Consider the following 461,373-nt stretch of genomic DNA (forward strand, 5'->3'; position numbering starts at 1 on the left):
TTAGTTTTACGGTAAAACCACTTTGTGCAAAAGTATGTGCAATTCCGTTGCCCATTGTTCCTGCACCAATTACAGCTATTGTTTTCATATTATATCTTGATATTGTATTTATGATTTAGCCACGAATTCATCAATTTTTTCATGAATTCGTGGCTAATTTATTTTTAAAAATTTCTTATTTCTCGAAACAGTCAATAATTTGGTAAGCTACTCTTAAAGCATCTGTAGCTTGTTCTAAGGTTACAACTGGAGTTGTATCTGTATTGATGGCGTTTGCAAAAGATTCTAATTCATCAAGAATTGCATTGTTTTGCTCCACATCTGGATTGGTAAAATAGATCTGCTTTTTTACACCTTCGGCATTCTGCAGAATCATATCAAAATCACCTGGAACTTCCGGAGCGTCTTTCATACGCACCACTTCGCATTTTTTTTCTAGAAAATCTACAGAAATATAAGCATCTTTCTGGAAGAAACGTGATTTGCGCATGTTTTTCATCGAAATTCTGCTGGCGGTTAAATTGGCAACACATCCATTTTCGAATTCAATTCTGGCGTTGGCAATATCGGGAGTTTCGCTGATTACAGAGACACCGCTTGCATTAATATTTTTAACCTTTGATTTTACTACACTAAGAATTGCATCGATATCATGAATCATCAAATCTAAGACCACAGGGACATCTGTACCGCGAGGATTAAATTCTGCCAAACGATGCGTTTCGATAAACATCGGGTTTTCGATCATGTTTTTGGTAGCTATAAACGCAGGGTTAAAGCGTTCTACGTGACCAACTTGCCCTTTTACGTTGTACTCCTTAGATAAAGCGATAATTTCTTCGGCTTCCTCAACCGTATTGGCGATTGGTTTTTCTATAAAAATATGTTTTCCTGATTTGATTGCTACTTTGGCACATTTGTAATGTGAAAGCGTTGGCGTAACGATATCAATAACATCCACAGCGTGGATAAGTTTTGCAATTGTACTGAAGTTTTTATAGCCAAACTCTTTTGAGATTCTTTCGGCATTTTCTTGATTTTCGTCGTAAAATCCAACTAATTCGTATTTGTCAGATTGTTGTAATAAGCGTAAATGTATTTTACCAAGATGACCAGCACCTAAAACTCCTACTTTTAACATGAGAATGTATTTTAAACAAAAATATAATTTATTTGTTGAAAGTGAAAGTGAATTTAGGTAATTGTTAGTTATGAGTTGAAGGTTATGTGTTAGGAGTTAGAAGTTATGGGCCCCAGCTCTAAATCATAAGTTAAGATTTTCGGTTTTTAAACATTTGCCCCTGACACATCGCTCTCAAAATGTAACTCTAAGTCCATAACCCATAATATCTAACTTTATATAATTTAATAATTAAAAATCAATATTTGAAATCCTATTTTGTTTCTTATTTTTGCGAAAATAAAACCTACCCATTTTGAAAGACACTGCCAAACATCAAGGACTTCGTAATCAATTAGTAACAACTTTAGAGCAAAAAGGAATTACAGATAGAGCGGTTCTGGAAGCGATTAAAAAAATTCCAAGACATCTTTTTTTGAATTCAAGTTTTGAAGATTTTGCTTATCAGGATAAAGCGTTCCCTATTGGAGCAGGGCAGACTATTTCACAGCCGTATACAGTAGCATTTCAATCGCAATTGCTTGAAATTAAGAAAGATCATAAAGTTTTAGAAATCGGAACTGGATCGGGATATCAGACTGCAGTTTTGTTTATGCTTGGTGCTAAAGTGTATACTGTAGAAAGACAAAATGAATTGTTTAAGACAACTTCAAATTTGTTTCCGAAATTAAATATTCGTCCAAAACATGTTTCTTTTGGAGACGGCTACAAGGGGCTTCCAAATTTTGCTCCGTTTGACAGTATTATTGTTACTGCCGGTGCGCCTTTTATTCCACAGCCATTAATGGCACAGTTAAAAGTGGGAGGGAGATTGGTAATTCCGCTTGGAGAAGATGTACAGATTATGACTTTGTTAATTCGTAAAAACGAAACTCAATTTGAAAAACACGAGTTTGGAGAATTTAGATTTGTTCCTTTATTAGAAGATAAAAATTAATAGAAAAGCCCGTTTAAACGGGCTTTTCTTATTTAGTAATCAATTGTATTGCGTTCATTAGATTTTCTTTTTCTATTTTTAGTATATAATTAATGAAAACAGATTTGTCGTTTCTGGTTTTAAATTGATCTAAAGCCGAAAAATATTCATTTGTATTATTTTTATCTGCTTGAGTTAACACATAAATATAATTATTTTGAAGTAAAATCCAGTTCATTACAATATTTGCCATTTGAAGATTTCCTTTTTCGAATGGATTTATATCGAGAATTTTTAGATATATTTCAGATGCCAGAATTATTGGGTGCAGATTGTTTTTATGATTTTCGTACCAATTAAAAAGTAAATTCATCTCACGTAAAATCAGCGGATCATTTTTATATTTTCCTGAGTTTTCAAATTGAATTCCCTTAAAGATTAAACTATGGATGAAAAGCACTTCTTTTTCATTTAAAGTTGTTTTCTTTTGACTCAAATCTTTTATATAACCGGCAATTTCTTGAAAATTCACTGCTTCAAGATGCTCTTGCATGCTTTTTCCAGAAATGGTAATTCCATCGTTAATAACAGATTTGGTTTCTTCTAAAGTTAAAGAATTTCCATTAGAGTGAATATTTTGAAAAACAAACTCTGATTCTAATGTTTTGGAAATTTGTCGGAGTTGAAAATGATTAAAAGATTGAAGTTGATTTTTTAATTTTTCTATTTCATCTAAAATAATTTGATTAGAAGATATTATTTCAGAATCAATTTCTTTTTTATTCTTTTGGATTTCTTGTTCGGCAAGCAGCAGCGCTTTTAAAGCAAATTCCTCATCACCAATTTCGTAAAGAATTTTTTCTTTAAGCCATGCAATCATCAAGGTTTCATAATCAATATCTAAAAGCTGAGAAAGTTTAGTAATTTGATCTTTGGTAGGTTTTCGTGCTCCTGATTCGAATTTACTAATCAACGCCTGATCAATATTAGCAAGCTGAGCTAATTCTCTGGTTTTAAAACCTTTTTGTTCTCTGGCATTTTTTAAAAGTGATTTCATTTTGATGAAAAATTTAGTCTTGACAAAATTAGTCATTTTAGAAGAAACAAAAAAAGCAACACTTTTCGTATTGCTTTTTCGTGTTTTTATTTTGGAGGCAAAGAGCCGTCTTTTCTCATTTCTTTTACAACAGCCTGCATAATAGCATCAACTGTTTGTCCTAAATCTGTGACATAGTCAGATTTTGTAGTTCCAGTCCAGATGAGTTTATTGTCTTTTAATGAAAAAATATTGGTTTCAACCATATACGAAGTCGTTTCCTGATAATATCCAGGATCATAAAAAGCGGGTGAATACATGCCGTACCAATTTCCAAAACCATAACCGTACATTCCAGAGTATAAACCATCAAAACCACCATAATACATTCCGGTGTAAGTTCCCGGTACATAGGTTGTTTCTTTATCTTTGCTTACTAAGCGCATAGTTACGACACCGTCAAAATTTTCATCTTGAAGAATTTTCAGCTTTTGTTCCTTCGAAAGCTGCTTCGTAGTTTCGTTCAAATATTGATAAGAAGTTTTGAAAATTACATTACTGGCCGCAATTCTGTTTTCTGCCACTCTTCGCGATGCCTCATCTTTAACCAAAACGACAACCAGAACTTTTTTAAACTGCTCTTGTGCGACGGTTATTTTTGGATCTCTCCAGCTGTTTACAATAGTAGTATTACTGCTGCAGCTAGAAAGTGCTGCAATTGCAATCAATAGAATTAAATGCTTTTTCATATTTTACAGTTATTGTTTGTAGTAAAAATAACTATAAAATATTAATAATCATTGGTTTAGATCGAATTAATCTGCTTTTAGTTGTAAGCTTTTTTAATACGGTCTAAGTCACGTTTGGTATCCTGCTCTTTTAAAGATTCGCGTTTATCGTAGTTTTTCTTCCCTTTACAAAGACCAATCTGCAGTTTTGCCAGCCCTTTTTCGTTTGTAAAAAGTTTCAGAGGAACAATCGTTAATCCTTTGGCCTGAACACTTTTGTGAAGTGTCTTTAATTCTTTTCTATTCAAAAGTAATTTTCTTTCACTTCTGGATTTATGATTGAATTGATTTCCAAACGAATATTCTTCGATATAGGTGTTGATGGCAAAAAGCTCCATACCGCTAAACTCGCAAAAACTTTCTGTGATATTGGCTTTTCCTAATCGAATTGATTTGATCTCTGTACCAGCCAAAACAATTCCGGCTGTATAAGTGTCGATTATTTCGTAATCAAAACGGGCTCTTTTATTTAAGATGTTGACTGATTTTAACATAGGTGCAAATGTAAGACAAATTTCAAAATTTCCTTACTGCCAAAGATAATTAAAGATTTATTTTAATCTATGATTTTCATCATCATTGTGAAAAAAGCTTGCCAGTAAGTTTGCGTAATAAATTTAAATACCACATCAAAATGAAAAAAATTGTAACACTATTAAGTATTGTATTAATTGGTTTTGCTGCAAAAGCTCAGGATTCAAATCAGGGTCTAAAAGGAACTTGGTTTGTAACTTCTCAATTTGGTTACCAACAGACTAAAACGGCAGATGTAAAAAATACAAGCATCTCTGTCCTGCCAATTGTTGGAACCTTTATAACACCTTCTGTTGCTGTTGGGGCTGCAGTAGGATATATAAATATAAAGGCTGATTCTGATAAAGGAACAGCGGCTAAAACAGATTTAATCGTTATACAGCCATTAGCAAGAAAGTACTGGAATGTTGCTGGTTCTCTTTATTTCTTCGGACAATTGGCGCTGCCAGTGATTACAGGTAAAGAAAAAGAATCTGAGTTAAAAGTAAATCAAGTGGGATTATCACTTTCAGGAGGTTTTGACTATTTTGTAACTAAAAATTTCTCTGTAGAGTTCTCTTATGATTTAGCCAATTTTACTTCGACAACGCTTGATCCTAAAACAGGAGAAAAAACGACAGTTACAAACTTTGGTCTGGCGCACGCAGCAAATGTTGATGGTTATTACAATACGGCCTTAGGAGGAAGTAATCCGAATTTGACTTCTCCAATTTCGGTTGGATTTAAATTCTTATTTTAAATATTTTATTTGATTAGCGTAAAGTTCAATTTAGTTGATTTTACAAAAAGAAAGACCGTACATTTGTACGGTCTTTTTTATATCAATTTAAAATTTTAAAATGCAAAATCAATCTAAAGATCCTTTACACGGAATTACACTTCAAAAAATCGTCGAAACTTTAGTCGATTATTACAGTTTTGATACTTTAGGAGAATTGATTCCGATTAAGTGTTTTAATTCTAATCCGAGTGTAAAATCGAGTCTTACTTTTTTAAGAAAAACAGATTGGGCTCGTAAGAAAGTAGAAGAACTGTATATTAAAACTCTTCCTAAATTAAATTTATAATTTGTAAGAGATCATTACACCGCCGCGATATGGAAGCCATTCACCGCTTTTGTTCCAGTTAACGGTTTTTTCATATCTTCCTGGAGTTCCGTCATTATAATAACCGTGATAGAAACCTTGATGCCAGCCTCCGCCTACAAATATGTCTAATAAAAACTTATCGTTTAGCTTAACGTTATAGCCTACTGTAGCGCCAATTCGGTAGCCAAAACCATCTTCATACATATTACTATTCCAATAGTTCCATTTTTGCAGTTCGTATTTGTCTGCGCCAATATGACCTCCAAAGTAAAAACCATTATATTTTTCTTTGAAATGATAACGTACTTCTGGAGTTAAAGTAGCAAATTTCATCGGATGTTGTCCACTAAAAGATTCCCAGAAAGAAGCCATTATATCGACACTAAAAGTGGTTTTTTGACCAATGCTGGTTTCGATTCCGACATTTGGAACGCCCACTAACGCTGTAAGACCATTAAATTTTACAAAAGTCTGGCTTTGTAATTGCAGACAAAACAAAAGAAGAATTAAGGCAGGTATTTTTTTCATAAAAAATGTTTTCAATTAAAAGCAGCTATTTTAGCTGATTTCGAGCGCAAATATAACGTATAATTAGACCGAAGTATTGTTAAGAAATTCTTTTTAACAAGAATAAATTACTACGATTCTAGTAATGAGTAGATTACCTTGTTAAGAAATTTTCCGTCATAAAAGTCTGATTCTTTAAAGTGGGCTTCCTTAACAAAACCACATTTCTGCAGTACTTTTTCTGAAGCTGTATTTTCTGGTGCAATTACCGCTTCGATCGAATGCAGTTTTAAATCTTTAAAGCCATATTCAACTAAACGCTTCACCGCTTCTGGAACAATTCCTCTACCATGGAAATCAGAATGAAGTATATAACCAATTTCTGAACGGTAATTTTCATGCTGCGTTCTATAAAAACCGATAATTCCTAAAAGTTTAGGATTTCCTTTAAGTCTGATTGCCCAATTTATACCAATGTTTTTATCGATGTTTTCATTAATGGTTTGTATATGCTTCAATGCGTCGTCGTGATTTTTAGCCAAAGGTCTTGGGATATATTTCATTATTTCTGGATCGGAGCGCATTTCAAAAACTTCTACAATGTCAGTTTCACTGAGCCTGTCCAAAATCAGACGCTCGGTTTCTATTACGGGAAACGGATTAAAATTAAATTCTAACATGTTAGTATATTATAATATTGAAATAGTAAATCTTGAAGTGAAAGATTTGTTCTCATCCAAAACCAAAATGCCTTCTTTTTGGTATAAATCTCCAGAGTTCTCTAAAGTATCAGAATATCCCAGCCAAGGTTCGATGCAAACAAATGGAGCATTTTCTTTTGTCCAAAGACCTAAACTCGGAAAATCCTCAAAATCAACTTTTACATAGGGTTTGTTGTTTTCTAGAATCGTCAAAGAATTGGATTCTAAAGTTTTGAAAATCAAAGCATCATTCTTGAAAAGCTCATAGTTTAAAGGAACTAGATTATTTTTTGTTTCAAGAATTTTAGTTTGATTAGAAATTAAATCATTTTCTAAAAGATAATATTCTAGGTTTTCTTCTTTTTCAAATTGAAAAGCATAATTCTCAAAATTCTCAGGAAGTGCAATCGCTGGATGCGCTCCAATCGAAAAAGGAATTTTTCCTTTTGATTTGTTGATCACATTGTAAGCAATTTCAAGAGCATTTTCATTCAGAGTATAAACAAGCTGCAGCTCAAATTCAAAAGGATACTTTTTCAAAGTTTCTTCAGACGATTGTAAAGAAAAAACAGCTTTATTTTCTGTTTTCTCAATCAGTTCAAACTCCATATCACGCGCAAAACCATGACGTGGTAATTGAAATTCCTTACTATTAATAGTATAGGTATTGTTTTTTAAAGTGCCGACAATAGGAAAAAGTACTGGAGAATGTTTGCCCCAAAAATCTGGATTTCCTTCCCAGATGTATTCTTTGTTCTGATTGTCTTTTATAGAAAATAATTCAGCTCCTGCATGATTTATCGAAGCTTTTAAAATTGAATTTGAGATTGTTGTGTTCAAAATATTGAGAGTAAAATGAATGTTCTATTATTAAGTGTAAATATATTTTATAAAATTTAGTTTTTTAAGAAAATCCTTTGATTTATTTTATTGATAAAATTTTGCTAAAATTCAATTTATGTTTTATTATTTCTCTGCAAATAGCTTTTTTTTTCATTAATTTGCTACACAAATAGCTAAAAAATATGAAAATACACGCTTTTAAAGCCTTTTTAACCATGGCTTTGTTTACAGGGATTTCTTCTGTCTGGGCGCAGACTCCTGCCGCCACATCAGGCGGTTCAGTTAACAATTATAATTACCATGATGCATTTGCACCAAACTTTTATTCAAAAAATGGTACTTCTACCCGTACCGCTAGTGGACAGCCAGGCGTAGATTATTGGCAGAATAGAGCAGATTATCAGATAAATGTAAAATTGAATAATACCACAAACGAACTTGTTGGTACAGACGAAATTACTTATACCAATAACAGCCCGGACAAATTGTCTTTTTTATGGCTGTATTTAGATCAAAATTTATTTAAACAAGATTCTAGAGGAAACGCAGTTGTGCCTTTAACAGGAAGTCGTAATGGAGCGCAAGGGCAGATTTTTGATGGAGGAAATAAAATAAAATCTGTAAAAGTAATTTCTGGAGGAAAAACTAAAACAGAGGTTGCTGCAAAGTATATTATTACAGATACAAGAATGCAGATTTTTCTGCCTCAGGAATTGGCAGCAAAAGGTGGTTCTGTAAAAGTTAAAATTGAGTTTTCATTCATCGCTCCGTTTGAAGGATCAGACAGAATGGGGGTTTTGGAAACTAGAAATGGTAAAATCTTCACTATTGCACAATGGTATCCAAGAATGTGTGTTTATGATGACGTAAAAGGCTGGAACACCGCTCCGTATTTAGGAGCTTCTGAGTTTTATTTGGAATACGGAAATTTTGATGTAAAAATTACCGCTCCGGCAAACCATTTTGTTGTAGGTTCTGGAGAACTTGTAAACGGAGCAGAAGTATTTTCTGCAGAACATTTGAAGCGTTACAAAGAAGCACAGCAAAGTGATAAAACAGTTGTAATTCGTTCTGCGGACGAAGTTGCGGCTACAGCCAATACCAATGCGAGTGCTGAGAAAACATGGCATTACAGAATTACTAATGCACGTGATTTTTCTTGGGCTTCTTCTCCGGCATTTATTTTGGATGGAGCAAAAATTAATCTTCCTAGCGGAAAAAAATCTCTGGCTTTGTCGGCTTACCCAGTTGAAAGTTCCGGAAATGCTGCTTGGGGGCGTTCTACAGAATATGTAAAAGCATCTATCGAAAATTACTCTAAAAGATGGTTTGAATATCCTTATCCTGCGGCAACAAATGTAGCGGGTAACGAGGGCGGAATGGAGTATCCTGGAATTGTTTTCTGCGGATGGGAATCTAAAGGGGATGACTTATGGGGAGTGACAGATCACGAATTTGGGCACATTTGGTTCCCGATGATTGTGGGGTCAAACGAACGTTATTTTGCTTGGATGGATGAAGGTTTTAATACTTTTATCAACTCAGTTAGTTCGGTTGATTTTAATAATGGTGAATACAAGCAGAAACCAGAAGATTTACACGAAAATGCAGAATATTATACAAGTCCAAAATTAGAAACGGTGTTAAGCTCTCCTGATAATATGAAAGAGCGTAATATAGGCGTTTTATGTTATGCAAAACCGAGTGCAGGATTAGTAATGTTACGTGAGCAGATTCTGGGTGAAGAGCGTTTTGATAAAGCACTTCGCACCTATGTCGAAAGATGGGCTTACAAACATCCGACGCCTGATGATTTCTTTAGAACAATAGAAAATGTTGCTGGAGAAGATTTAAGCTGGTTCTGGAGAAGCTGGTTTGTAAATAACTGGCGTTTTGACCAAGGAATTAATTCTATTAAGTATGTGAAAAACGATCCTGCAAAGGGAATTGTAATTACTGTTGAGAATTTTGATAAAATCCCGATGCCGATTATTTTAGACGTTAAAACAAAAAGCGGTAAAGTAACGAGAGTAAAATTGCCCGTAGAAATTTGGCAGAGAAACAATTCTTGGTCTTTCAAACATAATTCTACAGAAGAAATTGAAAGTATCACTTTAGATCCAGATCACGTTTTTCCAGATTATAATGAAAGCAATAATGTATGGAAAGCGGGAAACGGTAAAATTGAAAAAGATATTATTCTTGATGGATATTTAGGCAGCTACATTGCAACAAAATCGCCTCTTACGGTTGTTATGACTGAAAAAAATAGTGTTTTAACAGCTGAACTTCCAAACTATCCTAAATTTGCTTTGGATCCTGTTGCAAACGAAAAAGATACATTTGAATCGGGCAGAGCGGGATTAAAATTTAAATTTAATGAAGCAAAAACTGGTTTTGATATGATCATTATGGAGAATGGACAAGTAATTTCTTTTACGAAGAAATAATTTTAATAAACATAAAATATTAATAGCCCGATAGTTAGCGATAATTATCGGGCTTTGTTTTTTACTATATTCACAAAATGCAAAAAAAATGTTAGAATTTAAATTTTTTGTTTTGTAAAATAAAAAATAGTGTACATTTGCAGCGATGAATAAAATAAGTTTACATATAACTTCTTTGTCACGGACAAACTCACCGATTACTTCTCCCGAAGTACGGACACTATCTCTATAGTATCCACTGAGTTTTTCAACCGTATATTTATTCATATCCATTTTTCATTTTGAAATCACAAAATTTGTCCATTGGACAAACATATCCTAGAACTATATATAATTTTGTAAATTTTTCGAATCAAGTTTTTGATTTTGAGAATATTACTTCTTTTTTGTCTATTTTTATTGGATTCATTTCTGGATTTCAAACTAAACAATACGCTTTAATTTTTAACTCTAACTTCAATAATTGAAATGAAGATCTCTATTGTTGTAACTCAGGAAGAACACTTCAAATTCGCACAAGAAATCTGCGATACGATAGAATCATCTGCCTTGTTAAGAGGTACGGGGATTGCTAAAAGAACTCCTGAATACATTCAGAAAAAAATGGCAAACGGTGATGCAATGATTGCACTGGCTGACGGAAAGTTTGCAGGTTTTTGTTATATAGAAAGCTGGCAACACGGAAAATTTGTTGCGCACTCGGGATTAATTGTACATCCGGATTACAGAAGTCATGGTTTAGCTAAAAAGATAAAATCTAAAGTATTTGATTATTCTTTAAAAAGATTTCCAGACGCTAAAATCTTTGGAATTACAACTGGTTTAGCTGTTATGAAAATTAATTCAGAGTTAGGTTATAAACCCGTTCCTTTCTCAGAATTGACGACCGATCCGAGTTTTTGGGCAGGCTGTAAAACCTGTACCAATTTCCCAATTCTGCAAAGCAAAGAAAACAAAATGTGCCTATGCACAGGAATGTTATACGACCCAAAAGAAAAACAAAAAACACCGCCGAGACATCCTTTTAACGAAGCTGTTTTGAGCAGACTTAAAAAAATTAAACAAGCTTTATTTTTAAATAAAATAATTGCATTTTTTGTTTAACCATTAATTAGAAAAAATCTCAAACTGCTACATACGAAAGTATTAGCCTAAATTATAAAAAATGAAAAAAGTAGTATTAGCTTATAGCGGAGGATTAGATACCTCGTATTGTTTGAAATATTTAAAAAATGAAAAAGGATACGAAGTTCACACTGTTCTTGTAGATACAGGAGGATTTTCTGCAGAAGAATTAACAGCTATTGAAAAAAGAGCTTACGAATTAGGAAGTGCACAGCATGCCAACCTGACAATCATTGACAAATATTACGATAAAGCTATAAAATATTTGATTTTTGGAAACGTATTAAAAAACAATACTTATCCATTATCTGTAAGCGCAGAGCGTGTTTTTCAGGCAATTGAAGCCATTAAATATGCCAAAAAAGTAGGGGCAAGCGCAATCGCACACGGAAGTACGGGTGCAGGAAATGACCAAATTCGTTTCGATTTGATTTTCCAGACCATTGCTCCAGAAATCGAAATTATCACTCCAATTAGAGATTTAAAACTTTCAAGACAAGAAGAAGTTGATTATTTAGCAAAAAACGGCGTTCATTATTCTTGGGAAAAAGCACAATATTCAATCAATAAAGGACTTTGGGGAACCAGCGTTGGAGGAAAAGAAACTTTAACGTCAAGCCAGCCTTTGCCAAGTGAAGCTTATCCTTCGCAATTGCAAAAAGAAGGTGAAGAAAAAGTGACTCTGCATTTTGAACAAGGAGAATTGGTTGCCTTAAACGGTAAAAAAGATGTACCAGAAAATAATATTGTAAAACTCGAAAAACTGGCAAATGCTTACGCAATTGGTAGAGATATTCACGTAGGAGATACTATTATCGGAATTAAAGGAAGAGTAGGTTTTGAAGCTGCTGCTCCGTTAATTATCATCAAAGCGCACCATTTATTAGAGAAACATACTTTAGGAAAATGGCAGCAATACTGGAAAGAACAGTTAGGAAACTGGTACGGAATGTTATTTCATGAAGGTCAGTTTTTGGATCCTGTAATGCGTAACATCGAAACGTTTTTACAAGACACGCAAAAAACAGTGAACGGAACAGTAACGGTTTCATTAAAGCCTTACCATTTCTCACTTGACGGAATTGAATCTAGAAATGATTTAATGAATACAGGTTTTGGACAGTATGGAGAAATGAATAACGCATGGACATCTGACGATGCAAAAGGATTTATTAAAATTCTGGGAAATGCTCAAAACATCTTTTCGTCTGTAAATCAATTAGATCATGATTAATTTGAAAAAGAAGTAATGATTACTATTGTTTTAGTATTTATAACAATACTAATAATGTTAGGAATCGCACTATTTTTTAAAGATAACTTAGTAAAAGTATTTTTAACTAATAGAAGCTTCGTTGCAGGCAGCATATCTGTAGTAATAATAGCTGTAAGTTATGTGATTTTGATTTTTCCAAGTCCAATTGAAATAATAAACAAAATCTTTTCTGTATTTAATGCTATACCAAGTATGTTACTTTATTTTAAGGGAGAATTTATAGTTTTTTTAGCGTTTTTGATTGAAGCAATAATACTTTCTTTCATAATCAAAGCATTTCTTCCAAAGGAGAAAAAAGATCTTTACGAGAAATAGTTTTTTAATAAATTTAAAATTATGATTAATATCGGAATTATTGGTGGTTCGGGTTACACAGCCGGAGAACTTATCAGAATTTTAATGTATCATCCAACAGTAAACATCGATTTTGTTTACAGTACTACAAATGCTGGGAAACCGCTTTCTGTAGCGCACCACGATCTGATGGGCGATATCGAAATGAATTTTACTGATGAAATCAATCTAAATGTGAACGTTGTTTTCTTATGTTTAGGACACGGGAAATCAATTTCATTTTTGAAAGAAAATCAATTTGCAAGCCACACTAAAATCATCGATTTAGGAAATGATTTCAGATTGAACAAAGACGCTCATTTTGAGGGAAAAGATTTTGTTTATGGATTACCTGAAATAAATAAAGCTGCAATTAAAAAAGCAAACTATATTGCAAATCCAGGTTGTTTTGCAACCGCTATTCAATTGGCTTTACTGCCTTTAGCAAAACACGGATTATTGAATAACGATGTTCACATTAATGCAACAACTGGTTCTACAGGAGCGGGAGTAAGTCTTTCAGAAACATCTCATTTCAGCTGGAGAAATAACAACTTTTCTCATTATAAAGCTTTTGAACACCAGCATTTAGGAGAAATCACAGAAAGTCTGGTACAATTGCAGGACGATTTTGAAAGCGAATTGCTTTTTATTCCGAACAGAGGAGATTTCCCAAGAGGGATTTTTGCAACATTATATACGCTTTCTGATGATAGTTTGGAGCAATTGGTTGCTAAATACGAAGAGTTCTATAAAAATGAGCCTTTTGTAACGGTTACAACCACAAATATTAATATGAAACAAGTTGTTCAGACAAACAAATGTATCATTAGTTTATTGAAAAAAGGAAACCGGGTTCTCATAACATCAATAATAGATAACTTAACCAAAGGTGCTTCAGGACAAGCCATTCAAAACATGAATTTAATGTTCGGATTAGAAGAAACCACCGGTTTGCATTTGAAACCAAGCGGATTTTAGTAGAAGTAAGAAAGTTACAAGTTAGATGTTAAACGTTTTTACTTTAGCTTTTTACAAATACATTTATCTTTTTTCAAGGTTAGAAGTTATAAGTTGATGTAAATGTATTGCATTGAACTTCTAACTTTTAACAAATAACATTTAACTTTAAAGAAATGAACTTATTCAACGTTTACCCATTATACGATATTACTCCAGTAAAAGCAGTTGACTGCACAATTACAGATGACAAAGGAGTAGAATACTTAGATTTATACAGCGGACATGGAGTTATCTCCATCGGACATACACAGCCGGATTATGTGGCTAAATTGAAAAATCAATTAGACCATTTAGGATTTTATTCAAATGCAATTCAGAATCCTTTGCAGGTTGAATTGGCACAGAAATTAGGAAAACTTTCGGGTCTTGAAGATTACGAATTGTTTTTATGCAGTTCTGGAGCTGAGGCTAATGAAAATGCTTTAAAATTAGCTTCTTTCCATAACGGAAAATCAAGAGTAGTAGCTTTTGATAATTCATTTCACGGAAGAACTTCTGCTGCAGTTGCGGTTACAGACAATAAAAAAATTGTTGCGCCAATTAATGCACAGCAAGTTGTTACATTTTTACCTTTAAATCAAATTGAATTGGTTGAAGCTGAACTAGCAAAAGGAGATGTTACAGCAGTAATTATCGAAGGAATTCAGGGAGTTGGAGGTTTAGACCAAGGAACAACAGAATTTTTCCAAGCTTTAGAAAAAGCATGTAAAAAACATGATGTTGTTTTGATTTTAGATGAAGTACAATCAGGATACGTAAGAAGCGGGAAATTCTTCGCGTTCCAACATCACGGAATCAACGCTGATATTATTTCAGTTGCAAAAGGAATGGGTAACGGTTTTCCAGTTGGAGCCATTTTAATTTCTCCAAAATTTGAAGCAAGTTTCGGATTATTAGGAACTACTTTCGGCGGAAGCCATTTGTCTTGTGCAGCAGGAATCGCAGTTTTAGATGTAATTGAAAAATTGGATTTACAGAAAAATGTAAATGAAGTTTACGAATATTTCTTAGAAAAAATCAAAGAAGTTGAGGGGATCAAACAAGTAAAAGGAAAAGGATTAATGCTTGGAGTTGAGTTTGATTTTGATGTTGCTGCTTTGAGAAAGAAATTAATTATCGAAAAACACATTTTTACAGGAAGTGCAAACAACAAAAATCTGTTGAGAATTTTACCGCCGTTGACTGTGAAAAAAGCCGATATTGATACGTTTGTAAAAGCTTTGAAAGAAAGCTTAGAAGAGTTGAAAAACTAAATAAATGATAAAAAATATTTGGGCAGCCTTTTTAATAATGGCTGTTTTACTGCCGATGTTTCTTTTTCTAAACCCATTTGCATGGGGAATGAGAAGGGCGCCCGAATATGTTCCATCAGTAAGACTTGAAACAGTTTTAGAACAAATGAGGCTGGAGATCAGTCAGGAAGAGCAAATTCAAATAGATACCTATAATAATACAGCAAATTTGTGGTATCTGAGAGATTGCGAAAACAAAAAACTGGATTCTCTAGAAAATTTAAATATTGAATTGTCAGAAATTAAGAATGAAGCTTTTATTGAAGAAAAAATAAAAAAGTTTGAACCTTTAATACAGAAGGAAATAGAATGTAAATGTTATGATTCTTTAGTTTTTTCCTATAGTGTACACAAAGAAGCAAAGGCTGATACAAAAGATTCTGATACTTTAGAATACGATTTTCAAAAGGAAAGCGAACCTAGAAAGGTAGTTATTGGATTTAAAATTAGAAAACAATGAAAAACAGTTTTTTAATTTCTTATTCATTTCTTAGATTTCAATCAATGGCTTACTTGTTTGTTATTTTTTGGACAACTTTGATAGCGAATGTTCCAAGTATGTTTGTAATCTGGAAATATACGGAACTAATGAACGGAATTGTTTTTTTTATCTTTTTGTTTGTTGTCTTATTGTCTGTGATTGTTTTGATTATGCAAGTTTTAAAAATTTACTCTTCTCAAAACCAAGATAACAGTATAATAAAAAAAGTATGGATTGTTGTGAATATTGTATTGTATTATTTGGTTGTAGGTGCCGATTTATATATAGTATCACAATTTAGATTTTAAACCAACCAACTATAACTATGAAACCATTATCAATTGAAACTCGCAATGCAGTTTTGCAAACCATGGCAAAGCTGGTCGAACAGGAGCGGAATCAGATTATCTTAACCAATCAGGAAGATCTTGCGGATTACGACGGTTCAGATTTAGCGATGGAAGAACGCTTGAAAGTCGATGATAAAAAAGTTGATGAGATGATTTTATCCCTAAATCAACTGGCATCTCAGGAAGATCCCGTTGGAGTAGAGCGTTTTCATTTTACGCATGATAATGGAATCAAAGTCATTAATAAAACAGCCGCTTTTGGAACGATTTTAATTATTTACGAATCTCGTCCAGACGTTACAATCGAAGCGGGAGGAATTGCTTTCAAATCCGGAAATAAAATTTTATTAAAAGGAGGAAAAGAAGCTTTAAAATCCAATTTGAAAATTGTAAGTCTTTGGCATCAAGCATTAGAAGCAAATAAAGTTTCTAAAGACTGGGTTGAATATCTGAATTATAATAGAGCAGAAACTCAGGCTTTTTTAGAAAAACCAACACAAAAAGTAGATTTAATTGTTCCGAGAGGCGGAGAAAAATTAATCGAATTTGTAAAAGCACATGCCACATGTCCCGTAATTGTAAGCGGACGCGGTAATAATTTTGTTTACGTTCATAAAGATGCTGATACCGATTTGGCTTTAAAAGTAATATTGAATGCCAAAACATCTAAAATTTCTGCCTGTAATGCAGTAGATAAAGTTTTAATAGATCCAAAACTTCCCAATTTTGAAGGTTTTACAGCCATTTTAATTGAAACATTAAAAGAAAGTAATGTTGAAGTTATTGTCGATAAATCACTTGAAAATTTTGAAGATACAGAAACACTTCAGAACGAAGATATTTGGTACGAAGAATTTTTAGATTATAAAATAGTAATCGGAACCATTGATTCTGAGGAAAATGCAATTGATACAATTAATAAATACTGTGGAGGACATTCAGCTGTAATTATTACCAGAGACGACAGAGCCGCAAAAGAATTTATGGAAGCGATTGATGCAGCAGCTGTTTATCAAAACGCATCGTCAAGATTTACAGACGGAGGACAATTTGGTCTCGGCGGAGAATTAGCAATAAGTACTGATAAATTACATCAACGCGGTCCAATTGGATTGCAGCATCTCGTAACCAATAAATGGTACGTTTACGGAGAAGGACAAATAAGATAATTTTAGATTTTAGTCCCGAAGCGTCGGGATTAGATTTTAGATTGATGATTAGCGATTTTTAATTTTAGATTGATTGGAATTTTAAATTTGGATTTATTTAAAACCAAGGCTTTCCGTCCCGAAGCTTCGGGATGCGTTTATACAGACAAACAATATAAAAAAAACCTTGCGCTCTTTGCGTTAAAAATAACTTAGTGCCTTAGCGCCTTCGTGGCAAAAACAAAAGACATGGCAAAAAAACGGATTTTATTAAAAATAGGAAGTAACACCTTAACCAAGGAAACCAATCATATTTCGCGGGGAAAGATTGAAGACCTCGGAGTACAGATTGCGGCTTTAAACGAGGAATATGAATTTATCATAGTAAGTTCTGGAGCAATTGCGGCGGCAAAGCAGTTTGTAAAGCTGGATAATCAAGATAAAGATGTTTTTGTAAAGCAGGCTTTAGCTTCTATCGGACAGCCTCATTTAATGCGGATTTACAATGAAAATTTTAAGGATTTAGGATTAAATACTTCGCAGTGTTTACTTTCTTATTCTGATTTTGAAAAAGAGCAGACCAAAAAGAACATTGTAAATACAATTAATGTATTAGTCAAAAACAATTACATTCCGATTATCAATGAAAATGATACCGTTGCCACAGACGAGATTCGGTTTGGAGATAATGATAAATTGGCTGCATTAACGGCGGTACTGCTAAATGTTGATATCCTGATAATTGCTACCAATACGAACGGGATTTATACAAAAGAATCTATTCATAATGAAAATCCAGAGACGATTAAACTGGTAAGTGATTTGAAATCATTGGAGAAAGAAATCGGCGAATCAAAATCATCACACGGAACAGGAGGGATGCAGTCCAAAATCGAAGCTGCGGCAATAGCAAAAGCAGCCAGCATTGAAACCTGGATCGTTAATGGACTAAATGATAATTTTATTTTAAAGGCATTGAAGGACGAAATTCCTTTTACCAAGATTGTGTGATATTGAACGCGGATTTTACTGATTCACTTCGTGAAGACGCGGATTTACACAGATTTTTAAATGTTGAAAGATGATTTTAGTGCATGAAGAATTACTAGATGCTATCAAAATTCACTGTCTTCGCGATAGCGAATCCGTTTTATCCGTGTTTAATTTTAGAAAATACAAGCAAAAAAAGCAAAAAAAGCAAGAAAAAACAAAGAACAGAAAACAAAGAAAAACAAATGAACTACATATCAATAAAAGAAATCAACTCATTATCAAAATGGGTAAAAGGCGCATTAAAAATCAAAAAAAATCCGCTTAAAAATCAAAGTTTAGGAAAGAACAAAACTTTAGGAATGTTATTCTTCAATCCGAGTTTAAGAACGCGTTTGAGTACGCAAAAAGCTGCTTTAAACTTAGGAATGAACGTTATGGTAATGAATTTTACTAACGAAGGATGGACTTTAGAGTTTGAAGATGGAGCGGTTATGAATTCTGGTGCTTCAGAACATATAAAAGAAGCTGCAGAAGTAGTTTCTCAATACTGTGATATCATCGCGATTCGTGCTTTTGCAGGTTTAGAAGACAAAGAAAAAGATTATGCAGAAACGGTAATTTCTGGATTCTTAAAATATGCTACGGTGCCAATTGTAAATATGGAAAGTGCTGTGCGTCACCCGCTTCAATCTTTGGCAGATGCCATTACGATGGAAGAATTCAAAACCAAGCACAAACCAAAAGTAGTTTTGTCTTGGGCGCCTCATCCAAAAGCGTTGCCGCAGGCAGTTGCGAATTCTTTTGTAGAAATGATGCAGATGCAAAAAGATATGGATTTTGTAATCACACATCCAGAAGGTTACGAGTTAAGCCCCGAAATTACACAAGATTGTAAAATTGAATACGATCAAAATAAAGCTTTCGAAAACGCTGATTTTGTTTACGTTAAAAACTGGAGTAATTTCAATGATTACGGAAAAGTAACCAATTCAGATCCAAACTGGACCGTTACAGCCGAAAAAATGGCTTTAACCAACAACGGAAAATTCATGCACTGCCTTCCTGTTCGTCGTAACGTAATTGTAAGCGACGAAGTTTTAGACGGCGAAAATTCAATCGTAATCGAACAGGCGAATAACAGAACGTATTCGGCGCAGTTAGTTTTACAGAAAATTTTGAAGAAATTATAAATTAGGTACAAAGGTTCAAAGCAACAAAGGTTCAGAGGTTTTTTTTTTAAACCGTCCAAAAAACCTTTGTCCCCTTGAACCTTTGTCCCTTTGAACCTTAAAGATAATGAACGTATCAGTAATAAAAATCGGTGGAAACATCATCGATAATCCTGCAGAATTAGAACAATTCTTAACTGATTTTTCTAAAATTGAAGGATATAAAGTATTAGTTCACGGCGGTGGAAAATCGGCTACAAAAATGGCGCAGAGTATTGGTCTAGTACCGCAAATGATTGACGGACGCCGTATTACAAATGCTCCAATGCTTGATGTTGTGGTAATGATTTACGCTGGACAAATCAATAAACATATTGTGGCACAATTGCAGGCCAAAGACAATAACGCCATAGGTTTTTCTGGTGCTGACGGAAATTTAATTCAGTCGACAAAAAGAAACCATCCCACAATAGATTACGGATTTGTAGGCGATGTAAAACAGGTAAATACAAAATTGCTTGCAACATTACTTGAAGCTGGAGTTGTTCCTGTTTTCTGCGCAATTACACACGATAAAAACGGCCAATTGTTAAACACAAACGCTGATACGATAGCAAGTGAATTGTCAATTGCATTATCAGAAGTTTTTGATGTGACACTGACATATTGTTTTGAAAAACAAGGAGTTTTACAGGATTCAGAAGACGATTCGTCTGTAATTACCGAAATCAACGAAGCATTATACAACAAACTGAAAGAAGAAAAAGTAATCCATTCCGGAATGATTCCAAAGCTGGACAACTGTTTTAATAGTTTATCACGAGGTGTACAGAAAATCAAAATCGGGCATCACAAAATGCTTCAAAATCCAGATGTTCTACATACAACCATTACGTTATAAAATAAGTTGCCGCGAATTACACGAATTTTCACGAATCAAGATTTAAAAAAATTAGCTAAAATTTGTGCAATTCGCGGCAAAAAAAAGATAACTGCGCAAGGCATTTTAAATATTAATTTAAGAAATTTGCGCAAATTAAAAATGTCACAGTTTTAATTTAAAACTTTGTGACTTCGAGCCTTCGCGGCAAAGAAACCATACTATGAAAAATATAGAAACGCTTACCAAAGAAGCCCTACAGCTATTACGTAATCTAATTGAAACCCCTTCATTTTCAAGCGAAGAAGATCAAACAGCACTTTTAATAGAAAACTGGTTCAATCAAAACCAAATTCCGTTTCAGAGAGAAAATAACAATGTGTGGGCTTTCAATAAATATTTTGACGAAAATAAACCAACACTTTTACTAAATTCCCATCACGATACTGTAAGACCAAATCAAGCCTATACAAACGATCCGTTTAAAGCAATTGAAAAAGACGGAAAACTTTATGGATTAGGAAGCAATGATGCAGGAGGTTGTCTTGTTTCACTTCTAGCAACTTTTGTACATTTTTACGAAAACCAGAACTTATCACATAACATTGTGATTGTGGCTTCGGCAGAAGAAGAAAGCAGCGGAAAAAACGGTTTAAACAGTGTTTTAAAACATTTACCAGAATTAGACTGCGCGATTGTGGGCGAACCTACTTTAATGCAATTGGCTGTTGCTGAGAAAGGTCTTTTAGTTTTAGATGTAAAAGTAAAAGGAACCGCAAGCCATGCCGCACACCAAAACGATGACAATTCATTATACAAATCAATTCCGGTAATGGAATGGTTTAAAAACTATAAATTCGACAAAATCTCAGACGTTTTAGGTCCTGTAAAAATGACTGTAACGCAGATTAATGCCGGAAAACAACACAATGTGGTACCGTCAGAATGTGACTTGGTGGTAGATATCCGGGTAACAGACTGCTATACAAATGCTGAAATTCTAGAAGTCGTAAAAGCCAACGTAAATGCCGAAGTAACGCCGAGATCAATGCATTTAAACGCTTCTTCTATTCCTGTAGAACACGGTTTAGTACAAGCAGGAATCGCTTTAGGAAGAACAACTTACGGATCGCCGACGCTTTCAGATCAGTCGGTTTTAAGCTGTCAGTCGCTTAAATTAGGACCAGGAGAAACCCTGCGCTCACATTCAGCAGACGAATTTATTTTTGTAAATGAAATTGAAGAAGGAGTCGATCTTTATATTAAAATATTGACTGGTTTCTTTAAATTATAATATTTTTTAGGAGCTAATCCCGCTATCCGTTCCAATCTTTTATTTTTTAAAGAAAAAAATAAAAGGATTTCCACTGCTATCGGGGCTAGAATACTCTGGAACTTAGAAACATTAAGTGAAAAAGAAACTTTGTGAATCTCTGAGAACCTTTGAATATCTCTGTGAAACAAAAAAACATATCTTATGAAACTTTGGGAAAAAGGAATACCAACAGATAAACAAATCGAACAATTCACCGTTGGAAACGATCGTGAATTGGATTTAGTTTTAGCAAAATACGATGCTTTAGGTTCTATCGCACATGCCAAAATGCTGGGGCAGATTGGTTTATTAACTTCAGAGGAAACAACTTCTTTAGTTGATGCTTTAAACGAAATAATTGCTGATATCGTAGTAGGTAATTTCGAAATCGAAGACAGTTTTGAAGACGTACATTCTAAAATCGAATATTTGCTGACTGCAAAACTAGGCGATGCCGGAAAAAAAATCCACACCGCGCGTTCTCGTAACGATCAGGTTTTAGTAGACGTTCACTTGTATTTAAAAGACGAAGTAAAAGCTCTAAAAGAACAGGTAAAAACACTTTTTGATTTGTTGATGGAATCAGCAGAAAAACATCAAAATGTTTTATTGCCAGGGTACACACATTTACAAATTGCAATGCCTTCATCTTTCGGAATGTGGTTTTCTGCTTATGCGGAAAGTTTGATTGATGACATTACAATGCTGAATGCAGCAGGAAAAGTAGTCGACCAAAATCCGCTTGGTTCAGCTGCGGGTTACGGAAGTTCATTTCCAATCAACAGAACTTTTACTACTCAGGAATTAGGTTTTGAAACTTTAAAATACAATGCTGTTGCCGCACAAATGAGCCGCGGAAAAGCAGAAAAAACAGTTGCATTTGCAATGAGCAGTGTCGCTGCGACTTTATCAAAATTTGCAATGGATGTTTGTTTGTACATGAGCCAGAATTTTGATTTTATCGGACTTCCAGCACATCTTACCACTGGTTCAAGCATTATGCCCCACAAGAAAAATCCGGATGTTTTCGAATTAATCAGAGGAAAATGCAATAAGATTCAAGCTTTGCCTTACGAAATCACTTTAATTACAAATAATCTGCCTAGCGGTTATCATAGAGATTTGCAACTTCTAAAAGAAGGATTATTTCCAGCACTTCAAAATTTAAAAGCTTGTCTGGATATTGCCATATTTTCTATAAAAGATATTACCGTAAAAGATCATATTTTAGAAGATAAAAAATACGATTATTTGTTTACGGTAGACACCTTAAACGAAATGGTTGTTGCCGGAATGCCGTTTAGAGATGCTTATAAAGCCGTTGCAGAACAATTAGAAGCTGGAACATACCAATCTCCAAAAGAAACAAAACACACTCACGAAGGCAGTATCAATAATTTATGTTTAAATGAAATTAAGCAGAAAATGAAAGCTGCTTTTTAATAAACAAACACCATTAAAAAACCGATTTGAATTACTCAAATCGGTTTTTTTAATCTTTAGCTTTTAGTCGTGCTGCTAACCGTTAAAATACCATTCTCATTTACCTGCAGAGTTGCTCCCGCACCACAAGATTTACTGGTTATAAACTCTTCCAATTTTCCGATTGGTAAAGTCGTGTACGGATAATTCGGTTTATTTACTTTTGTACCAAAATCTGAAGGGCCTTTGCGGCAGTGGTCAAAAACAATCCCTACCGTTCCGCCGTCTGTACTGATGTACTCTTTAAACGCTTTTTCTACTTTTTCAAAATCAGTACCCTCAACATAACAAGTGGTGTTTTTTTGGCCGCCGCCTAATCCAATTGCCACAGAACCCGATTCAGAAGTTTTGTAATAACAGTTCAATACATGTATTTCTGCATTTCTGGCACGAGGCATTCTTTGCTTGCAGCCTTCAGCCCAATAGCAGTTTTTAAAAGTAATGCTGTAGTGGCCGTCAGCAGGGAAATCATTTTTTCCAGAACCAATTAAATTACTGAATCTGTGATCGTCAGCACCTCCGGTTCCACCAGACTTTGGAGTTTTAAGATAAGTAAATTTAGTCCAAGAAATAGTAATGTTATCAGCAGCACCTTTATTATCAAAATTGCCGTCCATTCCGTCTTGAAATTCACAATGATCGACCCAAAGATTTGTGGCTTCCGAGGTTAAATTATCATGTCCGTCAACATCATAAGAACCTGGGCCTTCAAAAATTAAATTTCGAATAATAATATTGTTAGAACCCTCTTTTAAATTCAAAATACCCGATCCCGAAGCGGTTTGCTCAAGATTAACCAATCGCGCGCCAGGGAGTCCGATTACTGTTTTGTCTTTTACTAAAAGGCTGGTATACGAGCAGTTTATTGTTCCAGAAACCAGAATTACCTGAGGTGTATTAGATTTTAATTTTGCAGTTAGGTCGGCATAATTAGAAACGGTCACAGGAGCAACGGTTCCGCCGCCCGTTGCAGAAGCTCCAAAGCCCTCCGGTTTGTTCATCAGATAATTTTGGGCAGTAAGAAGGCAGCCTGAGAATAACATTGCGAAAAGCAAAAAATAAGTCTTCATTTAGATGTCGGTTTAATTGGTTTAGATAGATAATGTAATCGATTACACAAATGTAGAATAATTAAGAGAATTTCAAATTAATTTATCAATTATTTAAGTTTTTAATGTTTTGATCTTAAGTTTATTAAGTGTGATTTTTACACTATAAAGATTGTAGAAAACAGGATTTAAAAATTTCATCATAAAATACTTATATTTGAAACATCAATTTATGCAAGCCAATGGAAAAATTTAAAGAGCAGGCCACTCAAGATCTTCTTGAAAGTGGTTTTATTACCCAAAATCAGTTTGACGAAATTAAAACGTACAGAAGTTTAAATATATTTTCTTTAAACGCAGAACTTAAATTCTTGTTATATCTCTCTGTGGTCTCTTTTACATCGGGAATAGGAGTTTTAATTTATGAAAACATCGATACAATTGGGCACATTGCTATTCTTGCAGTATTGTTGATCGTAATTGCAATTTGTTTTTATTATTGTTTTAAAAATTCAAAAGGCTTTCAGAAAACCGAAACTGTTTTTGAGCATCCCGTTTTAGAATATTTAGTATTGGCAGCCAATATTTTAACGTGTATTTTTATTGGTTACCTTCAGTTTCAGTACAAACCCTTTGGAGATAATTACGGATTAGCCACTTTAGTTCCTACACTGGTAAGCTTTTTCTGCGCTTACTATTTTGATAATAAAAGCGTTTTAACGATAGCCGTAACAGGTTTAGCAGCTTATATAGGCCTTTCCGTAACACCGCAGACCTTGTTAAGTAATAATGATTTTTATGCCAGCGAGAGTTTGAGTTATTCTGCCGTCATGCTTGGCATTTTATTAATACTATGGACTATTTACAGCCGCCGAATTGCACTAAAAACACATTTTGCATTAATCTTTTTAACTTTTGCGCTGCACATTATCAGTATTGCTTCCATAAGCAATATGGTGAGTTTTGATGTCTTTACATGGATACTTTTTACTGTTATTTTAGCAGTTTCGACTTTTTATTTCTACAAAATCAGTTACCAATACAAAGCCATTTCGCTTTATATTTTTATGATTATATATGCCTATGTTGGAGTGAATGTTTTTCTGTTCAAACTATTCGAAAATATTGATTTCTCAGAAATATGGGAATTATTTGTATTAATTCTTCCAATTTATTTCATCAGTTCGATTGTACTGTTTATTAAACTTATTAAAAACTTTCATAAAGAAATTACAGCATGATAATATACGATAAAAATATACTTGATAATGAAGCATTGGACGATCAGGCAGCAGCTTTATACTCAGGCGGTTTTATAAGTAAAGAACAAAGGAAATTAATTGAAAAAGAACTGCCTTCTTTTAAAAAACAAAACAACATTTTAGTTAGACTTGGTTTCTTTCTTTTAGGCAGTTTTCTATACTTGTCAATCTGTGGTGTAATATCTTTAATCGCATTGAGCGGTAATGATGACTTTTTAGATATATGTTGTTATCTTTTTGCAATAGTAGGATTTGTTGGTGCAGCATTACTTGCAAAAAGAAATTATCACAATCATGGTTTAGACGATGCTTTTATATTAGGAGGACTTTTAACTTTTGGGTGTGCAATTGCAATAACTACAGAGGGCTATGAAATGGTCATTGCTTTTTTCGTATCAGTTGCTGCATTGTATATGTTTTTACGCTATTTGCATGTGCTGTCAATGCTGGTTTTTTGTTTCGCAGTTACCACTTTATTGTTTTTTGGAATGTTTGAATTTGGCGAACTTGGTAAAGCTGTTTTACCCTTTACAGCAATGATTTTTGCCGCTGTTTTTTATTTTCTGACCAAAAGAGTAATCAAAAATCTAAACCAGCAATATTATTACAATGGACTTTTGTTAGCAAATAGTTTCTGCCTGATATTATTTTATCTTTCTTGCAATTATTTGGTTGTAAGAGAGCTTTCTGCAGAACTTTTAGGAACCGAAGTAAAGCCTGGAACAGATATTACGTTTGCCTTTTTCTTTTATGCTTTTACGATAGTAGTTCCGATTCTTTATTTAGTTCAGGCTTTAAGAACAAAAGACCGAATCATGCTTTGGATCAATTTTGCTGTAATCGCATTTACCATCTATACGATTCGTTATTATCATTCTGTGCTGCCCATAGAAATTGGTTTGACACTTGGCGGTATTGTTTTATTTACAATCGCTTATTTTTCAATAAAAAGATTAAAAGAAAAAGAAAGCGGACTGACTTTTAAACCTGATAGGATCAATCACTCAGATGGGTTTTTAAATGCAGAGGCATTAATTGTCGCTTCAACTTTTGGGATGAAACCTGAAGTTAAAACAGATTCTCCAATGGAGTTTGGAGATGGAGGTTTCAGCGGAGGAGGTTCAGGAGGAACTTTTTAGTTACAGTAATTAATGTTTACCATTAAGAGATTAAGAAATTTAAGGTTTTTACTTTATAATCTTAATCTCTTAATGGTGTTTTTTTAAACTTTACTTTTTAATGCTGCAGCATCAATATCACTGTGCGAAACATTATAAACTGCTTTTCCATTTTTAATTAAAATCAATTGAGGAGATTCGTGGTGGACACCAAATCGGCTGGCAATTTCATTCGAAATATCTCTGTGTGCAATCAAATCTAAAAAATAAGCATCAACAACACCTTCAAGATTATATTCTCTTTCAAATTGTTTTAAAGCCATTCTGCTGATACTGCATCTCGTGCTGTGTTTAAAAATTACAACAGGCTTTTCATTAGAAATCGCTTCGATTTCCATCAATTGAAGAATATCCGTTAATTCGGTCCAGTTTACATTACTTTTTGGAGCTTCTGAGTTCTCTGAACTTCGGAAGATTGAATTTAAAAAACTCATATTTGTCTTGTTTTATGACTTTTTGACGTGTAAAAATGCTTTTAATCAAAGTTTTTACGTCATTTTGTCTGTTTTCTTAGTATGGAATATAATTTGTTTATTCGAATACAAAGTTAAATTATTTGGGTCAAAAAACGTAACTCAATAAATCGTAACTTTAATCTCATAAAATTTAATACTAAAAATCAATCAAATCAAAAAAATATGAATATAAACAAGTTTACCATTAAGTCGCAGGAAGCCATTCAGTTGTCACAGCAATTAGCGCAGCGAAATGGTCAGCAGCAAATAGAAAACGAACACATTTTTAAGGCCATCTTTGAAGTTGACGAAAACGTGGCGCCTTTTATCTTGAAGAAGCTGAATGTAAATGTGCCGTTATTTTTACAAGTTTTAGATGCCACAATCCAGAGTTTTCCAAAAGTTTCTGGAGGCGATATTTTACTTTCAAGAGATGCCAATAAAGCATTGAACGAAGCCGAAATCATCGCGCAAAAAATGAACGACGAATACGTTTCGATCGAACATTTAATTTTAGCCATTTTTGATTCAAAAAGCAAAGTTTCGCAGATTTTAAAAGATCAAGGCGTTACTGGAAAAGGTCTTAAAGCGGCTATAGAAGAATTAAGAAAAGGAGAAAGAGTAACATCGGCTTCAGCTGAGGAAACTTATAATTCATTAAATAAATATGCTAAAAATCTAAACGAATTAGCAAGAACAGGAAAACTAGATCCGGTTATTGGCCGTGACGAAGAAATTCGCCGTGTGCTGCAGATCTTAACGCGCCGAACCAAAAACAATCCGATGCTGATAGGAGAGCCGGGAGTTGGTAAAACAGCTATTGCAGAAGGTTTGGCACACAGAATTGTAGACGGTGACGTTCCAGAAAACCTAAAAGATAAAATCGTTTTCTCATTAGATATGGGAGCTTTGATTGCAGGAGCAAAATTCAAAGGAGAATTTGAAGAACGTTTAAAATCAGTTGTAAAAGAAGTTACCGCTGCCGAAGGAGATATCGTATTGTTTATAGACGAGATTCATACACTTGTAGGAGCGGGCGGAGGAGAAGGCGCAATGGATGCAGCCAATATCTTAAAACCAGCTTTGGCACGTGGTGAGCTGAGAGCGATTGGAGCAACAACTTTAGACGAATATCAAAAATATTTTGAAAAAGATAAAGCGCTGGAAAGACGTTTTCAAAAGGTTTTAATTGATGAACCGGATACCGAAAGTGCTGTTTCAATCCTGCGTGGAATCAAAGAGAAATACGAAACGCATCATAAAGTTCAGATCAAAGACGAAGCGATTATCGCAGCTGTAGAACTTTCGCAAAGATACATTACCAATCGTTTCCTTCCAGATAAAGCGATCGATTTGATGGACGAAGCAGCTTCTAAACTGCGAATGGAAATCAACTCGAAACCAGAAGAGCTTGATGTTTTAGATCGTAAGATCATGCAGCTGGAGATTGAGATTGAAGCCATTAAACGTGAAAAAGAAGAAAGCAAATTGAAGATTCTGCACATGGAATTGGCTAATCTTAAAGAAGAGCGCAACGAAATCTACGCCAAATGGAAATCGGAGAAAGATATTGTTGACGGAATTCAGGCTGTAAAACATGAAATCGAGGATTTTAAATACGAAGCAGAACGTGCAGAACGTGATGGGGATTATGGAAAAGTAGCCGAAATACGTTACGGAAAAATAAAAGAAGCGCAGGAAAGACAAGAGAATTTGCAAAAACAACTGCAAGAATACCAACAAGGGAATTCTTTAATAAAAGAAGAAGTTACCCGTGAAGATATTGCAGAAGTTGTCGCAAAATGGACAGGAATTCCGGTAATGAAAATGCTTCAGACAGAAAGAGAAAAATTATTGCATCTTGAAGAAGAACTGCACAAACGTGTAGTAGGGCAGGAAGAAGCGATAGAAGCGGTAAGTGACGCCGTGAGAAGAAGCCGTGCTGGTTTGCAGGATATGAAAAAACCTGTTGGGACTTTCTTGTTCTTAGGAACAACCGGAGTTGGTAAAACGGAATTAGCAAAAGCGCTGGCAGAATATCTTTTTGATGACGAAAACGCCATGACGCGTATCGATATGAGCGAATACCAAGAACGCCACAGTGTGAGCCGTTTGGTTGGTGCGCCTCCAGGATATGTGGGTTATGATGAAGGTGGTCAATTGACAGAAGCCGTTCGTAGAAAACCGTATTCTGTAATTTTGTTAGACGAGATCGAAAAAGCACATCCTGATACCTTTAATATATTATTGCAGGTTCTAGACGAAGGCCGATTGACAGACAACAAAGGACGTTTGGCCGATTTTAAAAATACGATTATCATCATGACTTCTAATATGGGAAGCCAGATTATACAAGAAAAATTTGAGAACCTAAAAGGCGGCGTTGAAGCAGCAACAGAAGCAGCTAAAAACGAAGTTTTAGGATTGTTGAAACAAACTGTGCGTCCAGAGTTTATCAATCGTATTGACGAAATTGTCATGTTTACACCGCTTACGGTAGATAATATTTCAAGAATTGTAAGCCTGCAGTTAAAAAGCGTTACCAAAATGCTGGCACTTCAAGGGATTACTATGGATGCAACTCCAGAGGCAATTGCTTATTTATCAGACAAAGGATATGATCCTCAGTTTGGTGCAAGACCTGTAAAAAGAGTGGTTCAGAGAGAAGTTTTAAACCAATTGTCAAAAGAAATTCTGGCAGGAAAGATTACAACAGAAAGCATCATTTTATTAGATGCCTTCGACGGTAAACTGGTTTTTAGAAATCAGACAGCAAACTAATTTTTTAATGTTAATTCTTAAGAAAGCATCGGTTTACAGCCGGTGCTTTTTTTTAATCCGTAAATCCTGAAACTTTTTGGTAAATAGATATAACAAATTCTTTGGATTTATTGTGAATTTAGTATTTCAATTCAAGCAAAAATAAAAATTACTAATTCATTAAAAAACACAAAATTATGAACAATATATTTAGAGGATTAATTGCAGGGTACGGTGCCAAAAAATTAGGCGGAGGATGTTTCGGAACTATTTTAGTATTTATAATCATCTGGGTTCTTTTAGGGCAGTGCAGTTAAAAAATACATTTGAAGATCTGTAGATAAAAACGGAATAAAATCTCCAATTTTGATTGCAAATTTTAGGACAGATTTAAACAAAATGTAGTAGATTCGCATCACTAAAAATTAAATAAAAAAATGGCTTCAGGTTTTTTCGTTCTATTAGATGATATCGCAGCAATTATGGATGATGTTGCAGTAATGAGTAAAATTGCTGCAAAAAAAACAGCAGGAATTCTTGGCGATGATTTAGCCGTAAATGCAGAAAAAGCTTCTGGATTTGCGTCATCAAGAGAGCTTCCGGTTTTGTGGGCAATCAGTAAGGGTTCATTACTTAATAAAATTATTATTCTTCCAATTGCATTTTTGTTAAGCGCCTTCCTTCCTGTTGCAATCATCGTGATCTTAGTACTTGGAGGATTATTTTTAGCCTACGAAGGAGCGGAAAAAATCTACGAATTTATCTTTCCGCATGCTCACGAGGAATCAGAAGGAATTACAGACGAAGAATTGACCGAAGAGCAGATTTTGGCAGTAGAAAAAACAAAAATAAAATCTGCTATTATAACAGATTTTATACTTTCTGTAGAAATCGTAATCATCGCTTTAGGAACCGTAATAGAAGAACCTCTTACACAGCAAATAATCGTAACCTCTATTATTGCCGTAGTAGCAACTGTCGGGGTTTATGGTATAGTAGCGCTTATTGTAAGAATGGACGAGGCTGGATATAAACTTATTAAATACAGTAAAAGCGATAAAAGCATTTCTAACTTTATAGGCAATATATTGGTAAAAGCGCTTCCGCTTGTGATAAAAGGTTTGACAGTAATCGGTACTATTGCTTTAATTTTGGTTGCAGGCGGTATCTTTGTACACTACATTCCGTATTTCCATCATTTGGCAGAAGAGATCAAAATACCTTCCATTATAAAAGAATTTGTTGTAGGTCTGGTTTTAGGATTTGCCGTTTTGCTGGTTGTTAATCTGATCAAAAAAATCTTCAAAAAGAAAACAGTTTAAATAAACTAAAAATATATTTCTAAGAAACATCAGCGAAAGCTGGTGTTTTTTTTTTTTGTTCAGGAGCAGAAAAATACATTTTCAAAAGCACTTTTAGTCCCGTTATCCGCTGTATCTTTTCCCTGCTGGCAGCAGGAAAAAGGATGCCGCTTCTACCGGGGCTAAACCAGAACTTTTATTTTTCATAAGAAATAACGGTAAAACTTAATTTTTTTTCTGCAAATAAGTCTTTGATTTATAATTGTTTAATTTCCGAATCAAATCTTTTAACATTTTGCCCAAGCAACCTTTCCAAATATGCTCTGTCTTCATAGTAATTAACAATTAATTATTATTTTATATGAAAAATTTTAGATTAAAATCAGTTTTGGTAGTATTATTTTTATCAATTGCAGTAGTTTCATGCAATAATGACGACGACGAAAATACAGAAACTACAACTACAAAAGCTGCTTTAGTAACCGAAATCAAAGGACCGGCAACGGGAAAAGTAAACGATGAATTGAGTTATGATATCACCTACGTTGTAGACAATGCCTGCGGGGAATTTGATAAAATTTCTGAAGTGACTATTGCAAACGTAAAAGGATTACAAGTAATTGCAAAATATCCAACAGGAGTTTGCACGCAGCAAGTTCCAGAACCTAAAAAGACCGTTTACAAATACAAAGCCACTGCAAAAGGAACCGTTGAAATTAAATTCAAAAAATCTGAAACAGAATTTATAATTCAAAAGGTTGTTATTGAATAAGTAATTTAATTTTAAATTAAAAAATGCAAATACAAAGACATCAGCTTTTGGGCTGGTGTTTTTACTTTTTTAATTTTGCTCATTTACCAAAAGCCTGTTCGTTTATATTGTTAGAATATTTACTGCTAAACGTGATTTAATACAACAGCTATAAAGGGCTCTAAAGCTCTTTTTTTATAGGCATAACGTAATATAGATACGCTTTGTGATTCCTTTAAAATTTACTACTTTTGCAGACTAAATTTTATGTCATGGCGAAAAGAAAATATAAAATCTCGGTTATTCAGTTAAATCTGAATGATGTTGCCGAAAATAATCTTAAGAAATGTATCAGCTGGGTAAGAGATGCTGCCAGTCAAGGCGCAGAGGTGATCTTACTTCCAGAATTATATAGCAGTCATTATTTCTGCCAAAGTGAAGATGTAGATAATTTTGCATTAGCAGAACCATTATACAGTACTTCATTTATCGCTTTCAGCGAATTGGCAAAAGAACTTGGAGTAGTAATTATTGTTCCGTTCTTCGAAAAAAGAATGGCTGGAATTTATCACAATAGTGCCTACATCATTGATACAGACGGAACAGAAGCTGGTTTATACCGTAAAATGCACATTCCGGACGATCCGCATTTTTATGAAAAATTCTACTTTACTCCAGGTGATTTAGGTTTTCAGGCTATCGAAACTAAAAAAGGAACGGTAGGAACTTTAATCTGCTGGGATCAATGGTATCCAGAAGCTGCACGTATTACAGCACTTAAAGGAGCAGAAGTTTTATTCTACCCAACAGCGATTGGATGGCACCCGAAAGAAAAAGAGCAATACGGAGAGAACCAATACGGCGCTTGGATGAACGTTATGAAAGGTCACGCTGTTGCAAACGGAGTTTTCGTTGCAGCTGCGAACCGAATTGGTCTTGAAAAATATATTGAAGGAACTGAAGGAATTCAATTCTGGGGAGCTTCGTTTATTGCAGGACCGCAAGGCGAAATCTTAGCTCAGGCTTCTCATGATAAAGAAGAAATCTTAATCGCTGAGGTTGATTTAGATCTGCAGGAAAATGTCCGCCAGAACTGGCCGTTCTTTAGAGATAGAAGAATTGATGCTTTTGGAGACATTACAAAAAGAGCAATCGATAAATAATTAATTTATCGCATACTATAAAAGGACAAAATATACATTTTGTCCTTTTTTTATACCTTTTTTATAAAAAAAAGGCGGGCTCATTTTATGAACCCGTCTTTTAAATATATATAACAAGAATTTATTTTACTTGGAAAGTAACTCTTCTCACGATTTGACGTGCTTCTTTAGAATTTTTGTTCACAGAAGTATCTTCACCATTGGCAATTACATTCAATCTAGAAGCATCGATTCCAGCATTAACGGCTACTTTTTTCACAGCCTCAGCTCTTTTTCTTGATAATTCTGTATTGTAATCTGAGTTTCCAATTTCATCAGAATATCCAATAATATCAGCAGATTTTCCTGGGTTGTTTTTCAAGTATTTCACTAAGAAATCTACACCAGATAGAGAAGCATTTGTTGGTTTAGACGAATTGAAATCGAAGTAAACATTCACATAACCACCGTTGATTAATTCTTCAACAGTATTGTTTGTCGCTGTTCCAGCACCTTTCTTTTCGTATGTTTTATCCAAATAGCTTTCTAATTCATCCGGCACACCATTTTGATTGGTATCAATAGACTGTCCTTTTGTATTAACAGCAACTCCTGCAATTGAGTTTGGTTCTAAATCGTATAAATCTGCAACACCGTCTTTATCAGAGTCAATAAGCCCAGTTTCTATTGTTGAAACTCTTCCTTCTAATTCTTTGTAACGATCTTCTTCACCAACCCAGTCAGCATGTTTTTGATTTTTACCTAAGTAAACTGTCAAACCAACAGAAGCGTTCAATAAAACTCCATCAAATGATCCTGTTGTAGTATTGCCCATTCCGTCAAAGTTCCAGTTTTGTCTTCCATTAACAATTCCAGTAAGGTCACCCGTTAAGGCTACTCTGTTGCTCAATTTAATTTGTCCTGTTAAACCAGCAATTCCGTGTGCTACGTAGTCTTGTCCGCCAAAACCAGTTTCAGTACTGATTTGAGCCACACCAAAACCACCATGTGCCAAAAGTCCTAAAGTATTGGTCCAAGTTTCAAAATTTAAAGCACGTCCAACGTTTACTACACCTTGTAAACTTGCTCTAACATATCTGCTTTCAAAATCAGGAGTATTTTTTTTCTCTTTAAATTGATCGTAACCAACATCTAATTTCAAACCAAATTTAGGGTTAAACATATATCTTACACCTAAATCTCCGTGAAAGAAGTTTGCAGATTCTGTAGTGTAACCTGGCGTCATTGTTCTAGTAGGCTTGTTAACACCACCATTAAGTTCGATCGACCATTTATTGTATTCTTGATCTACACTTGGTTTTGCAGACGTGGTAGCCATATTTTGTGCGCCAGCGGCGAATGATAGTAATAATAATGAGACTGATACTAATTTCTTTTTCATGATATCAAAAATTTTATTGTTTTTATTTTAAACTCAGTAGCAAAATTATACCACGAGTTTTAGAATACGTTCTATATGCTATTACATAATTTCCATGTTTTGGCTTTTAATTATGTAAAATGCTTAAAGAAAGCACAATAAAAAGCAAAAAAAAGAACAAAATTTAATATTTTGTTCTTTCTTCATTTTTGATAAAATTTTGATTATTTCAAATCCGGCTGATAGATTTTTACTGTTCCGTCTCCTTCGCTGCTTACAACAAGTAAACTCCTCTTATTCGGGCTTTTAGATGCCGGAATAAATAAAATTCCCTCGGGTGCATCGCCCGTTTTGATAGTCTGTAAATACTGTGGAGCGGCGGGATTTGTAACATCATAAGTCATAAAAGCATCCGATCTTTCTAAGCCTACAAATAATATATTTTGATTGCCCATTTTGACCGCCACTACAGCTTCAGGTTCAGAACCTTTATCGTCGCTTCTTTTATCGTCGTAAGTACCTAATTCGTTGGTTTTTTTATCAACATCATTTTTACTGTCGTAAACAATTTTTCCAGTATTTCCATTCCAGATCGAGAATGATCTCGCTCCAAAACTTACCAATTCGTCTAGATCTCCATCACCGTCAGTATCTCCCATATCGGCAACAAGATTTAATCTTCCTAAATTTGCATCCAATTTTAAAGTTGCTGCATCTGGAAAAACGGTTGGATCCAGCTTCATGCTTTTCATTCTCTTGATATCCGTATTCGCGGTATATTCTCTTGCATCACCTTCGTTCGCTGTAACAAAATACGGAACATTATTTGCAGAAAAATGACTGATAGCATCCGGCATATACATTCCTTTTACCTTCCAAGGATTAAAAGCAATTTTATCATCACTATCACTCACATCAATTGCATTTTCTGCCGTGTTGTAATCTTTTAAACCCAAAGGATAAATATTTGTAATAGTTTTAGAAGTCAAATCTACTTTTGCAACACCATTATTTTCCTGTAAAGTTACCCAAGCCGTTTTTGAATCATCAGAAATAGTAATGTATTCTGGTTCAATATCCTGAGCAAAACTTTTAGCAGCTTTAGAAACTCTAAAACCGTCTTTGATCAACGCTGCCGCCTGACTGCTGAAAGAAGCAAAATCTAAAGTTGTTACAGCATAAGAACTAGTTTCTATAATAGAAATAGTTCCGTTTGGATCTTGAGAATAATCGGTGTTTGGTTCTCCTTCGTTAGCCGTCATGATATATTTTCCATCAGGAGAAAAAGTAATCATATCAGGTAAAGCACCCACAGTAACTTGTTTGATTAAGCTGTAGTCAGAAGTGTTAAAAACAGCTACTTTTCCATTTCCTTGTTTATTTGTGATCGATTCTAATGCAACCGCTAGTTTTCCGTCAAAAACAGAAACGCTGTTTGCTGCACCTTCGTAAGCAGCTAGATCAATCTTTCCTATTTTTGCTGGTTTTGAAGGATCGGTAATATCGATTACGTCGATTTGGTTTACACCGCTGTTATTTACTGTAAAAAGTCTTTTTGTTTTTTCGCAGTAAGCAGAGATTTCCGCTGCTGCTTCACCGCCGATTGTGATAGAACCAATTTCTTTAAAAGTTCCTGGATTTTCATTTACCACAACTTCTGGTTCATTGTTAGAATTTTCATCATTGTTACAGCTTGTCATAATCAAAAGAGCAGCTAGTAAAGTGATTGATACTTTTTTCATGTGTTAGTTTTTAGTTTTGCCAAAAATAACAACGAGAAATCGAGTGAATATTAAGAGTTTATTATTTAATCTTTAACTTAAATTTTATAAGATAATTTGCTTGAAAGGTTATTTTAAAAAGAAATTCATTAAAAAATCTTCTTATATATTCTAACGAGAAATTGAAAAAGCAATTGCCGACGAAAGGCCGTGTAAAAGACAATACATTCCAAAAATGATAAAGATAATTGGTAGGTATGATTTTCTCCAATTATTGTCACTTATGACTTCATAGTGATTCTCTTTTTTAAGGTAAAGGATATCAATCAAATCGTCAATCTTATTTGGAGTTGTGCTGGCATCGGGCATTTTTTGAGTTACAGAATCACCGTTCAAATCTGTAAATTCGATAATAGGATAATAATATTTGAGTTTTCGCGCTTCTCGTCTTATTCTGTGATGGTTATTCCATCTTTCAACGATGTGAAAATCGATTATTTTGGCTTTAGCAGAAATTCCATTTTTTTCCATGTTGTGAACGTGTTTTTTCATGCTAATTCCCGCGTAAATGCAGCCAATTTCGATTGCTGTAGAGAGAACAATTTCGGTTACCCTAAAACTAGAAAATACAAACAACAAGGCTGATAGTAAAAATATCAGTAAAGCTAAGTTTTGTTTGAAATTTTTGTTGCTTCTGTTTAAGGGTTTGCTTTTAAGGAAATTGATAAAAGTGGTTTGGAAAATTTTCAAAAAATCAGTTATTTTCATTAGCGGTATTAAAGCTGGATTTGAATTAGAAACAAATATAGATTTTTTTAAATCCGATAGGATTTTAAAATTACTGCCTAACGAAGATTTAGAATCCATTATTCGAGTTTTCATAATCCTTACGAATGATTATCTTTGTAAACTCTAAAAAATAGAATCAATTTATGTCAACAAATAATAGAAGATTTCCAGCAGAGTGGGAAAAACAACAAGGAATTGTATTGTGTTTTCCGCATAATGGTAACGACTGGCCGGGTAAATATGAGGCTGTTCAATGGGCTTTTGTAGAATTTATTAAAAAAGTCGCAGCATTTGAAACCGTATTTTTAGTCGTAGCTGATGAAAAGTTAAAAGAAAAAGTTGCCGAAATGCTTGAAAGAGCTCGTGTAAATATTGCGAATGTTTCTTTTATTGTTCATAAAACTAACAGAAGCTGGATGCGTGATTCGGGACCGATTATTGTAAAAAATGGTTCAAAAAGAGAAGCGTTGAATTTTAATTTCAACGGTTGGGCAAAATATAAAAACTTTCAATTAGATAAATTTGTTCCGGGCAAAGTTGCAGATTTTATTGATGTTCCTCTAACGCAGGTCGTGTACAAAGGAAAACCAGTTATTGTCGAAGGCGGTGCAATTGATGTAAACGGAAAAGGAACTTTATTAACCTCTGAAGAGTGTTTGATGCATCCTACAATTCAGGTTCGAAATCCAGGCTTTACCAAAGAAGATTACGAAGCTGTTTTTAAAGAATACCTTGGCGTAACAAATGTTATCTGGCTTGGAGACGGAATAGAAGGTGATGATACACACGGACATATAGATGATTTATGCCGATTTGTAAATGAAGATACCATTGTGACCATTGTGGAAACAGACAAAAATGATGCGAACTACAAACCGCTGCAAGACAATTTGAAACGTCTTCAAAATTCAAAATTAGAAAACGGAAAACCGCCTGTAATTGTTGCGTTGCCAATGCCAAAACGTGTTGACTTTGAAGATTTGCGTTTACCAGCAAGTTATGCGAATTTCTTGATTTTGAATAATTGTGTTTTGGTGCCGACATTCAACGACAGCAATGATCGTGTGGCTTTGAATATTTTAGCAGAATGTTTCCCAGACCGTGAAGTAATCGGAATAAGCTGTATTGATTTTATCTGGGGCTTTGGAACTTTGCATTGTTTGAGTCAGCAGATTCCGGTATAAATTTTTTCAGATAATGAAAAGAGTTTTTAGACCAATAAAAACCTTTTTGAAAATTATTTAAGCTGTCGCTTTTAGTGGCAGCTTTTTTTTGACATATACTTAACATAACAAATTGGCGAGCGTCTCAACAACCTTTCTTATATTCGTGCGTTCAACAATGCAGTAATGCAGATTTAATTATGATATGAATAAAATACTTTTCATCCTTTCTTTGCTTTCTTCCGGAGCAATTTTCTCACAGACTGATGCACAAAAAAAAACTGAAATTACATTTGCTACCTATAATGTAAGTATGGAATCTGATAATTATTCTCCAAAGGGAACAAAGGGAAACTCAGAGCAGATATTGATCAATGAACTTAGTTCAGGAAAAAATGCTCAAATCAAAAATATCGCGCAGATTATTCAGACCGTAAGGCCAGATGTTATGCTGCTAAACGAGTTTGATTATATAGAAAATCCTAAACTTGGCGTAAAGGCTTTTATTAAAAATTATTTAAAAGTGGGGCAGGGCGGAGCAGAAGCCATTGATTATCCTTACTATTATTACTCAACCGTAAATACCGGTCAGCCAAGTCCCTTTGATTTGAACAATGACGGAAAATTGGAAGATTTTGGAAATGATGCCTGGGGATTTGGTAAGTATCCAGGTCAATATGCGATGGTACTTTTGTCAAAATATCCTATAGATGTTAAAGCGGTTCGTACTTTTCAAAATTTCAAATGGAAAGATATGCCTGGAGCATTGCTTACTACAAAGGCGGATGGATCAGATTGGTATAGCAAAGTGGCCTGGGCGCAATTTCCATTATCATCCAAATCTCATTGGGATGTTCCTGTTCTAGTTGACGGTAAAACGGTTCATATCTTGGCCAGTCACCCAACACCTCCTACTTTTGATGGAGCCGAAGATCGCAATGGAAAAAGAAATCATGATGAAATCCGATTCTGGAGAGATTATATTTCGGACAATGCTGCTTCATATATTTATGATGATAAAGGGGGAAGCGGAGGTCTGCCTGCCAATTCTCAATTTGTTATAGTAGGTGATCAGAACGCTTCGCCAGTCGAAGGGAGCGCTATCAGGGAGGGTATAAAATCATTACTAGACCATCCGAAAGTCAATAGCGACTTTACACCTGCCAGTAAAGGTGGTGCTGCATACAGTCCTGAAAATCCTTTTGGAATTAATCATACTGCATTTTGGAGAATGCGCGCCGATTATGTACTGCCTTCCAAATTTGGTTTTAAGGTTGTTAACAGCGGTGTGTTCTGGCCGGCCAAAGGTGAGCCAATGGCAGAATTGGTAGAAAAACGCGAGTCAAGCTCAGATCATCGTTTGGTTTGGGTGAAGCTGGTTTTGGAGTAAAAAAGCTCGTTAGAAATAGTTCTTTCTTATTTTTTCTTATTTTTTGTCGGGCTGAGCGGAGTCGAAGCCCCGCAAAGTTTAACTTTATCAATTGTACCACGCAAAAATACTGAGATTTTCTTTCACGCAGATTTTACAGATTTAAGCAGATTTTTTTTGATTTTATGTTTAAATAATCTGCGATATCTGCTTAAATCTTTTTTAAATCTGCGTGAAATAAAACTTGAGATAATACTAAAATAAAAAGCTCGTTAGAAATAGTTCTTTCTTTTTTTTTTGTCAGTCTGAGCGGAGTCGAAGCCCCGCAAAGTTTAACTTTATCAATTGTACCTCGGAAAAATACCAAGATTTCTTTCACGCAGATTTTACAGATTTAAGCAGATTTTTTTTGATTTTATGTTTAAATAATCTGCGATATCTGCTTAAATCTTTTTTAAATCTGCGTGAAATAAAATTTGAGATAATACTAAAATAAAAAAGCTCGTTAGAAATAGTTCTTTCTTTTTTTTTTGTCAGTCTGAGCGGAGTCGAAGCCCCGAAAAGTTTAACATTATCAATTGTACCACGCAAAAAATACTGAGATTTTCTTTCACGCAGATTTTACAGTTTTAAGCAGATTTTTTTTGATTTTATGTTTAAATAATCTGCGATATCTGCTTAAACCTTTTTTAAATCTGCGTGAAATAAATTTGAGATAATACTAAAATAAAAAAGCTCGTTAGAAATAGTTCTTTCTTTTTTTTTGTCAGGCTGAGCGTAGTGGAAGCCCCGCAAAGTTTAACTTTATCAATTGTACCTCGCAAAAATATCAAGATTTTCTTTCACGCAGATTTTTTTTGATTTTATGTTTAAATAATCTGCGATATCTGCTTAAATCTTTTTTAAATCTGCGTGAAATAAAATTTGAGATAATACTAAAATAAAAAAGCTCGTTAGGAATAGTTCTTTCTTTTTTTTTGTCAGTCTGAGCGGAGTCGAAGCCCCGCAAAGTTTAACTTTATCAATTGTACCTCGCAAAAATACCAAGATTTTCTTTCACACAGATTTTACAGATTTAAGCAGATTTTTTTTGATTTTATGTTTAAATAATCTACGATATCTGCTTAAATCTTTTTTAAATCTGCGTGAAATAAAATTTGAGATAATACTAAAATAAAAAAGCTCGTTAGAAATAGTTCTTTCTTTTTTTTGTCAGTCTGAGCGGAGTCGAAGCCCCGCAAAGTTTAACTTTATCAATTGTACCTCGCAAAAATACCAAGATTTTCTTTCACGCAGATTTTACAGATTTAAGCAGATTTTTTTTGATTTTATGTTTAAATAATCTACGATATCTGCTTAAATCTTTTTTAAATCTGCGTGAAATAAAATTCGAGATAATACTAAAATAAAAAAGCTTGTTAGATCATCTAACAAGCTTTTTCTAAATATATATTACATTAAAATTAATGTATGACTATCTTCTCTTCATTATCGGATAAAAGGAGGTAATAATTGGCTCGAAACTTCCCCAAAACCAATTCTCACTTCATTGTTTTCACAGAAACCACGAATGATTACCGTATCGTTATCTTCAATAAACTTGCGTTCGCTTCCGTCTTTTAATTTTAATGGATTTTTTCCGCCCCAAGTCAATTCCAGCATTGATCCAAAACTATCTGGAGTCGGGCCGGAAATAGTTCCAGAACCCATCATGTCACCAGAGTTAACACGACATCCGTTTGAAGTATGATGTGCTAATTGCTGGCTCATTGACCAATATAAATATTTGAAATTAGATTTTGAAATAACCGTTTCTTCTTGATCTTCTGGTTTAAGAGAAACTTCTAAATGTATATCAAAAGCTTTTTTGCCTTTTATTTGAAGATATGGAAGAGGAGTAGGATCTTGTTTAGGGCCTTTTGTTCTAAAAGGTTCTAAAGCATCCATAGTCACAATCCACGGAGAAATAGAAGTTGCAAAGTTTTTGGCTAAGAATGGTCCAAGCGGCACATATTCCCATTTCTGAATATCGCGGGCACTCCAGTCATTCAATAAAACCATTCCGAAAATATAATCTTCTGCTTCATACGTTGGAATATTTTCTCCCATTACGTTTACATCAGTAGTAATAAAAGCAGTTTCTAATTCGAAATCTACCAAACGTGATGCGCCAAAAACAGGAGTGTCATGTCCGACTGGTAAAGTTTGTCCCATTGGACGGTGAACCGGAATTCCAGACGGAACGATCGTAGAACTTCTTCCATGATACCCAACCGGAATGTGTAACCAGTTTGGCAATAAAGCATTCTCAGGATCGCGGAACATTTTACCAACATTGGTTGCGTGTTCTTTGCTTGAATAAAAGTCGGTATAGTCACCAATTAAAACAGGTAACTGCATTTCGATATCGTCAATATTAAATATCACTATATCTCTATGTTTTGTGGAATCTCTTAGTTGTGGATTCTCTGCGTCAAAAATTTCTGCAATGCGGTTTCGGACCAAACGCCATGTTTTTTTCCCGTCAGAAATAAAATCATTCAGCGTGTCCTGCATAAACATATCATCGGTTAAATCTATTCCTTCAAAATAGTTTAATTGTTGTAAAGCCCCTAAATCTATAGCATAATCGCCAATTCTAGTTCCTACAGTAACGACATTTTCTTTAGTAAGAAATACACCGAAAGGAATATTTTGAATAGGGAAGTCGCTGTTTTCTGGCACTTCTAACCATGATTTTCTTTTGGTATCGTTGGCGGTTATCGGCATGTCTTGTGTTAATTATTTGTTGAAAAAATACATGTCAAATATATCATAATCTAGCAGTATGGCAAACGTTTTTTTGTATTTTTGCAGGAAATTAACGAAAAACGAAAAAATGCAACGCGACGAACAAATTTTTGATCTTATCCAAGAGGAAAAAGAAAGACAAATTCACGGACTAGAACTTATTGCTTCTGAGAATTTTGTAAGTGATGAAGTAATGGCAGCAGCAGGGTCTGTTTTAACTAATAAATATGCTGAAGGTTATCCTGGTAAAAGATACTATGGCGGCTGTGAAGTTGTTGATGTTATCGAGCAGATTGCTATTGACAGAGCTAAAGAATTATTTGGTGCTGAATATGCAAACGTACAGCCGCACTCAGGTTCGCAGGCAAACACTTCTGTTTACCATGCTTGTTTGAATCCTGGTGATACTATTTTAGGTTTTGACTTATCTCACGGAGGTCACTTGACTCACGGTTCTCCTGTAAACTTTTCAGGACGTTTATACCGCCCTGTTTTTTATGGTGTAGACGCAGAAACTGGTCGTTTAGATTATGATAAAATTCAAGAAATTGCTACAAAAGAGCAACCAAAATTAATCATCGCTGGAGCTTCTGCTTATTCTCGTGATATGGATTTTGCTCGTTTCAGACAAATTGCTGACAGCGTTGGAGCAATCTTATTTGCAGATATTTCGCACCCAGCGGGTCTTATCGCAAAAGGATTAATGAATGACCCAATTCCTCACTGTCATATCGTTTCTACAACAACTCACAAAACATTAAGAGGACCAAGAGGAGGTTTGATCTTAATGGGGAAAGATTTCCCAAATCCACAAGGATTAACAACTCCAAAAGGTGAAATCAGAATGATGTCTTCATTGTTAGATTTAGCTGTTTTCCCTGGAAATCAAGGCGGGCCTTTAATGCACATTATTGCAGCTAAAGCCGTTGCTTTTGGAGAAGCACTTAAAGATGAATTCTTTACATATGCAATGCAATTGCAGAAAAATGCAAACGCAATGGCAGATGCCTTCGTAAAAAGAGGTTACAAAATTATTTCTGGCGGAACAGATAACCACATGATGCTTATTGACTTAAGAAATAAAAATATTTCGGGTAAAGAAGCTGAAAATGCATTAGTAAAAGCAGAAATCACAGTAAATAAAAATATGGTTCCGTTTGACGATAAATCACCATTTATCACGTCTGGAATTCGTGTCGGAACAGCTGCAATCACAACTCGTGGATTAGTTGAAGCGGATATGGAAACTATCGTAGCTTTAATCGATAAAGTTCTTTCTGATCATACAAACGAAGATCTTATCGAAGAAGTGGCAAACGAAGTAAACGAAATGATGAGCGAAAGACCGATTTTTGCTTACTAAAAAATAGTTTCAAGTTTAAAGTTTCAAGTTTAAAGTTTTGGACTGTTCAAAAAACAGTGTAAGACTTTAAACTTTTTTCGTTTAGAAAAGAAAACCTGAAACCTGAAACCTGAAACCTGAAACCTGAAACCTGAAACCTGAAACTTGACACTTAAAACCTGAAACAAAACAAAAACTATGGGCGTACTAAGATTACAATTGCCAACCGACCCAAGATGGGTAAATATAGTTGAGAAAAATATAGAAGAAATCTTAACAGATCACGCTTGGTGCGAGCAAAAAGCGGCAACAAATGCCATTACAATTATTACCAATAATTCTGAGCATCAGGACTTAGTAAAAGATTTATTGGCTCTTGCCAAAGAAGAAATCGATCATTTTGAGCAGGTTCACAACATTATCATCAAGCGCGGCTTAAAATTAGGACGCGAGCGTAAAGATGATTACGTAAACGAATTGTATCAATACATGAAAAAAAGCGGCGACGGAAGCAGGGTTTCTGGTCTGGTAGAAAGATTGCTTTTCTCTGCCATGATCGAAGCCAGAAGCTGCGAACGTTTTAAAGTGTTGTCTGAAAATATTCAAGACGAAGAACTAGCTGTTTTCTACAGAGAATTAATGGAAAGTGAAGCAGGACATTATACGACTTTCATCACCTACGCTAGAAAATACGGAACTGGAATTGATGTAGAAAAACGCTGGAGAGAATGGCTGGCATTTGAAGAATCGATCATTACCAATTACGGAAAAGGAGAAACGATTCACGGATAGTTTTTTAGTATCAGTTTGCAGTGGTCAGTTTTTTTAGTGGTCAGTTTTGAGTATTAGTTTGCAGTGGTCAGGTTTTTTGAGTGTTCAGTTTTAGTATTAGTTTGCAGTGGTCATTTTTTTTAGTGGTCAGTTTCAGTTTTGAGTCTGGGCTGCAGTTTTTACGTTGGTCACGTGGAGCGAAGTCGAAACGCGCAGCAATTAAAACACTTTTATCACTGAGATAAAAAATCCGTTTTTTATCAGCGTTTTCGCTTTAGCGAATCAGTATCATCCGCGTTCGAAAATTAACTTCAAAGTTTTAACAATCTAAAATCAGTAATCTAAAATCTAAAATTCTTACATTTGGAAGTAACCAAAATCTTGTACAATGAGAATAGAAATGGATTTAAAATTAGGGTTTAAAGATGTGATGTTTAGACCAAAAAGATCAACGCTTAAAAGCAGGTCAGAAGTTTCATTAGAACAAAATTTTAAATTTCTGCACAGTACTGCAAATTGGACAGGAATCCCGATTATGGCCGCGAATATGGACACAGTCGGAACATTTAAAACTGCTAAAGTACTGGCAGAAGAAAAGCTATTTACTGCCATTCACAAACATTATACTTTAGAAGAGTGGAATAGTTTTCTAAAAAATGCATCATCAAGTTTTTACGATTATATAGCTGTAAGCACAGGAACAGGAAAGGAAGATTTTGAGAAAATTGGAAAAATTATTACTGCAAATCCGTTACTGAAATTTATTTGTATTGATGTAGCAAATGGTTATTCGGAGCACTTTGTTCAGTTTTTAAAACAAACTAGAAAACAATATCCAGACAAAATAATTATTGCCGGAAATGTGGTAACGGGTGAAATGACCGAAGAATTGCTTTTAGCTGGTGCAGACATTGTAAAAGTCGGAATCGGACCTGGCTCTGTATGCACGACGCGTGTAAAAACAGGTGTTGGTTATCCGCAATTGTCGGCTATTATAGAATGTGCCGATGCGGCTCACGGTTTGGGCGGCCACATCATAAGTGATGGCGGATGCACAACTCCAGGCGATGTTGCCAAAGCTTTTGGCGCTGGAGCCGATTTTGTGATGTTAGGCGGCATGCTCGCGGGCCATACCGAAAGTGGCGGTGAGCTGATCGAAATTAAAGGCGAAAAATTCAAACAATTTTACGGAATGAGTTCTAAAACCGCCATGGATAAACATGCGGGCGGTGTTGCAGAATATCGCGCAAGCGAGGGGAAAACAGTTCAGGTCCCGTTTAAAGGAGATGTAATTTATACGGTTTTAGATATTTTGGGCGGAATAAGAAGCACTTGCACCTATGTCGGGGCTTCAAGATTAAAAGAATTAACAAAAAGAACGACTTTCATCCGCGTAAGCGAACAAGAAAATCAAGTTTTTACCAAATAATATGATTACAATTACTGAAGCATCGATTGAAGATATTGCTAAAATTCAAGAGATTGCAAAAATAACATGGCCAATTACGTATGGCGAAATTTTAACTGTGGCACAATTAGACTATATGTTAGATCTGATTTATTCTACAGAAGCACTTTCAAAACAAATTCAGCATAAAGAGCAGTTATTCTATTTAATTTCAGATGCTGATTCGATAATAGGTTTTATCGGAATTGAACATCACTACAAAAACGAAGCGGTAACCAAAATCCACAAAATTTATCTTTTGCCAGAAACACAAGGAAAAGGTTATGGCAAAATTGTTTTTGAAGAAATTGCAAAAATGGCTTCAGAGAATAATTCAAAAGAACTTCTATTAAATGTAAACCGTTTTAATACCGCTTTAAATTTCTATAAAAAACTTGGCTTTGAAATCAAAGAAACTGTTGATATTGAAATTGGAAATGGATATTTAATGGAGGATTATGTGATGGGAAAGCAAATGTGATTTTTTGAAAAACTGCCAGATTTTGAACGCGGATAAAACGGATTTGCTATCGCAAAGACACGGATTTACACGGATTTTAAACTCTGGCTAATTCAATATATCAATTGCCTACAGCTTTAGCTGTGGGATATAATTAAAAATACAAAAAGGGCTTTAGCCAAAACTTACATTTGGCTAAAAGCCCTTCTAGTTTATTTGAAACACCTCCAGCTAAAGCTGGAGGCAATTGAAATTTTTAAAATCGGTTTAAATCCAAGTCTTTGCGATTGCAATCTGTTTTATCTGCTACGTCACAATCACATCATGCGTAAACAGTAAACCTTTTACTTCCTTCAAAGAAAAAACAGCTTTCTTCAATTTAGTTTTTGATGGATCAATGGTATAATTGAAGCTCGTTCTAAAATTAGCTTTGTTGGCAACGGCTTTAGAAAATTCTGCACGATACAAATCGCAATTGTCAAAAAGAACATCCGTCAAATCTGCTGCCATAAAGTCTACGGCGATGAGACTGCAGCTGTTAAAAGTAGTTCCTTTGAGTTTTAAAGTATAAAATTTAGAAAAGTCTAAAGTGCAATCGTAAAAGTGAACTTCAAAAATCAATTTGTCGCACATCGCAAAATTGACTTCTTTGATTTCGCAGCGATAAAAAGTTACGCTTCTAAAAGCAACGTAATTAATTTTGGTTTCGTTAAAAATACAGTCGTTAAAAATGCAGTCAATAAAAGTGACTGCGAGAAAAGTGCAGGCAGAAAAATTACAATTATTAAAAACACAGCATTCGAAGTCCTTAAAATTAAGGTCGTCTTTGCTGTAAATAATACTATTATACTCTTTATCAAGAAAATATTCGCTTTCTTTTTTCAACGCAATTCAATCATTATTTTGAGAGCGAAAAGGTACTACTTTAGAATAAAATAATCTTCCTAAATAGCAAATCATTTTAATTTGAATTCCTTTTTTAATACAGAAAATACTGTAGCTTTACACTTATTTTTTACGTTAAAATAGATTGATTTTTTAATATGGAAGCAACAAGAAAAGAGCATGATTTTTTAGGAGAATTAGAAATTCCCAATCATTTGTATTACGGTATCCAAACTTTTAGAGCAGTAGAAAACTTTAATATCACAGGAATTCCAATTTCAAAAGAACCTCTGTTTATTAAGGCTTTAGGATACGTCAAAAAAGCAGCGGCTCTGGCGAATAAAGACTGCGGTGCTTTAGATTCAAAACTAACAGAGGCAATCTGCTACGGGAGCGATCAGATAATTGCTGGAAAATTTGATCAGGAATTTGTGAGCGATTTAATTCAAGGCGGAGCGGGAACTTCTGTAAATATGAATGCTAATGAAGTTATTGCCAATATTGGTTTAGAATATTTAGGACATAAAAAAGGAGAATATCAATTTCTGCATCCTAATAATCATGTAAACTGTTCGCAGTCTACCAATGATGCTTATCCTTCGGCTTTTAGAATTGCTTTGTTTCTAAAAATGGAAAGTTTTATTAAAACGCTGGCTGGTCTAGAAATCGCTTTTGCTAAAAAAGGGGAAGAGTTTAAAGAAGTTTTAAAAATGGGAAGAACGCAGCTGCAAGATGCTGTTCCGATGACTTTAGGACAAGAATTTAAAGCGTATGCCACTACAATTGGCGAGGACATTCAGCGATTAAAAAATGCTCAGGAATTATTGTTAGAAATCAATATGGGAGCAACGGCGATCGGTACAAAAGTCAATGCGCCAGAAGGATATCCTGAAATTTGTGTTGCTTATTTGGCAAAAGAAGTCGGAATTCCGTTAACGCTTTCTCCCGATTTAATTGAGGCAACTGTAGATACAGGGGCTTATGTACAGATTATGGGAACATTAAAACGTTCGGCAGTAAAAATTTCTAAGATCTGTAACGATTTAAGATTATTAAGCTCTGGGCCAAGAACTGGTTTTAATGAAATCAATCTTCCAGCACGTCAGCCAGGATCGTCTATTATGCCCGGAAAAGTAAATCCCGTAATTCCAGAAGTGGTCAACCAGACTTGTTTTTATGTTATCGGTCAGGATTTAACGGTAACAATGGCAGCAGAAGCAGGGCAATTACAATTGAATGTGATGGAACCTGTTATCGCATTTGCAATGTTTACGTCATTAGATTATCTATCAAATGCCATTCAGACTTTAATCGATAAATGTATTGTCGGAATTACGGCAAATGTTGACCACTGTTACAATTTGGTTATGAACAGTATTGGAATTGTTACGCAGTTGAATCCGATTTTAGGTTATGAAGAAAGCGCAAGTATTGCCGGAGAAGCTTTAAAAACGGGCAAAAGTGTACACCAAATTACGGTTGCAGAAAGAAAGTTAATCACACAAGAAAAATGGGATGAAATCTATTCCTTAAACAATCTGATCCATCCAAAATTTATCACAAAATAAATCTTGTATAAATATTATAATAACAAACCGTCATGCTGAATGACGGTTTTTTTTTGTTTTTAAAATGTAAGATATTGAAAATAAGAGTTATATTTACGTAAGGACTGCCATTTTCTAATTATAAACTTTTGTTGATGATTACTCTTTTAAAAAATAATCTCCTTTTAAAAAAGCATATAATCTTAGGATTATTATTTTTCATTTCATTCAAAATTACAGCCCAGGACGAAACATCCAATCAAGAAATCTGTCCTCCCCAGACCATTTTAGAAATCTTCAAGAAAAAAGAAGATTTGTTAAAGGTTAAACCAACCAAAAACAATTTCTTTTTAGTAATTCCCGCAATAGGTTCCCAGCCGGCAACAGGATTCTTTTTTGGTGCTGTGGCGCAGTATACTTTTAAGGGAAAAGAAGAAAAAGCCAAATATTCTATTGCTAACGTAGGAATCACTTATACCGTAAAAGACCAATGGCTGGTGAATATCAAGAATAATATTTTATTAAAGAATAATAAAATTTTTCTTAGCGGTGACTACAGAATGTATCTTTTTTCACAGCCCAATTACGGACTAGGAACTGATATACTCCCCCGAAAGCGTGATCAGGAAAAAGGTTTTAGTATTGACTCTCTTGCTCAAGAAATGGATTATGATTATTTTAAATTTCATCAAACCGTTTCTTTTGAGTTTAAAGAGAATTTTTATATTGGAGGAGGTGTCAATATAGATTGGTATGCGAATATAAAAGACAAACAATTAGATGTTGAAAACGGCATTTATACCTACCATTATAATTACAGCCAGAAACACGGTTTTGATAATTTAGAATATTATTTAACAGGTCTTAGTTTTAATCTCGTGCATGATTCTCGAGACAATCAAGTAAATGCTTCTCGCGGCTGGTATGCTAATTTAAACTACAGATTCAATCCTGTTTTGTTTAAAAATCAGGATTACAGTAACGTTTTGTTTGCAGAGTACCGGCATTTTATTCCAGTTTCACACAAGAATCCGCGTTATATTTTAGCGATTTGGACTTATGGGCAGTTTGTAACCAGAGGAAAAGTTCCGTATCTAAATCTGCCCGCAATTGGCTGGGATCAGCGCAGCAGGAGCGGAGAAGGCTATACACAAGGCCTGTTTCGCGGAAATGGACTGCTTTATCTTTCTACAGAATTCCGTTTTCCAATTACCTGCAATCAGTTGTTGAGCGGCACCGTCTTTACCAATTTTGTTACCGCCAGCAATTCAGATAATAATGTTTCCCTTTTTAAATCGGTACAGCCCGCCGCAGGTTTAGGACTTCGTCTTTTGATTGATAAAGCCACCAAAACCAATTTGATTTTTGATTATGCGTGGGGAAATAATTCAAGAGCTTTTTACCTTAATGCAGGAGAAACTTTTTAATCTTTAAAATTGTAATGTATTGATTATGTAAAATTTGTATTTTTAAAAGTTGAAAATTTAGAAGAAAAAACTTAAATTTGACTACCATTTAACTTTCAAACACATAATTTATGAAACAGTACGGTTTATTATTAGCCGCGTTTCTGTCGGTGATAGGAATGCAGGCTCAGGACGCAAGGTCTTTTTCGCTTAATTTGTATGGTGGTTATAATTTTTCAGATGAGCTGGATTATGAAGGTTATCGTGCAACAATTGAAGATGGTTTTCAGTACGGAGCAGGATTTGAGTATTTTTTCGCGACAAACAATTCTGTTGAGATTAAGTATTTAAGACAAGACACCAAAATACCTTTTTATAATCCAGCAGGAGTTCAGATGAATGCGGGAAACGATAAAGGTGCCTTCAATTTTATTTTAGCAGATTTCACCCATTATTTTGATACAGGATCCAATTTACTTCCGTATTTAGGTGCCGGAGCAGGAGTTGGTATTGTAGAAACACCTCAGGGAGGCAGCGGTACATATTTTGCCTGGGATGTAAAAGGCGGGGTAAAGATCAAAACTGCTTCGATAGTATCTGTCAATATTAATGCCTATTTACAATCCATGTCGGCAGCAGTTGGAGAAAGTTATTATTGGACTTACTATTTCGGACCAGTTGCTTTTGAAGATTATGTGAGTACATTTCAATTTGGATTAGGCGCAGTAGTTAGTTTTAATTTTAAAAATTAAGAATTTTAGGCTTAAAAATAATTTAAACTAAAGCAGACTTACGGGTCTGCTTTTTTTATTTGTACAAATTGCGGATAATTTTTTAAGTTGTGCTGATTATGTTAAATTCAATTCTTATTTTTGTTGTATATACAAACTTCTGAAAATGAAATTACTTATAGTCGAAGACGAACCAAATCTATTATCGATACTGCGAAAAGGTTTTGCCGAAAACAACAATGAGGTGAGTGTGGCCATGGACGGGAAGACTGCTCTGGAGATGATACACAATTATACTTTTGATGTTGTAATCTTAGACGTAATGCTTCCGGATATTAACGGAATCGAAATTTGCAGAAGACTTAGAGCAGCAAAAAACTTTGTGCCTATTTTACTTTTAACGGCGCTGGGAACCTCCGAAAATATTGTAACAGGCCTTAACTCCGGTGCCGATGATTATTTGGTAAAACCCTTTAAATTTGGAGAATTAGACGCTAGAGTAAATGCTTTGTATAGAAGATCCAATCAAGACACAGAAAAAATTGATACGATTGTAATTGCAGATCTGGAAATTAATGCTCGTGCAAAATCGGTTAAAAGAGGTGGGACCAACATTATTTTAACCGCAAAAGAATTCAAACTTTTGTATTATCTGGCAAAAAATACAGATCGTATCGTTTCTCGAGATCAGATTCTAGACAATGTATGGGACATCAATTTTGATATGAATACCAATGTTGTCGATGTTTATATAACCTATTTGAGAAGAAAAATTGATAAGCCTTTTGGTACCAAACTCATTCACACCATGAAAGGGTTGGGTTACGTTATAAAACCATAAAATGGATATAAGAAAAAAAATTACATTTAATTATGTTGCCCTTTCTACCTTTAGCACTTCGCTGCTGTGTATTATTGTGTTTTTCTTATTTAGAGAAAACAATCGATACCACTTTTTAAAACGCCTGGACGACAGGGCAAAAATTGTAGCTTCCATTCATTTTCAGAAAGATCCTGAGAAAATCAGATATTATAAAAATCTAAAAAAGAACGGCCTCGAAGAATTAATCGAGGAAGAAGAATATGTATTAAAAATTAACAGTCAGAATAGTTTTGATTACAATACCAACCTAAATCTTCCGAATACATTTTATACCAATATATTAAGTACCGGAAGAGATTATTTTGAAAAAGACAATAAATATTATTTAGGACAGATTTTTCAGGAAAATGAGCAGAAATATATTGTAATTGTCGGAGCACGAGACCGAAAAGGAAAAGATACCATTGTTTATATTGTCAAAATCATGGTTTTTGGCGGTATTGGTTTTGTTATTCTGGCTTTTTTATTAGGACGATTTTTGGCCAAACGTGTCATTAATCCTGTTGCGCGTATTACCAAAGAAGTAAAAAGAATCAGTGCTTCTAATCTGCATAACCGACTTCCCGAGGTTCATAATTCTGACGAAATATCAGATTTGACCAATACTTTTAATAATATGCTCGATCGATTGGAAACCTCTTTTGAGATTCAGGCCAATTTTATCAATAACGCTTCACACGAATTAAAAACTCCAATTACCACCATTATTGCCGAATCTGAAATCATGCTTTTAAAAGAGCGTGAGAAAGAAGAATATGTAGAATCTTTGCAGAATATTTACAGTCAGGCTTCAAAATTAGGCAACTTAACAGAAAGTCTTTTAAAGCTGACCCAAACGGGCTACGACGGCAAAAAACAAGTTTCGGATATTGCGAGAATCGATGAGCTTTTGCTGGAAGTAAAATCGGATCTTGATAAAATTTATCCAGATAATAGGGTAAGCATCAGAATCAACATTGCTCCAAAAGATTGTAATCTCCTGCTGCTTCCGTGCAATAAACCATTGTTAGAACTGGCGATCAACAATATCATTACCAATGGCGTAAAATATTCTGATAACAATGAGGTCTTTGTGACACTTTCTGCCAATAACGAAATGATCAAAATTGCGATTAATGATATCGGAATCGGAATTCCACCAGAAGATATTCCGCATTTGTATGAACCTTTCTTTAGAGGTAAAATTGCAACAAAATACATCGGTTATGGTTTAGGACTGCCTCTCGCGTCTAAAATTATAAGAATGCACGATGGCGAAATGCAAGTACAGTCGGAGCAGAATAAAGGAACCATAGTAACAATTATCTTTAAAAAATCGAACATTAAAAAATCTAATGTTTAATCTTAGGAAATTCTAATTTTAGATTAATAAGTCTCTAAGACAGCAGTACTTATTTTGTATGTATAAACGAAACAGTTATACATATGAAAAATTTCCTAATACCTACGACTTTAAAAGATGATACGATTTGTGCGGTAAAATCTGCGGTTAATCAGGCAAAAAGCGCTGATTCAGAAATTATTTTAGTTCTAGTTTCAGAAGCACCAGATACTTTTTCATCTTCTAGTTTTTTACGAGAAATGAGAACAGGACTTACCAAAAGTCAAGAAGAAGTTCTCGAAACCTGCAGATACATTATAGAGCATACGCCCAATTGTAAATTAAAAGTACACAACCAGTACGGACTTTCTGCACCGCTCTTAAAACGTCTTATAGAAGCCTTTTCTGTAAAATTGGTTATCCTGACGCATTCCTATAAACAGGAAACCAAAAAAATCCATCAATACTTAGTGCAATTAGCAGGCAATCAAAAGTGCCCGATTCTGCACCTGAGCACTGAGGTTAATAAAGACGTTTTTACAAAAGCACTTTATATTGAAAATGCCAGCACGAATATTCATGTAAAAGACGTGCAGCAGTTTTTAAACGACAATTTTTCATTCGAGATTGTAAGCCAGACTTCTAATTTTGATGATAATTACGAAAACGCAGCGCCATTTTTATCAGAAGCCATTTCAAAACACAACATTGATATGCTGGTAGAAACCCGTAAAGGCGAGAAAATCAAATTCAAAAAAAGTAAAAAAGAAAATATAAATGAAAAACTCGGACTTCCGGTGCTTTCATTATATGAAGAAATGGTCTAATCCATTTTTTGTTTTCAGAGAAGTAAGAATTTAATTTAAAACCGATAATATGTTATTAAAGAAAAGAATACCAATGAAGTACGTTCTCGGGAAAATTAAAGTAGAAATTGCCCTTGTGATGGCGTACACAATAGTTTTTGAAATTTTTCATCATTATTTTGTCACTCTTCCTGTAGACATACCGATTGCAATTCCGACCATGATCGGAACCATTATATCGCTTTTGCTGGCTTTTAAATCCAATCAGGCTTATGACAGATGGTGGGAAGCCAGAATCGTCTGGGGAGCTATTGTAAACGATTCGAGAACTTTAATCCGTCAAGTACTGACGTTTTATGAAGATCCAGATTTTTCTGTGGAAGCCAGCGAATTCAAAGAAAATTTTGCTAAAAGACAAATTGCCTGGTGTTATAGTTTAGGACAATCGCTTAGAAATAGAGACGCCATAAAACCTTTAAAAGGTTTGGTAAGCGATGAAGAATTGCGCTTTATAAAAAATCATCAAAACGTGCCCAATGCAATTTTGATGCTCCACGCGAGAGATCTTAGAAATGCCAAAAATGATAAGCGCATCAACATGTATCAGCAGGTAGAAATAGACAATACTTTATCACGATTGTGCGATGAAATGGGGAAATGCGAGCGAATCAAAAACACCATTTTTCCAACAACATACAGTATGTACATTCGTCTTACCTTATGTTTATTTATTTTACTGCTTCCGTTTGGATTAACAAGTGTATTGAGCTGGTTTGCTATTCCGTTAATTACGGCCATTGCCGCCGCATTCTTTTTGATCGAGAGAATGGCAATTCATTTGCAGGATCCTTTCGAAAACAGACCTACAGATACGCCAGTAACAACGATTGCCAATACAATCGAAAAAAATATTAAACAAATGCTCAACGAATATCAAAGCGAATTTGATATCCTAAAAGAGTTTGAAGTAAAAGAAGAGCCTCAAAAAACAGAAAAAGAGGCGTATTACGTATTATAAGAATTTAATTTTGGTTTCTTTATTGTTAGCCGGGCAGTATTCCATTGTGCTGTCCGGCTTTTTTTGTTTTGTAAAGTAAGAAGGTTCTGTTATCTGAGCGAAGTCGAACAATCTTCGCAAGAAACTCGACACAATATGTCATTTCAACTATAATTTGCTTAATAAAGTTTTTCGGGAGCGGGATTAGCTCCTAAAAAAATAACAACATCATAGCAATTAAAACAAGAAATGTTACAACTGTTTCTCTGCCAGTTTGCCCAAAATCTGAATAGAAGCTCTCAATTCATTCGACCATGGAAGACCAAAACTCAGCCGCATGCAATTCGAAAATTGATTTTGGAAAGAAAAAATTCTCCCCGGCGCAATGCTGATATTATGTTTCAGAGCCAAGTGATAAAATGCAGTCGTATCAATTTTTTTATCTAATTCCACCCATAGAAAAAAACCGCCCTGCGGCTGGCTTACTTTTGTGCCCGATGGAAAAGATTCCAGAACCGTATTGATATAATTAGTACAGTTACGATTTAGAATCTGACGAATTTTACGAAGATGGTTTTCGTAACGGCCATTTTTCAAAAAATCACCCACTACCTCATGCGTAATCGTAGGCGAGGAGATCGTATGGTACAATTTGGTCCTTAGGATTTCTTTTTTAAATTTTCCCGGCGACACCCAGCCCACACGATATCCCGGAGCCAGCGTTTTAGAAACAGAACTGCAGCAAAGCACAATACCGCTTTCATCATACGTTTTGCAGTTTGTCGGACGGCTGGAACCAAAATACAAATCGCCGTGTATATCATCTTCAATTAGCGGAACATTATAAAATTCCATTAATCGGACAGCCTCTTTTTTATGTTCAACCGGCATTGAACTTCCCGAAGGATTACTGAAGTTGCTCATTAAAACACAAGCTTTTATCTTTTTTGCAGCGAGTACTTTTTTCAAAGCTTCCAATTCAATTCCGGTAGTCATGTTTGTCGGAAGTTCCATTACATACAACCCGAGTGATTTTGCCAATTGCAAAACCCCAAAATAAACAGGGCTTTCCGTAATTATAGTATCTCCTGGTTTGGTCAAAGTCATTAAACAGTCAGAAATAGCACTGATACAGCCTGGTGTTGTAATAATATCTTCTTCTGTAAGTGAACCGCCCCAGCTAAAAGACCAGCGCGCAATCTCCTTTCTCAGATTCGGATTTCCCTGAATATCCTCATAACTCGTACCGCTGTTGGGCAGTGATCTCATGGCCTGAACCATTCCTTTGTTTAATTTCGCAATTGGAAGCAGTTCATTTGACGGAAAACCCAGTGAAAGCATGGTGACTTCTTTTTTCATGTCACCGTATACCAAATCTATTAAATCTTCACTTTCAATGTTTTGCAGGCTCAAGGCTGGTTTACTAGACGAAGGTTCAGTAATTATTCTAGACGAAATATTACTTACATAATAACCCGATTGCGGTCTGGATTCGATCAGCGAACGGCTCTCTACTTCGTAATACGCTTTGCTTACCGTGCTCATGCTGTAACCCGTTTCGGCACAAACTTCGCGTATAGAAGGCAGTTTATCCCCCACGTTTAACACGCCCGATTTGATCTGTTTTTCGATTCGGTCTGCAAACTGTAAATACAAATAGCTGGAATTTTTCATACTAAAAAAAGAAACTGTTATGGTGCAATTTACAAAAACTGTATCTGTATTGCTGTTTTATTTTTTAGAAATTTGCTTCATCAAAAGAAATAAATTCAAAAAACAATTTTTGTGAAAACAACAAAGTATTACATAGCAGCAATTGCAGCCTTTATTACATGGGGGCTTTTCAGTTTGGTTTTAAAGCCAATCCATGATTATGCATCGTTAGATATTTTATTTTTTCGTGTTTTCAGCTGCGGAATTTTGATGCTTTTGATTGCTTTTTTATTCAAAAGAAAACAAATAAAAGAAACAATTGAAATATTCAAAGCTTTATCAAAATCAGAAAAAAGAAAATCGATCCTGCTGAATGTCGGCGGCAGCGTCTTTTTGATGGCCAATTGGTTTACATTTATTTATGTAGTAAATCATGTAAGTGTAAAAGCGGCATCTCTGGCTTATCTCGTTTGCCCCATTCTGACCACACTTCTGGCTTATTTTATACTCAGCGAGAAATTATTAAAAACACAGTGGCTTTCTGTTGGATTAAGTATTTCGGGTTGTTTATTACTTTCGTACAGCGATATCATGGATATGTTTTTTAGTATCGTTATCGGGCTTACGTATGCGGCATACTTAGTAAGTCAGCGTGCCAATAAGGGTTTTGATAAATTTATTGTTTTAACTTTTCATATTACAGTTGCAGCATTGTTTTTACTGCCGTTTTATCCAGCTTACGGCGGATCTGTTCCAACCGAATTTAAGTTTTATTTCTTTATAGAAACAATTGCAATCGTATTTACCATAATACCGCTTTTCTTGAACCTGTACGCACTTTCTGGAATCAATTCCTCAACAGTAGGAATGCTGCTGAATATTAATCCCATGATTGCTTTTGGATTAGCGGCCTTTGTTTTCAAAGAAAGAATAACGCCATTACAAATTACAGCTTACGGCATAATCTTTTTGGCCGTATTGTTTTTTAATTCACATCATCTTTTTGCAATTAAGCAAAAAATAACCGCAATATCCAGACATTCACAGCGGTAATTCTAGCGTTTTTTATTGGTTTAAAATGTAAAATTACCAGAATCTTAACAGGATATTTAAGCAGGAATGATTATTTTTCATTCCTGCTTTTTTTATGCATTAAATGAATAAAGCCACGGATTATAAAGATTTTTTTTAGCCGCGAATTCACGATTTTTTTAATTTAATTTTTTAATAATTCGTGAATTCGCGGCTAAGCTCAACGCAATTAAATCTGCGGCAGAATATAAAACAAACTGAATACTATTATATGAAAAATACCAAACTTCAAGCCTTTACTCCCTTATTTTATTTAGTATGGTCAGATGATTTACTGACACAAAAAGAATTTTCAACCTTACAGGATTTTATTAATTCGCTTACTGTTTTATCTGCTGAAGACAAAGAATACCTGCTCTCTAAAGTAGACATTTCGAATCCGCCTTCGCGAAATGAACTCGCGCAATGGAAATCGGATATCGAAAAAAGCATTCAGGATACTTCTTCAATAAAATCGATTTTTGATATTGCAAAAGCACTTTCAGAAAACGAATTAGACTTAACCCCAATAGAATCCGATTTTATTAAATTAGAAAACGATTTAGGGATTTTAGGCGAAGAAGCATTGCAGAACTTTAAAACCAAAGCAGGTTCATTTACTACAAATTTAGAAACCAATGCCAGTTTTGACATTCAGAAAATTACAGAACTTTTAGATGGAAAAGAAGCGGCAATAATCAAAAAAGTAAAAGAGGTTATTTCACGACCTGAATTTGCTTACGAAACGTCTACCGATATTAATGTTTTCAGACAGACCGTTTACAAATGGTGTAAAATCCTGGCTGACGAAAATCTCGGAAACATGGCATACCCAAAGCAATACGGCGGCGGTGAAAACATAGCCGATTATTTTGCGATTATGGAAACATTAAGTTACCACGATTTGAGTTTAGTAATCAAATTCGGCGTTCAGTTTGGGCTTTGGGGAATGAGCGTACAGTCATTAGGAACCGAAAAGCATTATGCTAAATATTTAAAGGATATTGGTTCATTAAAACTTCCAGGATGTTTTGCCATGACCGAAACCCATCACGGATCTAATGTAAAAGGTCTCGAAACTACAGCAACTTACAATCATAACGATCAGACGTTTACCATTCATACACCATATAAAAACGCGCAGAAAGAATATATCGGAAATGCGGCAGTTCATGGTCAGGCTGCAACCGTTTTTGCTAAATTAATTATTGACGGACACGATTATGGTGTAAATGCATTTGTGGTTCCTTTACGAAATTCAGAAGGAATTGTCGAAAAAGGCATCACGATCGGCGACTGCGGCCACAAAATGGGATTAAACGGCGTTGATAACGGAACAATTAGTTTTGACAATGTTGTAATTCCGAAAGATAATATGCTCGATCGTTTTGCTTCTGTAAATGAAAAAGGAGAATTCGAAAGCCCGATTCCGAGTGATAATCGTAGATTTTTCACCATGTTAGGAACGTTGGTCGGCGGGCGAATCGGGATTCCGCGTTCGGCATTGGCAGCAGCAAAATCTGGACTTACAATTGCCATTCGCTACAGCGATCAAAGAAGACAATTTGGACCAGAAGGCGGCTCAGAAGTTCCGATTTTAAATTACAGAATACATCAGAGAAGATTATTACCGCATTTAGCAAAAACTTATGCCGTTCATTTTGCTTTACAATATTTAACCAATCGATTTTTAAACAGAACCGAAGCCGAAATGCAGGAAATAGAAGCTTTGGCAGCAGGTTTAAAATCGTATTCGACATGGAGCACGAGAGATATTTTGCAGGAATGCCGTGAAGCTTGCGGCGGAAAAGGATATTTGTCTGAAAACAGAATAGATGCTTTAAAAAACGATACCGAAATTTACACCACGTTTGAAGGTGATAATACGGTTTTAATGCAGCTAGTAGCCAAAAACCGTCTGGCAGAATTTAGAAAATCGTTTGGAGAAATGGGATCGCTTGGGATCATTAATTACGTATACGAAAATGCAAAAACGGCCATCTCAGAAAAGAATCCGATTGCAACCAGAAAAACGGATGACGAGCATTTACTGGATGCAGAATTTCATCTTCAGGCATTTGTACATAGAGAAAAAACAATTTTAGCCTCTGCAGCCAGACGTATCAAAAAATTAATAGACGGAGGGTTAGAACCTTACGATGCCTTCAATGTGGTACAGCACCAGATGATCGATGTGGCTGAGGCGTATTTGGAAAGAATCGTTTTAGAACAATTTCAAATCGCGGTAAAAGCAGTGGAGGAAGAAAATTCTAAAGCTATTTTAACGAAATTAAGCCAGCTTTACGCGCTTTCGCAGATCGAAAAAAACAAAGCCTGGTATTTGGAAGACGGTTATATGGAAGCTGTAAAAACCAAAGCAGTGCGTAAAATGGTCAATCAGCTTTGCTGGGACATTCGTCCAGATGCAGTGGCTTTGGTCAATGCATTTGATATTCCAGAAAGCTGTTTAGCGGCACCGATTGCAGTGTAATTTTTAAACCATATAAGTGATTTAAGTAATTTGAGGGACTTTGTCAAAGTTTTTAAACATTGACAAAGTTTTTTCTTTTAATGAACTTAACGCATAGTTTTCTCATCTCGAGGAATTTAATGATGTAATAAAGTTATTTATATCAAATTCAATTAAATTAAATCATTTTACTATTGAAGTAACCGACTTTTTGAAAATCTTCTATATTCATGGAAATTGAAGAAACTTCAGGAAGAATGATTTTTAATTTACTTACAACAGCTTTTGATAAATTATTCTTTTGTTCATCATTTCTGCCTTCCATTATATATCCAAAAACGTGAATAAAATCATTTAAAGTGTTTCCGTTGTTATAATAAGAAAAAGGATGAATACGAACTTTTATCTCAGGAGCAGTAAAAAGACCTGTCGATAAGGCAGCATCAAAAACTTCCTGCATTATTTCAGCTGCAGCTTTTAATTGTAATACTTTTTCAGAGCAGTCAATAATAAAATTTGGCATTGGTTTAGTTTTTTGGTTAGCATTTATGGTAAACAAAATTAAAAAACATTCTTTGTTTGCAATTAATTTGTATGGTGCAAATAATTCATTTTTCTGTTTACACTTTATATTATATTTGTAACTCTTATTTTTTTATCAGTTGAAAAATCCAGTTTTGTTTCTTTTTATTGTTCTTCTAAACTTTCCGCTTTATGCTTCAGAAAGTACAGGTGATATTTTTAAAGAATTGAATGAAGCCTTAAAAAACAAACAGCATTACGTCAAACTCAAAGAAGAACGGATTTTAAATTTTAAAAAGATCAAATCCGAAAATTGGACTAAGGAACAGGAATACAACTACAATAAAACATTATATTTAGAATATCAGAAATTCAATTCTGATTCGGCTATTCATTACGTAAAAAAGAATCTTAAGCTAGGAGAAGAACTTCAAAATACAAAACTCTTTAATTTAGCACAATTACAGTTGGTTACGCTTTATTCTTCCTCAGGAAAATACCGCGAATCAGAAGCATTGTTAAAAAGCATTCGCAAACAAGATCTGGCTTCAGATTTATTGCCAAATTATTATATAGCGTATCGCGAATTTTTTGAACATTATGCTGCAAATAGTTTTAACGAAGAATACCGTCGTCAGATTATAAAATACAGAGATTCACTGCTTACGATTCTCAATCCTAAATCGCTGGACTATAAGATAAACAGCATTCAGCAGGATATTTTCCATAAAAAATTTAATAACACACAGAAACAGTTACAGGATTTATTAGAAGTTACTCCCGAAGATAATCCGCAGTATGCGATGATTACCTATCTGCTGGGGAAAATTTATGAAGCCACTAATAATCTGGAACTGCGAAAAAAATACTATGCTCTTTCTGCAACATCAGACCTGAAAAATGCCAATAAAGACAATGCTTCGCTGCAAGAGCTGGCATTGGTTTTTTATGAAATCGGTGATGTAGATATGGCCTACAAACTTACGCAGTCGGCAATTGAAGACGCCTTGTATTGCAATGTTCAGTTTCGAACCCTTTTAATGTCAGAAGTATATTCTATTATCAATACGGTTTATTTGGAACGAGAGGCACAGCGAAAAAGCGAATTACAGATTTATTTACTCTGTATCAGTCTGCTTTCTTTATTTTTAATTGTGGCCGTGATTTACGTTTACATTCAGATGAAAAAAGTTTCAAGAATTCGATCCGAGCTTTATGAAACCACTCAAAAACTTGCTGAATTAAATAAAGACATTACCGAAACCAATAAACAGCTGCAAGATAAGAACTCACAATTATCAGAGTCCAATCATGTAAAAGAAGAATATATTGCGCATTTTTTCAGCCTTTGTTCGGCTTACATCAATAAACTCGAAAATTATCGAATCATTCTGAACAAAAAAGCTACGGCAAAACAATTTGACGAAATCTATAAAATATTAAAATCAACAACTTTAGTCGACAACGAGCTGGAAGAATTGTACAAGAATTTTGATATTATCTTTCTCAATTTGTATCCCACTTTCGTGAAAGACTTTAATGCATTATTAATTCCCGAAGAACAAATTGTATTAAAACAAAACGAACTCTTAAATACAGAGCTTCGAATTTTTGCCCTCATCCGCCTCGGTATTACCGATAGTGTCAAAATTGCGGCTTTTCTTCGTTATTCTTTAAGTACGATTTACAACTACAGAACAAGAGCTCGAAATAAAGCGGCTGTTTCGCGAAATGATTTCGAAGAAATGGTCATGAAAATCGGTTCATTGGCATTGAAAATCTAAATATTTATTTCAAAACTACTACTTTTTTTGAATTTATTTTTTAATTAAATAATTGATTGTCAGTTTTTTAATTTTTTAAACTACTACTTTTTTACGTTTAAAATTCTAACGTGTACTATAACGTTTTAGTTTTACATTATGATTAAAGGTACTTTTGACCACTAGTACTTTTTTGGTAAATTATAATGCTTAATAAATACTGTTATGTTTAAAAACGTTAAAACAATTGTTGTTTTACTTTTACTGACTTCGTTGGGCGCAGGAGCTCAAAACAAAGTTCCAGTTTATCTAGATGATAAAAAGCCGATTAGTGAAAGAGTAGAAGATGCGCTTTCGCGAATGACGACCGAAGAGAAAATTGCCATGATCCATGCGCAGTCTAAATTTAGTTCTCCAGGTGTAAAACGTCTTGGGATTCCAGAAAACTGGATGACCGATGGGCCTCACGGAATTCGTACTGAAGTAAAATGGGACGAATGGGATCAGGCAGGATGGACAAACGATTCTTGTATTGCATTTCCGGCTCTTACAGCACTTTCTTCAACATGGAACAAAGAATTGGCTTCTTTATATGGTAAATCTATTGGAGAAGAAGCACGTTACCGTAACAAAAACGTATTATTAGGACCGGGAGTCAATATTTACAGAAGTCCGCTTAACGGACGTAACTTTGAATATATGGGAGAAGACCCTTTTTTGGCTTCAAAAATGGTGGTTCCTTATATTAAAGGTGTTCAGTCCAATGGTGTTGCTGCCTGCGTAAAACACTTTGCCTTAAATAATCAGGAAACCAATCGTAACTCAGTAAACGTGATTGTAGATGATCGTGCATTATACGAGATTTATCTTCCGGCTTTTAAAGCGGCAGTTCAAGAAGGTGATGTCTGGTCAATTATGGGATCTTACAACAAATATAAAGGACAGCAATGCTGCCACAACGAATATTTATTAAACGATATCCTTCGCGGTGAATGGGGCTTTAAAGGAGTTGTAGTTTCGGATTGGGGAGGCGTAAATGATACCAAACAAGCGATCCACAATGGTTTGGATATGGAGTTTGGTTCTTGGACCAACGGACTTTCTTGGGGGACCAGCAATGCTTACGATAACTACTATTTAGCAAAACCTTACGAAGCCATGATTAAAAGAGGCGAAGTAGGAACAAAAGAATTGGACGAAAAAGTGAGACGTATTCTGCGTTTGTCTTTTTTGACTACTATGGACAGAAACAGACCTTTTGGATCTTTTGGCACACAAGAACACGCAGACGCGGGCCGTAAAATTGCTGAAGAAGGAATTGTGTTACTTCAAAACACCAACAATATTCTGCCAATTAATCTTTCTAAGACTAAAAAGATTGCCGTAATTGGAGAAAATGCCATTAAAATGATGACCGTTGGCGGCGGAAGTTCTTCGCTTAAAGCAAGATATGAAATTACACCGCTTGAAGGTTTAAAGAAAAGAATCGGAAATCAAGCTGAAATTGTATACGCAAGAGGTTATGTTGGAGATCCGACAAGTAATTATAACGGAGTTGTTGCCAAAGTAAGTTTAGAAGAAAAACGTCCTCAGGCAGCACTAACTGCAGAAGCTTTAAAAATTGCTAAAGATGCGGATATCGTTCTTTTTATTGGAGGTTTGAACAAGAGTGAAAATCAGGATGATGAAGGACACGATCGTAAACATTTAGAATTGCCTTATGGTCAGGACAAATTAATAAGCGAATTGGCTAAAGTAAATAAAAACATCGTTTTTGTAAATATTTCTGGAAATGCAGTAGCAATGCCTTGGATCAAAGAAGTTCCGGGAATTGTACAAGGATGGTTTTTAGGAACAGAAGCGGGAAATGCTTTAGCAAATGTTTTGGTGGGAGATGTAAATCCTTCTGGGAAATTATCATTCACTTTCCCTGTTAAGTTAGCAGATAATGGGGCGCACGCTTTAGGCGAATTCCCAGGCGGCGATGAGGTAAAATATAACGAAGGAATTTTTGTCGGATACCGCTGGACAGACAAACAAAAAATCAAACCACTATTTTCTTTTGGTCACGGATTAAGCTACACCACCTTTGCTTACGGAAAAGTAACCGCTGATAAAAAACAAATGAACGCTGGAGACAAAATCACTTTTTCGGTAAGCGTTAAAAATACAGGAAGCAGAGAAGGATCAGAAGTTGTGCAATTGTATATTACAGATTTAAAATCTTCTTTACCTCGTCCGATTAAAGAATTAAAAGGATTTGAGAAAGTTTCGCTAAAAGCGGGAGAAGAAAAAACAGTAAGCATTACAATCGACAAAACTGCTTTAAGTTTCTTCGACGATAAAAAACACGACTGGGTTGCAGAACCTGGAGATTTTGAAGCTTTAATAGGAGCTTCGGCAGCAGATATAAAATCTAAAGTGAATTTTTCACTTAAATAGTTTTTATTATTTCTAAACTTGGTTGGTTGGTAAAGCTGCAATGGTAAAAGTTGCGGCTTTATTTTTAAGCTAAATTGACTTAATCTCTTAATGGTGAAAAATACAGCTAAAAGTTGTTTCAAAAAAAAATATTATAAAATATAAATCTTATGAAAAGAATTCTACTTGGTATTATGATGCTTTTTTTAGCACAAAATACTTCGGCGCAGAGCCTCAATAAAATGCAGTGGTTTAATGAACCTGAAAAATGGGAAATCAAAAACAATGCTTTAATAATGAATGTTACCGCCAATAGTGATTACTGGCGTATTTCGCACTATGGTTTTACAGTAGATGATGCGCCATTTTACTATGCCAATTATGGAGGCGAATTTGAAGCAAAAGTAAAATTGACCGGAAATTACATCGCTCGTTTTGACCAAATGGGATTAATGATCCGCATTGACGAGAAAAACTATATTAAAACAGGAGTTGAATTTGTAGACGGAAAATTTAATATCAGTACCGTAGTAACACACGATAAAAGCGATTGGAGTGTCACAACTCTAGAAAAAGCACCGCCTTTTATCTGGATTAAAGTCGTAAGAAGATTAGATGCGGTCGAAGTATTTTATTCTTTTGATGATAAAAACTACATCATGACCAGAAATGCCCCCTTGCAAGACAATGCGCCTGTAATGGTTGGGTTAATGGCCGCTTCGCCAGACGGAAAAGGTTTTGAAGCTAAATTTGAAAACTTCACGGTAAAACATTTACCAGATCAAAGAAGATCAGAATGGCTTAAAAATCATCAATAGCAAGTAGTAAATTAGATAATTAAATAATTAGCGAATTAGATTCGTAAATAATATGGTTTTTACTGAAAGCTTTGCGATCTTTGCGAAAAAACTTTACGTTTAAAATATCTTAACCAGAAAAAACTAACTTTTTATAATCAAAAATATTATGAGTTCGATAGCATCAGACATTAAACCCAAAAAACATTACGAAATTCTCGATGGTCTTCGCGGCGTTGCTGCTATTTTAGTGGTCGCTTTTCATATTTTTGAAGCCCACGGCGGCGGGAACCGCTTTGTGCAAATCATTAACCACGGATATCTTGCGGTTGATTTCTTTTTTCTTTTGTCTGGTTTTGTCGTGGCTTATGCCTACGACGACCGCTGGGGCAGAATGGGACAATGGGATTTTTACAAGCGAAGATTAATACGTTTACAGCCTATGGTAATCATGGGAATGATTATCGGAGCGATATTTTATTATCTTCAGGCTTCAGACATTTTGTTTCCGATGATTGCAGGAATGCCGGTTTGGAAAGTTATTCTCACGATGATTGTGGGTTTTACATTATTACCGATTCCGCCTTCGTTAGAAATTAGAGGCTGGGGCGAAATGCATCCGCTAAATGGCCCGGCTTGGTCGCTTTTCTTCGAATATATTGCCAATATACTTTATGCAGTGCTTTTTAGAAGATTCTCTAATAAAGTCATGACAGTCTTTGTTTTAATCTTTGCAGGATTATTAATTAATTATACAGTTTTTGGCCCAAAAGGAGATGTAATAGGAGGGTGGTCTTTAAATCTGGAACAAATGAACGTTGGTTTTACACGTCTTTTGTATCCGTTTTTTGCGGGAGTATTATTGTCTCGCTTAGGAAAATTAATTCACATCAAAGGCGCATTTTGGATTTGCAGTTTGTTGATTACGATTGTTTTAGCCATTCCGAGAATTGGAGACGAAAACAGCTTATGGATGAATGGTCTTTACGAATCTTTTGCCATTATTTTAGTTTTTCCTTTAATTGTTGCGATCGGAGCCGGAGGCGAAATCAAAAATGCGTTTTCATTAAAAGTATGTAAGCTTTTTGGAGATATTTCTTACCCAATTTACATCACACATTACCCGCTTATTTATTGGTATACTGCCTGGGTTGTCGATAATAAAGTTTCTTTGGCTGACGGTTACAAAACAGGACTGGGAGTTTTATTTGCCAGTATTGTTTTGGCATATTTATGTTTAAAATTGTATGATGAACCTGTACGCAATTGGCTTCAGAATAAATTTCAAAAGCAAAAACCAGCGTCGGCTTTATAATTTTTTTTAGAGTTTGTAATTTTTGTTAGTTGCAAATTGTTAAAAGGGATGAAATTTCTGTATTTCATCCCTTTTTTAATTTAAATTTATATTGTTTTAAAATATTACAAAATGTCTCCATTAGAAGAAATCCATAATATGCCTATTTATCAAAAGGCAGAACAAATTTTTCAGCTTACACAAGGACTTATACAGATTGTTCCGTTAGAAGATGAGTTTTTACAAGAAACCGTTGTAAAATTCATGGCAGAAAATGCTATGTTGATCCCAGTTAAAATTGCTGGCGCAGAAGGCGGTGATTTGTATGATCTTAGAATGGAAAACGCAGCCATAATCCGAAAGGCAGCAAGAGAATTATACGTACAAGCCGGAAGCCTTCGTTTTGCAGAGGGAATTCGCGACAAAGATTATATCGAGCTACTGCGCAATACCATTGAAGAATTTCGTCTCTTGTTTGTAGATTGGGTGGCAGGATTTGATCAATGGAATTACATTAAAGACAGCTGGGGATTGTTTAATCCGCCGGGAGTAAATGCCCACGACAAAGATCCAGACGAAGATATTCCGTTTAATCTCAACGAATTTTTAGAGTTTGGCGACGATGATGATAACGATGACGACGACGATTTTTAAACAGCAAAAAGGATGAAAGTATTTTTCATCCCTTTTTTAATGCATTACTGCAATTCGTAAAAATCTCTTTTTCCAATTTTGATTTTAGTATTGGCTTTAATTTCAACTGCTTCATTTGGATCTGCAATTTTTATCATGTTGATTTGAACTGCGCCGCTTTCGATCAATCTGCGGTTAGCCGATTTGCTGATTTCTTTTTTGATCTGCGTACACAATTCAATCAAAGTGATGGTATCAGTTTTTACCTCTAATGAACTGATTAAAACGGGTAAAAAAGATTTTGATGCCGCATTTTTACTCTGAAATTGATTTACAAAAAAAGCTTCTGCTTCTGTTGCTTTTTCAATAGAATGGTATTGTGTAATGATATTTTTTGCAATGAGTTTCTTAATATTCATTGGGTTTTCATTCTGTTCTAATCGTTCTTTTAGATTTTGTTTTTCATCTAAAGAAAAAGAAGCTGCCAATTCTAAAAACTCCAAAATCAGACTATCAGGAATCGACATTGTTTTACCAAACATTTCGTTAGGTTCATCTATAAGACCAATCGTATTATTTAAAGATTTACTCATCTTTTCTTTGCCGTCCAGACCTTTCAGCAATGGCATGCACATTACAATCTGTGGAGACATTTTAAAATTTTCCTGTAACTGCCTTCCCATTGTGCAGTTAAACAATTGGTCTGTACCGCCCATTTCGATATCTGCATTGATTTTAACCGAATCAAAACCCTGCAAAATTGGGTAAGCCAGCTCATGCATCCCTATTGGTGAATTCTCTGTAAAACGCTTATTAAAATCATTACGATGCATTAGCTGCGCAACAGTAACATTCGACATAATCTGAATTACTTCAGAAAAAGAAAGCGCATCCAGCCATTCAGAGTTGAAAACTATTTTAGCTTTTTCTACATCAATAATTTTGGATAACTGCGAAATGTACGTTGCCGCATTATGCTGCACTTCTTCAGCACTTAATGGTTTTCGGCTTTTGTTTTTTCCCGTCGGATCTCCGATTCTTGCTGTAAAACTTCCCACGACAATTACAATTTGATGTCCTAAATCCTGAAACTCTTTCAGTTTTTTCAATACCACAGCGTGTCCCAAATGTAAGTCTGGCGCCGTGGGATCAAAACCCAGTTTGATTACTAATTTTCTGTTTTCTTTTGCTGCCTGATTTAGTTTTTCTTCCAAACCATTTTCAGGAAGAAAGATTTCGACATTTTCTTTTAATCTTTGAATTGTTTCCATTTTGTTTAAATAAAAAAAGCCCGGACAAAATGCCCGGGCTTTAAGGTTATATAATTTTTATCTGTTATTTTACGAAAGTAAATACGTTGAATTATAAGCATAGCCAATCCGAGCAAATATTACTTTGTGATAATAAGTGCTGAAAAATGGAAGGCGTAATATGCTGTTCAAGAATTTCATAAGACTGCAAAGATAAAATTTTAATTAATTTATTGTATGCAATGGATAAAAATAATACGTACGAAATGTTTTGGTCTTATTCTAAAACCAATTCTGCTAAAGCTTCTTTACTAAAACCTTTTAATTGATCCGTTTTTCCAGCTTTGATTTTAGCCACCCAATTCGGATCAGATAAAAGAGGTCTTCCCACAGCAACTAAATCAAAATCGCCTCTGTCAAAACGTCTGTTTAATTCTTCAAGAGAAGTTGGCTCAGAGCTCTCTCCGGCAAAAGCACCAAAGAAATCGCCGGACAAACCAACAGAACCCACGGTAATTGTAGGCGCTCCCGTAACTTTTTTTGCCCATCCTGCAAAGTTCAGATCAGAACCTTCAAATTCTGGTTCCCAAAAACGGCGCTGCGAAGCGTGTATAATGTCAACACCAGCATCAACAAGAGGAGTAAGCCAAGCCTCTAATTCTGCAGGATTTTTAGCCAGTTTATAATTATAATCAGAAGGTTTAAATTGAGAAAAACGCATTATAACTGCAAAATCATTCCCTACTTGTTTTCTAATTTCTTTTATTACTTCTATTGCAAAACGATTGCGTTCCGGCAAAGTTTTTCCTCCGTAAATATCTTCACGCAAATTGGTTTGAGGATTAAAGAATTGGTCAATTAAATAACCGTGTGCCCCGTGAATTTCGATAGTATCAAAACCTAATCTTTTAGCATCGGCTGCGGCTTTACCAAAAGCAAGGATAGTATCTTCAATATCTTTTTCGGTCATCGAAACCCCATTTCTAAAATCAGGACGGTTTAATCCAGACGGTCCTTCAAACGGAACTGGCGGCACCCATCCCGAATGATGGTTGTCCATAATTCCCATATGCCAGATCTGCGGTCCCATTTGGCCGCCCGCGGCATGAACTTCATTTATTACTTTTTGCCATCCTTTTAAAGCTTCATCGCCATAAAAATGAGGTACATTAGCATCGTTTGATGATGAAGGTCTGTCGATAACAGTTCCTTCAGATAATATTAAACCAACTTCGCCTGCAGCTCTTTTTTGGTAGTAAGCGGCTACTGTATCCGTTGGATTTCCGTTTGGAGAAAATGAGCGCGTCATTGGCGCCATTACGATTCGGTTTTTCAGATTTAACGTCTTTAAGTTAAATGGAGAAAACAGGTTGTTTGTACTCATAGTAATTTACAAATTAGATTGAATTAAGTTACTGAGTGCTTCAAAGGCACCTTCGTTGCGTTTATAATAAGTCCATTGTCCAACACGTTTGGCTTCGATAAAGCCCGCGCGCTGTAAAATAGACAGGTATTCGGATACTGTAGATTGTGTTAAACCAGCCTTTGCCTGAATCTGCCCAACGCAGACACCATGCTCAAATCCGGCATGCTGCAATTGATCCGGAAAATTAATTTCGGGTTCTTTTAGCCATTCCAGCATTTGCAATCTCGATTTATTAGATAATGCTTTAAAAATTTCTATCGTTTCCATGCCGCAAATATATCGACTTTTCCCGATATACCAATTTCCCGATATGCTTTTGTGATAATTTTATGATTGGAGCAGGAGAAAGTTTTAATCGCACAGAGATTTAACTAAAGAAAAATTTATATTTGTTTTTAAATTTAATCTTGCGAAGGCGCAGAGACACAGAGGGAATTAAACCATATAAGTAATAGAAAATAATGTAAGCAGGTCTAAAATGAACTTCTATTACTTATAGGGTTAAGAAAAAAAAACTTTGCGCTTTTGCGGCTTTGCGAGATAGAAAAAAATGATCCCCAAACAAATAAACGTAATCAAACTATGAAAAAAATCTACCTAGTATTAACCTTCACATTCTTCAATTTATTACTAACCAACGCACAAGTTGTAGGAACAGACATTGGCGATATCGCACCAGAAATTGATCTTCCGGATACAAAAGGAGAAAATCAAGTGTTGTCGTCTTTAAGAGGATCATTGGTTTTGGTTGACTTTTGGGCTTCTTGGTGCGGACCCTGCATAAAAGAACAGCCTTTATTACTAAAACTTCACAATGCTTATCCTGACAAATTATCGATTTACAGCGTTTCTATGGATACTAAAAAAGCGCTTTGGACCGCTGCAATAGCAAAAGGAAAATTACCTTGGATCAATGTAAGTGACTTAAAATACTGGCAGTCACCGGTTGTAGGAGCTTATTTGCTGCAATCTGTTCCGTTAAACTTTTTAGTAGATAAAAACGGAATTATTGTGGCAAAAAATATTCACGGAAAAGCTCTAGAGGATAAGATAAAATCGTTGCTGGAGTCAAAATAAAAGCCCAATAAAAACCAACTAATAGATAATGGAAGAACAGTTTAAAAGTTACGAAAAAACAATTCAAAAAAAACATAGTTTCGGAATGCCAAAATACAAAGAACAGTTTCGTACTTCTTTGAGTAAAACACTTTTTATTGCGCTTGCAGAAAAGGCAGTTTTAAAATTGGGCTGGCATTTGACATATAAAAACGAAAATTCTATAGAAGCAAAAAGAAATGAAACTAGTTTTGGTATTGATAAATGGACAGAAGCCATAACGATTACTTTTGATCATGGAAATGTAGAGGTAAAAAGCGAATCTTTAGGAAACGAAATTTGGGATATAGGCCGCAATTCTAAAAGAGTAAAATTATTTATTTATGCGTTTAAAGAAACTGAAAAAGAGTTTGATAAAGAGGCTTTAAACGAATTAGAAGCTGAGATTGAAAAGAAAAATAATTGGGACGATTATAGTATTCCGGAACATCTGCCTGCGCCGACTTTAGTTAAAAAGAAACAATTTCCAATTTTGGTTTTAGGCGGTGCCCTTATTGCTTTGCTGCTGGGGCTTATAGTTGCAGAAGTTTCGATACATGTGATTTACATTATTGGAGTTTTTGAGGTATTGGCAGGATTAGCGATTGCCTATTCATTAAAATTTTTAATTCAGATTGCCAATTTTGTAGACTTAAAGAAAATTCAGTACGTCATAATAGCAATGGTTTTTATAGTTTACAGCTCGAATCAGTATTTTCAATATTTAATTGTCTTAAATGAAAATGATATAAGTGGTCTAAGTTTTTATGAATTTCTTCAAATTATATTTTCAGAAGGATTATTTATCAAAAAAATAAATACCGGATGGATTGGGCTGGTATTAAGCTGGGTAGTTCAATTGGTTTTAACTTATTATATTGCGGTGGCAAGAGTTTCTTCGATTGTAATGGCTTATCAAATTGAAAAAATTCCAGTTGAGGTCATTGATTTTTCTTTTTACCACATTGTAAAAGGAAAATCTGAAAATGAAGTAAGAAAAGAGCTGGCTGCAAAAGGCTGGACAGATAAGGAAAATCAAGATGAAGTTTTTGAAGCCATGGCAGCAATTGGCGGCGTGACAGAGTTACAGCGAATGAAATAGTCAAAGGAGAAATTCGAGATTCTTTATTCCGTTTTAAAATCAAAATAAATAGCGATCTCTATATCAATTGCCCTCAGTTAAAGTAGAGGGCAATTGATATAATCATCACGTTTTAATGCTTCTTGGCAAAAAAAAAATCCAATTGAAAACCATAGTTTCAATTGGATTTTGGATTTTTTTCTTTTGGATTTTTCTAAATTTAAGACTCCCTCGTAACTTTTTTAACACCCCCAAAACTTGTTTTCAACATTTCTCTAATCTGAAACTGAGTTTTGTTTCCCGATGCATTTTTCCAATCTTTAAGATCATAAATATGAATTTGATCTGCATACGGATTCGTTAAAAACGAAATCCTTGAAATCGTGTATTTATAGTATTTCAGTTCGTGAGACACATGTCGATTCGGAACAACAATAAGTATGTTTTCCCAGTTCAAAAAGTCTTTCGGAACATCTGTTCTTTCTAATAATCCTAAAGATTCAAAAAAAGCATAAATTTTCTGATCATTAAGTTTATTTATCTTATGATCAAGGGTTTTAAAAGTACTTTGGAGTCTATTTTCGTTCATAATAGTACTCATAAGGTAATTGCTTTTTAGAATTTAAGTATAAAATTACGTCAAAAGAAAATTATTTTAGAATGTTATGTCGTTAGATTCATTCTAAATTTAGAAAACCATTTTAAAAGTATTATTTTAAAGGGATTATCACATTTTGATAAAATACTATTACTGTAGCAAATGCAAAAACTCTAATTTTAGCATTCTTTGATTTTACTAACAACCACACGCTATGAAAACCACATTTAAGAAATTATTCTTTTGCATTCTCTTTTTAATTTGTATTACGGCTGGAGCCCAAAATAAATCAAACCGAGAACTGATTTCAATTGATAAAGACTGGCGGTTTTCATTCGGGCATTTATATGATACTAAAAAAGATTTCGGTCATGCCGAAGGTTATTTTTCTTATTTAACCAAAACAGGTTTTGGAGACGGACCTGCAGCAAAAGATTTTGACGACCGTGCTTGGCGAAAATTAGATTTGCCGCACGATTGGGCAGTCGAACAGCCTTTTAGCGAAAGCGCAAGTTTCAGCCACGGATTTAAAGCTGCAGGAAAAAACTATACGGAAAAAAGCATTGGCTGGTACCGAAAAAAAATAACGATTGATAATGAAGATCTTGGACGCATTATTTCACTAAAGTTTGATGGTATTTTTAGAAATTCAAAAGTATTTTTTAACGGATTTTATTTAGGAACGCACGAAAGCGGCTATAATGGGGTCGAATATGATGTTACAGCTTATGTAAATTATGGTGGAGAAAATACAATCGTCGTTCGTGTAGACGCTTCGATGGAAGAAGGCTGGTTTTATGAAGGCGCGGGAATTTACAGACATGTTTATCTGCAGAAAACAAATCCGATTCATGTTCAGACAAATGGGACTTACGTTACTTCTGAACTGAAAAACAATGACGCCGATGTCACGGCTGTGGTCACGATCGAGAATAAAGGAGATTTTAAAGGAGCTATAGCAATTATCCAAACTATTTTTGATGCTGATAATAAACAGGTTGCTTTTGGATCTGAAAATGTTTTGGCTCCGGAGTTTTATCAAAAATCAAATTACAGTTCCAAATTATATGTCAAAAAACCGCTTTTATGGGATCTTGATTCGCCGAATTTATATCGTTTGGTCACTCAAATACAACAAGATGGTAAAGTAATTGACCGTTATGAAACTTTTTTCGGAATTAGAACAATTGAGTTCAATGCCGAAAATGGTTTTTTCCTTAATGGAAAACCGGTAAAATTAAAAGGAACCAACAATCATCAGGATCACGCCGGAATTGGAACCGCATTGCCAGATGAATTGCAGTATTACAGAATTCAAAAACTCAAAGAAATGGGATCCAACGCTTACCGCTGTTCGCATCATCCGCCAACGCCAGAATTGCTGGATGCCTGCGATAAACTCGGAATGCTGGTTATTGACGAAACCCGTTTAATGGGAATTAACAAATATCATTTGAACGATTTACAGCAGATGATCGAACGTGACCGCAATCATCCGAGTATTTTCTGCTGGTCTGTGGGTAATGAAGAATGGCAGATTGAAGGCGGTATTACAGGAGAAAGAATTACGAATGTGATGCAGAAATTTGCGAAAAGCATAGACAATACAAGACCTGTTACAGTAGGAATCAGCAGCGGATTTAAAAGCGGGATTTCGTCTGTAGTAGAAATTATGGGATATAATTATCTCGGAAACGGCGATATCGATGCGCACAGAAATCAGTTTAAAAACCAGCCTGGAATGGGTACAGAAGAAGGTTCGACTTTTGCAACCAGAGGCATTTATTTTACAGATGATGCCAAACACTATCAAAGTGCTTATGATAAAAAACCGCGCCCAAGTTTTTACAGCATTGAAGAAGGCTGGAAATTCTACGCCGAAAGACCTTATTTGGCTGGAATGTTTATCTGGACAGGTTTTGATTACCGCGGTGAACCAACTCCCTACGGCTGGCCTTCTGTAACTTCCTATTTTGGTATGATGGATGTATGCGGTTTCCCGAAAGACAATGTTTTTTACCTGAAATCCTGGTGGGGAAAAGAACCCGTTTTACACTTGCTGCCGCATTGGAACTGGAGTGGAATGGAAGGCAAAGAAATAGAGGTCTGGGCGTATTCTAATTGTGAGGAAGTAGAACTTTTTCTAAACAAAAAAAGTTTGGGTAAAAAGAAAATGGAGCAAAACGGACATTTAGAATGGAAAGTAAAATACGAGGCTGGAACCTTGGAAGCAATTGGTTTTAAAAACGGTAAAAAAGTTTTAGTAGAGACGAAAAAAACAACTGGAAATCCTGAAAGCATAAAATTATCTTTGGATAAAGAAAATCAGCCCAATTCAAAAGTAAGTGTTATTACCGTGGAAGTTACCGATAAAAAAGGACTTCATGTTCCGACAGCAGACAATGAAATTACATTTGACATAAAAGGCGGTAAAATTCTAGGTGTTGGAAACGGAAATCCGACTTCTTTAGAAAATGATCAGTTTATTGATGATTTAGAATTGGTTTCGATTACCAATTTACAAGAGCAAAAAGGAAAAACAGCCGATCTTTCTTTACAATTAAATTACAATGAAAACGAATGGATTACAGCTTTTAAAGACCGTGATTATAAAAAACAAGCACCTTCTTATATTTACAAAGGAAATTTTCAATTAAAATCGGTTTCAGATCAAAATCAAGTGAATTTCTTTTATAAAAAAATAGGAGTCACAACCGAAGTTTATATTAATGGAAATAAAGTAAATCCAAGTTCAGAAGATGCTCAGAAATATATTTTAGAGGCTAAAATTTTAAAGCAGGGAGATAATTCCATTTATATCATTGCAACACCTCTTCAGAAAGTAAAAGATTGGGATGTCATGAACACAGATCCTGGAATCATTCAGGTAATTACACCAGCCGAATCGTGGAAACGAAAACTTTTTAATGGTTATGCGCAGATTATTATTCAAAAGGATGATAATGCAAAAGAAGTTGTTGTAACCGCTTCCGCGAAAGGAGTAAAGAATGCGGTAATTGTTGTGAAGTAGTTTTTAAAGTTCTAGTTTGTCATTTCTCCTTCGCCGAAATGACAAAAAAAGCAGAAAAACTTTGCGTCTTAGCGACTTTGCGACCCTATTTAACTTTAACAAAATAAAAAACCTTTGCGCACTTTGCGGTTAAATCCCAAAACTTGAAACTTGAAACTTCAAACCTGAAACCTGAAACTTCAAACCTGAAACAAAAAAACAACAATAAATTATTGTTTGATTTTCATAACTTTGCGAAATGAATAATCAAACAGAAACTCAGAATTGCGATTTTACTTCAGATTTAAAGTTCAAGGGCTTTAAAGTGTATCAGATAAATGGAGATCTAAGTAAAATACCCGTATACAGCCGCAGAGATTTTTACAAAATCTGTATCAACACCAGCAAAAGCATTATACAATATGCCGACCGTGGTATTGAAACCGATGGAACAATTCTGTTTTTTGGTAATCCGATTATCCCTTATTCTTGGGAAACCATTTCTGAAGATTATGAAGGCTATGCTTGTGTTTTTACAGAAGAGTTTTTGAGAACTAAAGACCGTTCTGAAACGCTTCACGAATCCCCATTGTTTAAAATAGGCGGAACTCCAATTTTTTCATTAACCGCTGATCAAAAGGTTTTTATAGATTCGCTGTTTCAAAAAATGATCCAAGAATACGAAACCGATTATGTTTTTAAAGATGATTTAATGCGCAGTTACATCAATCTCATCATTCATGAATCGATGAAAATGCAGCCGACAGATAACTTCTTTAAACACAAAAATGCTTCTTCCAGAATTACCTCTTTATTTTTAGAACTTCTCGAGAGACAATTTCCTATCGAAACAAAAGATCAGCCTTTGGTATTAAAAACACCGCAAGATTATGCACAGAGTCTTTCTGTACATGTGAATCATTTAAATCGTTCGGTAAAAGAAATAACAGGAAAGCCGACAACCGCTCATATCACAGAAAGAATTATCAGTGAAGCAAAAGCATTATTGCACCATACCGATTGGAGTATTTCGGATATTGGTTATTCACTTGGATTTGAATATCCGAGTTACTTTAACAACTACTTCAAAAGACTTACTGGAACGGTTCCGAAATCGCTTCGAATGTAAATTGTTTGAATTTCATAATTTTTTGTTTGATAATTGTTATTTCAGGATTATTGTATTGTGCTACATTTGCCCTGAAATAACAACGAATCTTTTTATCAGTTTTTTAAACAGCTAAATAATACTTCACGAAAGCAACTTCCAGCTTTGCAGTTTAGTTTTAAATTTTTGATAGCACAAAATAAATAAATTTTAAAGTATTAATTAGAATCAAAATCTCATTCTTAAAGAGATTCGACGCATTGATTATTTTACTGAAACAAAATAAATTATTAACCTAAAACAAACAAATTATGTCGACACGATTCACAGCCGTAACAGAAGAAGGTAAAGTTCCAAGTACTTATATGACAGGTGAAGTGTCATATAAAAAGCAAACCAGCGAAATTCATCCTGCAAATACCATTATTAAAGACGTCTCTTTTGAGCCTGGTGCAAGATCCAACTGGCACAGTAATGCCAGTCTGCAATTGATTATTGTAACAGAAGGCGTAGGCTATTATCAGGAAAGAGGCGGTACAATAAACCTAATTGAAAAAGGACAGGTTTTAACAATCCTTCCAGGGGTAGAACACTGGTACGGAGCAACTCCAAAAAGTCCGTACTCGCACATTACAATCGCAACAGAAATTGACAAAGGCTATGGAGTCTGGCTGGAAAGCGTAACTGACGAAGAGTATTTTTCTTTTAGCCGCTAAGATTCTGATTTGTTAAGCTAGATTTTTTACCGCCAAGTCTCAAAGATACAAAGTTTTTGTTAACTTTATAAAAGAGTAAATAATTGATAATCAATTTGGTATTGTCTAAATTGGTTTTCAACAGGAAAATCTATGCTAATCTGCTAAAGGTAATCAAGTAAAACCTGAAACAAAAAACCTGAAACCTGAAACAAAAAAACAACAAACTATAAAAAATGGAAACAAAAAGCATTAAAGCCTTTGGTACAGAAGCTGCCGAAGCACCATTAAAAACACTAGATATCAACCGTAGAGAAGTATTGGCACACGATGTAGAAATCGAAATTTTGTATTGCGGTATCTGCCATTCAGACTTACATACAGCCAGAAACGAATGGCACGGCACGATTTACCCAATTGTTCCAGGACACGAAATCGTAGGGCGTATTACAAAAGTAGGCGATCACGTAAAAGGTTTTAAAGTAGGCGATTTAGCTGGAGTGGGTTGTATGGTAGATTCTTGCAGAGAATGCGAACATTGTAAAAACGATTTAGAACAATTTTGCGACGAAGGAAATATTCAGACCTTCAATTCGCCGGACAAACATTTAGGCGGACAAACGTATGGGGGTTATTCTCAAAGTATTACAGTAGACGAAAGTTTTGTACTGCACATTTCAGATAAATTAAATCTTGCTGCAGTGGCGCCTTTATTGTGTGCCGGAATTACAACATATTCTCCATTAAAACACTGGAAAGTGGGCCCTGGCCAAAAAGTTGGAATCGTGGGTATCGGCGGTCTAGGACATATGGGAATCAAAATAGCTAAGGCCATGGGAGCTCATGTAGTGGTTTTTACAACTTCTTTATCCAAAACCGAAGATGCAAAACGTCTTGGAGCAGATGAGGTAGTTTTATCTACAGATGAAGCACAAATGGCACAACACGCCAGAAGTTTAAACTTTATTTTAGACTGTGTTTCTGCAGAACATAATATCGATTCTTACCTGAATTTATTAAAAGTAGACGGAACATTGACGCTTGTAGGCGCTCCGATGGATCCGCTTCCTGTAACTTCATTCAGTTTAATTTTAGGAAGAAGAAGTTTCTCAGGTTCCCTTATCGGAGGAATTGCAGAAACTCAGGAAATGCTTGATTTCTGTGCAGACCACAACATTACATCAGATGTAGAAGTAATTGGTATTAATGATGTAAATGACTCCTACGAAAGATTGTTAAAAGGAGATGTTAAATATCGATTTGTGATTGATATGGCGTCTTTAAAATAAGATTCTAAGATGCTAAGCTTTTTCTGAGCAGCCCAGTATTTTGGAAACTAATAAATAATATAATTAAAGCTTAGATATAAAAGGAAATAACTTAGAACCTTTGTATCAGCGTCTTAGCACCTTTGAAATGAAAACACGCAAACTAGGAAACAGCGGTCTTGAAGTCTCTTCATTGGGACTTGGCTGTATGGGAATGAGTTTCGGATACGGACCCGTTCACGATAAAAAAGAAATGATCAATCTGCTTCGTTCGGCGTATGAAAAAGGAATTACTTTTTTTGATACAGCAGAATGTTACGGACCATTTTTAAACGAAGAACTTTTAGGAGAGGCTTTAGCGCCTTTTCGCGATAAAGTCGTAATTGCCACTAAATTCGGTTTTTTGGAAGGTGATTCTAAAAAAGGATTAGACAGCCGTCCAGAATGGATTAGAAAAAGTATTGAAGGCTCTTTAAAAAGATTAAATACCGATGTTATTGATTTGTATTATCAGCATCGTGTTGATCCGAATGTGCCTATAGAAGACGTCGCAGGCGTTATAAAAGATTTGATTAAGGAAGGAAAAGTGAAGCATTTTGGACTTTCAGAAGCTGGGGCAGAAAGCATTCGCCGCGCTCATGCTGTGCAATCGGTTACGGCACTTCAAAGCGAATATTCTCTTTGGTGGAGAACTCCAGAAGAAGAAATTTTCCCTACGTTAGAAGAACTCGGAATCGGTTTTGTGCCTTTCAGTCCGTTGGGGAGAGGTTTTCTAACGGCAAAAATTGATGAAAACACCCAGTTTGACAGCACCGATTTTAGAAATACACTCCCTCGTTTCACCCCAGAAGCACGAAAAGCCAATCAAACCATTGTAGATTTAATTACTAAAATAGCCTCAGAAAAAGGAGTGACAAACGCACAGATTGCATTGGCTTGGATTTTGGCTCAAAAACCATGGATTGCGCCTATTCCAGGAACTACCAAATTACCTCGTCTGGAGGAAAATCTTGGTGCTGTTGATTTAGAACTTTCTATACAAGAAATAAAAGATCTTACCGAAGCAGCATCAAAAATTACAATAGAAGGCTCCAGATATCCACAGCACCTGCAGCAGACGGTTGGGAAGTAAGTTTATAAGCTTATAAGTTTCTGAGGTACTAAGGTTCTAAGTTGCTAAGCTTCTGGTCTTCTAAAAAAAAACTTAGAAGCTTAGAACCTTAGTACCTGAGAACCTTTTTTTGTACTTTTGAAACAAACAATCAAAAGCAAATTCTTTGAGCAAAGATTCAATTCCTGTTTTATCAGTTGGCAGTATACTTGGAGAAGAAACTTTAGGTATTACTTTGTTTCGCCATGATGTTAAAGGACGAAATGCATTTGAGCAGCCTCATAAACACGATTTTTTTCTCGTTTTTTTTGTCGAAAAAGGATCTGGAATTCATAATATCGATTTTACACAATACAGCGTACACGACAATCAGGTTTATTTTGTAAGACCGGATCAAGTTCATAACTGGCTGCTGAATGAGGAGACAAATGGTTTTCAGCTGATGCTTTCGCCAGAAATTGTTACAGTATTTTCGGGTTTAAGTCCTTTTTCATTTTTTGAACAAAATGTTCCGTCCTGCCTGACTTTAGACGAAAAAAGATTTCAGGAATTCCAAAAGCATCTTCACGAATTGGAGTTGATACTGCCAGAAAAAGAGCTGCTTGCAAAAGAAATTACACTGCTGCACCTGCATCTCATCTTAAAATTATTGCAGAAAGATTATAAGATTCAGTTTCCACAACACGATGCGGCTGCGAAGCCAGAAAAGATCGTTAAAAATTTTAATTTTCTTATTGATCGTCATTTTAACGAAGAATCTTCGGTGCATTTTTATGCCGATAAATTGAATATTACTCCCAATTACCTCAATATTCTTTCACAGCGTTATCTAAAAATGCCCGCGGGTGATGTTATAAAAGAACGAACCATTCTAGAAGCAAAACGCCTCCTTTCGAGTACTGACTTATCTATAAAAGAAATTGCCTATCAGCTGGGGTTTAATGATAATACTTATTTCAGTAAAGTCTTTAAAAAGTACGTCGGGAAAACACCTGGCGATTTTAAGGAAAGTTATAAATTCTACCATACTTCTCCGTAATATTACCGTTCTGTTTTCCGTTTGTAAACGATTTTTGCATCACAATCTCTTCATTATAAATTTGAAGCAGTATTGAAATGTAAAATTACGATATGGAAGAAAATTTAATAAGCAGAAAGAAATTTTTAGGGTTAGGAGCTGCCGCCACAGGCGCTGCATTGTTTTCTGGAATGGGAGCAAAGGCAGCTTCACAAATTTTGCCGGATCTGGAAGATGAAAAAACTTCGGATGAATACCTTTTAACCAATGTACGATTGGAAGACGGATTTGAATACAACGAAAAAAATGAAGTTGTCGCTACAAAAACGAATGTATACAGCCTGCACATTTCTAACGGAAAAATCAAAAATATAATCTCTGGAAAGTCTGATTTGAAAATTAAAAAAATAGACGCAAAAGGACTTTTAATGCTTCCAGGATTAAGAGACATGCACATTCATATTGATAAAACCTATTATGGCGGTACTTGGAATGCAGCGCCGAGAAAAGGTTTTACGGTAAAAGATATGATCACACTGGAGCAGAAACTAATTCCGCAGTTATTACCCGATTCACAGCGCAAAGCAGAAGAAGCAATCAAATTGATGCAAAGCAAGGGAACTTATTTTGCCAGATGCCAATGTAATATTGATCCGGTCAGCGGCTTAAAAAGTCTCGAACATCTGCTTGCAGCTTTAGAAAACAATAAAGATAGTTTTGGCTGGGAAATTGTGGCTTTTCCGCAGCACGGAATTTTATATTCACAATCGGAACCTTTGCTACGCGAGGCTGCTAAAATGGGAATTGATTTTATTGGAGGCCTTGATCCGACAAATGTCGATGGCAATATGGAAAAGTCATTAGACATAATGTTTCAAATTGCGCTCGATAACAAAAAAGGAATCGATATCCATTTACACGAATCGCCTCCATCTGGAAAAGCCGCGATCGAATATATGATAAAAAGAATTGACGAGAATAAAGAATTACAGGGTAAAAGCTATATTAGTCATGGTTTTGCTTTGGCAAGAATGGATCCAAAAGATATGGAAAAAATTGCCGAGCAGATGGGGGATTTAGGAATCGGGGTAATTTCAACGATTCCGATCGGGAAGACCATAATGCCGATTCCAACTTTAAAAAAATACGGTGTCAAACTCATGACAGGAACAGACAGCATAGTCGATCACTGGCAGCCGTTTGGAACTTGTGATATGCTTGAAAAAGCAAAATTATGCGCACAACTTTATGGATGGACAGACGAGTTTAGTTTAAGCCGTGCCTTACACATTGCCACAAAAGATGAGGTTTTACCGCTTAATGATGCCGGAACCAGAGTCTGGCCTGCAATAGGAAACGATGCCGATTTTATTTTGGTAAAAGCAAGCTGTTCTGCTGAGGCTGTGGCGCGTCTTCCAAAAAGAGAAAAAGTTTTCTTTAAAGGTTCTGAGGTGCTGAGCTTCTAAGTTTTTTAGGTTCAAAGGTTCAAAAGAGCAAAGAAACAAAGGGACAAAGGTTTTGAGCTTCCAAGCTTTTTTAGGTTCAAAGGAGCAAAGAAACAAAGGGACAAAGATTCTGAGCATCTAATTTTTTTTAGGTTCAAAGGAGCAAAGAAAAAGAGGGACAAAGGTTCTGAGCTTCTAAGTTTTTTTAGGTTCAAAGAAGCAAAGAAACAAGGGACAAAGCTTCTGAGCTTCTAAGTTTTTTTAGGTTCAAAGGAGCAAAGAAACAGAGAGACAAAGATTCTGAGCTTCTAAGTTTTTTAGGTTCAAAGAAGCAAAGAAACAAAGGGACAAAGGTTTTGAGCTTTTAAGTTTTTTTAGGTTCAAAGGAGCAAAGAAACAAAGGGACAAAGGTTTTGAGCTTCTAAGTTTTTTTTAGGTTCAAAGGAGCAAAGGTTTTGAGCTGCCAAGTTAGAGTGCTCAAAGTATTTTATGCATAAAGAATCTAAGTTTTCATAGAAGCTTAGAAAAAAATCTTAGCACTTCATAAAAGCGCAAACCCCTCAAGCAATTCAACTCTTGAGGGGTTTTAAAAAATAAATAATAACCAATTAAATTTATTTTACTTTTTATCCAATTTCTGTTTTAGCAGTTTGGCATGTTCTAAATGTGCTGTTAAACCAGCTATATTATTAGAAGCCCAAAGTTTTACATCTTCGTCAGTAGCATCCTTTGAAGCTTTTTGAAGTTTGTCGATCGCTTTTTCGTGACCGTCAATCATCATATCGGTGAATTTTTTGTCAAAATCTACACCTGATTTTTCATTTAATTTATTGTATTCTTCCTTACCTTCTTCTGTTAAAGAAGTTGGCAGTGTAAAGTTTTTTGCTTTTGCTAAAGCACTTACTTCAGAAGCCGATTTGGTGTGCTCGTCAACCAGCATTTTACCAAATTTTTGCACATCTGCATTAGTACTTTTTGTTTGTGCCAGTTTACCAATTTCGATTTCAGCCAGGTTAATTTCAGCTTGATCTACTAAAAATTCAGAATCATCTTCTTTACTATCTATAGAGTCAAATTTTGCTTCGTTAGCATCTTCTGCAACTTCTTTTGGATCTTCTTGTTTAGTCTCGTTTTTACAAGACTGAAGGAATATAATAATAAGTCCTGCTCCTAAAATGGCTTTACCGGCTAATAATAACTTTTTCATGATTTATATGGTTTAAATGTTATGATGTAAAATTACTTTCAATGTGTAAGAATAATTTACAGGATTTTAAGAGATTTTTATAGGATTTGGATGTAAGTTATTATATTCGCTTTCGCTTACATATTTACCTCAATATTACTGGCGCGAAAAAAATGTTTAATGAATCGCAAAAATGAATTGAAAAGAAATTTAAATCTGAAAAAATACAGCAATTAATCCTTAAAAGATTAGCTGAGTTTAAAGATTAATTAGGAAACTATTTTCTTTCTAAAATATAATTTATGAACATCCTAAAAAAGATTGCAGGAGCTATTCTATTTGTACTGGCCATAATTTTGTCAATAGGAACTTTACTAAACTTTATATCGGCAATTTTAATAAAAAGCGCCAAAGAATTTCAAAAAGCCCTTGCAATTGGGATTGGTTTTTTGTCTGCAACAATAGTTTTTACGTTTCTTTTGGTTTTATTAATTCGATTTATGTTTAAATTGTCTCTAAGATTATTAAGAAATAAGCAAGTAGATAATGATCCTTTAGAGGAAATTGGAAAACTTTAATTCAAATAATAATTCATGAAACAAAAAATTACTTTTCTCTTTTTGTTAGCAGCCACTTTTGTATCTGCTCAAATAACCTATAAAGGTTTCATTGATAAATACCCAATAGAATTACTTACTGATGTTGATGGAACGGAGAGAGCTGTATATGTTTATTCTAATTTTGATACACCAATTGTTTTAGAGGCTAAACTTGTTGGTAAAACTTTGGTATTGTCCGAAAAAGATAAAAATGATAAAAAGAATGCTTCCTTTTCTTTTAAAAATTACGATCCGAAAGCCGAACAATTAAGCGGAATTTGGAAAGACATCAAATCAGGTAAAGAATTGACAGTCAGTTTAACCAAAATATTTGATATTGACGACAAAAACAATACAGAATGGCGAGATAGAGAAATTCTCCAAACAACTTCGTTTAAAGACAAATATTTTAAACTAGTACTTTCCAAAGAAAAAGATAGTTATGAAGCAAGAGTTACCGGCGTAAAAATTTTCGAAAAAAAGACAGATAAGCTGCTGCAAAAGTTTGATGTACAATGTCAGCTTTTAGGGATAAGTAATATTGATATTGACGATTATAATTTTGATGGAATAGAGGATTTTTCTGTTTACGAAGGAGGAACGGCGGGACCAGATAGCACAAGACTCTATTTTTTATATAATCCCAAAACAGGAAAATATTTTGAAAGCAGTTTTAGTGGAAGTTCATTAGAATTTGACAGCAAAACAAAAATCATTTCAGAGCACAATCAATGCTGTGCCGGCAGAAATGTTATGACAGCAGAATACAAAGTTGTGAATAACAAAATGGTTTTATTAAAAAGAACCTGTGTTGAATTTGATGACAAAACACAGAATTATAAAAAAGTAAAATGCGATTAGTTTCAACTTTTCTTTTACAATACTATTTCTAAACAATGAAAAAAAAGCAAATCTGGTTCCTAATAAGTTTGATTGTTCTAATTCTAATCGATATTCCGATTGGGCATGTTTTAAGGACCAAATGGAATGAAACAGGAAACAAATCAGAAATTCCGAAAGGATATACCAATGATGCAAGTCAGCTTAATTTAACTAAAGTTGATACCATTATAAAAGTACCAAGTAGTAAAACTGATATTGTCAAACAACTTCAGGAGATTCTTAAATATGCCAGGGAAAAGAATCTGAAAATTTCTATTGCGGGCGCACAGCACAGTATGGGCGGGCATACGATTTATCCTGACGGAATTTTACTCAACATGCTTCCATACAATCATATGGAACTCGATAAAGCCAATAATATTCTAACAATTGGTTCTGGTGCTCTGTGGCAGGATGCTATCGAATATTTAGACAAAGGCGGAAAATCAATTAGTGTAATGCAGGCATTTAGTTCGTTTTCTGTTGGAGGTTCTATAAGTGTTAACGGGCATGGCTGGCAAAGTGATTCACCGCCCATTTCTTCTTCGGTGCTGTCTTTTACATTGCTAAATGCTGAAGGACAAATTGTAAACTGCAGCAGAACAGAAAATCCAGAGTTGTTTAAACTCGTTATGGGAGGTTACGGTCTTTTTGGGGTGATACTAGAAGTGAAGTTAAAAGTTGTGGATAACAAAGCTTTAAAATTTAAGTATTTCCGTCTAAGTCCAGAAAAATATGTTTCTTATTACAAAAAGTTAGTTTCAGATAATCCGAAAGTAAATTTAGTTTTCGGAAGATTAAAAATTGCAAATCAGGAATTTTTGGAAGAGGCTACCATTAACTTTTTTGAAGAAACAGACCAAAAACCACTTTCACTGCAAAAACAAAATCAAAAAAATCAAGAAATAAAACGATTGGTTTTTAGAAGTTCGGTAAGAAGTGAATATGGAAAAAGACTCCGCTGGGATTTAGAAACCGGAATGAATAAAGTAACACAGCATGCTGTTTTTTCTAGAAATGAATTGTTAAACGATCATGTTTCTTTGATAGAAAATAAAGACCCAAATGCAACAGATCTGCTTCAAGAGTACTTTATTCCAGAAAAAGATTTCAATCAGTACCTTAAAGATATAAAACCTATACTGTTGCAGTCCAAAATAGATTTATTGAATATTACGATTCGCGCAGTCAACAAAGACGAAGATACTTTTCTAAATTATGCCAGAGAAGATGTTTTTGGTTTTGTTTTTCTTTTTAATCAGAAAAAAACAGAAAAAGAAGAGAACGAAATGAAAGTCTTGACGAATCTATTGGTTGATGCTGCCATTAAAAACAATGGTACATTTTACCTGCCTTATCGTCTGCATATCGATAAAGAAAAAATGCGAAAAGTATATCCGCAGGCAGACCGCTTTTTTGAATTAAAAAAGAAATACGATTCAAAGGAACTATTTAGAAATCAGTTTTATGAACATTATAAATAATTAAAAAGAATATAATTCATGAAAATTAAAAGTACTGTATTACTGTTTCTTTTGACTTTATCTGCTACTGCACAAGGTTATTATCCTAGTTTTAGTGTTTTGTTTTTAAATGACGAAGATGAACTTTTTAGTCCTGAGCTAAGTTATTTTAAAAATGAATTGAAAGTAATAAGTCAAAAACTCTATTTAGGCGATATCCAGACTTCTGTTTCTAATGACAATTCTTCTGTCTTTTATGGTTTTAAAGTAGTGCCGAAAATTAAAGAATACAATTTTCTTAATGCTGCTGTATTTTTAAAAATCAATGTAGACCAAAATCAAAAACACGCATCATTTCCAGCCACTTTTGCAGAACTTATAGATAGAGAAGAAAAAACCGGATCGGGAATAATTCAATTAGAAATGTTTCCGGGTATTGCTTTAGCTTTTGATCAAAAGTTTATCAAAGTCTGGGCGTCAAATCTTTCTTCAATTAACAATGATAAAGCAGAATTCAGGATCAAAGAAATTGAATATAAAATTGACAAAACAAATTTAGAAATTAAGTTTCAAGGCGCTTTTGTAACCGACATTTTCATTAAAGGAAAAAAGATAAAAAAGACAGCGATTTCTAATCTCACATTAAATGCAGAAAAAATGAAATTTTCTATATCCTATTTTGATGATGCTGTCAAAAAAAATATACTAATAATGGAACAAAAGATTCTGTAGTGATTCTTCTTTTAAAAAAGACAATCCCAATTCGATAAGAGTTGGGATTTTTTTTTGAGCTAAGCCTTAAAACGCTGTAAGACTTACGTTTTGCGACATTTATTTAACGGCCTATTCAACTAAAAAAATATTTGTCTTATTCTGATAGTCCAATAACTTCTTGGGGACAATTTAGGTTTTTATATTCTATAATTTTATTCAATCCATTTTTTGTCCAATATCTATTAAATTTTATGGAAACAGAAAAAATAATCAGTGAACTAATTAAGCAGAACTACTACGACTTTATTGATGTATTTGGAGATTATACAAAAGATCAAAACGTCATCATAATTAACACTAAGAATAATGTTGTTTTTGAAATTATGAACGGTTCTTCTTGTCGATTTGAGGATGAGGACAATAATTTCTGGCTCACCATTCCAGAAACATTAATAATAAACGATCATAGGTATTACCCCAAACTTGGAAATATTTTTATCATTGACGAGGTGAAATATATATTTAATGCAATGGAAATGATAGTAGAAAGAGCGTACAATTACTTTAAAGAATTCAAAAATCCTATGTACGGAATCGAGAGCCTGATGACCTGCTTGTACTTATCTGAAATTACCGGTGACAGAAGGGATAAAAATGTGGTTGTTTATCAGCAGTTCAAACCCTGTGTGAGGGAAGGAATTGACACTTATATCTACAGTAATTAATTTAAAAATAATATAAAAATGAGTTTTTTAGCAAAATTAGAATTAGACAATGAAGTTTTTAATGTCTTAGAATTTGACGTCCTTTTTTCTCAAAACGTTGATACAAACGGAAAACCAGCCAATAAAACCAAAGGCGGCCAAATCAAGCTGGTGATCGAAAGTACACAAACCGATTTGTTCTCAGACTGGATGGTTTCTCAGACCAGTGTAAAAGACGGTAAAATTATTTTTTATCGAAGAGATGCTATGAGTGCGATGAAAAATGTAACCTTCAAAAAAGCCTATTGCATATCGTTTCATAAAAGTTTTAAAAGTGAAGGATCAGTCCCTATGGTCACCGAAATTTTAATTTCTTCAAACGAAGTCAAAATTGGAAATACACTTTTTGAAAACAATTGGAAACACTCATAGACCTTTAAACTATAACCAGCATGGCATTACAAACAATAACTACAATTAAAATAGGAGAAATCCGAATTACTAATTTCAACAAATTAGAAGTTTTTCAAACCATTCACGATCACCATACCTTTTCATTTGAAGTCAGACAGGATTTATTAGTAGAAGAGCTAAAAAGTGTGATGCCTTTTTCTCAGAAACTATACGGTAAAAAAATAAGCATCGAAATAAAACCCATAGACGGACTCGAAGATCTTATGATTGGCGCTGACCTTAAAGATTATACCATGCAGTTTTACGGGATAGTGACCGAAGTCAAACTGCAAAAATCCCGTATTAAAGATATAGAGGAAACCATCGTAATAAAAGGAAAAAGCTCGACAATTGTTCTCGAAAACGGACCTGAATGCAATTCGTTTACCAATATGTCATTGAATGATATTGTAACCCGGGTAAAGTCGGGAAGCGATTTGGACATGGATATAAGGCCTTTTTATTTAGACAATCTGCCTTATACGGTACAGTATAACGAAAGCAGTTTTAGTTTTCTAAATCGTCTGGCAAAAAGAAACGGGCACTGGCTGTATTATAACGGAAGAACAACCGTTTTTGGCAGTCCGGGCAGTGTAGGAGGAGAGCCCAAATTAATCTATGGCGTAAACATGCAGGATTTTGATTATACCATTAAACTCCTGCCGGCCATGTTTAAGGTAATAGAAAACGACAATCGTGAAGGCCAGTACCGAACAGATGAACCTTTAAAATACAGAAAAGAAGCCGACGGATTTCATCAAAACTTTTTGAACAGGTCTAATGAGGTTTTTAATAAAGAAACCGTAATACAGCTAAATCAGACTCCTGCCGGCGGATCGGGAAGACGATCTTCAGAGGAATATGCCAAAAACAAAATGCGTTCTGTTTTAAGCAGTTTGGTAGAAGTAAAAGCCTCCAGCGAAGTTCCTGGCATTACCATAGGAAACGAAGTCAGAGTAACCGGAGTCGATATGCAGTTAGAGAGTTCATATCGTGTCACCCAGATTATCCACAGGTGTGATGATGGCGGCGGTTATGAAAACCATTTTACAGCCGTAAATTTTAACGGTTCGGTTTTTTCTCCCGAGACAGATCCCGATTTGGTACCATTCTGTAAAAGTCAGACGGCCATTGTAACCGCTAATGCAGACCCAGACGGACTCAGTGCAGTACAGGTGCAGATGCCGTGGCAGGAAGCCAAAGGCCAAACCACTCCTTACATTCCTTTAATCCAAAATTATGGAGGCGATGCCAGAGGAACTCATGTAATCCCCGAAATAGGCGATACGGTTTTTGTAGATTTTCAAGGCAGCAATCCCGAACTTCCTATAGTAATAGGAACCATGACCAGCAGAAAAGAAAAAAGCGGTTACAGTACAGCAAATAATGATTTAAAAGTTTTTGAAACCCGAAGCGGCAACAGAATAATTTCTGACGATGCCAAAAGTGATATTACCATAGAGAGTAAAACAGGGCAGACTCTGGCAATACTTTATGGAGATGGCAATATTAAATTGAAAGCACCTAAGAGTATTGAATTTGAAGCTGGAGAAGATATTGTTATTTCTGCTGGAAGAGATATTACGGCAAACGCGGGACAGAACATTTCTGAAACTGCAATAGCTGATAAATCTACAAATGTTGGAATGATGCATAATATGAGTATTGGAGGAAATCATATGATGAATGTTACTGGAAACTTCTTTGAAAATATTGACGGTGATTTTCATAATGAAATCAAAAAAGATAAAAATTATAGCGTGGCAGGGAAAGCAATTACTCATAGTGAAAATGGTCATGAATTTCATTCAGATGCAGTTATAAAAAATAATAGTAAAGAAGATACAAGACAAAATTAATTTTATAAGCCTAAAATTTAAGTAATGACCAAAATAAGAAGGGTAGGTGGAAATGCAACTTACATTACAAGGGGAACTAGCAAGATTTTTGCAAAAGATATCGAAATTAACTCAAACGGGCGTATCGATTATTATGCGCCTAATTATACTTACGGCGAACCTGAACCAAGACCAGTCAAAGAAGAACCAGAAATTGCTTTCTCTGGCTGGTGGAGTCCAGATTATGAAGGAATGAGAAATTTGGAGCGTGACGAAAGAGGCTCTAAATCATACTTAGAAAAAACAGTATATTTTCAGTTAACAGTAAGTAAAACTATACCTGTGGGTACCGTTATTCACTTTAAACTTTGGGATTATGACACAGGACTATTTCTAGATTGGTTAAATCCAGATGATGATGAATTTTCAGGAAAAGAAGTTATTAAAACGGGGATAGTTAGAGATGTAGAAGGAAAGCATCGAATTACGATTGAATTATTTTTAAACCCTACTTGGAACAATGAAATTCGCAAAGATATAGGTCCATTTAAAGATGGGTGTATAGACTTATATTGGACTTGGAAATATAATAATCATGATTGGACCTCAAATACTAATTTACTTAGCGTATATCCTTCAAATGTAAAACTTAGAATTAAACCTGCATTTGATAGAAATACCTATAGTTTACCAGAAATATATTCACGAAAAGGATACATTATTGTTTTTGCAATTGACCAATTACCAAGTGGTGAAATTCAGAAATTTGTTTCTTTAAAAATCCGCTCTACTACTAAATTTCAATTTACAGCAGATATTCAAAAATTTAAGAAAGAAATTTATACTGAAACTATAAACATAAAAAAGAACAGGTTAGAATCTGTAAGTTATGAGGTCGAAGAAATAAGTCATTTTTTTTATGTAAAAGAAAACGTTACCAACATTTTTATAGATGAAAAAATAGTTGAAGTTCCTGTAGCTAGAAGCTCAACAATTGCCGTCTTTAATAAAATTAAAAAAGTTATAAATTTTGGGAAAATAGCGGCTGAAATTTTTACTTATCATCAGGTATTAGATGAACTTAGAAATATGATGCCTGAAATAAGCAATAATGGAAAATTTAATACACCATCAGTTTCTACAGCATTATCTTTTGTTCCAGGATATCAAATTGCGGCTTTTGGTATATTCATTTTTGAATGGATGGTACAGGATTTACTGGAACAAGCAGATCAAAATTTGGATGAATTAATGTGGATAGAATGGCAAAATGTTAAAACTAAAGGACTTGATGCTGTAATGTCTTTTATTGAAAATAATAGTTGGGCACAAAAGAATTTTTTTTATCCTATTCCTGTGAATTCTGAAATTATGAATGATTTGTTTACTGGAAAATTAAAAACACGACAACAAATAATAGATAAAAGATTTACAACAAAACAAGAGATGACTCATATACTTATAACTTACGGAGTGGAAGATTCGCAACTTGAAACTTATTTTGACGTGGTTGATTGTATAATTATGAAAGAAGAAATATGAAACGAATAATATTATTTATTGGCATAATATCTTACATATTGTGTTTCTCGAATTGTAAAGAAAAAACTTATTTTAAAGAAGTTATTTCTGAAAAAAATGTAAATATAGTGATGGCTGAATTTCCAAAAGACAAAGAAGATTTAGTCATAAACATTCCTGTAGAATTTGAATTGAATTTTAATAATTTTCCTAACATATGGTTTGTAAATATTTATTACAAAAAAAATAACCATTTACGCCTAATTGTTGATGATTATTTGATAATTGACAGCCAAACAAATAAACCGATTTTTTCGCTTGATAACTTTGAGAATTCTCAATTTCCAAACTATCCAAATAGTATATATTTAGTTGAGAGAAAAATGAAAATTTCAAAAGAAGAAGCTCAAAAATTTATTAACAAATATAATCCAAAAACTTCTGTTAAAGATATAAAAAGCACAACCGATACAATTTCACTGGTTTCATATAAAAAATTTAGGGAAGATAATCCAAAGTTTATTGAAGAACTGCGCAGAATTCCCGATTCTATAACATTTGTTATTCAAAAGAGAAAGGAAAAAAAGCCTATTCAGGTTAAGGCAAGAATAAATTGGTAGTATAACAGATGAAAAAGTTAATATGATAAACGGAGAAGAACTAGCTATATTAAAAAAGTCTATTGCTTTAATGCAGGATTTTAAGGAAAATATACATAGCATAAATTCTGGTCACGAATTTGTTACTATACATAATCGTAATATAGAAACAGTAAAAAAAATCGCATATGAGCGTAAGTCACAGTATTTATTAAAAAGAATTGAAGAATATCCAAAAATAACTGTTTCGGAAATTAATGAATATATTAAAATAAAGAAAAATGAAATCAGTTTGCTGGCTTTTGTAATGACTGTTTTATTTGGCTTTGTTATGGCTCTTTATTTTACTCTTTTTGAAAGATTTTTAAGAACCGGAAAGATTTCAAGAAAACAAATCAAGATCAAAATAATCAAGATTATAGAAATAAATAAATATATTCTTGAAGTGATTGAAAATCCCTATATGGAAAAGTTAAGGAGTTAAAAGAATTCTTAATCAAGGTATTTGGATAAAAAAGGTAATGTGGAAAGTAACTTATAATGTGTTTAAAGATGGCTTTTTTGATTATGTGGTGATAAGTAAACTAATGAATTAATTATGAATAAACTTGGATTATTTCTTAGAAAAAATCAAACACAATTATTATATAGTGAAGTGTTTGTTTTTTTATTTTTTATTTTTTTGACAATCATTTTTGATTTGTACAAAAACAGCCATAAATACTTCAATAATTCTGATTTTCCATTAAATTTTGATGGATTATTTGCTTATACAGTTACAATTTTATTTGGGTTATTTTTTTTTATAGTAATAATTTTTCCTTTTATATTCTTATTTCAGTTTCTTTTTATTTTAAAATTTAAAATGTTAGACAAGGAGAAAAAAGCTCTATTGTTTGCATTAATTCTTTTATACTTTGGGGTTGTAGTCTCAGTTTTTTCACTCTATTCAGTAAAGCAGCATCAAAATCTTAATGATAAAAAAGCGATTGCATTAATTGGAGAATATTATATCCTTAGTGACGGAAGCAGCCATTTTTTTCAATCTATGGAAAAGTACGACCATTTCTAAAGTTGATAAAAACAAATCAAAATGATTTTTTCAATTGTAATCTGAAATTTTAATGGTTATATTAAATTCAAATAAAAAAAAGAAAATTATTTTATTTAGCCTAGGGATAATATTTATATTATTAATTTCTCGTTTCCTTTATTTTAGAGCATATGATTCAATCAATGTCAATAAATGCGAAGAATCCAATAGTAATGTAATTATTCAATTCTCCGAATATCAGGTAAAAGATATAAAAAAACTTAAAATACTGGTAATTCAAAAAGGAAATTTCAAAAAGGAAATTTCAAAAAGGAAATAAAATATTATAAAATTAATTCATTATCAATAAATGAATTATCATACTACTTAGATGATGAAATTTTAAATACTGATACTTTATTAATTAAAATAAATGATCAAAAAGTTAAAATTTTTGATTTTAGAAATGAAGGCTGGAGACAAAAATATGGTAAAGATAGGGGGAAATTTAATTGCTATCATTATGTGAAAATTAATGGACAAGAGTATCGTTTAGAGTCAGATACTATTTATTTAACCCCTAAAGATTTATTGCCTGAAACATTATAATGCGAATAAAGCAGCCCTGCTAGTGCGAACGTCCCGCTCGGGAACACCAAGTTAAAGGATTAACTATTGAATCATTTTAAAGTAATTACCATGGCTACATTGAAGCTTACTAGGATTTTATTTAGAATGGATTTTTTATCCATAAAGCTAATATCTTTAATTGTTATTATTCTTTCACTTTCTTGTTGTCAAAGAGAGATTAATTGTGATCAAGATAATAATATTAGTAATTGTTTTTCTTTTGATAAAAAAAATAATTATGATGATAAAAATCAATATATAACTAAAAAGGGAAAGCTTTATTTTTTTAAAAAAGATTCAAAAAATAAACACTTTAAATCATTAGATCTGAGAGTGGCAAATATAATTAACCAGCAGCTTAATATTTTTTTTAAAAATCCGCCAGATCATTTAACTGCACAGTACAATTATCGAATGGTGTTAGACGATTCTTTAGTGTATGATATAACAAATATACAAATGAAAGTTGATACGGCTGGACGTACTATGGGAGGCTGGGCTATAGGTTGTAAAGTGATGTCTATTGAAGTAAATGGAAAAACGTATATTCCTGATCGTTATTTTGATTCTTTAAATTTTCCATTTGATTGTGCCCTGAAAATTCGATAAAATTAAATTTTACAATACCATTAGATGAAATTGGCTATAACAATCTTTTTGCTGGCATTAATTGCTATATCTGTACAGACCTATTTTTTAAATGGAGAACCACATTCTGAGGAGGCTGTTTGTTTTGGAGCTCTTATAACAATTGATATATTATTACTTCTTATTTATGTTTTTGATAACGAGAATATATTGTATCGAAGAGTAATAGGGGCTTTATTAGTTTGTTGTATAATTATTTCGAACATTTTTTATCTCTTGTTTTTGTACGTAATGGAATTGGGTAAAGCTTTTAGGAATTAAAATTATGAAGAAACAAGTACTATTTAATCGAACCAATAAATTGCTTACAATAATTTTGATAATAACAATAATTGCAAATGCTATTCAGTTTTTCAATTATAAATCATATGAAAGATTTGATTGGAAAGGAAGTGCTATAAGCAGTAAAGGAAATATGGTACAAGTTGCTGTCTGTAATTTTAATGGTAACGATTATTATCTTAATAAAGATAAGATACTAGATGATAGCTGGGACGAAATAAATGGTTGTAAAGACTATATGAAGAACACTTTCTTTCCTGATAGTTTATCCATAACATGGTTTTCTTATAATGAACAAAAATTTTATAGTGGGAACTTTGCTTTACCTACTGAAATTATTCGGACAAAAGCGGCACAAATGGGTGTGCTTCCAAGTATTAAAAACAATTATAATTTAGATCGCGTTCTTTATTTTATTGCAGAAGTTCAGCCAAAAGGCAAACTTGCAGTATGGATACAAAAGTTTAATGAGGATGACCAGATAAAATTTGAAGTTGCATCCTATCAAGCCAAAGAAATAAAAACAACATGGCATATTTTTGATGATTATTCAGAAATCGACAGGACATCAGACATAAGTATAAGTAAAAAAGTGGCTTTAGTAATGGAACAACATTCTTATAAACTAAAAATTAAATTACCGAGCGGTTTTACTTTAGATGTTTTTCAACTTGATTATTTTAATCAAAATAATTGGCGCCTAAATGAAGATAAATTACAAAATATTGTTTTTAATTCCATTCCTCAAGGTTTTTGGTTGAAATGGTGAAATGGAAAAAAACAATACACTGCACAATTTACTTTTGATGAAGATGAAGTTTTGGATTTTTTTAGAAAAGATAATATTCATAAAGATAATTTAGTACCAATTGTTCTAGAATTAATAGTAAATAACGAAAATAAAACTGTAAAAGCCATACTTAATAATGAGGTTGCAAATTTAAAAACTGAATTAAGAAACAAGTATGATCAGGGAGATAATGTTGATATCATTCAACTAAGCAATCGTTAAAATTAAGATGTGGCGAATATTTTTGGTCTTTGTTTTTGCTAGAGCCAGCAGGAGAACCCATCTAAATATTAATTTATCAAAAGCAATCAATTTCTTTAGAATCATTTAAGAGTAATTATTATGGGTATATTGAAGTATATTAGTTTGTTTTCCTTTTTTATTTTTTTAGGCTGTAAAAATATAACCTATACAAGTATAAATGATTCTTTTTATGGCATTTATTTGAAAGATTGGAATTCTTCCCTCTGTCCTAAAAAGGCTGTTTATCAACGATATGTTAAGGGAAGCAATTTTAAAGAAATGATAATAAGTAACTCGGATTTTGATATTGGAGATTGTGAGGATATTTATAAATCGACTAACCAAAGAATATTTACGCCAAAAAAGTCCTATAATGGAATAATAGATTATGATATTCGATTTATTATTAATGATAGCCTTGAGTATAAGATAACATCTATTGATAATAATATTGATACTATTTTTTCTGGGGGGCGCCCAGGTGATTTCATTATAATGAATAATATTAAATCATTTATTGTGAATGGTCATAAAGTTGATAATTCAGAAACACCATTAAATATTTTTATTCCTACAAAGTTTGGAAAAGTCCTAAACAAAAAGATGCCTTGATAATTTTTTTGTTGATTAAAACTCGTGAACACTAAGTTTATGTACCCGAAAGCCTCGGGGGCACGAGCAGGATACTCGAGCCAGCAGGAGATGTTTTTGAATATCTTTCCATATTTTTATACTTTTGTCTAGACCAGAAAACTGGAGAAATGAAAAAAGTAAAATGCAATTAAATTATTTTAAATAAAATGAAAAATGCTATCAAGCTAATTTTTGGATTGCTATTTATAGGAATGTTTTCTTTATATATAATTTATTTTTCTTCGTTTGTAATGCCTTGGGAAAGAAACGAAGCCATTCAAAGCGCTCTCGAATGGGGAAAATTAGATACACTTCCTCAAGATGCTGAAATTATTAGTTTAGAGAAAAGAGGTTCCATTTTTACACGCCAATTTATTATTGAATTTGAAAGTTCAGAAAGTGAAATTAAAAAATGGATGATGAGAAGTCAGGGATTCAAAAACAATACGCCAGAAATAAGAAATGAAAAAAAAATATATCATATACATATAAAGAAATCAAAAGCATATGGTGGAAAGGTCGAAATTACAGGAAATAAAGTTTTGATTAATATGAGTTGGAGTTAAATCCGCGCATTCCTTAAAAGTAAATTAAAACATATTATGGAAGTTAAATCAAAGTTCAGAAAGCTTTTTTGGGTTAGAACAGGAATTGGTTTTCTTGTTTTTATAATTATACTAAATATATGTTTAAGTAGTATTTCGCAATATTCGCAATTAAGTAAAAATCCTATCTTCATTGTATCATTTTTATTTTTACTATTTTGTCTTATTGCCGCATTGACTTTGCTTGAAACTTTTAAATTGATAATTACAGATCAAGGAATCATAAAAATATTTATTATATCTGGACGCAAAAAAGAGATTCCTTTCTCGTCAATCATTAATCTGAAAAATCAAAAAGTACGAATGCAGACAAGAGCTGGACATCTAACAGATGGATATACTTTGAGTATATTAACGTTGAACAATAATAGTGATTTAAAAATATCACCTGATATTTTTTCAAATTATAATGAAATTATGACTGCAATTAAAAGTAAATTGGAATAATTTATTTAAACGTCATTTATAGATCCCATTCGCTTGAATGGGATTTTTTTTTACGGCTATTTTATGTTTTGGTATTTTACAATTTTTCTTTCACAATTCCCATCCTACAAATTTGAAATTTCAAACCAAAATTCTATAACAGAGTCGTTTTACTTTTTGAGGAACTTTGACATAACAGATTTCGGAATAATAAACCTAAAATTTAAAGTCATGCCAGATCCTAGAATTAAAAACGAAGAACAGTACGAGGCACTTGTAAAAAAAGGGTACAGTAAAGAAAAATCTGGTCGTATTGCCAATACGCCTGATTCTGGAAAGAAAGGCGGAAAAGCAAAACCATATGAAGAATGGACAAAAGAAGAACTCCAGAAACAAGCCAGTAAAGTAGGTATCAAAGGACGTTCTTATATGAATAAAGAAAAACTGATTCATTCTTTAAGAAGCAATTGAATAATAAGACAATTAGCCAATTAGATAATTAGACAATTAGATAGTTGAAATAGAAAATTAGATAATTGTAGTATTTGAAAGAACGATAGACCAAAAACAATAAACAAAAAAACGCCATGAATGCCGCCGCCAGAAAAGAGAATTTAATGAACCAGTTGATTAAGACGCCGCATTTAGTGATTGACAAACTAGATTTGGAATACGTTAACGATAGTCAGCTTACGATTGTGCGCTGCCGTGAAGGCGAAAATTTTGTCTATAAAAAGAATGGGAGAGATGTAAAATCAAAATCAGAACTAGAACGCATTAACAGTCTGGTTTTGCCTCCTGCATGGGAAGACGTTAGAATAGCAGATTGCACAAACGGACATTTGCAGGCGGTTGGGATTGATGATAAAAAGAGAAAACAATATCGGTATCATCCGAAATGGAATTTACTTCGAAATCAAACTAAGTTTTACAAAATAGCCGAGTTTGGAGCCAAACTCCCTTCGATTAGAAAACAAGTCGATCAGGATTTAGAAAAAAAAGAATGGTGCAGGGATAAAGTTGTGGCTTTGGTGATTCGGTTAATGGAAGAGACGCATATTAGAATCGGAAACGAAAAATACGCTAAAGACAATAAATCGTACGGACTTTCGACTTTAAGAAAACGCCACATCAATATTAATAAAAATTCGCTTCGATTTGAATTTACAGGCAAAAAAGGAGTGCAGCATACGATTACAACTCGAAATAAACAATTGATGAAACTAGTAAGCCGCTGTGAAGAAATTCCGGGGTGGGAAGTTTTTAAATATTATGATAAAAATGGCGAAAAAAAGGTACTCGACAGCCATATGGTAAATGAATATCTGCATGCCATTTCTGGAGAATATTTCAGCGCAAAAGATTTTAGAACCTGGGCGGCATCGATTATATTTTTTGAAAGTTTAATGGAAATGGGAGTTACAGCAGACGAAAAACAAGCTAAAAAAAATGTGATCGCCGCCTTTGATATCACTGCTGAAGCTCTGGGAAATACCAGAAAAGTATGCAAAGATTATTACGTTCATCCTCTATTGATTTCGACTTACGAAGACGGATCGATTCAAAAGTATTTTGATTCTGTCAAAAAAAGCCGAAGCAATAAAAAATATTTCACAAGATCAGAAACCGCATTTTCAGAATTGATTCAGAATTACGAAATCAATCTCGATCAGGAATGCGCTTAAATAATAGAGTTAAGGCTCTCTAAAAAAGCCTCATACAGAATCATTATTAACTAAAAAACTATTATTATGTTACGTTGGACAGTCACATTTATTATTCTAGCCATAGTGGCGGGAATATTTGGTTTTGGTGGTATTGCCGCTGGAGCCGCTAGTATCGCTAAAGTTTTATTTTTTATATTCTTAGTATTATTTGTAATATCACTAATTAGCGGAAGAACAAGAGTTTAATCTCGAATCAGTAAATAAAACACAAACAAAAACGGCACATCTATCTGGATGTGTCGTTTGCAGTTTCAAGAAAAAATACTAACCATGGGTACACATAGCGGAGCTTATCAGGATGTTTATGTAAAAAGGGACAACGAAATGGTAAGCTTAAAAAATGATGTAACAGATTTTTGTGAAAAATACCTAAAACCTGTTCATCCAGAAAATTGGGATTGGTCCGTTCGAGACTTTGATAATCCCGAAAATGATCCAACGGTGCAAGAAGCGAGAGCTATTGCCGATGTAGTTTTTAGGGATCTAAATGATAAAAAACATACCGATGTAGATCTTTCTACGATGAATAATGTTCATGCTATAAAAGCGTATCTGGATCCGCAGAGCAAACATTCTGATTTTAATATGGAAGAATTTGCTTTTGCCTTAAAAGTTGAGCTTGAACATGGTAAAATAAAAGATGTAAATGTAACCAACAATCATCCGTTTTTAACCGCGATGATTGCCTTGGCGCACATGACCGAAAGTCTTACGTATTATAAAAGACTCAAAGTGATGGAGGCAGAGGGAGAGATTTACGAAATTCTAAGAAAATTGGAACATACTGCTGTTGAAAAAGAGAAATGGTACGAAGAATTGGCAAAAGCAGAACAAGAACTTAATGAAGCCAGAGCTGGTCTTGCAGAACGCCTGGAGAAAATGGACGATATTCCAGTATTGAAAATTATTGGCGATTAACTAGATTTTAAACTCAAAAAAGCCGTTAAGAATTAAAAACTTAACGGCTTTTTTATTTGTTTTAATGAGTTGAAAATTTAGAATTTTCTAGGATCATTTTCTGGATATTCTTCCTCATCATTATCTTCCTGAACATCGTCTTCGATATATTCGTCTTCTTCGTCAATATCTTCTTCGATGAATTCGTCTTCTTCGTCTTCATCATCGTCGTCATCGATATCTTCTAAAACATCTTCTGTTTCGTTAAAGTCAAAATTTAATTCGTCAGACGGATTGTCCAGTTCATCATTTTCTACTTCAAGATCGTCGTCTTGCAGTTCTCCGCTTTCAAGTTCGATTTCGTAAACATCGTCGTTATTATCTTCGAGATCTCTATCGTTATGAAAATCATCGTTTAAATCGTCTAAATCGTCGTCTGAGATATCTTCGTCTGGATTAGGATGATTGGGATTGTGGCCGTTTCGAACCATATAACCTCTTTCTGCAATTTCTCGGTTATCATTATCAGATTCTTTGACATCTTCTATATCCTCAAAATGATTGTTGATTTGACCGCTTCTGTTGTTATTGAAATCATTATACTTTGAATTTCGATCTCTTATAATGCTGTTTTTATTATCTGTAGTGCTCATGACGTGTATATTTAATTGTTACTATATTACAAAGCTAGAACCGATTGCAAGGAAATGCTTTATAGAATTTGTATTTTATAATTGTGTAATTAACAGATGTTTAGAATAGAAATTCTGACTGCGAATGTTATAACCTGATCGAAACTCAACGCTGTAATTTTGGGTTATTACAAATCTTAAAAATTATTATTATGAAAACTGCAGATAAGAAAAAAGAAACCACTCCAAGAGGGGTAACGAAACCCAAAAAAGATGCCGCATCAGGATTGACAGAATTGTTTGAAGATGGATTGAAAGATATTTACTGGGCAGAGAAAGCATTGACAAAAGCATTGCCGGTTATGGTTAAAAATGCAACGTCGCCAGAACTTAAACAAGCAATCGAAAGCCATTTGACCGAAACCGAAGAGCAGATTAACCGTCTTGAAAAAGTCTTTAAAATAATAGGACAAAAAGCAGCAGCTAAAAAATGCGATGCTATGGAAGGTTTAATTGAAGAAGCTAAAGGAATGCTGGAAGAAACCGAAATCGGCGTAGTACGCGATGCGGGAATTATCGCAGCAAGCCAGAAAATCGAACATTACGAAATCGCTACTTACGGAACTTTGAGACAGTTTGCAGAAACTCTTGGACTTCCAGAAGCTGCTTCTTTACTAGAACTAACGCTTGATGAAGAAAAAGGTGCAGATAAAACATTGACAGAAGTGGCTGTAAATGCTGTAAATCTTGAAGCGGCAGAAATCGAATAAAAACACAGATTCAATACCATTAAAAGTGCAGTCTTAAAAGCTGCACTTTTTTCTTAAAAGAAATATTATGCCAGAAGGTCCATCCATAGTAATTTTAAAAGAAGAAGTACAGCAATTTACGAATCAGAAAGTGATCACAGCTTCTGGTACAGCAAATATTGATATCGAAAGAATCAACAATAAAACGATTCGTGAGTTTAAAACGTGGGGAAAACATTTCTTGATTTGTTTTGATGATTTTACTGTAAAGATTCACCTCCTTATGTTTGGAACTTATAGAATTAATGATCAAAAAGAACTCCAGCCCAGATTAAGTATGGTTTTTAAAACTGGCGAACTCAATTTCTACACCTGTTCGGTTAAAATTCTCGAAGGCGATATCAATACGCACTACGATTGGAGTATTGATGTTATGAATGAAAATTGGAATCCTAAAAAAGCAAAAGAAAGTCTGGAAAAAATTCCAGAAACGATGATCTGTGATGCTGTTTTAGATCAGAATATATTTTCGGGAGTTGGTAACATCATTAAAAATGAAGTATTGTTTCGATGCTTTATTCATCCCGAATCGCTCACGGGTAAAATTCCGATTAATGATCTCAATGAATTAATCAGTGAATGCTCGATTTATAGTTTTGAATTTTTGTATTGGAAGAAAAAATTCGAACTCAAAAAGCATTGGCAGGCACATACCAAAAAGATCTGTCCGCGATGCAATATTCCCCTTCATAAAAAACAAACCGGAGACAAGAAAAGAAGAAGCTTTTTTTGTACCAACTGTCAAGTTTTATACTAATGAAAAATAAAATTCTAATAGGCTGTTCCAGTTTTTATAATAGTTTTTGGAAAGGCGTTTTCTATCCAGAAAACCTGCCCTCTAAACAATGGTTCGATTATTACTGCCAGCATTTTGATACATATGAATTCAACGGGAGCTTTTATAAATTTCCAACCATTAGAATATTTCAAAACTGGTACAATAAAACACCAAAAGACTTTATATTTTCGATCAAAGTTCCCAAAGAAATAACGCATCTTAAAAAACTAAATGACTGCGAAAATAGACTGCAGGAGTTTTATGAGGTCTGTCAGCTAGGATTAAAAGAAAAACTCGGTCCTATTTTATTGCAGCTCCCGCCAAGTTACGTTTTCACTAAAGAAAAACTCGAAACGATACTCCAGATACTGAATTATGATTTTCAGAATGTAGTAGAGTTCCGCCATGAAAGCTGGTGGAATGATGAGGTTTGGAATGCTTTTAAAGAAAAAGGCATCACGTTTTGCAGTGTCAGTCATCCCAATTTACCGCAGACTATTTTTAAAGATTTTCCGCTCGTTTACATCCGATTCCACGGAATTCCGAAAATGTTTTATTCCAGTTATTCTAAAGAAGAATTATTGTCTGTAAGCAGCCAAATAAAATCAAAACAAGGATTTGTTTATTTTAATAATACAGCCAGCGAAGCAGGAATTTTGAATGCTTTGGAACTCCAGAAGATTTCTGGAAAGCAGTAATTGTTAAACTTATTTGTCTTTTAGACCGAAGGGAGAAATTGCACTCGTAAAAGCAAAGAATATCAATCTTTGTCCCATTACTAGTGCAATTTCTCCCTTCGGTCGAAAATGACAACATTTTATTTTTACAAAACTTTGAATTTTAGCAAAACTACAATTTCAAAGTTCCTTCAATACCATCATCCATGGTTTTACCCGTTACCAAAGCAGCAGTCATTTTTGCAATTGCCACCATTTTTCCGTTTTTGTTATTCCAATAATATCCATCCTCCGGAACTACTTTTATAACGCTCAAATTCGGATCGTCAATACCTCCAGGCATCCATACTTTTACAATAGGGGTGTACAATTCTTCAATTTTATCGCGATCGTACAAAATAGTAGCAGTTCCGTGCAATGTTAAAAATTTATCATGCGGTTCAGAAAAAAACAGCTCTACCGTTGGGTTAAGCGTTATCTCTGCATTTTGGCTGCTGTTTCTGTCCGATAAGAACCAAAGTTGTCCGTAATCATCTATTTTTTGTACCGACATCGGACGTGACTGTAGTCTATCATCATTATAAGTACACAACATACACGTTTTTATATTCTCTGCAAGATCTTTTATTTTATCTACAGCAAATTCATTTTCTAGGTTTTTATGATCTCCCATGACTTTTTTTATTAGTAGTTAATAATTCTTTTTTTTTCTAAATCATTAGAAAGTAAAATTCCTTTTTTTTAAATAAAACGGCTTATATAATTAGAATTATAAATTATGAGATTTCAATCATTAATTATTTTGTAAGAATTTAAATATATATCGTTTCGCTTTATAAAATACATTATATTTGAAATATTAAAATTTCACTCGAAAAATACCATGAAAGATTTTACTATTTTTTACACCGACGACGATGACGACGACTTGAGTATTTTTGCTGATGCTGTAGAATCAGTTCCTCAAAAAGTCAGTCTTCAAACGTACACGGGAGGAGAAAAATTGCTGCAGGCAATTTTTAATCCGCCGCCAACACCTTATGTGGTGTTTTTAGATTTAAACATGCCAGGAAAGAATGGTTTCGAAGTACTGCAGGAAATCAGAGGCTCGGATAAGAAAAACATTCCGGTTATTATTTATTCTACCTCAAATGAACCCAGTATTATTGAAAGATGCCGGAACCTTGGAGCCAGCTGTTTTGTTACCAAACCCATTTTAATGAGCGACATTATCAAGTCGATTCAGCATGCATTAGAAGTAGACTGGGAAAAGTTTACGCCCACACATGCCAATTTTGTTTACAAATATTAAATGAAGCGCTTATTGTATTACATTACTCTAAATTTACACACATATCAAACAGATCCTTTTAGACAAAAACGCGGATAAAGACAGATTTTTAAGCTAGTATAATCTGTCTTTATCGGCGCTGTTTGGCAGCAAATCTGTTTAATCAGCGTGTTTCATAAAAGCTGTATTTTAAATACAATTGCAGAGCGGTTAGGATAAATCTGGAATGTAAACATTAAAGACAGAGCCTTTGCCTTTTTCGCTGGAAACCATAATAATCCCATTATGGTTTTCTACGATCTTTTTTACTATTGCCAATCCGATTCCAGTTCCAGAAAACTCGCTTTCCGTATTCAGACGCTGAAAAACTTCAAAAATCCGATCTTTATAAACTGGATCAAAACCAATTCCATTATCTGCAATTTGGAAATGATGGTACATTTTATTCGGAAATTCTACTGGAGCTTCTATTTCTTTTCCTTTTATTTTTTTCACAGTGATTTCAATTACCGGCGGTACTCCTTTTCGGGAAAACTTTAATGCGTTTCCAATCAGATTGTGCAGTAATTGTCTAAACTGAAACTGAATAACTGTCGCTTCGCCCAGCAGACTATAATAAATATGAGCTTTCTTCTCTTCGATACGATCAGAAAAATCACTGATGACTTCTTCTGCGATCTCATCTAAATTTACTTTAGTAAAAACTCTTTCTGCCGAATTGGTTCTGGAATAGGTAAGAAGGTCCTGAATCAAATTCTGCATTCTTCTGGCCGAAACTTCAATTTTGGCCAGATACGTTTTGGCATTTGGCGAGATATTCTGATCGTCCAGATCATTTAAACGGCTTGCAAAAGTCTGAATTTTACGAAGCGGTTCTTGTAAATCGTGACTCGAAATATAGGCAAAGGACTGGAGTTCAATATTCATATTTACCAAATCCCTGTTTTTGAGTTCCAATTGTGTGGTGCGTTCTATAATCTGGTTTTCCAGCTGGTTCGACAAGTTCTTTTGATCCTCAATATCCGTGCTCGTTCCTACCCACATCTGAATAATTCCTTGTTCGTCCCGCTGCGGAATTGCACGGCTGAGCTGCCAGCGGTATTCGCCGTCTTTTCGCAGAAAACGGTGTACCAGCAGAAAATCCTTTCCCGATTTTACCGATTTCATCCAGGTGTTTACATTTTCCTCACGGTCATCTGGATGTACAATCTGCAGCCATCCGTTTTGTTCTACTTCTTCTTTACTTAAACCTGCAAATTCATAGAGAGCATTGTTAAAATAATTGATATTTCCTAATGTATCACTGGTCCAGATAATCTGAGGCATAGAATCGGCCAGCAGTCTAAATTTTTGCTCACTTTTGGCCAAAACCTGTATCCTGTTTTTTTCAACAGTATTATCCATTACAGTTCCAATCATTTTAGATGGATCTCCAAATTCATCAAAAAATATTTTTCCGTGTACTTTTATCCAGCTTATCGAATGATCTAATTTAACAATTCGGGCTTCATATTTGTAAATACTCGTCTTTAAGGCCTGCTCAAAAGCAGCTTGTAAAATAGGCTCGTCTTCTGGAAGTATGCGGCTTCTCATATCCTGATGCAAGACTTTTGTTCCTTTTTCAAAACCAAAAATATCCAGAATGTTTTCGGTATAAATCAATTTTTTGTTTTCCAGATTTAGGTCCCAAGTAGCAATTTCAGCAATTTCGGCTGCCAGACGCGCTCTTTCTTCTGCCGTTTCCAGTTTTTTGCGGGCTTTAACTTTTGCCGTAACATCGTTTACAGTAACCATAATGCCAGAAACCTTTCCGTCTTTTTCAAAAAGCGGGGTATATTCATAATCCAGATAGAACTTTTTAAGTTTTCCCTGAATGTCTACATAAGCAATAGATTCATTTTCTCTTATGGCTTCACCCGTATTTAAAATATTATCCAGAATTTTAGGGTACTTTTGATTGATAAGCTCCGGAAATACCTCGAGTATCGATTTGCCGAGGGTGTCTTTTTCTTCGCGCTCCCAAATCGTTTTCATCATCGTAGTATTGGCCATTTCTATTTTTTGGTCACGACCTCTAAATATGGCCATTGCAATAGGAGATTCCATTACAATTTTCCTAAAAGCTTTTTCGCTTTCTGCCAAAAGATGTTTTGCCTTTATTTCTTCGGTTACCTCATAAGCAATGATTATAATTCCAGAAACTTTATTATCCGCTTCTCGTAACGGATGAAAAACTAAGTTAAAATAACAATGTTCTTCTTTTCCGTAACGGTTTAAAGTTACTTCCAGCTCATCTGTATAATAGGGAATCCCTTCATTAAAAACCTTAGAAAGCAGCGGATACACAATTTCTTCTGCTTCTGGCACGACATCAAAAATCGGTTTTCCGATGACTTTATTTTCGGTCTTATCTATAATCTGGAGATAAGTCGGATTTGCCATTTCTACAATTAAATTCGGACCTCGCAAAATTCCGATTCCAAGCGGCAGTTGCTTTATCGTATCTCTAAAACGTTTTTCGCTTTCTTCGATCGCATTTCTGGATAACACCTGCAATGTTACATCACTGGCGATGGCCGTTATTCCAGAAATTTTTCCATTAGGTTCCCGCAGCGCTTCATAAGTAACATTGATGTACGTATTGACTATTTTGCCGTTTCGGGTTAATTTTACAGGAAGTTCCTGCGCTGTAAATTTTTCACCCGTTTCATAAACCTGTTTCAAGAGATCTTCCAGTCCTTGTCCTGTAACTTCTGGCAATACTTCAAAAATAGGTTTATTCAAAACTTCACTTTCATTTCTTTCCCAGATTTCAAGCATTAACGTATTTACAATCTCGACTTTATAGGTCGGACCTCTAAAAACGCACATCGCATTGGGAGCCTGTAAAATCGTATTGCGATAACGCTCAATACTGTCTTCCAGTTTTTTATGAACATTTATCTTATCGGTAGTTTCGTTGCAGATTACTAGAACGCCGGCAGTTTTACCTTCCTCATTATTAACAGGGCTGTAGCTGAAAGTCCAATAAACATCTTCTAGTTTTCCGTTTCTGTAAATCGGCAGAAATTGATCTTCGTGCCAAGTCGCTTCATTTTGTGTTAAAACCTGATCAATCAAAGGTTTTATAAAACCCCAGATTTCGGGCCAGCAATCGGCACCTTTTCCTCCGAGTATAGAAGGATGTTTTCCGTCGTTGCCCAGACTTGGACGGTAAGCATCATTATAGAAACAAATATGATCGGGTCCCCAAAATAGAAACATGGGGAATTTAGAATTTAAAAGAATCCCTAAAGTGGTGCGCAGACTTTGCGGCCAGGAATCGGGTGTGCCAATTATAGTTTTACTCCAATCTTTTTGGCGGGTAAGCTGTCCCATTTCGCCGCCGTTGGCCAAGAAAGAATGATTGTTATTGCTCATTAAAATTAAAAATTTGTTTACTCAAAAAAAAACTTCTTTATGTGCTCAATAAAGATAGTAATTCTTACAATACATTTTAGAATACTAAAATTAGTAAAATATTCTTTTACCGTTTTTTAGGTTTTTTGAATGAGCTACAATTTAAATCTATTGAGTTAATTTTAATGGGTTTGAATGATGAAATTTGAATAACAAACAAATTAAAAAACAAAATATCATGAAAAGAGAATATTCAAAACATGAGACCGACTATATAAAGAAGTATCAAGACGAAGGGTATACAGACAATTATTTATTTGATGGAGGCTGTTTAATGGATACTGAAACAAAGTATAAATACCAGCCTGACGAAATCTATATTGTAGCCCAGCACCGGTACGAAGGAATGAGCGATCCAGATGATATGTCTATTTTGTACATTATCGAAACCAAAGATCAAAGAAAAGGAACGCATCTTTTAGGTTACGGCCCAACAGCAGATTTGGAAGAAGCAGAATTTTTTAAAGACATTCCGAAAGTAAATTATACCAAAAATTCGGATATTAACGAACTAACATAGAAGTAAAAATAGATTAGTATTTTTATTTTGCTGATGAGCAGTTGTTTCAATTTTATTGAGGCAGCTGCTTTTTCTTTTTAAGGTTCAGAGGAACAAAGGTTCAGAGGAACAAAGGTTCAAAGGTTCATAGGTTTAAAGGTTCATAGGTTTAAAGTTTCACAGGTTTAATGTTTCATAGGTTTAAAGGTTTAAAGTTTCATAGGTTTAAAGGTTTAAAGTTGCAGAGGTTTAAAGTTGCAGAGGTTTAGAGATTCAAGTTTCAAAGGATAGAGATTTAGAGATTCAAGTTTCTTTGTACCTATGTCCTTTTGTTCCCATGTCCCTTTGTCTCTATGTCCCTTTGTCTCTTTATACCTATGTCCCTCTGAACCTTAAAAAAAATAAGAAAATGGCTTAAATAAAAATTATGAAATATTGGTCTGAAATTGTATAAAGAAGTGAAAGGCATTATACACGAAATTTGTCTTATACAAAAAGAGATAATAAACCAAGTTTAGATTTTGTACGTAAATAATTACGATCAATTTAGCTAAAACCAAAACCAAAATGAAAAAACTTTACTTAAATAATGGCGGCTTTGAAGCTGTTTTTGATAATCTAAAAGAAAGCTTTGGAGGTGATCTTAAAATCTCATCCAACGAATATAATTTGAGAATAGAATCCAAATGGGCAAAAGGAACCATTACTGGAATCCGTTTTGAAAAAGAAATGACCTACCTCAATTTTGACATCGTATTTTATCAAGACGTAATGCTGAGTATCGAAGCAAATCCGTTTGCGCCAGTATTTTTTGCTTACTGCGAAAAAGGAACTCTTACGCATAGTTTTGGTGCCAATGGAGAGCTTAAAACGCTTAAAAAGCAGCAATCTGGCATCATGAGTAATTCAACTTCAATAAATAGTGTTTTATATTTTGAAAGCCACAAACAGATTCAGTTTTCGTTAATCGGAATACCGACTGCAGCTGCCAGAAGTACAGCTTTTGATTTTGCATCAGAAGTAAAGAAAAGATTCATCCATGAATCTGGAAATTATCTATACATAGGTTCCGAAAATCATAAAATAGGAGAGAAGTTTGAAGAACTTAAAACAATTCCGAAGCAGGGAACCATTCGTTATCTATTGATGAAAGATATTTTAAAAGAAGTATTAGAGTTGGAGATAGCGCAGCACAGTTATAATTATTTAAATTCTTTTGATCCGCTTGTCAATTTTGCTGTAAAACAAATCGGAGAGATTAAAAGAATTTCGAATTTAAACTTTTCAGGAATTATTGCGCCGGTATTGCATTTCAAGAAAAATCTTCAGACCCGCAGTTTAAAAGAAAAATATCATTTGGAACTAGAACCCTTCAATCAAAAATTAGCTAGCTAGTAAGCACTTTATATTCTTCATTTTTTTCCAAAAAAAAACAGCTTTTACGAGCTGTTTTTTTTATTGGAGAGATTTTGAGTATCAACAAACTAGTAGCTTAAACCGCTCAAGCTATTCTTTTTCAAAGTAAATAATAAAATATACCATTATTAAATTCAGGCATAAAGAAATACTGTTCGTTAGGATAATCGGGAGATCATTTTTTAGAATGCCGTAAACGATCCACACAGCGATTCCGAAAGTTAGAATGCTGAACATTTTAAGCGAAATTTCTTTTACTTTTTTGGTTTTCCAGACTTTTAAAATCTGTGGAATTGTAGAGATTGTGATACAAGTTCCCGCAAAAAGACCGATAATATCGATATAGTTCATAAGTTGTTTTTTTAAATGATTTTTTACCGCCAAGCCGCAATACACAAAGTTTTATTTCAAACCAATTTTAAAAGCGGATTCAAGTTTCATCTGCTCAATCTCCCAAATCTGCGAGAAAAAATTACGCTCTCAGATTTAGAAAATCCATCAGATTTCATTGATTTAAATTAATCTGCCCAATCTCCCAAATCTGCGAGAAAAAAAATACTTTCAGATTTAGAAAATCCACGATATTAGTGATTTAAATTAATCTGCTCAATCTCCCAAATCTGCGAGAAAAATTACGCTCCCAGATTTAGAAAATCCATCATATTTCATTTATTTAAATTAATCTGCTTAAATCTCCCAAATCTGCGAGAAAAATTACGCTCCCAAATTTAGAAAATCATCCAGATTTCAGTGATTTAAATTAATCTGCTCAATCTCCTAAATCTGCGAAAAAAAATTACGCTCCCAGATTTAGAAAATCCATCAGAGTTCATTGATTTAAATTAATCTGCTTAAATCTCCCAAATCTGCGTGAAATAAAATAAAATAAAAACTCTGCGTCTTAGTGGCAAAACATACAGCGTCTTTAACTGCCTATTAATTCGCCTCCGTTAATATGGATAAACTGGCCGGTAATATAACTGCTGTCTTCAGAAGCAAGAAATACATAAGCAGGAGCAACCTCAGACGGTTGTCCCGCTCTTCCCATTGGGTTGTCTTTTCCAAAATCAGAAAGTTTATCAAAACTTGCCACAATCAACGGCGTCCAGATTGGACCCGGTGCAACGCCATTGACGCGAATCTGCCTTTTGGCCAGCATAGACGACAGCGATCGTGTAAAGCTCACAATTGCGCCCTTTGTACTAGAATAGTCAGCAAGATGTTCACTGCCTCTGTAAGCCGTAACCGAGCTGGTATTGATTATAGTATCACCCTCTTGCAGAAACGGAAGTGCCGCTTTAGCAATATAGAAATACGGATAAATATTGGTCTCAAAAGTCTTTTGAAGCTGTGCGGCGGTTATTTTTTCCAGTTCTTTCTGAGGAAACTGCACTGCGGCATTATTAACTATAATATTAAGCTTCTTAAAAGTAGTATGGCATTTTTTGATAGCAGTTTTACAAAACTGTTCTTCTTTCAAATCACCGCTTATCAAGAGACATTGGCGTCCCTCTTTTTCGACTAAGGCTTTCGTTTGCTTTGCGTCTTTATCTTCTTTTAGATACACAATGGCAATGTCTGCGCCTTCTCTGGCAAAATGCACCGCAACACTGCGTCCGATTCCGCTGTCGCCGCCTGTGATAAAAGCCACCTTACCCAAGAGTTTACCGCTGCCAGTATAATTATCGCGGATAATTTCTGGTTCGGGATTCATTTGATGCTCGTTCCCAGGGAGATTTTGTTTTTGTTCCGGAAATGTTTTTATCTTTTTCATAGTAGTATTCAATTTGTAATTCTAAAAGTAACCAGAAACCTACATTTTAACTGCCTTGAATAAATTTATGATTGCCTCAATAAAACTGAAGACGTACTATATTGTATGAAAATACCTTAAAATCGAAGAAAAGTCAAATAAGAGGAAAAAACTTTTACTTTCAAAAAGATTTAAATATTACATAATTATACACTCCGACATGGGAATTTTGTAACTATTTTCGATTTGGATAAAAAAGCGACTGGATATTTTTTTTATACATTTGAGAATTTCCATGGATTTTTCTAGAAAAACTTATATTTTTCTGAAAACCAGGCCGATTTTACAATCATTTAAATAATAAAGTTTTGATTTACAACCGATTTAGCTTCCAAACCGCATGGTATTAATTGTAGACGATATAAGAGCAAATATTATTGCCTTAAAGAAAACATTAGAGCTGCATAATATCGATGTCGATTCTGCTGAATCGGGAGAAGAAGCTTTAAAGAAAATTTTAAAGACAGACTATTGTCTGATTATAATGGATGTTCAAATGCCGGGACTTGACGGGTTTGAAGTAGTTAAAATCCTATCTGGAAATAAACGCACCAAAGATATTCCTGTAATCTTTCTTTCGGCTCTTAATACCGAGAAAAAATACATCTTTAAAGGATATGAAACGGGTGCTGTAGAGTATATTACCAAACCTGTTGATTCTGATTTGCTGATTTTAAAGGTAAAAACCTTCCTCAAAATCTATGAACAGCAAAATGAATTGAAGGCAATCAAGGATCTGCTGTCTAAAGAAATTAAAATCAGGAAAGAAGCACAAGACAATCTTGAAATTAAGATCATCGAAAGAACCAAAGAACTGGTGCAGAAAAACGAAGAATTAGAACTTCGAAACCACGAGCTGCAGCAATTTTCATGGGTGGTTTCTCATGACTTAAACGAACCTATTCGTAAAATTCAAATCTTCATCAAAATTATAAAAGACCTTTACTTAAAAGCAGACGACAAAGCCGTTGATTATGTAGATAGAACTATTAAATCGGCAGAACGAATGCAGACTTTAATTACCGATTTATTAGCGTATTCGAGACTTTCGGCGCAGGTAAAACCCGAAAAAACAGATTTAAATGAAGTGCTTCAGGAAGTGCTGTCGGATTTTGATTATTTAATTGAAAACAAAAAAGCAGTAATCAGAACTGGAGAACTTCCAACTATAGACAGTATTCCGAGCCAAATGCGTCAGGTTTTTCAGAATTTGATCGGAAATGCTTTGAAATTTTCTGGTGCAAACGGAAATCCAATGATTGAGATTACGTCAGAGAATATAATTTCAAAGGAGTTTGAGAGTCCGGCTGCTGCAGACGGAAAATTCTGCAGAATTACGGTAAAAGATAACGGAATCGGCTTTGATGAGATTTATCTGGATAGAATATTCATTATTTTTCAGAGTTTAAACGACCGTCAAACCTATGAAGGAACCGGAATCGGACTGGCAATCGCTAAAAAAATTATCGATAAACACAACGGATTAATCACCGCCAAAAGTAAATTAGGCGAAGGCGCAAGTTTTATCATTATACTTCCATTAAGCTCAAAATAACTAGTAAACTTTACCAATGCAGAACAATTTTAAACGAAACCTCTTAATCAGTTCTTCTATTTCGCTGATTATTTTAATGATTAGCTCTACAGCCTCTTTTTTGAGCATAAAGAGCCTTCTAGACAGTAATGCCTGGGTCAATCATACTCAGGAAGTTATTTATAATTTAAACGCCGCATCGGCTACTATTACAGACGCTCAGACCAGCATGAGAGGCTATCTGATCTCTGGGGATACCGATTTTTTGGATGAATACAGTATTGCAGAAAAGGTTTCTTCTGAATATTTAGAAAAACTCGAAGAACTTACTATAGATAATGGCACACAGCAAAAGAGACTCGATGAGTTAAAACCGCTTCGTGTCAACTTTTTTAAATACCTGAACAATCTTACCGTAAAAAAGAAACTTCAAACTCAAAATGTAAATTTTGACTTGGGCGAAGGACGAAAAATGATGGACGAACTTCGAAGCAAGTTCAAAAGCATCGAAAACACCGAACAAAATTTACTGAAAGAGCGTATTCAAAACTCGGAACGTTTTGGAAACTACAGTTTTGTATTAATTATTATCGCTTTTATTATTGCCTTGATTATCACGGTAGTTTTCTTTGCCAGAATATTAAAAGACCACAATGATCGCCTTTTACTACAGCGCGAACTGGAACAAAAAGATATTGAAACAGCAGAAAGACTTGTCGTTATCGGAGGTTTGGCTGCGCAGATTTCAAAAGGAAATTATGATGTTGAGATCGATGACAAAAAATCGGATACCCTTGGAGCTCTTGGAAATTCACTGCATGAAATGAGGGATTCGCTTAAAACCTCTTTTGAACTGCTTTCGCAGAAAGAATGGCTGCAGGCTGGTATTGCGGCATTGAATGACAAAATGCTGGGCGAAAAAACCATTCAGAAATTATCCAAAGATGTTATTGAGTTTTTGTGCCAATACACCAACAGCAGCGCTGGAGTTCTGTATGTTTTGGATGGCGAAGAACTGGCCGTTTCTGGCGGTTACAGTTACATACCGAGTAAAAACAGAGAACGTATTAAGAAAGGCGAGGGCTTAATAGGGCAAGCCATTAGTTCTGGCAAAATGCTTGAATTAAAAACGTTAACTGCAGAAGATATTCAAATCAATTATGCTTTAGGACAGATCAAACCAACGCATATTGTGGCAGTCCCATTAATGGACTTTAAAGTAGAAGGTGCCGTAGAATTAGCGAGTATTTACGGATTTTCGGTTTTACAGCTGGAATTTTTAAACGCTGTTGCCAACAATATTGGAATTGCTATTAAGTCAACTCAAAATAGAAAAAAAGTAGTCGAGCTTTTAGAAGAAACCAAGACACAGGCAGAAGAACTGCAGATTCAGCACAGCGAATTAGAAGCTATAAACGCAGAACTAGAAGCACAGACAGAGAAGCTGCAGGCTTCTGAAGAAGAGCTTCGTGTACAGCAGGAAGAGTTGGAGCAAACCAACGAAGAATTGTCTGAAAGAAGCGTTTTATTAGAAGAAAAAAATACCGAGATTCAGAAAAAATCGGAAGCTTTGGAAGTTTCAACACGATATAAATCAGAGTTTTTGGCCAATATGTCGCACGAACTTAGAACACCATTAAATTCGATTTTATTATTAAGCCGTTTGTTATCTGAAAACAATAACGAAACGATGAATACAGAAGAAATTGAGTTTGCTAAGGTAATTCAGAGTTCAGGAAACAGCTTATTAGGGTTAATTGACGAAATTCTGGATTTGTCAAAAATCGAAGCGGGTAAAATGGATTTGGAATTCCTGGATATCTCGACAAAAGAAATTACAGACAGTCTTCATAATTTATTCTATTTAGTAGCAAAAGAAAAAGGAATTAATTTCGAAATTATTGCGAAAGATGCCCCAATCGTTATTAAGACAGACAAAATGCGTTTGGAACAAATTCTAAAAAACTTGATTTCAAATGCGATCAAATTTACAGAAAAAGGAACGGTAAGTCTTGAAATTAAAGTAAATACAGACGATGATAAAATCATCTGCTTTATTGTAAAAGATACCGGAATCGGAATTCCGTTAGAAAAACAACCTTTAATTTTTGAAGCCTTCCAACAGGCAGACGGCTCAACCAAACGCAAATACGGAGGTACTGGTTTAGGATTGTCCATCAGCCGTGAATTGGCAAAATTACTGCGCGGCGAAATTGTACTGCACAGTAAAGTAAACGAAGGAAGTACTTTTACGTTATGTCTTCCCGTTTTAGGATTTGCTGTTAGTAAAATTTCGGTAGATAAAATACCGCATGCAGAAGTGCTTACAGAAGAAGGAGAAGAGGAAGAAACAGCTGAAGATAAACCGAAATACATCAGCGAACTGATTCCAGACGAAATTGAAGACGATAGAAATAATATTTTAGAAGGAGATAAAGTAATTCTAATTGTAGAAGATGATATTAATTTTGCAAAATCACTTGTAGCGTTTACGCAGAAAAAAGGATATAAAGCAATCGTTGCCGTAAGAGGAGATTATGCTTTAAACTTTGCTTTAATTTATAAACCGGTTGGAATTTTATTGGATATTGAACTTCCGGTAAAAAGCGGCTGGCAGGTTTTGGAGGAATTAAAAAATAATCTCCATACCAAACACATTTCGGTGCATATTATGTCTTCGCATAAATTAAAACAAGAAAGTCTGCTCAAAGGAGCGGTGGATTTCTTGGACAAACCCGTTGCTTTTGACAGAATTCCAGAGGTTTTTACACGTATAGAACATATTATCAATAAAGAATCTCAAAAAGTTTTAATTATAGAAGACAATCCAAAACATGCCAAAGCATTAGCTTATTTCTTAGAAACCTATAATATTAACTCAGAAATAAAAAGCGAGGTTTCGGACGGATTATCTGCTCTTGGTAAAGAAGAAGTAGACTGCGTTATTCTGGATATGGGAATTCCGGACAAACAGGCTTACGAAATCTTAGACGGAGTAAAGAAAAACCCTGGATTGGAAAATCTTCCGGTGATTGTTTTTACTGGTAAAAGTTTGTCTATTAAAGAAGAATTAAAAATCAGAAAATATGCCGATTCTATTATTGTAAAAACGGCACATTCGTATCAAAGAATGCTGGACGAGGTTTCGCTTTTCCTTCATTTGGTAGAAGACAAGAAAGAATCAAACGGTAAAAAAGAAAGTGCCAAGAAGTTAAATTCATTGAATAATATTTTATTTGATAAAAAAGTACTGATAGTAGACGACGATGTACGTAATATATATTCGCTTTCTAAAGCGCTTGAAGCATTTAGAATGAATGTTATTACAGCATTTGACGGAAAAGAAGCCATCAAAATTTTAGAAGAACACCCGGATACAGACGTGGTATTACTAGACATGATGATGCCTAATATGGACGGTTATGAAACTGCCGAAAAAATTAGAAGTAACCCTAAATTCCTTAATTTAGCCGTTATCGCCGTAACAGCCAAAGCCATGACAGGCGATAGAGAAAAGTGTATCAGAGCAGGAGCTTCAGACTACATTACAAAACCTGTCGATGTTGACCAGTTGTTATCTTTACTTCGAGTGTGGTTGTACGATAAAATCTAATTTTTTAAAGTTTGTAAATGAGAAAGAAAAGAGTGTTGATTGTAGATGACGATTCGAGGAATATTTTTGCTTTGGTTAATACCCTTAAAGCAAAAAACTTTGAATGTCTGTCTTGTTTAAGTGCCGAAGAAGCTTTAAGATTATTAAAAGAAGATACAGAGATTGATGCCGTTTTAATGGATATGATGATGCCTGAAATGGACGGTTACGAAGCCATTCCGCTTATAAAACAGATTCCTTTACAGGAAAATACGTTTGTTGTCGCTGTAACAGCGCAGGCAATGACAGGGGATAGAGAAAAATGTTTAGAGGCTGGGGCAGATGCCTACATATCAAAGCCTGTGGATGTAGATAAATTGCTCCAAATCTTGGGGGAAATTTGAATGAAATTATGATTGAAGATATTGAGCTCGAAGCTCTTATAAATGATGTATACGAATATTACGGTTTTGATTTTGGAAGCTATTCCAGAGCGTCACTTAAAAGACGTGTGAGCAGAGTTTATGTCTTAGATGGATTTAAACATTTTCATGAGTTTCTTTCAAAAGTACGCACAGATCCAGAATATTATAAAAGAATGATCGATGAGATCACGGTTAATGTTACAGAAATGTTTCGTGATCCGTCTTTTTATCAAGTACTTAGAAAAGAAATTTTACCCTTATTAGGGACAAAACCATTTATAAGGATTTGGCACGCCGGCTGCTCTACGGGAGAAGAGGTGTATTCGATGGCTATTTTATTAAAAGAAGCCGGATTACTGCATAAATCTATTTTGTATGCCACAGATATTAATGCTGCGGTTTTAGAAACAGCCAAAAGCGGTATTTTTCCGTTGAGAATGATAAAAGATTACGCGGACAATTATCGGGATTCTGGAGGAGAAGAAGATTTTTCTAATTATTATATTGCCAATTACGGATTTGCAAAGTTTAACGAAGATCTGGCAGAAAAGATGGTTTTCTCGCAGCACAATCTGGTTTCAGACACTTCGTTCAATGAGTTTGACCTTATTTTGTGCCGTAATGTTTTAATTTATTTTGATAATAATCTGCAAAAAAGAGTCGTAAATCTATTTGATGACAGTCTGGCTGTTTTAGGATTTCTGGCGCTTGGAACAAAAGAAACTATAAAATATTCTATATCTCAAAGCAAATATAAACAGTTTGAGAAGGAGAAAATATGGAGAAAAATAAAATAATAGATTGTAAAGTAGTCATTATAGGAGGTTCGGCAGGAAGTTTACAGGCATTGTTACAGATTCTGCCTTTTATAGAACCGCCGACATCTTTTGCAATGGTAATTGTGGTACACCGAAAAAATTCGGATGAACAAACTTTAGAAGATCTTATTGCCCTTAAAGCAAAAATAAAATTACGAGAAGTAGAAGATAAAACCCCGTTGGAAAAAGGCTATATTTATATTGCACCTTCTAACTATCATTTATTATTTGAGAAAAACGAAACGCTTTCGCTTGATACTTCAGAAAAAGTAAATTACAGCAGACCCAGTATTGATGTTTCTTTTGAATCGGCTGCCGAAATTTACGGCAGTGCTCTTATAGGGATCTTACTTTCGGGTTCTAATACGGACGGTACAGCGGGTTTAAAAGCAATTCAAAAAGCCAGCGGTATGATTATAGTACAAAATCCGCTTTCTGCAGACATGCCTTTTATGCCCAAAAACGCTATGTTAAATACCAATCCCGATTTAGTTTTAACGCCTCAGGAAATTCTGGAGTTTTTAAAGGAAATCAATAAAGCCTGATTTTAGTAAAATCAGGACAAGGATTACTATGTTTTAGTTTTTGTCTTCTGGAAGTATAACTTTGTTAAGCTCAGCTTCTTTTGCAGCACGTCGTTGTGCCGCTTTTCCTTTTCCAATTGGGATTCCCGCTGTCAAATACAGCGATCTGTTATAAACATTCGGTCCGTCACCTTTCATAACCGGAACCAATCCGTAGTAGTACTGAATTGTAAAGTTTAAGCCGTTGCCCACATTCATATGATAACCAGTTCCAAAAGCAATTCCGGCATCAATAACCCGGATCTGGTCTCTGATTTTCTTTTTGTAGACCACATCATTGTCGTTGATTTCATTTTTAAACTGATCAAAAGCAGAAGCCAAAAGTCCCAGCTGAGGCCCTGTTTTAAGATAAATTCTATTTTTAAATTGATACTTAATTAAAATTGGGACATTAAAATAGCGAATCTCGCGGTCAACTGTTCCGCCTGCAAAGGTGTTGTCCAGATTAACATCATCAAGAGAATAAACCGGAATATGGCGCGCACCCATAGGCGATTTTACAATGACGCCCGTATTGATCATCCAGGCCGGATTTTGCTTTGATCTGATATCAAAATAAAAACCAAGATTAAAACCAGGATTGAGACCGTTGCTTTCCAGATCAGAAATGTCCGAAAGGTTAATACCGCCCTCAAGACCAAATTCTAAAAAAGGCGAGTTCAGTTTATCCCCAAAAATTAAGGAAATTAAAACTTGTGACCTTGCAGGAGCCATGCAGAAAAGCACGAAAAGTAATAACAAACCTTTTTTCATATTCTAAAATTAAAGTCCAAAACGGTATTGAAGACCTCCTAAAACCTGTGTGCGGCTTCCTAAAAATCCTGTTTCAAGTCTAAACATGATATGTTTATTGTATTGAAACTGAGTTCCTACAATAAAATTCCACATGTCTTTTGGAGATTTTTGAAGTGAATATTGAATTGTTGAAGATTCTGCCGTACTCAAAGCTCCGTCTAGGGTAGAAAGAAAAGTTCCTGCTCTTTCTAAAGCACGGTTGGCGGTATTGTGTTTGGCAGCATTTGCAGGATTTGCCTGTTGTGCCGGACTTAAACCATTCCACCAGCTGTCGACTTTTGCTTGGTTTTCATTAACTTTAGTAATTCCATCATCGACTTTTGTCTGAGCGGTACTAAGATCAAAAACATCTGACAAAGCTATATTTCCTTTTGTACCTCCTTCAATATGAACTCTAAAACCGCCAACCCATAGAGCGATATTTCTTTCGGCTTTACGAAGTTTAAAAGTTTTACCTAATCTGGGTCCGAAAATATACGAGAAAGCCGGCTTGTCCAGTGCGTCAACATCGCTCCAGGACATATTCATATCGAGAGCCAGCCAGCCCCCGCCAATACCAATCGTTGGCGTCATACCAATTCCGAAAGTAGTAGCGTCAAAATTTGCTTTTGTACTAAAACTTGCAATCTGCGACCAATTATTATCAGCGTCAGGAATCCAAATTCCAGCATTTATTTTAGTTGAGGGCTTTGCTTTACCAAAAATTCCATAGACATTTAAAAAGGGAAGCAGCCAGATATCAGGTCGGATTGTGATGGCACCAGCTTCTACAGAAGATTTATCAAAACGAACAATTTCATCTAAATTGTATAGAGGACCGTTATTAAAACCGACCTCCAGATTTTTTATAATAATTTCAGAATCCTGCCAAAAATAATTTACAGATAATCCGGCAGAATACGGAAGGTTATAGCCTTTTTGAGCCACTTTTTCGCCCCAGATAGGCAGTGCATACGGATATTCTACTATTTTGAGGCTGTCTTTTAATTGTTGATTTTTTTCTCCAACAATTTTATCGGTGTAAACTTGTGCAAAACTTTGCAAACTGCATAAAAATAAAACGGCTGATATTAGTTTAGTACATTTCATAGATTAAGTGCTAATAGTTAGTGAATGAATCTAATGTTAAAAAAATATGTGCGATTATATTGTAAAGAAGTAAGGGCTGTTACTACTCAAAGAAGAGCTTAGGCGTGTAGTTTATACGGTAATTATTGTTAAAGATAACTAAATTTTCTTTCAAAAATAACATCAACTGCTTATTTATGAGATAGGTATAGAATTTAAAGAGAGAATAAACTATTTTTAGTTTTTGTAATAAAATAAATATTATTTTTGTTTTGATGAAATGGATAACTACAATATTATCACTGTATTTAGTGCTGCTTTCCAGTCTGCCTTGTTCAGATATGGAAGAAACAAGTCCTATTCACCAGCGAACAGAATTTGCAGCAACAGACCATTCTCACGAAAAACAAAGTGATTTATGTTCTCCGTTTTGCATTTGCAATTGCTGCGGTGCGCATGTTTTAAGTTATCAATCGGCCAATGTTTTTGATTTTAAAATTCCTGCAGCAGTAATTTCAATTTCACTTCCAAGTTACAAATCAGTATTTAGTTCCAACTTCTACGGAAGCATTTGGCAGCCCCCTCAATTAGTATAATGATCCCCAGCCGATAATTCGGAATTTGGGGTAGAGAAGTGTGGATTTTCCACAAAATCAAAATAGACAAGAAATTGTCTCATTTCTCATTTCATTATATTCAAATGTTAGATAAAATCATACAATTTAGTATACGAAACAAATTCGTTATACTCTTATTTACCTTGGTATTAATTGCTTTTGGGAGTTATTCCCTTAAAAAATTACCCTTAGATGCGCTTCCAGATATTACCAACAATCAGGTGCAGATTATTACCACCGCTCCAACCCTGGCAAGTCAGGAAGTAGAACAGTTGATTACCTATCCGCTGGAACAAGCCGTAAAAACAGTTCCGGATATTATAGAACTTCGCAGTATTTCGCGTTTCGGATTATCTGTTGTCACCGTTGTTTTTGAAGATGATGTCGATATTTATTGGGCACGAGAACAAATTTTTCAGCGCTTAAAACAAGCCGAAGAAAACATTCCAGATTATGTAGGTTCGCCAGAACTAGCGCCCATTACAACAGGTCTGGGCGAAATTTACCAGTACGATGTTTATGCCAAAAAAGGATATGAAAACAAGTACAGTGCAATAGAATTAAGAACAATTCAGGATTGGATTATTATTCCGCAATTACAGGGAATAAAAGGTGTTGCCGATGTAAGTTCCTGGGGCGGAAAACTAAAACAATACGAAATCGCCGTAAACCCCAATACATTAAATAGTTTAGGCGTAACCATTACCGAAATTTTTGATGCTTTAGAAAAAAACAATCAAAATACTGGAGGTGCTTATATCGAAAAAGATCAATATGCCTATTTCATCCGCGGTGTCGGAATGGCAAAAGGTGTAAAAGACCTCGGAAATGTCGTTGTCAAAAACCGAAATGGTTCTCCCGTTCTCGTGCGCGACGTGGCACAGGTTCGGGAAGGCGTGGCACTGCGTTACGGTGCTTCTACAAAAGACGGAAAAGGCGAAATTGTTTCGGGTTTGGTTTTAATGCTGAAGGGAGAAAACTCAAGTGCAGTGGTAAACCGCATTCACGAAAAAATGATTCAGATTAATAAAAGCCTGCCAGAAGGCGTTGCAGCTGAGGCTTATATTGACAGAGGAAAATTGGTAGACAATGCCATCGGAACGGTTACCAAAAACCTTTTAGAAGGAGCTTTAATTGTGATTTTCGTACTGATTTTATTTCTAGGAAACCTCCGTGCCGGATTAATTGTAGCATCTGTAATTCCGCTCGCCATGTTGTTTGCCATTATTTTAATGAATGCCTTTGGAGTAAGCGGTAATTTAATGAGCCTTGGAGCGATAGATTTCGGAATCATTGTTGACGGAGCCGTCATTATTGTAGAAGCGACGATGCATCATCTGCAAAAGCTAAAGCTTAAAAAAGAATTAACACAGGAAGAAATGGACCTTGAAGTCTACAATTCGGCTTCGAAAATCAGGAACAGTGCAGCCTTTGGCGAGATCATCATTTTAATTGTATATCTGCCCATTCTTGCGTTAATAGGAACGGAAGGTAAAATGTTTAAACCAATGGCAATGACAGTTGGTTTTGCCATCGTCGGTGCCTTTATTCTTTCACTTACCTATGTGCCGATGATGAGTGCCTTATTTTTATCTAAAAACACAGAACACAAAGAAAATTTTAGTGACAGAATGATTCTATGGCTCGAGAAAAGGTACGCCCCCTTATTGAAAAAAGCCTTAGAGTTTAAACGTGCTGTTCTCATTACCGCCATCGGATTATTTGCGTTGAGCGTGCTTCTTTTTCAGAATATGGGAGGCGAATTTATTCCGACAATCGAAGAAGGCGATCTGGCCATTAATGTTACGATCATGACGGGAAGTTCGCTGACACAGATGGTAGAAACAACAACTAAACTGGAAAAAATATTAAAAGATAAATTTCCTGAAATTAAAACCATCGTCTCTAAAATCGGAAGCGGTGAAATTCCGACCGATCCGATGCCAATAGAAAGCGGAGATTTGATTATTGTACTGAAAGACAAGAAAGAATGGAAAGGCAAATATCGTAATTGGGAAGCTTTGGCAAATAAGATGAAAGAAGAAATGGAAGTAATTCCGGGTGCCAATATTGAGATTTCACAGCCGATTCAAATGCGTTTTAACGAACTAATGACTGGAAGCCGATCGGATATTGCAATCAAGATTTTTGGCGACGATTTAGAGATCTTAGATGCCAAAGCTGCCGAATTGATTTCGAAAATAAAAAATATTGAAGGCGTAGGCGACTTAAAAGCAGATAAAGTGAGCGGACTTCCGCAGATTACGATTAAATACGATTATAATAAAATTGCCCTTTACGGATTGAATATTTCAGACCTTAACCAAATTATCCGTTCTTCATTTGCAGGCGAAATCGCGGGTAAAATCTACGAAGAAAGTAAACGATTTGATGTGGTGGTTCGAATGAACGAAGACAATCGGGCCGATATTACAGATGTAAGTAATTTGTTTATTCCGCTCCCGAACGGACAGCAGGTGCCGCTTTCGCAAGTTGCTTCTGTAGAATACGAACAAGGTCCGGTGCAGGTCATTCGTGAAGACGGAAAAAGAAGAATTACGGTTGGCTTAAACGTACGCGGACGAGACATACAAAGTGTTGTAGAAGAAATTCAGCAGCGATTGGACCAAAACTATAAACTACCAGCGGGTTATTTTGTAACGTATGGCGGACAATTTGAGAATTTGATAGAAGCTTCTCAACGTCTTTTAGTCGCTCTGCCAGTGGCTTTGGGACTCATTTTGGTGCTTTTGTATTTTACTTTTAACAGTATAAAACAAGCTGTTTTAATTTTTACGGCGATTCCGCTTTCAGCAATGGGCGGTGTTTTTGCATTGCTGCTCCGCGGTATGCCGTTCAGTATTTCGGCAGGGATTGGGTTTATAGCGTTATTCGGAATCGCAGTTTTAAACGGAATTGTTTTGATTTCGTATTTCAATCAACTCAAAACAGAAGGAGTTACAGATCCGCTGCAGCGAATTTACATCGGAACAAAAACAAGATTAAGACCTGTTTTAATGACGGCTGCTGTGGCATCATTAGGATTTTTGCCAATGGCATTATCCACAAGCGGCGGAGCAGAAGTGCAGAAACCTTTGGCAACTGTAGTAATCGGCGGGTTATTTTCTGCGACATTACTGACTTTGATTGTACTGCCGATTTTGTATTTATTATTGGAGCGTGGGTTTAACCGTGGAGATTTTAACCGCAAAGAGCGCTAAGGTTTACGCAAAGCACACAAAGAAATTTTAAAAGAGAAAAAAAATGAATTCAATATATATAACACAGTATATAACCTTTGCGAACTTTGCGAATCTTCCTTTGCGAACTTTGCGGTTAATTACGCTCGCATTGATTAGCACATTTTCGCAAGCACAAGAAAAAATCAGTCTTGAAAAAGCACTGGAACTCGCCAAATCAAACAACATCGATTTAAAAATTGCCGATAAAGAAATCGAAAAACAAACGATTCTCATAAAGACCGCTTTTCAGCCTGATGCCTTACAGATACAATATCAGGGCGGTCAGTTTAACAGCGTCGATTTTGACCACAATGTTTCTATACAGCAGTTTTTTCCGCTGGGAAATGTAACCAAAGCCAATAGGCAATTACAGGAAGAACTCGCAAAACTGGCAGAAAAACGCAAAGCATTATCTGTTTATGAAGTCGAAAAGGCGGTTACTTTAGCGTATTATCAATATTTATACGGGGTTTCGGTTCAGAAATTGAATACAGAACTAAATGATGTATATACCAAATTCCTAAAAAATGCCGAACTGCGTTTTCAAACAGGAGAAAGCGGGAATATTGAAGTAATCAGTGCTAAAGCAAAAGTCAAAGAAATAGAAACCCAGAAAGCACAATTGGAATATGATTTGGCTGTCTATCAAAAACAATTGCAGTTTTTTATTCAAACCAATGAAAATATCATTCCGGACGAAAAAACGGCTTTGCAATACTCGTTTGTACAAAACACAGGAGATTCAAATGCAGCTGTACTGCTGACCAATTTTTACCAGCAGCAGATTTCAGTTTATCAGAAAGAAAACAACGCTTTTAAAGCACAGCGAACACCAAAATTAGGTTTAGGATATTTTGCACAAACAATCAACACAGAATCCCTTTTTCAGGGTTTTACCGCTGGATTGCAAATTCCGTTATTTGGAGCTGTTAATACGGCAAAAGCAAAAGCGGCAGCAATGAGTATTTCGCAGTCTCAACTGGCTTTGGATAAAAGTAAAATCACGCTGCAGCTGCAACAGGAAGAACTTCAAACTAACTTTTTGAAACAGCAAAAAGCATTAGAATATTTCCAGAAAGAAGGTTTGCAATACGCTGATCAGATTATCAATACGGCGCAGAAAAGTTATGCCAACGGCGATATGAGTTATTGGTCGTACATCAGTTTTTTAAATCAGGCCATTGATATTAAGAAACAATATGTAGAAGCGGTGCATAATTACAATCAAAGCGCTGTTGAAGTTCAATTTCCAACTTTAAAAAATTATTAAAAATGAAAAATATATCGAATTATTTAACCGCAAAGTTCGCAAAGGAGTTGTCGCAAAGAACGCCAAGTTTAATTTCGTTGCGTGCCTTGCGCTTTTTCCTTGCGGTTAAACTAAGCTGCAATGAAAAGAAAACGGATTTAACCACAAAGATCGCAAAGGAGTTTTCGCAAAGAACACCAAGTTTAATTTCGTTGCGTGCCTTGCGTTTTTTCCTTGCGGTTAAACTAAGCTGCAATGAAAAGATAACGTATTTAACCGCAGAGATCGCAAAGGAGTTTTCGCAAAGAACGCCAAGTTTAATTGCTTTGCGTACTTCGCGTTTTTTCCTTGCGTGCCTTGCGGTTACCTTAATCAGCTGTAATGAGAAAAAAGCAGCAGAAACCCACGAAGAAGAAAAATCTCAGACAGAAGTTGCTTTAACTGAATCTCAATACAAAACAATTGGCATTGAAACCGGCGTTGTTGAAGATCGAAATCTCAATAAAATCATTAAAGCAAACGGTTATACAACAGTTCCGCCTCAAAATTCTGCAGAAGTTTCGACTTTAATCGGCGGAACAGTTAAAGATATTTTTGTTTTAGAAGGCACTTTTGTGAATAAAGGAAAGGTTTTAGCAACCATTCAGAATCTGGAAGTAATAGAAATGCAGGAAGATTATCATTCGGCGACAGCCAATATCGAATACCTGCAATTAGAATACAACCGCCAGAAAACGCTGAGCGATGAAAATGTGAATCCGAGAAAGGTCTTTCAGGAAGTAAAAGCAAAACTGGCCGCCGAAAGAGCGCGTGCGCAGGCAGCAAAAAATAAGCTCGATGCATTGCACGTTTCTACAAAAGGAAGCACTTCTGTAGTTCCGATTGTAGCACCGATAAGCGGTTATGTTGGTAAAATTAGTATTGCCAAAGGCGCTTTTGCTAATACTGGAGTTTCACTTTTTGAAGTGGTAGACAACAGCCAGATGCACCTTGATTTAAACGTTTACGAGAAAGATCTGGGTTCGATTTCTGTAGGTCAAATAATTGATTTTGTATTGACCAATCAATCCAATAAATCGATTAAAGGAAAAATTTTCGGAATCAATAAATCTTTTTCTAACGAAAGTAAAACGGTTGCTGTTCACGCTAAAATTGATCCGCAGGATGCAAAAGGTCTAATTTCTGGAATGTATGTTTCGGCTAATATTAACATCACCAATGCGACCGTGCCAGCGCTTCCAAAAGATGCCGTCGTTCGTAATGCCGATAAATATTTTGTTTTTATGCAGGAGGAAGGGCATGCAGAAGAAGAACAGGATCATAAAGCTGCTGACAAAGAAGCAGCAGGCAAAGCAGAATCTCATGGAAACGAAATTCATTTTAAAGCCATTGAAGTAATTCCAGGCACAACAGATTTAGGCTTTACAGAAGTGAAGTTTGTAAATCAAATTCCAGAAAATGCCAAAATTGTAACCAAAGGTGCTTTTTACCTGCTTTCGGCTATGAAGGGCGGAGGAGAGCATGAGCATTGATTTTTTTTAAGGTGCTGAGATGCTGAGGTTCTGAGTTTTTTTCTTATTGTATGTTTATTTCTTCCTTCGATGGAAATGACAAATAGTGGTTAATTCTTATTAAACAAAAACTTAGTGCCTTAGCGCCTTTGCGGCCATAAACAAAATGCTTAAATTTAGAACATTATTAAAACAAGGTTTTGTGAACATAAAACTTGTCCCGATAGCTATCGGGATTAAACGTGAAGCTTCAAAATGATACATCAAGATAAAGAAGTTAAAAATATAAAAAGCAAACCCAAAACTACCTGCTGCTGTTCGCATGACGAACCCGTGCACGCAGATAATGACGGACATGACCATGAAGGACACGATCATGAGCACAATGCAGAAGGAAGCATTTTTAAAATGTTTCTTCCCTCTATTATATCGCTTATTTTACTGCTTATCGGAATCGGATTCGACAATTATTTTCCACAGCCATGGTTTACAGATTATGTTCGAATGGCGTGGTATGCGATTGCGTATCTTCCGGTTGGAATTCCGGTTCTGCGAGAAGCGTATGAAAGCATTCTAAAAGGAGATGTTTTCTCTGAATTTTTCCTAATGTGCATTGCCACGATTGGCGCATTTGCCATTGGTGAATATCCTGAAGGTGTTGCGGTTATGCTGTTTTACACGATTGGAGAAACTTTTCAGGGAATGGCGGTCAGTAAAGCAAAATCGAATATCAAAAGTTTATTAGACCAGCGTCCGGATGAGGTTACGATTCTGGAAAACAATATCGCCGTAAAAGTCAAAGCAAAAGATGTTCCCATTGGAGCGATTATTCAGCTTAAAGCAGGAGAAAAATTAGGACTGGACGGCGAATTGTTATCCGATTCCGCTTCTTTTAACACGGCAGCTTTAACGGGAGAAAGCAAACCCGATACGAAAAAGAAAGGCGAAACAGTTCTGGCAGGAATGATAAACGGAAATACAATTGCTGCTGTAAAAGTAACTACGGCTTACAACGACAGTAAATTGTCTAAAATTCTGGAAATGGTGCAGAATGCCACGGCAAAAAAAGCGCCGGCAGAATTGTTTATTAGAAAATTTGCCAAAATCTATACGCCAATTGTAGTGTATCTGGCGATTGCCATCTGTCTTTTGCCAATGCTTTTTGTCGACAATTATATTTTTAATGTATGGCTTTACAGAGCTTTGGTTTTTCTGGTTATTTCCTGCCCGTGCGCTTTGGTGATTAGCATTCCGTTAGGATATTTTGGCGGCATCGGGGCTGCGAGTAAAAACGGAATCCTGTTTAAAGGAAGTAATTTTCTGGACAGTATTTCGACCATTCAGAATGTCGTAGTAGACAAAACGGGAACCATGACCGAAGGTGTTTTTAAAGTTCAGGAAGTCATTATAAAACCTGAATTTGATAAAGACGAAATCCTAAAATTGGTCAATGCTTTAGAAAGCCGAAGCACGCATCCTGTGGCAACGGCAATTCATAATTATGCGGGAGCAATTGATCCTTCGGTAGAATTGAAAAATATCGAAGAAATTTCCGGACACGGGTTAAAGGCAATTTACAACGAAAAAGAACTGCACGTTGGGAATTTTAAACTTCTCGATAAATATTCCATTGCTTATGATATTGATCCGTCTGCTATAGTGTACACGACAATTGCCATTGCTTTTAATGGTAAATTTGCGGGCTACTTAACCATTGCGGATGAAATTAAAGCAGATGCGCAGGAAACGGTTTCTAAACTAAAATCTTTAGGCGTAAAACTAACCATGCTGAGCGGTGACAAAACTAATGTAGTACAATTTGTTGCCGATAAACTGGGAATCGCAAAAGCTTATGGAGACTTACTTCCAGAAGACAAAGTCAATAAAGTCAACGAAATCAAAGCCAAAAACGAAACCGTAGCTTTTGTCGGCGACGGTGTAAACGATGCGCCCGTAATTGCGTTAAGCACCGTTGGGATTGCGATGGGAGGCTTAGGAAGTGACGCTGCAATCGAAACCGCAGATGTTGTCATTCAGGACGATAAACCGAGCAAAATTGCAATGGCCATAAACATTGGTAAACAAACCAAAAAGATTGTCTGGCAGAATATTACTTTGGCTTTTGTTGTAAAAGCTTTTGTATTGATTCTGGGTGCCGGGGGACTGGCTACCATGTGGGAAGCCGTTTTTGCTGATGTTGGTGTTGCGCTGTTAGCGATTCTAAATGCGGTAAGAATCCAGAAGATGAAGTTTTAAAGTTTGATTTGCGAAAAACAATTATTCAGCTCCTTCTTCTTCTGGAATTTCATCTTTTACGTTCCGTAGGAATGTTTGATCATTTTGTGGTTATCAAAATAACGAATATCATATTTCACAGGAACATTATCAGGTTAAGCCATATCGATCAAACCTCTTTTTACAACATAATGGTCATCATTTTTGACCAGATAAAATTGTGCTGCAAATCCAGAAGGTTCGCCCATATAAGTTACGCTGACATCAAAATAGCGTGTATTTTCTCTTTCTTCTCCCCACATAAAATCATCTAAAATTCCTAGATTTCCCAGCCATTCTAAATTGTTCAAAAATTCTTTTCCTTCAAAAGATTCATCCTCGGCAATTTCATGAATAAGATAGTGATCACGCCAAATTACATGAATCGATTCTTCCCAGTCGTTATACAGATGGTCAACGCTGTTTTTGGCATTGTCGAGTTCTCCTTTTTTTAAATAATCAAAAAAATCTTCAACTGCTTTTTGGGCTTCAAGTTCGGTTGGTTTTTCTTTCCAGGTTTTAAATGCAGGCATAAATGGGTAGTTTAAATTAATGATTTTCGGAATTTTAAAAGGTTTTTCTTTCAATACAAATAAACTAATTTTCTATTTAATGGGAATGCGTTATACTTTAATTTGTAACTTTTTTTACTTAAATAAAAAGGAAATTAGTTTAAATAAAAAGACCGTTTTCAATAAGAAACAGGTGGAGGTTTAGGACACGATACGGCAATTGAACGGCAGTTATCGTCATTCAGTACGATAAACCGGCAAAATCGCATGGTTTAAATATTGGCAGACTAACCAAAAAATGTGCGGCAGAATATTACTTTGACTTTGGTTTCAAAACCTTTGAATTTATTGCAAAGATTCTATCAGGTCTTTCCATCTCTTTTCAGAATAAAAACTTCGGAATTCTTTATTCGACAACAAATCTTTTTTAATTAAGTCTCCTCTGAGATAATTTAAGCCTAAAAAATCCAGCGAAATGCTTCTGTATTGTTCTTCGGTAGTTTGATTGTAGATATTAGCAAAGAGTGTGGCCGCTTCAAAATTTTGAGCACTTGTCATGCCTCCCAAAATCATAGAGGCATTATTGTAATTGTCGTATACTTTTTTAAATTCCTTTGTTTGATAGTAATTTTTGGCTTCATTGATAAGATTAAATGTATTTTCTGTATCATTTTCAGCTCTTTTTAAAGCTTCAACAGCGGTTGGAAGAGTATACTCAAAACCATAATTCAAGGCATAAATAGCTAAAGGAAGAAGTTTGAGTGCCATTCTGCGTTTATCAACTTCATGTTCATTTACAATTCCCCTAAAACTCGAAGCTTTGCCGTTTTGAGTCCAGTTGACCTGAGTTCCGTAAAGTTGTTTGTAGTTAAGATTGCACTGCACGCGGTCATACAAAAAGGCGTAATTTTCCATATCCAGTTCGTTGGTGCCTTTTAGTTTTTCCATTTCATATAAGGCCGATTTTTGAAATAAAATATCCTGATCGGCATGCTGTACAATAAGCCAGAAATTATGGGCGCCGTCTTTTCCGATTTCTGATATTTTGGGCCAGCCGTTTGATTTTAGAATTTCTTTTGCTGTCGAAAGATTTTTAAAATCCAATTCGTTTATTTTCTGTTGTATTAAATTTAATTGTTCAGGATCAGAAGTTTGAATTTTTGAATATCTGATTTTTTGATCTTCAATTCCCATCGAATTGATTTTTTTTCTCAGTTCCGGAAGTTTTAATGTTTCTACATAGTGCTGCTCTTTTAAGCAGGCTTTGTTTTCAATTGCTTTCCATTCTTGAGAATAATTAGTACGAATAAAATCAAAATACGGATCGATTAGCAATTGATCTGCTTCTGTCCAGCCTTTATCCAATGACAAATCTAAATACTGAAATGCTTTTGTTTTATTTTCGTCAAGCGAATATATTCCAGCTGCTTTGTAAGCATTTAAAGCATCGGGATTTTCAATTAAAAATGCCTTTTCTAATTTCGGAACAGCATTTTTATAATCTTTTTGAAGATGTAATAAAGAAGCTTCAGCAATCAGCTTCTCATATGTGTAATTTGTTTGTGATTTTGAAGTAAAGCAGTTCAAAAACAGAAGCGTAATAAATATACATCGTTTCATTTGTATTGATTTTAACGGTATTATTTTGATATGCTTACCACGAAAATACAAATTTAAGATAAATCGAAAGTCAAATTCATTAATTTGAAAAAGACTTGATTTTAAGGCTGTTATTTCTTCAAATGTTTGGGTTCCTGAATTTCGCCATTGCCAAAAGACCAATTTTCGAGTCCGTTATTTTCTAGCAAAACAATGATTACATTATTAATTGTTATTTCTGTTGAAGCCGCAATTCCAGCTGCAATTTGGTGATACAATTTCTTTTTTTGTTCCAAAGTTCTTCCTTGCCCTGCCGTAATTTGGATGTAGACGATATCTTGAGAATGCGAAATTCCAAGGTAACTTTCGGGATATTTTATTTGATGAGGTTCTAATTCTTCAATAACATGAAAATAATCATCCTTCGGAATATGAAATGCCGCAATTAAAGATTCATGAATTGCTTTTGAAATAGTATCTTTTGTTTCTAATGAAAGTTTTTTGGGCAGACTGATTCGGACAAATGGCATTTTTAGAGTTTAAATTTTTTTATAAAAATAACGAATAATAAAGGATGATAAGGAGAAGAAGAACTAAAATTTCAACTCAATTTGATTTCCATTATTTTCAATGCGAATCTCCGTTTTATTGCTTTCAGACGGAGTTTGTGTCGGGTACCAGTTTCGATTTGGTTTAACCATAATCAATAAACCTTCGTCATCACCAATTGCGGCAAAAATTTCGCTGTTGGTATTTTTAGAAAAGAATTCCAGTCCGTGTTTTGCTGCTAATTGTTTCCCCAATTCTAACGGATTTTCATTTACAATCCCAATTTCACTGATATTTAATATTGATTTAGAACTAAATGCTGCCATTTGCGAGTTGTCAAGATCATGTCTGGCAATGAATTCTAGTAAATTTCCGTTATTATCGTAAAAATACGATGCGTTGGCATTCCAGTTTTCAAAATTGGCAATAAAGTTTTGATCTTCAATACTAATTAAATCTACTTTGTTTTTGCACCATTGAATGGCTTCGTCTAGTTTATTATTCGGAATATTGAAAGCCAAATGATAAATCGATTTAAACGCTGGATTTTGAACAAACTCTAAAATAGAATTTCCGGCTTTAATGGATAGTGATTCTGTATTTTTTTCTATAATGGAAAGCCCCAGAACGTCTTGATAGAATAATGTGGTTCTGCTGGATATTATTAGTCTGAATTTGGATGTGTTCTAATTCCATAATGGTATTTTTATTGAAGAAATAAAGCTTCTTCCGTTTCAAACAAATTTAAAGAATCACTCGTGTTTTCTGGCTCGGATGCTATTTTATGCTTTGATAGAAGGATAAGAAATTAGTATAGAAAGTTCTGCATTATAAATAAAAAAAGCCCATTTCCAAATAGAAAATGGGCTGAGTTAATTTGTAAATTTTGGGGCAATTACAAACTAACTAAATTATTTTGGCATTTCTGGAACCATAATTCTTCTGGTTGGCGTGCTTAACGTTTCTATAAATGCTAGTAAATCACTGATTTCTTCTTTGTTTAATTCTAATTTTCGAAGCATTGGATCCGATTTTGGAATTAAAGAATCTCGTGCTGTTCCCAGATATTTCTTTTGAACCGGAGACGGATTTCCTAAATTGTACAATTCCACTACGTCTAAAAGAGTTGGAAAATGTCCGTGATGCATCCATGGTTTTGTGTTTACCACTTCGCGTAAAGTAGGCGTTCTAAATTTGCCAATGTCTTTTACATCTTTGGTTACATTATAGCGTCCGAAATCTTCATTTTTAGTTCCAAATAAAGTCTGTCCGTCATTATGAAATTGATTATCACTAAAATAAGGCGTATTATGGCAGTTGATGCATTGCGCTTTGGTTCTGAATAAATGCAATCCTTTGACCTGAGAATCGGTATAAGCTTCAGATTTCCCGCTTACAAACTGGTCAAATTTACTTTTCGGGCTGTTGATTGATCTTTCGAACGTCGCAATCGCGTATTGAATTCGCTCCAGCGTTACTTTTTTATTTCCAAAAGCAGCTATAAATAATTCGTTATACCCTTTAATTTTCGCAATTTTATCAACGGCAATCGTCAGTTTTTCATTCATTTCTAACGGATCTGAAACAGGAAACTGCGCTTGATCTTCTAAACTAGAAGCACGTCCGTCCCAAAATAGAGAAGTGGCATAGGCCGAGTTTAAAATCGTCATCGAATTGCGTTTTCCGGTTTGGCGATCATGCCCGAAAGAACGCGTCAAATTATCAGTCCAGCCCAATTCCGGATTATGACAGGAAGCGCACGCAATCTGGCCGCTTCGTGATAACCTCGGATCAAAAAACAAGATCTTTCCCAGACTTTCCTTTTCCTTAGAATACGGATTATAGGCAGGATAAGGCACAGCAGGAAGCACACCGATATCCTGAAATTTAGACTTGTCAACATTTTCATGCAATGCCGCAGCAGGCCATTTAGAAGCATCACCGCTAGAATACAATTTTCTGAGTTCCTGAACATCAATATATTCAGGTTCGTCCAGACTTTTATAAGCCGTTAAGCTCAAAAGGAATAGGAGAGGGAAGATTAGCTTTTTCAATTCTTTTGTTTTTTTTGTTTTTGTTTTTGTTTTTTTGTTTTTGTTTTTTTGTTTCAGGTTTCAGGTTTCAAGTCTCAGTGTTCAGTGTTCAGTTTTTAGTGTTCAGTTTTATTGTTCAGTATCAGTTTTCAGTGTTTAGTTTCAGTATTCTTTAGACTCCAAAAGCTTTGTCAAAGTTTTAACTCTGACAAAGCTCAATAGGTACATTTTTTTGTTTCAGGTTCTATTGGCAACTTGAAACTTGAAACCTAAAACTTGAAACTTGAAACAAACTTAAAATTAAAGCGTAACCTCTTTAGGACATGGAATGCTTAAAGGGCTTGGCTTTGTGTATACTCTGTTGTTGTACATTCTGTATTGCGTAGAAACAGTTCCTCCAAAAAGTTTCTCGTTTGTCAGTTTTAGTTCAAATGAAATTTCGTATAGACCATTGCTGATTTCTTTGTAGGTTCCATCTCCCGAAATGGCGATAACATGCGTGTTTGTCGCGCTTGACCCGATGGTAATGTCCTGCGGAATTACAAGCACTGTTCCTTCCGTTTTGCTGTTTCCGTTTGCCGGAAAAAACTCTAAAGCTGAGGTAATATTAAATCCTGGCGATACTGCGGCTGAGTTGCTTTCGTTAGAAAACCATCTTTTTAAACCAAAAGAATTGACTGTATTAGTTCCGCTTGAAACATTAAATCCGATTTTGAATGCGTCGTGATACACATCGTCATTAGGATTTGCGGTGCCTTTGTCGCTGTAAAGTATGGCATTTTCGTTGTCTTTTGTAACAATAACTGGAAATGTCAAAGCATTAAACGTCTGCCAAGTACAGTTTCCGGCGTTATTAAACCAATGTTCTCCATAAGTGAGATAAAATGCATTTGTAGGATCTGTAAATTTCGATGCTGGATATGCTTGTACGTCTCTATTCGATTTTATAGGTTTTACAACAGTTAAATTAATATTACCCGTTGCGATATAATTAGGAGTATTTACTAAAGTAATTTTTGATTCGTAACGGGCGTCATCATTTTGAATATCTTCTAAAAGCGTTAAATGATAAGTAATAGAACTTCTGTTATCTCCAAAATCATCGTGCGTTAAAGAATATTCGAAACCGTTTTGAAATTTGAAAATAGGATTACTATCTATTTCAGATGGGATAAATCCGTTTGGAAAATTTACTTTAAAATCAACTTTTTCGCCCACTTCGCCTTTTACAACAAATTGATTTACTGGAAAAGTATAGTTGGTACTAATTTCACCTAACGTAATTGTAAAAGTATTATTTGGATACGTTGTATTTAAGTTTCCAATATGAATTGCTGGATCCGATGCACTTTCCAGTTTTAATGAAATTGTCTGTTTGTCAGTCCATCTTTTTTCAAATGAAACAAAAATGGTATCTGTCAGTTTATTTCCTTCAAACAATAACTCTGTTGCTGGTTCCAGACTAAAACTGTTGGGATCGCCAGAAGTTTGTGCACTAAAATTTACTTTAACAGCAGATTTCAGGCCTGTTGAAGTCAAAGCTACCGGCACTTTAAAGGCTTTAATAGACTTGTTTTCAAAAGTACTCACAGGCAAGCCGGAGGTGTTTTTTGCAGGATACTCTAATGGTATGTTACTTGTGCTTACCAAAAAGTTAAATCTAACAAAAGGATCTGCGCTGGTAGTATCTAATCTATAATCGTCTTTTGAACAGGAAACGAATAATGCAGCAATAATGCTTAATACAGCTATAATTTTAATACGATTCATTTTGCTTTAAATTATGGTTAAGGTTAAGATTGCTTTTTGGAATTGGCAGGACAAATTTTGGTGAGGGATAGGTAAGACTGCAGTTTTCAGATAGACAGCCGTCGTTTCTAGAAACATCTTTATGATTTCTAACGATGTCAAAAAATAAATGACCTTCAAAACAAAGTTCTTTTCTTCTTTCCAGAAACAGGGCATCCTGTAGATTTTCTGAATCATTTAATACTGTTGCATTTGCTCTTGCTCTTATAGTATTAATATCTTTTTTGGCTTGATCTGTATTGTTAAGTTTTAGAGCAGCTTCGGCACGAATTAAATATTGCTCGCTTAATCTAAATGCAACATAACCTGGGTTTCCTTGGAATTTTTTACTAAAATAATAGTTCAATTGTGCAGGCTGTAAATTCACTAAAGTTGTTAAGGGTTGTACAAGGAATAATTGTTTACGAATATCTGAAGCCTCGTATAAATCTATTAAATCTTGCGAAGCCACATATTTTTGAAAGGTTGTACTATTAGTATAACCAAAAAGTGCTGCTAAAGACGAACCCGTTATACCTTCTTCGTTTTTCGTTATCGTAAACTCCATTAATATTTCAGAAATAGGAAGATCCGGCTGCTCCCATTGTGCAACATAATTAGAAGATTCTACTAAACTTACACCAGAATTTGAAATCACATCATTAGCGGTGTCATAAGCTTTTTGCCAATCGTTTTTAGATAAATATACTCTTGATAATAAAGCTTTTGTATTGTTTTTATTGAAGTAACTATAAGCCGGTCCGTTTAAAAGCGCATTATCAGAATAAAAGCTTACAGCTGTTGTAAGATCTTCGATAATATGTGCATAGGTATTGGCAGCAGTTTCTCGGGACGCATATTGTAATCCATTTGTTATAGACTTGGTACTGTATACAATTCCTAAATGAGAGGCGTCTGCAGTATAGCTGTAGTTCTGGCTGTAAAATTCACTTAACAAAAAGTGCATATAAGCTCTGGCTGTCAAAGCTTCTGCTTTTATTTGTTTTTTCTCAGTTTCTGTAGCGTCCTTCAAACCGTCCACAAATTCTATAATTAAATTTGCTTCATTGATAATCTTGTAACCATTACTATAAAAACTACTTAAATCAGAATCAAGAGCTTGATCATTAAAAGAATAGAAAGGCTCAATGTCACCAGGAACGGTAATTATTCCGTTTCTGTTTGGGTCATCAGAATAAGTAGGAGAGAATTTAAGATTACCACCTTGTATGTCTGAATATACTGCAAAAGTCGGACTAGTGTGAATGGCTCTTAGATCGTAATAAACACCATTTAATGCTGTCAGAACTCCTTTTTTATCTGATAGTTGTTCCTTTATAGAAGTTTGTGTTCCTGGTTCCTGCTCCAAAAAGTCACTGCAGCTTTGTAATGAGCAAAGCAGTGCTAAAACAACTGGAAATTTTAATGCTTTTATATATTTAAAATATTTCATCTTTTTAAAATTTTGTATTAATGCCGCATGAAATAGTTCTGGCTTGTGGATATGTATAACTCAATTCTCGAATACCGTTCATCCCAGATGGACTCTTTTCCTTGTACCAATACAGTGCATTTGAAACATCTGCAAATACAGTTAAATTGTCCAGAAAAGTATTTTTTACAGGAACATTATAACTCAAGTTGATATTACTAATTTTAATATATGTTGCATCAAAAACATATTTACTCATATTTGCGATCAAAGTGTTATTGCTTGGAGCAGGCTGTGTCACAATATCTCCCGGATTTTTCCAATAGTCATAAGCATTTGTTGACATATTTCTGTTGGATGTAATTCTGTATTTCCCGATAATATCATCTGTAACCAATTTATCTCCGCCCCATTGAAAAGCACCCGTTATAGACAGTATGATATTATCATTTAATGAAAATCTGTTGCTGAAACCTCCAAATGCTTTAGGCTGTGTGTTTCCGATTGGTTCCCAGTCTGCATTTGTAAATAATTGGCTGTAAGTTGCAGCATCGTAAACTTGACCATTTTTTCTAATAAGATCTCTACCTGTGGCAGGATCAACACCAATCCAGTTAACTCCCCAGATTGTACTTGTGCTGTACCCGATTTTTTGTGCCAAAGCGATATTAGCCTGAGAATAATCGCTTCCTAGTCCTAATAAATCGGTTACTTTATTTTCTACAGTTGCTATATTAAAAGAGGTTGACCATTTAAATTTTCCTTTTTGAAACCATTTTATTCTGGTAGTAAATTCAAAACCTTTATTATACATGCTTGCAGCATTTAATTCTAAAGTGTTGTAACCATTTTCTACCGGAATATCTCGCGCAACAATTAAATCTGATAAATCATCATAGTAGTATTCTAATGATAATTCGATTCTGTTGAAGACATTAAAGTCGATACCAGCGTTAAATTTTGTGTTTTTTTCCCAGCTTAAACTTCCATTTGGTGCGTCGCCTACAGTGGCGTATTCTCCACCATTGTATCCGTTTTGTGAAATGTTGTATAAACCTTTCGAACGGTAAGATCCAATTCTTGAATTACCCGTAGAACCATAGCTCAGTTTTAGTTTTAAGAAATCAACCCAGGAATTTGATTTTAGAAAATCTTGATTACTGATTATCCATGCTAAACCTGTACCACTGTTTAGAGCGACATTGGTATCATCACCAAATACAGAACTTTCGTCACGTCTAATATTTCCTAAGAAAAAGTATTTCTTTTTATAATTGTAATTGATTTGAGAAAACAAAGAAACTCTAGATCCGTTGCTAATATCAGATCTGTAGGCTTGTTTTGCGTAGGTTTCATCTTCAACTGTAGTACGGTTATCATCTTGTAAGGCATCAGAAACAGAATTAATAACATTCGGATTAATAAAACCAGTAGCTGACGCATAATGAAACTTTCCTTTTTCTTCTGCAAGTTCAAAACCTAAAACACCATCTATTCCATGATTTTCAGTAATTTGCTTATCAAATAATGCTTGTCCCTGCCAGTTCCATTTAGTAGATTTACGTTCATTAATTGCTCTTCTTCCCCAATTAGGATAAGTCTGTTCATTAAAAATAAAAGTACCGCTGTTTCTGCCGCTTTCATTTTCTCCAGAGAAATAACGATCTTGTTCTTTGTCTTTATAATCAATTCCAAATAAAGTCTGGAACTTTATAGCCTTATTTAATTCATAACCTAAATTAATACTTCCTAATATTCCGTAAGTATTGGTTTCATTTTTATTCTGAGCAATAGCAGCCAGCGGATTTCCTCCTGTTAATCCAGTTACTCCAGATAATGCATAAGATCCATCTGCAGTGTAAGGTGACAAAGTTGGAATGTAAGCATAAGAATAGTAAGTATTAGGAGCCACCTTTTTGATGTAGCTTGGATTCAATGAAAGATTTACATTCCATTTAGATTGTCTGTAACCTAAGTTGATTCCGGCATTTAATTGTTTGGTTGTATTTCCTAATTGCGGTTCGTCAATATTTAAATACGAAACATTTGTTCTGTATGAGAATTTAGAATCAGCTCCAGAAACATTAAAGTTATACTTATTATAAATTCCGTCATTGTTTAAAAGATCAAACCAATCTGTATTTATTCCGTTATAAGTTAGCTGTGCAGTGTTTGGAGAAGTATTTCTTAAATATTGATTTCTCATTTCAGTATATTGTTCTCCATTTAAATACTTAATCTGATTGATAGCAGAGGAAACTCCCAACTGATTAGAGAAACCGAATTTAGCTTTACCAATTTTACCTTTTTTGGTCGTGATTAAGATAACACCATTGGCACCATCAGCACCATAAAGACCAACTGCTGCGGCATCTTTAAGAACGGTAAAAGTTTCAATATTTTCTGGAGCAATTTGAGCCAGAGGATTAGCTAAATCTTCAGAAAAAGCGCTTTGTCCATTAAAAAAAGAACTGTCAATGTAAGTTTCCTCAGTCATAATAATACCGTCAATGATAATAAGCGGCTGTGTAGAAGTCCCTACAATTGAATTTCCTAAAGGTTTTAAACTTCCTTGTCCGCGAATATTGATTTTTACCGGACCTCCAACTCCAGAGGTGTTTTCGATTAAAACACCAGCAATTTGACCTTCAAGCATTTTATCAACACTTTCAGAAGCCTGCTGTACTGGAATATCTTTAGAAGTCAAAGTAGAAATACTCCCAACAATTTCTTCTTTTAATTTTGTAGTTCCGTAAGAAGAAGTAATAATAACGGGATTTAATTCGTCTGCAGCTTCTTCAAGGAAAAAAGAAAAAAGTTTTTTAGTTCCTGCTTTTTGTGATTGCGGCTGCATGCCCAAAAATCCAACTTCGAGTACCAGATTCGGGATATCATTTCCAGTTAACTGATAAACAAATTTCCCGTTAAAGTCGGTGATAGCGCCCATACCGCCATTTCCCATTCCTTTTATGCGTACAGAAGCGCCCGGAAGCGGTAATTTACTTTTTGCATCATAAACAATTCCGCTGATAAAGCGTTCTTTTTCCTGCGGATCTGCTTCAGAATTATCAGCAACAGAACTAGTTAATAAAACCTGCTTTTTCTGAATGTAATAAGAAATGTTTTTGCCTTTTAACAACTGTTTTAAAACAGTTTCTAAAGTCGCATTATTAATATCTAGATCAGCCAATTGTTCGGCATCGATTTTTCTGGCGTTGTAAATGATTCTAAAATCACTTTGTTCTTCAATCGATTTTATAATAGAACTGATCGGTTTATTTTTAACATGTATCGTTATCAATTTATTTTGCGAAAAACCTTTAAAACCGGATATAAGGAGGGCTAAGAAAAACAGAGTTTTTCTTAAGTTGTTGGGTATCATTAATGTCATGTTTTATTTAGTTATGGAAAATTGGTGTAATCGTAATGGTTTTTTGTTCAATAGAATAATTAAAGGGTGTGTCACGTTTTAGAAGTTCCAAAATGTTTTCGACACTAGACTCACTGATTTTTATTGAGCCCGTAAAACTCTGTTTGGCCAAAACAGCATTTTCGTTGATGATTTCAACGTCGTACGTTCGCTCAATAATTTTAGTAATAGTAGAAAATGGGGTATTGTTAAAAGCAAGTTCGCCAAATGTCCAAGCTTCGTAAAAAGAAGTATCAACAGTTTTTGTTGTAATTTTCTTAGACTGGTTCTGCCAGACCGCCATTTGGTTGGGCTGCAGGAGAACACTGTTTGACAAATTATCTTTTTCAGACATTTTAATGCTTCCTTCTACCAAAACACTGCTCACAGTTTTGTCTTCAGGATAAGCACTTACGTTAAATTTTGTTCCGAGAACTTCAATTTCAGTTTCATCCGAATGCACAATAAACGGATGCTGTTTGTCTTTGGCAACTTCAAAAAATGCTTCACCGGTTAAATAAACATTTCTTTTACCGTTTATTCCAAATTGCTCCGGATAACGCAGCGTAGATCCAGAATTTAAACTCACAATTGTACCGTCTGAGAGTTTTAATTTGAATGTTTTTCCGTAAGGCACCTTAAGGCTATGATACAAAACGTTTTTATCAAGCGCTTTTCCAAAATACACAATCTGATTAGGAAACTTTCTGGCAACCAGTTCGCCTTTATCATTTACCAAAGCAGTTTGATTTTTTTCGGTAATATACTCTAAACTTCCATCGCCTAATTCCAGAACAATTTCTTTAGAAGCTGTTGTTCTGTCATTAAAATAGAAAGCCAGCCTTCCTAAACCCATTAAAACAGCAAGAATGGCCGCGTATTGTAAATACTGTCTTGTTCTGTTTTTTGGTTTTAAAGCAATAACAGGAACCTCACGTGAAATAGTTCCAGAAAGTGCTGTTAAGGCCCAAGTCTTTTTTAAAGTTATAAATTGCTTTTTGTTTTCTTCCGAAGCTTCAATCCAACCAAAAAGTTGTGCCGCTTCTTGTTCTGATGCTTCATTAGATAAGTATTTATAAATTAGTTCCGATGTCATAAATGCGTTTTTAATCTTCTCGCTTTAGTTAGTACACTTCAGAATTAAAATACCCTACCTTTTATTTTTAATTATTACAAATAAAGATAAAAATCAAGAATAAATAATCTGATAATTTTGTTCTTAAAATCTTTAAAGCCTTGGTCATGTGGGCTTCAACCGCTTTTAGAGTAACCTGCATTTCTTCGGCGATTTCTGAATTTTTTTTATTCTCGAATCGTTTTTTGATGAAAACTTCGCGGGTTTTGGCAGGTAAATCGTTAATTGATTCCTGAATGATGCGCTCTAATTCGGTTAATTCTAAAGTGTCGAATGAAATTGAATTTAAGACTTCAATATTAAGTTCGCGTTCTTTTTGATTGAGTAAGTCGTTTTTGAATTTGTCTTTAACCTTATTATGGCGAATTAGATTGAGACACTTTGATTTGGAGTAGGTGTAGAGAAAAGACTGGATTCCGTTGATCGATTCAATACCGTCGCGGTTTTGCCATAGATGCACAAAAGCTTCTTGTGCCAGATTTTCTGCCTCTTCATCATCATAAATAAACTGAATACAAAAGGATTGTATTCTTTTAAAGTATTTTTCGTAAAAATAACCGAAAGCCGTTTCGTTTCCTTCTTTGAAAGATTCGAAATTCTGGTTTTCTAAATTAGTGGTATTATTCATTTAACGAAATTACTTTGGGAGCAATATAAGTAATTTATTCTAAGGATTACTTAGTCGGATTTGCTCGGAAAGCGGCAAATATAAAAGTTTATTTATATTAGTTCTAAATAAAATAAAATTATTGAATGTTTTGAGAAATTTTATTCAGAATAAGCGCAAAAAAAGCCCAGACGGTTAAGTCTGAGCTTGTTTTTTTGAACCATATCAGTGATATAAGACCATTAAGATTTGTGCAAGAAGCGCACAGTTTTTTTCTGGAGTTGGATTTTAATTAAAGCTGGTAAAGCTTGTTTTCTGAGACAATAGCTAAGATCAATTGCCTCCAGCTTCAGCTGGAGGTGAATTGAATCATTATGAAAGGCTTTAGCCGAACTTTATAATTTGGCTAAAGCCTGAAACGATATCCTCCCAAATCCCCCAGCTAAAGCTGGGGGCAATTGATATTTTTGAAAATCTATGAATTATTGAAACGCAAATTTGGCAAAGCTTGTGTTGAGACAAGAATTAATTTGAATTGCCTCCAGCTTCAGCTGGAGGTCAAATGCAGTATTAACAATGGCTTTAGCCGAACTTTATAATTTGGCTAAAGCCTGAAACGATATCCTCCCAAATCCCCCAGCTAAAGCTGGGGGCAATTGATATTTTTGAAAATCTATGAATTGATTGAAACGCAAAGTTGGCAAAGCTTGTGTTGAGACAATAACTAATCTGAATTGCCTCCAACTTCAGCTGGAGGTGAAATGAATCATTATCAAAGGCTTTAGCCGAAATTTATCATTTTGCTAAAGCTGGAGGCAATTACTGTTTTTAAAAATTTATCAATTGATTAAAATGCAAAGTTCTCAAAGCTTTACCAATAAAAGCTTTGAGAACCTTAATTTAAAAAATCTAATTCAGTGAAAAAACCTGTACTTTCTTTGCGGTTATAAAACGTCCGGTTAAATTAGAGTTCTAAAATTCCTCCATCCAAAACCAATTAATACTAAATTGAAAAGCAATACAGGTAAAAATGCTTTTAAAAAGCCAGTCTCCGTAGAATCAGTAAAAGTTTTGACTTTAAATTTCTCCCAGTTTTCTTTGTCAACCGGTGCTTCTTCAAAAATTTTCGGATAAAAATACAATCTCATTTTTTCGTGAAAAAGCTTTGTTTCTTTCAAAAATAAAAGCTGGTTCCCAAGATCTGATTTCGCTGTTTCATTCAGCTGAATCTGCGTATGAAGCGTCGGAATAAACATTGCGATTGTCTGGCTGGCGTGGTTTCGCTGTTCCAATTTTGATTCTAATTCACGTGACTGCACAGCCGATTCGTCGTCGCCCATTTGCTGCATCGCATAATACCAAAGCCATTCAAATTCTTTTTTGTCATCCAATTTGTATTTTCTAAACTGCGGATAATGTTTGTAGAATTTCTCCATAGTTTCGTTTTTATCCATATCCCATTTTTCATGATAGGCATTTCGTTGTTTCAACGTTACTTCCAGAGCTTCAGGAACTTTGTATTTGTTTACGATGTACGTATTAATCGCTGCCGGAAGAATAATAATCAGGAAAAGCCAGATGGTCAATAAAATAACGGCATTAAAGTTTGAATGCTTTTGTAGCGAAACAATGAAAAAGCATACCGAAAACCAGAATAAAAGGTACAAAACACTAAGAACGTAAAAGGTAAAAAGGGATTGATCCAATGGAATTTTTAAGACAAACACTGCGATTAAAAGCAGTACTGTTAAAAGAACGATTAGACTTAAAATACGAACATAAAATAGTTTTAGAATATACAAAAACGTACTCTGACTCTGTGTAGCAACGATTTTCCAAGTGCCGCTTTCTTTTTCTTCTGAAATCACATTGTAGGACAAAGCGATTATGAGGAGTGGAAAAAGATAAATTAATACAAAGCTAAAATCAATATTTCCCGACAAAAGATTGTTCGGATTATTGAGTTCGGCATCGTATTTCTGTGCTTCTAAACCACGAATGGTAACACTTTGTATTGACGGATTAACATCGCGCTGTCCGATTGCTAAACTGTTTATTGGAAGTGTTTTATTGACCAATGAAAATTTGATGTAATACAGCAAAAGTCCAATTTCGTCTTTATGAAAAGCAGCATTTCTGGCAATATGTTCTTTTTGATAAACTACTGCTTCCTGAATGTTGTTTTGTTGTTTGTCCTGAAACTGTTTTCCGATCAAAAGACTGATAAAACCAATGCACAGCAGGAAAAGCAGACCAATTTTTGTTCCTTTCGATCGTATGAAATTTTTAAATAATAATGCTAACATAATTAAATGGCTTTAAGTTTTTTAGATGCAATTTTGACCAAGATAAAAAGCATCATCATCCAAAGAATAATAGAAATGATCGAGATGATTTCGTTTTCAAGAACCGTTGTAATGCCTTTTGGCTCGTAATGAAATTCTTCAACATCTGCCCAATGTTCTTTCCCGATAATTTTTGGCTTGTCCGATTTTGTATTACTGATGTATTTGATTTGTAAAGCATTCATTTTCTGAGCCATTTTGTAGCGATAATCTTCAGCCTGTTTCTGAAAATCAACATACGAATCATAATCGGTATTTGATAAGCCCATAGACAGATTCTTCATCGCTATATAGGGATTAAAGAAAGAGACTGTTTTGGAGAAACTGTTTTGCTTTTTATAAATTTTTAAAAGCGTTTCTAAATGTTCGTTGTAAATTCTGGAACTTATTTTCTCGCCTTCGGTCATAATATATCCAGAATAATTAAAAGGCAGTTTTTGAACAGAATCTACTTTGTAAGCTCTTAAAAGGGAGTCTTTTATTGCTTTGTAATGCAGATCGTTCGGATTATGACTGTCTCCTTGTTTTAGAATGTCTTTTTCAATATTGCTGTTAAACTGGATTTTAGAAGGCGCTTCGTAAATATAAGCTCCGATTGCCTGAGTAGTTCTCGGCAGAATGATGGTAAACAAAAGCCAGATTCCGATAAGCGAAACCAAAGCATTTTTGGAGGTTTTGCTGATCGCCGAAATCAAAACCGCAATCGTACAGAAGAATATTAAATAGATAAAATGAAAAAGAATAAACAATACCATTTTGACTGTTTCGTCTGCAGAAATAGCAAAATCCTGCAAAAACAGCCAAACAAGTACTAGAACCACTATTGTGGGAATAAACAAAAGCATAATTACGCTGGCAACGCCCAAGATTTTGCCTAATAAAAGCTGTTTCCAATTGATTCCCTGCGTTAAAAGAATTTTCAGAGTGCCGTTTTCGCGTTCGTATGCAATGGAATTAAATCCTAAAAAGAAAATCAAAAGAGGCAGTAAAACCTGCAAAACCATAGCGATACTGATCTCTCCAAAACGAAGCATGCTGTTAGAAAAACCAGCTTCAGAAAAATTGGCCGTGTTTTGTTTGTGTGCTTCTAAGAAAATAGCATTTCCAAAGAAAGGTTCCATCCCAAACTCGAAAACACTTAAAGAAGTACTTTTTCTAAAAGCAAAATTCCCATAATGTGCCATTCTATGCGGATTCTTATCTGGATTTTTTAACCAGTCTTCACGCGATTCGTGCTGGTATTTTTCGCTTGTTTCGTTTTGGCTCGTATAATTTTCCCAACCCGAAAAAGCAGCGTACAAAAGTAAAATTCCGATAAAAATCGTAATGATAAAAACGGCTTTATTTTTAAAAACAGAATCTCGCAATTGTTTAGCGATTAAAATTTCTGCGTGTAATAATTTCATACCAATTAAAATTTATAAGTTACGGTCAAGCTTGCATTTCTCGGACTTCCCGGAAACAATCTCAAATAGTTTTGAGCGCCCAGCCAATAGGTTTTATTCAATAAATTGCCTGCGTTTACGGCAATCTGCACTTGGCTGTTATTGGGTTTGTAATAAAGCGCAGCATCAAAAATGGTAAAATCAGGGAGCGTAAAATCTCTTGTAAACCAAGGTACTTTACTGCTTTGGTACTGCATTCCCAAACCAATTCCGAAACCTTTCAGTTCAGAATCTGAGGCAAAATTGTAGCGTGTCCAGAGATTGGCGCTGTTTTTTGGCGTGTTTTGTTTTCTTGCGCCGATCAAAGCGGTATTGGCATCGTTTGTAATTTCGGCATCAATATAACTGTAAGAAGCATTAATCTGCCAGTCTGCAGTAATATATCCCGCCAAATCGCATTCGAAACCACGGCTTCTTTCTGAGCCTCTCGTAATCAATAAATCTGGATTTACAGGATCATTGGCATTCATCAAAATATTACGCTGATTGATTTCGTAAATCGCAGCATTAAAGCTCATTGAATTGTTTAAGAATGTGGCTTTAAAACCGACTTCTTTCAAATCGCTTTCAAGAGGTTTGAACAAACTTCCCGCAGGCAAACTTCCTGTTTGAGGCATTAGGGTTGTCGTGTTTGACTGTGGCTGATAACCTTCAAGATAAGTTGTGTAAACATTTATTGAAGAATTTACAGCATACGTAATTCCAACACGAGGCAAAAGAGCCGATTTCTTAACCGTTAGTTCGTTATTGGTTTTGTAATTGGTAACATCTTCAAACCATTCGTTTCTTAAACCCAATAAAAAAGTAAATTTTTGAATCTGAATCTGATCTTGAATATAAATGGCATTAGTCGTTGTTAATGCCGACGGGAGCGCTGTACGAACGTTTAAAACATAATCTTCTGTATTTCTTAAAGCATAAGAAGGATTGTTTAAATCAAAGAAGTTGACGTTCGGTTTTGGCAGTACCGTGCCGTTTACCGTTACGGTTTGATAGTTAGAGGCATTTGCAGGTACAAAGGAGTTTGCGACCGTTCCGTCATTCAATAAAAAACCTCTTGCCGCATTTTGTCCGCCGCCTTTGTTTTTGTTCCAACTGCTCAAATCGTAACCTGTTAAAAGCTTGTGTTTTAAAGGTCCGGTTTTAAAATCAAAATTAAAATAAGCCGTCAAATTATCAATATCCCAATACTGCTGGCGCTGTACATATTGCATCATTGCCAGGCTTGTAACCGGCTGATTGTTTAGGTCAACAGCAAAAGCATTTGTGGTTCGGTGTTCCTGAAGATCTTCTGTCCAGGTCTGCTTCATGTACGAAGCATTAAATCCTATTTTTGAATTGAACTTGTGTGCAAAATTGGTGGTTAAAATCATTTCTTTCGACTTAAAATAATCTCCAGAAGCGCCTAGATTTAAGCTTATTGGTGTTTTATTTAAATTGGTAACGCCTGCGGACGCACCAAAAATAGGCTGTCCGCGATCGAGAACGCCTGTCATGTCACTCAAAATTAACTCGGTATTAAAAGCCGTTTTTTCATTCGGAATATAACTGAACGAAGGCGAGAACAAAAACGATTTGTTATTGACTAAGTCACGAAACGATTTTGCTTCCTGATACGCTCCGTTTACACGGTACAAAAGCGTTTTAGATTCGTTTAAAGGGCCTGTAAAATCAAGAGTTCCGCGTAAAGTGCTGAAACTTCCAACTGTAAAACTCACTTCTTTTCGGTCAATAGCCAAGGGTTTTTTAGTAACCATATTGATACTTCCGCCCGGATCTACAGACGAAAATGTCGCGCTCGATGGACCTTTGATTACTTCAACACGTTCGATATTACTTGTTAGCGGCTGTAAAAAATAATACTGGCGCGTTCGCATTCCGTTGATAATCTGTCCTTCTTCGTTCTGGCTGATCCCGCGAATGGTGTATTGATTGTAATAACTCGCCGGAATTACACCGCTGGCCATTTTTACAGCATCGGCAAGATAAATGGCGCCTTTGTCTGCAATTAATTCTTTGGTTATCGAAGAAATAGACTGCGGAATATCTTTGTTTAAAGCTGCTATTTTGGTGGCAGAAAAAGAATAATCGCTGTTGTATTTTTTGGTAGAACGCCCAATAATTTCGACAGTCTGGAGTTCATTACGCTTAGATGCGACAGAATCTTTGGCAATGCTGTCCTGCACTTTTCTGCCATTCTGAGCCTGCAAAATAAAGCCGCTGCTTACTAGAAAAAGTAAGACCAATAAATGTTTCATTTTTATGTAAATGGAAAGCTGTATTTCCTTTAAACTGTTTGTAAATAAAGATCTTCGAGTTCATTTGCCGAAATTTTAGAGGCTTCAATCACCGTGACCAAATTTCCCTGCTTCATAATTCCGATATGCGAAGCCACTTCTCTGGCTCTAAAAATATCGTGGGTGGCCATCAAAATAGCGGTTCCGTCTTCAGAAAGCTCTTTTAGAATCTGCGAAAATTCATTAGACGCTTTAGGATCTAAACCACTTGTAGGTTCGTCTAATAGAAGCACTTTTGCTTTTTTGGCAATTGCAATCGCAATTCCAACTTTCTGGCGCATACCTTTAGAAAAACCGCCCAGATTCTGATCGTGTGCACCGGCTTGTAAGCCCGCTTTATTTAAGAAATAAGTTAATTCTCCTTTAGAATATTTAAAGCCGGCAAGGGAAGAGAAAAATTTAAGATTCTCTAAACCAGTTAAATTTGGGTACAGCATGACCGTTTCTGGAATGTACGCCACAAACTCTTTTGTTGTAGGAGCATTTAAAGAAACAGGAATATTATTTATAGTTAAAGTTCCGTCTGAGGGTTCGATAAAACCAAGGAATAGATTGATTGTGGTCGTTTTTCCAGCGCCGTTTTGTCCTAAAAGAGCAAAAATTTCGCCTTCTTTAATAGTTAAGTTTAAAGCATTTAAAGCAGTATAATCACCATATTTTCTGGTGAGATTTTCAGCTGTAAGCATAATGGTATTTGGATTTAAGTTTTTGAAAAAATAAATAACATTCGCAGCAGAAACCTTTCGAGCATGCTGGAAGTTGTTAGATTTGAAATATTGATTTACAGGGATTTATTCGCGAAAGTGTCTTTTAAAAGAAGCTTATAAAAAGATGCTTCAAGTAAAAAACACAGCTGTATTCTTTCTTGTTAAAAGAAAAACAAACGACAAATAAATCGGTACAATTACAATAGAGCAGGAGGAGCTCTTAAAGAAAATAAACTGCCTTTAAAGAACGCAGTTGTTGATTTGGTATAAACGAATACCGATTTTGTTTCAATACCAATTACTTGAAAAGTAACGGTCTGAAAAAGATTGGGAATATAGGTGCTGAATGCAAAATGACAAATATGGCAATTGGTATCAACACTGTGACTGTGCGTTATTTCTTTTTGATTGGCACTAGTATGATGTTCGCAGGGCTTCTCTATTAACTGCTTGAAAACATGCTCGTAGGAGTGAATGGTCTGAAACAGCATTGCGGACAATACCATTAGAGACATCAGGAAATTTATAAAAATAATTTTCTTTTTCATTCCAAATAGACTGCTGTTTTTCAGCGGCTAAAAAAACGCAACAGTGTTGCAAATATAGAAATCTTATTTAAAAACCCATTTAAATAGCCGTTATTTTAATGAAATGACAACTATTTGCTGACTTTGTAAGTTAATGCAACTTAATTTCAATATTAAAAGTTACTGTATAATAACTGCAGCGTATGAAAATCTGTTGAACCTTCAAAGTACTTATCCAAGACTTGTTCGAAGATTGGCTCAGAGTTTTGAATGGTTGCAAACAAAGTCATGCAAGACTGTAATTTTTCGTTGTCTGGATTTCCAAAAATCTCTTCGGCAGTTTTTTCGTCGGTGTTGATTAATTCTGTGGTAATTTCTAACAGATGTTTTCCTAAGATCGGATGTTCTAAAAATGCAATTGCTTCGTCAACATTTTTGATTTCGTAATATTTTGAAGTATCACAGGAAGCCAGCCCTTTTATCTGCGGAAATATAAACCACATCCAAGGAGATTCTTTTTTTCCTTTTTTTATCTCAGAAAGAGCTGCTAGATATAATTTGTTTTGGGCGTCTAAAAAACGAACCAATTCTTTGTTATTGTAGGCCATTTTGTACTGATATTATTTTTGGGGATAATCAGGTCGTAAATCTACTGAAAATATATAAAGTTGTACTTTTCTAAAACATTTTTTAGGTATAATTTTTTTAATATATTAAGCACAAAATAGGTGTAGTATTTATCCGAATTTTTGAATTTAAAAAAATGCTGCAATCACTTCAAGGAAAAAAAGATTGGCAGCATTATTCCTGTTAAGAAGACAGTTTTTTGTTACATTTTGGTGTTTTTGTTCGATTTTATGTTATGATTTTCCTATTTTTACAAATACGGCAGTTTTACAACTGCTATATTTATTAAAATTTCAAATGGCATTTACCACTTATAATGCCTTATTCTTCTAACGAGCTTTTTCGCTCTTTAAAAAACAAATGCTTATGAAAATAGGATTAATCGGATTCGGAAAAACTGGAAAATCAGTAGCTTCAATATTATTAGATAACAAAAAATTTTGTTTAGAATGGGTTTTAAGACAAAGTACTGTCTTGGAGCACAGATCGGTTCCGGAATTTTTTGGAGTACAGTCAGACGAACCGGGTTTAATCTATTCAAGCTCAAAAACCTCTATAGATGAATTGTTAGAAAAACATCCTGTAGATGTCATTATTGACTTTTCTTCGGATAATGGTATTTACGAGTATGGTGAAGCTGCAGCGCAGAAAAACATCAAAATCATTTCGGCTATATCACATTATAAAGATAAAGAATTAGAGTTTTTGAAAAAACTGTCAAAGAAAACTACCGTATTCTGGTCTCCAAATATTACTCTGGGAGTGAACTATTTATTGTTTGCAGCTAAATTTCTAAAGAAAATTGCACCTTGGGTTGATATCGAAGTAAACGAGGAACACTTTAAAACCAAACAAGGCACTTCTGGAACGGCTGTAAAAATTGCTGAAGCCTTAGATGTTGATAAAGAAAGCATTAATTCGGTAAGGGCAGGAGGAATAGTAGGAAAACATGAAGTTATTTTTGGTTTTCCGTTTCAAACGGTACGTTTAATACACGAATCCATTTCGAGAGAAGCCTTTGGAAACGGGGTTATTTTTGTTGCCGAAAATCTTAAAGAGAAAGAAAAAGGGCTTTATAATTTTGAAGATATTTTGTCACCTTATTTCGCGGTCTAACTAGTTTTGCCACTGATTAAAAAGGATTTTATTTCACGCAGATTTTGGAGATTTAAGCAGATTAATTCGGATTTTTTACTTCAAAATCCCTTTAAAACCAGCTTAAATCCTTAAATCTGCGTAAAAAAAACTTAGTGCCTTAGTGCTTTCGCGTTGAATTTATTCTCTCGCAGATTTTGCAGATTAAGCAGATTAATTGCATCTGTGACATCAGCTTAAATCCTTAAAATCTGCGTGAAAAAAAAACTTAGCGCCTTAGTGCCTTCACAGCAAATTTATTCTCTCGCAGATTTTGCAGATCCAGCAGATTAATTTCATCTGTGACATCAGCTTAAATTTTAAAAATCTGCGTGAAAAAAACTCAGTGCCTTAAGTGCCTTCGCGACAAATTTATTCTCTCGCAGATTTTGCAGATCCAGCAGATTAATTTGCATCTGTGACATCAGCTTAAATCCATAAAATCTGCGTAAAATAAACTTAGCGCCTTCGCGTCTTCGCGGCAAATTTATTCTCTCGCAGATTTAGCCGATTCAGCAGATTAATTTCATCTGTGACATCAGCTTAAATCCTTAAATCTGCGTGAAATAAAAACTTAGCGCCTTAGTGTCTTCGCGGCAACTTAATTCTCTCGCAGATTTAGCAGATTAATTGCATCTGTAAAATCAGCTTAAATCCATAAAATCTGCGTGAAATAAACTTAGTGCCTTCGCGTCTTCGCAGCAAATTTATAGCAGCTAAAAAAACTATTGCTTACTCAGCAGCATTGCTTTACTGCTTAGGTTTGTTTTTAGAAAATAGATTCCCGAAGCCTGTTCAGAAATCGAAATTGTGTTTCCTGATCCTTCTTTTATTTTGCTTCCTAAAACAGAATAAATTGTCCATTCTGATTCTTTTGATAAATGAAATGTTCCTGTGGACGGATTTGGATATACAATGATTTTGGCAGATGCTTCATTCGGGTTTTCAACGCCAAGATTACAGTTGTGTACGTCGAAAGTAACCTTTTTGGTAGTACTTCCATTAGAGTTAGTGACGGTTAGGGAAACTTCTCTTTCTCCTTCAGTTGAAAAAATAACGGAATGCGGCCCAATTCCTGTTGCTGCTGCAGGTTGTGCATCTGCACCAAAATTCCAGGCATAAGCATCAACGGTTCCTACCGAAACAGATGTAAAATGGACTGGATTATTGATACAGCCCATCTGCGGACTATACTCGAAATCGGCAATAGGAGCGGTGGTGCTTCCTGACAATACAAACTCCATTTTGTTGATGTTGGTATCATTTTCATCAAAATACAAAGTAATAACATGTGTACCTTGAGTTAAAGGAATATTAGGAATAGCAACGGTCTGCCAAGCCTGAAATCCTCCTGTGTTCGGTATATTGACAACGCCTGTAACATTTACGCCGTCAACTTCCAGATGCAGTTTTCTGGTATTATAAGGCGTCGCCGCTCTTAAATTAATAGTATAATTTCCTGTTGTATTTACTTTGGCAGTATATTTCAGCCATTCGTCTTTTGCTACATAAGCAAGATTGAAACCACCTTCATTACAAACTTCTGTTCCTACACCGTCTCCGGCTCTGTAAGCAGTATCTCCGCCGCCATTTTTGTCTAGAAAAGCACTAGGGCCGATATCATAATTTTCGGCTTCTATAATTCCTGGAATTTGAGCGATAATTCCTTGATAAGGTGCATTTTGCAGTGTAACAGCATTGTAGAAAGCAGTGTAAGTAATAGTACCGCTTGCAGGTGCTTTAAAAGTCTGGTTTGCAGCACCGCCTTGTCCCCAATGATCAAAATCGTATCGAATGTTGCCAACATATTGTGGTGTTGGTGCATTTAAGGTTTGTAAAGCAGCATTTGCTACAACTTGTTTTGTTGAAGGTGCCACAACCGGTTTTTGATTGAATTCCAGATTTAGAGGAACAGGCGAACTTGCAGCCGTAACATCGACTAAATTGGGTTTAATGTCAACAAAAGCAGTACCTGTAAGTCCGTTACTATCGGTTACTTTTACTGTAAATCGATACCAGACGTTTGGCGTTTTTTCACCTTGATTAGACGCTGTAAAATCACCCGATTTTACACCTTGCGGACTGCCTCCTGGATGCGAATGTCCGGCTCCCGGAATGTCTTCGTGAAAAAGATCAATACTCCACGAATAAGCACTTGCAGGTAAAGCTCCGTCTTCAACATCTGTCGCTGCTGCTTCATAATGAACTAAATCATCGGCATTCCATTTTAAAGTCGGAAGCGGCGAAATTATTGTTACAGTTGGCGCATTACTAAATGGAGTCACGGTTAAAGTCGCTACATTGCTGGTAACATTTCCAGCAGTATTGGTAACAATTACCTTGTAAGCGCCAGCGTTTGCATTGGTTACATTCGGAATAGTATAACTCGCTGCAGTTGCGCCATTGATGTTCACATTATTAAACTGCCATTGGTACGTTAATCCAGTGCCGCTTGCAGAAACGGTAAAAGTTACGGGTTTAGTTTCCATTATACTTTGAGAAACAGGATGATTGACAATTGTTGGCGCTGCCGTTTCAATATAATCGAGTTTGATTAAAGAACCATTATTTCCATAAGCGCAATAATAGATGTAACCATCGTTTCCAAGCATCATTCCGAGAGCATATTGCTGCGCCTGAGGAACAGTAAAGAAAGTTGTAGAAACAGGATCGGCGATATTAGGATCAAAAGATCGTATTTCGGTTCTCACGTAATCTTTAATGATAAATTTTCCCTGAAGATTTGGGTATCTTGATACTGTCGGATTGTATAGAACACCATTGGTTAAAGCATTTCCGATACTTCCTGTCGCGTAAGTAAAAATTGGGTTGGTAAACAGACTGGTTTCGGTTTGTTTTCCGTCACCTCCCTGCGGATGTCCCCACCCATAATTGCGTATCACGGGATTGCTGATTTCGTTTATTTCTTCCCAGGAAGTTCCTACATCCAAAACAAAAAGTTTGTTGGCCGCGACATTGGGAACCAATCTCCACGGATTTCTAAAACCGTACACCCAGATGCTTTGTCTTTGTACCGAACCGCTTCCGTAGAACGGATTTCCAGGTGCGGGCTGTCCGTCTTCGGTAACTCTTAAAATTTTACCTTTATAAGTGTCTAAATCCTGTGCGTTGGTATTTAACTGGCTGTCTCCAACGGTTATATACAAAAATCCGTTAAAGAATTTTAAGTCGCCTCCGTTATGAAAACCGCCTCCTATTGGCTCTAAAAGCAGGATTTCCTGTCTGCTGACTACTTGATTATTGTTGTCAATTTTTACTCTTTCGATTCTGTGTCGAACCACATTAGCGTTAGTAATCGAATAAAATACGTAAATATATCCGTTTGCAGCAAAATCAGGGTGAAGTGTTAAGCCAAGCAATCCCTGCTCATTATCGGTTACAGTTGTTACTGTAAAAACGGTTGAGACTGCGTTGTTTTGAAATACTTTTACGATGCCGCCTCTTTCTGCAATAAAAATTCTTCCGTCAGAAGATTGTTCTAACGAAAGTCCTTCTTTAATGACTGCCGTCGGCGCTAGATTTTGAGTAATGTACTGACTGTACGATTTTGCTGAAAGGGATAAAATAAAAACCAGAATTAAGGCACTTCGTAGTTTTTGAAAAACAAATAGTAGATTTTTTCTCATAATTATTCAAGATTAAATTGATTTGGGTAATCTAATTTAGTCTTTTTCTGTATAATATGTTAAAATCTAATGTTATATTTTTTTAGATAAAGGTCTGATTTTATGTAAGCTAGGCAGACACTGAGCTAAGGATATTTTTGTAAAGTTTTTGTTGTGTTAGATATGCGCTGTTTTGATTTCGGTAAATCAATAAAATAGAAACTATTTGCCTATTATTTCTTTTCTATGCAGCGTTCCCCAGTCTTTTAAAGCCATAATAACATTGATTAATGACAAGCTGTGTTCTGTTCTGGAATATTCTACTTTGGGAGGAAAAGTATCATATACCTTTCTACTCACCAGTTTATTGATCTCTAAATCTTTAAGTTCTTTAGAAAGCATTTTGTCTGTAATGCCGTTAATATCTTTAGAAATCTCTTTGAATCGTTTTGGACGGTCTGACAAAGCAATTAAAATGGGCAGTTTCCATCTGCCGCTTAAAATTTCTAAAGCATCTCTCACAGGCAATAGTGCAGCCATACATTCTTGCGGCTCACATTCTTTTGGATTTATTTCTAGTGTTTTTTCTTCTGTTTCCATAGCTGTTACTTACTATCCTCAATGATAGCGCTATCCTCAAGGATAGTACTATAAAAGAGATAGTAAATGTAAATAAGTTTGTATTGTAAAACAAATATAAAAATCATGAGCCAAAAAATTCTACGCATAATTACCAGTACAAATGGAGAAAATTCCTTTAGTAACCAATTGTCCAACGCAGTAATAGAAAAATTAACGGCGGGAAATTCTAATACAGAAGTACAGACACTTGACCTTACACAAACACCATTGCCATATTTAACGAATTCTCATATTAGTGCAGTTTATACTCCGGCAGAAGCCCATACACCAGAACAGGAAGCAGTTCTAAAACATTCTGATGACGCTATAAAAACACTGTTAGAATCGGATATTATTGTAATTGGCGTGCCATTGTATAATTTCGGAATCCCAGCGGTTTTAAAAGGATGGATCGATCAGATCGCAAGAGCAGGAAAGACTTTTAGTTATGCCGATGGAAGTCCGAAAGGGTTAGTGACCAACAAAAAAGTATATCTTTCTATTGCTTCTGGCGCGATATTCTCTGAAGGCCCTTATAAAAGCTACGATTTCTCGGAGTCGTATTTAAGAACTGTGTTCGGATTTTTAGGAATGACCGACGTGACGACTTTTCGTGTTGAAGGAACTGCAATTCCAGATTTTGCAGCAAACGCTTTACCAAAAGCTTTGTCTTCGGTTGAAGAATTTGCTTTTTAATAAAAAAAATAAATCCCAGTTTTAACGAACTGGGATTATTATTTTAGAAGATCTTATCATGTTTCTTTATTTCTCAATTATCATCGTTACGCCTTGACCTCCTGCGGCACAAATCGAAATAAATCCTTTTCCAGAACCTTTTTGGTTTAACAATTTCGCCATGACACCAATAATTCTGCCGCCAGTAGCAGCAAACGGATGCGCAGCGGCAAGACTGCTTCCTTTTACATTTAATTTGGTTCGGTCAATTGCGCCCAAAGGTTTTTTCAAACCAATTTCTGCACTTAGTTCCGGGCTTTCCCAAATTTTTAAAGTCGCCAAAGTCTGAGCTGCAAAAGCTTCGTGGATTTCATAAAAATCAAAATCCTGAAGCGTAAGTGCTGCTTTTTCTAACATTCTAGAAGCAGCAAATACAGGAGCTAATAAAAGATTGTGCTGGTTTTTTACATATTCGATCGCAGCAATTTCAGCAAATGTAATATACGCCAGAATCGGAAGTCCTTGTTCTTTTGCCCATTCTTCGCTTGCTAAAAGTATGCACGAAGCACCGTCTGTAAGCGGAGTAGAATTTCCGGCTGTTAAAGTTCCGTTTACTCTATCAAAAGCTGGTTTTAGGCTTGCTAATTTTTCGATTGTTGAGTCACGTCTTAAATTGTTGTCTTTTTCTAAACCGTTAAAAGGGGTAATCATATCATCAAAAAAGCCTTCGTCATATGCTTTAGCCATGTTTAAATGACTTTTTAATGCAAATGCATCTTGGTCTTCTCTTGAGATTTTATAATATTTAGCTGTAATTTCGGTATGACCGCCCATAGAAAGTCCCGTTTGCGATTCTTCATTTTTAGGAACCAAAGGCGATAAATCTTTTGGACGAAGTTTTAGAAATGTTTTGATTTTGCCGCCTAATGATTTTGCTTGTCTTGCTTCTAAGAGAACTTTTCTCAGTTTTTCGCTCACTGCAATCGGCATATCGCTTATAGAATCTACACCTCCGGCAATTCCAGATTCTATTTGTCCCAAGGCAATTTTATTGGCGATGTAAATGGCACTTTCGATACCGGTATCGCAGGCCTGCTGCAGATCGCAGGCTGGAGTAGCTGGATCCAAACTGGTCTTCATCACACATTCTCGAATCAAATTATTGTCATAAGTATGTTTTATTACAGCACCGCCGGCAACTTCACCTAATAGCTTTCCTTTCAAATCATACTTGTTAATAAGCCCGTTAAGCGCTGCGGTCATCATTTCCTGATTTCCAACGGATGCATAAGCGGTATTGGCACGCGCAAACGGAATTCTATTATAACCTACAATGGCAACTTTTCTAATGGTATTTGATTTCATATCCAGAAATTATTAAGTGAATTTGTTTTGAATTTTGGAAGTATAAAGATAAAAATAGAATCGGTTAATCAACTTAATGTAGATTAATATTATAAAGAAATAACTTAAATAACACTGCTGTTTTAGAAATTTTAGGGGTTAATAGATTATAATTGTTAGATTTATTTAGAATGAATAAAAATAATTTGGAAAACCGAATATTTGAATTTACTTTTGCGCAGCAATTTAAAATCAAACCAAAATGAAAATAATTTTTAATAAGAGCGTTTACTTTTTTGCTCTTTTTTTGTGTTCTCTGAATATGATGGCACAGGAATTTGGAAAAGTAGCAGGAAAAATTTCTTTGAGCGGTAATACTGCTGCAGAAAATATTTCTGTAACTTTAAAAGGAACCAAATATTCGGATGTCACTACTGCTTCGGGACAATATGAAATTACAAGGGTAAAACCGGGTAATTATATTATTGTTGTTAGTGCGGTAGGTATTGCTCCAGTTGAAGCGAATATTGTAGTAACGGCAAAACAAACTACAACTAAAAACTTCTCATTAAACGAAAGTCAGGAAGATCTTCAAGAAGTTGTCATTACCAAAAATAAATACAAGCAGGATAAACCGTCAATGTCTTTACGTTTACAGACGCCAGTTCTTGAAATTCCACAGAACGTTCAAATTGTAAGCGGGCAGACTTTAAAAGATCAGCAGATTACGAGCATGAGCGACGGGGTTATTCGTAACGTGAGTGGAGCTGTACGTTTGGAGCACTGGGGAGATCTTTATACCAATATTACGATGAGAGGCTCACAGATTCAGGCTTTTAGAAATGGTTTCAACGTAGTTTCTTCTTTCTGGGGACCATTAACAGAAGATATGAGTTTTGTAGATCACATCGAATTTGTAAAAGGACCTGCAGGATTTATGCTTTCTAGCGGGGATCCAAGCGGATTGTACAATGTGGTGACTAAAAAACCGACAGGAGTTACCAAAGGCGAGGTGAGTGCTATGGTAGGAAGTTATGATTTCTACAGAGTGAGTTTGGATCTTGACGGGAAGTTAGATAAAAAAGGAAAATTATTATACCGTTTTAACGGAGCTGCACAAAAGAAAGGTTCATTCCGTCCTTATGAACATAACGACCGCTATGTAATTGCGCCAGTAATTTCATACCAATTTGATGACAAAACAAAATTGACATTTGAGTACAATTTTCAATATGCAAATATGACAGAGGTGGGTTCTTACTATGTTTTCGGACCAGAAGCTGGCGGATATGCAGCTTTGCCTCGTAACTTTACAATGACAGCACCTGGATTACCAGATACTAACATCCAGGATCACAGCGGTTATTTACAATTCGAACATAAATTTGATGACAATTGGAAATTAACAGCACAAACTTCTTATTTCAAATACATTCAGCAAGGATACAGCTCTTGGCCTGGTGTTGTTGGTCCTGGACCAGCTGACAGAAATTATGACGGGATTCCTGAAGGAAATCTTGCTTATGGTGAAATCATTAGAAACGTAGGTATTTGGGATGCAGATAGTAATATGTTTTTAGGACAGATTTTTGTGAATGGTAAATTCAATACAGGTCCTATTTCTCATAAAGTATTAGGGGGAGTAGATTTGGGAGATAAAGACTATAAGGCAGATTGGGGACAATCTCATGATTTGGATACGGTTGATAATCCGTTTAATGTTTACAATCCAAATTATGGTACTCCATCAAACGGATTCCCGCAGTTTGATCACGAAACGCCTTTAAGCCAAAGAGCAGGAGGAATTTATGGCTCACAGTATGCAGCTGGATATCTGCAGGATGAAATTGGTTTTTTTCAAAATAAATTAAGATTGACCCTTGCTGCAAGATATACATGGATTAGCCAGACTAGCGCTTATGATGTGCCTCAAGAAGACAGCCACATTACACCTCGAGCAGGCTTAAGTTTTTCTATTACTGATGATCTTGCCGTTTATGGGCTATATGATCAAGCCTTTACACCTCAATCTGGAATTACTCAAAATGGAGATCCTATAAAACCGCTTACAGGTAATAACATTGAATTTGGTATCAAAAAAGACTGGTTTGACGGCTCATGGAACACTACTTTGTCTGCTTACAGAATTATAAAGAAAAATGAGCTTACTGCCGATCCAACAAATGGACCGAATGATATCTATAAAGTTATCTTGGGAGAAAAAAGGGCAGAAGGTTTGGAGTTTGATGTTAGAGGAAAACTTTTTGACGGTCTTAATTTAATTGCCAACTATGCTTTTACAGAATCTATTGTAACAGAATCAAGATTAGCTACTATTGCTGTTGGAAGCACAGTTCCGGGATATGCTAAACATACTGCCAATGCATGGTTAAACTATACAGTTCAAGCTGGAAAAGTAAAAGGTTTGGGAGCTTCTATCGGAGGAACTTTCCTTGCAGGGCGCCAGACAGATACGTGGAGTGTTGGTCTTCAAAGACTTCCTGATTATTTCAGATTGGATGGAGGTTTGTCTTATGAAATCGGAAAAGTAAAAGTGACTGCAAACGTATTTAATATTTTAGATAAATATCTATACAGCGGTTCTTACTACTCTTGGCTTCAAGCTTACTACTGGCAGGCAGAAGCAGGTACAAACTTTAGAGTTGGTGTATCTTATAAATTCTAATCGGGTTTGTTTTAGTTGAAAAAATACAAATCACGCGAAAGGGCTAAGATTCTAAGGTTCTGAGATTCTAAGATTTTAGTTGTTGTTTTTATGAATTACCTCCAGTTTTAACTGGAGGTAAAAAATAAGATTAAAAAGGCTTTAGCCAAACGGAGAGTTTGACTAAAGCCTTTTCTGTTTTCTATTGTATTTTCAAATTATAGTTTTAAACTTTCAATTGATAAAACCATCTTTCTTTTACAAAGAAGGATCTGCTTAATCTGCTAAAATCACTTTAAATCTGTAAAATCTCTGGCAAAAAAAGCTATCCTTTCTTAATCAAAGGAATCAGTTTTGTTCCAATCAATTCGATAGCATTCATTAATTGTTTGTGAGTCAAACCTGCATTATCCATTTGAAACGTGAAACGGTCAACGCCTCCAAGAGCTTCACTGTGGCGAAGAATTTTTTCGGCTGCACGTTCTGGACTTCCGACAATCAAAACACCCAGATCATCAATCAAGCCGTCAAATTTACCTCGCGTTACAGGCGGCCATCCTCGTTCGTATCCTAATTTTGTCCATAATTCGGCATAACCCGGATAATAATCGGCAACAGCACTTTCGGTTGAAGTTCCGACATAGCCTGGAGAATGCAGTCCAACTTTTAATTCGTCAGGCGAAAAACCCGCTGCTTTTCCAGCTTCTCGGTACAAATCGATCAAAGGTTTAAAATGATGTGTTTGTCCGCCAATTACAGCGACCATTAAAGGTAAGCCAAGTCTTCCGGCCCTTACAAAAGATTCTGGAGTACCGCCGACACCAAGCCAAATCGGCATTTTTTCTTGTAAAGCTCTTGGATAAACAGGGAGATTGTCCAAAGCTGGGCGAAATTTCCCTTCCCAAGTTACAAATTCATTGTCACGAATCTGCAGGAGTAATTCTAATTTTTCGCTGAAAAGCTTATCGTAATCTCTAAGATCGTATCCAAAAAGGGGATATGCTTCAATGGCAGAACCACGTCCAGCTACAATTTCGGCTCTTCCTTTAGAAATCAAATCCAAAGTAGCAAAGCTTTGATAAACGCGCACAGGATCTGCCGCACTCAAAACCGAAACAGCACTCGCCAATCGTATATTTTTTGTTCTTGCCGCAGCCGCACTCAAAATGACAGCCGTAGCAGAATCCAGAAATTCTTTTTTATGATGCTCGCCAATCCCAAAAACATCAAGACCAGCCTGATCCGCAAATTCAATTCTTTGCAGTAACTGTTCCATTGCATCAACACTGCTCAAAGTATTATTATCGCCATACATCGCCGACGCAAAGCTGTCTATTCCTATTTCCATAAAATTTTCAATTTTTTAAATTCCAAATCCCAAATCCTAAATCCCAAATCCTAAATCCTAAATCCCAAATCCTAAATCCCAAATCCTAAATCCCAAATTCCAATCCTAAATCCCAAATTTCAAATTCCAAATTCCAAATCCCAATTTTCAATCTAAAATCTACATTCTAAAATCTACATTCTAAAATCTAAAATCTACATTCTAAAATCTAAAATCACTAATGCGAGAACCCAAAAGAAATACTCGTAATAATAATCATAATAACGATTAAGGTAATGCCCACGTAGAGATAATCTTTCTCTAATAAAAACGAAAACAGCGAAAGTATCACCCTTAAAACAGGCGTTAAGAACAAGAAAATAATTCCTGTAAAGATCAACGATTCACCGTTACCTTGAATGGCTCCGTGGTAAACCGCTGCAATAACTTCAAATATATTTCGGTCATTTTCTTTGAAGACAGAATAGTCTTCAATCTGGTTTCCGTTGTGCAGTAAATAAACGATGCCGCCGATAAAAGCTACGGATAACGAGATCCAAACGCCGTAACGCAATAAGTTTCCTATGATTGTTTGGAAATCTTTTTCTCCAAATTTTTCTCCTTGTACCATCTTAGATTTTTCCATTAAGTCCGTTATAAATCATGTTTACTGCCAAGACAAAAATCAGGCAGGCAAAAAAGATTCTTAATTTTTTCGGATTTGTTCTTACTAATATTTTAGCTCCTGCCATAGCCCCGAACAGCACGCCAATTACAACCGGCATACAAATTCCAGGTTCGATATATCCTTTTTGAATATAAATTACCGAACTCGCCATTGCGGTAACTCCCATCATAAAATTACTGGTTGTGGTAGAAACCTTAAACGGAACCCGCATAATGTTGTCCATTGCGATTACTTTAAAAGCACCAGAACCGATACCCAGAAGTCCCGACATCATTCCAGCAACGCCCATCATACTGAAACCGCCAATCACATTTTTGGTTCCGTAGCGAACCACTTCGCCGTCGTGAGTTGGATACGTTCCTTCTAATTTTAATTTTTTCGCAAGCGGACTCGATTCTAAAACAATATGTTCTTCTTTTTTTCGCAATGAATTAATAGCTGAAAAAATCAACGTTAAACCGAATAAAACGGCTATAAATGAAGTAGGAGCAACGGTAGAAAGCAGCGCACCGCAAACGGCTCCGATAGTAGTAGCGATTTCGAGAAAAATTCCCATTCTCATGTTCGTGATTCCTTCTTTTACATAAGCTGCCGCAGAGCCTGAAGAAGTCGCAATAACCGAAACCAAAGCGGCTCCAATTGCGTAATGAATATCGACACCAAGAATAATCGTTAAAAGCGGAATAATAATAATTCCACCGCCTAATCCTGATAATGAACCAATAAAACCCGCCAAAAAAGCGCCAAGAATCATGATCAGAGTAAATGTAAGTATTGTCATTAAGATATGTTTTTGTAATTGCTAATTTACGAATACATATCTGTTCTGAGAAAAATTAGGGGCTTAATAAAAGCTTAAAAATTTTTTAGTGGTCAAGTTTTTAGTGTTCAGTTTTCAGGGATTTAGTAATCAGTGTTTAGGGATTTAGTGTTCAGTGTTTAGGAATTTAGTGTTTTAGTTTTCAGTTTTTGTTCATACTTATATATTATAAAAAGTAATTACTGATCACTAATTGAATACAGCATATTAAAAAACTGACCACTAACAACTGCTCACTAAACTTTAAGTCTCAACTTAATAGGAGAGTACCCAAAAATCCTTTTAAAAGCGATACTAAAATTAGAAACGCTTTGATAGCCGGAAAGCTGGCTGATTTCTTGTATCGAAAGAGAAGTATCTGTTAGATAACGTTTGGCTTTGTTCATCCTGATTTCCTGCAGGTAACCGAAAACAGTGTCTCCAAAAATAATTTTAAATCCTTCTTTAAGTTTGGTTTGGTTGACACCGACTTTTCGGGCCAGCTCTACAATCGTATGCGGATTATCAATGTTTTCTCTAATCAGCTGTGCGGCAAATTTGATCTTTTCTATATCAGTGCGCGCGAGTCTTACAGCTTCTTTTTCATGATCCAAACTGTGATGGCTTAACGCAATCAGCTCATAGATCTTAGATTCTAAATAAATTTTTCGGGTCAGACCTTTATAAAAACAGTTTTTGATATCCTGGATAACGCCGTATATTTTGGCTCCAATTTTAATTTCGCCTTTGGCTAAAGTATTACTTGTATTTTTTTGAATATTATTTAGAAACTGATCCATTACCTTAGATTCGCCTTCGTATTTGCTTAAAATTTCCAGCGGCAGGTGCACATCAAAAGTATTATAGGTAATGTCTTTTTTGAAATCTATTTTCGCCCGATTGTCTTCAGCAGAAAGGAAAGTAATATTTCCAGACATGGGAGCTGCAAAATCTTTGATAGAACTCGGGTGAATGTAGCCTATTTTCTGATCTGAAAGGTTAAAATGCATTTCTAAAAGCGATGATTCTCCTTTGCCCGAAATGGCAACATCGTCGTGTAATTGGTAATTGCCCTGCAGAATGGACAAATCCTCTGTTATTGAATGCTCGTGAAATAAAATAGCGCCTTTTGGCGTAATGAATTTAATGTCTTTTTCGCCGTCTATTGCTATTGGCGGTAATCCGCTGCTTATGGTATTATCGGGTTCCAGGAAATCCGCAAAATCATCTGAGTCAATTTTAAATGCCATTTCTTAAACTTCTATATTCATAATTAAAACTTCCACTTTCATAAATGCATCCTTCAGTATTCAAATACTTTTGCACTTGCAAATATAATTTATAATAAGTTTAAATAAAAACAAAGTTGGTGCTTAAATTAAACCTTATTTTGATGTTTCTGGCTGGAATTTTTTTCTCTAATGCTTGTCCTGTTAAGATCAAAATTGATGATAATCTCAAAAATCCATTATCCAATATTACAATTTTGGCAGACGGTAAAAAAGCAGGAGTAAGCAATAATTTGGGAGTTTTAGAATTTTCTCTCGAATCTGGAATTCACAATATCGAGTTGGTAAATCCCGATGGAATAAAACAAAAACAGACTGTCTCAGTTGACTGCAATGCAGAGAATTATTTCGAATTTACTTTTGAAAATAATGCAAAAAATACCGCTGACTTAAAAGAAGTTTTGGTTCAGAATAAAACCCTTAAAACTCAAATCGAAGAATCTCCTTTTTCGGTTCAGGTAATCGATCTTAAAAAACAATATGATAAAGCGGGAGACGTTGGTGATTTTCTAAATCGTGCTTCGGGAGTCAAACTAAGAACAAATGGAAACGTAGGTTCTCAGGTTCAGATCAATCTGGGCGGACTTCAGGGGAAAGCCATTCGTATTTTTAAAGATGGTATTCCGATTGAATTGTTCGGGCACGGATTCAGCCTCGGAACGATTCCAGTAAACATGCTCGACAGGGTCGAAATATATAAAGGTGTAATGCCGGTCTATCTGGCTTCTGATGCTCTTGGCGGCGGGGTAAATTTAGTAACTCGAACTTCTAATAAAAAGTTTGCCGAGGTATCTTATGAGATCGCTTCTTTCAACACCCATCGTGCAACAGCGAATCTTTATCTTCAAAACAAAAATAATTTTTACGGCGGTTTTAATGGTTCTCTTAATTTTTCTGATAACGATTATAAGGTAACCGTGCCAATTCAGAACGCTACCAGCGAAGAGTTAAAAACGGTGAGACGTTTTCATGATATGGTACGATCTAATTATGCAGAGGCTTTTGTGGGTATCAAAGAAAAATCCTGGGCAGATGATCTTCGTTTGACCTTAATTTATTCTGATTTCTACAAACAGATTCAGAATGATGCGCAGATGGTAAATGTTTACGGACAGGCGTTCTCAAAAGAACAGAACTATACAGGAATGATTAATTACAAAAAGAAATTTTTTGATGATAAATTAAAGGTAAGTTTTTTAACCAACTACAGTCATTTTAATACCCGATTTGTAGATAAAGCAACTGTTCGTTACAATTGGAATGGTGATATTATTGCTAAAGGTTTACAGGCGGGCGAAATACGAGCGGGTAATTTTCAGAAACTCAGATACGATCTTGCTTCTTCGAGATTGAATATGGAATACCAATTGTCTGATCGTAATTTTTTAGAATTCAGTGAGCTTTTCCAATACCAGAGAAGAAAAGGAAGTGATCCTCTAGGGGCAATTTCTCCAATTGACGGTGTTGATGTCATGACAATTCCGGCAACGTACAGAAAAGACAATATGGCGCTGGCGTGGCGTTCTCTGTGGTTCGATACCAAATTAGAAAGCATTGTGGCAGGAAAATACTATCATTACAATACCGACGGATATACGACCGATAATTACGGAGCTGCTTGGAAATCATCAAAAGACGACAGCCAGTTTGGCTATTTGGCAGGATTAAAATGGGCAGAGCAAAACTATCTTGTTAAGTTTTCTTATGAGTATGCAACGCGTCTTCCCGATGAATCTGAGATTTTTGGCGATGCTGTTATGATCAGAGAAAATCTGGATCTTAAACCAGAAAAAAGCCAAAATTTAAACTTAAATGCTGAATATGCTATTGTTAAAGAAAACAGTAATCTGACCTTTTCGGGTGGTTTGTTTTACAGAAATGCAAAAGACGGAATTTTTCTGCAGTACGATATTCCATTCAGCAGATACATCAATTATGAGCAGACCGAAATAAAAGGTTTTGAGTTTGAAACCAATTATACGCCTGTAAAATGGCTGAATACCGGATTCAACGTGACGTATCAGGATATCAGAAGGGTAGGAATTCAAGAAGCGACTTTTAGATATTTAAATGATTCGAGAGTCCCTAATATTCCGTTTTTGTTTGGGAATTTCTGGGCCAACACCTATTTCAAAAATCTGTTTAAAGATGGTGATGCTCTAAACTTTACGTGGAATGCCAACTATACCCACAGATTTTTTCTGGTGGCAATTCCAAAAAATCAGGAACCATCTTTGTTTGGTCCTGTAAAAGATTTCCAGACCTCGCTGATTATTCCAAAAGACGGCAGAACAGGACAGTTTTCTAATGATATCGGGGTTTACTATCATTTTGCATCTCATAAAACCACCGTTTCTGCAGAATGCAGGAATATTGGAGATGTACAGTTGTATGACAACTTTAATGTACAGAGACCCAGAAGATCGTTTCACCTCAAAGTAGTATATAATTTTTTTTAAATCAAACCATAAATCAGATCAATTATGAAAAGAAGCAATTCACTTCGTTCGGTACTGGCAGGAATCGCTGCTAGTATGCTTTTATTCTCTTGCAGCAGCAATGACGATAATAACAGTCCGGAAAACGGAAACAACGACGATACACTTCCAAAAAATGAAACTTGGGTTATTTATAACGGAGCTGCCAACTGGAGTGGTGGTATTTATGCCTTAAAAGACAATAAATCTAGAGAAATCAATCTTTCTGGATTACCATTTCTTCAAGTAGCTTCTTCATTAGGAGGAAGGACTTTAGACAAAACGTTGTTTAAAGTAAACGATGTTTCGAACACAAAACAAGGAATTAATAAAATGGGAATTGATGCTACAGGTAAAATTGTAGATCAAGGATTTTTACCTTCTCTTTCTAATGCTTACGAAAGTAATTTTTTAGTGGCAAGTGCTACAGAAGGTTACTACTGGGATAAAGTAAGAGGCGGTCTAAAACTACAGACATTTAATCCTACTACAATGGAAAGAACTGGAGAAATTGATTTTTCTTCACTTTCAGAAGGACAGCCGTTAGAGTCTATCGGACAATTGATTATTGCAAAAAGAGACAACAAATTATACCTTGATTTATTATTAGGAAGCAAGGCTGCCGGAAACTGGCAGGTAACGCCGTCTACTAATGATGTTGCAATTGCGGTATACGATTTAACAACAAAAAAGATCGAAAACGTAACAAGAATGGCTGGTACAACTAATTTAGGTGTATTTATTGATCACGTTTTATGGAGTTTAGACGAGGTTACAGGCGATTTATATTTTGCATCTGTAAGCGATATGAAAGTTCAGTCTTCTGCACTTTCTTCAAAAATCCTTAGAATTAAAAAAGGAGAAGTAAATTTTGATACTACGTTTGCAATCGACATGAAAACGTACCAATTCCCAGCTGAGTTCAACAGACTTTTTGCTCACAATGGTAAAATTTACACTACGATTCCATCAAGAGCAGTTTCTTACTACGGAGGCGGACAGCACGGTGTAAAATACAGAGACGATGTTTGGTTTTGGAACGAAATTGACGCAGTTACTAAAAAAGCAACGCGTTTAAACATGCCGCCAGATAACTTCTACACGACACAAAATCCATTTTTCCACAACGGAGAAATCTATTTCTTATCAAACAGTACTTCAGACGGTTTCTCTGGAGTTAACCAATACAACCCATCTACAGGAGTTGTTAAACAAACATTCCGTTTAAAAGAAAGCGGCCGTATTATGGGATTCAATATTATCAAAGACTAATTAACTCTTAGATACTTCCCAAAATACTATTTTTTTGAAACATGAAAGCAGAAGTAATTTTTAATTACTTCTGCTTTTTTTATATCCTGTTGTCAACAGCAAAAGACGTTTTTCCGATGTTGGCCAGAAGCAGAGCCGCTGCAGCACTGGTTAAAACCGAGTAATCAAAAGGTGCTTTTATAGAAACAGAAATTGCCATTGCCAATGCAAAAAGCAGCATTAAAAACGAAGTTCCTAAAGCGGCAATACGCGTTTTAAATCCGAACAGTAATAACAGACTCAGCAGGATTTCAAAGAATGTAGCAATCCCGCCCAAAATCTCGGCTGTTGCCGTATTCGCAAACGGATTAAGGGTTTGGGTATAAGCGACAAAATTTTCCCAGTTTCCCCAAACAACGCCGTTGGTTCCAGGCGCTCCCCAAAGTCCAAAACGATCGGCGGCTGCCGAAAGCATGGTGATTCCTAAAACTATTCTCAAAATTAAACCTGCTTCTAATAGGGTTATGTTTTTCATTATAATAGACTAAATTTTATTTGAAGTTCTACTAGAACTTGATTGGGTTTGAAAGCTATTCTATTTTTATGAACGCATTTTTTTTTGAAAAATTGCGAAATTTTATTCACAAACTTACTTGCAATAAAAATCATTATTTATGATGATTTCGGCTCTAACTTGATCTTTTACATTTGCCTCGTTTACTAATTTGTTTAATCAAGCAAGCTTTAAAAGATAAAAAAAATGAAGAATTATCGTTCGTATCAAAGAATTGACCCCATTTATTTTAGCGGCGAAATTTTTTTCCCTGTCGGATTACTTTTTGCTGCTTCCATTATTTCTTATGGGCTGCTTTATATCCTGGGTTTGGGTACAGCCGTTTTTTTTAATGTTTGTATCGCCTGGTGCGGCTATTTTTACTTCTATTTTTACGGAAAGTCAAAAACAAAGATTACGATCAAATTCTTGATCGGTGTTTTCCTTATCACACTTCTTTTACTATTCGTAGATTATGGTGCCTATGCACTGGTACTATATCAGAAAACAGGAATATTTAAGGAGTTGTATTTTTTAGTTTGGCTCTCTATTTTAGTCGGTTTTCCAATTGTATATTACGTTCATTTATATGGAGCGCATTATTATGCAAAAAGGCGTCTGGCGTCTGTTTATTTCAAAACATCTTTAAGTGTTTATCATGACAGAGAGCTCTTAACCCATATTGATGGTATCGCCTTTATTAATTCTTCTAAAAAATATACTTCGGATATAAAAATAGAAAACGACTACTGTTTCTATTCAGACCAAGAATTGGCCGTCATGGATCTTTCTTCAAAATATTATCATCTTAAAAAATCGGTTTTTTCTAGTGTAATTCACGTTCCGTTTGATGCCGACCAATTCGAGATATCTTGGTATTCTATTGTAGAAGATCAGTATTATAAAGTGAATATCCCTTTTCCTTTTCACAAGCTCATTTTAGAAGAAGAAAAATATCCATTAAAGGAATCAAAAAGCATTAGGGGTGAAAAATCGAAACGGCTGTTTCTTCATATTTATCAAAACGGGGGTTTTAAATTGTACAATGAAGATATTATTTTATTGGATTATTATACTAATCCTACAGTCGCTATTGAAGATGAAATAAAACAAGTAAAATTGATAGCAAATCAAAACTGCCATCATTATTATAATAACACAGAACGTTTTTTTGATCTTTTAAAAGAGCTGAAAAAGTCTAATACGATTGAGAAAAGGCAGGAACTACAAGACAAATTGGTGGTTTGGAATCTTAAATTTTCAGGATTGGATCAAGGCCACTATATTGAAATTGCCGATGCGTATTTTAAAAATTATAAACTCGAAAAAGACGACGCGTTTTTGAGTGCTTTACGATATTTACCAACCGAAATTACTTTTGTCTACAGAGGTTCCTATTTGTTTCCGTGGATGACGCTGCATATTGATACTTTAAAGTTGAATGAATGTATCGATGCAGTCAAAACCGATGATTCAGAAGAGATATCGTTTTTGCTTCACTTTAAAAAAGGGGCAGAGGGTTTAGAATTTATAATTAAAGCTGATGAAGCAGAAAGACATTTTGATGCTTGGGAAATTGTAATTGATGAGCGTCGAAAAAAGGAGATGGACGAAGAACTGCATGAGAAACGAGAGGACCAGCAAAAAAGAGCGCTCTTAAAAGAAGCATGGGATTTGGTATTTGCAAAAAAATACAAAGAGGCTCAACAAAACTGCGATGCCTTATTGGCTCTGGATCCCGAATATGGATTTGCCTATTTTCTAGAAGCCAGACTTTTATGGTATACCAAAGGTTTTGAGGCCTGTTACAGCAAACGCGATTATTTTTTTGCAAAAACAAAACACGAGCCGGCTGCACTGGCGCACATTTACAATAGTTTTGGCTGTATTTTAGATTTAGAACTGCGGTACGAAGAGTCAATTCCGTATTTTGAAAAAGCAATCGAAATCAATCCTAAAGAGCCTATTTACAGCTGTAATCTGGGCGAAATGTATTATAAATTAAAAGATGCGGCAAATGCTTTAAAAGAAGTAAAAAAAGCCAAAAAAATGGGGTACGAATCAGATATTTTGACCGAAATCCTTGCTAATAAAGGCAAAATTGATTTGATTAATCATTAAGCAGTTTCGCATCAAAATCATTATAAATAGTGATGTCTGGTATAGCCTCCAATTCTAATTTTGGCTCTTATAAAACACTAATAAAAACCACTATGGGATTAGCAGAAAAACGTTTAGCAGCATCTATTAAAACAGAAAAACTTCCGGCTTTTGAAGCAAAATTAAAAGAAAGAGCGGGTTATGATATTAAGGTCGATATTGATTGGGATACTTTTACATCTTATGACGAATATCCGTTATCGCGTCTTGATATTGTGTTTGATGACGTAGAATCTTTTGTAAAGAAAATTTGCGTTGATGAGATGGGAAAAGAAGCTTTGAAGGATAAAATAGCAGCAATTCATTTAACCAATTCAGAAAATAACGATGATGTTAAAATGGAATTGAAAGACGAAACTTTATTTCTTACCGTACAGCTGGTACAATCTTCTTTTAACTCTCAAACCGATTCGCAGCTGGCCGCTTATGTAGAAGCACTTTTATAAAATCCTATTTCCTATTTTAAATATTTTGAGAAAAAAAACAGGGACAGTTTTGATGCTGTCCCTGTTTTTGATTGTAAAAGCTTTATTATTTCAAAGTTGTTTTAATCACAACTGCTGCCTGAAGTACCGCTGTCTGGATCGCCGGAACATTTGCAATCGGGTTCAAAAGTCCGTAATCGTGAATCAATCCGTTGTATCTTGTCAACGTTACAGGAACTCCAGCCTCGTTTAATTTTCTGGCATAAGCTTCACCTTCATCTCTTAAAACATCATTTTCAGCAGTTTGAACTAGTGCAGGAGGTAAGTCTTTTAATTCGGCTAAACTTGCTTGTAATGGAGACGCATATTTTTCGGTTCTTTTTGCAGTGTCTGGTAAGTAATTGTCCCAAAACCATTTCATCATATTTTTGGTCAAAAAGCGTCCGTTAGCATACAGATTATAAGATTCAGTTTCAAAATTAGCATCGGTTACCGGCCATAATAAAACCTGAAGTTTAATATGCGGTCCTTTTTTATCTTTTGCCATTAGTGTAATTGCAGCCGTCATGTTACCGCCGACGCTGTTTCCAACTACCGCAAGGTTTTTCCCGTCAACACCAATTTCTTTTCCGTTTTCAGAAACCCATTGCGTTGCAGCGTAGATTTCGTTGATCGCTACCGGATATTGTGCTTCTGGAGAAGGCGTATAATCTGGGAAAACCGCCACAGCACCGCTTTCTACAACCAAATCTCGAACCAATCTTCTGTGCGTTGGATAGTCGCCAAGAACCCAGCCGCCGCCGTGAATAAAGATGAATACTGGTGCATTGGCTTTAGTACCTTTTGGTTTTGTAATATGAATTTTGACTTTTAAACCATTTTGTGAAATTACTTTTTCAGATTCTTCAATTCCAGAATAATCTACTGTAACCGATTTTTGAGCGCCCACCAAAACATTTCTGGCATCTGCAACAGGTAATTGTTCCAAAGGTTTTCCGTCACCAGAGTTCAATGCGTTTAAGAAACCGCGTACTTCTGTAAATATTTCAGGGTCATTTTGTCCTTTATAAGGTCTTTCTTGTGCCATAATAACTGTATTTAAAGTTAGTAGTGCTGCTATAAATATACTTCTTTGTAATGATTTTATTGTTTTCATGATATTATATTTTTATTATAATGTTTTGATAATTAGTTATTAAGGTTTGCTTGTAATACGATTTCAAAAGAAAATGCCTGACTTACGGGACATGTTTTTTCTGCGCCCTGAGCAATTTTCAAAAATTCTTCCTCAGAGATTCCGGGAACTTTAGCATTTAAAACCAAAAGCGATTGTGTAATTTTTCCGTCGTTTAAAGTAATTGTAGATTGAGTAGACAATTCTTCTGCGGTATAGCCTGCTGTAGTCAAGTCTAAACTTAACTTCATTGTAAAACAGCCAGCGTGTGCGGCCGCTAGTAATTCTTCCGGATTCGTTCCGATTCCGTCAGCAAAACGGCTGTTAAAAGAGTAGGGAGTGTTTTGTAATACAGTACTATCTGTGGTAAGAGTTCCTTTTCCGGTTTTAATGTCACCGTTCCAAACGGCTTGTGCTTTACGTTTCATATCTTGTGTTTTATCAGTTATAATTTGATAGGACAAAGATATGGCGGTAATAAGGCTGTAAAAATAGATAAAAGTCTATACTAATTGTACATTTTTCCCTTGAAGGTATTTTTTCTTGAAATTAGACGGAGTGTCGCCGACTTTATTCGTAAAAAGGCGATTAAAGTAGGCAGGATCTTCGTAACCCAATTGATAAGCAATTTCTTTTACACTAAGTGAAGAATAGCCCAAAAGTCTTTTAGCTTCCAGAATTATACGATCCTTAATAATATCATTAGGCTGTGCAAGTTCTAATCTATTAAATTTATTCGAAAGGGTTTTGGGTGCAACGCCCAGAATATCCGCATAATCGGCAACAGTATGTTTGTTTCTGAAATGAATTTCGACCAATCGGCTGAAATCCCTGAAGAAATCAATTTCTTTTGAGGGCTCTTCGTTTAAAACGCCAAGCTGTTGTATTTTCCAAATGCGCGTTGCTTTTATAATGAGCTGTTTTAAATACGTTCGAATCATTTCTTCCTGCGAAGAATCGGGCAATATAAATTCTTGCTGCATTTGTTCGTAAATGCCTTCAATAAACGGCACCTCTTTTTCAGGTAAAACCGTCATCGGCATTTCAAAAATATTATTAAACAGCAATCCGTCGCAGGCCACTTCGGCGTCGTGAATCTGTACGCAGTAAAAATCACGGTTATAATACATAAAATACCCCTGTCTTTTTCCTTCTTTAGTAATCTGTAGATATTGACTGCTGTTGATAAAAAACAGAGAAGGACTCGAAGTTTGATATTGCTTAAAATCAATCGTTACCGAATAATTTTCCGGCAGATAAAGCACCTTAATATAGGCTTTGTATTCGTCGCTGTTAATTTCCTCCAGCGTTTCCTGATTTAAAATCAGAAATCCTAGTTTTTTATAATTCGATTCGAATACTTTATGATTCATTTACAGCGGATTTTTGATATAAAATTAAATTTTTTGGGCTAAAGCCGAGGACAATTTACAACTTAGGGCTTATTTGAAGATGTTCTAGCTTTTTTCCAACCAGCGTTTTTTCACCCACAACCTTAAACCCCAGTTTCAAATAAAGATTTTTGGCCAGCGGATTTTCTTCTTCAACCAATAATCCTAAAGTTTCGTTGTTTTTAGCAACATATTCCTCAATAAGAAACTGCAAAATTTTAGAGCCAATTCCTTTTCCCTGATAATTTGGATTTACACCTAAAGAATCAATATAATATTCCCCATCCTTTGATTCTAATTCGGGATCAAATTCTGGATTATAGTTTTTGCGCACATAATCGATTATCGGATTTCGAAGCGTTATCAAGTCAGATCCCTTGTAAACATTTACAGCTCCAATGATGCTATTGTTTTCTTCGGCGGCAAAACAATTTTGATACGAATATTGATTGTTTTCTCTTTCGACGAAATACTGCAGGAAATCTTTCGCAGCAGCGTAATCTTCTTTTTTTATAAACTTATATATAATGTCTTCCATCGCCAATAATAAAATAGGAGCAATAGATGGCGCGTCGGATCTCTGGGCTTTTCTGATGATCATTTGGAATGATTTTACTATTACAAATTTACTTTAAATAAATTTTTCAAGCAGATTTAAGTGCTATTATAATTTTAATCGCTGTAATCTCTTGCAGATAAATCTATTATTTAAAATCTGCTCCAATCCCTATCAGTCTGGGTGAAAACAAAAAATCTGCACAATCAGCCAAATCTGCGAGAGTAGACCAGTCTTTGCAGACTTTCTTAAGGTTTCTTCAAATATATAATCAACCAAAAATCCCTTTAATCAGCATAATCTTTGGCAGATAAATTATCTCATTAAAAATCAGCTCCAATCCCTATCAATCTGCGTGAAAACAAAAAATCTGCACAATCAGCCAAATCTGCGAGAGTAGACAAGCACAGTATTTATAGTAATTCACCAGTCTTTGCAGACTTTCTTAACGTTTCTTCAAATATATAATCAAACCAAAAATCCCTTTAATCAGCATAATCTGCGGCAGATAAATTATCTCATTAAAAATCTGCTCCAATCCCTATCAATCTGCGTGAAACAAAAAAATCTGCACAATCAGCCAAATCTGCGAGAGTAGACCAGTCTTTGCAGACTTTCTTAACGTTTCTTCAAATATAAAATCAAACCAAAAATCCCTTTAATCAGCATAATCTGCGGCAGCTAAATTATCTCATTAAAAATCTGCTCCAATCCCTATCAATCTGCGTGAAAACAAAAAATCTGCACAATCAGCCAAATCTGCGAGAGTAGACAAGCACAGGATTTATAGTAATTCGCCAGTCTTTGCAGACTTTCTGAAGGTTTCTTCAAATATATAATCAACCAAAAATCCCTTTAATCAGCATAATCTGCGGCAGCTAAATTATCTCATTTAAAATCTGCTCCAATCCCTATCAATCTGCGTGAAAACAAAAAATCCTTTTAATCAATATAATCAACAACAGATAAATTTTCTTAAATTCACAAACAATCTGCACGAAACAAAAAATTATACCGATTTAGTATTAAATTATACCATTTCTATAATCCAAACAGCTTATATCTTTGTTATTATAATTTTAAAAAAAGAAAACTCAATAATATGAAAGCAATAGGATTTAAAACATCATTACCGATTGAAAATCAAGATAGTTTTATAGCATTTGAAACCGAAAAGCCAATTCCAGGCGCTCACGATTTATTAGTAAAAATAGATGCCGTATCGATAAATCCAGTCGATTTTAAAATACGCCAGAGCGGTGCAAAAGATACCGTCTTAGAAACCCCAAAAATAATTGGCTGGGATGCTGTCGGAATTGTTCAGGGAGTTGGAGAAAAGGTTACCTTATTTGAAGTAGGCGATTGGGTTTATTATGCAGGTGACATCACCAAGCAAGGAAGCAATGCAGAGTATCAGATTATAGATGAAAGAATTGCAGGCAGAAAACCAAAGACATTAACTAATGCAGAAGCTGCAGCGATGCCCTTAACAACTTTAACCGCTTGGGAAATACTTTTTGACAGAATCAGAATCAATCCAGAGAAAGACAAAGGAAAAACAATTTTGATTATTGGCGGAGCAGGCGGCGTCGGATCAATCGCAATACAGCTGGCCAAAAAGATTGCAGGTTTAACGGTAATTGCAACAGCTTCTAGACCTGAATCTATAGCTTGGTGCAAAGAACAAGGAGCAGATTTTGTGGTAAATCATAAAAATTTAACCGAAGAAGTTCGAAACGCAGGATTTCAGTATGTAGATTTTATCTTAGATTTTGTAGATACCAATGCGTATTGGGATATTATGGCAGAACTTATTAAACCTCAAGGACATATTGCCTCAATTACAGGAAGCAGCGAACCTGTTTTGTTGAATAAACTAAAAACGAAAAGTGTATCGTTCTCTTGGGAATTTATGTACACACGCTCTATGTTTGAGACAGAAGATATAGTAGAGCAGCATAACATCCTGAATTTGACCGCAGATTTGTTAGACGACGGCGTTTTAAAACACACCTTAAAACAGACCTTGGAAGGATTTACTGTCGAAAACTTTAAAGAAGCGCACCAACAGTTAGAGTCAGGAACTACAATCGGGAAAATAGCGATTAAGTTTTAAGATTAAGAATAACGGTAAATCCCAATAATTTGTATTATTGGGATTTATTTTTTGAAAGTTTTTTCTTAAATATTTTTTAATTGGCTTTATAGTGCTACTTTTGCCGTTAATTTAAAAAGTAGTTCTTACTAGCTATGAAGCATTTGTTCTTATTTGGAGTGATGTTATTTTCTTATGCACTCCAAGCCCAAAACATTAAAGGTGTTGTAAATGACGAAAATGGAAAACCGCTGCAGGAGGTTTTAATTCGAAATTTAAATTCTAAAACACACGCCCATTCTGACAATTACGGAAAATTTATTGTCGAGAATTCCAACCTCAATGACAGTCTTGAAGTCTCTAAACAAGGTTTTGTTACACAAAGAGTCAAAGTAGATCACACAGATTCTTTTTCTATAACTCTAAATGAAAAACCATTTTTATTAGAAGAAGTTACGATTACCAATACCTTAAAATATCTGAATACCATTTCTAAAATTGATTTAGAGATTCAGCCCATTTCCAATTCACAGGATTTGATGCGAAAAGTGCCGGGACTTTTTATCGGACAGCATGCAGGAGGCGGGAAAGCTGAGCAGATTTTTTTAAGAGGTTTTGACTGTGACCACGGAACAGATATAAGCGTTTCTGTAGACGGAATGCCGGTAAATATGGTTTCGCATGCGCACGGTCAGGGCTATGCCGATCTTCATTTTGTGATTCCAGAAACTGTCGACAATATTGATTTTGACAAAGGCTCTTATTTTGCAGACAAAGGAGATTTTACAACTGCAGGATACATCGGTTTCAATACCAAAAAAGCATTAGATAAAAGTTCTGTCTCTTTTGAAATCGGACAGTTTGATACCTTTAGAACAGTGGCTTTGTTTAATTTATTGAATAAAGAAAACCAATCGGCTTATTTTGCGGGAGAGTACATGATGACAGACGGTTATTTTGATGCGCCTCAAAACTTTAACCGAATTAATTTGTTTGGAAAATACGCGGCAAAACTCAATAGCGGCGATAAATTGGCTATTTCGCTGTCGCATTTTACCAGCAAATGGGATGCGAGCGGACAAATTCCAGATCGTGCCGTAAACGATGGTTCGATTTCACACTTTGGAGCAATAGATTCTAACGAAGGCGGTAACACAAGCAGAACCAATCTGAACTTGCAGTATGATTCTAAAATTGATGAAGTTTCGCAGATAAAAAATACTGCTTTTATTAGTAAATACGACTTTGAGCTGTATTCTAACTTTACTTTTTATTTAAATGATCCTGTAAACGGCGATCAGATTAAGCAGAAGGACAACAGAACAATTGTGGGTTTTCAGTCTGAATACGACCGAAAGCTGAATGATAAATGGAATTTTAAATTAGGTGCCGGACTGCGAAACGATAACAATAAAGATGTTGAATTGTCGCATACTTTAAACCGCAGCACCGTATTGGAATATTTAAGTTTAGGAAATGTCAACCAAACCAATTTGTATTCTTATACAGGATTGGAATTTATTTCGGGTAAATGGCTGATCAATCCAGGACTTCGATTTGATTATTTAAAATTTAATTATGAAGATCAATTGGCGCCAGAACTGGGGAATCAGGCTCAGACCAAAGCTATTGTAAGTCCGAAACTAAACTTTTTGTATACTCAAAACAATACGCTGCAATATTTCTTAAAACTGGGGAAAGGATTTCACAGCAACGATGCGCGTGTTGTAATTGTGCAGAAAGCGCAGGAGATTCTTCCTGAAAGTTACGGAGCAGATTTAGGGATCAACTGGAAACCTTTTCCTAGAATGATTATCAATTCTGCAATCTGGTATTTGTATCTGGCGCAGGAATTTGTGTATGTAGGAGACGAAGCAGTTGTAGAACCAAGCGGTAAAACAGAACGCAAAGGTTTTGATTTTGGTTTTAGATATCAATTGACCAATTGGCTGTTTTGGAATACCGATTATACTTATACGCATGCAAGAGCAATTGACGAATCTAAAGGAAATGATTATCTGCCTCTGGCACCCGTTAATACTTTAACAAGCGGACTTTCTGTAAAAGACCTTAAAGGATTCTCAGGAAGTTTAAGAACAAGATTCTTGGGAGACAGACCTGCAAATGAAGACAATTCTGTAGTTGCAAAAGGATACTGTATCACTGATTTTTCAGTCAATTATCAAATTAAAAAAGTGTCTATCGGACTTAATATTGATAATATTTTTGATACGAAATGGAAAGAAACACAATTTTTAACCGAATCAAGATTGGCCAATGAAACCGATCCTGTAGAAGAAATTCACTTTACGGCAGGAACACCTTTTAATGCCAGATTGATTCTGAAATACAGCTGGTAAAAAGAAAGCGCTCCCATTTGGAGCGCTTTCTTTTTTTGAAGTACAATCAAATCTTTGAATAGTACCCAAAAAATTATTTTCCTTTCAATAAATTAATGCTTACTGTTGCGGTATCGCCGTCTGGAAATCGTTTGAAAATAGATTTGTCTGGAAATAATCCTGCTTCTGCAGCAATAGCGTTAAAAACATCAATTTCAATAATATACTGATCAGAAAAACCATGTGTGGCATCATAAGCAGTTGCGGGAGTTCTGCCTAAATGTGCAGCCGTAAGTGCCGGATTTATAGTATGCAGTTCGATCAGCAATAAACCAAATTTGTGCACATAAGGCGACCATTTTTGTAAATGTTCTAAAAGATTATCTTCAACCAGATTATTACTAATTCTTTGTCCTCTAAAAGCAAACGCCCCTGTAGATTTACTGACTCTATTGGCATTAATATGTTTCGGGTCCTGCCAGATTCGGTTATGATCTAAAAAAGTCCTTACATTCAGCAGGTCTTTCAGGTCAATATTATAATTCTCTTTCAGGTCGTCTGCCAAAGCTTCAGGTCTTCCGATATCGCCCCAGATTACTTTTGCCCAAATATCAGCTTTTATAAGATTGGCTCTGGTTACTTTTAAAGCGGTTTGATTGTAATCTGCACCAACTAAAAACAGCGGATATTCGTCGAGCATTTTTCCTCTTAAAGTTTGTCTGTCAATAACTTCAAAAATATGCTGTAAAAAAGCACCGTTACCGCAGCCCATATCCAAAATTCCTTTTGGCTGTTCTTCGATCGGCAGGTTAAAAAGTTTAATCAAAATTTCATCAACTACTTTAAAGTAAGTATCGTGAGCGCCGCCGCTTCCCCAAACGTTCATTTCGCGGTCAACGTGAATTTCACTTTCGCCTTCGGCAGTTCTTAAAGCATCAGGATTTCCAAAAATCAACTCTTCAATTCTGGCAAAAGTGGGCAGGTACGAAACCGTAACACCGTATGCGCTGGCTCTTTTGGCAAAAAACAAGCCCGCATCGGTAAATTGATAATTGCCGTTTTTCTCGATAAACCAGCCCAGATGCACAAAAAAGTCTAATATCTTTTTAAAATTTTCAGGTGATTTATGAAATTCCTCTGGCCTAAAAGAAGTTTCCATAAAATATTTGTGAAACATTCCGTTCATGGCAAGGCGCACTATAGTCGGTCCAATCAAATAGCCCTCAATATGTTTTAAAATATGATCCTGAATACTGTTGGTAAGCGGATCTTCAGAAGGTTCAATTCCGTATTTATTTTTATATTTTTCGAAAATAAGATTCAGTTTTTCAAACGGAACATCTTCAAACAAACGAGGATGAAACTGAATCGAAAGCTGCAGCAGCGACACAACATCTTCGTAAAGATGAAATAACGAAAAAGCTATTTTTGATTTTTCATTTACGGCAATTGTAATAATTTGTGTTTGATTGTCAACTTCATAATCTAAAAAACCTTGAGAAGCCAAAACTCTCAAAGCCACATTGAGATAACCTTCATTGGCATTAAAAACAGAAGTAAGCTCTGCTAATGTTGTTTTTTCTTTGTTTAAAATAAATTCTAAAACAGACTTGTTTTGAAGCGCTATTGCCGTCGGAGCGGTAACTAATCCGTCAAGATGCCTGAATATGAAACTTAAGAGTTGTGATTTATCGGTCATAATACAAAATTGAAGGTTAGTTTAAAAATAGTGATTTTTTGTTATTTAATCCTTTCATTATTAGTGTATTTTAGAAAACAGGTAAGTTGCAACAGTACAATTGCACAAAAGATCTCGAGTCGAATTGGAACAAAATGAGGTGTTTCTATTATCTATTCATTGCAATATAATCTGATGGCGACATCGAAAAATGTTTCTGAAAATTACGGCCAAAACTCGTCTGCGATTTATAACCGACCATTTCGGCGATTTCGTACATTTTAAGGTTTTCATTTAATAATAATTCGGCGGCACGTTTAAGACGGACAATGTTTATAAGCTCGTTCGGACTCAGATTGGTGATGTCTTTGATTTTTCGATACAAAGTAGAACGGCTCATATTCATGATTTCTGCCAAAGATTCAACGCTCAAATCTGGATCTGTGATGTTTTTAAGAATCTCATCGTCAAGTTTTTTCAGGAATTTTTCGTCTGTTTTATTGTGTGCAATGCTTTTAATGTGCGAAAGCGGCGAACTCGCATAATAATTCATAATCTGTCTGCGGTTTTCGATCAGATTGCTGGCTTGGACTTTTAAATAATCCATAGAGAACGGTTTGGCAATGTAGGCGTCTGCACCAACTTCGAGACCATCGATCTGAGATTGCAGCGAATTTTTAGCAGTCAATAAAATGACTGGAATATGACTCGTTTCTAAATTGGTTTTAATGGTTTTACACATTTCAATTCCGTCCATAATGGGCATCGAAACATCTGAAATTACGAGTTGAATATTTTCGTTGTGTATGATTTTTAAGGCTTCATCGCCATTTGACGCTTTTAGAATAGTATAGCTTGAAGCCAGTTCTGTCGTTATAAAACTCAAAAGATCTTCATTATCTTCTACCACTAAAAGCTGTGCTTTTTCATTTTTAATTGCTGCGGTTTCTTTTGGGGTTTCGCTTTCGATTGTTTCTTTTTCAGATTCCGAATACAGCATGAATTCTTCTTTTTGATGAAGTGGCAGCGTCAGTTCAAAAACATTAAAATCGGAATCAGAGAGCAGCTGTAAATTACCGTTGTGAAGCTGTGCCAGTGAATGCGCCAGCGAAAGCCCGATTCCGGTTCCGGAAGCTGTATTAGAGTCGTCTACTCTGAAAAAGGGTTCGAAAATTTTATCTTTTAAATGAATGGGAATAATACTGCCGTCATTTTTTACAATCAAAGTCAGTTTTTTATCATCTCTAAAAAGCGAAATTGAAACCGTATCTTTTGCATATTTTACCGCATTGCTCAGCAGATTGCTCAAAATCTTCTTAAATGCTTCTTTGTCTACAAAAGCATGAATGTCTTTTTCTCCCAATTCTAATTGAAAGTCTAAGCCGCGTTCTTCGATCAATTGGCTGAATCTCAAATGCAGGTTTCGAACCTGCGATGAAATATTCGCTTCGACGAAAGTCAATTTTAAGCCGCCGATTTCCGATTTTCTAAAATCCAATAATTCGTTTACCAATTTTAATAAACGCGAAGTGTTTTTTTTCATAATAGAAAGATGCTGCGGTACTTCTTCAGATTCGTATTGCAGTCCTAAAAGTTTTTCTAAAGGCCCCTTTATCAGCGTAAGCGGCGTTCTGATCTCGTGCGCAACATTGGTAAAGAAATCAATTTTGGCTTGATAGATTTCTTTTTCTTTTTCGTCATTCAAATGTTTGATTTTGCGGTTGTTCTTAATCTGGGTCAGGTTTTGAGAATACCGAATGATGTAGTAAAACCCTGTACAGATCAAAACGAAATAAAGCAGATAGGCGTAAATGCTGGCATAAAACGGCGGTAAAATTCTAATTTTAAGTTTGACCTCTTTACTCCAGACCCCAAAACTGTTGAGTGATTTTACTTTAAAAACATAATCGCCCGGCGCCAGTTCGGTAAAGAAAACTTTATTGTTTCGTTCCAGATAAACCCAGTCTTTGTTGACATTTTCAAGTTGGTACCAATATTCTGTAAGCTCTGCCGCGGTATAATTTAAAGACGCAAATTCGAGATTAAAAGACGATTGATTGTTGTTTAATTCTAATTCATCAATAAAAGAAATCGATTGTTTTATAGGCGAGTCCGTACCATTTGCTTCAATATCTTTATTATTGATCTGCAGATTGGTAATGTAGATAAACGGCGTGTATTTATTCTTCGTAAAATGCTTCGGATTAAAACTGATCATTCCGTTGAGGTTTCCAAAATACATGTCGCCATTGGTATCTTTAAAAGCCGAATTGTAATTGAACTGGTCGCTTAAAAGTCCGTTTGCCGTTGTAAAAATCTTGAGGGTCTTATGATCGGGACCAAATTTTACTAAACCTTTAGAAGTGGTCAGCCATAAATTGCCTTCATCATCTTCTAAAATAGAGTAGAAGACATTACTCGGCATTCCGTTTTTGGTTGTAAATTTGGTAAAAGTGTGTGTTTTTCGGTCAACGAGGTTTAAGCCGTTTTCCGTTGCAATCCACAAATTCTTAGAGCTGTCTTCAAAAATAGTATTAATCGTATTGTTGCTGATGCCTTGCGGATTTTTATAATCATAATTAAAAACCTCTTTTTTCTTAGTTTTCGGGTTGTAAAAAAGCAGTCCGTCGCGGTAACTTCCAGCCCATAGATTTCCGTCACTGTCTTCTTTAAAATTGGTATAATGATACGTTTCTGGGAAAAACTTCATGATTTCGAAGTGATCCGCCTGTTCATTATAGCGGTACAATCCAGAAGTCGTTACAATAACAAAGTCTTTATTTTTCATTTCATAAAAAGAAAAAATAAAGTTGCTGTGCAGACCGCTTCTGCCATCGCTCGCGCTGTAATGCTGGATAAGAGCACCCGAATTCCGATCTAAAACATCCAAACCATGTTCAAAGGTTCCGACCCAGATTTTGTCTTTTCGCGGCAGCAAAGCATGAATGTTGTAGTACGAAACGGGATAAGAGGTAAATTGCTGCGTTTTTGGGTTAAAACGATTTACGCCCGCATCTTCGGTGCCAATCCAGATATCGCCATGGTCGTCTTTGTGAATTTCCCTGACCGCGCTGCCGCTAATGGAGTTTTGCCCTTTCTGCGGAAAATACTTTTTAAACTGCGTATATTGCTTCTGGTGGTAATTGATACCGCCAAAATACGTTCCAACCCAGATTCCGTTTTCTTTGTCAATCGTAATCGAGTAGGCGGCATTGTCTGAAATCGCATACGGATCGTTGTAGTTTTTCTTGAGATTGACTGCCTTTTTGGTTTTCAGATTATAAACATAAACGCCCGATTCGCTGGCAATCCAGAGTTCGTCATTTCCTCTTTTTCTAAATTGGCGTACAAAAACAGGATCTTTGGTATCAAATTTTAATTCGGTGGTCGTTTTATTGTTTCTATTGTAAATAAGAACGCCGTGATCCTGAGTTCCGATTACGATATTTTCGGCATCAACAGCATAAATTACCGTGATTCTAAAGCCGGATTTGTTTGAAGGCGGATGCAGCGCCGCATTTTCAAACGAATGATTTTCCTCAGAATAATGATAGATTTTATTTAAGGAAGAAGCCCAGATTTCGCCTTGCGGATCTCTGGTAATCGAGGTAGTGACAAAATACTTATTAGGATTAAAAGTGGTCATTTCCTTTTTCTGCGTGGCATATTTATACAAAATGTTGCCAGAAATAAACCAAATGTTTCTTTTCTTGTCGTGATTAATATCATTGATACGATCGTTAATAGCTTCGTTTAAAATAGAAAAGCGATCTTGTTTTTTGTCATAGTGATACAAACCTTTATCTGTTCCGACCCAAATCGTTCCATTATGTTCGTGCAGTGACTGTATATAATTGCTTCCTAAACTGCGAATAGGATCACCGCTGCTTCTGTAGGTTTTAAAACGATAACCATCAAACCTGTTTAAACCGTCTTTGGTTCCAAACCACATAAAACCATCATTATCCTGGATAGAGGCCAGAACGGTATTGTTAGAAAGTCCTTCTTCGACCTGAAAATGTTTAAAATAATATTCTTGTGCATTCAAAAAAGGAATCGAAAATAACACTATAAATAATAAAAGAAAGAATTTACGCATAGTTGTGGTTTTTAGGCTTAAATAGTTATTTCTTCAAATCGTCTCAATATTCTACAAAATGTTGCAGCTGTATTAAAATGGGCTGTTTTTAATACTATTTGAATCATTTTAAAGAGATATTGACACAAATGAAGCATTTTATTTTGAATAAAAAGTACCTACTTTGAATTTTCAAATAAACCATATTGATAATTTTTTAAGGTTAAAAATACGCTATCAATAATATTATGTTTGAAAAAATAAACCATTACTAATTTTGAAACAAAATGAACAACTTATTACCAGACATTAGTTTTGATTCTTTCTTTGGACGCAGACCAGGAGATTGATTGAAGTCTAATCGTAAACCAAACCACAAAAGAAATAACTATCTAAAATGCAAAATCAATGAAAACAACGTTCACTCAAATTTTAACAAAGAGATATTACCTCTTGTTTTTCTTTAGTTTATTACTGCAGTCCTCATTTGCCCAGCAGCAGATTACAATAACGGGAACAGTGACCGGCTCAACGGGAGAACCCATTCCGTTTGCCAATGTTCTGATCAAGAATACTCAAAAAGGTGCAGCAACAGATCTTGACGGTAAATTTTCGATTACCGCCAATTCAAATGAAATTTTAGTTTTTAGTTCGCAAGGCTATAAAACAACAGAAATTGCTATTAATAATAGAACTTCCGTAAACGTTTCGTTAGCAGAAGATGCCATGAAACTCGAAGAGATAGTAGTAGTGGGTTACGGTTCGCAGCAGAAAAAAGACCTTACGGGAGCAGTTTCGCTAGTAAAAGCAGATGAAATCCAGAAAAGACAGGTGACAACGGTTGCAGACGGACTTCAAGGTCTTGTTACGGGAGTGAAAGTACGTGGAGGCGGACGCCCGGGACAGGAAGCGAATGTGGAGATTCGCGGACTTAAAAATCTTCAAAATACCAATCCGCTGTATGTGATAGACGGATTGATTACTTCTGCCAACAGAGATTTTAACCCGAATGATATCGAAAGTATTCAGGTTTTAAAAGATGCCTCTGCAGCAGCGATCTACGGATCGAGAGCGGCAAACGGGGTGATCATCATTACTACTAAAAAAGGTAAAAAAGGCCCGCTTCAGGTTGAAGTTTCGGCAAAAAGCAGTTTTACAGTAATGCCTCGTTATGATTTAGTGGGAACCGAAGAGTTTGCAAAATACAACAACATGGCCTATGATAATGCCGGATTTACAAGACAAAATCTAAATATGGCAGTGGATACAGACTGGCAGGATGCTGTTTTTAAAACAGGAATGATTCAGGATTATAATGCCAGCGTATCGGGAGGAAGTGAGAATTCGAGCTTTTTTATGTCGGGGAATTATTTTGGAAATGAAGGCACAGTGATCGGAACTGATTTTGACAGAATTTCGTTTAGAGTGAATTCAAGCGGTACAAAAGGAATTTTCAGTATCGGAGAAAACTTAGCCATAAGCAATTCTAAAACCGATGAAATGTCTGGTAATCCCATTATTGATGTTTACAGAATGACGCCTACGATTCCGCTTTATGATGCTTCTAATCCAGGCGGATACGGATACGGAAAACAAGGTGTTGCCGATACTTTTGGAACAAACCCTTTGGCACTGGCCGATTTTTCGAATACGACAAATGAAAACTTTAGAATTAGAGGAAATATATGGTCAGAATTAAAATTTGTTCCGTGGTTGAAATACCGCTTCAATTTTGGATATGAAACCAGCTTTGATTCGTACAAATACATGAGAAAAAAAGGAAGCTGGACCTTAAACCAGCCTCAGGACCCGTCTCAGACCGATCAAAATAAAGGCAGATCTGAAACGATGCTGTTTGAAAACACCTTGACTTTCAAAAAAGAATTTGGAAAACATGATCTGACAGTTTTAGTAGGCCAGACGTATCAAAAAGACAATTACAACCAAATTTACGGAACCAAAAGAAATCTTCCTATGAATTCTGGAACGGGGCAGTATTACGAGGTTTTAAACCAAGGAGATTCGCCGGTAGTAGGAGGATTTATAAACGAAGCGGCTCTCGCGTCTTATCTGGGAAGAATAGAATACAATTATGACAATCGCTATTTATTGAATGCTGTAATCAGACGCGACGGCTCATCAAAATTCAGTGATGGAAATAAATGGGGAAATTTCCCTTCGATTTCTGCAGGATGGAGAATAAGCAACGAATCGTTTTTTAAATCGGCATTTATTAAAGATTTAAAAGTGAGAGCAAGTTATGGAGAATTGGGTTCTGGAAATATTAGAGAATACGAATCTAAAAGCTTTGTCAATAATTTTGGTCAGATCGTACTGGGGAACGACCAAAATTTGTATCCGTCGGCCGCTCAGGTAAAATTATCGAATTCACAGCTGCGTTGGGAAAAGTTAAAACAAACCAATATCGGATTAGATTTAGGTGTTTTAAATAATGATCTGCGTCTAACGGCAGATTATTTCATCGCCCGTACAGAAGATGTATTATTTGGGTTTCCTATTTTATTAACTACCGGAAACGACGGCGGCAACCCGATTTCGAATGCGGCAACGGTAGAAAATAAAGGTTTTGAATTGGAATTGGCTTACAGCAAAAAAATCAATGAATTCTCTTTTAATGCGTCTGTAAACTTTACAAAAGTAAACAACAAGCTGGTTTCTCTGGGTAACGGACAAAACGAAAGTATTATCGGAAACACCATGACCCGCAGCGGCAGTCCGGTAGGAATGTGGTATGTATTGGAAACAGATGGATTATTTCAAAACCAGCAGGAAATTGACAACTACAAAAATGAAAACGGACAAGTGATTATGCCGAATGCAGTTCCTGGAGATATCCGCTTTAAAGATAATAACGGTGACGGACAAATTACCAATGCAGACAAAGCGATTGTAGGAAGCCCGTGGCCGGAATTTGAGATAGGATTAAACGCCGGTGCAGAATACAAAGGTTTTGATTTTTCTATGAACTGGATTGCTTCAAACGGAGCAACGGTTTATAACGGATTTAGAAGTGTTGTCGATCGTTTTGATGATAATAGTAATTACAGAACCGGAATTCAGCCTTGGACGCCGGAGAATCCAAACACCGATTTTCCTAGAATTACAAAAGGTTCCACTTTAAATTCAAGAGGAGACAGCGATCGTTTCTTAGAAAGCGGTGATTTTATCAGACTTAAATACATCGGATTTGGTTATAACCTGCCGGAAAGTGTTTTGAAAAACTCTGGTATTTCTAGAGCAAGATTAACCCTGTCGGCACAAAACATTTTAACAATCACTAAATACAAAGGTTTAGATCCAGAATTCAGCAATACTGGTGATAACAGGATTTTTGAACGAGGTGTTGATAATGGTTCTTTTCCGAATCTTCAGACGTATTCTTTTGGTGTAGAATTTAGCTTTTAATTAAACAAACAGCGTAATGAAAAAAATAATCATAATAACAGCAGTTTTTCTGGGTCTTGTTTTTACAGCTTGTGAAAATGAATTGGATCTGAACAGCCCAAATGATATCACAGTAGATCAATATTGGAAAACAGAAAGCGATGCACAAGCCGGTGTAAATTCTATTTATGCCATGTTTTATAAAGACGGATTATGGGCGAGATGGATGTATTTCCGTTTAGACTTAACTTCTGATGAGGGGTACAGTGTAAGTCCGTGGACTGAATTGGCAGACTGGACGAGATTTAATTACATTAATTATAATTTTTGGGAAGGAAATGCCGTAACGTGGAGAGACACCTACAAAGCTATTTTTAGATGCAATCAGGTTTTGGCTAATGTTCCGGGCATACCATTTGAAAATGAAGAAACTAAAAAGCAGGTTATCGCGCAGGCCAAATTTTTCCGAGCATTGCATTACTATTATGCAGCAGTAATCTGGGAAGATGTTCCTTTGGTTTTAGATCCGTCTACACCAGCAGATTTGCCGCAGCAAAAAAAGGTAACCGAAATCTGGGCTCAAATAGAGAAGGACCTGAACGAAGCCTTTGAAGACTTGCCAAGAGACTGGGCCGCTGACCAGACCGGAAGACCAGATAAAGGCGCAGCAAAAGCTTTTCTTGCAAAAACCTATATGCAGCAGCACAAATGGACAGAAGCAAAAGCGGCTTTGGAATTTTTAATCTCTGGAGCAGGAGCAAAGTACAGTCTGGTATCGAACTACAGAGATAATTTTACAGATGTAAATGAAAACAATGGAGAATCTGTTTTTGAAATTCAGTTTGGAGATCAAAGAAAGGGAGGAACCGACGAAGCTCAAAATGCAGCAGTTTCCAGCAACCGTGGGCAGTTTTTTGCACCAAGAGGAATAGGCTGGTCTGACGGACAGGCACGTTTCTGGCTGGTAAATGCTTTTAAGCAGGAAAAAAATAAAGACGGTAATCTCGATACGCGCTTAAGATGGACTTTGTATTATCCTGATTTATTGGCCGATTTTGGAGACAAAACCTACGACAGAAACTGGGAATGGAACAACGACGAAGCCTGGTTTAGAAAAGGAAGCCGCGACTATTACAGAAATAACGAAGATTATTACAGCCAGGTAAACTATAGACTGGTGCGTTATGCAGACATTTTACTGCGCTATGCCGAAGTTTTGAACGAAACAGGGAATACCGCTGCAGCGTATCAATATGTAGATTTGGTGAGAGCGCGTGTCAACATGAATACCTTAGCGGCAGCACATCCAGAAATTGGAAACGATCACGATAAATTCTTAGAACGCTTAAAAACAGAAAGAGTTTTAGAACTGGCAGGAGAAAGTGTTCGCTGGGAAGATTTAAAACGCTGGGGAGATTTAGATTCTCAAGCCTCTGTTGATAAAATTGCGCTTCGTGATTCGGATTTTAAAAATTTTAAAGTGGGAAAAAACCATAGAATGCCAATTCCGCAAGTTGATGTAGATAATAATCCAAATCTCGAGCAGAACTCTGGATATTAAAAAATATACTCAGCGTATCAAAACTATTCATAAAGGAATCGGAGAGCACCAAATTCCGATTCCTTTAATCACCAAAGAACATTCGTTCTAAATTAAGAAAACCTATAATGAGAAAAGTAAAATTGTATCTGACACTTGTGTTGGCAGGACTTGTATTGCAAAGCTGCAACAAAACGAAAAGCAATACAGATGAAACTAAAAATGAAACCGCAGTAATCGAAAAAAGAGAAATCTGGACCAAGGACCAAGCTAATGAATGGTACGGAAAACAGCCTTGGCTGGTAGGAGCCAATTATTACCCGAGTTCTGCTATTAACCAATTAGAAATGTGGCAGGAAGCTACTTTTGATCCCAAAAGAATCGATCAGGAATTGGGCTGGGCAGAAGATATCGGAATGAATGTAATGCGTGTTTATCTTCAGGATTTATTGCACCAGCAGGATGCCGAAGGGCTTTACAAACGCATGGACGAATTTTTGGCCCTTGCAGACAAACACCACATTAAAACACTTTTTGTTTTGTTTGATTCGTGTTGGGATCCGTTTCCGGTTTTAGGAAAACAAAGAGCGCCAAAACCCCATACACACAATTCTGGCTGGGTACAGAGCCCGGGGCAAAAAGCATTGCAGGACAAAACACAATATCCGCGTTTAGAAAAATATGTAAAAGAAACGGTTTCTCATTTTAAAGATGATCAAAGAATTTTAGGCTGGGACGTTTGGAACGAACCCGATAACATGACGGGACCGTCTTATGAAAAAGTAGAAATCAAAAACAAAGCAACTTTAGTGCTGCCCTTATTGAAACAAGTTTTTGCATGGGCAAGATCGAGCAATCCTTCTCAGCCTCTTACTTCAGGTGTATGGGTAGGAGACTGGAGTGATGAAGCTAAAATGCAACCGATGCATAAAATGCAGATTGCAGAATCTGATGTAATTTCTTTTCACAATTACAACACACCGCAGGACTTCGAAAAAGTAATCAAGCAATTACAGCGTTACGGAAAACCGCTTATTTGTACTGAATACATGGCAAGACCAAACGGAAGTACTTTTGAAGGTTTTCTGCCGATTGCAAGAAAATACAATATCGGTATGATAAATTGGGGATTTGTAGACGGAAAATCACAAACAAAGTACGCTTGGGACAGCTGGACGAAAACCTACACGGCTGAACCAAAAGTATGGTTTCATGATATTTTTCACACTGACGGAACGCCCTACATCAAAGCAGAAACGGATTTGATTACTAAAATGACGGCTGAGGCGAATAAGAAGAATTAGGGAATTAGATAATTAGATAATGTTTCAATTAGATAATGTGTCAATTGATAATTAGATGATTTTTTGCTGCAGATTAGAGGATTAAAAAGATTTTTGATCCTCTAATCCTTTAAATCTGTTGCAAAAAAAACTCAGTAAAAATTCGTGGAATTTATAGCCAAAAAAAACATCTTAACCTGTAAGCAGCATGAAAAAAAATAAAATAAAACAGCTCTTTCTGCTAGTCGCGATTGTGATCGGATTTTCTGCGAAAGCACAGCAGCCGGATACGCCGGGACAAGTTAATGGAAAAGAAAGACCTAAAAACGAAGCCTATCTTTTTGCGCACATGACGCATAACGATTATGGCAGATTGTATTATTCTGTTAGTTTGGACGGTCTGCATTGGAACAAGCTCAACGACGGGAAAAGGGTTTTTGAAGAATACAAAGGACATCCGGACATTTGTAAAGGTCCTGATGGCAGATATTACATTGCCGGAAATACTGGCGACGATGCCAAAGCAATCAATATCTGGGTTTCGAACGATTTGATCGCATGGAAAAAACATGCGGATTATACGCCCGATTTAAAAAGCACGCCCGATTATGCCAATGCTTTACAGCGAATAGGTGCTCCAAAATTATATTATGATGAGCCTTCGAAGAAATTCATCATGACGTGGCATACGCCGCATTTAGAAGGGACAAAAGAAGACGGCGAACGTTATTGGGCAAGCCAGCGTACTTTGTATGTTTTGTCTAAAGATTTAAAAACCTTTGAAGGAACTCCAAAACGTCTTTTCGATTGGGATATGGGAACCATTGATGTTTTTATTCGTAAAGTCGGTGATTCCTACTACGCCGTCATTAAAGACGAAACCTATCCCACATTGTATTGGACAACCGGAAAAACCATCCGAATTGCCAAATCAAAATCCCTTTTAGGACCTTACTCTTTGCCTCAGCAATCAATCAGTCCAAACTTTAGAGAAGCCCCAATGCTTATTCCTTCGCCAGACGATAAAATTTGGTACCTCTATTACGAACAATATCCTGGAGTTTCCTACGGATTGTCTATAGCCGATAACCTAAACGGACCTTGGTATCAAGCATCAGGTTACACTTTTTTCTCAGATTGGGACAAATACAGCCTTCCCGAAAAAGTGCGCCACGGATGCATGATTACAATCTCTAAAAACGAATACGACAAGCTGGTAAAGAAATTCGGCGTGACGAAAGAAAGTGAGAAAAGTAAAATGTGAAAAATGTGAAAAGTAAAATGTGAAAGGTAAAATGTGAAAGGTAAAATATGAAAAGTAAAATGTGAAAGGTAAAATGTGAAAAGTAAAATGTGAAAAGTAAAATGTGAAAAATTTGAGATGCGAAATAGAACTCTTGCCATTTCTTCATGCGCTTCCTACATCCCACATCTCACATCTCACATCTAACATCTCACATCTCACATCTAACATCTCACATTTCACATCTCACACTACATTGTTTTAATGCAATAATGTATAAATAATACATAATGAAAAGAAAAAATATACTTTATATAGCTTTTTTTACGGCATTCATGGCCAATGCGCAATGGAAACCGCAGGGCGAAAAGATTAAAACCAAATGGGCTGCTGAGGTTAATCCAGCGAAAGTATTGCCAGAATATCCGCGTCCGATTATGGAAAGAAGCGAATGGAAAAACCTAAACGGCTTATGGAAATACACCATTCAAGAAGCAGGAAAACAAGCTCCAGTCCAATACGACGGTGAGATTTTAGTTCCCTTTGCTGCAGAATCCAGTTTGTCGGGCGTGATGAAAGAAGTGGGATCGAAAAACGAACTTTGGTACGAAACCAATTTTACTGTGGATGTCAACTGGAACGGAAAAAATATACTCCTGCATTTTGGCGCAGTAGATTGGAAAACGGAAGTTTATGTGAATGATGTAAAAGTCGGTTCGCACACAGGAGGATATACGCCGTTTTCGTTTGATATTACACCTTTTGTTAAAAACGGTGCCAATCAAAAATTAGTGGTAAAAGTTTGGGATCCCTCAAACGACGGTCCGCAGCCGAGAGGCAAACAAGTTAAAAATCCAGAAGGAATCTGGTATACGCCCGTGACCGGAATCTGGCAGACAGTCTGGCTGGAACCTGTAAACGTTAAAAGCATTCACAGTTTGAGGTCAACGCCAAATGTCGATCATAATTCAATCCAGATAAAGAGCGATGTAGTTGGAGCAGCGGCAGGCGATTTTATCGAAGTGACGGTTTTGGAAGACGGGAAAGAAATAGCAAAACAAAAAGCAGTTGTCAGCGAAAGCGCCGATATCGTTTTGAACAATCCAAAGTTGTGGTCGCCGGAAAATCCATTTTTGTATCACACTAAAATTAGTTTGATAAGCGGCGGAAAAGTAGTAGATGAGGTTAAAAGTTACTTCGCTATGCGGAAAATTTCATCCAAAAGAGACCAGAACGGCATTGTCAGAATGCAGCTTAATAATAAAAGTTATTTCCAATTCGGCCCGCTGGATCAAGGCTGGTGGCCAGACGGATTGTATACCGCACCAACTGATGAAGCTCTAAAATACGATCTCATCAAAACCAAAGAACTGGGCTTTAATATGATTCGTAAACACGTAAAAATAGAACCGGAACGCTGGTACGCCTATTGCGATCAGCTTGGTATTTTGGTTTGGCAGGATATGCCGAGCGGCGACGAACAGCCTGTCTGGCAGCACAAAAAATATTTTGAAGGAACTGAATTAAAACGTTCGCAGCAATCCGAAGACATTTACCGCAAAGAATGGCAGGAAATCATGGATCATTTGTATTCGTATCCGAGCATTGTAGTATGGGTTCCGTTTAATGAGGCCTGGGGACAGTTTAAAACGATCGAAATCACAGAATGGACTAAGAGGTACGATCCGACCCGTTTGATCAATTCTGCGAGCGGAGGGAATCATTTTCAGACTGGCGATATTTTAGACCTGCACAATTACCCAGGGCCAGAATTGTATTTGTATGATGCCCAGCGCGTAACAGTTTTAGGAGAATACGGAGGAATCGGCCTGCCGCTCGAAGGACATTTGTGGAGAGCGAATGACAATTGGGGTTATATAAAATTTAAAAATGCCAATGAAGTAACTGCCGAATACATCAAATATGCCAATATATTGAAAGGTTTGGTAAAATCGGGTTTCTCAGCAGCCGTTTACACTCAGACAACAGACGTAGAAGGCGAAGTAAATGGTTTTATGACCTATGACCGCAAAATTGACAAAATGGACCTTAAAAAGGTTAATAAAGCGAATAAAGAGGTTATTGAGGCTTTGAATCAGAAATGAGTTTTAATACAAACAGCTTTTACAATTTTTAAGAGGTTTTCTTTTTCGCTATCGCTCGGGTAAAAACAGCCTTTAGAAAATAGTCCAGAGTTTTTAACTGTGGGAAAATTTCAAGCCAAAAAAACAATAAAATGAAAAAATACCTAATCCTTTTCCTGCTTACCACGATAAGTTTTGCACAGCAAAAAACATTCACAAATCCAATTCTGCCTTCGGGAGCAGATCCTTACAGCACGTATTACAACGGATATTATTATTACTCCAATACGCTGGGAAATAAATTGGTTTTATGGAAAACCAAAGATCTATCAGACATTAAAAATGCCGAAAGCAAGGTGATTTGGGAACCGCCGAAAGGAACCAATTATTCGGCAGAAATCTGGGCACCGGAGTTTCATATCATCAACGGAAAATGGTATTGTTACTTTGCAGCAGACAACGGAGATAATAATAATCACAGAATGTATGTACTTGAAAATAAATTATCTGACCCATTTAAAGGAAAGTGGAACTTTAAGGGTAAAATTGCAGCTAAAACAGATAAGTGGGCCATTGATGGAAATGTTTTTGAATACAAAAAACAGCTGTATATGATCTGGGCCGGATGGGAAGGAGACACTAACGGACAGCAGAATATTTACATTGCTAAAATGAAAAATCCGTTGGAGATCGAAGGCGACAGAGTATTGATTTCATCACCGGTTTATGATTGGGAAACACACGGCGCTTTGCACGATGAGGTAAATCCGCCTCAGGTCAATGTAAACGAAGGCCCGCAGTTTTTGGCAAACGGCGATAAAGTATTTATTGTTTTTTCGGCAAGCGGCTGCTGGACCGATTTCTATGCTTTGGGTTTGCTTGCTTTTAAAGGCGGTGATGATTTGTTAGAAGCGTCGGCTTGGGAAAAAGCTCCAGAGCCAATTTTCAAGCAGTCGGCAGAGAATAAGGTGTATGCACCTGGACATAATTCATTTTTTAAATCTCCAGACGGAAAAGAAGATTGGATCTTGTACCACGCCAATTCCAATCCGGGCGAAGGCTGCGGGAATAAAAGATCGCCGAGAATGCAGCAAATAAGCTGGGATTCAAATGGTTTTCCAGTATTAGGAACTCCTGTAACTGAGGGTATTCCACTTGCAATTCCTTCCAAATAAAAACGCAATTCTAAAAAAGATGAAAAGAAAAAAGATGAAAAGAAAAAAGATTCAAATTATCACAGCTGTATTGCTGGTTCTTTTACAATTAAGCTGTAAAGACGCTAAAAAGAAAGAGGTTACCTCAAAAGAAACTTCAGAAACCACAAAAGACACGCTGGCATCAGTTCTAAAAGCGCAAGATTTTGATACAATTATCGATGGTAAAAAAGCGGCTTTGTATTGGATTGAAAATAACGGAATAAAAGCTGCTTTTACCAATTATGGCGGTCGCCTGATTGGTTTGTGGGTTAAGAACAAAGACGGAAAACAAACCGATGTTGTAGTAGGTTTGAATAGTGTTAAAGGCTTTAAAAATGCTTCAGAACCGTATTTTGGCGCAACAATAGGAAGAGTCGGCAACAGAGTTGCATTAGGTAGGTTTACGCTGGAAGGAAAGCAGTATCAAATACCGCTGAATAATGGTAAAAATGCTTTGCACGGTGGTGTGAAAGGTTTTCAAGATGTGATTTGGGATGCTTCTAAAATTGACGAACATACTTTGGTTTTAACCTATGTTTCACCAGATGGCGATCAAGGATTTCCTGGCAGCTTAAAAGTCAAGGTGACGTATACGCTTACAGAAGATCAGGCTGTCAAAATGGAATATGAAGCGACAACGGATCAAACGACCGTTGTCAATTTAACCAATCATGCTTTTTTTAATTTGAACGGAGAGGGCAGCGGTACAATTCTGAATCACGAAGTGCAACTGTATGCCGATAAATTTACACCGGTTGACGAAGGTCTGATTCCGACGGGAGAATTAAGACCGGTAAAAAACACGCCTTTTGATTTTACCTCAAAACATGCCATCGGAGAACGAATTGAAACCCAAGACGAACAATTGAAATTTGGTAAGGGTTACGATCATAATTATGTGCTTTCTGGTGTAAAAAAGGATGGCTTTATGCATGCTGCAACGGTTAGAGGAGATGTGTCAGGTATTACTTTAGATGTTTATACAGAAGAGCCTGGTATACAATTTTATAGCGGAAATTTTATGCAGAGTAAAAACACGTTTAAATCAGGAGCTAAAGACGATTTTAGAACAGCTTTTGCATTAGAAACACAGCACTTTCCAGATGCGCCAAACCAGCCGAAATTCCCGTCAATTGTTTTGAAAAAAGGAGCAAAATATCATACTGTTTCATTGTATAAATTTTCGGCTGCAAAGTGACTTTTTTTTCTCAAATACCAGAATTTTCATAAAATTCCCCATAAAAGCAAGTCTAGAGACGAATAGCAGTGTGTCTTGAGCAAAGGATATTTATATTCAAAAAATATTTGAAGTTTTTACTGTGAGAAAGGTTACAAAGAGCACAAAAAAGAATCCTAAAGGCGCACTGCGGGGAGTTCAAAACAAAGCGTGATGTATCACAAATATTTTTATAGATACAATCGTAATTGAAATGGAAAAAAGCATCTAAAATGCTGAAAAAGCTACTATAGTTTTTTTCTATATTGAATTCGTAACTATTTAATTATTAAATATTAAAATAACTTTTGTTAAATATAAAGATTAACTATAAATGAAAAAATATTTAAGCCTCGTATTTTTGCTTTATTGCTTCATCTGCTGTTCTCAAGACAAAGAAAAAAGCAGTAAAACAAGCGCAGCAGCAGCATCTATTTTGCTGGCAGACCCAACAATTTTTTATGATAACGGAACGTATTATTTGTACGGAACCACAACGGCAGAAACGCCATTAAATGGAAATGGTTTTATGGTTTACACCTCTTCCGATTTGAAAAAATGGAAAGGTCCCGCTGGAGCACAAAATGGCTTGGTTCTTAAAAAAGGAGAAAGTTTTGGAACGCAGGGATTTTGGGCACCGCAGCTTTTTAAATACAATAACAGATTTCACATTATTTATACAGCCGATGAAAACATTGCCATTGCGAGCAGTGATAGTCCGTTGGGACCGTTTAAAAACGATTCCAAAGTACCAATGTTTGCATCAGGAAAGCAGATTGATCCTTTTGTTTTTATAGATGAAGACGGAAAAAAATACCTGTATCATGTTCGTTTAACGAATGGAAACCGGATTTTTGCAGCCGAATTAAAAGAAGATGTATCGGGAATAAAAGAAGAAACCCTCACAGAGTGCATTTCAGGCGTTTTGCCGTGGGAAAACACACAAAATGTAAGCTGGGCTGTCACCGAAGGTCCAACGGTCTTAAAACGCAACGGTTTGTATTTTATGATCTATTCGGCAAACGATTTTAGAAATCCAAATTATGCGGTGGGTTATGCCACAGCTAAGAGTCCGTTAGGGCCTTGGGAAAAAGCAGCAGAAAATCCAATAATCAGCAGAAAAGATATCGGCATAAATGGAGTCGGCCACGGTGATGTTTTTTATGATAAAAACGGAAAAATGAAATATGTGCTGCATACTCATTTTAGCAGCAGCGATGTTTCGCCAAGAAAAACCGGAATTATCGATCTTATTTTTGAAGGTGATAAAATCAAAGCAGACTTTAAATCTTTTGTTCTTTTGACAGAATAAGCGTTTATTTTAGAGTTAATAACGGGAAAGAGATGCAATACATCTCTTTTTTTATTATCGCGTTTGCATTCTGGTGTATGGATGATAATTGTCTAATTCAAATCAAATTTGTACATTGTTGAAAATTATAAGTATGACTCCAAAAATAGAAGATTTGATTCCGCATAGAGCCCCATTTTTATTTGTGGATGAAATTATTTCTGCTACGACTGAAACCATTATTGGCTTAAAAACTTTTACAGAAAAAGACGTTTGGCTGCAGGGAAGTTTTCCAGAACTTAATTTTGTTCCTGGAACAATTTTGATAGAAGCTATGGCGCAATGCGGCGGTGCCGGAGTAAAAATGCTGGGCATTGCCGATGGTGTTTTTGGCTTGGTAAGCTTGGATAAAGTAGAATTTTTTGCCGGTGTTGAGTTTAAAAAACTTGTCAAATTTGTGGTAAAAAATATCCGCTTAAGCGAAAAAATCATTAAACAATCCGGCGAAGCTTTTGCAGATGACCAATTAATATTAAAAGGCGAGTGGCTGTGCGTTAAACTGCAGTAATGTTTTATTGTTTAATGAAATAATGTTGCAATTGCTGAAAAGGCTGTTATTTATTTAAAGCAATTCTAAATTAAAGTCATTTTGAATAACTAAATTTTGTATTTTAGTTTCTTATAAAACCCAAAATAGATCTATATGAATTCAAAAACAGACTTAGGATTATTAGTATTGCGCATCAGTATTGGCGGTTTGATGCTTTTTCATGGTGTAGCAAAGATTCTGCATGGAATTTCGTTTTTAACCGAAAATATGGGAGCAATTGGTTATGCTGTTTACATTGGAGAAGTTGTGGCTCCATTGGCTATTTTAGCAGGATGGAGAACTAAAATTGCAGCGGTAATTTTTGCGGTTAATTGTATAGTAGCTATTGCAGTTGCTCACGCCAATGAAATTTTCTCAATCAGCGAACACGGAGGCTATGCGCTTGAACTGCTAATGCTTTACCTTTTAGGTGCTGTTGCTTTGGTATTTACAGGAGCAGGAAAATATGCAGTTTCGAGCTCTAATAAATGGGACTAAATTTTAAGATATAAGATTCAAAAAAGCTCTAAGCCACGACGGTTTAGAGCTTTTTTGCTTTGAGACTTTAAGTTTTGATGCTATCTTTAAAATAAAAAACTGGTGTTCTTTGTGTTTAAAATTCCGCTTTGTATTGATTTTAGAAAGCCTCTCCAATTCTAAAATAAATTCCCCAATCGCCCTTACCGACGGCACCGTCCAGGCCTACATTAAATTTTGATTTCTTAAACGGATTATAACGAAAACCGGCACCGGCACCAGGATATAATTTCCAGTCAAAACTTGGAGTGTCAGAACCGTACATTGTTGCAAGCCCTGCAAAACCAACCAATCCCGTTTTTGTGCCAAAATTGTATCGATATTCTCCCTGGATGTCCATTATACCTGCACCGCGATATTTTCCTTCAGAATATCCTCGAATATCCGTATTGCCAATCGTACTCTGCTGTTCAAACGCTACATTTCCTAAACCAAATTTTCCGTAAGCGCGTACTGCAATTACATCTTTGTTTCCTCTGGCGGGGATGTATTTGTTGGCTTGAACAGAAACGCGATTCGAAGCCAGTTCATTGTCCATAAATTTGGGATAAGTAGACCAGTCCAATCTGATTTTATAGCCTTCGGTCGGGTAATAAACGGCATTTCTGGTATCGTACAGCAAGTTGATCACCAAAGCATTACTGTACGAAACAGACGAAGGCGAAATATTATCTTCATAAGTGGTGTTGTAATGCGCAAAAGTGTAAGAGAGGCCGGCGTAAAATCTGCCGACAAGTTTTCGTTGAGCCCCTGCACTCGCCACAGTAGTTTTGGTTCCGTAATCATAAAAATCCGGTTCCTCGATATCGTCTACGTAAAACTGTGAATTCTGATTTCCGGTAAAAAAGAACAATTTCAGCCGCCATTGGTCTTGATTCAGGTACCATTTATTAAAAAATGCAACAAAATAGGATTTGTTTGTAGTGTAAATAGCAGACATTCCAGACATAGATTTGGGCGAAATCGTGTCTTTTTCATTTGCTTTGTACATCATCATCGGAATCACGCCCAGCATTGTTTCAAGATTTCGATTATAACTTAAATACGGCATTACTCTCAATTCTATTTTTTTCTCTTTTTTGAAAACAGAATCCTTAGTTTTTTGTCCAAAAGAAGAATAGGCGAAGATGATAAAAAAGAATAAAAGTAGAAAATGCCTCATAGTATAAATTTGTTTTAGTGAATTTATATTTTGCAGCGCAATGCATTCTGATACTTGTAAATTTAAATAAAATAACTGTAAGTGTTTGAAGTTTAATGTTTTAATTTGTGTTATTTTTCTTAAAAACAGCAGTCAATCGCTCCAAAGCATTTTCAGAAAAAAGATGTGCCGCATTTTCCAAAGTTTCTTTTACAGCTGCAGCGGCTCTTTTTGTCATTTGTTCTTCAAAGACTGCCACGGCTGTTTTAATATCAGAAAATTGATTTGAAGTTAGATTTTCAGCCAGATCCACAGCATCCAGCAGCGCCAGATTGGCGCCTTTTCCAGCAAACGGAGGCATTCGGTGTGCGGCATCGCCAAGCATGGTTAGGTTTTTCTGCGTTTTCCAAGATTGATTGAACGGAAAATAGTATTGCGGACGCAGTATAAAATGTAATTCTTTACTTGTAAAAAGCGCATCCCACTGCGGACTCCAATCTTTGTAGACCTCTTTAAACCATTTGTAAACTTGCTGATGATCGGTAAAATCTAAATTACTTTGCTCAATTTGATTTTCTGGGAGCTTACTGCTGGCTAAAAACATAAGCGAACCGTCTCCTTTTGTGCCGTACATAATAGCCTGCCTGCTGCCAAACGCGAGTACTTTACCGCCTTTAGAAAACTCGAAAAGCTGCGGTACATTTTCTTTAGCGTTGTAAATAGTGCCTTCCAACATTGTAATGCCAGAGTAAACGGGTTTTATGTCACTTAAATACGGGCGGATTTTAGAATGGGATCCGTCGGCGCCGACCACAAAATCAGCATAAAAATCGAAGTCATTTTTTAGATAAATCCTCCAGCCGGTATTTTCTTTTTTCATCGAAACAAACTGGCTGTCCCAAATTATAGTTTCGGGTTCAAGTGAATTCAGGAGTATGCTTCGCAGTTCAGACCGATCAATTTCTGGTCGTGGTTTCGAAATGTTTTGGATCGAATTGCCATGAATGCCTGATTCCTCATCTTTATGAGAATGTCGCGCTTCGTGCTCATCAAATCTCAATTCCAATTTTTGATCGACAATTCGGGCTTTGCTTGCATTGGAACGAACATTCTGGTAAAATTCTTCCAGTAAATTGGCTTCTTTCATGGCTTTTAAACCAGAATCCTCATGTAAGTCTAAAGGTGCGCCTTGAACCCGAACTTGGTCATTACGATCTCTTTCGTAAACCTTTACCGAAACATTTTTCATTTGTAAAAGCCGGGCAAGGAGTAAACCGCCCATTCCGCCGCCAATAACGGCGACTTGTTTATTTTGTAGCAGCATAGTTTTATTTTTTAAATCTATGCAGCAAAATTATTGTGATGAAAGAGCCGATAATAGTATAAATCGGTCGTTTTTGTTTTGAAATAATTCTTTTGGGAGCGCTCCCGAAATTTTCTTCATTTCTTTTATAAAGTGATTCTGATCTGTAAAATTCTCCTCTGGAAACAGTTTTCCCTTTGCAATGTGTTCCAGCGAAGCACGAAAACGAAGAATTGAGCAATATGTTTTTAAAGAAATGCCAAAATAGTTATTAAAATACCTGTTGATCTGACGGCTGCTCCAATTGGATTGTTCAGAAAGCTCTTGTACAGTCATAGAGCCGTTTGTTTTGTAAATCAGTTCAAACAGCTTTTGTTTGCGGGGATCGACTTGTTTTGTTAGTAAAGAATGAATTTTAGAAGAAGCTTTTTCACAGCACCATTCAAAGTTTTTCAAATCATTTTGGTTGAAATCCCAAAAATCAGGTGCTCCCATTTTTGCTGAGTCGAGAAAGGCTGCAATACTTTCGTGAAAAATATATTCTGCTGCCAAAAGCTTAAAGCTGATTACAAATGTCAGACTGTTGGCTGGAATCTGTCCTTTTTCATATTGCTGTGTTCCTAAACCTAAAAGTCTTACCTGAAAGGCATTTTCTTGGGTGTGTGTAAAAGACAAGTCGATTCTGCCGTCGGGAAGTCCTATTGTTTCTAGTGTTTGATCAGATTTGTAGTGCATGCACCAAAAACTATCGACAAAATCAGAAAGATCTGGATTTGGTTTTACAGCTCTGTATTCTAAATCGGGATGCATTTTAGTAAAATTTAAACGAAAGTATGCAAATTGTTATTCAGTTCTATGCAGTCAGGTCAGTTTTAAATCGGTTTTACAGGTGTTTCTATAGGACGAAATACCGCCTTGAAAAACTTAACATTGGGTAAGTGTTTGAAGGGTAGTTGTTTATGTTTGGTTTTTCTCGGCTATTAAAAACTTAACATTGGCGAATACCTTTTTCAATCTATCTTTGGTTATTATTTTTTGATGTTAATTTAATGATTTAATAACATTAAAAAATATAAATTATAAAAATTAATTTAACTGAATTCTTAAAATTAAGACAATAATGACAAAAGAAGTATTAACTAATGACTCTGAACCAGAAGTAGACGCGAATACAATTGTCTCTACCGACGCAATCGATCAGAACGAGGCTCAAAATACAGAGACGAATTCGACTGCATCTGAGGAAGCAGCTGAAAAACCTAAGGCAAAAAGAACTTCAAGAAAAACGGCAGAAACAGCTGCTGTTGTTTTAGAAGAGCAGACAGAACAAGAAGGGGAAGAAGTAACGGCTGCAACAGAAGAGGAATCGACTGGCGAGGAAAAAGATAAATCTAAAAACAAAAAACAAAGTAAAAAGATGAAAGAAAAAGATAAAAAACAGCTTGCTGAGAAAAAAGAAAAATTGAAAAAGAAAAAAGCGGCTGCTAAGAAAAAAGAAAAAGCAAAAGATCTAAAGAAAGAGAAGGCTAAAAAAGCCAAACTAAAAGCAAAAGCAAAAAAGAAAGACAAAGCTAAAAAAGCAAAAGATAAGGCAAAAGCTAAAAAGATTGCTAAGAAAAAAGCAAAAAGATCTAAAGCAAAAAAGAATAGCAAAAAGAAATAAATTAGAGAATTAGGCAATTAGACAATTAGACAATTAGACAATTAGACAATTTGATAATTAGATAATTAAACAATTTGATAATTAGATAATTAGATGATTAGTGTTTTTCTTGAAGTTGATTCGTTTGAATCTCAATTTTGCTCCGAATGACATTTTGGAATTTGAATTTTAAATAAAATATGCCGTACAAAGGATAGCTGTACGGCATATTTTATTTTAACCCAAATTATTTTACAACCGTAGCTTCTAATTCTACTGCCAAGGTTTCAAAAAGACTTTTGACTTCAAGAAGAGTAGTAGCCTGAGTAATGTTGTGTTTGGCAATCCAATCTTGGAATATATTAAAATGGGGCCAGAGATCGGCGGTAGAAGTGGTGTAGATGTTGAGTCTTACAATACCGCTGCAATCGTATCCGGCCTGGGTAATAACCTGTTCTAAGTTTTTGAGAGAAAGAATAAGCTGTGATTCCATATTCTCATTGCTTGAAATTCCGTCTGCGCTAATGGCACATTGGCCAGATACGTACAAAGTTCCTTCCGGATTTTTTACTTCAACTGCCTGCGCGTAACTGCGTTCGTTCTGCCACTGCCAAGGATTTATGATTCTTTTTTCCATTTGTTTTGCTTTAAAAATTAGTAAAGCAAAATTGGTTATAATGGGTGAAATCAGCTCTTGATCTTTCTCACAAATAATAAGTGATGTATATCACATCAGGAAGAAAGCCGGCTCAAAGTTTCGCGCGAAACCCCCAGATACGAGGCAATCAGGCTTTTTGGAACGCGTTGAAAAAGAGAAGGATATTGCTGGAGTAAATGTTCATAACGTTCTTTAGAGTTGGATGTGAGCCAGGAAATAATTCGGCGCTGTGATCCTAAGAAACCAAAAGTAGCTTTTTCCAGAAAAAAACGTTCCATTTTCTGCAGGCCGCTGCAAAGCTTTTTGTAATCGTCGAGCGTACAGCAAAGTACTTCGGTATCTTCAAGACATTCAAGAGACATTGTGGCATTGGTTTGGGTGTAAAAAGCATAAAAATCACTTTCCCACCAATCCTCCATCGCAAAAGAAACAATGTGCTGTTTGGCAGAACTGTCTGTGTAAACCAATTTTAAAAGACCTGAAATTACAAAATAGGAGTATTTTACAGGATCTCCTTCCTGAATAAGAAACTGATGTTTTTTGAATTTTTTAGTGCTGAAATGGGAGTTTACAAACGCAAACTCTTCATCTGTCAGCGGAATGATTTTTTGGATGTGTTCTTTTAAATCAGCCTTCATGAAAAGAGGAGTAGGGAATTAAAATTTAAAGTTGCGTCTTCTTGCTTTTCTTTTCCAAAGTTAGTTTATCTATTTTTTGAAGAAATTCGGGATCAAACTGAGAATAAGCACGTAAGCGGTATTTCTCGTCTCTTATGCGCATGACAAGCTTTATTTTCTGTACCATCAGCCAGATGGGTTCATAACGTTTATGTCCTAATAAATACTGGATTTTTAGAATAGACATTTTTTTATGCGTTAAAGTCATCAGCTCGATGCAGATCATCCAATAACGAACCGGCAGATTAGAATTTTCCATTACAGTTCCAGACCGAAGACTGATGCGGCTGCCGCATTTCTTGCATTGAAATTTTAAATCTGTTCTTCTAAAAGAGTGGGCATCATGGCCGCACTTTCTGCAGATTAAACCATTTTGCAGTCTTTTATCCTTTAATTCCTCTATGCAGGTTGCTTCATCGGGATATTTTTCAAAATAGGCTCTTAATTCCATTAATATGCTTCATAATTTATGTTAAATATAAATTATTTATGTGAAGTGCAAAACTGTAAAATAAAAAAAAAGAATATTCTGTAGAATATTCCTTTTAATGGCGGTAATCAAAAAAGCATTAAAGTTTAGCCGCAATTTCTTTTTTATATTTATTTAAGATAGATTTTGTCATTCCTAAATTTGCTTTGGTAGAATCTACCGCTAGGTAAATAAAATAATCTTGATTGTCAGAAACATCAACAATGTGAATCTGTGACGTCAAAGTAATCATAATATTATCAATTACCTGACCTTGTAAGTTTAAAGCTTTGATAGCGTTCATTTTTGCTTTTACCACTTCAAGGTTAAAAGCAGAAGCTAATTCTGGATCAAAATCAGCTAGGACAGATTGTGAGTAGTATGCCATACCTGTTGAGATTTCGGCAACAGAAACTGCGATAAAACCGGGTACGTTTTTCTTTAAGTCTTCTCCGAATTGGGTTAAAAAATCAGACATAGTTCTAAATTTAAGTATTTTTAAAAGGATATAAATTGTTTTGGACACCGCAAAATTAGGGATAGATTATCATTTAATTATCCGCTTTTGATACCTTTTTTGTCGAGTTTTTAAAAAAAATAAGGAGATTTGACTGGATTTGAAGGATTCGTTAGCACGAAGATGCCGAAAAATGTTAATGCACTAAAATAAAAATGCTTCTAAAAGAACTTTTTTAAGCAATTTTAGAAGCATTTATCAATAAAGCAAAAACGAAATCTCTTATTTAATTTCTGTAATGAATTCGTCTTGTGGTGTTCTTACTTTTTTAAGGTTTACAAGCCAGTCGTTTGCTTCATCTCTGTAGCCAAGCGGTAAAACTAAAACGCTTTTAAGACCCAGTTCGCTTAAGTTTAAAAGTTTGTCTACTTCTGCCGGAATAAAACCTTCCATAGGCGTTGCGTCTACTTTTTGTTCTGCGGCAGCGGCAATTGCCAAACCAAATGAAATATAAGCTTGTCTTGCAGCGTGATTTGCATGCCATTCCTGTCCTAGAGGCTCGTACATTCCCCAAAGTCTCGCTTTGTATTCGTCCATTGCATCTGCAGGAATGCCTCTTTCTGCAATTGTACGGTCAAAAACAGCCGAAATTTTTTCTAAACTGTAACCGTCCCAAGCAGCCCAAACCAAAACATGAGAAGCATCTGTAACTTGGCTTTGATCAAAACTAACTGCTCTAAGTTTCTCTTTTAAATCTGGGTTCGAAATAACAAAAACTTTATAAGGTTGTAAACCAGATGAAGACGGAGCAAGTTTTGCAGCTTCAAGAATATAATCTAGTTTTTCTTGCGGAACAGCTTGTCCGTTCATTTTTTTGGTAGCGTAACGCCATTTTAATGCTTCTATTAAGGCCATTTTTATAGTAATTTAAATTTCTATTCAAATGTAAAAACTTTAAGTGTATTTTTGTCATCCCATTACCAAAAGTAACTGTAACATCGAGGTAACTAACTAACATTGCTATGATAAAAGAATTAGAACACAATAAAACAAACTGCAATAAGAGAATAATGGCGGTACACGATGCCATGGATATTTTAAACGGAAGATGGAAAATTGCTATTATTGCCTCATTGTGTTTTAATACCCTGCGTTTTACCGATCTGCTTCGTGAAGTTGAAGGTATTTCGGGAAAAATGCTGAGCAGAGAACTAAAAAATCTGGAAGAAAACCAGCTCGTTACCCGAACCGTTCTCAAAACACAACCGATTACTGTAGAATATCAACTCACAGAATACGGACATACCTTAAAAGAAGTAATTGATTCTCTGGCCAAATGGGGAGCAATTCATAGAAAAAAAATCACTGGAAGGGAAGTTTAGAGTTTCAAGTTTCAGGGTTTCAAGTTTCAGGTTTTGGGGTTTCAGGTTTCAGGTTCAGAGTTTCAAGTTTTAGAGTTTCAAGTTTCAAGTTTCAGGTTTTAGAGTTTCAAGTTTCAAGTTTCAGGTTTCAGGGTTTCAAGTTTTAGGGTTTCAGGTTTCAGGTTTCAGGTTTCAGGTTTCAAGTTTCAGGGTTTCAGGTTTCACGGTTTCAAAATCTACAATCTATATTCTACAATCTATCTCGAGGCTTCGGGACTAAAATCTAAAATCAATATTCTACAATCTACAATCTAAAATCTAAAATCTAAAATCAATCTAAAATCAATCCAAAATAGCTCTCTGATAAAACCCTTGTTTTTCTAGATTTTGTTCTGTTTCTTCAATTGCTTTTAAAAGATTATTTTGGTTGTCGGTTATTTCTTGTAATGCTTTTTGCATAATGTTCCAGACCGGCTGCATTTGGGCAACCAATTCTTTTCCTTTAAGCGTTAAAACAATCAGTCTTTTGCGTTCGTCTAGTTTGTCTTTTTTAGAACTGATGATTTTCTGTTTTTCCAATTCCTTTAGTAAGCTGATGGTAGAAGGATGGCTGTAACCAATTTCGCTGGCAATTTCGACCACACTCAGCGTCTCTTTGATGTGCAGGGTATAAATTACGGGAAACCATTTGGGCTCAAAATCAATATTAAAAGATTTGTAAATCAATGCGCCGTCTTTACGCAATTGTTCGCTTAAGCGCTGCAATCGTGTGGATATGGCCAGTATGCCGATTTCGTCAATTATGTTCATCTTATTGTAGTTTTAAATGACAAAATACATTGTCTGGTTTCATTAACGGAAAATCTGTCGGAAGGGTTTCTTTTTCGATGGTTACAAAACCATTCTTTTCGTAAAAGCGCAAAGCGGCCTTTAAGATCGTCACGGTTCCCAAATACAGATTTTGGATTCCATTTTCTGTACTAAAATGAATCAATTGCTCTAATAACTTCTGGGCAATTCCAAATTCTTTTCCTCTAAATTCTTTTTTGACAAACATTTTCCTAATTGCACCGGCTTCTTGATTAAATTTCACCAAAGCAATAGTCCCTACCAGCTGCTCCTCGATAAAAGCACCAAGAAATATACCGCCCGGTTCAAAATAAAAATTCGTGATATTGAGTAAATCCGGCTGATCTTCTAACGTTACAGGTACATTAAATTCTTTTTGCTGAATGTTTAAAATCAAATCTATGATTTCGTTTTCATATTGGTTTTGTATAGGCTGAATCTTCATTTTCTAAGCAGATTATATTATATGTACAAAACTACGTAGTTAACTACATATATCCAAATAAAAAAACTGCTGAAAACAGCAGTTTTAAAATTCTTTTAGTACTATCCTTATTCCTTAAACAGAACAATTACTGCTTTGTAACCAGTTCCGACGTTCCATTCGCTTGACGAAATAACCGCTCCTTTATCATCATAAACCTTAAACTCGGCTGTATTTGGAGAAGCAAAACCTTCGTTCAAAGCTTCAATATCAATTTTGTTAATTCCAGGAACCAAAGTAATTTTTACGGTTTTAAATTCGCTGGTCAGCGAAACCTCAGGTTCTATAACTTTATCATTTAAATATACTTTTACTTTATCGCCGTCTACAAAAGCAGCGTCACGATACATTATGGTCGAAGTAACGGTTGTGGTGTTAAAGCTGCCTAAAAACTGATTTCTTCTGTAGAAAATTCCCTCTACATTAGCTTCTTGCTTGTAAATATTAGTGTTCTTAAAAAGCTGTTCCGGATCTACTTTTGGCGGTTCTGGCTTTTCTACCACCGCAGGCGGGTTTACATTGGGCGAAACTTCTTTGGGCGGAATCACTTCTTTTGGTGTAGGATTTTTAGAAGGAATAGCTTTGTATTTATTGTTTAATTCTTGTGCTGTTAATTGCAGCGAAAAAGTGGTTATTGCTAATAAAAAAAATATTTTTTTCATACTTTATACGTGTTAATCAATCCGTTTGATTCTTAAAAATTAAATGTGTTTTGTTCTATTTATAAACATTTAATGAATGAATTTATTGTTTAATTGTAACGGAATTATCAAAAATTTGGCATTTTTATCTTAAAAAAGGACTCTTGGTTTTCTGAATGAAAAATGAAATGAATTTTAAAATTAGTACTGGCAGCGGTACTGCTTTTTAATAAAATGAAGCCTAAAAAAAAAGCCCTTTAATAAGAACTAAAGGGCTTGTTTGTGGTCGATCAAATTGTCATTAAGAAAGTTTCTTTGTTGAGATTGGCGGTATGAAACTGCCAATTTACGGTGACAACTTTATGAAGCACTCTGACCAATTCTTTAAAATTGTTAGGCTTCGTGATGTAAATATTAGCTCCGAGTACAAAAGTATCGTGGATGTCTTCTGAATTGGAAGAGGTAGAATAAATCGCAACTGATAAATTTTTGAGATTTTGATTCTCCCTAATTTCTTTCAAACATTCAATTCCGTTCTTGCGCGGCATGTTTAAATCCAAAAAAACAATACTTGGTAAAACTGTTTCTGGTGCTTTTAAATAATTCATTAATTCTTCACCATCATTAAACATTTTTAAATTATATCGAAGCTGTGTGCTGTTAAATGCGTCTTCAAAAAAAGAACGATCATCTGCGTCATCATCAGCTAAAACAATATATATGGTATCTGCCATTTCTTTTCTATTTTTTTATTAAGTATTAATAAATTTGGTAATGTAAATATTCAAAATAATGTTGTGAAAAATTTACATGATTTAAGCCGATTCTTATACTATTATAAGGTTTGGGCCTTTTATACTATAAAACTGTAATTCTAATAAAGAATTGTATAACTGTTTAATGTGTTGTAATTAAGAACTTTGTGTCTTGAACTTAAAAAAACGATTATGGAAACTTCAATACGAGATACAAAATCAGGGTTGAAAGACACAAGCAAAATCCAAAGACAAAATAGTGCTTCGAGAGGAAAAACTAATAATCCAAAAGCAGCATATATCAGACGAGCAGGCCACTAAAAGCTTTTTTTTTTACAAACCTTTAAAACTGTTTTTTATGTCTTTAACTAAATACAATCAAAAGCGCAATTTTAAATCGACTAAAGAACCCGAAGGAAAAAAGGGAAATTCTAAAAACGAATTGATTTTTGTGATTCAAAAACACGCCGCATCCCATCTTCATTATGATTTTCGGTTAGAAGTGGACGGTGTCTTAAAAAGCTGGGCTGTTCCTAAAGGTCCGTCTTTGGATCCTGACATTAAAAGACTGGCGATGGAAGTAGAAGATCATCCTTATTCTTATAAAGATTTTGAAGGAAATATCCCGAAAGGTAATTACGGCGCCGGCAATGTAATTGTTTGGGATAACGGAACTTACGAACCGCTGGAAGTCGAGGCAGGAAAATCTCCCGAAAAGCAGCTTTTGTCGGATCTTAAAAAAGGGCATTTGAGATTTGTTTTGAAAGGAAAAAAACTTAGAGGCAGTTTTTCGCTTGTAAAATTGCACGGCAAACAAGAAAATGCCTGGCTTTTGCTCAAAAAGCAAGATAAATATGCTGCAAAAGAGGATATTTTGACCCAAGATAAATCGGTACTTTCTAAAATAAGTTTAGAGTCGATGATAAAAGAAGCTCAAAAACAGGAAGAAAAAGAAGAAAAAAAATCAGAAGAGCAACCAAAGACTTCGGCAAAAAAAAGAGCATTAAGTTTTAAGAAACCAATGCTTGCCAGTCTCACCGATAAACCTTTTGATGATGAAGAGTGGCTTTTTGAAAATAAATACGATGGTTACAGAGCCATTTCGGTTGTTACAGAAAAAGACACAGCACTATACAGCCGAAACGAAATTTCATTCACCAAAAATTTTCAGACGATCGCAGATGATTTGAAGAAATTAGAGCATGAAGCTATTTTGGATGGAGAAGTGGTAGTAGAACAGAAAGCGGGTGTTTCTGATTTTCAATTGCTGCAAAATTATTTGAAAACCGGAAAAGGTAAATTAAAATATTATGTCTTTGATATTTTGAATCTTGATGGAAATGATATAACACATTTGTCCTTATTGGAGCGAAAAGAACTTTTGAAAATTTTATTAGAAAAAGCAGCACTTGAGCATGTTTTTTATTCCGATCATGTAATCGGAAAGGGGATTGATTTTTTTAATAAATCCATTAAAAATAAAACAGAAGGAATCATTGCTAAAAAAGCGTCTGGTTCTTATACCATAAATAAACGGACCAAAGACTGGCTGAAAATTAAAAACACTCAGGCAGAAGAAGCCATTATAATTGGAATAACAACGCCGCAAAATTCGAGAAAATATTTTGGAGCGATTTTATTGGGTCAGTACGAGGGAAAAACATTAAAATATATTGGTAAATGCGGTACGGGATTCTCTCATGAAATTCTGAAAGAACTGTATGAGAAATTCAGTCCTCACTTTATAGAGAAAAGTCCGCTAGAAGAAAAGATTTCCGTTCGGGAAACCATTCAGTGGATCCAGCCAAAATTTGTGTGCCAGGTAAAATTTGCAGAATGGACACAAGATAATCATCTAAGGCAGCCCGTTTATCTCGGACTTCGTATCGATAAGAATGCAGAAGAAGTATCTTTTTCAGGAAAAAGCAGTGTGATTATTAAAAAAGAAAGTAAAATGGAGCCAAAAACAGCAAAACAAACCGAGAATGATTTTGATTTAAAATTGGGCAAAGTTACACTTCATCTTAGCAATCAAAACAAGATTTATTTTCCAGACGACAAAATTACAAAAGGAGAAATTATTCAATATTATAATGAAGTTTCAGATTTGATTTTACCTTATTTAAAAGACCGTCCGCAGTCTATGAACCGTTTTCCGAACGGCATTGAAGGCCCGAGCTTCTATCAGAAAGATGTAGACGAAGATAAAATCCCGTCCTGGATCAAGACCAAAAAGATATTCTCAGAATCTAACAATGCCAATATTGATTATTTAATCTGCAACGAGAAAGCAACGCTTTTATATATGGCAAATTTGGGCTGTATTGATATAAATCCGTGGAATTCGACCATTAAACGAATCGAAAATCCAGACTGGGTGGTAATCGATATTGATCCCGAAAAAGATGATTTTACCAAAGTGGTAGAAACAGCGCTGGCTGTAAAAGAGGTAATGGACGGTTTAGAAGCCGAATGTTATTGCAAAACTTCGGGTGCTTCTGGACTTCATGTATATATTCCGCTGGGCGGTAAATATGATTATGATACGGTGAAAATTTTTGCTGAGATTGTTGCGCACGAAGTGTATCAAAAAGTTCCCAAAATTACGAGTCTGGAACGTTCGATTAAGAAACGAGACCATAAAATTTATATTGATTATTTGCAGAACAGAAAAGGGCAGACGCTTGCTGCACCGTATTCTGTACGTCCAAAACCCGGCGCAACGGTTTCGACTCCATTAGAATGGAATGAAGTCAATGCAAAGCTTTCGCCAAAACAATTTACAATCAAAAATGTACTCAAACGATTTGAGCAAAAAGGCGATCTGTGGAAACCTGTTTTAGGAAAAGGAATTGATATTAAAGGGATATTAAAGAAAAATGGTTTGTAGTTTGTTGTTTAGGATTTATAAGCACAAACTACAAACAAAAACAGCTTAAGACGATTTCTTTTTTTCCAAACTAGCTTTCAGCATACTCATTAAATCATCGCTTTGTTTGTGTACCACTTTTAGTTTTGGTTTTGTTTGTTTTTTGCCTTTGGCTTTATCTTTAATAATTTTTAAAAGCTTGGCGGTATATTCGTCTTTATATTTCGAAATATCAAAAGGTTCTGTCAATTGTTCGACCAATTTATTTGCCATATCGATCTCTTTGATTTTGGTTTTAGAAACTGCTGGAAGTTTAAGATCGCTGGTGTCTCGAATTTCTTGTGCAAAACGAATTCGATTTAAAACAATTACATTTTTATACGGTTTTAAAATCGCCAATGCTTCTTTGTTTCGCAGTACAAAACTAGTAACGCCAACCTTTCCCGTAGATTGCATGGCGTCTCGAAGCAGGGCATAGGCATTTGCAGCGCCTTTGTCGGGTTCTAGATAATACGGTTGTTCGTAATACAAACTATCAATTTCTTTTTCTGAAGTAAAATTCTGAATATCAATTGTCTTGGTCTTTTCGGCATCTGCGGCTTCAAAATCTTCGTCTTCAAGGATCACATAATTGTCCTCGATTTTATAGCCTTTTACAATATCAGAAAACGCAACTTCTTTGCCTGTTTTCTCATTGACACGCTTAAATTTTATGTTAGAATGATCGCTTTTGTCGAGCATATCCATATCAAGCGTGCTTTCTTGTATTGCAGAAAATATTTTGATGGGAATGTTTATCAGCCCAAAACTTATTGAACCTGTCCAGATTGATCTCATGATTTCTAAAATTTAATTAAAGTACCATAAAAGTAATTCCAGACCAGAGCTTTATCCTTACAGCGGCTGTTTAAAATTTTATAAAATCTTAATGCTTATTAATGTTAGAAATCCAAATATCAAATATTAATTTTAAGTTTGATTATTCTTTTAATTTATCAATGATACCAAAATGTCTTACTAGTTTTTTTCCATCTGGTATTTCATTAGATATTCTATAAAAAACATATTTTTTGTCTTTGTTTATACCCGCAAAAAGGTTATTTACTTCGGTCTTAACTTTTTCATTTTCCACTTTTAAGGCTGTAGTATCTTGTACACTGATTTTTGAGATATACCAAACCATTGGCGAATATCCTTGATCTATTATCATTTGAGGCTGAATGCTGTACAACACAGGTTTTGTGTTTACGTTTTCCAGAGTGAGTGGAAATGTATATTTAGCATTAGCTTCGGCCATTAATTTATCATAGAGAGTATTAATATCATTTTCTTTTTGATACTTAAAAATTTCATCTCCCGGTCTCAAGCATTTTTTTGCCATACTGCTGTAATTTATGGCATCAATTAAATACGATTTTTTGTAGCTTTCCTGAGCTAATTTATGGAAGTCTGGTGCAGTTTTTTTAGAAAAGCTATACTGCCCGACATGAAAAATATTTATTTTCCATTCATCACCATATTTGCCATAGATAAGTGTAATCAATAATTCATTCTGATGCCCATTTGGGATTAATAACGACACATACATATCTTTATTTAGAGCTAAATAATTGATCACGTAATCGTTATCTTTAGAAATTCCAGATGGTATAGTATTGCCGACATTTGTGGTGGTATTCTCAACATTGTATTCATCAAGAATTCTGTAACTGTCTGCTTTATAGGTAGTGTAAATATCACCAATTAATTTGTCAATCTCATTTCCTCCTTTTTCAAGCAGTTTATCTGATAATAATGTTTTCACTTCTTTGACATTATTCGTCATTAAAGCTTTAAAAAATTGGTCATTTAAGGCTTTAATTTGGTCTCTTTTTTCATTTTCGATAGTATCGTTTTTCCATGTTCCAGATGTTCCAATATTACAGCTTTGCAAAAATAAAATGGCGAGAAAAATCGATAGGGTTTTACGAATCATATTGATGTTGGATTTGTTTTGCTTGGGTTTATTTGGTTAACATCTATAATTTGATTCTCTAGATTTCTAAAAGGATTATGATTTATTTTGATGATGGTAATTTAAAATCAAACAACTCACTTGGTGAAACCTCTAATGTTCTAGCAATTTTAAATATAGTACTAACAGTTGGATTTATTTTAACGGTTTCTATCCTTGCAATTTGTGATAAAGAAATTTCAGAACGATTAGCTAACTCCTGTTGCGACACACCTTTTTCGGAGCGTAGTTCTTTTAGTCGCTTTGCCAACAATTGTAAACCTTCTTGATCGAAGATCAATTTTCTAGATTTTGATTCTTTCTTTTCCACTTATCAAAAAAAGCACATAAATAGTAAATTAACTATAGCACTTGTGCTATATTTTTCTATATTTGTAAAAAAAATCTTGTTTGAGATTTTTAATATGATGTATAAAAAAATAGATAGAATTGATGAAAGACGAAACTATAAATTTAGATGTTATTAGAAAGTTAGCTAAACTCAATTTCGAGACTTTAAAGGCTGAAAAAGATGGTAATTACATGGCAGAAATCAAATTCTACAATTATTACGACATGATGTTTACTGCAGTCAATATGCTCAAATTATGTATGCTTGCGCTAGATCACGAAGTAAATGCTGTAATGCTGTAAACTGCATTACTTGCAGACAGTCTCCTCGGATGCTAAGGCTTTGTTGCTTTCGCCTCCCTCAAATAAAAATCTGTTTAAAGGTATTATGGATAAGTACAGAAGTAGTCTGAATCATTTTTAATTAAAAAAAAGCTTAATTTTATTGCGTTAATAAGGTATTGCCCAAGAACCAAAAAGAAGTATTAAAAAGCTACCTTTACTATTATTAATTCATAAAAATCATAAAATGCAGAAATTGGATCGTTATGTCCCTTTTTTTATATTTTTAGCAAATCTATATTTTCTGCCAGTAAGTATTTCTATACTAATGCATGATGGTGGTCCTCATAAGGTTTCGTATTACATTTTACCATTTTCGCTCATAATAAACCTTTTTATACTGCCTGCATTTATTGTAATGTTTAGTAAAAATAATTCTCAGAAAAAATATGTACAAATGAACAGAGCTGGTTTCTGGACTATTATAATTCTTGTTTCTTTAGGAGTAATTTCGGTTTATATCTAAAAAAGCGTTTTTAAATAGATAACTGCAAAAAAAACAGGCGCTGCCGCCAGATTTAGATGGAGGCAGCGGCTGTTTATTTCACGTAAACAATCAAATTCCGCCATATCGCAGCGTTGATCCCAAAACAAGCATGGCTACACCAATTGTTGTTACAGAAATAATCACAAAAGCCATGTTCTTAATGTTGTTTGGATTTAGTTTTGGGATAAAATACAATTGAGCGCAAAGGGCGAAAATAAAAGTTAGAAACAGTAAAAGCAGTTTTATTGAAATCACTTTTTCAAAACCTCCAGAAAAACTAAACCATGTTTGGTACGAAACCCCAAAATCATACGCCATCCAGATTCCGGAACAGATTAAAACGAAGAGAGACGACATTCCTAATTTTTCAAATTTCCTTTCAAAATGGAGAATAATCTGCGGGTCTTTTTTCTTTAAAGCTTCTGGCAGATAACAAATACTAAGAAGCAAATGACCGCCCACCCAAATGGTTGCTGCGATCAGATGAAAAATAAGTATAAGATGGTGTAGTGTCATAATTACCAATTGAAAATCAGTGTTTTAATCTCTAAAAATAACTTTTATTTTTGAAGTCGAATAGTTTTTAATTCTAATTTCTTTATGCGAACTTTCTAATTGACAAAGTGTTGGGACATTATTCACGAAAAATTGGACATAATATTTCCCTTCATAATTTTGCGATTCCAGAAATTCGATCATTTTAACAAATTGAGTTTCACTAATAAGTGAAGAGTGAAATGTAGTTCTAATTTCAAAGTCAATTTTAGAATGCATTAAAACCGAAAGACTCTGTTCGAATTTGGAAAAAAAACGAGATTGTGTAATTTGACTAAAAGTTTCAGGAAGGCTTTTAAAATCCAAGGCAATATAATCTACCAATCGATCAAAAATGAGGTCTTTTACTACCAGCGGATTGGAACCATTGGTATCAATTTTGACCAAAAAACCCATGCTTTTGATTTTCTTGATAAACGGAATTATATTTTTATGAATCGTACATTCGCCGCCACTCAATACCACGGCATCCAGAAGACCAATTCTGGATTCCAGAAACGAAATAGCAGTTTTAAAATCTATTGTTCCTTTTCCTAATACTATATCCGGATTGTAACAATACAAACACCTCATATTACAGCCTGCAAACCAAATGATGCAGGCTGTTTTCTTCGGGTAATCTAATAATGTAAATGGTGTAATGCTGTAAACTGCATTACTTGCAGACAGTCTCCTCGAAATGGGTACGCTGCTGGTGTTCTCCTTTTTTTCCAATATTAAAACTTTCTACGGGTCTGTGATACCCCATTACACGTGTATAAACCAAACATTTACTTCTTTTGGCTTGATTTTCTTCTAAAATTTTATGCGTTTCTGTTTTCATAAACTAAACTTTTGGGGTTATTTTCTTTGAGTATAATTTCGTCGCATTTCGGGCAGTATTCATGTTCTCCGTTAAGATAACCGTGAATAGGGCAGATGCTGAATATGGGCGTTACGGTAATATAAGGCAGTTTAAAATTGGTTAGAACAGTTTTGACAAAGTTCTTACACGCTTCTGGACTGCTTATTTTTTCTCTCATATAAAGGTGTAAAACTGTACCGCCGGTATATTTGCATTGCAATTCGTCTTGAACCAATAAAGCCTCAAACGGATCTTCGGTATAATCTACAGGAATTTGCGAACTGTTGGTATAATAAATATTATCATCCAGACCTGCTTGTATAATGTTAGGAAAACGCTTTTTATCTTCTTTCGCAAAACGATAGGTGGTACCTTCTGCAGGAGTGGCTTCAAGATTGTATAAGTTTCCTGTTTCTTCTTGAAATTCCTGCATTCTTAATCGAATATGATCCAGAATTTCGGTTGCAAAATGAATTCCGGATTTACTCGTTATGTTTTGATGGTCATCCGAGAAATTAAGCACCATTTCGTTCATGCCATTTACGCCGATTGTAGAAAAGTGATTTCTAAAATGACTTAAATAACGCTTCGTATACGGGTACAAGCCTCGGTCATAGAGCTGCTGTATAAAAGCTCTTTTTTTCTCCAAAGTCGATTTTGCGATTTGAAGCAATTCGTCCAGATGAGCATAAAAATTAATAATATTTCCTTTGTGTAGATAGCCCAAACGAGCCATATTTATTGTGACCACACCAATACTTCCGGTCATTTCGGCACTTCCAAAAAGGCCATTTCCTCGTTTTAATAATTCTCTTAAGTCTAGCTGTAAACGGCAGCACATACTTCTTACTGCATTTGGCTTATAAGCATTTGGATTTTCGACTCTATTTCCTTTTTCATTCAAAACATACTGACTTCCAATAAAATTCTGAAAATAAGAAGACCCTATTTTAGCCGTGTTTTCAAACAACAAATCGACGTTTTCTCCCTCCCAGTCAAAATCTTCTGTAATGTTTACAGTTGGAATCGGGAATGTAAACGGCTGTCCATTTGCATCACCCTCTGTCATGATGGTATAATATGCCTTATTGATCATGTTCATTTCCTTTTGAAAATGAACATATTTCAGATCAACCAATTTTTCTACACCCCGGTTTTGAGCTTCCTGAATCAGATTTTGATCTTCTATTCCAAAAAATAAATGACTGTTATTTCGAGTCGGAATCTGGTCTTTTAGATCCTCAGGGACATTCCAGTCCAGAGTTATATTGGTAAACGGCGATTGTCCCCATCGTGCAGGAACATTCAAATTATAAACAAAACTTCTTATAGTTTTGACAATATCATCATAAGAAAGCTGGTCTTTAAAGACATAGGGAGCCAGATACGTATCAAATGAGCTGAAAGCCTGCGCACCTGCCCATTCGCTCTGCAGGATTCCCAGAAAATTGGCCATTTGCCCTAAAGCTTCTCTAAAATGAGAAGGAGGTCTGCTCTCGACTCTGCCTCGAACGCCGTTGAAGCCTTCGTTTAGTAGCACACGAAGACTCCAGCCGGCGCAGTATCCGGTAAGACAGTCGAGATCGTGAATGTGTATGTCGCCATTCCGGTGTGCAGAACCTTCTTCTTTACTATAAATTTTATCCAGCCAGTAATTGGCAATAATTTTTCCAGCTGTATTACAGACTAAACCAGCATTGGAGTACGAAATATTGGCATTGGCATTAATACGCCAATCCGATTCGTTGATATATTCTTCAACCGTCTGGGTACTGTCTATATAAGTTGTATCATCATTGAGACCATTAATATGTTCCCGCTGTAATTTTCGGGTATGACGGTAAATAATAAACGAACGCATCACTTGAAAATAGCCTTTTTCAAACAAAACCCTTTCGATAATATCTTGAATTTCTTCAACCGGCCACGAAAATTTTACTTCAAGTGCCGTTAAGACAATTTTGAAGATTCGATTGTCTATTTCCTGGTTGACACTTTCAAAAGCTTTTTCAATGGCATCTTGAATTTTATAATTTTCAAAAGGCTTATAATCGCCGTTGCGTTTGATTACATATTTTTCCATATAGAGATATTTAGGATGCCTTTTCGAAAGATTTTTCTATTTCAAGTACTTTTGGAAACAGAATATTATTTTCTAAATGCATGTGTTTTCGTAAATCTTTTTCGAATTCCTGAAGCAGTACAAAAGCAGCTTTGTAAGTGGCGCAGGATTCGTTGGGAGGCGTATAATTGTTGGTTAAAGCTGCAATTCTTCTAAAACGTCCTCCTTCTGTTTCATGTTCTTGTTTTAAGATCGCAATCGGATTTTCAATGGATACGAATGGGGGAGTTTGTAAATAAGTTCCCTCTTTTTGCGATTTTATCATCTGCTGAATGAACGGAAAAACGACTAGTTCTTCTTTTTTCATATGAGCCGTTAAATCTAATACAGCTTTTGAAAAAATGGTATGTATTTCGTGAAGTTCAGGATGCACAGAACCATAAATACTGCATAGTTTATTTAAATACTGAATAATAACAGGCGCTTTTTCTGCAACATAACGATGATGTGTTTTGGTAATATAATCTGCAATAGCTTCAGACGGCCAAGTTTTGTAATCAAAAGACTGGTTGACAGAACTTTTTTTTGAGGCTTCAATGTGTTCTATCAGAATATTTTCTGCTATATCGCGGTTCCTGCAGACTTCTCCAATAGTTCGATATCCTTTGCAGCAAAAATCAATATGATATTTAGTGAAAATAGCAGCTGTTCGATAATCATCTGCGACGATTTCTCCGATGGTGGTTTTACTTGTAATTTTCATAATAGTTATATTTAATCAGTTAATTTTTGATTGGATCGCTTAGGGTATTTTGCTTTTTACATTGTTCGATAATGAGTAAAGCAGTCGCGGTCATATTTGAAAATTCTATAAACGGAATTGTAATTTCATGCGATTTAATTAAAGAAACCGCTTCTTCATGCAGTATTTCGATTTTTGCTTTGGTTAAAGCTGCATTACAATTTCCGCTCGTATAAAAAGCAGTGACCAAAATTTGAAGTTCTTTTTTCAGAATATCAAAGACATGATAATCATTAGATTGTTCTGCTTTTGGAAACTTTGGTATTACTATTTTTGATGAATAGGTAAAAGCTGCAATCGTTTTATCGATATCCTCCGAAGCCTGATGTGCAAACACCAAAGCTTCGAGAAGCGAGTTAGAAGCAAGACGGTTTTTTCCATGAAGTCCTGTTCTGGCACATTCTCCAATTGCATATAGATTTTTGACTCCAGTTCTTCCGTTTTGGTTTACTTTGATTCCACCGCATTGGTAGTGCGCAGCAGGAACAATCGGAATTAAATCTTTTTTCAAATTGATTCCATTTTCATTACAATGGCTCGTAATCATCGGAAAATGATAAGAAAAAGCGTCCTGATCCAGATGTCTGCAGTCTAAATACATATAATCTTGTGCGCTGTACTGTAATTCTTTAAAAATGGCTTGCGAGATAATGTCTCGTGTTGCCAGTTCGCCTCTTGCATCGTATTTAAAGAGAAATCTTTTTTGGTCTTCATTTACTATGTAAGCGCCAAAACCTCTCACGGCTTCAGAAATTAAAAAAAGTGGATTTTGACTTTTGGAATACAATGCAGTCGGATGAAACTGAATATACTCCATATCTTCTATTTGAGCTCCAGCGCGGGCTGCCATCGCAACACCATCACCGGTAGCAATTTTTGGATTGGTTGTATTTTCAAAAAGCTGACCGCATCCTCCTGTACACAAAACGATGGTTCTGGCTCGAATATATTTGATTCTATTGTGCTTTTTATCATAAAAGAAAGCACCGCTGCAAGTTGTTTTATCTTTTTTAGTGTCAGTATTCAAATCAATAACCTGATGATTTTCCCAAAGCTCAACATTAGGCAGCTGCTTGATGATTTTAAGTAATTTTTGCTCAATTTCAAGCCCCGAATTGTCTTTATGATGCAGAATTCTGTTTTGAGAATGTCCTCCTTCAAGACCCAGATCCCATTTTCCCTCTTCGTTTTTGTCAAAAGAAGTTCCTATTTCTAAAAGTTCTTTTAACCTTTCCGGCGCTTGGTGTACCACCATTTTCACAATCTCTTCATCACAATGACCGCCTCCAGCTTCTAATGTATCTTTAATGTGCTGCTCAAAACTATCAGCACTTAAATCGGTAACTACTGCAATACCACCTTGAGCAAGTCTAGTGTTGGTGTTTTTTGCCGTTTCCTTAGCCATGATAACAAGTGATAAATCGGGACGTTTTTTGGCAGTTTTCATTGCAAAAAATAATCCCGAAATACCAGAGCCAACAATTAATATATCTGTTTTGAGCATGTTATTTAGATTTAGATTAGGGTAATTTTTTAAGATAACTCGAGCATTCTTTCAATCGGTTTTAAAGCTTCTTTTCTAAGGGTTTCAGGAAGCACCATTTCTGGCGTTTCGTTTTTCAGGCACAGATACAATTTTTCTAATGTATTCACTTTCATAAAAGAACATTCGCTGCAGGCACAGGTATTGTCTTCTTTTGACGGAGCAGGAATAAGTGTTTTCTCTGGAACAGCTTTAGAAAGTTCGTGAAGAATTCCTGCTTCTGTTGCCACAATAAAAACAGCAGCGGGATCTGTTTTGACGAAATTCGTAATGCCAGAAGTTGATCCGATATAATGCGCCGTTTTTAGAATGTGACTTTCAGATTCTGGATGTGCAGCGATCTTTGCTGTTGGATTCTTTTTATAAATTTCAATTAATTTATCCAGCGAAAATGCTTCGTGAACCACACAGGAACCTTTCCATAAAACCATTTCGCGTTTGGTTTCTTTTTCAAGATATTTTCCTAAATTTTGATCTGGTGCAAAGATGATTTTCTTATCCTCAGGAATAGAATTGATGATTTTTTTAGCATTTGCCGAAGTGCAGACCAAATCGCTCATGGTTTTTATTTCGGCAGCACAATTGATGTAAGTCACTACAACATGATCTGGATGCTGTTGTTTGAACATTTTGAAATCTTCTGGATCACAGCCGTCGGCAAGAGAACAGCCGGCCTCCCAATCGGGAAAAAGTACTTTTTTGTCTGGGTTTAAAATTTTGGCCGTTTCTGCCATAAAAAGAACGCCCGCAAAAACAATAATATCGGCATCGGTATTTTGTGCTTTTTTAGCCAATTCCAGACTGTCGCCAATAAAATCTGCTATTTCCTGAATGTCTTCATTTTGGTAATAATGAGCGAGGATTACAGCATTTTTTTCGTGTTTTAAGCGAAGAATTTCTTGTACTAAAAATGTCTTATTCATTTCTTTGATTTTATTTTCTTCCAAAATTTTAGAAGAACCAGCCGTTATTTTTTATTCAGATTTGTTTTTCGACAGATCATTTTAACAGCGTAAAAATAGGCGCATCAATTTTTTGAAATCATGATCCAAATCATACTTTTTGATTTTTATTTGACTATATTCGAAATGTTTTTGCACTATTTTCAAAAGAGTTTTCGGATATTTTTGTATCAATAAACCATTGATAAATTGTTAATTCGCTATATTTTTTTTATAAATTTGCTAATAACGAGAATGCTGAGAATTCTCATAAAAAATAAATTTTAAATACATGAATGTTCCTAATGCTTCTCAAGTTTCTTCAGATTTTCTTTACGAATTAAAAAAAGAAACAGCAGATTCTCATAAAAAATTAGAAAGTCTCCCAGTTTCTGCTTCGATTCTTTCGCCAGACATGAAAATAGAAGATTACTGCCATTATTTAGGATTAATGCTGGATGTTCATCATCAAACCGAAACGGTTGTTTTTCCTTTATTGACGGGTATTATAGAAGATTTGGAAAAGAGAAAGAAAAAAAAGTTGTTAGAAAATGACCTTGAGTTTCTTAACTGTAAAAAAGAAACTTATAAATCTGTTTTTGAGAATACAGCAATGTCAGTTCCTTTTGCAATGGGTGTTTTTTATGTTATTGAGGGATCTACACTTGGAGGGAGATTTATTCTAAAAAATGTTACTGCAAACGAACAATTATTTGAAGGAAATGGAGTTTCTTATTTTAGCGGTTATGGAGATAAAACAGGAAGTTATTGGAAATCTTTTCTCAATGTTTTAGAAGAATATGAGCAGCGTTTTAATTGTGGAGATGAAATTATAAAAGGTGCAGTTTTTGCATTTGAAAGCATTTATAATCATTTTCTGAGTACAGAAGAATAATGAAGATTAAAGATATAGTCAACAGGGATATTGTTACATTAACCAATTGTGATCAAGAACCCATACACATTCCCGGTAAAATTCAGCCGCATGGTTTTCTGATCGGTCTTACACAAGACTGGAAAATCGATTTTTGCACCCAAAACATTTCGTCTTTTGTGAATGTGCTTCATACGCAGGCGCTTGGCAAAACCTTTGAAGCCGTTTTTGGCTCCAAAGCTCAAAAACAGATTTTTGATTATATCAACGAAGATAAAATTCAGGATGCTTTTCCGTTAGAAATTGATCTGAATGGAAAATTATTTCAAATCAGTATTCATAAAAGTTACGGGATTTATGTTCTCGAAGCTGAACCTCAGTTTGATAAAGAAAAACTAGCAGATGTGTACACACAGACTATTCAGTTTGTAACACAAATGAATAACACCAAATCACTTAAAGATTTGTGTGCCCTTGTTGCGCAGGGAACCCGAGAAATAACGGGTTACGACCGTGTAATGATCTATCGTTTTGATGAGCAGTACAATGGCGAAGTTTTTGCCGAGAATTGCCGAGAAGACTTAGAACCCTTTTTAGGACTGCATTATCCGCATACCGATATTCCGGTGCAGGCTAGAGAGTTGTACATTAAAAATCAGCTCCGTTTAATTGTTGATATTAATTACGAGCCGGTTCCAATTTTTACAGTTGATGATAAAGAAGGTAAAAACCTGGATTTAAGCCTTTCTATTTTAAGAAGTACATCGCCCATTCATGTTGAATATTTGAAGAATATGGGAGTAGGAGCAACGCTTACAATCTCTTTAATTCATCACGATCGTTTATGGGGATTAATTGCCTGTCATCATTATTCTGAAAAAAATATTTCTCCAGAAATCAGGCTTGCCGCAAAACTGCAGGGACAGTTTATAACTTCGCAGATTGATATTCGACAATCTAATGATGAATATATAAATGCCAGAAAAGCATTAGATGCTTTTGAGCATTTAACCGCATTAGAATTGCCGCTTGTTGAAGAATCTTTGGAAACGATTATCCAAATGCCGCAATTGCTCCAGATTTGTAACGCGGCAGGGGTTTCGATTGTATTTCGAGATAAAATATACAAAAGCGGTCTGGCTCCTTCAGACGAACAAATTACTGCGCTGATTGATAGTATTGACAAAGAAAAAATAAATCATTTAATTGCTACCAACAACATCACAGATCATTTTCCTTTAGAAAAATGTTCCAATTTTGCGGGTATTATTTATCATTCTCTCGGAAGCTCAGATTTTATTATCTGGTCGCGGCCAGAAACTATTTCTGAGATTAACTGGGGCGGCGATCCAGAAAAAAGTATTATCAAAGACAGTACGGGACTGCATCCTAGAAACTCATTTAATATCTGGAAACAGATTGTAAAAGGGCAGAGCAGCGACTGGAAACAGTTTGAAATTAATACCGCCGCGCAATATGCTCATGCACTTCACAATAATCTGATGATGATTATGTTGAGTGAAGAAGAAGAAAAATACCGCCATCAGAGCGAAGTTTTAAGAGAAACCAATCTGGAACTTGAAAACATCAATTGGATCAGTACACACGATTTGCAGGAGCCTCTTCGTAAAATCCAGATGATTACTTCAAAAATGATGTCTGATCTTAAAGAAGAACCCGATAATCCTTTTTCTGGTTCGTTAGAACGTGTTTCGAAATCAGCAAGCAGAATGAGAGGACTGCTGGAAGATATTCTAAAATACACTCGCATAAAAAATACCAAAGATTCCTTAGAAAAAACAGATTTAAATCTGATTCTTGATGCTACTTTAGATGAAATGAAAGAAGTTATTGCAGAAAGTAATGCTGTAATAGAATATGAAAAACTTCCAGAAGTTCATGCTATTGGTTTTTTAATGAGACAGTTGTTTTCGAATGTGATCCAGAATTCATTAAAATATGCATCGCCAGAAAGAAATCCGGTTATCAAAATTACAGCATCGCAAGAACCGGTAATTATAAAAGATCTTTTTCATGTCTATTGTCATTGGATTCGTTTTTCGGATAACGGAATCGGTTTTGAACAACAGTATGCAGAATCTATATTTAAAGTATTTACAAGGCTGCACACACAACAACAATACAGCGGATCTGGTGTTGGTCTGGCATTGTGTAAAAAAATTATGCAGGCCGTAGGCGGCACCATTCATGCAGAAGGAAAACTTGGCGAGGGAACTGCCATAACAATCTATTTTCCTTGTGATCCAGAAGATTCACTAGCATAAAAAAAGCTCTTTAAGATTGTAAACTTAAAGAGCTTTTTGTGTTAAATACTTATACCCATTCGCCGGCTGCACTATAACTGTTAGGCAGATACGTAAGATATTGTACAATTCTGGCCTTTTTTCCTCTATTGGGCGTAGCACAATGCGGCAGTCTGTTGTCCCAGATAATAAAATCGCCTGCATTGCCCGCTATGGCTTCTGGCTGTAGTGTTTCTAGAGCTTTTTTTCTCGGATTTTCGTCAGCAGGTAAGTTATTGAGCCAATCGCTTATTTTTTTATGAAACCCTGGTACACAATGAAAAGCGCCGTCTTCTGGGCCGCAGTCCGTAAGATAAAGCAATCCTTGAAGAGCGAATGGGATGGGCTGTTTTAAACTAGTGTCCCAATGCAGCGCACTTCCTAAAAAGTGAAAATATTCGGTTTCTGGAGGACTAAAACTAACTTTATCGATTGTTTTATATATTTTGTTCGAATTATAAAGCTGTTCGTATGCTTTTTTTATTTTTGGAGAAAACCGGTTTCTATTCAATGTTTCGTGATCCGAGAAATTAAGCATCAATCCTTTTTGGTCTTCATGTCTTACATACCACGTTTCTTTTTTATCCGGATTTATTTTTAAATATTCCCAAACGGCCTTTTCTGTTTCCTCGCATTCTTTTTTTGAAATGGCATTTTTTACAATGACATAGCCATTCTTGTCCCAAAAATCAAGATCTTCTTCTGATAAAACATTCTCGTTAAGGTCTTCAAAATTGAGAACTTTCTTTTTTTCTCTTTTAGTAATCCAACTTTTAAAAGTTTCAAAATCGGGTTTTTCAAAATACAGAAACTGCAGTGTATCCTCCATACTTATTCCAAGATCGTATAGCGTCTTAATTTCGTTGTCCCATGTCTGTACTGTATCTGCGTCTGCTGCAATGGCAGGATTCACAGCACGTTTCCATAGTTTTTCAAGAATAATCCAAGGCATAATTTTGATTTAAGGATTCAATGATATAATTAAAAACAATATATAAACTTACAAAAAAGAGTTCTTTGTTGTGTGTAAATTAATAAAAGTTGTTGATTATAAGGTGGTAAGCACTTATTGTTAGAGTTTTATTGTATTTTAATTTATCTTTGCAGCTCTTATTTCCAATCAATGCAGCACGACAATTTCCCCATTCCTGAAAACGAATTACAGCGTTTAGCAGCTTTAAGACGTTACAATATTCTTGACACTCTTCCGGATCACGCCTTTAACGATGCAACAAAATTGGTTTCTTACATCTGCGGTGTTCCCATTGCACACATCTCTTTTATTGATGAAAGCAGACAGTGGTTTAAGTCTGAAATAGGAATTGGATTGTCTGAAGTGCCCCGCGAAATTAGTTTCTGCCAGTATACTATAATGGAATCAGAATTGGTCGAAATAAATGATACTTTTTTGAACGAACGTTTTAAAGACGATCCCAATGTAACCGACGGTTTTAAAGTGAGATTTTATGCGGGTATTCCGCTTACAACTCCAGACGGCTACAACATCGGGACGCTCTGCGCTATAGATCACGTTTCTAAAACACTTAATGAAAATCAGCGAAACGCACTTTCGATCATAGCCAAACACGTTATTGTACAATTAGAACTGCAGACTAAAAATATTGAACTCGATAAACAGAAAAAAATAGCAGAAAAGGCGGTATTTGCAAAAGACAGTTTTCTGGCCAATATGAGCCATGAAATCAGAACGCCTCTAAATTCGATAATTGGTTTTACCGATCTTCTCGCACAAACCAATCTGGATGAAGTGCAGAGCGAATACATTAATAACGTACAGATTGCGGGAGAAAACCTGCTTTTGATCGTAAATGATATTTTGGATCTTTCTAAAATAGAATCTGGAAACCTGACCATAGACGCAGAACCTTTTAATCTTAAAAAGACGCTGAAACATGTTTACAATCTGCTGAAAGTAAAAGTGCAAAAGGATGTCGAATTTAATCTCTATCTGGATGCAGATCTGCCCGAAATGGTAGTGGGAGATCAAGGCAGATTGAATCAAATTTTGGTTAATCTTATTGGCAATGCCCTTAAATTTACCAAAGAAGGAGAAGTAACAGCCTCTGTAAAAAAGGTTGATGAAACAGAAAGCTCGTACTCGCTTAAGTTCTCTGTGAAAGATACCGGAATCGGAATCCAGAAAAGCAAACTGAAAACTGTTTTTGATCGATTTACGCAAGCCGAAGAAACTACAACAAGAACCTATGGTGGTACTGGACTTGGGCTTAATATTGTAAAACAATTGATTGAATTACAGCAGTCTGAAATTCATGTAAAAAGTGAGCTAAACCGCGGTTCTGAGTTTTTCTTTACTCTTACTTATAAAAAAGCCACCCAAAGCCAAAGCACATTAAAAATGCCCTCTAAGAATGATTTGGGACAACTTAAAATACTGTTGTGTGAAGACAATGTTTTGAATCAAAAACTCGTTAGAAGTGTAATGAATAATTTTGGTTTTGAATTGGATACAGCGGTGAATGGAGAAGAGGGGATAGAACTTTTGAAAGCAAATAAATACGATTTGGTTTTAATGGATCTTCAGATGCCGGTTAAAGACGGTTATCAGACGACGGAATTTATTCGAAATGAAATGAATCTTGATATTCCGATTATTGCCATGACGGCACATTCGCTTGTAGGAGAACAGGAACGCTGTTTTAAAGTAGGGATGGATGCTTACGTACCGAAACCGTTTAAACAGCCGGCACTTTTACAAGCGATTAAAACCGTAATGACAAAAGACACTGCAGCGGAAAAAAAGAGAATTTTGGATTTGTCTTTTTTGGATGAAATGGCCTGCGGTGATCCTGACTTTAGACAAGAAATGATCAATCTTTTTATAGAGAAGATTCCCCATGATATAGCACAGTTAGAAGAAGCTTTTAAAAATGAAAATGTTCTTGCCGTAAAAATGCTGGCGCATAATATGAAATCCAGTCTGGATATTTTTATGCTCGAAGACCTTAGTAATTGCGTTGCAATCATTGAGGAAGAAGCGTCTACAGGACAAATTTCTACCGAAATTTTTGATAAAATAAATATTTTGCACTGTGGAATCCATGAAACGGTAAAAATATTGAAAGAGCTATGATAAAAGAGAAATAAACTCTAGCTTTACCTTAGAATCTGATGTATAGAAGTATAAATGCCCCAAAATAGTAAAAGTAATGAGAATTATTTTAGCCGAAGATAATGACATCCTACGCAAATCATTATCATTTTTCTTAGAATCAAAAGGATTTATTGTAGACCAATTTTCTGATGGAAAAGATGCGCTTGATGCAATCGCAGTAAATAATTATGATTTAATTTTAACCGATATTAATATGCCTGGAAGCAGCGGAATGGAAATTACGCAGCATGTAAGGCAGTCTTTAAATTCAGATGTTCCTATAATAATATTGACCTCTTCGGGAGTAGAGCAAACCGAATTAGATTCTTTTGACATTGGTGCAAATGAGTTTATTGCAAAACCCGTAAGTCCCGCCGTGCTTTTAGTAAGGATTAATAAATTATTAAAATCGCATTTAAGATGAAGTTTATTTATTACACCCTTTTTTTATTTTTAGTTTCGATAACAGCTTTTGGTCAGGAAATTAATAGTGACGAAACGATGGCCAAAGTAAAAATTGAGGCAGAAAAAGAACATTACGATAAAGCATTAGCATTAATAGAGCCTCTTCGTGCAAAATATCCAGAGAACGAAGACATTCAAATTTATACCGGAAGAATTTACAGCTGGAAAAAAGATTATAATACGGCAGTTAAAATACTGTTGCCAATGTGCGACAGAGCAAATCCAAATATCGAAGCGCTGCAAGCATTGATTAATGTGTATTTCTGGTTAGAGCAATATGAAAAATGCATTGTTTACTGCGATAAATACTTAGTTATCGAACCCAATTCAGTGGATGTTTTAAAAACAAAAGTAACTTGTTTAGAAAAACTCAATCGTGATGAAGAAGCATTGGAAATTATAGAACGAGCATCGCTGGCCGATAACAGTACGCAGGCTTTTAGAGGAATACGCACGCTTATTGGGCGTAAAGCAAAAAATGCAGTATCCGTTTCTTATTTAAATATTTCTACTTCCAATCCGGGGCAGTCACCCTTACATTATGGTTATGCCGAATATTCGCATAAGTTTTCGAAGTCGGCTATTGTAGGAAGAGCCAATATCGGAAATGCAGACAATGAAACACAAATGTTATTTGAAACCGATTTTTACCAAACCTTCAAAAACAAAAGTTATTTGTACGCCAATGCTGGTATTTCTACAGGCGAAACCATTTTTCCGGTTGCAAAAGCAGGATTAGAATATTATTTCAAACCGCAGAAAAAATTTGATTTTTCACTCGGAGCCAGATTCATGCATTTTGAAAACGACGATGTGACTTTACTAACCGGACAATTGGCTTATAATACAGGTGTTTATACTATTGCTTACAGACCTTACTACGATACTTCTAACGAATTATTTTCGCATGTTTTAAGTCTGCAGCGAGTAAATGAAGAAAAAGAACGCATCATTCGATTAGAATTGCAGTATGGAAACGTTCCCTATCTGTATTTATACAATGGTTTGTCATCGCCATTAACGTCATACAGAGCAGGTTTGCAATACCAGCATCGTATTGGCAATTCTTTTTTTGTACGCCCTATATTTCTTTATGAGTATGAAGAATATATCCCGGGAGAATACAGAAACAGATTTAATGTACAGTTGATTCTAACAAAACGTTTTTAACTATGGAAAAACTCTGGGAACTGTATAAAAATGGGGATTGGGTCGTGCCCTTTCTAATTTTCTCGATTGGCTTTTTTATCACAGCTTCCGTGATTTTATATTTGTTGATTATCGAAAGCCGCAGCAAGAATATCCGAAGAGAAAGACTGAGAGCCGAATACAATAACGACATTGATAAAATAATGTCTTCTGTTATTTTTGAAGACGTTTCTTTTAATTCCATCAAAGAAGATAAAAATTTCATGGTCCTTTTTGATACTGTCTTTTTTAGAGCAGTGATTATGGAATCGGTGATTAATCTTCATAAAAACTATGAAGGAGCCTACGCAGCCAAACTAGAACAGTTTTACAAAGATTCGGGATTAATCCGAGATTCATTTAAAAAACTCAAAAATCTAAAATGGCAGGTAAAATGCAAGGGCATTACAGAACTGGCAGAATTTAATATCACCACTGCTTTTGATCGTATTTTGACTTTTTCTAAAGCTCGAAACAAGACTTTAAAAATTACAGCTTTAAACGCTTGTATAAAACTCGCGGGAACAAAAGGAATTGTACATCTCGCAGAACATACAGACCCGATTGATGACTGGACACAGCTCAACATCATCGGCGCTTTTAAAAAACACGATATCGGCGATGCGAAGGGGGTTGAACTTTTATTAGAATCACAAAATACTACTGTAATAGCATTGGGTTTAAAACTTATAAAAGAATTAAAACTCACTCAGAAAGTTCCGTATGTGACCCTATTGGCCTCACAGGCACCCAACAATACAATTAAATATGAAGCAGAAAGCGTGATCCAGGCGCTTACAGTTTAAATAGAACACAAATGACTTTTTTTAACAACGAAATAATGTGGTTTTTAGATTGGTATATCATTCTTATTTTAGGATATGCCATACTCATTATGTCTTCTTATTTAGTACTGGCTTATCTTTCTACAAAAGAATTAAGAAGCTATCTTAAAAAAAATAGCTTTGTAGATTATGAAGTACTGCTTACCAGCGAGTTTGCGCCAAAACTTTCGTTGATTGCTCCCGCCTATAATGAAGGTTTTACGATTGAAGAAAATGTAAAATCGTTACTTTCTTTAAATTACAATAATTATCAAGCCATTGTGGTAAATGACGGAAGTAAAGATAACTCAATGGAAATCTTGATCAAAACCTACGATTTGGTTTTGACAGAATTAGATATTCATTATAAAATTGAAACTAAAAACATAAAAGGAGTTTATACTTCTCGAAATGCTGCTTTCAAAAAACTAATTGTAGTTGACAAAGAAAACGGAGGAAAAGCAGATGCTCTAAATGCAGGATTAAACATTGCACAATATCCGTATGTGGTTTGTATAGATGTAGATTGTATTCTGGATAAAGATTCGCTTTTAAAGCTCGCAAAACCATTTTTAGAATCTCACGGTAAACGAATAATCGCTACAGGAGGCGTAGTAAGGATCGCGAATCAATGCATTATAAAAAACGGACGTTTGGTAGAAGTAAACGTTCCAGATGTGATGTTGTCTAGAATTCAGGTTTTAGAGTATTTAAGAGCTTTTCTTTTAGGGAGAATGGCTTGGGGACGCCTGGACGGATTATTGCTGATAAGCGGTGCTTTTGGGGCATTTGATAAAGAAATTGCTTTGCTGGCTGGAGGATATGATACCAAAACGGTGGGTGAAGACATGGAGCTTGTTGTACGAATGCGCCGTTACATGCTCGAAAATAAACTGCCTTATACGGTTTGCTATATTCCAGATCCGCTTTGCTGGACAGAAGCTCCAGAAGATTTTAAAATATTCAAAAAACAACGCAGCCGCTGGATGAGAGGAACAATTGAAACATTGAGTTTTCATAAAAAAATGTTTCTTAATCCAAAATACAAACTTTTAGGAATGCTGAGTGTGCCGTATTGGACGTTGTTCGAATTTCTAGCGCCGGGTATTGAGTTTATCGGACTTGTAGTAACAATCGTATTTGTTATTTTCGGACTGCTCAATTGGCATTTTTTCTTTTTACTGCTTTTATTTGTCTATACTTTTGCCGTTTTCTTTTCGGTTATTGCCTTATTGAGTGAGGAACGCACGTATCATAAATACCCCAAACAAAGAGACTTTTTTAAACTTTTGTTAGCGGCATTTATAGAACCTTTGTATTTTCATCCCATGACGGTTTATGCTGCATTAGTAGGGTATAAGGAAAAAATTATGGGAACCAAAGGCTGGGGCGAAATGACCAGAAAAGGGTTTACCAAAAAGTAATGGATTTAATTTAAATACAGCAAAGTTCGCAAAAGCGTTATCACGCAGTTTTGCGAACTTTATATTTTTTAAGATGCTGCAGATAAAACCTTTGCAGTTACATCCCATTAAAAATACGATACATAATGATCGATTTTTTCTTTTAATCGATTTGCCAGATAAGCGTTGCCTTCTTTTAAATGATCATAGATCAAAAGAGATTCAGCATGATATTGTTTTATCTTTTCTGGAGTCCAATAAAAAGGCGGAGAATAGAGATTACAGATTCTATCGGCCATTTTTACCGACCAGACTTCTCTAGGCTGTTCTTTTATTCTCGTTAGGCTGTCCATCATTTGATCTTCTTTTTTTAAGGCAGTCGTATTTTTTGTCAAAGCGCTCACACCATTTGCTACGGCTTCACCAAACAAATCTTTGACAGCTTCAAAAGTAAACGGGGTATCTTCTATAGCATCATGTAAAAGAGCGCAGCTGATTGCAAAATCACCATTCAGAGTTTCGTCCTGCTGTAAGGCCTGCAGAATTTCAAAAGTCACACTTGCGATATGGTTGATATATTCTATTTGAAGACCTTCTTCGTCACCGCCGTACTTTTGACCTTGATGCAGTTTCGAAATTAAATACCATGTTTTTTGCAAATGATCGATCGACCAATTTTTCATATTTTGAATTTAAATTAAAAAATATTTTTCTTGTACTATTAGCAATAGCTGCTATTTTATAAACCTAATTTTGTCCTTTTTATTTTGAGTTACCTCACCGTTTTCAGAAAATTTACCGCTTCTGAAAGGTCGATTTTATTTTTTGACGGAAGTGCTTTTTCTGAAATGGATTCAAGAAATTCCTGTGGCAATTCGATTGATTCCTGCTCAAAATAATACACCATATAACTCGGCCAGATCCAGTAACCGTCTGTAAAATAAGAAACACCGCCAATTATTTCTTTTTTTTCAGGAATTAAAGATTGGACCACCTGCATTGTAACCGCGAAGGAAATTCCATTTTGCAGATAATTCAGAATTTGATCCTTATTCTCGTAAGAACAATTTTTTCGATAATCAAAATAGCTTTCAGCGTTTTCTTGATTGTATTCTTTTAGTAAACCAATTATTTTCATTGTTGTGCAAATTAAGCCTAGAAAACCACTAACTAACTTTAAAATAAGTGGATACAAAAGCGTTGTCCTTTTTCTGCAGTAATTCCATTTCTATTTCATTAGAATTGTATTGCTGTCTGCGGTAAATCCATCTAAAAATATTGGGATAAAGCATTTCGTCAACAATACTTTTTTGGTAAATGATTTCTTTACTTTCAACGTTATAAATAAAACCTTTGTTCGAATAAGCTTCAATAATTTGAATTTGCGAAGGATTTTTAAAATAGGCCCATTCGATAGCCGCATCTGCAGGGAATTTTATTTTGTTTGTTTCTAAAGTAGCGAGATTCGTCAAAATCAAACTTCTTGAGTTGATTGTTAAGTGATAATCAGCATAAAAAAAACTCCCTTTCAATTGATCTGAATAATTAGTTCCATTTTCTCTAAATAACACTTTTAAAGGTATCTTAGTAAAATTGGAAGTGTCCAATAAAACAGGTTCTAAAGAGGGGATAAAAGCAAAATTTCGAGTGGGATGTTCAATTTGAATATTTTCATCCAAGCGGCATTCTAATCTATTAGTCGAAAATAAAGCTTCAGTTTGATCAATTCCGTTAATAAACAAAGCATAATAAAACAATTCAAAACCTCTATAAGGTTCTTCCCATCCGAGATATTTTAAATTGACTTTTTGATTTGGATTTTCAAACGAACTTAGTCTTTCAATTTTAGTTAATTGGATCATTCCTGTCTGCGGGCTTATTTGATAACTGAAAACATTGGTTTGTTTCAAATGTAAGCAATATATTAATGTTGCTGTGGGTAAACTTTGGATTATATTTGTTTAGGCGATTAAAAGAAATGGCAATTAAAGGAATGAAAGAACAACTCGAAAATATCATTAAAGAGGTTTATCAAAAGAAAAACAAAAATCTCTTTACATTTTTGACCGGCGCAGGAATTTCTGCCGACAGCGGTATTCCAACTTATAGAGGAACTGACGGAATTTGGGTAAAAGGCACTAAATTTCATAAACCGGAAGAGTTTGGTACCTTTCAATATTTTAAAGAAAATCCCGAAGAAGTCTGGCAGTATTCGCTTTTTAGAAAAAAAATGTTTGAAAGTGCTGTTCCTAATCAAAGCCATTTTGAATTGGTTGAAATTGAAAATCTTCTGCAAGACCGATTTCATTTAATTACTCAAAATATAGACCATTTGCACAGACGCGCGGGTACACAAAGGTTGTATGAAATTCACGGAAAACCGAGAGAAATCAAGTGTTCTAACGGCTGTAACGAAATAATAGATCTTCCTCTTGAAATAGCTGGAAAAAATCAAGAGGAAGATTTGACCCAAAAAGATATCGAACTTTTAAAATGCAAGGCATGCGGCAGCTGGATGCGTCCCAATATTTTGTGGTTTGATGAACGTTATGATGAGAAAACCAATAAAAAGTTCAGTTCCCTAAAAATGGCTAAAAATTCGGGGGTTTTATTTATTATCGGAACTTCTGGAGCAACAAACCTGCCGATGGCCATTGCCGAAACTACTTTAAAATATGGAGGAACAATTGTAGATATTAATACCGAAGACAACTTTTTTACTACTAGAATAAAAGACAAAAAGAATAAAATTATTATTAGAGAAAGCGCGTCAGAGGTTCTTAAAATGATAAAAGAGATTATTAAAGAAACGGTCAATTCGTAAAGGAATAATTTTGACAGCAGACACAAGATTAGCGGTAACTCTATGTTTTAAAGTAGATTATACAGATTTTTAATCCATTTGAATAAGTCATTTTGCGAAAGCAAATCGATAGTTTGTATTTTTAAATAATTACACCAACGGTTTATAATATTTGTCTTTATGGAATTGCCTAAGATACCTTTTTTTGCAAAATACAGCTTATTTTTTAAGGCGGTCTTACTTGGCGGTGCAATTGGTTTGTTTTATACCCTATTTACTGATGCGGGAAGAGAATACGAATCCTTAAAATTCCTTCCAGGAACTCTTATTGGAGTTTCGATTGGCTGCAGTGTCATCATTTTTGAGAAGTCGCTTTTCTGGCTCAATAAATATTCTTTTATTAGTTCTATAGTAATAAAAGCGCTCATTTACAGCATTTTTATTGTATTGTTTCTGGTTTTATCTGTGGTAATGTTCGCAGAAATTCTAGGGGATTTGTCCTATCAGGATGCATTAGCAAAATATATTAGCGAGCGTTTGATAAAAGATTTTGTGTTTTCACTCGGCGCTTCAATCTTTATGATTCTTTTTTTTGAAGTAAGCAGTCTTTTGAGCAGCCGTTTTTTCTACAATTATTTTGTGGGTAAATACCATCGTCCGACACAGGAAGAACGCATTTTTATGTTTGTCGATGTAAAATCGTCAACCTCAATGGCAGAACAGCTTGGCGATATTCTCTACAGCATCTTACTGCAGGATTTGTTTAATGATTTTACTGATGCAATTTTAGCGTCTAGAGCCGACGTTTATCAATATGCCGGAGACGAAATTATCCTGACTTGGAAAACCTCTGTTGGATTAAAAGACAATAGAAGTTTGTATTGTTTTTATATGCTCAAAGAGAGCATTCAAAACAGAGAAGATTATTATTTAGAAAAGTACAATCTGGTACCGAAGTTTAAGGCCGGAATGCATATCGGAAAAGCAGTAACTACATGGGTTGGAAAAGTAAAAAAAGAAATTGTTTATCACGGAGATTTACTCAATACAACTTCGCGGATTCAATGCAAATGCAACGATTTTAATCATGATTTTGTAATTTCAGAAGTGATGAAAAATGCTTTAAAATCGTCTTCGGTAACTTACAAACAGCAAGGTGAAATAATTTTGCGGGGAAAGGCGCAGCCCTTAAAATTATTTACAGTCGATTTTAAAAAGCAGCATTATTAGAAATTTGATTTTGGGTATAATCCAGTTTTCGATTATTTAATTCGAGCACTTTTATTAGATCACAATCTGTAAAATATTCGAGGTAAATAACATCGTCGACATTTACTCTTTTAAAATCGTCATTATCCATATAAATAAACTTGTCTTTATTTTCAAGTTCAGAAAAGATTCTCAAAACGTTGTGTCTCGTGGTATTAGATCTGTGTTGATTGGTGATTCGCTTCTCGAGAATTTTAAAAGAACCTTTTATTATCATTTGATTGGACAGATTCTTTTTGAATTTTGCTTGTGTTTTATAACCTTTTATTATTACACCAATTAAACATAATGAAATCAGAAGTTCCATTAAAAGTGCACTTTTAGAAATAGGTTCTGTATTTTTTTCTGAAGAATTAAAATAGTAAAATCCATAAAATATAAAAGCCGTAACGACAATACAGCCATAAAAAATTCTTTCGTAAGACCTTATTTTTTGTTTTAAATCGTCTAATTCTTCTTTAGTCAGTGCTGTTCTTTCCAAGTTAAGCTTTTTTGTGATGTTGTGGTTTAAATAAAAACTTTGCGATCTCTTCGTGGAATTACATTGCTTAAAGTCTCTACAGATAATTGCAATGATTATTATTGAGATGATTTTAAATTATCCTATAGGTTAAAAATAATTACTTCTTCAAACAACTTCCTCTCGGATGATCGGCTTCGTGAAGCACAATTTCAGAATGAAGAAAATCTGCCGCTGCTGCAGAATCTTTTACTTTGACAGCGCTTCTTTCCAGCATTTCAGATTCGAATTCGTTTAAAACGCTTTTTCTTAGTCCGTTTTGTTTCCAATAATCTGGAGATTTACAGCCTTTGTAGATTCCTCTCGCCAAGGTTAGTGCGTCCAAAAGAGCCTGATTAGCGCCTTGTCCTTTAAATGGACTCATGGGGTGCGCCGCATCGCCGATCAGTGTTATTGATCCGTTGTTTTCTAATAATTCTGGCTGCAATAATTCTCGATCGTAAACCGGATAACCAGATATTTGTTCTACTGCTGTTGCATTTACGATCTGTGGAATAGGAGAGTGCCACTGCGTTCTGCGGCAAGCTTCTTCCTTAAGCGCCTTTGTTCCCAGACTGCTTACTGTTTTGGCTTCTTCCTCGGGCATTGGAAAACTCAGCTGCCACATGACAGAATCTGCAGTAAAAGGCATGATATAGATGCGTTCGCTGCCATTGGCGGTTTGAAAAACAGTTTCCGAATCCAGCAGTTCATTTTCAATATTTTCTAGTGTGCTCAACGGGCAAATTCCTAAAATTACAATACAGCCCAAATAGCGCAGCGGAGTGTTTTCTTCGCCAATCAATAATTTTCTTACTGCGCTGCGAATTCCGTCGGCTCCAACTACTAAATCGGCTTTAGCATGCTTTATTTCACCATTTACCTGAAAATTCAGGTCAATGGTTTTATCGTCAGCTTCTTTAAAATCAATTAATTGATGTCCCCATTGTACCGCAGTGGCACCGCCGAGCTGTTCTAATAATGCTGACCGCAGCGATTGTCTTGCAATGTGTATGTTGCTGCGTTTTGGTGCCGTTCTTTCCTCCGAATGAATCCATTTTCGAACGCCCCATTCGCCAATGATTTTTCCTTCTGTATTGTGTACCAAATGACGGGTTGAAACGACGCCTTCAGTCAAAGAAAAAATTCCAAAACCCGCAATGGCTTTACTGGCTTGCTGTAAGGTAAGACCATATCCCTGTGAGCGTGCTTCAAAATGGTTGTCGCGTTCGTAAAGTGTAAAAGGTATACCGCGATGCAAACAAGCTGCGGCCAGAGCCACACCGCCGATACCGCCGCCAATAATGGCAACGTGCGGATAATCTGGATTTGGAATTGCAGCATTTACCGCAGGTCGCAATCCTGATCCAGAGCAGTTTAAACAACTGTAAAGCGGTGCTTTGGGCTGCAGAGGAGCAATGCCTTCACCATTTGTTTTTTCAAATTGATGCAAAGCATTTTGGTACGCAAGACGAACTTTCTTGGTCAATCTGCGGCTTTTTTTTCCGCGTCCCTGACATTCTTCACAAATAGTCCAATGGGCATCCTTATGTACGACTTCTTTCACGTTGTTTTCTTTCCTTTAGATCGGACTTCAGATTAAAAAAAATATTCTTTTTCTGCGGCAAAAATACTCAAATAAAATCGAATAAACAGCTCCCATTTTTACCGTATAAATCTCGCTTTTTTCTAAGATTTATTTGGGATTCTAAAGGTTTTCAGGAGCAGAATTATGCTTTAAAGGAACTGATCCAAAACTTAAAACAAGCTGTTTTTTGAAAATTTATCTTAAAGTTTTACAAAAAATCTTACAGCACTGAAAATGAGCTTTATTGGTTAACTATTTTGTTTTTAGTTGTTTATAAATCGAAGGTTATTTTAGTTAACATTTTTTTTGCAAAATGTTGGATTAAAATTTTGGGAGTGTTTTGTTTTAATTTACTTTTGTTCTATCAAATTAGTAGAATTTAAGAGTTTGTAAGGGACTAAACGAATTACATGTCAAAATGTAGTTCATTTTTAATCTGAAAAATAGACTTTGTGAGTGATAGTTTACTATTAAAATTCTTGATTTTTAAAGCATTATAAAATTTGAAAGACAATAGAGTAGTAATCCAAAATAAAAAGAAAAATGAAAAAACGAATGTGCTGCAAATAAAAAACCATTTCTGTTGCAGCAGAAATGGCGAAGCTTAAAAGAAATTGTACATCTCTCGAGGAAAGCGAAAATGGAATGAATCTTTTTTCGGCTCGCCTTTTTATTAAACTAAAACAAAGTAATGAAAAAAAAATTAAATAGCTGTCTATGGTTATGTATTTTATTGATTTCCATAGGAATTAAAGCCCAAGAAACCAAACCATTAATACAATCCAAACTAGAAGGAACCGTAATAGATGCGGCTACAAAAGAGCCTATTATCGGTGCTTCTATAAATATAAAAGGAACAACACACGGTGTTGTAACAGATTTTGATGGAAAATTCTTTTTCCAAACAGGACAAAAATTACCTTATACTTTAATTGTAACGTTTTTAGGATACAAAAGAGCAGAAGTTGTAGTAAATGAAAACCCGGTTACGATTAGTCTTACTGAAGAACAAAATCAATTATCAGAAGTTGTCGTTACGGCTTTAGGTATTTCAAAAGAAAAGAAATCTTTAGGATATAGTACTCAGGCTCTTAAAAATAAAGATCTTGCTGAAACGAAAGAAACGAACTTCTTAAACAGTTTAAGCGGAAAATTAGCTGGTGTGAGAATCACCAATTCACAAGGAGACATGGGATCTTCACGTATTATTATCCGTGGAGAAACTTCGATCGCAGGAAACAATCAGCCGTTATTTGTGGTAGATGGAGTTCCGGTAGACAACTCGCAGTTAAGCAGTGTTGCTGGTGGTCCTGCTTCACGCGACTTCAAAAATGCAATTTCGGATTTAAATCCTAATGATATCGAAACCTTAACAGTATTAAAAGGACCAAACGCAGCGGCACTTTACGGATCGCGTGCGGCACATGGTGTTGTTTTGATTACTACAAAATCAGGAAAAAGCCAAAAAGGATTAGGAATCACTTTAAATTCTGGTATAACAATTTCGCAAGTTGCAACTTTGCCTAGTTTTCAAAATTCGTATGGTCAAGGATCAAACGGAAGATTTAGTTTTGTAGACGGTAAAGGAGGCGGTGTAAATGATGGTGTTGACGAAAGCTGGGGACCAAGAATGGATGGACGTCTTATTCCTCAATTTTTCTCAAAAGGTGAAGCAGTGCCTTTTGTAGCGCATCCTAATAATGTAAAAGACTTCTTTAATACGGGTGTTACTTATGATAATAGTATTTCGGTAGCAAGATCAGATGAAAAATCAGATTTCCGTTTAGGTGTTAATAATCAAAAACAATTAGGAACGGTTCCTAACAGTGAAGTAAACAAAACGAACTTTACAATTAACAGCAATTACCAAATCTCAAAAAATATAAAAGTTGGGGTTACAGCTAATTACATTACAACCAATGCTCCAGCACTGCCGGGAGGTCCTTCTGGAAACCGTGCGGCAGGTGTAATGCTGCAGTTTCTTTGGTTCGGACGTCAGGTGGACATCAACGAGCTTCAAAATAACAGAGATGTTAACTGGAACAACAGCTACTACAGCAATCCGTACTGGAATGCGTATTACAACACTACAAGTCAGCAGCGTAATCGTATAATTGGAGATGTTCATTTGGATGCAAAATTGGCAGAAGGACTTAATTTTAAATTCCGTACAGGAGTTGATTATTATAACGATAGAAGAAAATACGAGATTAAGTACGGTACAAACGGAACTCCTTTCGGATCGTATGCTGAAGATGCTTATACGGTAAACGAGCAAAATACAGAAGGTATTTTTACTTATACTAAAAAATTAAACGACGATTTTAGTTTAGACGCTCTTGCCGGATTCAATATCCGTAATCACAGCGATGCCAATAATTACCAGAAAGCACCACGCCTAGCGGTACCAGATTTGTATACTTTAACAAACTCACGTGATCCGTTGACTTCTTCGAATTCATTATCGAGATTGAGAGTATATAGTGCTTATGCTTCTGCACAATTAGGATACAAAAATTATGCTTATTTGAACCTTACGGCACGTAACGACTGGTCGTCTACACTGCCTAGCAATAATCGTTCTTATTTCTATCCATCTGTTAATGGTAGTTTGATTTTATCTGAAGCATTGAACCTTAAAAGCAATACACTTGATTTCTTAAAAATACGTGGAGGCTGGTCTGAGGTAGGTAACGATGCAGATCCATATCAATTGGCTACGGTTTACAATTTCCAGACTGCATTTGACGGAAATCCAATTCAGACTTCATCACAAAGAAAACTTAATGAGAACCTGAAACCAGAAACAACACGTTGTACAGAAGTTGGTTTAGAAGCTACTTTCTGGAAAAACAGACTTCATTTTGATGTTGCTTATTACAACACCAATAGTTTCGATCAGATTTTGGAGATTAAAACCACGACATCAAGCGGTTACAATTCACAGTTAATCAATGCTGGTAAAATCAACAACAGCGGTATTGAAATTCAATTGGACGGAAGCCCGATTCAAACTGAAAATTTCAAATGGAGTATAGGAGCAAATTACTCTAAAAATACAAGTAAAGTTGAAATCTTGGATTATGCAAAACAAATTCAAAACTATACAATTGGTACTTCTGGAGGTGTAGACATATTGGCATCTGTAGGACAAGCGTATGGAGCACTTTACGGAACTGCTTATCTGCGTGATGCCAGCGGTAATATTGTAGTAGGAGCAAACGGACTGCCAAAAGCGGATCCAACGAAGAGAGTTCTAGGACATTATACACCAGATTATTTAGCAGGTGTTACCAATACATTGACGTACAAAAATCTTGAATTGTCTTTCCTTGTTGATGCAAGTGTAGGAGGCGAAATTTTCTCAGGAACTAATAGAACGGGTACTTATACTGGAGTATTGGCTTCGACTCTTCCAGGACGCGGGGCTGAAAACGGCGGTCTGAATTATTATTTGAACGGTACTACCAAAACGCTTGTAAACGGAACTGCCCCAGCGGGTGCAGCTGTATATGACGACGGTATGATTTTTAACGGAGTATACGAAAATGGAGCTCCAAATACTACGGTTCTTAGTGCACAAGAATATTATAAGGCATCTTACAATATCAGTGAAGCGTATATCTATAGCTCGACTTTTGTAAAAATGAGAGAAATAAAATTGGCGTACAATTTTTCAAAATCATTTGCTAGAAGACTTGGATTAGAAGGAGCAAGTATTACTGCTGTTGGCCGTAACCTGTTCTTTATCTATAAAGATGCACCAAATATTGATCCTGAAACCGCTTTCAACACTGGAAACGCACAAGGTTTGGAGAGTTTGTCTTTGCCTACAACCAGAAATTTCAGTCTTAATGTTAATTTAAAATTCTAAAAATACAGAATCATGCTAAAAAAAATAGCCTATATAACCCTCTTTGCATTAACGTTTACCTCTTGCAGCGACACGTTGGATGATATCAATAAAAATCCGAATGCAACTGAAACCCCATTGGCACCTTACCTGTTGACAGGAACATTAAAACAAGGAGCAGATTTATATTGGGGATCTACTAATAACTTTGACTCGTCTTTGTTATTTGTACAGCATTGGGCAAAAATCCAATACACAGAGCCGGACCGATATGATGTTTCAAATACTTCATTCACTTCTTTATGGAACACAGGTTATGCAACCTTAATTACAGATTTGAATACGATCATCAATTTCCCAGATGCACAAGCGAATTCTAATTATAAAGGAATTGCACTAACACTGCGTTCATGGACCTTTTTACTGTTGACAGATGCCTACGGAAATATTCCGTACAAAGAAGCGGGAAAAAGTATAACACCTGTATACGACACTCAAAAAGAAGTGTATACTGGATTGCTTGAAGATCTAAAGCAAGCGCAGTCATTATTGAATACAGCAAATGGTGCTGTAACAGGTGACTTAGTTTACAAAGGGGATATTGCAAAATGGAAAAGATTCGTAAACTCGCTTCGTCTGCGTATAGCTTTAAGAATTTCTGATAGAGAACCTGCTTTGGCAAAACAGGCAGCTATTGACGCAACGACGGATGCTGCAGGTGTTTTAAGCAGTAATAATGACACTTTTAAATTTACGTACATCAGTTCACCGCAGCAAAATCCAGCTTCGGCTTGGTTTGAAACTCGTGATGATTACCGTATTTCAAAAACAATGGTAGATAAATTAAAAGAATTTTCAGATCCTCGTTTACCAGTTTACGCGCAGCTGCCATCAGATGCAAGTGTTGGAACATACGTTGGAGGAGGAAATGGCTTGTCTAACAGTGATGCTAACAACCAAGGTTTTGCGAAAACATCAAAACCAGGAACTTACTTCCTGACTTCTACCTCGCCGGCAGTAATTTATTCGTATTCTGAAACCTTATTTAATCTTGCCGAAGCGGCAGCACGCGGCTATATAGGAGGAGATGCAGAACAGCTTTATAAAAATGCTATTACAGCTTCTTTTAACCAATTTGGAATTACAGATGCAACAGTTATTTCAAACTATCTTAACCAAGCAACTGTAAAATACGATGCTGCAAATTATGCGCAATCAATAGGAACACAAAAATGGATCGCGTTTTTTGGTCAGGGTCTTGATGCTTTTACCGAGTGGAGAAGATTGGATTATCCGGTTTTAAAAGCGGGTCCTGCGACAGTTTTGGACGGACAAATTCCTTCGCGTTTCTTTTATCCAGGTACAGAACAATCTTTGAACGGAAACAGCTATCAGGCTGCAATATCGGTGCAGGGAAAAGATCTGCTTACTACAAAACTTTGGTTTGACGTGAAATAAGAGGAATTTTAGAAAAGAAATTCACTTTAAATATTCAATAAAATGGCGCTGACTTTATGTTAGCGCTATTTTTTATTTCGAAAATTAACTAAGAAAAGACTTTTTAGAAATTAATTCAAATTAGTAATCACAATACTATTTAAAACGAATACTAAATTGATTCTGAGATCGATCCTTCTCAATTACTGCAAGATTCCTAATTTAAGCAGGATTTTTAGATTGAAAAATGTCTTAATTTATTATAAAAAAAACTTCAATTGGCTTGGTTTTGATTTTCTTTAAAAAAACGAATTTTTAATCATCGGGGATATTTTATATTCCTGTTTTAAATTTATTCTTGTTAAAATTGAGATTTATTAAACAATCTTCAATGTTTCAACGATTGCATTGTAGTTTTTAATGCAAAAAATGATTAATATTGCGGTTTTGATCCTTGCCTTTTATTGATTAATGTCTGTTTATAGCCAATATACTGATTCTGTTCTATTACATCTTCTTAAAAAAGACGATCAATCGGCGTATACAGAAATTTTCGAAAGATACTCCAGACTTTTGGTTAATCATGCTTATAAAATGCTGGGCAGTCAGGATGAAGCAAACGACGTTGTTCAGGAAGTATTTTTGGCGATCTGGAACAAACGTTATGAATTAACAGTTACCGGTTCTCTTTCTTCTTATTTATATAAAGCGGTAAAAAACAGAATACTCAATCATATCGCCCACGAAAAAGTGGTTTCGCGCTATGCTGATTCAATTTCGGACTTTATCGAAAATGACTATGTCTTCGCAGATTCTAATCTGAGAGCAAAAGAATTAGAAGCCATTATTGCAAAAGAAATTGCGCTGCTTCCAGAAAAAATGCGAGAAGTTTTTCTTTTAAGAAAGGTAGAAGAACTTTCGTATGATGAAATTGCAGATCAGTTAAATATAACCGATAAAACCGCCAAACAGCAAGTTTATAATTCAGTCAAAATCCTTAGAGAAAAACTAAAATCTTTAATGCATGTTTTGATTTGGTAAATTATTGTAATTCTTTTTGTTAAATTTTAAATTATTTTATTCCTGTAACTGCTTCATTTGTAAATAGAAAACATCATTTCTTTTGTTTTACTAACGATTTAATAATATTTTTTTAAACTTTTTTTGTTTTTGTCTATGACAAAAGCCCTTTATAACTGTCTTATTTAAAACGGGACAAAATTTCGTGTACAATTATGAACGAATCAGAAATCTTAGCGCTGCTGCAGAAACATCAGGAAGGTACTTTATCTAATGAAGATAAGGACAAACTAGATGCGTGGTATTTACACAAAGCTTCTAAAAGTAAATTGCAGCTTAATGAGTACGAGCTGGAAGAAAGTTATCAGCATCTCAAATCAAAATTACCGTTGCAGCAAGAACCAAAAGTGATCAGCATTTGGCCTCGTGTCGCAGTGGCTGCATCAATAACGTTATTGTTAGGAACCGGAGTATTTTACTTTTCAAAATCAGAAAAAGAACAAAATATTCAGGTGGCAGAAAAACCAGTAGAAATTGCTCCAGGTGGGAACAGAGGGATTTTAACCCTTTCTAACGGAAAACAGATCGTTTTGTCTGACATAACGGCAAAAGATACGATCGCTCAAGAAGGAGAGCAGGACGAAGTAACCATTAAAATGGATGCTAATGGCGTGATTACTTATGTAATTAATCCGAATGCTGCCGGTGCAAAAGAAGACGAAAACTCGTTCAATACACTTTCTACACCAACAGGCGGGCAGTACAATATTGTTTTGGCAGACGGAACCAAAGTTTTTCTTAATGCTGTTTCGTCTATTAAATATCCAACCCAGTTTAACGGAGATCAAAGAATCGTAGAGTTAGATGGAGAGGCTTATTTTGAAGTTGCCAAAAACAAAAGTAAACCCTTTATTGTAAAATCGGACCAACAGTCTATAGAAGTTTTAGGAACGCATTTTAATGTTCATGCGTATGATAATGAGTCTGTTGTAAAAACGACTTTGTTAGAAGGAAGCGTAGCGGTTAGTTCTAAAAATCAAAAGGCAGTTTTAAAGCCGGGACAGCAGGCCAATCTTTCGGACAACACTGCAAAGATTACTATCAAAGAAGTTGATACAGAAGCAGCGATTGCTTGGAAAAACGGCCGATTTAAATTTGATAATGCCGATTTAAAATCAGTAATGAAACAGCTGGAACGCTGGTACGGAATAAAAGTAGAGTATCGCGGCGATGTCTCGGATGTGAGATTTAACGGCGGTACCTTTAGAAATAAAAATTTGTCTGAAGTATTAAAAGTACTTGAGCTTAGTAATATAAAATTTAAGGTCGAAGGAAAAACGATTATTGTAGATCCCTGATTTTAAGTTTACCCGATTATATTGAGTCTATAAACTAAAAAACCAGAAGTAGTTGCGATACTCCTGGTTGTTATAAAAGTGTATAGCCAGTATAAGTTTGTCCACCTATTGTTTAACTATAACCAATGTAAATGTATGAAATTAAATTTACAACCAAAAAAACCTTACAAAAAAAAGATTTCGAAATTTAGTTTTTCGAATCCATTATGGCTGTTCAGCCTGTTATTGTTACTTTGCAGTTTTTCAGGCCAGGCACAAAGTATCACAATTAATTTTAAAAATGCCCCGCTTGAAACAGTTTTAAAAGAAGTTGCTAAACAAAGCAATCAGGAAGTTCTTTACACCCAAAAATTACTGAAAGATTCAAAACCTGTAACGATAAGTGTTAAGAACGCTTCTTTACAGGAAACACTGAATCAAATCTTTAAAAATCAAAATTTAAAGTACACGCTTACCAATCAGACCATTGTTGTTACGGCTTCAAAAACCGAGAGCTTGGGAAACGTATTAATAAACATTCGCGGAAAGGTATTAAATAACAAAAATGAACCTTTTCCGGGTGTAAATGTTTATGTTTCGGGTACAAATAAAAATGCAATAACCGATTTTGACGGTAGTTTTTCTTTTGATAATGTACCGCAGGATGCCATTATTGAATGTTCTGGATTAACGATCGAGAAAAAATCATTTGGTATTAACAGACGTACAGAATTAACGCTTATTGTGGAAGACAAAATTTCTACAATGAAAGAAGTGGTAATTACAGGATATCAAACTATTGCCAGAGAACATTTTACAGGTTCGATTTCCAAAATTGATGAGAAAACCTTAAATGAAAACATCAATGGTAATTTAATGACTGCACTTGAAGGACGTGTTGCAGGTTTGATGTATCAGAAAAATCCAACTGGAGCTTCGGCAGATACCCCGATTTTGCGTGGTATGGGAACTTTTTCTACGTCTACTGTTGGTTATAGTCCGCTTTTGGTAATTGATGGTCTGCCAACCGAATTGAGTTTAGATGAAATTAATCCGTATGATATTGAAAGTGTCAATGTTCTTAAAGATGCAGCAGCGGCTTCTATTTATGGTTCACGTGCAGCAAACGGAATTATTGTCTTAACGACCAAAAAAGGAAATGGAAGACTGAAAGTAAGCATAAACTCTGATTTTTTTATTGCTGAAAAACCTAGCCTGAGAGACATGAATCTTGCTTCTACAAGCGAAATGATCGATTTTGAACAAGCAGTTTACAATAGAGAAAGGGCGAGATATGCCAATACGGCTTCAATGTTCAACACTTACGGTGATATTGGTAACAGCAGTATGAAATATTACAGTCCGCTTTATCAGCTGAACCGAAATTTGGAAGAAGGTAAGATTACCAGTTCAGATTACGATGCTACTATCGGGCAATGGAGGAAGAATGACTATGTAAAAGATTACCGCGACAATGTATGGCAGAAAGAATTTAGACAGCGTTACAATGTTGCCTTTTCTGGAAGTACCAGCAAACAAAATACCTATGTATCGCTTAATTATGACCAGTCTCAAAATCGAATTGTAAATAATCAGAGTCGTAATTTTAATCTGTATGCCAAAAGCAGTTTCCAAGTAAACAACTGGTTGAACGCTACATTTGGAATAAACGGAACGTACAGCAATGATGATGTTACGGATGATAATTACAGCAAATACGATATTCAGAAAAGATACGAACGTATTATCGATGAAAACGGAAATCGTGTAATAGCTCCATTTGTGGGTATTAGTGATGGTTTTACTTCTGGAGCTATTATTAATCCTGCTGTAGCAGAGAAAATATCTGGATTAAGTGGTTTTAAATCAACTAGTTTTAATATTTTAAATGAACTTAATGAGGGGATTTTAAAGCAAAGCTCACTAAGTTTAAGAACATTTGCCAATATTCGTGCTAAGATCTGGAGAGGCTTAAGTCTGAATACACAATTTCAGTATGAAGTAAGGAAAAACGATAATGAACAGTACTACAGCGTAGACTCTTACAAAATGCGTATGGCAATCAATGCCTTAACCGGATATAACCCAACGACAAATGCTTATACATATGTAGACGGTTTTTCTGCAGGAGGACGTTACAAACAATGGAACACTCAGGGGAGTAATTATTCTTTTAGAAACCAGTTAGATTACAATGAAGATTTTGCGGACGGAAAGCATTCAATAAATGCACTTGCAGGTATGGAAATGCGCGAAACTTTTATTCCTAGAAATATAGAGCAGATCCGTTATGGTTATGATCCTGTAACCCTTACTTCTGCGACACTTAATACTCTTGCTCTAAGTCAGACAGGAGTGGCCAGTTATATTTATGGAAACAATAGAACATTGGCAGCGCCGTCAAGAACACAGTCAGAAATTTTACACCGTTATTTTTCAATATTCAGCAGTTTAGGATATACTTTCTTATCTAAGTATAATGTAACAGGAAGTTACAGAGTAGACAGAGCCGATTTGTTTGGAGTAGACCCTAAATATAAAAACCGCCCATTATGGTCTGCAGGTTTAGGATGGAACATCAGCAGCGAAGAATTCATGAAAGAAATAAAATGGGTGAATACGCTTAAACTGAGAGCTACTATTGGTGTAAACGGAAACGTAGATCAAAGTACAACGCCTTATGTAACAGCTACAAGAAGAAACGACAATTTGTATCAGTCGTTGCAATACATCAATATTACAGGACAGCCCAACCCAATGCTGCGATGGGAAAAAACACAAGGAACCAATGTGGGTGTAGACTTTAGTTTATTTGGAAATAAATTAAACGGAACTATTGATGTGTACAGAAAATACAGCAGCGACTTATTGGCTACAACAGATTTAGATCCAACTGTGGGGGCCTTGACCAGAAGAATTAACGCCGGAGCTTTACAAAATAAAGGTATCGAATTCAACTTCGGTTCTGAATGGTACAACAATGGCAGTTTTAAAATTGCTACAAATTTAATTACGGCATTCAACAAAACCACTGTAAAAAAAGTGACAAGAGCCCAATCCAGCGCATCGGTTTATGTAAGTTCTCCAGCAGATTATTTCGAGGAAAATGATATTTACAATAGTTTGTATGCCTATAAATATGGAGGAACGGTAAACGGATATCCTTATGTTTTGGATGAGAACGGAAATCCGTCAATTACTTTTGATGCAAACGGAAATCCTGTAGCAACTTCAATCAAAACGATTACAAATCCAGATGCTTTAGTAAACATGGGAAGTTTAACGCCGACTTATACAGGATCACTTTCACAACGTTTTTCATACAAACAATTTGACTTGAATTTCTTGTTTGTTTTCTCAGGCGGAAATGTAATGCGTAAAGAAACCATTGATATGAGTACTGATAATGTAACACTTTCTGGAATTGCAGATCGTTACACAGACTCAAACAGAAACGATAATACCCGTTTGTATGTAGATTTTGACGAAAGTGTCCGCAATTATGCAGGTACAATCAGCAGTCAATGGAGAAACTCTTCGGCAAATGTTGTAGACGGCGATTATATCAAACTGAGAAATGCTTCATTGGCTTACAATCTGTCAAAAAACTTTGCGAACAAAATTAAATTGACATCCGCAAAATTCACTTTTCAGGTAAATAATATTTGGTATTGGAGCGCTGCAGGAAATCGCATTGATCCAGAAGTTTATTCAGCAAACGCTGGTGTACGTAATTTACCATCGCCTACAACTTATTTATTAGGTTTTAATCTTACTCTTTAAAAAACATGAAACAGATATCTATAACACTGCTGTCGTTACTGTTCTTTACCGTAACATCTTGCGAAGATTACACAGAAATCACTCCAAAAGGATCTTTGGTTATCGAAACAGCTGCACAATTTTATGAAATGGTTTCCCTTCCAAACAGAGGTTACCCAATTAATAACTTTCAGTATTTATCAGACGATCAATGGATTAGAGAAGCCAACGTAATCGGAAGAACTCCAAACATTGATATTGTTAATTTTACTTTTGACGAAAGCGTAGATCGTGTTTCGTTATTAGGAACTTCTAGTTTTTATAACCAAGCCTATACGTATATCAACAGATGGAATACGATTATTTCATTAGTTGACAATAGTAAAGGCGACGAAAATGTAAAACAATTGGCAAAAGCCGAAGCTAAAATTTACAGAGCCTACGACCACTTTTTGTTAATTAACACCTATGCAAAAGGTTACAATCCGCAGACTGCTGCCACAGACGGAGGAATCTGTATTATGGATAAATTTGATTTAGAAGCACAGCCTTCAAAATCGACCGTGGCGCAGGTTTACGCATTTATTCAAAAAGATATTGAAGAAGCGCTGCCTTATCTTCAGGAAAAACCTTTAGATGTTTATCATCCTTCGTTGGCATTTGCCTATGCTTTTAAAGCTAAAGTGCATTTGTTTAAACGTGAAATTGCAAACGCACAGGCAGCAGCAGAAAAGTCTTTAAGTTATAACAATCAGATATTTGATTTGGTGGCTTACAACGCTCAAGGCGGACCAACAGCTTTGGCTGTACCTGCAGCAAATAATGTTGAAGTACTTAGTTATATGTACATGACGGGTTACAACGAAATGAATTTTGCGCAAAGCTATATCATAAGCCCAGAATTAAGAACGTTGTTTGGAACCAACGACGGCCGTTTTAATTTGTTCTTTAATTCGACCAGCACTACCAATCTCGATCAAGGTTCTAATACTGCTTATTGGGGAACACAGTACACGAGATTTTTTTATCCGACTGTAGGAATGAAAACCACAGAAGTGTATTTAACTCTGGCAGAATGTTATGCTAGAGAAAATAAATTGACAGAGGCAGTAGATGTTTTAAATACATTAAGAGCAAAACGTATCTTATCAGGCACGGTAAACTTAGCCGTTCCAGCAACAAGAAAAGAAACGATGGAACTTGTGATTAATGAGCGCAGAAAAGAACTGCTATTAGGCTTTAATCGATTTTTTGACCTTAAAAGATTAAATACAGAGTCTGAATATGCCAAAACGATCACAAGAGTATTTCCGATTGTAAACAAAACCGTTCCTCAAAAAACGTATACATTACAGCCGAATTCCAGATTATATGTTATTCCGTTTCCGTTAAGTGCTTTACAAAAAAATCCAAAACTTACATTAAACACAGACGAAAAAGTTCCGTTTTAATTTCGATGAAAAAACTATTTATTTTACTAATCATGCTGACTGCCGCGCAGCAGCATGGTTTTGCTCAAACTCCTGAAAAGAAAGCAGACAGTACTAGTACACAGCCAAAAGGCATGCAGCCGTATAATAAAATTATTACGGATAAAGCCAAAAGTAAAAAAGGTCTTTTTACTGTAAGTCAGGTGGATACTAAATTTTATTTTCAAATTCCAGATAGTTTATTTAACAGATACATGCTCGTTGTAACTCGTTATATTGCTACTCCAGAAGGTTTTGGAGATTTTGGCGGCGAGAAAGCCAATGAGCAGACTGTTTATTTTGAAAAAGGACCTAATAACAATGTGTTTTTAAGATCACTGCAATACAAACAAGATGTTCGTTCTTCGGATTCTGCGCTGGCAAAAGCAATGGCAGGAAGTAACGAAAATCCGATTGTGGCTGCTTTTCCGATCAAAACAACTAATCCGGATACTGGAAATATTGTTGTAGAGATCACCGATGTTTTTAAGAAAGACAATCCGGTGTTTTCTTTAGAAAGTAAACAGAAAACAGAAAAAAAACTGACTTCGCTTGCAGATGATAAATCGTTTATTGAAGGAATCGATTCTTATCCCATCAACATTGAAGTAAAAACGACTAAAACATATGCCAATACAGCAGCAAGCAGCGGCAGTATAACACTGCGGTTAAATACTTCGATTGTATTGCTTCCGAAAACACCGATGCGCAAACGTTTTGCAGACGAAAGAGTAGGGTATTTTGCCAATAAATATGTTTTGTTTGATGATGAAGAACAGCGTGCCCAAACCAAATATATCATTCAGCGTTATCGTTTGGAGCCAAAAGACAAAGACCTTAAGAAATATTTAAAAGGCGAATTGGTCGAACCTAAAAAACAAATCGTCTATTACATTGATCCTGCAACGCCAAAAAAATGGAGACCTTATTTAATTGCAGGAATCAACGATTGGAACAAAGCTTTTGAAGCGGCAGGTTTTAAAAATGCCATTATTGGTAAAGAATGGCCTGAAAATGACCCTTCTATGAGCTTAGAAGATGCCAGATATTCGGTAGTACGATATTATGCATCAGAAACGCCAAATGCCTACGGACCAAGAATAAGCGATCCTAGAAGCGGCGAGATTATAGAAAGTCATGTAGGATGGTATCATAATGTGATGAAATTGGTGCAGAGATGGTACATGATTCAGGCTGGACCTTTGGACGCGAGAGCCAGAAAAATGCATTTGGATGATGAATTGATGGGGCAGTTAATCCGTTTTGTTTCTTCTCATGAAATTGGACATACCATTGGACTGCGTCATAATATGGGAGCCAGCAGTGCTACACCAGTAGAAAAACTGAGAGATAAAAAATGGGTAGAAGCCAATGGACACACCGTTTCTATAATGGATTATGCACGTTTTAACTATGTAGCGCAGCCAGAAGATAATATTAGTCCAGAGGGAATTTACCCGCGTATTGGTGCCTACGACAAATGGGCTATAAAATGGGGTTACAGCTATTTTTCTAAAACAGATGATGAATTTGAAGAAGAAAAATTACTTCACAAAATGACGACAGACAGTCTGACTGCAAATCCAAAATTATGGTTTGGGGGCGAAGGCAAAGATGAAGATCCGCGCAGCCAGAAAGAAGATATTGGTGATGATGCCGTATTGGCGAGTGATTACGGAATCAAAAACTTAAAACGTGTCGTACCGAATCTTATAGAATGGACGTATCAGCCGAATGATCCTTATGATAATTTATCTGATATGCACAAAGCAGTTGTAAAGCAATACGGCCTGTATTTGTACCATGTACTGAAATATATTGGCAGTAATTACATCACCAAAAGAACAGTTGATGAAAAAGGTATTGTATACCAAGCAGTTCCAAAGGCAAAAGTAAAAGCGGCTATTGGATATGTAGGAAGACAGCTTTTCGAAGCACCTCTTTGGATGTATCCACAGGATATTGAGCAGCTTATTGGTTTAAAAACGACAGATCAGATTTCGGAGCAGCAGAACCAAGTCTTAAATATGCTTTTAAGTTCTGGAATGCTTTATAATATCAGCCTTAAAACCATGCAGTCAGAAGGAGCTTATACAGTTCCAGAGTTTTTAAACGATTTACAGCAGACAGTTTGGGTAAAGTTCAGCGGTAACGAAAAACAGGATTTTTATAGAAGAAGCTTGCAGCGCGGTTACATCGAGAAATTAGGATTACTGCTGCTTCCTAAAGAAACCGAACCAGGAAGAGCTTTAAATACTGCGCAAAGAAGCGATGTGAGATTATATGGCAAACAGCATCTTTTAAAATTAAAAACAGAGGTTGCCAAATCGATGAACGCATCAACTGGATTTAATAAAGATCATTACGAAAATATATTGTTAGAAATAGATAAAATCATTACAAAATTAGATAAACCTACATTATGAAAAGAGCATTCGTTATAACATTCATTTTCTTAAGCACGCTGGTTAATGCACAATTGACATCAAAAGAAGAAGTAGTTCCTGAATTGGTCGCAAAACGCGAAACAGAAAAAAAGGAAATTACTAAAAATTATCTGGCTCTAAAAAACAGTTTTTTAACTTCTGACAGCCTTGCAGTTGTTAAGAATGCAGAAGAATTGAAAAAATCGTTGAAAAATTTCAAATTCAAAAAGCTGACGCTTGAAAAGATGAATGAAGCAACAACAATAAGAAAAGAAATCATCGAATTGGCTTCGCAGCTTACAGCAACTAAAAACATCAACAAACAGCGTAAAATTTTTGAAACGCTTTCTGCGAAATATTGGGAACAGGCACCAAAATTTAAAGCAGAAGATGCCACCTTATACCTGCAGGTCTGTCCAATGACAGGCGCTGTTTGGACCAGTGACAGTAAGGACATCAAAAATCCTTATTATCCAAAAAATATGCTGACTTGCGGTGAAGTCAAAGGAAGTATATAAAAATTTATTTTGATTAGTTTGGTAAGTACGGTTTTCTGAATAAGAAGCCGTATTTATTTTTCTATCAAATGCATCAATTTAAATCCAGCCCACTCTTTTTTTCCACTCATAAATTTCAAGTTTTCGTACTTCAAGATCTTCTGGAACAGATTGATTTTCGTTTTTGGAACGAGTTCTGATACTTTCGGTCTGTTCTTCAAGTGAGTTCAAGCCGATTCTTTTTCTTCTTTGATTGACGCTTTCTAAATCATCAAAAGTATTCGGACTTAACAATCCATTTTCATCCCAGTCAAATTGAGTTCCGTAGAGCTGTGGTTTATTTTCAAAAACAGCTATTCGGTCCGTCAGATAAGCGAGATTAATTTCAGAAGCCTTATTTTCATGAACCGCATATGCCAACAATTTCAGGCATTTTTTCATAAATTCAGGTTGGCTGACAGCATGTTGAATTACAAGCCAAGCCGCTTCACTAGCTTCTTTCCCGACTTTATCGATTGTCGGATAACCCATTTGGTCGATTATTTCATTTAAGACTGCAGCATTTTGGTTGTGTAGTATTTCCATTTCTGCATTATAGCCATCGCCAAGTTTTTTAGCAGCGATCAGTGTTTCCCTAAATTCTAAATCTTTATTCTTAAGACTGATTATTGTCTCCGCAAATTTTTGATATTCCATTTTGATGAAAGTTAAGATTTAGAAAAATAGCTTCCTGAGACTGTTCTTGATGCGATAAAAATTGAATGTAGGCGATAATTTAAATAAAATAGAAAGCTTTTTTTATTTTAAGAACGCGGTTTAGCCAAATTTCTATCGTACATTATAATCGTTCCTGCAACCGCAACATTTAAACTTTTTACCGATTTAAATTTGACTAAATGATGGCATTTTTCCATCACTTTTTTTGATAAACCATGATCTTCTGCACCCAGTATATACACACAGCGTCTTGGATGTTCAAAGGTTTCTAAATCAGATGCTTTTTCATTTAATTCAACCCCCACTAATCGCGCTCCTTTTGGTAAATTTTCAAAAAAAGCTTCAAAAGTATCATAATGAAAATAAGGAATTGCTTTTATGGCGTCATGAGTATCACACGCTTGTTTGGCATATCGATTGCCGATAGTAAAGATAAAAGTAGCGCCTAAATTTTGAGCAGACCGCCACAAAACCCCTAAGTTTTCTGGCGTTTTACCATTTTGTATTCCTATGCCAAAATATTCATTTATAAAATTGTCATTCATAAAAACAAAAATACAAACTGTAAGCAGATAAATCAATTTTATCTCAGGAACTGATGATACTTTTAAAAATTAAATCGGATCGGCTGATCGATTTTACTTTACTCTGGGCTATAGCTAATGTTTATTTTTTGGAAAACTAATTTTTATACAATTCTACTTTTCTTCCGTCAGGATCAACAATAATCGTCATAAATCCAAAATCGGTTTCTTTTGGTTCTAAGACAAATGCAGTTCCATTTTCCTTTAACTTAAGAATAACGTCATCAAAATCATCAATTGCAAAACCCAGACGTAAATTAAGGTCCGGATTAGCCTGCTCTTTTGCCAGCGGATAAATTTCCAGAACCATCTGACCCATTTCGGCCGAATAATGAAAAGGAGAATTGCCGTGTTTGTGATAATCAAACTCAAGTCCGAATAGGCTGTAAAAAGAGGCCAGTTTTTTTAAATCGTCTGTTCGTAAAACTAAAAGTCGAAAATTCACCATACAATTTATTTTAAAAGTTGATCAGTTCAAAGATGAAATAGAGTTTAAAGATAACCCTTTGGGCGTAATTATTTTAAAATGATCTCTGTTTTTGTAGTGCTTCGGACATTTCGAATCATCGTGATTTTATCTTGGAAGGAGTCTCGATATTTCGACAGCAGTCTTATTTTTTCTTTTATTTCGAGGGTTTTTTACCTGCATTATCAGGAAACAGCTTGATATTCATAAGTTAGGCTTTTTGGTATGCGTTTTGGCTTGATTGACTTAAACAAACACCTTAAAGTTATTGATCATGGTTTATGAAAACAACACGCTTGAATTTTTAAAAGTTACAGAGCTAACCAAATCCAGTAAATCTGCAGCTTTTGATATAAGCTCGACCGATATGACTTTTGTTTGGAATAGAGGCAGTTCTACGAGTATTGTGGTAAATCAAATAGGATATAAGTTGTCCAAAAACGATATTATCATTCTTACCAATCATCATAAAATTGAAGACACAAGTTTTGAGTCGGCAAGATTAATAAAGTTCAATCTTCCTTTTATAAATCACATGGGCACAGAAGTCGAAAATAGTTTAAAAGGCGCCTTGTTTTTTAACGTAACCAGTGTTCCAATAGTATCAATTGAAGAAAATGAGCTTTTGGCTTTTGAAAATTCCTGGGATATCTTTTGTATTGAAATGAAATCGAAAGACAATCTGCAATACGAAATGCTCCAATCGATCTTAAAACAAATTATTATTCTGTGTGCCAGAAAATTAAACAAAGAAAATAAAACGATTTCTGGAGGGAGAGAAGCAGATATTTTGAGAGACTTTAGATTTTTGGTTGAAAACTATTTTGCAAAACATCACGATGTCGCTTTTTATGCCTCAAAGCTTAATAAATCTCCAAAGACATTATCCAATATATTTTCGTCATTATCAGACCGAACACCGATTGACATCATTCACGAGAGAATTATGGTCCACGCACGCAAGCAGATTTTTCATACCACAAAATCCATAAAAGAGATTGCTTACGATCTTGGTTATGAAGACATACAAACCTTTAGCCGGTTTTTTAAAAATAAGGAAGGTTTGTCTCCAATACAATACCGCGAAAGAAGCCGTTTTGCTTCCAATCAGCTGTAAATCTGTTTCTTAATAATTAATAATTTGAAATGAAGGAAAAATCGTTAAGTCATCGGGAAAATGTGTTTAAGATATTGATTATTAGGTGTCGCATATTTGTATTGTAACAAATACACTTTTAATTAATCATCAAATTAAACCTATGAAAACAACTTACCACACCAAGAAAATCAACGGAGTTGAAATTTTTTACAGAGAAGCAGGAGACAAGAAAAATCCAACTTTGTTATTACTGCACGGTTATCCAACTTCTTCTCACATGTTTAGAAATCTGATAACAGACCTGTCCGACAAATACCATTTAATCGCTCCCGATTATCCAGGTTACGGAAGAAGCGAACAGCCGCCAATAGCCGAATTCAAATATACGTTCGAAAATATAGCCGCTATCATGACACAGCTTTTAAAAGAATTGGACATTCAAAAATACAGTTTGTATCTAATGGATTATGGTGCTCCAATCGGATTTAGAATTGCGACTGTCAATCCAGAAAAAATAGACAGTTTAATCATCCAAAACGGCTGTGCTTATGAGGAAGGTCTTGAAGCATTCTGGGATCCGTTTAAAGCGTATTGGAAAGACATAAACAACAAAGAAGCGTCAAATACTCTGCAGGGTTTTCATAGCCTGGACGGTTTAAAATGGCAGTACACACACAATGTTCCCAATCCAGAACTTATTTCTCCAGATAATTGGGAAATTGACTTGAGACATTTAGAACGTCCAGAAAATAATGAAATCCAATTGGCGATGTTTTATGACTATCAAACCAATGTAGTATTGTATCCGCAGTTTCAGGAATATTTTAGAAAATACCAGCCAGAAACATTGATCGTTTACGGGAAAGACGATTATATATTTCCGGGCGTAGGAGCAGAAGCTTTCAAAAAAGACTTAAAAAATCTGGAATTTCATCTCTTTGAAACAGGACATTTTGCTTTAGAAAGTTATGGTGTTGAAATTGGCGAGCTGATTGAAGATTTCTTAGATAGAAAAGTGTCAAAATAAATCTAAAAAACAATCAAGATGGAACAAAAACATCCATTACCGCCATTTACTTTAGAAACGGCATTAGAAAAAATACAATTGGCAGAGGATGCCTGGAACAGCAGAGATCCAGAACGTGTTTCTAAAGCCTATACCGTAAATAGTGAATGGCGCAACCGATCCGAATTTATTAACGGACGGGAGCAAATCGTAGCTTTTTTGACAGGCAAATGGCACAAAGAACTGGACTATAAACTGAAAAAAGAATATTGGGCGCATACCGATAATCGAATTGCGGTTCGGTTTGTATACGAATATAAGAATCAGCAGGGAAAATGGTTTAGAGCTTACGGTAATGAGAACTGGGAATTTGATGAAAATGGTTTAATGGCAAGAAGATTTGCCAGCATAAACGATTTGGAAATCGAAGAAAAGGACAGACAATTGAAATAATTTTCAAACCATAACCAAACAACTTTAGATTGAAAATAATATGAATACCTATCTAGAACTTTTATTTCTATTTGTAATGGCCGTTATTGGCGGCGCTGTAAATGTCACCATTGGCGGCGGCTGGTTTATTATTTTTCCAAGTCTAATTTTTAGAGGAATACAACCTGTACCAGGAACGGCAACTACCACAATCGTTCTCTGGTCGGGTTTTCTTGCTTCATCCAAATCCGTACAAAAGACAGGAGAGATTTCCAAAACACATTTTAATTACATGCTTGCTGCCTGTACTTTAGGAGGAATTTTGGGAGCCGTTCTGCTCATTGCTTTTTCACCAAAAGTGTTCGAAACCATTGCACCATTTTTATTGTTATGCAGCTGGATTCTTTTTACGTTTTATAATCGTATATTTAACTTGTTTAATTCTGATAATCAGTTAATAAGAAAATTTACTTATACGCCTGTAAAACTAATTCCGCTTTTTATACTGGGTATTTACGGAGGTTATTTTGGCGCCGGAATGGGAATGCTGTTATTTCTTTTATTGCGCTTTTACGGAATCAAAAATAACGAGACTTTAGAGAGATTAAGTCTGGTCTTGATTGCCGTAAATAACGGAATTGCAATACTTATTTTTATTGAATCGGGACTTATTTTCTGGCCTTTTGCTCTTGTTATGATGGCGGGTTCTATTGCAGGAGGTTTTTTGGGAAATGCGTGGAAAGAAAGAATGAATACCGTACTGATAAAAAGAAATGCGATTGTTTATGGAGCCACGGTAACACTTTATTTTTTGGATATAATTTAAATCTATATTTTATGAAAAGAATTGCAATTAATGGTTTTGGACGAATTGGCCGCGCTGCTTTAAAAGTTATAACAGATACTCCAGAGCTGGAAGTAGTAGGTATTAACGATCTAATGAGTATCGAAAATGCCGTTTACCTGCTGCAGAGAGACAGCGTTTACGGTAAGTATGAAAAAGAAGTCAGCTTTAAAGATAATACTATCTTTGTGGATGGAAAGGCCATAGAATATACTGCGATCAAAGATCCTGCAGAACTCCCGTGGAAATCGCTTAATGTAGACGTCGTGATCGAAAGTACGGGCTTTTTTACCAATAAACCTGATGCCGAAAAACATTTGCATGCCGGAGCTAAATTTGTGGTGATTTCGGGTCCGACAAAAGATACGCCGACAATTGTTCATGGCGTAAATACAGAAGAAGGCAAAATAGCTGTTTTCTCTTGCGGAAGCTGTACGACCAATAATATCGGACCTATTATAGAAATTCTGGGACGACGTATCGGTATCAAAAAAGCGATTTTGAACACGACTCATGCATATACCGCTTCGCAGACTTTGGTTGATGCACCTTCAAAAAAAGAGCCAAGAATGGGGCGTGCCGCAGGGCTTAATTCTGCACCCGCTGCAACTGGTGCCGCTGTGGCAGTTACAAAAGCATTACCCGAATTTGTGGGCAAATTTGACGGTATTGCAGTAAGAGTTCCGGTGCCGATTGGTTCTATATCAGATATTACTTTTGTAACCGCAAGAGCCACAACCGTAGAAGAAATTAATGCCGTTTTAACGGAAGAAGCGCAAACGCCAAGATATCAGAAAGTTTTAGATGTCAGCAATGAACAATTGGTTTCTTCAGATATTATTAAAAATACTTTTGCCGCAACAGTCGATCTTGAAATGACCAGAGTTGTAGACGGCGATTTGGTAAAAGTAATGGCTTGGTACGATAATGAGTGGGGTTTTACCAACCAGATGATCAGACAGATTCAAGAGTTGTAATGGAACAAAATGAAAACTCTCAAATAAAAATAGAAGCAAGCCAATTTAACCGCAAAGCACGCAAAGATTTTAAAAATAGCTTTTTCGCAAAACACAAAGTTCGCAAAGTTATGTGTTGATGCCGCTTTGCGAACTTTGGGTTTATTAATATAATATGGAGTAAAAAATCATGGCGTGCCTTGCGGTTAAAATAAGCAATCAGAAAAACAAATATTAAAAGATCAAAATGAATTATCAAGAATTAGCTTTCAGCGATGCCATCAAAGAAATTCAGGAAAAAAAAGGAAGCCGAAGCAGTTATGCCCGAATGGAAAAAACATCTTATACAGATGGTTTAACAGAATCGGAAATGGGTTTTATAGAAAGTATGGACAGTTTTTATATGGCTACTTATGGAGAAAACGAATTTCCGTACATACAGCACAGGGGCGGACCAAAGGGATTTGTAAAAATCCTTGACAACAAAACCATTGGCATTGTTGATTTTACAGGAAACCGCCAATATATTTCCAGCGGGAATATCTCTAAAAATTCAAGGGTTGCGATTATTATGGTTTCTTATCCGCAGAGGGCAAGGTTAAAAATTTATGCAGAAGCATCAATTATTGATATCGAAAGTGACAGCGATTTGTACGAAAAGCTGCAGCCTGAGGATTATAAATTCAAACCCGAACAAATGATGGTTTTCAAGATTAAAGCCTACGACTGGAACTGTCCGCAGCACATAACGCCCCGCTTTACAGTTGCAGAAGTTAAAGAAGTTTTTGATCTTCAGAAAAAGCGCATAAGCGATCTGGAACAGCAGATTAAAGATTTAGAAGCGCTGCTTTCGAAAAAGTAGTGTCTATTTTTAGAAACATTGATAAAATAGATTTCTGGCGCAAGCGCGGATAAAAACGGATTGTATAATAAAATTAAAAATCCGTTTTTATCCGCGTTTTCATGATCACGAATACGTGGAAACTGCGTCAAAATATTACGATTCGTTGTAAATCATTTCAGAAACATCTAAAATATCTTTTTCAAAAGACAGCTGCAATACAGTTCCGTTATTGTTTTCTACAGAAAAAGCACCTTCCAGATCTTCACTTAAGCCTTGTATCAAACTCATTCCAAAAGAATTATTTTGATCTGCTGTAGTTGGAATCCCTATTCCGTTGTCCCGTATGGTCAGAAGATAATGATTCGTTTCGGTTGCAGCAAGCGAGATCGAAATTAATCCTTTCTGATCATCCGGAAAAGCATATTTTATGGCGTTGGTAACCGCTTCATTAATAATCAATCCAAGCGGAATGGCCTGTGTTACTTCTAATTCCAGTTCTTCAATTTCGACAGCAAAGCGAATACGCTGTTTTAAATTAAATGCATCTCTTAAATATTCGACCAATTCATGAATGTAAATCGGCATGTTTATAGAAGCAATATTCTCAGACATATACAACTTCTGGTGAATGAGCGACATGGCATGAATTCTGTGCTGACTGCTTTTTATGGTAGAAAGGGCCAGATCATCTTCTATAAATTCGGTCTGAGAGTTTAGTAAACTCATGACCGTCTGCAGATTGTTTTTGACTCTGTGATGAATCTCTTTCATCAGCCATTCTTTTTCTAACAGTAAATTTTGAAGATTTTTATTCTGCAGACTGATTTCTTTTTCTTTCAGTTCTAATTTTCTGTTGTTTTTTTGTTTTAACTGATAATGATTGTAGAATAACCCAATAATTACAAAAAGCAGCAGAATAATCCCCACAGAAAAATTGATTAAAAGCCTGGATTTATCCAATTTGCTCTGCTGCAATTTGCTTTGTCCTTCCAGTTTTTTAATGTTTTCTTCTTTGTTCAGTGTCTCGTATTCAACCTTTAATTCTTCAATTTTCTTGTTTTTAGAAATATCATACAACGAGTCTTTTATCCTGGAATAATTCTGATAATGAACGATTGAAGAATTGTAATCTCCATTTGTAGAATCGATTTTAAATAAAGATAATTCCAAATCTATAAATTCCGGTTTGTGGTTGGCCTGTTTACCTAACTCAAAAGCTTTGTCGGCGTACCTTTTTGCTTTGGCAACATTTCCTTTTTCTGCATAAAAAAGCGACATTCTAGAATATCCAAATAGTATTGGTAAAGCGGTTTGCTGCGAAAATAGATGCTGTGCCTTTTGATCCATTTGGATGAAAAATTTTTCTGCTTCGGCAGTATTACGCATTTCGCGAAAAGTAGAGGCTTTAGCAAAAGACAGAAAAAATTCATCCAGACTATTATTTGGAGGATAAGTATCGGTCAGCTTTATGTATTTCAGTGCTTCAGAATATCTTTTTTCCTCACAAAGTGCATCAATAATGAGGTACAAACTTTTATGCCAGCTCCCGCTGTTAATGCTTCGCTTTCGGTTATCAAAGCTCTTTTTGAATAATTTAAGCGCTTCATCATTATGTTCCATGTAGCCGTACGTATTTCCCAGATGCAGGTAGAAATTATCAGCACAAATGTAATCACGAGTTGTTTCGGCTGTTTTGACACTTTCGATAGCATAATAAAGAGCCTTTTTGGTATCGCTTCTTAAGGTGTAAATAAACGTAAGCGGCGCAGTAGTATAATGTGTATGTTTAAAACCTATTTTTTTCTGCATCTCATAAACTGCCAAAAGTTCTTTTTCTGCAAGATCAAGATCGCCGGACCAGAAATGTATTGTCAAAATCTTCATTAAGATTTCAATCTCCAATTCTTTTTCATTCAGTGATTTATAAAGTAATCGCGCTTCCGCTAAGTTTTTTTCTTTGTCCGGGTCATCAATTGCGAGATAAGATCCTTTAGCATGCAGCGCTTCCGCTAAAGCTTTTTTATCATTTGCTTTTCTATTTTCGTTAACCACAGTCGAAAAAATCTTTTTGCTTTCTACCAGATTTCCGGCTTTTGCATAATATTTTGCCAAAAGTATTCTGCTTTGATTTTGCCATTTTAAATCGCCAAGTAGCTTACTGGCTTCAAGAGCTTGCTTACTATACAAAAAGGCATTTTGAAGATCTTCTTTTTTCTCGCTGGGCAGAAACAAATAATGACTCCCCAAATACAATAATAACTTTATGCGTTCTGTTTTTTCCAGTTTAGAAAGTACTTTCAGCGCACCTGTTATATTATTTTGATCCACCATTTCGCTCCCCGGTACTGGTTTTCCATCATTAAATCCTTCGTCATAAGAAAATGAAACAGGAACTTTATTAGCGGCACAAGTCAAAACCATCGCGCTGTCGATATTTACAGCTCCCTGATTGACAGAAAATAAATACATTCCGGTTGTTTTAATGAGCAGTCTGTTTTTTTTGACATCATAGTTTTCAGTGCCATTTTTGGTTTGGCTATAGCTGTGAAACGTAAGAACCATAAAAAAACTCAAAAGATAAATTGTCTTCATTTTTGGATATAAATTGTCGTGGTAAGAAAGTGTTAAAATAGAACTTAAATCCGCATTTTCAAAATATCATTTTCACTTTTTTACTATTAAAGTTTTATGTGTAAATAACTGATAATCAATGTTGTTTTTGATTTGTTCTCAAAGATATTGGCTTAAAAATACTATACTGATAAAACAAGTCGATTTAAATGATTTTTTTCTTTCTTAATTAAATGTTTTATTAACATTTTTCTTAATTTTAATGTCGCAACCACCTTATTCCCGTTTAAAATATATAGTATGGAATTTCAAAATAATACCGAAAATAAAAAAATGAAAATACTTATTGTTGAAGATCAATTTATTGAAGCTAATGATTTACGATTTATTCTTCAAAAAGCAGATTATCAAGTAATGGGTGTTGCAAAATCCGTATCTCAAGCTTTAGAAGCGATCGCAATAGAAAAACCAGATTTAGTTTTTTTAGACATTCGATTAAAAGGAAAAGAAACCGGAATTGATCTGGCTAAAGAGTTAAATAAGAATCATATAGGGTTTATCTATTTGTCCGCTAATTCAAACAAATCCATATTAGAAGAAGCCAAGAAAACCCATCCTTATGGTTTTATAGTAAAACCTTTTAGACCAAAAGATGTTTTAATCACTTTAGAAATAGCTTGTTACCGTCATAAACATTCGATTGAGTCACATTCGCAGGAAGAAAATATAGTGAGAGAAGGTATAGAAGCCATTAGTCAATCTTCTGTAAAATGGGAAACTGCCTTATTGCAGCTCGCGCAGGTACTGCAGACTTATATTCCGTTTGATTACGTCCGCGCTGGATTTATTCAGGACGATCTTAATCCGATTGGACTGCTGCGGAAAAATTTTGACAATTACGAAATTATCGATGCAGCTAAATTTTCTAAAATTACAGGAAAGACCAAACAAGAATTATTTGATTTAAAAGAAAAATCTCCAAAACTAGAGTTTCCAAAGATTTATGAAGGAGATTCGTTCACAGAAATATTTCAAAATTCGCTTATTAAAAGAATGATTGTACAGTCTTTTGGCCTTAAATCATTTATAGCTTTCCCTGTTCGGATTGAAGATCAAGGCGTATTTAATTTTTTCTTTTTCTGTAGAAATTCAAATTGCTTTACAAATGAACATTTAGCGTTTTTAACAAAATTAGAGACCACATTTGCAGCCTTTGTTTCCGCAATGAATACGCATAAAAGAGCCGTAGTCAGCACCAATGCAATTGCCCCAAAGCAGGCTCCGGCTACGGTCAAAGAAAATGCCCCTGAATTTTGTTCGATGATTGGGAGCAGTAAAAAAATACTCACTGTTTTTGATCATATTCAAAAAGTAGCGCATTCTGAAACCTCTGTTTTAATATTGGGCGAAAGCGGTACGGGTAAAGAAAAAGTAGCGCAGAGCATTCATCAGCTGTCGCCGAGAAAAAACAAACCTTTAGTGGTGATCAATTGCGGTGCAGTTCCGGATAATCTGGCAGAATCACTTTTCTTTGGCCACGAAAAAGGTTCTTTTACAGGAGCATTAGAAAAACGAATCGGAAAATTTGAAGCGGCTGACGGCGGTACCATCTTTCTGGATGAAATTGGCGAAATGCCGATGCTCATGCAGATTAAATTACTGCGGGTTTTACAAGAAAAAGAAATCGAAAGAGTAGGAGGCACTCTGCCTATAAAAGTGAATGTCCGCATCATAGCGGCAACCAACCGAAATCTGGAAGAAGAAATTGCTGCCGGACGTTTTAGACTTGATTTGTATTACAGACTTCATGTATTCCCGATAACTGTACCGTCACTTAGAGAAAGAAGAGAAGATATTCCCGCATTGGTATCTCATTTTATAAATACATTCAGCGCGTCATTAGGCAAAAAAGCGGCGCAGATTTCGGATCATGCACTGCAGCAAATGGAAAATTATGAATGGCCTGGAAATATAAGAGAATTAGAACATATCGTGCAAAGGGCTATTTTGCTCAATGGAGATTCTATAATAAATGAAGTGCCATTGCCGGGTATTTCTAAAAATGAAGGAGAAGAAAAAACACAGGAATTTTTGATTCAGAGTATTCACGAAAACGAACGCGATTACATTACCTATATTCTAAAAAGATGTAAAGGAAAAATATCAGGTAAAGGCGGTGCTGCAGAGATTTTAAATATTCCGGCTTCTACTTTATATTCTAAAATGAAAAAGCTGGGCGTAAACAGTTTAAATCAATAAAGAAAAATAAAAAGTCAGTTTACTTTTTTATAAAAGAACACACTGATTAAACAGGTCTGCTATCGCAAAACGCGGATAAAAATGGATTTATGTATTAAAAAAATCCGTTTTTATCCGCGTCTTTTTTGAAAACGAATCCGTCTAATCCGCGTCAAAATAGAGTTAATACGTTATATCCAGCGGATAATTTTATTTATTTAAAAGATAATAATCCAAAGAAAATTTTCCGGGTCCGACAATCATGATATACAGAAAACAAACGCTGTACATAAACGGAACATCTTTTACAGCTATTGGATCCTGAAAATGTACGAGGAAATAACCCGTTAAGGTAACTGCCAAAATAGGCAGCGTCGCAATTTTTGTAAATAATCCCGCAGCTATAAACAACGGCATAATAATATTGGCGACTATAGCAAAAGCCTGGTTTAAAAATTCGGGTAATCCCAAAGGATTCGGCACGGTCTCAGCCATGGTGACCCCGATTCCGATTTTTTTTAAACCATGAGCAATCAACAGCTCAAACGAAATGGCCGCTCTAAAACAAAGCAAAGCAAAATGTCTCAAATTACGATTTGAGCACATATAGGAGAGAAAGTGTTCTTTCATACTTAATTTTTTTGATAGCCGCCATAATAATTTACAGGACTCCAATCGGGTAAAGCTTTAGGAATTACAGGCGCAAATTTCAAGAATTCGCCTGCGCCGTAAACTGCTTTTCCGTCCAGAATCGTTAAATGAGAAGAAATGTCTTTAATTTTTTCGGCTTCAATCGTCAGGTAATCATCAGAAAGTATGGCGAGATCTGCGAGATAACCGGCTTTAATGGTTCCTCTGTCTTTTTCCTGTCGAATTAAGGAAGCACTGCCTTGTGTATAAATCTTCAAAGCCGTGATTCTGTCCAATTGGTTTTCGGGTGCCGTAAATTCAATGCCGCCAAGAGATTTCCCAGTCACAAGCCAATACAAACCTACCCACGGATTGTAGCTGGCAACCCGCGTACCATCTGTGCCGCCGCCGACTTTTATTCCTAAATCAAGCATTTTGCGAATGGGCGGTGCATTTAAAGCCGCTTTTTTTCCGTAACGCGAAATAAAAGTTTCCGCCTGATACGCCATACGATGCTGAATAGCAATGCCGCCGCCCAATTTTTTTATTCGCATAACGCTTTCATCAGACACTGTTTCTGCATGATCAAAGAACCAAACCAAATCTTTTAACGGCGTTTCTTTATTGACTTCTTCAATTACATTCAAAAACCGGACAATACTTTCGTCATAAGTAGCATGCAGACGGAAAGGCCAGCGGTTTTGAATCAAAGTTCTGATTACGTTTTTCAATTGATTTTCCATTACAGGCAGTAATTCTGGACGCGGTTTGGTGAAATTCTCAAAATCTCCTCCAGAAGCCACGAGATTTTCACCGCCACCCTGAACATAATATTCTGTTGGTTTATCGTCATGAACATGTGCGTCAATATCGACCATCGAAATCCATTTGTTGTAGTCTTCCAATTCTTTTCCCGGCCGTTGTGCAAAAAGATAATAAGGCAGGCGAACCGTAAGCTGCTTTATTTTTGAAAGTGAATCTGTAATGGCATAATCGTCCGGGAAATTTTGAAAACCGCCTCCTGCATCCATAACACTGGTTACGCCTAATGAATTTAATTCGGACATAAATAATTGGGTCGAATTTACTTTTTCTAAAGCCGTTAATTCAGGAAGTTTCGCCAAAGTAGCATACAATATAAAGGCATTGGGTTCTGCGACCAAAAGTCCAGTCGGCTGACCAAAACGATCTTTTTGAATTAAGCCGCCAGTTGGGTTTGGTGTGTCTTCGTTAATCCCTAATTTTTTAATTCCTGCCTGGTTTAAATAGGCTTCTCCATAAAGGTTTAAAATAAATGCCGGCGTGTTTCCTGCCGCTTCGTTGATTTCGGCCAGCGTAGGTTTTCTTTTTTCTTCAAATTGATATTCAGTCCAGCCGCCCACAACGCGCACCCATTGACCTTGCGGTGTTCTTTGAGCTTGTTCTTTTAATAATTCTAATGCTCGGGCTAAAGTTTTTACACCGTCCCAGCGCAATTCAGTAGTATAAAAACGACCGCCACGAATGACGTGAAGATGCGAATCATATAAACCTGGGATAACCGTTTTTCCTTTTGCATCAATTGTAATTGTTTTGCTGGATTTATATTTTAAAACCTGATCATTTGTACCAACAGCAGTAATGATATCCTTACTTATGGCTATCGCCTCAGCTTGAGGCGCCACATCATTCAAAGTAATCACTTTAGCATTAATAATAATAAGAGAAGCTTTTTTCTGTGCCGCTGCAATAAAAGACGAGCCAACAAAACAAAACACAATGAGAAACTTAGTAAGTGTAGTCATATTTATAAAATTAAAACCAGAGACTTGCGCCTCTGGTTGGTATATTTGGTTTTAGTGTTTGATTACTGCTCGTGCGTATTGAATTCCAATTCCATACGCACCGCCGTATTTCACAATTAAGTCGGTTACAGATTTGTAGGTTTCGCTTCTGGCCCAGTCACGCTGTAATTCTAAAATATATTGAAGAGACGTGATAGGTCTTGCACCTGCCTGTACCATGCGGGTTACAGCCATTTCGTGTGCTTCTTTAGAGACATCACCGCTAGCATCTGTTAGTACATAAACCGTATAGCCTTCGTTTATAGCAGATAATACAGGGCCTACGATACAAACGCTTGTCCATAAACCGCCCATTACCAAAGTCTTTTTGCCTTTGGCTGCGATCGCTTTCTGAGCATTAGTATCTTCCCAGCAATTCATCGTTGTACGATCGATATAATTTGAAGATGCTTTTGGATAAAACTCCTGTACTTCTGGAAAAACCGGACCGCTAAAAGTGGTTTCTGCCACTGTAGTCACAACTGTAGGGACATTAAAAATTTTTGTTGTTCCGGCTACTAATCCCGCATTGTTTCGCAGTAATTCTGGATCAATATTTTTAGTTGCAAATGCCATTTGACTCTGATAATCAATCATAACCAAAGTATGATTGGTTGGATTCAATAAACTTGGACTTGGTTTTTGTGCCGATACACTTAATGAGATTAGGATTAAAACGGCAGTGAAGAGATTTTTTTTCATGATTTATTGTTTAATGATTAGTATTTATTTTGACGTTTCGGCGGCAGCACGAATGATAACTTCAGCTACAGCTTTTGCCTGAGAAACATATACGGCATGACTTGCTTTTATTTCGGTTATTTTAGCATTGGCTCTTTTTGCCATAAAACGCGCGCCTTCATTCGGTACTGTCTGATCGTCTGTTGCAACAATGTACCAGGATGGTTTTGTTTTCCATGCCGCTTTGCTCACGGTCGCACCAAAGGCAGATGCTGCGATTGGAACTTGTGAATCATAAAGAAAAGCTGCTTTTTCTTTGCTTAAATCAGCACAAAATCCAGAATGGAACTTTGCTTTTCCGTACCAGATAAAACCATCGGCAGACGGCGGTTCAATACCCGAGTTTGGAGTTGGCGGCCCCGATTGCACCAATTGCAATAATGTTTCTCCTGCATCGGGTACAAAGGCGGCAATGTAAACCAGACCTACTACTTTGTCAGAGTTGCCGGCTTCTGTAATGATGGCGCCTCCGTATGAATGGCCTACAAGCAGGATTGGCCCGTCCAGGCGGTCAATACTGCGTTTGGCTGCAGCTACATCTTCAGGAAACGATGTGTTCGGGTTAGCGGCAATACTTACATTAAAACCTTTCTTGGTTAAAATTTTATAAACCTCTTCCCATCCAGAACCATCAGCAAAGGCGCCGTGCACGAGTACAATATTTTTGACCTGCTTTTGGGCAGATAAAATAGTTACCGACATGATAATTAATAAGGACAGCAGTATTTTCTTTAATACTGTTCCTTGATTTCTTTTTAATTGAAATACTTCTTTCATCGATTTAAAATTTGAATTATTTTTCAGTTACGTTATTATCATAGGAAAGAGCCAATTATCAAGCCTTTTGTGCCAAGTATTGATTTTAAAGGGTTTTGTAGTTTTTTAGCTTCATTGTTTGACGAAATAAAAAGAGTTTGAAATCTATTTCGCCGATATACCGTAAAAACTTCATTTTGATGTTGTAATGAATTGATTTACAGTTTTTATAAGGCGATTGGTGAAATATTTAAGAAAGGAAAAATTGTTATTGATTCGGGAAAATAGGACTAACCAATGCCTTTCTTTTTAGCAGAAATTTGGCAGGTTATAAGAATCAGATTTTCAATTTTCAAATTCGAGGTTTGGTTTTATATAATGCCTTTTCAAAATAAAAACAGCATCCGTTAGATGCTATTAAAGTGTATTACTATGAAAAACGATGTTTATTACAAAACGTTAAAGATTAACGGCTTGGACATTTTTTACCGTCAGGCGGGGAGTCCAGAAAAACCAACACTATTATTACTGCACGGATTTCCTTCTTCATCGCACATGTTTAGGAATTTGATTGACTTGCTTTCGGATTCCTTTTATCTCATTGCACCGGATTATCCTGGATTTGGACAAAGCAGTGCGCCTAGGACAAACGAATTTGAATATACATTTCATAATTTGTCTGTCATTATAGAAGCTTTTATAGAGGAGCTGGGGCTTCAAAAGATTAATTTTTATATTCAGGATTACGGAGGTCCCATTGCATTTAGAATAGCATCACGCAGACCTGAGTGGGTAAATTCTTTTATAATTCAAAATGCAAACGCTTATCTGGAAGGACTTGGCGAAGCACTTGCGCCGCTGGCCGCTTATATCGAAAGTGACAGCGAAGAAGCAGAGCAGGGAGCCAGAACATTTTTACAATTAGAAGCCACGAAATGGACGTATCTTGACGGCGCTTCAGAGCCTGAAAAAATCAGTCCAGACAGTTATTCTTTAGACCAATTTTATTTAGACAGGCCGGGAAACGATTTAATTCAATTGGCATTATTTCGCGATTATGGCAGTAATATAGCATTGTATCCCGATTGGCAGCAGTATTTAAAGACGCAGCAGCCAAAAGCGGTGATTATCTGGGGCAGCAATGATAAAATGTTTGTTAAAGCTGGAGGACAGGCCTATAATAAAGATTTACCGAATGCCGTTATCCATCAGCTGGAAGGAGGGCATTTTCTTTTGGAAGAACACAGTAAAACCGCTGCCCAAATAATTAAAGAGTTTATTGAAAGATAAAAGTAGTATATTAGAATTGCAAAATAAATATAACCCAAACCGTATGATTACTTATAAAAAAACGTTATTAGCTGTTGCCTGCACGCTGTTTTTAGTTTCGTGTACCAATAAAAATACCAGCGAAAATAAAACCGAAGATCTTGCTGCGTATTTAAAAGACAGCACATCAGGAATAAAAACAGGTGGAGTAAAGGTAGTCCAGATCAGCACGCCGAAAGGAAAATTTAATGTCTGGACGAAAAGAATCGGAAATAATCCAAAAATCAAATTATTGCTGCTAAACGGCGGGCCAGGAGCAACGCACGAGTATTTTGAATGTATGGAAAGTTTCCTGCCTTCAGAAGGAATTGAATTTATTTATTATGATCAATTAGGATGCGGGAATTCGGATAATCCAAATGATCCTTCACTTTGGGATTTACCGCGTTTTGTAGAAGAAGTAGAGCAGGTGCGCCAGGCACTAAAACTAAATAAAGACAATTTTTATTTATTGGGGCATTCCTGGGGCGGTATTTTAGCATCGCAATACGCCCTTAAATACCAGCAAAATCTAAAAGGGCTGATCATTTCGAATATGATGATGAGTGCCATAGAATATGATAAATATGCAGACGAAGTGCTGGCCAAACAAATGGATCCGAAAGTTTTGGCCAGAATAAGAGAAATCGAAAAGAATAAAGATTTTGAAAATCCTGAATATATGGAGCTTCTGATCCCTAATTTTTATTCTAAACATATTTTGCGTCTGGATGCGAGTCAATGGCCGGAACCTGTTAACCGATCTTTTGCAAAAATCAATCAATCACTTTATGTTACCATGCAGGGACCAAGCGAATTTGGTCTTTCGGGCAAACTTGAAAAATGGGACATTACCAAAGAACTGTCCAAAATTACCGTTCCGACCTTATCAATTGGAGGTAAATACGACACTATGGATCCCGAACATATGAAGTGGATCGCGACGCAGGTTAAAAATGGAACTTATTTATACTGCGAAAAAGGCAGTCATATGAGTATGTATGATGATCAGGAAACTTATATGAAAGGCTTGATTAAGTTTCTAAAAGACACCTCAAAATAATAGAATTTCAACCAACAGGTTAGAATTAAAAACAGATTTACTGCCCCCAAAAAGTGAGATACGATTTGGGGGCATTTTTATAGAAAGTTTTCTTTTCTGGTGATTATTATTCAAAGTATGCCGCGGATATGGGAATTATGTAACTCGGAATTATGGCATATAAGTAAATTTGAGAGACTTTAATTGAGCAGTATGAGTTATAAAAACATTTTATTGGTAGATGATGATATTGATGATGCAGAAATTTTTAAAATGGCTGTAGAAAGTATCGATTCTAAAATCAAAATTGTGATTGAAGATAATGCTTTGAAGTCACTTAATAAGTTAAAAGCGGCAAGCAAACTTCCAGAAATTATATTTTTGGACTATTACATGCCTTATCTCGACGGAAGTGAATTTCTTAAACTGATTCGGGAGGTAAAAGGGCTTAAAAAAATTCCTGTAGTACTCTATTCAGGACAATCCGGAGCTAAGATAAAAGAGGTCATAAAAAAGTTCAAGGACGTGCAGTTTTTGGAAAAGAAAGCTAATTTCAGAGATATTGTCGATTCCTTAAAAGAGATTATTAATTCGTAATTTCTTTTTCATAAATCAATTTCTTTTAGAAAAATGCCTTATTTGACTGCAAGACAGCGATTTTTTTGAAGTCATGTTTTGCTTTTAAAACGCGCCATTACTCCGTTATGATCCGTATATTTGGAATAGTAAAAAAAATAAGCCATTTATGAAGAAAATAGGATTTTTATCATTTGGGCATTGGTCAAATAATCCATCATACAAAACTCGTACGGCAGCAGATACCCTGCTTCAATCCATCGATTTGGCTGTGGCTGCAGAAGAAATAGGCATCGACGGCGCTTATTTTCGCGTGCATCATTTTGCGCAGCAGCTGGCATCGCCATTTCCGCTGTTATCCGCAATTGGCGCGAAAACCAGTAAAATTGAGATCGGAACGGGCGTAATTGACATGAGGTACGAAAACCCTTTGTATATGGTAGAAGATGCCGGTGCCGCCGATTTGATATCGGAAGGACGGTTACAGCTGGGAATAAGCAGAGGATCACCGGAACAGGTTATTGATGGCTGGAATTACTTTGGTTATGCGCCTGATCAGGATGAAACCGATGCCGATATGGGACGCAAAAAAGCTTTGGATTTTTTGGAAGGACTGAAAGGCGAGGGGTTTGCAGAACCCAATCCGTATCCTATGTTTCCAAATCCGCCGGGATTGCTGCGCATAGAACCGCATTCTGAAGGATTAAGGGAAAGAATCTGGTGGGGAGCAGCCTCGAATGCAACGGCCGTCTGGGCAGCAGAAAATGGTATGCACCTGCAGAGTTCTACGCTTAAGTACGACGAAAACGGGAAACCATTTCATGTGCAGCAAGCTGAGCAGATCAGGTTGTACAAAGAGGCTTGGAAAAACGCTGGACATCAACGTGAAGCAAGAGTTTCGGTAAGTCGTTCTATTTTTGCCATTGTCAACGATCAGGATCGCTATTACTTTGGAGGCCAAGGAAAAGGAGCCGATAGTTTTGGTTATATTGAACAAGATAAAAGAGCAGTCTTTGGAAAAAGTTACGCTGCAGAACCAGATAAGCTGATCAAGGAACTGGCTGAGGACGAAGCGATTCAGGAAGCCGATACACTATTGCTGACCATTCCTAATACATTAGGAGTTGATTATAATATACATCTGTTATCTTCTATTTTAGAACACGTTGCTCCAGAATTGGGCTGGCGTTAAATTTTAAATTATCCTGTTGGATGTAATTATGTACCTTTTCCAGCAGTTTTAGAACCCAGATAAAGCAGATTGCTTTTACAATCATGATTGGTATAGACGGCGGATTTATACGGATTTAGGCGTAAGGTCAAAATCCGTGTAAACTGCGTCACAATATTTTTAGAATTTAAAAAGGCGGATAAGGTCGCTGATCTTTGTTTTAATACTTTGATTGTTAATTAAATATGTGTTAAAAATTTTCGTTCCTTTTACTATAAGTTAGAACTTTATGGAACTGTTTAATTTAAAGGAAGAGAATTATGGAAACGCAAATTATTGATCTGGAAAAAAAATATTGGCAGGGAATGGAACAACACGATTACGATACAGTAAAAAACCTCACTCGTTTTCCTTGTATCATAGCGGGTAAAAATGGAGTTCAAAGTGTAGAGGAAGACAGTTTCAAAAAAATGTTTGAATCGGGAGAAGGCGATAAAATAAAAGTTGTAAATATAGCTGCTGTTCAAACGGAATTACTAGCAGAAAACAGCGCTGTAATAGCGTACTCGATAGAATTGAAAGTACTGGACGATAAGCAAAATCCTCCCATGAAATGTGCCTGCACATCTACCTGGATCAAAGAAAATGATAAATGGCTTTGTGCACTGCATACCGAAGTCGAATTGCAATGAGGAAATAAATCATAAAAAAAGCCTGAAAAGTTTACTTCTCAGGCTTTTTTTGATACTTTTTACCAGCGTACAAAGTGTTGCTATTTTTTACCCATTAATAGTAAGGCAACTCCAAAACCCAATCCTGCAAATAATGCCAGACCTAGATTTTGTGTTGTTTTTGAGGGCGGATTTCCATAAACTCGCAGCGGCTCTTTAGAATTTGCCAAAACATTTCCAGCGTTATCCTCTTTATTATGATTAAGTTTCATTTTCATTCGGACAGCAGCTGATGCCGCATTAATAACCGTCTTCGGAAATAATCTGTAGGTATTTGTAAATGCCGATGCCTTGAAATCCGGAAAAAGGTCTTTCTGCGGACGTTTTGCCAGATCTACCATCTTAGCGGCCGTATTTCTGGGATCAGATGCAATAAAAGGAATTTTCATATCAAAACCAGAATATTTGGCTGAATGCAAATTACCTGTCGAATTTTGCAGCTGCGGGTATAAATCGCAAATGTGAATATGGCTTCGGTTAGAAATTTCGCCTTGAAGGCATTCCATCATGCCTCTTATCCCAAATTTGCTGGCAGAATATACTGCACTGTAAGGTGCAGGCATAAAGCCTCCAATAGAGATGTTATTGATTAAAATACCTTGATTTTGTTTTTTAAAGATTTTAATAGCATTGTAAGCTCCATGCATATACCCAAACAAATTGGTTTTAAGTACCTGATGATGAATTTCTAATGGAATTTCTTCGAATTTTCCGCTTGCCATTACGCCGGCATTATTTACCCAGATATCAATTTTTCCGAATATTGACAGCGCTTCTTCAGAGACTTTCTCAACTTCTTCAGCATTGGACATATCTGCATATAAACCCAGAGCCAGCACATCTAAGCTTCTACAAAAATCTACTACTTCATCAATACCTTGATGTCCGCGGGCAACAGCCACGACATTACATCCTTCAGCGGCAAAGGCTTCTGCAGCCGCTCTGCCGACCCCGCTGCTGGCGCCGGTTATAACAACAGTTTTTCCTTTAAGACTGCTGTTGCGTATTTTACTATTTTCCATTTGTTATCCTTTTTTGATTTATATATAATTGTTCAAACAGCATTTTATATTTGCTGTTAAACAGAGCTATTTATTCTCTTAATTAAAGATTCTAACTGCAATTTAAGGTTTAATGTACTATTGCGTGTTATAGCATAAGAGCTGATATTTATAGGATTAGGCTTTGTAATGTACTTTTGCAGAGGAATATTTTTGCGTAGAAATGACCACACAAAAAACAGCACTATCATAATGAAAGGATTTTATCATTTTGAAACGAATATTTTACTTGACAGTTTTAGAAACTGATTTGTAAACTGCAGACAAATAATTAGTTATAATAAAAAACAGCTTAAAACAGCCGTTGGGTATGTATTTTGAAAATTGGATTTCGTGTTTTACCCAGCTATTGTACGTATCAATAGTAGTAACTTGAAATACGGTTTGTTTATATGAAAACGAGATATATCGATCTATTCTTATCGAAAAAAGGTTTAGAAATAAGTACTTTATCTGAAAGTACAGCTTTCAATACAATTGAGCCTCCAATATTAGAATCCCATTCTGATTTTAATATCAAAATTGCCGCTCCAGACGATGTTTATCTCATAAAAGAGATCAGCGAAGAAACGGCTGCGGCAGCTGCTTTGCGAGGAACAGGCATTTCTGGACGACCGCCGGAATATTTAGCAGAAAAAATAAAAAATGGTGATGCAGTAATTGCATTAGCTGCAGACGGTTCTTGGGCAGGTTTTTCGTTTATTTCGTCTTGGGATCAAGATCGTTACGTTTCCAATTCAGGATTAATAGTAGCGGCGCGATTCAGGCATACAGGTCTGGCAAGAAAGATCAAAGAAAAAATTTTTGAGTTAAGCCGTCAAAAATATCCTGATGCGTACATTTTCAGTCTCACTTCTGGTCTGCCTGTAATGAAGATGAACCACGAACTTGGTTTTGAACCCGTCACTTATTCGGAACTCCCGTCTGATGAAAACTTTTGGAAAAGCTGTCAATCTTGTGTAAACTGTGCCGTTCTAGAGAGTAAAAACCGAAAAAACTGTTTGTGTACAGCAATGCGTTATGAACCTCAGAATATGAAATGATTGAAATAGAAAAGGCTTTAATTTCTATTCTAAAGAAACTTCTAAAATCCTTGTTTTTTAACCTTTTATGATGTTTACATTGACTTTATGTTACGTCATGTCCTGTCGTTGTTTGATCTGCCCGATATGGTGTTAAGTTTCTATTACCGATGAAAAAACGATTCTGAATTTGTATATGTTTGTTTTGTGAAGTACTATTTTAAACTTTAATAAGCAAAATAAATGGAAATCTTACGTTTTTTTAAAAAGAAACAGAAACAGCAGTTCGTCTCCGAAACTGATTTTACAGCCAATCAAGGCATACAATTTAGAACTGCAATAGAGGCACTTGTAACGCTTCGCGATGCAGGAGTAGAAGAGGAGGATGCGTTAAAGATAGAGTACTTTTTTTATACGAATACATTAGAAAAAGCACAAAAACTAGAACAGGAAATCCAGAAAATGAATTACACAGTTAATCATACTGCAGCGTCTCATGATAAACGGCTTTTTGTGATTTCAGGCAGTACTACAGCGATCAAAATGATGCATGAAACTTTGAGTAAATGGGTGGGAGAAATGTGCGAATTGGGATACGAACATGATTGCAGTTTTGAAAACTGGAAAATTGTTTCTCTTTCAAAATAAAAAAGCGGTCTTTTTTATCTAATAGTAATGATTGGTGTATCAAGTTTATAAAAAAGTAAAAACGAATGAAAACAATCCAGTTCAGGACCGATGACTTGGTACAATATACCGTTATCGTTTCGCACATTACCTGTCTTTTTCCAGCTGATGAATCTTTAGGAACGTGGATTTATCTTAGTTGCGGCACAAGACTAAAGGCGATGCTTGATTTTGAAACAGTATGGGAGATGATCGGTCTTTCGTAATAACGAAATTGGGATTAATTGTTTAGAAATAAAACCGTAAAAAGAAAGCTAAAACAAAAGTTTTAGCTTTCTTAGTAATAAAGATTTGCAACCATTTACAACCACTTTATAAATGATTAATTAATCTGTTGTTATAAATTTATTTATAATGAATGCTTAATTGTAATAGTTTTAAAAATAACAACAGTGTCAAATTAAAACATATTTTCCGTACTTACGAATACACCAAGTCCTTTTGTTAGCCTGGCATTTTAACTCGAAATAAGCGGAGTTATTACATCAAAGAGTCTGTAAATAAATGTTATAAAGCGTCCCAAGTGGCACTTGGGTAGTAAATAGAACTCGTTACAGGAGACGTCCAATAACTTTGACTGCCGCCGCGGAAAGTATGCAGGCTGACAGCATTGACATTTCGTTTAGCATCATTCGTTACCCAGCGAATTTTTTGGTTCAATATTTCCGTACCATTTACGTAATATTTCACATATCCATCGGTATTTGATCCCGTATTTAACTTAACAGATATTTGACAGTTATATGTAACACCTTCTTGAATGTAATATTTTTTTCCAAAATCATTGCCGTATTGTCCCGGCTGATCTTTGTAATAAACGTAAGGCTGCAGATACGCTCCGCTTCCTTTGGCAGTATTAGATCCATTAGGACAGTACCACATAAAGCGCGCACTGCCGCCGTTGCCGTCCCATCCTGGATCACCGCCCGTATTTTGATCGCCAATGAGTATACCGTAGCCGCATTTACCGCCTCTGCTCCAGTAAAAACCATTGTTAAATTTCATCGTAAACCAAACCGTATAAACACCCGTTGACCAAACGCCGTACGATGTACACAAACCGCCAGGGCAGGATAAGGTATTGGTTTGTAATGTAATTGTACGAGCTCCTGTGCTTCCTTTTGCCGTAGAGCTGTTGTCTAATGCTCCGCCGGCAGTAATGGTATCTTTGCCGGCAATTTGCTGTGTGTCTTTGTTAACAGCTTTTGACACGTCTAAATCTTGTTCCTTTTCGCAGGAATAAAACACTAATGCTAAAGTAAATAGCACACTGGTTAATTTTAAGAATTTTTTCATTTTTAAAATTTTGAGGTTAGTAAATAATTAATAGTTAGTAAAAAATAGATAGTGGTTACATCATTGAGTACTGAATCAGGAATTCTCATCAATACCATTTGAATATCTAGGTTCGTTACCCGATTAAAAGTAACCTTACAAAGTTGCCCAATAATAATTTACTAGAGGAGTGTAAAAGTCCGTTTTTACGTACGTAAAAATTCAGATTCTGTTTATTTCCAAAAAAACAAAACCCAAAAAACAAAACCCAAAAAACAAAAACCAAAACGGAAAACCCAAAATCCAAAAACCAAAATGCAAAATCCAAAAACCAACACCCAACACCCCCAAACTCAACACCTAACTCTTAACCCTTAACCCTTAAGTCCTAACTCCTAACTCCTAACTCCTAACTCTTAACTCTTAACCCCTAACCCTTAACTCTTAACCCTTAACTCTTAACCCTTAACTCTTAACCCCCAACAATACCAGAATATTCAAATTCTTCTAAAAACTGGACTATTCAGCAGTTCGTAATTCAAACTACCTTTGATAGGCTGATAGAATTACAAAATCGGCAGTAATTTTTAAAAAGTTTAACCAATAAATCCAATTTAAAAATGTCAAAATTTCATCTCAATATTCAGGAATTAGTTCAGGGCGAGTTTGTATTAAACAAGGTTAACATCGCGTTTGTATTTCAAGTTAACTGCCCAGGCTGTTTTATTTATGGGATTCCCATCATCAATAATCTTTACAAATCATTTAGCAAGAATGTTGGTTTTATTGGAGTAGCGACGGCTTTTGAAGACTTTGAATATAATAATGAAGCCAACCTGAAACTCTTACTGCATGACGGTACACTAGTTGGAGCGACCAAAAACTATTACAATACCAATTACGGACTGTCTGTTTATCCCGAAAAAATAATCTTTCCTGCCGCTTTTGATACCGTCGTATCTTCAGAACAATTTATAAATTCCAATAAAATAGCTCTTATAACCGATATCATAAAGAATATTCCAAACTCTTCTGAGCAGGAAAAAGAGGCTTTAGGCGAGAAAGTCAAAGCATATTACTCTGGAATGCCTCTAATAGCAGAAACGTTTACCCTTAATCAATTACAAGGCACCCCTTCATTTATTATTTTCGATGATCATTATTCGATTTTAGGACATCATTTTGGTCATATTAATGAAGAAGTCTTAAAAAATAAATTAGAACATCTTTTGAAGTAATTTTAATCTTTACGTTAAAATTAATTTCTTGAAAAGATAAAATGATACAGATATAAAAATGAATATATTATTTGTACATTCAAACTTTGTTTCACAAGTTTTTGATCTAATGCAGGAAAAATGAAAGATTTTGAAAAAGAAAAAATGCTCGCTGCTCAAGAAGCCGTAAAATTCATTGAGTCTGATATGATTGTCGGTTTAGGAACTGGTTCGACAGCTTTTTATGCCATTAATGAAATTGGGAAATTAGTCAAAAATGGATTCAAAATAAAAGCAGTTGCAACTTCTAATGAAAGCGCGGCTCTTGCAGCATCATTGAATATTGATGTAATAGATATAAATGCTGTAGATTCAATTGATATAACAATTGACGGTGCTGATGAATTTACTTCTGAATTTCTGATGATTAAAGGAGGAGGAGGGGCATTGTTTCGAGAAAAGGTTGTTGCTGCGATGACAAAGAAAGAAATTATTATTGCCGATTCTTCCAAAAAAGTAGCGGTACTCGGAAAATTTAAGGTTCCTGTTGAAGTAGTGCCATTTGCATACCAGTATGTTTTACGCCAGCTTGCGGTTATTAATGGAAAAGGGACGGTAAGAATGAAAAACGATACCCAGTACCTGACAGATCAGGGAAATTTTATTATTGATGCAGATTTTGGTTTAATCAGCGATCCAAAAGCTTTAGCCGCTAAATTAAATGAAATCGAAGGAGTGGCCGCACATGGATTGTTCATCGGACTCACCCATACAATCATAATGGGAGAGCGTGATACAACGATCATTTTTAAGAAATAAACGGAACAGTTATTTAGTTCTTAAGCTCCTTAATTTTTTTCAGCAGCATCAGATTCTGGAAATCTTTTCATTATTAATGTTTTTAGTTTTTCCTGATTTTGGTCGCCCCATTGGCCCAAAGTACCTATTACCGGAATTAAACTCTCACCAAATTCGGTTAAGCTGTATTCTACTTTTGGCGGTACTACAGGATATATTTTTCTAGTAACAAGTTCATGTTCCTCTAATTCATTGAGCTGTATGTTTAAGACTCTGCGCGAAGCATCTGGAATTTTGCGCTGCAGTTCACTCGGTCTTTTATGGCCTTCATTAATAAACCAAAGTAAGCGTATCTTCCATTTACCGTACAATACTTCGCCTATCAGGTCAAGTCCGCAGTTTAAGTTTGGTTTTGTTTTTCTTTCGTACATATTGTAAAAGTACTAGTATGTCCCGATTTATGCAATAGGGGAATAATTTATCCCTATATGAATCGTAAGTCCGTACTTGTGAGAAAGTTCCTTAGTCCTGAAATTTGTACAAAACAAATTATGATGGAACAACTATTAAATTATCAAAACGAGTTATCAGGAAAAATTGCCTTGGTAACAGGAGGAACAAAAGGAGCCGGTAAGGCCATAGCAGCACGTTTAAAAAACGCAGGAGCTACAGTGATCATTAGCGCGAGAAACGAGCCAGAGAACCCCGATGCAGCTTTGCATTTCATCCCCGCAGACTTAAGTAAACCCGAAGCGGCCGCGGAAGTTGCAGCAACAATACTGGAAAAATTTGGAAGGCTCGATATTCTGGTCAATAACCTTGGAAGCTCTGAAACTCCTGGCGGCGGTTTTGCTGTTTTAACCAATACCGACTGGGAAGCAACTATACAAGCAAATTTACTAGCTCCAGTTCGGCTTGATCGGGCGTTTCTGCCTCAAATGCTCGAGAATAAAAGCGGTGTTATCATTCATATTGCTTCTATTCAAGGAAAATTACCCTTGTATGATTCGACTCTTCCGTATGCCGCTGCAAAAGCAGGACTAATTAATTATAGTAAAGGTTTGTCTAAAGAGGTTTCTTCAAAAGGAGTACGTGTTTTGACGGTTTCTCCCGGATGGATTATGACTGAATCTTCTGTACGAATGATAAAACGCATTTCTGAAAGCAGTAATGTCTCTCTTGACGATGCAGAAAAAAGCGTCATGAATGCTTTAGGAGGAATACCATACGGAAGACCTGCACAACCTGAAGAAGTTGCAGAATTTGTCGGATTTCTGGTTTCGCCCAGAGCTGGCTATCTCACAGGAACTGAGTATGTAATTGACGGAGGCACTATTCCAACAATCTAACAGATAGCTTTTTCGCTTAAATAATTTCAAGAAGTAATAACAATAAATAGATCAATTATGAATTTACCAGAAGTAATACAAGATTTAATAAAAGCGCAGAATGATTTTGACAGCGCCAATTTTGCCAATTGTTTTTCAGAAACTGCAATAGTATTTGATGAAGGGAAAAACTATACGGGTAAAACCGAAATACAAAACTGGATAGAAAAAGCATCCAAGGAATACAATGCAACAATGAAACCGATCAGTTTTGCAGGTGATGCAAAAGAGGGGAGTTTAAAGGCAGAAGTATCAGGAACTTTTCCAGGAAGTCCTTTAGTTCTTACGTATCACTTTCAATTGGAAGCACAACATATTCAAACCTTGAAAATCGATTAAATTTTAAGGTCGTTTTGTTTCCCGCATATTCCGAATAGAAAGAATAATACAGCGCAATTCTGATGCTGTATTATTCTTTTTATTTTCTCCCAATAATTCCAGCCGTTTTTTCTAGGGTTACAACCATTTCTCTTCAATTTTATAGTGAAGAACGAGAATTTCGATAACAGCAGATCTCAGTTTAGTTATTTATTAAATTTTCCCGCAAAATAAACCGATAAAATAGTGCGGCGTACTACTATTATTTAATTTTGTGATTCATGAATAACCAGCTTCTTTATAATAAATTATGATTAATAGATTTTCTGACAACAGCCAAATTGGAATCGCATGTTCTTTCTCTGAACTTGTACAGACTGATTTTAAAGGGGAAATGAATGCGTTGTGCTGGCACAGAAATTTGGAAGGAGATTTTAATGAAATTGTATCTCAGTTGTCTTTAGAAGAAAACATAACAGAAGTTTATCCGGAAGATTTAATCGCGCTGGAACTTTCAGAAAAAGGCAATATCGCAAGACAAGTTATCTTAAATGATTTGCAGTTATTAGCTGATTTTGGAGCTTCGCCTTCTCTTAATTTATTGAAGTGTTACGAACGTGATGAGGAGTTCGATTTCATATCGACCGATGTATATTCGTTTCATGTTGATCGTTCTCCTATTGCAACCGATACTTTTTTATGTACCTACCACGGAGCAGCAAGCGATATTATTTCTAATTCGCAGGCAAAGCAAAAAATTCTCATTCCAGAAATCCGAGCAAAACTAGAAGAGCTGTATGATGGACCGCCTGACGAATTCGAAGATTTTTTAAAAGAAAATTATTTTGATTTGCATTATCAGGCAGATGCAGACGCACAACCTATTAATTTAGGGAAGGGACATCTTTGGCGGCTGGCTGTCGATCATCCCAAACAACAAGTACTGCCTTGTATACATAGGGCACCAGTAGAAAATGAAGGGGAATATCGGCTGCTGCTAATCTGCTGATCTCATTGTTGGATAATGGTATTTTTTTATGCAAACAACGAAGCAGAATTTGTATCTAAATCTAAGAACAAAAAAAAAAACTGCTCTAAGCATAAGCATAGAGCAGTTTTTTAATAATCTCATGGATTATCTATTTTTTATCTTCCGCTTGAAGCAGTAATTTTTCCTAATTGAAGTCTGTAATCAGGTCTTTTTGCATTATTTATATCTACAAAAGTTTCCTTGTTATCAGTATGAGAATAAAGATTAGAGAAGATACTATTTCCGTACCAGTTTTCTAAGTCTGCATTTTCAGTTTTGTTTTCTGTAAAGATATTACCGCTGCACTGATTGAAAAACATTTCTTCGAATTTAATCTTCTTAAGATTTGCACCATTCACTTCAGTCTGGCTGTCTAATAAAACTGCAGGATTAAAGCCTGAAATTACACTTCTTTTCAATTCTAATGAAGTATTGTCAGCAACATAAACTGCTTCTTTAATTAAACCTTTCTCCATATCAGCCTTAATGTTTTCACTGTCATTAAGCATGGTAATGTTTGAAGCGGTAATAGAAGTAGATTTTTTAGTAAAATCAGTTTCGTTTTTCTTTTCGTATGCTCTTACTTCCAGACATCTAGAACCATCTTTGTTACTTGATAAATAAGAAGATCTTACAGCTAATGAATTGTACAAACGACCTTGAGTACCTTGAGTAAATTTAAAATCGTCATTGATTGATTTGTATGAAACTAATTGAGAAGCAGTAACTTCTCCGCCATAGAAAGCAAATGAATCACCGCCTGAATAACTTACCATGATGTTTTCCAAGATCGTTTTACTTCCTACACCTGCGATAGTTAAACCGTTAAAAGTATTTGTAGTTCCTTTTACTTTTTTTCCAGCAAATTCAATTCTGACAAACTTTAATATTCCAGAGTTACTTGCAGCATTAGTACCGCCATATACAGTAAGAGCAGGTTCAAGGTCCATGTTGTAAGAACCAGCGCTTCCAAATTTATTTATAGGTGCATCACCAAGAACTACGATACCTCCCCAGTCACCCGCTTTTTTCATGCTTTGGTTTGAGGTAAATATAATAGGATCTGTCTCTTGTCCCTGCGCCATGATTTGAGCACCTTTTGTAATTACAAGTGTTCCTTTTGTGCTGGCATCTCCAATAATTACGGTACCAGGTTCAATAGTAAGAACAGCATTGTTAGTTACATAAACATTACCTTGCAAGATGTATACATTCCTTTTAAGAAGTTTCGTATTTTCAGTAATATTTCCAGCTAAAATTTGATTGGCATCTCTTTGCTCAGTTTTATGAGGCTTAAATTCCGTCCAATTGTCCAGCCAGTTGCTGTAACCGATAATTCCTTTTTCTTGTTGTGCGTTGGCGCCGGCACCAGCCAGCAACAAACAAAGTAGTAAAGTAATTTTTTTCATAGTCTTGGGGCCTAATGATTATAAAATTTTTTAAACTTCAGAATAGAAACGTTATGCAATAAAATGGTATTTGTTTTTACGAATCAATCTTCAGAATCTAAAAGTAACAAATTAGAATAAAATAACCTAATATTTTTCTAACTGCTTTTTACAAAAATAGGTAAATAGTTGAGAGTTTACCTCCTTTTTAATGACATTTAACATTTTTATTAAACTGAGCTAACACCGCTGTTTATAGGAAAAACAGCTGTTTTTGAATGAATTTGTATTGATTTACAGTAAATTACTAAAATAAAATCATCCTTTAGTTTGATGTTAATTTTTTGATCCGCATGAAGCATTTATGACAAATATTTTATTTTTATGTTAATAAAAGTAATTGATTCTGTCAGATTTTAGTTACTTGTAATCGATAATTTCAAACAGCAGTTCGTACCTTTCGCCTAGTTTTTTCTTTAAGCACTGTTTACTTTTCTTAATTGCATCGATTGTTACACCTAATAGATTAGCCATTTCATAATTGCTTAAGTCTAATTTTTGGAGCATTATTATTTTGAGGTTGGATTCTTTTAATTCCGGAAAATTTTCAATTACAGAATCATAAAATGGACCATAAAGTTTTATAAATTCTCTTTTAAAGGCATTCCAGTTTTCGTCTGTCATTAAATGAGAACTCAGGATTTCCCGAAGTTTTATTTTTTCTTCTTCTGATTGTGCAGAAGCTGCGTTTTTAATTTCTTCGAGTTCATTTTCTAAAATCGAAATCTGTTTGTTTTTATTTTTTAGATATTCGGCATAAGTATCTATATTAGAACTGGCATCATTTAGTTTTTGCTCAAAAAGAATTCTGTCGTTTTCGAGTTTTTTTCTTTTGGCTCTTAATTTTTTATTGAGATAGAAATAAGCAATCAGGCTTAGTGAAATAGTGAGGATTAAAATGACAATAACGATTTTCTTTGTTTTTCGGCTTATAAAATAGTTTATCGTAAGTTAATTAATTTTAAATATTTTGAAGTATTAAAAGCTGTAAAACTATTTATTAATTTTTATGAAGATGGTTTGATAGAAGAATGTCCGTGCAAAAAGGAATTTTTTTATAATATAACTGTACTTAAATAATTTTTACTCCGTGTCTTGTCCTAAAATAGGTTTACACAAAAGTGTAAAAAATATGTAAAGTTATTAGAAGGTAATAGTATAGGCATTAATATGACTGAAAATGGAGATCCGTTAGAAAATGCAATAGTAGAACGCGTTAATGGTATTATAAAAGAAGAATACCTAGATTATTATAAAGTCGTTGATAAACATGAAGCCAAAGAATTATTAGATGCCGTTATTAAACTATATAATAATGAAAGACCACATGTGAGCGTAGGCAACCTTACACCAAGTCAAGTACATCAATACAATGTAAAAAGAGAAAAATTATGGAAGAATTATTATGTAAAAAGTCCTATTATTGTAAAGCTATAATAGGACTAAAATATGGCTGTAAATTTATTTTAGGATTAAGTATAAATATGTAAACTTTTTTCAGTACGAGACAATCTTGCGGGCACGAGCGAGACGCTCTCGCTAGCGGTGTCTTATTCTGGAGACATAAATCTTAATTAAAGTAAAAATTGAAAAAATATATACTCATAATAGTAACAGGCGCTATTTTTTTATTTTCAGTCAATTATTATTGGCAAAATAGGTATGTTGAACTTCGTCCCGTAGTTCCAAGAGAGGATTTGCATAGACCCATTTTTTTCTCCGAGATATTTCACAATCAACTATTTAAAAACGCTAATTTAAATGAAGTTCCACGATATTATTATAAAAACATGAAGTATGTTTTAGATAGGGAATCTCAAGAATATATTCTAAAAAATGGAGTGATTTACATTAAATATAAATATATGAATGATATGGAAATGATATGGAATTACACTACCAAGACAAGTAATTTAGACTGGTTTAAATCGCAAAGAGATATGGATAGTATAAATGGGGATATAAAAAATAAAGAAGAATTAGATAGAATTATTAAAGGGTTTCAAAAGTAATAAACCTCGCACTCATTTATATTTATAAAAAAAAAAGAGACTCAAAAAAGTCTCTCAGTAAAATCGATATATCTTTATAAAAAAAATTATTTATTTAATAACTTCTCCAAAACCTTAATCTGTTCATCTTTAGCTTTTAAAAGTTCTAAATTCAATCTTTTAATTTCTTCTAAAGCTTCAATCCATTTTTCCATTGGATTTACATTGAAAGTCGGGTAATAGTTGTAGCCATTAGATTGGTCATTAAATGTATTAGAAATAATATTCACCGCTTGTTCTTCATCAAAATTCTGAAAAGCTTCAACAGGAATTCTCAATGAGTTTGAGATTTGTTTCAGTATATCATTTTCAATAACGTCTTTTTGCTCCAGCATCGAGATTTTCTTTTGGTTCCAGTCATCTCCCAGATCAAAAGCCAAAGCTTCTTGTTTAATGCCAAGCATTTCTCTAAAACGTTTTACGTTTCTTCCCTGATGTATTTTCTGTTCCATAATGAATGTCAATTTTTCTAAAAGCTCAAAGATAAAGCCATTTGGCTAAAAATCCTGATCTCAAAGATAAAAAAATATTCTTTTGAAATATTTCGTTTTGTAAGATTATTATATCTGTATTTAGAATAGTTTATCCTTTTTAAAAATTAGAATTTCACTTCAAAATTTTAAAGCACTTTGATTAAGAAAATGAATCATATTTATTCTGAAACGGAGTAAATTTTTACCGCAAAGTTCGCAAAAGTTTTTTTTTGCTATTCTTATCTTTTAGTCACGCAAAGTCGCAAAGACGTTAAGTTCTGTTTAGAAAAGCGAGTCTTTTTATAAACAAAAACGCCACAGATTAACACAGGTTAATCCGTGAAAATTTGTGGAATTCGTGTTTAAATATTTTGTAGGTTATCGTCTTTACGTAAATTTATTTTGTGCTCTTTGCAGAAAATCTACTTAGGATCCTATTTCTTTCAGAATATGCGGGTATTTGATTGAAGTATGTAAGATCATTTCACCAAAAAGGGTATTGGCCCATGCAAACCAGGAACGGGTAAATTTGTTGACATCATCTTTGTGAAACGATTCGTGCATAAAACCAGTTCCGGCATTGGTTTTAATTAAGTTACTGATGCAGGCTATAATTTCTTTTTCGTCAATACTGGTAATCGCTCTCAAAACAATACTCATAGGCCAGATGGTGTTTACGCCGGTGTGCGGGCCTCCAATTCCTTCTCCGGCAGTACCTTTATAAAAAAACGGATTATTGTCTGATAAAACGACTTTTCGGGTATTTAAATAAAGAGGATCGGCAGCAGAAATGGCGCCCAAGTACGGCAGTGAAAGCAAGGAAGGAACATTGGCATCATCCATCATATGAAAACTTCCGTATCCGTTTACTTCAAAAGCAATTATTTTTCCAAATTTTGGATGCTCTATGATTCCATTTTCATTTAAACCTTTTTGTACCTGTTGCTGCAGTTCGTTGGCTTCGGCAGCCAATGCATCATCTCTTAAAGCTTTGCTGGAAAAGAGCTCCACCATATAACCCAGAATTTCGATTGCAAACATGTTGCTTGGTATCAAATAACCAAACAAAGTCGAATCGTCGCTTGGTCTAAAAGTAGAGACAATCAGTCCGCAGGGTTTTACCGGATAACCATAACCGTTCAGCGGTACTCCGTCTGTAGCCCATGCGGTCTCGCGCATAAAGCTGTAAGGGCCGCCTTTTCCATCCATTCGCTGTTGTTCTTTAAAAGTTTTCAGAATCAGCTTCATGGCTTCTTTCCATTTATGGTCAAACATGCTGATATCGCCGGTTTCTTTCCAATATCCGTGGGCTAGTCGTACAGGATAACATAAGCTGTCAATTTCCCATTTTCTCTCATGAATTCCGGGTTTCATTGCCGTTATATCATTTTTCCATTCACTAACTTTAGTAAAATCTTTATAAAATGCATTAGCATAAGGATCCAGCAGTATGCATTTTGTCTGACGATTAATAACGCCTTTAATTAATTCTGCCAGTTTCGGATCTTTTTTTACAAGAGAGATGTAAGGCCAGATCTGTGCTGTACTGTCGCGCAGCCACATTGCATCTATATCGCCTGTAATTACGTAAGTGTCTGGCTTACCGTCTATAATTTCAAATTCTACAGTAGTATCAAGCGTATTTGGAAAACAGTTCTCAAAAAGCCATGCCAGCTCCGGGTTTGCGATCTGTTTTTTTACTTTTATAATTGTATCCTCAACCGCTTTACTCGTAAATTTTCTTTCTGTAATCGGAGGTCTTTTTGAAATGAAATCTTTTAAAGGAAACTCAAAAAGATTAGAATTAAATCCAAAAACATCATTTTGGACTGCTAATAATCCGGCGGAAAAAATGCCGGCATTTTTTAAAAATTTTCGACGAGTCACCATATTTTTTTTGTAAAAGTTTGAAATTAGACTGAAAAGTAGTTCAAAAACATAAATTAACGACTTTTTTTATTGGAGTTGATGAGTTTTAGATGAATAACAATTTTAAAACCATGAACAACATTTTACATCTGCTTAATGTCAAAATTTGTGCTGAAATACACTCGTTTTTACTGGGTTTTGTTAAAATATTTTAGAGTCTTAAAAATGTTAATTTATGCTTTTTTTATGAAAATTTTTCTTCTTCTTAAAATGAATTAATGTCAGTAATTATAAGGTTTAAGAGATAAATATTGAATTTTAAAGTTAAAAATGAATATTTTTTGTAGATGAAATTTTATTAAATCGTTTTTGTAAATCGATTTAATATATATATTTGTTTAACAAAATTTACTTGATTTTAATATAAAATTAACAATTTGTGAAAAGGATAACTATAAAGGATATCGCAAAAGCCGCAGATGTTTCTGTTACTACTGTTTCGTTTGTTCTTAACAAAAAAGGAGAGAGCAAAGGAATCAGCCGAGAAGTAATAGAAAAAGTTATTAAAGTAAGTGAAGAAATGAAGTTTAAGCCCAATATGATTGCCAGCAGTCTGCGTACCGGCAAAACAAGATCTATAGGGCTTATTGTTGAAGATATTTCGAATCCTTTTTTTTCAGATTTGGCAAGAATTATCGAAAGAGAGGCTGCAGCATTAAAATACAGAGTTTTTTATTGCAGTACCGAAGGTGACGACCAACGTGCAGAAGATCTTGTGCAAAGCTTACTGCAGGCTAATGTAGATGGATTTATTGTAACTCCTACCGAGAAGATGAGAGATGTAATAGATCATTTAGCAGCATTAAAATGCCCTGTCGTTCTGGCCGACAGTTATTTTGAAGATCAAGAAGTGAGTCACGTTGTTTTGGATAATTATGAAGGAGCTCAGGCAGCAGTGGAATACTTGTTAGAAAATGGATTTACCAAAATTGCTTTTATAACCAATTATTCGCAGTTAATTCAAATGAATTTAAGAAAGCAGGGGTATAGTAAAGCATTACAGACCGCTGGTTTTTATGATGAATCCAGAATTCTTGACATGGATTATCATTTAAGCGAAGCAAATCGTATTGAGACAATCAGTACATTTTTAATACATAAACCAGAAATCGAAGCGGTTCTCTTTGGAGCCAATTATTTACTGCTCGCCGGTCTGCAGTCTTTTAGGAATCTCGGGCTTAAAATTCCGACTGATAAGGCAGTAATCAGCTTTGATGATCACGATAGTTTTAGGCTTCATTCGCCTCCAATAACCGTTTTAGCGCAGCCCATAGAAGAGATTGGAAAAACGGCGGTTGGATTATTAATGGAACAGATGGTCAGCATTGATGACTTTAAGGCCGTCCGGGAAAAGAAGAAAGGACGCCTTATTATTAGAGAATCTGTTTAAATAAGTTTTTTTTAATGCAATTACTAAATCGATTTATTAAATCGATTTAGCACCCTTTTACATGCCAATTTTTAACGTATTAACCACCAATAAAAACAACTGCTTATGAAAAAAAATTAGAGAATTAGAGACACAGCATCAGATGATTACAATTTCTAATGGAGGAAAAGTAATTTGAAATTGCAGACTATTCTTCTGTGGAGCAGAAGAATTTCTAAAAGTTAATGACCAAACAACCAATTCCAATCAAACCAAATTAATATGAAAAAATTGTTATACGAAGTACTGTTAGTTTTTCTAGCGGTACTGTGCTTTCAAGAAACACATGCTCAAAACAATGCTATTTCGGGTGTAATTACAGATAATGCCGGTATTCCTGTGCCGTATGTGAATGTTAAAGAAAAAGGAACAAAGCAAGAAGTTACCACAGACGAAAATGGAGTTTTTAAAATAGCAGTACAACCCGGAGCGACCTTAATCATCAGCGCAATTGGTTTTAAGACTGTAGAATTAAAAGCGAAACAAGGAATCGAAATAAAATTAGGGACAGACACCAATGAGCTAGAAGGGCTTACGGTTACGGCATTAGGACAGACTAAAAAAAATAAATCGATTGGTTATGCCACAAGTATTATAAAATCGGATGCGATAACAAAAACAGCTTCACCGACAATTGCCAATTCTTTATATGGTAAAGCACCTGGTGTGCGTATTTCTTCGACTCCAGGAGGGGCAGGAGCAATTAATATTCAGATTCGTGGAATAAATTCGATTACTGGTAGAAACCAGCCGCTTATTATTCTAGATGGTGTGCCTATTCGTGATAATGAGATTAAAAACAATGATTATTGGAATGCACCTCGTGTAAAAAGTAATGGACTTGCTGATATTAATCCTGAAGATATTGAAAATATTTCGATTTTAAAAGGAGCTTCAGCCGCAGCATTATACGGCTCTGAAGCCGTAAATGGAGTAGTTTTGATTACTTCTAAATCGGGCAGAGGGAAAAAAGGATTAGGTGTTGACTTCAGTACGAGTTATTCGGGTAATCAAATCGCATATATGCCAAGATTTCAGTATGAAAGAGGTCCAGGCTGGACCAATGCCAATTATTCGACCGGATATTTAGCACCAGACGGTTTTGAACGTTATGATACAGATGGAGACGGAATACGTGAGACCAGAGGGGTTTCTGCGAGTACAAACAATTTTGGGCCATGGTTTGACGGACAGCCAGTGATGTCGTGGGATGGAGTAGTTCGTCCGTATAGTCCTCAAAGAGATGGATATAAAAATTTATTCCAAAATGCTTGGGATGCCACAACGAACATCGCGCTTACCAATAATACTGAAAACAGCAATATTCGTTTTTCTTATACACATATTGAATCTGAAGGATTAAGTATGGGCAACAATAACAAAAAGAATACTTTTAATTTGAATACCTCATTTAAAACGGGTAAATTAAAAACAGATGTTATTGTGAGTTACATGAATCAGAAAGTGCATAATCGCAGCTTAGCAATGGATCGTCTGGTAAATAACTTTACCGGAATGTTGAGTCCATTTGATAACGGGGACTGGTACAAAGAAAAATACAAAACTAGTTTAGGATATAAATTCGTTACAGGGCTGCAGGGAGTAAGCTTAACTCCAAATGAAAACATTATCCGTAATGGTTTCAAAACGGATATTGGTGATTATTTTTGGAACACCAATGCGAAACAACAGGATGAGATTACCAACCGTTTGATTGCAAGTGTTACAGAAACTCTTTCGATTACCAGCGATTTAGCCTTGCGAGGTCGTATTTCGACAGATTTAACTTCCGTTAATATAGAAAATAAAAATCCGGTAGAAATTCCTTTGGTTTACCAATTTGGCGGAGACGGAGATGTTTCGGGATCTTTTATGATGGAATCTAATGACTATAATATTTTGTATGGTGATTTATTATTGACTTACAATAAAAAAATAAATGATTCTTTTGGCGTTAATGCTGTTGTTGGTTATTCTGGTACACAGGAAACGGCTAATACTTTGACGCGTTCTACAAATCGAGGTTTAAGTGTTGAAGGATGGTACGATATGAAGTCGTCTATAGGTATTGCGACAAGTAATTCTACCAGATACAAAATGATTAAAGATGCTGTTTTTGGAACATTGAGCGGGAGCTTCAAAAACTATTTATTTATTGAAGGAACTATTAGAAGAGACCGTACTTCTACAATGAATCCAAACAATAATGCCTTTACTTACCCATCTGTAAATACAAGTTTTGTATTGTCTGATGCGGTGAAGCTGCCAGAGTTTATTAGTTATGCAAAAATGCGAGGTTCATGGGGTATCGTGGGGAATTATCCAGATCGTTACAGAGCTAACGTTGCATTTGTTCAAAATACTTTGGGAACTCAGGGAACATTAAGTCCAGTTTTAATTACAAATTCTCAAGATCAATATGGAAATGAGGGTATAAAACCTGAAATGAAAAATGAGTATGAACTTGGTTTTGAAACTAAATTTTTTAATAGAAGATTAGGATTAGATTTCTCTTATTACAATGCTAAAATTAAAGATCAAATTCTTGATTTAACTCTTGCACCAACTACGGGAGCAAGTAAAATATTAGCTAATGTTGGAGAGTTAAGCAATAAAGGATTTGAAGTGGCTTTGACAGGATCTCCTTTTAGAACAGAAACATTTTCATGGGACGTGACCTTAAATTGGGCTAAAAACGAAAACAAAGTTTTAAAATTAGCGAATGGTGCCACTGAATTATTACATCAAGATTATGATGGATCTGCGGCTCAATTAAAATCTGTTGTAGGGCAGCCAATGGGAGGAATTTATGCACACCCTGTTAAAACAGATGCAAATGGCAATAAATTGGTAGATTCTGACGGTTATTATATGATTGATGGCGATAAATGGGAAAAATACGGAACAGCTACACCAAAAGGTGTGGGAGGTTTAATAAACTCATTTACCTATAAAAGCGTAACATTAGATGTAAATATCGATTATTCTTATGGAGGTTATTTGATGCCTACTGGAGTTAGCTGGATGACATCAAGAGGATTAACGGAAGAGTCACTAAATTATAGTACTAATGATCGCGGCGGTTTAACCTATTATATGGATGGCGGTAAAGGAGTTCAGGTTCCTAACAGCGCTACAACAGGACCTGGCGGGCAGACATTATACCGCGATGGTATGCTGATGGATGGTTTAGCTCCAGACGGTACACCAAATACAAATGTGATCTCTCAGGCAGGATATTATAATATGACTTACAACTGGGGAGGCCCGCAATACAGCAGCTCACGTTACGAATTGTACATTCAAAAAAATAACTATGTTAAATTGAGAGAAGTTTCTCTTGCGTTTAATGTGCCGTCTTCATACGCTAGTAAAATTGGCGCAACTAAATTGACTTTTTCTGTTTTTGGGCGTAATTTATTTTATCTCTACAGAACAATTAAAGATATGGATTCTGAAGCAACTACATCGGGATCAAGATGGTCTGAAAACGTAAACAATGCTGGATTAGCGCCATCAACTAGAAGTTATGGTGTAATGCTGAGAGCATCTTTCTAATTTGATAAATTATAATTTAAAAATAGACAACATGAGAAAATTAATATATACATCATTAGCAGCAGCGGCTCTATTTTTGGGCTCTTGTTCAGAGGATGATTTTGCAGATGCCTATAGAGATCCAGAAACAGTAGTGACTACCAATATGCCTAAGCAGTTTGCTGGATTTATGAAGATTAATTTTGAAGACGTAATTCCGTCATATTGGAATTATTATACTGTAATAAGATCAACCTCTCTTAGTTATACGCAAGGCCATGGATTTGTCAATTCAACAGGGCGTTATATTCCGGGACCAGCAGTAAACGATAGATGGAATAGATATTATAAATTTATTACCCAATACAGAGAGTTAGAAAATGTAATGGCTGCTTTGTCTCCTGCAGATCAGACAGAAAACAGAATCTACATGCTTACTGCAACGATTTATTTATACGACCACACTTCAAAAATGATTGATAATTTTGGAGATATTCCTTTTTACGACGCAGGTAAAATTAGTTTGACAGGCGGTAATTATGCTGCAGCATCGGCTAAATACGACAAACAAACAGATCTTTATATAATGATGCTGGATCAATTAAAAGCTTTTTCTGCAGAGTTGAACACCATTACTTTATCTGCTAAATTAGACGTTGAATTCAAAAATCAGGATTTAATTAACAAAGGAGATTTAGTAAGCTGGAAAAACTATTGCAACTCGCTGCGATTGAAATTATTAAATAGAGTTTCTGCTGTTCCTGCTTTAGCCTCAAGAGCAAATTCTGAAATAGCAGAAATCATTGCAGAGGCAAAAATTGTAGATGAAAATGCAGAAAACATAGCATTTAGAGTTTACACATTGGATACGGATTTGGATACTGCTGGCTTTATTGATGCTTTAGAAGGTGCGAATAATAACATTGCTCCAAAACCAATGATTGATCATATGAATGCTAATAACGATCCGCGTAAAACATGGCTGTTTGAAAAAGGAGTCAGTTCAACAGATTTTGTAGGGCTTGATCCGTCGTTAACATCAGGAGCGCAGCAGCAATTGATCGCTGATGGAAAAATTGCGATCTACAACAGATCTGTAATCAGCAGAAATAAATGGCTTCCAGGAACATTGATAAATGCAGCAGAAGTAAACTTACTATTAGCAGAATATTATACCAGAAATGGGAATGCTGCTACAGCAAAAACGCATTTCGAAAAAGCAATCAGACAATCAGTTGAATATTATGTAAGATTGGGAGATAAAGCAGATGTATTAACTTGGAAACCAACAACAGAACCAACAGCAGCAGAGATTGAAGCTTATATTACGGCTATCAATTTTGCAGGAGCTACAACTGCAGCAGCTCAATTAGAATTAATTGCGTTTCAAAAATACATTCACTACAATGTTATGCAGGCAGATGAATCTTGGGCAGAGCAGAGAAGGCTTAAACTTCCGGTTTTATTCTTTATGGAAGACGAAACAAGCAGTATTAGAAAAACGCCTCCTACACGCTGGACTTATCCAAATTCAGAAAGTGTTTATAATCCTGATAATTACAATGCTGTAAAAGCAAATGATAATTTGAGTACCAAAATTTTCTGGGATGTAAAATAGTATTTTAGAGTTACTAACGTCCTATAAACCTTGATTGTATTTTCAATCAAGGTTTTTTTTTAGGAATATGTAGAGTTAATCTTTCTCCAATAAGAAAAATAGCATACCGTTTCAATACTATTAAACAGAATTTTCAATAACCATTCGTAGAGAAAATCATTTCTTTCACGACAAAATAAGGCGTGCTGGTCTAGTTTATTTTTCGGATTTTCAAAATATACATAGTATTGCAGTTACAATTGTATTAGTTTACTCTCTGTTTATTAATTAGTTATATTCTAAATGCAGAAGTACAGCTTTTCTAAATACCCAATAGTATGAAAACAAAAAGATATTTCTATTCCTGCCTGCTTTTAGGCATTGCGATTGTTTCGTGTTCAAAAGACAGTGATAGCGAGGACGAAACCATCGTTACAGCTGATTCGGTAACAATTAGCGCAGCGACAGCAAAGGGAACTGCCGAAGGATCGTCAGAGACTGGAGCGAATGCAGATGATATATTGGCCAATTCTACTTTTACTTCTACAGTTAAAATTACATTTAACGGTACCACTGCAACAGTCGAAAACGGAGTAACTGGAGTAACCGTTACCACTTCTGGCGCAGATGTTACAGTAACTTCTACTGCTGCCGAAATAGCTTACGAAATTACTGGTTCGACAACAGACGGAATGCTGAAAATCTACAGTGATAAAAAATACAAACTAACTCTAAATGGCGTATCAATTAGAAACAGCGATGGGCCGGCGATTAACATTCAGTCTGGTAAGCGTGCTTTTATTGTCTTGAACGGAACAAACACTTTAGAGGACGGAGTTACTTATACCACTTCTACAGAAGACCAAAAGGGAACTTTTTTTAGCGAAGGACAGCTTATTTTTTCAGGTACAGGCATTCTTAATATTACAGGGAACAATAAACATGCTATTGCTGCAGATGATTATGTGCGTGTACAAAGCGGTACGATTACGATCACCAAAGCTGCTTCAGACGGTATTCATACCAATGACGGAGTTTATATCGATGGCGGTACTCTGAACATCAATGCCTCGAGCGACGGGATCGAAGCTGAAGAAGGACCCATTGTGATCAACGCGGGAACCATTACAATTACTGCAGCAGATGACGGAATAACGGCTTCGTATGATACCGATACTACCATAGATCCGTATGTGGTAATCAATGGAGGAACGATTTCTATCACAACTACCGGTACAGGAGGAGAGGGAATAGAGAGTAAAAGCACCCTTACCATAAATGGCGGAACTATTAATATTAAGGCTGTTGATGATGGAATAAACGCTGGTAAAGCAATTTATATTAATGATGGAACCATTACCTCGTATAGTACCACAAATGACGGAATTGATTCTAATGGCACACTTACTGTAACGGGCGGTAAAATCTTTGCTATAGGAGCCAAAAGCCCAGAAGAAGGTTTTGATTGCGATAATAATACCTTTAAGATCACAGGCGGACTTTTAGTTGGTGCAGGAGGAGCAACCAGTTCACCAACTGCCAGCGTATCGACTCAGGCTTCTGCTATTTTGGGCAGTGGAAATGCGGGAATTATATACAGTGTATTAGATCCTGATAACTCAGAAGTAATGACCTTCAAATCTCCTGCAAGTTTTACAACTTTGCTATTATCAGGCAGTAAATTCAGCTCGGGTAAAACTTATAAACTGGTTACGGTTTCTAGTGTTGCCAATGCTTCAGAATTTAATGGATTATACTTAGGCGGAACCTTTAGTGATCCTGTACTATCTTCAAGTTTTACATTAACCTCTATGGTGACTAAAATAGGAGGAAGTACCGGCGGAGGAAGGTAATAAAATGGCAAACGCAATGCTGTAAATTAATTTTTGAATAAGTAAAAACAAGTCCATGCCTGCTCGGGTGTGGACTTGTTTTTTTGCAACGATATTGTCAATCCCAGAAAAGAAGCCGGCAGATTAACTTGTAAAACTTAAAATTTTATATTTGATTTTGACAGATACAATAAAACGAAGCTTTGTACGATTCCTTTTTTAACTTATCTTCGCTGTCTGTACATTTCCAAATACATTTAACTCCTAAAAAACTAATCTGTGGAAAAAAATCATGATACTGCAGCAGAAAATCAGCTTAAACGCGGGCTTACTAACCGACACATTCAGTTAATAGCCTTAGGCGGCTCTATAGGAACAGGTCTTTTCCTCGGCATTGGCCCGGCTGCCGTATTAGCAGGGCCGTCTGTTATTTTAGGATATGCCATTGCCGGAATTATCGCTTTCTTTATTATGAGACAGCTTGGCGAAATGGTTGTAGAAGAACCTGTATCGGGAAGTTTTAGCTATTTTGCTTATAAATATTGCGGTTCTTTTGCAGGTTTTGCATCAGGTTGGAATTATTGGATTTTATATATTCTAGTTAGTATGGCCGAACTTACAGCCATTGGAGTTTATGTACAGTTTTGGTGGCCCGAAATTCCGTTGTGGGCATCCAGTTTGTTTTTCTTTCTGGTTATTAATGCTTTGAATTTTGCCTCTGTAAAAGTGTACGGAGAAACAGAATTTTGGTTTTCAATTATAAAAGTGGTCGCGATTATTGCCATGATCCTTTTCGGAACTTATTTGCTGATAAGCGGTACAGGCGGAGCAAACGCCACGATTCATAATTTGTATAACGATGGAGGTTTCTTTCCAAAAGGTTTCTTCGAAAAAACGGCAAACGGTGATTTTCAGGGTTTATTAACCGCAATGGCGCTGATTATGTTCTCTTTTGGCGGTTTAGAACTTATTGGAATTACTGCTGCTGAGGCCGAAAATCCAGAGAAAAACATTCCAAAAGCAACCAATCAGGTTATTTATAGAATTCTTATATTTTATGTCGGTGCGTTGGTTATTTTATTTGCTTTGTCGCCTTGGAGACAGATTACGACAGACAGCAGTCCGTTTGTGATGGTTTTTCAAAATCTTAACGGAATGGAATTTGAGTTCTTTGGCAGCAAAATATTTTTTACAAGTCTTATCGCCAATGTATTGAATCTAATTGTATTAACCGCTGCTTTGTCAGTTTACAACAGCAGTGTTTACAGCAACTCACGAATGTTATTTGGTTTAGCAGATCAAGGCAGTGCGCCAAAGTTTTTAAAGAAACTCAACAAACATTCGGTACCCGTTAATGCTATTTTAATTTCTTCTTGTTTTGCTGCAATCTGTATTTTAATCAATAAAGTAATGCCAGAAGAAGCTTTTAGTATTTTAATGTCTTTAGTCGTTTCTTGTCTGGTGATTAACTGGGTCATGATTTCGTATACGCACCTTCAATTTAGACGTGCAAAAGACAGAGAAAACACCAAAACAAAGTTTGCTTCTATATTTTATCCTGTAAGCAATTATATCTGTTTCGCTTTTTTATTGGGCATTTTATCCATCATGTGGATGACGAATATGAAGGTATCCGTAGAATTGATTCCTATTTGGATCGGGATTCTTTTTGTGTTTTATAAAGTTTTTAAAGGGAAAGAGAAATAAGTTTTCCTAAATTATTAGTGTCCCAATTAAAACTTAATTAAATAAAAAAATGAAGCAAAGAAATATCTTTCTTATTGTATGTATAGCTGTACTTTTTAATTTTAGCTATTCGCAAAATCCTGAAAAGAAAAAACTAGGTGTAATTTTTAATATTAATGGTCCATACAGAATAACCAGACAAGTAATGTCTAATACGGTTGAAATATCAAACGTAGACAAAAAGGATATGTTTAATGGTGCTTATAAATTTTTAGAAACAGGAAAAGGAAACCCGACTGAAAGATTAATTAATGGCTATTTAAAAAATTTAGCTTCATTAAATGTTGAAATTATTCAAATAAAAGATACCATTAGTAAAGCAAATAACCCAATGTTCGTTTGGACAAAAAGAGAATTTGTAAACGATGATTTAAAAAAAACAAAAGAGAAATACAATTTGGACTATTTACTTATTGTTAATGGGTATTTTGGAATAGAATTTGAAAATGCGGGAGCTTTTAATGGAGATAAAAGAACAAATATATTTTTGAATAATGATTTAATAAATTTAGAAACGAATGAAGTAGTTTCAGATTTTAATGTTGGGAATATCAGCAATGTAAAAAAGAAAAATATACTTAGCCCTCCAAATTTTCCGAATTTTGATGAAAGCATGAATAATCTTTTAAATGATAAAGTTTTACCTGAAATAGAACGTAAAATTAAAAAAAGAATAGTTATACTTTAAAAGAGTCTAGATAGCGATTTCCTTTGTTTTTTATAAGGTTTTTTAAGAAGGACAACTAAAATAAACCCCGTTCCCCGCTGGCGCGAGCGTCTCGCTCGTGCGGTCAATGCAAAAAATTAATTTAAATTATTTCTATAGATAATTATCGTAAACGTATTTCTGAATTAAAACGTTCACGAGCGAGACGCTCGCGCCAGCGGGGGATCGGGGTTAGTAACTATCTTTTAGAAGTTATGAAAAATATGTTAACTATTATCTTAATAAGTTAATTTTTATTTTGTTAAAAAAAATCTCATAAATGTATATATTGCTATTAGCTTTATTGTGAAAAAATGAAGAGAAAATCAAAATATCACTAAATGAAAGATAAAACGACAAAGGTTTATAAACCTAAAATAAAAGACTACGAAAATTTTAATTTATCCTTTCCAGAAGTAGATCAATTACTTGACAAAATAGAGGTTATAAAAAGAAGAAAGATCAAAGATATAAATAATCAAATTAATTATATTGATCCTCTTAACCATGTCAAAACTCTTAAAAATCCAGTAAATCATCTAATTGTCGGTAGAAGAGGTTCTGGAAAAACTTCTCTATTGATTAAAGTGATTGAGGAAATTAGAAAAGCAAATGGATTAGTTACAGTTGTAGACATGCAGGGAAAACAACGGCAAGGATCTGATTTACCTTTAATTGAAGTTCTCACATATTTATTTAAGGATTTAAAAAAAACATTAGAGCTTGACAAAGACTGGGAACCATATTTGATTAGAAAAACAAAAGTAAAATATTACAGACTAAAATCTCTTTATTATGGTCTTATTAGTAAAGCGATTTGGAATAATAATATAGTTGAAAATGATAAACTTTATAATCAAATTTCTTCAATCATAAATCGTTTAAATATTATAAAAGAAACTCCAAATGAGGCAACTATTTTAATCAACAAATCCAACAAAAAGAAACTACAGAGCGACAAATCTTTTAAATCCTTAGTTTCTATTGGGGCAGATTCTAAATATCTCGATTTAATAAAGGCTGCTTCCTCAGTAGAAGCTTCTTTTTCAATTATAAGTCAAAATGAATCAAGTAGCGAAAATAATTTCGAATATAGTGGTAAATATTCTAAGATAGAAGCTTTGGATGAACTAAAACAAGATATTATAAATTGTCTTGAATCATTTTATAAAAAAGAAAAAAGACCTGTTTTTTTAATTCTTGATGATTTTTATCAAATTCCCATTGATAATCAACCATTCATATTTCAATATTTACATGATTTAAATAAAGAGACTAGTGACATGGCATTTTCGTATAAAGCCTGTTTAGTACCAAATAGATTTAAACTGAATGAAGACCATAATAAAATTTTATCCCATAAAGATGATTTTAGTACAATAAATCTTGATCGAGAATTTTGCGAATTAGAATCAAATAAAGATTTACTTTTTAAAATTTTATGCAGTATAGATCCAAAGCTTGATTTTACAACAATTCGAATTAATAAATTATTTAATGATACAGTTGTAATTAATGATTGCATTAGAGCTTCGGGAGCTTTACCGCGTTATTTTCTAGATGTCTTTAGTCATATGGTAAAGTATTCAAAAGCTGAGAATAAGAATAAAATACATAAGATGGTATTATCTCAAGTAATACGTGAGATTAAGAAAAGTAAAGATGGTCTTATTGCTGAAGAAGCATATTTACCAGATGATCAAATTAGAAAATTATATAGTATAATTGAAGAGGAGGTTGTTCATGGATTGCAAACAAATGTAATTTTATATCCTTATATTTCTTTTAAAGAAAATGAGGATATTCTTAATACTTTAATTAATCTTGGATATATCCATAGAATTAAGGAGAATGTGATGGTAAATAGAATTAATTATGTCCCTTTATTTATTGATATGATATTTACTCATACTAAATCAGAAAAAATGCCTAAAAATTTTAAGGATGTAAAATTTTGGGAAAAAGATGGAAAAATTCTTTTAAGTTGTAAAATTTGGGAATTTAACAAGGAGAAAATATTAGAATTACAGAACGATAGTGCTGCTTAATAGACAAAACCAATAACAGCTACTGCAACGGATTTGAGCAATTGGATTAATGAAAAGTTGGTTTTAGTATTTGCGATGATTTGACAAATACCAGAATAGGCATTAATTTAATTCCAAACTGTTTGTAACGCGAGAATGTTAGTATTGAGAGACCAAAAAAAAGAAAACATGAATAATAAACCTGTAAAATACTTAGATAATATTCTAAAAATTCTTGCTAAAGACTTTGGGAAATCCCTTTCCATTCAAGAAATTCAAAATCAACTGACCCCTCGCTGGCGCGAGCGTCTCGCTCGTGAACGCAATCTAAATATATTTGGGGATAAGATCTTTCATTAATATTTTATTAAATTTATGGAAATTCTATGCTTTGTGTTCACGAGCGAGACGCTCGCGCCAGCAGGTGCTATAAAGAAAAAGAGACTCAAAAGTCTCTTTTTATAATTTATAGATTAACTATTTATTAATCAATTTTTCAAGCTTTACCATCATTTCATCTTTCTCTTTCAACATCCTTTCATATAAAGCAATTTTCTCTTCGTGTAGTTTAATTAATTGATCAATGTGATTAACTGTTGAATTGTAAAATACAGATGCAGGTTGTTGACAATTATCAAAAGTATTCGAAATAATATTTATCGCCTGCTCTTCATCAAAATTCTGAAAAGCTTCCACAGGAATTTTCAATACCGCTGAAATTTGTTTCAGCAAATTTTCTTCAATTACATCTTTCTGCTCCAGCATAGAAATTTTCTTTTGGTTCCAGTCTTCGCCCAGATCATAAGCCAAAGCTTCCTGCTTGATGTTAAGCATTTCTCTAAAACGTTTTACGTTTCTTCCCTGATGTATTTTCTGTTCCATAATCAATAGCAATTTTCTAAAGGCTCAAAGATAAAGCCATTTCGGCTAATCCTGAGTTTCAAAGATAGAAAAATATCCCATAAAAGATTGTTCTTTTTGTCAGATATTATACCAATTCTATTTATGTTCTATTCCAATATTTTTCTGCTATAATGCCGATGTAATATGAAATAATACAGTGCAATTGGCCATTGAATATACCGTAGATATTATATCCGCTTTTCGAATAGATTAGTTTTTTAAAAGAGCGTAATTTCGTACAAGTTTTTAAATCTATTGACTATGAAAAAGAATAAAATATCCTTTGAAACCAGCTTTTGGGCAGGATATACGGCAGGAAATCCATTTAAGGCAATTAATGCTTTTTTTGACTTTGCACATCTGGATTATTATAAACAAAGTTTAAGCGGGGTGGCAATGTACTGCTATAAAAAAGAAGTCTACAAAAATGAGAATCCCTCTGATATTTTTATTTTGTATTCTGTTGTCAAATCTTTTCTTAAAGTCTGTTACTGCCTCAAAAAGAAAAGTAAAAAATGGAAGATAAAAAAGTCTTTGCGCTCTGAAAAGGTTTTTCATCTTTCTTCTCTGACGAAGGAGGAATACGATAATCCATTTATGGTATTTGAAAAAGCGTTTGAAGTAAAAACTCTTGAAGAATTTGAATTATTTCTCTATCAGATCCTGGAGCTGTCATTGTCTCCTTGTGTTGCAGATATTGACCTTGATTTGACAACGCCTTATGTTCATTTAGTCAAAATGCTCGATGCAGCAGAACTGATGAGAGAAAGGGGAGTGGAGAAAATCAAGAATCAGAATCAGACCGCTTGTGTTATAGAATAAAATATACACAACGATAACGCGGAAATTCTTTCCTTGCCCGTTCCTAATTAATAAAAAACGGATGAAAGTATATAGTAAAAAAATATACTTTGCGGGCACAGATTGCAAATCCGCGCGACCGCGCATAAAAAAAACGGATTACAGCTTATGCCATAATCCGTTTGTAAAAAAACTCTTTTGATTTATGAATTACCGTATAGGTTTGATTCTCCACCATCAATTGCAATGGTCTGCCCATTTACATACTGACATTCATCGCTAAGAAGGAAGGCTACAAGGTTGCCCACATCTTCAGGTTTACCTAATTTTCTTGTCGGATTTCTTTGTGCGTATGTTGTTTCGGCTGCTTTTGGGTCGGCAGGATTTAACTGTTTAAAAGCTTCTGCCACCATTGGCGTCAGGATAGCCCCTGGTGCGATTGCATTAGTGTATATTCCGTCTTTACCGTACTCAATTGCCGCATTTTTGGTCATACCCGAAACGGCATGTTTACTTGCCACATACGGCATCTGATTTATAACCCCTCTGATCCCGCCTACAGAAGCCACGTTTACAATTTTCCCTCCACCTTGTTGCTGCATTACAGGTATAACATATTTTAGACCATAGTACACTCCCATAAGGTTAATGTCTATTACTTTCTTAAATACATTGATGTCGTAATCTACTAATGGCGCCTGTTTTCCTTCGATACCAGCATTGTTGTAGAATCCGTCTATACGGCCAAATTCCTTTACTGTCTGGTCTACATAATTTTTGACTGCCTGCTCATCTGAAACATCAGCCACTATAGTGATGATTTTTGCATTTGGCGCAACCGACAGGATATCTGCTTTAGCTTTTTCTAGTGCTTCGGCATTGTAATCTACAATAGATAAGTTAGCTTCTTTTTGTGCTACAGCTTTACTTGCTGCAAGTCCAAGACCCATAGCGGCTCCGGTAATTATAATTGTTTTGTCTTTAAAAATGCTCATGATATTTAGTATTAAAATTCGTTAATTGAAAAATTATTCATTTAAAGTGGGATTGATCAGCTCATTCCTCTCCAGATCATATCAAAGTAATCATCAATGAGCTGTTGGTTTAATGGAAATAGTTTTTGAATGATGCCTGTAGAGCAGGAGCGTACTGCACCATCAAAAAAGCTGATGAGTATAATGGATTCTACTTCCTTTATGATTCCTTCCCGCTTTCCTTTTTCTAAAAGATCGTACAATGGTTTGTTCTGTTTTTCGTACTCTTCCAGTTGTTTAGAGAAATTTAGCTGTATGTAGGCAGACTGTTGATACTGGTCGATAAATACAGTTTCGTCGTAATTTTTTAGCCTGTAGTCCAGCATGTTGATGTAAATCTTCTTAAGTGACTGCTTTATAGGGATATTTATATCAAAGTCGCGGTACATTGCCTGTGTCATTTTATCCTCTACGGCGGCATAGGCCAATTGGACAACTTCTTCTTTGTTTTTAAAGTAGATATACAAGGTTCCGGTGGCAATTGCAGCCGTTTTACTTATGCCTGCAATCGTAACGCTTGCCAATCCCTGTCGGCCTGTAAGTATGTATACAGCATTTAGGATTTTGTCTCTTTTGAAAGGATCTAGTGGTCTCATATAGTAAAGTTAAATGAAAAAATATTCATTTAAGTAAGAAGAGACCAATTATAACTTTTTTTTAAGGAAAAATTTCCCTGCTCTCAGCAAGTTTGAGGAAACATTGATAATTAATAAAATGAAATACTAGTTTTTGTAGCGCTTCAAATTGACAGCATTAAATGAATACGAAACCATTAGATAACTCCAAAACGCAAATTTGTTTTCATCTTGTATTTTAGGAAGATATTGCATTGTGCTTGAAGACTGATAGAAAGAAAAAGCACAATTGATTTCTAATTCCTTTACGGGAACATATTTTAAGGAAAGATCATTTTCGAAGCCAAGGAATTTTTTCACTTCCTGACCTGAATTATTGAGTAAGTGATATTGTGTATAGAAGAGATGAAAATCGGAACGAAGCGATAATTTGGTATTCAATGGAATTGCCGCAAAGAGATAAGGGTTTATTAAACCTTTTCCGCCAACATCAGCAGGGAAGCGGGTAAATACATTCATATTTCCGTTAAATTTCCAGGTTACGCCATACAAAACGTCAAAATCTCCAGAGCTTGTTTGGGATAATTGAGAACTGCTCCCGCTGATTATTTCGGCACCTAAACGCCAGCTGGATTTTTGAAGAGACAATTTAATTTCCGGCTGAAAATAATAGGCAAACAACTTTTGACCTTTAGGATTATTGCCAAACTGTAAATAAGAGTTGAGCGTATAATACCATCGGTTTTTTTTAAATTCAATTCTTCCTCCAGAAGTTGCCCGTGTATGCATTTCCCCCGATTTTGCATCCTTTAAAAAATCAACAATATTCATAGCATTAAAAGAAAAGTTATTACCAGATGTATAACTGAAATAATTCATTAACAGGTATTTGTATCGATTGGATGCAACCGGTGAATAAGCCGCGTCAAACTCATTGCCATAATTTCGTGTAAATAAAAAGAAGAAATCATTGGAAAAGTGTTTGGAATATTTCATGATGCGTATTCCTTCATGCGCCCTTCCTTGCTGTGCCCATGGAGCATCAGAAAAAAGTCTACCGTTGTCGAGTAGGATACTTTGTCTTCCTAAACGGATATTTACTGCTTTGAATTTCGTCTCTAAAAATAATTGATAAAAATTAATACTTCCAATTTTGGATGCTTTGTTATCCTGATCCCAAAGATGGATTTCCTGCAAATCTGATTTTATAAGCCATTTTTCGCTTTCGTATTGAATAGAAATTCTGTTTCGCTGTGTAATATAAAAATAAGGATCAATGGAGTCGTTCGGCGGTAATATATAGTTGGAAGTAAATTCAGCTCTTGGTCTTAGTTCTACATTCACAAAGAAGTGTTTAGATAAGCTGTCGTTCTGTTGTGCCAATGATTGGTATAAAGAAACAAACAGTAACACAGAAGTGATAGATAATTTTCCTAGAACTTTTGCCGTCATAAGTTTTATATTCTACTAATTTAGTATACATTGCAATAATAATGAATTTATTTCAAGATTTGCATTGTAAAAAAATGCATAACAACATTACTGTTTATTGTTGTGTTTCTCTTAGCAGTAATTTGAGATGCAGCGGTTTACAATTAATCTTTATATTTGATAATTAAATGAATACAATGAGCGAAACAACGAAACCGTATGCTTTAATAACCGGTGCCAGCAAAGGCATTGGAAAATCTATTGCTTCTGAATTGGCCAAACAGAGGTATCCGCTATTGCTCGTTGCAAGAAGCGGGGAGGAGTTAAAAGTACTATCTGATGATCTTCAAATTAAATACGGAATCAGTACGGCTGTTTTACCCATTGATCTTTCGATTAACGGTGCATCGCAAAAAGTAACCGAATGGATAAAAGTGAATAACTATCCAGTGGGTATTTTGGTTAACAATGCCGGTTATGGCGTGTGGGGCGATTTTAGCCGGTCTTCTTTAAGCGATCAGCTTGGCATGATGCAGCTTAACATGAATGTTGTTGTAGAACTTTCACATTTATTAGTACCCCTACTTTCGCAAGAAAAACAAGCCTACATTTTAAATATATCGAGTACTGCAGCCTATCAGGCAGTACCCACGCTGGCCGTTTATTCAGCTACAAAGGCTTTTGTTTTGTCGTTTACGCGCGCGCTGCGTTTCGAACTTGCTCCAACTTCAATTTCTGTAACATGTTTTAGTCCCGGCCCAGTTGCTACTGGTTTTGCAGCAAGAGCGGGTTTAAGTGCTCTAAACAAAATGGCTGAAAAGTTTAATATGCAGCCAGATGAAGTGGCAAAAATGGCTGTAAAAGCCATGTTCAGCAAAAAATCTGAGGTTATTCCGGGATTTACCAATATCATTTCCGTTTACGCGAACCGTATATTACCAAAGGCTTTTATCGAAAAAACTGCGGCTGGAATCTATAAAATTTAATTTTTTTAAAAAAAAATGAAGAAAAAATTTTCTCAAATGAGAAATTATATTACATTTGTATAAATGTCTACTAATTCTATAGAGTATGTCTAATAAAAGAAGTAAGTTTAATTTTCGTAAAGATCGAATGCAGGCAAACATGCGAATGTGTTGTTGCTGTTGTTGTTGCTGCTGTTAATCTTTCAGATAAAATTATAACTCTATTATTTCATTTATTAAATCTATATTATCATGGTATCTTCTTATAAAACATTTACCCTTACTAATCAATTAACTGATGAGCAAATTGCCTTTTTTAATGAATTTGGCTTTATTCATTTCAAAAAATTCATAAACCCGGAAACTGTTTCCTCCATCATTGATGCTTCCAAACAAGTGGAGCAAAAATGGATAGACAATGATCTTCAAAAAGTAAATGGTGTTCCTATTAAATACGGAAAAGATTTAGACGGATCTCCAATTGTACAGCGTTTTGCTTTTATCAATCAACATCATCAAGCCTTAAGCGGTCTTTTATTGGATCCAAGATTTAATAGTTTATTACCATTGGCAGGAGATGGCTCAAGATTAGGCATTGAAGAAAAAGACGGAATGGTTTTCAATCATTATATCAATGGACCAGAAAGCAAGTTTACTAAAATGGGCTGGCATACAGATGGTTTAAGAGATATTTTTTATGGTGGAAAATTAAACCCAATGCTCAATGTAGGGATTCACTTAAGCACTTTGAAACCCGAAAACGGCGGTCTTAAAATCATTCCAGGTACTCACAAACAAAGCATTTATCAGATGCTTTTCCGTAAAAAATACTTTTTAGATAATAACCCTGATCCACAGGAAGTTTCTATCAATCCAGAAGCTGGAGATTTAACCGTTCACGACGGCCGTTTGTGGCACAGAGTTGCACAATCTTCTATCCGTGGCGAAGAAAGCAGAAGGAGAGTTATTTATATTCCAATTATAGCAGGAAAATATGCTCCTAAAAACGAGAACAGCCCAACAGTTTTCTATCAACGTTTTGCGGGTATTGTTAAGTAATATGCTGTTTGTTATTGCATTTAGTTATCTGGTTAGATCAGGTAAGCTAAAAAGAACCAGCGATTTTTTTAAAAATACGCAGCGAAGAATAAAATTAAAAATCATAAAACTAGAATTGGTATAGTATCTGGCTTGCAAATATTGGGCTACTAATGGAAAAAGAAACACAGGTTGAAGATTATACAGCAATTGCAGAAAGAACATTTTCAGACCGTAAGCGAACTAATATTTTAAAAAAAGCAGAACAGTTAACGATTGTATTTGTGCTTCCAAAGGTGCCTAAATTCATTTCGCCAAACTTACTCACTTTAATTGGTACACTGGGTTCGGGATTCGTTTTTTTAGCCTTTGTTTTAGGTGCTTATGTCGCAGACTGGTATTTGCTTTTGGGTATTATCGGACTGGCTGTAAATTGGTTAGGCGATTCTTTAGACGGAAGATTGGCCTATTATAGAAATATTCCACGCCGCTGGTATGGTTTTGCACTCGATATCATTGCCGATTGGATCGGTATTGTACTCATAGGCCTTGGCTACTACATTTATGCTGCAAACGGTACAGAAATAGTAGCCTTTGCTTTTGTCGCGCTATACGGCTGGTCTATCATTATCAGTCAGTTGCGCTACAAAATTACAAACGAATACAGTATAGATTCCGGCTTTGTCGGTCCAACCGAACTTCGATTTATTATTGCTTTAATTTTAATTATAGAAGTTTTATTTCATGGATCAATTGCCTATCTGGCTGGCTTAATTTCTTTTATATTGCTTATCATTAATATTATAGATAGTTTTTATCTTTTAAAGCTGGGCGATTTAAAAGATAAAAACCAAGTCTGATATGTTCAGGAAACAATCTGTTTTTACATTTCTGCAGGCACAAATAGCGGCATTTTTAGGCGGGATTACCGATTATTGCTTAATGATTTTGTTAACTGAAGTCTTTAAACTGCATTTTACCTTTTCTATTCTAATCTCCGGAACCGTTGGCGCCATTATCAATTTCAGCATCAACAGATTTTGGGTATTTAAAAATCAATCGGGCTACAGCAGTCCCATCAATAAGCAGCTTTTAAAATTCGCGTTGGTTGTATTAGGAAGCATCTCCTTAAAATCATTTGGTACGCTTGTTTTGCAAAGAGTATTTCAAATCGATTATAGAATCGGAAGATTAATCACGGATAGTTTTGTTTCCTACGGATTTAATTATCCACTGATTAAATATTGGGTTTTTAGGGCAAACGAAGAACAGAATGTAACCGAATCAAATTAGCGCATAAATATTTTGTTATGAATAAATTATCATTTAAATATTTTACAAAAACACTAATCGTTATAACGATCTTAGTAAATATGATTTCTGAAAATAATCTATTGGCACAATCCAAAAATCCATCGCCATTACATTTTCCAACGCCGAAAAACATAGATAATATGGTATTTTATATTCAGCGGGACCCCAATATAAACACCGCTATTTATGCCATAAACTACGAAGAAAATGGAAAAATAAACAAAAGCGACCCTATAAAAGCCTATTGGATTCGATATGCTGAGAAAGGAGAAAAAAAAGACTTTAGTTATGTGCAACGTAAATTTGCATACGGATTAGAAACTAAAACCTTAGATAATGAGGAATTTGAGCTTCTATTTGTATCGTATAAAAAGTTACCCTTAACCTTGAAAAAGATAGGTTCAGATCAAAAATATCGTGTTTTTGTGAATATAAACCAGAAAAAAATACAGGTAGAAAAAATATTTGTGCGCATCGAAGGAGGTTCTTTTTGGCTGCCAAATGTAAAATATGCTGAAGTTACCGGAATTGATACTTCCTCAAATAAAACAATTACAGAAAGAATGTTATTGTAACAAGATAACTATTTTCGTGTTGACCCGCACGATTCCACTATAGAAGTTGATCGCAAAGATATGCTATGCGCAACGATAGCACGCAACGATAGCGCAACGATAGCGCAACGATAGCGCAAAGATAGCGCAACGATAGCGCAACGATAGCGCAAAGATAGCGCAAAGATAGCGCAAAGATAGCGCAAAGATAGCGCGGATTTGTAATCCGTGCCCGTTCCTAATATATTAACCGCAACGATAGCACAAAGATAGCGCGGATTTGTAATCCGTGCCCGTTCCTAATATTAACCGCAACGATACAACGATAGCCCGGATTACAAATCTGCGAGATCGGGGGCACGGATTAGAAATCCGCGCTATCGAATCGGGTTTGCTAAAAAAACTCAAAATAGCAGCTGCTTACAGTCATCAAAAAGAATAGAGACTTTAACTTATTACAAAGTTTTTCAGAGTTATTACAAATTAGCATTAGTATCCTTTCATCTAGTTTTATTTTGTTATAAAATTGTACTGAATTTAGAACAATAACTGCGTTAATGTAGAACTTTTTTCGCTAAAATTAGTTGGGAATGAAATACAAAAATATATTACTAGTCAACGATATTAATGATGAGGCAGAGACTTTTGTATTAGTCCTGAATGCAATTAATAATAAAATTAGATCATCAGTAGAAAGCAGTGCACTTGAAGCTCTAAAGAAGCTTCAGGATTCAAAATTATCACCAGATATAATTTTCCTGGATTATAATATGCTGTATCTTGATGGAACCGGATTTCTCAAATTACTTCGAGATATTAAAGGTCTAAAAAGGATTCCCGTTGTGCTTTATTCTCGAAATTCTGGACTTGTACTAGAGGAAGTGATGAGTAAATTCAAGAGAGTGCAGTTTTTGAAGAAGCATACGAACTTTAGAAAACTTTTTAAATCTCTGCAAAAGATAATTCCTCCTGAATTGTCTGATCAAAAAGTATAATGAATTGAAATACCTTGTACGATTGTCACCCAAAATTAAGACTTGTAAATACCTTTAAAATCGTCTTAGCTTTTTATGGTAAAAAGGCATCAGCCAATTTTAAGTTTTGCCATTGTTTCTGCCATTCTTTTTCATTTACTCTTTTTTGAAAAGCAGTGATGTTGAAATTTGGAGTAGGTTTAACTATTAGGTTAAATAAATCATTTAAACCATAGGGTGCCAAAATTTCGATTTTATCATTTAAATTCAATCTCACTGCAACAGCTGTTGCAGTTTCTGGCCAGTAAGAAATTGCGTTTTCGGTACTGCTGTATTTTTGATGATGATTACGAAGATGCATTCTCGCCTGATTTTTAACAGACCATTGCAGTTGTGGATTTATTTCATTAAGTCTTTGCTCTATTTCTTTTTCTAACCTTTCTGAGATATTGCTTTCATCAAAAAACACTACATCAACATCATTAAGACTTATTGTTTTTTTATTATGTAATACATCCCAAACTTTATTTCTTATAAATCCAGCTCCGATCCAGCAGTCCTTTAATTTTAAATTTTTAACAATGGTCAGGGTTTCGATGATCATCTCATCGTTTATTATGATGTCCATTAATTCCTTTTTGTATTCCATTGTTTGATTTAAAAAAATGACGCAGGCACTTTACACAATAAAGTATTCCTGCATATTATAATTTGGATTGCAAATTAAATCATTTAAATAATGGTTGCTATGAATTAGTGCTAAAATTAGTATGATACAGTAATAATAGTATAACTTTGAAGAAAAAACTAACTTATGAAAACTTTCAAATATTTGATGATCGCTTGTATTTTTATCATTACAGGATGCAGTGTACATAGTACTTCGTCTAATTCTGGAAAAGTTCCTCCGGGACAGGCAAAGAAAATGTCAGGCAGTAAGAGTGCTAAAGCTTATGCGCCGGGCCAGAAGAAGAAAAAATGATATCAGTAGTAAGATATTAAAAACTCAGCCAATGACTTTCTTTGGATTGTCATTGGTATACTAATGGGAGTGTAATCGCTTTTCTTTTACTGCTGTAGAAAAGTTTTGATATGGGTTGGTAGTTTCGTTTTTACTTAAAAGCAAACAAGTTAAATAAAAAAAAACTCTTTTTTTTGTCTTTAAAATATACTTTTTAGTATATTTGTGCTCTAATTAAATCAGCAATGCTTACAAAAGCCGAAAAAACAAAACAATTTATACTAGAAACCGCGGTACCTCTTTATAATGAAAAAGGTATTTCAGGAGTCAATATTGATGATGTTTTGGAAGCTTCAAAACTCACAAAAGGATGTCTGTATGGTCATTTTGAAAGTAAAGAAGATTTATCTGAACAAGTGGTTGAGTTGGCACTTAAAATGATTACAGAGAAAATTAGGAATGCGGTTTACAGCGGCAAAACGATAAAAGCTAAAATATTTGCTTTTCTAGATTTTTATAAGAATCCTATTGAAACTTTCATTTCTGGCGGATGTCCGATATTTAATACTGCCGTAGAAGCAGATGATAATTATCCTGTTATAAAAGAAAAAGTGGCCAAAGTTTTTAAAAACGGTCAGCAGGAGTTAACAGCTTTGCTGCAGGAAGGAATTAATAACGGAGAGTTTTCTGCTAAGCTTGACCCAGCGGTTTTTGCCTTTAAATTGGTAGCTTCGGTTGAAGGAGGAATAGTAATGTGCAGAGTCATGAATACTGCAAAACCCATGCAGGGACTTATCAAAAGTCTGAAATCTGAATTAGAACAATACCTAATATAGTTTTTTTTTGATGTAAAATAGACTAAAAAGTATATTTTAAAATAGACTAAAAAGTCTAAAATAGAAAAATAAAATAAAAAATTTGTTGAAATAGAATAGTACCAAAAACATAAAATTTAATTTAAATAATTGATAAAATGAAAACAACAGGAAATACAGTATTTATAAGCGGCGGAAGTGCCGGAATAGGATTGGCAATTGCTAAAAAACTAAATGCCGCTGGCAATAAAATCATTATCAACGGCAGGAGCGAAGAACGTCTGCAAAATGCATTAAAACAATTAGATCATGCAATCGCCATACAAGGTGATTTATCTGTAGAAGCAGACAGAATTCGTATTGCAAAGCAATTAAAAGAGGATTACCCAGAGGTAAATGTTATTATCAATAATGCCGGAGCGGCTTATGCTTATCTTTTAAGCGAAACTTTAAATGCGCACGAAAAAGCGGCTATCGAAATGAATACAAACTATTTAAGTGTAATACATTTTACAGAGCTTTTATTACCTCATTTAATGCAAAAAACAGAAGCTGCTGTTGTAAACGTATCTTCGATTGCAGTTTTCGGCAGTCATAAATTTCTCCCGACTTATGGTGCGACAAAAGCGGCTTTACATAGTTATACAACAGCCTTACGCGCAACATACGAAGAAGAAAAAAATCTTCAGATATACGAAGTTTATCCTCCATTGGTGAACACAGAATTTTCGGCAGAAATTGGAGGAGCAAACGGAATTCCTCCAGAAGAAGTCGCTGATGAATTGTTTGCGGCTCTTGAAAAAAATCAGTTTGATGTTCCCGTAGGCGACACAAAACAATTCTTTAAATAAAAGAAAATGAATATCAAAGATAAAACGATATTGATTACAGGAGGAGCTTCTGGCATTGGTTTAGAATCGGCAAAACAGTTTTTAGCAGAAGGGGCCAAGGTTATCATCACTGGCAGGAATCAAACAAAACTAGAGGAAGCAAAAAGACTGCTCCCGTCAGTAATAGTTATTAAAAGTGATGTTGAAAATCAGGATGATGCCCTGTCTCTTTTTGATCAGGTAACTGCCTTAGGCGGCATCGATATCTTGTATAATAATGCAGGGGTCGGAAGTCCGTCACTTAATCTCGGAATTGCAAATGAACAGATTTTAAAGAATGCGGTGTATGAAATGAACATCAATTATTTTGGTGTTATAAGACTCAACAACATCTTTATGGATATGCTTAAATCAAGAAAAGAGGCGGCCATTATAAACACAACTTCGCTTTTGAGTATGGTGCCTGCCTTAGAAGAACCTACTTATGCGGCCACTAAAACCGCTTTGAGTTTTTATACCCGAACATTGAGAAAGAATCTGGAAATATTAGAGAGCAATGTAAAGGTTTTCGAACTGCTTCCTCCGCTTGTGGCAACCGAAATGACGGCTAGAAGAAACGACAAAAAAATAACAGCGGAAAAGTTAGTCAATACTCTTGTTTCTGGAATTAAAAAAGATCAATTTACTATTCGGGCAGGTGATTCTAAAGTAATATATATTGTCAACCGGTTTTTCCCAAAGCTGGCTTTCAATCTGGTAAATCCTAAAAAAATCTACGCTGACTTTAAGCAGTAATTAAACTTTAAAAGATCTGAAATGAAAGCATTTGTAATTAATAAGTACAGTAAAAAGCAAAGTCTGCAGCGCGTGGAACTTTCTTTGCCAGATGTAAAAGAAAATGATATTCTAGTCGAAATCCATGCGGCAGGCGTCAATGTTTTAGACTCTAAAATAAAAGCAGGAGAATTCAAACTCATTCTGCCCTATAAACTTCCGCTCATTTTAGGTCATGATGCTGCGGGAGTAGTTGTAAAAACAGGAAAGAATGTAACGAAGTTTAAAACTGGGGACCACATCTATGCGAGAGTTTCAGATTACCGAATAGGTACGTTTGCCCAATTTATCGCCATTGACGAAAAAGATGCTGCACTTAAACCTAAAAATCTTTCGATGGAAGAAGCGGCATCTATTCCGCTGGTGGGGCTCACAGCTTGGCAGGTTTTGGTTGAAAGAGCAAAAATCAAACCCGGACAAAAAGTATTTATTCAGGCAGGTTCTGGGGGTGTTGGGACTTTTGCGGTGCAGCTGGCCAAACATTTAGGTGCTGTAGTGGCTACTACGGCAGGTGCGCAAAGTACAGACTTACTAAAAAATCTTGGAGCTGATATCGTTATTGATTACAAAAACAGCGATTTCGAAAAAATGCTGAGTAGTTACGATGCAGTATTGAACAGCCAAGATAAGGAAACACTCGAAAAATCGCTTCGGATATTAAAATCTGGGGGAAAACTGATTTCTATTTCAGGTCCGCCGACACCTGTTTTTGCTTCAGAAATTAAAGCGCCTTGGTTTGTAAAAATCATTCTGTCAATACTAAGTTCTAGTATCCGAAAAAAGGCAAAACATAAAAATGTAGACTATTCTTTTTTGTTCATGAGAGCTGATGGGGAACAGTTAAGCGAAATTACCAAACTTATTGAATCAGGAATCATCAAACCTGTTGTGGATAAAGTTTTTTCTTTCGAAAAAACAAATGATGCTTTGTCTTATGTAGAAAGCGGCAGAGCAAAAGGAAAGGTAGTTATTAAAATAAAATAACAGTTTTACGGCAAGACAGTGCTTTAAGTGCATTTCTTTCTGATACAAATGCTGTTTTAATATTATAATCGGCACTTTTCGATTTGAAATTAGCACTTAATTCACCTGATAGTTATGAATGTGTTTTTCTTTTTCATCATTCATTGTGGCCCTGGCAGGTGATCAAATAAGGTTTAAATTTAGAAATGCTGTTTAACTGATTTGCAGCGCTAGAGAATGCTTTTTCGAATTGAAAGTGCCAGATTAATATTTTGTTGAGGCACAGACAAAAAATATAAGTAAACTCACTCATTAATTAGATATATAAAAAAAGGCGCCAATTATCTTCAATTGGCGCCTTTCGGCTGTGGTGATGTGTAGTATGATTAATCTACTTAAAAATACCGCTTCCGCTAAATAACAAATTCCAGATTGGTTTATATCATAAAACAACTTCTGATCAAAATTCGAATGAATACAAATAATCTTATACCTTTGAAATGTTAAATGCCACGAATGGAGAAACTGAGAAAACATATAGAAGAAATCATTCCGATTACTGATGAGGAGTTCGAATCAATCAAACCCTTTTTCACAATAAGAAGAGTATTAAAAAATCAATATCTAATTCAGCAAGGCGATGATGCAAAATATGAATACATCATTATGAGCGGCATTTTCAGAGTTTTTTATCTGGATGAAGACGGAAAAGAACACATTGTGCAATTCGCCACAGAAAATTGGTGGATGTCGGATTACATTTCATACTTCAATCAAAAGCCGGCCAATATGTATGTAGTTTGTATGGAACCGGGAGAAGTTTTATGCCTGACTCTTGAGGGCAGAGAACAATTATCGGTTACGCTTCATAAAATGGAACACTTTTTTAGAGTAAAATTAACCAAAGGTTATATCGCACTTCAGCAAAGAGTAATCTCATTACTTTCTAATAATCCGCAGCAGCGCTATAAAGAATTTGCAGAGCTGTATCCCAAACTCATGCAAAAAATTCCCAAGAAATACATTGCCGAATATCTCGGGGTAAGCCGTGAAACCCTAAGCAGGCTGTACTCTAACAATAAATAAGATACCGTTTAATTCTCAAAGTGTGATTCCCGTCACACTTTTTTTGTGACTTTGCTCCTCGTATTGAGGAGTAGAGCCGGCATAAATTTGCCCTATAAATAATTCATAATAACTAAAAAATTTATAGCCATGAAAAAATTAATGATGCTAATAGCGGCACTTGCCATTTTCTCTTCTTATGCACAAAACAAAAAAGAAAACACAACAGCAAAACAAACAACAACCCTTAAAAACGAAACAAAAATGAAAAAAGTTTTAATTATCGTATCGAATGCCAATGCAATTGGACCAAACAACAGAAGAACAGGAACATTTTTACCTGAAGTAGCGCATCCTTATGCCGAATTTGAAAAAGCAAATTACCAAATAGATTTTGCCAGCTTAACAGGAGATACGCCTTATTTAGATGCGCTTAGTTTAGCAAATGATCCTGATAACCTCGCATTTCTAACAGGAAAAGGATGGGAAGCTATGCAAAAAGCCGTTAAACTATCTACGGTTGATGTGAGTAAATACGATGCCGTTTTTGTACCAGGCGGATTAGCACCAATGGTCGATATGCCGGAAAACGAATTGCTGAAAAAAGTAATTAAAGAAACTTACGAACGCAATGCAGTGGTTGGAGCTGTCTGTCATGGTCCGGTTTCCTTATTAAATGTAAAACTAAGCAACGGAACTTATTTAGTAAACGGTAAAAACATCACCTCTTTTACAGATGAGGAAGAAAGAGGTTACGCTATTGCTGATGTTCCGTTCTTACTAGAAACTGCATTAACAAAACAAGGAGCAAAATTTCACGCAGCCGCAAATTGGTCAGCACACAGTATTGCCGATGGTAATCTGGTTACAGGACAAAATCCGGCTTCTGCAAAAGGAGTGGCTGAAAAGATGATTGTTATTTTAGAATCTAAAAAGTAATATGGTCTTAAACCAGTAGGCACAAATACACAAAGTATCCGCAATCTTGTCATCCCGAGGAACGCTGCAATCAAAATTGCTAAGATCTATCGAATTACCAACAGAGATTGCTTCGATGGTTCGCTGCCACTAGTGATGACAAGATGATACTGCTATTTCTCAAAAACAAAAAACATATTAAAATTAAAAACAAAATGAAAAATCAAAATCCAATTCATGTTTTTGCAACATGGAAAGTTATAGAAGGTCAGATTGAAAACGTTTTAAATCTATTAAAAACGGTACACGACGAAAGCGTCAAAGAAAATGGGAATTTATTTTATACCATTCATCAAAGTATTGCAGATCCAAATACATTGTTGTTATTTGAAGGATATACAAGTGAAGAAGCTGTTACAGAACATCGCAATTCAGCTTATTTTCAGGAGATAGTATTAGGGCAGATTGTTCCTTTATTACAAAACAGAGAGATTGTTTTAGCAACGCCTGTAGCTTATTTGTAAAACAAAAATATTGGAATACAAAGTTAAAAAGGATTGTTTTCATTGACAATTTGATTAAATTTAAGGAACAAACCGTGAAATACTAAAGCATGGTTTTTATAAGCAGCTATCTTAAAATAACATTTATGGAAAATACCACAAAAATAATCTTCCCCTACGACCAAAGTCTGGTAAAAGAATTACCGCTCATCAATAAAAATGAAGTTGAAAATATATTGAATACTGCTCAGCAGTTGTTCAATGATCAATCTAATTGGATTCCGGCTTTTAAAAGAATTGAAATATTAGAAAAAGCAGCTGCCATCATGATTGAAAGAAGCGAGGAATTGATACATTTGGCCATCAGCGAAGGCGGAAAACCTTATCAAGACTCAAAAGCAGAAATTTTGAGAGCCATAAAAGGTGTAAAATTAGCCGCAGAACATATCTCGCAAATAAAAGGCGAACAAATCCCAATGGGACTTACAGAAGCTTCTTTAAACAGAATTGCCTTTACTTCAAAAGAACCTATTGGTATTGTTGCAGCTGTTAGCGCGTTCAATCATCCGTTAAATTTAGCAGTGCATCAAATCGCTGCTGCCGTTGCTGCGGGTTGTCCTGTAATATTCAAACCTTCCAGTAATACACCTTTATCAGGTCTTGCCCTTGCAGATATTTTAAAAGAAGCCGGTTTACCCGAAGGCTGGCTGCAAGTAGTATTGTGTGATAATGAAACCGCAGAATTGTTAGTTACAGATTCAAGAGTTAATTTTTTCTCTTTTATTGGTTCTGCAAAAGTAGGCTGGTCTTTGAAAAGCAAATTGGCGCCTGGAACAAGATGTGCCTTAGAACACGGCGGTGCAGCACCCGTAATTGTAGAAAGCGATGCTGATTTTAGCGAAATGATTCCGGATTTGGTAAAAGGAGGATTTTACCATGCAGGTCAGGTTTGTGTTTCGGTACAGAAAGTCTATGTAAATCAGGAAATTTGTGACCGTTTTGTTGAACAATTTTCTGATGCGGCCAGTAAATTAATTGTCGGAAATCCATTTGATGAAAAAACAGACGTTGGTTCGCTTATTACACCAAAAGAAGTGAATCGGGTGGAAGAATGGGTAAATGAAGCAATTGCTGATGGAGCTAAATTAATAACAGGTGGAAAACGTATTTCGGATACTTGTTTTGAGCCGACAATTTTGTTTAATCCATCTGAAGATTCAAAAGTATCAACAAGCGAAATTTTTGGTCCCGTTGTGTGTATTTATCCTTTTACAGATAGGCAGGAAGCCATAAGAAAAGCAAATGCGCTTGATGTTCATTTTCAGGCCGCTGTTTTTACAAAAAATGTTGATATTGCTTTGGAAACAGCCCAAAAACTAAATGCTACTGCCGTTATGGTAAATGACAATACCGCTTTTAGAGTAGACTGGATGCCGTTTGGCGGAAGAGATGCTTCAGGTCTTGGAATGGGCGGAATCTCTTATACTATAAATGATATGACAAGAGAAAAATTGATGGTTTTTAAAAGTAAATCGATATAAATGGATGGAATTTTATCCATCCGATATTGTTTGATAAAACATAAGTAAAAAAACTAACCGTAAATAACTACGGATGATGGTTTAATACTCGAATATGAAGGATGGATAAATTCAAGAATGCCGGATTTTATCTTTAAAGAGAATGCATACATTCCTGCAGGCTACAATGTAGTTTACCATGATGGATTATTATGGTATGCTGTTTATGATTCTGGTGAGTCCTTTGTCATAGCAATTAACCCTTACGATGGTTATTACGAATGGATTCTTTGTCCACAGACTAATGAAAAAATAAAATCTATAAAGTTTAATCAAAACTGCATGTATATTCTAGATTATGGAAATGATCTGCATGTTTATGAGAAATTAAAATAAACTTTATTTAGAATAAAAAAATCCCCTTAACCTTTTGCTGTAAAAAAGGTATCAAGCCCAAATAAATGGATGTGTTAAGCTAGCACATCCATTTACTGTATTATACACCATTAGAACTTAAACTTCTCAGGCTTCATTCTGCTATTTTTTAGTGCTTCAAAGAATATGTCTATATTTTCGATTGATTAATCCATCTTGAAAAAAAACATTCTCCATAATTTTATTTTCTGTAGAAGATACAATTGTTTGTTTTGATTTTGTTAATAAATTTTTTGTTTGGTTTTATTTCAAAGGGAGATTAATGATCTATTTATTCTCCCTTATTTTTTGGACAAAGTCAGTTAGTATAATTTAATAAATATACCATTTATATGAAAAGAGAAAATTTTAGTATTAAAAGTGAAAGTACTTTAAAGAAGGTTAGACTAATTTTTTTGCTGTTGTTTTTTTTTGCTTTTAAAGGCTATTCCCAAAACAATCAAAATACAAAAAGTGCTTTCGGGGTAATAGAAAGACTAGTGGGTAATCGCGCGATCGATTTCCAGTTGAGCGTGGTTGAAAGTAAAAACAATCAAACAGATTGGTTTGAAATACAGACCTATAACAATCAGGTAAAAATTGAAGGATCGAACAACACGGCAATCTGCTATGCTGCGTACAATTTCCTGCGCGATATCGGAGCCGTTTTGGTCAGCTGGGAAGGAAATAGAATTAAGCTGCCCAAGTCATGGCCAAAATATTCTAAAAAAGGAAACACACCATTTCAATACAGAGAATATCTAAACGCTTGTACATTTGGCTACACCACTCCGTGGTGGGATTGGAAACGCTGGGAACAGGAAATTGATTGGATGGCAATGCACGGAATCAATCTCCCAACTGCAATGGAAGGTCAGGAAGCCGTGTGGCAGGAATTATGGAAAGAATACGGATTAACAAACAATCAGCTAGAAGCGCATTTTGCTGGACCGGCATTTTTGCCCTGGCAGCGTATGGGAAATATCAACAGCCTCGAAGGACCGTTGCCGCAAGAATGGTTTAGCAAAAAACAAGAACTTCAAAAAAAGATATTAGAAAGAATGCGAGCTTTGGATATGCATCCTGTTGTGCCGGCTTTTAGCGGTTATGTTCCAAAAGCTTTCGCCGAAAAACATCCGGAAGCCAAAATAACCGAATTGAATTCCTGGTCAGGAGGTGGTTTTGAAAGTACTTTTCTATTAGATTCAAAAGATCCTTTGTTTAAAAAAATTGGAAAACGTTTTATCGAAATCTACACCAAAATGTACGGAAAGTCTAATTTCTATCTGGCAGATTCTTTCAACGAAATTGAACCGCCGGTTTCTGAACATAATAAATATGAAGAACTTGCCAATTACGGAAGTGCTATTTATGAAACTATTGAGGAAGCAGCTCCCGAAGCAGTTTGGGTAATGCAGGGATGGCTTTTTGGAGACAACAAAAATTTCTGGACAAAAGAAGCTACCAGTGCATTTTTAAGCAAAGTGCCAAACGACCGATTAATGGTTCAGGATTATGCCAATGACCGCTATAAGGTATGGGAAAATCAGGAAGCATTTTATGGCAAACAATGGACTTACGGATACGTACATAATTATGGAGGATCTAATCCGGTATATGGAGATTTGAATTTCTACAAAAACGAATTGACAAGTCTGCTCAAAAATCCGCATAAAGGAAATGTGGTGGGTTACGGCGCCATGCCAGAAGGTTTGAACAACAATTCTATTGTTTATGAATTTATTTATGATCTTCCGTGGAACCAAGGCGAACAGTCTATTAAAGACTGGCTGACAAATTATTTGAATACGAGATACGAGCAAAAAACATCAAGTTCTGTTTTTAAGGCTTGGGAATTATTATTAGAATCGGTTTACAGCACCAAATATTGGGAAACCCGCTGGTGGAATGATAGGGCTGGAGCGTATTTACTATTTAAAAGACCAACGGCATCAATTACCGAGTTTAAAGGAAATCCAGGGGATAAGAACAAACTAAAAGAAGCTTTGGATATTTTAAAAGGAGAAGCTAAAAAATACGATAAAAAGAATTTCATTCAGTACGATTTAATCGATGCTTCAAGACATTATTATTCGCTTTGTATTGATGAGGATTTGATCGAATGTGTAAAAGCATATCAGCAGAAAGACATTGTAAAAGGCGATCAATTATTTAAAAAGATAGAGCAACAAGCTTTAGAAATTGATAAATTAATGGCTGGACAACCGCTAAACAGTCTTGATTATTGGGTTAAATCAGCTGCAGCATATGGAAGCACGCCTGAAGTTTCTAAATTATATGTAAAAAATGCCAAAACATTAATTACCCTTTGGGGCGGAGAAGGTCATTTGAATGATTATGCTTCAAGATCATGGCAGGGAATGTATAAAGGTTTTTACTGGCCGAGATGGAAAATGTTTTTAGAAGCTTTGAAAAAATCATCCGTAAACAACACGCCGTTTGATGAAACAAAAGAAAGAGCATTAATTAAAAACTGGGAAATTAAATGGACAGAAAATAAAGAAACTAAACATTTAGAATAATACGTATATCATTAAAACCTTAAAGACCAAACTCTAAACCATAAACTACGAAAAGATATGAAATGAAATTTTACGAAATCGATTAATTAATAAGTTTTTAACTATATAATTTTAGAAAAATAACTTTAGAAAGCCTTACTATCATTGACTTTATTGATTTTATCCATGTTTATGAATAACTTGTCCATTTGTTAACATTTCTTTAGCATTAATTTCGTCAATACTATTTAACCAATTAACCAAATATTAAAATGGAAAAACTTAAACTTTTATTATTAGCCTTCTTCTTTGGCTTCTCCATTAATACCTGGGCACAAAAAACAGATGTGTCTGGTGTAGTTTTAGATGACAAAGGACTTCCACTTCCAGCCGCTAACGTATTAGAAAAAGGTACAACTAATACCGCAACAACAGATTTTGATGGGAAATTTAAAATTTCGGTTTCAAACAAAAATGCAACTCTAATATTTTCTTTTATAGGATTTGACGATCAGCCTGTAAAATTAGACGGAACAAAAACGAATCTTTCAATAAAATTACTATCTGGTACTACAAATCTAGAGCAAGTGGTAGTTGTGGGTTATGGTAAAGGTTCTCGTAAAAACTTGACAACAGCAGTAACATCCATTAAAGCTGAGGAGCTGAATAGAGGTGCTATCAGCGATGTAGGACAGCTTTTGCAAGGTAAAGTTTCTGGTTTGAATATTTCTTCCAGCGGTGACCCTACAAAAACGGCTTCTGTAGTTTTGCGTGGAGCTTCGACATTAAATAGTTCACAAGGGCCATTTTATGTAATTGATGGAGTACCGGGAGTCGATATTTCGATTATTTCTCCAGATGATATTGCTACAATCGACGTTTTAAAAGATGCTGCCGCAACAGCCATTTACGGTAACCGTGCTGCAAATGGAGTTATTATGGTAACGACAAAAAAAGGAAGCAAAGACAGAACGCAGATTGCCTATAACGGTTATTATGGTTTTGAAGAAGTTTCGAACGAACTGGACATGATGAATTCAGATCAGCTTAGAGCTTTTACCACAAAAAACAACTTGAATTTTACGCCGGAAAATGATAAAGGAGCTAACACAGATTGGCAGAAAGAAATTTTAAGATCAAGACGTGCCGTTTCCAGCAGCCATAACGTATCGATGAGCGGTGGCGGCGAGCACGGAAATTATACGGCAAGTATTACTTCTATCCAAAAAGAAGGAGTTTTATTAAAAAGTGATTTCTCTCGTGTTATTGCCCGTTTATCTGTAGATCAATACGCTTTTAATGATAAACTTAAAATAGGTCTTAATGTTACCAATTCAAACAGTAAATACATCAATGTTCCACAACGTAATACTGTTCTTTTGCAAGCTATTAATCACCTTCCAGTTTCACCGGTAAGAAATGACGACGGAACTTTCTTTGAAAACTTTGTCAGTACAGGATATTTTAATCCAGTTGCTTTAATCGAGCACGGAACAGACGAAACCAAAACGAACAATCTTGTTGGAAACATTACAGCAGAATTAAAACTTCCTTGGGGTTTTACGTACAACTTAAATGTGGCGCACCAAAGATTATCGACATCTCACGGAGAATTTTACGATAGTTATTATTCCAGATACAATAGTGCGAATTTTTACAATAATCCAGATCCACCTCAAACAAAAACATTAATCAATTTTGGTGTAAATGGTTCTGCTTTAAGAAATTCGTACGAAAACACAAACAACATTATCGAGAGTTTCTTAAATTGGGATAAAGCGTTAGGCGGTCATAAAATAAAAGCCGTTTTAGGATACTCATGGCAGGAAAACACTTATGGTGACGGATTCCAAGCAACAGCAACTAATTTTCCTGTAGATAATGTTGGGTACAATAACCTTGCATTGAGCAACTATACATCTGTAAACGGATATGTAGTAAATTTTGGAGATAGTAAAGCGTATCAAAAAACACGTTTAATTGGAGAATTTGTTCGTTTAAACTATGGATTTAATGATAAATACCTTTTACAAGGAACTTTAAGAAGAGACGGAGGTTCTATGTTTGGAGCTAATAACCGCTGGGGATTTTTCCCTTCTGTGGGTGGAGCCTGGAGAGTTGACAAAGAAAACTTCATGAAAAATCAAAACCTTTTCACGGATTTAAAATTTAGAGGAAGTTATGGTATAACAGGAAATTCATCAGGATTTAATGCTTATACAGCGCAGTTTATCTCAGGAAGTGTTGGAACTTTTTATTATAACGGACAACAAATCGGAGCTTACGGACCAAATCAGGCAGCAAATCCAGATTTGAAATGGGAAAAAACAGCAACAGCAAACATTGGAGTTGACTTTTCTATCTTAAAAGGAAAAATTACTGGTTCTGTTGATGTGTACGACAAAAAAACAACCGATATGATTTTCAATTATGCAGTAAATCCAGTGCTTGTGCCGGTAGGGACAATTGTAGCCAACGGAGGAACCATGTCTAATAAAGGTATCGAGGTTAGTTTAGGAGCAACTCCAATTAAAACAGCAAATTTCAGCTGGTCTACAAACTTGAACTTGGCAAGCAACAAAAACAAAATTGTAAAATTGACCAATCCATTATTCATTGGTGGAGATTCTATCAGGAGAGTACAGCCTGACGGAGGCGGACAAACAGGAAGCACCTTACAGATTTTTAAAGAAGGAAGACCTCTTGGACAATTCTTTACACTTAAATATGCTGGAAAAGATGCAAATGGAGTTTCGCAATATTATGACAAAGACAATAATTTGACTACAACGCCTTTAAATGGAGTAGATTATCATTATGTTGGAGATGCACAGCCAAAGCTGTTATTAGGATGGGGAAATACTTTTACATACAAAAAGTTTGATTTAAGTGTTTTCTTCAGAGGAGTATTTGGAAACAAAATTTTCAATGCAACCCGTGCCGATTTATTCAGGCCGAGTACCGCAATGACCACAAATATTTTGGTTGACGCTCAAGACGAATCGCCAAATGATTTGAACTCTTATAAATACTCGTCACGATTTATAGAAGACGGAAGTTATTTAAGATTAGATAATATGACTTTAGGATACAATTTTGGTAAAGTCGGCAGATTTATACAAAGTGTACGTGTTTATGAAACCATAAACAACCTCTTTGTAATTACCAAATATTCAGGAATTGATCCAGAAGTTGAACAAGGAGGAACCGCTCCAGGTGTAGATTCGAACAACTTTTATCCTAAAACCAGAACTTTTATGTTTGGTTTAAACGTAATTTTCTAAAAAGTAAATTGAAATTATCATGAAAAATATATTAAAATATCTTGGACTCCCAGTACTTGCAGCTGGTTTGTTATGGTCGTGCGAAGATCTTGATGTGCCTATTACAACGCAGTTAACACCAGAAGTTTTTCCTCAAAATTCAACACAATATATTCAGACAACGGGGCCGGTTTATGCCGCATTTAGAGGTGAGTTTTCGTTTGCCTGGTGGTGGTCACAGTCTTTATCTACAGACGAATCGATCCTGCCGGCAAGAGGAGGAAACTGGTTTGATAACCGAAACTACATTGCAATGCATTATCACGATTGGAATGCTGATAACGGAATAGTAGGAAGCCTTTGGGACTGGACTTCAAAAGTGATTGGATTAAGCAATCAATCCATTTCAATTTTGAACCAGTCAATGCCGGAAGGATCAGACAAAGCCACTCTGATTTCAGAATTAAAAACCATGCGCGCCATTTCGTATTTTATGATGATGGACAGTTATGGAGATGTGCCGCTCGATACCGTTTACGGAGATTTTACAGCTCATGCTAAAACACCGAGAAAAGAGGTCTTTAATTTTATTGAAAGAGAATTAAAGAAAGCCATTCCGAATTTGAACCCAGCCTCTGGAGTTTCAACTTACGGAAGACCAAATAAACAAACAGCCAATGCAATGCTGGCAAAATTATATTTGAATGCTGGAGTCTACACAGGAACAGATCGTAACAACGATTGTATTGCAGCCTGCGACCAGGTAATCAATTCAGGATTATATGCAATTGAGCCAAGAGCGACTTACCTTCAAATGTTTTATCCGAACAACGGACCGCAGATGAAAGAGTTCATTTTTGCCATTCCTTACGATCCTGCAGCAGTTACAGTAGGTTTCAACGGACAAATGTATCACGCACGTTATGATGTTCCTCGTTCTGAAAGAGCAAAATTCGGCCTGCCTTTTACACCTAGTGCGCCTAGAAGCACCCTGCCAGAATTCTATGCTTATTTTAATGATGCAAATGACATTCGTAACAGACAATGGCTGACAGGTTTACAATACATGAATGATGGTGTGACACCAGTAATGGTTACAACCACTAAAAAAGGATACGATCAGTTTTATACAGGATCAGATGGAAGTGCCGCTTATACGTACCAAGTTAATTTGACCCCGAATATAGTACCGCGCCAGAGTGTTACGTTGTTTGATTTAGGGAATGACGAAATCGCTTGGAATATGGGTTACAGAAACATTAAATTCTATCCGGATAATACGTCAACAAGCCGTAATCAAAATAATGATGTGCCGTTTTTACGTTACTCAGACATTCTTTTAATGAAAGCAGAAGCCATTTTACGTGGAGGAGCAGTTACACTAGGACAAAGTTCAGATGCATTAGTAAATTTGGTTCGTTCTAACAGAACTACTTCTGCCGCATTGAACGGTGTAACGTTAGAGCAGCTGTATCAAGAAAGAAGCCGAGAGTTTGCACAAGAAGCCTGGCATAGAAATGATATGATTCGTTTTGGAAAATACGAAGGAACATGGGGATACAAAACAAATACAGATGTTTACCGTCGTGTTTTCCCAATCCCGACAAATGCAATGGTTTTAAATCCGGCTCTGACTCAGAACGACGGATATTAATATAAGATTTAGAATTTAGTTTAGTACGCGCCTTGTAAGCATTTTAATTTTAAAAGGAGAGGAGAGCAAAACTCTTCTCCTTTTTTACTACGAGAAAACTGATTTCTTAGTTGCTCATGAAAATCAGTTCGGTTTTATTTTTAGTTTTTTGAATGAACACAAAGCTTGATTGAATGCGTTTCGGAAAATCAAGGAAAGATCAAGTTTTGTAACATTCAATTTATTTAGGTTTTGAAACACTTCATAACCAACAGGGAATTCCTGTGCCTGTATTTTTCGATTTAGAACAAAATGATCTAAAAAAATCCTGCCCGATACTAGTGCCCCACCAATACAAAAAGAATAAATGGAATTAAAAAAAATCTATAAAATAGGACATATTGCAATTAGTATAACACTTATTTTTTTAGTGTCGTGCAACGCCCAGAAAACAGTTTCTTCAAAGAAACAAGTTTCAAATCTGGTTTATCCGTTGTTGGACACCGAAAACTCAAGATGGTTTTACTTTTCATCCGCAAGTCGTCCCTTTGGAATGGTCAACTTAAATCCCGATACCGAAATAAAAGGCGATTGGGGCGGCGGTTATAAGTATACTACAGATACAGTAAAAGGTTTCAGCCACGTTCACGAATGGCAGATGTCCGGCGTATCGGTAATGCCCGTAACAATTTCGAAAGAAAATAAAACGGTAGTTTTTAAAGATTTTTATTCAAAATTCAGTCATAAAACTGAAATGATAACCCCAGGATATCATTTACTAAAATTAGATCGATATCAGATTACGGCAGAATTAACCAGTACCAAAAGAGTTGGTTTTCATAAATATACATTTCCAGTTAAAACACAAAAAGCAGTTCTCTTCAATCTAAATACCATTTTAGGGCCTTGCGAAAACACCAGCGGTAAATTAGAAAAAAACAGCGATTATGAGCTTTCAGGATCTTTGGTTTTGAGTACCAATTTCAGACGTCCCAAACCTTTAACCGTATTTTTTAAAATTAAAACAAAAGAACCCGTTACATCGGTTGAAAGAGATAATACAACAGGAAATTTTCTAGTTCATTTTAGTGAAAAAACTCCAATAGTATTAATGAAAGTCGGAATCTCCTACACTTCAATCAAAAACGCTGATTACAATATCGAAACAGAATTACCGCATTGGAATTTCAACAAAACAGTTTCAGATTCCAAAAAAGAATGGAATGATTTATTAGGAAGAATACAAGTCGAAGGAGGAACAACAACCGATCAAAGAAGATTTTATACCGATTTATGGCATGGCCTGCAAGGGAGAAAAATAATCAGTGACGCCAACGGAGCCTATCCTGATAACTCGGGAGACAGATTCAAGATTGGGCAGCTGCCCTTAAATGCTGACGGGAAACCCAAATTCAATCACTATAATTCAGACGCTTTTTGGGGTGCGCAATGGACGATCAATAACCTTTGGGGATTGGTTTATCCTGAAATTATGGAAGAATTTGTGTATTCTTTAATGCAATATTACAAAGACAGCGGTATGATCCCGCGCGGACCTTCAGGCGGAAATGATACCTATGTAATGACGGGAGCTTCGGCTACGCCGTTTATCGTCAGTGCCATACAAAAAGGAATTGTAAAAGAAGATTTAGAAGAAATTTACATCGCTTTAAAGAAAAACCATATGCCGGGCGGTATTATGGAAAAAGCCGGATACGAACATAAAACCAATATTGGGGGCGGTCTAAAACATTATTTAGAAAAAGGATATGTGCCGTATCCGCTTCCCGAAGGTAATTTTGGAAGTCACGAAGACGGCGCGAGCCAGACTTTAGAATACGCTTATCAAGATTGGACTTTGGCTCAATTAGCAAAGAAATTAAACCATGAAAAAGATTATAATTACTTCATGAAAAGAGCTCAAAACTATCAAAATGTTTTTGATAAGTCAATTGGCTGGATGCGCCCGAAAAACGTAGAAGGAAAATGGCGCGAAAACTACGATCCGTATCAATATGAGAACGGATTTATAGAATCAAACGGAGCACAGTCAACTTGGTTTGTACCGCACGATATTGATGGATTAGCCAATTTAATGGGAGGAAAAGAAAAAGCAGTAGCAAAACTAAATGCACAATTCGAAACTGCTAAAAAGCAAAAATATACTTCTGGTACATCGCACGATGCAGAATTACATCCAGAGTTTAGCCGAATTCCGGTCAATTTCGGAAATCAGCCGTCAATGCAGACGTCGAATATCTTTACCATTTTAGGAAGACCCGATTTAACACAATTTTGGACAAGAAACGTTGTAAAAGAAACCTTCAGTGGCTTATCTCCTTCAACAGGTTATAACGGAGACGAAGATCAGGGATTAATGGGAAGTTTGAACGTTTTGCTCAAATTAGGATTGTTTCAAATGAATGGAGGAACAGATCAAGATGCCGTTTATCAGATCGGAAGCCCGATTTTTAATAAAATCACGATTCAGTTAAATCCGAAATATTATTCAGGAAAAGCATTTATCATAAAAGCAGAGAATAATAGTGCTGAAAATGTTTATATTAAAGACATAAAATACAACAACCAAACCGTAAAGGGTTTTACATTGACACACCAAGAAATTACAAACGGAGGAGAACTTATTCTGAAAATGTCGGACAAACTTTAAATTACATTAGTACCTAAATCTGGCAAAAAATAAAGAAATAAACAAGCAATGAAAATATACAGAAATATACTTTTAGGGATATCATTTTTGTTCACAATCACGAATTACGCCCAAAAAACCGTTCATCAATACGTTGATCCCATGATTGGATCAGAAGGAGTCGGGAGGGTTTTTATCGGGCCTTCGTGTCCGTACGGAATGGTAAAACCAAGTCCCGATTGCACGTCGAGTCCCAACAGCGGCTGGCTTCCGATTCCCAAAGAAGTAACCGGATTCAGTCAGGTGCACGTAAGCGGAACGGGAGGCGGCCCCAAATACGGGAACATCTCTATTATGCCCTTTTCGGGAACTTTAGATAAAATCGACCAGACTTCTTTTAGAGCTGAAGAAAACGTCAAACTCGGATATTACGAAACGGTTTTCAAAGAAAATCAAATCAAAACCGAAATTACAACCGGCGAAAAAGTTTCTTTTTACCGCATTACCTATCCTAAAAACAAATCCAAAGAATTAAAGATCGATCCCGGATTTTTCCTAGGGGAAGAAAAGATTCCAGATGCCAGGGAAGCCCAGCAGTTTGTGGGTTCTCAGATCGAAATTGTTTCGGATACCGAAGTAAGGGGCTACAGCAGAATCCGAGGCGGGTGGAACAACGGACGCGCTTATACGGTTTATTTCTGTGCCGTTTTCGATCAGCCGATTGCTAAATATGCCACTTTTAAAGACGGTAAATTTTATAATGAAAAAACGCAGTTTGATTCAGGGAAAAAAACAGCGGCACTTGTATCTTTCGGAAATTCAGGCAAAGAAGAAGTTAACGTGAAAATCGGAATTTCTTTTTTAAGTGAATTAAAAGCAAAAAACAATATCCAAGTCGAAATCCCGCATTGGGACTTTAATGCCGTTTTGAATTCATTAGAAAATAAATGGGAAAATTTACTGGGCAGAATCCAGCTTTCGCAGGATACATCAACTGAATACAAAAAAATGTTCTACACAGCTTTGTATCATACCATGATTATGCCAGTAGACCGAACAGGCGAAAATCCGTTATGGACAAACGACGAGCCGTATTACGATGATTTTTATACGATCTGGGATACTTTTAGAACCTCAAGTCCGTTGATCACCCTTATCGATTCCAAACGAAAAGTGGATATCATCAACGCCATGCTGAACATTTACAAACGTGAAGGTTTTTTACCCGAAGGAAGAAGCGGCAACGATAACGGAAGAACGCAGGGAGGCTCAAATGCTGAGGTGGTTCTGGCCGATGCTTTTGTAAAAAATCTAAAAGGCATCGATTACGAACTGGCACTGCAGGCCATGCTCAAAGACGCTGCCGTTCCGCCTGGAGGAAATGAAGAAAAAGAGGGAAGGGGCGGGCTTATGGATTACCTGAAATTAGGCTACGTTCCCTACGGTACAGACCGCGCCGGAAACCGTACAATCGATTATTCGTACAACGATTACAATATTGCTGTTGTAGCCAAAGGTTTAGGCAGAACAGAAATATACAATCAGTACATAAAACAAGCCGACAGCTGGCAGAACCTATGGCGTTCCGATTATGAAAATAACGGTGCAAAAGGTTTTATCATGCCAAAAGACAAAGACGGAAACTGGCTGGATGATGTGGTTTTCGGCGAATCAAAAATCCAGAAACCCACTTTTAAATATACGCCGGTTATCATCGAATCGCCTTGGTATGTGTGCCATTGGTGCGTGTTTTTCTACGAAGGCAATTCATGGGAATATTCACTGAGTATTCCGCATGATGTTCCAGAACTAATTAAAAAATCAGGAGGAGAAAAAGCATTTGAAAACAGATTGAATATTTTATTCGATTCAGAATTGTATAATGTGGCCAACGAACCTTCATTCTTAACGCCGTGTTTATATCACTGGATCGGGAAACCGTATTTGAGCAGTGAGAGGATCAGAACGATAATCCAGAAAAATTTCAATACTTCAAGGGAAGGACTTCCAGGTAACGACGATTCCGGCGCCATGTCTTCGTGGCTTGCTTTCCACATGATGGGATTGTATCCAAACGCCGGACAGCCGTATTATCTGATCAATTCGCCTTTGGTTGCTGCATCAGTTATGAAATTAGAAAACGGTAAAAGTTTTACAATCACAGCAAAAAAAAGGAGCGGCAAAAACAAGTATATTAAAACCGCTTTTTTAAACGGAAAAGCATATAACAAAGCCTGGATTTCGCACGATGATATTAACAACGGAGGAGAATTGATTTTAGAAATGGATTCGAAACCTTCCTCTTGGGGAACAACGATATTACCACCGTCAAAATAAAATTCAAAAGATGAAAAAAATATTTTTAGGCCTTCTATTCTGTACGGTTTCTCAAATTGGAATTGCGCAAAACAGCATTCCGACACTTAAAAACAATACCGAATTACACTTTGTCTGCAAACTGCACGGACAAACCAGAACGCTGTCCCTTAAAACCAATTTAGAAAATGACGGAGTTACTTTCAAATTAGAAACCAGAGGCGTAAAAAGCAGTATCGTGACCACAAAAGAAGGATTAAAAAACGGAACAGCCTTAAGTTACAATCAGGGTGAATATGCGCCGGTTTTAAACCTGAAACCAACCGAAACTTTCTTTATGATTTCGCAGTCCGCTTATCAGGAATTAATAAAAAATAAAAAGTTTGTGTACAACAATACGACTTATGATTTAATCGCAGAGGATTCACAGACAGCTGTATTTCTGGACGGTGAGCTGGTAGAAACCTTTCGCATAAAAGCCCAAATCGACGAAACCGAAATGTGGATTGTAAAAAATCCAGAGTTTCCGTTGATCTGTAAAATTGCTAAAAATCCTTTAGGAATCAACTGGACGCTGGTTAAAGTTGTAGATAAAAGTTAAATTAGCTTTCTTTAGTGTAATACTTTGAGTAAAGCTGGACCCGGAAGAAACCGATTTACTTCCTAAAGACGCTGAATTACAGGGATATTTTTATTTAGAAATCCGTGTAAATCCGCGTTTTCGTGATAACGAACGCGTTTTATCCGCGTTAAAATTAAAGTATTTTCAAAAAAGCAAACACCAAAAGAAAATTATACAGTCGGATGTGCAGCAATTGATGTCATAACTAATTAATTGTATTCAACCGAAAAATAAAAATCCGTTTTTTATCCGTGTCTTTACGAAGTAAATCCGTGTCATCCGCGTCAAAAACAGATTTTTCAAAACACAAAAATATGAACCGCTTCATTAAAATATCAAGTTTATTAGCCTTGCTTTTTGTGATAACAGCTTGTAAAACAGCACAAGCACAGAAAAGCAAACCCGTTAAGATTGCTTTTATAGCCGATGCTCATTTACAAGATATTTTTGCCAAATTCGAAGACAGCGATTACAAAGGAATTCCAAATCCGAAAACGGGAGCATATGCCAATATCAGGACGATGAATTCGCAGTTACATTCCACGAGAATTTTCAACGAAAACTATTTTGCTTTTTTAGAAGCCTTAAATGACATAGTAAAAAGAGGTATTAAACAAGTGGCGCTTCCCGGCGATTTTAGCGACGACGGACAGCCCGTTCATATACGTGGACTTCGAAAAATTCTAAACGAATATACTTCAAAATACGGACTGTCTTTTTTTGTCACAACTGGAAATCATGATGTGGTAAAGCCTTTTGCCCAAGATGCCGCTAAAACTGATTTTCTTGGAAAAGAAGGAAAAGAACAGATCATAAGCAGTTCAGCAGCTCATTTCAATAAAAATAAAACCGAGCTTGAACCCATCATCACAGCCGATATAAAAAACTGGGGCTATAAAGAAACGATTCAGGAAATGCGCGATTTTGGTTTTTTCCCCAATAAGAATTATTTGTATTGGGAAACACCATTTTCAGACTACCATTACGAAGATTATAATTTCGAAAAAGCACAAAAAGAATCCGCTTTAGAAAAAAGAACGTATCTAGTAAAAAATACCCATTTGTACCTGCCCGATGCGAGTTATTTGGTGGAGCCTGTTAAAGGAGTCTGGCTTTTAGCAATCGATGCCAATGCCTATGTGCCAAATGAAAAATTATCAGGACAGCCCGACAATCCGAATGATTTTTCTGGGGCAAATACAGGTTACAATAACGTTCTGATTTATAAAACGCATTTAGTAAACTGGGTTAAAAAAGTTGCGGCAGAAGCCCAAAAAAGAGGCAAAATACTGATTGCTTTCAGTCATTATCCGATGGTTGAATTTAACAACAATGCTTCGCCAGAGTTAAAACAGCTTTTTGGAGCCAATAAAATGCAGCTGCAAAGAGTTCCAGATGAAGAAGTAGCCCAGCAGTTTGCCGATGCCGGAATTCAGATTCATTTTGGCGGACACATGCATATTAACGATACAGGTATTCGAACAACGGCAAAAGGAAATACGTTGTTTAACATTCAAACGCCCTCGCTAGCGGCCTATATGCCAGCCTATAAAATTTTGACCATTCATTCTAAGGATGAAGTGGAGGTCGAAACGATTGTGGTTGGTAAAGTGAAGAATTTCAATAGTTTATTCCCTTTTTACGAACAGGAATATGCGCATTTAAAAGAAATCCAAAGTGCGAAGATTTGGGACAAAGAAATTCTAAAAGCAAAAGAGTATAAAGATTTTGTCAATTGGCATTTAAGAGAATTAGTGCGTTTACGCTTTCTTCCCGAAGATTTTTCGGCTGATTTTTTACAATCGATTGAAAAATTATCAGGCAGGGATTTATTAGAAATCAATAAAAATTCAGGAGAAACAGCTCAAGATTTGAAAGAGAATTCGCTGAAACTTTCTGATTTTGAGTCTTGGACAGGATTTGATATGATTTTCGATTTTTATCGTTTAAAAAATGCTGATGAACTGGCTTTTTCTGAAATTGGAAAAAACAGATTAAAACAATACGAATTGATCTGCAGACAGTTAAAAAAATCAAATAATCCCAAACTGGTTTTATGGGGCGAAATATTTTTGAAAACCAAGAATGGCAATCCTTCCAATCATTTTAAAATTGATTTAAAAAATAACATAATTGATAATTTATCTGTTAAATAAATTTGATATTTATTAAATCAAAAAGATTAAATTGCATTTATAATTTATTTTCATGAGCAAAAAATCCTTTTTATTATTCTTGTTGTCGGCCTTTTTTTTTCATTCTTACTCACAGAATATAAAATTTGCCCATTATAACGACAATAACGGATTGTCTCATAATTCGGTACGTCATATTGTACAGGATAAAAAAGGTTTTATGTGGTTCGGAACTTTCTCCGGATTAAATCGTTTTGACGGATATCAGTTCAAAAACTACATGAGTTCTACGCCTGGTAAAAACCGGCTTTATAACGACGATATTACGGCTTTAGAATTGGATGAAGCTTCAAATCATTTATGGATCGGCACGCGAAAAGGTTTGACGCTTTTCAAAATGGACACGCATGTTTTTACCACTTTTTTCAATAAAAAAAATGATCCCAACAGCCTTCCTGATGATGAAGTAAGATCGGTTTATGTCGATAAATTTAAAAGAGTCTGGGTTGGCACGAAAACAAAAGGAATGTATTTGTTCTTTTTGAATGAAAACCGATTTGAAAAAATCGACATCAAAGGTTTTGATTACGTAAAATCGATTTTTGAAGACAAAAAAGGCAATATCTGGGTCGGAAGTTATGAGAAAAGCGGTGTCGTAAAAATCACACTCGACGCAAAAGGTGCGATTGTCAGAATTAATAATTATACGCTTTCTGTGCCTAATTCGAACATTAAAAATCCGTATCTGAATTTTATATATGAAGATGCTAAATCGGATATTTTTGTGGGAACGCGCGAAGGTTTGTACAAACTGGATAAAGCTAAAAATCAGTTTGTTAATTTATACATTGAAAACAAACAGATTCGAGGTGCTTTAGGTCCGTATTTTTTATCGGTTGCGCGTGCTCCAGACGGAAAATACTGGGTTGGAACTCTGGGTGGATTATTGGTCTGCGATCAGTTAGAAGACATTCAGAAAGGCAATTACAAATGGTATTATTCGATACTTTCAGATGATACATCACTTATCGACAACTTAATTTCAGCGCTTTATTTTGATGCTTCGGGCGTATTGTGGATCGGTACAGAAGACGGTCTGGATAAGTACGATCCTTATGAAAATCAATTTACTTTAAACAAAGACATTTCACGATCGATAGGCAATCAGGCACCTAGAATTCGTGGTTTTGCCAAAACGTACGACCAAAAAATTATTGTAGCGACTTACCACAACGGACTTTATATTTCGAACACAAAAAATTCAACACCTTTACATAATATTGGAAAAGATATTGCCAGTATTTATTCAGAAGACGGGAAGATTTTTTACTGCGGTTTGTGGGACGGCAATATTCTGGTTTACAATTATCTCACCAATTCTTCGAGAGAAATAAATGCTGAATTCGAAAAATCGCCGGTTTTTGCTTTTAATAAAATTTCGGATGATGCTCTGATCGTCGGATCTTTTGGTGAAGGAGCCGTTATCCTGAATACAAAAACCTTGCAAATAGACAATTCTAAAGGAAAACTATTGCCTGGTTTTCAGATTAATGCAATTGAAAGAGATGCAAAAAGCAATATTTGGTTTGCAACTGAAACGGGCGTTGTAAAATACAACAGCAGCTCAGGAAAAATAGAAACCTTTTCCTCTTTATTTATCAAAGAAAAAGGAGTACCGCACGACGAAAATGTGAGTGATGTTTTGGTTGATGTAAAAGGAAAAATATGGGCTTCAACGCGTTTTGGATTGTGTTTGTTCAACCCGAAAAAGAATGAATTTGAACCTGTTAAGAATCTAAAAGAACTTTCAGGGAAATGGATTACCGATATTTTATCGGATGCCAACGGAAATCTTTGGCTGAATATCAACAATAATAATATTGCTTTTGTTAAATCAAATCTCAAAGAAATCAGTATTTATCACGTAAATAGTGGTAACAGACTGGATGTTTTTAGCGCAAGCGGTTTCTTTTATTTTAATAATTCGAATATTTTTTTAGGTGGAAAAAACGGAATTATTTCTTTTTCGCCTCCAGAAATGAAAAGAAATAAATGGTCGCCGGAACCCGTTATTTCAGAGTTTAAAATTCAGAACGAAGAAGTTTTTCCAGAAATGGAAATCAATGGCGAGATTCCGCTTTTGACTGATTTGAATTATGGAAAAGAGATTGAACTTAGCCATAAAAACCGCAACTTTTCGATTCAGTTTTCGGCTCCGTCTTTTGCAAACGAAAAGCTGAATAAGTTTCAATATATGCTCGAAGGTTTTGATAAACATTGGATTACAACCAACAGTTTGTCAAGAATTGTACAGTACACCAACCTTTATCCGGGCAATTATACGTTCAAAATTCGATCCAGCAACAGCGACGGATATTGGAGTAAAACCATTTCTTATAAAATAAAAATCCTGCCGCCGTTCTGGTTGACACCAACTTCGTTTTTACTGTTTTTAGCGATTTTATTCGGAGTATTTTATTTCATCAGAAGAGAAATCAAAAACCGAATTCGCTTAAAACAGGAACTGCTTACAGAGAAAGTAAACAGAGAACACGACGTTAAATTAAACAATGAGAAATTACGTTTCTTCACGAACATTTCGCACGAATTAAGAACGCCTTTAACGCTGATTTTAGGTCCTGCCAAACAGCTTTTGGACGAAAATACTCATGCAACAGATTATGAGAAAAGCCGTTACAATCTGATTTATCAAAATGCCAGCCGATTACTGAATCTGGTCAATCAGGTTTTGGATTTCAGAAAAGCGCAGTCGGGCGAACTAAAATTGAAAGTAACCAAAACAGATATTTTATCGTATTCAAAAAACATCTTTGATTCGTTTAAAGAAATGGCTTATAACAAAAAGATTAAGCTCAATTTTATTTCTGAAGACGACGCAATCGAAGGCTGGCTGGATAATGATAAGTACGATAAGATTCTTTACAATCTTTTGTCGAACGCTTTAAAGTTTACCAACAAAAACGGAAATGTCGATTTGTATGTCAGGCTGAAAGATACGGTTGAAGATATTTTGGTTATTGAAGTGACGGATGACGGAATTGGTATTGCACTGAAAAGTCAGGAGAAAATTTTCAAACGTTTTTATCAGGCAACCAACAGTAAAGCCAATAATACGGGTTCTGGTATCGGATTGTCGCTGGTGAAATCTTTGGTGGCAATTCATAAAGGAACTATTTCGGTTGAAAGCACACCGGGAAAAGGAAGTACGTTTAGAGTCGAACTTCCGATTGATCGCGATTCGTACGAGCATAAAGAAGTGTTTGAATACGCATTGAAAAATGATAATCTAAGTATGTTGATTCCTGAAAAAGCAGCGAAGAAAATTATTCAGAATACGGATTTAAAAGAAAAGATTCTGGTTATTGAAGACAACTCGGAACTTAGAAAATATTTGGTCGATTATTTATCGGATTACTACAAAGTTTACGATGCCGAAAATGGGGAAGAAGGCTTAAAAATCTGCCGGCAAATAAAACCTATTTTGTGCGTAACCGATGTTATGATGCCCGTTATGGACGGATTAGAATTCTGCCAGCAATTAAAAAATGACGAATTTATAAGCCATATTCCCGTTGTGATGCTGACGGCGTTGGGAGAAAATATGGATAAAGTAAAAGGTTATGACATTGGTGCCGATGGTTATTTGGTCAAACCTTTTGAGCCTTTATTGCTGAAAACGGTTATAGAAAATATGATCAAATCGAGGTTGGAATTGAAGCAGAAATTCTCTGGCGAAGTAGAAAGTAAAGTTAGCATGCTGACGCATTCTCCAATCGATGAGGAGTTTATGGAAAAAGTAACCAATTTAATCAATGATAATTTAAGCGATGTCGATCTTTCAACCGATTTTCTTTGTGATAAGCTAGGGGTTAGTTCTTCTAAATTATATCGAAAAATCAAAGAATTGACCGATCTAGCTCCAAACGAATTTATCAGAACGATTCGCTTAAAAAAATCAGCAGAATTACTCAAAACCAAAAAATACAATGTTTCTGAAGTAACAGATTTGGTGGGATTTAATGATCCGTTGTACTTCAGCCGTTGTTTTAAAAAGCAGTTTGGTTTTCCTCCTAGTAAATTGATTAATTAGTTTTTTTTTGCCACGGCTCGAGCGACAGCGAATAGGCGAAGCAATTCACGAATTTTTTTTGCTTATTGAATCGGATTTTTTTCTTCGAAATTGCACTAATTTCTATAAATTGAAATTTCCGCAATTTGCTCTGAAAAGATTTGAATGATTTTTTGCCACGACTCGAGCGACAGCGAATTGGCGAAGCAATTCACGAATTTTTTTTGCTTATTGGATCAGATTTTTTTCTTCGAAATGCACTGATTTCTATAAATTGAAATTTCCGCAATTTGCTCTAAAAAGATTTGAATGATTTTTCGCCACAAATTCACGAATTTTTTTTGCTTATTACAAAGGATTTGTTTTTTCTTCAAATTACACGAATTTATAAACTAATTGCTTTTTTGATTTTAGAAAGTAATCTCATTCTTTCTTCAATAATTATATTCATCTCAGTATTTGAAAAAATCAGTATAATTTCTAGTAAAAAAATTAGTCTGTATAAGCAAAAAAAATTCGTGAATTTGTGGCAAAAAAGCACAGTACTACAGCTTTTACGCGAATTTATAAACTAATTGCTTTTTTGATTTTAGAAAGTAATCTCATTGTTTCTTTAATAATTATATTCATCTCAGTATTTGAAAAAATTCGTATAATTTCTAGTAAAAAAATTAGTCTGCATAATCAAATTAAAATTCGTGAATTCGTGGCAAAAAAGCACAGTACTACAGCTTTTACACGAATTTATAAAATAATTGCTTTTTTGATTTTAGAAAGTAATCTCATTCTTTCTTCAATAATTAAAGAAGATAACTCAAGGTTTAAAATTTGAGTTTTTATGTATTTCGATTTGTTTGAATCATGAGAAATATCCATCTCAGTATTTGAAAAAATTCGTATAATTTTTAGTAAAAAAAATTAGTCTGCATAAGCAAATTAAAATTCGTGAATTTGTGGCATAAAAGCACAGTACTCCAGCTTTTTTGTTTGTTTTATAGGTAAAATTCCTACGGTAATCAATTTTATCCATGTTTTTGATGTATTAATCCATTTTGAAACGTGTATGTAATTCTATTTTTGTCTTCTAACTTTTAACTATTTAACATTATGAAAAAGCATATAGATACAGACAATCCGTTGAATAATTTAGATGAGTGGGAAGATGATTTGCTGATGCGATATCCAGATCCATCTGAAGAGCATGCAAAAGAAAAACAGAAAGAAGAATTCAGAAATTATGTCGATTCGGATAGAGTAGAAACCGTTAAGGAGTTTTACAGAATAAACCACACGTATCAGACTTATGATTTTGTATGCAGTAAAGAACAGGATTTTCTGCAGTTTAATAGAAAAGAAATGTCAATCTGGGAAGCTGTTGAGTTTTTAAACACGCTTGTAGACGACAGTGACCCAGATATTGACTTAGACCAGACGCAGCACCTTTTACAAACTTCAGAAGCCATTCGTGCAGACGGTCATCCGGATTGGTTTGTATTGACAGGATTTATTCACGATTTGGGTAAAGTTTTATGTTTGTTTGGAGAACCTCAGTGGGCCGTGGTAGGCGATACGTTTCCGGTTGGATGTGCGTATTCAGATAAAATCGTGTATCCAGAATTTTTTAAAGAAAACCCGGATTTTACAGACGAAAGATTCAATACCAAATTTGGTGTTTACACAGAAAACTGCGGACTGGATAATGTAAAAATGAGCTGGGGACACGACGAATATTTGTACCAGATTATGAAAGATTATTTACCAGATCCAGCTTTGTACATGATTCGTTATCATTCATTTTATTCGCAGCACAAAGAAAATGCGTATACTCATTTAATGAATGAAAAAGACATCGAAATGTTTGACTGGGTTCGAAAATTTAATCCGTACGATTTGTATACAAAAGCGCCCGTAAAACCAGATGTCCAGGCATTACTTCCTTATTACAAAGAATTAGTTGCGAAATATCTGCCGGAAAAATTGAAATTCTAGAAATATCAAAAATTTCGCCTGAAAGCTATCTAAAACCAAAATAATGCAGAAAACCACAACCAAAATATTTTTTATAAGCCTTTTACTGCTTGTTACGGCAGGAATTTCGGCTCAGGAAAAAGACCGCAACGATTGGGAAAATCCACTGGTATTTCAAATTAACAGAGAACCGGCCCGCGCTGCTTTTCTTCCTTATGCAGATGAAACTTCGGCTGTCATCGACCACTATGAAAATTCACCTTGGTATTTTTCTTTGAACGGAAAATGGAAATTTTCTTGGTCGCCAACTCCCGATCAGCGTCCAAAAGATTTTTATAAAACGGATTTCAGTACTTTGCATTGGAACGAACTTCAGGTTCCTTCGAATTGGGAACTGCACGGTTATGGCGTGCCGATTTACACCAATATCACGTATCCATTCGAAAAAAATCCGCCTTTTATCAATCATTGGGATAATCCTGTCGGGTCTTATAAAAGAGATTTTGTACTGCCGGAAAATTGGAAAAACCGCCATGTTTTTCTTCATTTTGAAGCAGGAACAGCTGCCATGTATATTTGGGTAAACGGACAAAAAGCTGGGTATACCGAAAACACTAAAAGTCCAGCTGAGTTTGATATTTCGAAATATTTAAAACCTGGAAAAAATGATGTAGCGATAGAAGTGTACAGATGGAGCGACGGTTCGTATCTGGAAGATCAGGATATGTGGAGACTTTCTGGAATTGACCGAAATGTGTATTTGTACAGCACAGACCATGTTCGTATTGCTGACTTTTTTGCGAAACCAGATTTAGATGCTCAATACAAAAACGGAAGTTTGAATGTAGAAGTAAGTTTAAAAAATCTGACTTCGACTGCCGTTAACAATCAAAAATTGACCGCAAAATTGGTCGATGCTTCTGGAAAAAATGTTTTTACTAAAGAATTGAATGTCAATTTTGAACCTTCAAAAATTCAGACTTTAAATTTTGCTCAAAATGTTTCCAGTCCGAAATTGTGGAGCAGTGAAAATCCGAATTTGTATACGTTGCTTTTGACTTTAAAAAATGCAAAAGGAGAACTTGTAGAAACGGTTGGAACCCAAATCGGATTTAGAAAAGTAGAATTAAAAGGCGGTCAGTTATTGGTAAACGGCGTCCGCTTGATGGTTCACGGTGTCAATATCCACGAACACAATCCTGAAACGGGGCATTATCAGGACGAAGCCACGATGATGAAAGACATCAAAATGATGAAGCAATTGAACATTAATTCAGTTCGCTGCAGTCATTATCCAAACAATATTTTATGGGTAAAACTTTGTAATAAATACGGTTTGTTTTTGGTGGACGAAGCCAATATCGAAAGCCATGGAATGGGAGTGGAAGGACAGCCTTTAATTTGGATGAATCCCAAAACGAATCCGGGTTTTCTTCCAGAATGGCGAGAAGCGCATTTGGATAGAATTTACAGTTTGGTAGAAAGAGACAAAAACATGCCGTCGGTCATTCTTTGGTCTTTAGGAAATGAAAGTGCCAACGGACCAGTTTTTCACGAAGCTTATAAATGGATTAAAAAAAGAGATAATTCTCGTTTGGTTCAGTTTGAACAGGCAAAAGAAAACGAAAACACCGATATCGTTTGTCCGATGTACCCAACGATCGAATACATGAAAGAATACGCTTCACGAAAAGAAGTCAGCCGTCCGTACATTATGTGTGAGTATTCACATGCGATGGGAAACAGCAGCGGTAATTTTCAGGAATACTGGGATATCATTCGCGGCAGTAAAAATATGCAGGGTGGCTTTATCTGGGATTGGGTTGATCAAGGTTATAAAAGAAAAGATGAAGCTGGCAGAGAATACTGGGCTTACGGAGGTGATATGGGAAGTCAGAATTATTTGAATGATGAAAATTTCTGCCATAACGGATTGGTTTACGCGGACAGAACACCGCATCCCGGCGCCTTTGAAGTGAAAAAAGTCTATCAGGATATTTTGTTTAAGGCAGTTGATATCAAAAACGGACTCATCGAAATTAATAATGATTTTGGTTTTACAAACCTGAATAAATACAATTTCAGATATGAAGTTCTGGAAAACGGAAAAGTAATCAAAGAAGGAACATTTGCTGTTGCTTTAGCTCCGAAAACAAAAAAGCAAGTGAAGGTTGATCTTCCAAAAATAGAATCAAAAGAAGGAAAAGAATATTTATTGAATGTTTTTGCTTACACGAAAACAGGTTCTGAATTACTGCCTCAAAACTTTGAAATTGCCAAAGAGCAGTTTGTAATTGAAGACGGTAACTATTTTTCAAAATCGGAAAATGCTGGAACTTCAAAAGTTCAGGACGAGAAAGATCAGTTTGTTTTGACTTCGGTTGATGTTACCGTTAAAATCAGTAAATCTACCGGATTGATTTCGTATTACAATATCAAAGGCGAAGAGTATTTTAAACAATATCCCGAACCTAATTTCTGGAGAGCGCCGACAGATAATGACATCGGAAACAAAATGCAGATTAGAACCAACGTTTGGAGAACCGCTGGGAAAAATACATCTTTAGAAAGCATTGAACAAATTGAAGAAAACGGAAAAAAATATATCGTTGCAAAATTAAAACTAAACGATGTTGCTTCTGATTATACCATCAAATATGCATTGGCAAATGATGGTGCTTTAGAAATTCAGGCTTCTTATAAAAAAGGAAATAATCCAGTGCCGGAATTACCGCGTTTCGGAATGATTTTCACTTTAAAAAACACATTAGAAAATCTGGATTATTACGGAAGAGGGCCTTTAGAAAATTATCCGGACAGAAAAACCTCTTCGTTCAAAGGAATTTATAACAGTAAAGTTGCAGACCAATATGTGCCTTATACACGCCCACAAGAAAATGGATACAAGACCGATATACGCTGGTTTAGATTGTCAGGCAGCAAAGCAAACGGCCTGGAGATAAAAGGTCTGCAACCTTTAGGAATGAGTACTTTGAATAATTATCCGAGTGATTTTGATGGAGGAATTTCGAAAAAGAATATTCATTCCAGCGACATCACCCCAAGAAATGAAGTTGTAGTCTGTGTTGACTTGACCCAGCGCGGACTTGGAGGCGATAACAGTTGGGGATTGCCGCCACATGAAGAATATCAATTAAAACGAAGCGAATACAGCTACGGATTTGTTATTAAACCAATTTTTTAAAGTGTTCAGTATATTATAGTGTCCAGTGTTCAGAATTTTAGTTTTCAGTACTGTTAGGTTTAAACTGAACACTAAAAAAATTGTACTCACCACTAAATAACACTGACCACTGATTACTAACTATCAACTGACCACTAAATGAGACTGACCACTAAATAAGACTGACCACTAAAAAACTGACCACTGATTACTAACTATCAACTGACCACAGAATACTAAAAAAAATGAGTAACAATACAACTGGAAGATTAATTTCTTTAGATGCCCTGCGCGGTTTTGTGATGTTTTGGATTATGAGCGGAGAGCACGTTATTCACGCTCTTGCCAAAGCAGCCCCGATTCCGGTTTTTATCTGGATGTCGTCGCAATTGCATCATGCCGAATGGAACGGAATCACATTTTATGATATGATTTTTCCGGTTTTTCTATTTGTAGCGGGAGTTTCAATGCCGTTTTCCTTAGAGAAGAAAATACATTTGGCAGGCGTAAAATCGGCAGAGGATTTACCTAAAGAAGAAAAGCGAAAGATCTATTTATCCATGCTCCGAAGAACCGCTGTCTTACTGATTTTAGGATTTGTAGTGAATGGATTATTGCGATTTGAAGGTTTAGATCATACCCGTTTGGCAAGTGTTCTGGGAAGGATCGGACTGGCTTGGTTTTTTGCTGGGATTATCTATTTGAATTTTGACTTTAAAAAACAATTAATCTGGTTTTTTGGAATCCTGATTGGATATTACGCCGCAACGAAATGGATTCCAGTTCCTGATTTTGGAGCAGGAGTTTTAACCAAAGAAGGTTCTTTAGAAGGATATATCGATCGTTTACTTTTACCGGGCAGACTGCACAGCACAGTTTACGATCCCGAAGGAATATTTTCGACGCTTCCTGCAGTTTCGACCGCTTTATTAGGTGTTTTTGTCGGCACTTTTTTAAAAGTAAAATGTTCTTTTTCAATAAAAATACGACTGTTATTAATGGCTTTAACAGCTGTTGTGCTGATTATCGCAGGTTTGATTTGGGATAGTAGTTTTCCAATCAACAAACATTTATGGACAAGTTCTTTTGTATGCTTTGTGGGAGGTTTCAGCATTTTGTTTTTTGTCTTTTTTTATGTGATTATTGATTTATTTGGTTTTCACAAATGGGCATTTCCGCTAGTATTGATTGGTTCCAATTCAATCCTAATTTACATCGCATCAGAAGGTTTAGTCGATTTTAAACATTCCGCAGATTATGTTTTTGGCGGACTTATACAATTTACACCATTGATCTGGCAGCCTTTTTTTGCTGCTTTATCGGTAACCGTTGTCCAGCTTTTACTGCTTTACTTTTTATATAAAAGAAAATGGTTTCTAAAAATTTGATGCATTAAATTTTAAAATACATTTTACTATCTAACCACAACTAACCACACCATTATGAATGTATTACAAACCGCAGATTACATTGTCTTCTTTATATACTTTGTCATAGTGACCGCCTATGGAATGTATATTTACAGAAGCAAAAAAACAGCTGCAACGAGTTCAAACGAATATTTTTTAGCAGAAGGCTCCCTGACCTGGTGGGCAATTGGCGCTTCTTTGATTGCTTCTAATATTTCAGCAGAGCATTTTATCGGAATGAGCGGTTCGGGTTTCGCGATCGGATTGGCGATTGCTTCTTACGAATGGATGTCTGCCGCTACTTTGATTATTGTAGCCATGTTTATCCTGCCGATTTATCTTAAAAACAGAATATTCACTATGCCTCAGTTCCTGGCAAAAAGATACAGCGGCACCGTGAGTACGATTATGGCCATTATTTGGCTGTTGATTTATGTTTTTGTTAATCTAACTTCTATTATTTATTTAGGCGCGTTGGCGATTTCGTCCATAGCTCCGATAAGCTTTCAGTTTTGCGTAATTGGTTTAAGTTTATTTTCGGTTATTGTGACTTTGGGCGGTATGAAAGTGATTGGTTATACCGATATGTTTCAAGTTATCGTTTTGATTTTGGGCGGATTAGTAACTACTTATTTGGCTTTAACATTACTTTCGGATCAGTTTGGTTTTGGAAAAGATATCCTAAAAGGACTTGCCGTTATTGCAGATCAGGCGCCAGATCATTTGCACATGATTTTAGACGAATCAAATCCGCATTATACAGAACTGCCGGGAATGTCGGTTTTGGTTGGAGGAATGCTGATTAACAATCTCGCTTATTGGGGATGCAATCAATATATTGTTCAGAGAGCTTTGGGAGCCGATTTAAAAACAGCCCGTAAAGGAATTTTATTTGCAGCGTTTCTAAAATTATTAGTGCCAATTATCGCCGTTCTACCCGGAATTGCCATGTTTGTAATGCATCAGAACGGAGCATTTCAACAGGAGATGGTCGATGCGGCAGGCGTTTTAAAACCAGATCATGCGTATCCAACTTTAATGAATTTACTTCCGGCGGGATTAAAAGGTGTGGCTTTGGCGGCATTGACAGCGGCAATTGTAGCCTCTTTAGCAGGAAAAGCCAATAGTATTTCAACCATTTTTTCTTTAGATATTTATAAAAAATACTTCAATTCGCAGGCATCAGAAAAAAAACTGGTTCGCACCGGAAGATGGTGTGTAGTAGTTTGTATGATTATTGCAGCTTTTGTGGCTCCGGCTTTAAAATCTCTGGATCAGGCATATCAGTTTATACAAGAATATGTTGGGTTTTTCTCTCCAGGCGTTTTAGCAATTTTCTTATTGGGAATGTTTTGGAAAAAAACAACTCCAACAGCTGGATTAGCTGGAGCATTATTGACAGTGCCGATTGCAGCGGTTTTAAAATTCCTGCCCATGTGGACAGAAGGCGCCTTTCCTGATTATCCTTTCTTAGACAGAATGACGATTGTTTTCTTCATTATTGTATTTCTTATGGTGGGAATCAGTCTGGCGAAACCAGTGTCGGAAGAAGAAGCCGAAAATCACGCGATAGAAGTTGATAATGCTATGTTTAAGGTATCACCAGAGTTTATAATTGGTTCGTTTATTATCTGTGGAATTTTGGTGGCGTTGTACACTGTTTTCTGGTAATATTTAGCAATTAGCCACAAAGCCAAGAAGGCACAAAGTTTTTGTTGTAAATAAGATTAAAAAGGTTTTTGTTTCACGCAGATTAGGCAAATTTTAGCTGATTTAATTTGATTTTTTATAAAATATCTGCAAGAGCAGCTTAAATCTTTTTTAAATCTGCGTGAAACAAAAAAACTTAGCGACTTTGCGAGATTAAAAAACATACACAAATGAAAAGAAATTTTATAATTACACTCCTTATCTTTTGCTTCTCGCTGACTGTTTCGGCGCAGAGGATATTTGATATTAAAAAATACGGTGCTGTAGGAGATGGAAAAACCTTGAATACAAAAGCAATCCAAAAAGCGATAGATGCTGCGAATAAAGGCAAAGGCGGAAAAATTGTATTTTCTAAGGGAACATTCCTTTCTGGAAGTATTGTTTTAAAAGATAATGTGGAATTGTTTTTTGAAGATGGAGCTGTTCTATTAGGAAGTTCCAATCCTGATGATTATCCGAAATACGAAGGAATCAGAGCTTTTATTATTGCATACAATTCAAAGAATATTGCGGTTAACGGAAAAGGAATTATAGACGGTCAGGGAAGAGAATTGGCTTTGGCCATTGACAGTCTGCATCATACAGGCGTGCGAATTGATCCAAAATACAATTACAGAAGAATGCGCCCCGAAGATGGAAGAGGAAAACTGGTTTCTTTTGTAAAATGTGATTCAATTACGATGACCCAGATTACTTTAAAGAATAGTCCGGGATGGACACAATGTTTTAGAGAATGCAAAAATATTGTCATTGATTTTATGAAAGTAGAAAGCAGAGCCTACTGGAATAATGACGGAATTGATATAGACGGCTGCGAAAATGTTCGAATTACGAATTGTAATGTAAATACAGCCGATGACGGAATCTGCTTAAAATCTGAAGTCCCTGGTTTGCACAATAGCAACATTTACATCGGCAATTGTACGATTCGATCAAGTGCCAATGCAGTGAAATTTGGTACAGGTTCTTACGGAAGTTTCAAAAATGTTACGATTGAAAATATCAAGGTTTTTGACACGTTCAGATCGGCGGTTGCGATTGAATCGGTTGACGGTGCTGAGATTGAAAACATTAAAGTTTCAGATATTACAGCTGTAAATACTGGAAATGCAATTCTAATTCGTTTAGGACATCGAAACGGAGAAAAAGCGGGATACATCAAAAATGTATCAATTAAAAATGTAAAAGTGCAAGTTCCGTTTGGGCGTCCAGATATTGATTACGATATGCGCGGACCAGAAGTAGATTATTTCCATAATCCGTTTCCGTCTTCGATTGCAGGAATTCCGGGGCATTCAATAGAAAATGTGACGTTAGAAAATATAGAAATCATTTATCCAGGAAAAGCATCAAAAGGCATGGCATATCATCCGTTAAGCCGATTGAAAGATGTTAAAGAAAACATCAACGGTTATCCAGAATTTACGATGTTTGGAGAACTGCCTTCGTGGGGGTTTTATGTACGCCACGTCAACGGAATTCAGATGAAAAACATCAAATTGGTTTTGGATAAAGAAGATTTTCGTCCGGCTTTTGTTTTTGATGATGTGAAAGATTTGACGATGGAGGAGATTGATGTTCCTTCGGATAAAATGAATCAGATTGTTTTTAAAGATGTTTCGGGAAGCAATCTTGACAATGAAGCTGCAAAAAGAAAAATCGAACCAGAACAGAATAAGTTTGAATTGCCTGCGCATTAAGAGTTGACCATAAAGACACGAAGTTTGTTTCACGCAGATTTTAAATGAAATCTGAAAAATCTGCGTGAAACAAAAAATAGCGATTCTACGACTTTGCGAGATTAAATAACAAATACTTAAAAAAAACTTAGTGCCTTAGCGTCTTTGCGGCATTAAAAAAACAAAATATAATGAAAAAGAAATCTATCATCGCACTCCTCATTTTCTGCCTTTCGTTCACCGTTTCGGCGCAAAAGATCTATGACGTTAAAAAATACGGAGCCAAAGGAGACGGAAAAACAAATGACGCAGCCGCGATTCAAAAAGCAATTGATGCCTGCAGTAAAACGGGAGGAAGGGTTTTAATTCCGGCGCCGTTTACTTTTTTGGCTGGACCGTTTGATGTAAAATCAAAAGTAGAGCTGCATATCGAAGCTGGTGCAAAATTACTGGCAAGTCCAGATGAAAAATTATATACCAAAAGCGCTTTCAGAAACAATCCGGGAGAAGGAACAATCTGGATTGGCGGCGAAAATGTCGAGGATTTTACGATTAGCGGCAGCGGCAAAATAGATGGAAACGGAATCTCGTTTATGGGCGAAGAACAGGAAGATGCTTATGTTCTGAAACCATTTAATGTCTTAGATCCAAGACCTCACGTTTTGACGATTATCGGCGGTAAAAACATAAGAATTCATGATGTCCATATCGGAAATTCAGCGTATTGGACGATTCATTTAGTGGGGTGTAACGATGTTGTAATCAGCGGTATTACGTTATTGAACAGCTTGAAAGTCCGTAATAGTGACGGAATCGATCTGGATCATTCTAAAAATGTCAGAATCAGTGATTGTTATATCGAAAGCGGTGACGATTGTATCTGTTTAAAAAACAGAAGGGAATTTGAAGAATTTGGTGCCTGCGAAAATATTACCGTAACAAATTGTACGATGACGAGCAGCAGCTGTGCGATTAAAATTGGTTCTGAAAATATGGATGCCATCAGACAAGTTGTTTTTAATAATTGTATCATTAAAAACAGCAATCGTGCTTTAGGAATCCAGAATCGTGATGAAGGAACCGTAAGCGATGTTATTTTTTCGAACATTATTGTAGAAAGTAAATTGAATACCGATACTTGGTGGGGAAAAGCAGAACCGATTTATGTAACGGCCTTCAGCAGAGCAAAAGGAAATCATAAAGATGCGAACTGGCGTTTTCCGAAAGGAGCGACAGAAGGAAAAGTGGGCGGAATCAAAAATATTTATTTCTCTAATATTCAGTGTACGGGAGAAAATGGGGTGTTTGTGAGCGGCGAATCAAAAGATAAAATTCAAAATATTGTTTTTGATGATGTGAGTGTTTTTATGACTAAAACAACTTCTTTTCCAGGAGGTTTGTACGACAGACGTCCGGCTAATGTGGAAGGTTTTGTCAAAGGAAGTACTTCGGGGTTTTATTTTGAAAATGCAGAACGTATCAAGGTTCAGAATTGTACCGTACAATGGGGTGAAAATAAACCGGATTATTTTAAATATGCTGTAGAAAGTAAAAATGTAGATTCTTTAATTATTACTAATTTAGACGGACAGGCTGCTTTTCCTGAAAAATTAGAAGCCGTAAAAAAATAAGCATCTGACTATTTCCAAAAAACTATGAAAAATAACCTCCTTTCTAAATCTATTTTAGGCTGTTTATTACTGAGCAGTCTTTATACAAATGCGCAAAAAACGGCTTTAGAAGTCGATGCTTCTAAAACAGTTGCCAAAATTCAGCCAACGATGTTTGGATTGTTTTTTGAAGATATCAATTTTGCTGCAGACGGCGGATTATATGCCGAAATGATTAAAAACCGCTCTTTTGAATTTGATAAACCAATGATGGGATGGGAACAGCCGAACACGAAAAGATCTTCTTTGAACAAAGAATCGGGCAGTGCTTTTCCGATTAATCTGTCGAAGGAAAAAAACAATTCTAATTTTTGCAGGGTTGAGATCAACAACGATAAAGGATATGCTTTAATCAACGAAGGATTTAGAGGAATAGGAGTAAAGAAAGATGCGCAATACAATCTTTCTTTAAAAGCGGCGAACCCTAAAGGCGCGATTAAAAAAATCATTTTTCAGTTAATAGATAAAGATCAAAAAGTGATTGGTGAAACGAGTATTGTTCCCAATTCTGAGCAGTGGAATACTTATACTTCACAGTTTACAGCGGTGCAAACCGAAGCAAAAGCAAAGTTGAAAATTACTTTTGAAGGAAACGGAACGATCGATCTGGATATGATTTCGCTCTTTCCAGAAGATACTTGGAAAGGTAGAAAAAACGGACTCCGTAAAGATCTTGTACAGCTTTTGTATGATGTAAAACCGGGATTTTTACGTTTTCCGGGCGGCTGCATTGTAGAAGGACGAACGTTGTCAGATCGTTATCAATGGAAAAAATCGATTGGAAATGCTGCGGAAAGAAAAACGATGATGAACCGTTGGAATGTCGAATTCAACCACAAACAGACTCCCGATTATTTTCAAAGTTTCGGATTGGGATTTTTTGAATATTTCCAGCTTTCTGAAGATATTGGAGCAGCACCGCTTCCGATTTTAAGCTGCGGTATGGCGTGTCAATATAATACAGGAGAATTAGCGCCAATGGACGAACTCGATCCCTATATTCAGGATGCTTTGGATTTAATTGAATTTGCAAATAGTGATGTCAGTACCAAATGGGGAAAACTTCGCGCGGATATGGGACATCCAAAACCATTCAATCTAAAATATATCGGAGTTGGAAATGAACAGTGGGGACCAGATTATATTGACCGTTACAAAGTTTTCGAAAAAGCTATAAAAGCAAAATATCCCAAAATCATAATTGTATCCGGAACGGGACCTTCTCCAGACGGCGAACATTTTGATTTCGCGATGACAGAACTTAAAAAACTCAATGCCGAATTGATTGACGAACATTATTACAAAAGTCCGCAATGGTTTAGAGAAAATGCAGGACGTTATGATAATTACGACAGAAAAGGACCAAAAATATTCGCAGGAGAATATGCGGCACAAAGTGTTTCAGGAGCTAACCCAAACAATAGGAACAATTGGGAATGTGCTTTTTCTGAAGCGGCTTTTATGACAGGATTAGAAAGAAATGCAGAAGTGGTTAACATGACCTCGTATGCGCCTTTGATGGCTCACGAAGATGCCTGGCAATGGACTCCGGACATGATTTGGTTTAATAATCTTCAATCGTATGGTTCTGCAAATTATTACGTACAGCAATTATTTTCAACGAACAAGGGGACAGATCTTTTGAGTATTACGCAAAATGGAAAAGCTTTAATCGGACAGAATAATTTGTATGCATCTGCGGTAAAAGATGTCAATACAAAAGAAATTATTGTAAAGCTGGTTAATACATCGACCTCCAATCAAGAGGTTTCGATTGATTTGAAAGGAGCAAAATTAGGTTCAAAAGGAAGTATGATTACCCTTGTAAGTCCGAATGTTCAGGATGAAAATACGTTTGCAGATCCGAAAAAAATAAGTCCGAAAACAAGCGAATATAAAATTACGAAAGGAAAACAAGAATTGAATCTTCCTGCGTATTCGGTAACGGTTTTGAAACTGAAAACGAACTAGTTAAATCTTTGGGACTCATTGTTTGTAAAAAAAAGAACACGGATTAGACGGATTTGCTGTCGCAAAGACACAGATTTACGCAGATTTTTTTATTTCTAAATATAAATCCGTTTTTGTCAGCGTCTTTGCGACAGCAAATCCGCTGTATCTGCGTCAAAATATAGAACTTTTGAATTACAGCCAACGCGTTTAGTTATTTAATTATTAATTAAAAATACATGATGTACAATCTTTTTAAAAAGAGTTTTTTGGTCTTTTTCATATTTGGATTTTCCAGTTATGCCCAGGATTTAAAACTGCAATACAATCAGCCTGCGGTTGAATGGACAGAAGCGCTTCCAATTGGAAACGGAACACTCGGTGCAATGGTTTTTGGCAGAGTAGATTCTGAATTGATTCAATTAAACGAAGCGACTTTATGGAGTGGCGGACCTGTACAGAAAAATGTAAATCCGGATGCTTTCGGGAATCTGGCTTTGATCAGAGAAGCGCTTAAAGCAGAAGATTTTGATAAAGCCTATCATCTGACCAAAAATATGCAGGGCGCTTACAGCGAAAGTTTTATGCCTTTGGGTGATCTTTTGTTAACACAGGATTTGGGCGGAAAAAAAACTGATTATTATAACAGAAGTCTCGATATCCAAACCGGATTGGCAGTAACCAATTTTACGGTCGACGGCGTAAAGTACAAGCGAGAAATCTTTGCGTCGGCACCTGCGCAATGCATTGTAATGAAACTTTCGGCAGAGCAACTCAAAAAACTTTCTGTTACAATTGATGTTTCCAGTCTTTTAAAAAATCAAAAAGAAATACAAAATCAGTCTTTGGTTTTAAAAGGAAAAGCACCTTCTCACGCCGATCCCAATTATATTGATTACAATAAAGAACCAATTCTCTATGATGATGCAGCAGGATGCCGAGGCATGCGTTTTGAATTGATCGTAAAACCAATTGTAAAAGACGGAACGGTAAGTTATGAAGGAAACAAAATTGTAATTAAAAATGCTTCTGAAATAGTACTTTTCGTTTCGGCGGCAACCAGTTTTAACGGATTTGATAAATGTCCGGACAGTCAGGGAAAAGACGAACATGCAGCTGCAGAAAATCCGATCAAAAAAACATCAATTAAAAAGTATGATCATTTAGTTAAAGAACATCTTCAGGATTTTCAAAAATTCTTCAATAGAGTTTCTTTACAATTAAATGAAAAAGAGACGAATAAGTCCAATCTTCCGACAGATATTCGTTTGGAACAATATGCCAAAGGAGAAAAAGATTCCGGACTAGAAGCCTTATTTTTTCAATACGGACGCTATTTATTAATTTCTTCATCGCGTACACACAACGCACCGGCAAATCTGCAGGGAATCTGGAACAACAAGCTTCGCGCACCGTGGAGCAGTAATTATACCACCAATATCAATTTGCAGATGAATTACTGGCCGGTTGAATCGGCAAGTTTATCAGAATTGTTTTTTCCGCTTAACGATTTCATCAAAAATGTTTCGGTAACGGGAGCAGAAACTGCCAAAAGTTATTATCATGCCAACGGCTGGGTTTTGCATCATAATTCTGATATCTGGGCAATGACAAATCCTGTCGGCGATTTTGGAAAAGGTGATCCAATGTGGGCCAATTGGTATATGGGAGCCAACTGGCTGAGCAGGCATTTATGGGAACATTATGAATATACAGGCGATACAGCATATCTTAAAAAAGTATATCCGATTATAAAAGGCGCCGCCGAATTTAGTTTAGAATGGCTTCAGTTAGACCAAAACGGTTATTGGGTTACCATGCCATCGACTTCGCCGGAAAACAAATATTATTATGACGGAAAAAAAGGAGGCGTAGTGACAACTGCTTCTACAATGGACATTGGCATTATAAAAGATTTGTTCGAAAATACGGTCGAAGCTTCAAAAATTCTAAATATTGATGCTGATTTTAGACAAAAGGTAAACACGGCATCTGACAAATTACTGCCTTTTCAGATTGGAGCTAAAGGGCAGCTGCAGGAATGGTACAAAGATTTTGAAGACGAAGACCCGCACCACAGACATACTTCGCATTTGTACGCTTTGCATCCGGCTAATTTAATTTCACCTTTGAAAACTCCAGATTTAGCAAATGCTGCCAAAAAGACTTTAGAGCTTCGTGGCGACGACGGAACGGGCTGGAGTTTGGCCTGGAAAGTAAATATGTGGGCGAGACTTTTGGACGGAAACCATGCTTATAAATTATTCAAGAATCAGTTGAGGCTGACAAAAGATAATGATCCTAAATACAAACGGCAAGGAGGCTGTTATCCGAATCTTTTTGATGCACATCCGCCTTTTCAGATTGATGGAAATTTTGCCGGAACAGCAGGGGTAATCGAAATGCTGATGCAGAGCCAGAACAATGAAATTCATGTGCTGCCTGCTTTACCAGACGATTGGAAAGAAGGTGAAATTAAGGGAATTACCGCAAAAGGAAATTTCACTGTAAACATAAAATGGAATGACGGTAAAATGAGTCAGACCAAAGTTGTTTCAAATACTGGAGGAACTTGTAAAATAAGAGCTTCGGAGCCATTTGTGATTGAAAAACTGAATATCAAAAGCGAGAAATCATCTATTGGATATACGGCTGTAGTAGAGACCAAAAAAGGAGCTTCCTATATCATAAGTCCTCTTGAATAAATTTTCATTTTATAAACTAAAAAAATACCATAGTGTTTAAAAATAAGATCTTACTGCCCGTACTTTTTCTTTCGTGTTTTTCAGCATTCGCTCAAATCTCATTTGGTGACGCAAAGAAAATAAATGACAACTGGAAATTTAACCTTCAGGATGTTTCTGATGCTAAAAACGTCACTTTTGACGACAGCAAATGGAAACAAGTAAACGTACCGCACGACTGGAGTGTAAAAGGACAGCTGAGTCCGACTTTGGCAAGCTGTACAGGATATCTGCCAGGAGGAATTGCTTGGTACAGAAAAGCAATAAATATTCCGCAGAGCAAAGCGGGCGAAAAAGTGTATTTGTATTTTGAAGGCGTTTACAACAGAAGCGAAGTCTTCATAAACGGACATTCATTAGGAAAACGTCCAAACGGCTATATTTCGTTTGCTTATGATGCTACGGAATTTGTGAAATTTGGAAGTGAAAATATCATTTCGGTTCGTGTCGATCATAGTCAGAGCGCCGATTCAAGATGGTACAGCGGTTCTGGAATTTATAGAAATGTGTGGCTCGTATACGCAAATCCGGTTCATATTGCGCAATGGGGCGTGTATGCCTATCCGGAAGTACAAAACGGAAACGGAATTTTGAATGTTGAAGTAGAAGTAGAAAATAATACGGCTTCAAAAACAGCTTTAACCGTTGTAAATGAATTGTTTTTTAAAGGAAAATCTATTGCAAAAGCTGCTTCAAAAGTGGCGGTTTCGGTGAATGCAAAAGTAAAAATTACTGCTAAGATCAACGTTAAAAACCCGAAGTTATGGGATTTAGAAAATCCGAATTTGTATCAGCTGCAAACTACGGTTGTACAAAACGGAAAAGAAATCGATAAAACCGAAACACAGACAGGTTTTAGAAGTTTTTCATTCGACCCAAATAATGGTTTTGCCCTTAATGGAAAAGGAATGAAGATGAAAGGCGTTTGTCTGCACCACGATGCCGGCGTTTTAGGATCGGCAGTTCCAAGAGAAGTTTGGAAAACCAGATTAAAAACATTGAAAGAAATTGGGGTAAATGCTGTTCGCACCAGCCATAATCCGCAGGCGCCGGATTTCTATGAACTTTGTGATGAATTGGGTTTATTGGTTTTGAATGAAGCTTATGACGAATGGGAGTTTCCAAAACGTAAATGGCTGCAAGGCTGGAATTACGGGACGCCCGGCTATGAAGGTTCTTTTGATATTTTTGCTGATTGGGCAGAAAAAGATTTAGAAGATTTTGTGCGACGCGACAGAAACCACCTTTCGGTTTTTGCATGGAGTATTGGCAACGAAGTAGATTATCCAAACGATCCGTATTCTCATCCTGTTTTAGACAAAGGAAAAGATGGTTTCGGGCAGGCAACGTATGGAGGCTACAAAAAAGAGGCTCCCGATGCCATGCGCTTGGGAACAATTGCAAAACGTCTGGTCGCAGCGGTAAAAAAATGCGATAAGTCACGTCCGACAACAGCAGGTTTAGCTGGAGTAGCCATGTCTAATGAAACAGAATATCCGGGCGCTTTGGATATTACCGGATATAATTATACCGAAAGCAAATACCAGTCGGATCACGAAAAATATCCAAACAGAGTGATTTACGGAAGTGAAAATACACACGATATGCAGCCTTGGCTCGCAGTTAAAAACAACAAACATATTTTCGGGCAGTTTCTCTGGACAGGAATTGATTATCTGGGAGAATCGGGAAGATGGCCGTCAAGAGGATTTTATTCTGGTTTGGTTGATTTTGCCGGTGTTATCAAACCGCGAGGGTATTTCCGTCAATCGTTATGGTCAGATAAACCCATGATTTATTTGGGAACGTATCCGTTAACAAATGAAAAAGATATTTCTAAAGATGCGTGGTCCATCTGGAATTACGAAGAAGGGCAAAAAATACGTGTGGTTTGTTATACCAACGCCTCAAAAGCCCGATTAGAGCTGAATGGAAAAACAGTAGGCGAAACAAAATTATACGATGAAAAAACCGGAATTATCTATTGGGATATTCCATACGCATCAGGAAAATTAGAAGCCGTTGGATTGGATCAAAACGATAAAGAAGTAAGTCGTTACACAGTCAATTCGACGCAGCAGCCTTTTGAATTAACGATTGCTGCTAAAAATAGTACCATCAGTAAAGACAAAGGTGTAGCCAAAATCATGGTTCAGGTAAAAGACCAAAACGGACTTTCGGTTATGCTTTCAGACAATGAAGTAACTTGTACGATTTCAGGTTCTGGAACTTTATTAGGTTTAGAAGCAGGAAACAATAGCGATATGACCGATTATACTGACAATGTTCAGCGCGTTTTTCACGGACACATTGCGGCATACATTCAGGCAAACGGCGATTTGACAGAACCAATTAAAGTGAAATTCACAAGTCCGTGGTTAAAACCTGTTGAAGTCATTATTAATGTCCAATAATTTGTGAAGATACCGTAAAGGTTTTTAAACCCCTGTAAAAATGTCCCATCGGGACATCTCATCGGTAGGCAGGACATATTTATAGACCCCCCGTAAAATGTCCCATCGGGACATCTCATCGGTAAAACAAATGTTTATAGAGAGAAGAACCCCAGCGGGGTAACATGCCGCTCCGCAGGAGCTTTTAATACAAATAGATAAAATCAGCTGTACGTATAACGCTCTTCCAGAGCTTAATGTCCATAGAGACAATTCATCGGAATCTTATGAAAAATAAAATCACACTGGCATTGGGAATCGTTTTGGTTTCGATTGCTTCTTATTCTCAGAATAAAACTTTTCAAAAAGAAGAATTTAAACAATGGGCACAAACACCGCCAATGGGCTGGAACAGCTGGGATTGTTACGGACCAACAGTCGAAGAACATGAGGTAAAAGCCAATGCCGATTATATGGCAAAGGAGCTTAAGAAATTTGGGTGGGAATATGTAGTGGTTGACATTCGATGGTTTGTCGAAAATGATAAAGCAGGAGGTTACAACCAAACCGATCCGCGATATGTAATGGATCAATATGGAAGATATCTTCCGGCTGTAAACCGTTTTCCCTCTGCGAAAGACGGACAGGGTTTTAAGCCTTTAGCCGATTATATTCATAAAAAAGGATTGAAATTTGGCATTCATATCATGCGTGGAATTCCGAAAAAAGCGGTTGAAAACAAAATGCCGATAAAAGGAACAAACGGAATTACCGCAGATCAAATCTATTCTACTGCTATGCAGTGTGAATGGCTGCGAGATAATTATACCGTTTTGGCCGACCAACCAGGCGCACAGGAATATTATGATTCTATTTTTGAATTGTATGCACAATGGGGTGTAGATTTCATTAAAATCGATGATTTATCGAGACCGTATCACGAAGGCGAAATCAATTTAATTCGAAACGCCATTGACAAATGCGGGCGTAAAATTGTCCTAAGTACTTCGCCGGGAGAAACGCCAATTTCGGCAGCTTCGCATGTAAGCACGCATGCTAATATGTGGCGTATGGTAGACGATGTCTGGGATACATGGCCGCACATCACGCATCTAATGGATGTAGCTCAAAAATGGTATCCGTATATCGCGCCGGGAACCTGGCCGGATTGTGATATGATTCCGTTAGGAAGAATTTCAATAAGAGGCGAACGCGGAAAAGACCGAATGACGCGTTTGACAAAAGACGAACAATATACTTTAATTACGTTTTTCAATATTTTTAAATCGCCCTTGTTTTTTGGCGGTGATATGCCTAGTAATGATGCTTTTACGCTTTCATTATTAACGAATAAAGAAGTGGTGAAAATGCATAACGAAAGCACACATGTAAAACAGCTTTTTCAGAAAGACGGGAAAATTGCAGTCACTTCAAAAGCAAAAGACGGAAGTGTCTACCTCGCATTATTTAATATTGCAGATAATGATTCTCAAAAGGTATCCGTAAATCTTTCAGATCTTGGAATTTCAGGTTCTGTTGACATTTTAAACATGTGGACAGGCGAAAAATCAAAAGTAACATCAACCGAAATTGGTGCTGATTTAAAACCGCACAGTACTGTTTTGTACCAATTAAAAAGTAAAAAATAATGAAAAGATTGTTTTACTATTTTCTGATAGTATCGACTATTTTTAGTCCGTTGAAAGCTCAAAATACAGCAGGTGGAATTCCGCCTGTTCTTGCTGAAAAAGATCTGACGGCTTATTTATTCGTTTATTTTATCGGAAATAAAGTTGAAGAAGAAGCGGTTAATTATGCCGTAAGTACAGATGGTTATCATTATTACAGTCTCAACAATAACAAACCCATTTTAGACAGTAAAGCAATCAGTTCAACGGGAGGCGTTCGCGATCCGCATATACTACGAGGCGAAGACGGCAGAACATTTTATATGGTTCTGACCGATATGACTTCATCAAAAGGCTGGGACAGTAATCGTGCAATGGTTTTGCTGAAAAGCACCGATTTGGTTAACTGGGAAAGCAGTGTCGTTAACATTCAAAAAACATTTTCGGGAAATGATGATTTGAAACGAGTTTGGGCGCCGCAGACTATTTACGATGTAAAAGCGGGTAAATACCTGATTTATTTTAGTATGAAACATGGCGATGAGCCGGATAAAATCTATTACGCTTATGCGAATGCAGATTTCACGGCTTTAGAAAGTGCCCCAAAACTGCTTTTTGTTCCAAAATCAAAAGGCGCTTGTATTGATGGCGATATTATTTGGAAAGACGGGGTTTATCATCTTTTTTATAAAACAGAATCGGAAACGGCAGGAATAAAAACAGCTGTAACAACCGATTTAACTTCTGGAAATTGGACTGAAAACGATCATTATCTACAGCAGACCAAAGAAAAAGTAGAAGGTTCGAGTATTTTTAAACTCAATAATTCGGATGAATATATTTTAATGTACGATTTGTATTCAAAAGGGAAATATCAATTTACGAAAACCAAGGATCTCGAAAACTTTACCGTTATAGACAATGCTGTTTCAATGGATTTTAAACCGCGCCACGGAACCATTCTCCCGATAACGCGTTCTGAATTAAAGAGAATTATGGCCAAATGGGGAACGCCTTCACAGCTTCCAAAAATAAATAATAATCCCGTTTTAGAAGGTTATTACGCTGATCCTGAAATTCTGTATTCAAACAAAACCAAAAAATATTATATCTATCCTACAACTGACGGATTTACCGATTGGTCGGGTTATTATTTCAAAACATTTTCATCTGATAATCTGGTAGATTGGAAGGATGAAGGCATCATTCTGGATCTTAAAAAAGATATTTCGTGGGCAAACCGAAACGCCTGGGCTCCTTGCATTGTAGAGAAAAAGATCAAAGGAAAATACCAATACTTCTATTATTTTACAGCCGCACAGAAAATTGGAGCTGCAGTTTCGGATCATCCAACCGGACCTTTTAAAGACAGCGGCAAAGCCATTGTTGCCGCAAGACCAGAAGGTATAAAAGACGGTCAGGAAATTGACCCCGATGTTTTTACAGATCCCAAAACGGGAAAAAGTTATTTGTATTGGGGAAATATGTACATGGCCGCCGCTGAATTAAATCCGGATATGGTTTCGCTAAAAGAAGGAAGTACAAAAATAATTGCCGTAGACAAAACTTTCCGCGAAGGCACTTATGTCATTTACAGAAACGGCAAATATTATTTCTTTTGGAGTGAAGACGATACGAGAAGTCCAAACTATAAAGTGAGATACGGGATTTCAGATTCACCGCTCGGGCCTCTTGAAATTCCTCAAAATAATATTGTTATTCAGGGAATTCCAAAACTGGGAATTTATGCAACGGGACATAATTCAGTTTTACAGATTCCTGGAAAAGACGAATGGTATATGGTGTATCACAGGTTTTCATATCCAACTGGAATTAAAATGGGACGTGCAGGCGGTTTTCATCGAGAGGTTTGTATTGATAAACTCGAGTTTGATGCAAATGGCAGTATAATAGAAACGATACCGACTTTTGAAGGTATCAAGACTTTGAAATAAAAGATTGGATTTATAATTAACCAATAAAACTCTTTTTTTGCCAATTGCATCAAAAGAGTTTTTATTTTTTAGCAGCTTTATTTCTAGAGGTGGAGTGATTTTTAGAATTCACCGCAGCATTTTGTGGCAGAAAGGGGATCAAGTCCAGATGATGAAATTAACGCGAGTTTTTTCCATTGGCGTTTTTTTTCTTAACCATAATCTGCTCATGATTCCCAATCGAGTATTATTTTACCAATATGGTTTCCGTTTTCCATAGATTTGTGAGCGCTCACGACATCTCGGTAAGAAAATGTTTTGTAGATAACAGGTCTGAATTTTTCATTTTCAATTAAAGGCCACACATTTTTAAATACCTCTTGTGCTAATCGTTTTTTGTAGTTGTAATCTCTTGCACGCAGCGTACTTCCCGAAATCGTGAGACGTTTTAGCATCAACTGCCAGATATCAAGTGTTACATTTTTACCATTTTCTGCATTAATGTGAATAAGTCTTCCATCTTCGTTTAAAATATTCAGATTCTTTTGAAAATAAGTTCCCGCAATCATATCCAGAATAACATCTACACCTTTGTCTTTTAAAATTTCTTCAAAGTCTTCTGCTTTATAATTAATGCAAAGAGCAGCGCCTAATTCATAGCAGTATTGTGCTTTTTCTTCTGAGCCAACAGTAGTTATAACTTTTGAACCAAAAGCATGGGCGATTTGTATGGCTGTAATTCCGATACCGCTGCTGCCTCCGTGAACCAGCAAAGTTTCGTCTGGTTTTAATTTTCCACGTTCAAAAATATTAGACCAGACTGTAAAAACCGTTTCGGGCAGACTGGTGGCTTCTATAAAATTTAATCCTTTGGGAATGGGTAAACACTGGCCTTCTTCTACAGTAACATACTCGGCATAACCTCCTCCGGGAAGCAGCGCACAAACGGCATCGCCTTTTTTCCATTGGGTAACTTCCGGACCGCATTCTACAATAATACCCGATACTTCAAGACCTGGGATTTCATTAGAAGTACTGTCTGGAGCAGCATATTTTCCTTCACGCTGTAAAATATCACTTCTGTTAAGACCAGAAGCTTTTACCTGAATCAATACTTCATTTTTGGAAGGAATTAAATCAGGAACTTCGGTTACCTGCAAAACTTCAGGTCCTCCAAATTTTGAGATTGTAATAGCTTTCATAATCTAATTTTTTAAAAAGGTAGATTATATTTTCCAAATAATGCTTTGTTCTCGATACTTTTTGCAAACAGCGGTGTTTCTTCATGGTTATGCGCATCAGAAGCATCTTGTCTTGCTTTTGCGGCATCGGCTAAAGAAATTCCGTGTTGTTTTATGAAATCTAAAAATTCAGAAGTGGCAGTGGCATGAATGGTATTGGTAAATTGGGTTGTTTTATCATCTATTTTATCTGCTTTCAATTCCCAAAGAACCTGAACCTTAGATCTTCCGCCTGCGGTAATGGTATCAGAAATGGAGAGCATTCGGCAATAATCAGCGCGATATTCGTCAAAAATATAATGCTGTACCACAAGCGCTGTTCCTACATATTCTACATTGATAGACATAGGAATACCTTCAAAATTAGAGGTTATTCCGGCGGCAATGTGGTTAACAGAGCAGCGTTGGTATTCTGCATCAGGCAAATTAAGCAGCCAGTCGGCGATATTAATTTTTTCAATTGGAGCATTCATGACTGCAGAGACAGTTGATGCTGATAATGCGTTTTCGGGTGTTTGTAAAATTTCCATCTTTTGTGTTTTTTAAATTAACTTATGTCAAAGTTCTGCAATATAAACCAATCGTGGAAATGATATTTTTAGATCAAATCAATCGAAATTTTCGATTTAGAATTGTACTTTTATAAAAAATTAAAGAAAATGGAACTTCGTCAATTAAAATACTTTGTCCGCGCGGCAGAACTTTTAAATTTCACTCAGGCTGCAGATGATTTATACATTACACAAAGTACATTATCCCATCAGGTAAAAGAATTAGAAAATTCACTGACTGTTCTTCTTTTTGACAGGGTAGGAAAGCGTGTCCAGCTTACAGAAGCGGGAGAAATTATGCTGGATTACGCCCGAAAAACAATTCGTCAGGCAGAAGAAGGAAAGCAGGTTTTAATGGATTTGAATAACTTAAAAACCGGGAAAATAACTATTGGATCGACTTACGGTCTGGTAAATTTACTGCTTCAAACCATTACGGAGTTTAACGAAGAATTTCCGGAGATTAAAATTCAGGTTGTTTTAGCTTCTACTTCGGACCTGATGCAAAAAATACGCTCGTATGAAATTGATTGTATGCTTTCATTTATGCCTTCGTCTGCCGATAATCAGCTTGATATAATGCCATTATTCTCTGCAAATCTTTCTTTGATTCTTCATCAATCGCATCCTTGGAGCAAGCTTAAAAAAATAGGACTTCAAAAAATAACCGAATTGAATTTAGTGCTGCCGTCTCCCAGTTACAGCATCAGAAATTTTCTGGACGAAACGCTTAAAACAAACAATATCAAACTTGACGCAAAAATAGAGATTAATGATATTCATAGTGTATTAGAACTGGTTAATACAAAGAAATGGCATACTATATTAATGAATTCTTCTTTGTTTGACTTTTCTGAACTTATTGCAGTGCCTATTGAAGGTAAAAATATGAGCCGTGAAGCAACCCTAATATTTCCTTCGGGTGTTTACCGTAAAGCTTCATTGGTTCTTTTTCATAATTTAATAAAGAAAAAAGCGGCCATGAAATTTCCTTAAGAGTATATTGTATAGTTGATCTTTTTGAGTTTCGTATGGGATCAAGACATGCGGCATCTGATCGGCAAAAAAAAAGCACCTGTCTCAGACAGGTGCTTTAGTTATAAACTAGTTCTATAGTATGTTATGCTACAATTACGTTTACTGCGTTTGGACCTCTTCGGCCTTCTTCGATGTCGTATCGAACTGAATCATTTTCACGGATATTCTCTGAGAGACCTGAAACATGAACAAAAACCTCGTTTCCACCATTATTAGGTGTTATAAATCCAAAACCTTTTTCTTCATTGAAGAATTTTACTGTACCTTCCTGCATGTTAAATATTTAATTTGCTCAAATGTAATCTATTAAATATTAGCAAACGTATAAATGAATTTTAATTATGGTTTCCTTAACGTTCGTCAGTAAGAACTATTTTTCATACAATAGCAGAAAGAGGAGCCGCAGGGCGGTATTTTTATCTGGACAGTTTCTACAAACAATTTTGCTGGAAAAACTGCTGGATAAAACCGATAGTGCGCTTAAAAATTACAAGAAAAAGTAGAGATGTCTCTGACTGCCAGCTTTTTTTCGGTAAGATTTCCTTTTTGCAGCTATTTATTTTAGCCCCTTTTTGTGATCGTTTTTTAATCGCGTATTATGGGAATTGTAAAACAATTATGAGCTTGCATGTAACATTCTGAACGCTGAGAATAGATAGATTCGTTGCTTAAAATAAACTGTCACCATGGAAGGAAATTTACAGCTTTTAAAAGATATTGTAGATCACACGCCTCTGCCTATTGGGGTATATACAGGCAGTGCGCTAAAGATAGAATTGGCCAATCCCGCCATGATCAAAACCTGGGGAAAGGGGGATCAGGTGATTGGAAAAACCTATCTTGAGGTGCTTCCAGAAATCCAAAAGCAGCTTATTTTTGATCAGGCACTACAGGTCTATAATACTGGTATTCCTTTTCATGCCAAAGACAAAAGAGTAGACCTTGTGGTGGAGGGTGAGGAAAAAACTTTTTATTTCAATTACAGTTTTATTCCTTTATTGGATTCAGAAGGGCATGTATATGGAGTCATGAACACAGGAATGGACATAACCGACCTGCATATGGCCAAAGAAAGGGTGCAGAGTTCTGAAGAGCAGCTTCGAATGTCTATAGAGGCTTCGGGTATGGGCACTTATGAAATAGATCTTGTGACCCAGAACATTCTGACTTCGGGTAATTTTAGTTCCATCTGGGACAAGGATGAGAATATAACCAAAGAAAAAATCATTTCAAGACTTCATCCTGATGACATCTCGGTGAGGGAGCAGGCGCACCGTGATGCGGAGAGAACGGGTTTGATCTCTTATCAGGCCAGAATAATCAATTCCGACCAGTCTTATCGCTGGATTAATATCAGCGGCAAAATCATAAAAGACGAGCAGGAGCAGCCTGTTAAGATCACGGGGATTATTGAAGATATCGGACACCGAAAAGCCTTGGAGGAACAGCTGCGACAAGAGGCTGCAGAGAGTACAGAGAAGCTCCGCCGTTCTAATGAGGAGCTGCAGCATTTTGCCAATCTTGTCAGCCATGACCTCAGGGAGCCTGTGCGTAAGGTCAAAACCTTTATCAGCAGAATGAGAAGTGAGGTGCAGTCGGAGTTCAGCGATCGTTTTGAATGGTACATCGGAAAAATAGAACACTCAGCCCAGAGGATGCAAAATGTTATCGAGGGCATATTGGCCTATTCGAGTGCCGATAAGAAAAAACAGCCTGTAGAACCTATTGATCTCAATGAAGTGCTGGAGGACATCAAGACCGACCTTGAGCTGGTGATAGAGGAAAAAAATGCGGTTTTCATCAGTTCGGAGCTGCCACAGATACAAGGTGCCAGAATACTGATCCAGCAGCTTTTTTATAACCTGGTGCACAACGCCCTGAAGTTTTCCAGAGCAGAGGTGCCGCCAAGGGTGATTATCGGCTGCAGTATTGTACAGGATCCGAAAGGGGACTGGGTGGAAGTGCGAATTGAGGATAATGGTATCGGGCTTGATAATGCGTACAGTGAAAGAATATTTACGGCCTTTGAGCGCCTGCATTCTAAGGACGAATATGAAGGCAGCGGGCTCGGGCTTTCGCTCTGCCGAAAGATCGTACAACGGCATGGCGGGACCATAAGGGCATCTGGTGATAAGGATAACGGCTCTACATTTACCGTACTGCTGCCTCTGCAACAGGAAAACAGCACTATTTAAGGTGCTGCTAAGATAAAAGCTTCATAGAAATTGGAGCTTTTTTTGTTTTACCTAATTATAAAAAGCAGGGAGATTTTATCAGATCTGAAGTTTCAGGAAAAAAAGTGTGAAATGTCAAATAGTAAACTATACAATCTAATTTTCTTATACAAGTTCCCATCTATCAGAGAGATTCTTTTTCAAGGCTGTTACTTAGTTATTGTTAAGCAGTGGTCAAAAATTTCTGACCTATTGCATGGTTTATGTTGATAGTATATTTTTGATTTTGATGACAGTACTTGCTAGACAAAATAAGAACAGTCTAATGTACTGCTGAATCGTAAATAAATAAAATTATGAAATCGAATAAACTTGAGAAAATGAGCTTTGAAGAGCTTACAAAAAAAAAAGATCAAATTAAAGGCATTGCCATAGCATGCGGGGTAGTTTATATTTTGTCAATTATTCTTTTACTGTACTTATCAATCACGAAGGGATTTGCTAAACTTCCCATTGCCGTATATATTCCGCTTTTCGGATTCCCAGGTTCTTTGATGCCTCTTATGGTCTATTTAATCTCTCTAAATAAGGAGATTAAGTCACGAGGATGAGCCTTTGCTGCATGTCTGGAAGTTATTAAAAAAGTACAGCAGGAATATCTGCTGTTGCACCGTTTGCATTGAAGGTGGAGGTCGCCCAAAAACTTTGGACTTTAAGCGAAGAATTGAGAAATATAAAGTTTATAATTTAATGTATAAAGAAATAAGGTCCAAATAATTGGGCCTTATTTCTTTTTTTACCTTTACATTAATATGCATTTTTTTCCGAGAAACAGACTGGCTGCTGAACAGAGCGGTCATGCAATAGAGTCAGGCACACCTCAGCAACAGACACCAATAGGCCAGCCATGTAATTAATTTTATTATGAAAACAGCATTATATATATTTTTGGCAGTACAGTTATTTTTAAGCTGCTCTGCAGTGAAGAGGGTCAATCCCCCTCTTAATGATTATATTTCAAGTTTAAATTTGAAAGATTCAGACACTGTTATGATTATTCAGGAAAAAATTAACAGCAATGCAGCTATTGCTATTTTTAAAGGCAGAACTGTTTATTATGAAGGTATTGACAAATATGTGAAAACAGAAGGAGTTGACGCTCCTTTATACGATGAGAAAAGCTGGGAGAAAATGAAACGGAAATATAAAAATAAAAATACTTCCGAACATTGGTTGAAAGACGATTACTGGAACTTAAATGATTTCAAACATCAAAATATTATTTTTATAAAACAGGCAGATTTTCCTAACCCGGGCAGATATGAAAAATTTGATTTTAAAGAACGTTACAGGGTTTTTTCGTTTTCTGATCTAATGTATTACAAAAATAATAAGTATGCTGTTTTTGCTGTAAAATCAACTACGACAGACTATAAAAATATTGATGAGACTTTTATATTAGTTATGGAAAAGAAGAACGGCAGATGGACCGTTATTCAAAAAGTAGGGGATGGCATATATAGGTAATCTACAGTTTTTTTGGTATTATTCTCTAAAGTAAATCTTGAAAAATTAGGCAGTGAATATCGTGTAAATATGTTACTATAAGATCACCTCTTTTTCTGGCAGTAATGAGTATCAGGTGGTTATTATGAAAAAAGAAAGAAAACTGAATTGTTAATTGGAGACTATATCTATTATTGAATTTTTTAATAAAATAAACGTCAAATAGAATATTTACTAGGTCGTGAAAAGAGACGCCAATTGAAGACAATTGGCGTCTTTTGGCTTTGAATGACTCAACAGGACAAATTTCAACTTTTTCATGGATGATTTTAAGATATTAAATTACTGGTATATAGAGAGTTATGTCTCGTAAAAAGTAATATTCTAAAAATATATTACAAAAATGAACAGTGTTCAAAAAAAATATATACATTTGCAATGAAAATTATACTTATGAGTGTAGCAGATAGAAAAGCGAGAGAAAAAGAAGCCTTGAAAGCCTTGATTTTAAAAGGAGCAAAAAAGCTTTTTTTAGAGAAAGGAATAGAGCAGACCACCATTAGAAATATCGCTGATGAAATAGATTATAGCGTTGGGACGGTTTATGTTTATTTCAAGGATAAAAATGATATTCTGCACAATTTGCATTCTATTGGATTTCAAGATCTTGGGAATTGTTTCCAAGAGTTATTCACAATTGAAGATCCAATGGAGAGATTAAGAAAAATGGGGATTGTATACATCAAGTTCGCAATCGAGAATCAGGAAATGTATGATTTGATGTTTAATCTTAAAGCACCTATGGAATTTCTTGAAAAATCTGACAGCGATTTTTGGGATGAAGGCATCGAAACTTTTGGCCTGGTTAAAAAAACCGTAGAAGAATGCATCAATAAAGGACATTTTGAAGGCCATGATGTAGAATCACTGTCATTTATGATTTGGAGTCTTGTACACGGAATGTGCTGTCTTGAAATCAGGCAGAGAACAAAAGGTGTCAAATTTGCCAGCCCTGATACTATCCTCTTTGACGGATACAATGCTTACTTGAAAATAATAGATAAATTATAATTTTTTTTTGGCCAAAAAAATGAACACTGTTCAAATAATAAACAATGTAATAAAATGAAAAAAACACTAATTCTAATTGCAATTTTACTTGGGTATCATGGATATTCCCAAAATAAATTAGACGGCTACATCGAGACCGGATTAAAAAATAATGAGATCATCAAGCAGCATAACTTTGACATTAACAAAAGTATGTATGCCTTGAAAGAAGCACATTCACTTTTCTATCCCAGCGTTTCCCTAAATGCCAACTACACGAAAGCTGACGGCGGAAGAACAATAGATATTCCTATCGGCGATATGCTGAATCCGGTGTACAGCACATTAAACCAGCTGACTAATTCTAATGCTTTTCCGGCTTTGCAAAATCAGTCAGTTCTCATAAATCCTGATAATTTTTATGATGCCAGAATTCACACTACAATGCCATTGCTGAATTTTGAAATCATTTACAACAAGAGAATTAAAAAACAGCAAAATTCCCTGCAGATAATTGAACTGGAGATTTACAAAAGAGAGCTGGTTAAGGAAATAAAAATTGCTTACTACAAATACCTCCAGTCAAAGGAGGGAATTAAAATTTATGAGGAAGCTTTAAAACTGGTTAAAGAAAATCAGAGAGTGAACCAATCCCTGTTTAAAAATGAAAAAATAAACCGCACTGCAGTTCTGCGCAGTGATAATGAGGTAATCCGCATAGAAGCAAATCTGGAAACTGCAAAACAGGCTAGCAATAATGCAAAGTCCTATTTCAATTTTCTGATCAATCAGAAATTGGATACCGAAATAGAAACTGATTATCAAAATGAGCTGCTGCCTACTACCATGGTCAGTGAGAATACCCATAATAGGGAAGAACTTGCAAAACTTGGTATAGTTAAAGAGCTTAACGGCAGTGTAAGCAAGCTGACAGAATCGTATTGGTTTCCAAAATTAAGTGCTTTTGCTGATTTTGGTTTTCAGGATTTTGATTTTGAAGTAAATAAGGACTCCCGCTATTATTTCGCAGGAGTGGGGTTAGAATGGAATATTTTTTCGGGCAACAAAAATAAATTCAAACTCAAACAGGTAGCAAAAGATACTCAAAAAATAAATTCCCAGATTGACAATGTAAAACAGCAGCTGCTGCTTCAGTTTCAAGTTACACAAAACAATTTGAAATCAGCTTTGGAACAATTTAATGCAGATAAAAACCAAAAAGAGTCAGCCAGGAAATATAATGAGGATATAACCAAATTATACAAAGAAGGGCAGGCCATCTATATTGAACTTCTGGATGCTCAGAATCAATGGGTAAATGCCCAGCTCAATACTAATATAGCACTTTATAATTCGTGGATAGCTTATGCAGAATTAGAAAGAGCCAACGCAACTTTTACCTTAAACCAATAAAAAATTAAGATCATGAACAAATCAATAATTATTTCCCTATTTGTATTACCTCTTTTCTACGCCTGCAAAGAAGAAAAAAAAGAACACACAGCTTTTGAAACTGCAGATGTGATTTCCATTAAAACTGCAGCAGCCGAATCTATGGCGCTTACTAAAAATATAAGCGCATCAGGATTGGTAACAACAGAAAATCAAGGCAATTACTCGTTTAAAATTGGCGGAGTGGTCACCCATATTTTTGTTGAAGAAGGACAGTTTTTCAAAAAAGGACAGCTTCTGGCCACTTTAGACGCAACCGAAATCGGTTCAGGCCTGAATCAATCCGAACTGAATGTTAAGAAATACGAACGTGATTATACAAGGGCTTTAAACCTTTATAAAGACAGCGTATATACTTTAGAACAGCTTCAAAACACAAAAACGGCTCTTGACATTGCCAAAAAACAGAAAGATGCTGTTGCTTTTAATGCCCGTTATTCAAAAATTTATGCCGCGGCCGATGGTTTTGTAACTTCAAAAATTGCTAATGCAGGTGAGGTTGTGGGGGCAGGATCTCCAATTCTGGCAATAAACGAAACCCGCCAAAACAGCAATTATCTGCTGAAAGTCGGTTTGACAGACCAAGAATGGGCAGCGGTAAAAATAGGTCAGAAGGCCGCTGTCACCCTTGACGGCTATCCTGACGAAAGCTTTGAGGCCTCTGTTTTTAGAAAGTCGCAGGCGGCAGATGCTGCATTGGGTTCGTTTCAGGTAGAACTAAAACTGAATATGAAAAACAGCAAACCAGCGGTAGGAATGTTTGGAAAGGCAGAGATTAAAGCCGATAAAGCCGAAGATTTTATCGTAATTCCGTATAACTCACTTATTGAAGCCGACGGTAACAAAGCTTTTGTATTTGTCGTAGAAAACAACAAGGTAAAACGCCAGCCTATTACGATTACTAAATTCGACAATGACAAGGTGTTAGTAAAGGACGGACTTCAAAAAACAGACCAGATAGTTATTTCCAACAGTGCTTATCTCAACGAACAATCAACTATCAAAATCATTAAATAATCTTATACCATGAAGATAACAAACTTTTCCGTTAAGAATTATCAGTTCACACTGATTCTAGCTCTATTAGTTGCTGTGGTAGGGGTTCTTACCTTATTGACAATGCCAAGATCGGAAGATCCTTCAACACATCCGCCGCAATATCTGATTACCGTTATTTATCCCGGTACGAGTCCAAAAGATATGGAAGAACAGGTCGTAAAACCTATTGAAAATAAGATTTACGGATTGGAAAATATCGAAAAAATACTAACAACGGTAGAAGATGGTGTAGCCGCTTTTCAGGTAAAATTCAAATACGGAGTGGATATTGATAATAAATATCAGGAAATATCTACCGAAATGAATGCCCTTAAAAACAGCGGACTTCCGAAAGATATTTATCAGATAAAAACCGAAAAAAATTCGTCTTCTGATGTGAAAATTCTTCAGGTAGCCTTGGTTTCCGAAAATGCATCCGACAAAAAAATGCGCGATGAAGCAGATAAACTAAAAGCAAAAATTGAAAAAATAACCAATCTTAAAGAAGTCAATTACTCGGGAATTCCAGAACAGGAAATCAGGGTGGATTTGAATTTGGAAAAATTGGCACAATTAAAAATTCCATTAAACGTAGTGATGGGAAGTCTGCAAAGTGAAGCTGCCGATATTCCCGGCGGAAGTATTGACTTGGGGACCAAAGTATTCAACGTAAAAACAAGCGGCAAATTCAAAAATGCAGCTGATGTTGCCAATACGGTGGTTTACAATGCCAACGGAAAAATCATCTACATGAAAGATGTAGCCGAAGTAAACTATAAATCTGAAGTTGTAAATCATATCACCAGAATTAACGGCCACCGATGCGTTTTGGTTACTGCCGGAATGAAAGACAATGTAAACATCAGCGATGTTCAAAAAGAATATTTGCCGCTAATAGAGGCATTTTCTAAAGAGCTTCCTGCTAACATCAAACTAATAAAAAACTTTGACCAAGCCGATATGGTATCAAGCCGTTTAGGCCATTTGGGTTTTGATTTTGGTTTAGCTATTCTTTTGGTTGTTATCACCTTGGTGCCGCTGGGAGGGAGAGCCTCTCTAATCGTAATGATATCCATCCCTTTATCATTGGCTTTAGGGTTAATTGCAATGAATGCTTTGGGATATTCTTTAAACCAATTAAGTATTGTGGGGCTGGTAGTTGCTTTAGGATTGCTCGTTGACGACAGTATTGTGGTGGTAGAAAATATTGAACGCTGGCTGCGTGAAGGACATTCTAAAATGGATGCCGTTTTAAAAGGAACAAAACAGATAGGTATTGCTGTTGTAGGTACTACCGCTACTTTGGTTATAGCCTTTATACCATTGGCTTTTCTTCCGGATATGGCAGGTGAGTTTCTCCGAAGTCTGCCTATGGCGGTTATCACCAGTGTATTGGCCTCTATGATTGTGGCGTTGACATTGGTTCCGTTTTTGGGAAGCCGCTTTTTAAAAACGCACGATCACGCTGAAGGAAACATCTTTCTTCAATATTTGCAAAAGTTCCTTACCCGAGCCTACAGGGATATTATGCCAAAAGCATTGAAATTTCCAAAAACGACTATTGCCATTTCTTTGTTTTTAAGTGTCATAGCGTTTGGATTGTTTTCGGCGGCCGGATTTAAATTGTTCCCAACTTCAGAAAAACCAATGTTTTTAATCAACATCAAAATGCCTCTTCAAGCTAATATTTCTGAAAGTGACAGGGTAACAAAACTGGTGGAAAAAGAATTGAAAAACCACAAAGAAATTGTGTATTTCACTTCAAATGTGGGACACGGAAACCCTCAGATTTACTACAACGTGCATCCTCAGGACAGAAAATCTGATTTTGCCCAGATTTTCGTGCAGTTGGACGATGAAGCAAAACCTTCGGCTAAGACTAGTCTTATTCAAGAATTACGCGAAAAATTTAAAACGATTCCTTATGCTAAAGTAGAGGTAAAAGATTTTGAACAAGGACCACCATTAGAAGCCAATATCGTAGTGCGATTATTCGGCGAAGACCAGGCGGTTTTACGCAAGTTATCTTCTCAGGTAGAAACTATCTTGAGAAATCAGGAAGGTACAGTTTACATCAATAACGAGTTGAATACCTATAAAACCGATATCAAAGTAAAGATTAATAAAGAAAAAGCGAGAACCTTAGGCGTACTGACCAGTGAGGTTGATAAAGTAATTCGACTAGCTGTTGCCGGTTTAACAGTTGGAGATTATATAGACGACCGTGGAGATGCAAGAAACGTAACCATTACTTTACCAAGGGATAAGTTTTCGAATCTTGATGCACTGAAAAATTTATATGTAAACAATGTTCAGGGAACACCGATTGCATTGAATCAAATTGCAGCGGTATCTTTTGAAACAGCACCAACGGCCATAAACCACTTTAATAAATCTCCCTTTTCAAAAGTCAGTGCCATGACAAAAGATGGTTATTTAGCAAATGACCTGCTGGTACATATTATACCAAAATTGGATAAACTTGAAATGCCAAAAGGGTATTATTACAAACTATCCGGAGAAAAAGAATCAGAAGGTGATGCTTTGGGAGGTAATTTTCTTTCTGTAATTATTTTAAGCACGTTCTTATTTATTGCTGTTTTACTGCTTCAGTTTAAAACATTTAAAGGGATTATTATTGTTATGTCCATCATTCCTTTAGGTATTTTGGGAGGCGTATTATTTTTAATAGCATCAGGAAATCCAATGTCATTGGTTTCTATTATTGGTTTTATTGGATTGTCGGGAATTCAGGTCAAAAACTCCCTTCTTCTGGTCGATTTTACAAATCAATTGCGACAAGAAGGAAAGTCTATTGACGAAGCGATTGCTATTGCAGGCGAAACCCGTTTTCTTCCGGTAGTCTTGACATCCGTTACCGCAATCTGTGGTTTGATTCCGCTGGCGGTGAATCCCAATCCCCAAATATCTCCATTGGCGATTGTATTAATTGGAGGACTTATAAGTTCAACAATTCTTGCCAGAATTGTAACACCGGTAATGTATAAATTGATTCCGCCAAGGATCGAAAGTAATTAATCATTGATCTTTTTTAAATTTTAATGAAATGAAAGATAACAGAAATTTTGACGTAATTATAGTTGGCGGAAGTTATGCAGGACTTTCGGCAGCAATGTCTTTGGGACGAGCATTAAGAAATGTCCTGATCATTGACAGTGGTCTGCCTTGTAATAGGCAGACTCCACATTCACATAACTTCTTGACGCAGGATGGAATAGCGCCAGCTGTTATCGCGGATAAAGCAAAGAAAGAAGTTTTGAAATACGACACTGTAAAATTCGTAACGGACCTTGCCGTTAGTGGAAGGAAAACCGATAAAGGATTTGAGATTTCAACACAATCCGGAAAAGTATTTGCTGCAAAAAAACTCATTTTTGCAGCAGGTTTAAAAGACAGCATGCTAAAAATTGAGGGATTCTCTGAATGCTGGGGAATCAGTGTACTTCATTGCCCGTATTGCCACGGCTATGAAGTAAAGAATCAAAAAACAGGGATTTTGGCAAATGGATATGGTGCATTTCATTTATCCCGGCTCATTCGCAACTGGACAAAGGATCTGACTCTGTTTACCAATGGAAAATCGGAATTGACACAAGAGCAGACCGATGAAATCAAAAGGCACAATATTTCAATAGTTGAAAAGGAAATCACCTCATTGAAACATAAAAACGGTGTTGTTGAAGAAATAATTTTTTCAGACCATTCAAGTTTTGAATTGGAAGCTATCTATTCAAGACCTCCTTTTGAACAGCACTGTAAAATTCCTGAATTATTAGGTTGTGAACTGACAGACCAGGGACTTATCAAAGTTGATGGATTTCAGCAGACTACTGTGGAAAATATATTCGCTTGTGGAGACAGTACCAATCCTATTCGTGCGGTATCATACGCTGTATCGACAGGGAATAATACAGGGGTATTCTTAAATAATGCAATGACAGAAGAAGATTTTTCAAAATAATAATTGTCGCGTGCTGGGTCTGGTATTATGGTTCTTACCCGGCGCGGCATCAGTAAAGTCCACCAATAATGGGCTTGGTTAACATAGGTTTCTGTAGGGACATTCAGAAATTTCTATAATAATGACTTTTATAGAAACTGCTTATTTACCGTTATATTTTCACCCCATTTAATATAGAATAAATATTTCGGTAAATAAACAGCCTAACATAAATCAGTTTAATATTTTTTCCAAATTACCACGGAAATACCTCACCAGATTGAGAAAAAGTTCCTGTTGGGCCATTATCCTCCAGCAAAGCTAATGCAACGCCTGTTTTTGCACCTTCTTCTGGTGTAAGCGGCGCCTGATCTGATCCAATAGATGTTTTAACCCATCCCGGACTTGCTGCGTTTACTTTAATATTGGTTGCCTTAAGTGCATTTGCAAGGAAAACCGTAAATTGGTTCAATGCAGTTTTAGAAGCACTGTACGCATAAGGTTTTAATTGATACAGCCAATGATTTTCATCAAGATGAACTCCAAATGAACCAGATAAACTGCTGATATTTACAATACGGCCTGCATCACTTTTTTTAATTAGCGGCAACATTGCCTGGGTCAGTTCGACTGTACCAAAGTAATTGATATCAAAGGTGTCACGAAGTGTTTTCATAGGTACCGATTCTACATTATTGCCGAACCACTCACCGTCAAGAAACACTGCGGCGTTATTGACCAAAATGTCCAATACACCATATTGGTTTTCAATATAGCTTGTAACGGCCGCGATATCTTCTGAATTACTGATGTCCAGTTTTACGTAGGTAACCTCTAACGACAAATCACGTAAAGCCGCTTCTGCCTTTTTTCCTTCGGTTTCATTTCTGGCTCCTAATAAAACTTTAATGTTCTTTTGTGCAAGTTGTTTTGCTGTTTCAAAACCAATGCCTTTATTGGCACCGGTCACTAATGCTATCTTTGTCATTTTTATTAATTAAAATTAGAAGACAAAGGTCGCGCTAATGGCATTTCGGAATATAACGTAATTAAAACCAATCCTTACCCAAATCAAACTTTTTAGTTTAAAAAGTGCAATAAGGGTTACTCTCTTTTTAATTTTCTATAATCTGTAGGAGCTGCTTTAGTATGCTTTTTGAAAAATGTATTAAAGTGGGAAGGCTCTTCAAAGCCTAATGAATTTGCAATCTCTGCAATATTCCAGTTGGTTAGTTTCAGTAGAATCTTTGCTTCCTGCTCAATCCGTGCATTAATGATATCGCTGACGGTTCTTCCTTTTGACAGCTTCACCTGACGGTTTAAATAATTGGGATGCAGCGATAAATGTTCTGCGAATTCACCGGCAGTTTTTAGTTTAATAACATCTTGCGGATTGTCGATAGGAAATTGTGATTCTAATAATCTTATAAAGGAACAGGCTATCTCTTCAGTGGTATTATTTTTCTTAATGTAGGACGCGGCAGGGTCAAGCTTTTGGGCATTAAAAATAAGTTCAAGAAGGTAGTTGCGCTGTAAACTTTCTTTATAGTGACCGTTATCGCGCTTTTCATCGAAAATCTTAGCATAAATGGCTGTAAAATTTTCGGCTTGTTCATCGGTCAGCGAATAAATATTTTGTCTGCCTGGTTTGTATATTGGAAATTCCAGCAAACGGTAACCACTATTATTTTTAGTTATAAACTCTTCTTTGAAAATACAGCTGATACCTTTATAAATTCCAGTTACGGTATCAATACCAAAAGGAATTTTGGAAGTTGTAAATAGCAGCGTATTGCCCGTTAACTCAATTTTTTCATCTTCAAATTCAATATGATAATCTCCTTGTAACAAGGTGGCTGTGTAGAATGTCTTTCGGGAATAATTGAAGGAAAAAAAGTGATTATTATCCAAATTACTTAAATCGAGAATTTCAAAATTATCGACAAAACTCATCACGTTTTCTGATGTACGATCCACAATGTTTTTAAGTTCCATAATTTAGTTTGCTTGTGCTAATTTAATAAAAATCTGTTTGCTGGGATCTTTGTGACAGCCCTTTTTCTGTTGTCAGCGATGTTAAGGTCAATTAAGTGACTGTCTAACATTGTATTTTTAAAATTCCTATGAAGCAATGTTTTGCTTGAAATTATTTTTACATTTTATTCCAACCTCTAAGCTTTGCAGTGTATTTTTGCAGGTTATGCACTTATTTCTTTTTTAACTAAAAAAACATATTTTAATTAATTAAAAAATAAAAAACTCAATATTAACAGTTTCCCATTTTAATAACGTTATATTTGATCCATTAAATACATTAAAATGCAAGAAGGTACAGTAAAATTTTTCAATGAAGAAAAGGGATTCGGATTCATAACTCCTAACAATGGAGGGGCCGAAATTTTTGTTCATGCTTCAGGTCTATCAGAAAACATCCGTCAAGATGATGCAGTTCGATATGACATCGAAGAAGGCCGCAAAGGTCCAAACGCAGTAAACGTAGTTATAGCATAAACATACTATCACAGTTAACTTATATAAAGGCACCTCTAATCAGGTGCCTTTATTTTTTGTTTTGGATATAAAATATAGATTTCTGTTTATTGAGAGTATCTAATCTTTTTGAACTTGCTCTAGTTGAAATGGGATTTTAATTTTTGCAGCAAGCTCGTTCTTGAAATAATAATTTAGATTATTATAGTTTAGTTGCAAATTCGTCAATTGGCAGACGAACTTTTGACATCGATGCCAGATAGTCGTTTGCAGCATCCCGATATCCAAGAGAAAGAATCACTGAAGCGTGAAGATTTTTTTCTGTCAAGCCTAAAATTTCATTAAATGTTTCCGGATCAAAACCTTCCATAGGAGTTGCATCTACTTTAAGTTCAGCAGCTGCAATTAAGGCAGTTCCTAAGCCAATATAAGCCTGTTTGCTCGACCAAATCGCGTTTTGTTCAGGAGTTTGGGTTGAAAAGTGCGAGAGCAGAACATCTCTGAAATCGTTAAGCGCTCCAATTTCCAAATTGCGTTGTTTTTCCATCATTGCAACATATTCTGTAATGTATTCGTTTGTTATCTTGTTAAAGGCAGCAAAAACGAGTAAGTGAGAAGAAGCTTTGATTTGCGAATTGAAAGAACCTTCGGCCAGTTTTTCTCTTATTTCCGGATTCGTTACCACAATCAGGCGATAAGGCTGTATCCCGCAAGAAGATGCTGTAAGGTTGATGGCTTCGATAATTTGGTCAATCTTATTTTCACTGATCAACTCTTCTGAATACTTTTTAACAGCGTAGCGCCATTTTAAATTATTGATTAATTCCATTTTTATAATTTTTACTGCAAAGCTATAGTAATGATGTGTACATTTGTAACCAAGTGACAAAAAGTTATAGTGACAAATGAGTAACCACGTTTTAGAGATGAAAGAAAATTACAATCCAATAAAAAGTTGCAGCCATAAAATATTGGCTATTAGTGATACAATGGACATTTTAAATGGAAAATGGAAAATGTCGATAATTGCGTGTCTGTGTTATAAGCCGATGCGCTACTCTGAATTGCTGAGGGAAGTAAAGGGTATTTCCGGAAAAGTGCTTAGCCGCGAATTGAAGGATTTGGAAATGAATGAATTAATTGAGCGTATAGTGTTAAACACTGCACCTGTCGCCGTAGAATACCGGATTACAGATTATGGTAATTCGCTCAAAGACCTTACCAATACTATTGCAGAGTGGGGATTCACTCATAGAGAACGTATCATTTCTACAATGAAAAAGGAATGAGCTGGATTTTTACTTTTAACATTAAAACTAAGCTTGAAACCAGCGTATTACGTTCGTTTTTTTTTAAACTAAATTGAAACTCTATCAGATCCAATTTATCATAAAAGAAATAGCGGTCTTTTACAACCGCCATTTTAAAAAATTTAGCCTGATTATTTAGGAAGTTTGGAAAGAAATAACACTATTTCAGCTCCAATTTCTTTATAATGAGTTTCAAGGGCTAAATGACCAGTTCTATAAAATTTTACAGAAGCATTTGGGTTATCGCGTTTATAGGCTTCTGCTCCCGCGGGAAGAAAATAAGAACCCGAACGATCAAACCATTTAGCAGCTGATAATGAATTTATTTTAGAGCATAATTGATGTAGCCTCCATCCACTAACAACTCCGTTCCAGTAATAAAACTTGCATCATCTGAAGCAAGAAATAATACTGTTTTCGCAATTTCTGCTGGGTCGCCTAATCGCTGCATAGCGGTAGCCGCCGCCAGAAATTCTTTAGCTTCTTCTGGTACAACTTTATGAAGACCTGGTGTAGAAACCGGACCCGGACTCACAATATTGACCCTAATCTTTCTTCCAGCCAATTCGTTTGCTGCGATTTGAGCAATTTTATTTAGTGCTCCTTTTGTAGCCGAATAAATACTGGTTCCTAAATTTGCCGCTGTAGCAACAGTTGACGAAGTAAAAATTACTGATGAACCTTCTGCCAGATGAGGAAGCAGTTTCTGAAGTGTAAAGAAATGACCTTTGACATTGGTATTAAACTGCGCATCAAAATCAGCTTCCGTTACTTCTTCTATTGAAGTAAATGTTGCTATTCCTGCATTTAAAAAAAGAACATCCAATTTACTTCCACTTGCTGCAAAAGCTTTTTCCAATAGTGAAAGATCAGATAAATTTGCAGTATCAGCCACAATAGTTTTTAAATTAGGATTCTTAATTTCGTCGGCTGCATTTTTAAGATTTTCACTGTTTCTTCCAGTGATCCAAACGTTAGCGCCTGATTTTATGAATTCTTTTGCTGCTGCTAATCCAATTCCTGTAGTTCCGCCTGTTATGAGAACATTTTTATTCGTGAAATTCATTTTTCTAATATTTTAAATTTATATGAGCAAAGTTACTTTAGTTAAGTTTATTTTTGTTACTTTGTAACTAAAAGTAACAGTAACGTTTGAGTAACAAAGTAACTTATGAGTAACGAATGTCAGGTTGAGCACAGAAAAGAGATAATGGCTGTACATGATACAATGGATATATTGAATGGAAAATGGAAAATTTCTATAATATCATCGATCTGTTATCATAATAAGAGAAGATTTACAGATATTTTAAATGACGTAAACGGGATTTCCAATAAAATGCTGAGCAAGGAATTGAGGGATTTGGAAATAAATAAATTGATTAAACGCACAGTTCTCGATACGCAGCCTGTCACAATCCATTATCAGCTGACGGAGTATGGATTGACATTAAAAACGATTATAAATGATCTTGCAGAATGGGGAATAAAACACCGAAAAGTCATTATTGACGGTTAACGGACATGCGTATTTTTTACCCTGAAACTGGTATCTTTTGTGGTAAGCAGCAGCTTATCCAAACAACAAGAAATTACTTTGTTGTTTTTGCAAAAACGGTTTGTATGTATTGCAAAGGTTAGTGTTAATTAAGCTGATTTTTCTTTAAAAATTCATTTAAACCAATAGCGTCTTTTCTAATCTCAGACTGCCATGTTTTTTTATATTTCTTTTTTAAATATTTAAAAGTGAGTTTGTTGTAAGTTGTTGCATATTCAATGTTACGATCCTGAATTGGAGAATAACTTATTTTGTATTTGATTTGAAAGTCATAATCTATTTTTTTTAAGTTGTAGTCGGAAACAAAAATTAATGGATTGTTGTTATAATCGTTCTTAAAATTGTGCTTGGGATTATTGGCATTTTTTAAATCTTTAGGAGCTATAGTTGTAATCGCATTACGAAATTTTGTTTTTTTTACAGGCAGGGGTGGTATACAGCCGTAAATGCGTTCATTATTTATCTGGAGAATCACCTCAATATCACTTTTAGAGGCAATGACTTTTTTAGCAAAATATCCCATATAAGTAAATACTAATAGTTGATCTGAATTTGCTTTAATAGAAAAACAGCCGTCAAAATCGGTTTGCGTATTGTTTTTTGTTCCCTCAACTAAAATATTTGCTCCTGGAATAGGAAGTCCGATGCTATCACTGACTATCCCGTAAACTATTCTATTTTGAGCCAAAGCTAATTGTGAAAATAAAATAAGAATAAAGAGTATTTTGAAGTTTTTCATATTTAAAATTTTAATGAATCTCATCAACTGTCCAATGGAAAAGAGGCTGTAATAGCGGAAGTTTTTTCCAAGGCAATACTTTTGTATAGATAACAATACCCATTTCTGGTAAAAGAATTTGCAGCGTTTTTGAAGTCTGTGAGTAGTTGTATTGTAATTTTATTTTTGTGCCGTCATAATTTATTAAAGTGAATTGATTTCTGGTTTCGTCAATTTTCAAGTAAAAATCTTCCATTGTATCATCGGTATACTGAAAAATAAGATAATTGTTTTTATGAATAAAGATGCGTTTTATTTGGAGATTAATTGCGTTTTGATGCGTTTCATCATTTTTTATTTTTACAACTTCATAGGCACCGTGAAACGGAATCAGGGAAATAGTGTCATCATTAAAATTATGCTGTTGAAAGCTGGGAAATAATACTTCTATAAATATGAAAAAAATAACAATTCCCTTTACACTAAATCGTACTGACTTTGAAACAATTAAATCAGATCCTGAAAGTTGAGATAATGCTGTTGGATTATTTGATGCAAAAAACTGAATGATCTTTTTTAAATTTGGAAAAAGCAATACAAAGCAAATCAGTAGTAGAAATAAAGAATATAATTTTACCGAAATATCAAATCCGAAATTGACGAAAACTACATTTGTCAAAACGCCAAAAAGAATAAACAAACCCAAAGTTCTGGTTTTGCTGTAAAAAAGCATTAAGGCTGGAATCACTTCCATTAACCCCATAAAAACATTATAAGAAAAGGAGGTTCCCATTGTGCTCCAAAACAAAATATCTTTATCTAACATTCCTAATGGAGTATACAGCGTATTGGGTTCTGGAAGATAAAACTGGACTTTAAAGATTTTGTCAAAACCATATTTGAGCATTACGCAGGCCAAATAATAGGATAAAACGATTTGAAATACCTTATTAATTTGATTTCTATGGATTTTCCAAAAATTAAAAAGTGGAAATATTATTGTTAAAAGGAAGGACAGAATAAGTAAAATAAATAACAGACCATAAAAAGTTGTTGAATCTGATGTGATTTCAGGGTTTGAAATCATAATATTGCCCATTTTTTCGACAGTATTAGTGATCAAATCCTGAAATAACAGTTTGGTTATTACAGATTGAATACTAGAATATTGGAAAGAGAAGGGGATAAATACAATTCCTAAAAAAGCAAACAATAATGCTCCCTGATAAACGAAATCTTCAATTCTTTTCATTAAAAGGGTTTTTTAAAACCTATAAAAACTACACTTCGTATAGGATTCACAAAATAGAGTGGGTATCTGTATGGAGGTGCAAGTTTTATATAATCGACTGAGTTCTTTTTGTTAAATAAACTATCACTTATTATTTTGGTTTTATATCTAAAGTCTGAGTCACGTAAATCTTTATAATTATCTAAATTCTCATACTTACTTTTTTGGTGTTCTGTATACTCATTAATTGAAACCCTCATTTTTAATATGCAATGAGATTTATCAATAGCAATAACAGTATCTAAAATAACAATGTGATGTGTACTCAATCCAAAATTAGAATTTCTAATATCGAACAAATTTTTCTTGTACGCTTTTGAAAACGTACTTTTAGAACCACTGTGGCTTTTGTGGGCTATTACCTTTGTCTGCGCAAAGGAGATTGTAGTGATAAAAAATAAAATAAGTAAGATTGTTTTTCTCATGATATAATTTTGGTTTTATAGGTCTGAAGTAATGTACTGCCAAAAACGATAGTTAAAAGTATAAAAATAAAAAATGACTTTCTTAAATGTCATATCCGAAAGTATTAATCTTTCTTTTTATTATAGATGTCGATTTGGTTTAAAAGGTTGGGACGTATGAGCAAAAAATGAACTATAAACAAATCTAAAATGAAATGATCATTCTGTACTTTTGTAATTTTAGTTGTTATCAGTAACAGGAATAAAAATGGCTATAATTTATTGAGCTTATTTACCAGATAACTTATCATTTGTGCAATACTTTCAGCAGGAATAGAGAAATCATTTTCGATCCAGTTTTTGATGACAGCAATACTTCCTTTTTCGCCAAATTGGTAGGCCATTTCAACAAAAGGCTTCGCTTCTTCAGTAAGTTCTATTTGATTTTCAACTGGAAAATTATTCCGGACACTTGTCAGGATTCGCGATAGAATTCCGCTTCCATCCGCTTTGGTAAACACAATTTTACTCATCTGCTTGTCGCTTTCCAGTAACTGGCAGCTGAGCAGTATCACATCATCCATATTGGTGCTTTTACGCAAAACCACTGAGAGTTTTTCAAAAACATCTTCTTCTATTTCAAGCAGTATATCCAGCGGAATAGTATAATGCCGATAAAATGTATTGCGGTTGACATCGGCTGTTTTACACAGTTCGGTTATGGTTATTTCGCTCAATTCTCTCTCGTTCAGTAAAATAAATAATGCCTCACGCAATATTTTTTTAGTATACTGAACCCTTCTGTCTTTTCTTAAATCCATCATAAATTATTTTACATACGCTACAAAAGCAGTAGTCTTTGTTCGCTAATGAACAGCAGCAACCTTTTTTGAAACAGTAGATACATTCTTCTTTAATAGTTTTACGTAGTGATCAAAAAAGAACACAACGTTAAATACTGAACATATTGTATAACAAATATAGCTTTTTAATCAAAATTTAAGCGGATTGAAAAGACTAATGTTAAATTTTAAAAAAAATGGAAAATAAGATATTACGAAAAAAAATACTGCTGACGGGTGCCTCTGGAACTGTAGGAATTGAAACATTGCAGCATCTGGTTGAGCATATGGATTATGAAATAACGGTTTTTGATCTAAAAACCCAAAATTCGGTAAAAAAACTGGCTCCCTTTCGATCTCATGTAGAGATTATTTATGGAGACATCAGCAATAGAGAAGAAGTGCTGAAAGTTACCCAAAATAAAGATGCAGCGATCCATTTAGCAGCGGTTATTCCACCTCTTGCAGATATAAATCCGGAGATGGCTTACAGTGTCAATGTGAGAGGGACCGAAAATCTTATTTACGCTTTAGAGCAGAATTCACCGGATTGTTATTTGATTTTTAGTTCCAGTATTTCAGTTTATGGTGATCGGATGAAGAATCCTGAGATCAGTATCAATGATGTTTTACAGCCCAGTCCCGGTGATCAGTATGGCGAAACAAAGGTGTTGTGTGAGTCGTTGATTGCAAAATCCAAATTATCATGGAGTATTTTTCGTCTCGCTGCAATTATGGGGAACCATAAGATATCCAAATTGATGTTTCACATGCCGCTGGATACGCCAATGGAAATCTGCACGCCAAAAGATACGGGCAGAGCTTTTGCTAAAGCAGTTGAAAACCAAAAAAGACTAGAGAAGCAAATATTCAACTTGGGAGGGGGAGAGGATTGTGTTATTACTTATGGATCTTTTCTGGACAAAATGTTTGCTGAATTTGGCTTAGGCGAAGCTGATTTTCCACAAAAGGCGTTTGCAGAGAAAAATTTTCACTGCGGGATTTTAAAAGATGGTGAAGATTTAGATAATATTCTAGGTTTTCGACAGCAAAATTTGAACGATTATTTCGAGATGGTCCGCCAGAAAATTCATCCTCTCCAAAAAGGAATCACCTTCATTTTTAAAAGTATGATAAAAAAATGGCTGCTCTCACAATCAGAACCCTATCAGGCCTTTAAAAAAGGGAATGTAAAAAAAATGAATCACTTTTTTAACCCATTAGAGAAAGAGGAGCTGGAAAAGGTTCTATTGTAAATCGTAAATAATATTACTTATGAAAATTAAAATGATAAGCTTGATAGTACTTGTAACAGTTAATTCAGCACTTTTTGCCCAACATAATTTCAGCGTTGAAGTAACGGGCGTGGAACCCGGCAAAGGATCTGTTTTTTTTGGATTGTACGATAAAGAGAAAGGCTTTCTTGATAATGAGTCACAGATTGCCACCGCAAAAGTAAAAGCGGCAGAAAATAAAGTGGTCTACACGTTCAAAAACCTGCCGGATGGCGATTATGCTATTGCGGTTTATCAAGACCTGAATAATAACGGAAAATGTGATAGAAATATGATTGGTTATCCAACAGAAGGATTTGGATTTTCTAAAAATTACAAACCCAAACTCTCAGCACCTGATTTTGATGAGGTGAAAATTGCAGTTAACCAGTATGCTAAAACCAGTATTGCATTGATTGTTAAATAGGAAAGGGTGAGCCCCGCAGCATAAACGTAAGTTTTTAGTTATCTGATTAGGTATAAAAAAGGCGCCAATTGTCTTCAATTGGCGCCTTTTGGCTTTGTAAGGTCTAGTTTATAATTTACAAATCATTTTATGAATGATTTAAAGAAATTTTTTGAAAAAGGTATTACCAGAATTTCACATATAAAGCTACAATAATCAATAATGTAATTACGATTAAAACGGTAGTTTGTGGTTTTACTTTAAACATTTCAGAGTCTATTTCAAACGCTTTTGGATTCACTTTTGGTCCGGCGAAACTGATTAGAATCATGGCCAGCATGGTAAAGAAAAATGATAATCCCATACAAATGTGGAACGGAATTTCGAATGCGCCTTTTCCGTTAGGATAAGCTGTGTATAATAAAGTTTCGTTTCCGAATAACATTGGAGCATATTCGTTAAACAATACAGACAATACAAATCCAAGAATTACACCCACAATTGCCGCAGTTCCGGTTGTTCTTTTCCAGAACATTCCAAGGAAGAACATAGCAAAAACTCCAGGGCTGATGAATCCTGTATATTTTTGAATATAAGTGAAACCACCAACACCGCCGATTCCTAAGATATCATTCCATGTAAATAATACTGCTAAAAGCATTGCTGCAAAAACCGCAAGACGGCCAATATTTACCTGTTGTTTTTCTCCCGCTTCTTTCTGGATGTATTTTTTATGAATATCTAAGGTGTAGATTGTAGAGATACTGTTTACTTTTCCAGCCAAAGAAGCTACGATAGCAGCTGTTAAAGCCGCTACAGAAAGTCCTTTTAATCCTGTTGGCAAGAAAGTCAATACAGCAGAATAAGCGCCGTCTTTTCCGCCCACTAACTGAGGTAAATGTCCGTCTTTGTATAAAACGTAAGCCGCAATTCCGGGAAGCATTACAATTAACGGCATTAATAACTTCAGCATACCTGCAAATAAAATTCCGGTACGAGCCGTTTGTAAATCGGCACCAAGGGCTCTTTGCGTAATGTATTGGTTACAGCCCCAATAGTTTAAGTTGATAATCCAGATACCGGCAAGATAAGACATCAAACCAGGGAAAGTTAAATATTTGTCGATTTCCAATTGAGAAGAATTCGCAGTTGGTTTTGGAATAATCATTTTGAAATGTTCTGGAGCTTCTCTCATTAAAACTTTAAAACCGGCAATCGCATTTTCGCCTACGCCAAAATATTGTCCTACTGTTGTAAGGGCAATATAAGAAGTTACAAGCCCTCCAATAATTAATACCGCAACCTGAATAACGTCTGTATACGCTACAACCTTCATTCCTCCAAGAGAAATAAACAGCGCAAAAACTGCCAATCCAACCATGATTACATGGAGGTATTCACCGCCCGCAAGTCCGTTAATAGCGACTGCTCCTAAATAAAGAATTGAAGTTAAGTTTACAAAAACATACAAGAACAACCAAAAAACCGCCATAATCAAAGCAGTCGATTCGTTGTAACGTGTTTTTAAAAATTGAGGCATCGTGTAAATCTTGTTTTTAAGATAAACCGGAATAAACCAAACGGCCACAATAATAAGAGCAACGGCAGCAAGCCATTCGTAGGCAGCTACTGCAATTCCTAAAAAGAAACCTTCACCGCTCATTCCGATGAATTGTTCTGCTGAAATATTGGAGGCGATTAAAGATGCACCAATAGCCCACCAGGTTAAATTTCCTTCGGCCAAAAAATAAGCTTTAGCATCTTGTTCGTCTTGTTTACGTTTGCGGTAAACGGTATAACCGTAGACAGAAACTACGATGAAATAAATAATAAAAACCGCATAATCTGCGACAGCAAGGTTTTGGTTCATTTTTATAAAAATTAGGTTAGTAAAGTTGTAGATTAGGAAAAAACTATTTGTCCATTAAAATTGTTTTTCCTGTAATATTGATTCGGCCCGTTTGAATATCGGCTGAACCGTCTGGCTGTTTGCCGCCAATTGAAACGGTAAACCATCCCGGTTCTACAACAAGCTGGTTTTTGTCGTTGATCATCGATAACTGTCTTGGTGTAATGGTAAAACTAACCGTTTTTGTTTCGCCCTTTTTTAAACTGATACGTTCAAAACCTTCTAATTGCCAGATTGGTCGGGGAGTAGAGGCTTTTTCATCTTTCAAATACAATTCTGCTACTTCGTCGCCGTCGCGGCCGCCAATGTTTGTTACGTCTACCGTTATTTTAAAATCATTTTCGGCAGTAGTGTTGGCAGGAATTTGTAAGTTGCTGTATTTGAATTTGGTGTAACTCAAACCAAATCCGAATGGATAGAGCGGTTTTTTATCAAAATAACGATAAGTACGTCCTTTCATGGCATAATTTTCAAACTCAGGAAGCTGTTTTACCGATTTGTAATACGTAACCGGAAGTCTTCCCGCCGGATTATAATCTCCAAATACCACATCGGCAATAGCGTTTCCGCCCTGCTGGCCTGGATATCCGGCCGTTAAAATAGCCGGAATGTTATCATTTGCCCAGTTTATAGAAAGTGCGCTTCCGTTTATTAAAACTAATACAACAGGTTTTCCAGTGGCTTTCATCGCTTTCATCAATTCTTCCTGATTAGCCGGAAGATCAAGATTGGTGCGGTCTCCGCCGTTAAAACCAGCTGCTTCAACTTTCATTTCTTCGCCTTCTAATCGTTCATTTAGTCCTAATACTAAAATTACGGCATCTGCCTGTTTCGCGGTTTCAACTGCTTTTTCCAGCAGATTTTCTTCGGGTTCAGCCCATAAAAGCTGTGCAATCGCATCACCATAAAAGTTTTGGTATTTTACTTCTATTTTATATTTTTTTCCTGCTTCTAAAGTTAATTTTTGCGATCGAATTCGGGGATGATGATTATTTTTTCCTCCTGATGTTTTTCCTGTTTCGATTTCAACCGTCATAAAAGGTTTTGCCCATTCAGAAATGCTGTAAACTCCCGTTTTTGGTGCTGTAATATAACCCGTCCATCTTACGCTGTAATTGCCTATTTTCATGCGCGGATCTGGCGTGTCGATATCCCAGTGAAAGTCGATATTCTGATCTGTACGCGTAAAAAGAGGTTTTCCTTCCCATTTACTATTGTCAAAATATTCTCCTGTTAAGCCCTGAATTCCCTCAGCATTCTGAAAATAAGCAGACGGAATAACTTTCATTGCCGGAATTCCTTTCGCAAGCTGTGTTCCCTGCGCGTATAGAACTTTTGAATCTGGCTCCAGCTTGTTTTGAATTCCTTTCAGAACCGTTACCGGATTAGACGGAATTCCGTTATAATTTCCCCATAAAGATTGAATGTCATCGGCATTTGGCCCAATAACAGCAACGGTTTTGATTTTTTTTGAAAGCGGTAATATTTGATTTTGGTTCTTTAAAAGCACAATACTTTTTTGAGATGCAGTACGGGCCAATAAACTATGGGCTTCATTATTATTTACAGAAAACGGAATCTGGGCATAAGGCACAATTTCGTCAGGATCAAACATTCCTAATTTAAAACGGGCGGTAAACAATCGTTTTATGGTAAGATCAATATCGGCTTCGGTAATTAGTTTTCGGTCCAGCGCTTCTTTTAGCGATTTGTAATTGCTGCCGCATTCTAAATCCAGACCTTCTTTTACTGCCAAAGCTGATGCTGAGGCAGCATCGGGTGTTATTTTGTGGTATTTCCAAATGTCTGTAACAGCGCCGCAATCTGATACGATGTAGCCGTTAAATCCCCAGTCATTTCGAAGAATATTAAACAAAAATGGACTCGCACTGCAGGATTCTCCGCGAAAGCGGTTGTAAGCGCCCATAACCGAATATACATTTCCTTCTTGTACCAAAGCACGAAAAGCAGGCAGATACGTTTCATAAAGATCAATGTCACTGGTTTCTGCATTAAACTGATGTCTGGAGGGTTCAGGGCCCGAGTGCACAGCAAAATGTTTGGCCGTAGCAATTACTTTCAGATATTTTGGATCTGTGCCCTGAAGGCCTTTTACATATTTAAGTCCCAATTGACTGGTTAGATAAGGATCTTCGCCATAGGTTTCGTGGCCGCGGCCCCAGCGAGGATCACGAAAAATATTGATGTTTGGAGACCAAAATGTTAATCCCTGATACATACCATGCTGCCCGCGTCTTAAATACTCGTGGTGTTTGGCGCGCGCTTCATCCGAAATAACATTGGCCACATCATAAATTAACTGACGGTCCCAGGATGAGGCAATTGAAATAGACTGCGGAAAAACAGTCGCATATCCTGCACGCGCAACGCCATGCAAGGATTCGTTCCACCAATTGTACTCGGGAATTCCGAGACGTTCGATCGCAGGCGAAGAATCCATCAGCTGACTGATTTTTTCATCAATAGTCATTCTTGATACAAGATCATCAACACGCTGTTCAATAGGCAGATTTGGATTTTTAAAAGCGGGGTTTTCCTGTGCAAAAGTGTTTATTGCTAATAAATTTAGCACAAACATAAATTTGTATACTTTTTTCATTTAATTATCTGGTAATTTTGGTTTAATAGTTAGTAGATTTTTCTGAAATGTTGAATTGGTGACAATTACAAATCAGCAATACAAAATTATAGGTTTCTCTATTTCACTTTAGGATTAATTGCTATTTAAAGGGTGTTGTAAAGCTTAAGGGTATTTTTTGTTCATTTTGCAAAAATTAATAAAGGATGACAAATCACTATTTAATATAGGCTGTTTGGCTAAATCTGGATACGTTTTTAGGTTAGGAACGTAATTTTGATATTTTTGTCATTTCCGTTAAAAACAAATAAAGTATGTTGAAGCATAAGATAATCGTTGTTTTATTTAGTTTGATGTGCACCATTTCTACAGGGCAGCCAAAAGGTATTCTTACCCATTTTTCTAATGATGGTAAGCTGAGCCAGTCGCGCGTTTTGGGCATTCAGCAAGATAAAAAAGGATTTATCTGGCTGGCATCTTTCAACGGATTAATTCGGTACGACGGAAATACTTTTAGTAAATTTAAAGTAAAACAAGATCTTTCGCTCAACATACAATCAAATCGTGTCTCTAAATTTAAGTTTGATAATCAGGGCCGAATCTGGATTCAGTCTGAAAAAAATGATATTTATTATTTTGATACCAATGAGCTCAATTTTCACAATCCGATAGAAGGAAAATCGCCCGCTGTAACTTTTGATCATTTTAAGATTATGCCTTCCGGCAGAACATGGCTTTTTCCCACAGATAAAAACTTTATGATTGTTTTTGAACCGAATAAGCAAACCAAACGCATTACTTTTGATTCGGCCAGACAATTCGGAAAAATTACAGATGTTTTTGAAGACAAATCTGGAACAACCTGGTTTTTAACCGATGCCGGAATCTGCAGGTTAAATAAGTCGAGCAAAGTTCCTGAATATTTCTTTTCGAATATGACGGGACAGTACGGAAAATCTTCGTTTAATATCGCTGATGAAACAAAAGAGGATCTTTGGTTTGGAGGAGATCGCGGCAAGTTTACCCGATACAACAAAAAATCAAGTACTTTTTTTGATTTGGATTTAGGAATCAAAGATGATATTCTGCTTGTAAATACAGTGGCAGACAATACCGTTTTGATTATAACGAAAGGCAGCGGTTTTTGCCTTTATGATATAAAAACCGGAAAATTTGAGCACTACAACAAAAAAACACTTCCGGGTTTAGTAAACGAAAGCATTAATTTTCTGGGTTTAACCAGTTCAAGACTATTTTGGTTTGACAGTCCGTCTGGCGTATTTCAGTTTGATCTGCTTACGCGAAAACTAAAACAGCTGCAGGTAGATGCAAGCGAGTCTGTTACAACCGCTGGTAAACAAAAGAGTTTTCTGCTTACAGCTCCAAACGGAACAGTCTGGATCCAGTCTACAAAAGGAGCGTTTTGTTATTGGGATGAAAAACAGAACAAATTATCATCTGTAATGCGTTGTATCAAGGAATCAAAAGAAACGGTTTCGGATGTTATGCATACCGCCATGTTTGATAAATTAGGCAATCTTTGGTTTTGTTCTTTTAAACAGGGCTTAGATTTGATCACCTTTAACAACAGTAACTTCCTAACTCTAGACTTGCATACATCGGGCAGTAAAAAACACAATGTTCGAAGTCTGATGACTGATAATAAAGGCAATCTCTGGGCGGCCAGCCGTGATGAAAAAATCGAAATTTTTGATTCTCAAAAACGAAAAATCGGCTTTTTAGGATCAGACGGTATTTTATCTGAAAGCGGTTCGGACTGGGGAGCGGATATTTACAGCATGATGCAGGATTCGCAAAACAGAGTTTGGATTGGAACCAGAGGAAACGGTGTTTTTTGTTTAACACCAAAATCACAGTCCTATAATTTTAAAGTAGATCACTATCAATACGATAAGGATGATAAATACAGTATTAGTTCTGATGATGTTTACAAAATTTTTCAGGCTTCAAATGGTCAGATTTACTTTGGAACTTGGGGAGGCGGAATTGATTTAATTCGCGAATCGGGCGATAAAATCAGTTTTATCAGTTATAGAAACGAACTGAAAAATTATCCAATCGGAAGCGCAGATAAAGTTCGCTCAATTGTAGAAACAAAAGATCATAGAATCTTTTTTATTTCGTCTTATAAATTGTTTTCTTTTTCTTCTACCAATAAACCGGCAGACAAAATACAGTTTAAAGAACATTTTCATGCATCCGGAAACGATATTTTAGATATTATAGTTACTGCAGATAACCGTCTGGCCTTGGCAACTAACGGAAAAGGATTGATTTTGGTTCGTGTAGACAAACAGGATCACGTAGACGTTAAAACTTTTTGGAGTGAAAATTTTGGGTTTCCATTAGAAGGAGTTGTGGGCATGCAGGAGGATCAATTTGGTAAAATCTGGCTTATGGGCGACAGCCAGATTGTAAGGTTCGATCCAAAAAATAACAGCTGCGAAACTTTTCCGGAACTGAAGTCGATTATTGGGACAGAAATCTTCTCAGAAGCCACAAGATGCAGACTCGTAAATGGAGAAATCGTTTTGGGATATTCAGACGGGGTATTGTATTTTAAACCCGAAGCCATTAAACCTTCAACGTTTAAACCCTATTTGGCGATTTCAGGGTTTTTAGTAAACAATAAAGAATTATTCGAAATTAATCCCGAAACTCCCAAAAATACCGATTTACTCAAAGAAGTTACGCTGCAGCACGATCAGAATTTTTTCAGGGTTCAGTTTTCTGCTTTAGATTTTATTAAAAATGAAAATATTGTCTACCGTTACAAACTGGAAGGTATTGATAAAGAATGGAATTATCTTAAAGGAGGCCAGTCCATAAATTATACCAATCTGGGCAGAGGAAGTTACACCTTGATCGTATCTTCTACAAACGGCCACAATTTATGGCTGGACAACGAGAGACAGATTAAAATTACAATTCGGCCTTCTGTCTGGGGAACTTATTTTGCCTATTTCTGTTACTTTTTACTGGGAGTTGGTTTGTTTTTGCTCATTCGAAGAGGAATTTTGACCATTTTGAAACTGCGAAATGATGTACGGGTTCAAAAAGAAGTGAGTGAGTTGAAATTAAATTTCTTTACCGATATATCGCATGAAATTCGTACGCCGCTTACCATGATTACGGCGCCGTTGGAAGTTATGCTTTCAGATCATGAGATAAACGATTCGGTAAAATCGCAGCTTCGTGTTATTGAAAAGTACAGTAATAAATTACTCAACCTGGTCAATCAGATTTTAGATTTGAGAAGAATGCAGGACAGAAAACTCGAAGTGCGCGAAATAGATTTAGGCGGATTTGCCACAGAGGTTTGCGAAAATTTTAAAGAAACCAGCTTGCAGCGCAATATACAATTGAAAGTAATTACCGCGGATACCAAACCGCATATCTGGGCTGATGTTGATAATCTGGATAAAATACTGGTAAACCTGCTTTCTAATGCATTTAAATATTGCAAAAAAGGAAGTGTAATTGAGGTTCGGGTTGAAGAATCTGATAAAAATGTGTATTTAAAAGTAAGCGATAACGGACCCGGAATTAGCGCTGTGGTTCAGAAAAAATTGTTTGTACGCTTTTCAAATTACAACGAAAATCCTTTTAATCCCAGTACGGGAATTGGTCTTTCTATTGTAAAAGATTCAGTTGATAAACACGGTGCAGAAATTATTGTAGAAACTAAAGTGGGTAAAGGAAGCAGTTTTACAATCAGCTTTTTAAAAGGATACAGCCATTTTGCGGATGATACAGAAATAATATTCGATAAAACAAAAGAGCATTTAATTGATAATCAAACTCATGAAGAATTAATAGAAGATGAAATAATAGAAGAAACCGTTAGAGAAAAGCCTGTTGGATTAATAGTCGAAGATGATCCGGAATTAAGAGGTTTTATTGTTTCTATTTTAAAGGATGATTACAGCGTTTATACCGCCGAAAATGGAATTGAAGGTCATTTAAAAGCCGCAGAGCTGACTCCTGATTTTATAATAAGTGATATTATGATGCCTGAACTTGATGGTATCGAAATGCTTAAAATTATTCGAAATAACTTTTCAATAAGCCATGTTCCCATTATTTTACTGAGTGCCAAAACCGCAATTGAAAGTAAGTTAGAAGGAATGGAATATGGGGCAGATGATTATATCACAAAACCTTTTAACGTTAGTTTTTTAAAGGCAAGAGTCAAAAATGTTTTAGAACAGCGTATTCGTTTACAGCGCTTGTATTCTACCGGAAGTGTCGCCGAAATTGCCGAAGAAAATCCGCTGCAGATTTCCCAAAAAGACAATAAATTTATGCTTCAGGTGATCGAACTGGTAAAAGAAAACATTTCTAAATCAGACTTTTCTGTTGATGAATTAGGAAAATTAATGTGCATGTCGCGCGCCAGTTTTTTTAATAAGCTTAAAAATATTACCGGAGTTTCGCCCGTCGTATTCATTCGGGATATGCGTTTAAGCGAGGCTGCCGAACTTCTTAAAAACGAAGATTTATTGATCAAGGAAGTTTGTTTTGAAGTAGGTTTTAATGATCTCAAATACTTCGGAAAATGTTTCAGGGCCAAATACAATTATACTCCGGCAGAATATCGCAGGCAGTTTCGTTATGCAGCATCGAAATAACATTAGCATTAAAAAGAGAAGAACCTCATTACAAAATAGTAATGAGGTTTTTTTATGAAATAATAGCTGCAGAACGTTAAGGTCTTGTTTTCTTCTGTTTATGATTTGTTCTTTTATTTAGGAGTATTTTTTTGCATCATATAAAAAAATAAAGGAATAATTGGTAAATAGTCAATTTTATAGTGATAAATAGCGATTTAACCCTTTTCGAAAAGCAATATTTACCCCATTTTGAGGATAGCTATACATAGTTTTGCTTCATAATCTTAACTTAATTAACTAACTATCTAAAACCAAAATTATGAACCAAACCAAAAACCTTACCCAATTAACAATACCCATAGCGAAACTATTTTTAAGCCGCGGCAGATTTGAAAAGTTGAATTCTTCATTTTTAAAATAAATACGATATGAAGAAAATTAACAGCATACTCCTCGCATTGGGGGCAGTACTTTTTGTATTGGCTTCCTGTTCTAATGATGATCTTAAATACGACAGTTACACCGTAAAATCATTAGATTATCAATTAAATGGCACGCCTTGGAACCTGAACGTCGGAATTTCGACAAGACCGCTTTTTATCTATAAAGACGATGGAAATTACTTTGCAAACTACAGTTCGCTGTATCCTTTTTCTTTAGAGAGCGGCAAATACAAATTAGTAGCAAGTGATGTTCCGGAGCAGATGATTCCTATGCCAGTCAATTTAAACGAACTGATTGTTCCTCAGCCGGCATTGGCAAACCAGCATGTAAACTTATCAGATGCCATGCCGTATGCATCTCCGTTTGAAGAACCGCTTACGCTGAATATTATCACGAGGACAGGAACGCTGCGTTTGAAGTCGTCAGATCTTACAGCAGACAAAAGTTATACCACCATTAAAACAACAGTTTCTGTAAAAAGAAGCGGTTACAAGGTTTCTGACGGAACGTATGTAAAAGAAGACATGTTTGTTACCAGAAGCAAAGCAACAGCAAACGGGGGAATTAATTATACAGATGATTTTGTTCTGTTTCAAACCGGTGAAGAGGCTAATAACGTTCGGGTTAAAATAGAATGTTTAGACCAGAATATGCAGGTTGTAAAAACTAAAGAATTAGAAGGAACTTTTCCAATAGAAGGCAGTAAAGTAACTGATGTAAGTTTCTTTTTAAACGCGCTTTAGTACCTCTTTTACAAAAAAAACTCAGACAATTAACAAAATATCTTAGCAGTCATTTATGGATTTGTAAACTCTTACAAATGAAGTAATCATGATGAATATCGTCATTGAAAACTTTTACAGTAAGTATTAAATCCAAAGCCGTGACTGGTTACATAAAAAAATATTCTAGTTATGATGATAAAAAAATACATCTGGAGCATTTTAGCCGTCTTGTTTTTGACCTATAGTGCTAATGCTCAGAAACGTGTAACCGTAACAGGTTCCGTTAGGGATAATATGGGGCTCATTCCCGGAGCGACAATTTTGGTTAAGAATGAAAACACAAATACCGTAACCGATTTTGATGGTAAATTCAGCATTTCGGTAACTGATCCCGAAACCGCAGTATTGATAATTAAATTTATTGGTCTGAATGATGAGACCGTAGCCTTAAAAGGCCGTACATCGGGAATTACCGTTCAAATGAAAGAATCGAACAGCGAACTAAACGAAGTCGTGATTATTGGTTACGGTACCCAAAAACGTAAAAACTTAACCGGAGCAATTGCGAGTATAAAAGGAACAGAACTGGCAAAAGTACCAACCGCAAATGTGGCCGAAGCTTTAACAGGAAGGCTTCCGGGAGTTCAGGTTACTACTGTAGATGGTTCTCCGGGATCAGAAGTAAAGATTAGAATTCGTGGAGGTGGTTCTATTACCGAGGATAATTCACCTTTGATTTTAGTTGATGGTTTTGAGGTCGCAAACCTAAATGATATCCCGCCGACAGATATCGAATCTGTAGAAGTTTTAAAAGACGCAGCTTCAACAGCTGTTTACGGTGCCAGAGGTGCTAACGGAGTAATTATCGTTACTACAAAAGTGCCAAAAGCAGGAAAAGTTTCAGTAAACATTCACAATTATACACAGATTAAAACGCTTGCCAATCACTTAGATGTAATGGATCCTTATGAATATGTAATGCTGCAGTACGAAAATGCGCGTAAGAGCAGTTCTAATCCAACGGCATTTTATAATACATACGGTAAATCCAGCGAATTATACATTTATAAAGGAAATAAAGGTACAGATTGGCAGGATGAAATTTTTGGAAGTAACCCAATTGCAAGATATACAGATATTAACGTAAATGGCGGAAGTGAAAAAACGAAATTCAAATTCACCTTTGTAAATCAGGATCAGCCGGGAGCATTGGTGGGAACAGGATTACGCCAGAATTATGTTTACTTAATCCTGAATTCTAAGTTAACAGATAATCTTACGTTTGAGTACCAAACCCGTTTAACCAATCGTACGATAGATGGTTCGGGTACAGATGGTGTAAGTCTGCTTAGAGCCTTGCGTGAAGCACCAACTGCAGGTCTGGAAGACTATATGACATTACCAGTTGATAACACCTACTTTGATCCTGAAGATTATGAAGTTAAACCTCGTTTTAATCCAATTGAAGAAGCAGAAAAAAATTACCGTAAACGTACTACAAGAATTTTTAATACAACCGGAGCCTTAACTTGGACAATTAAAAAAGGATTAACACTGCGTTCCTCTTTTGGTTATGAATATAAATATGATGAAGACGGTCGTTTTTATGGAACAGATACTCGTGTCGCCACAGATAATAATAATCTGCCGGTAGTATACTGGTCAATGACACAGTCGCCTCGCTGGCAGTTGAATAACGTATTAAACTACGGATTCAAACTAAAAGAGCGTCACGATTTTCAGTTAATGATCGGGCAGGAAATAAAAGATCAGGAAAGTTCGGCTAAATTTTACCGCACCCGTTATTTTCCTGATGACATTTCAGGTTCAAAAGCTTTAGATAATCTGGCATTGGGAACTCCTTTTGATAACGGTTCACTGGCTGAATCTCCAAATAGAATAGCATCATTTTTTGGAAGAGCCAATTATGGTTATGATGATCGTTATCTGTTTACGTTTACCGTTCGTACAGACGGTTCTACAAAATTTGGCCCAGACAACAGATGGGGTGTTTTTCCTGCGGGGGCTTTTGCTTGGAGAGTTTCTAATGAAAGTTTCTTAAAAGATAATGAAACAGTTTCTAATCTAAAACTTCGTTTGAGTTATGGAGCCTCTGGTAATGATAGAATAAAAGCAGATTTATATGCAAAATACTACGGTGTTTCCAGAGATCGTTCTGTAGGATGGGGAGAAGAAAATCAGTATTACTATAATTTTTACAACAGCCAGTATCTTAATAATCCAAATGTAAAATGGGAAACAACTTATACGGCAAATGCCGGTATTGACTTTGGTTTCTTTAAAGAAAGATTAACCGGAACTCTTGATTTCTATTATAATAAAGTAAAAGATTTATTAGTGCCTTCTGATATTGCTTCGGTTTCCGGTTTTACAAAAATGATGACCAATGTTGGACAAACTTCTAACAAGGGGGTCGAATTGGCACTTAACGGAAGTATTATTAAGAAAAAAGATTTTCAGGTTGATTTGACTTTTAATATCGGTTACAATAAAAACAAAATTGACAAACTGTCCAGCGGTGAGCAGGAATGGATTTTGAGTTCGGGCTGGGCAGGAACACAATTATTAAATGACGATGATTACCGTGCTTATGTAGGCGGAACAAAAGGTTTGATTTATGGTTTTGTAAACGATGGGTTTTATACCATGGATGATTTTGAATCGTTTGATGCCGTAACCAGAGCCTGGAAACTAAAAGAAGGCGTAGCCAACTCCAAAAATCTTTCAGGCGAACCCGTTCCGGGAAATGCTAAGTTCAAAAAACTGACTCCTGTTGACTCTTCTGACCCAAACAGCTATGTAGTGGGTGATAAGGACAGAAAAGTTATTGGAGATACAAATCCTGATTTTTCTGGAGGGTTTGGTATAAATGCGGTTTGGAAAAATTTTGATTTAACAGCCTTTTTCAACTTTATGTATGGTTTTGATGTGTACAATGCCAATAAGATCATGATGACTTCTTTCTACCAAAACAATCAAAACAATTTTGGTATGGAAGTAGGACTGGATAAACGCTGGAGAAATTATGATGATATGGGGAACGATCTTCGTTATTCGCCGGATCTGCTGGCCAAACAAAACGAAAATGCGACCATGTGGAATCCTGTAAGTATTGGCCGTCCTATAGCAATGTCGTATGCAGTTGAAGATGGTTCTTTCTTAAGATTAAATACATTGAGTATTGGTTACACAATTCCAAAACAACAAAGTAAAGCAATAGGATTAAGCAGAGTAAGATTATACGCTACAGGAAGCAATTTATTTGTTTGGACCAATTATTCAGGATACGATCCGGATGTAAATCTGGAAACCGGACTTACACCTAATATTGATTACAATGCTTATCCAAGAACACGTAATTACGCTTTTGGTGTACAGCTTTCATTTTAATTAAACGAATTAAATCACATAGAGATGAATAAAAAGATATTATTTAGTTTTCTGCTAATTTTTGCGCTGTCTTTTACAGCCTGCGAAGAATATCTGGATGTACAGCCTGGATCAGGCTTTACCGAAGCAGAAGTTTTTAGAACAGAAAAAGACATACAATCTGCAGTGGCAGGTGTGTATACGCTTATGCTTGCCGAAGATGCCTATTCTAACAGAGTTGCTTTTGTTTTCAATATGAATACAGACGTAGAAATGTCTGGTGTTGCGACAAGTACGGTAAACGGAAACGGATCTGACATTGCTTGTTATGACCCTAAACCATACTGGACAACCTTAAATTCTACCTGGAACGCCATGTACAAAATCATTAATGCGGCAAATGATGTAATCGAAGGAATTGAAGGCTCAGATTTATACAAAGCAGACAGCAAGTCAGGCCCATCTAATATAATGCAGCTGTATGGTGAAGTTAAAACACTTCGTGCGATGGTGTATTTAGATATAATTCGTATTTGGGGCGATGTGGTTTTTAGAACAAAATCTTCAACCGGAGACGAAAATTTTGCTGTAGGATTAACCGATAGAAATAAAATTCTTGAATTTTTAATTGATGACTTAAAAACAGTTGAGCCTTTCATGAAAAATGCAAGCGAACTGGATTATGGAGTAGAACGCGCTTCAAGAAGTTTTAACCAAAGTTTGATTGGTTTACTGGCTTTAACACGCGGAGGCTGGACACTGCGTCCTGACGAAGGAAATCCGGCAAGCATCGGCCACATGGAAAGAGGCACAAATCATGAACAGTATTATGATATCGCTATTCAATACCTGGATAAAGTAATTCAGGGAAGGCAGCACGATTTAAAACTGAGCTTCAGCGAGTTTTGGGTAAAACAAAACAACTGGGAAACTCCTGTAAATGACGATGTGATTTTTTCAATTCCAATGTTAAAGAACTCATCTGGAGAATATGGCTATTTTGTTGGAATTCCAATTCTTGAAGGAACGCATCCATACGGAGGCGCATCCGGAACTTTAAGCTTATGCGGCGAATATCTTTATTCATTTGATAATAAAGATTTGCGACGAGATATTACATGCGCACCGCTTTCCTACGATCAAAACTTAAATCAGTTAATTCGTTTGGATTTAGCTCGTTTAGCAGTTGGAAAATGGTCAAAATTATCCATGAAAGATCCATTAGGAAGCACCAGTGCCAAAGGAACCGGTGTAAATTATTCCTGGATGCGATTTGCAGATGTATTATTAATGTATGCCGAAGCAGTAAACGAACGTTTTGGCCCGCGCGAAGATGCTCAGGAATGTTTAAGACGCGTGCGCCGAAGAGCTTTTGCGCAGTCAGAATGGGCGGTTAAAGTAGATAACTATGTAATGTCGAAATCGTCGCCTGATGCGTTTTTTAAAGCCATTATGGACGAACGCAAATGGGAATTTGGGGGAGAAAGCAAGCGTAAATTCGATTTGGCAAGATGGAACAAATTCAGCGAAGTAATCTACAATCAGTATTATAAATTACTCAACTGGGGCCGTGTTGCAAACGGTGCTTATGTACCGGGCATAGATCTGGTTCCGGGAAGCATTTACTATAAAAATATTCCGGATCCGGCTAATTCAGGCAGAACAATTCTAGACATAAAAGGTATCGACGAAATCCTTCAGGCGCGTCCGGCTGGTTATACAGAACTGCCTTTTGCCGTAAGCTGGTATGCATTAAACAATGAAACTTTAAGTTACGAACCAAGAAACGACATCAAATGGAGCTTTAGAGGATTTATAAACTACAATAATGCGTCGTCAGTATCTCCAACAGATCCATTGCGTTATTTATGTCCTTATCCGTCAAAAGTAATCACAGATCATCGAGGAGCCATTCAAAATCATTATGGTTTTTAATTTTAAATCAAGTACAGTATGAAAAATTTTAAAATACTAGTTTCTATTTTATCCTTTATAGGCTTAATTGTCTGTGGTGAAATGTTAATATCTTGTGAGTCAGACGAATTTAAATACAAAGCTGAGCAAGATTTATTTCAGCCCAAATTTGTGCTTCAGGCTCCATTGGTAAAAAGTAATTCTATCGCTGTTGTCTGGTACAAAGTAAACGATGCCGTTTCCTACACCGTAGAACTGCATTTAGACAACTATTACAAAAGTTTGTACAAGAGTTATACTACGACAGATACACAGCTTTTAATGGATGATATCCCGTATAAAACACAGTTTTACATACGATTACGATCAAACAGCAGTTCAAGCGGACATAATTCACAATGGGCGTATACAAACGCTTTAACAGAAGACCGACCTGCATTTGACGCTATATTACAGCCTATAGAAAAAGTAAATATTACCGAAACAGATGTAACGGTAAAATGGACTGTTTCTTCAAAAAATCCGGTTGACAGTATTTCTATTGAACCGGCGCAGTCTGCTGAAATCGCAGCTATTGGCCGTAAATTAACTCCTGAAGAAATGAGTCAGGGAGAAGCCAAGGTCGAAGGATTAGAAAAAAACACCTTGTACAATGTCAATATTTTCGATAATAATAAACCAAGACGATATGACAAGCCGTACAATCAGGTTTCTTTCCGTTCTGCCGGGCCATCAGCAGCTACTATTATTGTAACCAAAGGAATGGATTTAGATGCCTTGCTTCGCAACAATAACGACGATCCAACCGTGCCCGAAGGAACAGAATATTTCCTGGAAGCAGGTTCATTATTTAAAATTACACCATTTACGATTTCAAAAGGATTTAAACTCACGGGAGGAACGCAGGGAGAACGTCCTCAAATCGAAATGAACGGAAACTGGAATATTTCAGAAGGATCGTACCTTTCTTCTCTGGCTTTCGAAAATATCCGATTCTACCAGACTATAGATGCCGGCTATTTCTTTAACAGCGGTACTGCATGGCGTATAGAAAAAATTACTTTCTATAACTGTGTTTTCAATTATTTCAAACGTGGTTTCTGGAGACATCAGGGTAACGGAAAATATAAAGAAATAGGAGAATTGGATATGAGCTATTGTACGTTTGATCAGGTAGGAGGACACACAGGGCCTTACGGAACATTTGCCTTTGGTTCTGCCGGAGCAGATAATGTAAAAAGAGCCGTTTTCTCGAATTGTACTTTTATGAGAGATTACTATCAAACCACAGATAAAAATAGAAACTTTAAAAACTTATTCGATTACGGCACATCGGCTTATCCTATTTATTTAGAGTATCAAAACATTACGATTTACGATTATGCGTACAACAGATCGCTTATAAATATCCCTGCCGCAGTAGGATCTACTTTAGTCTTTAAAAATGTATTATTAGCATCTGCGACAGGAAAAGTGATTCAGGCAATAGCCGCAAATACGCCAACGACCTACGGCAATAATTACACCACGACAGATTATCTGCTGGGAGCCGCAGGCATTCAGGGAGTTGAATTAGGCATCAGCGCACAAAATTTATTTGTTGATCCTGCAAACGGAAATTTGATGATTAAAAATTCAAATTCTCCAATTGTTACAAATAGAGTGGGAGACACCAGATGGCTTCCATAAGAATTGGTTAATTGTTTAAGTTCAGTACAGAAGTATCCTTGTGGTTGGGATACTTCAATGTACTGTTATTAAAATCCTCAAAATTAAAATGAACTAAACTTTAAAATACCACAGAATTCAAAGCTGTGGTATTTTATATATGAATATTAAAATCAATTAAAAAATGAAATTCAAACAATTACTGCTTTCGCTAAGCTTGCTATGGTACTCCGGAGCAGAAGCCCAAGGCTGGAATGCTGATTTAGGAAACGGAAAATATAAGAACCCTATTTTACATGTAGATTATTCAGATCCTGATGTATGTGCAGGTAAAGAGGGGTATTATATGACTGCTTCCAGTTTTAATAGTATTCCCGGGCTTCCTATTCTTCATTCAAAAGACCTGGTAAATTGGGAATTGGTTGGATATGCATTACAAAATCAATTTCCTGTAGAACATTATCGCACCGTTCGTCACGGCGATGGTGTCTGGGCGCCGTCTATTCGATATCATAACGGGGAATATTTTATTTACTGGGGCGATCCTGATTTCGGAATTTATATGGTTAAAACCAAAGATCCTGCGGGAACTTGGGAAAATCCCGTATTGGTAAAAGAAGCCAAAGGAATTATAGATACCTGTCCGTTTTGGGATGAAGACGGAAAAGCGTATTTGTCGTATGCTTTTGCAGGAAGCCGTGCCAATGTAAAAACGGTTCTAATGTTATCTGAACTTGCACCAGATGGTACTAAACTAATAGGAAATCCCGCATTGGTTTTTGACGGACACAATGGTCACACAACCGTTGAAGGCTCTAAAATGTACAAACGCGACGGTTTTTACTGGATTATGGCTCCTGCCGGAGGTGTAAAACCGGGATGGCAGTTAGCAATGCGTTCCAAAAATGTCTGGGGACCTTATGAATCTAAAGTGGTGCTGCATCAGGGAAATACACCAATGAACGGTCCTCATCAGGGCGGTTACATCGAAACGCCTAATGGCGACGGATGGTTCATACATTTTCAGGACCGCTGGGCATACGGACGTGTGGTGAACCTGCAGCCGGTTACGTGGAAAGACAACTGGCCAATTATGGGCGTAGATCCTGATAAAGACGGAATTGGAGAACCTGTACTGGAGTGGACAAAACCCAACGTAGGAAAAACGTATCCCGCAACTCCTTTGATTTCTTCGGATGAATTTAACACGCACCAATTGGGGCTGCAATGGCAGTGGCAGGCCAATCAGGATCCCGGTAAACATTGGGGCTGGTCATCGGCAAATTTGGGTTTTATGCGTTTAAACTGCGTTCCGCGCGATGAAAATTCAAAAACCATGTGGATGATGCCCAATCTTTTACTGCAAAAATTTCCAGGTGCCAATTTTACAGCAACAGCAAAACTTACGTTCGAAAAAAATCCTGATGCCGGAGTCAGCAGCTCAGGTTTGATTGTATTTGGCGAAGACTATGCCTATATCGCAATTGAACAGGATAAAACCGGAAACCTGATCCTGGTGCAGCGATTACTGAAAAATGCCCGAACATCTAAAGAAGGCGAAAAAGAAATCGCAACGGTCTCAATTAATAAAAAAGAAGTACAGCTTCGCGCCAAAGTAGAAATGATCCAGAAGAAAGAACCATTTGATGCCCGGGTAACTTTTTACTACAGCATTGACGGAAAAACGTTTAAAAAATTAGGTGACTCATTCAAGCCGGCTGCAGGAAGATGGGTTGGGGCCAAAATTGGTCTTTTTGCTTCGGGAACTAAAGCTGTAAATGACAGCAGTTACGCCGATTATGATTGGTTTAGGGTAGAAGAAAATTAAGAAATTATGACTCATAAAATAACATATTGCGCACTTGTTTTATTGGCTTGTTTTGTTTCGTTTGGACAATCCAAATTAGATCTAACACCAATCGAATGGGCAGAAAAAATGGCTGATTCAGATCAAAAACGGGTTCCGAATCCGGTGTTTCTGGATGGAGTGAAATTCCCAAAATGGAATTATACCAACGGTTTAGTAACGCTGGCCAATCAAAAATTATACGATTATACCAAAGAACAAAAATATTACGATTACGGACTTTCATACGCAGAACAGCTTATTGATAAAGAAGGAAAAATTGGCGGCGGTTACGAACTCGAAAAGTACAGTCTCGATTTAGTCAATTCAGGTAAAATTCTTTTTGAGATTTACAGAAAAACGGGCGATATGAGATATAAAACCGCCATAGACATGCTGCACAAACAATTAGAAACACATCCCAGAAATTCTGACGGCGGTTACTGGCACAAAAAAAGTTATCCGTGGCAGATGTGGCTCGATGGCGTTTATATGGCTGATCCTTTTTCTGCCCAATACGGATTTGTTTTTAATGATTCAAAAGCAATTGACGATGCCATTTTGCAGGCAGAACTTATTCAAAAACACACGTACGACCCTAAAACCGGCCTTAATTTTCATGGTTATGATGAAAAACGAGCGCAATTCTGGGCCAATAAAAATACCGGAACTTCTGCGCATGTATGGGGGCGTGCGCAGGGCTGGTACTGCATGGCATTGGTAGATATTCTGGATTATATTCCTGAAAATCATCCAAAGAGAAAAGATTTGATAAAGATCCTTCAAAAGGTTTATCAGGCTGTTCTAAAAGCACAGGATTCTAAAACAGGAGTATGGCAGCAGGTAATGGATCAGCCGGCACGAAAAGGCAATTATTTAGAATCTACCTGTTCCACCATGTTTGTGTATTCGTTTGCCAAAGCCTATAACAAAGGTTATGTAGATAAAAAATTTCTTAAATCGGCAGAAATTGGTTTTAAAGGAATTCAGAAACAATTCATAAAAGAAAATCCCGATGGAACCATTTCGATAACCAAATGCTGCGCCGTGGCTGGATTAGGGGGGAAAAATCCTCAGGATCGCGACGGTTCATTTGAATACTATATTTCAGAACCCATTAGAGAAGATGATGCAAAAGCCGTTGGTCCTTTTATTATGGCAGGAATCGAACTGCAGCTGGTTTTAGACAAAAAATAACGTATCAAATTACAATTGATTATGATAAAAATTAAAACAACCATTCTTATTGCGGCAACTGTATTTACAGCAATTTCCTGCAGTAACAATAAAGGAATTGCGGCTAAAAACGGATCTTCACAAAAAAGAAATGTTTCCCAAATGGAACTTCCGTTTAAAATGCCCGAAATACAAATTCCGAAGTTCAAAACAGATACGCTGAACATTGTTGATTTTGGCGCAGTTCCAAATACCGAAGAACTTTGCACAACAGCCATAAATACAGCTATCAGCAAATGTTCTGAGTCGGGCGGTGGCGTTGTTGTTATTCCTCAGGGTTTGTGGACAACAGGCCCTATAAAAATGAAAAGCAATGTTAATCTGCATACGCAAAACGGCGCTTACATTTCGTTTACGGCCGATTTAAAACAATACCAGCTTATAGAATCTTATTTTGAAGGAAATAAAGTAATTCGCTGCGAATCTCCTATTATGGGCGTTGATCTGGAAAATATTGCCATTACAGGTCAGGGAATTTTTGACGGAAACGGCTCGAACTGGAGACCCGTTAAAATTGGAAAAATGACCGCTAATCAATGGAACGAACTGGTTAATTCCGGAGGTGTTTTGTCTAAAGACCGCAAAATCTGGTATCCGTCGCAAGGCGCTTACACAGGCAATGAAGAACGCGAAAAACTGCCTAAAATACCCACTACTGCAAATATGGAACCGTACAAACAGGCACTTCGTCCGGTAATGGTGAGTTTTGTTAATTGCAAAAAACTGCTTTTAGACGGCGTTACTTTCCAAAATTCTCCGGCGTGGAATGTCAATCCGTTAATGTGTGAACATCTTACCCTGCGTAACTTAACCATTCGCAATCCGTGGTATTCTCAAAACGGCGACGGTCTGGATCTGGAATCCTGCCGAATCGGACAGGTAACCAACTGTCGTTTTGATGTAGGAGACGATGCTATTTGTATCAAATCCGGAAAAGACAAAGAAGGCAGAGACCGCGGCAAACCAACCGAATTGTTTGTCATTACAGATTGCGTGGTCTATCATGCGCATGGCGGTTTTGTTATTGGCAGTGAAATGTCTGGCGGCGTACGCAATATATTCGTTAAAAACCTCACATTTAACGGTACAGACTGTGGTCTTCGGTTTAAATCGGTTCGGGGAAGAGGAGGCGTAGTTGAGAATATTTGGATGGAAGACATTCGCATGAACAATATTCCGACAGATGCGATCAATTTCAACTTGTATTATTTTGGAAAATCACTTTCTGAAGATAAACTGACAGGCGAGGTAACCGTTGCAAAAGAGATAGTTTCAGAGTCCACTCCGGTATTCAAAAATATGTACTTCAAAAACATTTACGTAAACGGAGCTTCACAAGCCTTAAAAATCATGGGAATTCCCGAAATGCCGGTTGAAAACATTCAATTTCAAAATATGATTATCCGCTCAGATGTGGGAATCCAGATGAATTACGCCAGCAAAATCGATTTTAAAAACCTTGATTTAAGACTGGACAAACCCGGAATCGCAGTTAGTTTTTCGAACAGTCAAAATGTAACTATTGAGAACGTTACAGCTGTTGGCGAAAACCAGATGTTTTGGGTAGGAGGCGCCTCAACAAAAGATATTTCATTGAAAACCAATGGTAAAAAAATGACTTTTGATAAAGACATTAAGGTCTTAGAATCCATTAAAGATGAGGTTAAATTAATAGAATAACAATCTTTAAAAGTTTCAGGTTTCATGTGTCATGTTTCAGGTTTCATGTTTCAAGTTATAAAAATTAAAAGTATGATTTTCAATTTTTTAATAGCGTCTGTTTTTTGTATAAACTGCTCCTTTGGTTCTGTTTCAAAAGAAATTCAAGATAAAAAATCCGCCAGAAATGATTATGATATTGTGGTAGATGCAAACGGTACAGGCAATTACACCACAGTTCAGGCTGCGCTAAATTCAGTTGCCTTATCCAAAACAATCGAAACTAAAATTTTCATTAAAAACGGTGTTTACAAAGAAAAACTAGAAGTAGTTTTAAATCAAAACAATATCACGTTAATAGGAGAAAGCAAAGAAAAAGTACGGCTTACGTACGATGATTATGCGTCAAAATCAAATGGGGCAGGCGGTACGATAGGAACTTCGGGATCTGCCAGTTTTATTATTACCGGAAATGATTTTAAAGCTCGAAATATCACTTTCGAAAATTCATCTGGCCCGGTTGGTCAGGCGGTAGCAGTGAGAATTGACGGAGATAAAGTTGTTTTTGAGAATTGCAGTTTCTTAGGTTTTCAGGATACACTTTATCCGAGAGCCGACACCAGCAGGCAATACTATAAAAATTGTTATATCGAAGGAACAACCGATTTTATTTTTGGAGGCTCCACAGCTGTTTTTGATCAATGTGAAATATTTGCGAAGAAAGGCGGCTCGTACATAACCGCTGCCAATACGCCTCAGTCTAACGCTTATGGATTTGTTTTTCTGAACTGCAAATTGATTGCAAATTCTGGTGACAGCAGTTATTATTTAGGAAGGCCGTGGCGCAATTATGCCCGAACCGTTTTTTTAAAATGCGAAATGGGACCGCACATAAAAGCCGCAGGATGGCACAATTGGGGCAAACCCGAAGCCGAAAGCACTACTTTTTATGCCGAATATTTATCAACAGGAATTGGAGGTAATAGCAGCGCGCGCGTAAAGTGGTCGCATCAATTATCATCGGAACAATTTAAAAAAGACTACGCAGTTAAGACCGTTTTGAGAGGCTGGAAACCGACTTTAAAATGATCCGTTTTTAAATCATATAAATCATAATAAGTTAAAGATAAGTACAATGAAATTTCAAAACAAAAATCTTAGCGCAGCAATTATGGGGATTTGTATGATTTTCTTCCAAAACATAAATGCCCAGTATTTAAAAGGCATTACAAATGTCAGGGACACTTCGTTTACCAATGCGAGTGCTTTCAGGAAAACGCTCAAATATTTTCCTAATTGCGCTTTAGTTCCCAAAATGCATTTCGAAAATGTAACGCAGAAAAACGACATTACTTATTGCAGTTATGGCAGACGAAAAATGAAACTCGACGTTTTTTACGATAAAAATGCCCAAAAGAAACAAACAGCGATTATCATTATTCATGGTGGCGGCTGGCGTTCCGGCAGTAAAGAACAACATCATCAAATGGCGCAGAAACTGGCAAGTCTGGGATATGTGTGTTTTACGCCAGAATACCGACTTTCAACCGAAGCCCTTTTTCCCGCCGCGATTTATGATCTCAAAGCATGCATTCGCTGGGTGAGACAAAATGCTGCCAAATACAATATCAATCCGGATCAGATAACCGCTCTCGGATTTTCGGCAGGAGGAGAATTGGCCGCTTTTATGGGCACGACAGCAAATATGCCGCTTTTTGAAGGCGCTGTTACCCATTCAGATTCAAAATCTCAGGTCAATGCCGTAATTGATATCGACGGGACGCTCTCATTTGTGCATCCCGAAAGCAGTGAAGGCAACGACAGCAAAAATATTTCGGCAGGAACGTATTGGTTTGGATATTCAAAAAATGAAAATCCTAAACTTTGGGAAACCGCTTCTCCTCTCAGCTACGTTAATGCCTCAACGCCGCCCACATTATTCATTAATAGTTCTATTGCCAGAATGCATGCCGGACGCGACGATTACAGAAAGATTTTAACTGAAAACGGAATCTATTCTGAAGTTCATGAGTTTGAAAATTCACCTCATACTTTTTGCCTTTTTAATCCCTGGTTTGAGACCACAATTCAATACATAGACAATTTCGTAACTAAAATATACCATAAATAATATGAAAACAAAATTTGTAATTCCACTGCTTAGTATAACTCTGGCTGTTTTGATTATGGCTTTTACCAGATCAAAATCGGTAACTACCATTTATTTAATTGGTGATTCGACCGTGGCTGATTATGCCAATAATTATGAAGAAGGAAAAGATTATATGAAAACCAGATATCCCGTTACGGGCTGGGGACAAGTGTTTCAACAGTTTTTAGTTAAAGACAGCCTGAAAAAAATCAATAAAATAATTAAAACAGACAGTGCTTTTGTAGATGACAGAGCAAGGGGAGGCCGAAGCACCAGAACTTTTTTTCAGGAAGGCAGATGGCGCTCTGTATACGAAAACCTTAAAAAAGGAGATTTGGTCTTCATGCAGTTTGGTCATAACGATGCCGCCGAAGACAAACCGGAACGTTACGTAAATCTGGAAGGATACAAAGAGTTTTTAAGGCTTTTTATTGAACAGACAAGAGCAAAAGGAGCCAAGCCAATTCTCTTAACTCCGGTAGCCAGAAACTTTCCGTGGAAAGACGATAAACTGCAGAATATTCACGGTTTGTATCCTGATGCTGTAAAAGAAATTGCAAAAGAAATGAATGTAATGCTGATTGATTTAAACCAGAAATCAATTGACTTTTTTACGAAAAAAGGAAAGCCATATGTTTCTGAAAACTACTTCATGAATTTAGGTCCGGGTATATATGAAGCCTATCCGAATGGTCAAAAAGACAATACGCATTTTCAAACCAAAGGTGCCGTAGAAGTCGCAAGGCTTGTTTTTGAAGGAATGAAAGAATTAAATTAAAATTTTGATACGCAGCAAAAGGGTTTGATAAGAAAAACCCTTTTGAACTTTACTAACTAAAACCAAAAACCAAATGAAAAAACAATTTATTCACCTTTTCCTCATACTGTTTACAGTAATGGGGTTCTCTCAGACAATTGAGAGAATTGAAGCAGAAACTTTTAATCAGGCTTCGGGCGCGAGGGCAGAAACAAATGCCGCACTGTCCGGAACCGGAAATGTGGGTTACATTAAAAACGGAACCTGGATTAAATTTAATGCTGTCAATTTTACCGAATTTGTAACCCGTTTTGATATTGCAGCGGCAGGTGCAGCAGGCGGTACTATCGAATTCAGGTTAGGAACTTCAACGGGAACTTTAATAGGAACCGCCGTTGTATCTGGAAGCACGGGATTTAGCAATTACAAGACTTTTTCTGCGGCCGTTACGCCCACAATAGGCACATACGATTTGTACCTCGTTTTTACAGGATTAGGAACAGGTTATTTGTTTAACGTAGATTATTTTGAAAAAATAACCGAAAATCCCAATGCTGTTACTTATAACCTGACGGCAAATGTAAATCCGTCCTCATCAGGAACGGTTACGCTTAATCCCGCAGGAACTAAATTTGCACAGGGAACCGAAATAAAATTAACTGCCAATAAAAATTTCGGATATAATTTTAAACAATGGACAGATGATAAAGGAGCAGTGGTTTCAACAGCAAATCCGCTTACTTATACCGTTACTTCAGATGCCGTTCTTACAGCAGAATTTGAATCTGTGCCTGTTTATACGCTTAATGTTACTGCCAGCGGAGCGTTTAGTTTAGGCGATTATGCAATTGCTCCGGCCGGAAAGGACGGCGCATTTTCTGTTTATGAAAGCGGAACCAACGTTACCATAACAGCCGTTGAAAATGATATTATCAAATTCAGTAATTGGTCTGATGGTTCGACAGCTTTAAGCACTTCTGTAATAATGAATCAAAACCAAAATATTACAGGAACTTATGCCAATCAGAATTTTATTGCGGGATGGACATTTAAAAACGATCAGTATGCAAATCCAAGAGTGGCAGAACTGTATTCTAAAATAGAAAACAAACCGCAGTTATTTGCTTACAATGCAGCCGACAATGTTCTTGCTCCAAACATAAGACTTCAAAACAGAGCCGGAAAAAACGGTTTTTGTGTATGGAATACAGATAGAGGTAATTTCTATTATTTTATGACAACGCTTTCGACAGTGGGTTATAAAAACATCAATGTTGCTTCAGGTTTGCTGGGGTATTATTATGGCTGCGATCAATGGACATTTCAATATTCGCTAGACGGTGTAAATTTTATAAATGTTTCTGATCTAACGACAATTAATACAAATACGATTACCTCTATTGGCGGCATTCTTCCTGCAGAGGCCGAAGGAAAAGAAAAAATATATTTGAGATGGTTTCCTAATACCAACGGACCAAAACACGGAGATGCTGCAGATGTAACGGCTACAATTTTGTCAAATGTAATGATTAAGGCCGATGAAGTTTTGGTTGCAGATACCAATGCGCCTGTTTTGGAATCTTCTTTTCCGGCCACAGCGGCGAACTCTGTCGGGGCAAACGGCAATATCATTCTCAATTACAATGAGCAAGTTCAGTTTGGTACCGGACAAGCACTTCTTAATGGTAAAAATTTAAGCGTAGAGTTTATCAACAAAACCGTTAAGTTTAGTTACTTAGGGTTAGAATATAACAAACAATATACTTTTACGCTTCCAGCGGGATTTGTAAAAGATCTATCGGGAAATAATGGCGAAGCAATTAGTTTGTCGTTTAAAACAATGGAAAAACCAATTCCGGTTAAACGCAAATTTGATTTAATTGTAGATGCAGATGCCACTGCAGATCAGCTTGCTACAGGAAAATATGTAAAAACCATAGCCGAAGCATTTGCTGCCGCGCCTAACAATGCCGCATCGAGATTTTTGGTTTTAATTACCAACGGAACGTATAATTTAGGCGGAGACGGTACAAATCCGCAGGATATTGTTTTAAAACTTCCATCAGGAAAAAACAATGTTTCGCTGATTGCACAATCAAAAGACAAAGTGATTTTGCAGGGAAATCCCGGTCAGGGCATTAAAAACGCGGTTCTGTCAATTGAAGCCAATGATTTGTATGTGGAAAACGTTACCATCGAACACAAAGACGGAATCGTAAATTCTGGCCAGAAACCAGCACTAAATCCTGCCGGAGACCGAAATGTTTATAACGGAATTAGATTAAGAAGCAAGCAGGACACGCAGGTTACAGGAGGAAACAGAAGTTTTTACTATAAATCTACAATAGAAGGTGATGTCGATTTTATCTGCGGAGGCGGCACACATTGGTTTGAAGAATGCAGATTAGTTTCTGTTGCGCCGGGCTATATTGTGGCGCCAAATCACGATGCAGCGACAAAATACGGTTATATTTTCAACAATAATACCATTACCGCAACTACGAGTTATTATTTAGGGCGTCCGTGGCAAAATTCACCACGAGCCGTTTATCTGAATACCAAAATGATAAATGAGCCCAATACACTCGGCTGGGCAAATATGGGTACTTATCCGGCTCTTTTTGCAGAATACAACAGTGTAAACGGAAATGGAATTGCCGTAAATACCAATAACAGAACCAATACCTTTACCGTAAACGGCATTTCGCAGACAGGAAATTACAATCCTGTACTAACAAAAGCGCAGGCCGACGAATTTACCATAGAAAATGTGCTGAGCGGTACAGACAAATGGGATCCGCGCCGAGTGGTAGAACAAGTCTCAAAACCTTCTAATCTTATAGCAGAAGCCAATACTTTAAAATGGGATCAAAACCCGTATGCCATTTGTTATGTTATTAGTAAAGATGGTAAAATTACAGCCATTACTACCGATGCAGTTTTTGAAGATAAGGCAGCTCTGGCGGGAACTTACACCTACACCGTACAAGCGGCAAACGAATACGGCGGTTTAAGTGACATAAGCAGTATTACTATGACCGTAAACGGAGGAACAGTAAAATCTGCTGTAGCGTACTTCAATTCAATTGACGGTAAAGCTTTATCAGGTTTAAGTCCGATTGAATATACAGAAGGAACAGCATTGACACTTCCGTTGCCGACTTTGCAGGGTTATACATTTTTTGGATGGTCGGCTTCAGCTTCCGTTCCAAATTCAATTAAAGAAATTTCTGCCGATGCCAAAGGAAATCAAACATTATATGCATTTTGGGGAGCGGCTGGAAACAATAAACCAGACGAAACAACACCGCCGTCTAACTTTGATTATGAGTTTACGGCAGCGGTAAATAAAAGCTGGGACAATTCGGCAAACTTTAATCCGGCAGAAATGCCTGCTGCAGGAAAAACAGTTTCGTGCAAGAAAGAAATAGAAACAACTGCGACAGTTTTTCCAGCCGATATTACTTTTGCAGAGGCAGGAGTGCTTCGTTTAAGAGGAGCACATAAAGCCACAGGAAACCTGATTTTTAAAGAAGGAACCCGTGTGTACTACAATACAGGCGGCGCAGGGATGACTTTAGAAGCCCCAATTATCATTTCAGGAAATGTAAAATTCGAAATGATCTCCGGAATTGCCAATCAAACCACGATGACTTTGAACGGCCCCGTTTCTGGAAACGGAACTGTACTGGCAATGAATACCGGACAAGGAACAAATGCCAATACGGGAATTTTGCTTTTAAAAGGAGACAACAGTGAATTCATAGGAACTTGGGATCTAACGCAAAAAAGCACAAAATTCCCAGCTTTAAATTATCCAACGGTAATTGAAGGAGCTGCCGCCAATGCTTTTGGTTCAGGAACAATAAAAATTGGACAAGATAACTATGTAATATTCAGTCATGAGCGCGCTGCAGGTTCTAGTTTAAATTTAAGTATTACAGAGAACGGAAAAGCGTCCTTAAATACGGTTTTAAACGTACAGAAACTGACCATAAACGGTGTAGATTTTAAAGAAGGTAGTTATGATAAAAGTACTAATCCGGAATTTTTTCTAGGAGAAGGAAAAATCGAAGTTAAAAAAGAAGCTTCAGGCGGAGGTAATGAAAATGTACCTGCATTTCCGGGAGCCGAAGGTTATGGTAAATACGTAACAGGAGGCCGCGGCGGAAAAGTTATTTACGTAACAAATTTAGAAGATTCAGGAAAAGGTTCGCTTCGTGATGCGATAAATCAGTCCGGTCCCAGAATTGTGGTTTTTAAAGTATCCGGAAATATTAAATTAAAAAGCGAATTGAATATTACAGATAATATCACCATTGCAGGGCAAACCGCTCCGGGCGGTGGTATTACCCTGAGAGATTACAATGTTAAAGTAAGGGGAAATAATGTTATCCTTCGTTATTTGCGTTTTAGAATGGGCGATACCCATGATGTAGAAAATGATGCCTTAGGCGGACGTTTTCAAAAGAATATCATAGTAGATCACTGTTCAATGAGCTGGTCTACAGATGAATGTGTTTCTTTTTATCAAAACGAAAACTTCACACTTCAATGGTGTATTATTTCAGAAAGCCTTAGAAATTCGGTTCATGCAAAAGGAGGACACGGCTATGGTGGAGTATGGGGAGGTAAAAATGCCTCTTTTCATCACAATTTATTAGCGCATCATGACAGCCGTAACCCGAGATTAGGCGAATATGCCAATGATATTTTTGCCAAAACCGATTTGGTTGATATTCGCAACAACGTAATCTACAATTGGGGCGGCAACAGCTGTTATGGCGGCGATGCGATGAATGTGAATATAGTAAATAATTACTGGAAACCAGGACCCGGAACTTCTAATTCTACTAAAGAACGTATTTTATCAACAGGCAGAAGTCTGGACACCACTTCTCCGTTATACGGAATTTGGGGAAAATATTATGTAGACGGGAATTATGTAGTTGGATCGCCAAGAACTACTCAGGACAACTGGACGTATGGTGTTTACAGTCAGTTTCACAGCAGTCAGCTCCCGGTAAGTGATGCTGATAAAGAAGAAGTTAAAATTGAAGCCCCGCATCCTTTTGGCGAAATTACAACGCACAGTGCGACAAAAGCTTACGAACTTGTTTTAGAAAATGCAGGTGCTAATTTATTTAGAGACTCAGTAGATAAACGAGCGGTAGACGATACGCGTTCTGGTACAGCCAGTGTTATGAATGGCGGTAACGGAAGTACAAACGGTTATATCGATACGCCTTCGGCTGCGGGCGGATGGCCTGAACTTCCGGCTGGAGAAGCACCGGAAGACACAGACGGAGACGGAATGCCTGATAAATGGGAAACAGAGAAAGGATTAAATCCTGCTAATGCTGCCGATGGTAATTTAAAAACCGTTGACGGCGTTTATACGAACATTGAAGTTTACATTAACAGCATCGTAAACCATCTTACAGCAAGTCAAAACGGAAGTTTAGAGGTGTATGTAAATCCGCAGAACTTTGTTGAAAAATACAATGCGGCCGAAGATGGAAGCAAGTTTATCATGGCAGGCGGCACTTATACTGCAACTGCTGCGCTTGCGGTTAAAAATCATAAATACACTTTTGTTCCCGATGAAGGCGCAAAACCAGTTTTTACTGCATCCTTTTTCTCAGACAAGCCAGAGATTTTTTCAGGAAGTTTAAGTTTTTCAGGTGTTGATTTTGATCTGACAAATGGCAGTCCAAATGTGATACAGCTGCAAAAAGGAGCAGGTTTGGCAGGTTTAGAGATTAAAAATGCTCTTGTAAAAGGAATCAAACAAAGTTTATTGGTAACAGAAGGAAATAGTGAACATGCTGTCTCAAAAATTGTTTTGGACAATTGTATTATCGACGGAAGTGCAGCCGAAGGCTCGAGCTTTATACAGCCTGATTCTCGTATTGTCAATTCGGTTTCGATTAAAAACTCGACTATTTTCAATTATAAAAAAGGAAATAATTTTTTAATTCTTCAGAAAAAAGATGCCGTAAATGAGGCGGTGAACATAACGATTGAAAACAATACCATTCATAATACCGCTTTAAACGCTTTTGTATTGGTCGACAATCAGTACAGCAATGCTTCGACTTATACATTCAGAAACACTATTATGCAGGATGAACGCGAAAATGCCAAGCCTATTTATGTGTTTAATGCTAATCATGCTAGCGGAGCCGGAACAGTTGTTTTAGACAATAATCTTTTTATTGGTGTTTCTTCTCAACTGGTAAAAGGTGCAGTTTCTGTTACCGAAACCAATGTGAAAACGCTTGCAGGTTTGGGAATGACGGCACTTTCGTACCCAAATGCAGCTTTAGGAAATTTCAGTTTCTCTAAAAATTCACCTTTGGCGAAAGCCTCATCAACAGGAGGAGCTTTAGGAGATCCAAGATGGTTAAAAGCAGATGCCAGATTTTCTCAAATTAATTACCTGAATTCTATTGACGGAAAAGCCATTACACTTTCTCCGGCAGAATATATGGAAGGTGTTTTGACAAATTTACCACTGCCAAAATTAGAAGGTTATACCTTTTTTGGATGGTCGGCTTCTGCCACAATTCCGGGTTTGCTTAAAAGTATTCCGGAAACGGCAACAGGAAATCAGATTTTTTATGCTTTTTGGGGAGAAGGCGGGAACAATAAACCCGATGTTGCGGTAAAATCGGCAATAGCTTATCTTAATTCAATCGATGGCAAAGCTTTGGCAGGTTTAACGCCTGCAGAATATTCAGAAGGAACGGCACTGACATTACCCATTCCGATTTTAAAAGGTTATACCTTTTTTGGATGGTCGGTTTCTGCCACGACTCCAAATTCAATTAAAGAAATTGCAGTCAGCGCAACAGGAAACCAGACTTTTTATGCTTTTTGGGGAGCAGGCGGTAATAATAAAGCCGATGAAGTTGTACCGCCGTCTTTTTTCAAAGTTTCGTATTTAAATCTTCCGGCAGGAACCGTAAATCCTAATAAAACCAGTATGCAGACTGGAACTGCTTATACATTAGAAGAAGCTTCGTGCATAGGTTACCGATTTTTAGGATGGTACACGGATAGTTCGTATGCAAGGGAAATAATTAGTTTTGATAAAAATCAAACAGCAGATTTTACGTTGTACGGAAGATGGAAAAAGTTAGGAGAATTTTATGCGTTTCCTACGATTGCAGCGGGAAAAGTGACTTTAAAGACTTCTGTTTTTAATGACAAGGTTACGATATTCGGCATGAACGGCATAGCGGTAAAACATCTCGATATCAATGGTTTTGAAACAGAAATTCCTATTGCTGATTTGGCAGCTGGAAGTTATTTTATAAAAAGCCTGAAAACCGGAGAAGTTACCAGGATTATAGTGAAATAGTATCAAAAATAAAATCATACGCAATATGAATCATAGTATCAAATTAGTACTGTTGCTTTTCATCACATTATTTTCATCTTGTGCTGACGATGAAGACAATGCAAACGCTGCAGGAAATAATAAGGGATTTTTAAAAATAGGCAGTCAAAGTGTCGAATTATCGCAGGGATATCTCGAAAATTACGGCACACGAGGCAATGCCTACAACATTGATTTTTCGTTACGATCTAAATCGGTTTCCGGAGAAGGGGACGGCGCGGTGGTTTATTTCGAATTGTTTTCTTCACTTCAAAATAATTTAGCCAAAGGTGATTATAGTTTTGGAGGATATTCAGAAGCCACAGCCTATACTTTTACCAAATGGGCGCAGTCGTTACTGGGTAAGAATATCAATGCAGAAAAAGGCGGTATGTCGGTTACAAACGGTATCAGTATCAGGCCTTCGGGCGGTACTTTTAAAGTAATCGAAAACGGACCGGCATATAAAGTTAGTTTTACCGGAAAAGGAACTGCCAGTTATTATAAAGACGGCGTGCTGGCCTCAACCCAGAACGATGTTAGTCTTATAATGCAGTACGAGGGAGATGTAAAACGATCTGAAGGGAAAAACTTTACAGCCAAAAAGACAAACTCAAATGAGCGTTTAGAGAAAGACTATGCTGTTATTTGGAATGTTCCAGATTAGATATTTTTACAAAATAACAGCGTAACGAACTGAAAAATAATATATTGTTATTAAATATAAAAAGAGACGACTGGCTAGTCGTCTCTTCTATTTTTGGACTTGTAAAAGCCTTTAAATGCTTTTGTCGGTTCTGCCTCCTCTGGAAATAACTTTTTTTAAACTCATCGAAAAATGAATACGAATGGTTTACTAAAAGTTATTTAATATTATTCGCCTTAGCTTTTGATAAACAAAGATTTATCACGAAGAAAACCACATATCCAAATTAAAATTAAAGGAACAGCAGGATTAAACATTGACTGACCGCGATATAGCTCCGTTGCCATTGCCCCTGCAAAATAACAGTTAAGGAGAATAAAGCCAATCTTCATTGTTTTCGGAAAAGCAAAGAGAACTATAAACGTCATTTCCATCAATCCCAAAATACTAGGATTATGTCTTTCCAAGCCTATCATTGACCAGGGAAGGTGTATAAACTTCATAAGCCCACTTAGAAAAACTACGCTGACAGTCAAAGTTGAAAGTATAGATGTAATGATTTTTTTTGATTTCATACTTCTGCAGACTAATTATTAATTGGCCTAACTTCGGTCATAACAAAGTAACCGATACGTTCCTGTATCAGCCATTTTCCATTTTGGAAGGCGTAGTTATCAAGATATTTAACGCTGTAATCAGAAAGAACATCTTTTCCTTCTGTTTCCCTTATCATTTTGATTTGAGAATATGATACTCCTGTTGCAGTATCTCCGTTTATTTGAACGGTATGCTGGCCATTTAGCGTAAAATATGTTTTGACCTCTGAAGCGTGCCCGTTAAAGTCTTTTTTCATATTTTCTCTTCCTGAAAGATTTGCAGCTAAGAAATCTCCAATATAAACTTTATAAACAAGGTCTTCGGTAAATAAAGCAACTACCTCCGAAATTTTTTTTTCATCACTTAAATATGCGTAGGCGTCAATCAAGTTCCTTAATTCTTCTTTTGTTTTTAAACTTTCAATTGTCATAATTTTTTGTTTTTAATATTTATTCAAAACTATATTATATTTGCTTACAAATTATTAGTTGTTACTTAAAGGTTAGTAACTTATAAAAACGTAGTTATGAAAAAATCGAATGAGAATAATGGAGACAGCAAAGCTTTTACTGACGAATGCAGCACTATACTCATGGCTGTTTCTGATGCACTTTATGCAATAGGGGGGAAATGGAAATTGATGATAATAATCTCAATGGCCAGGGGAAATAAAAGATTTACAGAGATTCAGCGACAGGTTAATGGTATCTCTGCAAGAGTACTATCGAGCGAACTTAAGGAATTAGAACTAAATGGTTTTATTATTAAAAAAGTCGCTGTCGGTTATCCGGTCACTATTGAATATGAACTGCTTCCATATAGTCAAACATTAGAGGAAGTTGTAGGCGCAATGACTAAATGGGGAATGCAGCATCGTGAAAAAATTAAATCTGAAAGACAGTAAGTTTAGTTTAATCAACATTTAATTTTCCATTAACCAATAATAGCAATAGAACATTTTTTTTCATCAGTTGAGTAAAAGGTTGTAATCGTAAAATGGGAACGGATGATTAGATGATAAAACAATTGTAAATAGGATAGTAGTATCAGATTTTGAATAGCAGTTGAAAACAATTTAAGTGAATTAAAAACTTGATTTCGGATATATTATTGGTTCTAGAATGCTGTTAAGTTACTGACCGATAAACTAAATCAAAATAGATGAAGTGGGAAGTACTTCATCAAAACTAAATCAATTTATGTTTGATTTGTTTATATTTTGAACGTCCTACAGGCAATAGTTCTCCATTTTTAAGTAATATATTGTATTTTCCACCAGTTGCTACAATAAGTTTGTCTGTTTCCCGCCAGCAAAGAATATAAGATTTATGAATTCTCTCGAATTCTGCAGGAAGTAATTTTTCTAATGATTCCATAGACTTATCATGAAGCTCTATGCGGCCATCGAATAAATGTAGTTCAGTATAAATTCCTGCGCCTTTTATATATCTGATATCTTTAACAGGAATGAGTTTAATGGTTTTTGTTTTCTTTACAGCTAAAAACTGTGTATCCTGTTCGCTTTTTCTCGCTGGTGTAATATATCGAGTAAAGGCCTGAGCAAGTCTGTTTGCATCAAATGGTTTAGGAACAAAATCCAAAACACCATAATTAAACGCCATAATCGCTTTATCTGTATAAGCAGAAATAATAATGGTTTGAAAAGATTTTGCGACAACCATTTGCAAAACTTCAAATCCGTCCTCGCCATTTAAATTCAAATCGAGAAGCAGTAAATCGATGGATTGTTTTTCGATTGTATTTAATGCATTTTCAACAGAATCACTAAGTAAAATCTGAACCTCCTTATCAAAAAAATCACGGGTCATTCTTTCGATTCGTTTGGCAATTCGGGCTTCGTCTTCAATAATTAGAATTTTCATTTTTTATCAAAAATTTTAATTGTGGTACACCATCCTTCTTCTACAGCAAAAGAATCAAATTCCCAATTGCTGCCGTAACTTTCATTTAATCTGGCTTTGATGTATTTAAAACCTGTTCCGCTGCTGTTTTCTTTCTTTTTATTTCGGTTTTTTGCCACGGTTAACAATGTATATTGTTTGTATTGTTTTTCTCGGGTAAAACTTAAACAGAAAGTAATACCGCCTTGTTTTGGAGGTAAACTGTGTGTAATTCCATTTTCGATAATAGTATGAATAACTGCCGGCGGAATTTCTTCACTGGGATCAATATTTTTTTCCTCCCAGTTATAGCGTACTTCTTTTCGAAAAGACATTACTTCCAGATGTTTTTGGCATAATTTGATTTCCTGCTGAATAGGAATTAAGGTATCCTCGGCGATTGAGTTCATAATATCAAATTCATCTGCCAGCGCCCGAATAAATACAACGCCCTGCTGCGGAGATTCTTCGATCCAGTCTATCAATGAAGTCAGTGTATTACGAAGAAAATGAGGCTGAATATTTTTCTTAACGAGTTCTAATTGTAATCTGGATGAAAGCAATAACGATGCATTATGAGCTTCTTCGAGAGCTTTTGCGCGAATAGTATGCAGATAAAGCATTGAAAGGACAATAATCGTAAAGGCGATAAATAACCCAAAATCATAAAACATATATTTATTTACAATGACACTGGCCAGTAAACCCATCACTACTATTAGACCGCCTTTAATTTTTCGGATTGCCGCATCGATGGCAATAATTAATGAGGCAGCACACATGGCATAGCTAAAATAGATAGCCGTATAATCGTAATGACCGTAATAAGTAACATAAATTGTGAGAAGGCTTAGAACCAGAAGAAATAAAAACAATCGCTTTCTTTTAAAACCAAACTGCAGCATAAAATACCAGGGAACGAGTATTGAAATTATAAACGTGAGTAAACCAATAATTTGTAATCGGGTATAAAAGTGGGTATACGGAATATCGATATAAAATTTCACGTATTCGATAATAAGCAGACAGAAAAAAAGCAGACAGATTATTCCAAAAAGTAAAACAGCCGCTTCTTTACGGGTACTGTTTATGTAGAGAAAAAAATAATAAATAAAAGCAATAAGAAAAGCCCCTGCCATAAGATTCATAAAAGACATAACAATAAGCGGGGCACGATGAAGCCTTAAAAAGCTCTCTAATTTTAAGCCGATGCTGCGATTTGCCTCCCGAATTTTAGATTGTGTTCCAATTACAGTGACTATGTGTTTGCCTGTATGAGCCAATTTTTCGGGTATTTGATAATAAGTCAGTTCAGTTCCCGGAATTTCAGGCTGACCTGATTTCGCCATTTTACCGTTGCTTCCCACAAAAACACCATCCCAATAAACATCAAAAGAACCAAAAGCACTTATCTGTAAACCTAACGGGGTAGATTTATTTTCACGTTTAAGGATTTCGATTTCTATTGGAACTTTAAAAACAGAGTTCTCGGATTTGCCCAAATAACCATGAGGACGATTTTCATCATCAACATAATACGTTACATCAGATTTCACGAACTCCGTGTATTGTCTGCAGGATGAAAACAACAGCAGTAATAAAACGATAAAAAAGGGTGATCGATACATGAGATAAAGATAAAATAAATATCGAATACCGAAATGCATTTCAAAAGCTTCTGGAGCCGTTTGCATGTTTTAAAAGGTAAGATTTTATTTTATAAAGTAATCTTGTACCAATCAAAACCAATAAACATGAAAACCCTAATAACTAGTATTTTAATTTTATTTTTTCCAATGCTTAGCTTTGCGCAGAAAGCAGCTGTTTCTGGTAAAGTCCAAGATAATGCAACTAAAGAAGCAATTCCGTATGTGACAGTTTCCATACAAGACAATACCTCAAAAACAATTGCAGTCGGCGTAACAGACGATCAAGGATTTTTTAATCTCGAAGAACTGCCAAGCGGTAAGATGACCATTTCTTTTAGTTATGTAGGTTATCAAAATTATACCCGGACATTGGAAATCATTTCGGAGAAACCAAAAACAGAATTAGGAACTATTCTTTTAAATGCCGATGCTGTACAATTGAATGCAGTGGAAGTTACCGGACAAAAATCCAGCGTGAGTTTAAAACTCGATAAAAAAGTTTTTGAAGTGGGTAAAGATGTACTTTCGCAGAATGGCTCTGCTCACGATGTTTTAAACGGAGTTCCTTCGGTCACAGTTAGTCCAACGGGAGGAATAAGCCTTCGCGGAAACAGCAGTGTGTTGGTATTAATTAACGGACGTCAGTCAGGTTTAACACAAAGTAATTCTCTCGATCAAATTGCAGCCGATCAAATTGAACGTGTAGAAGTAATAACAAATCCTTCGTCCCGATATGATGCTTCCGGTTCGGCAGGAATTATCAATATTATATTAAAGAAAAACAAAAAGAGCGGTTTCAGCGGTCAGGTTCGATTAGTTGCCGGATCTCCAAATGACAGCCGCCTTAATCCAAGCATCAATTTTAAATCAGATAAAATCAATATTTTTTCCAATTTTGGAATACGTTCTTCGGATTACGTTGGCTTATATACTACCAATCAGTCGACTATGAACAATGGTGCTCCAAACTACCTTAATCACGTGCAGAACGAAGACCGCCACGACGATGGAAAATTGATTTATCTGGGTGCTGATTATTATATTGATGAACACCGCACCATTACTGCTGCTTTTTTAAAAAATGCCACGAAAGATGATGACAAAACCCGTTTGTTATATGATTACAGTAATGCGAATCATACACGAGACAGTCTTTTAACAAGAGAAGGAAAATCACTGGAAAAAAGAGATTACAATCAATTTGAGTTTAATTATACCCAGACTTTTAAAAAACCGTCAAAAAAATGGACTATTGATGTGCAGTACGACTGGTGGAACAGCGACAAAAAGTGGAATCTTTCAACACAGCTTATTTATCCGCAAACGCTGGTTTATCCAGGTATTAGAACCAATTCAATAGGAAGCAGTAAAGATTTGCTTGTGCAGAGTGATTTTGTTCTGCCAATTGATTCTGTTTCTGTGTTTGAAATGGGTGTTAAATCAGAAATTCGTAAAGTTTCCAGTCAGTTTTTGGCAGAGCAGCAAGAGGGAAATATTTGGACAATTTATCAAAATATTGACAATGACCTCAATTATACCGAAACCATTTCAAGTGCTTACGCGCAATACAGCAGCAAGTTGAAGAGATTTAGCTACATGCTGGGGCTTCGTACAGAATTCACCAAAATTGCTATTACAGATATTAAAAACACTTATAACGACGATAAAAAATACAACAGATTATTTCCCACCGTTAATTTAAGTTACAAGTTCGAAGGATCTACTTTACAGTTAAATTACAGCAAGCGAATTAACCGCCCGCTCTTATATGCTTTGTATCCTTTTAACGAACTAACCGATTTGAATGCGCAATATATTGGGAATCCAGATCTAAATCCTTCTTATTCTGATGTCTTTGAATTGGCTTTGCTTAAAACATGGAAAAAATTCACACTGAATCCTTCTGTTTATTATCAATGGGAGAGTGGCTATATTCAGGATTTTACGTATCGAGAAAATGATATATTTTTTACAACGCCTATCAACATTCAGCATGAAATACGAAGCGGTATAGAACTTTCTACATTATATAATCCGTTAAAATGGCTTCAGGTAAATTTAGAAATGAATTTTTATCATTTTACGCAAAAAGGAAATTATAAGGAAGAAAACCTTGATTATAGCGGAAAAACGTTTACCGGACGTTTAAGCACTCAGGTTAAACTGCCTTCAAAATTCAGTTTTCAGGGGCGTTACAACTTTCGAGGTGCGCAAGAAAATGCACAAACAAGAAATAATGCCTTGCAGTCACTTGATTTTGGTTTAAGCAAAATTTTATTAAAAGATAAAGCTACCCTTGTATTTGATGTTTCAAATGCTTTTGACTTACGACAAAATAAAAGCAGCACAACCGGCACAGATTACAATATCACCGAAAATAGTATCCCAAATGCAGCCCGCTACCGACTTAGTTTTGTTTATCGTTTTAATTTAACAGATCCAAAAGCAATCAGACAGGCCAGTAGTGCTAATCGTAATTAACAGTAGAGGATGAAGCTTGGAGGATTAAAAAAGAGACAAAAGATAATTTTTATCTTTTGTCTCTTATAGTGATCTATATGTCCATAAAAAACAGTAAGACCACACAAATTTACCCCATGTTAGTACGAAAAGTATTAAACAAATAAAAAGTCAGTTTGATGATTTATGAAATAAAAATCCTATTTTTGAAAGTAAATAATACTGACAATTGTCAAACATAGCGACCCAATTAGGGTAGATAAGTTAGACTTAGTCAGACATACTTTAAGTTGTACGTTATTATACTCCTTTGAAACACCAAAATAAAAAAGAAAATACAAAATGAAAAAAATAATATTCTTACTCCTTACATTATTCCTTACAAATTTTAACTATGCTCAAAACATATTACTTGACAGTTTGGTTCAAAAGAATGGTTTTCCTTTCCAAAATGATAAAAACAGTTCCTTTCAGGGAAAAGGATGGGATATTTTGCTGGATGAAATAAAACAATCTAATTCTGTTTTGTTGGGAGAAGTTCATTTTACAAACGAAATTCCTTATTTCACAAATGCTATTATTAATGAGGTTGATTTTGATAACTATTTTCTTGAGGTGGATCCTTACTCTGTAGATTTAATCGAAACAAAAATTAAATCCCTATCTACTGAACAACTTAATTCTTTTGTTAAAGAATATTATATAAGCTTTTCTTTTTTACAGTATGAACCCGAATTTACTTTGTTTAATAATTTAATTAAACGTAATACCAAAATATATGGTGTCGAACAAATGAGTGTTTCTGCAGATCAAATGATAATTTCAAATTTAAAAGAAACTTCGAAAAATAAAAAAGTGATTGAGATATATGACCAAATGCTTCATAATTCGAAACTAGTTGCATCTAAAGAGGGTTTGGAAAAATACTACATGCTTTCTGAAGATTGTCTTCAAAAATTAGATTTGTTGTTGAAGTTAAAACTTTCTGTCAAAGAACGAAAACAAATTGAAGCATTCAAGTTAAGTAGAGAAATTTATACTAAAAGAAGTCATCCTTTAAGGATTCAATTGATGAAAAACATTTTGCTAACCCAAATGCCAGATTGGAATAACAAAAAAAATCTTTTCAAATTTGGTGCGAATCATATGCCAAAAGGTGAAACCATATTAACGAAAACCGATTTATATGATATAGGCAGCTTAATTTCTAATATTGAAGAGGCTAATTTCAGGAAATCGCTACATATAATGGTTGTAGGAAAAGGAGAAGACGAAGATGACAACAATAGTTTTAAATCTTTTCTAAATATGGTAAATAATGAACAATGGTACTGTTTTGATTTAAAGCCTTTAAAGAAATCTATTTTGCAAAACAAGCTCAAAGTAGATGATGTTTATTTATCGAGGGTTATAAAGGGGTATGACTATCTTATTTATATTCCTAAAGTAACTAAAAGTAGAGATATCTTGATAAAATAACAACGCACAACCGCCGTTTTAATTTTTCATAGTGCAATACGCGATGATTCTGTCACAAAACTTATTCAGGATGAAAACTGTATAATTTGCCTGAGTTTTTTGTGGCAGAAAAAGTATCAAGGTTGAAAATATACTTTATCGCAATAACTAATCTAATAACATTAATAAACTTTAGTTATCATTTCATCTATAGGCAGACGAACTTTTTTCGCAGCTGCCATATAGTCTTTCTCCGAATCCCGATATCCTAGAGCGAGGATAACTGTAGAGTGCAGCCCTTTTTCTTTCAAACCCAAAACGGCATCGATAGTGGCGGCATTAAATCCTTCGATAGGAGTGGCGTCCACTTTCAATTCTGCCGCGGCAATAAGGGCAGTTCCTAGGGCAATATACGCTTGTTTGGCCGCCCAAGTGGCTTTTTGTTCTGCGTTAATAGCGCTGAAATAGGAATGAAGTCCATTTTTAAATCCTGATAAGGTACCAGCATCAAGACCCCTTTGTTTTTCTGTCATTGCTATGTAATCGTCAATGTAACTTGAAGTCATGTCAGTGAATGCAGCAAAAACCAACAAATGAGAGCAAGAGCTGATTTGTCCATTATACGAATCGGCACCTAATTTCTTTTGGATTTCTGGATTGCTTACAACAAAAACACGGTAAGATTGGAGACCACAGGAAGATGCTGAAAGATTTATAGCCTCTAAGATCTGATCGATCTTTTCTTCTGTTACTTTAATGTTACTGTAAGCTTTTGCGGCGTAGCGCCATTTTAAATTTTCTATCAAATTCATTGCTATGTCTATCTTAAATTTTGGCAAATATAAATGTTATTGTTTTCTTTTTCGAGTTTTTGAAGCGCTCTAGGAAACTCCAAATCGATGACCTTAGTTCACTAAAGAATAATTATCTGTTTTCTTTCATTATTTGATTTGTTTACAGATTAATAATCTTTAAAAATGTATGTAAAAAGATTAATTATCTGATTTTAAGCATAAATAAAAATATTTAATCTTTTATCTTCAAATTTGCAGGGTAAAAAAACTAAATAATATCATCAGATGAAAGCGAACATACAAGAAGATAGGGGAATAAACGAAAAGCAGGATAGTGAAAACACCCAGAATACAATCAAGAATGATTTTGCATTCACATTAAAGAGCACTTGTTTAGATGAAAACTATCACCCCTCAAGTCAAACGCGTCTGACAACCAATTTTGCAAACTTGGCTAGAGGAGCCAGCCGCCAGCAAAACTTACGTAATGCCTTAAATATGATCAACAATCGATTCAATGCATTGGCTTATCTGGATAATCCAAAAGGGGATCGTTACCGTGTAGAACTTGAAATCATCACAGTAACGATGAGTATTGATAATAAGAATGGTAGCAATGATCTACCGATGATTGAAGTTTTAAAAACGAATATTATCGATCGTAAGACTGGCCAGCAAATTGAAGGAGTTGCCGGAAATAATTTTTCTTCTTATGTTCGTGATTATGATTTCAGTATTTTATTGATCGAGCACAATAAAAATAAATCTACTTTTTCTATTCCTGAAAATTTTGGTGATTTGCACGGAAAACTTTATAAGTGCTTTGTAAATTCAGCTACTTATAAAGAGCACTTTAAGATGCCACCGATCATTTGTCTCAGTGTATCGAGTAACAAAACGTATACTCGCACGGAGTATCAGCATCCGGTTCTGGGTTTTGAGTATCTGCAGGATCAGTACTCTATCACTGATGAATATTTCTCTAAAATGGGTCTAAAAGTTCGTTTTTTCATGCCTGCTAATAGTGTGGCCCCGATGGCTTTTTATCATTCCGGAGACCTGCTTGCTGATTATACTGATCTGGGATTAATCAGCTCAATCAGCACGATGGAGACTTTCCAGAAGATTTACCGCCCTGAAATTTACAATGCAAATTCAGTGGCTGGAAAAATCTATCAACCTAACCTTAAACACGAAGATTATTCACTGACCCGCGTGGTTTATGACCGCGAAGAGCGCAGCCGACTGGCTTTTGAACAGGGTAAATATGCCGAAGAGCATTTCATTAAGCCTTGCAAAAGTCTCCTGGAACAATGGTCTGCTAATTTTACCCTTTAATTGATTACAACGCATTAATATTATACTATTATGAAAAAATTATTATTACCCACCTCTATTGTTGGAAGTCTGCCTAAACCTGCCTGGCTTGCACCACCCGAAAAACTTTGGTCACCATGGAAATTAGAAGGCGATCAGCTGCTGGAAGGGAAACAAGATGCGCTGCGCATTTCTCTGCAGGAACAACAATTGGCAGATCTAGATATCATTTGCGATGGCGAGCAGACACGCCAGCATTTTGTAACGACTTTTATCGAACATTTAAGCGGTGTAGATTTTGAGAATCGTAAAACAGTAAAAATTCGTAACCGTTATGACGCTAGTGTTCCAGTGGTTGCAGGTGAGGTTGCACGTCAAAAAGCAGTTTTTGTTGAAGATGCTAAATTCTTACGTAAACAGACTAATAAGCCTATAAAATGGGCATTGCCAGGCCCGCTGACAATGGTAGATACTTTGTACGACGACCATTATAAAAGCAGGGAAAAATTGGCGTGGGAATTTGCGAAAGCACTTAATGAAGAAGCAATAGAACTTCAAGACGCAGGGGTAGATATCATCCAGTTTGATGAACCTGCATTTAATGTGTTCTTTGATGAAGTAAACGATTGGGGAATGGCAGCATTAGAAAGAGCCATTGAAGGTTTACACTGTCAAACTGCAGTTCATATTTGCTATGGTTATGGAATACAGGCAAATACTGATTGGAAAAAGACATTAGGTTCTGAGTGGCGACAATACGAAGAAATTTTCCCGAAAATTCAGAAATCTAAAATTGATGTGGTGTCTTTAGAATGTCACAACTCCAATGTGCCTTTAAATTTAATGGAACTTGTTCGCGGTAAAAAAGTAATGGTCGGTGCCATTGATGTGGCCACCAACACTATCGAAACACCAGAAGAAGTTGCTGCTACCCTGCGTAAAGCTCTTGAGTTTGTAGATGCCGAAAATCTTTACCCTTCTACAAACTGCGGTATGGCCCCGCTATCTCGAAACGTAGCCAGAGGCAAGTTAAGTGCTTTAAGTGCAGGAGCAGAAATTATACGCAAAGAACTTGGGATTTAGTCTCAATGTATTAATTAGAATATGGTTTCCTTGGTTGAAGCCTGCTGTCTGTAGAATTCAACAAAGCGATTCTGCAGACAGACTAATGAATCTGGAGAATCTACGTTTATCCGCGTAAGATATTTTTGTAATCTTGGCTCTACGGAGAAATAATATTTAAAACACATTGAAGAAATTATTAGAAGTATTAAAAAAAGCAGGTTTCGACGGTTTCCTGTTAATGATAGCCGCCATGATTCTGATGGCTTATTTTTTGCCAAAGCCAGGCATGGTCAAAGAACCTGTTTCGCTGGAGGAGATTGCTAATGCCGGCGTTTCCTTGATTTTCTTGTTTTATGGCATGCGACTGAGTGTTGAGAAACTAAAAGCCGGACTTTCTAACTGGAAAATGCACATTGTCGTCCAGTTGACAACCTTTTTATTTTTTCCGCTCATAGTTTTGGCATTTCGCCCGTTGTTTGTCAATAACGGCTATGAGCTGCTTTGGCTGGGTGTATTTTTTCTGGCAGCACTACCGTCTACAGTATCCTCTTCCGTGGTCATGGTTTCTATCGCCAAGGGAAACATTCCCGCAGCCATTTTCAATGCGAGTATTTCCAGTTTGATCGGAGTAGTGGTTACGCCGCTCTGGGTTGGGCTGTTTATAGCTGCTGCAACAGGCGATTTTGATGTAACTCAAATCGTCATAAAGTTGATTCTTCAAGTCCTGCTGCCTGTCATCATCGGCATAAGCCTCAATTCCCGTTTCGGCGCCATCGCCGAAAAATACAAGAAACAGCTCAAATATTTCGATCAGGCAGTTATTCTAACCATTATTTACACGTCGTTTTGCAAGTCATTTTCCGAACATCTTTTTGAAGGCTTTACCGCCCTTGAACTTGCTGGACTCGCTGCAGGGATGATGGCGTTGTTTTTTGCCGTATTCTTTTGTGTCGGACTACTCAGTCGCCTGCTTGGTTTTTCAGATGAAGACCGTATTACTGTCTTATTCTGTGGCTCTAAAAAGTCATTGGTACACGGCACCGTTATGTCAAAAGTACTTTTTCAGGACAGTACGATCACCGGAATCGTATTGCTGCCGCTAATGCTTTACCATGCTTTGCAGTTGATTGCCGCAAGCATCATTGCTCAGGGTATGGCTCGAAGAAAAGAAGTATAATTTTATTGATGACGTAACCCTTTATCTTTTTTCGATAAAGGTTATCAAGGATAACGATCCCTGCTATAAAATAATGCCTTTTAGATTTTTATACTGTGAAGATAAATGCTGTAGTATGTTATCTTTTTAAATTGTTTAAAATAAGATTTTTGTATTGTTTTTAGTTATATTTGAAGAATTTTATTCTGTTTTAAAAAAAATCAAACCTGTTTAAAGTACTATTCTATGGAACAAATAGACGCCATTGATCTTCAGTTATTAAATATACTACACGATAATTCTAAATACACTGTAAAAGAGCTTGCTAAAATGGTAAATCTTTCGGCATCGCCTGTTTTTGAGCGGATTAAAAGATTGGAAAACACTGGATATATTAAAAAATATATTGCCCTGCTGGATGCAGAAAAATTAAATAGAGGTTTCATTGTTTTTTGTAATATCAAACTTAAGCAGCACGATCGTAATATCGGGAATCAGTTTGTTAGTGATATTATGAAAATAGAAGAAGTTGTGGAATGTTATAATATCTCAGGTGATTACGATTTTTTAATGAAAGTTTCTGCTAAAGACATGAAGCATTATCAGGATTTTGTGTTTAATAAATTGGGATCAGTTGAAAGTATAGGGAGTACCCAAAGTACCTTTGTTATGTCGGAAATAAAAAATATGTATGGATAGTTCCGTGATAGCTTATTTAGTTGAATAACGGGTTTCAAACTTTTAGTATTATTTATTGTTTTGATAATTCAAGAACATATCTAAAATTTGATTTTTTATCGGATGGAGGGGGAGTATATTTCACTTCACCATCAATTCGCATATCAAGTTCATATTTTCCAAGAAAAGTGTTTTCATATTCAAAATATCTATCCATCAATAAAACACGAGTCGGATCGCTGCCATATTTGCTGAAAAACTGGTAATTCATTATTCTGTCATCATATTTGGCTAAATTTTTACAATTTAATTTTAGGGGATAATCATCATCAATTCTAAATTTATAATACAGCATAAGATCAATCTGCAAATTTTTGTTTTTTTCGGAGATTTCATTTAGCAGCAAATCATAATCGCCTCTAAAGGCGCTTTTATCCTTTTTTCGATACAATAATTGGTAATAAAACTCACTTAGAAGTCTGGGATCTTGATTGACCACATCAAAATAATTTCTGGAGAAAATATAATCAGGATCGAGTAATAAGTTAATCAATGGTTCATTTTTTTTCAGTTCCTCTGATAAAAATGATTGTTCTATTTTTTTGTCAAAAGTAAAGGTGTTAATATGAACAAAAACCATATTAGGAACCAGATCGTCAATATACTCTAATCCGTAAGGGGCAACTAATGAATCAATTTTTCTCTTTACTTCATTATAAGAGAGTTTATAAGAGTTTTTTATTGAAATCTTAACTTTGTAATTATCCCGAACTCTCACAACCCCAGTAGTAAGAGTATCGATTTTTATAGTATCGCGACTAATTCCATTTTCGTTTGTTATCCATTGTTTTTCTTTTTGAATATCGCTATCTATAATATTTCCTTTGCAGTTTAGCAATAAGTTTATACGTTTAGGAAAACTGTCTATTTTCTGAAAACCATCAATTTCAAAACTAGGATGATTTACAAAAATTGTGTTATATCCTTCAGGCGTATCTTCAAAATAATAGCATTTTTGTTTCTTGTTATACTGCGCTGCAATTGGCTTTTTTTGATAAGATTCCAGAGTTACAACCGCATTAGTTATATTTTTTTTCTCGCAAGCATCTTTAAGATATATTTTTACAAAAGTTGAATCATTTTGTGCAGTACAATAAAAACAGCTTAAGAGAAATAAAAAAATCACTGTTTGGGGTGTTTTAAAAGTCAAGTTAATTATCATATTTGTCTTTTTCTTTAGTAGTTACTTTATGCATTAATTGTCCCTGCCAATTTAGTCTGGGCAAATGTAATTATCGTTAGTAAAAAAAATAAAACTATTACTTTCATAAACTTAAAAATTTTGGTCTAAATATTCTTTTCCATCTAGAGAAAGCCAGCCTTTCTGGCCATTTGGTAATTCGAAACGAGCGTAGTTTCCTTTAAAATTGTCTAATTTTTTATATTTAATTTCTTTCATCATTGGATAATAAGTAAAGAGACCATTTTTTTCAATGCGATAGTTTTGTTGATCTAATACGGTAATATTATCGCAGTTTTTTGGAAGTTGATTATTATAATTTTCTATTTCTATACTGGGATTTTCTGCTATTAAATAATCAAGCGTATTCAAATTAAATTTCCCGTTTTTTAGTTTTGTATAAAAACAAACTGGATAACTCATCGTGGTTCCCATCATTTCAGAATAAGATGTAATTGTATAAAGACCTTCATTTGCATATTGAATTGTTTCAAATTGTTCTCTATTGTAGAGTTTATGTTTTCTTCTCGAATCCCCAAAATTTAGAACAAGAGAGCTAATTTCACCAGTAATATAAAATTCATCGTTTTCTGCGGTAATTTCAAAACCAGTTCCCATATCCGGAAAATACTGTGCGCCATCTGTGCTGTAAGACGCATCTTCTTTTTTATAATTTTCGCCAATAAGGTTTATTCGTCTTAAACTGTCACCTTCAATAATTTGCATATTTGGATAAAACCTTGCAAAATTAAATGCCCGAATATTTTTTAAATTAAACTTCTTAAAAGTATAATTATAGATCTCAGTTTTTCCTTTTCTATAGCCAATTATAAAATAGTCATTACTGACAATAGAATCAAAAGATTTATTTATAACTGTTTCATTGTAAGGGTTTTTAATCTGTAATTTTTTGTTTTTTAAAGTGTCAATTGTATAAAAATGACTATTTAGTTTTAATTCATTTTGCTCAACCTGAATGTCTATTGCATTAAGATTTTTATATACTGATACGTCATAATTTTTAAAAGAGTCATTCAAATTACTTCTATCAAATAAAAATTGAGTTTTTTCTTTTGTCGGAACAATAAAACCTTTTGAATGATACATAATCTTTTTATTGCCTCCAAAATTTAAAATGCAATATGGTATTAAATATTCATTTCTTTGATGCTGAATTGAATCTTCTAAAACACTAACAACAAAGAAGTTTTTGTTGTATTTATAGAATCGGTAATTATCATCTTCATTGATATCATTTTTTGTTGTAAACCTTTGATTATCTAATTTTTTAAAATCAAATGAGATAATTTTAGAAGCAATAATTGTTGAGGAATCTTTTTGTACTTGTTCAAATTCTTTTTCTGTTACTTTTTCCAATTCATATTTAAGCGGTTTAGTTAATCCTTCAAAATGATCAATATCCTCTAATTTTAAATGATATAAAGAGTTCGATTTTTTTACAAAAACTCCTTTTTCAGGATGAATAAATTGCAATTCACCTTCTTTTATTTTAAAAACTTTTTGACCGAAAGAAACTTGGGTTATTAGAAGCAAGCTGAATAGTATTTTTTTTAAATCTTTCAATTTGATATGTTTTTTGTTTTTTTTCTTATCGTTGCTGATTATGGTTTCAATTTCTTTTTTGTCTAATTCATAAGAAATATGAGGCCCAATTACAACGTACTTACTTTTTTCCAATTTTCAATATGTAATTTAGTAGTCTCTAGTTCCAGCAGAATAATTGATAATTATAGGAAGCTATATTTATTCATGTTCTGGTTTTTTATAGGTTCTCTTACTTAAACAGATGTGTTTTAATCTAAAAAGGTTGGGAGAGGAGCAAAACTTTTTACATTTTGTCTTTTATCATTATCTGCAGCATAAATTTCAAATCTTTGATTTGTTTCTTTTAATTTATCAGATGCTACAAAACCTTAAAAATTAATTTTTGGAAGTGAAACTAATATTTTTTTCTAACAAATTAAATTCTAGGCTTGTAGATTATGGCGAAAATTTATGTTAAGTTAGAATTTTAAAGAGTTAATAAATAAGTTTTACATTTTAACTTATTAATTTTTACCAATGGAGCTATCGCACTTTAACTAACTATAATGTTTGGTGCTCAATTTGAGTAATTCAGGATTGCCTTGGTTTCATCCTCAGTAAATCCTTCATATTATTTGGCATATTATACATTTCAATGTTGTTCAAGTTTGATGCTAAACCCTCAAATGCTATGGCGCCCAAATAATAATCCGCAAGATCAAAAGTATATACCTGCCAGTTTTGGCTGTTTTTTATTAAGTTGAAATCGACATAATGCTGTCCGTCTGAGCAAGGTATATATTTAAAATCTTCGTCAATTCCTTTCCCTAGTGCTTTAACAAATGCTTCTTTGCGTGTCCATAACATATAAAATGTTTTTTTTTTATCGTTGGAATTTTGAATTATAACTCTTTCACTATCATCAAAAACATCTGGCAGAAGACTTGAATATTTAAAGTCCTCAGATAGATATTCAATATCAATACCCACCTTTTTGCGTGAAATGGCAATAGAGGCAAAGTTTTCAGAATGTGAGATATTGAAATGCAGCCAAGGATGAGAAGCTAAATAAGGTTTTTTATTAAAATCATAATCAAGGTAAATATTTTTAACATCTAATCTAGTATAAGCGCCTAAAAGAAGTTTTAAAATTGCTCTGTAAATGATAAACCTGTTTCTATCTATTTCTTTGTAGAACCGCTGTGCTTTTTTAATTTCAATAGAATTGAGAAATGGATATAAATAAGATTGCAAATTGAGAAAATCAGGCAAATAGATATTGTAAATGATGATATTATTTGCATTTAAATGATATTCGTTATCAGGAGATAACGGAATACTTTTGATAGTTAAAAAAGAAACAAATAGTTTAGATTTTTTCATGTTTTTGATCTAGAATTTCTTGAAGTAATCTGGCCAATTCCTTGTCATTTGGCGGCGCTAAAATATCATAATGATTACCGGAGATATTATGAATTGCGACTCCTTTTAAGGCAGCCTTTTTCCATCCCAGATTATTTGGGTCAACTTTATGGTCGATGTCATCTTTTGATCGAAATAAATCCACTTTAAAATGCTGTGGTTTAAGTTGATATTTGTCGATAATTTTTTTTATCATGCCATCAGCCTCGATAAGCTGCTCAATTGTCAAAACTTTTTGCTCCATCGTCTTGTTGTTTTTACCAAAAAAACTTTTTAAGATGTATTTGTTTTCATTAATACGAATCTTAAAAGCCCTCCAGCTAAAAATCATTTCTTTGTATCGGACTATTTTCTTTTGCCAATAAGTTCTATAATAAAAAGAAGAATCAATAGATGAATCAAGTAATGCCGTCAAGCTAACCTCTTTGCCTAGTTCATGCAATTGGCGGGTCATTTCAAAGGCAATAATACCGCCAAAAGAATAACCTGCTAAAGCGTAAGGTCCGTTAGGATTTTTTTTAATGATTGCATCTACATAATGTGCGGCCATATCCTCAATTGATTCGTACCAGTCATTGTACTCTCTTGCAGTACCTTGAATACCATAAACAGGCTGATCATCATCGAAGTATTTACTCAGGTTGACAAAATTTAAGACATTGAGTCCTGCACCATGCACAATAAAAAGAGGAATTTTATTGCCGCTAGATTTTATTGCGACTAAGCAATCAGAATAAATTTCTTTAGCAGCTATTAATTTTGCAAACTTCTCTATTGTCGAATGTTCAAATAGAGTAGAAAGGGGTAATTTTTTTCCCATTTTTTCTTCAATTTGGCTCATGACCCTTACCGCAACTAGAGAATGACCACCCATCTCGAAGAAATTGCTGAAAATATCAACATTCTCCAAATTCAAGCTCTCTTTCCAGATAGCTGCTACTATTTCTTCTTCTTCTGTCCGAGGCTGTGTATAGCCAATGTTTGTATTAGTTTTATATTCCAAAAGGGATTTACGGTCTATTTTTCCATTTAGAGTTGTTGGGAATTTTTCTAATAGATTAAAATCATGAGGAACTAAATGGGATGGTAGTTGAGAAGACAATTTTTCGCGCCATAAAGGAATTTGCTGTACAGCATTTTCAATAGATCCTTCTGGGACAATATGGGCAATAAGAAAATTTTGATCAGCTAGTACTACAGCATATTTTATGCCTTCAAGTTCTATCAAAGTTTGTTCAACTTCGCCTGGTTCAATGCGATGGCCCCTAATCTTGACTTGCTGGTCTAAGCGTCCTAAGCAAACAATTTCGTTGTTAGGTAAAAGTTTGCCCAAATCTCCAGTGCGATATACGACACTTATTTTTGAATTTGAAAACTCATTGATTATAAATTTTTCATCTGTAAGTTCCGGCCTCTTCCAGTATCCTGATGCTAATCCATCTCCACCAATAACAATTTCTCCAATTTTTCCGGGCGGCAAAAGTTTGCCATGCTCGTTTATTATATAAAGCTGCGTATTTGCAATAGGTTTGCCAATTGTAATTAACGAATCGGCACTAGTTATTTGTTTTACAGAGGACCAAATTGTGGTTTCTGTCGGGCCATACACGTTCCAAATGGTATCACATTTTTGTATAAGTTCTTTCGCAAGATCGGCAGACATGGCTTCTCCGCCGCAAAGCGCCTTTATTGGCAGTGGTGCTGACCAGCCAGAATCTAATAGCATTGACCAAGTTGTTGGAGTCGCCTGTAAAAAACTGATTTTTTCTTTTTTAAGCACTTCTAGTAATAATCTGCCGTCTTTAGCAGTTTCATTATTAGCCAATATTACTGCAGCTCCTTTAATAAGTGGCAAATACAATTCTAAACCAGCAATATCAAAAGAAATAGTAGTGATAGACAGCAACCTGTCATTTGGATTGATACCCGGTTCCTTAGCCATACTGAAAAGAAAGTTAACTAAGTTTTTATGGGTAATCGGTACTCCTTTTGGTTTACCCGTAGAACCAGAAGTGTAGAGTAAATAAGCTGTATCTTCAAAATTAACTTTTCTTTCTAATTTGGTTTTTGGAAACTGGCTCAATACTGCCATGGCATCTTCTATTAAAATAATATCAGGGAGTTCTAATAATGATTGGGATACCTCTTTACTTGTTAGTAAAAATTTAGCTTCAGAATCATCTATCATGAATTGTAATCTAGAAATAGGATATTCAGGATCTAAAGGAAGATAAGCGGCACCGCACTGCATAATGGCTAATAATGAAATTACCAGTTCAGAACAACGAGGCATTGAGACAGCAATAAAATCGCCGGGTAGAATGCCTTTATCTTTTAAATAATGGGCCATTTGATTGGCTTGAGCTTGCAGGTCTTTATATAAAATAACAGTATCGAGAAATTCTAATGCTGTATTTTCTGGTGTTTGTTTTGCTTGTAAATCAATTAAATCATGAAGCGCGCTTTCAGGATAGCTGGCATTAGTTGCATTTATTTCGTTGTATTCGCTTATAAAATCCTGATTGGTAATTTGTTCTAAAGTTTTTGTTGGATCATCGGTAACTTTTTCTATTATTTTTTCTAGAGAAGTCATCATTTTTTTAATGGTCTCTGGCAGGAAAAGCGCCGTATTGAAAGACCATTCAAAAACGAGATTTTTTTCGGTACCGCTTGCATTAAGAAAAATTTCGAAAGTTTCGAAAGCCCTGGGGTTGCTCGTTAATTTATAGGTTAAATTTCTAAAATGAACACCATCAGTCATGCCCATATCTATGTTGAATGTAATAGGCACTAAAGGAATTCGTGAAGGATCGCGGGGAATATTTATTGTTTGTAAGAGCTGTCCAAAACTAAGTTGTGAATACTCATAACAATCAAAAAGTTCTGATTTTCGTTGTTTTAAGTAATCGTTAAAATTTTTATTTAAGTCTGGTCTGCTTCTTAATGGGAGTAAATTAACGCAGTGTCCTACTAAATGATTCATTCCTGTTGTAGCTTGACCAGCAGAAGGCAAGCCAACTACGATATCATCCTGTCCTGTTATTTGATATAAAAATAACTCAAAACTAACCAAAAGGGTAGTTACTAAACTTGAACCAGCATTTAAACCCGTTTGTTTTAGCTTTGATAATAAATTTGTATCGAAAGGAAAATCCAAACGTTGACTTTTGTAAGTTCGAAGTGGTGGTCTTGGATTGTCTGTTGGCAAATTTATAATCGGTACCGATTTTTCATAAATTTTATTCCAAAACTGTTCTCCTTTTTTGTTTTTTTCACTTTGCAAAAATAATTGTTCTTCATCTGCATAAGCGCTAAAGGGAATCGGTTCTGGCAAATCAGGTATTTTACCTTCAACATAAGCAGAGTAAAGTGCTCCCAGATCTTGAAGAATAATTCCAAGTGACCATCCATCACAAATTATATGGTGTACCGTAAGGATTAATCTATGATTCATTTCAGAAAATTTCAATAAACCTGCTTTGATTAATGGTCCGTTAATCAGATCAAAAAGAAAATGAGCGTCTTCATGAAGATATTCCTGTAAGATAGTATTCTGGGAATCTGGATCGAGATGAGACAGGTTGAGTTGGGTAATGTTTATCGCAAGTTGCTTATAGATAGACATATAAATACCGTTTGTGCTAAATGCAGCGCGCAATGCCTCATGACGGTCTATCAATTTTTGAATAGCTCGATCCATAACACCAGTGTCTAATGGGCCGTTAAATTCTACTGTTAGCGACTCGTTATAGGCACTAGCGGCATCGTCGCCTCCAAAATAACAACCTGTCCAAATTTCAGATTGTGCTTTTGTAGTTGGTATGACTTTTTCTAACTCTGGTCCAGAAAATGGATTAAAAGCTGCATTTTTTTTTAAAACTTCCACTTTAGTTTTTCTATTAATATTGTACAATCAATTTTTTTAGGAATAAATTATTAGAAGCTATTTTATCCTTTAAAATTTTTCTTAATTCCAAAGAAATCTAATACCCTTATTGTTGATATCATGGTAGATAAATAAACTTTTGCTAATTCAGTTTTAATGCTTTTCTTCTTCTTTAAATTAATAAAAACCTCTTTTTTGAACTTGCTTAGATTAGAGGTATTCAAACAATCCTGCGCAATTGAAATTGTTTCGGTTAAAGAATGTGCCGTATGCCACCAACCACAAGGAATAAACAATGTTTCTCCTGGTCCTACAGTAAAAGTAATTGGCGTTAAATTTGTTGAAAGCGGATATTTTTCAAAATCGATATTTTTTAAATCGGGTATTTCTGAAACCCATAAATTATCTTTTTTTTGATATATATAGGGAGTTTGACTAGGAGGAATAACGGTGAATTCTTTTACTCCGTGCAATTGCGTTATAAAAGCATGAAGACATAAATAATCGTAATGAACATAAGGAAATACACCGCCTGGACTGCCAAAAAATATTTCTAATGTTTGAGCAGTACCTGTAAATCTTTTCGATATTAATTTGCTGTGAGTCCAGTCTGGCAAAGAATATTTAAATCGCGGCGACACATCCGGTATTAGTTCTGGATAGTCGGTGTCCATTTGAAGCTTGCAAGGATAAGGTGCAGGATTTTCAACTGTTGAAGTTTCCATCAAGTCGATGTAATCTTTCAGTTTGAATTTTTGCCCTTCTACGCTAACTTCTCTATCTCCATAAGTAGATCTGAAGAATTCTAACGAAAATTTTTCCTTTGCATTCCAGCCTTCGCAAGCATCGCCAATTACTACAGGATAATTAGCAAATAAATGATTTTTAGAAAATTCATTATATGTCATACCGTGTTTTTTTTCAACAACATAATCTCCTACACGAATTAATTCAATTGTTTTAACAGTCATAATTTAGTATTAGGGGTTTATAAATCTAGTTTAACATATTCGCCTTTTTTATTCGAATCTGCGATAAACCAAGCCGGATTACCATCTTTGTCTCTTCCTAGTTTTGCTCCGTTTACTGGTGGTTTATTGATTACAACTGAATTGTTTGATGTTTTCGATGGAATAGATTCTGCTGTATTAGCAGCGAAGAATCCAGCTGCAACCATTTTATTAAGGCATTTTTTGAAAGTTTGGATTATTTGGTCAATGTCTTCTTCTTTATAAGCTTCAGTCAAAAAGCAAGGGAAACCATCCCAGATATGAATTCCGTTTTCACGAAGTAAAGTGAATAGCAATTCGCCATAAAGTACATCGTCATTAAACTTAAGCCGCCATAGAGAACCAAAATGATTAATTGTCATTGGCAGTTCTTGTGTCTTGACTTCGGTATTTAATGCGGCTGCTAAGCGACTAGTCATGTTATTTAGTCTTTCTTGTAAATCTGGCCCTTGCTTTTTAAGATAAGTAAGAACTGCTTTTGATGCAGCAAGTGCCAAAGGATGCCTTACAAAAGTACCTGCGAAGTATGTAACGCCAATTTCTGGAATAGAATCATCACCATATTGCCAATGACCGCCATCAAGTGCATCCATATATTTTCGTTTTCCGGCAATAGCACCAATTGAAAGTCCGCCGCCAATTACTTTTCCATAAGTTGCGATATCGGCCTGAATATTAAAAAGGGCCTGAATGCCGCCTGGATGCATACGGAATCCTGTAATAACCTCATCAAAAATTAGCGGTACATCAGTTTCGGCAGTGAGTTCTCGCAGCTTATTTAAAAATGCTATTGGTTGAAATTCTGGTCTTCTGCTTTGAACCGGTTCCACTAAAACAGCAGCCAGTTCATCTGCTCGCTCTCTTATAATACGAAGACTTTCCTCAGTTCCATATTCTAAAATGAGTATGTTTTGAACAGATTCAGGCATAATTCCAGGAGCGGCAGGAAAAGAAATTAATTTTTTTGAGCCACGAACTAAAACTTCATCTATTATACCATGATAAGAGCCAGAAAATGCCGCTATCAATGAGCGTCCAGTAACAGTTCGGGCTATTCGAATTGCACCTAAAACAGCTTCAGAACCGGTATTACAAAGTGCAGCACGATCTTGTTTTGTAAACTCACACAGCAATTCACAAACTTCTCCAGCCAATGGGTGCTGCGGTCCTACTTCAAATCCGTCTTCGACTTGCTGATGAAGTACTTCTTTAATAAAATCGGGCTGATAACCAAAAAAGCAAGATCCAAATCCATTAAGCGTGTCAATGTAGACGTTTCCATCTAAGTCCCATAAACGATTTCCTTTGGATTTTTCAATGACAATCGGATAAACTATTTCTTTTGTTAATGGTTTAAATCCAGAAACAACTCTTGGATCTGCCATAAAACTTCTATTTTTTTGAGCATAGGATTTACTTTTTCCGGTTTTTGCAGTGTAAGCAGCTATCAATTTATTTAGAAATTCCTTTTGAGAAGTACTCATTTCCTTTGTTTGTTTCTCAATTCTAGGAGATGCTCCAAAAGGTTTTTGATGTTCAGAAATTTCTTCAGGCGTTCTTACTTCTTCAACTGTATTTCCAATTTTGGTATCAATCAAAGATTTCTGAAATGTTTCCTGATGTATTTCGTTAGACGCTGCTGTTGTATTACCCTGTAGAAGTTCCATTTGTTTTCCTAAAAGCTGCAGTTGCTGTGCAATCAACCCTAAGGCCGTATTGTTCTGATTGTTGACTGCGGCAGAAGCGAGACTGGCAGTTGCTGCTGGGACAGCAATTACGTTTGAAACTATTTTTGCTGGTTCGATGCTTTTGTACTCCTCTTGTGGAAGATTAAGATCAAGATAATCTGCTAAAAGAGAGGGTGAACTAAATTCTTCATTGAGCTGTCGAAAGGTTATGGCAATTTTAAAATCTTTTTTTAACCTTATGGCAAGCTGCGTAAGTGTTAATGAATCCAGTCCAAGGTCAAGAAAACTTTGAGAAGATGCATCATGTGGGTAATCGATACCAGATGTTTGACTTACAATTGAAGAAATGTTATTAAGTATAGTAGTTTTTCTCATAGGTTTGTTTCCATTTAGTTTACTAATCGGATTTTGTAGTATGTCTGTATTTTTTGTATTTGCAGCAGCAGAAACCGGTGTTGAATTTTGTATTGGTACTGCAGGAGGGTCAATCCAGCAGAGTTTCCGGTCGAACACGTAGCTTGGTAATTCAACTTTTTGCCTGTCTTGCCCGCTGTAAAAAGCATTCCAATCTGGATCAATTCCTCTCAGCCATAGTTCACCTAAGGTCTGTAAAACAGAATTGTATTCATTCATCTTATTTTTAGGAGTTGCTAAACTTGTAAATGCAGGAATTATTTTTCCTGCTGCCTGCTGCTTTGTCAAAGTAGTTAATGTGTGTCCTGGTCCAATTTCGATAAAAATAGGATCTTCTAATTTTAGCAAAGTATCTGCTGCAGGCCCAAATCTCACTGTACTGCGCAAATGGTCTGACCAGTATTTTGAACTGACAGCTTCTTCATCTTTAAGCCAAGATCCTGTAACAGTAGAAACAATGGGCATAGCAGGCTTATTAAGGAATGTCTTTTTTACCTCATTTTCAAAGGTTTCCAATGCTGGATCCATCATTGCTGAATGAAATGCATGACTGGTGAAAAGCAAGTTATTAGCAATTTCTAATGCATCTAATGATTTGGCAAAATCTTTTATTTCACTATCTTTTCCAGCAACGACACATAAAAAATCAGAATTAACAGCCGCTAGAGAAAGTGTTTTTGGAAGAAGCTCTTTTAATTTGTCTTCATGAAGTCTTACAGAAAGCATGCTTCCTGCTGGAAGTTCATTGACTAGACGTCCTCTAACTGCAATTAAATGCAGTGCATCTTCTAGGCTGAAAATGCCTGCCAAATGAGCCGCTACAAATTCTCCAATACTATGGCCGCAGTATACGGTTGGCTTTATTCCCCAGCTTAGCCAGAGCTGCGATAAAGCATACTCTGTTACAAACAAGGCAGGTTGTGTGAAACGGGTTTCTTTCAATCTTGTCTCCGTCTCTGGTGTTACGATTTCTGGATATAGAATTTCGCGAATGTCTAATGACAATTTATCCAATAAGATTGCTGCACATTTGTCAATTGCTTCTTTATAAACAGGCTCATTTTTATAAAGATTAATTCCCATTTGAGAAAATTGAGAGCCTTGACCAGGGAAAAGAAAAACAAGTTCTCCTGGGGCAATCTTTAAGACCGCATTTTTGATATTGTTTTTTTGATCCGAAAGGAGCTCCAGACTCGCATCTCTATTGCTCTCGGAAAGAAGAAAACTTCTGTATGCAAAAGTCTCTCTAGTTTTATTTAGTGAATAAGCAACATCTGCCAATGATAAATCAGGTTTTGATTGAAGAAAATGGCCTAATTCCGTTTCATAACCTTTTGCACTTTTTTCTGATTTGGCAGACCACATCAAGAGCTGCAACGGACGACTCGGGCCCGATTTTTTCTGTTCAATAGGATATTCTTCTACAACAATATGGACATTAGTGCCGCCAACTCCAAAGGAACTCACACCAGCTCGTAAGGGTTCGTCTGAATTCCAATTACGTAATGATGCATTTACAAAAAACGGACTACCTTCAAAATTAATTGCTGGATTGGGTTTGTTGAATCCTAAGGAAGGCGGAATAACCTTGTTGTTCATTGCTAGAATTGTTTTTATTAATCCAGCAACACCAGCCGCCGCAGTAAGATGTCCCATATTACTTTTTATTGACCCTAAGGCACAAAAGTTATTTATGTCCTGTTCCCCAAAAGCCATTTTAAGTCCTTCGATTTCTATAGGATCACCTATTGGCGTTGCAGTTCCGTGAGTTTCAACATAAGTGATAGAATTGGGTGAAACTCGTGCATCTTGAATTGCTTTCGTTATAGCCAAAGCTTGTCCTTCAACGCTTGGAGCCGTAAAACTTCCTTTACCGCCGCCATCATTTGTAACTCCGATGCCTTTTATAATACCGTATATTTTGTCGCCATCTTTTTGGGCTGCATCTAAATTTTTTAAAAGTACAACTCCAGCTCCGTCGCTAAATACAGTTCCTTTTCCCGAAGCATCAAAAGAACGACAATGTCCGTCAGGACTCAGCATAGAGCCTTCCTGATAAAGATGTCCGCTAAAAATAGGAGCGGTAATACTTGAGCCTCCGGCAAGTGCGATGTCGCATTGACCATTTCGGATAGCTTCTACAGCTTCGGTAATAGCAAGTAAGGAGGTTGAGCAAGCAGAATGAACACTAACCGCTGGACCTTTTAAGTTCAAGTGGTAAGCTGTTCTTGTAGAAATATAATCTTTTTCGTTAACAGTTTCTGCTTGAAGGTATCCAATTTGATCTATTACTTCAGTATTAGGTAATATATTTTTTTTATAATAGGTGTTGGCGCCAGTACCTGCATAAACCCCTATGGTACCTTTGTAATGTTTTGGCAAGTAACCAGTTTGCTCAAGACATTCCCACGCAATTTCCAAGAATAGGCGCTGCTGTGGATCCATTACTTCAGCTAGTTTTGAATTTATTTCAAAAAAAGCAGCATCAAAAGTCTTTGAATGGGGTAAAATGCCACGCGCACTTACATAAAGCGGATCATTGCGTAATGATTCTGGAATACTAGGATCAAGTTCTTCAGGTTTGAAAAAAGAAATAGTTTCTTTGCCCTCTTTTAAGACTTCCCACAATTGGTCTATAGTATTTGCTCCTGGAAATCTTCCGGCCATACCAATAATGGCCACATCACCAGAACCATTCGATTTAGTATCTTTTTTAATGTTGTTTTTAGCCTCTGTATTCTTTTTAGGTTCTAGATAGTCAGCTATTTGAGAAATTGTAGGAAATTGATATAGTTTTGTTACAGGTAATTTATAGTTGTATTCCTTTAATAAAACAGCTGCTAATTTTTGAGCTAGCAAAGATGTTCCTCCCATTTCAAAAAAATTATCATCAATTCCAATTTTGGGTATATGAAATAAATCAAACCAAGCTTTAGTAATGTTTTTTTGAATTTCAGTAGTTGCTTTTTTATATAAAGGTGCATTGCTTGGTCTATTGTATTCGGGTGCTGGGAGCATTTTCTTATCAATTTTCCCACTAGAGGTCCTAGGAAAATCCTGAACCAAGATAAAGTAGGATGGAATCATATAATCGGGCAATATGGCGGCTGTTTTTTCACGAATAGCAGCGATATCAATATTTTCTTGATTGGTTTGAATGTAGGCGGCCAATTGAGTTTGCCCTAAAAGATTTGACGCTAATACAACTGTTTGCTGTATGCCAATTAAAGAATTAATTGCCAATTCAACTTCGGCCAGTTCTATTCGATGTCCACTAATTTTAACTTGATCATCTTGACGGCCAAGAAATTCAATATTTCCATCCGGCAAATATTTAGCTATATCTCCGGAGCGGTAGATGCGAATATTTTTACCATCAGGTGCTTTCCAATCAAGAAACTTTTCATTGGTTAACTGCTCGTTGTTCAAATAGCCCTCTGCCAGGCATTCTCCGGCAATATAGAGTTCTCCAATTTCACCATTGTTTACAATTTCAAGATTTTGATTAAGAATAAGTATAGAAGTGTTGTAAATAGGTTTGCCAATTGAGGGTAATGTTGGCCAATTAGCAGGATCACCGTCCAATTTTAATTCAGTAACAACGTGGCACTCCGTTGGCCCATATTGATTATAAAGAACACAAGTATTCAACTTTGTGAAAAATGCCTCTACTACAGGCGTGATTTTAAGTTGTTCACCAGCTGTCATTATTTCTTTGAGTGAATCAGGAAATAAGCCTGTACTAAAAGCGGCTTCGGCTAAAGCCTGTAATGCTACAAAAGGTAAAAAAAGTCTATTAATCTGCTGCTTTTCTATGAAGTTTATAAGAGCAGCCATATCGAGTCTTAAATATTCTTCAATCAAAACAAGAGTACCTCCTGTACTCAAGGTGGCCATAATTTCTTGAAAAGAAACATCGAAAGTTAAAGGAGCAAATTGCAAAGTACGCGTTCCATTTGTACTTGTTGATTTTTTGTTTTGCCAATTGATAAGATTTACAAGTGCTCCCTGTCCCATGCATACCCCTTTTGGTTCACCAGTAGAACCAGAAGTATACAAAACATATCCCGCATTTTGACACATTGCATCTTGATTGCAGTCGGTTTGATTTTGAATGTTGTTGTTTTTCAATGATTTAAGTCCCAGGGATAACACAGCAGCTTCATCTGCATCATTTGATAAACAGAAGGTTAGATTGGAATTTTTTATGATATTTAGTATACGGTTTTTGGGGTATCCAAAATCGATTGGGAGATAAGCTTTACCTGCTTTTAAAATTGCCAGCATAAATACAACTTGCTCTATACCTCGGGTTGTAGAGAGACCGATTATATTTTCGTTTTTTGCTTGTTTTAAAAGAGAACGATGAACTTTTGAAACAGCTTGCTCTAATTCACTGTAAGTTACTTGTTTTTTGTCAAAGTCAAGAGCAATAGAATTAGGATGCATTTCTACTTGGCTGGCAAACAGTTCGTATAATGTTTGTGTGAGATGAGAGTTTTTGGGATCCGGCATCTTATTTTCAGTATTATTATTGTCAGGTCTTATCATCGTAATTTCTTTAAAAAAATTAAAAACTTATAAAATACTATTGATAAAAAATAAAGCAAGGAAAACGCAAAAGAATAATAAAAGGTTTGAAAATAAACAGTTTATTAACTTATTTGTTGCATTGTTTTCACTGTTTTGATAAATATTATTCAATTTTTTAATCAAATCAAGGAAAATTATTTCATTAAAACGTGTAATTTCTGTATAAAGCTGTTATAATCGATTAAAAGCATGTTTTGGGCTATACGAAGCAAATTTTTATATGGTAATAACACGATTTATTACAAGAGCTTTGTTTTTCAAATTTGTTATATTTTTAAATTATTATTTAAGCTACTATATTGATTTTCAAGTTTTAAATATGCAGCAATTTTCTTTTTAAGATTCTTAACATTAATGATTTTTTTTGCTTTCTATTTCTCTATTGATAAAAGCTCTAGTATGTTTCCTTTTTTTTAAAAACTAAATAAGGCGTACAGTTTAAAAACAACACATGCGAAAGAGAAAGTAACTCTAATTAAAAAACTTTTAATTATAGTCGGCGTGTAACTTGTTGTTTTTTAAATGTTTATGGATAAATTAATTGCTAAATTCGGATTTTAACGTACAGTAACTATCAATTTAAAAAAAATGTGCAGTGTAATTTACAAATTAGGCAAAAAGTATGTCCTTATATAATTATCAAAAGAGATTAGCGTTAGTTATAGATACCCCAAGATGTTTTCCAAATGAAAGTATTTAATTTATCAAATGATTCCGAAAGTGATAGGGTTTATAATTTTAATTAAAACCGCAAAAAAATATAAAATTGGCTTTTTTGATGTAAGTAAATAGTCATTAAAATACTACATTTTGTGTGCTTTGTCGGAAATAAGTTTTATTTTATCGATTTAATTTTGAAATTAAATATTTTTGCAGTATTAAAATATAAAGAATTAATAAACTGTGAAGTATCTAAGCTTTTGTTACCTTATAATTATCATATTACTGTTCTCTTTTAAAGGGATTAGTCAAAATACACAAGGGAGAGATACTGATATAATGGAAACTATTATTCCATCAGGCAATACTGCTACCGGCTCTTCTGGAACAGTATCATACTCTATTGGGCAAATATTTTATATGTATATCGGGGAATCCGAATACAATGTAGCTCAAGGTGTACAACAACAAGAAAAAGACAAAACATTGGACACGCCTGATAGTGAAGTGCCAGCTGCAGAATTATTTGTTTTTCCAAATCCTACAAGAGACTATGTAAACTTAAGTTTGAAAGGATTGGAATTAGAAAATGGAATACGACATTATAAGCTTTATGACATTCAAGGGAGATTGCTGCAACAGAGTATAATTAAAGAAACTGAAACCCAAATTAGTTTAAGTAATCTTAGTTCCTCTTTATATATATTGACAGTATATATAGATAACCAAGTTTTGAAAACATTTAAGATATTAAAAAATTAAAAGAATGAAAATTTCGCTTACAATTGTATTACTATTTGCAGCTTTTACTTCTAAAGTATTGGCACAGTCACCAGAAAAAATGAGCTATCAGGCAATTATTCGCGGTCAAAATAATAGCTTGGTGGTTAATTCAAAAATAAGTCTTAAAGTAATTGTGCATCAAGGTACGGCAACGGGAACTGCTGTTTATCAGGAAACACATTCGCCTTCTACAAATAACAATGGTCTTGTATCTTTAGAAATTGGAAATGGAACTGTTGTAACAGGTAATTTCAGTCAGATAGCTTGGGAAAAAGGACCTTACTTTATAGAAACACAGGTAGATGCAGCTGGCGGCAGCAATTATAACATTATTGGTGTTACACAGCTTCTGAGTGTACCTTATGCCTTGCATGCCAAAACAGCTGACAGATTAATAGGAGGGGCTGTAACGACTCCTGCTGCGAGAGCTGCAGTCATTTCATTTACTTCTTCAAGAAGCATTGCTTCCAATGATATCAATAATACAATTGAATGTACGGCATCAGCTACATTAACTTTAACCGCTAATTTTTCGAGTATGTTGGTTGGGGATACAATTAATTTAGAAGCTCATAATGGCGCTATATTGGCTATACAAGCCTCGTCAGGTGTAACAATAAATTATAATGCAAACGGTAGTGCAAATTTTACAAGCGCGGCTGGGAATGTAAGGTTTGGTTTTCTTAGAAAGACAGGTACAAATTCCTATATTATATCAGGACAATGAAGCATTTAATTTATTTTTTACTCTTTTCAACAGCAGTTTTTTCGCAAAATTACCAGTATTCACTTGAACAAGCTCCTGTAAAAACTCCTGAGCCTCCTGCTGGGGTAAATAATCAGTTAGAAGAAATTGATTACTTTAAAGCTTATTTATTGCCAATTGCTCAAAAAGCTACGCTGCAGGCAGCTTTAAACAAATATGGATCTGTTCGATTAGAAAAAGGTGATTATTCTGGTGTCGACATTGTAATGACTACTGATCAAAGACTGTACGGACATCCATCTTTAACAAAAGTTTCAAATATAACAATTGCAGCAGGAAGTAAGAATGTACGTTTAGAGAACCTGCTTCCTTCTGATAAAATTATAAAGTTTGAAACTGGTGCTGAAATTTCGGGATGTATTTTTAAAAGCATTAAATGGGCTACTTTACAAGGTACTAATGTCGCACTTAGAGATAATTCGTTTATAGACTTTGGCGGACCAATCAGAATAGATTGCAGTGTATCAGGATATATTAGAAATACTAAAATAATCAAACATCAAGCAGGGACAGTTTCCAATCTTCTTATAATGAAAGGAAACAGTATTGATCCTAGCTATGGTAATGTACATCTCCATACTAATTTTTTAACACCTCACGGTGATACTACGGAACTTGACGGATTACAGTCAGCTACTTTTGTAGGTTTAGATGCTGAAGGCTGGAATCTTTTAAATCAAGGTACAAAAGCTATGTTTTCGGCAAAAAACATGGGAAATCTTAAGATAACTGATTTTGGCGGAGGTAGTTACGAGTCGAATTCAACTCCGTCTTATGATATTGATGCTGATAATCTATCCTTTTACAATAAGTTTCTGCGAACTTCTAATGATGTATTGTCAACAAAAACGAATATGTTTTTAGTATTTGGATTAGGAAATTATTTAAGAAAATCTGGAACCGTTACAGGATTTGATCTTTTGGCCAATCTGGATGGAAAAAATGCTGTACTTTATAATGGAGTTGAGCAAACGGCAGCAATAACAAATACTTCAGTTTTTAATACACTTTCAAATACGATACAAGGGCCTCAATACAAAGCTTGGGCCAGAGCGAATTGGGAAACACTGCCAGACCCATTAGGGCCTAATTGGAAAACAGAAAGAGCAGGTAAGCCTGATCAAACGAACTATATTCAAAATTTAATTAATACGAACGGTATTGCAGAATTACCGGAAGGAATCTTTTATATAGCGTCTACCTTAAAACTTCCAATTGATTCGAATCACGGTATAATTGGTCAGGGTACTGGTAAAACGGTAATTGTGGGTTTAACAGATGATTTTCCTTTAATATCCCTTACTGGCGGACAGGACACTAATTTTATATTAGCAAATCTAACCCTGCAGGGCGGAAGTGAAGGAATCTATTCTTCACAGGATTATGGAACACAGCATATGGCGCTGCAAAAAATGAAATTTGTAGTATTTCGAAATCAAAACTATGGCATACATCTCAAAAAAATAAAAGGATTTGACAATAATTTTCTTGAAAATCTGGGCTTTGTTGATTGTAATATTGGATTTTTTCAAGACCCTCTTATGCCATGGGCAAATGATAGTGATACTTCTAGTTTTGTTGACAAAACCATGTTCTATAAAAATCAATTTATAAATTGTGGAATAGCAGTTTCAATGAGAGCTACCAGGGCAGATAATTTAAATGCTTGGGTAGATTGCAAATTTGACAATAATAAAACAGCTTTAAATACGTCAGGACAAAATTTTGCCATTGCTGCCAACTGTGATTTTACGAATAATAAAGGATCAGCTGTCACTGGTACTGTGGGTGATTATACTTATAAAGAAAATGCAGTTATTAATGGTGATTTAAGTTATTACTCCTGTAACTTTAGTAATAACAGCGCGGCTTTTCTAATCAATTCTAAAAGCACAACAATGGAAGGCTGTAATTTGCTTGATACTATTACCGTATTTGCTAATACTATTTATTATGAAGAAAATCACAATATTATAAATTCAACTGTTAACGGACGTTTTGGCGGGGCAGCAACAAAAACTCATGGTGTTTTTATCAACAGCAGTTTTGCAGCCCATCCTGAATACAGCAAAGTATTAGTGAACTTAAAGGAAAATGTGCCGACAACTGTAATAGACAAAAAAACAACTCCATATCCTCAATTGCTAGTAACGCAATAAAAGTGATAGTGATTGCTTAATAATTGTAGATAAGTAAAACATTTTTTTTTTTAAAGAGCAATTTAGATCCTAATAAATCTAAATTGCTTTTTGTTTTTATTTCTTATTTGGTGTTTGTTTTTTTGTCGCCTATACACTTTATGTAACCTTACGGCTGAATAATTCTATAATCTGATTTTTTTGCCTCCTATTTAAAATTATAAAGAGTTTACTATTTTTTTGTACTCTAGTTCATACTGCAGTTAGTTTTTTATCGATTCTCCCACATTTAGTATTTCCTTTCCTAATAGTTTTTATTACTTCAATGAGATTTTGCAAATAGTCTTAGAAAGGCATTCACTTATTCCGATATCCAATTGATCTTCAAATTGTATCCAGATATTATTTTGTTTACTTTTTTTTTAAAATAAATAAAATAGGGTTTATTGGAGTCAAAAAATGCAACAATTTGTCGTTAATCGGATTTAAAAATCCTTTGAACAGATTTATTATTTAAAACTAGGAACTATATATATATTTAGGCAGAATTTGTAAAGTTTGTTAATTAAATTCAATGATTTGGCTTTTTTTTGAATTTTTTGATAATATTTTTTTATTATGAAATTGCCTTTTTTAACGATAATTGAATTTAAAACAACAATTATTATTGATTAGTAAAAGATAAAAAGCATAAAGTTAACCCAAAACCAAATTTTTTGTTCTATGAAATATGCAGTATATGAGAATATTAGAAAAATTAGAGAATTAAAAAATTTCACTAGAGAACATATGGCAGCTGAATTGAGTATGAGTGCCAGCGGATATGGAAAAATTGAAAGAGGAGATGTAGACTTGACTGTTTCAAAATTAATTGAGATTTCAAAAGTTTTAGAGGTTTCAATAGAGTTCATATTTAAGTTCGACGTTTCAATTTTTTTTAGTGAAATTAAATAGAGATAACTAATTTTAAATCAAGTAAATCAAACTATCATGGAAAATAATTACCACTTAAGAATTAAAGAATTTCGATTACAAAAAAATTTAACTTCTGAATATGTAGCTATTCAAATGGAGATCAGTGTAAAAAAGTATGAAAATATAGAAATAGGGATTGTAGACCTTAAATTGTCTAAACTTGATCGCTTGGTCAAGATCTTGGGAATCAAAAAAAGTGAAATCTTTAGTTTACCAAACTAAATTTTTAAGACTGCAATATTGGATTCTCTCAAGGATAAGCTTTAAAAGGTAAGAGTGAGCATTCCTTAAAAAGCTTATATCTTCTTTATTCTTTATGTTTCACTTTCAAAATATATCCTAAAGATTCTAAAATTAAAACATAATGCGTTTTGGTTATATCCTTAACGACAGCATTTTGATCACAAAATGGACCTGAATTTAAATGTATCTTGTCTCCAATCTGGTATTGAAGAACCGAAATCTCTTTTGAAGTTTCTTCAGTACTTAACCATTCCTTAATGGTTTCAATTTCATGATCTTTTACAATGGCATGTTTTCCAAGCCAAAATAGATATCTCACAACTCCAGGAGAATTAAAAACCAAATTCCTATCTTTTTCAAGCAGCTGTACAAATATATAATGACTAAATAAAGGTACTTCTACTTTTATTTTTCTGTCTGACCTTTGCTGCGTCTTTTTAATTACAGGACAATAACAATTGATATTAAACTTTGTTAATTGCTCGGCAGCTCTTTTTTCCCATTTCGGTTTTGTGTATACTACATACCATTTCATAATTCTTCAGTTTATTGTTTTAAAATAATTATACTTTAAATTGACTGATTGGTTTCTTAATTTTCTTATTAGTAAATAACACTTTAAAAAGTCAATAATGGCACTTCTAATTTTTTTTCAAAAAATAATTAATCAATCTAAACGCGGATTTCGCGGCTTTTTTATTAAGATTTATAAAAGCTGTTTTTTACTAGAAATGAAGTTGTAATTTAACTTTTACTACAAGAGCGGTTCTGTATTTTTTATGTTAATTTTTCCTAAATCAGGATATTAAAGAACAAAAAATCAATTTGCACCTATCTTATTATTGTAATTTTAACAAAATTATTATTGTCATAAAAATGGCAGAATCAGTTTTGTTTTTGAGCTGAATTTTAAAATTTTCATACCAATGTAAAGGCAGTAATTTTTTTATTTTTTACATCATTCACTTTTTACTTTTTGAGTAGCTAAAATGCAGCTATTTACGGGGAACCCTTTTTCAATTCTCAAAAAAACATCAAAAAAGCCAGTAAAATGGCAAATTGTTTTTTACCTATAAAATCACATTAACAACTTATTTTTAATTTAATACTTGGACAGATGAAAATTGGAATAACATTTAGTGCATTTGATTTATTACATGCAGGGCACGTTAAAATGCTTGAAGAAGCAAAATTAAATTGTGATTATTTAATTGTTGGTTTACAGACTGACCCGACATTAGATCGACCAACAAAAAACAAACCAACACAGACAGTTGTAGAACGTTACATACAATTAAAAGCCTGTAAGTTTGTGGACGAAATTGTTCCTTACGCTACTGAGCAGGATTTAGAAGATATTTTGAAATCCTTTACTATAGATGTGCGTATTGTGGGAGATGAATATAAAGAAAGGGATTTTACCGGTAGAAGCTACTGTGAAGAAAAGGGAATCTATTTATATTTTAATACTAGAGATCACCGGTTTTCGAGCTCTAGTCTGCGTCATGAAGTTTACCAGAAAGAAGTTTTATCGAACTCCCATGGCAATTAGTGGTATTACTCATGTAATCTTAACAGGAGGAGTCGGCAGCAGGTTGTGGCCTCTTTCGAGAAAAAATTTGCCAAAGCAATATTTGGAACTTTTTGATGGCGAGTCGCTTTTTGAAAAAACAGTAGTCCGAAATGAAAAGTTTTCCAATAAAACGATAGTAGTAGGAAATATCGAAAATTATCAATTAAGTGATAAGAGTATGAGTAAATTCAATAAATCGTATCTCCATATTGTAGAAGCTGTTCCTCGTAATACGGCTGCCGCAATTGCTTTTGCTGCCTTTGCATCAGAACCGGAGGATATTTTATTGATTACTCCGTCAGATCATGTAATTGAAGGGGCTGAACTGTATCAGACTGCTTTGCGTGAAGCTATTTTACTTGCTGAAAAAGATTATTTGGTAACTTTTGGTATAAAACCCACAAAACCAGAAACGGGCTACGGCTATATAGAGTTTGAAAATGAGGATGTAATCGCATTTCATGAAAAACCTGATTTAAAAACTGCAGCAGGTTATTTGAAAGAAGGAAATTATTTCTGGAATAGCGGCCTTTTTTGTTTTAAAGCTAGGAAGTTTTTAACGGAACTCAAGAAACAGGAACCCGAGGTATATTGGAAATCAAAAAAAACATGGGAATCAAATAAAGGCGGCCTTTTAGATTTTGAATTGTCTTTAAGCATTCCTTCGATAAGCATAGATTATGCAGTAATGGAACGAAGCAAAGACATTAAAGTGGTTCCAACCTATTTTGATTGGTCTGATCTGGGCTCTTTTGAGTCGGTTTATGATTATTTGGTTCAGAAAGATCATCCCATTGATGAAAATAAAAATATTGTGATAGGAACGTCAACGCATACTACTTTTATAGGTGTCAAAAATTGCATTTTGATCTATACTTCGGACGCATTGATGGTGTTGCAAAAAGAAAATTCACAAGAGGTAAAAAAAGTTTACCAACAATTGGAAGCTATTGCTTCACCGCTCCTTTAAAATTCGATTTTGCTTATTTATTAAAATAAATGCTGCCTCATGATTAATAAAAATTCTACAATATATATTGCTGGACATAATGGAATGGTTGGAAGTGCTATTTGGCGAGTCCTTAGTGCAAAAGGTTACATTAATCTTATTGGCGCTTCAAGCAAAGAATTGGATTTGCGAAAACAAAAAGCGGTTCGGGATTACATCCGAAAAACAAAACCAGATGTTATTATAGACGCCGCCGCAAAAGTGGGAGGAATCTTAGCCAATAATAATTTTCCATATGAATTCTTGATGGAAAACATGCAGATTCAAAATAACCTTATCAATGAAGCGCATCGTTTAGGCATAGATAAATTCATTTTTTTAGGCAGTTCGTGTATTTATCCAAAATTAGCTCCACAGCCTTTAAAAGAAGAATATTTGCTTACTGCTCCTCTAGAACCCACAAATGAATGGTATGCTCTGGCAAAAATCACAGGAGTAAAATTATGTGAAGCCATTCGCAATGAATACGAAAAGGATTTTGTGAGTTTGATGCCTACAAATTTATACGGGACAGGTGATAATTTTGATTTGCATAGTTCTCATGTATTGCCAGCCATGATTCGAAAATTTCATGAAGCAAAGGAAAACAACAATTCTGTGGTGACTCTCTGGGGATCTGGCCGACCAATGCGAGAGTTTCTATTTGTAGACGACATGGCAGAGGCAGTGGTTTTTGCCTTAGAAAATGAGCTTCCTGAGCATTTGTACAATATTGGCACGGGAGAGGATTTAACTATTAGAGATTTGGCCAACTTAGTGCAAAAAATCGTCGGCCATACCGGAGCTGTAATTTGGGACGATACCAAACCTGACGGAACACCTAGAAAATTAATGGATGTTTCTAAAATGCATAACATAGGATGGAAACATCAAGTGAAATTAGAAGATGGAATACAAAAAACCTACAATTGGTTTTTACAAAACATTGAAAACTTTAAGCAAAAGGCTTTTTAATAGTTTGTGCTTTTAAAATTTACTCCCCTTCAAAATAGTTAAGATTTTACAAATTTGCGACTTTGCAACACAATGCTTCGTGCTTTATAGTTACATTATGAATCAAATTAAAAAAATTGCCCTTATTACAGGAGTCACGGGCCAAGACGGAGCCTATTTAAGTGAATTTTTATTAGAAAAAGGCTATGTAGTGCATGGAGTAAAAAGACGTACGTCTTTATTCAATACAGATCGAATTGACCATTTGTATCAGGATCCTTATGTAGAAAACAGGAATTTCATTTTGCATTACGGAGATATGACGGACAGTACTAATTTGACTCGTTTGATTCAAGAAATCCAGCCTGATGAAATATATAATTTAGCAGCTATGAGTCATGTAGCAGTTTCATTTGAAACTCCAGAATATACTGGAAATGCAGATGGATTGGGAACCTTAAGGGTCTTGGATGCAGTTCGCTTATTAGGATTGGAAAAAAAGACCCGTATTTATCAGGCATCTACTTCAGAATTGTTTGGTAAAGTGCAGGAAGTTCCGCAAACAGAAAAAACACCGTTTTATCCGAGATCGCCTTACGCAGTGGCTAAAATGTATGCTTTCTGGATTACCGTTAATTATAGAGAAGCTTATGGAATGTATGCCTGCAACGGAATTTTGTTTAATCATGAATCACCTATTCGAGGAGAAACTTTTGTAACACGCAAAATTACAAGAGCAACTGCTAGAATTGCTCTCGGACTGCAAGATAAATTATACTTAGGAAATCTAGACGCACAACGCGATTGGGGACATGCCAAAGATTATGTTAGAATGATGTGGATGATTTTGCAGGCAGATGAACCAGAAGACTGGGTAATCGCTACAGGAATTACTACTCCAGTACGTGAGTTTGTGCGTATGAGTTTTGCCGAAGTAGGAATTGAACTAGAGTTTAGAGGCGAAGGTATTGAAGAGAAAGGTTATGTGAAATATTGTACCAATCCTGATTATCAACTTTTTATTGGTAAAGAAGTATTAGCAGTAGATGCAAATTATTTTAGACCGACAGAAGTAGAATTATTGATTGGCGACGCAACAAAAGCAAAGACGAAGTTAGGCTGGAAATGTCAATATGATTTGGCTGCATTAGTTAAAGAAATGATGCAGTCTGATTTAAGGCTAATGGAAAAAGAACAACATTTAAAAGAATGTGGTTATAAGATCTTGAATTATTTCGAATAACTGATTGAGTTAATCAAAAACAAACCATTTTTTGTTTCAAAAAAAAAAAGCAGTAAATGAAAATTAAAAATATTTGTTGCTTAGGCGCTGGATATGTAGGGGGGCCGACAATGTCTGTTATAGCATTGAAATGTCCCGAAATAAAAGTAACTGTTGTCGATTTAAATGAAAACAGAATCGCAGCCTGGAATAATGAAGATTTAGAAAAACTGCCCGTTTACGAACCCGGACTTGCCGAAGTAGTGAGGGAAGCAAGAAATCGTAATTTGTTTTTTTCTACTGATGCAGATAGTGCAATTGAAGCTGCAGATATGATTTTCATAGCCGTAAACACGCCGACAAAAACGTATGGAGAAGGCAAGGGAATGGCTGCTGATTTAAAATTTGTAGAGTTGTGTGCCAGACAGATTGCTAAAGTGGCCAAAAGTGATAAGATTATAGTCGAAAAATCAACACTTCCGGTAAGAACTGCCGAAACGCTGCAGACTATTTTAGACCGTACTGGTAATGGTTTCAAATTTGAAGTTCTTTCCAATCCTGAATTTTTGGCCGAAGGAACCGCTGTCAATGATTTACTGAATGCTGATCGTGTTCTAATTGGTGGAAAACAAACAGAAAACGGCCAAAGAGCGATTCAATCACTGGTTGATATTTATGCACATTGGCTTTCACCAAAACAAATTTTAACTACAAATGTATGGTCTTCGGAGTTATCAAAATTAACGGCTAATGCATTTTTGGCCCAAAGAATTTCTTCAATTAATGCTTTATCTGCCTTATGTGAAGTTACTGAGGCTGATGTTGATGAAGTAGCCAATGCTATTGGAACGGATAGCAGAATTGGTTCTAAGTTTCTAAAAGCCTCTGTTGGGTTTGGAGGATCTTGCTTTCAAAAAGACATCTTGAATTTAGTCTATTTGTGCCGTTATTTTAACCTGCCTGAAGTGGCTGATTATTGGGAACAGGTAATTGTGTTAAACGATTATCAAAAATATCGTTTTGCAAAAAAAATAATTAGCTCACTGTTTAATACGGTAAGTGATAAGAAAATTACTTTTTTAGGATGGGCATTTAAAAAAGATACCAATGATACCCGCGAGTCTGCAGCGATTTACGTAGCAGAGCATCTTATTGAAGATGGCGCTGCAATTCATGTATTTGATCCTAAAGTTTCTGAAGTAAAAATTAAAGCTGACATGAAGTATTTATGGGAATTGAAAGGACTTTCAGATCATAAAATAGAATTAAAACTAAAGCAGATTTTTGTATACAATACTCCTGCTGAGGCAATGGATCAAGCACATGCCGTTGCGGTATTAACAGAATGGGACGAATTTAAAGGCTACGATTGGGAAAAAATTTACAGTAATATGTATAAGCCCGCTTTCGTATTTGATGGACGTAATATTCTGGATGTTAAAAAATTAACTGCTATAGGATTTGAAGTGAAAGGAATAGGCAAAGGATGATTCATTATTATTGAAATTAAAGATACAGCAAAACTCAAAATGCCAAAAAAATAGTCACATCAATTAGCTGGAGACTGCAATTCTTTTTTGATACGGCAGATGAAATAAATAACATTAAAATATGATTAAACCAGGTTTAGTTCGTTTCATTTTAGCAAGTTTAGTTGTCTTTTTTCATGTTACCAAATTTGTTTTTATCGGGCATTTGGCTGTTTACTGCTTTTTTATATTAAGCGGCTATTGGGTAACTTTAATGTATGAAACAAAATATAGCAAAGCAAAGCAGCCCTTGCTGGTATTTTATTGCAGCAGAATTTTTCGTTTGCTTCCGGTTTATTACCTGATCAGTATTTTAACTTTTATCATGCTTTTTATATTTGATTCTCAGTTGATAGCAAGACTTCAGTTTGCATCGCTCAGCGGTCTTAGTTTTGGACTCGCAAATTTATTGATGTTAGGTTATAATCAGCTTAGTTTTCAACCCTTAGTGCCAGCTTGGTCTCTGGATATTGAGCTTCAGTTTTATTTGTTTTTGCCAGTAATTTTGATTTTTCTGAAACAAAAAAAAGTAAGGTACTCAATTTTAGGCATCGCTTTTCTTCTTGCGCTGGCTTTATCTTTTTTATGGACAGATTTATTCATTAGCAAAACGATCCTTAAATATTTAGTTTATTTTCTTGTTGGGATAGAAATTTATAAATCCAAGATAGAATTCAATTCCAAGCTGGAAAGAATTTTCAACAGTTTGTTTGTAGGGATATTAGTGATACATTATGTAATTCCCAAATTATTTGCTTTGGTTAAGCTGGCTGACAGCAGTTACAATGAGCTTTTCAATATTTTAAGTTCTTTTCTTTTAATACCGCTGCTTTCAAATAGTGTACTAAGGAAAAGTGATTCTAGAGACATCCTGCTTGGTGGTATGTCCTATGTTTTATATTTAAGTCATTGGATGTTTATAATTCCATATAACCATTATATAAATGAACTTTCAAAGATAGATCGGATACCTTACCTGTTGGGCTATTTATTTATCACTTATC

The 461,373-nt window shown here is 35.6% G+C and carries 372 protein-coding genes and 1 pseudogene (2 of these 373 only partly in view); 241 read left to right on the forward strand and 132 right to left on the reverse strand.

Annotation, left to right across the window (positions count from 1 at the left end; all coding sequences use genetic code 11):
• Together C4F50_RS04240 and C4F50_RS04245 are read right to left on the reverse strand one after the other, a co-directional pair.
• On the reverse strand, positions 1–88 hold the 5' portion of the coding sequence (locus C4F50_RS04240) for a 3-hydroxyacyl-CoA dehydrogenase family protein (RefSeq protein ID WP_193845173.1). Its footprint begins 800 nt before the window's first position; the window shows 88 of its 888 coding nt (coding positions 1–88); the start codon lies at positions 86–88; the stop codon falls past the left edge of the window.
• 87 nt (positions 89–175) lie between these two features.
• Positions 176–1,141 carry a Gfo/Idh/MocA family protein gene (locus C4F50_RS04245; RefSeq protein WP_193845174.1) on the reverse strand — a complete coding sequence of 322 codons (966 nt, stop codon included), beginning with the start codon at positions 1,139–1,141 and terminating at the stop codon, positions 176–178.
• A gap of 295 nt (positions 1,142–1,436) precedes the next feature.
• On the opposite strand from C4F50_RS04245, the gene C4F50_RS04250 reads away from it, so the two are divergent.
• Complete coding sequence (locus tag C4F50_RS04250) at positions 1,437–2,078, forward strand: protein-L-isoaspartate(D-aspartate) O-methyltransferase (protein ID WP_193845175.1); 642 nt, start codon at positions 1,437–1,439, stop codon at positions 2,076–2,078.
• A gap of 28 nt (positions 2,079–2,106) precedes the next feature.
• Here C4F50_RS04250 and C4F50_RS04255 read toward each other — a convergent pair whose 3' ends face one another.
• The 3 genes from C4F50_RS04255 to smpB form a co-directional block, all read right to left on the reverse strand.
• Entirely contained in the window at positions 2,107–3,114 is a 1,008-nt protein-coding gene (locus tag C4F50_RS04255) for a helix-turn-helix domain-containing protein (protein ID WP_193845176.1), read from the reverse strand.
• Between the two features lie 86 nt (positions 3,115–3,200).
• A complete protein-coding gene (locus C4F50_RS04260) occupies positions 3,201–3,842 on the reverse strand; it encodes a DUF4136 domain-containing protein (RefSeq protein ID WP_193845177.1) in 642 nt (213 codons plus the stop codon).
• Positions 3,843–3,919: 77 nt separating this feature from the next.
• On the reverse strand, positions 3,920–4,375 hold the full coding sequence (gene smpB, locus C4F50_RS04265) for an SsrA-binding protein SmpB (protein WP_193845178.1): 456 nt from the start codon (positions 4,373–4,375) through the stop codon (positions 3,920–3,922).
• A 140-nt stretch (positions 4,376–4,515) separates the two neighbouring features.
• Between smpB and C4F50_RS04270 the strand changes: the two genes are divergently transcribed.
• Both C4F50_RS04270 and C4F50_RS04275 read left to right on the forward strand, forming a co-directional pair.
• Positions 4,516–5,154, forward strand: coding sequence for an outer membrane beta-barrel protein (locus tag C4F50_RS04270; RefSeq protein WP_193845179.1), 639 nt, complete (start codon positions 4,516–4,518; stop codon positions 5,152–5,154).
• A 100-nt stretch (positions 5,155–5,254) separates the two neighbouring features.
• Entirely contained in the window at positions 5,255–5,482 is a 228-nt protein-coding gene (locus tag C4F50_RS04275) for a VF530 family protein (protein ID WP_193845180.1), read from the forward strand.
• Here C4F50_RS04275 and C4F50_RS04280 read toward each other — a convergent pair.
• The 3 genes from C4F50_RS04280 to C4F50_RS04290 form a co-directional block, all read right to left on the reverse strand.
• A complete protein-coding gene (locus C4F50_RS04280; RefSeq protein ID WP_193845181.1) occupies positions 5,477–6,031 on the reverse strand; it encodes a DUF3575 domain-containing protein in 555 nt (184 codons plus the stop codon). The two genes, C4F50_RS04275 and C4F50_RS04280, sit on opposite strands and share 6 nt — an antisense overlap.
• A 110-nt stretch (positions 6,032–6,141) precedes the next feature.
• A complete protein-coding gene (locus tag C4F50_RS04285; protein WP_193845182.1) occupies positions 6,142–6,690 on the reverse strand; it encodes a GNAT family N-acetyltransferase in 549 nt (182 codons plus the stop codon).
• A 9-nt stretch (positions 6,691–6,699) separates the two neighbouring features.
• Positions 6,700–7,551: an aldose 1-epimerase family protein gene (locus C4F50_RS04290; RefSeq protein WP_193845183.1), complete on the reverse strand. Its 852-nt coding sequence runs from the start codon at positions 7,549–7,551 to the stop codon at positions 6,700–6,702.
• Between the two features lie 185 nt (positions 7,552–7,736).
• On the opposite strand from C4F50_RS04290, the gene C4F50_RS04295 reads away from it, so the two are divergent.
• From C4F50_RS04295 to argH, 14 genes are all read left to right on the forward strand, one after another.
• Positions 7,737–10,004 (forward strand): M1 family metallopeptidase, encoded by a 2,268-nt coding sequence (locus C4F50_RS04295; protein ID WP_193845184.1) that lies wholly within the window; start codon positions 7,737–7,739, stop codon positions 10,002–10,004.
• Positions 10,005–10,472: 468 nt separating this feature from the next.
• A complete protein-coding gene (locus C4F50_RS04300) occupies positions 10,473–11,108 on the forward strand; it encodes a GNAT family N-acetyltransferase (protein ID WP_125722911.1) in 636 nt (211 codons plus the stop codon).
• A gap of 61 nt (positions 11,109–11,169) precedes the next feature.
• A complete protein-coding gene (locus C4F50_RS04305) occupies positions 11,170–12,363 on the forward strand; it encodes an argininosuccinate synthase (RefSeq protein WP_193845185.1) in 1,194 nt (397 codons plus the stop codon).
• A gap of 15 nt (positions 12,364–12,378) precedes the next feature.
• Positions 12,379–12,720 carry a hypothetical protein gene (locus C4F50_RS04310; protein ID WP_193845186.1) on the forward strand — a complete coding sequence of 114 codons (342 nt, stop codon included), beginning with the start codon at positions 12,379–12,381 and terminating at the stop codon, positions 12,718–12,720.
• Between the two features lie 21 nt (positions 12,721–12,741).
• Entirely contained in the window at positions 12,742–13,719 is a 978-nt protein-coding gene (argC, locus tag C4F50_RS04315) for an N-acetyl-gamma-glutamyl-phosphate reductase (protein ID WP_193845187.1), read from the forward strand.
• A gap of 155 nt (positions 13,720–13,874) precedes the next feature.
• Positions 13,875–15,014 (forward strand): aspartate aminotransferase family protein, encoded by a 1,140-nt coding sequence (locus C4F50_RS04320; RefSeq protein WP_193845188.1) that lies wholly within the window; start codon positions 13,875–13,877, stop codon positions 15,012–15,014.
• Between the two features lie 4 nt (positions 15,015–15,018).
• Positions 15,019–15,513, forward strand: coding sequence for a hypothetical protein (locus C4F50_RS04325; RefSeq protein ID WP_193845189.1), 495 nt, complete (start codon positions 15,019–15,021; stop codon positions 15,511–15,513).
• Complete coding sequence (locus C4F50_RS04330) at positions 15,510–15,842, forward strand: hypothetical protein (protein WP_193845190.1); 333 nt, start codon at positions 15,510–15,512, stop codon at positions 15,840–15,842. Before C4F50_RS04325 ends, C4F50_RS04330 begins: the two co-directional genes overlap by 4 nt.
• 17 nt (positions 15,843–15,859) lie before the next feature.
• Positions 15,860–17,053, forward strand: coding sequence for a glutamate-5-semialdehyde dehydrogenase (locus C4F50_RS04335; RefSeq protein WP_193845191.1), 1,194 nt, complete (start codon positions 15,860–15,862; stop codon positions 17,051–17,053).
• A 228-nt stretch (positions 17,054–17,281) separates the two neighbouring features.
• Positions 17,282–18,043 carry a glutamate 5-kinase gene (proB, locus tag C4F50_RS04340; protein WP_193845192.1) on the forward strand — a complete coding sequence of 254 codons (762 nt, stop codon included), beginning with the start codon at positions 17,282–17,284 and terminating at the stop codon, positions 18,041–18,043.
• A gap of 224 nt (positions 18,044–18,267) precedes the next feature.
• On the forward strand, positions 18,268–19,215 hold the full coding sequence (locus tag C4F50_RS04345; protein ID WP_193845193.1) for an N-acetylornithine carbamoyltransferase: 948 nt from the start codon (positions 18,268–18,270) through the stop codon (positions 19,213–19,215).
• Between the two features lie 106 nt (positions 19,216–19,321).
• Positions 19,322–20,095, forward strand: a complete 774-nt coding sequence (gene argB / locus C4F50_RS04350) for an acetylglutamate kinase (protein WP_193845194.1) — start codon at positions 19,322–19,324, stop codon at positions 20,093–20,095.
• A 202-nt stretch (positions 20,096–20,297) separates the two neighbouring features.
• On the forward strand, positions 20,298–21,368 hold the full coding sequence (locus C4F50_RS04355; protein ID WP_193845195.1) for a M20 family metallo-hydrolase: 1,071 nt from the start codon (positions 20,298–20,300) through the stop codon (positions 21,366–21,368).
• Between the two features lie 183 nt (positions 21,369–21,551).
• On the forward strand, positions 21,552–22,832 hold the full coding sequence (argH, locus tag C4F50_RS04360) for an argininosuccinate lyase (RefSeq protein WP_193845196.1): 1,281 nt from the start codon (positions 21,552–21,554) through the stop codon (positions 22,830–22,832).
• Between the two features lie 56 nt (positions 22,833–22,888).
• On the opposite strand, the gene C4F50_RS04365 is transcribed toward argH, so the two are convergent.
• On the reverse strand, positions 22,889–23,941 hold the full coding sequence (locus tag C4F50_RS04365; protein ID WP_193845197.1) for a pectate lyase family protein: 1,053 nt from the start codon (positions 23,939–23,941) through the stop codon (positions 22,889–22,891).
• 221 nt (positions 23,942–24,162) lie between these two features.
• Between C4F50_RS04365 and C4F50_RS04370 the strand changes: the two genes are divergently transcribed.
• Both C4F50_RS04370 and C4F50_RS04375 read left to right on the forward strand, forming a co-directional pair.
• Entirely contained in the window at positions 24,163–25,161 is a 999-nt protein-coding gene (locus tag C4F50_RS04370; RefSeq protein WP_193845198.1) for a DUF2157 domain-containing protein, read from the forward strand.
• Positions 25,158–26,321, forward strand: coding sequence for a hypothetical protein (locus C4F50_RS04375; protein WP_193845199.1), 1,164 nt, complete (start codon positions 25,158–25,160; stop codon positions 26,319–26,321). Before C4F50_RS04370 ends, C4F50_RS04375 begins: the two co-directional genes overlap by 4 nt.
• 83 nt (positions 26,322–26,404) lie before the next feature.
• On the opposite strand, the gene ytxJ is transcribed toward C4F50_RS04375, so the two are convergent.
• Entirely contained in the window at positions 26,405–26,794 is a 390-nt protein-coding gene (gene ytxJ / locus C4F50_RS04380; RefSeq protein WP_193845200.1) for a bacillithiol system redox-active protein YtxJ, read from the reverse strand.
• Between the two features lie 204 nt (positions 26,795–26,998).
• Between ytxJ and clpB the strand changes: the two genes are divergently transcribed.
• The 4 genes from clpB (at position 26,999) to C4F50_RS04400 (ending at position 32,790) form a co-directional block, all read left to right on the forward strand.
• Positions 26,999–29,596, forward strand: coding sequence for an ATP-dependent chaperone ClpB (clpB, locus tag C4F50_RS04385; RefSeq protein WP_193845201.1), 2,598 nt, complete (start codon positions 26,999–27,001; stop codon positions 29,594–29,596).
• Positions 29,597–30,012: 416 nt separating this feature from the next.
• The gene (locus C4F50_RS04390; protein ID WP_193845202.1) at positions 30,013–30,897 is read left to right on the forward strand and encodes a DUF808 domain-containing protein; all 885 of its coding nucleotides are present in this window, start codon (positions 30,013–30,015) and stop codon (positions 30,895–30,897) included.
• Positions 30,898–31,237: 340 nt separating this feature from the next.
• Positions 31,238–31,648: a hypothetical protein gene (locus C4F50_RS04395; RefSeq protein ID WP_193845203.1), complete on the forward strand. Its 411-nt coding sequence runs from the start codon at positions 31,238–31,240 to the stop codon at positions 31,646–31,648.
• A gap of 251 nt (positions 31,649–31,899) precedes the next feature.
• Positions 31,900–32,790 carry a carbon-nitrogen hydrolase gene (locus C4F50_RS04400; protein ID WP_111369675.1) on the forward strand — a complete coding sequence of 297 codons (891 nt, stop codon included), beginning with the start codon at positions 31,900–31,902 and terminating at the stop codon, positions 32,788–32,790.
• A 121-nt stretch (positions 32,791–32,911) separates the two neighbouring features.
• On the opposite strand, the gene C4F50_RS04405 is transcribed toward C4F50_RS04400, so the two are convergent.
• The 3 genes from C4F50_RS04405 to C4F50_RS04415 all read right to left on the reverse strand — a co-directional run bounded on the left by C4F50_RS04405 (position 32,912) and on the right by C4F50_RS04415 (position 36,639).
• The gene (locus tag C4F50_RS04405; protein WP_193845204.1) at positions 32,912–34,171 is read right to left on the reverse strand and encodes an OmpA family protein; all 1,260 of its coding nucleotides are present in this window, start codon (positions 34,169–34,171) and stop codon (positions 32,912–32,914) included.
• A gap of 203 nt (positions 34,172–34,374) precedes the next feature.
• Complete coding sequence (locus C4F50_RS04410; RefSeq protein WP_193845205.1) at positions 34,375–35,892, reverse strand: choice-of-anchor I family protein; 1,518 nt, start codon at positions 35,890–35,892, stop codon at positions 34,375–34,377.
• 150 nt (positions 35,893–36,042) lie between these two features.
• A complete protein-coding gene (locus C4F50_RS04415) occupies positions 36,043–36,639 on the reverse strand; it encodes a hypothetical protein (protein ID WP_193845206.1) in 597 nt (198 codons plus the stop codon).
• 164 nt (positions 36,640–36,803) lie between these two features.
• Here C4F50_RS04415 and C4F50_RS04420 point away from each other — a divergent pair, with 164 nt between their 5' ends.
• A complete protein-coding gene (locus C4F50_RS04420) occupies positions 36,804–37,844 on the forward strand; it encodes an agmatine deiminase family protein (RefSeq protein ID WP_193845207.1) in 1,041 nt (346 codons plus the stop codon).
• A gap of 184 nt (positions 37,845–38,028) precedes the next feature.
• A complete protein-coding gene (locus tag C4F50_RS04425) occupies positions 38,029–39,213 on the forward strand; it encodes an endonuclease/exonuclease/phosphatase family protein (protein WP_193845208.1) in 1,185 nt (394 codons plus the stop codon).
• A 1,467-nt stretch (positions 39,214–40,680) separates the two neighbouring features.
• On the opposite strand, the gene fahA is transcribed toward C4F50_RS04425, so the two are convergent.
• Positions 40,681–41,961: a fumarylacetoacetase gene (gene fahA, locus C4F50_RS04430; protein ID WP_193845209.1), complete on the reverse strand. Its 1,281-nt coding sequence runs from the start codon at positions 41,959–41,961 to the stop codon at positions 40,681–40,683.
• A 109-nt stretch (positions 41,962–42,070) separates the two neighbouring features.
• Here fahA and glyA point away from each other — a divergent pair, with 109 nt between their 5' ends.
• The 4 genes from glyA (at position 42,071) to C4F50_RS04450 (ending at position 46,023) form a co-directional block, all read left to right on the forward strand.
• Positions 42,071–43,345 carry a serine hydroxymethyltransferase gene (gene glyA / locus C4F50_RS04435; RefSeq protein ID WP_193845210.1) on the forward strand — a complete coding sequence of 425 codons (1,275 nt, stop codon included), beginning with the start codon at positions 42,071–42,073 and terminating at the stop codon, positions 43,343–43,345.
• Positions 43,346–43,522: 177 nt separating this feature from the next.
• Complete coding sequence (locus C4F50_RS04440; protein ID WP_142449243.1) at positions 43,523–44,116, forward strand: MiaE family protein; 594 nt, start codon at positions 43,523–43,525, stop codon at positions 44,114–44,116.
• Positions 44,117–44,483: 367 nt separating this feature from the next.
• Positions 44,484–45,524, forward strand: a complete 1,041-nt coding sequence (locus C4F50_RS04445) for a GMP reductase (RefSeq protein WP_193845211.1) — start codon at positions 44,484–44,486, stop codon at positions 45,522–45,524.
• Position 45,525: 1 nt separating this feature from the next.
• The gene (locus tag C4F50_RS04450; protein ID WP_193845212.1) at positions 45,526–46,023 is read left to right on the forward strand and encodes a GNAT family N-acetyltransferase; all 498 of its coding nucleotides are present in this window, start codon (positions 45,526–45,528) and stop codon (positions 46,021–46,023) included.
• A 285-nt stretch (positions 46,024–46,308) separates the two neighbouring features.
• Here C4F50_RS04450 and C4F50_RS04455 read toward each other — a convergent pair whose 3' ends face one another.
• The gene (locus tag C4F50_RS04455; protein ID WP_193845213.1) at positions 46,309–46,887 is read right to left on the reverse strand and encodes a pentapeptide repeat-containing protein; all 579 of its coding nucleotides are present in this window, start codon (positions 46,885–46,887) and stop codon (positions 46,309–46,311) included.
• Between the two features lie 158 nt (positions 46,888–47,045).
• On the opposite strand from C4F50_RS04455, the gene aspA reads away from it, so the two are divergent.
• The 7 genes from aspA to C4F50_RS04490 all read left to right on the forward strand — a co-directional run bounded on the left by aspA (position 47,046) and on the right by C4F50_RS04490 (position 54,599).
• The gene (gene aspA, locus C4F50_RS04460; RefSeq protein ID WP_193845214.1) at positions 47,046–48,455 is read left to right on the forward strand and encodes an aspartate ammonia-lyase; all 1,410 of its coding nucleotides are present in this window, start codon (positions 47,046–47,048) and stop codon (positions 48,453–48,455) included.
• 134 nt (positions 48,456–48,589) lie between these two features.
• Positions 48,590–49,861, forward strand: a complete 1,272-nt coding sequence (locus C4F50_RS04465; RefSeq protein WP_193845215.1) for a BamA/TamA family outer membrane protein — start codon at positions 48,590–48,592, stop codon at positions 49,859–49,861.
• 110 nt (positions 49,862–49,971) lie between these two features.
• Positions 49,972–50,592 (forward strand): outer membrane beta-barrel protein, encoded by a 621-nt coding sequence (locus C4F50_RS04470; protein ID WP_193845216.1) that lies wholly within the window; start codon positions 49,972–49,974, stop codon positions 50,590–50,592.
• A gap of 145 nt (positions 50,593–50,737) precedes the next feature.
• The gene (locus tag C4F50_RS04475; RefSeq protein ID WP_193845217.1) at positions 50,738–51,412 is read left to right on the forward strand and encodes a response regulator transcription factor; all 675 of its coding nucleotides are present in this window, start codon (positions 50,738–50,740) and stop codon (positions 51,410–51,412) included.
• Between the two features lies 1 nt (position 51,413).
• Positions 51,414–52,796: a sensor histidine kinase gene (locus C4F50_RS04480; protein WP_193845218.1), complete on the forward strand. Its 1,383-nt coding sequence runs from the start codon at positions 51,414–51,416 to the stop codon at positions 52,794–52,796.
• An 83-nt stretch (positions 52,797–52,879) separates the two neighbouring features.
• Entirely contained in the window at positions 52,880–53,602 is a 723-nt protein-coding gene (locus tag C4F50_RS04485; RefSeq protein ID WP_193845219.1) for an adenine nucleotide alpha hydrolase family protein, read from the forward strand.
• Between the two features lie 49 nt (positions 53,603–53,651).
• Positions 53,652–54,599, forward strand: coding sequence for a bestrophin family protein (locus tag C4F50_RS04490; RefSeq protein ID WP_193845220.1), 948 nt, complete (start codon positions 53,652–53,654; stop codon positions 54,597–54,599).
• A 231-nt stretch (positions 54,600–54,830) separates the two neighbouring features.
• Here C4F50_RS04490 and C4F50_RS04495 read toward each other — a convergent pair whose 3' ends face one another.
• Positions 54,831–56,252: an aminotransferase-like domain-containing protein gene (locus tag C4F50_RS04495; RefSeq protein WP_193845221.1), complete on the reverse strand. Its 1,422-nt coding sequence runs from the start codon at positions 56,250–56,252 to the stop codon at positions 54,831–54,833.
• Positions 56,253–56,363: 111 nt separating this feature from the next.
• Here C4F50_RS04495 and C4F50_RS04500 point away from each other — a divergent pair, with 111 nt between their 5' ends.
• Positions 56,364–57,284 (forward strand): EamA family transporter, encoded by a 921-nt coding sequence (locus C4F50_RS04500; protein WP_193845222.1) that lies wholly within the window; start codon positions 56,364–56,366, stop codon positions 57,282–57,284.
• A gap of 250 nt (positions 57,285–57,534) precedes the next feature.
• Complete coding sequence (locus C4F50_RS04505) at positions 57,535–59,793, forward strand: acyl-CoA dehydrogenase family protein (RefSeq protein ID WP_193845223.1); 2,259 nt, start codon at positions 57,535–57,537, stop codon at positions 59,791–59,793.
• Between the two features lie 157 nt (positions 59,794–59,950).
• Here C4F50_RS04505 and C4F50_RS04510 read toward each other — a convergent pair whose 3' ends face one another.
• Complete coding sequence (locus tag C4F50_RS04510) at positions 59,951–60,295, reverse strand: 5-carboxymethyl-2-hydroxymuconate Delta-isomerase (protein ID WP_193845224.1); 345 nt, start codon at positions 60,293–60,295, stop codon at positions 59,951–59,953.
• Between the two features lie 139 nt (positions 60,296–60,434).
• Here C4F50_RS04510 and susR point away from each other — a divergent pair, with 139 nt between their 5' ends.
• The 5 genes from susR to C4F50_RS04535 all read left to right on the forward strand — a co-directional run bounded on the left by susR (position 60,435) and on the right by C4F50_RS04535 (position 67,223).
• Positions 60,435–62,078, forward strand: coding sequence for a SusR family glycan utilization regulator (susR, locus tag C4F50_RS04515; RefSeq protein WP_193845225.1), 1,644 nt, complete (start codon positions 60,435–60,437; stop codon positions 62,076–62,078).
• A 204-nt stretch (positions 62,079–62,282) separates the two neighbouring features.
• Entirely contained in the window at positions 62,283–64,499 is a 2,217-nt protein-coding gene (locus C4F50_RS04520; RefSeq protein WP_193845226.1) for a glycoside hydrolase family 3 C-terminal domain-containing protein, read from the forward strand.
• 149 nt (positions 64,500–64,648) lie between these two features.
• Positions 64,649–65,296 (forward strand): DUF1349 domain-containing protein, encoded by a 648-nt coding sequence (locus C4F50_RS04525; protein WP_193845227.1) that lies wholly within the window; start codon positions 64,649–64,651, stop codon positions 65,294–65,296.
• Between the two features lie 148 nt (positions 65,297–65,444).
• On the forward strand, positions 65,445–66,590 hold the full coding sequence (locus tag C4F50_RS04530) for an acyltransferase family protein (protein ID WP_193845228.1): 1,146 nt from the start codon (positions 65,445–65,447) through the stop codon (positions 66,588–66,590).
• A gap of 111 nt (positions 66,591–66,701) precedes the next feature.
• Positions 66,702–67,223, forward strand: coding sequence for a hypothetical protein (locus tag C4F50_RS04535; RefSeq protein WP_193845229.1), 522 nt, complete (start codon positions 66,702–66,704; stop codon positions 67,221–67,223).
• 44 nt (positions 67,224–67,267) lie between these two features.
• On the opposite strand, the gene tyrS is transcribed toward C4F50_RS04535, so the two are convergent.
• The 3 genes from tyrS to C4F50_RS04550 form a co-directional block, all read right to left on the reverse strand.
• Complete coding sequence (tyrS, locus tag C4F50_RS04540) at positions 67,268–68,473, reverse strand: tyrosine--tRNA ligase (RefSeq protein ID WP_193845230.1); 1,206 nt, start codon at positions 68,471–68,473, stop codon at positions 67,268–67,270.
• Between the two features lie 256 nt (positions 68,474–68,729).
• Entirely contained in the window at positions 68,730–69,836 is a 1,107-nt protein-coding gene (locus tag C4F50_RS04545) for an NADH:flavin oxidoreductase (protein ID WP_193845231.1), read from the reverse strand.
• Between the two features lie 6 nt (positions 69,837–69,842).
• Complete coding sequence (locus C4F50_RS04550; protein WP_193845232.1) at positions 69,843–70,145, reverse strand: ArsR/SmtB family transcription factor; 303 nt, start codon at positions 70,143–70,145, stop codon at positions 69,843–69,845.
• Between the two features lie 315 nt (positions 70,146–70,460).
• Between C4F50_RS04550 and C4F50_RS04555 the strand changes: the two genes are divergently transcribed.
• On the forward strand, positions 70,461–70,955 hold the full coding sequence (locus C4F50_RS04555; protein ID WP_193845233.1) for a TlpA family protein disulfide reductase: 495 nt from the start codon (positions 70,461–70,463) through the stop codon (positions 70,953–70,955).
• Between the two features lie 28 nt (positions 70,956–70,983).
• Positions 70,984–72,075, forward strand: coding sequence for a hypothetical protein (locus C4F50_RS04560; protein ID WP_193845234.1), 1,092 nt, complete (start codon positions 70,984–70,986; stop codon positions 72,073–72,075).
• Positions 72,076–72,274: 199 nt separating this feature from the next.
• On the opposite strand, the gene C4F50_RS04565 is transcribed toward C4F50_RS04560, so the two are convergent.
• Positions 72,275–72,655 carry a hypothetical protein gene (locus C4F50_RS04565; RefSeq protein WP_193845235.1) on the reverse strand — a complete coding sequence of 127 codons (381 nt, stop codon included), beginning with the start codon at positions 72,653–72,655 and terminating at the stop codon, positions 72,275–72,277.
• A 211-nt stretch (positions 72,656–72,866) separates the two neighbouring features.
• On the opposite strand from C4F50_RS04565, the gene galA reads away from it, so the two are divergent.
• The 7 genes from galA to C4F50_RS04600 all read left to right on the forward strand — a co-directional run bounded on the left by galA (position 72,867) and on the right by C4F50_RS04600 (position 82,328).
• On the forward strand, positions 72,867–75,683 hold the full coding sequence (gene galA / locus C4F50_RS04570) for a beta-galactosidase GalA (RefSeq protein WP_193845236.1): 2,817 nt from the start codon (positions 72,867–72,869) through the stop codon (positions 75,681–75,683).
• Positions 75,684–75,921: 238 nt separating this feature from the next.
• Entirely contained in the window at positions 75,922–76,791 is an 870-nt protein-coding gene (locus tag C4F50_RS04575; protein ID WP_193845237.1) for a helix-turn-helix domain-containing protein, read from the forward strand.
• Between the two features lie 290 nt (positions 76,792–77,081).
• Positions 77,082–77,486, forward strand: a complete 405-nt coding sequence (locus C4F50_RS04580) for a cupin domain-containing protein (RefSeq protein ID WP_193845238.1) — start codon at positions 77,082–77,084, stop codon at positions 77,484–77,486.
• 215 nt (positions 77,487–77,701) lie between these two features.
• Positions 77,702–78,754, forward strand: coding sequence for an NAD(P)-dependent alcohol dehydrogenase (locus C4F50_RS04585; RefSeq protein WP_193845239.1), 1,053 nt, complete (start codon positions 77,702–77,704; stop codon positions 78,752–78,754).
• Between the two features lie 127 nt (positions 78,755–78,881).
• A complete protein-coding gene (locus C4F50_RS04590) occupies positions 78,882–79,865 on the forward strand; it encodes an aldo/keto reductase (RefSeq protein ID WP_193845240.1) in 984 nt (327 codons plus the stop codon).
• Positions 79,866–80,010: 145 nt separating this feature from the next.
• Positions 80,011–80,883 carry a helix-turn-helix domain-containing protein gene (locus tag C4F50_RS04595; protein WP_193845241.1) on the forward strand — a complete coding sequence of 291 codons (873 nt, stop codon included), beginning with the start codon at positions 80,011–80,013 and terminating at the stop codon, positions 80,881–80,883.
• A 92-nt stretch (positions 80,884–80,975) separates the two neighbouring features.
• Positions 80,976–82,328, forward strand: a complete 1,353-nt coding sequence (locus C4F50_RS04600) for an amidohydrolase (protein ID WP_193845242.1) — start codon at positions 80,976–80,978, stop codon at positions 82,326–82,328.
• Between the two features lie 598 nt (positions 82,329–82,926).
• Here C4F50_RS04600 and C4F50_RS04605 read toward each other — a convergent pair.
• On the reverse strand, positions 82,927–83,514 hold the full coding sequence (locus C4F50_RS04605; RefSeq protein WP_193845243.1) for a DUF4142 domain-containing protein: 588 nt from the start codon (positions 83,512–83,514) through the stop codon (positions 82,927–82,929).
• Positions 83,515–83,795: 281 nt separating this feature from the next.
• Between C4F50_RS04605 and C4F50_RS04610 the strand changes: the two genes are divergently transcribed.
• The 20 genes from C4F50_RS04610 (at position 83,796) to C4F50_RS04705 (ending at position 100,201) form a co-directional block, all read left to right on the forward strand.
• Positions 83,796–84,071 (forward strand): hypothetical protein, encoded by a 276-nt coding sequence (locus tag C4F50_RS04610; protein WP_193845244.1) that lies wholly within the window; start codon positions 83,796–83,798, stop codon positions 84,069–84,071.
• A gap of 15 nt (positions 84,072–84,086) precedes the next feature.
• On the forward strand, positions 84,087–84,953 hold the full coding sequence (locus tag C4F50_RS04615; RefSeq protein WP_193845245.1) for an XAC2610-related protein: 867 nt from the start codon (positions 84,087–84,089) through the stop codon (positions 84,951–84,953).
• A 35-nt stretch (positions 84,954–84,988) separates the two neighbouring features.
• Positions 84,989–86,458 carry an FAD-binding oxidoreductase gene (locus C4F50_RS04620; protein WP_193845246.1) on the forward strand — a complete coding sequence of 490 codons (1,470 nt, stop codon included), beginning with the start codon at positions 84,989–84,991 and terminating at the stop codon, positions 86,456–86,458.
• Positions 86,459–86,476: 18 nt separating this feature from the next.
• Entirely contained in the window at positions 86,477–87,169 is a 693-nt protein-coding gene (locus C4F50_RS04625) for a hypothetical protein (protein ID WP_193845247.1), read from the forward strand.
• A 131-nt stretch (positions 87,170–87,300) separates the two neighbouring features.
• The gene (locus C4F50_RS04630; RefSeq protein ID WP_193845248.1) at positions 87,301–87,876 is read left to right on the forward strand and encodes a hypothetical protein; all 576 of its coding nucleotides are present in this window, start codon (positions 87,301–87,303) and stop codon (positions 87,874–87,876) included.
• Positions 87,877–87,894: 18 nt separating this feature from the next.
• Positions 87,895–88,287: a type VI secretion system tube protein TssD gene (tssD, locus tag C4F50_RS04635; RefSeq protein ID WP_193845249.1), complete on the forward strand. Its 393-nt coding sequence runs from the start codon at positions 87,895–87,897 to the stop codon at positions 88,285–88,287.
• A 20-nt stretch (positions 88,288–88,307) separates the two neighbouring features.
• Positions 88,308–90,167, forward strand: coding sequence for a phage baseplate assembly protein V (locus tag C4F50_RS04640; protein WP_193845250.1), 1,860 nt, complete (start codon positions 88,308–88,310; stop codon positions 90,165–90,167).
• Between the two features lie 24 nt (positions 90,168–90,191).
• Positions 90,192–91,688 (forward strand): hypothetical protein, encoded by a 1,497-nt coding sequence (locus tag C4F50_RS04645; protein ID WP_193845251.1) that lies wholly within the window; start codon positions 90,192–90,194, stop codon positions 91,686–91,688.
• On the forward strand, positions 91,685–92,287 hold the full coding sequence (locus C4F50_RS04650) for a hypothetical protein (RefSeq protein ID WP_193845252.1): 603 nt from the start codon (positions 91,685–91,687) through the stop codon (positions 92,285–92,287). Before C4F50_RS04645 ends, C4F50_RS04650 begins: the two co-directional genes overlap by 4 nt.
• Before the next feature lie 22 nt (positions 92,288–92,309).
• Positions 92,310–92,750, forward strand: a complete 441-nt coding sequence (locus C4F50_RS04655; protein ID WP_193845253.1) for a hypothetical protein — start codon at positions 92,310–92,312, stop codon at positions 92,748–92,750.
• A 114-nt stretch (positions 92,751–92,864) separates the two neighbouring features.
• Entirely contained in the window at positions 92,865–93,338 is a 474-nt protein-coding gene (locus tag C4F50_RS04660) for a hypothetical protein (protein WP_193845254.1), read from the forward strand.
• Positions 93,339–93,998: 660 nt separating this feature from the next.
• Positions 93,999–94,538 carry a hypothetical protein gene (locus tag C4F50_RS04665; RefSeq protein WP_193845255.1) on the forward strand — a complete coding sequence of 180 codons (540 nt, stop codon included), beginning with the start codon at positions 93,999–94,001 and terminating at the stop codon, positions 94,536–94,538.
• Positions 94,539–94,842: 304 nt separating this feature from the next.
• Positions 94,843–95,628: a DUF2931 family protein gene (locus C4F50_RS04670; RefSeq protein ID WP_193845256.1), complete on the forward strand. Its 786-nt coding sequence runs from the start codon at positions 94,843–94,845 to the stop codon at positions 95,626–95,628.
• A 363-nt stretch (positions 95,629–95,991) separates the two neighbouring features.
• Positions 95,992–96,504 carry a hypothetical protein gene (locus C4F50_RS04675; protein WP_193845257.1) on the forward strand — a complete coding sequence of 171 codons (513 nt, stop codon included), beginning with the start codon at positions 95,992–95,994 and terminating at the stop codon, positions 96,502–96,504.
• A 188-nt stretch (positions 96,505–96,692) separates the two neighbouring features.
• Positions 96,693–97,091 (forward strand): hypothetical protein, encoded by a 399-nt coding sequence (locus C4F50_RS04680; RefSeq protein ID WP_193845258.1) that lies wholly within the window; start codon positions 96,693–96,695, stop codon positions 97,089–97,091.
• A 36-nt stretch (positions 97,092–97,127) separates the two neighbouring features.
• Positions 97,128–97,577, forward strand: coding sequence for a hypothetical protein (locus C4F50_RS04685; RefSeq protein ID WP_193845259.1), 450 nt, complete (start codon positions 97,128–97,130; stop codon positions 97,575–97,577).
• A 210-nt stretch (positions 97,578–97,787) separates the two neighbouring features.
• On the forward strand, positions 97,788–98,027 hold the full coding sequence (locus tag C4F50_RS04690) for a DUF7218 family protein (protein WP_193845260.1): 240 nt from the start codon (positions 97,788–97,790) through the stop codon (positions 98,025–98,027).
• 116 nt (positions 98,028–98,143) lie between these two features.
• Positions 98,144–99,241 carry a DNA topoisomerase IB gene (locus C4F50_RS04695; RefSeq protein ID WP_193845261.1) on the forward strand — a complete coding sequence of 366 codons (1,098 nt, stop codon included), beginning with the start codon at positions 98,144–98,146 and terminating at the stop codon, positions 99,239–99,241.
• 66 nt (positions 99,242–99,307) lie between these two features.
• Positions 99,308–99,469 (forward strand): DUF1328 domain-containing protein, encoded by a 162-nt coding sequence (locus C4F50_RS04700; RefSeq protein WP_084678966.1) that lies wholly within the window; start codon positions 99,308–99,310, stop codon positions 99,467–99,469.
• An 84-nt stretch (positions 99,470–99,553) separates the two neighbouring features.
• The gene (locus C4F50_RS04705) at positions 99,554–100,201 is read left to right on the forward strand and encodes a DUF5661 family protein (protein ID WP_193845262.1); all 648 of its coding nucleotides are present in this window, start codon (positions 99,554–99,556) and stop codon (positions 100,199–100,201) included.
• A gap of 77 nt (positions 100,202–100,278) precedes the next feature.
• Here C4F50_RS04705 and C4F50_RS04710 read toward each other — a convergent pair whose 3' ends face one another.
• Positions 100,279–100,833, reverse strand: a complete 555-nt coding sequence (locus tag C4F50_RS04710) for a hypothetical protein (RefSeq protein WP_193845263.1) — start codon at positions 100,831–100,833, stop codon at positions 100,279–100,281.
• A 191-nt stretch (positions 100,834–101,024) separates the two neighbouring features.
• Between C4F50_RS04710 and C4F50_RS04715 the strand changes: the two genes are divergently transcribed.
• From C4F50_RS04715 to C4F50_RS04725, 3 genes are all read left to right on the forward strand, one after another.
• The gene (locus C4F50_RS04715) at positions 101,025–101,582 is read left to right on the forward strand and encodes a YciE/YciF ferroxidase family protein (RefSeq protein WP_193845264.1); all 558 of its coding nucleotides are present in this window, start codon (positions 101,025–101,027) and stop codon (positions 101,580–101,582) included.
• 67 nt (positions 101,583–101,649) lie between these two features.
• Positions 101,650–102,378 carry a DNA-formamidopyrimidine glycosylase family protein gene (locus C4F50_RS04720; RefSeq protein ID WP_193845265.1) on the forward strand — a complete coding sequence of 243 codons (729 nt, stop codon included), beginning with the start codon at positions 101,650–101,652 and terminating at the stop codon, positions 102,376–102,378.
• Positions 102,378–103,097 carry a DUF72 domain-containing protein gene (locus C4F50_RS04725; protein ID WP_193845266.1) on the forward strand — a complete coding sequence of 240 codons (720 nt, stop codon included), beginning with the start codon at positions 102,378–102,380 and terminating at the stop codon, positions 103,095–103,097. The genes C4F50_RS04720 and C4F50_RS04725 overlap by 1 nt, the downstream gene beginning before the upstream one ends.
• Positions 103,098–103,248: 151 nt before the next feature.
• Here the strand turns inward: C4F50_RS04725 and C4F50_RS04730 are convergent, their stop codons facing one another.
• Positions 103,249–103,749: a pyridoxamine 5'-phosphate oxidase family protein gene (locus C4F50_RS04730; protein ID WP_193845267.1), complete on the reverse strand. Its 501-nt coding sequence runs from the start codon at positions 103,747–103,749 to the stop codon at positions 103,249–103,251.
• 210 nt (positions 103,750–103,959) lie between these two features.
• Between C4F50_RS04730 and C4F50_RS04735 the strand changes: the two genes are divergently transcribed.
• Positions 103,960–104,388 carry a response regulator gene (locus C4F50_RS04735; protein ID WP_193845268.1) on the forward strand — a complete coding sequence of 143 codons (429 nt, stop codon included), beginning with the start codon at positions 103,960–103,962 and terminating at the stop codon, positions 104,386–104,388.
• A gap of 189 nt (positions 104,389–104,577) precedes the next feature.
• Here the strand turns inward: C4F50_RS04735 and C4F50_RS04740 are convergent, their stop codons facing one another.
• Positions 104,578–107,787, reverse strand: coding sequence for a PAS domain-containing protein (locus C4F50_RS04740; protein ID WP_193845269.1), 3,210 nt, complete (start codon positions 107,785–107,787; stop codon positions 104,578–104,580).
• Positions 107,788–108,004: 217 nt separating this feature from the next.
• Here C4F50_RS04740 and C4F50_RS04745 point away from each other — a divergent pair, with 217 nt between their 5' ends.
• Positions 108,005–108,346 (forward strand): hypothetical protein, encoded by a 342-nt coding sequence (locus C4F50_RS04745; protein ID WP_193845270.1) that lies wholly within the window; start codon positions 108,005–108,007, stop codon positions 108,344–108,346.
• 546 nt (positions 108,347–108,892) lie between these two features.
• The gene (locus C4F50_RS04750) at positions 108,893–109,720 is read left to right on the forward strand and encodes a hypothetical protein (protein ID WP_193845271.1); all 828 of its coding nucleotides are present in this window, start codon (positions 108,893–108,895) and stop codon (positions 109,718–109,720) included.
• A 111-nt stretch (positions 109,721–109,831) separates the two neighbouring features.
• Here C4F50_RS04750 and C4F50_RS04755 read toward each other — a convergent pair whose 3' ends face one another.
• Together C4F50_RS04755 and C4F50_RS04760 are read right to left on the reverse strand one after the other, a co-directional pair.
• Positions 109,832–110,092: a SemiSWEET family sugar transporter gene (locus tag C4F50_RS04755; RefSeq protein ID WP_193845272.1), complete on the reverse strand. Its 261-nt coding sequence runs from the start codon at positions 110,090–110,092 to the stop codon at positions 109,832–109,834.
• A gap of 574 nt (positions 110,093–110,666) precedes the next feature.
• Positions 110,667–111,515 carry an SDR family oxidoreductase gene (locus C4F50_RS04760; protein ID WP_193845273.1) on the reverse strand — a complete coding sequence of 283 codons (849 nt, stop codon included), beginning with the start codon at positions 111,513–111,515 and terminating at the stop codon, positions 110,667–110,669.
• 379 nt (positions 111,516–111,894) lie between these two features.
• Between C4F50_RS04760 and C4F50_RS04765 the strand changes: the two genes are divergently transcribed.
• From C4F50_RS04765 to C4F50_RS04785, 5 genes are read left to right on the forward strand one after another with little or no spacing between them, the layout of a single operon-like run.
• Positions 111,895–113,109 (forward strand): hybrid sensor histidine kinase/response regulator, encoded by a 1,215-nt coding sequence (locus C4F50_RS04765; RefSeq protein ID WP_193845274.1) that lies wholly within the window; start codon positions 111,895–111,897, stop codon positions 113,107–113,109.
• Positions 113,110–113,125: 16 nt separating this feature from the next.
• Positions 113,126–116,701 carry a response regulator gene (locus C4F50_RS04770; protein ID WP_193845275.1) on the forward strand — a complete coding sequence of 1,192 codons (3,576 nt, stop codon included), beginning with the start codon at positions 113,126–113,128 and terminating at the stop codon, positions 116,699–116,701.
• A 17-nt stretch (positions 116,702–116,718) separates the two neighbouring features.
• Positions 116,719–117,084, forward strand: a complete 366-nt coding sequence (locus C4F50_RS04775; protein WP_193845276.1) for a response regulator — start codon at positions 116,719–116,721, stop codon at positions 117,082–117,084.
• Positions 117,085–117,092: 8 nt separating this feature from the next.
• Positions 117,093–117,902: a CheR family methyltransferase gene (locus C4F50_RS04780; protein WP_193845277.1), complete on the forward strand. Its 810-nt coding sequence runs from the start codon at positions 117,093–117,095 to the stop codon at positions 117,900–117,902.
• On the forward strand, positions 117,884–118,468 hold the full coding sequence (locus C4F50_RS04785; RefSeq protein ID WP_193845278.1) for a chemotaxis protein CheB: 585 nt from the start codon (positions 117,884–117,886) through the stop codon (positions 118,466–118,468). Before C4F50_RS04780 ends, C4F50_RS04785 begins: the two co-directional genes overlap by 19 nt.
• 33 nt (positions 118,469–118,501) lie before the next feature.
• On the opposite strand, the gene C4F50_RS04790 is transcribed toward C4F50_RS04785, so the two are convergent.
• Together C4F50_RS04790 and C4F50_RS04795 are read right to left on the reverse strand one after the other, a co-directional pair.
• Positions 118,502–119,260 (reverse strand): porin family protein, encoded by a 759-nt coding sequence (locus C4F50_RS04790; RefSeq protein ID WP_193845279.1) that lies wholly within the window; start codon positions 119,258–119,260, stop codon positions 118,502–118,504.
• Between the two features lie 9 nt (positions 119,261–119,269).
• On the reverse strand, positions 119,270–120,391 hold the full coding sequence (locus tag C4F50_RS04795; protein ID WP_193845280.1) for a hypothetical protein: 1,122 nt from the start codon (positions 120,389–120,391) through the stop codon (positions 119,270–119,272).
• Positions 120,392–120,645: 254 nt separating this feature from the next.
• Here C4F50_RS04795 and C4F50_RS04800 point away from each other — a divergent pair, with 254 nt between their 5' ends.
• The 5 genes from C4F50_RS04800 (at position 120,646) to C4F50_RS04820 (ending at position 129,245) form a co-directional block, all read left to right on the forward strand.
• Positions 120,646–120,966: a DUF6660 family protein gene (locus C4F50_RS04800; RefSeq protein ID WP_193845281.1), complete on the forward strand. Its 321-nt coding sequence runs from the start codon at positions 120,646–120,648 to the stop codon at positions 120,964–120,966.
• A gap of 104 nt (positions 120,967–121,070) precedes the next feature.
• Complete coding sequence (locus C4F50_RS04805) at positions 121,071–124,208, forward strand: efflux RND transporter permease subunit (protein WP_193845282.1); 3,138 nt, start codon at positions 121,071–121,073, stop codon at positions 124,206–124,208.
• A 43-nt stretch (positions 124,209–124,251) separates the two neighbouring features.
• Positions 124,252–125,499, forward strand: a complete 1,248-nt coding sequence (locus C4F50_RS04810) for a TolC family protein (protein WP_193845283.1) — start codon at positions 124,252–124,254, stop codon at positions 125,497–125,499.
• Positions 125,500–125,501: 2 nt separating this feature from the next.
• Positions 125,502–127,010, forward strand: a complete 1,509-nt coding sequence (locus C4F50_RS04815) for an efflux RND transporter periplasmic adaptor subunit (RefSeq protein WP_228011949.1) — start codon at positions 125,502–125,504, stop codon at positions 127,008–127,010.
• Positions 127,011–127,244: 234 nt separating this feature from the next.
• Positions 127,245–129,245 (forward strand): heavy metal translocating P-type ATPase, encoded by a 2,001-nt coding sequence (locus C4F50_RS04820; RefSeq protein WP_193845284.1) that lies wholly within the window; start codon positions 127,245–127,247, stop codon positions 129,243–129,245.
• A gap of 134 nt (positions 129,246–129,379) precedes the next feature.
• Here the strand turns inward: C4F50_RS04820 and C4F50_RS04825 are convergent, their stop codons facing one another.
• From C4F50_RS04825 to C4F50_RS04900, 16 genes are all read right to left on the reverse strand, one after another.
• Positions 129,380–129,796 (reverse strand): hypothetical protein, encoded by a 417-nt coding sequence (locus C4F50_RS04825; RefSeq protein ID WP_193845285.1) that lies wholly within the window; start codon positions 129,794–129,796, stop codon positions 129,380–129,382.
• Positions 129,797–130,120: 324 nt separating this feature from the next.
• Entirely contained in the window at positions 130,121–131,395 is a 1,275-nt protein-coding gene (locus tag C4F50_RS04830; RefSeq protein ID WP_193845286.1) for a DUF6624 domain-containing protein, read from the reverse strand.
• Positions 131,396–131,505: 110 nt separating this feature from the next.
• Positions 131,506–131,904: a tautomerase family protein gene (locus tag C4F50_RS04835; RefSeq protein WP_193845287.1), complete on the reverse strand. Its 399-nt coding sequence runs from the start codon at positions 131,902–131,904 to the stop codon at positions 131,506–131,508.
• A 63-nt stretch (positions 131,905–131,967) separates the two neighbouring features.
• Positions 131,968–132,444 carry a glyoxalase gene (locus C4F50_RS04840; protein ID WP_228011950.1) on the reverse strand — a complete coding sequence of 159 codons (477 nt, stop codon included), beginning with the start codon at positions 132,442–132,444 and terminating at the stop codon, positions 131,968–131,970.
• A 390-nt stretch (positions 132,445–132,834) separates the two neighbouring features.
• The gene (locus C4F50_RS04845; protein ID WP_228011951.1) at positions 132,835–133,977 is read right to left on the reverse strand and encodes a cytochrome-c peroxidase; all 1,143 of its coding nucleotides are present in this window, start codon (positions 133,975–133,977) and stop codon (positions 132,835–132,837) included.
• 279 nt (positions 133,978–134,256) lie between these two features.
• A complete protein-coding gene (locus C4F50_RS04850) occupies positions 134,257–135,726 on the reverse strand; it encodes a hypothetical protein (protein ID WP_193845288.1) in 1,470 nt (489 codons plus the stop codon).
• The gene (locus C4F50_RS04855) at positions 135,713–137,197 is read right to left on the reverse strand and encodes a RagB/SusD family nutrient uptake outer membrane protein (protein ID WP_228011952.1); all 1,485 of its coding nucleotides are present in this window, start codon (positions 137,195–137,197) and stop codon (positions 135,713–135,715) included. The genes C4F50_RS04850 and C4F50_RS04855 overlap by 14 nt, the downstream gene beginning before the upstream one ends.
• A 4-nt stretch (positions 137,198–137,201) precedes the next feature.
• Positions 137,202–140,477 carry a SusC/RagA family TonB-linked outer membrane protein gene (locus C4F50_RS04860; RefSeq protein ID WP_228011953.1) on the reverse strand — a complete coding sequence of 1,092 codons (3,276 nt, stop codon included), beginning with the start codon at positions 140,475–140,477 and terminating at the stop codon, positions 137,202–137,204.
• A gap of 97 nt (positions 140,478–140,574) precedes the next feature.
• On the reverse strand, positions 140,575–141,681 hold the full coding sequence (locus C4F50_RS04865; RefSeq protein WP_193845290.1) for a FecR family protein: 1,107 nt from the start codon (positions 141,679–141,681) through the stop codon (positions 140,575–140,577).
• Positions 141,682–141,748: 67 nt separating this feature from the next.
• On the reverse strand, positions 141,749–142,348 hold the full coding sequence (locus C4F50_RS04870) for an RNA polymerase sigma-70 factor (RefSeq protein ID WP_193845291.1): 600 nt from the start codon (positions 142,346–142,348) through the stop codon (positions 141,749–141,751).
• A gap of 938 nt (positions 142,349–143,286) precedes the next feature.
• On the reverse strand, positions 143,287–144,633 hold the full coding sequence (locus C4F50_RS04875) for a DUF3526 domain-containing protein (RefSeq protein WP_193845292.1): 1,347 nt from the start codon (positions 144,631–144,633) through the stop codon (positions 143,287–143,289).
• Between the two features lie 2 nt (positions 144,634–144,635).
• Positions 144,636–146,078 carry an ABC transporter permease gene (locus C4F50_RS04880; protein ID WP_193845293.1) on the reverse strand — a complete coding sequence of 481 codons (1,443 nt, stop codon included), beginning with the start codon at positions 146,076–146,078 and terminating at the stop codon, positions 144,636–144,638.
• A 5-nt stretch (positions 146,079–146,083) separates the two neighbouring features.
• Positions 146,084–148,375 carry a TonB-dependent siderophore receptor gene (locus C4F50_RS04885; RefSeq protein ID WP_193845294.1) on the reverse strand — a complete coding sequence of 764 codons (2,292 nt, stop codon included), beginning with the start codon at positions 148,373–148,375 and terminating at the stop codon, positions 146,084–146,086.
• A 29-nt stretch (positions 148,376–148,404) separates the two neighbouring features.
• Entirely contained in the window at positions 148,405–149,100 is a 696-nt protein-coding gene (locus C4F50_RS04890) for an ABC transporter ATP-binding protein (RefSeq protein ID WP_193845295.1), read from the reverse strand.
• Between the two features lie 218 nt (positions 149,101–149,318).
• Positions 149,319–149,669 carry a hypothetical protein gene (locus tag C4F50_RS04895; RefSeq protein WP_193845296.1) on the reverse strand — a complete coding sequence of 117 codons (351 nt, stop codon included), beginning with the start codon at positions 149,667–149,669 and terminating at the stop codon, positions 149,319–149,321.
• Positions 149,670–149,821: 152 nt separating this feature from the next.
• A complete protein-coding gene (locus C4F50_RS04900; protein WP_193845297.1) occupies positions 149,822–150,256 on the reverse strand; it encodes a DUF1810 domain-containing protein in 435 nt (144 codons plus the stop codon).
• A gap of 385 nt (positions 150,257–150,641) precedes the next feature.
• Here C4F50_RS04900 and C4F50_RS04905 point away from each other — a divergent pair, with 385 nt between their 5' ends.
• Entirely contained in the window at positions 150,642–151,391 is a 750-nt protein-coding gene (locus C4F50_RS04905; protein WP_193845298.1) for a 4-hydroxy-tetrahydrodipicolinate reductase, read from the forward strand.
• 743 nt (positions 151,392–152,134) lie between these two features.
• Here the strand turns inward: C4F50_RS04905 and C4F50_RS04910 are convergent.
• Positions 152,135–155,056: a PQQ-dependent sugar dehydrogenase gene (locus C4F50_RS04910; protein WP_193845299.1), complete on the reverse strand. Its 2,922-nt coding sequence runs from the start codon at positions 155,054–155,056 to the stop codon at positions 152,135–152,137.
• Positions 155,057–155,257: 201 nt separating this feature from the next.
• Positions 155,258–155,635 carry a winged helix-turn-helix transcriptional regulator gene (locus C4F50_RS04915; RefSeq protein ID WP_193845300.1) on the reverse strand — a complete coding sequence of 126 codons (378 nt, stop codon included), beginning with the start codon at positions 155,633–155,635 and terminating at the stop codon, positions 155,258–155,260.
• A gap of 105 nt (positions 155,636–155,740) precedes the next feature.
• Here C4F50_RS04915 and C4F50_RS04920 point away from each other — a divergent pair, with 105 nt between their 5' ends.
• Positions 155,741–156,352: an FMN-dependent NADH-azoreductase gene (locus C4F50_RS04920; protein ID WP_193845301.1), complete on the forward strand. Its 612-nt coding sequence runs from the start codon at positions 155,741–155,743 to the stop codon at positions 156,350–156,352.
• A 66-nt stretch (positions 156,353–156,418) separates the two neighbouring features.
• Here C4F50_RS04920 and C4F50_RS04925 read toward each other — a convergent pair whose 3' ends face one another.
• The gene (locus C4F50_RS04925; protein ID WP_193845302.1) at positions 156,419–157,696 is read right to left on the reverse strand and encodes an acetyl-CoA C-acetyltransferase; all 1,278 of its coding nucleotides are present in this window, start codon (positions 157,694–157,696) and stop codon (positions 156,419–156,421) included.
• Positions 157,697–157,937: 241 nt separating this feature from the next.
• On the opposite strand from C4F50_RS04925, the gene C4F50_RS04930 reads away from it, so the two are divergent.
• Positions 157,938–160,361 (forward strand): TonB-dependent receptor, encoded by a 2,424-nt coding sequence (locus tag C4F50_RS04930; protein WP_193845303.1) that lies wholly within the window; start codon positions 157,938–157,940, stop codon positions 160,359–160,361.
• A 304-nt stretch (positions 160,362–160,665) separates the two neighbouring features.
• Here the strand turns inward: C4F50_RS04930 and C4F50_RS04935 are convergent, their stop codons facing one another.
• The 4 genes from C4F50_RS04935 to C4F50_RS04950 form a co-directional block, all read right to left on the reverse strand.
• Positions 160,666–161,688, reverse strand: coding sequence for an LLM class flavin-dependent oxidoreductase (locus C4F50_RS04935; protein ID WP_193845304.1), 1,023 nt, complete (start codon positions 161,686–161,688; stop codon positions 160,666–160,668).
• A 217-nt stretch (positions 161,689–161,905) separates the two neighbouring features.
• Positions 161,906–162,313: a DUF1634 domain-containing protein gene (locus C4F50_RS04940; protein ID WP_193845305.1), complete on the reverse strand. Its 408-nt coding sequence runs from the start codon at positions 162,311–162,313 to the stop codon at positions 161,906–161,908.
• Positions 162,300–163,136, reverse strand: coding sequence for a sulfite exporter TauE/SafE family protein (locus C4F50_RS04945; RefSeq protein WP_193845306.1), 837 nt, complete (start codon positions 163,134–163,136; stop codon positions 162,300–162,302). Before C4F50_RS04945 ends, C4F50_RS04940 begins: the two co-directional genes overlap by 14 nt.
• A gap of 275 nt (positions 163,137–163,411) precedes the next feature.
• Positions 163,412–164,404, reverse strand: coding sequence for a helix-turn-helix transcriptional regulator (locus tag C4F50_RS04950; protein ID WP_193845307.1), 993 nt, complete (start codon positions 164,402–164,404; stop codon positions 163,412–163,414).
• Between the two features lie 119 nt (positions 164,405–164,523).
• On the opposite strand from C4F50_RS04950, the gene C4F50_RS04955 reads away from it, so the two are divergent.
• A complete protein-coding gene (locus C4F50_RS04955; protein ID WP_348536974.1) occupies positions 164,524–166,902 on the forward strand; it encodes a TonB-dependent receptor in 2,379 nt (792 codons plus the stop codon).
• 24 nt (positions 166,903–166,926) lie between these two features.
• The gene (locus C4F50_RS04960) at positions 166,927–168,192 is read left to right on the forward strand and encodes a DUF4374 domain-containing protein (RefSeq protein WP_193845308.1); all 1,266 of its coding nucleotides are present in this window, start codon (positions 166,927–166,929) and stop codon (positions 168,190–168,192) included.
• Between the two features lie 79 nt (positions 168,193–168,271).
• On the opposite strand, the gene C4F50_RS04965 is transcribed toward C4F50_RS04960, so the two are convergent.
• On the reverse strand, positions 168,272–168,706 hold the full coding sequence (locus tag C4F50_RS04965; protein ID WP_193845309.1) for a DoxX family membrane protein: 435 nt from the start codon (positions 168,704–168,706) through the stop codon (positions 168,272–168,274).
• Positions 168,707–168,931: 225 nt separating this feature from the next.
• Here C4F50_RS04965 and C4F50_RS04970 point away from each other — a divergent pair, with 225 nt between their 5' ends.
• The gene (locus tag C4F50_RS04970) at positions 168,932–170,845 is read left to right on the forward strand and encodes a hypothetical protein (protein ID WP_193845310.1); all 1,914 of its coding nucleotides are present in this window, start codon (positions 168,932–168,934) and stop codon (positions 170,843–170,845) included.
• A 32-nt stretch (positions 170,846–170,877) separates the two neighbouring features.
• Positions 170,878–171,330, forward strand: coding sequence for a hypothetical protein (locus C4F50_RS04975; protein WP_228011954.1), 453 nt, complete (start codon positions 170,878–170,880; stop codon positions 171,328–171,330).
• An 85-nt stretch (positions 171,331–171,415) separates the two neighbouring features.
• Here C4F50_RS04975 and C4F50_RS04980 read toward each other — a convergent pair whose 3' ends face one another.
• The 4 genes from C4F50_RS04980 to C4F50_RS04995 all read right to left on the reverse strand — a co-directional run bounded on the left by C4F50_RS04980 (position 171,416) and on the right by C4F50_RS04995 (position 174,475).
• Positions 171,416–172,465 (reverse strand): alpha/beta hydrolase, encoded by a 1,050-nt coding sequence (locus C4F50_RS04980; protein WP_193845311.1) that lies wholly within the window; start codon positions 172,463–172,465, stop codon positions 171,416–171,418.
• A gap of 32 nt (positions 172,466–172,497) precedes the next feature.
• Positions 172,498–172,911, reverse strand: a complete 414-nt coding sequence (locus C4F50_RS04985) for an OsmC family protein (protein ID WP_193845312.1) — start codon at positions 172,909–172,911, stop codon at positions 172,498–172,500.
• Between the two features lie 75 nt (positions 172,912–172,986).
• Complete coding sequence (locus C4F50_RS04990) at positions 172,987–173,856, reverse strand: helix-turn-helix domain-containing protein (RefSeq protein WP_193845313.1); 870 nt, start codon at positions 173,854–173,856, stop codon at positions 172,987–172,989.
• A gap of 55 nt (positions 173,857–173,911) precedes the next feature.
• Positions 173,912–174,475 carry a GNAT family N-acetyltransferase gene (locus C4F50_RS04995; protein ID WP_193845314.1) on the reverse strand — a complete coding sequence of 188 codons (564 nt, stop codon included), beginning with the start codon at positions 174,473–174,475 and terminating at the stop codon, positions 173,912–173,914.
• Between the two features lie 1,057 nt (positions 174,476–175,532).
• Between C4F50_RS04995 and C4F50_RS05000 the strand changes: the two genes are divergently transcribed.
• Positions 175,533–176,546: a zinc-binding alcohol dehydrogenase family protein gene (locus tag C4F50_RS05000; RefSeq protein WP_193845315.1), complete on the forward strand. Its 1,014-nt coding sequence runs from the start codon at positions 175,533–175,535 to the stop codon at positions 176,544–176,546.
• A 134-nt stretch (positions 176,547–176,680) separates the two neighbouring features.
• Positions 176,681–178,885 (forward strand): TonB-dependent receptor, encoded by a 2,205-nt coding sequence (locus C4F50_RS05005; protein WP_193845316.1) that lies wholly within the window; start codon positions 176,681–176,683, stop codon positions 178,883–178,885.
• 73 nt (positions 178,886–178,958) lie between these two features.
• Here the strand turns inward: C4F50_RS05005 and C4F50_RS05010 are convergent, their stop codons facing one another.
• Positions 178,959–180,563 carry a class I SAM-dependent methyltransferase gene (locus C4F50_RS05010; RefSeq protein ID WP_193845317.1) on the reverse strand — a complete coding sequence of 535 codons (1,605 nt, stop codon included), beginning with the start codon at positions 180,561–180,563 and terminating at the stop codon, positions 178,959–178,961.
• Between the two features lie 148 nt (positions 180,564–180,711).
• Positions 180,712–184,641, reverse strand: coding sequence for a hybrid sensor histidine kinase/response regulator transcription factor (locus tag C4F50_RS05015; RefSeq protein ID WP_193845318.1), 3,930 nt, complete (start codon positions 184,639–184,641; stop codon positions 180,712–180,714).
• A 387-nt stretch (positions 184,642–185,028) separates the two neighbouring features.
• On the opposite strand from C4F50_RS05015, the gene C4F50_RS05020 reads away from it, so the two are divergent.
• The 10 genes from C4F50_RS05020 to C4F50_RS05065 all read left to right on the forward strand — a co-directional run bounded on the left by C4F50_RS05020 (position 185,029) and on the right by C4F50_RS05065 (position 198,965).
• On the forward strand, positions 185,029–188,046 hold the full coding sequence (locus C4F50_RS05020; RefSeq protein ID WP_193845319.1) for a SusC/RagA family TonB-linked outer membrane protein: 3,018 nt from the start codon (positions 185,029–185,031) through the stop codon (positions 188,044–188,046).
• Between the two features lie 16 nt (positions 188,047–188,062).
• Positions 188,063–189,586 (forward strand): RagB/SusD family nutrient uptake outer membrane protein, encoded by a 1,524-nt coding sequence (locus tag C4F50_RS05025; RefSeq protein WP_193845320.1) that lies wholly within the window; start codon positions 188,063–188,065, stop codon positions 189,584–189,586.
• 107 nt (positions 189,587–189,693) lie between these two features.
• On the forward strand, positions 189,694–190,869 hold the full coding sequence (locus tag C4F50_RS05030; RefSeq protein WP_193845321.1) for a glycoside hydrolase 5 family protein: 1,176 nt from the start codon (positions 189,694–189,696) through the stop codon (positions 190,867–190,869).
• A 187-nt stretch (positions 190,870–191,056) separates the two neighbouring features.
• Positions 191,057–192,112, forward strand: a complete 1,056-nt coding sequence (locus C4F50_RS05035; RefSeq protein ID WP_193845322.1) for a glycoside hydrolase family 43 protein — start codon at positions 191,057–191,059, stop codon at positions 192,110–192,112.
• Positions 192,113–192,381: 269 nt separating this feature from the next.
• Complete coding sequence (locus C4F50_RS05040; RefSeq protein ID WP_193845323.1) at positions 192,382–194,196, forward strand: glycoside hydrolase family 2 protein; 1,815 nt, start codon at positions 192,382–192,384, stop codon at positions 194,194–194,196.
• A 131-nt stretch (positions 194,197–194,327) separates the two neighbouring features.
• Positions 194,328–195,350 (forward strand): glycoside hydrolase family 43 protein, encoded by a 1,023-nt coding sequence (locus C4F50_RS05045; protein ID WP_193845324.1) that lies wholly within the window; start codon positions 194,328–194,330, stop codon positions 195,348–195,350.
• A gap of 34 nt (positions 195,351–195,384) precedes the next feature.
• Entirely contained in the window at positions 195,385–196,569 is a 1,185-nt protein-coding gene (locus C4F50_RS05050) for an aldose epimerase family protein (protein ID WP_193845325.1), read from the forward strand.
• A gap of 352 nt (positions 196,570–196,921) precedes the next feature.
• Positions 196,922–197,899 (forward strand): glycoside hydrolase family 43 protein, encoded by a 978-nt coding sequence (locus C4F50_RS05055; protein WP_193845326.1) that lies wholly within the window; start codon positions 196,922–196,924, stop codon positions 197,897–197,899.
• 133 nt (positions 197,900–198,032) lie between these two features.
• Positions 198,033–198,446, forward strand: coding sequence for a 3-hydroxyacyl-ACP dehydratase FabZ family protein (locus tag C4F50_RS05060; RefSeq protein WP_193845327.1), 414 nt, complete (start codon positions 198,033–198,035; stop codon positions 198,444–198,446).
• 135 nt (positions 198,447–198,581) lie between these two features.
• Positions 198,582–198,965, forward strand: a complete 384-nt coding sequence (locus C4F50_RS05065) for a DoxX family protein (RefSeq protein ID WP_193845328.1) — start codon at positions 198,582–198,584, stop codon at positions 198,963–198,965.
• Positions 198,966–199,104: 139 nt separating this feature from the next.
• On the opposite strand, the gene C4F50_RS05070 is transcribed toward C4F50_RS05065, so the two are convergent.
• The 3 genes from C4F50_RS05070 to C4F50_RS05080 all read right to left on the reverse strand — a co-directional run bounded on the left by C4F50_RS05070 (position 199,105) and on the right by C4F50_RS05080 (position 202,258).
• Entirely contained in the window at positions 199,105–200,166 is a 1,062-nt protein-coding gene (locus C4F50_RS05070) for a BamA/TamA family outer membrane protein (protein WP_193845329.1), read from the reverse strand.
• Positions 200,167–200,266: 100 nt separating this feature from the next.
• Positions 200,267–201,469, reverse strand: a complete 1,203-nt coding sequence (locus C4F50_RS05075; RefSeq protein ID WP_193845330.1) for an FAD-dependent oxidoreductase — start codon at positions 201,467–201,469, stop codon at positions 200,267–200,269.
• A 30-nt stretch (positions 201,470–201,499) separates the two neighbouring features.
• Positions 201,500–202,258 carry a helix-turn-helix domain-containing protein gene (locus tag C4F50_RS05080; protein ID WP_193845331.1) on the reverse strand — a complete coding sequence of 253 codons (759 nt, stop codon included), beginning with the start codon at positions 202,256–202,258 and terminating at the stop codon, positions 201,500–201,502.
• Positions 202,259–202,568: 310 nt separating this feature from the next.
• Here C4F50_RS05080 and C4F50_RS05085 point away from each other — a divergent pair, with 310 nt between their 5' ends.
• The gene (locus C4F50_RS05085; protein ID WP_193845332.1) at positions 202,569–203,111 is read left to right on the forward strand and encodes a hypothetical protein; all 543 of its coding nucleotides are present in this window, start codon (positions 202,569–202,571) and stop codon (positions 203,109–203,111) included.
• 226 nt (positions 203,112–203,337) lie between these two features.
• On the opposite strand, the gene C4F50_RS05090 is transcribed toward C4F50_RS05085, so the two are convergent.
• The 5 genes and pseudogenes from C4F50_RS05090 to C4F50_RS05110 form a co-directional block, all read right to left on the reverse strand.
• Complete coding sequence (locus C4F50_RS05090) at positions 203,338–203,727, reverse strand: RidA family protein (RefSeq protein ID WP_193845333.1); 390 nt, start codon at positions 203,725–203,727, stop codon at positions 203,338–203,340.
• Between the two features lie 95 nt (positions 203,728–203,822).
• Entirely contained in the window at positions 203,823–204,386 is a 564-nt protein-coding gene (locus tag C4F50_RS05095) for a Crp/Fnr family transcriptional regulator (RefSeq protein ID WP_193845334.1), read from the reverse strand.
• 31 nt (positions 204,387–204,417) lie between these two features.
• Positions 204,418–204,876: pseudogene (locus C4F50_RS05100) on the reverse strand (transposase); the annotation flags it as partial.
• Positions 204,877–204,994: 118 nt separating this feature from the next.
• Positions 204,995–205,372, reverse strand: a complete 378-nt coding sequence (locus C4F50_RS05105; RefSeq protein WP_193845336.1) for a hypothetical protein — start codon at positions 205,370–205,372, stop codon at positions 204,995–204,997.
• 261 nt (positions 205,373–205,633) lie between these two features.
• Positions 205,634–206,266 (reverse strand): nitroreductase family protein, encoded by a 633-nt coding sequence (locus tag C4F50_RS05110; protein ID WP_193845337.1) that lies wholly within the window; start codon positions 206,264–206,266, stop codon positions 205,634–205,636.
• 107 nt (positions 206,267–206,373) lie between these two features.
• Here C4F50_RS05110 and C4F50_RS05115 point away from each other — a divergent pair, with 107 nt between their 5' ends.
• Positions 206,374–206,733 (forward strand): winged helix-turn-helix transcriptional regulator, encoded by a 360-nt coding sequence (locus tag C4F50_RS05115; protein WP_228011955.1) that lies wholly within the window; start codon positions 206,374–206,376, stop codon positions 206,731–206,733.
• Positions 206,734–207,054: 321 nt separating this feature from the next.
• Here C4F50_RS05115 and C4F50_RS05120 read toward each other — a convergent pair whose 3' ends face one another.
• The 4 genes from C4F50_RS05120 to C4F50_RS05135 form a co-directional block, all read right to left on the reverse strand.
• A complete protein-coding gene (locus C4F50_RS05120; RefSeq protein ID WP_193845338.1) occupies positions 207,055–207,522 on the reverse strand; it encodes a MarR family winged helix-turn-helix transcriptional regulator in 468 nt (155 codons plus the stop codon).
• Position 207,523: 1 nt separating this feature from the next.
• The gene (locus C4F50_RS05125; protein WP_193845339.1) at positions 207,524–208,006 is read right to left on the reverse strand and encodes a GNAT family N-acetyltransferase; all 483 of its coding nucleotides are present in this window, start codon (positions 208,004–208,006) and stop codon (positions 207,524–207,526) included.
• A 107-nt stretch (positions 208,007–208,113) separates the two neighbouring features.
• A complete protein-coding gene (locus C4F50_RS05130) occupies positions 208,114–208,707 on the reverse strand; it encodes a hypothetical protein (RefSeq protein ID WP_193845340.1) in 594 nt (197 codons plus the stop codon).
• Positions 208,708–208,976: 269 nt separating this feature from the next.
• Positions 208,977–209,420 carry a response regulator gene (locus C4F50_RS05135; protein WP_193845341.1) on the reverse strand — a complete coding sequence of 148 codons (444 nt, stop codon included), beginning with the start codon at positions 209,418–209,420 and terminating at the stop codon, positions 208,977–208,979.
• Between the two features lie 213 nt (positions 209,421–209,633).
• Here C4F50_RS05135 and C4F50_RS25750 point away from each other — a divergent pair, with 213 nt between their 5' ends.
• Positions 209,634–209,762, forward strand: a complete 129-nt coding sequence (locus tag C4F50_RS25750; RefSeq protein WP_255521101.1) for a hypothetical protein — start codon at positions 209,634–209,636, stop codon at positions 209,760–209,762.
• A gap of 37 nt (positions 209,763–209,799) precedes the next feature.
• Positions 209,800–212,331, forward strand: a complete 2,532-nt coding sequence (ligD, locus tag C4F50_RS05140; RefSeq protein WP_193845342.1) for a DNA ligase D — start codon at positions 209,800–209,802, stop codon at positions 212,329–212,331.
• A gap of 45 nt (positions 212,332–212,376) precedes the next feature.
• Here ligD and ku read toward each other — a convergent pair whose 3' ends face one another.
• The 3 genes from ku to C4F50_RS05155 form a co-directional block, all read right to left on the reverse strand.
• Positions 212,377–213,147, reverse strand: coding sequence for a non-homologous end joining protein Ku (gene ku, locus C4F50_RS05145; protein ID WP_193845343.1), 771 nt, complete (start codon positions 213,145–213,147; stop codon positions 212,377–212,379).
• 142 nt (positions 213,148–213,289) lie between these two features.
• On the reverse strand, positions 213,290–214,285 hold the full coding sequence (locus tag C4F50_RS05150) for a hypothetical protein (protein WP_193845344.1): 996 nt from the start codon (positions 214,283–214,285) through the stop codon (positions 213,290–213,292).
• An 82-nt stretch (positions 214,286–214,367) separates the two neighbouring features.
• Positions 214,368–214,634: a helix-turn-helix domain-containing protein gene (locus C4F50_RS05155; RefSeq protein WP_193845345.1), complete on the reverse strand. Its 267-nt coding sequence runs from the start codon at positions 214,632–214,634 to the stop codon at positions 214,368–214,370.
• Positions 214,635–214,756: 122 nt separating this feature from the next.
• On the opposite strand from C4F50_RS05155, the gene C4F50_RS05160 reads away from it, so the two are divergent.
• Positions 214,757–214,957, forward strand: coding sequence for a hypothetical protein (locus C4F50_RS05160; protein ID WP_193845346.1), 201 nt, complete (start codon positions 214,757–214,759; stop codon positions 214,955–214,957).
• Between the two features lie 226 nt (positions 214,958–215,183).
• On the forward strand, positions 215,184–215,462 hold the full coding sequence (locus C4F50_RS05165; RefSeq protein ID WP_193845347.1) for a hypothetical protein: 279 nt from the start codon (positions 215,184–215,186) through the stop codon (positions 215,460–215,462).
• A gap of 90 nt (positions 215,463–215,552) precedes the next feature.
• On the opposite strand, the gene C4F50_RS05170 is transcribed toward C4F50_RS05165, so the two are convergent.
• The 7 genes from C4F50_RS05170 to nadA are packed head-to-tail and all read right to left on the reverse strand — an operon-like array spanning position 215,553 to position 222,212.
• A complete protein-coding gene (locus C4F50_RS05170) occupies positions 215,553–215,999 on the reverse strand; it encodes a copper resistance protein CopD (protein ID WP_193845348.1) in 447 nt (148 codons plus the stop codon).
• A 24-nt stretch (positions 216,000–216,023) separates the two neighbouring features.
• Complete coding sequence (locus tag C4F50_RS05175) at positions 216,024–216,752, reverse strand: anaerobic ribonucleoside-triphosphate reductase activating protein (protein WP_228011956.1); 729 nt, start codon at positions 216,750–216,752, stop codon at positions 216,024–216,026.
• A complete protein-coding gene (gene nrdD / locus C4F50_RS25755; RefSeq protein WP_193845349.1) occupies positions 216,694–216,861 on the reverse strand; it encodes an anaerobic ribonucleoside-triphosphate reductase in 168 nt (55 codons plus the stop codon). Before nrdD ends, C4F50_RS05175 begins: the two co-directional genes overlap by 59 nt.
• Positions 216,842–218,965 (reverse strand): ribonucleoside triphosphate reductase, encoded by a 2,124-nt coding sequence (locus C4F50_RS05185; RefSeq protein ID WP_193845350.1) that lies wholly within the window; start codon positions 218,963–218,965, stop codon positions 216,842–216,844. Before C4F50_RS05185 ends, nrdD begins: the two co-directional genes overlap by 20 nt.
• Positions 218,966–218,975: 10 nt before the next feature.
• Positions 218,976–219,707 carry an iron-sulfur cluster repair di-iron protein gene (ric, locus tag C4F50_RS05190; protein WP_193845351.1) on the reverse strand — a complete coding sequence of 244 codons (732 nt, stop codon included), beginning with the start codon at positions 219,705–219,707 and terminating at the stop codon, positions 218,976–218,978.
• Between the two features lie 19 nt (positions 219,708–219,726).
• Positions 219,727–221,250 carry an L-aspartate oxidase gene (nadB, locus tag C4F50_RS05195; RefSeq protein WP_193845352.1) on the reverse strand — a complete coding sequence of 508 codons (1,524 nt, stop codon included), beginning with the start codon at positions 221,248–221,250 and terminating at the stop codon, positions 219,727–219,729.
• Between the two features lie 29 nt (positions 221,251–221,279).
• A complete protein-coding gene (gene nadA / locus C4F50_RS05200; protein WP_193845353.1) occupies positions 221,280–222,212 on the reverse strand; it encodes a quinolinate synthase NadA in 933 nt (310 codons plus the stop codon).
• Between the two features lie 310 nt (positions 222,213–222,522).
• On the opposite strand from nadA, the gene C4F50_RS05205 reads away from it, so the two are divergent.
• Entirely contained in the window at positions 222,523–223,125 is a 603-nt protein-coding gene (locus C4F50_RS05205) for a biliverdin-producing heme oxygenase (RefSeq protein ID WP_193845354.1), read from the forward strand.
• On the forward strand, positions 223,125–225,389 hold the full coding sequence (locus tag C4F50_RS05210) for an ATP-binding protein (RefSeq protein ID WP_193845355.1): 2,265 nt from the start codon (positions 223,125–223,127) through the stop codon (positions 225,387–225,389). The genes C4F50_RS05205 and C4F50_RS05210 overlap by 1 nt, the downstream gene beginning before the upstream one ends.
• A gap of 49 nt (positions 225,390–225,438) precedes the next feature.
• Here the strand turns inward: C4F50_RS05210 and C4F50_RS05215 are convergent, their stop codons facing one another.
• A complete protein-coding gene (locus tag C4F50_RS05215; protein ID WP_193845356.1) occupies positions 225,439–226,359 on the reverse strand; it encodes a phytanoyl-CoA dioxygenase family protein in 921 nt (306 codons plus the stop codon).
• A gap of 171 nt (positions 226,360–226,530) precedes the next feature.
• On the opposite strand from C4F50_RS05215, the gene C4F50_RS05220 reads away from it, so the two are divergent.
• From C4F50_RS05220 to C4F50_RS05240, 5 genes are all read left to right on the forward strand, one after another.
• Entirely contained in the window at positions 226,531–228,519 is a 1,989-nt protein-coding gene (locus C4F50_RS05220; protein ID WP_193845357.1) for a GAF domain-containing hybrid sensor histidine kinase/response regulator, read from the forward strand.
• Between the two features lie 76 nt (positions 228,520–228,595).
• Complete coding sequence (locus tag C4F50_RS05225; protein ID WP_193845358.1) at positions 228,596–228,964, forward strand: response regulator transcription factor; 369 nt, start codon at positions 228,596–228,598, stop codon at positions 228,962–228,964.
• On the forward strand, positions 228,961–230,175 hold the full coding sequence (locus C4F50_RS05230; RefSeq protein ID WP_193845359.1) for a YaiO family outer membrane beta-barrel protein: 1,215 nt from the start codon (positions 228,961–228,963) through the stop codon (positions 230,173–230,175). The genes C4F50_RS05225 and C4F50_RS05230 overlap by 4 nt, the downstream gene beginning before the upstream one ends.
• A 2-nt stretch (positions 230,176–230,177) precedes the next feature.
• Positions 230,178–230,999 (forward strand): hypothetical protein, encoded by an 822-nt coding sequence (locus tag C4F50_RS05235; RefSeq protein WP_193845360.1) that lies wholly within the window; start codon positions 230,178–230,180, stop codon positions 230,997–230,999.
• 11 nt (positions 231,000–231,010) lie between these two features.
• On the forward strand, positions 231,011–232,441 hold the full coding sequence (locus tag C4F50_RS05240; protein ID WP_193845361.1) for a glycosyltransferase family 2 protein: 1,431 nt from the start codon (positions 231,011–231,013) through the stop codon (positions 232,439–232,441).
• 107 nt (positions 232,442–232,548) lie between these two features.
• Here the strand turns inward: C4F50_RS05240 and C4F50_RS05245 are convergent, their stop codons facing one another.
• From C4F50_RS05245 to C4F50_RS05255, 3 genes are all read right to left on the reverse strand, one after another.
• Positions 232,549–233,103 (reverse strand): HD domain-containing protein, encoded by a 555-nt coding sequence (locus tag C4F50_RS05245; protein ID WP_193845362.1) that lies wholly within the window; start codon positions 233,101–233,103, stop codon positions 232,549–232,551.
• A gap of 89 nt (positions 233,104–233,192) precedes the next feature.
• Positions 233,193–233,558, reverse strand: coding sequence for a hypothetical protein (locus C4F50_RS05250; RefSeq protein ID WP_193845363.1), 366 nt, complete (start codon positions 233,556–233,558; stop codon positions 233,193–233,195).
• A 28-nt stretch (positions 233,559–233,586) separates the two neighbouring features.
• Positions 233,587–234,330, reverse strand: coding sequence for a hypothetical protein (locus C4F50_RS05255; RefSeq protein WP_193845364.1), 744 nt, complete (start codon positions 234,328–234,330; stop codon positions 233,587–233,589).
• A gap of 68 nt (positions 234,331–234,398) precedes the next feature.
• On the opposite strand from C4F50_RS05255, the gene C4F50_RS05260 reads away from it, so the two are divergent.
• Together C4F50_RS05260 and C4F50_RS05265 are read left to right on the forward strand one after the other, a co-directional pair.
• Entirely contained in the window at positions 234,399–235,244 is an 846-nt protein-coding gene (locus tag C4F50_RS05260) for an SIR2 family NAD-dependent protein deacylase (protein WP_228011957.1), read from the forward strand.
• Between the two features lie 159 nt (positions 235,245–235,403).
• The gene (locus C4F50_RS05265) at positions 235,404–236,453 is read left to right on the forward strand and encodes an adenylate/guanylate cyclase domain-containing protein (protein ID WP_193845365.1); all 1,050 of its coding nucleotides are present in this window, start codon (positions 235,404–235,406) and stop codon (positions 236,451–236,453) included.
• Here C4F50_RS05265 and C4F50_RS05270 read toward each other — a convergent pair.
• The gene (locus C4F50_RS05270; protein WP_193845366.1) at positions 236,434–236,973 is read right to left on the reverse strand and encodes a hypothetical protein; all 540 of its coding nucleotides are present in this window, start codon (positions 236,971–236,973) and stop codon (positions 236,434–236,436) included. The two genes, C4F50_RS05265 and C4F50_RS05270, sit on opposite strands and share 20 nt — an antisense overlap.
• 139 nt (positions 236,974–237,112) lie before the next feature.
• The gene (locus C4F50_RS05275) at positions 237,113–238,558 is read right to left on the reverse strand and encodes an FAD-dependent monooxygenase (RefSeq protein WP_193845367.1); all 1,446 of its coding nucleotides are present in this window, start codon (positions 238,556–238,558) and stop codon (positions 237,113–237,115) included.
• A gap of 712 nt (positions 238,559–239,270) precedes the next feature.
• Between C4F50_RS05275 and C4F50_RS05280 the strand changes: the two genes are divergently transcribed.
• From C4F50_RS05280 to C4F50_RS05315, 8 genes are all read left to right on the forward strand, one after another.
• Positions 239,271–242,453, forward strand: coding sequence for a SusC/RagA family TonB-linked outer membrane protein (locus C4F50_RS05280; protein WP_193845368.1), 3,183 nt, complete (start codon positions 239,271–239,273; stop codon positions 242,451–242,453).
• Positions 242,454–242,465: 12 nt separating this feature from the next.
• On the forward strand, positions 242,466–243,890 hold the full coding sequence (locus tag C4F50_RS05285) for a SusD/RagB family nutrient-binding outer membrane lipoprotein (RefSeq protein WP_193845369.1): 1,425 nt from the start codon (positions 242,466–242,468) through the stop codon (positions 243,888–243,890).
• Between the two features lie 450 nt (positions 243,891–244,340).
• Positions 244,341–244,910: an RNA polymerase sigma factor gene (locus tag C4F50_RS05290; RefSeq protein WP_193845370.1), complete on the forward strand. Its 570-nt coding sequence runs from the start codon at positions 244,341–244,343 to the stop codon at positions 244,908–244,910.
• Positions 244,911–245,104: 194 nt separating this feature from the next.
• On the forward strand, positions 245,105–246,247 hold the full coding sequence (locus C4F50_RS05295) for a FecR family protein (RefSeq protein WP_193845371.1): 1,143 nt from the start codon (positions 245,105–245,107) through the stop codon (positions 246,245–246,247).
• 135 nt (positions 246,248–246,382) lie between these two features.
• Positions 246,383–250,009 (forward strand): SusC/RagA family TonB-linked outer membrane protein, encoded by a 3,627-nt coding sequence (locus tag C4F50_RS05300; protein WP_193845372.1) that lies wholly within the window; start codon positions 246,383–246,385, stop codon positions 250,007–250,009.
• Positions 250,010–250,014: 5 nt separating this feature from the next.
• Entirely contained in the window at positions 250,015–251,439 is a 1,425-nt protein-coding gene (locus tag C4F50_RS05305) for a RagB/SusD family nutrient uptake outer membrane protein (RefSeq protein WP_193845373.1), read from the forward strand.
• Between the two features lie 5 nt (positions 251,440–251,444).
• On the forward strand, positions 251,445–253,883 hold the full coding sequence (locus C4F50_RS05310; protein WP_193845374.1) for a zinc-dependent metalloprotease: 2,439 nt from the start codon (positions 251,445–251,447) through the stop codon (positions 253,881–253,883).
• Positions 253,880–254,401, forward strand: a complete 522-nt coding sequence (locus tag C4F50_RS05315; RefSeq protein WP_193845375.1) for a DUF3347 domain-containing protein — start codon at positions 253,880–253,882, stop codon at positions 254,399–254,401. The genes C4F50_RS05310 and C4F50_RS05315 overlap by 4 nt, the downstream gene beginning before the upstream one ends.
• 78 nt (positions 254,402–254,479) lie before the next feature.
• Here the strand turns inward: C4F50_RS05315 and C4F50_RS05320 are convergent, their stop codons facing one another.
• The 3 genes from C4F50_RS05320 to C4F50_RS05330 form a co-directional block, all read right to left on the reverse strand.
• A complete protein-coding gene (locus tag C4F50_RS05320; protein WP_193845376.1) occupies positions 254,480–255,076 on the reverse strand; it encodes a DUF6624 domain-containing protein in 597 nt (198 codons plus the stop codon).
• A 107-nt stretch (positions 255,077–255,183) separates the two neighbouring features.
• On the reverse strand, positions 255,184–255,642 hold the full coding sequence (locus C4F50_RS05325; protein WP_193845377.1) for an RNA methyltransferase: 459 nt from the start codon (positions 255,640–255,642) through the stop codon (positions 255,184–255,186).
• A 136-nt stretch (positions 255,643–255,778) separates the two neighbouring features.
• Complete coding sequence (locus C4F50_RS05330; protein ID WP_228011958.1) at positions 255,779–256,129, reverse strand: VOC family protein; 351 nt, start codon at positions 256,127–256,129, stop codon at positions 255,779–255,781.
• A gap of 292 nt (positions 256,130–256,421) precedes the next feature.
• Between C4F50_RS05330 and C4F50_RS05335 the strand changes: the two genes are divergently transcribed.
• From C4F50_RS05335 to C4F50_RS05360, 6 genes are all read left to right on the forward strand, one after another.
• The gene (locus C4F50_RS05335; protein WP_193845378.1) at positions 256,422–257,264 is read left to right on the forward strand and encodes a helix-turn-helix domain-containing protein; all 843 of its coding nucleotides are present in this window, start codon (positions 256,422–256,424) and stop codon (positions 257,262–257,264) included.
• 142 nt (positions 257,265–257,406) lie between these two features.
• Entirely contained in the window at positions 257,407–258,273 is an 867-nt protein-coding gene (locus C4F50_RS05340) for an alpha/beta fold hydrolase (protein ID WP_193845379.1), read from the forward strand.
• Between the two features lie 18 nt (positions 258,274–258,291).
• Positions 258,292–258,705: a nuclear transport factor 2 family protein gene (locus C4F50_RS05345; RefSeq protein ID WP_193845380.1), complete on the forward strand. Its 414-nt coding sequence runs from the start codon at positions 258,292–258,294 to the stop codon at positions 258,703–258,705.
• Positions 258,706–258,745: 40 nt separating this feature from the next.
• The gene (locus tag C4F50_RS05350) at positions 258,746–259,510 is read left to right on the forward strand and encodes a sulfite exporter TauE/SafE family protein (protein ID WP_193845381.1); all 765 of its coding nucleotides are present in this window, start codon (positions 258,746–258,748) and stop codon (positions 259,508–259,510) included.
• Positions 259,511–259,521: 11 nt separating this feature from the next.
• Positions 259,522–260,505: a type I glyceraldehyde-3-phosphate dehydrogenase gene (locus C4F50_RS05355; protein WP_193845382.1), complete on the forward strand. Its 984-nt coding sequence runs from the start codon at positions 259,522–259,524 to the stop codon at positions 260,503–260,505.
• 226 nt (positions 260,506–260,731) lie between these two features.
• Positions 260,732–261,346, forward strand: coding sequence for a pyridoxamine 5'-phosphate oxidase family protein (locus C4F50_RS05360; RefSeq protein ID WP_193845383.1), 615 nt, complete (start codon positions 260,732–260,734; stop codon positions 261,344–261,346).
• A 135-nt stretch (positions 261,347–261,481) separates the two neighbouring features.
• Here the strand turns inward: C4F50_RS05360 and C4F50_RS05365 are convergent, their stop codons facing one another.
• Positions 261,482–263,920 (reverse strand): sensor histidine kinase, encoded by a 2,439-nt coding sequence (locus C4F50_RS05365; RefSeq protein WP_193845384.1) that lies wholly within the window; start codon positions 263,918–263,920, stop codon positions 261,482–261,484.
• Between the two features lie 279 nt (positions 263,921–264,199).
• On the opposite strand from C4F50_RS05365, the gene C4F50_RS05370 reads away from it, so the two are divergent.
• Positions 264,200–266,158 (forward strand): sigma 54-interacting response regulator, encoded by a 1,959-nt coding sequence (locus C4F50_RS05370; RefSeq protein WP_193845385.1) that lies wholly within the window; start codon positions 264,200–264,202, stop codon positions 266,156–266,158.
• Positions 266,159–266,347: 189 nt separating this feature from the next.
• Here C4F50_RS05370 and C4F50_RS05375 read toward each other — a convergent pair whose 3' ends face one another.
• From C4F50_RS05375 to C4F50_RS05390, 4 genes are read right to left on the reverse strand one after another with little or no spacing between them, the layout of a single operon-like run.
• On the reverse strand, positions 266,348–266,767 hold the full coding sequence (locus C4F50_RS05375) for a DoxX family protein (RefSeq protein WP_193845386.1): 420 nt from the start codon (positions 266,765–266,767) through the stop codon (positions 266,348–266,350).
• Positions 266,768–266,769: 2 nt separating this feature from the next.
• Complete coding sequence (locus C4F50_RS05380) at positions 266,770–268,551, reverse strand: amidohydrolase (RefSeq protein ID WP_193845387.1); 1,782 nt, start codon at positions 268,549–268,551, stop codon at positions 266,770–266,772.
• A 51-nt stretch (positions 268,552–268,602) separates the two neighbouring features.
• Positions 268,603–269,292, reverse strand: coding sequence for an isochorismatase family protein (locus tag C4F50_RS05385; RefSeq protein ID WP_193845388.1), 690 nt, complete (start codon positions 269,290–269,292; stop codon positions 268,603–268,605).
• A 24-nt stretch (positions 269,293–269,316) separates the two neighbouring features.
• Positions 269,317–270,108: an alpha/beta hydrolase gene (locus tag C4F50_RS05390; protein ID WP_193845389.1), complete on the reverse strand. Its 792-nt coding sequence runs from the start codon at positions 270,106–270,108 to the stop codon at positions 269,317–269,319.
• A gap of 411 nt (positions 270,109–270,519) precedes the next feature.
• Between C4F50_RS05390 and C4F50_RS05395 the strand changes: the two genes are divergently transcribed.
• The 5 genes from C4F50_RS05395 to C4F50_RS05415 all read left to right on the forward strand — a co-directional run bounded on the left by C4F50_RS05395 (position 270,520) and on the right by C4F50_RS05415 (position 274,876).
• Positions 270,520–271,377, forward strand: a complete 858-nt coding sequence (locus tag C4F50_RS05395; RefSeq protein ID WP_193845390.1) for an alpha/beta fold hydrolase — start codon at positions 270,520–270,522, stop codon at positions 271,375–271,377.
• A gap of 43 nt (positions 271,378–271,420) precedes the next feature.
• Positions 271,421–272,458 carry a proline iminopeptidase-family hydrolase gene (locus tag C4F50_RS05400; RefSeq protein ID WP_193845391.1) on the forward strand — a complete coding sequence of 346 codons (1,038 nt, stop codon included), beginning with the start codon at positions 271,421–271,423 and terminating at the stop codon, positions 272,456–272,458.
• Positions 272,459–272,650: 192 nt separating this feature from the next.
• A complete protein-coding gene (locus tag C4F50_RS05405; RefSeq protein WP_193845392.1) occupies positions 272,651–273,034 on the forward strand; it encodes a response regulator in 384 nt (127 codons plus the stop codon).
• Positions 273,035–273,182: 148 nt separating this feature from the next.
• Positions 273,183–274,205: an LLM class flavin-dependent oxidoreductase gene (locus C4F50_RS05410; protein ID WP_193845393.1), complete on the forward strand. Its 1,023-nt coding sequence runs from the start codon at positions 273,183–273,185 to the stop codon at positions 274,203–274,205.
• A gap of 299 nt (positions 274,206–274,504) precedes the next feature.
• Complete coding sequence (locus tag C4F50_RS05415; RefSeq protein WP_193845394.1) at positions 274,505–274,876, forward strand: nuclear transport factor 2 family protein; 372 nt, start codon at positions 274,505–274,507, stop codon at positions 274,874–274,876.
• A gap of 80 nt (positions 274,877–274,956) precedes the next feature.
• Here the strand turns inward: C4F50_RS05415 and C4F50_RS05420 are convergent, their stop codons facing one another.
• Positions 274,957–275,937, reverse strand: coding sequence for an SDR family NAD(P)-dependent oxidoreductase (locus C4F50_RS05420; RefSeq protein ID WP_193845395.1), 981 nt, complete (start codon positions 275,935–275,937; stop codon positions 274,957–274,959).
• A 431-nt stretch (positions 275,938–276,368) separates the two neighbouring features.
• Between C4F50_RS05420 and C4F50_RS05425 the strand changes: the two genes are divergently transcribed.
• From C4F50_RS05425 to C4F50_RS05435, 3 genes are all read left to right on the forward strand, one after another.
• The gene (locus tag C4F50_RS05425; RefSeq protein WP_228011959.1) at positions 276,369–277,019 is read left to right on the forward strand and encodes a GNAT family N-acetyltransferase; all 651 of its coding nucleotides are present in this window, start codon (positions 276,369–276,371) and stop codon (positions 277,017–277,019) included.
• A 222-nt stretch (positions 277,020–277,241) separates the two neighbouring features.
• Complete coding sequence (locus C4F50_RS05430; protein WP_193845396.1) at positions 277,242–277,646, forward strand: ribonuclease E inhibitor RraB; 405 nt, start codon at positions 277,242–277,244, stop codon at positions 277,644–277,646.
• Between the two features lie 65 nt (positions 277,647–277,711).
• Positions 277,712–277,891 (forward strand): hypothetical protein, encoded by a 180-nt coding sequence (locus C4F50_RS05435; protein ID WP_193845397.1) that lies wholly within the window; start codon positions 277,712–277,714, stop codon positions 277,889–277,891.
• 301 nt (positions 277,892–278,192) lie between these two features.
• Here C4F50_RS05435 and C4F50_RS05440 read toward each other — a convergent pair whose 3' ends face one another.
• Positions 278,193–278,981, reverse strand: coding sequence for a polysaccharide lyase (locus C4F50_RS05440; protein ID WP_193845398.1), 789 nt, complete (start codon positions 278,979–278,981; stop codon positions 278,193–278,195).
• A gap of 599 nt (positions 278,982–279,580) precedes the next feature.
• Here C4F50_RS05440 and C4F50_RS05445 point away from each other — a divergent pair.
• Positions 279,581–280,198 carry a hypothetical protein gene (locus C4F50_RS05445; RefSeq protein WP_193845399.1) on the forward strand — a complete coding sequence of 206 codons (618 nt, stop codon included), beginning with the start codon at positions 279,581–279,583 and terminating at the stop codon, positions 280,196–280,198.
• 120 nt (positions 280,199–280,318) lie between these two features.
• Complete coding sequence (gene rpiA, locus C4F50_RS05450) at positions 280,319–280,996, forward strand: ribose-5-phosphate isomerase RpiA (RefSeq protein ID WP_193845400.1); 678 nt, start codon at positions 280,319–280,321, stop codon at positions 280,994–280,996.
• Positions 280,997–281,025: 29 nt separating this feature from the next.
• Here the strand turns inward: rpiA and C4F50_RS05455 are convergent, their stop codons facing one another.
• Positions 281,026–281,406, reverse strand: a complete 381-nt coding sequence (locus C4F50_RS05455; RefSeq protein WP_193845401.1) for a winged helix-turn-helix transcriptional regulator — start codon at positions 281,404–281,406, stop codon at positions 281,026–281,028.
• Positions 281,407–281,529: 123 nt separating this feature from the next.
• Between C4F50_RS05455 and C4F50_RS05460 the strand changes: the two genes are divergently transcribed.
• The 3 genes from C4F50_RS05460 (at position 281,530) to C4F50_RS05470 (ending at position 283,690) form a co-directional block, all read left to right on the forward strand.
• Positions 281,530–282,324 (forward strand): SDR family oxidoreductase, encoded by a 795-nt coding sequence (locus C4F50_RS05460; RefSeq protein ID WP_193845402.1) that lies wholly within the window; start codon positions 281,530–281,532, stop codon positions 282,322–282,324.
• A 57-nt stretch (positions 282,325–282,381) separates the two neighbouring features.
• The gene (locus C4F50_RS05465) at positions 282,382–282,702 is read left to right on the forward strand and encodes a nuclear transport factor 2 family protein (RefSeq protein ID WP_193845403.1); all 321 of its coding nucleotides are present in this window, start codon (positions 282,382–282,384) and stop codon (positions 282,700–282,702) included.
• A 289-nt stretch (positions 282,703–282,991) separates the two neighbouring features.
• A complete protein-coding gene (locus tag C4F50_RS05470) occupies positions 282,992–283,690 on the forward strand; it encodes a DUF1826 domain-containing protein (protein WP_193845404.1) in 699 nt (232 codons plus the stop codon).
• 137 nt (positions 283,691–283,827) lie between these two features.
• Here the strand turns inward: C4F50_RS05470 and C4F50_RS05475 are convergent, their stop codons facing one another.
• Together C4F50_RS05475 and C4F50_RS05480 are read right to left on the reverse strand one after the other, a co-directional pair.
• Positions 283,828–285,120: a hypothetical protein gene (locus tag C4F50_RS05475; RefSeq protein WP_193845405.1), complete on the reverse strand. Its 1,293-nt coding sequence runs from the start codon at positions 285,118–285,120 to the stop codon at positions 283,828–283,830.
• A gap of 399 nt (positions 285,121–285,519) precedes the next feature.
• Positions 285,520–285,783: a hypothetical protein gene (locus tag C4F50_RS05480; RefSeq protein ID WP_193845406.1), complete on the reverse strand. Its 264-nt coding sequence runs from the start codon at positions 285,781–285,783 to the stop codon at positions 285,520–285,522.
• Between the two features lie 540 nt (positions 285,784–286,323).
• On the opposite strand from C4F50_RS05480, the gene C4F50_RS05485 reads away from it, so the two are divergent.
• Complete coding sequence (locus C4F50_RS05485; protein ID WP_348536986.1) at positions 286,324–286,596, forward strand: integrase core domain-containing protein; 273 nt, start codon at positions 286,324–286,326, stop codon at positions 286,594–286,596.
• Between the two features lie 149 nt (positions 286,597–286,745).
• Positions 286,746–287,171 carry a hypothetical protein gene (locus C4F50_RS05490; RefSeq protein WP_193845408.1) on the forward strand — a complete coding sequence of 142 codons (426 nt, stop codon included), beginning with the start codon at positions 286,746–286,748 and terminating at the stop codon, positions 287,169–287,171.
• An 86-nt stretch (positions 287,172–287,257) separates the two neighbouring features.
• Here C4F50_RS05490 and C4F50_RS05495 read toward each other — a convergent pair whose 3' ends face one another.
• Together C4F50_RS05495 and C4F50_RS05500 are read right to left on the reverse strand one after the other, a co-directional pair.
• Positions 287,258–287,662, reverse strand: coding sequence for a helix-turn-helix domain-containing protein (locus tag C4F50_RS05495; protein ID WP_193845409.1), 405 nt, complete (start codon positions 287,660–287,662; stop codon positions 287,258–287,260).
• 447 nt (positions 287,663–288,109) lie between these two features.
• Positions 288,110–289,573, reverse strand: coding sequence for a glycoside hydrolase family 125 protein (locus tag C4F50_RS05500; RefSeq protein ID WP_193845410.1), 1,464 nt, complete (start codon positions 289,571–289,573; stop codon positions 288,110–288,112).
• A gap of 418 nt (positions 289,574–289,991) precedes the next feature.
• Here C4F50_RS05500 and C4F50_RS05505 point away from each other — a divergent pair, with 418 nt between their 5' ends.
• The 8 genes from C4F50_RS05505 to C4F50_RS05540 all read left to right on the forward strand — a co-directional run bounded on the left by C4F50_RS05505 (position 289,992) and on the right by C4F50_RS05540 (position 302,846).
• Positions 289,992–291,002: a substrate-binding domain-containing protein gene (locus C4F50_RS05505; RefSeq protein ID WP_193845411.1), complete on the forward strand. Its 1,011-nt coding sequence runs from the start codon at positions 289,992–289,994 to the stop codon at positions 291,000–291,002.
• Between the two features lie 261 nt (positions 291,003–291,263).
• Positions 291,264–294,599, forward strand: coding sequence for a SusC/RagA family TonB-linked outer membrane protein (locus C4F50_RS05510; protein ID WP_193845412.1), 3,336 nt, complete (start codon positions 291,264–291,266; stop codon positions 294,597–294,599).
• Between the two features lie 31 nt (positions 294,600–294,630).
• Complete coding sequence (locus C4F50_RS05515; protein ID WP_193845413.1) at positions 294,631–296,196, forward strand: SusD/RagB family nutrient-binding outer membrane lipoprotein; 1,566 nt, start codon at positions 294,631–294,633, stop codon at positions 296,194–296,196.
• 317 nt (positions 296,197–296,513) lie between these two features.
• The gene (locus C4F50_RS05520) at positions 296,514–298,028 is read left to right on the forward strand and encodes a carbohydrate-binding domain-containing protein (protein ID WP_193845414.1); all 1,515 of its coding nucleotides are present in this window, start codon (positions 296,514–296,516) and stop codon (positions 298,026–298,028) included.
• 258 nt (positions 298,029–298,286) lie between these two features.
• The gene (locus C4F50_RS05525) at positions 298,287–299,714 is read left to right on the forward strand and encodes an amino acid permease (RefSeq protein WP_193845415.1); all 1,428 of its coding nucleotides are present in this window, start codon (positions 298,287–298,289) and stop codon (positions 299,712–299,714) included.
• A 49-nt stretch (positions 299,715–299,763) separates the two neighbouring features.
• Positions 299,764–300,441 carry a hypothetical protein gene (locus C4F50_RS05530; RefSeq protein WP_193845416.1) on the forward strand — a complete coding sequence of 226 codons (678 nt, stop codon included), beginning with the start codon at positions 299,764–299,766 and terminating at the stop codon, positions 300,439–300,441.
• A gap of 359 nt (positions 300,442–300,800) precedes the next feature.
• Positions 300,801–302,507, forward strand: coding sequence for a P-loop NTPase fold protein (locus C4F50_RS05535; RefSeq protein ID WP_193845417.1), 1,707 nt, complete (start codon positions 300,801–300,803; stop codon positions 302,505–302,507).
• 168 nt (positions 302,508–302,675) lie between these two features.
• Positions 302,676–302,846 carry a hypothetical protein gene (locus C4F50_RS05540; RefSeq protein WP_193845418.1) on the forward strand — a complete coding sequence of 57 codons (171 nt, stop codon included), beginning with the start codon at positions 302,676–302,678 and terminating at the stop codon, positions 302,844–302,846.
• A gap of 117 nt (positions 302,847–302,963) precedes the next feature.
• On the opposite strand, the gene C4F50_RS05545 is transcribed toward C4F50_RS05540, so the two are convergent.
• Entirely contained in the window at positions 302,964–303,368 is a 405-nt protein-coding gene (locus C4F50_RS05545; protein WP_193845419.1) for a helix-turn-helix domain-containing protein, read from the reverse strand.
• Positions 303,369–303,650: 282 nt separating this feature from the next.
• Between C4F50_RS05545 and C4F50_RS05550 the strand changes: the two genes are divergently transcribed.
• The gene (locus C4F50_RS05550; RefSeq protein WP_193845420.1) at positions 303,651–304,211 is read left to right on the forward strand and encodes a hypothetical protein; all 561 of its coding nucleotides are present in this window, start codon (positions 303,651–303,653) and stop codon (positions 304,209–304,211) included.
• 182 nt (positions 304,212–304,393) lie between these two features.
• Here C4F50_RS05550 and C4F50_RS05555 read toward each other — a convergent pair whose 3' ends face one another.
• The 3 genes from C4F50_RS05555 to C4F50_RS05565 all read right to left on the reverse strand — a co-directional run bounded on the left by C4F50_RS05555 (position 304,394) and on the right by C4F50_RS05565 (position 307,251).
• Positions 304,394–305,185, reverse strand: coding sequence for a glucose 1-dehydrogenase (locus C4F50_RS05555; protein ID WP_193845421.1), 792 nt, complete (start codon positions 305,183–305,185; stop codon positions 304,394–304,396).
• A 56-nt stretch (positions 305,186–305,241) separates the two neighbouring features.
• Positions 305,242–305,820, reverse strand: coding sequence for a TetR/AcrR family transcriptional regulator (locus C4F50_RS05560; RefSeq protein ID WP_193845422.1), 579 nt, complete (start codon positions 305,818–305,820; stop codon positions 305,242–305,244).
• Between the two features lie 126 nt (positions 305,821–305,946).
• Positions 305,947–307,251, reverse strand: a complete 1,305-nt coding sequence (locus C4F50_RS05565) for an alginate export family protein (protein WP_193845423.1) — start codon at positions 307,249–307,251, stop codon at positions 305,947–305,949.
• Positions 307,252–307,427: 176 nt separating this feature from the next.
• On the opposite strand from C4F50_RS05565, the gene C4F50_RS05570 reads away from it, so the two are divergent.
• The 6 genes from C4F50_RS05570 to C4F50_RS05595 all read left to right on the forward strand — a co-directional run bounded on the left by C4F50_RS05570 (position 307,428) and on the right by C4F50_RS05595 (position 312,096).
• Positions 307,428–308,216: an SDR family NAD(P)-dependent oxidoreductase gene (locus C4F50_RS05570; protein WP_193845424.1), complete on the forward strand. Its 789-nt coding sequence runs from the start codon at positions 307,428–307,430 to the stop codon at positions 308,214–308,216.
• Positions 308,217–308,447: 231 nt separating this feature from the next.
• Positions 308,448–309,254 carry a phytanoyl-CoA dioxygenase family protein gene (locus C4F50_RS05575; RefSeq protein WP_193845425.1) on the forward strand — a complete coding sequence of 269 codons (807 nt, stop codon included), beginning with the start codon at positions 308,448–308,450 and terminating at the stop codon, positions 309,252–309,254.
• A 152-nt stretch (positions 309,255–309,406) separates the two neighbouring features.
• On the forward strand, positions 309,407–310,093 hold the full coding sequence (locus C4F50_RS05580; protein ID WP_193845426.1) for a CDP-alcohol phosphatidyltransferase family protein: 687 nt from the start codon (positions 309,407–309,409) through the stop codon (positions 310,091–310,093).
• Between the two features lies 1 nt (position 310,094).
• On the forward strand, positions 310,095–310,526 hold the full coding sequence (locus C4F50_RS05585) for a GtrA family protein (protein WP_193845427.1): 432 nt from the start codon (positions 310,095–310,097) through the stop codon (positions 310,524–310,526).
• 17 nt (positions 310,527–310,543) lie between these two features.
• Positions 310,544–311,122 carry a DUF4833 domain-containing protein gene (locus C4F50_RS05590; RefSeq protein WP_193845428.1) on the forward strand — a complete coding sequence of 193 codons (579 nt, stop codon included), beginning with the start codon at positions 310,544–310,546 and terminating at the stop codon, positions 311,120–311,122.
• A gap of 569 nt (positions 311,123–311,691) precedes the next feature.
• Entirely contained in the window at positions 311,692–312,096 is a 405-nt protein-coding gene (locus tag C4F50_RS05595) for a response regulator (RefSeq protein ID WP_193845429.1), read from the forward strand.
• Positions 312,097–312,169: 73 nt separating this feature from the next.
• Here C4F50_RS05595 and C4F50_RS05600 read toward each other — a convergent pair whose 3' ends face one another.
• Positions 312,170–312,724 carry a nucleotidyltransferase family protein gene (locus C4F50_RS05600; protein WP_193845430.1) on the reverse strand — a complete coding sequence of 185 codons (555 nt, stop codon included), beginning with the start codon at positions 312,722–312,724 and terminating at the stop codon, positions 312,170–312,172.
• A 165-nt stretch (positions 312,725–312,889) separates the two neighbouring features.
• On the opposite strand from C4F50_RS05600, the gene C4F50_RS05605 reads away from it, so the two are divergent.
• The 29 genes from C4F50_RS05605 (at position 312,890) to C4F50_RS05745 (ending at position 362,419) form a co-directional block, all read left to right on the forward strand.
• Positions 312,890–313,057: a hypothetical protein gene (locus C4F50_RS05605; protein WP_193845431.1), complete on the forward strand. Its 168-nt coding sequence runs from the start codon at positions 312,890–312,892 to the stop codon at positions 313,055–313,057.
• 224 nt (positions 313,058–313,281) lie between these two features.
• Positions 313,282–313,872: a TetR/AcrR family transcriptional regulator gene (locus C4F50_RS05610; RefSeq protein ID WP_193845432.1), complete on the forward strand. Its 591-nt coding sequence runs from the start codon at positions 313,282–313,284 to the stop codon at positions 313,870–313,872.
• Positions 313,873–314,009: 137 nt separating this feature from the next.
• Positions 314,010–314,702, forward strand: a complete 693-nt coding sequence (locus C4F50_RS05615; protein ID WP_193845433.1) for an SDR family oxidoreductase — start codon at positions 314,010–314,012, stop codon at positions 314,700–314,702.
• 6 nt (positions 314,703–314,708) lie between these two features.
• Positions 314,709–315,476, forward strand: coding sequence for an SDR family oxidoreductase (locus C4F50_RS05620; protein WP_193845434.1), 768 nt, complete (start codon positions 314,709–314,711; stop codon positions 315,474–315,476).
• A gap of 21 nt (positions 315,477–315,497) precedes the next feature.
• Entirely contained in the window at positions 315,498–316,499 is a 1,002-nt protein-coding gene (locus C4F50_RS05625; RefSeq protein ID WP_193845435.1) for an NADP-dependent oxidoreductase, read from the forward strand.
• 495 nt (positions 316,500–316,994) lie between these two features.
• A complete protein-coding gene (locus C4F50_RS05630) occupies positions 316,995–317,564 on the forward strand; it encodes a Crp/Fnr family transcriptional regulator (RefSeq protein ID WP_193845436.1) in 570 nt (189 codons plus the stop codon).
• A 129-nt stretch (positions 317,565–317,693) separates the two neighbouring features.
• A complete protein-coding gene (locus C4F50_RS05635) occupies positions 317,694–318,482 on the forward strand; it encodes a type 1 glutamine amidotransferase domain-containing protein (RefSeq protein WP_228011960.1) in 789 nt (262 codons plus the stop codon).
• Positions 318,483–318,676: 194 nt separating this feature from the next.
• Positions 318,677–318,985 carry a putative quinol monooxygenase gene (locus C4F50_RS05640; RefSeq protein WP_193845437.1) on the forward strand — a complete coding sequence of 103 codons (309 nt, stop codon included), beginning with the start codon at positions 318,677–318,679 and terminating at the stop codon, positions 318,983–318,985.
• 125 nt (positions 318,986–319,110) lie between these two features.
• Positions 319,111–320,505 carry an aldehyde dehydrogenase family protein gene (locus C4F50_RS05645; protein WP_193845438.1) on the forward strand — a complete coding sequence of 465 codons (1,395 nt, stop codon included), beginning with the start codon at positions 319,111–319,113 and terminating at the stop codon, positions 320,503–320,505.
• 117 nt (positions 320,506–320,622) lie between these two features.
• Positions 320,623–320,880, forward strand: coding sequence for a hypothetical protein (locus tag C4F50_RS05650; protein WP_193845439.1), 258 nt, complete (start codon positions 320,623–320,625; stop codon positions 320,878–320,880).
• A 371-nt stretch (positions 320,881–321,251) separates the two neighbouring features.
• Positions 321,252–323,441 (forward strand): alpha-N-acetylglucosaminidase, encoded by a 2,190-nt coding sequence (locus C4F50_RS05655; RefSeq protein WP_193845440.1) that lies wholly within the window; start codon positions 321,252–321,254, stop codon positions 323,439–323,441.
• 251 nt (positions 323,442–323,692) lie between these two features.
• On the forward strand, positions 323,693–326,704 hold the full coding sequence (locus tag C4F50_RS05660) for a SusC/RagA family TonB-linked outer membrane protein (protein WP_193845441.1): 3,012 nt from the start codon (positions 323,693–323,695) through the stop codon (positions 326,702–326,704).
• 19 nt (positions 326,705–326,723) lie between these two features.
• Positions 326,724–328,337: a RagB/SusD family nutrient uptake outer membrane protein gene (locus tag C4F50_RS05665; RefSeq protein WP_193845442.1), complete on the forward strand. Its 1,614-nt coding sequence runs from the start codon at positions 326,724–326,726 to the stop codon at positions 328,335–328,337.
• A gap of 346 nt (positions 328,338–328,683) precedes the next feature.
• Complete coding sequence (locus C4F50_RS05670; protein ID WP_193845443.1) at positions 328,684–330,987, forward strand: GH92 family glycosyl hydrolase; 2,304 nt, start codon at positions 328,684–328,686, stop codon at positions 330,985–330,987.
• Between the two features lie 48 nt (positions 330,988–331,035).
• Entirely contained in the window at positions 331,036–333,303 is a 2,268-nt protein-coding gene (locus C4F50_RS05675; protein ID WP_193845444.1) for a GH92 family glycosyl hydrolase, read from the forward strand.
• Between the two features lie 10 nt (positions 333,304–333,313).
• A complete protein-coding gene (locus tag C4F50_RS05680; protein WP_193845445.1) occupies positions 333,314–333,883 on the forward strand; it encodes a hypothetical protein in 570 nt (189 codons plus the stop codon).
• Between the two features lie 335 nt (positions 333,884–334,218).
• Positions 334,219–336,060 carry a metallophosphoesterase family protein gene (locus C4F50_RS05685; RefSeq protein WP_193845446.1) on the forward strand — a complete coding sequence of 614 codons (1,842 nt, stop codon included), beginning with the start codon at positions 334,219–334,221 and terminating at the stop codon, positions 336,058–336,060.
• Positions 336,061–336,112: 52 nt separating this feature from the next.
• Positions 336,113–340,150: a hybrid sensor histidine kinase/response regulator transcription factor gene (locus C4F50_RS05690; protein WP_193845447.1), complete on the forward strand. Its 4,038-nt coding sequence runs from the start codon at positions 336,113–336,115 to the stop codon at positions 340,148–340,150.
• A gap of 1,086 nt (positions 340,151–341,236) precedes the next feature.
• Complete coding sequence (locus C4F50_RS05695) at positions 341,237–342,118, forward strand: inositol oxygenase family protein (protein WP_193845448.1); 882 nt, start codon at positions 341,237–341,239, stop codon at positions 342,116–342,118.
• Positions 342,119–342,161: 43 nt separating this feature from the next.
• Positions 342,162–345,302: a beta-galactosidase, LacZ type gene (lacZ, locus tag C4F50_RS05700; protein WP_193845449.1), complete on the forward strand. Its 3,141-nt coding sequence runs from the start codon at positions 342,162–342,164 to the stop codon at positions 345,300–345,302.
• Positions 345,303–345,526: 224 nt separating this feature from the next.
• Positions 345,527–346,669 carry an acyltransferase family protein gene (locus C4F50_RS05705; RefSeq protein ID WP_193845450.1) on the forward strand — a complete coding sequence of 381 codons (1,143 nt, stop codon included), beginning with the start codon at positions 345,527–345,529 and terminating at the stop codon, positions 346,667–346,669.
• A 54-nt stretch (positions 346,670–346,723) separates the two neighbouring features.
• Positions 346,724–348,361: a sodium/sugar symporter gene (locus C4F50_RS05710; RefSeq protein ID WP_193845451.1), complete on the forward strand. Its 1,638-nt coding sequence runs from the start codon at positions 346,724–346,726 to the stop codon at positions 348,359–348,361.
• Between the two features lie 209 nt (positions 348,362–348,570).
• Positions 348,571–350,100, forward strand: a complete 1,530-nt coding sequence (locus C4F50_RS05715) for a glycoside hydrolase family 28 protein (RefSeq protein WP_193845452.1) — start codon at positions 348,571–348,573, stop codon at positions 350,098–350,100.
• A gap of 170 nt (positions 350,101–350,270) precedes the next feature.
• On the forward strand, positions 350,271–351,710 hold the full coding sequence (locus tag C4F50_RS05720; RefSeq protein ID WP_193845453.1) for a glycoside hydrolase family 28 protein: 1,440 nt from the start codon (positions 350,271–350,273) through the stop codon (positions 351,708–351,710).
• A gap of 24 nt (positions 351,711–351,734) precedes the next feature.
• On the forward strand, positions 351,735–353,720 hold the full coding sequence (locus tag C4F50_RS05725) for an alpha-L-arabinofuranosidase C-terminal domain-containing protein (RefSeq protein WP_193845454.1): 1,986 nt from the start codon (positions 351,735–351,737) through the stop codon (positions 353,718–353,720).
• A gap of 218 nt (positions 353,721–353,938) precedes the next feature.
• The gene (locus C4F50_RS05730; RefSeq protein ID WP_193845455.1) at positions 353,939–356,404 is read left to right on the forward strand and encodes a glycoside hydrolase family 95 protein; all 2,466 of its coding nucleotides are present in this window, start codon (positions 353,939–353,941) and stop codon (positions 356,402–356,404) included.
• A gap of 32 nt (positions 356,405–356,436) precedes the next feature.
• Positions 356,437–358,857, forward strand: coding sequence for a glycoside hydrolase family 2 TIM barrel-domain containing protein (locus C4F50_RS05735; RefSeq protein WP_193845456.1), 2,421 nt, complete (start codon positions 356,437–356,439; stop codon positions 358,855–358,857).
• A 266-nt stretch (positions 358,858–359,123) separates the two neighbouring features.
• Positions 359,124–360,485: a glycoside hydrolase family 27 protein gene (locus C4F50_RS05740; protein WP_193845457.1), complete on the forward strand. Its 1,362-nt coding sequence runs from the start codon at positions 359,124–359,126 to the stop codon at positions 360,483–360,485.
• Positions 360,485–362,419, forward strand: coding sequence for a glycoside hydrolase family 43 protein (locus C4F50_RS05745; RefSeq protein WP_193845458.1), 1,935 nt, complete (start codon positions 360,485–360,487; stop codon positions 362,417–362,419). The genes C4F50_RS05740 and C4F50_RS05745 overlap by 1 nt, the downstream gene beginning before the upstream one ends.
• Positions 362,420–362,625: 206 nt before the next feature.
• Here C4F50_RS05745 and C4F50_RS05750 read toward each other — a convergent pair whose 3' ends face one another.
• Positions 362,626–363,600, reverse strand: coding sequence for an NAD(P)H-quinone oxidoreductase (locus C4F50_RS05750; RefSeq protein ID WP_193845459.1), 975 nt, complete (start codon positions 363,598–363,600; stop codon positions 362,626–362,628).
• A gap of 11 nt (positions 363,601–363,611) precedes the next feature.
• Positions 363,612–364,169, reverse strand: a complete 558-nt coding sequence (locus C4F50_RS05755) for a hypothetical protein (RefSeq protein WP_193845460.1) — start codon at positions 364,167–364,169, stop codon at positions 363,612–363,614.
• A gap of 129 nt (positions 364,170–364,298) precedes the next feature.
• On the opposite strand from C4F50_RS05755, the gene C4F50_RS05760 reads away from it, so the two are divergent.
• A complete protein-coding gene (locus C4F50_RS05760; protein WP_193845461.1) occupies positions 364,299–365,186 on the forward strand; it encodes a LysR family transcriptional regulator in 888 nt (295 codons plus the stop codon).
• 124 nt (positions 365,187–365,310) lie between these two features.
• On the opposite strand, the gene C4F50_RS05765 is transcribed toward C4F50_RS05760, so the two are convergent.
• Positions 365,311–365,502, reverse strand: coding sequence for a cold-shock protein (locus C4F50_RS05765; protein WP_113678581.1), 192 nt, complete (start codon positions 365,500–365,502; stop codon positions 365,311–365,313).
• A gap of 412 nt (positions 365,503–365,914) precedes the next feature.
• Between C4F50_RS05765 and C4F50_RS05770 the strand changes: the two genes are divergently transcribed.
• From C4F50_RS05770 to C4F50_RS05805, 8 genes are all read left to right on the forward strand, one after another.
• Positions 365,915–367,423, forward strand: a complete 1,509-nt coding sequence (locus C4F50_RS05770; RefSeq protein WP_193845462.1) for a PAS domain-containing sensor histidine kinase — start codon at positions 365,915–365,917, stop codon at positions 367,421–367,423.
• 335 nt (positions 367,424–367,758) lie between these two features.
• Complete coding sequence (locus tag C4F50_RS05775) at positions 367,759–368,013, forward strand: hypothetical protein (protein ID WP_193845463.1); 255 nt, start codon at positions 367,759–367,761, stop codon at positions 368,011–368,013.
• A gap of 313 nt (positions 368,014–368,326) precedes the next feature.
• Positions 368,327–368,929 (forward strand): hypothetical protein, encoded by a 603-nt coding sequence (locus C4F50_RS05780; protein ID WP_193845464.1) that lies wholly within the window; start codon positions 368,327–368,329, stop codon positions 368,927–368,929.
• A gap of 417 nt (positions 368,930–369,346) precedes the next feature.
• Entirely contained in the window at positions 369,347–369,979 is a 633-nt protein-coding gene (locus tag C4F50_RS05785) for a TetR/AcrR family transcriptional regulator (RefSeq protein ID WP_228011961.1), read from the forward strand.
• Between the two features lie 54 nt (positions 369,980–370,033).
• Entirely contained in the window at positions 370,034–371,371 is a 1,338-nt protein-coding gene (locus C4F50_RS05790; protein ID WP_193845465.1) for a TolC family protein, read from the forward strand.
• Positions 371,372–371,383: 12 nt separating this feature from the next.
• On the forward strand, positions 371,384–372,427 hold the full coding sequence (locus C4F50_RS05795) for an efflux RND transporter periplasmic adaptor subunit (RefSeq protein ID WP_193845466.1): 1,044 nt from the start codon (positions 371,384–371,386) through the stop codon (positions 372,425–372,427).
• A 9-nt stretch (positions 372,428–372,436) separates the two neighbouring features.
• Positions 372,437–375,487: an efflux RND transporter permease subunit gene (locus C4F50_RS05800; RefSeq protein WP_193845467.1), complete on the forward strand. Its 3,051-nt coding sequence runs from the start codon at positions 372,437–372,439 to the stop codon at positions 375,485–375,487.
• 28 nt (positions 375,488–375,515) lie between these two features.
• Positions 375,516–376,430, forward strand: coding sequence for an NAD(P)/FAD-dependent oxidoreductase (locus tag C4F50_RS05805; RefSeq protein WP_193845468.1), 915 nt, complete (start codon positions 375,516–375,518; stop codon positions 376,428–376,430).
• A gap of 235 nt (positions 376,431–376,665) precedes the next feature.
• On the opposite strand, the gene C4F50_RS05810 is transcribed toward C4F50_RS05805, so the two are convergent.
• A complete protein-coding gene (locus C4F50_RS05810; protein ID WP_193845469.1) occupies positions 376,666–377,397 on the reverse strand; it encodes an SDR family oxidoreductase in 732 nt (243 codons plus the stop codon).
• A 116-nt stretch (positions 377,398–377,513) separates the two neighbouring features.
• The gene (locus tag C4F50_RS05815) at positions 377,514–378,404 is read right to left on the reverse strand and encodes a helix-turn-helix domain-containing protein (RefSeq protein ID WP_193845470.1); all 891 of its coding nucleotides are present in this window, start codon (positions 378,402–378,404) and stop codon (positions 377,514–377,516) included.
• 324 nt (positions 378,405–378,728) lie between these two features.
• Here C4F50_RS05815 and C4F50_RS05820 point away from each other — a divergent pair, with 324 nt between their 5' ends.
• Positions 378,729–378,920: a cold-shock protein gene (locus tag C4F50_RS05820; RefSeq protein WP_193845471.1), complete on the forward strand. Its 192-nt coding sequence runs from the start codon at positions 378,729–378,731 to the stop codon at positions 378,918–378,920.
• 181 nt (positions 378,921–379,101) lie between these two features.
• Here C4F50_RS05820 and C4F50_RS05825 read toward each other — a convergent pair whose 3' ends face one another.
• Positions 379,102–379,728: a nitroreductase family protein gene (locus tag C4F50_RS05825; RefSeq protein WP_193845472.1), complete on the reverse strand. Its 627-nt coding sequence runs from the start codon at positions 379,726–379,728 to the stop codon at positions 379,102–379,104.
• A gap of 76 nt (positions 379,729–379,804) precedes the next feature.
• Here C4F50_RS05825 and C4F50_RS05830 point away from each other — a divergent pair, with 76 nt between their 5' ends.
• Complete coding sequence (locus tag C4F50_RS05830; RefSeq protein ID WP_193845473.1) at positions 379,805–380,188, forward strand: winged helix-turn-helix transcriptional regulator; 384 nt, start codon at positions 379,805–379,807, stop codon at positions 380,186–380,188.
• Positions 380,189–380,531: 343 nt separating this feature from the next.
• Here the strand turns inward: C4F50_RS05830 and C4F50_RS05835 are convergent, their stop codons facing one another.
• Positions 380,532–381,275 (reverse strand): SDR family oxidoreductase, encoded by a 744-nt coding sequence (locus C4F50_RS05835; RefSeq protein WP_193845474.1) that lies wholly within the window; start codon positions 381,273–381,275, stop codon positions 380,532–380,534.
• Between the two features lie 105 nt (positions 381,276–381,380).
• On the opposite strand from C4F50_RS05835, the gene C4F50_RS05840 reads away from it, so the two are divergent.
• Positions 381,381–381,728, forward strand: coding sequence for a winged helix-turn-helix transcriptional regulator (locus C4F50_RS05840; RefSeq protein WP_091131982.1), 348 nt, complete (start codon positions 381,381–381,383; stop codon positions 381,726–381,728).
• 124 nt (positions 381,729–381,852) lie between these two features.
• On the opposite strand, the gene C4F50_RS05845 is transcribed toward C4F50_RS05840, so the two are convergent.
• From C4F50_RS05845 to C4F50_RS05860, 4 genes are all read right to left on the reverse strand, one after another.
• Complete coding sequence (locus C4F50_RS05845; protein ID WP_193845475.1) at positions 381,853–382,506, reverse strand: carboxypeptidase-like regulatory domain-containing protein; 654 nt, start codon at positions 382,504–382,506, stop codon at positions 381,853–381,855.
• Between the two features lie 10 nt (positions 382,507–382,516).
• Positions 382,517–383,737, reverse strand: a complete 1,221-nt coding sequence (locus C4F50_RS05850; RefSeq protein ID WP_193845476.1) for a hypothetical protein — start codon at positions 383,735–383,737, stop codon at positions 382,517–382,519.
• Entirely contained in the window at positions 383,737–384,201 is a 465-nt protein-coding gene (locus C4F50_RS05855) for a hypothetical protein (RefSeq protein ID WP_193845477.1), read from the reverse strand. Before C4F50_RS05855 ends, C4F50_RS05850 begins: the two co-directional genes overlap by 1 nt.
• Positions 384,202–384,452: 251 nt before the next feature.
• Positions 384,453–385,004, reverse strand: a complete 552-nt coding sequence (locus C4F50_RS05860; protein ID WP_193845478.1) for a TetR/AcrR family transcriptional regulator — start codon at positions 385,002–385,004, stop codon at positions 384,453–384,455.
• Positions 385,005–385,219: 215 nt separating this feature from the next.
• Between C4F50_RS05860 and C4F50_RS05865 the strand changes: the two genes are divergently transcribed.
• Both C4F50_RS05865 and C4F50_RS05870 read left to right on the forward strand, forming a co-directional pair.
• Entirely contained in the window at positions 385,220–386,278 is a 1,059-nt protein-coding gene (locus tag C4F50_RS05865; RefSeq protein ID WP_193845479.1) for an NAD-dependent epimerase/dehydratase family protein, read from the forward strand.
• A 19-nt stretch (positions 386,279–386,297) separates the two neighbouring features.
• A complete protein-coding gene (locus tag C4F50_RS05870; protein WP_083572263.1) occupies positions 386,298–386,723 on the forward strand; it encodes a DUF2141 domain-containing protein in 426 nt (141 codons plus the stop codon).
• 163 nt (positions 386,724–386,886) lie between these two features.
• Here the strand turns inward: C4F50_RS05870 and C4F50_RS05875 are convergent, their stop codons facing one another.
• Both C4F50_RS05875 and C4F50_RS05880 read right to left on the reverse strand, forming a co-directional pair.
• Entirely contained in the window at positions 386,887–388,572 is a 1,686-nt protein-coding gene (locus C4F50_RS05875) for a sodium/sugar symporter (RefSeq protein WP_193845480.1), read from the reverse strand.
• 43 nt (positions 388,573–388,615) lie between these two features.
• Entirely contained in the window at positions 388,616–391,231 is a 2,616-nt protein-coding gene (locus C4F50_RS05880) for a beta-glucosidase (RefSeq protein WP_193845481.1), read from the reverse strand.
• Between the two features lie 293 nt (positions 391,232–391,524).
• Here C4F50_RS05880 and C4F50_RS05885 point away from each other — a divergent pair, with 293 nt between their 5' ends.
• From C4F50_RS05885 to C4F50_RS05945, 13 genes are all read left to right on the forward strand, one after another.
• Complete coding sequence (locus C4F50_RS05885; protein ID WP_193845482.1) at positions 391,525–395,862, forward strand: hybrid sensor histidine kinase/response regulator transcription factor; 4,338 nt, start codon at positions 391,525–391,527, stop codon at positions 395,860–395,862.
• A gap of 410 nt (positions 395,863–396,272) precedes the next feature.
• Complete coding sequence (locus C4F50_RS05890) at positions 396,273–397,031, forward strand: hypothetical protein (protein WP_193845483.1); 759 nt, start codon at positions 396,273–396,275, stop codon at positions 397,029–397,031.
• A 171-nt stretch (positions 397,032–397,202) separates the two neighbouring features.
• Complete coding sequence (locus C4F50_RS05895; RefSeq protein ID WP_228011962.1) at positions 397,203–400,424, forward strand: SusC/RagA family TonB-linked outer membrane protein; 3,222 nt, start codon at positions 397,203–397,205, stop codon at positions 400,422–400,424.
• A 24-nt stretch (positions 400,425–400,448) separates the two neighbouring features.
• Positions 400,449–402,338, forward strand: coding sequence for a RagB/SusD family nutrient uptake outer membrane protein (locus C4F50_RS05900; RefSeq protein WP_193845484.1), 1,890 nt, complete (start codon positions 400,449–400,451; stop codon positions 402,336–402,338).
• Positions 402,339–402,356: 18 nt separating this feature from the next.
• A complete protein-coding gene (locus tag C4F50_RS05905; protein ID WP_193845485.1) occupies positions 402,357–404,006 on the forward strand; it encodes a DUF5123 domain-containing protein in 1,650 nt (549 codons plus the stop codon).
• 163 nt (positions 404,007–404,169) lie between these two features.
• Positions 404,170–405,813 carry a glycoside hydrolase family 43 protein gene (locus C4F50_RS05910; protein ID WP_193845486.1) on the forward strand — a complete coding sequence of 548 codons (1,644 nt, stop codon included), beginning with the start codon at positions 404,170–404,172 and terminating at the stop codon, positions 405,811–405,813.
• Positions 405,814–405,819: 6 nt separating this feature from the next.
• Positions 405,820–407,028, forward strand: a complete 1,209-nt coding sequence (locus C4F50_RS05915) for a glycoside hydrolase family 88/105 protein (protein ID WP_228011963.1) — start codon at positions 405,820–405,822, stop codon at positions 407,026–407,028.
• Between the two features lie 21 nt (positions 407,029–407,049).
• Positions 407,050–408,747: a glycoside hydrolase family 28 protein gene (locus C4F50_RS05920; RefSeq protein ID WP_193845487.1), complete on the forward strand. Its 1,698-nt coding sequence runs from the start codon at positions 407,050–407,052 to the stop codon at positions 408,745–408,747.
• 72 nt (positions 408,748–408,819) lie between these two features.
• Positions 408,820–409,815, forward strand: coding sequence for a pectinesterase family protein (locus C4F50_RS05925; protein ID WP_193845488.1), 996 nt, complete (start codon positions 408,820–408,822; stop codon positions 409,813–409,815).
• A gap of 46 nt (positions 409,816–409,861) precedes the next feature.
• On the forward strand, positions 409,862–410,857 hold the full coding sequence (locus tag C4F50_RS05930; RefSeq protein ID WP_228011964.1) for an alpha/beta hydrolase: 996 nt from the start codon (positions 409,862–409,864) through the stop codon (positions 410,855–410,857).
• 1 nt (position 410,858) lies between these two features.
• Positions 410,859–411,656, forward strand: coding sequence for a rhamnogalacturonan acetylesterase (locus C4F50_RS05935; RefSeq protein ID WP_071637709.1), 798 nt, complete (start codon positions 410,859–410,861; stop codon positions 411,654–411,656).
• Between the two features lie 73 nt (positions 411,657–411,729).
• Positions 411,730–419,001, forward strand: a complete 7,272-nt coding sequence (locus tag C4F50_RS05940) for a pectinesterase family protein (protein ID WP_193845489.1) — start codon at positions 411,730–411,732, stop codon at positions 418,999–419,001.
• A gap of 25 nt (positions 419,002–419,026) precedes the next feature.
• Positions 419,027–419,686: a hypothetical protein gene (locus tag C4F50_RS05945; RefSeq protein ID WP_193845490.1), complete on the forward strand. Its 660-nt coding sequence runs from the start codon at positions 419,027–419,029 to the stop codon at positions 419,684–419,686.
• Positions 419,687–419,901: 215 nt separating this feature from the next.
• On the opposite strand, the gene C4F50_RS05950 is transcribed toward C4F50_RS05945, so the two are convergent.
• Together C4F50_RS05950 and C4F50_RS05955 are read right to left on the reverse strand one after the other, a co-directional pair.
• Positions 419,902–420,240, reverse strand: coding sequence for a DoxX family protein (locus C4F50_RS05950; protein ID WP_193845491.1), 339 nt, complete (start codon positions 420,238–420,240; stop codon positions 419,902–419,904).
• An 11-nt stretch (positions 420,241–420,251) separates the two neighbouring features.
• Positions 420,252–420,692, reverse strand: a complete 441-nt coding sequence (locus C4F50_RS05955; RefSeq protein ID WP_193845492.1) for a nuclear transport factor 2 family protein — start codon at positions 420,690–420,692, stop codon at positions 420,252–420,254.
• A 96-nt stretch (positions 420,693–420,788) separates the two neighbouring features.
• Between C4F50_RS05955 and C4F50_RS05960 the strand changes: the two genes are divergently transcribed.
• A complete protein-coding gene (locus tag C4F50_RS05960) occupies positions 420,789–421,166 on the forward strand; it encodes a winged helix-turn-helix transcriptional regulator (RefSeq protein WP_193845493.1) in 378 nt (125 codons plus the stop codon).
• A 283-nt stretch (positions 421,167–421,449) separates the two neighbouring features.
• Here C4F50_RS05960 and C4F50_RS05965 read toward each other — a convergent pair whose 3' ends face one another.
• Positions 421,450–422,145: a LytR/AlgR family response regulator transcription factor gene (locus C4F50_RS05965; protein ID WP_193845494.1), complete on the reverse strand. Its 696-nt coding sequence runs from the start codon at positions 422,143–422,145 to the stop codon at positions 421,450–421,452.
• Entirely contained in the window at positions 422,142–423,857 is a 1,716-nt protein-coding gene (locus C4F50_RS05970) for a histidine kinase (protein ID WP_228011965.1), read from the reverse strand. Before C4F50_RS05970 ends, C4F50_RS05965 begins: the two co-directional genes overlap by 4 nt.
• Positions 423,858–423,917: 60 nt before the next feature.
• Here C4F50_RS05970 and C4F50_RS05975 point away from each other — a divergent pair, with 60 nt between their 5' ends.
• A complete protein-coding gene (locus C4F50_RS05975; protein WP_193845495.1) occupies positions 423,918–426,293 on the forward strand; it encodes a TonB-dependent receptor in 2,376 nt (791 codons plus the stop codon).
• Positions 426,294–426,614: 321 nt separating this feature from the next.
• Positions 426,615–427,751 (forward strand): hypothetical protein, encoded by a 1,137-nt coding sequence (locus C4F50_RS05980; protein ID WP_193845496.1) that lies wholly within the window; start codon positions 426,615–426,617, stop codon positions 427,749–427,751.
• A 161-nt stretch (positions 427,752–427,912) separates the two neighbouring features.
• On the opposite strand, the gene C4F50_RS05985 is transcribed toward C4F50_RS05980, so the two are convergent.
• The gene (locus tag C4F50_RS05985; protein WP_193845497.1) at positions 427,913–428,542 is read right to left on the reverse strand and encodes a nitroreductase family protein; all 630 of its coding nucleotides are present in this window, start codon (positions 428,540–428,542) and stop codon (positions 427,913–427,915) included.
• A 267-nt stretch (positions 428,543–428,809) separates the two neighbouring features.
• Between C4F50_RS05985 and C4F50_RS05990 the strand changes: the two genes are divergently transcribed.
• The 4 genes from C4F50_RS05990 (at position 428,810) to C4F50_RS06005 (ending at position 432,761) form a co-directional block, all read left to right on the forward strand.
• Entirely contained in the window at positions 428,810–429,862 is a 1,053-nt protein-coding gene (locus tag C4F50_RS05990) for a DUF1852 domain-containing protein (RefSeq protein ID WP_228011966.1), read from the forward strand.
• A gap of 30 nt (positions 429,863–429,892) precedes the next feature.
• Positions 429,893–430,924, forward strand: coding sequence for a methionine synthase (locus C4F50_RS05995; protein WP_193845498.1), 1,032 nt, complete (start codon positions 429,893–429,895; stop codon positions 430,922–430,924).
• A gap of 166 nt (positions 430,925–431,090) precedes the next feature.
• Entirely contained in the window at positions 431,091–432,083 is a 993-nt protein-coding gene (locus tag C4F50_RS06000; RefSeq protein ID WP_193845499.1) for a bile acid:sodium symporter family protein, read from the forward strand.
• 225 nt (positions 432,084–432,308) lie between these two features.
• Entirely contained in the window at positions 432,309–432,761 is a 453-nt protein-coding gene (locus tag C4F50_RS06005) for an Lrp/AsnC family transcriptional regulator (protein ID WP_193845500.1), read from the forward strand.
• 52 nt (positions 432,762–432,813) lie between these two features.
• Here C4F50_RS06005 and C4F50_RS06010 read toward each other — a convergent pair whose 3' ends face one another.
• The 6 genes from C4F50_RS06010 to C4F50_RS06035 form a co-directional block, all read right to left on the reverse strand.
• A complete protein-coding gene (locus C4F50_RS06010; protein ID WP_193845501.1) occupies positions 432,814–433,926 on the reverse strand; it encodes a hypothetical protein in 1,113 nt (370 codons plus the stop codon).
• Positions 433,927–434,073: 147 nt separating this feature from the next.
• Positions 434,074–435,678 carry a hypothetical protein gene (locus tag C4F50_RS06015; protein ID WP_193845502.1) on the reverse strand — a complete coding sequence of 535 codons (1,605 nt, stop codon included), beginning with the start codon at positions 435,676–435,678 and terminating at the stop codon, positions 434,074–434,076.
• 438 nt (positions 435,679–436,116) lie between these two features.
• Positions 436,117–436,908: a 4'-phosphopantetheinyl transferase family protein gene (locus C4F50_RS06020; protein ID WP_193845503.1), complete on the reverse strand. Its 792-nt coding sequence runs from the start codon at positions 436,906–436,908 to the stop codon at positions 436,117–436,119.
• Positions 436,895–440,860 (reverse strand): non-ribosomal peptide synthetase, encoded by a 3,966-nt coding sequence (locus C4F50_RS06025; protein WP_193845504.1) that lies wholly within the window; start codon positions 440,858–440,860, stop codon positions 436,895–436,897. The genes C4F50_RS06020 and C4F50_RS06025 overlap by 14 nt, the downstream gene beginning before the upstream one ends.
• 35 nt (positions 440,861–440,895) lie before the next feature.
• On the reverse strand, positions 440,896–441,804 hold the full coding sequence (locus C4F50_RS06030; RefSeq protein ID WP_193845505.1) for a cupin-like domain-containing protein: 909 nt from the start codon (positions 441,802–441,804) through the stop codon (positions 440,896–440,898).
• A gap of 17 nt (positions 441,805–441,821) precedes the next feature.
• Positions 441,822–448,496 (reverse strand): polyketide synthase, encoded by a 6,675-nt coding sequence (locus C4F50_RS06035; RefSeq protein ID WP_228011967.1) that lies wholly within the window; start codon positions 448,494–448,496, stop codon positions 441,822–441,824.
• A 1,041-nt stretch (positions 448,497–449,537) separates the two neighbouring features.
• Between C4F50_RS06035 and C4F50_RS06040 the strand changes: the two genes are divergently transcribed.
• The 5 genes from C4F50_RS06040 to C4F50_RS06060 all read left to right on the forward strand — a co-directional run bounded on the left by C4F50_RS06040 (position 449,538) and on the right by C4F50_RS06060 (position 454,082).
• The gene (locus tag C4F50_RS06040; RefSeq protein WP_193845506.1) at positions 449,538–449,960 is read left to right on the forward strand and encodes a T9SS type A sorting domain-containing protein; all 423 of its coding nucleotides are present in this window, start codon (positions 449,538–449,540) and stop codon (positions 449,958–449,960) included.
• A gap of 4 nt (positions 449,961–449,964) precedes the next feature.
• Positions 449,965–450,708, forward strand: coding sequence for a DUF8740 domain-containing protein (locus C4F50_RS06045; protein WP_193845507.1), 744 nt, complete (start codon positions 449,965–449,967; stop codon positions 450,706–450,708).
• Entirely contained in the window at positions 450,705–452,906 is a 2,202-nt protein-coding gene (locus tag C4F50_RS06050) for a hypothetical protein (RefSeq protein WP_193845508.1), read from the forward strand. Before C4F50_RS06045 ends, C4F50_RS06050 begins: the two co-directional genes overlap by 4 nt.
• 702 nt (positions 452,907–453,608) lie before the next feature.
• Entirely contained in the window at positions 453,609–453,839 is a 231-nt protein-coding gene (locus tag C4F50_RS06055; RefSeq protein ID WP_193845509.1) for a helix-turn-helix domain-containing protein, read from the forward strand.
• Positions 453,840–453,875: 36 nt separating this feature from the next.
• The gene (locus tag C4F50_RS06060; protein WP_193845510.1) at positions 453,876–454,082 is read left to right on the forward strand and encodes a helix-turn-helix domain-containing protein; all 207 of its coding nucleotides are present in this window, start codon (positions 453,876–453,878) and stop codon (positions 454,080–454,082) included.
• 85 nt (positions 454,083–454,167) lie between these two features.
• Here C4F50_RS06060 and C4F50_RS06065 read toward each other — a convergent pair whose 3' ends face one another.
• Positions 454,168–454,638: a UpxY family transcription antiterminator gene (locus C4F50_RS06065; protein ID WP_193845511.1), complete on the reverse strand. Its 471-nt coding sequence runs from the start codon at positions 454,636–454,638 to the stop codon at positions 454,168–454,170.
• 582 nt (positions 454,639–455,220) lie between these two features.
• Between C4F50_RS06065 and C4F50_RS06070 the strand changes: the two genes are divergently transcribed.
• The 6 genes from C4F50_RS06070 to C4F50_RS06095 form a co-directional block, all read left to right on the forward strand.
• Positions 455,221–455,655 (forward strand): adenylyltransferase/cytidyltransferase family protein, encoded by a 435-nt coding sequence (locus C4F50_RS06070; protein WP_193845512.1) that lies wholly within the window; start codon positions 455,221–455,223, stop codon positions 455,653–455,655.
• Positions 455,645–456,646, forward strand: coding sequence for a mannose-1-phosphate guanylyltransferase (locus tag C4F50_RS06075; RefSeq protein WP_193845513.1), 1,002 nt, complete (start codon positions 455,645–455,647; stop codon positions 456,644–456,646). Before C4F50_RS06070 ends, C4F50_RS06075 begins: the two co-directional genes overlap by 11 nt.
• Positions 456,647–456,685: 39 nt before the next feature.
• Complete coding sequence (locus tag C4F50_RS06080) at positions 456,686–457,639, forward strand: GDP-L-fucose synthase family protein (protein ID WP_193845514.1); 954 nt, start codon at positions 456,686–456,688, stop codon at positions 457,637–457,639.
• Between the two features lie 97 nt (positions 457,640–457,736).
• Entirely contained in the window at positions 457,737–458,861 is a 1,125-nt protein-coding gene (gene gmd, locus C4F50_RS06085) for a GDP-mannose 4,6-dehydratase (protein WP_193845515.1), read from the forward strand.
• 56 nt (positions 458,862–458,917) lie between these two features.
• On the forward strand, positions 458,918–460,330 hold the full coding sequence (locus C4F50_RS06090; RefSeq protein ID WP_193845516.1) for a nucleotide sugar dehydrogenase: 1,413 nt from the start codon (positions 458,918–458,920) through the stop codon (positions 460,328–460,330).
• Between the two features lie 121 nt (positions 460,331–460,451).
• A protein-coding gene (locus C4F50_RS06095; RefSeq protein WP_193845517.1) for an acyltransferase family protein crosses the window boundary here: on the forward strand, positions 460,452–461,373 show its 5' portion. The gene runs 80 nt beyond the window's last position; 922 of the gene's 1,002 nt are visible here — the first part of the coding sequence; the start codon lies at positions 460,452–460,454; the stop codon falls past the right edge of the window.

It is taken from the genome of Flavobacterium hungaricum, assembly GCF_015182285.1.
Classification (GTDB): domain Bacteria; phylum Bacteroidota; class Bacteroidia; order Flavobacteriales; family Flavobacteriaceae; genus Flavobacterium; species Flavobacterium hungaricum.

Coding starts and splice junctions, on each gene's coding strand:
- C4F50_RS04245 (WP_193845174.1), bottom strand. CDS start 1,141: ATGTTAAAAGTAGGAGTTTTAGGTGCTGGTCATCTTGGTAAAATACAT.
- C4F50_RS04255 (WP_193845176.1), bottom strand. CDS start 3,114: ATGAAATCACTTTTAAAAAATGCCAGAGAACAAAAAGGTTTTAAAACC.
- C4F50_RS04260 (WP_193845177.1), bottom strand. CDS start 3,842: ATGAAAAAGCATTTAATTCTATTGATTGCAATTGCAGCACTTTCTAGC.
- smpB (WP_193845178.1), bottom strand. CDS start 4,375: ATGTTAAAATCAGTCAACATCTTAAATAAAAGAGCCCGTTTTGATTAC.
- C4F50_RS04270 (WP_193845179.1), top strand. CDS start 4,516: ATGAAAAAAATTGTAACACTATTAAGTATTGTATTAATTGGTTTTGCT.
- C4F50_RS04275 (WP_193845180.1), top strand. CDS start 5,255: ATGCAAAATCAATCTAAAGATCCTTTACACGGAATTACACTTCAAAAA.
- C4F50_RS04280 (WP_193845181.1), bottom strand. CDS start 6,031: ATGAAAAAAATACCTGCCTTAATTCTTCTTTTGTTTTGTCTGCAATTA.
- C4F50_RS04285 (WP_193845182.1), bottom strand. CDS start 6,690: ATGTTAGAATTTAATTTTAATCCGTTTCCCGTAATAGAAACCGAGCGT.
- C4F50_RS04295 (WP_193845184.1), top strand. CDS start 7,737: ATGAAAATACACGCTTTTAAAGCCTTTTTAACCATGGCTTTGTTTACA.
- C4F50_RS04300 (WP_125722911.1), top strand. CDS start 10,473: ATGAAGATCTCTATTGTTGTAACTCAGGAAGAACACTTCAAATTCGCA.
- C4F50_RS04305 (WP_193845185.1), top strand. CDS start 11,170: ATGAAAAAAGTAGTATTAGCTTATAGCGGAGGATTAGATACCTCGTAT.
- C4F50_RS04310 (WP_193845186.1), top strand. CDS start 12,379: ATGATTACTATTGTTTTAGTATTTATAACAATACTAATAATGTTAGGA.
- argC (WP_193845187.1), top strand. CDS start 12,742: ATGATTAATATCGGAATTATTGGTGGTTCGGGTTACACAGCCGGAGAA.
- C4F50_RS04320 (WP_193845188.1), top strand. CDS start 13,875: ATGAACTTATTCAACGTTTACCCATTATACGATATTACTCCAGTAAAA.
- C4F50_RS04325 (WP_193845189.1), top strand. CDS start 15,019: ATGATAAAAAATATTTGGGCAGCCTTTTTAATAATGGCTGTTTTACTG.
- C4F50_RS04330 (WP_193845190.1), top strand. CDS start 15,510: ATGAAAAACAGTTTTTTAATTTCTTATTCATTTCTTAGATTTCAATCA.
- C4F50_RS04335 (WP_193845191.1), top strand. CDS start 15,860: ATGAAACCATTATCAATTGAAACTCGCAATGCAGTTTTGCAAACCATG.
- proB (WP_193845192.1), top strand. CDS start 17,282: ATGGCAAAAAAACGGATTTTATTAAAAATAGGAAGTAACACCTTAACC.
- C4F50_RS04345 (WP_193845193.1), top strand. CDS start 18,268: ATGAACTACATATCAATAAAAGAAATCAACTCATTATCAAAATGGGTA.
- argB (WP_193845194.1), top strand. CDS start 19,322: ATGAACGTATCAGTAATAAAAATCGGTGGAAACATCATCGATAATCCT.
- C4F50_RS04355 (WP_193845195.1), top strand. CDS start 20,298: ATGAAAAATATAGAAACGCTTACCAAAGAAGCCCTACAGCTATTACGT.
- argH (WP_193845196.1), top strand. CDS start 21,552: ATGAAACTTTGGGAAAAAGGAATACCAACAGATAAACAAATCGAACAA.
- C4F50_RS04365 (WP_193845197.1), bottom strand. CDS start 23,941: ATGAAGACTTATTTTTTGCTTTTCGCAATGTTATTCTCAGGCTGCCTT.
- C4F50_RS04370 (WP_193845198.1), top strand. CDS start 24,163: ATGGAAAAATTTAAAGAGCAGGCCACTCAAGATCTTCTTGAAAGTGGT.
- C4F50_RS04375 (WP_193845199.1), top strand. CDS start 25,158: ATGATAATATACGATAAAAATATACTTGATAATGAAGCATTGGACGAT.
- ytxJ (WP_193845200.1), bottom strand. CDS start 26,794: ATGAGTTTTTTAAATTCAATCTTCCGAAGTTCAGAGAACTCAGAAGCT.
- clpB (WP_193845201.1), top strand. CDS start 26,999: ATGAATATAAACAAGTTTACCATTAAGTCGCAGGAAGCCATTCAGTTG.
- C4F50_RS04390 (WP_193845202.1), top strand. CDS start 30,013: ATGGCTTCAGGTTTTTTCGTTCTATTAGATGATATCGCAGCAATTATG.
- C4F50_RS04395 (WP_193845203.1), top strand. CDS start 31,238: ATGAAAAATTTTAGATTAAAATCAGTTTTGGTAGTATTATTTTTATCA.
- C4F50_RS04400 (WP_111369675.1), top strand. CDS start 31,900: ATGGCGAAAAGAAAATATAAAATCTCGGTTATTCAGTTAAATCTGAAT.
- C4F50_RS04405 (WP_193845204.1), bottom strand. CDS start 34,171: ATGAAAAAGAAATTAGTATCAGTCTCATTATTATTACTATCATTCGCC.
- C4F50_RS04410 (WP_193845205.1), bottom strand. CDS start 35,892: ATGAAAAAAGTATCAATCACTTTACTAGCTGCTCTTTTGATTATGACA.
- C4F50_RS04415 (WP_193845206.1), bottom strand. CDS start 36,639: ATGAAAATAACTGATTTTTTGAAAATTTTCCAAACCACTTTTATCAAT.
- C4F50_RS04420 (WP_193845207.1), top strand. CDS start 36,804: ATGTCAACAAATAATAGAAGATTTCCAGCAGAGTGGGAAAAACAACAA.
- C4F50_RS04425 (WP_193845208.1), top strand. CDS start 38,029: ATGAATAAAATACTTTTCATCCTTTCTTTGCTTTCTTCCGGAGCAATT.
- fahA (WP_193845209.1), bottom strand. CDS start 41,961: ATGCCGATAACCGCCAACGATACCAAAAGAAAATCATGGTTAGAAGTG.
- glyA (WP_193845210.1), top strand. CDS start 42,071: ATGCAACGCGACGAACAAATTTTTGATCTTATCCAAGAGGAAAAAGAA.
- C4F50_RS04440 (WP_142449243.1), top strand. CDS start 43,523: ATGGGCGTACTAAGATTACAATTGCCAACCGACCCAAGATGGGTAAAT.
- C4F50_RS04445 (WP_193845211.1), top strand. CDS start 44,484: ATGAGAATAGAAATGGATTTAAAATTAGGGTTTAAAGATGTGATGTTT.
- C4F50_RS04450 (WP_193845212.1), top strand. CDS start 45,526: ATGATTACAATTACTGAAGCATCGATTGAAGATATTGCTAAAATTCAA.
- aspA (WP_193845214.1), top strand. CDS start 47,046: ATGGAAGCAACAAGAAAAGAGCATGATTTTTTAGGAGAATTAGAAATT.
- C4F50_RS04465 (WP_193845215.1), top strand. CDS start 48,590: ATGATTACTCTTTTAAAAAATAATCTCCTTTTAAAAAAGCATATAATC.
- C4F50_RS04470 (WP_193845216.1), top strand. CDS start 49,972: ATGAAACAGTACGGTTTATTATTAGCCGCGTTTCTGTCGGTGATAGGA.
- C4F50_RS04475 (WP_193845217.1), top strand. CDS start 50,738: ATGAAATTACTTATAGTCGAAGACGAACCAAATCTATTATCGATACTG.
- C4F50_RS04480 (WP_193845218.1), top strand. CDS start 51,414: ATGGATATAAGAAAAAAAATTACATTTAATTATGTTGCCCTTTCTACC.
- C4F50_RS04485 (WP_193845219.1), top strand. CDS start 52,880: ATGAAAAATTTCCTAATACCTACGACTTTAAAAGATGATACGATTTGT.
- C4F50_RS04490 (WP_193845220.1), top strand. CDS start 53,652: ATGTTATTAAAGAAAAGAATACCAATGAAGTACGTTCTCGGGAAAATT.
- C4F50_RS04495 (WP_193845221.1), bottom strand. CDS start 56,252: ATGAAAAATTCCAGCTATTTGTATTTACAGTTTGCAGACCGAATCGAA.
- C4F50_RS04505 (WP_193845223.1), top strand. CDS start 57,535: ATGAAAAATACCAAACTTCAAGCCTTTACTCCCTTATTTTATTTAGTA.
- C4F50_RS04510 (WP_193845224.1), bottom strand. CDS start 60,295: ATGCCAAATTTTATTATTGACTGCTCTGAAAAAGTATTACAATTAAAA.
- C4F50_RS04520 (WP_193845226.1), top strand. CDS start 62,283: ATGTTTAAAAACGTTAAAACAATTGTTGTTTTACTTTTACTGACTTCG.
- C4F50_RS04525 (WP_193845227.1), top strand. CDS start 64,649: ATGAAAAGAATTCTACTTGGTATTATGATGCTTTTTTTAGCACAAAAT.
- C4F50_RS04530 (WP_193845228.1), top strand. CDS start 65,445: ATGAGTTCGATAGCATCAGACATTAAACCCAAAAAACATTACGAAATT.
- C4F50_RS04535 (WP_193845229.1), top strand. CDS start 66,702: ATGTCTCCATTAGAAGAAATCCATAATATGCCTATTTATCAAAAGGCA.
- tyrS (WP_193845230.1), bottom strand. CDS start 68,473: ATGGAAACAATTCAAAGATTAAAAGAAAATGTCGAAATCTTTCTTCCT.
- C4F50_RS04545 (WP_193845231.1), bottom strand. CDS start 69,836: ATGAGTACAAACAACCTGTTTTCTCCATTTAACTTAAAGACGTTAAAT.
- C4F50_RS04550 (WP_193845232.1), bottom strand. CDS start 70,145: ATGGAAACGATAGAAATTTTTAAAGCATTATCTAATAAATCGAGATTG.
- C4F50_RS04555 (WP_193845233.1), top strand. CDS start 70,461: ATGAAAAAAATCTACCTAGTATTAACCTTCACATTCTTCAATTTATTA.
- C4F50_RS04560 (WP_193845234.1), top strand. CDS start 70,984: ATGGAAGAACAGTTTAAAAGTTACGAAAAAACAATTCAAAAAAAACAT.
- C4F50_RS04565 (WP_193845235.1), bottom strand. CDS start 72,655: ATGAGTACTATTATGAACGAAAATAGACTCCAAAGTACTTTTAAAACC.
- galA (WP_193845236.1), top strand. CDS start 72,867: ATGAAAACCACATTTAAGAAATTATTCTTTTGCATTCTCTTTTTAATT.
- C4F50_RS04575 (WP_193845237.1), top strand. CDS start 75,922: ATGAATAATCAAACAGAAACTCAGAATTGCGATTTTACTTCAGATTTA.
- C4F50_RS04580 (WP_193845238.1), top strand. CDS start 77,082: ATGTCGACACGATTCACAGCCGTAACAGAAGAAGGTAAAGTTCCAAGT.
- C4F50_RS04585 (WP_193845239.1), top strand. CDS start 77,702: ATGGAAACAAAAAGCATTAAAGCCTTTGGTACAGAAGCTGCCGAAGCA.
- C4F50_RS04590 (WP_193845240.1), top strand. CDS start 78,882: ATGAAAACACGCAAACTAGGAAACAGCGGTCTTGAAGTCTCTTCATTG.
- C4F50_RS04600 (WP_193845242.1), top strand. CDS start 80,976: ATGGAAGAAAATTTAATAAGCAGAAAGAAATTTTTAGGGTTAGGAGCT.
- C4F50_RS04605 (WP_193845243.1), bottom strand. CDS start 83,514: ATGAAAAAGTTATTATTAGCCGGTAAAGCCATTTTAGGAGCAGGACTT.
- C4F50_RS04610 (WP_193845244.1), top strand. CDS start 83,796: ATGAACATCCTAAAAAAGATTGCAGGAGCTATTCTATTTGTACTGGCC.
- C4F50_RS04615 (WP_193845245.1), top strand. CDS start 84,087: ATGAAACAAAAAATTACTTTTCTCTTTTTGTTAGCAGCCACTTTTGTA.
- C4F50_RS04620 (WP_193845246.1), top strand. CDS start 84,989: ATGAAAAAAAAGCAAATCTGGTTCCTAATAAGTTTGATTGTTCTAATT.
- C4F50_RS04625 (WP_193845247.1), top strand. CDS start 86,477: ATGAAAATTAAAAGTACTGTATTACTGTTTCTTTTGACTTTATCTGCT.
- tssD (WP_193845249.1), top strand. CDS start 87,895: ATGAGTTTTTTAGCAAAATTAGAATTAGACAATGAAGTTTTTAATGTC.
- C4F50_RS04640 (WP_193845250.1), top strand. CDS start 88,308: ATGGCATTACAAACAATAACTACAATTAAAATAGGAGAAATCCGAATT.
- C4F50_RS04645 (WP_193845251.1), top strand. CDS start 90,192: ATGACCAAAATAAGAAGGGTAGGTGGAAATGCAACTTACATTACAAGG.
- C4F50_RS04650 (WP_193845252.1), top strand. CDS start 91,685: ATGAAACGAATAATATTATTTATTGGCATAATATCTTACATATTGTGT.
- C4F50_RS04655 (WP_193845253.1), top strand. CDS start 92,310: ATGATAAACGGAGAAGAACTAGCTATATTAAAAAAGTCTATTGCTTTA.
- C4F50_RS04660 (WP_193845254.1), top strand. CDS start 92,865: ATGAATAAACTTGGATTATTTCTTAGAAAAAATCAAACACAATTATTA.
- C4F50_RS04665 (WP_193845255.1), top strand. CDS start 93,999: ATGGCTACATTGAAGCTTACTAGGATTTTATTTAGAATGGATTTTTTA.
- C4F50_RS04670 (WP_193845256.1), top strand. CDS start 94,843: ATGAAGAAACAAGTACTATTTAATCGAACCAATAAATTGCTTACAATA.
- C4F50_RS04675 (WP_193845257.1), top strand. CDS start 95,992: ATGGGTATATTGAAGTATATTAGTTTGTTTTCCTTTTTTATTTTTTTA.
- C4F50_RS04680 (WP_193845258.1), top strand. CDS start 96,693: ATGAAAAATGCTATCAAGCTAATTTTTGGATTGCTATTTATAGGAATG.
- C4F50_RS04685 (WP_193845259.1), top strand. CDS start 97,128: ATGGAAGTTAAATCAAAGTTCAGAAAGCTTTTTTGGGTTAGAACAGGA.
- C4F50_RS04690 (WP_193845260.1), top strand. CDS start 97,788: ATGCCAGATCCTAGAATTAAAAACGAAGAACAGTACGAGGCACTTGTA.
- C4F50_RS04695 (WP_193845261.1), top strand. CDS start 98,144: ATGAATGCCGCCGCCAGAAAAGAGAATTTAATGAACCAGTTGATTAAG.
- C4F50_RS04700 (WP_084678966.1), top strand. CDS start 99,308: ATGTTACGTTGGACAGTCACATTTATTATTCTAGCCATAGTGGCGGGA.
- C4F50_RS04705 (WP_193845262.1), top strand. CDS start 99,554: ATGGGTACACATAGCGGAGCTTATCAGGATGTTTATGTAAAAAGGGAC.
- C4F50_RS04710 (WP_193845263.1), bottom strand. CDS start 100,833: ATGAGCACTACAGATAATAAAAACAGCATTATAAGAGATCGAAATTCA.
- C4F50_RS04715 (WP_193845264.1), top strand. CDS start 101,025: ATGAAAACTGCAGATAAGAAAAAAGAAACCACTCCAAGAGGGGTAACG.
- C4F50_RS04720 (WP_193845265.1), top strand. CDS start 101,650: ATGCCAGAAGGTCCATCCATAGTAATTTTAAAAGAAGAAGTACAGCAA.
- C4F50_RS04725 (WP_193845266.1), top strand. CDS start 102,378: ATGAAAAATAAAATTCTAATAGGCTGTTCCAGTTTTTATAATAGTTTT.
- C4F50_RS04730 (WP_193845267.1), bottom strand. CDS start 103,749: ATGGGAGATCATAAAAACCTAGAAAATGAATTTGCTGTAGATAAAATA.
- C4F50_RS04735 (WP_193845268.1), top strand. CDS start 103,960: ATGAAAGATTTTACTATTTTTTACACCGACGACGATGACGACGACTTG.
- C4F50_RS04740 (WP_193845269.1), bottom strand. CDS start 107,787: ATGAGCAATAACAATCATTCTTTCTTGGCCAACGGCGGCGAAATGGGA.
- C4F50_RS04745 (WP_193845270.1), top strand. CDS start 108,005: ATGAAAAGAGAATATTCAAAACATGAGACCGACTATATAAAGAAGTAT.
- C4F50_RS04750 (WP_193845271.1), top strand. CDS start 108,893: ATGAAAAAACTTTACTTAAATAATGGCGGCTTTGAAGCTGTTTTTGAT.
- C4F50_RS04755 (WP_193845272.1), bottom strand. CDS start 110,092: ATGAACTATATCGATATTATCGGTCTTTTTGCGGGAACTTGTATCACA.
- C4F50_RS04760 (WP_193845273.1), bottom strand. CDS start 111,515: ATGAAAAAGATAAAAACATTTCCGGAACAAAAACAAAATCTCCCTGGG.
- C4F50_RS04765 (WP_193845274.1), top strand. CDS start 111,895: ATGGTATTAATTGTAGACGATATAAGAGCAAATATTATTGCCTTAAAG.
- C4F50_RS04770 (WP_193845275.1), top strand. CDS start 113,126: ATGCAGAACAATTTTAAACGAAACCTCTTAATCAGTTCTTCTATTTCG.
- C4F50_RS04775 (WP_193845276.1), top strand. CDS start 116,719: ATGAGAAAGAAAAGAGTGTTGATTGTAGATGACGATTCGAGGAATATT.
- C4F50_RS04780 (WP_193845277.1), top strand. CDS start 117,093: ATGATTGAAGATATTGAGCTCGAAGCTCTTATAAATGATGTATACGAA.
- C4F50_RS04785 (WP_193845278.1), top strand. CDS start 117,884: ATGGAGAAAAATAAAATAATAGATTGTAAAGTAGTCATTATAGGAGGT.
- C4F50_RS04790 (WP_193845279.1), bottom strand. CDS start 119,260: ATGAAAAAAGGTTTGTTATTACTTTTCGTGCTTTTCTGCATGGCTCCT.
- C4F50_RS04795 (WP_193845280.1), bottom strand. CDS start 120,391: ATGAAATGTACTAAACTAATATCAGCCGTTTTATTTTTATGCAGTTTG.
- C4F50_RS04800 (WP_193845281.1), top strand. CDS start 120,646: ATGAAATGGATAACTACAATATTATCACTGTATTTAGTGCTGCTTTCC.
- C4F50_RS04805 (WP_193845282.1), top strand. CDS start 121,071: ATGTTAGATAAAATCATACAATTTAGTATACGAAACAAATTCGTTATA.
- C4F50_RS04810 (WP_193845283.1), top strand. CDS start 124,252: ATGAATTCAATATATATAACACAGTATATAACCTTTGCGAACTTTGCG.
- C4F50_RS04815 (WP_228011949.1), top strand. CDS start 125,502: ATGAAAAATATATCGAATTATTTAACCGCAAAGTTCGCAAAGGAGTTG.
- C4F50_RS04820 (WP_193845284.1), top strand. CDS start 127,245: ATGATACATCAAGATAAAGAAGTTAAAAATATAAAAAGCAAACCCAAA.
- C4F50_RS04825 (WP_193845285.1), bottom strand. CDS start 129,796: ATGCCTGCATTTAAAACCTGGAAAGAAAAACCAACCGAACTTGAAGCC.
- C4F50_RS04830 (WP_193845286.1), bottom strand. CDS start 131,395: ATGAAACGATGTATATTTATTACGCTTCTGTTTTTGAACTGCTTTACT.
- C4F50_RS04835 (WP_193845287.1), bottom strand. CDS start 131,904: ATGCCATTTGTCCGAATCAGTCTGCCCAAAAAACTTTCATTAGAAACA.
- C4F50_RS04850 (WP_193845288.1), bottom strand. CDS start 135,726: ATGAATCGTATTAAAATTATAGCTGTATTAAGCATTATTGCTGCATTA.
- C4F50_RS04855 (WP_228011952.1), bottom strand. CDS start 137,197: ATGAAATATTTTAAATATATAAAAGCATTAAAATTTCCAGTTGTTTTA.
- C4F50_RS04865 (WP_193845290.1), bottom strand. CDS start 141,681: ATGACATCGGAACTAATTTATAAATACTTATCTAATGAAGCATCAGAA.
- C4F50_RS04870 (WP_193845291.1), bottom strand. CDS start 142,348: ATGAATAATACCACTAATTTAGAAAACCAGAATTTCGAATCTTTCAAA.
- C4F50_RS04875 (WP_193845292.1), bottom strand. CDS start 144,633: ATGTTAGCATTATTATTTAAAAATTTCATACGATCGAAAGGAACAAAA.
- C4F50_RS04880 (WP_193845293.1), bottom strand. CDS start 146,078: ATGAAATTATTACACGCAGAAATTTTAATCGCTAAACAATTGCGAGAT.
- C4F50_RS04885 (WP_193845294.1), bottom strand. CDS start 148,375: ATGAAACATTTATTGGTCTTACTTTTTCTAGTAAGCAGCGGCTTTATT.
- C4F50_RS04890 (WP_193845295.1), bottom strand. CDS start 149,100: ATGCTTACAGCTGAAAATCTCACCAGAAAATATGGTGATTATACTGCT.
- C4F50_RS04895 (WP_193845296.1), bottom strand. CDS start 149,669: ATGAAAAAGAAAATTATTTTTATAAATTTCCTGATGTCTCTAATGGTA.
- C4F50_RS04900 (WP_193845297.1), bottom strand. CDS start 150,256: ATGGCCTACAATAACAAAGAATTGGTTCGTTTTTTAGACGCCCAAAAC.
- C4F50_RS04905 (WP_193845298.1), top strand. CDS start 150,642: ATGAAAATAGGATTAATCGGATTCGGAAAAACTGGAAAATCAGTAGCT.
- C4F50_RS04910 (WP_193845299.1), bottom strand. CDS start 155,056: ATGAGAAAAAATCTACTATTTGTTTTTCAAAAACTACGAAGTGCCTTA.
- C4F50_RS04915 (WP_193845300.1), bottom strand. CDS start 155,635: ATGGAAACAGAAGAAAAAACACTAGAAATAAATCCAAAAGAATGTGAG.
- C4F50_RS04920 (WP_193845301.1), top strand. CDS start 155,741: ATGAGCCAAAAAATTCTACGCATAATTACCAGTACAAATGGAGAAAAT.
- C4F50_RS04925 (WP_193845302.1), bottom strand. CDS start 157,696: ATGAAATCAAATACCATTAGAAAAGTTGCCATTGTAGGTTATAATAGA.
- C4F50_RS04930 (WP_193845303.1), top strand. CDS start 157,938: ATGAAAATAATTTTTAATAAGAGCGTTTACTTTTTTGCTCTTTTTTTG.
- C4F50_RS04935 (WP_193845304.1), bottom strand. CDS start 161,688: ATGGAAATAGGAATAGACAGCTTTGCGTCGGCGATGTATGGCGATAAT.
- C4F50_RS04940 (WP_193845305.1), bottom strand. CDS start 162,313: ATGGAAAAATCTAAGATGGTACAAGGAGAAAAATTTGGAGAAAAAGAT.
- C4F50_RS04945 (WP_193845306.1), bottom strand. CDS start 163,136: ATGACAATACTTACATTTACTCTGATCATGATTCTTGGCGCTTTTTTG.
- C4F50_RS04950 (WP_193845307.1), bottom strand. CDS start 164,404: ATGGCATTTAAAATTGACTCAGATGATTTTGCGGATTTCCTGGAACCC.
- C4F50_RS04960 (WP_193845308.1), top strand. CDS start 166,927: ATGAAAAGAAGCAATTCACTTCGTTCGGTACTGGCAGGAATCGCTGCT.
- C4F50_RS04965 (WP_193845309.1), bottom strand. CDS start 168,706: ATGAAAAACATAACCCTATTAGAAGCAGGTTTAATTTTGAGAATAGTT.
- C4F50_RS04970 (WP_193845310.1), top strand. CDS start 168,932: ATGAAGAATTATCGTTCGTATCAAAGAATTGACCCCATTTATTTTAGC.
- C4F50_RS04975 (WP_228011954.1), top strand. CDS start 170,878: ATGTCTGGTATAGCCTCCAATTCTAATTTTGGCTCTTATAAAACACTA.
- C4F50_RS04980 (WP_193845311.1), bottom strand. CDS start 172,465: ATGAAAACAATAAAATCATTACAAAGAAGTATATTTATAGCAGCACTA.
- C4F50_RS04985 (WP_193845312.1), bottom strand. CDS start 172,911: ATGAAACGTAAAGCACAAGCCGTTTGGAACGGTGACATTAAAACCGGA.
- C4F50_RS04990 (WP_193845313.1), bottom strand. CDS start 173,856: ATGAATCATAAAGTATTCGAATCGAATTATAAAAAACTAGGATTTCTG.
- C4F50_RS04995 (WP_193845314.1), bottom strand. CDS start 174,475: ATGATCATCAGAAAAGCCCAGAGATCCGACGCGCCATCTATTGCTCCT.
- C4F50_RS05000 (WP_193845315.1), top strand. CDS start 175,533: ATGAAAGCAATAGGATTTAAAACATCATTACCGATTGAAAATCAAGAT.
- C4F50_RS05005 (WP_193845316.1), top strand. CDS start 176,681: ATGAAGCATTTGTTCTTATTTGGAGTGATGTTATTTTCTTATGCACTC.
- C4F50_RS05010 (WP_193845317.1), bottom strand. CDS start 180,563: ATGACCGATAAATCACAACTCTTAAGTTTCATATTCAGGCATCTTGAC.
- C4F50_RS05015 (WP_193845318.1), bottom strand. CDS start 184,641: ATGCGTAAATTCTTTCTTTTATTATTTATAGTGTTATTTTCGATTCCT.
- C4F50_RS05020 (WP_193845319.1), top strand. CDS start 185,029: ATGAAAACAACGTTCACTCAAATTTTAACAAAGAGATATTACCTCTTG.
- C4F50_RS05025 (WP_193845320.1), top strand. CDS start 188,063: ATGAAAAAAATAATCATAATAACAGCAGTTTTTCTGGGTCTTGTTTTT.
- C4F50_RS05030 (WP_193845321.1), top strand. CDS start 189,694: ATGAGAAAAGTAAAATTGTATCTGACACTTGTGTTGGCAGGACTTGTA.
- C4F50_RS05035 (WP_193845322.1), top strand. CDS start 191,057: ATGAAAAAAAATAAAATAAAACAGCTCTTTCTGCTAGTCGCGATTGTG.
- C4F50_RS05040 (WP_193845323.1), top strand. CDS start 192,382: ATGAAAAGAAAAAATATACTTTATATAGCTTTTTTTACGGCATTCATG.
- C4F50_RS05045 (WP_193845324.1), top strand. CDS start 194,328: ATGAAAAAATACCTAATCCTTTTCCTGCTTACCACGATAAGTTTTGCA.
- C4F50_RS05050 (WP_193845325.1), top strand. CDS start 195,385: ATGAAAAGAAAAAAGATTCAAATTATCACAGCTGTATTGCTGGTTCTT.
- C4F50_RS05055 (WP_193845326.1), top strand. CDS start 196,922: ATGAAAAAATATTTAAGCCTCGTATTTTTGCTTTATTGCTTCATCTGC.
- C4F50_RS05060 (WP_193845327.1), top strand. CDS start 198,033: ATGACTCCAAAAATAGAAGATTTGATTCCGCATAGAGCCCCATTTTTA.
- C4F50_RS05065 (WP_193845328.1), top strand. CDS start 198,582: ATGAATTCAAAAACAGACTTAGGATTATTAGTATTGCGCATCAGTATT.
- C4F50_RS05070 (WP_193845329.1), bottom strand. CDS start 200,166: ATGAGGCATTTTCTACTTTTATTCTTTTTTATCATCTTCGCCTATTCT.
- C4F50_RS05075 (WP_193845330.1), bottom strand. CDS start 201,469: ATGCTGCTACAAAATAAACAAGTCGCCGTTATTGGCGGCGGAATGGGC.
- C4F50_RS05080 (WP_193845331.1), bottom strand. CDS start 202,258: ATGCATCCCGATTTAGAATACAGAGCTGTAAAACCAAATCCAGATCTT.
- C4F50_RS05085 (WP_193845332.1), top strand. CDS start 202,569: ATGACAAAAGAAGTATTAACTAATGACTCTGAACCAGAAGTAGACGCG.
- C4F50_RS05090 (WP_193845333.1), bottom strand. CDS start 203,727: ATGGAAAAAAGAATCATAAATCCTTGGCAGTGGCAGAACGAACGCAGT.
- C4F50_RS05095 (WP_193845334.1), bottom strand. CDS start 204,386: ATGAAGGCTGATTTAAAAGAACACATCCAAAAAATCATTCCGCTGACA.
- C4F50_RS05105 (WP_193845336.1), bottom strand. CDS start 205,372: ATGTCTGATTTTTTAACCCAATTCGGAGAAGACTTAAAGAAAAACGTA.
- C4F50_RS05110 (WP_193845337.1), bottom strand. CDS start 206,266: ATGGCCTTAATAGAAGCATTAAAATGGCGTTACGCTACCAAAAAAATG.
- C4F50_RS05115 (WP_228011955.1), top strand. CDS start 206,374: ATGATAAAAGAATTAGAACACAATAAAACAAACTGCAATAAGAGAATA.
- C4F50_RS05120 (WP_193845338.1), bottom strand. CDS start 207,522: ATGAACATAATTGACGAAATCGGCATACTGGCCATATCCACACGATTG.
- C4F50_RS05125 (WP_193845339.1), bottom strand. CDS start 208,006: ATGAAGATTCAGCCTATACAAAACCAATATGAAAACGAAATCATAGAT.
- C4F50_RS05130 (WP_193845340.1), bottom strand. CDS start 208,707: ATGAAAAAAATATTTTTTTTATTAGCAATAACCACTTTTTCGCTGCAA.
- C4F50_RS05135 (WP_193845341.1), bottom strand. CDS start 209,420: ATGGCAGATACCATATATATTGTTTTAGCTGATGATGACGCAGATGAT.
- C4F50_RS25750 (WP_255521101.1), top strand. CDS start 209,634: ATGGAAACTTCAATACGAGATACAAAATCAGGGTTGAAAGACACAAGC.
- ligD (WP_193845342.1), top strand. CDS start 209,800: ATGTCTTTAACTAAATACAATCAAAAGCGCAATTTTAAATCGACTAAA.
- ku (WP_193845343.1), bottom strand. CDS start 213,147: ATGAGATCAATCTGGACAGGTTCAATAAGTTTTGGGCTGATAAACATT.
- C4F50_RS05150 (WP_193845344.1), bottom strand. CDS start 214,285: ATGATTCGTAAAACCCTATCGATTTTTCTCGCCATTTTATTTTTGCAA.
- C4F50_RS05160 (WP_193845346.1), top strand. CDS start 214,757: ATGAAAGACGAAACTATAAATTTAGATGTTATTAGAAAGTTAGCTAAA.
- C4F50_RS05165 (WP_193845347.1), top strand. CDS start 215,184: ATGCAGAAATTGGATCGTTATGTCCCTTTTTTTATATTTTTAGCAAAT.
- C4F50_RS05170 (WP_193845348.1), bottom strand. CDS start 215,999: ATGACACTACACCATCTTATACTTATTTTTCATCTGATCGCAGCAACC.
- nrdD (WP_193845349.1), bottom strand. CDS start 216,861: ATGAAAACAGAAACGCATAAAATTTTAGAAGAAAATCAAGCCAAAAGA.
- C4F50_RS05185 (WP_193845350.1), bottom strand. CDS start 218,965: ATGGAAAAATATGTAATCAAACGCAACGGCGATTATAAGCCTTTTGAA.
- ric (WP_193845351.1), bottom strand. CDS start 219,707: ATGAAAATTACAAGTAAAACCACCATCGGAGAAATCGTCGCAGATGAT.
- nadB (WP_193845352.1), bottom strand. CDS start 221,250: ATGCTCAAAACAGATATATTAATTGTTGGCTCTGGTATTTCGGGATTA.
- nadA (WP_193845353.1), bottom strand. CDS start 222,212: ATGAATAAGACATTTTTAGTACAAGAAATTCTTCGCTTAAAACACGAA.
- C4F50_RS05205 (WP_193845354.1), top strand. CDS start 222,523: ATGAATGTTCCTAATGCTTCTCAAGTTTCTTCAGATTTTCTTTACGAA.
- C4F50_RS05210 (WP_193845355.1), top strand. CDS start 223,125: ATGAAGATTAAAGATATAGTCAACAGGGATATTGTTACATTAACCAAT.
- C4F50_RS05215 (WP_193845356.1), bottom strand. CDS start 226,359: ATGCCTTGGATTATTCTTGAAAAACTATGGAAACGTGCTGTGAATCCT.
- C4F50_RS05220 (WP_193845357.1), top strand. CDS start 226,531: ATGCAGCACGACAATTTCCCCATTCCTGAAAACGAATTACAGCGTTTA.
- C4F50_RS05225 (WP_193845358.1), top strand. CDS start 228,596: ATGAGAATTATTTTAGCCGAAGATAATGACATCCTACGCAAATCATTA.
- C4F50_RS05230 (WP_193845359.1), top strand. CDS start 228,961: ATGAAGTTTATTTATTACACCCTTTTTTTATTTTTAGTTTCGATAACA.
- C4F50_RS05235 (WP_193845360.1), top strand. CDS start 230,178: ATGGAAAAACTCTGGGAACTGTATAAAAATGGGGATTGGGTCGTGCCC.
- C4F50_RS05240 (WP_193845361.1), top strand. CDS start 231,011: ATGACTTTTTTTAACAACGAAATAATGTGGTTTTTAGATTGGTATATC.
- C4F50_RS05245 (WP_193845362.1), bottom strand. CDS start 233,103: ATGAAAAATTGGTCGATCGATCATTTGCAAAAAACATGGTATTTAATT.
- C4F50_RS05250 (WP_193845363.1), bottom strand. CDS start 233,558: ATGAAAATAATTGGTTTACTAAAAGAATACAATCAAGAAAACGCTGAA.
- C4F50_RS05260 (WP_228011957.1), top strand. CDS start 234,399: ATGGCAATTAAAGGAATGAAAGAACAACTCGAAAATATCATTAAAGAG.
- C4F50_RS05265 (WP_193845365.1), top strand. CDS start 235,404: ATGGAATTGCCTAAGATACCTTTTTTTGCAAAATACAGCTTATTTTTT.
- C4F50_RS05280 (WP_193845368.1), top strand. CDS start 239,271: ATGAAAAAAAAATTAAATAGCTGTCTATGGTTATGTATTTTATTGATT.
- C4F50_RS05285 (WP_193845369.1), top strand. CDS start 242,466: ATGCTAAAAAAAATAGCCTATATAACCCTCTTTGCATTAACGTTTACC.
- C4F50_RS05290 (WP_193845370.1), top strand. CDS start 244,341: ATGTCTGTTTATAGCCAATATACTGATTCTGTTCTATTACATCTTCTT.
- C4F50_RS05295 (WP_193845371.1), top strand. CDS start 245,105: ATGAACGAATCAGAAATCTTAGCGCTGCTGCAGAAACATCAGGAAGGT.
- C4F50_RS05300 (WP_193845372.1), top strand. CDS start 246,383: ATGAAATTAAATTTACAACCAAAAAAACCTTACAAAAAAAAGATTTCG.
- C4F50_RS05305 (WP_193845373.1), top strand. CDS start 250,015: ATGAAACAGATATCTATAACACTGCTGTCGTTACTGTTCTTTACCGTA.
- C4F50_RS05310 (WP_193845374.1), top strand. CDS start 251,445: ATGAAAAAACTATTTATTTTACTAATCATGCTGACTGCCGCGCAGCAG.
- C4F50_RS05315 (WP_193845375.1), top strand. CDS start 253,880: ATGAAAAGAGCATTCGTTATAACATTCATTTTCTTAAGCACGCTGGTT.
- C4F50_RS05320 (WP_193845376.1), bottom strand. CDS start 255,076: ATGGAATATCAAAAATTTGCGGAGACAATAATCAGTCTTAAGAATAAA.
- C4F50_RS05325 (WP_193845377.1), bottom strand. CDS start 255,642: ATGAATGACAATTTTATAAATGAATATTTTGGCATAGGAATACAAAAT.
- C4F50_RS05330 (WP_228011958.1), bottom strand. CDS start 256,129: ATGGTGAATTTTCGACTTTTAGTTTTACGAACAGACGATTTAAAAAAA.
- C4F50_RS05335 (WP_193845378.1), top strand. CDS start 256,422: ATGGTTTATGAAAACAACACGCTTGAATTTTTAAAAGTTACAGAGCTA.
- C4F50_RS05340 (WP_193845379.1), top strand. CDS start 257,407: ATGAAAACAACTTACCACACCAAGAAAATCAACGGAGTTGAAATTTTT.
- C4F50_RS05345 (WP_193845380.1), top strand. CDS start 258,292: ATGGAACAAAAACATCCATTACCGCCATTTACTTTAGAAACGGCATTA.
- C4F50_RS05350 (WP_193845381.1), top strand. CDS start 258,746: ATGAATACCTATCTAGAACTTTTATTTCTATTTGTAATGGCCGTTATT.
- C4F50_RS05355 (WP_193845382.1), top strand. CDS start 259,522: ATGAAAAGAATTGCAATTAATGGTTTTGGACGAATTGGCCGCGCTGCT.
- C4F50_RS05360 (WP_193845383.1), top strand. CDS start 260,732: ATGAATTATCAAGAATTAGCTTTCAGCGATGCCATCAAAGAAATTCAG.
- C4F50_RS05365 (WP_193845384.1), bottom strand. CDS start 263,920: ATGAAGACAATTTATCTTTTGAGTTTTTTTATGGTTCTTACGTTTCAC.
- C4F50_RS05370 (WP_193845385.1), top strand. CDS start 264,200: ATGGAATTTCAAAATAATACCGAAAATAAAAAAATGAAAATACTTATT.
- C4F50_RS05375 (WP_193845386.1), bottom strand. CDS start 266,767: ATGAAAGAACACTTTCTCTCCTATATGTGCTCAAATCGTAATTTGAGA.
- C4F50_RS05380 (WP_193845387.1), bottom strand. CDS start 268,551: ATGACTACACTTACTAAGTTTCTCATTGTGTTTTGTTTTGTTGGCTCG.
- C4F50_RS05385 (WP_193845388.1), bottom strand. CDS start 269,292: ATGAAAAAAAATCTCTTCACTGCCGTTTTAATCCTAATCTCATTAAGT.
- C4F50_RS05390 (WP_193845389.1), bottom strand. CDS start 270,108: ATGAAAGAAGTATTTCAATTAAAAAGAAATCAAGGAACAGTATTAAAG.
- C4F50_RS05395 (WP_193845390.1), top strand. CDS start 270,520: ATGAAAAACGATGTTTATTACAAAACGTTAAAGATTAACGGCTTGGAC.
- C4F50_RS05400 (WP_193845391.1), top strand. CDS start 271,421: ATGATTACTTATAAAAAAACGTTATTAGCTGTTGCCTGCACGCTGTTT.
- C4F50_RS05405 (WP_193845392.1), top strand. CDS start 272,651: ATGAGTTATAAAAACATTTTATTGGTAGATGATGATATTGATGATGCA.
- C4F50_RS05410 (WP_193845393.1), top strand. CDS start 273,183: ATGAAGAAAATAGGATTTTTATCATTTGGGCATTGGTCAAATAATCCA.
- C4F50_RS05415 (WP_193845394.1), top strand. CDS start 274,505: ATGGAAACGCAAATTATTGATCTGGAAAAAAAATATTGGCAGGGAATG.
- C4F50_RS05420 (WP_193845395.1), bottom strand. CDS start 275,937: ATGGAAAATAGTAAAATACGCAACAGCAGTCTTAAAGGAAAAACTGTT.
- C4F50_RS05425 (WP_228011959.1), top strand. CDS start 276,369: ATGAAAACGAGATATATCGATCTATTCTTATCGAAAAAAGGTTTAGAA.
- C4F50_RS05430 (WP_193845396.1), top strand. CDS start 277,242: ATGGAAATCTTACGTTTTTTTAAAAAGAAACAGAAACAGCAGTTCGTC.
- C4F50_RS05435 (WP_193845397.1), top strand. CDS start 277,712: ATGAAAACAATCCAGTTCAGGACCGATGACTTGGTACAATATACCGTT.
- C4F50_RS05440 (WP_193845398.1), bottom strand. CDS start 278,981: ATGAAAAAATTCTTAAAATTAACCAGTGTGCTATTTACTTTAGCATTA.
- C4F50_RS05445 (WP_193845399.1), top strand. CDS start 279,581: ATGTCAAAATTTCATCTCAATATTCAGGAATTAGTTCAGGGCGAGTTT.
- rpiA (WP_193845400.1), top strand. CDS start 280,319: ATGAAAGATTTTGAAAAAGAAAAAATGCTCGCTGCTCAAGAAGCCGTA.
- C4F50_RS05455 (WP_193845401.1), bottom strand. CDS start 281,406: ATGTACGAAAGAAAAACAAAACCAAACTTAAACTGCGGACTTGACCTG.
- C4F50_RS05460 (WP_193845402.1), top strand. CDS start 281,530: ATGGAACAACTATTAAATTATCAAAACGAGTTATCAGGAAAAATTGCC.
- C4F50_RS05465 (WP_193845403.1), top strand. CDS start 282,382: ATGAATTTACCAGAAGTAATACAAGATTTAATAAAAGCGCAGAATGAT.
- C4F50_RS05470 (WP_193845404.1), top strand. CDS start 282,992: ATGATTAATAGATTTTCTGACAACAGCCAAATTGGAATCGCATGTTCT.
- C4F50_RS05475 (WP_193845405.1), bottom strand. CDS start 285,120: ATGAAAAAAATTACTTTACTACTTTGTTTGTTGCTGGCTGGTGCCGGC.
- C4F50_RS05480 (WP_193845406.1), bottom strand. CDS start 285,783: ATGACAGACGAAAACTGGAATGCCTTTAAAAGAGAATTTATAAAACTT.
- C4F50_RS05495 (WP_193845409.1), bottom strand. CDS start 287,662: ATGGAACAGAAAATACATCAGGGAAGAAACGTAAAACGTTTTAGAGAA.
- C4F50_RS05500 (WP_193845410.1), bottom strand. CDS start 289,573: ATGGTGACTCGTCGAAAATTTTTAAAAAATGCCGGCATTTTTTCCGCC.
- C4F50_RS05510 (WP_193845412.1), top strand. CDS start 291,264: ATGAAAAAATTGTTATACGAAGTACTGTTAGTTTTTCTAGCGGTACTG.
- C4F50_RS05515 (WP_193845413.1), top strand. CDS start 294,631: ATGAGAAAATTAATATATACATCATTAGCAGCAGCGGCTCTATTTTTG.
- C4F50_RS05520 (WP_193845414.1), top strand. CDS start 296,514: ATGAAAACAAAAAGATATTTCTATTCCTGCCTGCTTTTAGGCATTGCG.
- C4F50_RS05530 (WP_193845416.1), top strand. CDS start 299,764: ATGAAGCAAAGAAATATCTTTCTTATTGTATGTATAGCTGTACTTTTT.
- C4F50_RS05535 (WP_193845417.1), top strand. CDS start 300,801: ATGAAAGATAAAACGACAAAGGTTTATAAACCTAAAATAAAAGACTAC.
- C4F50_RS05540 (WP_193845418.1), top strand. CDS start 302,676: ATGAATAATAAACCTGTAAAATACTTAGATAATATTCTAAAAATTCTT.
- C4F50_RS05545 (WP_193845419.1), bottom strand. CDS start 303,368: ATGGAACAGAAAATACATCAGGGAAGAAACGTAAAACGTTTTAGAGAA.
- C4F50_RS05550 (WP_193845420.1), top strand. CDS start 303,651: ATGAAAAAGAATAAAATATCCTTTGAAACCAGCTTTTGGGCAGGATAT.
- C4F50_RS05555 (WP_193845421.1), bottom strand. CDS start 305,185: ATGAGCATTTTTAAAGACAAAACAATTATAATTACCGGAGCCGCTATG.
- C4F50_RS05560 (WP_193845422.1), bottom strand. CDS start 305,820: ATGAGACCACTAGATCCTTTCAAAAGAGACAAAATCCTAAATGCTGTA.
- C4F50_RS05565 (WP_193845423.1), bottom strand. CDS start 307,251: ATGACGGCAAAAGTTCTAGGAAAATTATCTATCACTTCTGTGTTACTG.
- C4F50_RS05570 (WP_193845424.1), top strand. CDS start 307,428: ATGAGCGAAACAACGAAACCGTATGCTTTAATAACCGGTGCCAGCAAA.
- C4F50_RS05575 (WP_193845425.1), top strand. CDS start 308,448: ATGGTATCTTCTTATAAAACATTTACCCTTACTAATCAATTAACTGAT.
- C4F50_RS05580 (WP_193845426.1), top strand. CDS start 309,407: ATGGAAAAAGAAACACAGGTTGAAGATTATACAGCAATTGCAGAAAGA.
- C4F50_RS05585 (WP_193845427.1), top strand. CDS start 310,095: ATGTTCAGGAAACAATCTGTTTTTACATTTCTGCAGGCACAAATAGCG.
- C4F50_RS05590 (WP_193845428.1), top strand. CDS start 310,544: ATGAATAAATTATCATTTAAATATTTTACAAAAACACTAATCGTTATA.
- C4F50_RS05595 (WP_193845429.1), top strand. CDS start 311,692: ATGAAATACAAAAATATATTACTAGTCAACGATATTAATGATGAGGCA.
- C4F50_RS05600 (WP_193845430.1), bottom strand. CDS start 312,724: ATGGAATACAAAAAGGAATTAATGGACATCATAATAAACGATGAGATG.
- C4F50_RS05605 (WP_193845431.1), top strand. CDS start 312,890: ATGAAAACTTTCAAATATTTGATGATCGCTTGTATTTTTATCATTACA.
- C4F50_RS05610 (WP_193845432.1), top strand. CDS start 313,282: ATGCTTACAAAAGCCGAAAAAACAAAACAATTTATACTAGAAACCGCG.
- C4F50_RS05615 (WP_193845433.1), top strand. CDS start 314,010: ATGAAAACAACAGGAAATACAGTATTTATAAGCGGCGGAAGTGCCGGA.
- C4F50_RS05620 (WP_193845434.1), top strand. CDS start 314,709: ATGAATATCAAAGATAAAACGATATTGATTACAGGAGGAGCTTCTGGC.
- C4F50_RS05625 (WP_193845435.1), top strand. CDS start 315,498: ATGAAAGCATTTGTAATTAATAAGTACAGTAAAAAGCAAAGTCTGCAG.
- C4F50_RS05630 (WP_193845436.1), top strand. CDS start 316,995: ATGGAGAAACTGAGAAAACATATAGAAGAAATCATTCCGATTACTGAT.
- C4F50_RS05635 (WP_228011960.1), top strand. CDS start 317,694: ATGAAAAAATTAATGATGCTAATAGCGGCACTTGCCATTTTCTCTTCT.
- C4F50_RS05640 (WP_193845437.1), top strand. CDS start 318,677: ATGAAAAATCAAAATCCAATTCATGTTTTTGCAACATGGAAAGTTATA.
- C4F50_RS05645 (WP_193845438.1), top strand. CDS start 319,111: ATGGAAAATACCACAAAAATAATCTTCCCCTACGACCAAAGTCTGGTA.
- C4F50_RS05650 (WP_193845439.1), top strand. CDS start 320,623: ATGCCGGATTTTATCTTTAAAGAGAATGCATACATTCCTGCAGGCTAC.
- C4F50_RS05655 (WP_193845440.1), top strand. CDS start 321,252: ATGAAAAGAGAAAATTTTAGTATTAAAAGTGAAAGTACTTTAAAGAAG.
- C4F50_RS05660 (WP_193845441.1), top strand. CDS start 323,693: ATGGAAAAACTTAAACTTTTATTATTAGCCTTCTTCTTTGGCTTCTCC.
- C4F50_RS05665 (WP_193845442.1), top strand. CDS start 326,724: ATGAAAAATATATTAAAATATCTTGGACTCCCAGTACTTGCAGCTGGT.
- C4F50_RS05670 (WP_193845443.1), top strand. CDS start 328,684: ATGGAATTAAAAAAAATCTATAAAATAGGACATATTGCAATTAGTATA.
- C4F50_RS05675 (WP_193845444.1), top strand. CDS start 331,036: ATGAAAATATACAGAAATATACTTTTAGGGATATCATTTTTGTTCACA.
- C4F50_RS05680 (WP_193845445.1), top strand. CDS start 333,314: ATGAAAAAAATATTTTTAGGCCTTCTATTCTGTACGGTTTCTCAAATT.
- C4F50_RS05685 (WP_193845446.1), top strand. CDS start 334,219: ATGAACCGCTTCATTAAAATATCAAGTTTATTAGCCTTGCTTTTTGTG.
- C4F50_RS05690 (WP_193845447.1), top strand. CDS start 336,113: ATGAGCAAAAAATCCTTTTTATTATTCTTGTTGTCGGCCTTTTTTTTT.
- C4F50_RS05695 (WP_193845448.1), top strand. CDS start 341,237: ATGAAAAAGCATATAGATACAGACAATCCGTTGAATAATTTAGATGAG.
- lacZ (WP_193845449.1), top strand. CDS start 342,162: ATGCAGAAAACCACAACCAAAATATTTTTTATAAGCCTTTTACTGCTT.
- C4F50_RS05705 (WP_193845450.1), top strand. CDS start 345,527: ATGAGTAACAATACAACTGGAAGATTAATTTCTTTAGATGCCCTGCGC.
- C4F50_RS05710 (WP_193845451.1), top strand. CDS start 346,724: ATGAATGTATTACAAACCGCAGATTACATTGTCTTCTTTATATACTTT.
- C4F50_RS05715 (WP_193845452.1), top strand. CDS start 348,571: ATGAAAAGAAATTTTATAATTACACTCCTTATCTTTTGCTTCTCGCTG.
- C4F50_RS05720 (WP_193845453.1), top strand. CDS start 350,271: ATGAAAAAGAAATCTATCATCGCACTCCTCATTTTCTGCCTTTCGTTC.
- C4F50_RS05725 (WP_193845454.1), top strand. CDS start 351,735: ATGAAAAATAACCTCCTTTCTAAATCTATTTTAGGCTGTTTATTACTG.
- C4F50_RS05730 (WP_193845455.1), top strand. CDS start 353,939: ATGATGTACAATCTTTTTAAAAAGAGTTTTTTGGTCTTTTTCATATTT.
- C4F50_RS05740 (WP_193845457.1), top strand. CDS start 359,124: ATGAAAAATAAAATCACACTGGCATTGGGAATCGTTTTGGTTTCGATT.
- C4F50_RS05745 (WP_193845458.1), top strand. CDS start 360,485: ATGAAAAGATTGTTTTACTATTTTCTGATAGTATCGACTATTTTTAGT.
- C4F50_RS05750 (WP_193845459.1), bottom strand. CDS start 363,600: ATGAAAGCTATTACAATCTCAAAATTTGGAGGACCTGAAGTTTTGCAG.
- C4F50_RS05755 (WP_193845460.1), bottom strand. CDS start 364,169: ATGGAAATTTTACAAACACCCGAAAACGCATTATCAGCATCAACTGTC.
- C4F50_RS05760 (WP_193845461.1), top strand. CDS start 364,299: ATGGAACTTCGTCAATTAAAATACTTTGTCCGCGCGGCAGAACTTTTA.
- C4F50_RS05765 (WP_113678581.1), bottom strand. CDS start 365,502: ATGCAGGAAGGTACAGTAAAATTCTTCAATGAAGAAAAAGGTTTTGGA.
- C4F50_RS05770 (WP_193845462.1), top strand. CDS start 365,915: ATGGAAGGAAATTTACAGCTTTTAAAAGATATTGTAGATCACACGCCT.
- C4F50_RS05775 (WP_193845463.1), top strand. CDS start 367,759: ATGAAATCGAATAAACTTGAGAAAATGAGCTTTGAAGAGCTTACAAAA.
- C4F50_RS05780 (WP_193845464.1), top strand. CDS start 368,327: ATGAAAACAGCATTATATATATTTTTGGCAGTACAGTTATTTTTAAGC.
- C4F50_RS05785 (WP_228011961.1), top strand. CDS start 369,347: ATGAAAATTATACTTATGAGTGTAGCAGATAGAAAAGCGAGAGAAAAA.
- C4F50_RS05790 (WP_193845465.1), top strand. CDS start 370,034: ATGAAAAAAACACTAATTCTAATTGCAATTTTACTTGGGTATCATGGA.
- C4F50_RS05795 (WP_193845466.1), top strand. CDS start 371,384: ATGAACAAATCAATAATTATTTCCCTATTTGTATTACCTCTTTTCTAC.
- C4F50_RS05800 (WP_193845467.1), top strand. CDS start 372,437: ATGAAGATAACAAACTTTTCCGTTAAGAATTATCAGTTCACACTGATT.
- C4F50_RS05805 (WP_193845468.1), top strand. CDS start 375,516: ATGAAAGATAACAGAAATTTTGACGTAATTATAGTTGGCGGAAGTTAT.
- C4F50_RS05810 (WP_193845469.1), bottom strand. CDS start 377,397: ATGACAAAGATAGCATTAGTGACCGGTGCCAATAAAGGCATTGGTTTT.
- C4F50_RS05815 (WP_193845470.1), bottom strand. CDS start 378,404: ATGGAACTTAAAAACATTGTGGATCGTACATCAGAAAACGTGATGAGT.
- C4F50_RS05820 (WP_193845471.1), top strand. CDS start 378,729: ATGCAAGAAGGTACAGTAAAATTTTTCAATGAAGAAAAGGGATTCGGA.
- C4F50_RS05825 (WP_193845472.1), bottom strand. CDS start 379,728: ATGGAATTAATCAATAATTTAAAATGGCGCTACGCTGTTAAAAAGTAT.
- C4F50_RS05830 (WP_193845473.1), top strand. CDS start 379,805: ATGAGTAACCACGTTTTAGAGATGAAAGAAAATTACAATCCAATAAAA.
- C4F50_RS05835 (WP_193845474.1), bottom strand. CDS start 381,275: ATGAATTTCACGAATAAAAATGTTCTCATAACAGGCGGAACTACAGGA.
- C4F50_RS05840 (WP_091131982.1), top strand. CDS start 381,381: ATGAGTAACGAATGTCAGGTTGAGCACAGAAAAGAGATAATGGCTGTA.
- C4F50_RS05845 (WP_193845475.1), bottom strand. CDS start 382,506: ATGAAAAACTTCAAAATACTCTTTATTCTTATTTTATTTTCACAATTA.
- C4F50_RS05850 (WP_193845476.1), bottom strand. CDS start 383,737: ATGAAAAGAATTGAAGATTTCGTTTATCAGGGAGCATTATTGTTTGCT.
- C4F50_RS05855 (WP_193845477.1), bottom strand. CDS start 384,201: ATGAGAAAAACAATCTTACTTATTTTATTTTTTATCACTACAATCTCC.
- C4F50_RS05860 (WP_193845478.1), bottom strand. CDS start 385,004: ATGATGGATTTAAGAAAAGACAGAAGGGTTCAGTATACTAAAAAAATA.
- C4F50_RS05865 (WP_193845479.1), top strand. CDS start 385,220: ATGGAAAATAAGATATTACGAAAAAAAATACTGCTGACGGGTGCCTCT.
- C4F50_RS05870 (WP_083572263.1), top strand. CDS start 386,298: ATGAAAATTAAAATGATAAGCTTGATAGTACTTGTAACAGTTAATTCA.
- C4F50_RS05875 (WP_193845480.1), bottom strand. CDS start 388,572: ATGAACCAAAACCTTGCTGTCGCAGATTATGCGGTTTTTATTATTTAT.
- C4F50_RS05880 (WP_193845481.1), bottom strand. CDS start 391,231: ATGAAAAAAGTATACAAATTTATGTTTGTGCTAAATTTATTAGCAATA.
- C4F50_RS05885 (WP_193845482.1), top strand. CDS start 391,525: ATGTTGAAGCATAAGATAATCGTTGTTTTATTTAGTTTGATGTGCACC.
- C4F50_RS05890 (WP_193845483.1), top strand. CDS start 396,273: ATGAAGAAAATTAACAGCATACTCCTCGCATTGGGGGCAGTACTTTTT.
- C4F50_RS05895 (WP_228011962.1), top strand. CDS start 397,203: ATGATGATAAAAAAATACATCTGGAGCATTTTAGCCGTCTTGTTTTTG.
- C4F50_RS05900 (WP_193845484.1), top strand. CDS start 400,449: ATGAATAAAAAGATATTATTTAGTTTTCTGCTAATTTTTGCGCTGTCT.
- C4F50_RS05905 (WP_193845485.1), top strand. CDS start 402,357: ATGAAAAATTTTAAAATACTAGTTTCTATTTTATCCTTTATAGGCTTA.
- C4F50_RS05910 (WP_193845486.1), top strand. CDS start 404,170: ATGAAATTCAAACAATTACTGCTTTCGCTAAGCTTGCTATGGTACTCC.
- C4F50_RS05915 (WP_228011963.1), top strand. CDS start 405,820: ATGACTCATAAAATAACATATTGCGCACTTGTTTTATTGGCTTGTTTT.
- C4F50_RS05920 (WP_193845487.1), top strand. CDS start 407,050: ATGATAAAAATTAAAACAACCATTCTTATTGCGGCAACTGTATTTACA.
- C4F50_RS05925 (WP_193845488.1), top strand. CDS start 408,820: ATGATTTTCAATTTTTTAATAGCGTCTGTTTTTTGTATAAACTGCTCC.
- C4F50_RS05930 (WP_228011964.1), top strand. CDS start 409,862: ATGAAATTTCAAAACAAAAATCTTAGCGCAGCAATTATGGGGATTTGT.
- C4F50_RS05935 (WP_071637709.1), top strand. CDS start 410,859: ATGAAAACAAAATTTGTAATTCCACTGCTTAGTATAACTCTGGCTGTT.
- C4F50_RS05940 (WP_193845489.1), top strand. CDS start 411,730: ATGAAAAAACAATTTATTCACCTTTTCCTCATACTGTTTACAGTAATG.
- C4F50_RS05945 (WP_193845490.1), top strand. CDS start 419,027: ATGAATCATAGTATCAAATTAGTACTGTTGCTTTTCATCACATTATTT.
- C4F50_RS05950 (WP_193845491.1), bottom strand. CDS start 420,240: ATGAAATCAAAAAAAATCATTACATCTATACTTTCAACTTTGACTGTC.
- C4F50_RS05955 (WP_193845492.1), bottom strand. CDS start 420,692: ATGACAATTGAAAGTTTAAAAACAAAAGAAGAATTAAGGAACTTGATT.
- C4F50_RS05960 (WP_193845493.1), top strand. CDS start 420,789: ATGAAAAAATCGAATGAGAATAATGGAGACAGCAAAGCTTTTACTGAC.
- C4F50_RS05965 (WP_193845494.1), bottom strand. CDS start 422,145: ATGAAAATTCTAATTATTGAAGACGAAGCCCGAATTGCCAAACGAATC.
- C4F50_RS05970 (WP_228011965.1), bottom strand. CDS start 423,857: ATGCAAACGGCTCCAGAAGCTTTTGAAATGCATTTCGGTATTCGATAT.
- C4F50_RS05975 (WP_193845495.1), top strand. CDS start 423,918: ATGAAAACCCTAATAACTAGTATTTTAATTTTATTTTTTCCAATGCTT.
- C4F50_RS05980 (WP_193845496.1), top strand. CDS start 426,615: ATGAAAAAAATAATATTCTTACTCCTTACATTATTCCTTACAAATTTT.
- C4F50_RS05985 (WP_193845497.1), bottom strand. CDS start 428,542: ATGAATTTGATAGAAAATTTAAAATGGCGCTACGCCGCAAAAGCTTAC.
- C4F50_RS05990 (WP_228011966.1), top strand. CDS start 428,810: ATGAAAGCGAACATACAAGAAGATAGGGGAATAAACGAAAAGCAGGAT.
- C4F50_RS05995 (WP_193845498.1), top strand. CDS start 429,893: ATGAAAAAATTATTATTACCCACCTCTATTGTTGGAAGTCTGCCTAAA.
- C4F50_RS06005 (WP_193845500.1), top strand. CDS start 432,309: ATGGAACAAATAGACGCCATTGATCTTCAGTTATTAAATATACTACAC.
- C4F50_RS06020 (WP_193845503.1), bottom strand. CDS start 436,908: ATGAAAAAATCTAAACTATTTGTTTCTTTTTTAACTATCAAAAGTATT.
- C4F50_RS06030 (WP_193845505.1), bottom strand. CDS start 441,804: ATGACTGTTAAAACAATTGAATTAATTCGTGTAGGAGATTATGTTGTT.
- C4F50_RS06035 (WP_228011967.1), bottom strand. CDS start 448,496: ATGATAAGACCTGACAATAATAATACTGAAAATAAGATGCCGGATCCC.
- C4F50_RS06040 (WP_193845506.1), top strand. CDS start 449,538: ATGGAAACTATTATTCCATCAGGCAATACTGCTACCGGCTCTTCTGGA.
- C4F50_RS06045 (WP_193845507.1), top strand. CDS start 449,965: ATGAAAATTTCGCTTACAATTGTATTACTATTTGCAGCTTTTACTTCT.
- C4F50_RS06050 (WP_193845508.1), top strand. CDS start 450,705: ATGAAGCATTTAATTTATTTTTTACTCTTTTCAACAGCAGTTTTTTCG.
- C4F50_RS06055 (WP_193845509.1), top strand. CDS start 453,609: ATGAAATATGCAGTATATGAGAATATTAGAAAAATTAGAGAATTAAAA.
- C4F50_RS06060 (WP_193845510.1), top strand. CDS start 453,876: ATGGAAAATAATTACCACTTAAGAATTAAAGAATTTCGATTACAAAAA.
- C4F50_RS06065 (WP_193845511.1), bottom strand. CDS start 454,638: ATGAAATGGTATGTAGTATACACAAAACCGAAATGGGAAAAAAGAGCT.
- C4F50_RS06070 (WP_193845512.1), top strand. CDS start 455,221: ATGAAAATTGGAATAACATTTAGTGCATTTGATTTATTACATGCAGGG.
- C4F50_RS06075 (WP_193845513.1), top strand. CDS start 455,645: ATGGCAATTAGTGGTATTACTCATGTAATCTTAACAGGAGGAGTCGGC.
- C4F50_RS06080 (WP_193845514.1), top strand. CDS start 456,686: ATGATTAATAAAAATTCTACAATATATATTGCTGGACATAATGGAATG.
- gmd (WP_193845515.1), top strand. CDS start 457,737: ATGAATCAAATTAAAAAAATTGCCCTTATTACAGGAGTCACGGGCCAA.
- C4F50_RS06090 (WP_193845516.1), top strand. CDS start 458,918: ATGAAAATTAAAAATATTTGTTGCTTAGGCGCTGGATATGTAGGGGGG.